General features: G+C 44.1%; 397 protein-coding genes, 2 tRNA genes, 1 other RNA gene, 1 pseudogene and 1 riboswitch (2 of these 402 running past the window's edge). Of the genes and pseudogenes, 229 read left to right on the forward strand and 172 right to left on the reverse strand.

Annotated features, from left to right (window positions below; translation table 11 throughout):
• A protein-coding gene (locus LT679_RS00230; protein ID WP_232174887.1) for a winged helix-turn-helix transcriptional regulator crosses the window boundary here: on the reverse strand, positions 1 to 222 show its 5' portion. The gene continues 126 nt to the left of window position 1, outside the view; the window shows 222 of its 348 coding nt (coding positions 1–222); its start codon is at positions 220 to 222; its stop codon lies off the left edge, out of view.
• A 139-nt stretch (positions 223 to 361) separates the two neighbouring features.
• Here LT679_RS00230 and LT679_RS00235 point away from each other — a divergent pair, with 139 nt between their 5' ends.
• The 3 genes from LT679_RS00235 to LT679_RS00245 all read left to right on the forward strand — a co-directional run bounded on the left by LT679_RS00235 (position 362) and on the right by LT679_RS00245 (position 1,606).
• Positions 362 to 505 (forward strand): hypothetical protein, encoded by a 144-nt coding sequence (locus LT679_RS00235; RefSeq protein WP_232174888.1) that lies wholly within the window; start codon positions 362 to 364, stop codon positions 503 to 505.
• Between the two features lie 66 nt (positions 506 to 571).
• Positions 572 to 781, forward strand: coding sequence for an SRPBCC family protein (locus LT679_RS00240; RefSeq protein ID WP_394800131.1), 210 nt, complete (start codon positions 572 to 574; stop codon positions 779 to 781).
• An 81-nt stretch (positions 782 to 862) separates the two neighbouring features.
• Positions 863 to 1,606 carry an SDR family oxidoreductase gene (locus LT679_RS00245; protein WP_232174890.1) on the forward strand — a complete coding sequence of 248 codons (744 nt, stop codon included), beginning with the start codon at positions 863 to 865 and terminating at the stop codon, positions 1,604 to 1,606.
• 352 nt (positions 1,607 to 1,958) lie between these two features.
• Here LT679_RS00245 and LT679_RS00250 read toward each other — a convergent pair whose 3' ends face one another.
• The gene (locus LT679_RS00250) at positions 1,959 to 2,591 is read right to left on the reverse strand and encodes a Crp/Fnr family transcriptional regulator (RefSeq protein ID WP_232174891.1); all 633 of its coding nucleotides are present in this window, start codon (positions 2,589 to 2,591) and stop codon (positions 1,959 to 1,961) included.
• A gap of 411 nt (positions 2,592 to 3,002) precedes the next feature.
• Between LT679_RS00250 and LT679_RS00255 the strand changes: the two genes are divergently transcribed.
• Together LT679_RS00255 and LT679_RS00260 are read left to right on the forward strand one after the other, a co-directional pair.
• The gene (locus LT679_RS00255) at positions 3,003 to 3,455 is read left to right on the forward strand and encodes a hypothetical protein (protein ID WP_232174892.1); all 453 of its coding nucleotides are present in this window, start codon (positions 3,003 to 3,005) and stop codon (positions 3,453 to 3,455) included.
• Between the two features lie 42 nt (positions 3,456 to 3,497).
• The gene (locus LT679_RS00260; protein WP_232174893.1) at positions 3,498 to 4,448 is read left to right on the forward strand and encodes a protoheme IX farnesyltransferase; all 951 of its coding nucleotides are present in this window, start codon (positions 3,498 to 3,500) and stop codon (positions 4,446 to 4,448) included.
• A gap of 136 nt (positions 4,449 to 4,584) precedes the next feature.
• On the opposite strand, the gene LT679_RS00265 is transcribed toward LT679_RS00260, so the two are convergent.
• Positions 4,585 to 4,962 carry a MerR family transcriptional regulator gene (locus LT679_RS00265; RefSeq protein WP_232174894.1) on the reverse strand — a complete coding sequence of 126 codons (378 nt, stop codon included), beginning with the start codon at positions 4,960 to 4,962 and terminating at the stop codon, positions 4,585 to 4,587.
• A gap of 124 nt (positions 4,963 to 5,086) precedes the next feature.
• Between LT679_RS00265 and LT679_RS00270 the strand changes: the two genes are divergently transcribed.
• The 15 genes from LT679_RS00270 to LT679_RS00340 all read left to right on the forward strand — a co-directional run bounded on the left by LT679_RS00270 (position 5,087) and on the right by LT679_RS00340 (position 22,605).
• Positions 5,087 to 6,094 carry an alpha/beta hydrolase gene (locus LT679_RS00270; RefSeq protein WP_232174895.1) on the forward strand — a complete coding sequence of 336 codons (1,008 nt, stop codon included), beginning with the start codon at positions 5,087 to 5,089 and terminating at the stop codon, positions 6,092 to 6,094.
• Positions 6,095 to 6,138: 44 nt separating this feature from the next.
• Positions 6,139 to 7,128, forward strand: a complete 990-nt coding sequence (locus LT679_RS00275) for an NAD(P)H-dependent flavin oxidoreductase (RefSeq protein WP_317206521.1) — start codon at positions 6,139 to 6,141, stop codon at positions 7,126 to 7,128.
• A 313-nt stretch (positions 7,129 to 7,441) separates the two neighbouring features.
• Positions 7,442 to 8,341 carry a helix-turn-helix domain-containing protein gene (locus tag LT679_RS00280; RefSeq protein WP_232174896.1) on the forward strand — a complete coding sequence of 300 codons (900 nt, stop codon included), beginning with the start codon at positions 7,442 to 7,444 and terminating at the stop codon, positions 8,339 to 8,341.
• A gap of 442 nt (positions 8,342 to 8,783) precedes the next feature.
• Complete coding sequence (locus LT679_RS00285) at positions 8,784 to 9,602, forward strand: SGNH/GDSL hydrolase family protein (RefSeq protein WP_232174897.1); 819 nt, start codon at positions 8,784 to 8,786, stop codon at positions 9,600 to 9,602.
• A 166-nt stretch (positions 9,603 to 9,768) separates the two neighbouring features.
• Complete coding sequence (locus LT679_RS00290) at positions 9,769 to 9,909, forward strand: hypothetical protein (RefSeq protein WP_232174898.1); 141 nt, start codon at positions 9,769 to 9,771, stop codon at positions 9,907 to 9,909.
• Between the two features lie 213 nt (positions 9,910 to 10,122).
• Positions 10,123 to 11,145, forward strand: a complete 1,023-nt coding sequence (locus LT679_RS00295) for a zinc-dependent alcohol dehydrogenase (protein ID WP_232174899.1) — start codon at positions 10,123 to 10,125, stop codon at positions 11,143 to 11,145.
• Positions 11,146 to 11,149: 4 nt separating this feature from the next.
• The gene (locus tag LT679_RS00300) at positions 11,150 to 12,424 is read left to right on the forward strand and encodes an NAD(P)/FAD-dependent oxidoreductase (protein ID WP_232174900.1); all 1,275 of its coding nucleotides are present in this window, start codon (positions 11,150 to 11,152) and stop codon (positions 12,422 to 12,424) included.
• Positions 12,425 to 12,876: 452 nt separating this feature from the next.
• The gene (locus LT679_RS00305; protein ID WP_232174901.1) at positions 12,877 to 13,638 is read left to right on the forward strand and encodes an SDR family NAD(P)-dependent oxidoreductase; all 762 of its coding nucleotides are present in this window, start codon (positions 12,877 to 12,879) and stop codon (positions 13,636 to 13,638) included.
• Between the two features lie 65 nt (positions 13,639 to 13,703).
• Positions 13,704 to 14,315, forward strand: coding sequence for a TetR/AcrR family transcriptional regulator (locus LT679_RS00310; protein ID WP_232174902.1), 612 nt, complete (start codon positions 13,704 to 13,706; stop codon positions 14,313 to 14,315).
• 55 nt (positions 14,316 to 14,370) lie between these two features.
• Complete coding sequence (locus tag LT679_RS00315; RefSeq protein WP_232174903.1) at positions 14,371 to 15,735, forward strand: TolC family protein; 1,365 nt, start codon at positions 14,371 to 14,373, stop codon at positions 15,733 to 15,735.
• Positions 15,736 to 15,788: 53 nt separating this feature from the next.
• On the forward strand, positions 15,789 to 16,796 hold the full coding sequence (locus LT679_RS00320) for an efflux RND transporter periplasmic adaptor subunit (protein ID WP_232174904.1): 1,008 nt from the start codon (positions 15,789 to 15,791) through the stop codon (positions 16,794 to 16,796).
• A gap of 7 nt (positions 16,797 to 16,803) precedes the next feature.
• Positions 16,804 to 19,878: an efflux RND transporter permease subunit gene (locus LT679_RS00325; RefSeq protein ID WP_232174905.1), complete on the forward strand. Its 3,075-nt coding sequence runs from the start codon at positions 16,804 to 16,806 to the stop codon at positions 19,876 to 19,878.
• A gap of 16 nt (positions 19,879 to 19,894) precedes the next feature.
• Positions 19,895 to 20,353 (forward strand): DinB family protein, encoded by a 459-nt coding sequence (locus tag LT679_RS00330; RefSeq protein WP_232174906.1) that lies wholly within the window; start codon positions 19,895 to 19,897, stop codon positions 20,351 to 20,353.
• Positions 20,354 to 20,390: 37 nt separating this feature from the next.
• Positions 20,391 to 21,797, forward strand: a complete 1,407-nt coding sequence (gene lpdA, locus LT679_RS00335; protein WP_232174907.1) for a dihydrolipoyl dehydrogenase — start codon at positions 20,391 to 20,393, stop codon at positions 21,795 to 21,797.
• 190 nt (positions 21,798 to 21,987) lie between these two features.
• The gene (locus LT679_RS00340; protein WP_232174908.1) at positions 21,988 to 22,605 is read left to right on the forward strand and encodes a TetR/AcrR family transcriptional regulator; all 618 of its coding nucleotides are present in this window, start codon (positions 21,988 to 21,990) and stop codon (positions 22,603 to 22,605) included.
• A 268-nt stretch (positions 22,606 to 22,873) separates the two neighbouring features.
• On the opposite strand, the gene LT679_RS00345 is transcribed toward LT679_RS00340, so the two are convergent.
• Positions 22,874 to 24,151 (reverse strand): hypothetical protein, encoded by a 1,278-nt coding sequence (locus tag LT679_RS00345; RefSeq protein ID WP_232174909.1) that lies wholly within the window; start codon positions 24,149 to 24,151, stop codon positions 22,874 to 22,876.
• Between the two features lie 123 nt (positions 24,152 to 24,274).
• On the opposite strand from LT679_RS00345, the gene LT679_RS00350 reads away from it, so the two are divergent.
• Positions 24,275 to 25,564 carry a hypothetical protein gene (locus LT679_RS00350; protein ID WP_232174910.1) on the forward strand — a complete coding sequence of 430 codons (1,290 nt, stop codon included), beginning with the start codon at positions 24,275 to 24,277 and terminating at the stop codon, positions 25,562 to 25,564.
• Between the two features lie 119 nt (positions 25,565 to 25,683).
• On the opposite strand, the gene LT679_RS00355 is transcribed toward LT679_RS00350, so the two are convergent.
• The 10 genes from LT679_RS00355 to LT679_RS00400 form a co-directional block, all read right to left on the reverse strand.
• Positions 25,684 to 26,496 (reverse strand): PRTRC system ThiF family protein, encoded by an 813-nt coding sequence (locus LT679_RS00355; RefSeq protein WP_232174911.1) that lies wholly within the window; start codon positions 26,494 to 26,496, stop codon positions 25,684 to 25,686.
• The gene (locus tag LT679_RS00360) at positions 26,493 to 27,242 is read right to left on the reverse strand and encodes a prokaryotic E2 ligase family D protein (protein ID WP_232174912.1); all 750 of its coding nucleotides are present in this window, start codon (positions 27,240 to 27,242) and stop codon (positions 26,493 to 26,495) included. The genes LT679_RS00355 and LT679_RS00360 overlap by 4 nt, the downstream gene beginning before the upstream one ends.
• Positions 27,217 to 28,056, reverse strand: coding sequence for a hypothetical protein (locus LT679_RS00365; protein WP_232174913.1), 840 nt, complete (start codon positions 28,054 to 28,056; stop codon positions 27,217 to 27,219). Before LT679_RS00365 ends, LT679_RS00360 begins: the two co-directional genes overlap by 26 nt.
• A 158-nt stretch (positions 28,057 to 28,214) precedes the next feature.
• Positions 28,215 to 28,391 carry a hypothetical protein gene (locus LT679_RS00370; RefSeq protein ID WP_232174914.1) on the reverse strand — a complete coding sequence of 59 codons (177 nt, stop codon included), beginning with the start codon at positions 28,389 to 28,391 and terminating at the stop codon, positions 28,215 to 28,217.
• A 1-nt stretch (position 28,392) separates the two neighbouring features.
• Positions 28,393 to 28,608 carry a PRTRC system protein C gene (locus LT679_RS00375; RefSeq protein ID WP_232174915.1) on the reverse strand — a complete coding sequence of 72 codons (216 nt, stop codon included), beginning with the start codon at positions 28,606 to 28,608 and terminating at the stop codon, positions 28,393 to 28,395.
• 10 nt (positions 28,609 to 28,618) lie between these two features.
• A complete protein-coding gene (locus LT679_RS00380) occupies positions 28,619 to 29,209 on the reverse strand; it encodes a PRTRC system protein E (protein ID WP_232174916.1) in 591 nt (196 codons plus the stop codon).
• 4 nt (positions 29,210 to 29,213) lie between these two features.
• Positions 29,214 to 29,465: a hypothetical protein gene (locus LT679_RS00385; RefSeq protein WP_232174917.1), complete on the reverse strand. Its 252-nt coding sequence runs from the start codon at positions 29,463 to 29,465 to the stop codon at positions 29,214 to 29,216.
• Between the two features lie 2 nt (positions 29,466 to 29,467).
• Positions 29,468 to 29,842: a hypothetical protein gene (locus tag LT679_RS00390; protein WP_232174918.1), complete on the reverse strand. Its 375-nt coding sequence runs from the start codon at positions 29,840 to 29,842 to the stop codon at positions 29,468 to 29,470.
• Positions 29,817 to 30,920 carry a DUF932 domain-containing protein gene (locus tag LT679_RS00395; RefSeq protein ID WP_232174919.1) on the reverse strand — a complete coding sequence of 368 codons (1,104 nt, stop codon included), beginning with the start codon at positions 30,918 to 30,920 and terminating at the stop codon, positions 29,817 to 29,819. Before LT679_RS00395 ends, LT679_RS00390 begins: the two co-directional genes overlap by 26 nt.
• 38 nt (positions 30,921 to 30,958) lie before the next feature.
• Entirely contained in the window at positions 30,959 to 31,321 is a 363-nt protein-coding gene (locus LT679_RS00400; RefSeq protein WP_232174920.1) for a single-stranded DNA-binding protein, read from the reverse strand.
• A gap of 354 nt (positions 31,322 to 31,675) precedes the next feature.
• Here LT679_RS00400 and uvrA point away from each other — a divergent pair, with 354 nt between their 5' ends.
• The gene (gene uvrA, locus LT679_RS00405) at positions 31,676 to 34,348 is read left to right on the forward strand and encodes an excinuclease ABC subunit UvrA (protein ID WP_232174921.1); all 2,673 of its coding nucleotides are present in this window, start codon (positions 31,676 to 31,678) and stop codon (positions 34,346 to 34,348) included.
• Positions 34,345 to 34,560 carry a DUF4385 family protein gene (locus LT679_RS00410; RefSeq protein WP_232174922.1) on the forward strand — a complete coding sequence of 72 codons (216 nt, stop codon included), beginning with the start codon at positions 34,345 to 34,347 and terminating at the stop codon, positions 34,558 to 34,560. Before uvrA ends, LT679_RS00410 begins: the two co-directional genes overlap by 4 nt.
• 81 nt (positions 34,561 to 34,641) lie before the next feature.
• On the opposite strand, the gene LT679_RS00415 is transcribed toward LT679_RS00410, so the two are convergent.
• The gene (locus LT679_RS00415) at positions 34,642 to 35,253 is read right to left on the reverse strand and encodes a hypothetical protein (RefSeq protein WP_232174923.1); all 612 of its coding nucleotides are present in this window, start codon (positions 35,251 to 35,253) and stop codon (positions 34,642 to 34,644) included.
• Between the two features lie 322 nt (positions 35,254 to 35,575).
• On the opposite strand from LT679_RS00415, the gene LT679_RS00420 reads away from it, so the two are divergent.
• From LT679_RS00420 to LT679_RS00445, 6 genes are read left to right on the forward strand one after another with little or no spacing between them, the layout of a single operon-like run.
• Complete coding sequence (locus LT679_RS00420; protein ID WP_232174924.1) at positions 35,576 to 36,451, forward strand: DUF4007 family protein; 876 nt, start codon at positions 35,576 to 35,578, stop codon at positions 36,449 to 36,451.
• Positions 36,444 to 39,677 (forward strand): ATP-binding protein, encoded by a 3,234-nt coding sequence (locus tag LT679_RS00425; RefSeq protein WP_232174925.1) that lies wholly within the window; start codon positions 36,444 to 36,446, stop codon positions 39,675 to 39,677. Before LT679_RS00420 ends, LT679_RS00425 begins: the two co-directional genes overlap by 8 nt.
• The gene (locus tag LT679_RS00430) at positions 39,670 to 40,779 is read left to right on the forward strand and encodes a phosphoadenosine phosphosulfate reductase family protein (RefSeq protein WP_262909220.1); all 1,110 of its coding nucleotides are present in this window, start codon (positions 39,670 to 39,672) and stop codon (positions 40,777 to 40,779) included. Before LT679_RS00425 ends, LT679_RS00430 begins: the two co-directional genes overlap by 8 nt.
• Positions 40,742 to 41,929, forward strand: a complete 1,188-nt coding sequence (locus LT679_RS00435; RefSeq protein ID WP_232174927.1) for a DUF262 domain-containing protein — start codon at positions 40,742 to 40,744, stop codon at positions 41,927 to 41,929. Before LT679_RS00430 ends, LT679_RS00435 begins: the two co-directional genes overlap by 38 nt.
• On the forward strand, positions 41,916 to 42,872 hold the full coding sequence (locus LT679_RS00440) for a protein kinase domain-containing protein (RefSeq protein WP_232174928.1): 957 nt from the start codon (positions 41,916 to 41,918) through the stop codon (positions 42,870 to 42,872). Before LT679_RS00435 ends, LT679_RS00440 begins: the two co-directional genes overlap by 14 nt.
• Positions 42,869 to 43,414: an RNA 2'-phosphotransferase gene (locus LT679_RS00445; protein WP_232174929.1), complete on the forward strand. Its 546-nt coding sequence runs from the start codon at positions 42,869 to 42,871 to the stop codon at positions 43,412 to 43,414. The genes LT679_RS00440 and LT679_RS00445 overlap by 4 nt, the downstream gene beginning before the upstream one ends.
• A gap of 5 nt (positions 43,415 to 43,419) precedes the next feature.
• Here LT679_RS00445 and LT679_RS00450 read toward each other — a convergent pair whose 3' ends face one another.
• The 5 genes from LT679_RS00450 to LT679_RS00470 all read right to left on the reverse strand — a co-directional run bounded on the left by LT679_RS00450 (position 43,420) and on the right by LT679_RS00470 (position 54,213).
• Positions 43,420 to 46,053 (reverse strand): tetratricopeptide repeat protein, encoded by a 2,634-nt coding sequence (locus tag LT679_RS00450; protein WP_232174930.1) that lies wholly within the window; start codon positions 46,051 to 46,053, stop codon positions 43,420 to 43,422.
• 1 nt (position 46,054) lies between these two features.
• A complete protein-coding gene (locus tag LT679_RS00455; protein ID WP_232174931.1) occupies positions 46,055 to 48,505 on the reverse strand; it encodes a hypothetical protein in 2,451 nt (816 codons plus the stop codon).
• A gap of 73 nt (positions 48,506 to 48,578) precedes the next feature.
• Complete coding sequence (locus LT679_RS00460; protein WP_232174932.1) at positions 48,579 to 48,866, reverse strand: hypothetical protein; 288 nt, start codon at positions 48,864 to 48,866, stop codon at positions 48,579 to 48,581.
• Positions 48,867 to 49,104: 238 nt separating this feature from the next.
• Positions 49,105 to 53,865 (reverse strand): sacsin N-terminal ATP-binding-like domain-containing protein, encoded by a 4,761-nt coding sequence (locus tag LT679_RS00465; RefSeq protein ID WP_232174933.1) that lies wholly within the window; start codon positions 53,863 to 53,865, stop codon positions 49,105 to 49,107.
• A 33-nt stretch (positions 53,866 to 53,898) separates the two neighbouring features.
• A complete protein-coding gene (locus LT679_RS00470) occupies positions 53,899 to 54,213 on the reverse strand; it encodes a hypothetical protein (protein WP_232174934.1) in 315 nt (104 codons plus the stop codon).
• A gap of 184 nt (positions 54,214 to 54,397) precedes the next feature.
• Here LT679_RS00470 and LT679_RS00475 point away from each other — a divergent pair, with 184 nt between their 5' ends.
• Entirely contained in the window at positions 54,398 to 54,844 is a 447-nt protein-coding gene (locus tag LT679_RS00475) for a hypothetical protein (RefSeq protein ID WP_232174935.1), read from the forward strand.
• 147 nt (positions 54,845 to 54,991) lie between these two features.
• Here LT679_RS00475 and LT679_RS00480 read toward each other — a convergent pair whose 3' ends face one another.
• The gene (locus LT679_RS00480) at positions 54,992 to 55,270 is read right to left on the reverse strand and encodes a helix-turn-helix domain-containing protein (RefSeq protein ID WP_232174936.1); all 279 of its coding nucleotides are present in this window, start codon (positions 55,268 to 55,270) and stop codon (positions 54,992 to 54,994) included.
• A 345-nt stretch (positions 55,271 to 55,615) separates the two neighbouring features.
• On the opposite strand from LT679_RS00480, the gene LT679_RS00485 reads away from it, so the two are divergent.
• The 4 genes from LT679_RS00485 (at position 55,616) to LT679_RS00500 (ending at position 61,783) form a co-directional block, all read left to right on the forward strand.
• Positions 55,616 to 55,894, forward strand: a complete 279-nt coding sequence (locus tag LT679_RS00485) for a hypothetical protein (RefSeq protein ID WP_232174937.1) — start codon at positions 55,616 to 55,618, stop codon at positions 55,892 to 55,894.
• Positions 55,895 to 56,034: 140 nt separating this feature from the next.
• Positions 56,035 to 57,336: a TlpA family protein disulfide reductase gene (locus LT679_RS00490; protein WP_232174938.1), complete on the forward strand. Its 1,302-nt coding sequence runs from the start codon at positions 56,035 to 56,037 to the stop codon at positions 57,334 to 57,336.
• 6 nt (positions 57,337 to 57,342) lie between these two features.
• Entirely contained in the window at positions 57,343 to 60,417 is a 3,075-nt protein-coding gene (locus LT679_RS00495) for a SusC/RagA family TonB-linked outer membrane protein (protein ID WP_232174939.1), read from the forward strand.
• A 13-nt stretch (positions 60,418 to 60,430) separates the two neighbouring features.
• Complete coding sequence (locus LT679_RS00500) at positions 60,431 to 61,783, forward strand: RagB/SusD family nutrient uptake outer membrane protein (RefSeq protein WP_232174940.1); 1,353 nt, start codon at positions 60,431 to 60,433, stop codon at positions 61,781 to 61,783.
• Positions 61,784 to 61,907: 124 nt separating this feature from the next.
• Here the strand turns inward: LT679_RS00500 and LT679_RS00505 are convergent, their stop codons facing one another.
• The 5 genes from LT679_RS00505 to LT679_RS00525 form a co-directional block, all read right to left on the reverse strand.
• Complete coding sequence (locus LT679_RS00505) at positions 61,908 to 62,354, reverse strand: hypothetical protein (protein WP_232174941.1); 447 nt, start codon at positions 62,352 to 62,354, stop codon at positions 61,908 to 61,910.
• A gap of 55 nt (positions 62,355 to 62,409) precedes the next feature.
• Positions 62,410 to 62,547 carry a hypothetical protein gene (locus tag LT679_RS00510; protein WP_232174942.1) on the reverse strand — a complete coding sequence of 46 codons (138 nt, stop codon included), beginning with the start codon at positions 62,545 to 62,547 and terminating at the stop codon, positions 62,410 to 62,412.
• A 443-nt stretch (positions 62,548 to 62,990) separates the two neighbouring features.
• Positions 62,991 to 63,308: a hypothetical protein gene (locus tag LT679_RS00515; protein WP_232174943.1), complete on the reverse strand. Its 318-nt coding sequence runs from the start codon at positions 63,306 to 63,308 to the stop codon at positions 62,991 to 62,993.
• Between the two features lie 130 nt (positions 63,309 to 63,438).
• Positions 63,439 to 63,867 (reverse strand): MauE/DoxX family redox-associated membrane protein, encoded by a 429-nt coding sequence (locus LT679_RS00520; RefSeq protein WP_232174944.1) that lies wholly within the window; start codon positions 63,865 to 63,867, stop codon positions 63,439 to 63,441.
• An 81-nt stretch (positions 63,868 to 63,948) separates the two neighbouring features.
• Positions 63,949 to 64,521 (reverse strand): Crp/Fnr family transcriptional regulator, encoded by a 573-nt coding sequence (locus LT679_RS00525; RefSeq protein WP_232174945.1) that lies wholly within the window; start codon positions 64,519 to 64,521, stop codon positions 63,949 to 63,951.
• 185 nt (positions 64,522 to 64,706) lie between these two features.
• Between LT679_RS00525 and LT679_RS00530 the strand changes: the two genes are divergently transcribed.
• The 18 genes and pseudogenes from LT679_RS00530 (at position 64,707) to LT679_RS00615 (ending at position 78,631) form a co-directional block, all read left to right on the forward strand.
• A complete protein-coding gene (locus LT679_RS00530; protein WP_232174946.1) occupies positions 64,707 to 65,969 on the forward strand; it encodes an aminotransferase class I/II-fold pyridoxal phosphate-dependent enzyme in 1,263 nt (420 codons plus the stop codon).
• Entirely contained in the window at positions 65,966 to 66,811 is an 846-nt protein-coding gene (locus LT679_RS00535; protein WP_232174947.1) for an RteC domain-containing protein, read from the forward strand. The genes LT679_RS00530 and LT679_RS00535 overlap by 4 nt, the downstream gene beginning before the upstream one ends.
• Positions 66,812 to 67,121: 310 nt before the next feature.
• On the forward strand, positions 67,122 to 67,625 hold the full coding sequence (locus tag LT679_RS00540; protein WP_232174948.1) for a hypothetical protein: 504 nt from the start codon (positions 67,122 to 67,124) through the stop codon (positions 67,623 to 67,625).
• An 11-nt stretch (positions 67,626 to 67,636) separates the two neighbouring features.
• On the forward strand, positions 67,637 to 67,942 hold the full coding sequence (locus tag LT679_RS00545) for a DUF4134 domain-containing protein (RefSeq protein ID WP_232174949.1): 306 nt from the start codon (positions 67,637 to 67,639) through the stop codon (positions 67,940 to 67,942).
• On the forward strand, positions 67,939 to 68,427 hold the full coding sequence (locus LT679_RS00550) for a hypothetical protein (protein ID WP_232174950.1): 489 nt from the start codon (positions 67,939 to 67,941) through the stop codon (positions 68,425 to 68,427). Before LT679_RS00545 ends, LT679_RS00550 begins: the two co-directional genes overlap by 4 nt.
• A 10-nt stretch (positions 68,428 to 68,437) precedes the next feature.
• Complete coding sequence (locus tag LT679_RS00555; protein WP_232174951.1) at positions 68,438 to 68,743, forward strand: DUF4133 domain-containing protein; 306 nt, start codon at positions 68,438 to 68,440, stop codon at positions 68,741 to 68,743.
• Positions 68,730 to 71,189, forward strand: coding sequence for a TraG family conjugative transposon ATPase (locus tag LT679_RS00560; protein WP_232174952.1), 2,460 nt, complete (start codon positions 68,730 to 68,732; stop codon positions 71,187 to 71,189). Before LT679_RS00555 ends, LT679_RS00560 begins: the two co-directional genes overlap by 14 nt.
• A complete protein-coding gene (locus tag LT679_RS00565) occupies positions 71,186 to 71,497 on the forward strand; it encodes a hypothetical protein (protein WP_232174953.1) in 312 nt (103 codons plus the stop codon). The genes LT679_RS00560 and LT679_RS00565 overlap by 4 nt, the downstream gene beginning before the upstream one ends.
• Entirely contained in the window at positions 71,497 to 72,165 is a 669-nt protein-coding gene (locus LT679_RS00570; RefSeq protein ID WP_232174954.1) for a conjugal transfer protein TraI, read from the forward strand. Before LT679_RS00565 ends, LT679_RS00570 begins: the two co-directional genes overlap by 1 nt.
• Positions 72,152 to 72,835 carry a hypothetical protein gene (locus tag LT679_RS00575; RefSeq protein WP_232174955.1) on the forward strand — a complete coding sequence of 228 codons (684 nt, stop codon included), beginning with the start codon at positions 72,152 to 72,154 and terminating at the stop codon, positions 72,833 to 72,835. The genes LT679_RS00570 and LT679_RS00575 overlap by 14 nt, the downstream gene beginning before the upstream one ends.
• Complete coding sequence (locus LT679_RS00580; RefSeq protein ID WP_232174956.1) at positions 72,822 to 73,466, forward strand: TerB family tellurite resistance protein; 645 nt, start codon at positions 72,822 to 72,824, stop codon at positions 73,464 to 73,466. Before LT679_RS00575 ends, LT679_RS00580 begins: the two co-directional genes overlap by 14 nt.
• Before the next feature lie 11 nt (positions 73,467 to 73,477).
• Positions 73,478 to 74,683: a conjugative transposon protein TraJ gene (gene traJ, locus LT679_RS00585; RefSeq protein WP_232174957.1), complete on the forward strand. Its 1,206-nt coding sequence runs from the start codon at positions 73,478 to 73,480 to the stop codon at positions 74,681 to 74,683.
• Positions 74,684 to 74,687: 4 nt separating this feature from the next.
• Positions 74,688 to 75,308, forward strand: a complete 621-nt coding sequence (gene traK / locus LT679_RS00590) for a conjugative transposon protein TraK (protein ID WP_232174958.1) — start codon at positions 74,688 to 74,690, stop codon at positions 75,306 to 75,308.
• The gene (locus LT679_RS00595) at positions 75,305 to 75,532 is read left to right on the forward strand and encodes a hypothetical protein (protein ID WP_232174959.1); all 228 of its coding nucleotides are present in this window, start codon (positions 75,305 to 75,307) and stop codon (positions 75,530 to 75,532) included. Before traK (LT679_RS00590) ends, LT679_RS00595 begins: the two co-directional genes overlap by 4 nt.
• A 1-nt stretch (position 75,533) precedes the next feature.
• A complete protein-coding gene (gene traM, locus LT679_RS00600) occupies positions 75,534 to 76,559 on the forward strand; it encodes a conjugative transposon protein TraM (RefSeq protein ID WP_232174960.1) in 1,026 nt (341 codons plus the stop codon).
• 14 nt (positions 76,560 to 76,573) lie between these two features.
• Positions 76,574 to 77,332 carry a hypothetical protein gene (locus LT679_RS00605; RefSeq protein ID WP_232174961.1) on the forward strand — a complete coding sequence of 253 codons (759 nt, stop codon included), beginning with the start codon at positions 76,574 to 76,576 and terminating at the stop codon, positions 77,330 to 77,332.
• A 147-nt stretch (positions 77,333 to 77,479) separates the two neighbouring features.
• Positions 77,480 to 77,802, forward strand: a pseudogene (locus tag LT679_RS00610) (DUF2200 domain-containing protein).
• Positions 77,756 to 78,631, forward strand: a complete 876-nt coding sequence (locus LT679_RS00615) for a hypothetical protein (RefSeq protein WP_232174962.1) — start codon at positions 77,756 to 77,758, stop codon at positions 78,629 to 78,631. Before LT679_RS00610 ends, LT679_RS00615 begins: the two are co-directional and overlap by 47 nt.
• Positions 78,632 to 78,672: 41 nt before the next feature.
• Here LT679_RS00615 and LT679_RS00620 read toward each other — a convergent pair whose 3' ends face one another.
• The 5 genes from LT679_RS00620 to LT679_RS00640 form a co-directional block, all read right to left on the reverse strand.
• Positions 78,673 to 79,071, reverse strand: coding sequence for a DUF5655 domain-containing protein (locus tag LT679_RS00620; RefSeq protein ID WP_232174963.1), 399 nt, complete (start codon positions 79,069 to 79,071; stop codon positions 78,673 to 78,675).
• 79 nt (positions 79,072 to 79,150) lie between these two features.
• Positions 79,151 to 79,753 carry an SOS response-associated peptidase gene (locus LT679_RS00625; protein ID WP_232174964.1) on the reverse strand — a complete coding sequence of 201 codons (603 nt, stop codon included), beginning with the start codon at positions 79,751 to 79,753 and terminating at the stop codon, positions 79,151 to 79,153.
• Between the two features lie 66 nt (positions 79,754 to 79,819).
• Positions 79,820 to 80,254: a hypothetical protein gene (locus LT679_RS00630; RefSeq protein ID WP_232174965.1), complete on the reverse strand. Its 435-nt coding sequence runs from the start codon at positions 80,252 to 80,254 to the stop codon at positions 79,820 to 79,822.
• Positions 80,251 to 81,504, reverse strand: a complete 1,254-nt coding sequence (locus LT679_RS00635) for a Y-family DNA polymerase (protein ID WP_232174966.1) — start codon at positions 81,502 to 81,504, stop codon at positions 80,251 to 80,253. The genes LT679_RS00630 and LT679_RS00635 overlap by 4 nt, the downstream gene beginning before the upstream one ends.
• Positions 81,488 to 82,102: a LexA family protein gene (locus LT679_RS00640; RefSeq protein ID WP_232174967.1), complete on the reverse strand. Its 615-nt coding sequence runs from the start codon at positions 82,100 to 82,102 to the stop codon at positions 81,488 to 81,490. The genes LT679_RS00635 and LT679_RS00640 overlap by 17 nt, the downstream gene beginning before the upstream one ends.
• Before the next feature lie 67 nt (positions 82,103 to 82,169).
• Between LT679_RS00640 and LT679_RS00645 the strand changes: the two genes are divergently transcribed.
• The 7 genes from LT679_RS00645 (at position 82,170) to LT679_RS00675 (ending at position 86,117) form a co-directional block, all read left to right on the forward strand.
• Positions 82,170 to 82,505: a hypothetical protein gene (locus LT679_RS00645; protein ID WP_232174968.1), complete on the forward strand. Its 336-nt coding sequence runs from the start codon at positions 82,170 to 82,172 to the stop codon at positions 82,503 to 82,505.
• The gene (locus tag LT679_RS00650; protein WP_232174969.1) at positions 82,489 to 82,983 is read left to right on the forward strand and encodes a helix-hairpin-helix domain-containing protein; all 495 of its coding nucleotides are present in this window, start codon (positions 82,489 to 82,491) and stop codon (positions 82,981 to 82,983) included. Before LT679_RS00645 ends, LT679_RS00650 begins: the two co-directional genes overlap by 17 nt.
• Before the next feature lie 3 nt (positions 82,984 to 82,986).
• Positions 82,987 to 83,595 (forward strand): alpha-ketoglutarate-dependent dioxygenase AlkB family protein, encoded by a 609-nt coding sequence (locus LT679_RS00655; protein ID WP_232174970.1) that lies wholly within the window; start codon positions 82,987 to 82,989, stop codon positions 83,593 to 83,595.
• Between the two features lie 2 nt (positions 83,596 to 83,597).
• Positions 83,598 to 84,455 carry an HD domain-containing protein gene (locus LT679_RS00660; protein ID WP_232174971.1) on the forward strand — a complete coding sequence of 286 codons (858 nt, stop codon included), beginning with the start codon at positions 83,598 to 83,600 and terminating at the stop codon, positions 84,453 to 84,455.
• A 13-nt stretch (positions 84,456 to 84,468) separates the two neighbouring features.
• Positions 84,469 to 84,690 (forward strand): hypothetical protein, encoded by a 222-nt coding sequence (locus tag LT679_RS00665; protein WP_232174972.1) that lies wholly within the window; start codon positions 84,469 to 84,471, stop codon positions 84,688 to 84,690.
• Positions 84,691 to 84,781: 91 nt separating this feature from the next.
• The gene (locus tag LT679_RS00670) at positions 84,782 to 85,879 is read left to right on the forward strand and encodes a S1/P1 nuclease (protein WP_232174973.1); all 1,098 of its coding nucleotides are present in this window, start codon (positions 84,782 to 84,784) and stop codon (positions 85,877 to 85,879) included.
• 1 nt (position 85,880) lies between these two features.
• Positions 85,881 to 86,117: a hypothetical protein gene (locus tag LT679_RS00675; RefSeq protein WP_232174974.1), complete on the forward strand. Its 237-nt coding sequence runs from the start codon at positions 85,881 to 85,883 to the stop codon at positions 86,115 to 86,117.
• 102 nt (positions 86,118 to 86,219) lie between these two features.
• On the opposite strand, the gene mobC (LT679_RS00680) is transcribed toward LT679_RS00675, so the two are convergent.
• The 13 genes from mobC (LT679_RS00680) to LT679_RS00740 all read right to left on the reverse strand — a co-directional run bounded on the left by mobC (LT679_RS00680) (position 86,220) and on the right by LT679_RS00740 (position 95,015).
• The gene (gene mobC / locus LT679_RS00680; RefSeq protein ID WP_232174975.1) at positions 86,220 to 88,118 is read right to left on the reverse strand and encodes a conjugal transfer protein MobC; all 1,899 of its coding nucleotides are present in this window, start codon (positions 88,116 to 88,118) and stop codon (positions 86,220 to 86,222) included.
• A gap of 4 nt (positions 88,119 to 88,122) precedes the next feature.
• Positions 88,123 to 89,337, reverse strand: a complete 1,215-nt coding sequence (locus LT679_RS00685) for a relaxase/mobilization nuclease domain-containing protein (RefSeq protein WP_232174976.1) — start codon at positions 89,335 to 89,337, stop codon at positions 88,123 to 88,125.
• A complete protein-coding gene (locus tag LT679_RS00690; protein ID WP_232176043.1) occupies positions 89,304 to 89,711 on the reverse strand; it encodes a plasmid mobilization protein in 408 nt (135 codons plus the stop codon). Before LT679_RS00690 ends, LT679_RS00685 begins: the two co-directional genes overlap by 34 nt.
• Positions 89,712 to 89,856: 145 nt before the next feature.
• Entirely contained in the window at positions 89,857 to 90,135 is a 279-nt protein-coding gene (locus tag LT679_RS00695) for a hypothetical protein (RefSeq protein ID WP_232174977.1), read from the reverse strand.
• Positions 90,136 to 90,283: 148 nt separating this feature from the next.
• Positions 90,284 to 90,892 carry a ParA family protein gene (locus LT679_RS00700; RefSeq protein WP_232174978.1) on the reverse strand — a complete coding sequence of 203 codons (609 nt, stop codon included), beginning with the start codon at positions 90,890 to 90,892 and terminating at the stop codon, positions 90,284 to 90,286.
• A gap of 20 nt (positions 90,893 to 90,912) precedes the next feature.
• A complete protein-coding gene (locus LT679_RS00705) occupies positions 90,913 to 91,230 on the reverse strand; it encodes a hypothetical protein (protein WP_232174979.1) in 318 nt (105 codons plus the stop codon).
• 51 nt (positions 91,231 to 91,281) lie between these two features.
• Positions 91,282 to 91,569: a helix-turn-helix domain-containing protein gene (locus LT679_RS00710; RefSeq protein ID WP_232174980.1), complete on the reverse strand. Its 288-nt coding sequence runs from the start codon at positions 91,567 to 91,569 to the stop codon at positions 91,282 to 91,284.
• A gap of 321 nt (positions 91,570 to 91,890) precedes the next feature.
• Positions 91,891 to 92,145, reverse strand: a complete 255-nt coding sequence (locus LT679_RS00715) for a hypothetical protein (protein ID WP_232174981.1) — start codon at positions 92,143 to 92,145, stop codon at positions 91,891 to 91,893.
• A 133-nt stretch (positions 92,146 to 92,278) separates the two neighbouring features.
• Complete coding sequence (locus tag LT679_RS00720) at positions 92,279 to 92,584, reverse strand: helix-turn-helix domain-containing protein (protein WP_232174982.1); 306 nt, start codon at positions 92,582 to 92,584, stop codon at positions 92,279 to 92,281.
• Entirely contained in the window at positions 92,568 to 92,906 is a 339-nt protein-coding gene (locus LT679_RS00725) for a type II toxin-antitoxin system RelE/ParE family toxin (RefSeq protein WP_232174983.1), read from the reverse strand. Before LT679_RS00725 ends, LT679_RS00720 begins: the two co-directional genes overlap by 17 nt.
• A gap of 36 nt (positions 92,907 to 92,942) precedes the next feature.
• Positions 92,943 to 93,308 (reverse strand): ORF6N domain-containing protein, encoded by a 366-nt coding sequence (locus LT679_RS00730; protein WP_232174984.1) that lies wholly within the window; start codon positions 93,306 to 93,308, stop codon positions 92,943 to 92,945.
• Between the two features lie 69 nt (positions 93,309 to 93,377).
• Positions 93,378 to 94,628 (reverse strand): site-specific integrase, encoded by a 1,251-nt coding sequence (locus LT679_RS00735; RefSeq protein ID WP_232174985.1) that lies wholly within the window; start codon positions 94,626 to 94,628, stop codon positions 93,378 to 93,380.
• 313 nt (positions 94,629 to 94,941) lie between these two features.
• Positions 94,942 to 95,015 (reverse strand) — tRNA-Ile (locus LT679_RS00740).
• Positions 95,016 to 95,078: 63 nt separating this feature from the next.
• Between LT679_RS00740 and LT679_RS00745 the strand changes: the two genes are divergently transcribed.
• Complete coding sequence (locus tag LT679_RS00745; RefSeq protein WP_232174986.1) at positions 95,079 to 95,711, forward strand: HAD family hydrolase; 633 nt, start codon at positions 95,079 to 95,081, stop codon at positions 95,709 to 95,711.
• An 18-nt stretch (positions 95,712 to 95,729) separates the two neighbouring features.
• Here the strand turns inward: LT679_RS00745 and LT679_RS00750 are convergent, their stop codons facing one another.
• The 3 genes from LT679_RS00750 to LT679_RS00760 all read right to left on the reverse strand — a co-directional run bounded on the left by LT679_RS00750 (position 95,730) and on the right by LT679_RS00760 (position 98,907).
• Entirely contained in the window at positions 95,730 to 97,019 is a 1,290-nt protein-coding gene (locus LT679_RS00750) for a sensor histidine kinase (RefSeq protein WP_232174987.1), read from the reverse strand.
• Between the two features lies 1 nt (position 97,020).
• A complete protein-coding gene (locus LT679_RS00755) occupies positions 97,021 to 97,584 on the reverse strand; it encodes a carboxymuconolactone decarboxylase family protein (RefSeq protein ID WP_232174988.1) in 564 nt (187 codons plus the stop codon).
• A 117-nt stretch (positions 97,585 to 97,701) separates the two neighbouring features.
• A complete protein-coding gene (locus LT679_RS00760; protein ID WP_232176045.1) occupies positions 97,702 to 98,907 on the reverse strand; it encodes a proline dehydrogenase family protein in 1,206 nt (401 codons plus the stop codon).
• Between the two features lie 71 nt (positions 98,908 to 98,978).
• Between LT679_RS00760 and LT679_RS00765 the strand changes: the two genes are divergently transcribed.
• The 6 genes from LT679_RS00765 to LT679_RS00790 all read left to right on the forward strand — a co-directional run bounded on the left by LT679_RS00765 (position 98,979) and on the right by LT679_RS00790 (position 105,439).
• The gene (locus LT679_RS00765) at positions 98,979 to 99,185 is read left to right on the forward strand and encodes an RNA-binding S4 domain-containing protein (protein ID WP_232174989.1); all 207 of its coding nucleotides are present in this window, start codon (positions 98,979 to 98,981) and stop codon (positions 99,183 to 99,185) included.
• A 3-nt stretch (positions 99,186 to 99,188) separates the two neighbouring features.
• The gene (gene aroB / locus LT679_RS00770; protein ID WP_232174990.1) at positions 99,189 to 100,247 is read left to right on the forward strand and encodes a 3-dehydroquinate synthase; all 1,059 of its coding nucleotides are present in this window, start codon (positions 99,189 to 99,191) and stop codon (positions 100,245 to 100,247) included.
• 590 nt (positions 100,248 to 100,837) lie between these two features.
• Positions 100,838 to 104,080 (forward strand): PAS domain-containing protein, encoded by a 3,243-nt coding sequence (locus LT679_RS00775; RefSeq protein ID WP_232174991.1) that lies wholly within the window; start codon positions 100,838 to 100,840, stop codon positions 104,078 to 104,080.
• A 350-nt stretch (positions 104,081 to 104,430) separates the two neighbouring features.
• The gene (locus LT679_RS00780) at positions 104,431 to 104,760 is read left to right on the forward strand and encodes a hypothetical protein (RefSeq protein WP_232174992.1); all 330 of its coding nucleotides are present in this window, start codon (positions 104,431 to 104,433) and stop codon (positions 104,758 to 104,760) included.
• A complete protein-coding gene (locus LT679_RS00785) occupies positions 104,757 to 105,101 on the forward strand; it encodes a response regulator (RefSeq protein WP_232174993.1) in 345 nt (114 codons plus the stop codon). The genes LT679_RS00780 and LT679_RS00785 overlap by 4 nt, the downstream gene beginning before the upstream one ends.
• 20 nt (positions 105,102 to 105,121) lie before the next feature.
• Positions 105,122 to 105,439: a single-stranded DNA-binding protein gene (locus LT679_RS00790; RefSeq protein ID WP_232174994.1), complete on the forward strand. Its 318-nt coding sequence runs from the start codon at positions 105,122 to 105,124 to the stop codon at positions 105,437 to 105,439.
• On the opposite strand, the gene LT679_RS18670 is transcribed toward LT679_RS00790, so the two are convergent.
• Both LT679_RS18670 and LT679_RS18580 read right to left on the reverse strand, forming a co-directional pair.
• The gene (locus LT679_RS18670; protein WP_317206522.1) at positions 105,436 to 105,942 is read right to left on the reverse strand and encodes a response regulator transcription factor; all 507 of its coding nucleotides are present in this window, start codon (positions 105,940 to 105,942) and stop codon (positions 105,436 to 105,438) included. The genes LT679_RS00790 and LT679_RS18670 overlap by 4 nt on opposite strands.
• Before the next feature lie 3 nt (positions 105,943 to 105,945).
• On the reverse strand, positions 105,946 to 106,080 hold the full coding sequence (locus tag LT679_RS18580) for a response regulator transcription factor (protein WP_262909222.1): 135 nt from the start codon (positions 106,078 to 106,080) through the stop codon (positions 105,946 to 105,948).
• Between the two features lie 235 nt (positions 106,081 to 106,315).
• Here LT679_RS18580 and LT679_RS00800 point away from each other — a divergent pair, with 235 nt between their 5' ends.
• Positions 106,316 to 106,726 (forward strand): nuclear transport factor 2 family protein, encoded by a 411-nt coding sequence (locus LT679_RS00800; protein WP_232174996.1) that lies wholly within the window; start codon positions 106,316 to 106,318, stop codon positions 106,724 to 106,726.
• 266 nt (positions 106,727 to 106,992) lie between these two features.
• Entirely contained in the window at positions 106,993 to 107,889 is an 897-nt protein-coding gene (locus tag LT679_RS00805; RefSeq protein ID WP_232174997.1) for a hypothetical protein, read from the forward strand.
• 6 nt (positions 107,890 to 107,895) lie between these two features.
• Here the strand turns inward: LT679_RS00805 and LT679_RS00810 are convergent, their stop codons facing one another.
• The 3 genes from LT679_RS00810 to LT679_RS00820 all read right to left on the reverse strand — a co-directional run bounded on the left by LT679_RS00810 (position 107,896) and on the right by LT679_RS00820 (position 114,925).
• Positions 107,896 to 108,930, reverse strand: coding sequence for a glycoside hydrolase family 5 protein (locus LT679_RS00810; RefSeq protein ID WP_232174998.1), 1,035 nt, complete (start codon positions 108,928 to 108,930; stop codon positions 107,896 to 107,898).
• Between the two features lie 56 nt (positions 108,931 to 108,986).
• Complete coding sequence (locus LT679_RS00815; RefSeq protein WP_232174999.1) at positions 108,987 to 110,720, reverse strand: alpha-L-arabinofuranosidase; 1,734 nt, start codon at positions 110,718 to 110,720, stop codon at positions 108,987 to 108,989.
• Between the two features lie 134 nt (positions 110,721 to 110,854).
• Positions 110,855 to 114,925: a hybrid sensor histidine kinase/response regulator transcription factor gene (locus LT679_RS00820; RefSeq protein WP_232175000.1), complete on the reverse strand. Its 4,071-nt coding sequence runs from the start codon at positions 114,923 to 114,925 to the stop codon at positions 110,855 to 110,857.
• Positions 114,926 to 115,695: 770 nt separating this feature from the next.
• On the opposite strand from LT679_RS00820, the gene LT679_RS00825 reads away from it, so the two are divergent.
• From LT679_RS00825 to LT679_RS00850, 6 genes are all read left to right on the forward strand, one after another.
• The gene (locus LT679_RS00825; protein ID WP_232175001.1) at positions 115,696 to 118,851 is read left to right on the forward strand and encodes a SusC/RagA family TonB-linked outer membrane protein; all 3,156 of its coding nucleotides are present in this window, start codon (positions 115,696 to 115,698) and stop codon (positions 118,849 to 118,851) included.
• 10 nt (positions 118,852 to 118,861) lie between these two features.
• The gene (locus LT679_RS00830; protein ID WP_232175002.1) at positions 118,862 to 120,547 is read left to right on the forward strand and encodes a RagB/SusD family nutrient uptake outer membrane protein; all 1,686 of its coding nucleotides are present in this window, start codon (positions 118,862 to 118,864) and stop codon (positions 120,545 to 120,547) included.
• A gap of 26 nt (positions 120,548 to 120,573) precedes the next feature.
• Entirely contained in the window at positions 120,574 to 121,722 is a 1,149-nt protein-coding gene (locus LT679_RS00835) for a glycan-binding surface protein (protein ID WP_232175003.1), read from the forward strand.
• A 26-nt stretch (positions 121,723 to 121,748) separates the two neighbouring features.
• Positions 121,749 to 122,360, forward strand: coding sequence for a hypothetical protein (locus tag LT679_RS00840; RefSeq protein WP_232175004.1), 612 nt, complete (start codon positions 121,749 to 121,751; stop codon positions 122,358 to 122,360).
• Positions 122,361 to 122,526: 166 nt separating this feature from the next.
• On the forward strand, positions 122,527 to 126,642 hold the full coding sequence (locus tag LT679_RS00845) for a hybrid sensor histidine kinase/response regulator transcription factor (protein ID WP_232175005.1): 4,116 nt from the start codon (positions 122,527 to 122,529) through the stop codon (positions 126,640 to 126,642).
• A 164-nt stretch (positions 126,643 to 126,806) separates the two neighbouring features.
• The gene (locus tag LT679_RS00850) at positions 126,807 to 128,183 is read left to right on the forward strand and encodes a gluzincin family metallopeptidase (RefSeq protein ID WP_232175006.1); all 1,377 of its coding nucleotides are present in this window, start codon (positions 126,807 to 126,809) and stop codon (positions 128,181 to 128,183) included.
• An 8-nt stretch (positions 128,184 to 128,191) separates the two neighbouring features.
• Here the strand turns inward: LT679_RS00850 and LT679_RS00855 are convergent, their stop codons facing one another.
• A complete protein-coding gene (locus LT679_RS00855) occupies positions 128,192 to 128,824 on the reverse strand; it encodes a TetR/AcrR family transcriptional regulator (RefSeq protein ID WP_232175007.1) in 633 nt (210 codons plus the stop codon).
• Positions 128,825 to 129,190: 366 nt separating this feature from the next.
• Here LT679_RS00855 and LT679_RS00860 point away from each other — a divergent pair, with 366 nt between their 5' ends.
• Complete coding sequence (locus LT679_RS00860; protein ID WP_232175008.1) at positions 129,191 to 129,925, forward strand: DUF3667 domain-containing protein; 735 nt, start codon at positions 129,191 to 129,193, stop codon at positions 129,923 to 129,925.
• Positions 129,926 to 129,950: 25 nt separating this feature from the next.
• Here LT679_RS00860 and LT679_RS00865 read toward each other — a convergent pair whose 3' ends face one another.
• The 8 genes from LT679_RS00865 to LT679_RS00900 form a co-directional block, all read right to left on the reverse strand.
• Positions 129,951 to 130,412, reverse strand: coding sequence for a DUF1772 domain-containing protein (locus LT679_RS00865; protein ID WP_232175009.1), 462 nt, complete (start codon positions 130,410 to 130,412; stop codon positions 129,951 to 129,953).
• Positions 130,406 to 130,834 carry a DUF4267 domain-containing protein gene (locus tag LT679_RS00870; RefSeq protein WP_232175010.1) on the reverse strand — a complete coding sequence of 143 codons (429 nt, stop codon included), beginning with the start codon at positions 130,832 to 130,834 and terminating at the stop codon, positions 130,406 to 130,408. The genes LT679_RS00865 and LT679_RS00870 overlap by 7 nt, the downstream gene beginning before the upstream one ends.
• A gap of 80 nt (positions 130,835 to 130,914) precedes the next feature.
• On the reverse strand, positions 130,915 to 131,493 hold the full coding sequence (locus tag LT679_RS00875; RefSeq protein WP_232175011.1) for a Crp/Fnr family transcriptional regulator: 579 nt from the start codon (positions 131,491 to 131,493) through the stop codon (positions 130,915 to 130,917).
• An 18-nt stretch (positions 131,494 to 131,511) separates the two neighbouring features.
• A complete protein-coding gene (locus LT679_RS00880; protein ID WP_232175012.1) occupies positions 131,512 to 132,414 on the reverse strand; it encodes an EamA family transporter in 903 nt (300 codons plus the stop codon).
• Positions 132,415 to 132,569: 155 nt separating this feature from the next.
• Complete coding sequence (locus tag LT679_RS00885; RefSeq protein ID WP_232175013.1) at positions 132,570 to 133,640, reverse strand: phytase; 1,071 nt, start codon at positions 133,638 to 133,640, stop codon at positions 132,570 to 132,572.
• Complete coding sequence (locus tag LT679_RS00890) at positions 133,640 to 134,674, reverse strand: hypothetical protein (RefSeq protein WP_232175014.1); 1,035 nt, start codon at positions 134,672 to 134,674, stop codon at positions 133,640 to 133,642. Before LT679_RS00890 ends, LT679_RS00885 begins: the two co-directional genes overlap by 1 nt.
• A gap of 24 nt (positions 134,675 to 134,698) precedes the next feature.
• Positions 134,699 to 137,407, reverse strand: a complete 2,709-nt coding sequence (locus LT679_RS00895; protein WP_232175015.1) for a TonB-dependent receptor — start codon at positions 137,405 to 137,407, stop codon at positions 134,699 to 134,701.
• A gap of 218 nt (positions 137,408 to 137,625) precedes the next feature.
• Positions 137,626 to 139,218 (reverse strand): tetratricopeptide repeat protein, encoded by a 1,593-nt coding sequence (locus LT679_RS00900; protein WP_232175016.1) that lies wholly within the window; start codon positions 139,216 to 139,218, stop codon positions 137,626 to 137,628.
• Positions 139,219 to 139,622: 404 nt separating this feature from the next.
• On the opposite strand from LT679_RS00900, the gene LT679_RS00905 reads away from it, so the two are divergent.
• A complete protein-coding gene (locus LT679_RS00905) occupies positions 139,623 to 141,755 on the forward strand; it encodes a DUF7133 domain-containing protein (RefSeq protein ID WP_232175017.1) in 2,133 nt (710 codons plus the stop codon).
• Positions 141,756 to 141,801: 46 nt separating this feature from the next.
• Here the strand turns inward: LT679_RS00905 and LT679_RS00910 are convergent, their stop codons facing one another.
• Positions 141,802 to 142,608, reverse strand: a complete 807-nt coding sequence (locus tag LT679_RS00910; RefSeq protein WP_232175018.1) for a 3-keto-disaccharide hydrolase — start codon at positions 142,606 to 142,608, stop codon at positions 141,802 to 141,804.
• 323 nt (positions 142,609 to 142,931) lie between these two features.
• On the opposite strand from LT679_RS00910, the gene LT679_RS00915 reads away from it, so the two are divergent.
• A complete protein-coding gene (locus LT679_RS00915; RefSeq protein ID WP_232175019.1) occupies positions 142,932 to 146,657 on the forward strand; it encodes an ATP-binding protein in 3,726 nt (1,241 codons plus the stop codon).
• A gap of 1 nt (position 146,658) precedes the next feature.
• Here the strand turns inward: LT679_RS00915 and LT679_RS00920 are convergent, their stop codons facing one another.
• The gene (locus LT679_RS00920) at positions 146,659 to 147,387 is read right to left on the reverse strand and encodes a GntR family transcriptional regulator (protein ID WP_232175020.1); all 729 of its coding nucleotides are present in this window, start codon (positions 147,385 to 147,387) and stop codon (positions 146,659 to 146,661) included.
• A 186-nt stretch (positions 147,388 to 147,573) separates the two neighbouring features.
• On the opposite strand from LT679_RS00920, the gene LT679_RS00925 reads away from it, so the two are divergent.
• Genes LT679_RS00925 through LT679_RS00935 form a run of 3 tightly spaced genes read left to right on the forward strand, consistent with a single transcriptional unit; the run spans position 147,574 to position 153,183 of the window.
• Positions 147,574 to 149,373: a class I mannose-6-phosphate isomerase gene (locus tag LT679_RS00925; protein WP_232175021.1), complete on the forward strand. Its 1,800-nt coding sequence runs from the start codon at positions 147,574 to 147,576 to the stop codon at positions 149,371 to 149,373.
• An 18-nt stretch (positions 149,374 to 149,391) separates the two neighbouring features.
• Positions 149,392 to 150,789, forward strand: coding sequence for a sugar porter family MFS transporter (locus LT679_RS00930; protein ID WP_232175022.1), 1,398 nt, complete (start codon positions 149,392 to 149,394; stop codon positions 150,787 to 150,789).
• Positions 150,790 to 150,816: 27 nt separating this feature from the next.
• Complete coding sequence (locus LT679_RS00935) at positions 150,817 to 153,183, forward strand: GH92 family glycosyl hydrolase (RefSeq protein WP_232175023.1); 2,367 nt, start codon at positions 150,817 to 150,819, stop codon at positions 153,181 to 153,183.
• Positions 153,184 to 153,197: 14 nt separating this feature from the next.
• On the opposite strand, the gene LT679_RS00940 is transcribed toward LT679_RS00935, so the two are convergent.
• Positions 153,198 to 155,183: a LuxR C-terminal-related transcriptional regulator gene (locus LT679_RS00940; protein ID WP_232175024.1), complete on the reverse strand. Its 1,986-nt coding sequence runs from the start codon at positions 155,181 to 155,183 to the stop codon at positions 153,198 to 153,200.
• A 223-nt stretch (positions 155,184 to 155,406) separates the two neighbouring features.
• On the opposite strand from LT679_RS00940, the gene LT679_RS00945 reads away from it, so the two are divergent.
• From LT679_RS00945 to LT679_RS00975, 7 genes are all read left to right on the forward strand, one after another.
• The gene (locus tag LT679_RS00945; protein WP_232175025.1) at positions 155,407 to 155,739 is read left to right on the forward strand and encodes a DUF4870 domain-containing protein; all 333 of its coding nucleotides are present in this window, start codon (positions 155,407 to 155,409) and stop codon (positions 155,737 to 155,739) included.
• A 78-nt stretch (positions 155,740 to 155,817) separates the two neighbouring features.
• The gene (locus tag LT679_RS00950; protein ID WP_232175026.1) at positions 155,818 to 156,525 is read left to right on the forward strand and encodes a hypothetical protein; all 708 of its coding nucleotides are present in this window, start codon (positions 155,818 to 155,820) and stop codon (positions 156,523 to 156,525) included.
• A 12-nt stretch (positions 156,526 to 156,537) separates the two neighbouring features.
• Positions 156,538 to 157,038: a hypothetical protein gene (locus tag LT679_RS00955; RefSeq protein WP_232175027.1), complete on the forward strand. Its 501-nt coding sequence runs from the start codon at positions 156,538 to 156,540 to the stop codon at positions 157,036 to 157,038.
• 3 nt (positions 157,039 to 157,041) lie between these two features.
• Positions 157,042 to 158,478 carry an ankyrin repeat domain-containing protein gene (locus LT679_RS00960; RefSeq protein ID WP_232175028.1) on the forward strand — a complete coding sequence of 479 codons (1,437 nt, stop codon included), beginning with the start codon at positions 157,042 to 157,044 and terminating at the stop codon, positions 158,476 to 158,478.
• Between the two features lie 12 nt (positions 158,479 to 158,490).
• The gene (locus LT679_RS00965; RefSeq protein WP_232175029.1) at positions 158,491 to 159,465 is read left to right on the forward strand and encodes an ankyrin repeat domain-containing protein; all 975 of its coding nucleotides are present in this window, start codon (positions 158,491 to 158,493) and stop codon (positions 159,463 to 159,465) included.
• Positions 159,466 to 159,553: 88 nt separating this feature from the next.
• Positions 159,554 to 160,498, forward strand: a complete 945-nt coding sequence (locus tag LT679_RS00970; protein WP_232175030.1) for a helix-turn-helix domain-containing protein — start codon at positions 159,554 to 159,556, stop codon at positions 160,496 to 160,498.
• Positions 160,499 to 160,584: 86 nt separating this feature from the next.
• Positions 160,585 to 161,430: an SDR family NAD(P)-dependent oxidoreductase gene (locus LT679_RS00975; RefSeq protein WP_232175031.1), complete on the forward strand. Its 846-nt coding sequence runs from the start codon at positions 160,585 to 160,587 to the stop codon at positions 161,428 to 161,430.
• A 60-nt stretch (positions 161,431 to 161,490) separates the two neighbouring features.
• On the opposite strand, the gene LT679_RS00980 is transcribed toward LT679_RS00975, so the two are convergent.
• From LT679_RS00980 to LT679_RS01025, 11 genes are all read right to left on the reverse strand, one after another.
• Positions 161,491 to 163,245 (reverse strand): ATP-binding protein, encoded by a 1,755-nt coding sequence (locus LT679_RS00980; RefSeq protein WP_232175032.1) that lies wholly within the window; start codon positions 163,243 to 163,245, stop codon positions 161,491 to 161,493.
• Positions 163,242 to 164,378 carry a sensor protein KdpD gene (locus tag LT679_RS00985; RefSeq protein ID WP_232175033.1) on the reverse strand — a complete coding sequence of 379 codons (1,137 nt, stop codon included), beginning with the start codon at positions 164,376 to 164,378 and terminating at the stop codon, positions 163,242 to 163,244. The genes LT679_RS00980 and LT679_RS00985 overlap by 4 nt, the downstream gene beginning before the upstream one ends.
• Positions 164,379 to 164,452: 74 nt before the next feature.
• Positions 164,453 to 165,535: a porin gene (locus tag LT679_RS00990; RefSeq protein WP_232175034.1), complete on the reverse strand. Its 1,083-nt coding sequence runs from the start codon at positions 165,533 to 165,535 to the stop codon at positions 164,453 to 164,455.
• Between the two features lie 86 nt (positions 165,536 to 165,621).
• On the reverse strand, positions 165,622 to 166,179 hold the full coding sequence (locus tag LT679_RS00995; RefSeq protein ID WP_232175035.1) for a K(+)-transporting ATPase subunit C: 558 nt from the start codon (positions 166,177 to 166,179) through the stop codon (positions 165,622 to 165,624).
• 82 nt (positions 166,180 to 166,261) lie between these two features.
• On the reverse strand, positions 166,262 to 168,295 hold the full coding sequence (kdpB, locus tag LT679_RS01000) for a potassium-transporting ATPase subunit KdpB (RefSeq protein WP_232175036.1): 2,034 nt from the start codon (positions 168,293 to 168,295) through the stop codon (positions 166,262 to 166,264).
• Positions 168,296 to 168,388: 93 nt separating this feature from the next.
• A complete protein-coding gene (gene kdpA / locus LT679_RS01005) occupies positions 168,389 to 170,107 on the reverse strand; it encodes a potassium-transporting ATPase subunit KdpA (RefSeq protein ID WP_232175037.1) in 1,719 nt (572 codons plus the stop codon).
• A 10-nt stretch (positions 170,108 to 170,117) separates the two neighbouring features.
• Positions 170,118 to 170,195 (reverse strand): K(+)-transporting ATPase subunit F, encoded by a 78-nt coding sequence (gene kdpF / locus LT679_RS18720; protein WP_157540818.1) that lies wholly within the window; start codon positions 170,193 to 170,195, stop codon positions 170,118 to 170,120.
• Positions 170,196 to 170,497: 302 nt separating this feature from the next.
• On the reverse strand, positions 170,498 to 171,115 hold the full coding sequence (gene bioD, locus LT679_RS01010; protein ID WP_232175038.1) for a dethiobiotin synthase: 618 nt from the start codon (positions 171,113 to 171,115) through the stop codon (positions 170,498 to 170,500).
• Positions 171,105 to 172,235 carry an aminotransferase class I/II-fold pyridoxal phosphate-dependent enzyme gene (locus tag LT679_RS01015; protein ID WP_232175039.1) on the reverse strand — a complete coding sequence of 377 codons (1,131 nt, stop codon included), beginning with the start codon at positions 172,233 to 172,235 and terminating at the stop codon, positions 171,105 to 171,107. Before LT679_RS01015 ends, bioD begins: the two co-directional genes overlap by 11 nt.
• Before the next feature lie 76 nt (positions 172,236 to 172,311).
• Complete coding sequence (locus LT679_RS01020) at positions 172,312 to 172,662, reverse strand: Spy/CpxP family protein refolding chaperone (RefSeq protein WP_232175040.1); 351 nt, start codon at positions 172,660 to 172,662, stop codon at positions 172,312 to 172,314.
• 69 nt (positions 172,663 to 172,731) lie between these two features.
• Positions 172,732 to 173,505: an XRE family transcriptional regulator gene (locus LT679_RS01025; RefSeq protein WP_232175041.1), complete on the reverse strand. Its 774-nt coding sequence runs from the start codon at positions 173,503 to 173,505 to the stop codon at positions 172,732 to 172,734.
• Positions 173,506 to 173,587: 82 nt separating this feature from the next.
• Between LT679_RS01025 and LT679_RS01030 the strand changes: the two genes are divergently transcribed.
• The gene (locus LT679_RS01030; RefSeq protein ID WP_232175042.1) at positions 173,588 to 173,947 is read left to right on the forward strand and encodes a GIY-YIG nuclease family protein; all 360 of its coding nucleotides are present in this window, start codon (positions 173,588 to 173,590) and stop codon (positions 173,945 to 173,947) included.
• A gap of 23 nt (positions 173,948 to 173,970) precedes the next feature.
• Here the strand turns inward: LT679_RS01030 and LT679_RS01035 are convergent, their stop codons facing one another.
• From LT679_RS01035 to LT679_RS01060, 6 genes are all read right to left on the reverse strand, one after another.
• Entirely contained in the window at positions 173,971 to 174,558 is a 588-nt protein-coding gene (locus tag LT679_RS01035; protein ID WP_232175043.1) for a fasciclin domain-containing protein, read from the reverse strand.
• Positions 174,559 to 174,587: 29 nt separating this feature from the next.
• Positions 174,588 to 177,809, reverse strand: coding sequence for a DPP IV N-terminal domain-containing protein (locus LT679_RS01040; protein WP_232175044.1), 3,222 nt, complete (start codon positions 177,807 to 177,809; stop codon positions 174,588 to 174,590).
• A 61-nt stretch (positions 177,810 to 177,870) separates the two neighbouring features.
• Positions 177,871 to 180,198, reverse strand: a complete 2,328-nt coding sequence (locus tag LT679_RS01045) for a penicillin-binding protein 1A (RefSeq protein WP_232175045.1) — start codon at positions 180,196 to 180,198, stop codon at positions 177,871 to 177,873.
• Positions 180,199 to 180,290: 92 nt separating this feature from the next.
• Positions 180,291 to 182,534: a GH92 family glycosyl hydrolase gene (locus LT679_RS01050; RefSeq protein WP_232175046.1), complete on the reverse strand. Its 2,244-nt coding sequence runs from the start codon at positions 182,532 to 182,534 to the stop codon at positions 180,291 to 180,293.
• Between the two features lie 119 nt (positions 182,535 to 182,653).
• Entirely contained in the window at positions 182,654 to 183,430 is a 777-nt protein-coding gene (locus LT679_RS01055) for an amidohydrolase (RefSeq protein WP_232175047.1), read from the reverse strand.
• Between the two features lie 56 nt (positions 183,431 to 183,486).
• On the reverse strand, positions 183,487 to 184,632 hold the full coding sequence (locus LT679_RS01060) for a methionine aminotransferase (protein WP_232175048.1): 1,146 nt from the start codon (positions 184,630 to 184,632) through the stop codon (positions 183,487 to 183,489).
• Positions 184,633 to 184,798: 166 nt separating this feature from the next.
• Between LT679_RS01060 and LT679_RS01065 the strand changes: the two genes are divergently transcribed.
• From LT679_RS01065 to LT679_RS01080, 4 genes are read left to right on the forward strand one after another with little or no spacing between them, the layout of a single operon-like run.
• On the forward strand, positions 184,799 to 185,776 hold the full coding sequence (locus LT679_RS01065; protein ID WP_232175049.1) for an ABC transporter substrate-binding protein: 978 nt from the start codon (positions 184,799 to 184,801) through the stop codon (positions 185,774 to 185,776).
• The gene (locus LT679_RS01070) at positions 185,776 to 186,645 is read left to right on the forward strand and encodes an ABC transporter permease (RefSeq protein ID WP_232175050.1); all 870 of its coding nucleotides are present in this window, start codon (positions 185,776 to 185,778) and stop codon (positions 186,643 to 186,645) included. Before LT679_RS01065 ends, LT679_RS01070 begins: the two co-directional genes overlap by 1 nt.
• Entirely contained in the window at positions 186,642 to 187,391 is a 750-nt protein-coding gene (locus LT679_RS01075; protein ID WP_232175051.1) for an ABC transporter ATP-binding protein, read from the forward strand. The genes LT679_RS01070 and LT679_RS01075 overlap by 4 nt, the downstream gene beginning before the upstream one ends.
• Positions 187,392 to 187,434: 43 nt before the next feature.
• Entirely contained in the window at positions 187,435 to 187,734 is a 300-nt protein-coding gene (locus tag LT679_RS01080) for a hypothetical protein (RefSeq protein WP_232175052.1), read from the forward strand.
• Between the two features lie 266 nt (positions 187,735 to 188,000).
• Here the strand turns inward: LT679_RS01080 and LT679_RS01085 are convergent, their stop codons facing one another.
• The 3 genes from LT679_RS01085 to LT679_RS01095 form a co-directional block, all read right to left on the reverse strand.
• On the reverse strand, positions 188,001 to 188,327 hold the full coding sequence (locus LT679_RS01085) for a HesB/IscA family protein (protein ID WP_232175053.1): 327 nt from the start codon (positions 188,325 to 188,327) through the stop codon (positions 188,001 to 188,003).
• Between the two features lie 98 nt (positions 188,328 to 188,425).
• Positions 188,426 to 188,839, reverse strand: coding sequence for a Fe-S cluster assembly scaffold IscU (gene iscU / locus LT679_RS01090; protein ID WP_194102048.1), 414 nt, complete (start codon positions 188,837 to 188,839; stop codon positions 188,426 to 188,428).
• A gap of 86 nt (positions 188,840 to 188,925) precedes the next feature.
• Entirely contained in the window at positions 188,926 to 190,137 is a 1,212-nt protein-coding gene (locus LT679_RS01095) for an IscS subfamily cysteine desulfurase (protein ID WP_232175054.1), read from the reverse strand.
• 230 nt (positions 190,138 to 190,367) lie between these two features.
• Between LT679_RS01095 and LT679_RS01100 the strand changes: the two genes are divergently transcribed.
• The 7 genes from LT679_RS01100 to LT679_RS01130 all read left to right on the forward strand — a co-directional run bounded on the left by LT679_RS01100 (position 190,368) and on the right by LT679_RS01130 (position 195,947).
• Entirely contained in the window at positions 190,368 to 190,751 is a 384-nt protein-coding gene (locus LT679_RS01100) for a hypothetical protein (RefSeq protein WP_232175055.1), read from the forward strand.
• Positions 190,752 to 190,841: 90 nt separating this feature from the next.
• On the forward strand, positions 190,842 to 191,090 hold the full coding sequence (locus LT679_RS01105) for a type B 50S ribosomal protein L31 (protein ID WP_169609947.1): 249 nt from the start codon (positions 190,842 to 190,844) through the stop codon (positions 191,088 to 191,090).
• Between the two features lie 63 nt (positions 191,091 to 191,153).
• Entirely contained in the window at positions 191,154 to 192,344 is a 1,191-nt protein-coding gene (locus tag LT679_RS01110; protein WP_232175056.1) for a putative sugar nucleotidyl transferase, read from the forward strand.
• A gap of 24 nt (positions 192,345 to 192,368) precedes the next feature.
• Positions 192,369 to 193,133, forward strand: coding sequence for a triose-phosphate isomerase (tpiA, locus tag LT679_RS01115; protein ID WP_232175057.1), 765 nt, complete (start codon positions 192,369 to 192,371; stop codon positions 193,131 to 193,133).
• A gap of 108 nt (positions 193,134 to 193,241) precedes the next feature.
• On the forward strand, positions 193,242 to 194,081 hold the full coding sequence (gene prmA / locus LT679_RS01120; RefSeq protein ID WP_232175058.1) for a 50S ribosomal protein L11 methyltransferase: 840 nt from the start codon (positions 193,242 to 193,244) through the stop codon (positions 194,079 to 194,081).
• Positions 194,082 to 194,163: 82 nt separating this feature from the next.
• Complete coding sequence (locus LT679_RS01125; RefSeq protein WP_232175059.1) at positions 194,164 to 195,522, forward strand: UDP-N-acetylmuramate--L-alanine ligase; 1,359 nt, start codon at positions 194,164 to 194,166, stop codon at positions 195,520 to 195,522.
• A gap of 83 nt (positions 195,523 to 195,605) precedes the next feature.
• Positions 195,606 to 195,947, forward strand: a complete 342-nt coding sequence (locus LT679_RS01130) for a helix-turn-helix domain-containing protein (protein ID WP_194102040.1) — start codon at positions 195,606 to 195,608, stop codon at positions 195,945 to 195,947.
• 48 nt (positions 195,948 to 195,995) lie between these two features.
• Here LT679_RS01130 and LT679_RS01135 read toward each other — a convergent pair whose 3' ends face one another.
• Positions 195,996 to 196,871 (reverse strand): AraC family transcriptional regulator, encoded by an 876-nt coding sequence (locus LT679_RS01135; protein ID WP_232175060.1) that lies wholly within the window; start codon positions 196,869 to 196,871, stop codon positions 195,996 to 195,998.
• Between the two features lie 428 nt (positions 196,872 to 197,299).
• Between LT679_RS01135 and LT679_RS01140 the strand changes: the two genes are divergently transcribed.
• Both LT679_RS01140 and LT679_RS01145 read left to right on the forward strand, forming a co-directional pair.
• The gene (locus LT679_RS01140) at positions 197,300 to 199,123 is read left to right on the forward strand and encodes a sodium:solute symporter family protein (RefSeq protein WP_232175061.1); all 1,824 of its coding nucleotides are present in this window, start codon (positions 197,300 to 197,302) and stop codon (positions 199,121 to 199,123) included.
• 19 nt (positions 199,124 to 199,142) lie between these two features.
• A complete protein-coding gene (locus LT679_RS01145; protein ID WP_232175062.1) occupies positions 199,143 to 200,324 on the forward strand; it encodes a glycoside hydrolase family 130 protein in 1,182 nt (393 codons plus the stop codon).
• A 78-nt stretch (positions 200,325 to 200,402) separates the two neighbouring features.
• On the opposite strand, the gene LT679_RS01150 is transcribed toward LT679_RS01145, so the two are convergent.
• Both LT679_RS01150 and LT679_RS01155 read right to left on the reverse strand, forming a co-directional pair.
• Complete coding sequence (locus LT679_RS01150) at positions 200,403 to 200,597, reverse strand: hypothetical protein (RefSeq protein WP_232175063.1); 195 nt, start codon at positions 200,595 to 200,597, stop codon at positions 200,403 to 200,405.
• Between the two features lie 148 nt (positions 200,598 to 200,745).
• Positions 200,746 to 200,943 (reverse strand): hypothetical protein, encoded by a 198-nt coding sequence (locus LT679_RS01155; RefSeq protein WP_232175064.1) that lies wholly within the window; start codon positions 200,941 to 200,943, stop codon positions 200,746 to 200,748.
• A 248-nt stretch (positions 200,944 to 201,191) separates the two neighbouring features.
• Between LT679_RS01155 and LT679_RS01160 the strand changes: the two genes are divergently transcribed.
• The 3 genes from LT679_RS01160 (at position 201,192) to LT679_RS01170 (ending at position 203,652) form a co-directional block, all read left to right on the forward strand.
• Complete coding sequence (locus LT679_RS01160) at positions 201,192 to 201,764, forward strand: RNA polymerase sigma factor (RefSeq protein WP_232175065.1); 573 nt, start codon at positions 201,192 to 201,194, stop codon at positions 201,762 to 201,764.
• Positions 201,765 to 201,775: 11 nt separating this feature from the next.
• Complete coding sequence (locus LT679_RS01165; protein WP_232175066.1) at positions 201,776 to 202,888, forward strand: S1C family serine protease; 1,113 nt, start codon at positions 201,776 to 201,778, stop codon at positions 202,886 to 202,888.
• 101 nt (positions 202,889 to 202,989) lie between these two features.
• Positions 202,990 to 203,652, forward strand: a complete 663-nt coding sequence (locus LT679_RS01170) for a YceH family protein (protein ID WP_232175067.1) — start codon at positions 202,990 to 202,992, stop codon at positions 203,650 to 203,652.
• Between the two features lie 6 nt (positions 203,653 to 203,658).
• On the opposite strand, the gene LT679_RS01175 is transcribed toward LT679_RS01170, so the two are convergent.
• Both LT679_RS01175 and LT679_RS01180 read right to left on the reverse strand, forming a co-directional pair.
• A complete protein-coding gene (locus LT679_RS01175; RefSeq protein WP_232175068.1) occupies positions 203,659 to 203,889 on the reverse strand; it encodes a hypothetical protein in 231 nt (76 codons plus the stop codon).
• A 22-nt stretch (positions 203,890 to 203,911) separates the two neighbouring features.
• A complete protein-coding gene (locus tag LT679_RS01180; RefSeq protein ID WP_232175069.1) occupies positions 203,912 to 205,054 on the reverse strand; it encodes a putative sensor domain DACNV-containing protein in 1,143 nt (380 codons plus the stop codon).
• 190 nt (positions 205,055 to 205,244) lie between these two features.
• Between LT679_RS01180 and LT679_RS01185 the strand changes: the two genes are divergently transcribed.
• The 12 genes from LT679_RS01185 to LT679_RS01240 all read left to right on the forward strand — a co-directional run bounded on the left by LT679_RS01185 (position 205,245) and on the right by LT679_RS01240 (position 222,710).
• Positions 205,245 to 206,090, forward strand: a complete 846-nt coding sequence (locus tag LT679_RS01185; protein WP_232175070.1) for an aldo/keto reductase — start codon at positions 205,245 to 205,247, stop codon at positions 206,088 to 206,090.
• Between the two features lie 93 nt (positions 206,091 to 206,183).
• Positions 206,184 to 206,930 carry a DUF481 domain-containing protein gene (locus LT679_RS01190; protein WP_232175071.1) on the forward strand — a complete coding sequence of 249 codons (747 nt, stop codon included), beginning with the start codon at positions 206,184 to 206,186 and terminating at the stop codon, positions 206,928 to 206,930.
• A 479-nt stretch (positions 206,931 to 207,409) separates the two neighbouring features.
• Positions 207,410 to 210,490 carry a SusC/RagA family TonB-linked outer membrane protein gene (locus tag LT679_RS01195; protein WP_232175072.1) on the forward strand — a complete coding sequence of 1,027 codons (3,081 nt, stop codon included), beginning with the start codon at positions 207,410 to 207,412 and terminating at the stop codon, positions 210,488 to 210,490.
• 21 nt (positions 210,491 to 210,511) lie between these two features.
• Positions 210,512 to 212,026, forward strand: a complete 1,515-nt coding sequence (locus LT679_RS01200) for a RagB/SusD family nutrient uptake outer membrane protein (protein ID WP_232175073.1) — start codon at positions 210,512 to 210,514, stop codon at positions 212,024 to 212,026.
• A gap of 70 nt (positions 212,027 to 212,096) precedes the next feature.
• Positions 212,097 to 212,957: a glycoside hydrolase family 16 protein gene (locus LT679_RS01205; protein WP_232175074.1), complete on the forward strand. Its 861-nt coding sequence runs from the start codon at positions 212,097 to 212,099 to the stop codon at positions 212,955 to 212,957.
• Positions 212,958 to 213,082: 125 nt separating this feature from the next.
• Positions 213,083 to 214,540, forward strand: a complete 1,458-nt coding sequence (locus tag LT679_RS01210) for a glycoside hydrolase family 30 protein (protein ID WP_232175075.1) — start codon at positions 213,083 to 213,085, stop codon at positions 214,538 to 214,540.
• 41 nt (positions 214,541 to 214,581) lie between these two features.
• Positions 214,582 to 216,024, forward strand: coding sequence for a glycoside hydrolase family 30 protein (locus LT679_RS01215; protein WP_232175076.1), 1,443 nt, complete (start codon positions 214,582 to 214,584; stop codon positions 216,022 to 216,024).
• Between the two features lie 54 nt (positions 216,025 to 216,078).
• A complete protein-coding gene (locus LT679_RS01220) occupies positions 216,079 to 217,314 on the forward strand; it encodes a multiheme c-type cytochrome (RefSeq protein ID WP_232175077.1) in 1,236 nt (411 codons plus the stop codon).
• A 50-nt stretch (positions 217,315 to 217,364) separates the two neighbouring features.
• Complete coding sequence (locus LT679_RS01225; protein WP_232175078.1) at positions 217,365 to 218,594, forward strand: glycoside hydrolase family 5 protein; 1,230 nt, start codon at positions 217,365 to 217,367, stop codon at positions 218,592 to 218,594.
• Positions 218,595 to 218,696: 102 nt separating this feature from the next.
• Positions 218,697 to 220,604 (forward strand): 7TMR-DISM family protein, encoded by a 1,908-nt coding sequence (locus LT679_RS01230; RefSeq protein ID WP_232175079.1) that lies wholly within the window; start codon positions 218,697 to 218,699, stop codon positions 220,602 to 220,604.
• Positions 220,605 to 220,647: 43 nt separating this feature from the next.
• Entirely contained in the window at positions 220,648 to 221,967 is a 1,320-nt protein-coding gene (locus LT679_RS01235) for an MFS transporter (protein WP_232175080.1), read from the forward strand.
• A 14-nt stretch (positions 221,968 to 221,981) separates the two neighbouring features.
• Complete coding sequence (locus tag LT679_RS01240; RefSeq protein ID WP_232175081.1) at positions 221,982 to 222,710, forward strand: (Fe-S)-binding protein; 729 nt, start codon at positions 221,982 to 221,984, stop codon at positions 222,708 to 222,710.
• On the opposite strand, the gene LT679_RS01245 is transcribed toward LT679_RS01240, so the two are convergent.
• Positions 222,707 to 223,183 carry an NUDIX domain-containing protein gene (locus LT679_RS01245; protein ID WP_232175082.1) on the reverse strand — a complete coding sequence of 159 codons (477 nt, stop codon included), beginning with the start codon at positions 223,181 to 223,183 and terminating at the stop codon, positions 222,707 to 222,709. The two genes, LT679_RS01240 and LT679_RS01245, sit on opposite strands and share 4 nt — an antisense overlap.
• A gap of 55 nt (positions 223,184 to 223,238) precedes the next feature.
• Here LT679_RS01245 and LT679_RS01250 point away from each other — a divergent pair, with 55 nt between their 5' ends.
• A complete protein-coding gene (locus LT679_RS01250; protein WP_232175083.1) occupies positions 223,239 to 223,823 on the forward strand; it encodes a riboflavin synthase in 585 nt (194 codons plus the stop codon).
• On the opposite strand, the gene LT679_RS01255 is transcribed toward LT679_RS01250, so the two are convergent.
• On the reverse strand, positions 223,820 to 224,965 hold the full coding sequence (locus LT679_RS01255) for a tetratricopeptide repeat protein (protein ID WP_232175084.1): 1,146 nt from the start codon (positions 224,963 to 224,965) through the stop codon (positions 223,820 to 223,822). The two genes, LT679_RS01250 and LT679_RS01255, sit on opposite strands and share 4 nt — an antisense overlap.
• 85 nt (positions 224,966 to 225,050) lie before the next feature.
• Here LT679_RS01255 and LT679_RS01260 point away from each other — a divergent pair, with 85 nt between their 5' ends.
• The 6 genes from LT679_RS01260 (at position 225,051) to LT679_RS01285 (ending at position 230,869) form a co-directional block, all read left to right on the forward strand.
• A complete protein-coding gene (locus LT679_RS01260) occupies positions 225,051 to 225,341 on the forward strand; it encodes a hypothetical protein (RefSeq protein ID WP_232175085.1) in 291 nt (96 codons plus the stop codon).
• Between the two features lie 355 nt (positions 225,342 to 225,696).
• A complete protein-coding gene (locus LT679_RS01265; RefSeq protein WP_232175086.1) occupies positions 225,697 to 227,352 on the forward strand; it encodes a M28 family metallopeptidase in 1,656 nt (551 codons plus the stop codon).
• 9 nt (positions 227,353 to 227,361) lie between these two features.
• Positions 227,362 to 227,916 carry an acyl-CoA thioesterase gene (locus LT679_RS01270; protein ID WP_232175087.1) on the forward strand — a complete coding sequence of 185 codons (555 nt, stop codon included), beginning with the start codon at positions 227,362 to 227,364 and terminating at the stop codon, positions 227,914 to 227,916.
• Positions 227,917 to 227,983: 67 nt separating this feature from the next.
• Positions 227,984 to 228,862 (forward strand): glycoside hydrolase family 25 protein, encoded by an 879-nt coding sequence (locus LT679_RS01275; RefSeq protein WP_232175088.1) that lies wholly within the window; start codon positions 227,984 to 227,986, stop codon positions 228,860 to 228,862.
• A 157-nt stretch (positions 228,863 to 229,019) separates the two neighbouring features.
• Positions 229,020 to 229,409 carry a hypothetical protein gene (locus LT679_RS01280; protein WP_232175089.1) on the forward strand — a complete coding sequence of 130 codons (390 nt, stop codon included), beginning with the start codon at positions 229,020 to 229,022 and terminating at the stop codon, positions 229,407 to 229,409.
• 92 nt (positions 229,410 to 229,501) lie between these two features.
• Positions 229,502 to 230,869, forward strand: a complete 1,368-nt coding sequence (locus tag LT679_RS01285) for a sigma-54-dependent transcriptional regulator (RefSeq protein WP_232175090.1) — start codon at positions 229,502 to 229,504, stop codon at positions 230,867 to 230,869.
• On the opposite strand, the gene LT679_RS01290 is transcribed toward LT679_RS01285, so the two are convergent.
• The gene (locus LT679_RS01290) at positions 230,866 to 233,361 is read right to left on the reverse strand and encodes a hybrid sensor histidine kinase/response regulator (protein WP_232175091.1); all 2,496 of its coding nucleotides are present in this window, start codon (positions 233,359 to 233,361) and stop codon (positions 230,866 to 230,868) included. The two genes, LT679_RS01285 and LT679_RS01290, sit on opposite strands and share 4 nt — an antisense overlap.
• Before the next feature lie 215 nt (positions 233,362 to 233,576).
• On the opposite strand from LT679_RS01290, the gene LT679_RS01295 reads away from it, so the two are divergent.
• Together LT679_RS01295 and LT679_RS01300 are read left to right on the forward strand one after the other, a co-directional pair.
• A complete protein-coding gene (locus LT679_RS01295; RefSeq protein ID WP_232175092.1) occupies positions 233,577 to 234,173 on the forward strand; it encodes a GDSL-type esterase/lipase family protein in 597 nt (198 codons plus the stop codon).
• A 64-nt stretch (positions 234,174 to 234,237) separates the two neighbouring features.
• Positions 234,238 to 234,966 (forward strand): esterase family protein, encoded by a 729-nt coding sequence (locus LT679_RS01300; RefSeq protein WP_232175093.1) that lies wholly within the window; start codon positions 234,238 to 234,240, stop codon positions 234,964 to 234,966.
• Here LT679_RS01300 and LT679_RS01305 read toward each other — a convergent pair.
• Positions 234,963 to 237,800, reverse strand: coding sequence for a TolB family protein (locus LT679_RS01305; protein WP_232175094.1), 2,838 nt, complete (start codon positions 237,798 to 237,800; stop codon positions 234,963 to 234,965). The genes LT679_RS01300 and LT679_RS01305 overlap by 4 nt on opposite strands.
• A gap of 110 nt (positions 237,801 to 237,910) precedes the next feature.
• On the opposite strand from LT679_RS01305, the gene hscA reads away from it, so the two are divergent.
• Positions 237,911 to 239,767, forward strand: a complete 1,857-nt coding sequence (gene hscA, locus LT679_RS01310; protein ID WP_232175095.1) for a Fe-S protein assembly chaperone HscA — start codon at positions 237,911 to 237,913, stop codon at positions 239,765 to 239,767.
• A 227-nt stretch (positions 239,768 to 239,994) separates the two neighbouring features.
• Here the strand turns inward: hscA and LT679_RS01315 are convergent, their stop codons facing one another.
• The 4 genes from LT679_RS01315 to LT679_RS01330 form a co-directional block, all read right to left on the reverse strand.
• Positions 239,995 to 240,384, reverse strand: coding sequence for a hypothetical protein (locus tag LT679_RS01315; protein ID WP_232175096.1), 390 nt, complete (start codon positions 240,382 to 240,384; stop codon positions 239,995 to 239,997).
• Positions 240,385 to 240,527: 143 nt separating this feature from the next.
• Positions 240,528 to 241,160 carry a uridine kinase family protein gene (locus tag LT679_RS01320; protein WP_232175097.1) on the reverse strand — a complete coding sequence of 211 codons (633 nt, stop codon included), beginning with the start codon at positions 241,158 to 241,160 and terminating at the stop codon, positions 240,528 to 240,530.
• Positions 241,153 to 242,139, reverse strand: a complete 987-nt coding sequence (locus LT679_RS01325) for a DPBB and LysM peptidoglycan-binding domain-containing protein (protein WP_232175098.1) — start codon at positions 242,137 to 242,139, stop codon at positions 241,153 to 241,155. The genes LT679_RS01320 and LT679_RS01325 overlap by 8 nt, the downstream gene beginning before the upstream one ends.
• 21 nt (positions 242,140 to 242,160) lie before the next feature.
• Complete coding sequence (locus LT679_RS01330) at positions 242,161 to 242,922, reverse strand: DUF4905 domain-containing protein (protein WP_232175099.1); 762 nt, start codon at positions 242,920 to 242,922, stop codon at positions 242,161 to 242,163.
• A 98-nt stretch (positions 242,923 to 243,020) separates the two neighbouring features.
• Here LT679_RS01330 and LT679_RS01335 point away from each other — a divergent pair, with 98 nt between their 5' ends.
• Complete coding sequence (locus LT679_RS01335; protein WP_232175100.1) at positions 243,021 to 243,500, forward strand: Dps family protein; 480 nt, start codon at positions 243,021 to 243,023, stop codon at positions 243,498 to 243,500.
• 142 nt (positions 243,501 to 243,642) lie between these two features.
• Here LT679_RS01335 and LT679_RS01340 read toward each other — a convergent pair whose 3' ends face one another.
• Positions 243,643 to 245,124, reverse strand: coding sequence for an OmpP1/FadL family transporter (locus LT679_RS01340; RefSeq protein WP_232175101.1), 1,482 nt, complete (start codon positions 245,122 to 245,124; stop codon positions 243,643 to 243,645).
• A gap of 35 nt (positions 245,125 to 245,159) precedes the next feature.
• Positions 245,160 to 246,077: a hypothetical protein gene (locus LT679_RS01345; protein ID WP_232175102.1), complete on the reverse strand. Its 918-nt coding sequence runs from the start codon at positions 246,075 to 246,077 to the stop codon at positions 245,160 to 245,162.
• A gap of 104 nt (positions 246,078 to 246,181) precedes the next feature.
• Here LT679_RS01345 and proS point away from each other — a divergent pair, with 104 nt between their 5' ends.
• Positions 246,182 to 247,654: a proline--tRNA ligase gene (gene proS / locus LT679_RS01350; protein WP_232175103.1), complete on the forward strand. Its 1,473-nt coding sequence runs from the start codon at positions 246,182 to 246,184 to the stop codon at positions 247,652 to 247,654.
• 34 nt (positions 247,655 to 247,688) lie between these two features.
• On the opposite strand, the gene LT679_RS01355 is transcribed toward proS, so the two are convergent.
• Positions 247,689 to 248,633: an endonuclease/exonuclease/phosphatase family protein gene (locus LT679_RS01355; RefSeq protein WP_232175104.1), complete on the reverse strand. Its 945-nt coding sequence runs from the start codon at positions 248,631 to 248,633 to the stop codon at positions 247,689 to 247,691.
• Between the two features lie 236 nt (positions 248,634 to 248,869).
• Between LT679_RS01355 and LT679_RS01360 the strand changes: the two genes are divergently transcribed.
• Positions 248,870 to 249,382, forward strand: a complete 513-nt coding sequence (locus LT679_RS01360) for a hypothetical protein (protein WP_232175105.1) — start codon at positions 248,870 to 248,872, stop codon at positions 249,380 to 249,382.
• On the opposite strand, the gene LT679_RS01365 is transcribed toward LT679_RS01360, so the two are convergent.
• Genes LT679_RS01365 through LT679_RS01375 form a run of 3 tightly spaced genes read right to left on the reverse strand, consistent with a single transcriptional unit; the run spans position 249,383 to position 250,891 of the window.
• Positions 249,383 to 249,802: a DUF3592 domain-containing protein gene (locus LT679_RS01365; RefSeq protein WP_232175106.1), complete on the reverse strand. Its 420-nt coding sequence runs from the start codon at positions 249,800 to 249,802 to the stop codon at positions 249,383 to 249,385.
• A complete protein-coding gene (locus LT679_RS01370; RefSeq protein ID WP_262909225.1) occupies positions 249,799 to 250,281 on the reverse strand; it encodes an NADH-quinone oxidoreductase subunit B in 483 nt (160 codons plus the stop codon). The genes LT679_RS01365 and LT679_RS01370 overlap by 4 nt, the downstream gene beginning before the upstream one ends.
• Positions 250,271 to 250,891, reverse strand: a complete 621-nt coding sequence (locus tag LT679_RS01375; protein ID WP_232175107.1) for an NADH-quinone oxidoreductase subunit A — start codon at positions 250,889 to 250,891, stop codon at positions 250,271 to 250,273. Before LT679_RS01375 ends, LT679_RS01370 begins: the two co-directional genes overlap by 11 nt.
• Here LT679_RS01375 and LT679_RS01380 point away from each other — a divergent pair.
• From LT679_RS01380 to LT679_RS01410, 7 genes are all read left to right on the forward strand, one after another.
• Positions 250,890 to 252,104: a BaiN/RdsA family NAD(P)/FAD-dependent oxidoreductase gene (locus tag LT679_RS01380; RefSeq protein ID WP_232175108.1), complete on the forward strand. Its 1,215-nt coding sequence runs from the start codon at positions 250,890 to 250,892 to the stop codon at positions 252,102 to 252,104. The genes LT679_RS01375 and LT679_RS01380 overlap by 2 nt on opposite strands.
• A 67-nt stretch (positions 252,105 to 252,171) precedes the next feature.
• On the forward strand, positions 252,172 to 252,945 hold the full coding sequence (gene kdsA / locus LT679_RS01385; protein WP_262909226.1) for a 3-deoxy-8-phosphooctulonate synthase: 774 nt from the start codon (positions 252,172 to 252,174) through the stop codon (positions 252,943 to 252,945).
• Positions 252,946 to 253,018: 73 nt separating this feature from the next.
• Positions 253,019 to 253,954: a KpsF/GutQ family sugar-phosphate isomerase gene (locus LT679_RS01390; protein WP_232175110.1), complete on the forward strand. Its 936-nt coding sequence runs from the start codon at positions 253,019 to 253,021 to the stop codon at positions 253,952 to 253,954.
• 84 nt (positions 253,955 to 254,038) lie between these two features.
• Positions 254,039 to 255,364 (forward strand): nucleotide sugar dehydrogenase, encoded by a 1,326-nt coding sequence (locus LT679_RS01395; protein ID WP_232175111.1) that lies wholly within the window; start codon positions 254,039 to 254,041, stop codon positions 255,362 to 255,364.
• 264 nt (positions 255,365 to 255,628) lie between these two features.
• Positions 255,629 to 257,032, forward strand: a complete 1,404-nt coding sequence (locus LT679_RS01400) for an undecaprenyl-phosphate glucose phosphotransferase (protein ID WP_232175112.1) — start codon at positions 255,629 to 255,631, stop codon at positions 257,030 to 257,032.
• Between the two features lie 110 nt (positions 257,033 to 257,142).
• Positions 257,143 to 257,224 (forward strand) — tRNA-Leu (locus tag LT679_RS01405).
• 114 nt (positions 257,225 to 257,338) lie between these two features.
• On the forward strand, positions 257,339 to 257,812 hold the full coding sequence (locus tag LT679_RS01410) for a hypothetical protein (protein WP_232175113.1): 474 nt from the start codon (positions 257,339 to 257,341) through the stop codon (positions 257,810 to 257,812).
• Positions 257,813 to 257,837: 25 nt separating this feature from the next.
• Here the strand turns inward: LT679_RS01410 and LT679_RS01415 are convergent, their stop codons facing one another.
• From LT679_RS01415 to ligD, 3 genes are read right to left on the reverse strand one after another with little or no spacing between them, the layout of a single operon-like run.
• Complete coding sequence (locus tag LT679_RS01415) at positions 257,838 to 258,596, reverse strand: DUF72 domain-containing protein (RefSeq protein WP_232175114.1); 759 nt, start codon at positions 258,594 to 258,596, stop codon at positions 257,838 to 257,840.
• Complete coding sequence (locus LT679_RS01420) at positions 258,596 to 259,033, reverse strand: hypothetical protein (protein ID WP_232175115.1); 438 nt, start codon at positions 259,031 to 259,033, stop codon at positions 258,596 to 258,598. The genes LT679_RS01415 and LT679_RS01420 overlap by 1 nt, the downstream gene beginning before the upstream one ends.
• Before the next feature lie 2 nt (positions 259,034 to 259,035).
• Positions 259,036 to 261,774, reverse strand: a complete 2,739-nt coding sequence (ligD, locus tag LT679_RS01425; protein ID WP_232175116.1) for a DNA ligase D — start codon at positions 261,772 to 261,774, stop codon at positions 259,036 to 259,038.
• 570 nt (positions 261,775 to 262,344) lie between these two features.
• On the opposite strand from ligD, the gene LT679_RS01430 reads away from it, so the two are divergent.
• Positions 262,345 to 264,309 carry a tetratricopeptide repeat protein gene (locus LT679_RS01430; RefSeq protein WP_232175117.1) on the forward strand — a complete coding sequence of 655 codons (1,965 nt, stop codon included), beginning with the start codon at positions 262,345 to 262,347 and terminating at the stop codon, positions 264,307 to 264,309.
• A 10-nt stretch (positions 264,310 to 264,319) separates the two neighbouring features.
• Here the strand turns inward: LT679_RS01430 and LT679_RS01435 are convergent, their stop codons facing one another.
• A complete protein-coding gene (locus LT679_RS01435) occupies positions 264,320 to 265,897 on the reverse strand; it encodes a Na+/H+ antiporter (protein ID WP_232175118.1) in 1,578 nt (525 codons plus the stop codon).
• 163 nt (positions 265,898 to 266,060) lie between these two features.
• Here LT679_RS01435 and LT679_RS01440 point away from each other — a divergent pair, with 163 nt between their 5' ends.
• The 7 genes from LT679_RS01440 to LT679_RS01470 all read left to right on the forward strand — a co-directional run bounded on the left by LT679_RS01440 (position 266,061) and on the right by LT679_RS01470 (position 276,794).
• Positions 266,061 to 267,422, forward strand: a complete 1,362-nt coding sequence (locus LT679_RS01440; RefSeq protein WP_232175119.1) for a M28 family metallopeptidase — start codon at positions 266,061 to 266,063, stop codon at positions 267,420 to 267,422.
• Between the two features lie 110 nt (positions 267,423 to 267,532).
• Complete coding sequence (locus tag LT679_RS01445; RefSeq protein ID WP_232175120.1) at positions 267,533 to 267,874, forward strand: HopJ type III effector protein; 342 nt, start codon at positions 267,533 to 267,535, stop codon at positions 267,872 to 267,874.
• A gap of 36 nt (positions 267,875 to 267,910) precedes the next feature.
• On the forward strand, positions 267,911 to 268,495 hold the full coding sequence (locus tag LT679_RS01450; protein ID WP_232175121.1) for a Crp/Fnr family transcriptional regulator: 585 nt from the start codon (positions 267,911 to 267,913) through the stop codon (positions 268,493 to 268,495).
• Positions 268,496 to 268,599: 104 nt separating this feature from the next.
• On the forward strand, positions 268,600 to 269,496 hold the full coding sequence (locus LT679_RS01455) for an SDR family oxidoreductase (protein ID WP_232175122.1): 897 nt from the start codon (positions 268,600 to 268,602) through the stop codon (positions 269,494 to 269,496).
• A gap of 217 nt (positions 269,497 to 269,713) precedes the next feature.
• A complete protein-coding gene (locus LT679_RS01460) occupies positions 269,714 to 270,124 on the forward strand; it encodes a response regulator (RefSeq protein ID WP_232175123.1) in 411 nt (136 codons plus the stop codon).
• Positions 270,125 to 270,441: 317 nt separating this feature from the next.
• On the forward strand, positions 270,442 to 271,956 hold the full coding sequence (locus LT679_RS01465) for a GAF domain-containing protein (protein ID WP_232175124.1): 1,515 nt from the start codon (positions 270,442 to 270,444) through the stop codon (positions 271,954 to 271,956).
• Positions 271,953 to 276,794: a chemotaxis protein CheB gene (locus LT679_RS01470; RefSeq protein WP_232175125.1), complete on the forward strand. Its 4,842-nt coding sequence runs from the start codon at positions 271,953 to 271,955 to the stop codon at positions 276,792 to 276,794. The genes LT679_RS01465 and LT679_RS01470 overlap by 4 nt, the downstream gene beginning before the upstream one ends.
• Positions 276,795 to 277,068: 274 nt before the next feature.
• On the opposite strand, the gene LT679_RS01475 is transcribed toward LT679_RS01470, so the two are convergent.
• The 6 genes from LT679_RS01475 to LT679_RS01500 form a co-directional block, all read right to left on the reverse strand.
• Positions 277,069 to 277,392, reverse strand: coding sequence for a hypothetical protein (locus LT679_RS01475; protein WP_232175126.1), 324 nt, complete (start codon positions 277,390 to 277,392; stop codon positions 277,069 to 277,071).
• Between the two features lie 135 nt (positions 277,393 to 277,527).
• Positions 277,528 to 278,892 carry an FGGY-family carbohydrate kinase gene (locus tag LT679_RS01480; RefSeq protein WP_232175127.1) on the reverse strand — a complete coding sequence of 455 codons (1,365 nt, stop codon included), beginning with the start codon at positions 278,890 to 278,892 and terminating at the stop codon, positions 277,528 to 277,530.
• Positions 278,893 to 280,167: a TIM barrel protein gene (locus LT679_RS01485; RefSeq protein WP_232175128.1), complete on the reverse strand. Its 1,275-nt coding sequence runs from the start codon at positions 280,165 to 280,167 to the stop codon at positions 278,893 to 278,895.
• Positions 280,168 to 280,227: 60 nt separating this feature from the next.
• A complete protein-coding gene (locus LT679_RS01490) occupies positions 280,228 to 282,342 on the reverse strand; it encodes a bifunctional aldolase/short-chain dehydrogenase (RefSeq protein WP_232175129.1) in 2,115 nt (704 codons plus the stop codon).
• 25 nt (positions 282,343 to 282,367) lie between these two features.
• The gene (gene rhaT / locus LT679_RS01495) at positions 282,368 to 283,441 is read right to left on the reverse strand and encodes an L-rhamnose/proton symporter RhaT (protein WP_232175130.1); all 1,074 of its coding nucleotides are present in this window, start codon (positions 283,439 to 283,441) and stop codon (positions 282,368 to 282,370) included.
• 136 nt (positions 283,442 to 283,577) lie between these two features.
• Positions 283,578 to 284,606: a GntR family transcriptional regulator gene (locus tag LT679_RS01500; protein WP_232175131.1), complete on the reverse strand. Its 1,029-nt coding sequence runs from the start codon at positions 284,604 to 284,606 to the stop codon at positions 283,578 to 283,580.
• Positions 284,607 to 284,849: 243 nt separating this feature from the next.
• Here LT679_RS01500 and LT679_RS01505 point away from each other — a divergent pair, with 243 nt between their 5' ends.
• The 7 genes from LT679_RS01505 (at position 284,850) to uxuA (ending at position 297,438) form a co-directional block, all read left to right on the forward strand.
• Entirely contained in the window at positions 284,850 to 287,495 is a 2,646-nt protein-coding gene (locus LT679_RS01505) for a glycoside hydrolase family 78 protein (RefSeq protein ID WP_232175132.1), read from the forward strand.
• Between the two features lie 225 nt (positions 287,496 to 287,720).
• A complete protein-coding gene (locus LT679_RS18675) occupies positions 287,721 to 288,488 on the forward strand; it encodes an NUDIX hydrolase (protein WP_232175133.1) in 768 nt (255 codons plus the stop codon).
• A 150-nt stretch (positions 288,489 to 288,638) separates the two neighbouring features.
• A complete protein-coding gene (locus tag LT679_RS01515) occupies positions 288,639 to 292,793 on the forward strand; it encodes a hybrid sensor histidine kinase/response regulator transcription factor (RefSeq protein WP_232175134.1) in 4,155 nt (1,384 codons plus the stop codon).
• Positions 292,794 to 292,929: 136 nt separating this feature from the next.
• Positions 292,930 to 294,117: an endo-1,4-beta-xylanase gene (locus LT679_RS01520; protein WP_232175135.1), complete on the forward strand. Its 1,188-nt coding sequence runs from the start codon at positions 292,930 to 292,932 to the stop codon at positions 294,115 to 294,117.
• 107 nt (positions 294,118 to 294,224) lie between these two features.
• The gene (locus tag LT679_RS01525; RefSeq protein WP_232175136.1) at positions 294,225 to 295,340 is read left to right on the forward strand and encodes a glycoside hydrolase family 43 protein; all 1,116 of its coding nucleotides are present in this window, start codon (positions 294,225 to 294,227) and stop codon (positions 295,338 to 295,340) included.
• 48 nt (positions 295,341 to 295,388) lie between these two features.
• Entirely contained in the window at positions 295,389 to 296,201 is an 813-nt protein-coding gene (locus tag LT679_RS01530) for an SDR family oxidoreductase (RefSeq protein WP_232175137.1), read from the forward strand.
• A gap of 43 nt (positions 296,202 to 296,244) precedes the next feature.
• Positions 296,245 to 297,438 carry a mannonate dehydratase gene (uxuA, locus tag LT679_RS01535; protein WP_232175138.1) on the forward strand — a complete coding sequence of 398 codons (1,194 nt, stop codon included), beginning with the start codon at positions 296,245 to 296,247 and terminating at the stop codon, positions 297,436 to 297,438.
• Between the two features lie 24 nt (positions 297,439 to 297,462).
• Here uxuA and LT679_RS01540 read toward each other — a convergent pair whose 3' ends face one another.
• Positions 297,463 to 301,623, reverse strand: coding sequence for a hybrid sensor histidine kinase/response regulator transcription factor (locus LT679_RS01540; RefSeq protein ID WP_232175139.1), 4,161 nt, complete (start codon positions 301,621 to 301,623; stop codon positions 297,463 to 297,465).
• Between the two features lie 287 nt (positions 301,624 to 301,910).
• On the opposite strand from LT679_RS01540, the gene LT679_RS01545 reads away from it, so the two are divergent.
• From LT679_RS01545 to LT679_RS01560, 4 genes are all read left to right on the forward strand, one after another.
• Positions 301,911 to 303,872, forward strand: a complete 1,962-nt coding sequence (locus LT679_RS01545) for a family 43 glycosylhydrolase (RefSeq protein WP_232175140.1) — start codon at positions 301,911 to 301,913, stop codon at positions 303,870 to 303,872.
• Between the two features lie 2 nt (positions 303,873 to 303,874).
• Entirely contained in the window at positions 303,875 to 304,726 is an 852-nt protein-coding gene (locus tag LT679_RS01550; RefSeq protein ID WP_232175141.1) for a sialate O-acetylesterase, read from the forward strand.
• Between the two features lie 377 nt (positions 304,727 to 305,103).
• Complete coding sequence (locus LT679_RS01555; protein ID WP_232175142.1) at positions 305,104 to 308,166, forward strand: SusC/RagA family TonB-linked outer membrane protein; 3,063 nt, start codon at positions 305,104 to 305,106, stop codon at positions 308,164 to 308,166.
• Positions 308,167 to 308,177: 11 nt separating this feature from the next.
• A complete protein-coding gene (locus tag LT679_RS01560; protein ID WP_232175143.1) occupies positions 308,178 to 310,097 on the forward strand; it encodes a RagB/SusD family nutrient uptake outer membrane protein in 1,920 nt (639 codons plus the stop codon).
• A 75-nt stretch (positions 310,098 to 310,172) separates the two neighbouring features.
• Here LT679_RS01560 and LT679_RS01565 read toward each other — a convergent pair whose 3' ends face one another.
• Together LT679_RS01565 and LT679_RS01570 are read right to left on the reverse strand one after the other, a co-directional pair.
• The gene (locus LT679_RS01565; protein ID WP_232175144.1) at positions 310,173 to 311,747 is read right to left on the reverse strand and encodes a glycoside hydrolase family 43 protein; all 1,575 of its coding nucleotides are present in this window, start codon (positions 311,745 to 311,747) and stop codon (positions 310,173 to 310,175) included.
• A 14-nt stretch (positions 311,748 to 311,761) separates the two neighbouring features.
• Entirely contained in the window at positions 311,762 to 313,900 is a 2,139-nt protein-coding gene (locus LT679_RS01570; RefSeq protein WP_232175145.1) for an alpha-glucuronidase family glycosyl hydrolase, read from the reverse strand.
• A 271-nt stretch (positions 313,901 to 314,171) separates the two neighbouring features.
• On the opposite strand from LT679_RS01570, the gene LT679_RS01575 reads away from it, so the two are divergent.
• Entirely contained in the window at positions 314,172 to 316,115 is a 1,944-nt protein-coding gene (locus LT679_RS01575) for a sialate O-acetylesterase (protein WP_232175146.1), read from the forward strand.
• A gap of 82 nt (positions 316,116 to 316,197) precedes the next feature.
• Here LT679_RS01575 and LT679_RS01580 read toward each other — a convergent pair whose 3' ends face one another.
• Positions 316,198 to 317,112: an alpha/beta hydrolase gene (locus LT679_RS01580; RefSeq protein ID WP_232175147.1), complete on the reverse strand. Its 915-nt coding sequence runs from the start codon at positions 317,110 to 317,112 to the stop codon at positions 316,198 to 316,200.
• Positions 317,113 to 317,934: 822 nt separating this feature from the next.
• On the opposite strand from LT679_RS01580, the gene LT679_RS01585 reads away from it, so the two are divergent.
• Genes LT679_RS01585 through LT679_RS01610 form a run of 6 tightly spaced genes read left to right on the forward strand, consistent with a single transcriptional unit; the run spans position 317,935 to position 330,583 of the window.
• Entirely contained in the window at positions 317,935 to 321,114 is a 3,180-nt protein-coding gene (locus LT679_RS01585) for a SusC/RagA family TonB-linked outer membrane protein (RefSeq protein WP_232175148.1), read from the forward strand.
• A gap of 12 nt (positions 321,115 to 321,126) precedes the next feature.
• Entirely contained in the window at positions 321,127 to 323,034 is a 1,908-nt protein-coding gene (locus LT679_RS01590) for a RagB/SusD family nutrient uptake outer membrane protein (protein ID WP_232175149.1), read from the forward strand.
• 34 nt (positions 323,035 to 323,068) lie between these two features.
• Entirely contained in the window at positions 323,069 to 326,095 is a 3,027-nt protein-coding gene (locus LT679_RS01595) for a SusC/RagA family TonB-linked outer membrane protein (protein ID WP_232175150.1), read from the forward strand.
• A gap of 21 nt (positions 326,096 to 326,116) precedes the next feature.
• On the forward strand, positions 326,117 to 327,877 hold the full coding sequence (locus tag LT679_RS01600) for a RagB/SusD family nutrient uptake outer membrane protein (RefSeq protein ID WP_232175151.1): 1,761 nt from the start codon (positions 326,117 to 326,119) through the stop codon (positions 327,875 to 327,877).
• Between the two features lie 27 nt (positions 327,878 to 327,904).
• On the forward strand, positions 327,905 to 328,879 hold the full coding sequence (locus tag LT679_RS01605; RefSeq protein ID WP_232175152.1) for a DUF5627 domain-containing protein: 975 nt from the start codon (positions 327,905 to 327,907) through the stop codon (positions 328,877 to 328,879).
• Between the two features lie 21 nt (positions 328,880 to 328,900).
• Complete coding sequence (locus tag LT679_RS01610) at positions 328,901 to 330,583, forward strand: endo-1,4-beta-xylanase (RefSeq protein WP_232175153.1); 1,683 nt, start codon at positions 328,901 to 328,903, stop codon at positions 330,581 to 330,583.
• A 66-nt stretch (positions 330,584 to 330,649) separates the two neighbouring features.
• On the opposite strand, the gene LT679_RS01615 is transcribed toward LT679_RS01610, so the two are convergent.
• The 11 genes from LT679_RS01615 to LT679_RS01665 form a co-directional block, all read right to left on the reverse strand.
• A complete protein-coding gene (locus LT679_RS01615) occupies positions 330,650 to 330,997 on the reverse strand; it encodes a nuclear transport factor 2 family protein (protein WP_232175154.1) in 348 nt (115 codons plus the stop codon).
• 47 nt (positions 330,998 to 331,044) lie between these two features.
• Positions 331,045 to 331,959 (reverse strand): helix-turn-helix domain-containing protein, encoded by a 915-nt coding sequence (locus LT679_RS01620; protein WP_232175155.1) that lies wholly within the window; start codon positions 331,957 to 331,959, stop codon positions 331,045 to 331,047.
• 77 nt (positions 331,960 to 332,036) lie between these two features.
• Positions 332,037 to 332,807: an SDR family NAD(P)-dependent oxidoreductase gene (locus LT679_RS01625; protein WP_232175156.1), complete on the reverse strand. Its 771-nt coding sequence runs from the start codon at positions 332,805 to 332,807 to the stop codon at positions 332,037 to 332,039.
• Between the two features lie 267 nt (positions 332,808 to 333,074).
• Complete coding sequence (locus LT679_RS01630; RefSeq protein WP_232175157.1) at positions 333,075 to 333,332, reverse strand: Trm112 family protein; 258 nt, start codon at positions 333,330 to 333,332, stop codon at positions 333,075 to 333,077.
• Positions 333,329 to 333,976 carry a thiamine phosphate synthase gene (locus LT679_RS01635; RefSeq protein ID WP_232175158.1) on the reverse strand — a complete coding sequence of 216 codons (648 nt, stop codon included), beginning with the start codon at positions 333,974 to 333,976 and terminating at the stop codon, positions 333,329 to 333,331. The genes LT679_RS01630 and LT679_RS01635 overlap by 4 nt, the downstream gene beginning before the upstream one ends.
• Complete coding sequence (locus LT679_RS01640) at positions 333,976 to 335,019, reverse strand: AIR synthase family protein (RefSeq protein ID WP_232175159.1); 1,044 nt, start codon at positions 335,017 to 335,019, stop codon at positions 333,976 to 333,978. The genes LT679_RS01635 and LT679_RS01640 overlap by 1 nt, the downstream gene beginning before the upstream one ends.
• 12 nt (positions 335,020 to 335,031) lie before the next feature.
• On the reverse strand, positions 335,032 to 335,751 hold the full coding sequence (locus LT679_RS01645; protein WP_232175160.1) for a class I SAM-dependent methyltransferase: 720 nt from the start codon (positions 335,749 to 335,751) through the stop codon (positions 335,032 to 335,034).
• 102 nt (positions 335,752 to 335,853) lie between these two features.
• A riboswitch (TPP riboswitch) is annotated at positions 335,854 to 335,953 on the reverse strand.
• Between the two features lie 122 nt (positions 335,954 to 336,075).
• Positions 336,076 to 337,008, reverse strand: a complete 933-nt coding sequence (locus tag LT679_RS01650; protein WP_232175161.1) for a DUF4625 domain-containing protein — start codon at positions 337,006 to 337,008, stop codon at positions 336,076 to 336,078.
• A 5-nt stretch (positions 337,009 to 337,013) separates the two neighbouring features.
• Complete coding sequence (locus LT679_RS01655; RefSeq protein ID WP_232175162.1) at positions 337,014 to 337,490, reverse strand: DUF4625 domain-containing protein; 477 nt, start codon at positions 337,488 to 337,490, stop codon at positions 337,014 to 337,016.
• A 78-nt stretch (positions 337,491 to 337,568) separates the two neighbouring features.
• Positions 337,569 to 338,282 carry a DUF4625 domain-containing protein gene (locus LT679_RS01660; protein WP_232175163.1) on the reverse strand — a complete coding sequence of 238 codons (714 nt, stop codon included), beginning with the start codon at positions 338,280 to 338,282 and terminating at the stop codon, positions 337,569 to 337,571.
• A 35-nt stretch (positions 338,283 to 338,317) separates the two neighbouring features.
• The gene (locus tag LT679_RS01665) at positions 338,318 to 340,669 is read right to left on the reverse strand and encodes a TonB-dependent receptor (protein ID WP_232175164.1); all 2,352 of its coding nucleotides are present in this window, start codon (positions 340,667 to 340,669) and stop codon (positions 338,318 to 338,320) included.
• Positions 340,670 to 341,677: 1,008 nt separating this feature from the next.
• Between LT679_RS01665 and LT679_RS01670 the strand changes: the two genes are divergently transcribed.
• The 3 genes from LT679_RS01670 to LT679_RS01680 all read left to right on the forward strand — a co-directional run bounded on the left by LT679_RS01670 (position 341,678) and on the right by LT679_RS01680 (position 344,937).
• Positions 341,678 to 342,433 (forward strand): helix-turn-helix domain-containing protein, encoded by a 756-nt coding sequence (locus LT679_RS01670; RefSeq protein ID WP_232175165.1) that lies wholly within the window; start codon positions 341,678 to 341,680, stop codon positions 342,431 to 342,433.
• 27 nt (positions 342,434 to 342,460) lie between these two features.
• Complete coding sequence (locus tag LT679_RS01675; RefSeq protein ID WP_232175166.1) at positions 342,461 to 343,618, forward strand: FAD-dependent oxidoreductase; 1,158 nt, start codon at positions 342,461 to 342,463, stop codon at positions 343,616 to 343,618.
• Positions 343,619 to 343,824: 206 nt separating this feature from the next.
• The gene (locus tag LT679_RS01680; protein ID WP_232175167.1) at positions 343,825 to 344,937 is read left to right on the forward strand and encodes a hypothetical protein; all 1,113 of its coding nucleotides are present in this window, start codon (positions 343,825 to 343,827) and stop codon (positions 344,935 to 344,937) included.
• A 405-nt stretch (positions 344,938 to 345,342) separates the two neighbouring features.
• Here LT679_RS01680 and LT679_RS01685 read toward each other — a convergent pair whose 3' ends face one another.
• Entirely contained in the window at positions 345,343 to 346,584 is a 1,242-nt protein-coding gene (locus LT679_RS01685) for a hypothetical protein (RefSeq protein ID WP_232175169.1), read from the reverse strand.
• A gap of 239 nt (positions 346,585 to 346,823) precedes the next feature.
• Here LT679_RS01685 and LT679_RS01690 point away from each other — a divergent pair, with 239 nt between their 5' ends.
• Positions 346,824 to 347,696, forward strand: coding sequence for a sensor histidine kinase (locus tag LT679_RS01690; protein WP_232175170.1), 873 nt, complete (start codon positions 346,824 to 346,826; stop codon positions 347,694 to 347,696).
• Positions 347,681 to 348,373, forward strand: coding sequence for a LytR/AlgR family response regulator transcription factor (locus LT679_RS01695; RefSeq protein WP_232175171.1), 693 nt, complete (start codon positions 347,681 to 347,683; stop codon positions 348,371 to 348,373). The genes LT679_RS01690 and LT679_RS01695 overlap by 16 nt, the downstream gene beginning before the upstream one ends.
• A gap of 54 nt (positions 348,374 to 348,427) precedes the next feature.
• Here the strand turns inward: LT679_RS01695 and LT679_RS01700 are convergent, their stop codons facing one another.
• Together LT679_RS01700 and LT679_RS18680 are read right to left on the reverse strand one after the other, a co-directional pair.
• Positions 348,428 to 348,883, reverse strand: a complete 456-nt coding sequence (locus LT679_RS01700; protein ID WP_232175172.1) for a DUF6265 family protein — start codon at positions 348,881 to 348,883, stop codon at positions 348,428 to 348,430.
• Between the two features lie 81 nt (positions 348,884 to 348,964).
• Complete coding sequence (locus LT679_RS18680; protein WP_232175173.1) at positions 348,965 to 349,777, reverse strand: DUF6597 domain-containing transcriptional factor; 813 nt, start codon at positions 349,775 to 349,777, stop codon at positions 348,965 to 348,967.
• 357 nt (positions 349,778 to 350,134) lie between these two features.
• Between LT679_RS18680 and LT679_RS01710 the strand changes: the two genes are divergently transcribed.
• From LT679_RS01710 to LT679_RS01745, 8 genes are all read left to right on the forward strand, one after another.
• On the forward strand, positions 350,135 to 350,647 hold the full coding sequence (locus LT679_RS01710) for a DUF2975 domain-containing protein (RefSeq protein WP_232175175.1): 513 nt from the start codon (positions 350,135 to 350,137) through the stop codon (positions 350,645 to 350,647).
• Between the two features lies 1 nt (position 350,648).
• A complete protein-coding gene (locus LT679_RS01715; RefSeq protein WP_232175177.1) occupies positions 350,649 to 350,855 on the forward strand; it encodes a helix-turn-helix domain-containing protein in 207 nt (68 codons plus the stop codon).
• A gap of 81 nt (positions 350,856 to 350,936) precedes the next feature.
• Positions 350,937 to 351,809, forward strand: coding sequence for an ABC transporter ATP-binding protein (locus LT679_RS01720; protein ID WP_232175178.1), 873 nt, complete (start codon positions 350,937 to 350,939; stop codon positions 351,807 to 351,809).
• Between the two features lie 3 nt (positions 351,810 to 351,812).
• Entirely contained in the window at positions 351,813 to 354,980 is a 3,168-nt protein-coding gene (locus LT679_RS01725; protein ID WP_232175179.1) for a M1 family aminopeptidase, read from the forward strand.
• A gap of 133 nt (positions 354,981 to 355,113) precedes the next feature.
• Positions 355,114 to 355,779, forward strand: coding sequence for a hypothetical protein (locus LT679_RS01730; protein WP_232175180.1), 666 nt, complete (start codon positions 355,114 to 355,116; stop codon positions 355,777 to 355,779).
• A gap of 918 nt (positions 355,780 to 356,697) precedes the next feature.
• Complete coding sequence (locus LT679_RS01735) at positions 356,698 to 359,328, forward strand: KAP family P-loop NTPase fold protein (RefSeq protein WP_232175181.1); 2,631 nt, start codon at positions 356,698 to 356,700, stop codon at positions 359,326 to 359,328.
• Positions 359,325 to 360,044, forward strand: a complete 720-nt coding sequence (locus LT679_RS01740) for an AbiV family abortive infection protein (RefSeq protein ID WP_232175182.1) — start codon at positions 359,325 to 359,327, stop codon at positions 360,042 to 360,044. The genes LT679_RS01735 and LT679_RS01740 overlap by 4 nt, the downstream gene beginning before the upstream one ends.
• Before the next feature lie 127 nt (positions 360,045 to 360,171).
• Positions 360,172 to 360,384 carry a hypothetical protein gene (locus LT679_RS01745; RefSeq protein WP_232175183.1) on the forward strand — a complete coding sequence of 71 codons (213 nt, stop codon included), beginning with the start codon at positions 360,172 to 360,174 and terminating at the stop codon, positions 360,382 to 360,384.
• Between the two features lie 551 nt (positions 360,385 to 360,935).
• Here LT679_RS01745 and LT679_RS01750 read toward each other — a convergent pair.
• Entirely contained in the window at positions 360,936 to 361,571 is a 636-nt protein-coding gene (locus tag LT679_RS01750; RefSeq protein ID WP_232175184.1) for a LysE family translocator, read from the reverse strand.
• A gap of 582 nt (positions 361,572 to 362,153) precedes the next feature.
• Here LT679_RS01750 and LT679_RS01755 point away from each other — a divergent pair.
• The 14 genes from LT679_RS01755 (at position 362,154) to LT679_RS01820 (ending at position 376,357) form a co-directional block, all read left to right on the forward strand.
• A complete protein-coding gene (locus LT679_RS01755) occupies positions 362,154 to 362,477 on the forward strand; it encodes a helix-turn-helix domain-containing protein (RefSeq protein ID WP_232175185.1) in 324 nt (107 codons plus the stop codon).
• A 44-nt stretch (positions 362,478 to 362,521) separates the two neighbouring features.
• Positions 362,522 to 362,833, forward strand: coding sequence for a hypothetical protein (locus LT679_RS01760; protein WP_232175186.1), 312 nt, complete (start codon positions 362,522 to 362,524; stop codon positions 362,831 to 362,833).
• 34 nt (positions 362,834 to 362,867) lie between these two features.
• Positions 362,868 to 363,458, forward strand: a complete 591-nt coding sequence (locus tag LT679_RS01765; RefSeq protein ID WP_232175187.1) for a ParA family protein — start codon at positions 362,868 to 362,870, stop codon at positions 363,456 to 363,458.
• A 110-nt stretch (positions 363,459 to 363,568) separates the two neighbouring features.
• Positions 363,569 to 363,823: a hypothetical protein gene (locus tag LT679_RS01770; RefSeq protein WP_232175188.1), complete on the forward strand. Its 255-nt coding sequence runs from the start codon at positions 363,569 to 363,571 to the stop codon at positions 363,821 to 363,823.
• A 144-nt stretch (positions 363,824 to 363,967) separates the two neighbouring features.
• The gene (locus LT679_RS01775) at positions 363,968 to 364,378 is read left to right on the forward strand and encodes a plasmid mobilization protein (protein ID WP_232175189.1); all 411 of its coding nucleotides are present in this window, start codon (positions 363,968 to 363,970) and stop codon (positions 364,376 to 364,378) included.
• Positions 364,345 to 365,556, forward strand: a complete 1,212-nt coding sequence (locus LT679_RS01780; protein ID WP_232175190.1) for a relaxase/mobilization nuclease domain-containing protein — start codon at positions 364,345 to 364,347, stop codon at positions 365,554 to 365,556. The genes LT679_RS01775 and LT679_RS01780 overlap by 34 nt, the downstream gene beginning before the upstream one ends.
• Positions 365,557 to 365,558: 2 nt before the next feature.
• On the forward strand, positions 365,559 to 367,445 hold the full coding sequence (gene mobC, locus LT679_RS01785) for a conjugal transfer protein MobC (protein ID WP_232175191.1): 1,887 nt from the start codon (positions 365,559 to 365,561) through the stop codon (positions 367,443 to 367,445).
• Positions 367,435 to 368,541 (forward strand): site-specific integrase, encoded by a 1,107-nt coding sequence (locus LT679_RS01790; RefSeq protein ID WP_232175192.1) that lies wholly within the window; start codon positions 367,435 to 367,437, stop codon positions 368,539 to 368,541. Before mobC (LT679_RS01785) ends, LT679_RS01790 begins: the two co-directional genes overlap by 11 nt.
• A 177-nt stretch (positions 368,542 to 368,718) precedes the next feature.
• Positions 368,719 to 368,937 carry a helix-turn-helix transcriptional regulator gene (locus tag LT679_RS01795; protein ID WP_232175194.1) on the forward strand — a complete coding sequence of 73 codons (219 nt, stop codon included), beginning with the start codon at positions 368,719 to 368,721 and terminating at the stop codon, positions 368,935 to 368,937.
• Positions 368,937 to 370,424, forward strand: a complete 1,488-nt coding sequence (locus LT679_RS01800; RefSeq protein ID WP_232175195.1) for a type I restriction-modification system subunit M — start codon at positions 368,937 to 368,939, stop codon at positions 370,422 to 370,424. The genes LT679_RS01795 and LT679_RS01800 overlap by 1 nt, the downstream gene beginning before the upstream one ends.
• Positions 370,424 to 371,890: a type I restriction-modification system subunit M gene (locus tag LT679_RS01805; RefSeq protein WP_232175196.1), complete on the forward strand. Its 1,467-nt coding sequence runs from the start codon at positions 370,424 to 370,426 to the stop codon at positions 371,888 to 371,890. Before LT679_RS01800 ends, LT679_RS01805 begins: the two co-directional genes overlap by 1 nt.
• Positions 371,891 to 373,039, forward strand: a complete 1,149-nt coding sequence (locus LT679_RS01810) for a restriction endonuclease subunit S (RefSeq protein ID WP_232175197.1) — start codon at positions 371,891 to 371,893, stop codon at positions 373,037 to 373,039. It begins immediately after the preceding gene.
• 26 nt (positions 373,040 to 373,065) lie between these two features.
• Positions 373,066 to 376,032, forward strand: coding sequence for a type I restriction endonuclease subunit R (locus LT679_RS01815; RefSeq protein WP_232175198.1), 2,967 nt, complete (start codon positions 373,066 to 373,068; stop codon positions 376,030 to 376,032).
• Positions 376,033 to 376,108: 76 nt separating this feature from the next.
• Positions 376,109 to 376,357, forward strand: coding sequence for a hypothetical protein (locus LT679_RS01820; protein WP_232175199.1), 249 nt, complete (start codon positions 376,109 to 376,111; stop codon positions 376,355 to 376,357).
• Here the strand turns inward: LT679_RS01820 and LT679_RS01825 are convergent.
• From LT679_RS01825 to LT679_RS01835, 3 genes are all read right to left on the reverse strand, one after another.
• Positions 376,350 to 377,261 (reverse strand): helix-turn-helix domain-containing protein, encoded by a 912-nt coding sequence (locus tag LT679_RS01825; protein WP_232175200.1) that lies wholly within the window; start codon positions 377,259 to 377,261, stop codon positions 376,350 to 376,352. The two genes, LT679_RS01820 and LT679_RS01825, sit on opposite strands and share 8 nt — an antisense overlap.
• 35 nt (positions 377,262 to 377,296) lie before the next feature.
• Positions 377,297 to 378,037 carry an SDR family oxidoreductase gene (locus tag LT679_RS01830; RefSeq protein WP_232175201.1) on the reverse strand — a complete coding sequence of 247 codons (741 nt, stop codon included), beginning with the start codon at positions 378,035 to 378,037 and terminating at the stop codon, positions 377,297 to 377,299.
• Positions 378,038 to 378,295: 258 nt separating this feature from the next.
• A complete protein-coding gene (locus tag LT679_RS01835) occupies positions 378,296 to 378,637 on the reverse strand; it encodes a hypothetical protein (RefSeq protein ID WP_232175202.1) in 342 nt (113 codons plus the stop codon).
• Between the two features lie 250 nt (positions 378,638 to 378,887).
• Between LT679_RS01835 and LT679_RS01840 the strand changes: the two genes are divergently transcribed.
• Entirely contained in the window at positions 378,888 to 379,340 is a 453-nt protein-coding gene (locus tag LT679_RS01840; protein ID WP_232175203.1) for a hypothetical protein, read from the forward strand.
• A 232-nt stretch (positions 379,341 to 379,572) separates the two neighbouring features.
• Positions 379,573 to 379,860, forward strand: coding sequence for a helix-turn-helix transcriptional regulator (locus LT679_RS01845; RefSeq protein ID WP_232175204.1), 288 nt, complete (start codon positions 379,573 to 379,575; stop codon positions 379,858 to 379,860).
• A 129-nt stretch (positions 379,861 to 379,989) separates the two neighbouring features.
• Here LT679_RS01845 and LT679_RS01850 read toward each other — a convergent pair whose 3' ends face one another.
• The 15 genes from LT679_RS01850 to def form a co-directional block, all read right to left on the reverse strand.
• Positions 379,990 to 380,748, reverse strand: coding sequence for a hypothetical protein (locus LT679_RS01850; RefSeq protein ID WP_232175205.1), 759 nt, complete (start codon positions 380,746 to 380,748; stop codon positions 379,990 to 379,992).
• Positions 380,749 to 380,764: 16 nt separating this feature from the next.
• The gene (gene traM, locus LT679_RS01855) at positions 380,765 to 381,790 is read right to left on the reverse strand and encodes a conjugative transposon protein TraM (RefSeq protein WP_232175207.1); all 1,026 of its coding nucleotides are present in this window, start codon (positions 381,788 to 381,790) and stop codon (positions 380,765 to 380,767) included.
• Between the two features lie 4 nt (positions 381,791 to 381,794).
• Complete coding sequence (locus LT679_RS01860; protein WP_232175208.1) at positions 381,795 to 382,013, reverse strand: hypothetical protein; 219 nt, start codon at positions 382,011 to 382,013, stop codon at positions 381,795 to 381,797.
• The gene (gene traK / locus LT679_RS01865; protein ID WP_232175210.1) at positions 382,010 to 382,627 is read right to left on the reverse strand and encodes a conjugative transposon protein TraK; all 618 of its coding nucleotides are present in this window, start codon (positions 382,625 to 382,627) and stop codon (positions 382,010 to 382,012) included. Before traK (LT679_RS01865) ends, LT679_RS01860 begins: the two co-directional genes overlap by 4 nt.
• A gap of 5 nt (positions 382,628 to 382,632) precedes the next feature.
• On the reverse strand, positions 382,633 to 383,838 hold the full coding sequence (gene traJ, locus LT679_RS01870; RefSeq protein WP_232175211.1) for a conjugative transposon protein TraJ: 1,206 nt from the start codon (positions 383,836 to 383,838) through the stop codon (positions 382,633 to 382,635).
• Between the two features lie 11 nt (positions 383,839 to 383,849).
• The gene (locus LT679_RS01875) at positions 383,850 to 384,473 is read right to left on the reverse strand and encodes a TerB family tellurite resistance protein (protein WP_232175213.1); all 624 of its coding nucleotides are present in this window, start codon (positions 384,471 to 384,473) and stop codon (positions 383,850 to 383,852) included.
• Entirely contained in the window at positions 384,460 to 385,089 is a 630-nt protein-coding gene (locus tag LT679_RS01880; protein WP_232175214.1) for a hypothetical protein, read from the reverse strand. Before LT679_RS01880 ends, LT679_RS01875 begins: the two co-directional genes overlap by 14 nt.
• Complete coding sequence (locus LT679_RS01885; RefSeq protein ID WP_232175215.1) at positions 385,076 to 385,735, reverse strand: conjugal transfer protein TraI; 660 nt, start codon at positions 385,733 to 385,735, stop codon at positions 385,076 to 385,078. The genes LT679_RS01880 and LT679_RS01885 overlap by 14 nt, the downstream gene beginning before the upstream one ends.
• Entirely contained in the window at positions 385,732 to 386,031 is a 300-nt protein-coding gene (locus tag LT679_RS01890; protein WP_232175216.1) for a hypothetical protein, read from the reverse strand. Before LT679_RS01890 ends, LT679_RS01885 begins: the two co-directional genes overlap by 4 nt.
• Positions 386,028 to 388,487 (reverse strand): TraG family conjugative transposon ATPase, encoded by a 2,460-nt coding sequence (locus LT679_RS01895; RefSeq protein ID WP_232175217.1) that lies wholly within the window; start codon positions 388,485 to 388,487, stop codon positions 386,028 to 386,030. The genes LT679_RS01890 and LT679_RS01895 overlap by 4 nt, the downstream gene beginning before the upstream one ends.
• On the reverse strand, positions 388,474 to 388,779 hold the full coding sequence (locus LT679_RS01900) for a DUF4133 domain-containing protein (RefSeq protein ID WP_232175218.1): 306 nt from the start codon (positions 388,777 to 388,779) through the stop codon (positions 388,474 to 388,476). Before LT679_RS01900 ends, LT679_RS01895 begins: the two co-directional genes overlap by 14 nt.
• Positions 388,780 to 388,789: 10 nt before the next feature.
• Positions 388,790 to 389,086: a DUF4134 domain-containing protein gene (locus LT679_RS01905; RefSeq protein ID WP_232175219.1), complete on the reverse strand. Its 297-nt coding sequence runs from the start codon at positions 389,084 to 389,086 to the stop codon at positions 388,790 to 388,792.
• 11 nt (positions 389,087 to 389,097) lie between these two features.
• Entirely contained in the window at positions 389,098 to 389,604 is a 507-nt protein-coding gene (locus LT679_RS01910; RefSeq protein WP_232175220.1) for a hypothetical protein, read from the reverse strand.
• Positions 389,605 to 389,731: 127 nt separating this feature from the next.
• Positions 389,732 to 390,613 (reverse strand): RteC domain-containing protein, encoded by an 882-nt coding sequence (locus LT679_RS01915; protein WP_232175221.1) that lies wholly within the window; start codon positions 390,611 to 390,613, stop codon positions 389,732 to 389,734.
• 484 nt (positions 390,614 to 391,097) lie between these two features.
• Positions 391,098 to 391,676, reverse strand: coding sequence for a peptide deformylase (def, locus tag LT679_RS01920; RefSeq protein WP_232175222.1), 579 nt, complete (start codon positions 391,674 to 391,676; stop codon positions 391,098 to 391,100).
• Between the two features lie 104 nt (positions 391,677 to 391,780).
• On the opposite strand from def, the gene LT679_RS01925 reads away from it, so the two are divergent.
• Positions 391,781 to 392,599: a helix-turn-helix domain-containing protein gene (locus LT679_RS01925; protein ID WP_232175223.1), complete on the forward strand. Its 819-nt coding sequence runs from the start codon at positions 391,781 to 391,783 to the stop codon at positions 392,597 to 392,599.
• 12 nt (positions 392,600 to 392,611) lie between these two features.
• On the opposite strand, the gene LT679_RS01930 is transcribed toward LT679_RS01925, so the two are convergent.
• Positions 392,612 to 394,237 carry a carboxylesterase/lipase family protein gene (locus LT679_RS01930; RefSeq protein WP_232175224.1) on the reverse strand — a complete coding sequence of 542 codons (1,626 nt, stop codon included), beginning with the start codon at positions 394,235 to 394,237 and terminating at the stop codon, positions 392,612 to 392,614.
• 380 nt (positions 394,238 to 394,617) lie between these two features.
• Here LT679_RS01930 and LT679_RS01935 point away from each other — a divergent pair, with 380 nt between their 5' ends.
• From LT679_RS01935 to LT679_RS18685, 5 genes are all read left to right on the forward strand, one after another.
• Entirely contained in the window at positions 394,618 to 395,673 is a 1,056-nt protein-coding gene (locus tag LT679_RS01935; RefSeq protein WP_232175226.1) for a sensor histidine kinase, read from the forward strand.
• Positions 395,633 to 396,379 (forward strand): LytR/AlgR family response regulator transcription factor, encoded by a 747-nt coding sequence (locus LT679_RS01940; protein WP_232175227.1) that lies wholly within the window; start codon positions 395,633 to 395,635, stop codon positions 396,377 to 396,379. Before LT679_RS01935 ends, LT679_RS01940 begins: the two co-directional genes overlap by 41 nt.
• A 103-nt stretch (positions 396,380 to 396,482) precedes the next feature.
• Positions 396,483 to 396,620 carry a hypothetical protein gene (locus LT679_RS01945; protein WP_232175228.1) on the forward strand — a complete coding sequence of 46 codons (138 nt, stop codon included), beginning with the start codon at positions 396,483 to 396,485 and terminating at the stop codon, positions 396,618 to 396,620.
• 111 nt (positions 396,621 to 396,731) lie between these two features.
• The gene (locus LT679_RS01950) at positions 396,732 to 398,795 is read left to right on the forward strand and encodes a BamA/TamA family outer membrane protein (RefSeq protein ID WP_232175229.1); all 2,064 of its coding nucleotides are present in this window, start codon (positions 396,732 to 396,734) and stop codon (positions 398,793 to 398,795) included.
• A complete protein-coding gene (locus LT679_RS18685; RefSeq protein WP_317206525.1) occupies positions 398,722 to 399,936 on the forward strand; it encodes a M23 family metallopeptidase in 1,215 nt (404 codons plus the stop codon). The genes LT679_RS01950 and LT679_RS18685 overlap by 74 nt, the downstream gene beginning before the upstream one ends.
• 124 nt (positions 399,937 to 400,060) lie before the next feature.
• On the opposite strand, the gene LT679_RS01960 is transcribed toward LT679_RS18685, so the two are convergent.
• The 6 genes from LT679_RS01960 to LT679_RS01985 all read right to left on the reverse strand — a co-directional run bounded on the left by LT679_RS01960 (position 400,061) and on the right by LT679_RS01985 (position 405,279).
• The gene (locus LT679_RS01960; protein WP_232175230.1) at positions 400,061 to 400,450 is read right to left on the reverse strand and encodes a VOC family protein; all 390 of its coding nucleotides are present in this window, start codon (positions 400,448 to 400,450) and stop codon (positions 400,061 to 400,063) included.
• A 60-nt stretch (positions 400,451 to 400,510) separates the two neighbouring features.
• Positions 400,511 to 401,320, reverse strand: coding sequence for a helix-turn-helix domain-containing protein (locus LT679_RS01965; RefSeq protein ID WP_232175231.1), 810 nt, complete (start codon positions 401,318 to 401,320; stop codon positions 400,511 to 400,513).
• Positions 401,321 to 401,435: 115 nt separating this feature from the next.
• Positions 401,436 to 403,262: a DUF885 domain-containing protein gene (locus LT679_RS01970; RefSeq protein WP_232175232.1), complete on the reverse strand. Its 1,827-nt coding sequence runs from the start codon at positions 403,260 to 403,262 to the stop codon at positions 401,436 to 401,438.
• A gap of 11 nt (positions 403,263 to 403,273) precedes the next feature.
• On the reverse strand, positions 403,274 to 403,762 hold the full coding sequence (locus LT679_RS01975) for a GNAT family N-acetyltransferase (RefSeq protein ID WP_232175233.1): 489 nt from the start codon (positions 403,760 to 403,762) through the stop codon (positions 403,274 to 403,276).
• Between the two features lie 67 nt (positions 403,763 to 403,829).
• Positions 403,830 to 404,633: a helix-turn-helix transcriptional regulator gene (locus LT679_RS01980; RefSeq protein WP_232175234.1), complete on the reverse strand. Its 804-nt coding sequence runs from the start codon at positions 404,631 to 404,633 to the stop codon at positions 403,830 to 403,832.
• Positions 404,634 to 404,763: 130 nt separating this feature from the next.
• Positions 404,764 to 405,279 (reverse strand): hypothetical protein, encoded by a 516-nt coding sequence (locus tag LT679_RS01985; RefSeq protein WP_232175235.1) that lies wholly within the window; start codon positions 405,277 to 405,279, stop codon positions 404,764 to 404,766.
• Between the two features lie 498 nt (positions 405,280 to 405,777).
• Between LT679_RS01985 and LT679_RS01990 the strand changes: the two genes are divergently transcribed.
• The 11 genes from LT679_RS01990 to LT679_RS02040 all read left to right on the forward strand — a co-directional run bounded on the left by LT679_RS01990 (position 405,778) and on the right by LT679_RS02040 (position 414,583).
• Positions 405,778 to 406,374 carry a hypothetical protein gene (locus LT679_RS01990; RefSeq protein WP_232175237.1) on the forward strand — a complete coding sequence of 199 codons (597 nt, stop codon included), beginning with the start codon at positions 405,778 to 405,780 and terminating at the stop codon, positions 406,372 to 406,374.
• Positions 406,375 to 406,410: 36 nt separating this feature from the next.
• A complete protein-coding gene (locus LT679_RS01995) occupies positions 406,411 to 406,563 on the forward strand; it encodes a hypothetical protein (protein ID WP_232175238.1) in 153 nt (50 codons plus the stop codon).
• 7 nt (positions 406,564 to 406,570) lie between these two features.
• On the forward strand, positions 406,571 to 406,747 hold the full coding sequence (locus LT679_RS02000) for a hypothetical protein (protein ID WP_232175239.1): 177 nt from the start codon (positions 406,571 to 406,573) through the stop codon (positions 406,745 to 406,747).
• Between the two features lie 4 nt (positions 406,748 to 406,751).
• Complete coding sequence (locus LT679_RS02005) at positions 406,752 to 407,822, forward strand: DUF932 domain-containing protein (protein ID WP_232175240.1); 1,071 nt, start codon at positions 406,752 to 406,754, stop codon at positions 407,820 to 407,822.
• 35 nt (positions 407,823 to 407,857) lie between these two features.
• Positions 407,858 to 408,181, forward strand: a complete 324-nt coding sequence (locus LT679_RS02010) for a hypothetical protein (RefSeq protein WP_232175241.1) — start codon at positions 407,858 to 407,860, stop codon at positions 408,179 to 408,181.
• Between the two features lie 4 nt (positions 408,182 to 408,185).
• Complete coding sequence (locus LT679_RS02015; RefSeq protein WP_232175242.1) at positions 408,186 to 408,341, forward strand: hypothetical protein; 156 nt, start codon at positions 408,186 to 408,188, stop codon at positions 408,339 to 408,341.
• A gap of 303 nt (positions 408,342 to 408,644) precedes the next feature.
• Positions 408,645 to 409,121, forward strand: a complete 477-nt coding sequence (locus LT679_RS02020) for a hypothetical protein (protein WP_232175244.1) — start codon at positions 408,645 to 408,647, stop codon at positions 409,119 to 409,121.
• 4 nt (positions 409,122 to 409,125) lie between these two features.
• The gene (locus LT679_RS02025) at positions 409,126 to 410,421 is read left to right on the forward strand and encodes a hypothetical protein (RefSeq protein WP_232175245.1); all 1,296 of its coding nucleotides are present in this window, start codon (positions 409,126 to 409,128) and stop codon (positions 410,419 to 410,421) included.
• Positions 410,418 to 411,704, forward strand: a complete 1,287-nt coding sequence (locus tag LT679_RS02030) for a hypothetical protein (RefSeq protein ID WP_232175246.1) — start codon at positions 410,418 to 410,420, stop codon at positions 411,702 to 411,704. The genes LT679_RS02025 and LT679_RS02030 overlap by 4 nt, the downstream gene beginning before the upstream one ends.
• Positions 411,705 to 413,402 (forward strand): ATP-binding protein, encoded by a 1,698-nt coding sequence (locus LT679_RS02035; RefSeq protein WP_232175247.1) that lies wholly within the window; start codon positions 411,705 to 411,707, stop codon positions 413,400 to 413,402.
• Entirely contained in the window at positions 413,390 to 414,583 is a 1,194-nt protein-coding gene (locus LT679_RS02040; RefSeq protein WP_232175248.1) for a Druantia anti-phage system protein DruA, read from the forward strand. Before LT679_RS02035 ends, LT679_RS02040 begins: the two co-directional genes overlap by 13 nt.
• Positions 414,584 to 414,587: 4 nt before the next feature.
• Here LT679_RS02040 and LT679_RS02045 read toward each other — a convergent pair whose 3' ends face one another.
• The 4 genes from LT679_RS02045 to LT679_RS02060 all read right to left on the reverse strand — a co-directional run bounded on the left by LT679_RS02045 (position 414,588) and on the right by LT679_RS02060 (position 418,896).
• Positions 414,588 to 415,628 (reverse strand): hypothetical protein, encoded by a 1,041-nt coding sequence (locus tag LT679_RS02045; RefSeq protein ID WP_232175249.1) that lies wholly within the window; start codon positions 415,626 to 415,628, stop codon positions 414,588 to 414,590.
• Positions 415,629 to 415,847: 219 nt separating this feature from the next.
• The gene (locus tag LT679_RS02050) at positions 415,848 to 416,708 is read right to left on the reverse strand and encodes a DUF5677 domain-containing protein (protein ID WP_232175251.1); all 861 of its coding nucleotides are present in this window, start codon (positions 416,706 to 416,708) and stop codon (positions 415,848 to 415,850) included.
• A 56-nt stretch (positions 416,709 to 416,764) separates the two neighbouring features.
• Complete coding sequence (locus LT679_RS02055; RefSeq protein ID WP_232175252.1) at positions 416,765 to 418,186, reverse strand: RES domain-containing protein; 1,422 nt, start codon at positions 418,184 to 418,186, stop codon at positions 416,765 to 416,767.
• A gap of 14 nt (positions 418,187 to 418,200) precedes the next feature.
• Positions 418,201 to 418,896, reverse strand: a complete 696-nt coding sequence (locus LT679_RS02060; RefSeq protein ID WP_232175253.1) for a RipA family octameric membrane protein — start codon at positions 418,894 to 418,896, stop codon at positions 418,201 to 418,203.
• Between the two features lie 93 nt (positions 418,897 to 418,989).
• Here LT679_RS02060 and LT679_RS02065 point away from each other — a divergent pair, with 93 nt between their 5' ends.
• Complete coding sequence (locus LT679_RS02065) at positions 418,990 to 419,664, forward strand: hypothetical protein (protein ID WP_232175254.1); 675 nt, start codon at positions 418,990 to 418,992, stop codon at positions 419,662 to 419,664.
• Positions 419,665 to 420,277: 613 nt separating this feature from the next.
• Here LT679_RS02065 and LT679_RS02070 read toward each other — a convergent pair.
• From LT679_RS02070 to LT679_RS02085, 4 genes are all read right to left on the reverse strand, one after another.
• Positions 420,278 to 421,321, reverse strand: a complete 1,044-nt coding sequence (locus LT679_RS02070) for a PDDEXK nuclease domain-containing protein (protein WP_232175255.1) — start codon at positions 421,319 to 421,321, stop codon at positions 420,278 to 420,280.
• A gap of 19 nt (positions 421,322 to 421,340) precedes the next feature.
• Positions 421,341 to 422,576, reverse strand: a complete 1,236-nt coding sequence (locus tag LT679_RS02075; protein ID WP_232175256.1) for a site-specific integrase — start codon at positions 422,574 to 422,576, stop codon at positions 421,341 to 421,343.
• Positions 422,577 to 422,822: 246 nt separating this feature from the next.
• Positions 422,823 to 423,191: a transfer-messenger RNA gene (gene ssrA, locus LT679_RS02080) on the reverse strand.
• Between the two features lie 152 nt (positions 423,192 to 423,343).
• Positions 423,344 to 424,543: a pyridoxal phosphate-dependent aminotransferase gene (locus LT679_RS02085; protein ID WP_232175257.1), complete on the reverse strand. Its 1,200-nt coding sequence runs from the start codon at positions 424,541 to 424,543 to the stop codon at positions 423,344 to 423,346.
• 96 nt (positions 424,544 to 424,639) lie between these two features.
• On the opposite strand from LT679_RS02085, the gene LT679_RS02090 reads away from it, so the two are divergent.
• Both LT679_RS02090 and LT679_RS02095 read left to right on the forward strand, forming a co-directional pair.
• On the forward strand, positions 424,640 to 425,212 hold the full coding sequence (locus LT679_RS02090; RefSeq protein WP_232175258.1) for an LOG family protein: 573 nt from the start codon (positions 424,640 to 424,642) through the stop codon (positions 425,210 to 425,212).
• A gap of 92 nt (positions 425,213 to 425,304) precedes the next feature.
• Entirely contained in the window at positions 425,305 to 425,664 is a 360-nt protein-coding gene (locus tag LT679_RS02095; RefSeq protein ID WP_232175259.1) for a VOC family protein, read from the forward strand.
• Positions 425,665 to 425,683: 19 nt separating this feature from the next.
• On the opposite strand, the gene LT679_RS02100 is transcribed toward LT679_RS02095, so the two are convergent.
• Complete coding sequence (locus LT679_RS02100; protein ID WP_232175260.1) at positions 425,684 to 426,979, reverse strand: Ig-like domain-containing protein; 1,296 nt, start codon at positions 426,977 to 426,979, stop codon at positions 425,684 to 425,686.
• Between the two features lie 241 nt (positions 426,980 to 427,220).
• On the opposite strand from LT679_RS02100, the gene LT679_RS02105 reads away from it, so the two are divergent.
• On the forward strand, positions 427,221 to 429,554 hold the full coding sequence (locus tag LT679_RS02105; RefSeq protein WP_232175261.1) for a TonB-dependent receptor: 2,334 nt from the start codon (positions 427,221 to 427,223) through the stop codon (positions 429,552 to 429,554).
• Between the two features lie 5 nt (positions 429,555 to 429,559).
• Positions 429,560 to 430,372, forward strand: a complete 813-nt coding sequence (locus LT679_RS02110; RefSeq protein ID WP_232175262.1) for a DUF4249 domain-containing protein — start codon at positions 429,560 to 429,562, stop codon at positions 430,370 to 430,372.
• A 4-nt stretch (positions 430,373 to 430,376) separates the two neighbouring features.
• On the opposite strand, the gene LT679_RS02115 is transcribed toward LT679_RS02110, so the two are convergent.
• Positions 430,377 to 431,366 (reverse strand): chitinase, encoded by a 990-nt coding sequence (locus tag LT679_RS02115; protein ID WP_232175263.1) that lies wholly within the window; start codon positions 431,364 to 431,366, stop codon positions 430,377 to 430,379.
• Positions 431,367 to 431,466: 100 nt separating this feature from the next.
• On the opposite strand from LT679_RS02115, the gene LT679_RS02120 reads away from it, so the two are divergent.
• From LT679_RS02120 to LT679_RS02130, 3 genes are all read left to right on the forward strand, one after another.
• Positions 431,467 to 432,024: a cob(I)yrinic acid a,c-diamide adenosyltransferase gene (locus tag LT679_RS02120; protein ID WP_232175264.1), complete on the forward strand. Its 558-nt coding sequence runs from the start codon at positions 431,467 to 431,469 to the stop codon at positions 432,022 to 432,024.
• Positions 432,025 to 432,103: 79 nt separating this feature from the next.
• Complete coding sequence (locus tag LT679_RS02125) at positions 432,104 to 432,325, forward strand: DUF2795 domain-containing protein (protein WP_002996718.1); 222 nt, start codon at positions 432,104 to 432,106, stop codon at positions 432,323 to 432,325.
• A gap of 123 nt (positions 432,326 to 432,448) precedes the next feature.
• Entirely contained in the window at positions 432,449 to 432,595 is a 147-nt protein-coding gene (locus LT679_RS02130) for a lmo0937 family membrane protein (RefSeq protein WP_232175265.1), read from the forward strand.
• A 37-nt stretch (positions 432,596 to 432,632) separates the two neighbouring features.
• Here LT679_RS02130 and LT679_RS02135 read toward each other — a convergent pair whose 3' ends face one another.
• Together LT679_RS02135 and queA are read right to left on the reverse strand one after the other, a co-directional pair.
• Positions 432,633 to 433,322, reverse strand: a complete 690-nt coding sequence (locus LT679_RS02135) for a 2-C-methyl-D-erythritol 4-phosphate cytidylyltransferase (RefSeq protein ID WP_232175266.1) — start codon at positions 433,320 to 433,322, stop codon at positions 432,633 to 432,635.
• Positions 433,323 to 433,409: 87 nt separating this feature from the next.
• Positions 433,410 to 434,459 (reverse strand): tRNA preQ1(34) S-adenosylmethionine ribosyltransferase-isomerase QueA, encoded by a 1,050-nt coding sequence (gene queA / locus LT679_RS02140; protein WP_232175267.1) that lies wholly within the window; start codon positions 434,457 to 434,459, stop codon positions 433,410 to 433,412.
• Positions 434,460 to 434,621: 162 nt separating this feature from the next.
• Between queA and LT679_RS02145 the strand changes: the two genes are divergently transcribed.
• A complete protein-coding gene (locus LT679_RS02145; RefSeq protein ID WP_232175268.1) occupies positions 434,622 to 435,869 on the forward strand; it encodes an ABC transporter permease in 1,248 nt (415 codons plus the stop codon).
• 21 nt (positions 435,870 to 435,890) lie between these two features.
• Positions 435,891 to 436,415 carry a DUF3347 domain-containing protein gene (locus tag LT679_RS02150; protein ID WP_232175269.1) on the forward strand — a complete coding sequence of 175 codons (525 nt, stop codon included), beginning with the start codon at positions 435,891 to 435,893 and terminating at the stop codon, positions 436,413 to 436,415.
• Between the two features lie 5 nt (positions 436,416 to 436,420).
• Here LT679_RS02150 and LT679_RS02155 read toward each other — a convergent pair whose 3' ends face one another.
• The gene (locus LT679_RS02155; protein ID WP_232175270.1) at positions 436,421 to 439,684 is read right to left on the reverse strand and encodes a PAS domain-containing hybrid sensor histidine kinase/response regulator; all 3,264 of its coding nucleotides are present in this window, start codon (positions 439,682 to 439,684) and stop codon (positions 436,421 to 436,423) included.
• Between the two features lie 154 nt (positions 439,685 to 439,838).
• Here LT679_RS02155 and LT679_RS02160 point away from each other — a divergent pair, with 154 nt between their 5' ends.
• A complete protein-coding gene (locus LT679_RS02160) occupies positions 439,839 to 441,125 on the forward strand; it encodes a citrate synthase (RefSeq protein WP_232175271.1) in 1,287 nt (428 codons plus the stop codon).
• Between the two features lie 51 nt (positions 441,126 to 441,176).
• Here LT679_RS02160 and LT679_RS02165 read toward each other — a convergent pair whose 3' ends face one another.
• On the reverse strand, positions 441,177 to 443,072 hold the full coding sequence (locus tag LT679_RS02165; protein ID WP_232175272.1) for a RecQ family ATP-dependent DNA helicase: 1,896 nt from the start codon (positions 443,070 to 443,072) through the stop codon (positions 441,177 to 441,179).
• 72 nt (positions 443,073 to 443,144) lie between these two features.
• Here LT679_RS02165 and LT679_RS02170 point away from each other — a divergent pair, with 72 nt between their 5' ends.
• The 10 genes from LT679_RS02170 (at position 443,145) to LT679_RS02215 (ending at position 456,902) form a co-directional block, all read left to right on the forward strand.
• Entirely contained in the window at positions 443,145 to 446,384 is a 3,240-nt protein-coding gene (locus LT679_RS02170; RefSeq protein WP_232175273.1) for an amidohydrolase family protein, read from the forward strand.
• Positions 446,385 to 446,488: 104 nt separating this feature from the next.
• On the forward strand, positions 446,489 to 447,835 hold the full coding sequence (locus LT679_RS02175; RefSeq protein ID WP_232175274.1) for a carboxypeptidase-like regulatory domain-containing protein: 1,347 nt from the start codon (positions 446,489 to 446,491) through the stop codon (positions 447,833 to 447,835).
• Positions 447,836 to 447,866: 31 nt separating this feature from the next.
• The gene (locus tag LT679_RS02180; protein WP_232175275.1) at positions 447,867 to 449,219 is read left to right on the forward strand and encodes a carboxypeptidase-like regulatory domain-containing protein; all 1,353 of its coding nucleotides are present in this window, start codon (positions 447,867 to 447,869) and stop codon (positions 449,217 to 449,219) included.
• A 294-nt stretch (positions 449,220 to 449,513) separates the two neighbouring features.
• Positions 449,514 to 450,119: a GIN domain-containing protein gene (locus tag LT679_RS02185; protein WP_232175276.1), complete on the forward strand. Its 606-nt coding sequence runs from the start codon at positions 449,514 to 449,516 to the stop codon at positions 450,117 to 450,119.
• A 134-nt stretch (positions 450,120 to 450,253) separates the two neighbouring features.
• On the forward strand, positions 450,254 to 450,970 hold the full coding sequence (locus LT679_RS02190) for a head GIN domain-containing protein (protein ID WP_232175277.1): 717 nt from the start codon (positions 450,254 to 450,256) through the stop codon (positions 450,968 to 450,970).
• Positions 450,971 to 451,120: 150 nt separating this feature from the next.
• Entirely contained in the window at positions 451,121 to 452,110 is a 990-nt protein-coding gene (locus tag LT679_RS02195; protein WP_232175278.1) for a c-type cytochrome, read from the forward strand.
• 83 nt (positions 452,111 to 452,193) lie between these two features.
• Positions 452,194 to 453,543: a trigger factor gene (gene tig / locus LT679_RS02200; RefSeq protein ID WP_232175279.1), complete on the forward strand. Its 1,350-nt coding sequence runs from the start codon at positions 452,194 to 452,196 to the stop codon at positions 453,541 to 453,543.
• A 257-nt stretch (positions 453,544 to 453,800) separates the two neighbouring features.
• Complete coding sequence (clpP, locus tag LT679_RS02205) at positions 453,801 to 454,508, forward strand: ATP-dependent Clp endopeptidase proteolytic subunit ClpP (protein ID WP_232175280.1); 708 nt, start codon at positions 453,801 to 453,803, stop codon at positions 454,506 to 454,508.
• 106 nt (positions 454,509 to 454,614) lie between these two features.
• Positions 454,615 to 455,853 carry an ATP-dependent Clp protease ATP-binding subunit ClpX gene (gene clpX, locus LT679_RS02210; RefSeq protein WP_232175281.1) on the forward strand — a complete coding sequence of 413 codons (1,239 nt, stop codon included), beginning with the start codon at positions 454,615 to 454,617 and terminating at the stop codon, positions 455,851 to 455,853.
• Positions 455,854 to 456,038: 185 nt separating this feature from the next.
• The gene (locus tag LT679_RS02215) at positions 456,039 to 456,902 is read left to right on the forward strand and encodes an AMP nucleosidase (protein WP_232175282.1); all 864 of its coding nucleotides are present in this window, start codon (positions 456,039 to 456,041) and stop codon (positions 456,900 to 456,902) included.
• Here LT679_RS02215 and LT679_RS02220 read toward each other — a convergent pair.
• Positions 456,899 to 461,373: the 3' portion of a carboxypeptidase-like regulatory domain-containing protein gene (locus LT679_RS02220; RefSeq protein WP_232175283.1), read on the reverse strand. The gene runs 1,381 nt beyond the window's last position; only the last 4,475 of its 5,856 coding nucleotides appear in the window; the start codon falls outside the window, past its right edge — the gene reads right to left on this strand; its stop codon occupies positions 456,899 to 456,901. The two genes, LT679_RS02215 and LT679_RS02220, sit on opposite strands and share 4 nt — an antisense overlap.

Here is a 461,373-nt window from a genome sequence, read left to right on the forward strand (position 1 = left end):
TTCGGTGCTGCGCAGTGCGTTAATAAGCTTATTCTGCTCCAAGTAACGTAATTCTTTGATCAGTACTTTTGAGGTCACCGGTGCCAGGTCCTCTTTTAACTGTAGAAAGCGTTTGGGGCTGTTACACAATGAAGCCATTATAGCACCCCGCCAGCGCCCACCTATCAGATCCAGTACATCCTGCACGTCACGATGGAAAATATGTTTTGCTTTGTCTTTCATATTTGGTATCCTAAAAGATACCAAAAACATTAGAACTACTTAAGATTAAGGGCGTTCTTTGCACAGGTCTTTACCTCAGAAACATAACGGACTTTTTGGAGATTGACCACTATTTCGAATAATCTCACAAAGATAAAACATGGATCTTCCCTGTATACTGATGCAAGTTTATAATGCTCACATCGAAAAGGTGTGGCTGGCGCTATCCGATCAGGCTGCCATGAAGAAATGGTATTTTCCTCAGCTAAGGAGGTTTGAGCCTGTAGTAGGATTTGAAATGTAATTCGAGGATGACGGTTCTAGCTTTAAGAAACACTGGCAAGTTACACAGATCGTTCCGAAAAGAAAGCTGGCGCATACCTGGACCTATCAAGGATATCCGGGCAATTCAGAAGTGATCTTCGAACTATTTCCAGAGGGTGAAAAGACACGACTTAGGCTCACGCACAGCGGGCTGGGCAGCTTCCCTGATGATGCTCATTTTGCCCGGCACCGGTTTGAAAAAGGTTGGAAAGCCATCATTGGATACAAACTCAAACATTACCTGGAAAAAAGGTGATTGACCATCTTTTCAATGCTGTTCAAATTATAAAATTCGATTTCATCAACTCATTTCTGCTCAATATTTAATCATTAAAACATGAAAACATCAGAAAACACTATTTTAATTACCGGAGCTGCCAGCGGTATAGGGCTGGAAATCGCCCGTTTGTTCAGCCAATGCAACAACAAAATTATTATGGTAGACAGATCGGCTGTACAACTGGAAAGTGAAGCAGCAAAATTACACAACACCGTAGCTATCCCAGCTGACCTCACCAATGAGGATGAACTCAGTAAGCTGATCCAAAAAGTCAAGCTGAACTATTCTGAAATAAACGTTGCGATACTGAATGCCGCTGCTGCTTATAATCATACCTTGTATACGACGGAATTTGACCAGGCATATGCAAAGTCCGAGATCAATACCAATTATTTGGCTAATGTAAGGCTTAGTCATGCCTTAGAACCTTTGCTAAGCAAAAAGAAGGAGGCAGCTATTGTCATTACCACTTCAGGGTTAGCCTACGTTCCGAACCTGGAATACCCTACCTACAGTGTTACCAAGGCCACTTTACATTCTTTCGTACTGGGTTCAAGACTGCAGTTACAGCGTAACGGTTCCAACGTCAAGATGTTCGAACTCATGCCTCCGCTCGTTGATACACCGCTTGCCGAAGCATTAAACGCGCCTAAGATCACTGCAGCGGAGGTCGCTTCGGCATTTATGACAGGTTTTGCCAAAGATGAACTTGAAATTCGAGTCGGCGATACGGAAAACATATTTCAGTTATTTCTTAGATCGCCACAAGAAGCATTGATGGCGGTAAACGGCGGAAAGTAACTTAAAGAATGTGAGGATGGGAGGTTATTCATTAAAGCCCGCTTACTTTACTTAACAAAAGCAGCATCTTCCATGCGGGCACCCTGAATGTAAATTTATATCGTATCACCGGGTGCCCATATGAAGAGTTGTTTGAAAAAAGCAGGGACTTGATACGGTCCTAAAAATTTTCCTACGCAAGGTGATTATACTTCGCAGCGGCTATACAAACATGCCCCATAGTGAGAAGTGTGGCTTAATGTATTTCAAGCGGCTGAAAGGGATGATACGTTCAAGATCGGCAGCTCGTGACCTCGTTGTCTATCTTTTTTACGCAAACACATATAATGCCTTATTATACGTAATAACAATGCTACCTGTGCGCAAAGTTGCTTCGCACCCGGCTAAGCGTTTCCCTGGTAACGCCCAGGTAAGAGGCAATCATATGCAAGGGAACCCGGCCTTGCAGATCAGGGGAGGTTTTAACGAAGTATTCATACTTTTGCTCACTGGATTGACTGATGTACATATAAATCCTGGCGAGGCTCGCTTTCAGCCGGTCCGAAACGAACTTCTGAAAAAACGCATTCATTGCAGGTATGTCACGCAGCAGCCGGTCGAAATCCTCTTTAGTCCACACAAGCAGTTCGCAATCTTCAAGTGCAACAATATTGGCTCCGGAGGGAACCTGTTCGACATAACTTTCCCAATCGGTTGCCCACCATCGTTCCGGAGAAAAACATAAAGTATGTTCTGAACCATCGTCCGCCACACGGTAGATACGAACAAGTCCCTTGATCACAAACGCTGCCTGACGGCAAGTGTCCCCTTCTTTAATAAAGAATTGTTTCTTCTTCAAACTGCGGGTAAAACCTACTGACTTGAGCAACTCGATCTCGTGTTGGGTCAGTGCTGCTTGCTGCGTTATGTAATCAATGAAAGCTTCGGCCATAAAATTGAGTTCATTCAAATTTATCATTAGACCGGTAGCATTCAAACCTTCCAAGTAATTATGAAGGTCCGGTGACCAAATGCACTGGGTCGCACCTGACACGGCCGCTGAAAATTTCTTCTCATTTAGACCATCTGAAATCAGCCTTTCTGAAGCGTTTATCGAATAGTTCCGTTACGGGGCCGGTGTTTGCGGAGCTGACCTGTAACCGATTCTGCTTATGTGCATTTCCCATGATGGCACGGCATTGTCGGAGGCATGGTATATTGTCAAATCTCCGTAGGCTGCCGCCAATGAATAACGACGAAGGAAAAATTATTGGATCAACGCAACTTCAGGGAATATTGGCCAATGCATGTAGAAGAGCATTTTAATCACCATTCAACTGACATTTAAATTTTGTGACATTTTTCCTCGTCTTGGAACTGTATAGCCTGCTATTTTTGGTCCTTGTTGCACGAAAATATGGGTTGGAAATATCCAAAGATAGAATGCTTAGCGATTGCTGGGAATGAGGAGAATGCCAGATTGATCACTTCCTTGTCAAGAACGGTTCCCGCGATGTCTTTAGTCGCGGTATACACCGGGGAAACTGATTTTTTACCGCATCTGGAGTCCAGTGATATCGACCTGATCTTCTGGTGGAAGACAGATCCAGGTCCGCATACCGTCACGGTGCCGGACTGGCTAAGGACTGGGCAGATGCTTGTCGTTATCGGCGGTCAACCTGCAGGATCTGAACGTGTCAGCGACCCGCGCATCGTTGAATGGAGAATAACATCTGGTTATACTACTTCGTTTTTAAACATCATACGAAGGGTTAAAAATCAACTGAAAAAAAAGTACAGCCTGGTGAAAGAAACACTACCTCATGAGCATAGGCCAAAGAAATGTGCCTTTACAAATAATGCCAAATAAATTCTATCATTCGATGTATCAACCCTGTTTAATAATAACTGAATGACAAACGCAAGAACTATTACTGATCCGGAAGGCGTACAGGTGCGTCGCGCCGGTTCATGGAAATATATTTTAAATGACTTTGCACAACTGATCAAATTCCGGCTTACAATTTCAGTTACTTTCTCTTGTTCGATGACCTATCTGATCGGGTTGAAATACCTAAACTCCGGAGATACCTTAACGGGCTTTGACTGGGGCGCCTGGTTCAATTTGGTTTTTGGAGGATTTTTAGTTACAGCAGCGGCGGGTTGCCTGAATGAGGTTATCGAAGTTAAGACGGATGCACTTATGGATCGCACACGAAACCGACCGCTTCCGGCTGGGCGATTGACAACCGGACAGGGTTTGGTCATCGCCATGATCATGTCGTTAGCCGGCACTAAGATACTCAGCAGTATCAGTTTGGTCATTGGATTACTGTCTTTCGTCAGTATTTTGGTATACGCCTTCATTTATACGCCGCTCAAGTCGCGAACGAGGTTCGCTGTTTTGGTGGGTGCCTTTCCCGGAGCGTTTCCGCCGTTGATAGGTTACCTCGCCGCAGTGCATCAAAACCCGGTCCTCCACAGGGAAAATATACTGCTGGGCGTAATTGTTTTCCTGTTTCAGTTCATATGGCAGTTTCCGCATTTCTGGGCGATCGCCTGGTCAGCTTACAATGATTACAGTAAGGCCGGGATCTATTTGCTACCTGATCGTAAACAGAGCCGTAAGAGTGCGGTCATAATCTTTATATCTGCACTTGCGCTCATACTTGTGGGAATAAGCCCCGGACTTTTTGGCATTTTAAGTGCATGGGCAGTTGGGGTGATCTTCATGCTCGGCCTGGTCTTTCTTTGGTCCGCCGCAAAACTGATTCTGGAACCCTCAAGGAATAATGCCAGACAACTTATGTTTAATTCGTTGTTCTATCTGCCTGCCTTTCATTTGGTTTTGTTATTCTGCTGATCCGGTCGATAACTACTGAATTAAAATTGGAGAAGCAGTACCTCTAAACGATATACAGTTAACAATGGGCATCAATTGAGGCTTGACCACCGAAGCTATCAAGGCGTGTAAAACCAGAGGGGTGGCTATATTGTTGCTAAGCTTCCGGTTTACAGCCGAGCCCGTTTTCAATATTTGTTCTGATAGATACCAGCCGTGACCTCATGTCATGAAAGTGCTTAATTTTATCATCAACCTCTTTAATTTTATCGCTTAAAATATTGACACGCTCTTCGATAGAAACTTCGCGGCTGTAATAATCGTGGAACATTTTTTTTATCTCAGCCAGCGTGAAGCCCAAGCCCTGAACATCTTTGATGATGGTGACTCTTTCCACTACTTCTTCATCATAGTATTTGTAGTTATTACTTTTGAGTTCTGGGTTAACTTTTCCTTGTATAAGCGCCAAATTTTCATAATACCTGAGCGTATGTACCGTTACTCCGGTACGTTTAGCCAATTGGTTGATAAGCATGTTAATTTCAGAAATTTATCTGCAAATATAATTTATTTGTAAAATACTAAAGTATAGAGTATAGTCTATGGTTGCGTGTGTTTTATTCTGTGCTTAACATTGCCGCTTATAAACATAACACACCATGTCAGGATTTAAAACGGCGCATTTGCTGGCCGAAGATTTCAAGCACGTTCCTACGTCGCAACTGTTTATTGATATGACCAACCAGTTTCATCAATTAGATATTAACCGGCCTGAGCATACCAAAGCGTTGCTTGCCCAAATGAATGCCGATCAGCTTAATTACAATATAGCAAATTCACCGTCCCCGACCGGAAAACTCGTTGCTCCGGCAAACGGCCAGCAGCCGGCGGTGGAACTTTACACCTTCCATCCTGAGGCGAAAGAGCAAGGAAAATACCCAGTAATTTATTTTATTCATGCCAGTGGTTACTTACTCGGAAATGCCCGTCAGCAAAATCAGTCATTATTTGAACTTGCCAATGAAACTGGTGCCATCGTTGTAAGCGTGGAATATCGTATGGCAGGCGAAGCCCCGTACCCCGCAGACATTAACGATGCTTACCACGGGTTATCATACCTAATTGATCACGCAGAAAAACTGGGCTTTGACCAAGAAAAGATCATTGTTATGGGTGAAAGCGCAGGTGGTGGATTGGCTGCCCGCCTGGCATTAAAAGTTCGGGACTTAGGTGAGTTTACGCTGAAAGGCCAGGTTTTGGTTTGCCCCATGCTGGATTATAGGACTGGGTCTGACGAATCGTTGTACAATAATCCTTATGCCGGCGAATTCATTTGGCTCCCTAAATTTAATTATACTGCATGGCAGATGTTGAAAGCCGGGCAGAATATTCCTGCAGAAGAAATGCCCTATTATTCGGCAAGTCTGGCCACGGACCTGAGTAAGTTGCCACAGACCTTTATCGCGGTCGGTAGCCTGGACCTTTTTGTTAATGAGAACATCGACTACGCCAACCGCCTGATTGCGTCGGGCGTACAGACAGATCTACTGGTACTAAACGGTGTACCCCACGGTATCGATGTGATTAGCCCAGAGTCACCGCAGGCAAAATTGTACTTAGATGCCCGCTCAAAAATTATGGCATCTATGCTCGGTAGCGAAGCATAGAACTTAACCGGATGTGTGAATAAATATTAAAGAGAGCTTTAAACGTGAGCATAAATAAGAATATTCAGAAGTGGGAACTCCAAAGCAGAGTTCCTGAAATTTTAGGAATAAAATATCCCATCATCCAAGGGGCGATGTCCTGGATGACAGATGCCAGACTGGTAGCTGAAGTGAGTGAAGCCGGAGGTTTAGGAATACTTGGCCCGCACGCAGGACAAACAACTAATCCTAAATCTAATGAGGAAGTGATCGGGCGGATGCGGACAGAAATACGGAAAGTGCAATCTTTGACCGATAAGCCTTTCGGGATACCGGTCATGATCGCAGGAAATCCGGATGTATATCCCCTGATGGTTGACTTGATCCTGGAGGAGAATGTGCCGGTGGTCCTGATCAACGGAATAGATGCCGCATTCTTTAAAATCTTTAAAGAAGCAGGGCGCAAGATATTATGCCGCCCGCTTGATGTCACGCCGGAAAACGCCCGTGAGGCAGAGCGGTTAGGTGCTGATATCATCATAGCAACAGGTTTCGACGAAGGTGGAACGCTGCCGAGCAAAACCATCGGCACATTCTCTGTAACATCGCAGATAGCGCATGCGGTAACGATCCCGGTGATGTCCGCTGGTGGTATAACCGACGTACATGGCGTGCGTTCCGTGTTTGCTTTAGGTGCCGAGGGCGTCTACGCCGGTACTTTATTTTTGGCTACCCTGGAAAGCCGCATGGCAGACAGTGTTAAAAAAATGGTGGTGAATAGCTCAGCGGACGATCTGCTGATGTTCCGCTCTGCACTATCATTCTACCGTTCTCTGCCAACTCCGTTCGCATATAAGCTGGTAGAGATGGATAAAGCAGGGAAAAGTACCGAAGAAATCACCAATGTGCTGGTTTCTAATCAGGGCATGCGTGTGGGCATGGTGGAAGGCAACCTTGAAGAGGGTTACATTTCAGTAGGAAACGGGATCACCTATATCAAGGAAATACGTTCTGTAAAAGCAGTGATCAATGATGTGATGCAGGACTTTATCTGAACTAGCCTTGCCGAAGTCAAAATAGATGGTTCCTGCTTGGAAATTAAAACAGCTTATTTGCGTCTTCCTCCTTGGCGATTCTGCAAATTAGAAACGTTGTCTTGCTAAACAGTAACTAAAAACCGTCATTGATTTTTGAACGTTTTCTATGCTCATAATGCGTATAGTTTGGTCAGCTTAAACGACCTGTCATGTTCAAATTGTATGCGTGTCCAATTATATGACTGCCGACCGGATCCTATTGTAATCACATCAATTTTAGTCCGGCTGAGTCAGGCCTCGCACCATCCTTAAAATTAATCCTGCGAAGAAAATGAAAGGGACAGTTCCTGTTTACGATTTTGCTGATTTTCCGAATGATACAGATGCGCAGATGGAAGGTCATATAGACGGACTGAGTGTTCATATCAATATGTCGAATGTCGAGGAAGAGATGACCAAAAGACAGTTCCGAAGCAATTTTTTCTTGATTAGCTTAGTTGTTCGCGGGGAAATGAATGTCAATATAAATCTCACCGAGTACCAAGTACAGAAATATGGAATGGTTCTAATTGCGCCTAATGATTTAAAACAAGCCGGAAGTTTAAATGCAGAAAACAGCGGAATGATATCAACGCTTGCGTTTTCTGCTGACTTTTTATCAAAAGCCGGACTTTCACTGCATTCTTATTTGCTATTGGCGCCCTTTAGCTCCCAATATTCGCCTTTATGGGAATTAAAACCGACTGATTTCAAGCTAATTTATAACCTTTTCAAGCAGATCGCTAAACGCTGTGATGAGATAGGAGACCATCCTTATGGGATGGAACTTGTCATTACAACTTTCAGTATGTTGTTATACGAGATGGCGGGTTTAAGTAAAAAGTATGCTTTACAAATAAATGTAATCTTTACACGAAAAGAAAACCTCGTCACCAACTTTGCAACACTGGTACAACAACAATTCAGGAATGAGCGAAGCGTCAAATACTATGCTGAACAACTGAATATATCGGCCAAATATCTCACGGAAACGGTAAAGGAAATTTCCGGCAAAACTGCCGGCGAAGTGATTGACAGCTATGTTCTACAGGAAGCCATTGCGTTATTAGATGATCCCGCTTTAAGCATTCTTGAAATATCCGATTATTTGAACTTTTACGATCAGTCCTCGTTTGGTAAGTTTTTTAAGCGTCACAAAGGCCTTTCCCCCAAATCTCACAGGCAGACTTAATAAGTGGTGATTCCCACCGGCCGGACCGGAATGTATCGACCCTTACCGACATTTAAACCAACTTTACCGCAACTCAGACCTTTTTGCCGGACAATGTTATTCTGAACTTTGTAGAGCAGCACTTTCTTGTCACAATTAAACGCGAGATTTTTAAAACAACGAATGAAGAAGCTACATGCAAGGTTCATTTATAAAAAATTAATTCCTGATTAAGGTAGTCCGGGTCAATGACCTCTCAAATCCCTCAGGAAGACTTAGTAAGTCAGAAGAAGTCGCAAATTTCGTTGCCTTTCTTGCAAGCAATGAAGCATCTCACGTGATCGGACAAGTTTAGTTAGTAGATGGCGGACGGTCAGCGGGCTTGAAACCTTGAACTTATTCGAATGAGAAGAAGTGTAACAGAAATTGATGCCAAGGAACGCTCAAATATTTTTTGAGTCATTTGAAAACGATTTTAGGTAAAACGGTGAGACATAAAAGCAAAATATTAGTTAAATGGACAGTTGGGGCAATTATAACTGCCTCCGGAGCATTGGCAATTTGGTATTTTTATATATCTGGTTATTTCGCAGAAGGAAATGATTCGGTATATAGCGTGGAAAATACGCCGGTTCTGAAATCAAGTCCGCTTGAAGGCAAGACCCTATTCTTTTTAGGTTCATCAGTGACCGCGGGTTTTGCAGCTCGTGAAGAATCATTTGCAGATTATATCGCAAAAAGAAATAATTGCATTATCGGAAAGGAGGCGAAAGGTGCAACGGTGATGATGGACAATGGTCAAAATTCTTATGTTGAGCGGATCAAAAAGCTTGACACCAAAGCCAAAGTGGACATTTTCATCTGCCAATTGTCTACCAATGATACCCGATATAATGGACTGAAAAAAATAGGCCGTATAAGTCAGTCGACCAACATCCAGGACCTTGATAGAGAAACTACTGTTGGAGCTATTGAATACATTATTGCTTATGCAAAAAAAACGTGGAACTGCCCAGTGGTCTTTTACACAAACAGCTACTTTGAGGATAAGTATTACAGCACAGTTATCAAAAAGCTGTATGACGTTCAAAAGAAATGGGACATTTCCATTATTGATTTATATAACAACGAAAAATTTAATAATATTTCAGAGGATCAGATGAAACTCTACATGCTGAGTGACCATGTGCATCCGCATCGTTCAGGCTACAAGTTATGGTGGACACCAGAGATTGAAAAACATCTATACAAGATTGTGAACCCGTCAGGCAACTGGCCATAGTCATACCATCCCGGTCATTAAAGAATAGCCCGGATGTTCAACAGGTAGACCAGGGTTAAGCACATTTTTTTAAAAAAGACCGATCTCGTCCAAACCTATTTGTATTTACAGTCGACCACTACCGGCCAAGGTGGAATGGCATCATCAAGGACAAAGAACATTTTGCATGGCGAAAAGAAAATCGGTCGATTTCACCAAGCAGCTATTCCGTCACCATTCAGCTACAAACAACAATAATGTACTGACCCCGGAGCAAAGTTTGCAAAACTCACAATTCAGCGGTGTTGCTGATCACCTGCAGGGATAGGAGGCGATCGTGAACCTTGACCATTCGCTTTGAGCCTGTTCCTTATCACACATCAGGAAGGTCCGAAAGGACTTGTTTTAACCCACGATGACTTTTACCTGCATGCACACGGTAAGTGTCTGATCTGTATAAATAATTAAACTTATCGACACTTTGGTCCACATGACCCGGCAAGCAATCATACTTTTTTAAATAACAATCTATATACATACTATGAAAACAAATAAATTAAATCCTTCAGGCAGCTTTCAGGGAGTACATGATATCCGTGTGCTGGATCTGCCGATACCTGAACTGACCGATGATAGTGTATTGATCAAGATTGCTATGGCCGGAATCTGTGGTTCCGATCTGCATTTTTACCATGAACCGCTGCTGCCGCCCGGAACAGTCCTGGGGCACGAATTCACGGGCACGATACAAGCTGTTGGTAAAAACATAAAAGACCTCGATGTGGGCAGCAGAGTGGTTGTGAATCCGATGATCGCGGGGACAGGTTTGGGTCATGCACCTGGGGGATTCGCCCGCTATATCCTGATCGAAAAAGCTAAAGCCGGGTACAATGTGTTAACTATTCCCAATCAAATCACGGATGACAAGGGTGCGCTCATCGAGCCACTGACCGTTGGCTTGGCAGCAGTTAAGTTATCAGACATCAAGCCTGGGCAGACTGCACTGATCACTGGAGCCGGGCCCATCGGATTAGCTGTTCTGGCCTCGCTGAATGCCTTAGGTATTCACGATGTTGCTGTAAGTGATGTGAGCGAGACCCGGCTGAAGATCGCAGATGATATGGGTGCAAAATTCATATTCAATCCGTCTGAAGATGGTGACATGGCCAAATTCCTTTCGGACAGCTTCGGGAAAAATATCCCCGGCGTGATGGGTACCGAATTGCCTAACTTAAATTTTGCATTTGAATGTTCCGGCGTAACACCTGTTTTCTGGCAATCAGTTGAAGTACTTGGCCAAAATGGTGAGTTGATCGTGGTTGCAGGCTATAGCAAAAAGGTTGAACTTGATCCGAACGTCGTCCTACAGCACGCGTTACGTATCAAAGGATCATTTGCCTATAGTAGTGAAGATATGCAGGATGCCATCGATCTGGTTGCTGAAGGGAAGATCGATCTGACCCCAATCATAACACACCGCTTCCTTCTGAAGGATCTTCCAGAGGCTTTTGCAACGCAGGCTGACGGAAAAATTTCTGTCAAGGTGTTGGTTAAACCGGAATAATATCATGTCGAAAATGAATAATGCTTATAAGGAGGTCGTGATCATTGGCGGTGGGTTTGCCGGCGTGAATTTGGCAAAAAGCCTTGCTGACGAAGACGGGATACATGTGACCCTGGTAGATAAGAACAATTACAATTTTTTTCCACCGCTGCTTTACCAGGTGGCGACGGGATTTCTGGAGGTTTCTAATATTACCTACCCATTCAGAAAAATGTTTGCCCGTAAAAAAAACATACGCTTCCGGATGGCGGAACTTATCGAGATCGATGCGGAGCATAATACGGTGATCTTGAATAACGGGAAACTCATTTACGATTACCTGGTGCTGGCAACCGGGACGGAAAGTAATTATTTTGGCATTGATAACATCAAAAGGTCAGCGCTAACGATGAAAACAATCGACGATGCAGTCAATATTCGAAATTTCTTTCTTCTGCAGGCTGAAAGAGCTACACTGCAATCAGATCCGGTCGAGCGTGCGAAATTGAGCAACATTGTCATAGCAGGAGGCGGACCCACCGGCGTAGAGTTGGCGGGCATGATCGCGCAAACCAGGAAGAAAGTACAGGAAGCGGAATATCCAGAGCTTAAAGGGGAGCATCCTGCAATCTATCTGGTTGATGCGCTTGATGTTGTTTTGGCACCGATGAGCGAGAAATCACAACGCTACACCAAAGATACCCTTATCAATATGGGTGTGAATGTGATGTTAGGAAAACAAGTAAAGGACTATATCCATGATGCCGTGATCTTTTCGGACGGTTCAAGCATACCTACAAAATCTTTGATCTGGACTGCAGGTGTTATGGCCAGGACATTCGCAGGCCTTCCCGAATCTTCCTATGGTCGCGGTAACAGACTACGGGTTGACGCTTATAACGCGGTGATCGGCCTCAGAAACATTTATGCTATCGGCGACACTTGTATTCAGACCACTGATCCGGATTTCGGGAATGGCCATCCGCAGTTGGCACAGGTTGCCATTCAACAGGGTAAAAATTTAGCAGCAAACCTTAAGGCCATGCAATCAGATGCAAAGACAAAACCTTTTTCTTATAATGATAAAGGTTCAATGGCTATCATAGGTCGTTATAAAGCCGTTGCGGAGATACCTAGGCCGAAATTCTTTTTTAGAGGTTTCCTTGCATGGTCGGCATGGCTATTTGTACATCTCTTTTCCCTGGTAAGTTTTCAGAACAAGATCAAGACAATTCATAACTGGTTCATTTCATTTCTGACGAATGATCAGTCAATGCGGATCATTGAGCGTCCGAAATAATAAGTTAACAAGTTCAAAGGCCACCTGTACGGATGACCTTTGAACTTTTCCGCTTTACGATGTAATATGCTTATATAAACCTCTGATTAAAATTCTTTTTATTCATATAAGACCAACTCTTCTTTACGCTGAACTGTTTGTATTGCTCATTGCTTGACCTTTCGTAAAAAATGTCCGGCAGATATACCTGGGCATAAGCTAAAAGTAAACCAGCAATGTACACGGGATCGTTAGAGACATAACGACAATTACCCTTGTTGACAATAGTCCATAAGTATGTTTTCCGGAAATTTCACCGATCAAGAAATAAATTAAAGACATAATGAAACCCGTAGGATCAAAGACATGAGAGTTTTGGTCAAACTAAGGTCAGGTTGTAAAAAAAAAAATCTAAACAGCCTTGTATTTGAACAGCGTTTAATATATTTGTACTGTTCAATAAATATGGTTATATGAGAAAAGTATTGATCACGGGAGCAAGTGGTGGCATCGGGCTGGAAACGGCCAAACAACTGGCCGAATTAGGTGACAAGATCACCCTTGTAGCCCGTAACCAGGGTAAGTTAAAAAAGGCTGCAGAAGCTTTGTCCGGCTCCGGCCATGATATGCTGGTAGCCGACCTGACCAATGATGACGACCTCAAAAAAGTGTTAGGCCATTTAAAAATAGAGAAATACGATATACTGATCAATAATGCGGGTGCAGGCATCTACGGAAGATTTAACGATATCCCTTTAGCATACCAGTTGAACGGCATGCATCTTAATATGGATGCGTTGGTTAACCTCTCTTACGGCTTTTTACAGCACGCCAGACCTGGTGATACCCTGGTGAACGTGGGTTCGCTCCTGGCGCACTCTTCTTTACCTGGCGGCGCTGTGTATGCCGCTACCAAGAGTTTTGTAGCCAATTTTTCAGAATCACTATGGTACGAGTATAAGGACAGGAATATCTTTGTGATGGGTTTTAATCCTGGTGCAGCCAATTCTGACTTTCATACCAACGCCGGCGGGGATACCAGCGATTTTCCTGATTTTGTCATGTCGTCCGTTCAGAACGTTGCCGGAGAACTTATCAAGGCAATTAATAACAGAAGTAAGCCCAGGGTGGTTCAAGGCTGGAAAAACAGGTTCATGCTGTTTGGCTTCAAATTGCTGAGCAGGAAAGCTGCGGTTAACATCATGGGAAGGATCAGCCCCGGGATGCAGCATTGAGCGAATGATGCTGCCCGGGAAAACAATTAGTCAGGACCACCTATATTTGTACTTAAATAATTAAAATGAGCATAGCAGAACGCAAATTAGAAGAGAAGCAGGAAATGCATAAACGCATCTTGAATGGCGCGCGAAGGATATTCCTGGAAAAAGGCTATGAACAAACCAGCATGCGCAGCATCGCCAATGAGATCAACTACAGCCCCGGTTCGCTTTATTTCTATTTCAAAGATAAAAGCGAAATATTTCAGGAACTCCATCAGGAGGGCTTTCGGTTGCTCGTTAACCAGTTCAGGGTATTGGACAAGGTTAGTGATCCTTTTGAGCGTCTAAAGGCTATGGGGCGAATTTTTATACAATTTGCGCAGGAGAACAAGGACTATTATAACCTGATGTTCCTGGTTGACGAACCTACGAAATTGTCAGAGAACCCGGGCGGCTTTCAGATCGCGCAGGAAGCAATAGAACGATTAACCGGTGTCGTCAGGGACTGCCAGCAGGCGGGTAAGTTCAAAGATATGGATACAGATGATCTGACCTTCACGATCCTTTCCACTATGCATGGTATTTGCGCACTGTTCTGTAAAGACCGGACGGCCAGTTTTATGGGCAGGACCAACGAAGAACTGATGCAAAGCGGCTACGAGTGTTTTGTTGCCTTACTTGAAAAAGGGTAAACCCTTTTTTTAATCAATAATTGAACAGTGTTTAAATTTATAACGATGATTAATAATGAAAACTAAAAAGCCAGTAAATTATGGCTTGTTACTTTATGCGGCGGCCCTCTTAGCTGCAATGCCGGCAAAAGCGCAGAGCCAGTTGGATAACTATATCCAGGAAGGGCTCAACTCAAGTCAAAGTATCAAGCAGCAAAACTTCTTACTCCAAAAAAATATGTATGCTTTGAAAGAAGCGAAAAGCATGTTTGGGCCCGACGTGACCTTTTCCACCACCTATACCAAAGCCGACGGCGGTCGTACCATCGACTTCCCGACAGGTGACCTTTTCAACGGGGCTTACGCGACGCTCAATCAATTAACCGGAACCAATACTTTTCCGCAGCTTCAAAATCAGCAGATCCAGCTGAACCCGGATAACTTTTACGATGCCAGGTTCCGCACCACGCTGCCTATTTTGAACGCGGAACTGATCTATAACAAACGGATCAAAACACAGCAGGTCGATCTGCAGCAAACCGAGGTGCTGCTGTATAAGCGTGAGCTTGTTAAGGAGATCAAAACGGCCTATTATAATTATGCAAAAGCCGTAAACGCGACCGGCATCTACGAGTCCTCGCTTCGGGTGGTGGAAGAAGGCCAAAGGATCAATGCCAGGTTGTTCGATAATAGCAAAGTGAACCGGACCGTTGTGCTCAGAAGCCAGAACGAAGTATCAAGGATCACTGCATCACTGACCACGGCAAAGAAGAATGCGGAATCGGCCCGTTACTATTTTAATTTCCTGATCAACCGTCCGCTTACGGACAGCATCCTGTTAGATCAGGTTGCCACGCCACCCACACAGGAGCAGCTATTGGGGAATAACGTAAATGGCAGGGAAGAATTATCCAAGCTCAAGTTAGCTACGGATATTAATAGTAATCTCACAGGTTTGGCCAGATCTTACCTCATTCCTAAGGTTGGTACCTTCATTGACCTGGGCTCACAAGCCTTCGACTGGAAATTTAACAGGCAAAGCCGGTATTATTTGTTAGGCGTTTCATTAGAATGGAACCTGTTCTCTTCCGGCAAAAACAGTAACCGGGTCAAGCAAACCATTGCTGACCGCGAAGCCATAGCTGCCCAGACCGATTATATACAACAGCAACTGCTTACCGAGCTCAAGGTAAAACACGCAGGCATGCAAAGCGCTCTTGCGCAATATAATGCCGCACAATCTCAACTAAAAACCAGCCGGAACTACTACGCTGATGAGCTGAAACTATATAAACAGGGAATGGCCATTTACATAGAGTTGCTGGATGCCCAGAACCAGTGGATAGATGCACAGCTTAACGCCAACATCGCCCTTTACGATACGTGGATAGCCCACGCGGCCATCGAACGTGCTAACGCCAGTTTTAATATTAAACCATAAGAACGACCATGAAAAAAATTCAAATACTCAGCATCGCCGTAGCAGCGATCGCCTTGATAACCGGGTGCAAAGAAAAGCACCAGGAGGCTGACCTGTCGGCTGTTGCGGACATTATTCCGGTTAAAGTCGCAACCATGACCGAACTTGGTGTACCAGACCACATCACTGCCACAGGATTAGTGAGTACAGAGGACGAGGCCAGATATGCTTTCAAAATCGGCGGTGTGATCAACCGTATCCTCGTACAGGAAGGCCAGTTTTTCAAAAAGGGTCAGTTACTGGCCACACTCAACGCCACTGAAATATCAGCCGGCCTTACGCAAAGCAGCCTGGGTGTGGAAAAGGCGCAACGGGATTACAACCGGGCTGTTAGTCTTTATCAGGACAGTGTTTATACATTGGAACAATTACAAAATACCAAAACGGCATTGGATGTCGCCAAAAAAGCAACGGAGGCGGTCGCATTCAATGAGCGCTATTCAAGAATATATGCGGCATCTGATGGCTTTGTAAGCAGTAAGATCGCCAACGAGGGCGAAGTTATCGCGGAGGGGATGCCGGTGCTGCTGGTAAATTCTACCGGGCAACACAACAGTTATTTGCTAAAGGTAGGCGTGACGGACCGGGAATGGGCCACTATCAAGCTGGGACAATTAGCTAAAGTGACGCTGGATGGCTATGCAGGTCAGCAGTTCGATGCCGAAGTGTTCCGTAAATCACAGGCTGCAGACCAGGCACTCGGCTCTTTCCAAATTGAGCTAAAACTAAGACTAAACGGTGTAAAGCCTGCAGTAGGTATGTTTGGCAAGGCAGAAATCGCCACCCGTCATGATGAAAGTGCAACGGTGATCCCGTATTCATCACTGGTGGAAGCGGACGGTAAAAAAGCTTTTGTATTTACCACGATCAGCCCGACCAAAGTCAAAAAGGTACCGGTAACCATTTTAAAGTTTGATACCGACAAGGTATATCTCCAGGCCAAACCGGAAGGGATAAACCAGATCGTGGTATCCAACAGCGCTTATCTCAACGAGCAGTCGACTATAAAGATCATCAAATAAGGCCGTCATGAAAATTACAAACTTCGCCGTTAAGAATTATCAGTTCACGCTGATCATCTTTCTCCTCGTTGCCGTGGTTGGACTGCTGACGCTGTTCACCATGCCCCGTTCGGAAGATCCGACCACCCATCCCCCGCAGTATATCATCACGGTTATCTATCCGGGTACCAGCCCCAAGGATATGGAAGAACAGGTGGTAAAACCCATCGAAAACAAAATATATGGCCTGGAAAATATTGAAAAGATCCTTACTACGGTAGAAGACGGTGTAGCGGTTATCCAGCCGAAGTTTAAATACGGCGTGGATGTAGACAACAAGTACCAGGAAATATCCACGGAGATAAACGCTTTGAAAACCAGCGAGCTGCCGAAGGACATCTACCTCATCAAGACCGAAAAGGTATCCTCTGCCGATGTTAAAGTGCTCCAGGTGGCATTGATATCAGATAACGCATCAGGTAAATTACTGCGTGACCAGGCAGACATTTTGAAAACACGCCTGGAAAAGATCACCAACCTGAAGGAGGTCAAATATTTCGGGATGCCGGAGCAGGAGATCCGTATTGATATGCAACTGGATAAGCTGGCGCAGCTTAAGATACCGCTTAATGTGGTTATGGGTAGTTTGCAAAGCGAGGCTGCTGATATACCGGGAGGAAGCATCAACCTGGACAGCAAAGTATTTAATGTCAAAACCAGCGGAAAATTTAAAAACACCGATGATGTAGCCAATACCGTGATCTATAATGCCAATGGAAAGATCATCTACCTGAAAGATGTAGCCGAGGTTGGTTATAAGGACGCCATCGTTAGCCATATTACCCGGTTGAACGGGCACCGTTGCGTATTGGTCGCGGCAGCCATGAAGGATAATGTAAACATAGCCGAAGTACAGAAGGAGTATCTACAGGTACTGGATGCCTACGAAAAGACACTGCCCGTAAACATCAGCATGGTTAAAAACTTTGACCAGGCCAACATGGTGTCTGAACGGCTGGGGCACTTGGGCTTTGATTTCGGACTGGCCATCGTACTGGTCGTGGTTACCTTACTGCCCTTAGGTTTCAGGGCATCACTGATCGTGATGATCTCCATACCGTTGTCATTGGCCCTGGGCCTGATCGCCATGAACTTGCTGGGTTATTCCCTGAACCAACTGAGTATCGTAGGGCTTGTGGTAGCATTGGGTTTGCTTGTTGATGATAGTATTGTGGTAGTGGAAAATATTGAACGGTGGCTGCGTGAGGGGCATTCACGTAAAGACGCTATCCTGAAAGGCACCAAACAAATCGGGATAGCCGTAGTAGGCTGTACAGCAACCTTAGTGATCGCGTTTTTGCCGCTTGCCTTTTTACCTGACGTAGCAGGCGAATTTATACGCAGCCTGCCCATGGCGGTGATGACCAGCGTGCTGGCCTCCATGATCGTTGCATTAACGCTGGTTCCTTTCCTGGGCAGCCGCATGCTTAAAACACACACTCATGGCGAGGGCAATTTCTTCCTGAAGCACCTGCAACGATTCTTGACCAAATCGTACGCCCGTGTCATGCCGCTTGCGCTGGAATGGCCAAAAGCCACGATCGGTATTTCCCTGGCTTTAAGCGGCCTTGCCTTTTTCTTGTTTACGGTAACGGGGTTCAAGCTTTTTCCTACGTCTGAAAAGCCCATGTTCCTGATCAATATCAAACTGCCTTTGCAAGCGGATATTCCGGAAAGCGACCGCGTAAGCAGGTTGGTGGAAAACGAATTGAGAAAACATAAAGAGGTGGTGTATTATACCTCAAACATTGGCAAGGGCAATCCACAGATCTATTACAACGTGCATCAGCAGGACGTAAAGTCAGATTTTGCGCAAATATTTGTGCAGATGAGCGATGAAGCCAACCCCGGTGAAAAAACAGCGCTCATCAAAAAACTCAGAAAAAAATTCAACAACATGCCTTATGCACGCGTGGAGGTCAAGGATTTCGAGCAAGGAACCCCTATCGAAGCCAATATTGTGGTGCGGGTTTTTGGCGATGACCAAAGTAAACTGCGGGAGCTGTCCTTCAAAGTGGAAGAACTGCTGAAAAAACACCCCGGCACTTTCTTTATCAATAATGAGCTTAACGTCAATAAAACAGATGTGAAGATCAAGATCGACAAGGAAAAAGCACGTACGCTGGGCGTATTGACCAGTGATGTGGATAAGGTCATCCGGATGGCCGTGGCCGGCCTAACCGTTGGCGATTATATCGATGACCGCGGCGATGCCAGGAATGTAACCATTACCCTCCCGCGCGATAAGTTCTCCAATCTTAATGTGTTGAAGAACCTGTACGTCAATAATATCCAGGGGGTCCCGGTTCTGGTTGATCAGATCGCCGTGGTGACTTTTGAAACCTCACCGACTGCCATCAACCATTTTAACAAATCCCGTTTTGCCAAAGTCACTTCACTGACGAAGGAGGGCGTGTTGGCCAACGATGTTCTGAAAGACGTTATACCGCAACTCAATCAATTGAAAATGCCACCGGGATATTATTACAAACTTTCAGGCGAGGCCGAATCTGAGGGCGATGCACTGGGCGGCAACTTCCTGTCGGTGATCATACTGAGTACATTTCTGTTCGTGGCGGTACTGTTGCTGCAGTTCAAAACTTTTAAAGGCATCATTATCGTGCTTTCCATCATACCGTTAGGTGTATTGGGCGGGGTGGTATTGTTACTCATGACGGGCAACCCCATGTCATTGGTATCCATCATTGGTTTTATCGGTTTATCGGGCATCCAGGTTAAAAATTCTCTTTTGCTGGTTGATTTTACAAACCAGTTGCGTGCGGAGGGTTACAGCATTGATGAAGCGATCCATATGGCCGGGGAAACACGCTTTCTGCCGGTGGTACTCACTTCGATCACTGCAATTTGCGGGTTGTTGCCTATAGCGTTGAACCCGAATCCCCTGATCGCGCCACTGGCCATTGTACTGATCGGTGGCTTGATCAGTTCCACCATACTTTCAAGAATTGTTACGCCGGTGATGTATAAACTGATCCCCCCTAGTCTGGAAACGGATGAAGTAAAAGAAAGTGTTCAGTCTTAACAGGAAAGCTATCGTCATGCTACAATACTTCGATAAACTGGAAAATGACCGGGATGTGCTGCTGGAACAGACAAAAGATCTTTCCGCCGATCAATACAATATGATCCCTCCCGGCTCTAACAATAACATTATTTGGAACATGGGCCATATCCTCGTAGTCGGCGAGGATCTGCTCCATCCGGACTCTTCCGATCAGAACGGTGTAACGGAAACTTTTAAAAAGCGCTTCCGCCTGGGTTCGAAGCCGGATGTGTTCATAACGGAAAAAGAAATTCTTTACATCAGGGATGCTTTAAAGGATACCGCTAAACTTTATAAGCTGTCTGCCGGGAATGACCGATCGGCGGGCAATAACAATTTATCAAACGGTGCCGGCCCTCCCGCGAGCGGTGATGACCTTATGCGGTTCATTCTTTTCCACGAACAGATGCATTACCGGAAGATCGCAAAGCTGATGGGACTTATAAAGAAGTAAAAATACCTTACAATAAAATATATAGCAGACAGATACCATGGAAAATCAATATGACATCATCGTTATCGGTTCAGGCCCCGGGGGGTATACTGCGGCCATCCGGGCCGCTCAGCTCGGGTACAAAACAGGGATCATAGAAAAATACGATAGCCTGGGCGGGACGTGTACCAATGTGGGATGTATCCCGGCAAAAGCTTTACTGGACAGTACGGAGCATTATCATCAGGCAAAAGAACAATTTGCGAAACACGGGATCGAACTGAACGGCGAACCGGTCATAAATTTCACGCAGCTCATCCACCGTAAAAATGAGGTCATCGCTTCTAACGTGTCCGGGTTGCGGTTCCTGATGAAGAAAAACAAGATTGACGTGTATACCGGTACAGGAAGTTTTATCGACCATCGATCCATTAAAGTCAGCGGAACAGATACGGAAAAAACCCTTACGGCTAAATATTTTATCATTGCCACGGGCTCCAAACCATCGACCATTCCCGGTGTGGTGATCGACAAGGACAGGATCATTACGTCTACAGAAGCGCTTTCACTTCCTGAAAGACCGGAATCTATGGTGATCATTGGCGGCGGTGTTATCGGTGTGGAACTTGCCTCCGTTTACGCACGTATCGGAACTGCGGTAACCATCATTGAGTATGCCGGTTCGCTGATCCCTGCGATGGACCGGGAACTGGGGAAAGCACTGTTTAAAACGCTGGAAAAGTTAAAGATCAGGACATTGTTAAACAGCAAGGTACAGTCCGCATCTGTCAATGGAAGCCAAGCCACCATAAAACTCCTAAACGGACAGGGCGAAGAGCAGCAACTTACCGCTGACTACTGCCTGGTGGCTGTCGGCAGGAAGGCCTATACGGAGGGCTTAAACCTTGCTGCCGCCGGTGTTGAACTTGAACCTGACGGTAAAATCAGGGTCAACAAGTTGTTGCAGACCAGTTCGCCCAATATCTATGCAATCGGCGATGTAATTGCCGGACAGATGCTCGCCCATAAGGCGGAAGATGAAGGCGTTTTCGTTGCCGAGGTGATCAGCGGACAAAAGCCGCATATCAATTACAACCTGATCCCAGGTGTGGTTTATACATGGCCTGAGTTAGCCTCCGTTGGCGCTACGGAAGAGGAACTCCGTTCAAAAGAAATTGAATTCCGTTCCGGTACATTTCCTTATTCGGCCAGTGGCAGAGCAAGGGCAGCAATGGATACCGACGGTTTCGCCAAAGTGCTGATCTCCCCCCAATATGGTGAAGTACTTGGCGTGCATATCATAGGCCCGAGAGCGGCTGACGTGATAGCACAGTCCGTTGTGGGAATGGAATACGAAGTAACTGCAGAAGACATGTACCGCATCAGTTATGCCCACCCTACCTATTCCGAGGCATTGAAAGATGCTTACCTGATTGCCTCCGGGCAGGGAGCGATCAACCTGTGAAAATGCTGAATCGAAGGGTAACCGGTCATACCGCGATAATGAAAGATGTCAGTTGCGATTTTTGTGTTAAGGCCGGTTGAGTTCGCTGCAGGCCCATAGTTCCGGTTGATCGATCAGGTAACAACTGCCGCTAACCACTTCGAAGCCATAATGTAAACATAATCCATTCATCCCCCTAAACCAATCGATTATGGAAAAAAACATCAAAGATAAGGAGCAAACCAAGCGCAGGCTGATCGCCGCCGTGGCTCATGTTTTTAAAAATGAAGGACATACCGGTTTGGGGGTTAACAAGATCGCCAGGCTGGCGGGTGTTGATAAAAAACTGATCTATCGCTATTTCGGCAGTTTTGATAGACTGGTCGAAGCCTATGTGGTCGAAACCGATTACTGGATGCGATTCGTAGATCAACTGCACGAACTTAAGGTTCCGGAGAATATGCAGGAGATGAAGCGCTTACTGGCATACGTGCTCAAGAATCAGTTTCGTTATTTCTACGAGGATAAGGAAATGCAGCGGCTTATCTTATGGGAACTGGCCGCTAAAAGCGATATCATGCGGAGCATCCATCATACCCGGGAGGTCAAGGGACAGTTGCTGCTGGAAATGACGGATCGTTATCTGCAAAAAAATGATGTTAATTTCCGGGCGATCGCTGCTTTGCTGGTTGGCGGTATCTATTACATGATCCTGCACACCCGGAATAACGGCAGTATGTTCTCCGATATCGACTTATCGAAACAGGAAGGCCGCCAGGCTATTCTGGATGCTATCGATTCAATACTTGAGATGACATTCAAATTGTAAGTGCAGCTTAGCCCGAACTGATGCATCCAGCAAAGTAACAGCCGGTGCCCCGCCGCTTTTCGCTAATTAACAGGGAGACGAAGCCCGTACAAAAGCACATCTTCGGTTAAATTGCTGGTTCTAGCCCAGTGTGGGATTCGAGATCGCGTATGAAGTTGCTTTTGGGTTTCCGAAGCATTTATATTGGCAATTAACTATTATATTGGTTATACCCTGGCAAGAATATACGCACCTTTATTATCAAATGTCCTTAAGCCCAAACTATAAACTAGGCGACCTTTCCCGCAATTCTCCAATAGGACAATCCAACAGTCATTAAGCATGGTAACTCTTTCTTCCATTGCAAATCAGCACAGCAATCATTGATCAAGTTTTTTCCATTTTCTCTTGTTACACGATTACAGATCGGATATCTGATACATACTTTACCATGACGCCCTAAGAATCTCTTTGTAATCAATTCTAGCGATAACAAACTTGCTGTTTCAGTATAACCTTTATTTGTATCGTGATCAAGAGGTATTACAATATCGCTGTTGTTTGAATCAATTGCAGGCAGACCATAAAAATTTAAAATATCGTCTAAAGTTTTAATGCTGCTTAAATCTTCTTTGTAGATAGCGTTCAACAAAAACGAATCACCTTTACAGGATTCATTTTTACAATTTTCGATTACTTTTTTAACATAAACTGATTTATTCCCCAATACTTGCTCTAAATAATTTACAAAATCATCCATCAATGTATGCATCATCCTGTAGTTGGGCATATCCTGACCATTAAAGATCCTTGAATAATCCCTCATGTATCTTTTATATAGATCGATTCCGTTTTCGGATTCGTCCACAGATTTTAATATCATTATGAATGCATGCCCCGGATTGTTAAAATAAAGCGCTGTGTAACATATTGCAATCAGTAATCTGGTATCATCTTTTATGTCGGGACGTAATCTATTACAAATTAACTGAGCCGATTTATAAGGAATGTCACCATGGTGAAGATCCGGATTAATAAGTGATTGTACAAGATGTGCCATGCTTTCGATTACACATGTATATCCGAATTGGAAACCATTTGGAAAAACCCTTTCGTTATCAAAATCGTAAACACCCACATTGACCGCTGTATCACCTGCCTTGGCTAAATCCAAGTCAGTTTGGCTTATTTCGATATCACCGATATTACCTTCCGAAAAATTCCTGCTACCATTTTTCCCACGTAATTCTGATTCAAAAGCCTGCGCCGCGGGAATTATTTCAGAAAGCACCACGGGGACAGATATCATATCTTGTGCATCAATAAATTCTCTGAATAACAATAGATTTTTGAGGAAAAACCTATTGTATTTTATTCCATATGGCGTTGTGATCTGCTGTAAGTAGTGCACATATTCATGTATAAAAGATGCATAATCCCGCACACTGACATCTTTATACCCATTATTCAATACAGGTGACTCACCTTTTAAATACATGTGAAAAAATGTGCTTTCGTATATATTGATCCTTTCATCTGAAGTATAATCGTATTCGGTAGCGCCCATGTGCATCTGCTATAATTAAAAAATCGGGGTCTTAATCAGCTCAAAATTATCAAATCTGTGCTCAAAGAACGAGGAACAGATGCAACTACTATTAGTAATAGTTAAAAACGCTAAATTGTATTTATGAATATACCAGAACAACTTGTTGACGCGATCTTCGCCAGTCAAAGACCAGAACCCACCGAACGTATTTCTTTTCTGCTGGGTTCCGGGTTTTCGAGACCAGATGGTATGCCTTTAGTAAGTGACATCAACCGGCAATTGAGCCAACTCAAAGAGAGCGACTTTTATTTGCGCCAGGAAATGTCCGCCGGCTTTTACACCGGTGATTACCGCGATCCAAACGCTTTCTCTACGCTAAACGATAGGCGCTTCGCATCCGAATTCATCGCGTTTTACGTTGAAACCCAACTTAGGGGAAACCATGAAGCATTCAATTACGAACATTTTTTTGATTTTTTCAGTGAATATCTTCATGAGAGAAAACATGTAGCTGAAGTTGATAAATTCTGTAGTGTCTACAACGAAAAGTATACTTTCAAGGGACAATACGATAACGGACGGAATTACCTCAACAAGTTTTTAAACATCTTTAATCAACTGGTTGCAAGTTTACTGATCAGGGCAAAATATTATCAGGATGTAAGTTACACTGGCGGTTACGCTGGTTATGGCACCTTTTGCCGCTTGGTAACAGAGGTATTAAAAAATTATCGTGTGCATGTTCACAGCTTAAATCACGATATGTTGTTTGATCATATGGGCTCCAAGGTATCCGGCATGTTCGAACATTTCACAGACGGATTCAGCGAAGCAGGTTCAAAGTATTTTGGAGAACTCGATTATCGTCCAAGATATATTCAGGAAGAATTTTACAAGCAATACCGGGTAAGGCTTAAGCATTATGACGGGGATTACCGCAAGCGCCTGTCATTTTTCAAATTACATGGCAGTGTCGATTATTTTCCGACCTATTTGAGGGGGAATGATAAACCCGTTACGATCAAAAGAGATTATGGCGTTGGCGAAGTACTCCTAGAGCGATTTGATGAACCCTCTCAGAAATTCTTTTACGAGGATCCGTTCACTAACAAATACCCCGCTTATCTGACCGGTACAACGCAAAAGATCAAACGCTATCAAGACGAATTCTACTATAATCTGTTTCAGCATTTCCAGGATAATTTAATCCATTCAAAGCAATTGATCGTTATTGGTTATGGTTTTCAGGATGCCGGGATCAACGAATATCTTGAAAAACACTATTTATCTCAGGGCAGGAAAATATTGGTCGTGGATATCAAGATGCCACAAGCGCAACTGATCGAAAAATATAAGCATCATTTCATTTTTTCCGGTGGCGGTGTCAGCGATACACCCTACACCGTATATGAGAATTTTTTAAGAGCATAGAGGCGCCCTGTGTTTTTGCAACTAAATGGAAACAAGAAGCAAAACACAGGGCGTTTTTCGGGGCCGGCTTCGCCGGCCCGCCGGGCAATTTTTCTCACCCGGCAAGCCTGATACAGGGTTTAAGTGATCTTGAGCGGCTGTGTCCTGAACTCCCGCAGGTTCAAAAAGAAGCCCCTGTTAAACAGTAATCCCTCCCTGAATAGTTGCCATAGAAGCGATGCGCCACAATTGGCGAGTGCGGAATTAATAAATAAATCCTGTTTGGTCAGGGCTTCGGCCAGCGAACAGCTTGGCGTATGATCGGCTTGTTCAGATGCGCTTAACAGTTCCTTAAATTCATCGGTCACTAAGGGCAAAGTTTCTACAGGACGGTATAGTTCCGAAGCGGGTTGTTTGATCTTCTCTAAAGTAGAAAGGATAACCTGACCGCTCGAACGGCTGTTCCCAAAATCCATCCAGTACCGCACCCGGTTGCGACCAGCGTATTGCGCGGCTAATTGTTTTAAGATATCCGCGATCTCATAACGGGCAGCTACGGTATCTACGCAGGAAATGGTAATCGTAGCACTGGCCAAATCCCTGTCCTTTACCGATGCCTTATCATAACGGGTCGTTTCCGCTTTCCAGTTCGTACCAAAAAAACGGTTGATGCGGTTGATCAAAGCGACCGATTTGTGCAAGCCTAACTCGGCAGTCGTAAACAACTGTCTCCCGAGATTGGCGGCATCTACCGTATCATGATCAAATACCCGCACGAACAAACCCGCATGGCCTAAAGCGTTCAGGGCATGGTTCATTCTCGCCAGTGCGGTCAGCACCTGACCGCCTGTGCCACCTGCGCCAATAAGGTTTATCGTAACAGGGTTATAGGGCTGTAACAATTCCTTTTGAACAATATGTACAGCAGGTCTGTCTTTTTTCTTCGTTTTCATTGGATGATCTGTTTAAGGGTCAAACTGGTTTTAATCAACTCATGCTGCGGGAATGGTTCACGTTTACCCGCAAGGGAACGCCACAACTCGGTCGTGTTGCTTTTGGTGCTGTTGTTCCCGCTGATGGAGTGGCTGAAATTGCTGTTAAAGAAATACTGCTCCCATGTTTTCATGAACTCCTCCAAACAGGTGCTTTTACCGATATTGATCTGCACCGTTCCCATACAGACCTGACCGCTTGTATAGATATTTAAGTATGGGGCGTGGCAAAGTTTGGTCTTTTCAGTCGGCTTGGCTTTGCCCGTTAGGCCATAGACCGACAAATGATCGGCATTCGCTTTCCAAAGCATGGCGGGAACATGAAATCTGCCTGACGGAATGTTCAAGCCATCCACAAAAAACAAGTTCACTTCCTGCGGTGGCGTGTACCAAACGGCGTAGCCGTTCGCCTTTTGATTGACGTATAAAACATGGGATGGCAGTAATCCTTTACTTTTGAGGTAACTGCTTTTGGTTTCCTGCGTGGTTTGTAATAATTCACTTAGTGCCGACACTTCCTTTTCATTCAGGGGGTGCGCATTGATGGGCTTACCGTTCCTGCCGATGTCATAACTTTCCACGTAAATTTCCGTGGTCTTTTCGTCCCTTTGAAACTGGTTGATCTCTTCAGCTTTATCATAGCGGTAGATCAGCAGGGCTTTGAACGGTTCAAAACCGCTGTTAAACTGTTGGGTGATGTTCTTCATGGTCGTATCTGTTTAGTAAATCACGCAGCCGTTCGATCAGGTCAAACAGCCTTTCCTCAAAATCAAAGTCTTTTCTTTCAGGGTCGGGCATGGTATCGAAATAATGAACGGCGGTCGGTTCATCCATGACCGGCCTTTCCTGAAAGGAGCAATTGATCATTTCCAGTAATTCATGCTGAAAACAATCCTTTTCGCTCCAATAAAAACTGGTGTATTCCCAAACACTGATCCGTTCTTCCTCATCAGGATAGATCAGATCGGGATGAACGCTTTCCGTTAGGGAGCGTTTAGGGTACTGGCGGTACAACTGTAAAAATTCAATGCCTAAAAGTTCCCATTCCATTTCATGTTTGTCCCTGTGATGGAAACCCGTTACCACGCTTTCCATTTTGCCGAGCCAATCGGGATTTTTGATGACGGGCATGATATGTCCGCCCGCCCGTCTTAATTCATACAAGGTATCTTCCTGTTGCTGCCGCCACGCCTGATCTTCCTCGTCGGTGTTGCCCTCGTCTTCGGTTTCGCTTACCCATTGTTCCAAGATATCATACTGGTAATCCATAAAACTCCCGCTTTCGGCATAAAAAGGAATGTCAACCACCTGGTGCAGGTAGGCAAAAATGACCGTGACCAGTTCGGTGATGTCTTGTTTTTCTGCATCCTGTGACCATTGCCAGTAAGCCCTGACAGGAATGTAAAACAGGCAATGGCTCAGATCAAAGGTCTTGACAACGGATAAAACCGCCTGTTTGCCTTTATCCTGCAAGATCAGGCAATGGTTCTCCCGGCTAAGCGCACTTACCTGTTTTTCCACCGTTTGCCATGTCGTGTAGATATTTTGAGGGAAAGGCAGATCAGTTTTGGGTATGTCCCATTGGTAGTGCTTGCAGAGGTTGGCAAGGGAGTTGAAATACTCCCTTGCTATCCTTTCCTTATTACCTGTAAAAGCCCAAAACGGCAGGAAACGGTGGTTCAGAAAACCATTTCCGTCAGCCCTGCGGGTGCGCTCCTTAGCGGATTTCGCCTGACCTCGTCTGCATCGGGCAAGCGGTTTAAGCGCTCTGCCAGTTCGCCGAATAATTGCTGTAGTTTCCATTGCTCACCTTTCCTGTTGATCCTGACAATCCTGTTCACTGTTTTCGCTCTCATATTATCCTTTCGTCCCTATGGTACTCTCGAACCTGTACTGCGCTTCATCGTCCCTGATCTCGGGACCGGTTACTTTGGCATTGGTCAGGACGGGGTACGTCCCGGCGTAGAAGTTCTGTACATCGGCTACTGTAAATCCCTCATTCGGGTCGTTCAGCCTGATCTCCCGACCGTTCTCTTTGTGCAGGAATACCCGCTTTAAAATCATCGCTTTCATCGCCTTATCATTAATCGTTAAAACTTGCGGTTAATTTATCGTAGGCCTCTTTACCCGCTTGCAGGGTTTTGCGCTTGGCTTCGATGGCTTCGGCCTTATCGGGGTGATCAGCAACATCGGGCAGTTGTGCCAATGCTTCCGCATATTTGGTATGCTGCGCCAAAGTTTTAACCCGTTCCATCGCTTCGTCATACAGCCGTTTCTTTTCGGCTTTGGCCTGTTTGTCGTCCTCCGGCGGGGTAAACAGGTCGTTATTTTCGTCATTGTCGTCCTCGTCAGGGTCGGTTTCCGCAGCTTTTCCGGCTTTAGCCTTATCGGGCTTGGCATTCTTTTTGGCTTTATCCAGTTCCTTTTGATAGCTTTCGAGATTACTGATCAGACCTGCGGTCTGCTGAACAGGTCGAGCCAGTTGTTCAAAAAAGCCCTCGTCCAGTTCTCCGGCGGTCGCCTTGAACAGCATGGGCGGTAAACCCTCGACAGCCTTGTCCTTTTTGAGTACCACCGATACAGTTTGTAAACCTGTTTCGTCCTGATGGATATTGAGCAGAAAATTACCCTGAAAGCCTAAACCTGCTATTTGCTGAAAAAAGTTCGTTTTCATGATCTTAAAATTTGAGATGGTTAAATCCTGCGATGGCGAGTAAAAACAGTCCCGCCAGTCCGCAGCTATTTGCTATAATTAACAGCAGCCTTTCCAGCAGCGTGACGATCACCGACCTGTCATAGCCCGAAAAGTGCTGCACACCGCCAATTCCCCTGCGGTTGAACCTGCGTTTGCCGATCTGATAGCGGATGAACAGGCAAACCGCCAGTAACGCTAAACCGCAGGGGATGCTCATATTTGGACGGGTATTCATGGTCAGCCGAATAAAAGTTCAACGGCAGGTTTAAACTTCGGGTCGGCATGCTTACCCTGCGCGGTATATTGCAACAGCGCATGCGCGGCAAACATGGCCATAAAGCCCCCGAACAACTGGTCAGCGAACACAGGCGCACTTTTGGCGAGGTCTTTCGGGTACTTGCCCAGTACCTTTTGCGTTTCTTTCGCCAGTTCAAACCATAGTTCCACGCCGAACAACTGGTCTTTCCATTCGGCGGCGATGCGTTCCCTGTCGTTTAACACCGTTTCGGCCAACTCTCCGAGATACCCCAGGAACGGGGGTATCTCGCTACTCATTAAGCTGTGCAAAAGCCTTGCTTTCTGCACGTTATTCAATATCTTCAATGGCTGCATGATCTTTAGTTTTTAATGAAATTAACGCATCCGCACCCTGACGGGCGAAGTTCCCGCAGAGGTCAAAAGCTACCTGCGACCTTTGTTTGGCTGTTCCGTCCATGATGGATTTGAATTTGGCATCCCCGTCCTTAAAATTGCGGACGTTCTGATAATAGCCGGTAATGGCATTATATGCCCCGAACACCGTCCCTGCGGTGGTTTCCATCTGTTGGGTCGGGTTACCCATCGCATAGGCATAGGCGTTATCCACGATATTGGTGTAGGTGCTCGATAACCGATCAGCCAAACCCAATTCCAGATTTTGAATAACTTCCTTATTAGGCGCCATAGCCACCTGTATCAGTTTCTTCACCTGCGCATCGGTAATACGCACCTTAGCCCAATGATTAAAGAGTTCTTCCAGTTCCCCGGCCATCACATGGGAAATGCCCATCAAGGTATGCGCCTGTTTCAAACGGTCGTTAGCCGAAGCCGTATGCCTGATCTTGATACCGCCGGATTGGTTCTTCATCGCTGCGTTCAGCGTGTTGTTGCAAACCACACGGGTCGGTGTAAAAGCAGCGGTGATACTCCCAAAACCATCGTGCGAAGTGGTCAGGAACAAATATTGTTCGATCAGATCCTGTTTACCCACCTTGATGTATTCAGGTAGTTTGGCCGTGATAAAGATGCGTTCACCCTTACCCAAAGCCCCCGCCGTTTCGTACTTGATGCCGTCAGCACCACCCACAATGGCATCAAAGAACTGGAACGCATCAGCGTTCTGTACCACCGCATAGTCCTTACCCACTACACCCAATACCGCATCGTTATCGGTGCGCACGGTCGCATAAAAACCGGGTACTTCGATGGATGGAAATGCCAAGTCCGTATCGATGTTGTCCAAACCCAGCCCCGCGCCATTGGTAAACAAAGGCCGTTTCTCCACCACATAGTCCAAACCTGCAAATCGGATGGCTTCCGCACTGGTCGGGTAATCCTCGACGATCTGCCCCAAGCCGTGCCATGCTTTTTCCTTAACACTAAAGAAACTGTGCTTTGCGGTCTGTTCGTTATAAAAAAGGTTGTGTGCCATGATCTTAAATTTGAATGTCCTTTAATCTGTGAATTGCCTTAAGCTGCCTGTTTGTTCCCGTTCCTTTTGGCTTTCGGCTTGGCTGCTCCGGCCTTCCGTGATGCCCCCAATAAGGTGATCTCGTTGGTGTGAAAGTTCAGGCTCGCCATCGGCTCCCCGTCACGGCTCACCCACGGCCTTGCGCTGATGTGGCCGAACAACTGCACCAATAAACCTTTGGTTAGATACGGCGCAACGGCATCCGAACGCCAGTAAGCGCAATCAATAAAGGTGGTGTCCTCTCTTTTTTCCCCGCCCGATACATACCTGCGGTTCACCGCAATGGTGAAATTGGTTACTGTCCTGTCTCCCTCAATGTTCCTTACGGCAGCATCTGCTACCAGTCTTCCTGTAATTTCCATGAACTTTAAATTTTAGTCGTTAAAAAAATAAAATGAACTAACTGCTTTCCCTTTACCTGTGCGACCCTCCCGGATAGCTATTTTTCAAAAGAAAAAACGGTAAAAAAGAAAGTCAAAAGAGCGGTCCTAAAGACGGAGCGGGAGAACTATAAGTCCCGGAGGGTGACCGGAACGAAGTGGAGGGCATTATGCGTTCGTACGGTACGGCTGACCGAACTTGACGCCTCTTTTGTCCGTTTTCTTTGGAAAATAGCGTAAGTGGCTACTCACTCCCAGCAGTCCTGTCCGTGTTTTGCAAATCCGGGAAAACCGGTTTTTGCGCCCTTCAGCGGGAAGCTTTTGAGGAACCCGAAAATGCTGAGCGGCATTCTGGAAGTGATCAAAATGAAAAGCATTTCTCCGCAGCAATTCGCTAACGCGCAGTTTACGCTCCTAATCTCAACCGGACAGCAAGCACAAAACGAACGGATCGAAACTTCAACCCCGTTTCCTTGTTCCCTATCCATGGCGAAGAACGATACGGACCTATCCGGCTTTGTGCGGGTACGGGGTGCACGTGAACATAATTTAAAGAATGTAAACCTGGATATTCCCCGCGATGCACTGGTGGTCTTTACGGGGATCTCCGGCTCCGGTAAATCCTCATTAGCGTTCGGTACGCTCTATGCAGAAGCGCAGCGACGATACCTGGAATCGGTATCCCCTTATGCCCGCCGGTTGTTCAACCAAATGGCTATCCCGGAAGTGGATGAGATCGAAGGCCTGCCACCTGCGGTCGCTTTGCAGCAGCAACGCGGCGCGGCCAGCACCCGCTCCTCGGTAGGCAGCGTGACGACCCTGTCTAATTTATTACGCATGCTGTATTCCCGCGCGGGCGACTACCCGGCAGGGCAATCGATTATTTACGCGGAATCTTTTTCGCCCAATACACCCGAAGGTGCCTGTACGGAATGCCATGGCCTCGGCCGGGTTTACGAGATCACCGAAAAAACGATGGTGCCCGACGACACCCTGACCATCCGGGAAAAAGCGATCGCCGCCTGGCCATCGGCCTGGCAGGGACAAAACCAGCGGGATATCCTGACCACCATGGGTTACGATATTGACATCCCCTGGAAAGACCTGCCCAAAAAAGACCGGGACTGGATCCTGTTCACCGAAGAACAGCCTATCGTGCCGGTATATTCCGGTCATACCCACGAAGAAATTCAGCGCTTTATCCAAAACAAGCGCCAGCCGGACTATATGGGCACCTTTACCGGCGCGCGCCGGTATGTCAGGCATACGTTCGCCAATACGCAAAGCGCGCTGATGAAGAAAAGGGTCGCGCAATATATGATCAGCAGCGAATGCCCGCTATGCCATGGCAAGCGCCTGCGGCAGGAATCCTTGGCCGTCAAATTCGCGGGCTATGATATTGCGGAACTGTCCCGGCTGGCCCTCAATAAACTGGCCACCATATTTGCGCCATATGCCAGCGGCGAGGCCAAAGCCCTCAAACAACTGGAAGAAAAACACCCGGAAAAGGTCGTGGTCGCCAAACGAATCGCCGAAGACTTCCTGGCCCGCGTACAGGTCATGCTGGACCTGGGCTTAGGTTATTTGACCATCGAAAGAAGTACCCCAACCTTGTCGCCGGGAGAATTGCAGCGGCTGCGGTTGGCCACCCAGGTTCGCTCGAATCTTTTCGGCGTAGTCTATGTACTGGACGAGCCATCGGCAGGCCTGCACCCGGCTGATACCGAGGCCCTGCTGCGGGCACTGGACAAACTCAAGGCATCCGGTAATTCCTTATTCGTGGTGGAGCATGAGATCGATGTTATCCGGCATGCCGACTGGATCGTGGATGTCGGCCCGGCAGCAGGTGAAAAAGGCGGCCATATTTTATACAGCGGCTTGCCCGAAGGTTTGCGCGACGTAAAGGAATCGCTGACGCGGCACTATATTTATGAAGATACCCGCAAAACGATCAGCGATCCCAGGAAACCTAAAGACCGGTTAACACTGGAGGGCGTCACGAGAAACAATTTACAAAACCTCGATGCCGCTTTTCCTTTAGGCGTGTTAACGAGCGTTACCGGAGTATCAGGCTCCGGCAAAAGCAGCCTGGTCAGCCAGGTCCTGGTGGAACTGGTGGCGGAGCATTTGGGCTTGCAGGTGGATATCACAGCCGATAGTGAAGCAGATCCGCTGGACGAGGCGCCAATACAAACATTGGGCGGCCATATTACCGGTGGTATGCAAAACATCAAAAGACTGGTGGTGGTCGACCAGAAGCCTATCGGGCGTACACCGCGTTCTAACCTGGCCACTTATACCGGCCTTTTCGACCATGTCCGTAAACTCTTTGCGGCTACGCCCATGGCCAAAGCGCGCAAGTTCGATGCCGGCCGCTTTTCATTCAATGTCGTCAAAGGCCGCTGCCCGCATTGCGAGGGTGAAGGCATGGTCATGGTCGAACTGCTGTTCCTGCCAAGTGTCTACACCCCTTGCCCGACCTGCGGCGGTACCCGTTATAACCCTAAAACATTGGAAGTTACCTATAAGGACAAAAATATCGCGGAGGTACTGGCCCTGACCGTAGACGAGGCGGCCATCTTCTTTGATGAAGAACCGGCGATCAGCCGCGCGCTGGAGGTCGTGCGGGAAGTTGGACTGGGCTACCTGCGGCTCGGACAGCCTGCGACCGAACTTTCGGGCGGTGAAGCGCAGCGGATCAAACTGGCGACAGAACTGCAACGTGCCCAGCATGGTCAAACGCTGTATGTGCTGGACGAACCGACCACGGGGCTGCATCCTTCAGACGTGGAGCGTTTATTAACGCAGTTGAACCGCCTGGTCAATACCGGTAATACGGTGATCCTGGTAGAACATGATATGGACGTGATCGCGGCCAGCGACTGGGTGATCGATATCGGGCCGGGCGCAGGTGAATCAGGCGGCCGGATCGTGGCCGAAGGTGAGCCGGCAGCGATCGTCAAAAACAAAGGGAGCCGCACCGCTCCTTACCTGGCCAAACACTTATGAAAGCAGATACCCCATCTTATCTGAATTTTGATACCGGCAAATATGCCTGGAAGCCGGACATCGACTATAAAAAGCATCCCGAACTTTATCGTGTGGGCAAAGGCGAACAAGGCGTACTGATCTGCGAACCGTACAAAAGCGAGATCGGGCCGAACTGGCGCTTCAAGACCGAGGAGCTTGCAGCGACCGATTGCGGAGCACTTTGTCGTTAGAGGCACCGAATTCCCAACGCGCTATCCACCCATCAAAATCTTGAGAGTGATTCAGAACGCCATCTTACTTCATAGATGATGCTATTTTCTATTGGACCGTCGCTTTTTCTTTTGCTGTTTTTGCCAGCCTTCGAAATCGAGCTCGATCTTGGGTTTTAATATGCGTTGCCCAGCCCAAAAGGCATCGGTCGGATTGTCATAAGACTCCGAAATGATCTTGGGATTCAAGCCTTCGCCGAACGGACCATCAATCGCCACATACTCGTATGTCGTAGTCAGGCCCAAGTGTATCTTATATTCTTGAGGTTCTTCGCCAAAGAAAACCCAAAACGTCCGGTGCGGTACCTGTGCCGGCGGTCGCTCCCTTTTTTTGACCAGGTATTTTTCGGAGATCAGTGCATCTTCATTCCAACTGCGGCCCCAATCGTCACTGCTGCAAGGAGATTGTACTCGGGTAATGGATAATAAAATTTCTTCGTTTCCGGTGCTGAGATCATTTGTAAAATCGTATTCAGAAAATTCAGCCGCAATGGTTTCATCAATAAAATAAGTGTCCTCGTTACTGTCGAATTGCATTTGCGCACACGTACCGATCTGAAAGATATACAGCGGGTGGTTGGTTAGATTAGCGGTGATCGCTTCACGTATTTTACGTAAATGTTCGGTATCGTGGACGAAGTAGGTATAATTCAAGTATAACATGATAAGTGTTGAAGGACGTTTTTATTTTCGGCTCTATGGCAATTACTTAGATAGAATTTAAGTGATTAATTTTGGTAAAATCATATATAATGGATATTTTTATAGATTAATTAACCTAAGCCTATTTCGATGAACATAATGCTTTCTATTCCTCAAGTTTAGTCAGTTTTTTTAACACTGAAAAGGTTGACTGTGAGTATATTTTTTCCTTAAAGTACCTTCCATCTTTTTGTTGTTAATAAATGTTGATGTACGCTCTGATAAAGATTGGATAGCTTTGTTTTTGGATAGGCAGTTTTAAGGGGATAGAAGTATGAAAATAGGCTTTTCAGGCCATGAGACATTTGTTTGCCGCACCTTTTGGTTGAAGAAGGGTTACGACTATGTTACGGCTGGTCGTTCCTTCACTCAGGAGGATGCGGTCGTGCGGTTGGGTGTGGGTAAGAACATGGTGACGTCAATCAGTTTCTGGATGCGGGGATTCCATATTTTAGATCGCGAGCAACAGCAGATAACCCAATTAGGTAATTTTCTTTTTGAAGAACGCGATCCTTTTTTAGAGGATATCGGTTCACTTTGGTTGCTGCATTACTCGGCAATCAAAAATGAAAAATTGTTTATTTTCAATAGTTTCTTTAACGAATTTTCTAAAGAACGAAGTGAGTTTACCAAGGAGCATCTGATCAGCTTCATGAAGCGAAAAACAGAAGCAGAGGAGATGCGGCTGTTTAGCGATAAAACTTACGATTCTGACGCGAACGTATTATTACGTACCTATCTGCGTTCGAATGATGGTAAAGTGGACTTGGAAGACGAAACGGCTAACTTATTAGTAGAACTTAATTTGCTTAGCGATTTTTACAAGGAAAATACGGAGGGTAGGCTGGTTCAATGGTATCGCATTGGCCGACAGGCACGCTACAATCTGCCGGGAGCCATATTGTTGTTTTCCATTTTGGATCGTTTTGGCGAGGAAAGTCAAAGTTTGTCTTTCGGCGACCTGCTGGAAGCGCCAAATAGCCCCGGCGTGATCTTCCGCTTGTCCGAAAAAGGTTTGGAAGAGCAAATCAAAGAATTGGTCGATCAGTATGATGGCGAACTTATCTTTAGTGAAACAGCGGGAAACCAAGTCCTGCAAATCAAAAACAGGTTAGACAAGTGGCAAATTTTGGAGGAATATTATGCGTAATCATTTTTCACCTTCAGTCAATATTCTTACCCAGGAACTTGATCTTAGCCAATACTTCCTGACGACCAACGTGCAGGATGTATACGATATGCTGAGGAATAATTACCGTTCCGGTCAACGGGCGATCAACCTGATCGGTGCCTACGGAACCGGCAAATCGTCATTTTTATCGGCGGTGATGCAACATTTATCAGGTGAACGACTTTTTTATGAAGCCAAACCTTGGGTAGATACTAAGTCCTTCCACTTTTTGAAAGCGGTCAGTGAATATGATTCATTTATCGGTCAATTTGCTGGATTGATTGGCTCAACTTCCGATAGACCACAACAGTTGCTTAAGGATTTTATTGCCTTACTGAGGTCAGCTAACAAACAAAACGAAGTTGTTGTACTGATCTTTGATGAATTCGGCAAGATCCTGGAATATGCGGCCAAGCATGAGCCAGAAAAAGAGTTATACTTTATACAACAATTGGCCGAGCTTGTTAATAGTGGCGATGCCGAAGTGTTGTTACTGACCACTTTGCACCAGGACTTTGCGGGTTATGCCCAGCAACTGTCTAAACTGCAACGAAATGAGTGGGTGAAAGTCAAGGGCCGCTTTAAAGAGATCACTTTTAATGAACCGGTCGAACAATTGCTTTATCTGGCCAGCCAGCGACTAAATTCAGCAGTACCGGTAGCAGTTACAACTGCTTTCGAAAAGGTTTTTCAGGCTATCGTAGAGGCAAAAGTTTATCCATTGCGTGACTTTTTTAATGCCGAAGTAGCAGCCAAGCTTTATCCCTTGGATATATTAGCGGCGGCTGTACTTGCGCAGGCGCTACAACGTTATGGTCAGAACGAGCGTTCCTTGTTTAGTTTCCTTAATGGCGATAATTATTTTGATCTGACGGACTTTGAATCTGGCAAGGCCAATTTCTATGGACTAAATGCTGTTTACGATTACCTCAACTATAATCTCAACTCGTTCCTGCAATCCAAAGCAAATCCGGATTATACCTATTGGGCCGAAATTCGCAATGCGCTGGAACGAGTTGACGGCGAGTTTGATTTCACCAGACAGGCCACCTATCAGGCAGCAGTGAAAACCATTGGTATGATGCAGGTATTCCTCCCAGGGAGTGCTCGCATAGATCGGGAATTCCTGGCCACTTACCTGGACGGCATTTTAAATACCAAGGACGGTGATGCAACTATTGGTGATCTTCAACAGCGCTGTATCATCCGTTATTACAAACGTACCGCTCGCTATACTTTGTATGAGGCGAGTGATGTTGATATCGATGTGGCTATTTCCAGCGCCGCAGCCGAGGTAAGTCGGGCCAATGATGTGGTCAAATATTTGAGTACATATTTTAATTTCCCTACCGTTTCGGCTAAACGCGCCTATTTTGAAAGGGGCACGCCACGTGTTTTTGAGTTTAAAATATCGGACAATCCTTATATATCCCAGTTACCTCAAGGTGAAATTGATGGTTTCGTTAATCTGCTCTTCAGCGATCTATTGACCGAAGCAGACATGATACGAATTTCTGGTGAACGCCGCGAGCCGATCCTTTATGGGCATTATCAAAACACAGCCGAGATCAAGGAATTGATCGAAGAGATCGAAAAAGCGGAGATTGCCCGTGAAAAACACAAAAGTGACCGGATCGCTAAAAAGGAACTGGATGCGATTATCGACCGGCAGCGTAATTTGCTTAATCACTATGTGATGAATAGCTTTTATAATCCGGCTATCGTGCGCTGGTTCTACCGCGGGGAGGAAGATCTGACCATCACCAATGGCCGGCGTTTCAATGCGAAGCTTTCCGAAATCTGTGCTGATGTTTATGCCGACACGCCGATCTTCCGTAGTGAGTTGGCTAATAAAACCAAACTTTCACCGTCCATATCCACAGCACGAAGGGAACTATTCCAAGCCCTATTCAACCATGAAGGCGCTGAAGACTTGAATATCAAAGGTTCGCCTCCGCAAAAAAGCATTTACTATTCGTTATTAAGGCAAACGGGTATACACGCACTGACGGATGGCCATTGGTTGCTTCAACAACCCGGACTTCAATTAGACCCCTTCCAATTCGGTCCTTTGTTTGCGTCTTGTGACCAATTCCTGGAAACCTCTCGCGGCATTAAACGCAGTGTAAGCGATCTTTATGGACAATTGAGCAAAGCGCCGTTCAAGTTAAAAAAAGGCTTTCTTGATTTTTGGGTGCCGATCTATCTGATATTAAAAAGATCAGATTATGCGCTTTATGGGGAATTTGGCTACATCACCGATCTAAATGCTGAGATCTTGGAATTATTGGTCAAAAAACCGGGAGATTATGCGGTCAAAGCATTCGATGTAGCGGGTATCCGCATCAATATGTTTAACCGGTACCGGGAAATGCTGCAATTACCTCAAAAGGAACGAACCGATAATGAGGCCTTCGTCCAAACGATCGTACCTTTTATCCGCTTCTATAAGGAATTGAATAGCTATGCGCAACATACCCGCCGCATCAGCACTTCCAGTCAGAAGATCAGAAAGGCGCTAACTAATGCCGAAGATCCGGAGCGATTATTTTTTGAGGATTTTCCGTCGGCGTTGGGCTTTGACCTGGTCCAATTGAATAAAGAGCCAGCCTTGTTAGCCGAATTCACTGAAGCTTTACAGCATGCGATCCGGGAATTGCGGTCCGCCTATGAACAGTTATTAACCCGTTTCGAACTGGCCATTTGCTCGTTATGGGACAGCGAATTGTCATTCGGCGAATACAAAGCGAGGATCAGGGCACGTTACGAAAATGGCCTCAAAGAATATCTGTTGTTGCCCTATCAGCGCACTTTTTATAACCGCTTGTTGTCACCACTCGATGATCGCAAAGCCTGGTTATCCTCTGTGGCACAGTCAATCATTAATAAGCCCCTGGAGCAAAGTAACGATGAGGATGAATTACGCCTATTTAACCGGTTTCCCGAACTGATTCATGAACTGGATAATCTAAATGACATCGGCAAGAAAGAGGGCCAATCCGAATTAGAGGAAACATTCAAGATCGAGATCACTGTACCAGGCACTGCGGTTCGTCAACAAGTTGTGACCATGCCCAAAAAGCAAAGCCGGAAATTCAGCGCCGCGCAGGAAGGCATCGCAACTGTTCTTGAAGGCGAGAACCGCTTTACTAAAATCGCTATATTAGCAGAAATGCTCAAAAAAGAATTGGCAAAAGATGGGTAATAACACGGTCAGACATGTCTTGGGAATATCAGGTGGTAAAGATAGTGCGGCATTAGCGATCTACATGCAAACGCTGTACCCAGCCATGCAAATCGAGTACTATACCTGTGATACCGGAAAAGAGCTGGACGAAACGTACCAACTAATCCGCAACCTGGAATCCAAGTTAGGTGTTAATGTGCATAAACTTTATGCACCGACGGCTGATAAAGAAAATCCATTTGACTATTATCACCATTTATATGGTGGTTTTTTGCCATCTTCCAATACCCGTTGGTGTACCCAGAAATTGAAGATAGAGCCTTTTGAGAACTATATAGGAACAACACCTGTGCTCTCCTATGTGGGTATACGTGGTGATGAAGACCGAGAAGGTTATATTTCGACCAAATCCAATGTACAGTCCATTTTTCCGTTCCGAAAAAATATTTGGAGTGAAGAAGTGGTTCTTAAGGCGATGTCTAACAGCAATATTTCCAAGATGGGAAAATTGTACAAAGAATTTTTGCCGGCTAACCTTTACCAGCGGGCGTTGGATATCGTTAACACGCCATTATCTTTTTCTTACGGGCAAAACCAAAAAGTAAAGAACCTGCTTGATCTGGGTCCTAAGGCATTCAATCACGTCATCTTTGAATTGCTCAGATCAACGAATTTCCCGGTCGCGTCGCTTGATGATTTCCCGTTACTGGATAACGATGAAGTACTTGTCCGGGCTGATATTTTCCGTATACTCGAAGAAAGTGGTGTGGGTATTCCGCAGTATTATAAAGAGATCCCTTACCAGGTCAATGGCAAAACCGGGAATTATAACCGGAGCCGTTCCGGCTGCTTTTTCTGCTTCTTCCAGCAAAAGATCGAATGGGTATGGCTTTATGAGCAAAACCCGGCCAAGTTTTTCCTGGCCATGGAGTACGAAAAAGACGGCTATACCTGGAACCAGAACGAACGCCTCGAAGATCTGATCAACCCCGAGCGTATCCAACAGATTAAAGAAGAATTTTTAACCAAGCAAGTACTTGCTAAAAGCCGTATGCAATCAGGAAGACTTATTGATATTCTTGATGCTGAAGAAGAAGGCTGCGCGAGTTGCTTTATCTAACCTAAATATCATATCATCAATGGTCTACTCAACTACTGAATGGGACTTACAAACGCTTATTGATTATTATAATAATAATCAGATCAACTTGAACCCGCCTTATCAACGCGGCGATATTTGGAGCGCTGCTTCGAAAAAGAGGCTGATCGAATCTATCAAATCAGAATACCCGTTGCCAATTTTCTTTTTATATCGGACCGATACCGGGGTATTTGATATGGTGGACGGTCAGCAAAGAACCAGAACGATATTAGGTTATGCCAAGGGCTTATTTGCTGACACTGAGAAAAAGACAATCAATGAAACAGATCGTAATTTCTTTTTCAAACAATACAAAATTGCGGTATGTGTCATCACTAAGGCACAAGAAGGTGAAGTTGAGGACTTTTATTTTCGAGTAAATAAATTTGGTTCTAAACTAAATCGTCCGGAAATCTTAAAGGCCCAGTTCAGGAATTCCGTATTGCAAAAATTGGTTGAAAGCATTTCTGATAGTCCACAGTTTACTTCGCTGAATATTTTTACAACCGCTACGTTAAACCGGTTAAGCGATCTGGATTTTGTCGGAGAGTTGTTAACGCTGACCAAGGACGGTATAACTGACAAAAAGATAGCGGTTGACCGCTTTTATGAAGATGCAAACTTTACGGAGCATGCCGCCAAGGATTTAGAAGTGAAATTTTATAATGTTTTAGATGACGTTATCCGTTTCAATGAGATTTACGAAATTGAAAAAACAAGGTATAAACAACGAAACGACTTTTATACGCTATTTAATTTTTTGCTCAATAATCGGGAGCTGCATAAAGATACCTTAGATTATTTTTATCAATTGTTAGTGGTTATAGATCCGGACATTTCCCCTTCACAAGAGAACTGTTATGCTTTTCAAGAATATGCGACTAATTGTGTGACCCAATCCAATTCTAAGAAAGCAAGGGAAGAGCGATTAAGATTTTTTAACGAATTCTTACTCAACGAAACAAGTCTGATTGACTTGGATGATGCATCTGAAAGTACGATGAAGGATGTATTATTGTTTTATGGATTTCAGACCGATGTTTTAGTATCGGTGGAAAAATTTCAAGTGGTGAACAGGGATAGGTTGATTGAGAAAACTCAAAGAAACTATTTCGATGAAGTTGTTTAGAAACAATATCAGTCTGTCCGAGAAGGCTGATTATAGCCTGGATGACGATGCCAATATCATTGTAGCCGATGGTAACGAATATATATTGTCTTATTTAACGGAAGATTTCAAGTCTTCCAAAGGTGGTAATAGCAGTGTGTTTTTAGCCACCAACAAAAAAACCAAAGATACTGTCGTTATTAAAATATCTAGTTACGCTAAGCCCGGTCGTAAAACAAAACCAACCATTATTCGTCGTTATGGGCGATTTATTGAAGAAATCAAGGTTTTGTATGAATTGAAAGAAAAAGGGAAAGACAACGTTGTCGAGATTTTGTTCGACGGCGTGATTACGTTAGAAAATAAGGAGTTCCCTTACTACGCGATGGAGAAAGCCGATACGGATTTGAAAGAGTACATTTTCAGCAACAAAGATCTGGATAGCCAGGAAAAGGTAAAATTTTGTATCAACGTATATGATGCGATCAATCAATTACATACTGAAGGATATTACCACAGAGATATCAAACCTGATAACATTTTATTGTTTTTAGAGGATAAAGAAAATCCTAGTGGCAACGCCGTGTGGAAAATCGGTGACCTGGGTTTACTCCAACATCGTGAAAAAGATTATGATGACCTGGGCGAGAAAATTGGACCTTTTGGCTGGCTTTCTCCCGAAGCTGGTAACAAATTTTTGACGGAAGAGGCTCAGCTAGGCTTCGACTGCGCTATCGATGACCGTTCCGATGTATTTCAATTAGGTAAATTATTCTGGTTCATATTCCAGGGGAATATTCCTATTGGTCAATTAAAGGAAGAGGATTTTGTCTGTAAGATCGACCATAGTCAATACATATTTTCTGTAATCGAGTGCATGTTGAGTTATGCTAAGCCTAGACGTATCGATATGTCGGGTTTAGGAGGATTATTACACGATCTGAAATTATCTTTTGCTGTATGAGTAATAACCTGAGCGTTAAGATCAGTCGACTAATGAGTTTAGCCCTACGGCATTCGCCAGAGACGCTTGGTATCACATTAGATGAGAACGGATGGTGTGAAGTACCAAAACTCTTAACTGGTCTCGAAAATAAGGGGCATTCAATTAATATAGATACGTTAACTGCGATCGTCAAGTCAAATGAAAAGCAACGATTCGCTTTTGATGACTCGGGAACGCGTATTCGCGCGAATCAGGGACATTCATTAAATGTTGACCTGGGATTGAGCGAAGCCGTTCCACCGGAATATTTGTTCCATGGCTCTACAGTTTCGAATCTTGCCTCCATTCAAGCTAACGGTTTACTAAAAGGTGGTCGCCAACACGTTCATCTCTCTACGGATTTTGATACCGTCTTAGCGGTGGGTAAAAGACATGGCAAACCCCTGATATTTCAGGTTTCAGCTGGCAAGATGGCTACTGAGGGGTATAAATTTTTCGTTTCCGCTAACGAGGTGTGGTTAACGGATTTTGTGCCACCTGAATTTATTCAAGTGTTGTAGGATAACTAAGCTCTGCCGCAACAATGCTTGTATTTCTTTTGACTTCCGCAGGGACATAGCTGATTTCTTCCAATACTGTTTGTACTGGCAACTGGTATTTTCCGTTGGATCATCCTAATGTATTGCTCATACATTTCAATATTGTTGTGTCCACCCGGAAAGTTATAGCGGTAAATCTCAATCGCTTTCTCCGCGCACTGGATACTTTCGTGATATTGTCTTAAACCATCTTTAATTACTGCCAGCGTGCTGTATGAATTAGCCACTTCATAGTGCATTTCGCCTAAGCCATTGATTTCTAATGCGATGGCCTGAAGCTGATATTCCTCGGCTTTAATGTAATTTCTTCTTTTAATGTATATGGCCGCCAAATTGTTAAAGGTGGTACCCAAGGTAAATGACTCCTCGCCAAAGTATTGTTTCTTAAAGTCCAGTGATTCGTTAAATAATGTTTCTGCTTTGTCAAGTTGGTTCAGCCCTTCATAAACAGCAGCTAAATTGTTCCTGGATTCATCAAGTTGAGGATGTCCGGCTTCGAGTACCCGTTTTCTCATTTCAAAGGCTTTTAATTGGTAGCCCAACGCCTTATTGTCTTCGCCTATGCGACTTAGCAGTGACGCGTAAGTCGAATAAGTAGAGGCTAAATTTGGATGTTCGCCACTGAAAGCGTTTTCCGCAATCGCCAGGGATTTTTCCATTAAGGTGAGGGCCAAATTTAAATTGCCCTTGATGTCATAAAGTAGCGCTAAGTTGTTATATGACGCGCCAATATCAAAATGCGGCGGCTGAGAAATCCGCTCTTGTATTTTTAATGCTTTATATTGATAATCGATGGCGTTGTCTATCGATCCCAGTGTCTTATAAACCGATTGAAGATTATTATATATACCTGCGAGATCATCCTCATACTCTTCCGCACGTGTTTTATAAAAGGCCTCTGCGGCGTGATAGTTATTCACTGCAGGGCCAAACTCATCAAAATCCTCTAGTCTGAGTCCAAGCGCGTTACATAAGGTTGCCATTTCAGATGAATGACATGGTATATAATTAATCATATGCTGCGCATGGGCGATAAAACGTTTGGTTTTAATGGGATTACCGTCCCAATCTATTAGCAAGAGATCCGTAAGAGATATGATCAATGGTTTAACGGTTTCTGGATCAGGTTGCAGTTGTTCACGAATTACCTCCTGGATCACTTGGTGCATAGTGTAACTGTTGTTTTCCTGCAGTAACCAGCCACGCCCAGCTAGCTCGGTAATAAGATCGAAAAAATCGTTGTCATCGTCGAGGACAGCAAACAGCAATTTTAGATCGTCGTAAATGACATAATCGGATCTTAAGACTGAAAAGAAACTTAATGCGTGTTGCTGTTTGGTATCAAGCCCCGCCAAAGAAAATATCTTTTTCAAATAGGCCATTAAATGGGTTGGTAGGCCCGTAGGGTCATGTTCGGTCGTGACTTTTGCAGTTCTGGAAATATTCAGGCCTTCTTCCTTGAGCATCTGAGAAAGTTCTTTCAATTTAAAGGACCTCTTCTGCGCGGTCTTGGCCAATAGTTCAATCGTCAGGGTGTGGTTTCCGATTTGTTCGACGATCCATTTTGTTGTTACTACATCAGATTCCAATAAGTAAAATTTTTGGAATAATAGCACAGAAGCATCCTGGTCAAGCAATGGCAGTTCAATAATCGTTTCAAAGGGAATCTTGATCCTTGATGTTATCAGGGCTTGCCATCTTGGAAAGCCGGGTAGCTGGTTTCTGACCCTCATGATGGACAGCGGTGCATTGTCTACCATCAATAAGTTTTTACCCGGCATATTGGCCAACTTATTTAATAAAATTTGCATGGCATTTTCCAACGCTATCCCCGGTTCAAAATTTAATTTCAGATTTTTGAGCAATACCGGGTTCGCTATGAACGATTTTATCAAGAAATCATTTTCGTAATTACCTTGTTCATCAGCAGCGTAATCTATCCATAAAATATGGTCATAATTCTCGAGCAGTGCATCAGCTGCAAGTTTTAACAATGTCGTTTTCCCGATCCCGCCCATTCCGTGAATTAAGATTGTTGGAGAGCCGGCAGTCACCAACTGTTCCAATCGAGTAAGATCAGCTGCCCTGCCTATTACATCATTAGCGGCGACAGGCGGCATTGTTGTTAGTATTTTCGGAATCTCGTCTGCTTCGTGATCAAATTGCGGATAATATTTTTTTCTGATCGTTAAATACTCTGAAATGTAAACCTCCAACTCTTCCCAGGAAATGAATTTAATTCTGAAGGTCAATAATTGGCTTTGTTGAGCGGCGTAATCTTCAATTACACTATATCTTTTGGTATTGGTAGCAAAAACGAGTTCATCAAATGTAAAAGGTAAGCGTTTTACCAGGTTAAGCGTTTCCTTCAAATCTGCTAAAAGTTCCTTTTCAATTGCTTTATCAGACCTTAGCAGTTTTTTCTTTTTACTTTGAATAACGGTCCGAAACCGGAGCGAATAGGAGTCTATTCCAAACTGTGCTGCGCCTTTTGTTTTATATAACTGGAAGTCTTCGGTTTGATAGAGCGCATTGTAAATATCTTTGCATAACTGCTGAAATAGGTTCTCGTCGCTAATGGCCGGATATTGATAGAACATTTTATTCGCTGATCATTTGTAGTAAATCGTTCGTGCCGAAGTTCAAGATGAATTCGGAGTAAAAGCTGGAAAATAGATCTCGTAAATATACTTCCAGGTCTATTTCCTTGTTATTATCATCTTCTTTAGAGATCGCATATTTACGGTTCTTGGTGATGGTATAGAGAAACAGCGTATGGAAATAAACGGAGGAGATGTATTTTTTATCGGCTATTTCGATGGTCGTGGCATCTTTATGTTTGGATTTGAAGGCTTTCAGGACGTGGCTGTCCATGTTGATGATGATCTTGTCGAGGTTGCCGCCGCTGACCTGCGGGGCCATGACGGTGTTATAGTCGATCTCGGCATCAATGCCTTCTGATACTTTGTCCCAGGTTTGGAAACCTTCGCGGGCTTCTTTATAGACCAAAACAAAAGGCGGTAATCCGATATGTTGGTCGTCTTCTTTTTCGATCTTCTTGGTTTCTTCTTTTTTCTGTTCCGGGTCGCTGATCTTGACCAGGAACAATTCTTCAAAGTCTTCGCCCGGACCGGTCAGGGTCACTTTCATTTCGATTTCGTCACCGACCCGTACCTCGTTTTTAGTGTTCAGATTCAATCGGATAGTGCCTTCGTGCGGACTGGAGGTGGTGACGTTGAAGATCGTTTCGATCACCTCTTCCTTACCGGGTGCCGTGCCGCCATTGGCCTCGTTTTTCCCTTTATAGCTGATGATGCCCACTTTGAACTCGCCGGGTTCTTCGATACGGTCAAAATAATGGTTCTCGACATCGGTTTTAAAGAAAATTGTCTTGTCCTGGCCCCGGGGCAGGTTGATCGCGGCGATGCCTTTATCTGTCGAGGATTTGATCTTTAAAAAAGAGGGAAAGCGTTGTGGCTTGAACGGCTCTTTTTCTTCCCGGTGCTGAACTTCTTTTTTCTGTTCTTTTGGTTTGGGCTTATCGTCCTTTTGTTCCAGTTTGAATGTCTGGTTGAGCAGGCGCATCAGCGCGCTGTCCATCGGTAGGTTCTTGGAAAACGACTTCAGCATCTCCGTCGTGTCTTTGGAGTCCACTGAGATGGAATCCTTGCGGCGCTTTTCGATCTCGGCCAGGCGACCTTTAACGGTACCGAGTTTGGAGGCGAGAAATTTTCGCAGCTGGGTGGTCTCGTCACCTTCTTTCAACCGGTCACGGGAGGCCATAAACAGTTCCTTCCGGAAATTGTAATGCATATGGGTACAGTCCACATGGATAAGCAGGTGGTATTTCAGCAAATTGAATTTGAGCGAGCGGGTAATGAATTCCGAGGTAAAATTGCCATGCACCTGTCCGTTAACCGAGAACATGACCGACATGTTGTTCTTGAAGAACTCCCGCTGGATCGCTTCTTTGGTTTCTTTGATGTTTTTATCCTCGATGCGGGTTTTGAATACATAACACGTTACTTTGAACTTGCCAAAGGGTTCTTCCGCGTAGTTTTCGGAAAAATAGTCTTCGACATAACGGTTATCCTCCAACTCTAAACGGCGTTTTAAGCCGTAAAGGTCACGTTCCAGATTCCGGTCATCGGGATAACGATATTTGCGATCAACCGTCAGGATCGGTAATGCCGGCTCAAATAAATATTCATTAATGCTTTGATTCAGGTCGCGGGAGATCACCGAACGGCTTCCGGCGGGTAAGTCATAAGAGTACAATTTCATGACCGTACCGGTCTCGAACCAGGTCTCGTGCAAACCTAAGTCTAACTTACTGATCTTAAAAGCCGGGATCACCCCGTCGATTTTTAAAAACTCGTACCAGGTATTTTTCTTACGGCCTTCTTCTTCTTTGGTCAAAGGATGTTCCCGAACGAAAGTGAAGCCAAAATCTCCGGTCTTATCAAAACGGCGTGAACCGATCAACTGGTAACCTTTCTTGCCACAAAATATAATCGCACCGCTACCTCCCATATTGTATTTACCCTGTACAAAATGGATCTCGTTCTTATTGCCGCGCAGCAAGGATAAAAAAGTCTGTTCAAAATCATCAGGGTGCTGCCCCTCACCATTGTCATAAATGGTCAAGGACGGCGTCAGCTTCGGCCCGTCAGCCAGGATCTGTAAATTCTTCGCCTGGTTCTTACGCGGATTATTCAAGTCCCAATTCTTGTAATCCGGAAAAAAAAGCTCCCGTGCTTCATCCATCGTTTTCGGCGCCGAAGCGGATTTCGGATCGATATTCGTTTCATAACATTTCTTCATCAACGTGGCATCAATCGAATTCGTGATCTTTTCGATCAAAGCCGCGATCGGCGAAGCCTGCTGGTTCTCAATCACCCCGTAATTATTTTCATTCCCACCTAAGGGGTACCAATTATTACCGTTAAATATATTCGGATTGTCGTTGATCACTTGGTCGACTTGTTCTTCGGTATGAGCGGCGTATAAATTTTCGAATAGCTGTTGTGGTGTAAGTGAAGGTCCGGACATGTGAAAAAGGTTATTGTTGACAAAAAATAAATATAACTATATTTCATATAGTAAGTATAATATTTTCAAATGGTTAACCGCCATAGGTAAAGTTTCCTTTGCAAGTTCGCTTGGCATCTTTTAAGGAAACATATTGCCCGATGTAATCGAAACCATCAGGGTCAAGCAAACGGTAATGACCGCGTTGATAGCGAACAATGTGAAATGGATGATCGGTGGTGAAATTCCGCAAGTGGTCAGTCAGCTTATTAATCGTCAGGTCGTAAAGCCTGGTCGTTCCTATAAATAAGCTACAGCTTCTTTGCTCATCAATAGAAATAACAAAGTCAAAACTGAAATAGTAGCCATTAATTATGGTCATGTGGCCGCAGTTAATGGGTATATCAAAGTGGATTAGCTTGTGCTGTTGTTGGAGTCTGTCGATGATCTTCATGGCTAAATTTTAATTGAAATGCCGCACCAACCGGCCTGCGCTTGCAACCGCAAAAAGGAAACGGAATAAGTCCGGAACGGTCGAACGCCAGGTAGCGTTCGATTATGCCGTAGTCTTTTTTGGTTACCCCAGCGCAGGTTGACCTTTGTGGTATTTTAATTGGCATTTAGCCCGTCGCGGGCTCTGCCCAGCGTAAGCGCACGATGTAGTTGTCATTCGTCACTGTAAATTGCGGATTGTCCAATAACGACTCTTCTTTTTTAAACCGGAAAGGGCTGCGTAGGTAACGAAATGAGGGTTTGCCACTCAAAATATTTTCGATAATCAGCAGGTCATATTTTTCAGGTAGCGCTAATGCCTTAGCCATTTCTGTGTCAGTCATTTTAAAACCACTGGTCACATCCATCACCGCTTTGACCTCTATATAACGTAATCGGTCGTGATCGGTGACTTCAAAATCATAACCCTTTCCGGCTTCTGAAGAAAATTTACCTTCTGCACGATAAGCATTTTCGGAGACCCATTGTACATTATCTCCCCCGAAGCGATTTTGGAGAGCATATTTGGCATAGAGTTCGGCTACAAATCCGATCTGTTCTTCTCCGGCGCTGCCGAATATCACCTTTCGGCTACCGCTTTTGCCACCGCTTTTACCTTTCGGTCCGCCGCCGGTTTCGATGGCTTCCGTCTTGCTGGGTTTTAGTTTGAATTTGGTCAAATCGACCAACTCCAAGGCCTGTTCGGCCAAAGAGACATAATTATCAAAATCAATGATCTTGTCGCCGATCTTGATGCGTTGTCCATTCCCTTGTTCACCTGTGCGGGTTTCCGGTTCTTTCGATTTAAATTCTTCAAAAAGTTGCATGAGCGCCTGGAACTGACGGAAGATCAGCAGGGATTGCACCTCTTTTTTTAACAAGAAAATTTCCGAAAATTGAACACCATTTTGTAGCAGCTCATTGATCGAATCAGCGATCAAGGTATTGGCATTGAAGTCCGAAGGCTTGAGTGAAAGATCGATCTTAAGTTGCCCCGATACGAGTGCTTTAAAATAAATGGCCATATCAGAGACATAGCTATCTGCCGGGTCGTAGCCAAGATGATCATAGCGATCAACGGTCTGAAAATATTTTTTTTGTTCATTGACTGTCGTCGTTCGAAGCTGCTCATATAACGAAGCATTAAATTCTGCCGCAGCGATTCTTTTAAGATCCTCCAACCGGTCTTTAAATAAATGCACAAAATCGATACCCGAGAAATGACGGTTGAAGATCGAAAAGTTGACTCGAAATTGTTGAAACAGCGGGTAAAATAACTCTTCCGTTTCCAGCTCTGTTAGGTTATTATAGTGTTCCGGTTCAGCAAGCTGAACACTTAACGCTGGGTCTAATGCCAGGTTTTTGCTGAAGTAACGTTGAAGCGACTGTTCATCCCGGATATCGGCTTTTGTTGGTTTAGGCAAGGCCAATTGAAAAGCCTGCCAAAAAGACAAGCGCAGGTCATCCACAATATCCAATATCTTCCTTGCACGGACAATCTTGAAATTATTGTTTTCATCCAGCTCTTTAAGCAGTAATTCTTCCCGGCGGCTTCTCCTGACCCGATAGAGCTCTCTAATAAATGAACGATGCTCTTCCACGGGCAAAACAGCGGTAAAGATCTCAGCCAGTGCATCAGCGAACTCAATGCTTTCGCGCAGGTCGTCCAACGAACGGTAGTCTTCGCTGATTTTCAAGTAAAACTCCGTCCGGAGGTTAACGAACTCGTGCGCATCCAGTTCAAAATCTTCCGGTTCGCCATTTTTGAATTGATAAGTTGCCTCGATTGCGGTGACCAACTGTACCCGCATCCGTTTGATCCGGCTATGAGAATCATTCCTCGTGTCCAGATCCATCCGCAAGACATAGACCAAAGCTTTAAAATGATTAAACTCCTCTTGAAACTGGTTATTGAGAAAATGGAGTGTTGGTGCTGATCTGAATTGAAAAGTGATCTTTTCCAGGGGCTGTACGCCAAATAATTTCCGAACCCGTATAGAACCGCTCTTGCGATCAATATTGATCAGCGGGAAACGTTTCAATAAATTATCCCCATAGGATTTCGTATGAATGTAAAAAGCTTCTCCGACAGGCACATACAACCGCTGTTTTCCTAAGTGGCATAATACTTTCCCGTTTTTTAGGAACTGCTGATAAGCTGCGTGTGAAGCATCCAAGCGGTTGACATCATAATTTTTGATGATCTCCCTGTATAATGCGGGAGCAGCTGATCCGGCGGTATCCGATTCCGGTAACGAGGTCAGCATATCATACAAGGTATCCATTCCAAACGTGCTGATCTCCTGATGAACGCCGCAACTCACCAACATGGTTTCTACGACAGTTTCCGCAATGCTAAGCTGCTCAGCTAATTGTGCGGTTTTTAACATAGGCTTTTCTACGTAAGGGCTGTATTGTTTGGTGATGGTTTTCGACAGGCAACATCTGGCCGGCTCAGCTTTCCTACCAGATTCCACAGGCAGCCAGGCCGTATGGGCGATCAGCCATTTGGTATAGTTCCTGATCTGCCGGTGCGGCACAGTACGATCGGATGATTTACCTTTAAGTTCAAAAGTGATGCGGGCGTTGGCGCTGCTCTCAAAAGGATCTTCGAGTACTTTTCGGAGACGGTCATCTTCTTTGAGCCAAAGGAATAGTGTCGCGGGCCTTACCTTGGCTAGAATACGGGGCATATCGTCGAACTGACCAACATTAATATGCTTCAGGTATCGTAATTCCTGCTCAAATTGCGAATAATCTTTAAACTGGGTGCCATAATCTGCAATCTGTTTCTTAAAATCAAAAGCCCGGGTGGCGAAATCGGCATATTGCTCAGTGTTAGGGTCATCCCAATTCAAATTCACAATCCTGTACTTCGGCATTTTCAAGCAACCCAACCATAGTGCATAAGAAATATGTCTTGACAAATTTGCAGCCTGCTGTGACGGAAAAACACCGAGCAGTCTATTTTTATCATGGGCGTACAACTGCTGCGCGAGTGCGTTCCCAAATTCAATACCTAAATAAGTATCGTCGGCCCAAGCGGTGTTGCCTTTGGCCGTGACCACCCGAACCCGGCGAGTCAAAGGTTCCGGTACAAGCTCCTTTTTAAAGATGGGAAATAAATATTGATGCAACTCTTGTACTTGTTTCTTGTCATCCTCATGGTAATGGTCGATCAGCAGCTGGCAGATGTCGGCAAAGGAATATTGATGCAGACCCAATACATTCAATTTTGAGCTGACCGCACTGAGATCATCCACTTCAAAAACCTGCAAAAAGGCGTTGGACACATCATTATTTAAAAAAGCAACTTTTACCTCGTCTGGCAAGGTAAAAGCTTGTTTTTCCCCATTAGGCAAAAATACACGAGACGTCCAAGGGATTGCGCGCATATCCTCCGCAGGCAAAAACGGCGGACAGTCATCCAACTTGAATTTGGGTGAACGAAGATCTTCCTTGTAATTTGGATTCGTTATGACATAATGGATCAACCGAGCGATCTTAGCAACCGAAAGTTGATGTAGCCGATCTGCGATAAAACCGGTGAAAGAAGTGAGTAAATAATAAAAGTCAAAAAAACTTTTGACGAAGCTTGCCAAAGTCGCATCAGTGGTACTCAATAATAACTCATCCAGACCTTCCCCCTGTAATATTTCGGGTATCGGCGATTCACAATAGACTGGCTCATCCGCTACTTTAATATACTTTCCGTTTACCGTTGGGAAGAGGGCATGCTCTTTAATGCGCGAGCGTAGTGCGGATTTCAGACCAAGCGTTTCGAGTTTTTTGTCTACTTTCTCGAAATCAATATTCAACAACTGGAGGGGTTTGTAACTAGGCTTGTCTTCAGCGGCAATCTTTTGAGCACCGACCACTAGTAAGGCAGCTAATTGCTCTATCAGGAATTCATTATGGCCTTCCGTGTCAATGATCAAATTATTCCGGTCATCAGTTAGTTCAAACGTTCCATGCACTAATCCAGGAAAAGGTAATTTCACATCGGTCTTGAAGAAAGAGAACAAGGTACCTATCGTGTCATCCAACCCATCCGTCCAGGCTAATGAAAGCTCATATTGCTTACTTTTGCGTTTACCGCTTTTATACTGGACATTCCAGGTTTTGCTGTCTTGCTTTTTCTCGCGACGATCGTTTGTCGTTACAGTTACTTTGCCGGCTTTTTTGCGACGGCTAAAAATGACAGATCTGCCTGGACTATCAATCTCGATTTCATCCAGATGATTTAGAAAAAGCATGGTCTCCGCGGAAATGATAGTATCTATCTGGTCTTGTACATCTTTTAGCACGTGTGGCTTTAATGTCAGGCGGATCGTCGTTTGATAGACCGGTTCCGTAACCTCAGCTTCGAGCAATTTAGGCACTCTTAATATGGCCATTCCGATATTCGGTGTAGAACTTTTAAGCATCGGCAATAAGCCCGGGTCTTTATTGATGAGCATTTGCAGAAAATCAGTCGCATAACGCTCCGAGAAACCTACACAGCTACCGCCGCTTTCTATCTCCACATGTTCAGCCCAACTCAATACCGAACGAAACCCAAGCCCCTTTTGTCCGATCTTGTTTTTTTGCATCGGCTTATGACTGCGGTGCAGATAAAATAACGAGCGATAGCCTTCTTTAGTGAACGCTTCGCCGTTATTTGAGATTGTTAATACATTATTATCCAAACGGATCAGTGCTTTCTTGTTCTTAGCCGGACCACTGGCGTCATCCGCGTTTTGCAGCATTTCCAAAAGTTGCCGGCCATTATAGGACTCGATATTCCGCTGTTCGGCTTGAAAATGTTCAATGATATAGTCGGGAGAGTTCGTATAATCGATCACCCTTTTTGTTAATTCTGAATGAATAAATGCTGCAAGTCCCTCCATGAAGATAGGTTAAGGTTTTTGGTCAATACAATATTAAGAATTCTTGGAACAAGAATGGAGTAAAGCATCCCGGAAGCGCATAAAATCTGCAGCATGTACGTGCAAGGCGGGGTCTCGTTCCATGAGTTCCTGCGCCTTGTCCAAAGCATCTTTTTCCCTTACCTGCTCAGCATCGCCTTTCCTTAGGATCTCGTCCAAGTTAGGCGTGCCTTGCAAAATATGCCCATACTCATGTAAAATAGACCAAACGACTTCTAAAGGGCTTTTCCGGTCTTTAAGGCCGGTAAATAGTAGAGGACGGTTGTTGACCTTGTTAAACGGTGTCTGCTCTAAACGCGAAAAAGGCATATGCTCATCACAGATGATTCCGCAGTTCGCTTCATATATCGAACGAATAACTGCCCCAATACTTTGCTAAAATGGACCAAGTCCGCTTGCGATCAACTGTCGCATGGTATCGCGGATATCATTTTCAAGTCTTGACATATTGTTTTTGACGAAAAAAATTATTAAATACCCAGATATTTACATAATGATGTTCAGAGATCAGGTTTACAAAACATTTTTAGCCGAAAATCGGCCTTTTTATCACATTACCCCAACAAGCTGCGTAACCGAAATTCTGAGTTTAGGATTGCATAAAAGAAATCTTTTCGGCATTTGTTGTACAATAGTCAATGATGAGATTATTATGCGGCATATTATTGATACCCAACTCCAAACGACTGATGAAATTGATTTTACTATTATTAAAATAGAACCTGAAAAATTTGGACTTGTGTTAGGAGAAATTGCACGTGATAAAACTTTGGAATCGACAAATCTAATGCACTTGAATATCATAAGGGAGTCGTTGCCTGTTACTTCCGATGACATAGTTGGTTCTATTAAAGTTGAGAAAGAGAAAATACCGGATGAGGAGACTGTTATTCAACGAACAAAGAAATTACAGTATGATATTAATGTGTCCGTACTTTAACTCTGCCAATGGTTCGGTAACTGTTGCTTCAATTTTATCTTGAAACAAAGTTAAATATTATGTTCTGCGATAGGGATCGCAGCGGCATCCTGCCCAGCAGATATAGCGAAGAGCCCGGGCCGAAGGCATCGCCAAAATGAAATGATGTTATTTCCCTTTCCTGTCTTTTCGCAAAGGGGGGTATTTGGGTAGCTCGAAATCAAATTCTAACAACTCTTTTGGGTGAACTTCTAATGCTTTCGCTACTGCTTCTAAAGTTGAGATAGTGGGATTTATTTTGGCGTTTAATATTTTCCAAACTTGCTTTTGAGTAAAGCCTGTTCGGTCAACTATGTCTTCTTGAACAATACCTTTCGACCCTCTTATTTCAGAAATTTTATTTGCTATTTGGTCGATAAATTCTTGATTACGGTATTGTTTAGCCACAATCAAAGAGAAGATTATAAAATTTTTTAATTTACGCCTTATAAGACGTATTTGTTATTATATTTGAGTTTATGTAGAATATAAACTGTAAATTTTAAATTTGCGAATCTTCACAAAAAATTGAAGCATTCGCTTTGAGTCTTGCTCTGGAAAATTGACACTTTCAAGTTGAGCACAAGATGAGAAGCCGGAATGCCCATGCTACAGGTATGGGTATCCCTTCTTATTCGTGCTTATAGGGCGTGTCAACCCTTCCAGAGCGATAAGTTGGGACCCATGCCTGTAGTATTTATCACAGACCAATCCCCTTCAGCGGACTCCATACTTGAAAACAAATTCAGTGTCATGGAAAAATTAGAACCACATCAAGACAAACCTGACTTCGGTACTTTAACCGGGATCATGGAACGCTTTGCTCAAATCCCCTATGAGCAGTTCCAGCAGGAATTGAACGACTGGTTCTATACCTCGCTATCGGAAAAAGGGATCGATCTTCAACAATTACAGCAAAATGGGCTTGCCCACTTACCCGAACTGGTCAGCGCCATTTACCATGAAGCCGAGGTCCAGCAATTGTTGAACGATCAATCCCATCCCGATGAACCGCACAACGATCAAGCTTAGGATCTGGTTTCTGATCATCTGCCCGCCCGAATGACCTACCGATAACGGCAGGCCCGCGATCAGTTAATAGTTAAGCTCCTGCGGGCCGCCGTTATCGCGCATCCCATTCCTGAACAGTTCCCTTCATTTAAAATGAACCCATGAAAAAAACGATACTTTACCGTGTCCTGGCCGCGCTTTGCCTTTTTTCCAGCGCCAGCGCACAGGACAACACCACGATACCACCGCTGAAAACAGGCGATACACTGCCCGCGCTGACCTTTACCCGGCTGGTCAACAGCCAAGCCCGGACGATCAGGACAACGGACTACAAAGACCAACTGCTGATCATTGACTTCTGGGCCACCTGGTGCAGTTCCTGCATCAAGATGTTCCCGGCCGTAGAAGAATTGCAGCAGAAATTCCAAGGCAAAGTCAAATTCCTGGCGGTAAACGCCTGGCACGGGGACAGTAAGGAAAAGCTCAGTGCTTTTTTCGTCCGTCACCCCGAGTTCCATTTCCCCAGTGTCTGGGGCGACACGGTGCTCAGCCGCTTACTGCCGCACCAGACCGTGCCCTTCTATGCCTGGATCAGAAACAACCAGTTACTGGCCACAACGGGCACCGAGGCCATCGATGCCGATACGATCGCAGCCGTCCTGGCCGGCACGTTCCGTCCCGGCGACCAGGAGAACCGGCCATTGAACCTGAACCGTCCCCTATACCTGGGCGGTAATGGCGGCGAGCCTGCCCGGTACATCTACCGTTCCCTGCTGACCCCTTATTCACCCGGCTACCGGAACCCGGTCATGCGCAGCACCAATGACCAGGGGCAAACCGACCGCTTACTGTTCGTGAACCATACCGCTTATGCGCTCATCCGGTCCGCCTTCCCGGCCTTAGGGCGGGTCAATGAGAACCGGATCATGACCGCAAAGGATGTCGGGCCCGGCTTCCTCCAGGACAGCAGCTCTTACCAGTGGCGGGCCAGACACCGCTTCACGTATGAGGCGATCTTCCCGCCACGTTCCCGTGCGGAGGCGCTGCGGCTAATGCAGGAAGATATACGCCGCTATTTCGGCCTGACGGTAGACAGTATCGTGACCGAACGGGAATGCCTGGTATTTAAAACTACCCAAGAGACCCCTAGTAACCACACTGACCTTCCAAACAGGAAACCCGAAACCAACTGGTACACGCCTGAAAGCAACATCCCGGTCATCCTGGCTCATTACCCGCTCAGCGAGGCCCTGCAACTGTTTGACGAAGTGTCGGAACTGCCCGTACTGAACGAAACGGGCTTCGACCCGGTGATCGATCTCCGCTTAAAAAAGGCCGCTGTAGAGGAGCCCGAACTCCTCGCGGCGCTGAAAAAGTACGGCGTGACGCTCAGCCACGAAAAAAGAAAGATCCGGATGTATGTCATCCATCAAGTCAATGAATCCATTACTCCAACACCTTAATCCACTATGAAACTATTCTACTATTGCCTCTTGGCCTGCCTGCTGCCCGTTCTTGCCCTAGGCCAGCAGATCAGCGGAACGGTCCTGGACGAGCAGCGGCAGGCGCTGCCCGCGATCACGGTCAGCATCAAAGGCACCGGCATCGTCCGTATCACCGATGAAAAAGGACATTTTACCATTCCGGCACCAGCCGGTCCGGTGACCCTTCGCTTTACCGGCGTTGGTTTTGAAATTAAAGAGCTGCCCTGGACCGGCGAAAAAGAACTGACGGTCAGCCTCCGGCCCAGCCGCAGTTCCCTGGACGAGGTCCAGGTGATCGCCTACGGTACCAACACCCAGCGTTATAACACGGGCTCCGTGACCAGGGTAACTGCGGCCGATATTGCACGCCAGCCGGTAAGCAACCCGCTCAGCGCCCTGCAGGGGCGGGTCCCCGGCCTGGTGGTCACCTCCAGCAGCGGGCTGCCGGGCGCTTCGGTCAACCTGCAGATCAGGGGCCAGAACACCCTGCGTCCCACGATAGCGAACATACAAGCCCCCCGCGATAACCCTTTGTTCATCGTTGACGGCGTTCCGTTCGCCACGGGCAACGGCAACATCAACCAATATGCCTCCGCACAGTCGCCGGGCCAGTCCGCCATGTATAACAACAGCTATGGGGGGATCAGTCCCTTCAGCAGTATCGATCCCCAGGATATCGAAAGCATCGAAGTGCTCCGCGATGCGGATGCCACGGCTATTTACGGCTCACGCGGCGGTAACGGGGTGATCCTGATCACGACCAAAAAAGGCAAGGCCGGGATCACGAAGATCGACCTGAACCTGAACAGCGGCCTGAGCTTCACCGGCAGGACCATGCAAATGATGAACACCACCGAGTACCTGGCCATGCGCCGGGAGGCGATGGCCAATGACGGCGTTGAACCCAACCTGATCCGCAATGACGAGGGTTATGCCCCGGACCTGCTCCTGTTCGACCAGCACAAAAGCACCGACTGGCGGAAATACTTCACGGGAAATCAGGCGGCTATGACCAACGCCAACCTGTCCATTTCCGGGGGCAATGCCCAGACCACTTTCCACCTGAGCGGGGGCTATAACCGGGAAAGTTATATTTTCCCGGGTGACTTCGCCGGAAAGCGCGGTAACATGGCGGTGAACCTGCATCACGGCAGTTCCGGTAACCGGCTGAGCCTGGACTTTTCAGCGGGTTATTCGGCTTACCGGAATAACAGCAGCGGTGCACGCGAATTGCTGGGCACCTTCGGCCTCGATCCCAATTATCCCGACCTGCTGGATGGTAACGGTAACCTGGTCTGGAACTATAAGGGCCAGCAACTGTCCAACTACCCCTCGGGCAACAATGTACTGGCTTACCTCAGACAACCTTACCGCGTATCGAATAACCTGCTGACCAGCAACCTGCTGGCCGCTTACAAGATCGCCAGGGGACTGACTTTCCGGACCAGTTTTGGTTACACCACTTTTAACGGCGGTGAATACCGGGGAACGCCCAAAAGCACGCTGAGCCCGTATAATAATCCACAGGCCACCGCCAGTTTCGGCACCAACAATTACCGCACCTGGATCATAGAACCCCAACTGGAATACCGTGGCTATACCGGTAAGCATACTTACAGCGCACTGATCGGCGGCACTTTCCAGCAGAACAACAATGAGCGGACGGATGCCACGGGCACCGGCTACCTGAGCGATGAACTCATCGGATCCATCGCCGGCGCGCCTAACCGGACCATTACCGATGCCTACAGCGGGTATAAGTACCAGGCCATTTTCGGGCGGCTGACCTACCGCTACGACGAACGGTACCTGCTGAACGTCAGTGTCCGCAGGGACGGTTCCAGCCGGTTCGGGCCAGACCGCAGGTTCGGCAATTTCGGGGCTATCGGCGCAGGCTGGCTGTTTGCCGAAGAAAGCTTTCTGAAAGACCATCTGCCCTGGCTCAGCTATGGCAAACTGCGGGGCAGTTACGGCATCACGGGCAGTGACCAGATCGGCGATTACGGTTACCTGTCGCGCTGGGCGACCGGGAGTTATTTTTATGACGGCGCACTGGGGTATCTGCCACGGAACCTGTTCAACAACCGGTTCGGCTGGGCGACGACCAAAAAACTGGAAGCCGGGCTGGAACTGGGCTTTTTCAAAGACCGCATCCTCACCAATGTGACCTGGTACCGCAACCGTACAGGCAATCAACTGGTCAGCTACCGGCTCCCTTCCCAAAGCGGCTTTACCACGGTGACCGAGAACCTCGATGCGCTGGTCCAGAATTCCGGCTGGGAATTCACCCTGCAGGGTTCCCCGGTCAAGAAGGAAACCTTCACCTGGACGGCCTCGATGAACCTGACCATCCCCCGGAACAAACTGGTCGCCTTTCCGGGACTGGCCGCCTCCAGTTACAACAACCAGTATTTCATCGGGCAGCCGCTTAACGTGGTCAGGGGTTACCGGTATGCCGGTGTGAACCCGGAGACCGGGCTGTTCGAGTTCTTTGGTGCTGACGGTACACGTACGAGTACCCCGGTCTCGCCCTCGGGCGGCAGCCTGAACGACCAGGCCGTCACCGGCCATACCGATCCGAAATGGTACGGCGGCCTGCAGAACAGTTTCCGCTACCGCAGTTTGCAACTGGACGTGTTCGTGGAATTCCGGAAGCAATGGGGAACGAGCTACCTGAAACAGATCTACAGCAACCTGCCGGGCTTTGAGCAGAACCTGCCCGTGGCCTTCAACCAAAGGTGGCAAAAACCGGGCGACCAGGCACCGTTCCAGCGCCTGTCGGTACAATACGGCGAGGCCTATGATGCCGGTTCCGCTTTTTTCGAGTCCAGCGGGGTTTATGGCGATGCCTCGTATGCGCGTCTGAAGAACGTCGCCTTATCCTGGCAACTGCCGGCGAAATTCCTGAACCGTCTTCACCTGCAGCATGTCCGCGTCTACGCCAATGCACAGAACCTGCTGACCATCACCGATTATGCCGGCAATGACCCGGAAACCCAGAATTTTTACGGGGTGCCGCCGCTGAAAACGGTGGTACTCGGCCTGCAACTAACCCTTTAAACCTGCTACCGATATGAAACAACTAATTTTCCGCTATACCATTTTCCTGCTGATCCTGTGCAGCAGCGCGCTGACCTCCTGTAACAAATTTGTGGACGCGGGTTCACCCAAAAATGAACTGACCACGGACAAAGTGTTCGCGGACAGTACCGGTGCGGCAGCGGCGGTAACCGGCATTTACATTTCGCTTCAGGGCAATTCCACGGGGATCACCGTTCCCGGCGGGCTTTCCGCTGACGAGATCTCTACGACAAGGCAGGGAGCCGAAACAGAATTTTTCGCCGGTAATGTCAAACCCGCCAATACCCTTAATGCAGCGTTATGGGCGGTCATCTATCAGCAATTGTACCAGACGAATGCCTGTATCGAGGGCATCATCGCATCACCAGGCCTCAGCGCGGTACAACAAGAACGCTTGTCCGCGGAGGCCCGCTTTGTGCGTGCCTGTTTACTCTTTAACCTGGTCAACTTATACGGTCCGGTACCCCTGGTCACGATGACCGACTACCGCATCAGCCGTTCATTGCCGCGTGCGGCGGTCAGCGAGGTCTATGGCCTGATCCTGGACGACCTGACGTATGCGCAGTCCCGGCTCAGTCCCCACAGCCCGGACACCCGGCGGGCAAATTATTATGCCGCAACGGCGCTACTGGCCAGGGTCTACCTGTACAACAAGCAATATGCAGCAGCCGCCGCCGAAGCCAGCAAGGTCATCGGTTCCGGCTCCTTCAGGCTGATGGATGAACCTGACCAGGTATTCCTGGCTACGAGCAGGGAATCGATCTGGCGCCTGGTGCCGGTCGTTAACGGCCGGGAGACCTGGGAAGCCTCACTGTTCGTCCCGTCCTCATCCGGTGCCGTTCCGCCATTCGTCCTGAGCGACAAACTGCTGGCAGATCTTGCCCCAACTGATAAACGCAGGCTGCAATGGACCGCTACCAATACCGTTAGCGGACGGGCATATCCCTACCCGTATAAGTATAAAAAGGTGTTCAGCAGTGGCGCGCCGTCAGAAAACTATGTGGTATTAAGGCTGGCCGAACAATACCTGATCCGCGCGGAAGCACGGGCCAACACCGGCGATATGGCCGGGGCGGTCAGCGATCTGAACAGCATCCGGAAACGTGCGAACGCGGCGCTGTATAGCGGAACGTCCGCCGGTCTGCCAGAAGCTATTGCGCAGGAAAAACGTAAGGAATTTTTTTGTGAGTCCGCCCACCGGTGGTTCGACCTGAAGAGGACCGGCCGGGCTGATGCGGTGCTTGGCGTGGTCAAAACAGGCTGGAAACCGACCGCCGCTTTGTTTCCCATACCGCAGACTGAACTGGATGTCAATGCGGCCCTGGCGCAGAATCCGGGTTATTGATCCGGGTCAGCCGCAACTGAAAGGCCGTTGACAAGAGAGGCTTCAGGCAGCTACCTGAAGCCTCTTTGATGATCGCAGGACAGCGGACCTGTATTAACTGCTGCCGTTAACGCATCATGCCAGGTCAGTGCATTTCAACGGCCAACTGATCGATCAGTTCCCGGTATACGGATGGCTGATCGATGATGCCTTTATCTTCCAGTGATATTACCTTATTCTGGGTGCTGCCGCCCCAACGCAGTGTTTCCGCATACATGTTCAGGGAGAGCAGCGTTTCGTTACCAGCCTGACGGAATAAAAAACTAATGGTCGTTCGCTCACCCACTTTAGTTGAAAAAACTTTACTGTTTTTCGCATAAGTTTTCGCCTTGATATAACCGCTTGCCTTATCCACCGCTTCAATGAAATAGGCCTGCTTTTCCAGGAAGTTCAATGTTCTCATAAAGCAGGTATCGGCATTCCGGGTGAACTTCGTTTGTTTGTAGGCTTTGGCTTGTGCAGCAGCCGGTGACGATGCGGAGACGCACAAACATGCGCTGATCAGCGTGGCAAGCAGGATCTTGTGGTTCATCAGATAGATTTATGATTGATAACGGGCAATTCCAGCCAAATGGTATCCTATCCGTCTATTTAGTAAGTTGCGAAAACAAATCCGATAGCTGCAGCGCGGTCGCTGTCACCAGGTTACCCATAAAGCGTTCATGTGTAGATACGGGGAGGCCGCCGGTTGCCGGAGGCGGAGATGAACGGGCCGGCCAATCCATTGGCGACCGATACGCCGCTGTGTCGGCCCGCCAGTTGCGCAGACAGATGCGGGAACTGCTCCCTGAGAATAGCTTCGCGATATAAGACGACCACGATCTCGGCCACGTCTTTGGTGCAACGCGTATTTAAACGTTCGGCTAAAAGTAATTGTCCTCCCGTCATCTTCCGGAAGGCTCCGATCACCAGTGTGTCGTCAAAGAATTCCCCGGTCTGGAAATCTACAGTGTCCCCGGTGCTGGGCGCCTGTGAAGGATCTTACAAAATGATGTTCGTTTTACCGTTGTAGGCCGGGTAGAACCATTGCTGGCCGGGTTCGAAGCGAAGGATGGTTTTCATACGCCTTGATCTTCAGAATTTAATACGGTTTATACGAAAAAATAAAGATAACAGCCCGCAAAAAAAGAGAGCTCAGGGAGCTCTCTTTTAGTCATCTGTTCGTTGCTCAGTTACGCGTTGCGGCGATCGCTTCCGGCACCTGTGGGCCATCCAGTTGGTTGGAACCGGTCACCTGAGCGGCGGTAAAGCCGGATACGCATTGCCTGTTGGAAAGGTTGTTACATCCGCTGCCGGTCGGTGGCGTTTCACTTTCCCCAAGATAAGTGGCCCCGGAGGCCGGAACCGATTGATCGGTCGTTCTGTTCGCGGTGATCTGGAACCATTTATAGGTCACCAGCTTAGCATTTGATCTGTTCGGCGCGGTGAAAGCGCTTGCACTTAAAGCCATGACAATGGCAGCGATGCCTAAGAAATTTTTACGCATGATGTTCAAAGCTTTATTAATTCAAAAAGCTCAGGAAAAACTTTGGTTAAAAAATTAATTGTGTTACCCATCTGGCGGCGCATAGCCGCGGCCGGTATCCGCACTTTGCTTTTACCGGTAGACTGAAGATTTATGAAGCGGCGGTCCTCCTTTCCCTGACCGTGCGTACTATGGCGTAGCTATTTGACAGCAAAAAGAAAAGATTGAACCAGAAATGAAGTTTCCAGCCCATCCGGCGAAACACCCCGCCGCAGGAACAGGGCACCCGGTCAAAAACATGAACTAATGCCAGCCCGATATACAGGGTAAATGCCAGCAACAGGACGGCTGATAAGCCAAGGCCTGTCTGCCTGGTGGACGGGATCAGCAGCAACACTGCCACAAATAATTCTGCAAGGGGCAGTATCCAGATCAGTACTTCTTTGAACCAGGCCGGAAATACCTGTTGACGCATCTGCATCTGGAAGTCGTTGAAGGATAATAACTTGCTGGCTGCTGTGTAGACGTACAGCAGGATGAGCAGTGCGGCAATGAGGTCGGAGGCGTTGATTCTTTTCATGGTGACTCCGGTAAAGTTAGCCTGCCGTTTTCCGACCGGCGGTGATCCCGATCACCAGTTCACAGGAACGGCATCACCAGATCAGCCCTCGCGGTCACGCCCGATCAGCCGGCTGAGGTTTTCCCGGGTCATGTGGAGAAAGGATGCGATCAGGCGCAGCGGCACCTCCCGGAATATCCCGGGATAAGCCTTCCGGTACTGCCGGTAACGCTGATCTGCACTTTGCAGCAACAGGCGGTTCCGGAAAAGCTCGGTACGCCGTTGTTGCAGGATAAAATACCGGAACAAGGTTTCCGTTTCCGGAAAATCCCGCAAGGTATCCAGATCGGTATAGCGCAGGGAATACAGGTTTACGTTGTGTAAAGCTTCCAGGTAATGATCGGTGCGCTGCGCCAGGTAGCCCTCCCAAAAGAAGATCAGGTCATTCGCCGTGTAAAACGCCTGGGTGATCTCCCTGCCGCGTTCATCCGGGTAATAGCTCCGGATGATGCCCGATTCCACCAGCCAGAGGCGGTGCTGGTTATGGCCCGGCGAGGCGATCACCTGGCGGGGATGATAGACCTCACTGATCAGTAATGTCCGTAACCTGTCGGTCAGACCCGGCGAGAGCGCCGTTATTTTAGCCAGTTCAGCTATGATGTCTTCTACACTCATCTTTTCCTTTCTATGGCGATCATTCAGGTTAATTCAGAAAAAAACGCAAAGCAACAATTAAAAAACGGCCCGGGTGGTGACATGCGCGAAGTGAAATTAATTTTAAATAAATGTTAGGTAAAAGTTACCATGTCACCACTTCGAACATTTTCGAGGAGTAGGTTTAGGTTTTAAAACCTATTCCCATGACTAAAATCGACTTCCACAAAGCCAGTTTCCGCGACTTTGAGAACATTCCCGGCATGGACGCTTTCGCGACCGCTGCCTATTTCCAGGAATACCTGAATTACCTGCGCGAGAACGGCCACCTGAACTACCGTATCGAATCCCGGAGTCCCGTCGGCCCCGAAATGGATCTGGTGCTGCCCGGCAGCGCACAGGCGACCCGTTGCGTCTGCCTGGTTTCCAATGACTACCTGGGTTTCAGCCAGCACCCGGCGATCAAAGCCGCGGTGATCGCTGCGACGCAGCAGTTCGGCACCGGCTCGGGTGCATCCCCGGCTATCGGCGGCCACTTTTCCTACCATGCGCAACTCGAAAAAAGGATAGCGGCGTTCTACCGCCAGGAAGACGCCATCCTGTATACGACCGGTTATACGGCCAACAGCGCCACCTTACAGTGCCTGCTCCATAAAGAAGACCTGGCCATCCTGGATATGGCCGTACATGCCAGCGTTTACGAGGGCGTGTACAATACCACGGTCAAGACCTTTTTACACAACGATCTGGACATGCTGGAACAGGTACTGCGGCACGCGCAGGATAAGTACCGCAGCAAAATGGTGATCATCGACGGCGTTTACAGCCAGGACGGCGATGTGGCACCCGTCCGCATGATCGCTGAACTGGCGCACCGCTACGGCGCTTACCTGGTCGTCGACGATGCACACGGTGTCGGCGTGGTCGGTGATTCCGGCCGGGGTGTGATCGAATCCGACAACGCCTTCGGCGAGGTGGACCTCATCACCGGCACGTTCAGCAAAGCGCTGGGTAATATCGGCGGCTATGTTACCGGCAAACCGGAGATCATCAATTACCTGAAGTACCAGTCCAAACAGCACCTGTTCTCGACCACGGCCACACCGGCGATCCTGGGTATCATCCGGGCCATTGAACTGGTAGATGAAGAGCCGCAATGGCGGACCAAACTCTGGGAAAATATCACTTACCTTAAAAAAGGCCTGAGCGAACTGGGACTGGACATCGGGACGACCGCCTCGGCCGTCATTCCCGTTAAGATCGGCGACATTCCAAAAACCCTGGAAGCAGGCAGACTGCTCCTCCGGGCGGGGATCTATGCCAACCCGATCATGTACCCGGCGGTCTCTAAAAAGAACGCGCGTATCCGGATGAACGTCATGGCGACCCATACCTTCGCGCACCTGGACCGGGTGCTGAATGCCTTTGATGAGATCAATACCCGGCTTTTGATCAGGAAGAACTTATGAAGCGTACCACAGAACGGTTACTTGCGGCCATGGAGCATCAACTGGCAGCCGTTACCCTGAACGGGCAAACGCCGACAGATCAATACCGCAGTTCGATCCTGATCTGCAAAAAGGCGATGACCAAGCTCAAAAGTTATATTTCCAGTTATTCCTTTGAAAGCCCTGCTGAGGAGATCCATTTCTTCAAGGAGGTCAAACCTTTATTCTACAGCAAATACATCTATTTCATCAACGTTTATAATTTTCTGATGCAGTTACCGCTTGGCGGCGAAGAAAGTCTGCGGAGTTATATCAGCTTCCAGTTGACCGACCTCCAGCGTTTCTTCGACAGCAACAAGGCTTTTTACCAGTATTACCGTTCCGGCAGCACGAAAATGGATGAAGTGTATTTTACCCGGGGCGGTTTCGACGTGCAGATGGAGCTGGAGGATTTCGAGGAAGATGAACAATACAGCACCAGTCATGACTACAAGTTATCCAAGATCATGGCCAATGAAAAGTTCCAGGATTACCTGAAACTCGAATATGCCCGCATCGGCAACGAGGATGCTTACCCGCTCAACGGGCAGGAAATATTCCCGTTCGTTCATCCCAACTGGACGGCCAGCCAGACGGATGCGATCGAACTGATCTATTCGTTGAAATCTTCCGCAGCGGTCAACCACGGCAATATCGACATCAATGAACTGGTGGCCATCTTCGAATTTATCTTCCAGATGGAGATCCATGAGACCTATCACAAACTGCTGGACATTACCCGGCGGAAAAAGGAAATGTTCATCTTTCTGAACCGGCTGCGCAACAGCCTGGAAAACTTTATCAACGATAAACTGAGTTTGTGAATGAGCCGCCAGGGAGCCACTTTTGGGCGCATCAGCACATGATCATAGCCGGGCAGACCGGAAACTTTAGACAGTTGAATAAAATGGCCGCAGCGACCTGACCAATGAAAGCTTGAGGTGCTTTCAAAAGCCGGCATCGTCCGGCTTTTTTGATGCCGTTAATTTTATTTTCAGATCTTCCCCAATCCATTAGGGTCTTTCCTTCAGGCATTTACACACCACCCGTTCCCAGATGGTGAAGTAAAAACCGGAGATCATAACACTTTTGTTCCGCCGGGCGGCATGGAGCCCCCGCTTAAAACGAAAGACTATGTTAAACGCGATCTCCTGGCAGCAATACCTGACTGTCATCCTCTTAAGCACCATCGCCTGGTACACTTATGTCGGTTTGCGGTACTACCGGACTGAACTGGCCGCCCTGTTAAAGATCAAGCCGGGCAGATCAACCGCCACGCCACCGGTTGCCGCCCGGCATCAAAACGTTATGGGCGCGGTCAGGCCCGATGTGGGTACAAGCCTTCATGCTGCGGAAGAACTCGTTTTCTCGGCTGGTCAGCCCGATGAAATCGAGGACCAGACCATTCCCAGGGGGCCTTCAGACGACCTGCTCGACGAAGCGAAAGTCCTGGTCGATGCCTTCAGCGGGAATGATAATAAAACGGAGTTTCTCGGTCTTCTCCAACTTTTACTGGGCAAGTACGAGGTACTCAGTGATGAGATCAGCCTCCCGGCATTGATCCCTGAACTGAGTGATTATGCCAAAGACCGCTTACCCTTTCCTATCAAACAGGGCGAATGGCCCATCACCTTTTAAATCAATTCATCATGAAAAAAACACGCAAAACACTTTACGCCGCATTGGCACTGCTGATCATCAGTATCAGTGCGTCTGCGCAGGATGGCAACGCCGGTATCAATGAAGCCACCAACCAGGTCAAAAGCTATTTTGATACGGGTACGAACCTGATGTATGCCATCGGGGCGATCGTCGGCCTGGTCGGCGCGATCAAGGTCTACAAAAAATGGAACGACGGGGAGCAGGATACTGGCAAGGTCGCTTCGAGTTGGTTTGGCAGTTGCATCTTCCTGGTCGTGGTCGCCACGGTCCTTAAATCATTCTTTGGCGTATGAAAGCAATTATTGATCACATCCGCTGTCCGCTCCACCGGTATACCTTTTCGGTGCGGCCGATACGCCAATGGGTCGAGGACCATTGTGAAGGCAGTGTACTTAATCTGTTTGCCGGTACAACACGACTGAACGTAGACGAGATCAGAAACGATGCAGACCAGGAAGCCGATGCAGACTATCATATGGACGCGCTGGCCTTTTTAGAAAACTGGAAAGGCGGACCATTCGATACCATCCTGCTCGACCCGCCGTATGCCTACCGTAAAAGTATGGAGATGTACAAAGGCATGGTCTGCAGCCCGTTCCGTGCGCTCAAGGATGCCATGATCAGGCACCTCAAACCTGCCGGTAAGGTGATCACGTTCGGCTACCATACCGTGGTCATGGGGCAAAGCCGCGGGTTCGAAGTAGAAAAGATCGGCGTATTCAGCCACGGCGGTGCGATACATGATACGATCGCCAGTGTAGAACGGTATCAATTTTAATTAAGAAACCATGTACCAGATCAATAAAGGCATTAACCGGCCGATTGAGTTCAAGGGGCTTAAGGCGCAATACATCGGTTACCTGGGCGGCGGACTCGTTGCCCTGCTCATCCTGTTCGCAGTGCTTTACCTGTGCGGAGCAGCGGTCTGGCTTTGCACCCTTGTCATCACCGGCCTGGCCGGTGCCTTATTCTACCACGTATTCGGACTGAGTCACCGGTACGGGGAACACGGGCTGATGAAAAGGAACGCCCGGAGATACCTGCCCGCTTATTTAAGATTCAGATCAAGGAGGCTGTTTTATGAAAAATGCTGAGCAAATATTCCCCATCTACAAGGTCGAGCACGATACCCTGCTCTCGATGCAGGGAGAACTGACCGTCGCCTGGGAGATCAGGCTGCCGGAGCTATTCACCTTATCCAATGATGAATACCTCGCTTTTCACCAGACTTGGGTAAAGGCGATCAAACTGCTGCCCAGGAACAGCATCTTCCACAAGCAGGACTGGTTCACGGAAGCCGCTTACCAGGCAGACTTCAGGGACCAGACCTTTTTGAGCCATGCCAGCGAGCGGTTCTTCCATGAGCGGCCGTACCTTGCCCATCATTGTTACCTGATGGTGACCAAGCGGCCTGAACATTACCGTCCGGTGAGCAGTGCCGGCAGTAGCCTGCTGCGCAGACGCCTCACACCGCCGCAAAGCACGGACACGGAAATGTTCCGTGATTTCCAGGACAGCGCCGGTCAGTTCAGGCGGATCATGGAAGACAGCGGCCTGGTTAGCCTGCGCCGTCTGGGCGATGAGGAACTTGCGGGGACATTGCTTACACCCGGCATACTGGAGCAATATTGTTTCCTGCTGGATAAAGCGGATGAACCGCAATTAAAGGACATTCACCTCCGGGACGAACTGCGCATCGGTGATAACCGCTGCCAGTTGTACACGCTGGCGGACCCGGAAAACTTACCTGCGCTATGCGGGCCGAGGATCACCTATGATCCCTACAGTACGGATAAAACCAGGTTCAGTACCGGCTTTGCCAGCCCCGTGGGTGCCTTACTGTCCTGTAATCACATCTATAACCAATATTTATTCATTGAAGACAGTGCCAGGACGCTTAAGAAACTGGAAGCCAAAAAGCTGCGCCTGCAATCCTTGTCGGCATACTCCCGCGAGAACGCGATCGGCCGCGATGCCACCCAGGAGTTCCTGCACGAAGCGATCAGCCAGCAACGGCTTCCGGTTAAGGCACATTTCAACATTTTAGCGTGGACCGATGACCCCGGGCAATTAAAGAATATCAAGAATAAAGTGAGTTCGGCACTGGCCCAACTGGATGCCCAGCCCAAACAGGAAACGGATGGCGCCCCCCAGATCTGGTGGGCCGGCCTGCCCGGCAACAGCGGGAACTTCCCGATGAACGACACCTTTGACACGTTCGTGGAGCAGGCCGCCTGCTTTTTCAACCTCGAAACGAATTACAGGAGCAGTCTTTCGCCCTGCGGCATCCGCCTGGGTGACCGTTTGTCCGGCAAGCCTTTACAGGTTGACCTGAGCGACGAGCCGATGAAGAACGGGATCACGACCAACCGGAACAAGTTCATTTTAGGCCCGTCAGGCAGCGGCAAATCGTTCTTCACGAACCATCTGCTGCGCAGCTATTACGAACAGGGTGCCCATATCGTGCTGGTGGATGTCGGCCACAGCTATGAAGGGCTTTGCGAATTCGTGGACGGCTATTATTTTACTTATTCGGAAGACAGCCCGATCAGTTTCAATCCATTCTACGTGGGTGAAGGTGATACCCTGGACACGGAGAAGCGCGAAAGCATCAAAGCCATGATCCTGGCGCTGTGGAAAAAGGAAGATGAAGGGGTCCAACGCTCCGAATATATCGCGATATCGGATGCGCTGTTTCATTACTATGGGAGTGAACCTGAATTTGCCTGCTTTGATACCTTTTATGAGTTCCTGAAAGGACCATTCTATGAAACGATGAAGCAAAGCAGGGTCAAGGATCAGCACTTCGATATCGACAACCTGCTGTTCGTGTTAAGACCGTATTACAAAGGAGGCGAGTACGACTACCTGCTGAATGCTACCGAGAACCTTGACCTGCTGCAACGCCGCTTCATCGTTTTTGAACTGGATAACATCAAAGACCACCCGATCCTGTTCCCGGTGGTCACGCTGATCATCATGGAAACCTTTGTGTCCAAAATGCGCAAACTCCCTAAGGAAACGCGCAAGATGATCCTGATCGAGGAAGCCTGGAAAGCCATCGCGAGGGAAGGCATGGCAGAATACATCAAGTACCTGTTCAAAACGGTGAGAAAGTATTTTGGCGAAGCACTGGTGGTTACGCAGGACATTGAAGACATTATCAGTTCGCCGGTCATCAAGCAGGCCATTATCAACAACAGTGATTGCAAGATCCTGCTGGACCAGCGCAAATACCAGAACGACTTCCCCAAGATCCAGCAACTCCTGGGGATCACGGATAAAGAGACCGCGCTCATCATGAGTATGAACCGCGCGAATGACGAACGCTACAGGTATAAAGAGGTGTTCATCAGTTTGAACGGCCAGCTATCCCGGGTTTACCGGACCGAGGTCAGCCGGGAAGAATACTGGACCTATACGACCGAATCCGCTGAAAAGGCCAAAGTCAAAGCTTACAAAAAGAAATACGGGGATATCCGCAAGGCCATTGCGGTCATTGTCCGGGAAGAAAAACAAGCTCAAAACCATGTCGTATGAAAAAAATAATGATCAAATGCATTGCATTACTGGCAGCAGCAATACTTGCGGGCTGCAAAGGCGAAAGCCATGAGGGTATTTATGTAGCTACATTAAAAAGTCACTATTCAGTGGCTGAGGATACAATCGAGTTAAAAGGCGACATTATTATCAATCGGGTTGGTTACAAAAGGCTAATAGACGGGCAATTGAAGAACAAAGAATTCAGCGTCAAAAACTGGAGATTAAATTCTCCTGATGCTCCGATTATCGAATTAGGTAAAAATCAAATTACGATTGGCCGTATCCAATATAAAAAGATCAAGTGATGAAAAGGTTAATAGTAGTTATTATTTTGATTGTTAGCGGCTATAGCAGCCGGTTACATGCACAGATACCGGTTGCAGAGGCGCTCAAACTGGTGGTTAAAAGAGTAATCAAGGCCATCGACCTGAAGGTGCAGCGCATGCAGAACCAAACGATCTGGCTGCAGAATGCGCAGAAAACCATAGAAAATGAACTTTCCCGTTTCAGGTTAAACGAGATTACCGGCTGGTCTGAAAAGCAGCGGTCGCTTTATGACCAGTATTACCGGGAATTATGGCGGGTGAAATCGACCATTGCCTATTACCGGCGTATCAAAGACCTGACGATGAAGCAAGTGGCCATGGTCGGTGAATATCAAAGGGCCTGGCGGCTGTTTCAGTCCGATAAACATTTCCACGCTGATGAGCTCGTGGAAATGCAGCGCGTGTATCTCGGCATTCTGGAAGCAAGTGCCAAAAATCTTGAACAGATCATGTTGGTCGTGAATCCCGGCAAAACACAGATGACGGATCAGCAAAGACTGGAAGCCATCAATATGGCCGGTGACCGGCTTGAGGAGACCTTTGCAGACCTGAAACAGTATAATAATCAAAACATGATCCTGAGCCTGCAGCGCGGCAAGGATCTGAAGGAAGTGCAAACAATAAAAAACTATTATGGCATCCGTTGAACAACTATTCAAACAAGCCTCCGTTCTTCGCAGAAGAGCGAAGGCCTTGCTCGCCTTTACACTGGCCACAGTGGCGATGATTCCCTTTGCCCAGGCCCAAACCTTCGCGGAATGGTTCAGCCAGAAGAAAACGCAGAAGAAATACCTGCTCCAACAGATCGCTGCCTTGCAGGTTTACAGCGGTTATCTTCAAAAAGGGTACCGCATTGCCAAAGGCGGCCTGGGATCGATCGGCGGCTATGTCGGTGACGAATTCGGTTTACACAGCGGTTATTACCGCTACCTGAGTTCGGTCAGCATCCCGGTTAAAAATGATCCACAGGTCAATGCGATCCTTAGGTGGCAACAGGATATTCTTAAGCAGGTAAAACAACTGAAAGACCAGGGTGGGCTTACCAACAACGAGATGAAATATGTCAGCAAGGTGAGCAGTGCCCTGCTTAGTGACTGTGATGCGCAACTATATGATCTGCAAATCATCCTCGCTGACGAAAAAACGACCATGAGCGATGAAGAACGCATCCGGCAGATCGCCCGGCTTCACCGGAACATGGAGAACAACTACCGCTTCATTGCAGGCTTCAGATCACAGTTGCAGATCTACGCCCGCAGCAAGCAGCAGGAAATCAGGGAAATAAACACTTTAACCCATTTGTATGCAAGTCATTAAAAAGATACAACGCGGCGGGGTTTTTATGATAGCCTTACTGCTTTCCGTAGCACAAACCCGTGCACAAAGTACAGAACTTCAGCAACTGTTACTGAACATTGAAAAGCTGACGCAATTCAAGGCCATCCTGTCCGATATGAAAAAGGGCTACCAGATCTACCAGCAAGGTTATGGCACCATATCCGGCCTGTCGAAAGGTAACTTCAACCTGCATCATATCTACCTCACCGGCTTGATGGCGGTTAATCCCATCGTCCGGAATAACCCGAGGGTCGGCCAGATCATCAGCCAGCAAAACGACATTCTCCGCGAATACCGGCTTTACACCAGTCTTTTCCGGCAAAGCGGCAGTTTCACACAGGCTGAACTGACCTATATCAGCACGGTGTACAAGCAAGTGGTCAGGCAAAGCAATACGAATATCGATGACCTGGCCAGTGTAACGACCGCGGGAAAGTTACGCATGTCGGATGATGACCGGCTGCGGGCGATAGACCGCATTTATACCGGCAGTAATGACCAGTTACAGTTCCTGCGCTTTTTTAACCGTCAGGCGGTTATGCTGAGTTTGCAGCGAAGCAAGGATCTTCATGATACCCAGGTGTTAAAACGACTTTATCGCATAAACTAAAATCGATTCGTATGAAAAAGAAGTTGTTGTTAAGCGCCCTGCTGGCGCTGACGGGGATCTTATTTCCCTTGTTTTCCAGGGCAGACGGCCTGTCGGAAGATATACATGACCTGCAAGGTGTTCTGGAAAACGTTTATACCGATATGCTGCCCATGTGCAGCCAACTGATCGGTGTGGCCCGAGGTATAGCCGGTTTCGGTGCGCTCTGGTATATCGCCGCCCGGGTTTGGCGCCACCTGGCCAATGCCGAACCGGTCGACTTTTTTCCTTTATTGCGGCCCTTCGCCATCGGCATGGCTGTTCTTTTGTTTCCAACGGTCATCGCGGTAATCAATGGGATCATGAACCCGGTTGTCACGGCCACGGGTAGTATGGTGAGCAACTCAGATGCGGCGATCGTCAAACTGCTTGCCCAAAAAGAGGCGGCCATCAAAAAAACGGATACATGGCAAGCGTATATCGGAGAAAATGGTGAAGGTGACCGGGATAAATGGTATAAGTATACCCATCCTGATGACCCTGAAGCCAGGAACGACAAATACCTTAGTAGCCTTGGCAACGATGTAAAATTCGCGATGGACAAAGCCAGCTACAAATTCCGCAACAGCGTCAAGCAATGGATGTCTGAGATCCTGCAGGTGGTCTATGAAGCTGCAGCCCTTTGTATCAATACGATCCGCACCTTTTATCTCGTGGTGCTGGCGATCCTAGGGCCATTGGTATTCGGCCTTTCCGTCTATGACGGTTTCCAGCATACGCTGACCACCTGGCTGGCCAAATACCTGAATGTATTTTTATGGCTGCCGGTGGCTAATATCTTCGGCAGCATCATCGGTAAGGTACAGGAGAATATGCTGAAACTGGATATTGACCAGGTCAACCAGGCCGGCGACACCTTCTTCAGCGCTACGGATACGGCTTATCTTATTTTCTTACTGATCGGAATCATAGGCTATTTTACTGTGCCGGCAGTTGCGGGGTTCATCATTAACCCCGGCGGCGGTAACGGCCTGCTAAACAAGGTCACGAATCTCACTGCGATGAGCGTGAGTTCGGTTCAATCGGCTGCCTCCCATACAGGTGCAGTGGTGGGCGAGCGAATGGCTGAAGGTGCCAAAAATATCATCCATGCTCCCGGATATATCGCCGAAGGTTACCGCCCGGCGGGGTCGAACGATGTCCAGGCAGAAAAATTAAACGGAAACCCTAAAAAATAAGATCATGTTCACACACCTCAGAAATATTGAAACCGCTTTTCAGCAGAACAAACGGATCGTAGCCCTGGTGATCCTGACCAGTGCGATCATTTCCGTGGCGGCGATCTGGTTTTCGTTCAGCGCTTACCAGAAAGCTTCCGCACAGATCTATGTGCTGGCCAATGGAAAGGTACTGGAGGCTGTAGCCTCGGACCGAAAAGAAAATATACCGGTGGAAGCCCGTGACCACATCAAAATGTTCCATCATTATTTTTTTACGCTTGATCCGGATGAAAAGGTGATCCAGGGGAATATCAGCAAAGCGTTGTACCTCGCAGACGAAAGCGCCCGCAACCAGTATAATGGCCTGAAAGAAAAGAGCTATTATAACAACCTGATCTCCGGTAACATCAGTCAGATCCTGGCCGTCGACAGTATTCAACTCAACATGGACCATTACCCATATTACTTTAAATGTTATGCCACCGAAAAGCTGATCCGGTCAACATCGACCATCAACAAACTGCTGGTTACACAAGGTTACCTCCGGAATGTCGGCCGTTCGGACAACAATCCGCACGGTTTCCTGATCGAGCATTGGGAGACACTGGCTAACCGGGACACCCTTATCAATAATCAACCATGATACAGGAGATGATCAACAGGTTTAGCCGCTGGTATAATGACCTGCATGGTGAAAGGCAGGTCTATTTCTTCCTCGGCTTCTGCATCGTGTTCCTGGGTTTGCTTTGGCTGAGTATCCGGTTGATCCGTTTTGATGCCAAAATTTATACGATCAGCACCCCACAGCATATCGGCAAGCCATCGGGACCTGCATACACAGATTCATTAAACGATAAAACACACTAATATGGAAAAGCAACGAAAATTTTTACTGGTGTTGCCCTTACTGGTACTTCCGTTCTTGACAATGGCCTTTTGGGCGCTGGGTGGCGGCAAAGCCGGTAAGCAGATGATCAGTAATAACAAAGGGTTAGATACGGAACTACCTGAGGCACAATTCAAAGACAAAGCACAAACGGACAAAATGGCCCTGTACCAGGCGGCACAGCATGACTCTACACAGGACGGGGTAAGTCCGGCCTTTTTAAGATCAATGGGACTTGACCAGGCAGGGCGGCAGCGAACTGATTCTACCCTGACATCTGATGACCAGGCTCAAAGAATCCAGTTGAAGCTCGCGCAATTGAATAAACAAATCAGTCAGCCTGAGGAAGCCCGTCAACCGTCAGACAGTTATACCGGTGCTGAACCACAACAGGTGGAGCAACTCAGGAAAATGATGCGCGATGCTGGCAGCAGCCATACTGCGCCTGATCCGGAAATGCAGCAACTGAACAGCATGCTGGATAAGATACAGGCGATCCAGAATCCTTCATCTGTCGAAACCAAAGCACCCGTCGCCGAGCCGGCCAAGCCGTTTCGTGCGGTCCCAGCCTTGATCGATGGCAAACAAAAGGTGGCGGACGGTGCATCTGTCAAACTGAAACTCAGCGATACAGCCACGATCAAAAATCAATTACTGCCAAAGGGCCAGGAACTTTTCGGCTCCTGCCAGATCGTTAACCAGCGGCTGCTGCTGACCATACAGAATATCAGGTTAGATAAACAGATCATACCCGTCAGTCTCGTGGTATTCAGTTTGGATGGCATGCCCGGCATTCCGGCACCTGAGGCGGAATTGTCCGGTGCGGCAAGTAGCGGTGCTGAAGATGCCATTCAAAATATGCAATTCCTTAGCATGGATCAAAGCCTTGGTGCACAGGCGGCGGCCGGTGGCGTCAACGCGGCTAAAGGACTTTTCAGTAAAAAGCTGAAAAAGATAAAAGTTAAATTACAGGATGGATTCCCCGTCCTTTTGAAGATCAATCGTTAATTAAATCAAGTATCATGAACACAGAAAATCTGAATTATCTGCAAAAGCAATTACTGAACCTCGGGTTTGGTGAGAAACTGAACGACGGACTGGAAAAGAACATCAAGGCGGGCAAGAAAGAATTTACACTGGCCGCCGAACAGGAATACAATAAGCAAAGCGTCGATTATGTCCTTCACTATAAAGCGGGTGATAATAACGAGATGTACTTTTTTAATAAGTACGATGCCTCTTTACGTGATAAAGAGATGCAGCAAACCTTCTACATCAACAAAGGCAGCGGTATCACCGCCAAGGAAGCCTATAACCTGATGGAAGGCCGGGCCGTGCACAAACAGTTGGAGAACCTCGAAGGTGAAAAGTACAATGCCTGGGTGATCATCGATAAGGAGAACAAAACAGAAAACGGCAATTACAAATTGCGGCCTTTTACAGAGGGCTGGAATTATAGACCGGAGCGTGCTATCGATAAGATGGATATTGTCGGGATCAATGAAGAGGGAGCCCGTGAGAAACTGCTTAAATCCCTCGAAAAGGGGAACCGTCACCAGGTGACCGCGATCAAAGACGGCAAAGAAGTAAAACTTTACCTGGAAGCCAATCCTGCCGAACACCGGGTTAACCTGACCAACTGGAAAGGTGAAGCGCAGCAACTGGAACAATACAAAAAGGCTGAGTTCAAAAACGACGTAAAAAAGGATCAGAAACATGCGCAGACTGCGGAGGATGCGCCGGAAAAAAAGCAGCGCAAGGGTGCTAAAATGAAAGTATAATTTTATATTGCCAGCATATCGACCGGCAACCCGCCGGTCAATTGTGATAAGGTTTAGGTTGAAAGTCCCCGGCAGCGAGTGTTTGGGGACTTTTATTTTCCTGTTTAAATTAGCTTCATGAAAACACATGATGAGCGTATCGCGGAAATGAACTATGCCTCAGTATATCCTCATTATCTGAATAAAGTGGAGAAAAAAGGACGAACTAAAGCAGAGTTGGATGAGGTCATATCATGGTTAACAGGCTTTGATAACGGGCAACTCCATTCGCTCATCGCGGAAAAAGTGAATTTTAAAATTTTCTTTCACAGGGCTTCACTTCATCCTCATACAAGCCAGATCACCGGCTTGATCTGTGGTACCGTGTGGAAGAGATCACTGATCCATTGACGCAAAAGGTCCGCTATCTCGATAAACTGGTGGATGAATTCGCAAAAGGCAGAAAGATGGAAAAAATACTTCGTCGTTGAAGCTTTTATTATTTTTGCCGTTGCTATGAAGAATGATCTTGATCAAGTTAAGGCAGATGTGAAACGCCTCCATACCCAGGGTGTAAATTTACTCAATGCCATAAGGGACGAACAGTTCCCGGAACAGATGGAGCAACATTTTACGAACGTCCTGAAAAAGGATTATCAGGAATTTAAGAAAGGGCTGCCGGTGTTCAAATCTGCTTATCAACCCTGGTACAGCGAAGCTGTGTCATTGATCAGGATATTATTGCCGCTTCGGCATAACGACTTTGTCCGCCTGTATGAAAAACCAAAAGGCCGACAAGAGATCACCAGAGAAAATTATGTTATCGAAGATTATTTGAGCGACACGGTCGTGACCGCCGGCTTTGATAAAAAAGTGGTTGCCGGACCTGATGCCGCGATCCCTGCGTTTGAACAGCAATATAATATTATCGGGGCGGTCTTGAATACGATAGACAGTTCACTACTTGATATTCGACGGGAAATTCAAGCCGGTTTGCTGGATGCGGAATTGGACAAGGCCACTCTACTGGCTAAAAATAAATTACTTCGTGCAGCTGGTGTGGTCGCGGGAATAGTGCTGGAAAAACACCTGGAACAGATCTGTGAACGTCGCCAGTTGAAGATCACGCGAAAAACCATTACAGACCTTAACGAATTGCTTAAAAAAAATGAAGTGATCGATTTTCCGGGTTACCGTCACATCAGCTTACTTGCTGAGCTCAATCAAATTTGTATTCAAAATAAAAAACGGGAGCCGGAACTGTCAGAAATCGCCGACCTGATCAACGGCACAGACAAAGTGATCAAAACAGTTTTTTGAAATCAGGCAAACAGCAAGTTTGCCTGATCACTTCAACTTTATCATAACTCGTAAGATTCCCGGATATAAACAAACAAACCCGGCCGGATATCATCCAGATGTGAGACCCGGATATGATTTGCAAATTTTTTACCGGCAGCTACGCTTTTTGTGACCGGTTTTTCGGAATGCGGCACCTTTGAATAAAATTTAAGGTCCAGTTCCTTTTTCATGGGTCGGATGATCAGGAACCCCATCCGCCGGGTAAAAACAATGCAATTGGGCGTCACGCCGATCAAAACATTTGGCCAGTCAGCCACCTCAGCCAGTATCTTGTCAAAGACAAGCACCAACTCCGCCGGGCGTCCTTCAAACAAACTATCCAGGCTGACCCGGGCGCAATAATGCCGGTAGTCCGCCCAGGGCAGTTCACGATCGCATTTCGGACAAGTCCAACTCATAATGATGAAACCCTCAGACGGACGACTTGTTTATCAGACAGCATAGTAGATTCCCTATGATCTAAAGACCCTGATGACATCACGATCTCGCCTTTTCGACACTGATCTTCAGTGTTTCCGACAAACAAGGTTTACTTTGCAGCAATGCCAGGCGCTCGGTGCCAGTAAGACCCTGGTTTAGCCAGGTCTTAATGTCTCCGCGTTCCAATATCGCCGGCATCCGGTCATGGACCTCAGCCATAATACGATTTGGCGCCATAGTGATCATGAGAAAGGTTGGCAGTAGGACGTTGGTCTCTACATCCATCCATATATCCCAAAGCCCTGCAATATAGAACGGTTTTCCGTATGCCCGCTCGATCCGGTAAAGTTTTTCCTGCTCTTTATTGTATTCAAAAAATGCCTGAATGCGGATCACGCAATGTTTCCTGCCCAGGTGACGGCGCCAAATGGTTGGTAGGTTTTCGATCCGGGCATGTTTGTGCTTATTATGGATCTTGTCATCCTCCGGGGTTAACAGGCCCCAGCGGAACTGCTGCACCTTATCCGGCATGGCATCCGTCACGACCGGTAACATCGAGCCCGGATTACCTGTACCATTCGGTTTGGGTTTGAACTGTCGGCCGTCCCGGCCGGTGATCAGTATATCTTTTTGTTCACCAACGAATACTCTTCCACACATAGTCAAAAAATAACGAACAAAATTACTAAATATTTTAGTAATTAATAAATTTGCGTTCTAAATAACTCAGACAGACTTTTTATAAACATAATACCAGTCGTTTTCCTTGACGGACAGTGAACGCAGACTCTTTCGATCGAACCGCTCATCAATAAAGAAAGTTTTCCAGTGGCTTACCTCGGAGACCATATGCCGAACGGTGATCGTAACGGTCAGATCGGTTCTGCCGGAACGTTTGAGGCCCGCCGCCAGTACGATACAAACTTTTCTTACAAACTCATGGATATTTACTTTTTTGGCTTCGGGCGGATAGAAAACTTCTTTATAATACTCCGGCTCGAACCGCCTGAGATCAATAGACAAGCCCCTGTTAGGATGGAACTCAAAAAGGTATTGCAGATCATACTGCGTGATCTTATGCAGGAGTTTGCTGTTGTTCCAAACCCAGGCCATCAGTTCTTTTTTCAGTTCCTCATAAAATTGCCCTGCGTAGTAACTCATTTGGCGACGACGATATCCTTCCAGTTCGTGGTATATTGTTTACTCAGAAATTCCTGTTTCATTTTCCAGGTCTTGGTATAACCTTCAGCAGCGACCCGCAGTGCCCCCCGGCCATAACGGGCATTGATATCGTCCATCAGGCCGCTGAGCGCCTGTTGCTTGCTGTTGTCATAATTACTGAACAGGTTATACTGCACTTCACCTGCCGGAATGATACCGGTAGCTCTAACGCCCGTCTTCAGGTAATTGTAGCCCGGCTGATAAATTGCCCGTAAAGCTTGTAGGCAGATCTTGGTCAATCCCTGGGTACTATTGGTAGCGAACGGAACCTTCACGGTGATGCTCGGGTAATGCTGGTCATGGCTGACATTATGTTTATTCGTCCGCAGGTAAACGGTCAGCGTCATGGCCATACTTTTTTGTTGCCGTAACTTCACCGCGACCGTGCCCGCGTGCATCGCTATGGCTTCCTCGATTTGGCTGAGTTCGGTTTGGTAGGTATTGAAACTTTGACTGGATTCGATGCCCTTGGAGCGTTCGGCCACATCTTTGATCACATTGCAGGGAACTCCCCACAATTCCTGGTGCAGCCGCCAGCCCTGCACGGTCATGTGCTGACGCACCAAGTCGGCGTTCAGCTGCCGGAAATCTTCCGCGGTGGTCACACCCAGTTCCGTTAACTTTTCATAATACTGCCTTCCCACGCCCCAGACATCCTCGATTGGGAATGTTCTGACCACCTCATCGATCTTGGTTTCTGTATCCAGTACCAGGAAGTTACGGCCCATTTTCTTGGATGCTTTATTCGCCAGTTTGGCCAGCGCCATGGTAGGGCCGACGCCTACTGTGATCGAGAGGCCGGTGTCTCTCATCACATTCCGGCTGATCGTGGCCACGTGTTGTTCAAGATCGATACGCTGGATATTTCCAAGCGCTAAAAATGCTTCATCGATGCTGTAGACCATCAGCATATAAGTATACCGCGCCAGGTTATTCATCATCCGGGCGCTCATGTCGGCGTACAGTGCATAATTACTGCTGAAGATCACTGCATCATGATCTTTCAGGGTCTTTCGTACCAGGAATTCCGCGTCACCCATTTTAAGCCCGATGGATTTGGCCTCGTTACTCCGGGCAATGACGCAGCCATCATTATTCGAAAGCACAACAACCACTTTACCGCGTAAAGACGGGTTGAACAGTGTCTCGCAGCTGACGTAGCAGTTATTGATATCAACATGCGCAAACACGGCCGTACCTCCCTGTCTTTTGCGCCGGCTGGAGTAAGGGGTTCAAGGTGAGCATAACCACACCCCAGCATTCCCACTTTATACCGTCTTCAATAACGATGCTTTCCGCTTTTGTATTTGCCTTTAAAACCAACATGTTTTTTTCCGGGCAATATTCACGTACGTAAAAATCTCCTTCGTGAAAAAACACGACGATGCAACCGGCAACCGGTGCTAAGGAACGGTCAATGATCAGGATATGGTCTTCCAGGATATGATAAGCAGTCATGGCCTCACTGCCCATCCGCATGTAATAGGTGTTATCCGGATCGATCACAATGATATCCGTTACATCCAGGGTCGGCTCTTCATGCGTCAGCATGGGCAGCCGAAACCCCAGCACATCTCTTTTTGTCGCCTGTCTCTTGATCCTCAGCATTGTTGTTATTTTTTCCTGTTCCGTTTCTATCTTATTTAAGTTTAACCCTGGGCCTTTATTGATGCAACCATCCTGTTCAAACTTCCTCTTTACACCCACCAATACCGCTGCCGGAGCACGCTCATCCTGGTGCGCATAACTCCAAAAATTTATGGCTCCACGCGGTATTTTTCCAGTCAAATAATATCTGCGCGTTGTTTCATCTTATCCAAATGAGAGACGTCAAAATTATTAATTACAATTTACAATGCTAATATTTTTAGTAAATCTTTATGCCATTCGTGATTTTTTACTCACATTTGCTTCAATGAAAAGCAAGTTGTTTGAGGAAAAACCGGAAACGGCCAGGACCAGTATGGAAAGGTGGGTACGCATATTTCCTGACCGGGGTGACGGCTATCATCTTTATGATCCGTTGCAGGAACAGCCTATCGGACGCATCCTGTTTGATAGCGATGGGAACTGGATCTATGACGGAACTGCACTCAATGTGGAGGAGCAGGAAGAGATCGCCGGGGCTATCAGCGGGCACTGCAAGGAAATGGATAACCTGATCAGAAGTCTATATGAAAAAGAGCATTAATTTTGAACTGACCGCTGCTGAGAAACAGCTGTTGAAAGAACGAAAAGTAAGCCTGAAAGCATTACAGGACTATGCACCGGATGAGATCGCGGCGATGGTGAACGCTTCAGCCGGGCGGACCAGGGAGTTGGCTGCACTGGCTGAATTTCAAAGCATCCCCTCACTTGGAGTTGGTTTTGCCAAGGAACTGATCGCCCAGGGATACTACACACTCGATCAATTGAAAGGTCGGAGCGCGGTTGAATTATTTGATGCTTATGAGAAGCACAGCGGTTGCTGGGCGGACCCTTGTGTGGAAGATTCTTACCGCCTGTTGGTTCACTACATTGAACACCGGGATGAAAACAAACGCTGGTGGGATTTCACGAAAGAGCGTAAAGCTTACCGCGCAGAGTTCGGCTTCCCGGCAGATCGCCCGCTAGTAGCCTGGTACGAGACGGATAAATACCCGAAGGCAAGTGCGTTCATGAAAGTCTAAGCAATGGAACAACTGGCATTGTTTGCAGAAGCCGGGCAAAGCAAAGGACTGCCCAGGGAATACCTGGAATATTTCCCCAAGCTGATCGACCCTTCCACCGGGCAGCAGCTTTTGGAGAAGTTCATCGCAGAGACACCCTGGAAACAGCAGGTACGCATGATGTACACCAAAGAAGTGGTCACGCCGCGCCTGACTGCCTGGTACGGAGATCCGCAGGCCTATGACTACCAATCCCTGAGGAAGACGTATCCTTTGACCTGGACACCGGAACTGCTGATGATCAAGCGAATGGTCGAACCGCTTTCGGGGGTGGAGTTCAATAGTGTGTTGTTGAATTATTACCGTGATGGTAATGACTCGGTAGCCTGGCACAGCGATAAAGAAGAGATCCTGGGCCGGAACCCGGTCATCGCTTCTGTTTCCTTCGGCCAGGTGCGCAGCTTTGATATCCGCAATAAAGCAGATCACAAAGAGCATTACTCGGTCAGACTGGAACATGGTTCGTTCCTGTTAATGAAAGCGGGCCTTCAGGAGAACTGGGAGCACCGGATCGCAAAATCCATGAGACCGATGGGGCCAAGAGTTAACCTGACCTTCAGGGTCGTAAAGTAAATATGATGCTGATACTGGAAGATGTGATATATGGAAATTGGGAAGTAAGCGGCGTATTGGAAGAACTGATCCTGTCAGCGCCGATGCAGCGGCTTAAAGCTGTTCACCAGGGCGGGGCGATCTTTTTGGTAGATCCTTCACAGCAACATACCCGCTATGAGCATTCCTTGGGGGTATGCTGGCTGGTCCGGCACTTCGGCGGCAGCATTGGTGAGCAGATCGCTGCTTTATTACACGATGTTTCCCATACCGCTTTTTCTCATGTTGGTGACCAGGTGTTCGGCCACACCGGCGAAGATTACCATGAGCAGATCTTCGAGGAAGTGATCGGCAGGTCCGGGATCCCGCTTATTTTGGCAAAGCATGGTTATGACCAGGCTTTGCAGTATTTCGACCGGTATACTTTACTGGAGCAGCCACTGCCTGATCTATGTGCCGACCGTGTGGATTACACGCTGCGCGACCTGTATCATGCAGGAATGATCAGCTTAGCTGACATCAGCCACTTTGTATCCGAACTTGCCGTCGAAGGCGGCCGTATGGTTTTGACCAGTGAAGCCGCCGCACGCTGGATCAGTATGCAATTTAAAAGGCTGAACGAGGAATATTTTAAAAAGCCGGAATACCTGTTTGCCAACCAGCGCATGGCGGAGATGCTGAAAAGAGCGATCTCTGATGGTTTATTGAAACCTGTGGACCTTCAACTGGATGACCTTGCCGTCATTGCCAAACTTCGCACATTTGGCTTTGGTGAAGAATTGGATGGGATAACTCAACTTCATGGATTTGAACAGTTTGCGGTCAAAGGTGCCGCAGAACGCATCAAGCGCAGGGAATTGCGCCCTGCAGTATGTCCGTAATTGCTATCTTGCCATGGTGATCACGTTATATGATTTCTTGCGCATGAGCGAGGCCGAGCAGTACGAAGCGGTTTGGAAAGGCACCTTTCTGGGTGACCGGCGGGAAGACGAATCCTGGGTGCAGTGTTACAGCCTGGGTGCCTTTTACGTCGAGGTCTATTACGACCAGGGAGCGAACCAGGTAAAACGGCTCCGGTCTTTTTCAAAGGTCGAACAATTGGCGCCTTATTTATAAACAGAATTTATTACCAAGACGCTGCAAGTCCTTCATGCAAACTTTATGATGAATTCATCAGGGTTTGCGATCTTGCGGCCATATTTATTTTATGAAAAAACGAACAATTTTAAGTGCAGGCCTTGCTTTTGCAGCACTGGGCCTGATCTCCTGGGGGTTTAAAGGGCATCGTGCGGTCGCTACGATCGCACAGAATCACCTGAATACCAATGTAGCCTATGTGGCATCTGCTTATCTGAAAGGCGAGCCAATGGAAGCGGTAAGTACCTGGGCAGACGAGAACCGCGACCCGAAAACTGCCTCATGGCATTACATCAACCTGCCATTGGGGCTTTCCCGTGATGCATTTGTTAAAGCCGTGCAGGAAAGCGACAATAATATTTACACGGCCATTCTTAAAACAGAGGCCACTTTAAAAGATGCGAATGCCTCTACTGAGGCGAAGAACGAGGCGATCAAATACCTGATCCATCTGGTCGGTGATGCGCATCAGCCGATGCATGTCAGCCGTAAAGAGGATAAAGGCGGTAATACTATTCAGCTTCGCTTTGACAATAAAGGCACCAACCTCCACAGCCTCTGGGATAGTAAGTTGATCGATAAGGAAGGCCTGAGCCAAGAAGATATCGTGAAGACTTATGATACGGCGACACCTGCCGACATCAAAAAGTGGCAAAGCGATAGCCCGATCGAGTGGCTGTGGGAAAGCTACCAGATCACTACGGAATTATATGCCAGCGCTAAACCGGGACAGGATATCGATGATATTTATTACCAGAAATACATACCTGTAATTCACAAACGCATAGACCAGGCGGGGATTCGCCTCGCCGGAGAACTGAACCGGTTGCTTGCCGGGCAAAAGATCAAAGCGGCCTTACCCGCCGTTGCTCAGCCAACTGTTGCAGCAGCACCTGCTGCCGTTAAACTGGAAGAGGTAAAAAACAGCATTGGTAAAACAGTAACGGTTAGCGGTAAGGTGTTCAGCAGCCGGGATATCGGGAGTATGACATTGGTGAATCTGGGGGCTGCTTACCCCAACCAGTTGCTAACAGTTGCGCTTAAAGGGAAAGCAAAAGAACTTGGAAACCAGTTAGGAAATAAAACCATTACCGTCGAGGGTGAAGTGATCGATTATAAAGGCAAACCGGAGATCATTATTACTGATCCGGCCAAGATCAAATTATGATATGAATGAGCCATTTATTTTAGCAGTAAATTATCAGGGGACTCAACATGAATTTAAATCACGTTTTGAGCGGTGGGGTTATACCCACCGCATTGCCGTTTTAATTGACGAAATGACTTATACTTTTGAACCGGATGAGGAAAGTAACTATCGGGTGCTTAGCCAGGGATCAAGCACTGACGTTGAGATAAGTTTGCTGAAAGCCATAGCTGAAAAACTGAGTCAATTGAGCGTCTGATCAAGGTCTGCCTATTATTGTTAAGAAAGCAGGGCTGCAAATTCTATGACCAGCCCGGCCAGGGTCAGAGGCTGATTTCGCCGCTAACAAACCTTCATATAGTTAAAGGGAATCTACAATATCGTCGACGAGTATCTTAACATCCTCTTTGATCCGCTGATAATTTAGTATAACCTGGGAAGAGGTGACAGCCGAGGGAAAAGGAATCTCACTGTAACCTGCGGTTTCCTGCTGAATGGCATCATGATCATTCTGTATTTCACAATGAAAAGTTTTCAAGCTGATCTTGTTCCCTGGATCATCAGCGACCATGCCCACAAATTCTCCCGACGATAAAGCGGCAATTTTCGATCCCGGTATTGCATAATCCAACTGTGTGGAGCGACTGACCGAAGTATCACTACTGTTGATCGACACGCTTTCCTTTTGCTGGTTAATCTTCCCGAAGCGTTCAGATAGTTGCTTGGCGGTATCACCGGTAACCTGTCCGCAAACTATATTACCGACAATATTCATAATTACTTCGGCCTGTTCACGTCCATAATCCTTTTTTAACTGGCTGTAGTCCTGCACAGCCAGCGTTACTGCAACTTTATTAGAACGGGCAGTTGCAATCAGGTTGTCGATGCCGTTGAAGTATATAGTGGGGAATTCATCAAAGATCAGGCTGCATTTCTGTTGGTTCTTGCGGTTGACCAGTTTATTGATTCGGTTAACATACAGGGATAAAACTGCTCCGTAAACCTGTGATTTTTGCGGATTATTCGCCAGGCAAACAACTTTGGGTTCATCCGGATTATTGATGTCCAATGAAAAATCATTTCCGCTGAGTACATAATATAGTTGGGGTGAAGACAAACGCGCCAGGCTTATTTTGGCACTGGCAATCTGTCCTTCCAGTTGTTCATAAGCCTCGTTTCGCCAGGCGGATATAAATGGATTGATCAAAACTTCTATTTCAGGTTCGCTGCTCAATACGGCAAACAGTTCTTTATAATCTACTAACGATAATTCAATGACGTGCGGCAAAGTACAATATTTTCCTGCCTTGTATTTTTTTAGGAACCAGATCAGCGCGGTAACGAAGTTGATCGGTGATTCGACAAAGAAGTCGCCCTGCTTTTTGATCCATTCGCGGTTTAAACCCAGCATAACAGTTCGTGCTGCCTCCATCGCATCGGTGATATCCAGCATAGTTTCAGGCTCCAGCGGATTACTGCGGTGCATGATCTTTTCAAAATTAATCACGTAAAAAGACCGACCGCCGTATTGCCGGAGGGCGTTGTAGGCGATACGGGAAAGGTCATCGTATTTAAAATCGTAAATAAGCATGGCGAAACCTTTCCGGATATGCTGGGTAATGATGTGTCGTATTATAAAATAAGATTTACCGGCACCTGGACTACCGCCGATCAGGGTGCCTCTGAAAGGGTTGATGATATTGATCCAGCTGTCACGCTCTTTCCCTTTTAACTGATATTTGGCGGGAAGGTTAATCGAATACTCGTTTTCCAATAGCCGCTCTTCCTGCGGAAAAGTCTCGTTTTCCTTATTGAAGATATCGCCACCCAGTCTGAGTTTAAGCATCCGGAACAACAACCCCCCGCCCGTCATAAACAAGAGGTAACCGAATGATGTGGCACCCATATATAGCCAGGGCCAACTGATCAGGTAGCTACTGAAAAAATAGATGAGGAGGCCGGTTACACAGTAAGTGACAATCGTTTTTGCCCTGATCTTCTCATCACGCTTACCCTTACTGCCCATGAGCGATACCACTAATAAAAGCAATGCGCTCAATTTGGCGAAAAGCATCGTGTTAAAAGCCGTTGTTTTGGACAGCGGCAGTAGGATATGATCAACGACTTCATGCGTTAATTTTAATTTGTAAAATGTATGATAACAGCGCAAATAAAAATGAATGATCAATATAGCGATGCTCAGCAGCCTGGTAAAATCAATGATTTTGCGAAGTGCTTGTTCATTTTCTCCGGTTTGCATAACGTTATAGATTAAGTCCTTTACGTTTTTTCTTCTTGAATTTGTTGAGCGCAGCCAGTTCTTCTCGTTCCGGTGCAAATAGAATATCCCTTAAGTCATCACCTGCCGGTGTTTGGCCAAAATTTAGATCTGTGGATATGGTCAGATCCTGTTGGGCCCTAAGCGGTCCGATCGGATCGGGTAACAGCCGGTCATTGATGGCATTGGCACTATAGGCTTTATCCAGGTCACTGCCATTGAACACCACTTTGTTTTTCTGATCGATCAAGGTAAGGCCGTAGATCCGGCCTTCACGGTTTTGGCGAAGTATGCAATGGATATCTTTTTCTCGCAAGGCTTTTTGAAACCCGTACCTAGTCTGTGGTGATCTTAAGACTTCCTGTAATATTTTAATGAGGCCCTCTTTGAATGGCTTACGCAATTGCTCATTCAACTTGAATTTTTCTTCCAATGCTGTGAGCGTGGGTTTACCATAAATCGTGCTGGCTTTGATCGGTACGCCGACCTTATTGCCTCGATTATCCAGTATCCAGTAGACCAATCCTCCATGCGCATACATGCGGGAATCTTGGGGGCCCCGGTCGGCTGCCATGTTAAATATTCCAAGCACGGCATTTAATTCGGGAACGCTGGTAAATTTGTAGGCCCTCAGCACATAGCCGAGAATATTGGTCATGGCCCTTTTACTCTCTGCTTTACCATAGTCGGCAGCGGCTATGTCCGCTTTCAGGTTTGGCTTTTGCTTAGGCTGTTCATCGGCTTTAAGCAACCCGTATTTGACCTCGATGGCTTTGCGTGTTTTCTCCGACTCGTTCTGACCAAGATAATGGAGATTGATGCGTCCGCCATCACGTTTAATGTTAGTGGTTACGATATGGCAATGTGGATGGCCGGCATCTTCGTGCCGGTAGACCAAACAGGGTTGTGTTTCAAACCCGACACCTTGCAAGTAATCCTTTACAATCTCCTCTAATTTTTCATCCGCCAAATTTTCGCCAGTGGGGAAATTCAGGGAGATATGCACCGCATTGGTCTTAGCCCGTTGGTTCATTGCGGCTAGATCGGTTAGCCTAAAGAGCTTGTCATTAAAAGACAGGGCATCTTTGTCCTTCGGGTATTTGACGGCTGCAATTAAGCTGGCTTTTCCTTGTTTCACTTTGTTCTCATTATAATTGAGCGCGCCGATCAGGCTTTTGCCGCTCTTAATTTTTGCGACCATATATCTGCATATTGGTTCATCCGGTCTTTGATCTGGTTGATGGCAGGCTCCAGTTTGCTATTGATCAAGCTCATCAAATTCATCCAAAGCCGTGTTTCAGCATGGCCATGGGCGCTGTTGATGCTGCGCATAGCCTGGTTCAGGTTAGTGCCGATGGCATTGAGTTCCTGCCGGAGCAGGATCATTTCTTCCAGCACATCGTCCATCGCTTTGTCCCGGTAAAAGACGGTTACCGGTTTTTCCAGCAGGACACTGCGCATGTATTCACTTAGTTTGCGAAAGGGAGTCTTCCTAAAGCGGCCTTCCAATAACTGGTACTCCTCCGGTTGAAAGCGGAGGTTTTTCCATCGGGTCCGTTTATCTGTTTTGGTCATGATATTTACCTTTAAAAGTCCGACTTCGGAGGATTTTGTCCTTTTAGCAGTTTCCCCCGGGAGCCGGGGCAAGATTCAATTGTGACACAATTGTACATCTTGCTGACTGCCGCGAAGCGGGCGGTCTGATCCTGCTATCCATGTTTTAACCGGCATTCTTTGTTGTATCAGTCAGCTTTGCCTTATGGCTGAGATAAAGCTCAAGTGCCTGGATATTGATATCCTTAAGGGATTCATCGCACTCCAGTCCATAAGTTTTGAGCCGCTTTAAAAGGCCCTTGGGTATCCTGTTGTTGAACTGAACTTCGGGCTCGCGTGGGGCCGTTTCCGCTTTTACCGGCAGTACTTCCTGGATAGGTGTCTTTGGCTGTTCTTTCTTCAATTTGTCGGCGAGGTTCCCGAGTTTGTTTTTATAATTTTCCATTTTACTATCCGTATAGTTTACGATCAAATTCACAGCATCTGCTATTATGCTACTTAGCTATCAGGTAATGGCTATGATGCTATTTTACTACGTTGCTATGATATCATGCGATCATGCTAGCTAACTATTACAATAAAAAGCTATGATGCTAATCTGAACTGATACGTTCGACGACCTCTTCCGTTAATGCCATGATCTCTTCTTTTGCCCGGCTGTCGGTACTATTAAGGATACCTGCGGTCATCGACGAGCGCGCAATGCTTACCCGGTCATGCACCCTGGTATTCAGCAACGGCATACCCATGCTTTGCAGCAATTCAGCGACTTCGCGGGTAATGCCGGATCGCGGTTTGACCATGTTGAATACGATACCCGCTTTCACGTGGGGCGATAGCTTCTGAGCCTCCCTGATCAATGCCAGGGTCGAGCGAATGGCCATCACATCGAAAAAACCGGCTTTGGTCGGAACCAGGATAAAATCTGAATAGCGGAACAATTCCGGTAAGCGGTTGGAAAGATATGGCGGCGTATCTACGATGATCAGGTCATACGATAGCTTTTGGATATCTTCAAGTTTGTCCGCCCCGATGATTACCATATCCGGAAAATCTTCGCGAATGTGATAAAGGCTGCCCTGTAGGTCAGTATCGACGAGGGCTACTGATAACTGGTCCCGGAAAAATAAAGCCAGGTTGATCGCTAAGGTACTTTTGCCTACGCCACCTTTCTGATGCGCAATGGTGATGATCTTTCCCATGATTTTTACACTTTTATGGTTTACAAGGATGATAGCAGCGCATTTTCCCGCTGCCGTTTTCTGAGTTTTTGTTCCTGCTCATAATTGAAGATCCATTCTCCGGCTAACAACTTCCAGTTACGGTAGGGTGTACCTTTGGAACTACTCCAGTTGGCTTTTTTGTAGAAGCTGTAAAATACACTCGCTTGCGCGGCAAGCCCTTTCTGGTCAAAATAGATTTCTACCAATATCTTTTGAGGCGGCATCTCCGTGCCGAATCCTTTTTGCGAAATCTGGTCGGGTTTCCTGCGCTCAGCACGCACCCGCCTTGCTTTACGTTTGGGTGTTGGGAGTAACATAACAATAAAATAGTGGCCGGACACTGGCAGGAAGGCCCGGCCGGTTAAACATCAGGCGCTTTTGTTGGCGGACATCATAAAAGTGATGTCGTCGTAATCATAGTAGATAGAGCCTCCGATCTTGGTAAAAGGGAGAACCCCGTTATCTCTTAATGATTGCAAAAAGCCGTGAGAGATGCCCAACAACTTTTTAACTTCGGCAGATTTGAGCCACTTTTTACCAGGCGCGCCGTTAACGCATTCTTTCACGATGCGTTTAACTTCCTGAAGTATTTCATTTTTGAAATCCTCCAGGTCACCCAGGGTTAATATCTGGTTCCGCGTCGGAACCATCCCCATTCTTGATCTCTGTTCAGTTGCTTTGTCCATAACTTTGAATTTTAAGGACTTCAAAATTCGGAAGCAGAAAAATCAGAAAATGACAACTTCGGAAAGGGTGGCGTCATTTTTAGGTAGAAAAGGAACGGGATAGACTAAAATGAATCGAAAACAAAAAATCGAATCACCGATTGTGATTTTAAAGCTGTTATGCTATAAAGGTAGTTTGCTATAATATTAGCTTAATGGCACTTAGAGTTCAAAGTGCTCCTGATGTTATTTTTGATTCAATGGATAGGGAACGTTAAATGCCTCCTGCCAGACTTTAAAGTGCTAGGCTAATTACCGGATGACTTCCTTCAACAGTTCTTTTATATATTTTGAAATATCGGAAACATCGCCTTTACTTACACCTAACAGATCGACTAAGTTTTGCGCCTTTAAATGATGTTCAGACGTAAAGGACCCCAACAGAGAGATAGGGCCCAACTCTTCAAATAAATTATGCGCCTCGTCATAAGTTTCGATTAACAAGTTCAGCAGGTGGAACTTATCCTGCAAAGAACCATCGATAGCTGAATCTAAGAGTTCTTCCAACCTTTTACAATAGCGGTCGTATTGTTCTTTCTCCTTGATGACTTTATATTTCAGGCTACTTGCTTTAACGATCGCTCAAAAACACAAAAAGTTCACAATATGTGAACTTTTTGTAAGGCATTGCATAACTGGACTACAATTGGACGGATAATCGTAAGTGACCGTTCAAGCCTTTCTCAATAATGTTTTGAAGCGTAGACAAGCGCACGTCCTTTAAGTTATTCTCGACCTTAGAGATATACGCTTTCGTAGTACCGCATTTTTCTGCAAGTTGTTCCTGAGTCAATCCTCTGGAAAGTCTGGCCTCTTTCAGCATGGCACCGAGTATAAATGCCTCGGCTTCTTTTTCAAATTGCTCGCGTTCGGGTGTTCCACGCACGCCATATTCGCGATCCAAATGTTCGTCAAATGTAGTTACATTCTTATCTTGCGTTTTCATATTGTTTTTTTATTCTTTCAGCTTTTTCAATTTCAGTCACTGGCGTCTTCATTGTCTTCTTTTGAAAACCGTTCATTAACACAATCAGCCTTCCACTGTCGAAAAAGCAAAATATCCGGAATATATCATTTCCTGCTTGAATTCTGATTTCGTACAGGCCATCCGTTCCGCTAAGGTGTTTAAGATATTTTTCCGGTACCCGCAGATGCGTCTGTATTAATAGAAGTATCCAGTCGATCTTTTTCCTCACAGGTTGCCTCAGACCTTTATAAAAATCCAGAAAGTAATGTTCAAAAAAAACTATTTCTCTTACTTTATTCATACAAATTTAATTAAAGTTGCCCAATTGGGCAACTTGTTATATAATATTTTGATAAGAAAAAAGCTGTTCGATGATCAGGACGCTGATCCGGGCCGCACGTGGTCCTTTTAATACACCAGACAGCATGAACAGCCCGCTGTTGGTGAATGCTAAAGGCGGCAGCGGCTTCGTTGAGGACAAGCCAGGCGAAATTTGCTCAGCAATGTCTATCCACTCTTCCGGGGTGAGCCAAAACATAAAATCGGGTGGGAAACGTTTCGAGTGTTTGGTAACCGCTTTGTGCAGAACCGATATGTTTACTTCATATAATGCGGCAGCATCGAAATCAAATACTACCGTTTGGTTACGAACCTTGAATACCTTACCGGTCAATAGTTCTATAAGCTTTGATGGTGTTGACATATTAAGATTTCTTATAATTTGAATAGTCAGGTTTAAGCAACTGTTGCAGAAAATGCAACGGTTGCCTTTTTAGTCTTCTTCATTGCTTGTCTGATTTTTCTCAATGATCTTTTTGAGTTGCCCCATGTCATCGCTGATCTTTTTTAGTAGCACCCTGGCATAGATCTGGGTGGTAGCGATCTTGGTGTGTCCCATCATCTTACTCACCGTTTCAATAGGCACATTGTTAGACAGCGTGACCGTGGTGGCGAATGTGTGACGCGCAACACCAAAGGTGAGAACCTTCTTTATCCCATTCATAAAGCCGATCTCTTTCAGGTAACTATTCACCTTTTGATTAGACAGATTGGGGAAGAGGGTACCTGCGATTTCGGCGCGGTCTGACTTTCGGTAACGTTCCAAAATGCGCTGCGCGACAGGAAGTATGGGAATATTGGTCGGCTCGTTACTTTTCTGGCGAAATAGCTTGATCCACTGCGCGCCATCTTCACCTGCTGTGATATTGCTTTCTTTCAGGTTCATCAGATCCACATAAGAGAGCCCGGTATAACAACTGAAAACGAAGAGGTCACGAACGATATTCAGCCGGTCAATGGCAAAATCCTTCCCTTGAATCGAATCAAGTTCTTTCTGATTAAGAAAGGCGGTTTCCACTTTTTTGTATCTGAACTTATAGTTTTTGAATGGGTCACGGGATATCCAGGTCAATTTCAGCGCGAGGGTGGTCATTTTACGCAGGCGGATCAGGTGTTTCATCACGCCATTGTTATTCATCGGTCTTTGATGGTCTTTGGGCTTATGGTTCCGGAGATAGGTCTCAAAGTCAATGATGAATTTATAGTCGATATCATTGATCCTAATATCGGTTGTATTGCGCTTTTCTTTCAGGAATTTTTCCAGGTAGCGGCGCGTTACCGCATAGTGCTTGAGTGTACTCCAGGTGAGGGCGGCAGAGGCGGTCTCGTAATGGTAGTCCATTAGTTTGCTGAGCGAATAGGTCTGTTCTGTTTCTTCTCCCAAGAACATGGCCTTCAATAATTGCGGGGTTACTTCCTTGCCTGCGATCTGTAGCTGTTGATAATAGGTAGTGATGGTGAATTTGACCTGCTCCAGATAAGCGTTGGTCTCTTTGGCTTCGGGGACTTTAATCCTAAGACCGCCGCGACCAGCATCCCAATGCTCGACCTTTACATAGTGTTTCAAAGCAAAACGAACGCGTTCCTTGTTGACCGTAATGGCTGCGTAAACGTTCGTTACACCATCCTTCGACCTTTCTTTTTTGATGGTGAAATGCACACCAAATGACTGTGATGTTTTCATCTTTTTACAGTTTTTAAATGAATAAATGATTAATTACATCCCGAAATCGTCATTTTCAGGGGCCAGGAATGGCAAAAGTGAAACTATATTTCCAGTCTATCTGGATTCATTACGATCCTTGCTTAAGGCCGTAACTATTTACAATACAATCACTTACATCATTCTTGGCCCCAAAAGTAAAAACTAATTTCTGGGGGCCGGATTGGTGTCCAAAAGTGTGCATTCGTAAGGATTGAAAAGGATTGGAATAAAATAAAAAACCCTCTAAATCAGCGATTTAGAGGGTTTAACGATTGATAAAAATCGTGTTTTGTGCGCCCACCTGGGCTCGAACCAGGGACCAAAAGATTATGAGTCTTCTACTCTAACCGACTGAGCTATAGGCGCAAATTTTCAGTTGTTTTTCGAGGCGCAATATTACATATTTGCTATGAATTAGTAAAGCAAATAATGAAAAATATTAAAAATATCATTTTTGATTACGGCAACGTTATCTTTAATATCAGCTTTGAAAAAGCACAACAAGCTTGGAGTGAGCTCGGTATCAATAATTCGGGCGACTTTTTTGGTCATCTTAAGCAGGATGCCATTTTTGACGCTTTCGACAGGGGAGAAATAACCGAGGCTCAATTTCGTGATCGTATACGTGAAATAACCGGAAATTTAACACTAAGCGACGGACAGATCGATACTGCCTGGAATAGCATGCTAATCGGTGTGGCCGAAGGTACACATGATCTACTGCTAACGCTCAAAAATAAATATCGCACCTTTTTGCTTAGCAATATAAATGCTATCCATTACGAGTTTATCATGAAATACCTGGAAAAGCAATTTGGATTTTTAGGTAACGATCATCTGTTCGAGAAAACTTACTACTCGCACCTTACCGGAAAACGCAAGCCCGAACCAGCTATCTTTGAGCAGGTATTAACCGAAAATAACCTTGAGCCGAAGGAAACACTGTTTATTGATGATAGTCCGCAACACCTGAAAGCGGCCGAGCAATTAGGTATCAATACTTTCCTGATGACGGCGCCCGATACTTTAAAGGATTATTTTAAACGGAACGGCTTGTTATAACCTAATCAATAAAGCAGGTTAAGCCGGTTGCTTTAGCGGCACTTTTATAAAAAAGTAAGTGTATTGCTTTAATTTGCTTTGCACATAAATTTCGCCGCCTAATGATTTTACAAGCCGGCGCACAACATATAAACCAAGTCCGCTGCCGGTTGACTCGGAATGCCCCCGGTAATACATGTCGTATATTTTACCGATAACACGCGGCGGTATACCCTGCCCGTTGTCGCTGAATTTTATAACTAAATTACCTTTAAAGCTGAATAGGTATATCTGAACGAGTAAACCTCCTTTATGAAAGGTAAGGGAATTTTCAATCAGGTTGTCGAATATATTTATATAAGTATGCGTGTTGCAAACGTGCTTTTCTGTTAAATGAACATCGAAAACCAGCCTGCCGCCAACATCATCCAAACGGCTTTGATATTTAGCTTTCAACTCACGCAAGATTTGCTTAAAGTCCACCTCTGCTACCTGCGTTTCATATGAGTAGGTGCTTAACACATTAAGCTTTGAAAGCATACCGTCAAGCTTGTGTACAACTTGCTCACATTTGTCAAACAAATCCAGCGCATTTTCATCATCCGTAACCAGTTTAGCCAAGTTTGCTAAGCCCATTATGTTGGCCAAGGGGGCACGAAAATCATGCGAGGTACGGTAAAATAAGGTAAGCAATTCCTGATTGGCAGCTGTTACCTCTGCAGTACGCGTAACTACCGTTTTTTCCAAATCGCGGTTAAGGCGGGTTATTTGCTGGTTTTTTCTCTTAAGCTCTTTATTGTTTTTCTTAATCTCCTGCACTAATTCAAGCTGAAGCAATTTATTGGCAGCAAGATCAGCAATACTGCGTAAGAACTTAAAATCAAGATCGACGTGCGAAACTGCTTCTTTAGCGGCGGTAGTAATTATGATGCTCTGATCTTCAAAATAACAAACCGGAAGCGCACGTACATAAAGTATTTTAGGGTCGTTAAAAGCTGTACGCTTTAATACATCTATCGGTCCGTCGGCAACGGAATAGCTTACCGGCAAACCATTGGCCAATACGCCAAGCTCAAATTTACGGATGGCATTGTTTCTCGGCCGAAAAATAGAACATACACCCCGGCTAACTTCAAAACACCAGGTTTCGCCTTGATGAGTATGGCATATCCGCAACAGGTAAGTATCGATTATATATTTAGCATGCGCGGTCAGCGCGTCGCCAATATCTTTAAAAGATATGGCCTTATTGAGATCGGTGGCAAAGCTGGATAGCGCCTCGTACCTTAAACGCTGTGAATGCTGTAGTATTCCCGCCGTGGAATCCATTTTATCTTGGCTCCATCAGTTCGTTATCAATCTGTATGCCCGAGATGTCGGCTATCGTATTTACCATATTGGTCAGATCGGCAAGTGCCATCAGCTCCTGCACTTCTTCTAAACTAAAGCCTTCATCACGCAATTCTTCAAAATCGCCATCGGTTGTATTCCGGGGCGCCAGCGCGCAACGCGTTATTACTGCTATTGCTTTGCGATATGACGATGGAATGTAACCGCTATCAAGGTTGTCAGTAAGGCGCAGGTTGTCCTCACCTGTAAGGGTTTTACCCAGGCTATCGGCAATAATGCCATGAGCTTGCGCACAGTAATTACAACCCTTAAGGTTTGATATATTATAAATGATTAACTGCTTTAAAACAAACGGCACCGAACCGCGCAGCATGGTATTGCGCAGTTTCTCCCAATTGCCACGTAAAACGGTGGGGTTATTGCCCTGGCATTTAAACCAGTTTAAAACGAAGGGGATGCCCATCTCCTTCATAGTCTCTTCATATATCAACTTCACTTCAGGGCCGGCATCCTCGTACTCAACCAATTTAAATCGTTGCGACATATACAGTGGGGTTAAATTATAAGTCACCCCTTATCAGTATAATAAAGTTTGTTTTTCTTTTTTTAAGATGATGGTAGATGTGCAGAAAAACGCTGCTTAATTCGCAGCCGGTCTGTCTCAGATACCCCTGCGTTTCTTTTCTTTTACAATGAGACTAAGTTCTCGCCCCATTTGTCCGGCAATGGCAGTGTTCTCCTGTGCACGGCGGAAAAGATATGGCAAAACTGCCTTTATAGGCCCGTAAGGTACATATTTTACTACATTATACCCAGCGTTTGCCAAATTAAAGCTCAGGTTATCGCTCATGCCAAGCAATTGCGAAAAGTAAACATGAGGGTGTTTATGTTCGATGCCTTGCTTGTCCATCAGCTCTGCCAGCAGGCGGCAGCTATTTTCGTTATGGGTACCGGCTACTACAGCCAGGGTGTTGATATTTTCAACAGCATAACGCACAGCCTCATCATAATCTTTGTCGGCCGACTGTTTATCAGGCTGTATGGGCGATTGATACCCCATTTCTGTTGCACGCTTACGCTCTTTTTCCATATAAGCACCACGTACTATTTTGGCGCCTAATATAAAGCCCTCGTTAACCGCAACAGCGTGGTCAGCTTTAATTGATGCCAGCTTATCGTGCCGGTACAACTGGTAAGTATTATAAACAATAATCTTTTCCTTATTAAAGCGTTGCATCATGTCCATCGCGAGCGCATCAATTGTTAACTGTATCCAGCTTTCTTCGGCATCTATCATTACCGGCACCTGCGCGTCATACGCCTTTTGGCAAATATCAAGCACGCGCTGTTGTGCTTTGCTCCACTCGGCTTGTTCAGCAGCGGTAAGTGTAGCGCCGGCATCCAGCTTTTCTAACAATGAAAAACGGCCAACACCGGTAACTTTAAATACGGTAATAGGAATAGCCGGATCACCGGTAGCGCGTTTTATGGTGCGGATGATCTCGTCGCGGGTTTCATCAAATACGGCTTCTTCGTCTTCACCCTCTACTGAATAATCAAGAATGGTACCTACCCCGCCATCGTGCAGGTTTTTGATGGTGGCATCACACTCGGCAATGGTTTCGCCGCCACAAAACTGCTTAAATATGGTGGCTTTGATGATTCCCTTAATAGGTAAACCTATGTTAACTGCAAAATTGGTAATCGGCGGACCAATCTTAACCAAAAAGTTTACATTAATAATGCGGAACAGCCAGTAAGCACGTTTTAGCTCGGCATTGCTTGAATGCCTGAAAGCCACTTCCGTATTATCAAATGATAATACTTCGGCGGGCTTAGCACTGCCGTTTGTAGAGTACGAGGTCATAACTGCAAAAATATAAAATGCGTTAATTAAATCGTTCATTTATGCCGCAATAGTTTAATTTTGCCGCACACATGATCGATTTTGAACTACAGGGCGAATACATTCCACTCATTCAGCTACTTAAAGCCACTAATTTGGTACAAACCGGCGGCGAAGCACAAATTGTTGTTATCGAAGGCGAGGTAAAGTATAACGGGCAGGTTGATTACCGTAAACGCCTGAAAGTTAAGCGTGGCGACGTTGTTGAGTTCAGAAAACAAACCATCAGGATCATTTAAACTATGCAGACCATACAGAGCGATAATTACCCTATTTTTTTTGAGAACAGTATTGATGAACTTGTTAAGTTTATTGAGCGTGGCAAATACAGCAAGTTTTTTGTTTTAACCGACGAACACACCAGTGAGTATTGCCTGCCAAAAATAACCGATCAGCTAAATGAACTGGGTAATTACGATCTGATTGAAATAAACGCCGGCGAAGAAAGCAAGAACATTGACTTTTGCATTGGCGTTTGGAAAACGCTGATTGATTTTGAGGCCGACCGTAAAAGCCTTATGGTTAACCTGGGCGGCGGTGTGATTACCGATATGGGCGGCTTCGCAGCATCAACCTATAAACGGGGGATTGATTTTGTGCACATGCCTACTACCCTGCTGTCGCAGGTTGACGCGTCGGTTGGCGGTAAAACAGGTATTGACGTGGACGGTATAAAAAACATCATCGGCACCTTTACCCAGCCAAAGGCGGTTTTCATAGATACCGATTTTTTGGAAACCTTGCCGCCACGCCAGATACTTTCGGGCCTGGCCGAAATGCTGAAACATGGCCTGATACTGGATGCTGTTTACTGGAACGAACTTAAAAGCAGTGACCTTACCAAACCATCAACCGCGATGGTACACCGCTCAGTAGTGCTGAAGAATGAGGTGGTGATGGAAGACCCTACGGAAAAAAACATCCGTAAGAGCCTGAACTTTGGCCATACCATTGGCCATGCCGTTGAAACCTGGGCGCTGAATGACAAACCCGACTCGCTTACCCATGGAGAAGCCATTGCCATTGGCATGATCTGCGAGAGCTATCTGGCCCATAAAAAAACAGGCCTGAAAGCCGAGGAACTGAACGAAATCACCTCCACATTCAACAAGCTATACCCACGCTTTACCTTTAGCAAAGATATCTACGAAGAACTTTACAGCATTATGCTGAAGGATAAAAAGAACATGGACGGCAAAGTGAACTGCACCCTTTTATCCGCTATCGGCCAATTTAATATTGACAACGTTTGCACTAAAGAGGAACTTTTTGAAGCATTAGACTATTATTTAGCGGGGTAGGCTGTTATGCTGAGCCCGTCGAAGCACTAACGGACTATGCTCACCACACGCCCTTCGTATAACTTATTATATTCACCTGTAAGATGGAGAAACTACCTCAACATATTCTACACAGAAAATCTAAAAATTCCCGATAACATCAATAATTTGTGCTTCACCTCTTTGCCTTTACGCAGCAGGTACTGACGCTTCCTTTCTCTCCGGCAAAAAAAGGATCTGATCTGAGAAAATTCTGCATCGATAGTGCGCAAACAAAAACTGGTGGATGTATGATTATGAGGCAACTTTTACGAAGGTATTGCGAATATGTATATTGTGTGTGTCGTACCGGTTGAAGTTTTATAATCGACCTTAGAGACCTGCGAACGCTTATTAAGATAACTGTACCAAGATGAACTGTTTTTTTCGGGTTAAGCTAATTTGTACTGTAGATCATTTAACACAAATACTTGCAGTCATAAAAAAGAACATTTATTATCGTTTCAAACGCTAACGCCATTGGCCTTAACAACAGAAGCGAAGAGAGAAAATGATCTCAATTTTTCAAACCTTTTGGGAATAAAAAGCTTTTAAAAAAATATAACTTATTTATGGACGGTCTCTCACAGCTTAGCCAGGCCGGTGATTTCTATAAGGCGATCTTTGATCAAATGGATCAAGGCTACATCCTGGTGGAAGTGTTATTTGACGAAAATGACCAGCCTTATGATATCTACTATATTGAATCCAATGCTGCTGCCGACCGCATGACCGGTACTAAACTGGCAGGGAAACATACCAGCGAGCTCGCGCCAAATTATGAACAACACTGGTTCGATATTTTCGGGCGTATTGCTAAAACGGGTGTCGCAGAAAGACACGAGGTTCCCGCCGAACCGCTCGGTGTAATTAATGAGCTCTATGGTTTTAAAGTGGGCGAACCGGAAGAACGCAAACTGGCCGTTATCTATACCGATGTAACTGCACGTAAGCGCCGCACTGCCAACCTGGCCTTTTTGGCCGAGATCGGCAAGGACCTGGTGAAGCTGAACAAACCTTCAGAAACATTGCACGTATTGGGCGCCAAGATCGGCCAGCATTTTAAAGTGCCTCGCGCTATGTTTGTGGAAGCCCGTAAAGATGGTCAAAATGCTTCGGTACAGGACTGGTGCCTTCCCGGGCTGACGAGCATTGCCGGCGACGTAGTATGGGAACAATTTATCACCAAATTATACCTTGAGCAGAGCAATGCAGGTGAAAGTATCGTGGTCGATAATATTTTTGAAAGTTCGCTGATCAACGCTAAGGAGGTCAATGAAACATTCGGAGTCACTTCTTTCATCAACATCCCCATTGTTAGGCATGGTGCATGGTGCTTTACCGTAGGAATATTTGATACTACCGAACGTCAATGGTTGGATGATGAGGTGGAACTATTGCAGGAACTAACTGCGCGCATTTGGGCAGCGGTTGAAAAGGCGAGATCTGACAAAGCATTATTACAGTACGAACAGCGCATGCTATCTATCGCCAACCTCGATCCTGACCTGCTTTGGGACAGTGACCCGGATGGTTCCACCAATTGGTATAACGATCGTTGGCTGGAATATACCGGGCAGCGGTTTGAAGAGGCCATTGGTTGGGGTTGGGTGAACGCAATTCATCCGGACGACCGGGATGGCTCAGCCCAGCGCTACGCACGAGCCGTTGAAGCAGGTCAACCGCTGCAACAGGAGCACCGGATCAAAAGATTTGATGGGGAATACCGCTGGTTCGTTGTCAATGCTTCTCCCATAAAAGATGCGCAGGGACGCGTTGTAAAGATGTATGGCGCAGCTACAGATATTCATGATCGCATACAGGCAGAAAACATCTTGCGCGAAAGCGAAAGAAAATACCGGACGCTCTTTGAAACCATTGATGAAGGGTTTGCCTTGATGGAACTCCATCGAGACGAGGACGGAAGGGTAGTCGATCTTACTTATCGGGAGGTCAACGCAGCCTTCAAACGTTTAACCGGGTGGCAGGGCGCGATAAACAGAAAAGGTAGTGAGCTGATGCCTAACCTGGCGCACCCGCTGCTTGAACAGCTTCAACAGGTAGCTGATACAGGACATTCTTTCCGGAGAGAAGATTTTGTAGCCGACCTGAGCAAGTGGTATGATGTGCATTATTCCAGCATAGGCCATCCGGAAAGCAATTTTATTATCGCTGTTTTCAACGATACCACAGAACGTAAAAGGCAGGAAGAGCATCAGGAGTTCCTGTTGAAATTATCGGATACATTTAGAACCTTGTCTGACTGGAAGAGAATTGAAGAGACCGGTTCGCATATGCTGGCTGAATTTCTGAAGCTGGACCGCGCTTATGTATTTGTTTTATATCCTGCCGATGACCGTGCCATAGTCAGAGCCGAATATCGGAGAGACAGCCTCTTTTCTATCATCGGCGAAGTACGGATGTCGGATTTCCCGGAAACAGTGCGGCAGATTGATGATCAAACCATTGTTTTTAATGACATAGACAGCGACCTCCGACTTTCTGATCTGAATAGGGAATCACTCAGGGCGGTGAATTTGCAGGCTTTTATGTGTGCCAGTGTACGTAAAGATGAAGGAAATGTCCTGTGGTCTTTTGCCGCCGCAACTGCCGTCCCACGGGCATGGACCAATAACGAAATAGCATTGATCGAAACCGTGGCCGAGCGTATCTGGGCAGCGGTGGAAAGAGCTAAAGTAGAAGAGGCATTGCGTGAAAGTGAAGAAAAATACCGTACTGCGTTAGAACAGGAGGTTGCGGATCGTACCAGCGAACTTAGGGAGCAGTATGCTTTGCAGCAGACCATGCTGGACACGACGCTGATCGGTATGTCTGTATTTTCCCCGGTGAGAGATGAGCTGAATGAGATCATTGATTTTCGTATTGTTACTGTTAATAAAAAGGTCGAGCGTTCAACCGGTCGAAAAGATATGGTAGGTAAGTTATATGCTGAACTTTTTCCGGGCATTAAACAAATGGGGCTTTTTGATACAATGGTTAAAACAATGGAAGTCGGCGAGCCACAGCAACTGGAATATCATTACAACTATGATGGTGTTGACCGTTGGTATTCCACTATGTTTGTTAAAGGAGAGGATCTTTTGGTGAGTACCAACTTAGATATTACGGAGCAAGTGCAGAACGAACAAAGAATGCGTGAAATGGAAGACGCCCAGCAACTGGAAATTTTTCGGGTAACGCTGCAAACCCAGGAGGAAGAACGCCGCAGGATATCAGAAAGTTTGCATAACGGGCTGGGGCAAATATTGTATGGCATTAAAATGAGTCTGACTCAGCTCAAAGCAACAAAAGTTTTTAGTAACCCTAAGCAATATGAAGATGATCGCGAATATACCAGCCAGCTCATTTCAGACGCGATTCGTGAAAGCCGGCGCATTTCGCACGAACTTATGCCCCAGGTACTGGACGAATTCGGACTGAAGGCAGCCATCGAGGAGATGTGTAGACAAATGCAGGATGGCGTAAGGTTTGATTGTAAGGTAAAATTGGAAAATGCCCTGTTAGACAAATACATGCAATTGGCCGTTTTCCGTACAGTGCAGGAGTTAATGGTAAATGTCATCAAACATGCGCAGGCAACGCAGTCAGTTGCTGAAGTACGCCTTAAAGACGATGATATCCTGATACGCGTCAGCGATAATGGCCGCGGCATTCCACAGGTGAAAACCGGCAAAGACGGTATCGGTCTTGCGTCCATCCGCAGTAAAGTAGACTTATTGAACGGGAAATTTGAGTTGAATTCCAAACAGGGCGAGGGCACAACAGTAGTAATACATTTACCGTATATCTACTAAAAAACGAAACGCTTTGAACCTGAGCTCAAAGTTAGCGTCGTTACTTAATGATTAGGTTATTGATAGTAGATGGTAGTGAGATCGTTCGAAACGGGCTCCGCCGACTGTACGGGGTGAACCGGACCTAATTGCCATCGCTGTAGCTACCGGCGGCCGGTGCACGAGGCTACCTTCTTAAAGGTAAAAATGATCAGGAACCATTTGACTGTATCCGTGCTGTCAGTGGATTCCTTACCTTTACAAGCTCCTGCCTGTCATCCTGAATTCCCGTATTTCGCCTCAATATTACCGTATTCATCCCTACACGGGATTTTTCTTCTGCTTTATTTTTGCTTACAAAGTATTATCTATTGAAAACAACAAAAAATGTACGACTGCGTTTCCGATTTGCCGGTGAATTATATTCAGTAACCGTTAATAGTATAAATTATACCGGATCACTAATCGTCAGTAAATTGCGTGTCGGGCATACGCAGTTTTGGCTGATATTACAAAACGGAGTTTGGCGCTTTGTAAGTGATATGCCACTTTGCAGGGACTTAAAATCTATCCTGGTAGCCAAGGTCGCCGGTTTACACGGTTTGTCTACACAAACGGCTGACCAGCTTTCGCCGCGCAACGGTGTCCTGTTGAATGCCGTTTTAAGCGTATTGGCAATCAAAAAAGATTCATTTGTATGACTAATGGGCAAATTTTACTGATCGATGATGATCCGGATTTTAGCCTCATCATCCGCGAAGTGGTAAAAATGGAAAGTTATACATTTACCGGTGTTCAGAAAGTTGATTGTTTGACCAGTTTGATGCAAAAGCATAGCCCAGACCTCGTATTGCTGGATTTTTGCCTGAAGGGCCGCAATGGCGGCGAGTTGTGCTGTTTTATCCGTAATGAATTGCGGCTTCAATTGCCAGTAGTACTGCTATCAACTTATCCTGAAGCGCAATTGCCGCTGGCGCAAATTCCATTTCCGTTTTTATTTCTAAATCCTTTGATCTTTGGCGTTCATCGGATGTCGGAATGATCTAATGCATAGTGTCAAACATGAATGATATCAGTACCGTCAATAAAGTATTTTTAGTTGGGCAGATCAGCCGCACGCCGCGCTGGCATAAAAAAGGCGCGGAAGACGCAGCTCTATGTTTTACTGTGACGACCTTGGAAATGCATCGTCAGCAGAACAAGCTGATCGAACATGTGGAGCAACACGCTGTCAAGTTAGAGGAAAAACGTTTTGAAAGAGAGTTGAAATTAGGGCAAACCGTTCATGTGGAAGGAAAACTAAAAACCACGGCGTTTCTGGAAGATGGAATCCGCCGTTACAAGACAGAGGTTGTGGCTATGAGGGTAACCCCTGTTTAAGTAAGGAGGCCATGTCGCATCGCAAAGGCAATTAGGGCCAGTGAATTCTTGCTGCCGGTCTTTTCGATCATAGCTTGGCGGTAACCCTCAACCGTGCGTTTGCTTGTAAACATTTTATCAGCCGTTTCTTCATTGGTAAAACCTGCGGCGATCAGTTGCAAGGCTTCCAGTTCCCGTTCCGAAAACTCTATGCCTTCCGCTTTTGTGTTGGCACCCTGCGGGATTGCTATCTTTTTTATAACGCGGTCAGATAGCCCGGCGCAGAGATAAGGCTGCCCTTCGGCCACTTGTCTAATGGCAAACAATACTTCTTTTTCACCGGCAGTTTTAAATAAATAGCTTTTGATACCATGCTGAAATGCCTGCTGAATGTGCTGGTCGTCTTCCTGTATGGTCAACAGGATAGTTTGTAAATCGGGATATTTTTCATGGATCACTTTAGCCAGTTCCAGACCGTTCATTTCTGGCATATTGAGGTCTGTTAATAGGACGTCAGCCTGCACGCCCTATTCCAACAACGCCAGCACTTCCCAGCCGTTCCTGGCTTCTCCTACCACCTTAATATCACTTTCATCTTCCAGTGTCCGGCTGATCCCCCGGCGCACCATCTGGTGGTCATCCGCGATCAGTACTTTTATCATACAAATTTAAACGCTTTTACTCTTTTTTTGTTTGAAGCTGCCGATATTGATCCAACTATCAGCGCATCCGCTAAAGCCCCAAATTACGTGCGGCCGTTAAGCTGTTTTTAATATTGTCTCTTAATAAATAAATAAATGAATTGTACCGCAGTCACGATAAAAAATGCCATAATCTTGATACGTTCACACTATACCTTTGACTATATTATTAACACGTAAATAGTCAATATTAATTATGGAACAAAAATTTCCCTTGCCACCTTTTAATCGCGAAACGGCTATACAAAAAGTACAATTGGCCGAAGACGCCTGGAATACGCAAGACCCTGAAAAAGTATCGAAAGCCTATACGGTTGACAGTGAATGGCGAAACCGGTCAACCTTTTTGAACGGCAGAGAAGCAATTGTAAAATTTCTGACTACAAAATGGCAGAATGAGCATCAGTACAAACTCAAAAAGGAACTCTGGGCATTTACTGATAACCGGATCGCTGTTCGTTTTGAATATGAATATCACAATAGTGATGGGCAGTGGTTTCGCGCATATGGCAACGAGAATTGGGAATTTGATGAAAACGGTTTGATGCAAAAAAGATATGCCAGTATAAACGATGTTCCTATTCATGAATCCGAGCGCCGTTTATAACCATACTATTTATCAACTGCAATTTTTGGGGCTGTCTTTTTTAGTTACGTTTTTCATGATGATCTTAATCACAGCAATTGCCTAAACAAATAAAGAGTAGCGGCGTTATTTATTTCGATTTAAACAGATGCTCAGACATTATCTGTTAGCTAACATTAATTTGAAATAGTATGTCGCTCAGGTCTTTATCAAAAACCAGGTGGAGAATTGAACCTGACCGGGTTATTATATTTCCCTACCGGTTGTTTTATATCTTCGCTGTTTTTATGGGTGTTTTTTCAGTTGTATTACTGGTTGTATACACACAATATCAAAACACCAGCATCACCACATCTACACCGTTGCTGTTGTTATCAGTATTAATTGTGGCTTTATTTGTTGGATATGGATTAACCTACGTTGAATTTGATAACAGATCAGCCAGGATGCGGAAAATGCTGATGGGATTTTTACCGGTAGCGAGTCTTCCCTTTTCGCAGCTTCAGGGAATTAACCCGGTAAGTAATACAGCAGGCGGCTATAACTATCGCTTATTCCGGAAAAACGCGCGATACGGCAAGGGTATTGTGGTATCATCGGGTTATAGTAAAAGCGATGATCCGAATGCTATCGCCTTTGTTGATGAAGCGGTTACAGTAGTTCATGGTTACCTTGACCTGCATGATTCACCGGCGGACTTTGTAACGCAGCCCATAGCCTCACTTAAGTATTTTGAACAAGATGGCAGTGTGTACGCGATCAAGACTAAAAAAGCAGGTGCGCTGATCTTTGCGCTGTTCTTTTTAGGTTTAGCGGTTTGGATGTTCACTGTGTCTGTTGAAAGCCTATTGGCTACACTGTTAATAATAGCTTTCCTGTTATTAATGGGGCTTGTATTTTTAAACGCGGCGTTTACGAAAATTGTATTTGATCCACACGCCAAAACGGTGCAAAGGACGGGCTTGTTCAACTTTTTCAATAAGCATTACGATTTCAGCAATTTTGTAGGTATTCAAACCATACGCCATTCCATGAATTTTATTTACGTACGCACTTCAATCAATCTGTATTTCGAGGTGCCCGGTAAAAATGGTAAACAGGATATACTTACTATTGGATCGCATTACCGGAGTAAAAGTGTAGAACGCTTTATCCAGGAGTTTTATCAAGTAATGGGTGTTTAGATCATGTCATCTCGTCCTGTAACTTCTTAAACGTGCGCGTACGTAAGCGCCTGTTTCTGTTAGCTGTGAAACAGGCCAGCCACCCTTGGCCGAAGCTCCGGGTTGAACGATAGAGCATAATTCGTTACGCTTGTCGGCAATAGACCAGTTTACCCAACTGATCTGGTTCTTCTCCAAAAAATTAAACCAAGCTTGCCACTCTTTATAGTCGATACGGCCGCTACCTGTAGCTTCGGTACCATTGCATTCTGACACAAATACCGGGATGCCTTTATTTAGAGCGTAAGTACAATCATCACGTAGCCATTTGCCATGTGATGCTGCGTAGAAATGTACAGTGTACATAATGTTATCAAACCCTGTAATAGGTGATTTAGCTACCGCTTTAATGCTCTGATCCCATTTAGGGTTGCCAACCAGTATTATGTTGTGTGCATCGTACTTTCTGATAGTTTTGATGATTTCTATTGAGTAAGCCTTAACATCGTCCCAGGTTTCATGATCAGGCTCGTTATACAATTCATAAATTATATTAGGGTAACCGGCGTATGTTTTTGCCATCTCTGTAAAAAATTCCTTCGCTTCGGCCGTATGTATATCATGCGCATGGAAATCAATAATAATGTAAATGCCGTTTTTTATGGCGGCATTCACAACCGTTTTTACCAATTTGACTTGCGCAGCACGGTTGCCTTTTACATATCCGCCCGAAAACTCAGCGCCCATGGCCGCCCGCAATACGTCTACCTTAAAATCGGTAGCCATCCAGTTAACCACATCTTCATTCCAAAACTGTGGCCAAAAATTACTCCAGCCATAGCTTTGTCCCCTTAGCATAGCATTATCGCCTTGTTCGTTTTTGAGGTATCGGCCACCTACATGCAAGCGGCCGTTAACAGCTACCGGAGTACCCGGCGGTGCCGTGGGAATCGTCACGCCAATCGTATTGAAGGAATTCTTGCCGCGTAAATTCTTAGCGCAAAGCGTATAAACGCAAGCGGATAAAATTAAAGACGAAAGAATGATATAAAATTTTTTCATTAGAAGTAGTAGGGGAGGGCTCGTTCAAAAAAAGGTATGCCCGCATCCTTTAAAGCTTATTTTTTATTAACTACCACAAATACCGCGCCTCGTGCCGGTACAGTTACCCTTATACCGTTTGCAGTTGCGGCTGAGCGGGCCTTTATTGAGCTGTAACCTGCAGGGCCGCCTGCCTCGAGTGCAGTGCCGCTACCGTTTACAGTTACCTTGCGCGAAAATTCGCCATTATCATTACCGCCCTCCAGGCTGTACCAATAAAAACGGCTGCCCGGATTAAAGTTGTTAAATTTTAACAATACATTTTGTGCTGTTGCGGAGGTGTTAACCAAATTTACATTGGTTTCGCCCGATGAGTAGGTTGTAGCGTAGCTTTTAACGGCGGTAGTTCCGGTCACAGATGAGGGTATCATTCTATCGCCCAATAGCTTTTGAAAATAGTACATATAGTAAAATGATGGCCTGAGGTTCCATTTGGGGATGCCAGGCTCGTCGCCTCCGCTAAATAAGCCATGATCGTTGCCATTATCCCAACCGTTTACCAAATCCCAGCGTGCGGCCATGCCATACTGGTTTTTTATAGCCTCTGCCTGTACTATTACAGCAAACAAGCCGCTTACGTTAGATACCTGCTGCTTGGAACCTGATGCAAAAATGTTCCATTCATCAAGCGCGATAGGTTTTGGGGCAGCGCCGTATTTCTGAAATTCCTGCCCCATAAAGTGCGCCATTTCTGTTGTTACGGTAGATGCCGAGTTTAATATAGCCGTAGCGTCTTCGTTCCCGCTGCTGGTGTAATAATTATGGATCACATAAAAATCGGCCTTGTTTTTTGATGCATTCAGCACTCCGGAGTTCCAGGTTTTAGTGGTTTGTGTTTGCCATGATTCAGTAGCCGCTGCCTCGTAAAGCACCACACCAATATGGATGGTTTTATTTATGTCTGCCGCTGCTTTGCGCATCGAATCGATAAACACATTGGCATGATTTCCGTAAAGCTCGCCGGTAATTATCTCAGGCTGGCCGTCTTTATTAGCCGCTTTGTTTATGCGGTAGCCTGCCTGCCAGCTCCCATAATGCTCGTTACCTATTTCCCAATATTTGGTACGGCCATTATCAAAACGTACCCACTGGGCAGCCAGATGAGCCGCGTTAGCTACCGGCGTAGCAGATGTGCTATAGCGTGCATACGAATAGTTTACTGAGATTATACCCTTTGAGTTGGTGCTTTGTAAGAGTTCATAATAATTATTAAGATTGAACTGCCAGTTGAGTTTTGTTTTGCCATATAGATAACTTGCAGGCTGGGTTACGCCGTTTTCGTTTACAGCGGTGTTCGGCACGTCATCCGGGAGGTGGCCTTCTTCTTCGTTCCAAAAATAATTATTGGCCGAATTTCCGCCGGGGAAACGGATCATACCGGCGTTCAGATTTTTTACATCGCTTACAGCCTGTGCCGGTAACGGCCCCATCCACCACACCGCGTTATGCCCGAAAATTGTGCGCGGTATCCTGGTGATCACTGATGAAGCATCAATGGTGACAGTTCCTGCAGCTTGTGCAGGGATGGACGCTTCCGTATAGTCGGGCGCGGTAAATTGCCGTGCAGACCAATCATCAGCAAAAAAACCAATCGTTTTTGCCGTTTCCGGGTCATCAACAGGCACTACCTGCGTAACCGGATCTACCGGCGGGTCAACTTTTTTATCGTCGGCGGGTTTGCTTTCTTTTTTGCATGATACGGCTGCAATAGCCCAAAGGCACATAAGGGTGCGGGTATTCAATAGTCGCATAATATTTACAGGTAATAATCGGCTTAAATTCTGGTGTAGTACGCTGCAATACTATCAAAACAAACAGCCAATCAAATTATCACGCTGTGCAAAAACGTATCATTTAATGCCCTGAAATACGTTATAACCCCAGTTTATAAATTGCTTTTGCCGTTCAAATAAGTTTTAGGGCTCATACCGTACTTTTTTGAAAACGAACGGCTGAAATTAGCAGGTTCAGAAAAGCCCACTTTATAAGCTACTTCAGCTATCGTAAAATCACCGCTCAATAATAGCGCTGCCGCTTTTTCCATCCGGATGTCAGTCACAAAATCATGCACCGTTTTGTTGGTAAGGGCGCTTATTTTTCGATAAAGTTGCCGGCGACTCATTTGCAGGCGTTCGGCAAGGGTGTCAATATCAAAATCAATATCCGCTATATTATCCTCCACAATCTTGATCGCCTTTTTCAGGAATTGCTTATCAATGGGTGATATCTCAACCTGCACATGTTTTTCTTCAACTGTATTGCTATATAATTCCCGTAGCTTTTTGCGCGAATCCAGTATATTCTGTATTCTTACTTTAAGCAAAGCGGAGTTGTAAGGTTTAGCAATATAGGCGTCAGCACCGGTAGTGTAACCCTCAATCCGGTTCTCTTCGGTTTGTCGTGCTGTTAACAGTATAACGGGTATATGGCTGGTTTTTTCGTCAGTTTTAAGCTTATTGCACAGTTCGAGCCCATCGTGCCCGGGCATAAGTATATCGCTTATCACCATGTCAGGCACAATTTTTATGGCCATTTCGTAACCTTCCAAACCGTCGCAGGCCTGGTATACCAGGTAAGTTTCTGATAGTTCCTGTGTAATGTAACGGCGCAGGTTATCATTGTCTTCAACCACTAAAATTACAGGTAAGTTAGTGTCAATATTGTCGGGTATAATTTCTAAAGCGGTTTGCTCTTTATACTCGCCAATTTGTTCTTTTGTGTTGTCAGGAATGTTTTCCGGCCCATCATCCAAGCCCGAGCCAACAGGTATCCGCACAATAAAATCAGTGCCTTTGCCTTCTTCACTTTCAACCACAATGTCGCCGTTATGCATGGTAACCAATTCCTTTGTAAGCGCCAAGCCTATGCCGCTCGATTCTTTGGCGAAGCGTTGGGTGCCTTTTACCTGGTAAAAAATGTCAAATATCTTTTCATGGAACTGTTTTGGTATGCCTATCCCTGTATCTACAACATGTATCTCGATAAATTCCTTATCGTTTATATTTACTTGTTTTACCAACACCGTCACCATTCCGTTGTCGGGTGTGTGTTTAAAGGCGTTGGCGAGCAGGTTAGTTAATATTTTATGCAGCTTATCGCTGTCGAGCCAGGCATGGGTAACGTTATCTTCTATCCGAAGTGAATATTGAATGTTACGCTCGTTAGCTTTCAAATTAAAATTGTCAAATGCATCCGATACCAGTGCCTCTACACGTACTTTTTTTAGATCGGGTTGCATGTTGCCGCTTTCAAGTTTTCTAAAATCGAGCAATTGGTTCACAAGCGCCATCAGCCTTACAGCGTTTTTATAAGCCAAAGCGCTGTATGAATTTACTTTTTCAGCACTGATATCACCTGTGGAAATTTTACGGATAGGGTCAATAATCAGCGATAGGGGTGTGCGTAATTCGTGCGATATGTTGGTGAAAAAGTTAAGCTTTAACTGATTTAATTCCTGTGTTTTACTTGCTGATAATTTTTGAAATTCAATTTCATTTTTCAGCTTTTCCCTCGATACTATTTCCCGGTAGATAACATACAAAATGCCGGCAATAACGGCTATATAAATAAGGTAAGCAATGTTAGTTTTCCAAAACGGGGGCTTAATAATAATTTTAATGAATGCACCCTGCCTGTTCCATACGCCATCATTGTTTGAGGCGATGACCCTAAAGGTATACTCGCCCGGATCAAGGTTGGTATAAGTAACCTTTCTTTCATTTCTTATGTGATTCCATCGCCTGTCAAATCCTTCGAGGCGATAGGCATACCGGTTTTTCTGCGGGATAGTATAATTCAACGCGGCAAATTCTATGGTAAACACCGATTGGTTGTGAGAAAGCGCTATTTCACGCGTTTCATTGATGTTGAGTTGAAGCGGAGAGTTTTTATTAGCTACAGGCACCGATTTGTTAAACAGCAAGAAATCGGTTATTACAACGGGCGGAATATGCCGGTTGATTTTTATATCATCAGGATCAATCAGATTAAAACCGTTAAGCCCTCCAAACAATAAATCGTTGTTGTTTAATGTGATACCAGCCCCTAAAAAAAACTCGTTGCTTTGCAGTCCGTTAAGCACTGTAAACGTTTTAAATTTCTTGGTATGCGGATCATACTGATTAATGCCATTGTCGGTACTGATCCACAGCATGCCGTTTTTATCCTCACTAATCGAATTGATAATATTACCGGCAAGTCCGTTTGATCTGTTGAAGGGCTTAAAGCGGTGGGTAGTATTATCAAATAAATGCAGGCCGCCACCCATGGTGCCAACCCATATGTTTTTTTGTTTATCCTGGTAAATAGCGTAAATAATATCGCTTTGTAAACCGCTGTTAAGTGTGTTATAATAGGTGAATTTCCCGGTTTTAGGGTTAAGCATATTCAGGCCACCGGAGTAGGTGCCTATCCAGATGTTTCCATCAGCGTCCTCACACAAACTCCTGACGAAATTACTGCTGATGCTTTGGCCATATTGGGTATACATGTAATTTTTAAACCGGCCGGTAGCCGGATTAAGCATACTCACGCCGCCGCCGTTGGTGCCGGCCCAGATGTTACCTTGCCGGTCTTCCATCAAGGTATATACAGCATTGTTCTTCAGCCCGGCGTTGTAAAATACGGGTTTCATAGTGCTGAGATCCATTTTTATCAATCCGTTGCCATAAGTACCTGCCCACAAGACCTTTTTATCAGCCGATAGCTTAAGCGCCAAAACAGAAAGCGAGGGAAAATAATGTTGTTTTGATTGCGGGTTAAAAGCTGTGAACCAGTTATTTTTACGTTGCCAGTGATACAAGCCGCCACCATCAGTGCCTACCCAAACATCGCCATCAGCCCCTTCGGCAAAGGAGCTTACGGTATTGGTGTTGAGGTTTTCGTTATTGAAATTACGGTATAGTTTAAAGCTGGTTTCGTTTTTGTCGTACTTATTTATGCCGCCGTTATAAGTACCCACCCATAAAATGCCTACGTTATCAACCAATAGTGAGTATACCGAACTGTGGCTTAGCGACCGTTCGTCAAACGGCAATTCCTGGTAATGCGTGAACGTTTTGGATGATAGCTCAAAGTGATCGAGCGCGCTTTCTGTTGCTACCCACAAATTGTTGGCCCCATCGTTACTTATCGCGTTGACTACATTATTACTCAGGCTATTATTGTTGTTGGATTTGTGTTTATATACCTCGAATTTTCTACTATCGGCGCTTAGCTTATTAAGCCCGTCAGCAGTACCTATCCAAAGGTTTCCTGATGCATCCTGGTTTATGCAATTAACTTTATTGTGGCTAAGGCTTGTTGCATCGCTGTCATTATTCAAAAAAGTTTTACAACTGCCTGTTTTAGGGTTCAATATGTTTAGGCCGCCGGCAGTTCCTATCCACAGCCTGTTTTTGCTATCCTGATAAATGCAGCTAATCGTGTTGTTTGACAGAGTACCTGTACTCGCGGCAAACTGTTTAACCTGCCTGGTTTTGCGGTTTAACAGATTCAGCTTATTAAATGTACCCACCCAAAAATTCTTTTGCCGGTCTTCATAAATAGCGGTAACGGCCAGGTCGCTTATTAAAGTACTGTTTGCTCCCTTTGTACCAATCGAAACAAAGGCATCTTTACCCCGGTCATACAGAACCAACCCGCCATCACTGGTTCCAATCCATAGGTCGCCGTTACTATCCTCAAAAAGGCAGTTAATGTCATTTCCCGGGATGCTTGTGCTGTCTTTTAAGTTGTGCTGATAAATCTTAAAACTGTAGCCATCGTATTTATTGAGTCCGTTTTGGGTACCAAACCACATAAACCCAAGCTTATCTTTTAAAATACAGTTTACCTTGCTTTGCGATAATCCGTTAAGCGTAGTTAGATGCGTAAACTGCACATTGCTCTGCGCATAGCTTTTCCCTAATAAAATAGGTAGGCAAAAAAGTACCAGCCTCGCAACGGGTTTAAACATATTAAACGAGCTATCAGTAATGTTTATTAACGGTTTATAAAGCGCAATTGTAATCGATACCGCGCTTTGGAATTTTACCCAAAGCAATATAATCTAATTGTTAATACCTAATTGTAGGCAGATTTTTTCTTAAAACATTTAATGAGTAGTTATTTGGTTGTGCTGTACGCAATCTGTAGAACTGAATTAACAAGGACGTGATGCGTTGTAGTGCCACATGTCATATTTTGATAAGTAAAGTAGTGCAGGATTATGGTAAATAGAGCTACAAATTTGCCTGCTCAGATATTTGCCCGTTATAAGATTAAAACCTGAAAGGCACTTATTGATAAGTAATTAACGTTACTGCGATTGTGTGCTTTTAAGAATGCTCCTAATGTATTTTACTCATAAGGTATTGTTTGTCAGTGTGTTAAATTGAATTAACATTTGTTTTATCAATATTTACATTACTTGTATATAATATTTAACAGTCATTCTAATTTCATCAACAGCCAATGCGATAAATCCTGTTTAGCATTGCCGACCAATTTTTATAGACCGATTTCTTAACAAACTAAACAACTATGGTAAAAACTATTACTACCAGTTAACTATGCTCAAAATTTGCAATTGATTTTGATAAGCTTGAATTTTTACATCGCCGCTATTTCACTGCGCATTGTGTAATGTGACCTTATTTCATAAATCAATAATGCCGAAACCAATTATGGCATGGTGTAACAACACCATGCTGGTACTATATATCCAATAAACCTAATTAATTAACCATGCTACAAATTTTACGAAGTATTTTTATGCTGTGTTTGCTTGCCTGTGTTTGCATAGGCGCTTACGCGCAGAACCGGGTAATAACCGGTACGGTTACGGATCCGAACGGCGAGGCGCTCCCCGGCGCCACGGTTACGGCTACCGGTACTACGGTATCTGTTGCTACCAACAAAATGGGCGCTTTTTCCATCAATGCACCAGCCGCCAGCAACAGTTTAACCATAACCTTTTTAGGGATGGAAAAGCAACAAATTTCTATTGCCGGAAAAACAAACATTAATGTTTACCTGAAACCATCAGCAACATCGTTAGAAGAGGTTGTGGTAAAGGTTGCCTACGGTAGCGCTAAAAAGGCCAATCTATCAAGCGCGCAAACATCTATCTCAGCTAAAGAGCTTAACCGTACGGTGAATACCACGGTCGAGCAAGCGCTGCAGGGCCGTTCGGCGGGTGTATATGTTACACAAAATTCAGGGCAGCCGGGTGGGGGCATGTCAATCAATATCCGTGGTGTGAGTACCATCAACGGCGCCACCGATCCGCTGTATGTAATTGATGATATACAGATAGCGCCAACACAAATCGGTTTAGGTCTGCAAAGCTCAACCAACCCGTTGGCTGGTATAAACCCGGCTGATATTGAGGATATACAGGTATTGCAGGGCCCCGCAGCCACATCGCTGTACGGTTCACGTGCTACCAACGGTGTTGTGTTGATCACTACTAAAAGAGGTAAAGCAGGCGATGTAAAGCTCACTTACAATTATCAATATGGATTGCAAACAGCGCCAAAGCATCTCGATGTGATGGATTTGAGGCAATATGCGCAAATGGTTAAGGAATACCATGCTATTGCCGGCGGCGAAACACCGCTTGAATTTCTTGATCCGTCATTACTCGGCAAAGGCACTAACTGGCAGGATGAGCTTTTTGGAAACAGCGCGCGCCAAAATCATACGGTGAGCCTGAGTGGCGGTACCGAAAAAACCAAGTACTATTTATCCGGCGATTACCTTGATCAAAAGGGCGTTGCAGCAGGTTCAGGCTTTAAGCGCTACTCTGCACGTTTAAATATGGATAGCAAGGCCAAGGAATGGCTGACTTTTGGAACAGATCTTAACTTTAGCCAAACCAAAGAGAACCTGACTACCAGTCAGGAAAATTTAATATCCAACGGAATTCAGTTAACGCCGCAAATACCTGTTAAAAACATAGATGGTTCATGGGGCGGTGGCGATTTGAACAATGGTGCTAACCAGTTTGCGCCGGTTAACCCGGTTGCTATTGCCAACCTGGTAACCAATAACTTTTTAAGGCGCGAATTTCGCGGTGGTTTACGGGCCGATGTTAAGATTTTGCCTGAACTGCATTTTAAAACGTCATTAACTACAAACGTAGGCTACTCCGAATCACAAAACTATATGCCTACCTATAAAATTGGTTGGGCAGAGAATGTTACCGCTGCTTTTACCAACGGTACCGGTTCGAATACTTACTGGAATTGGAACCAGTTGCTGGAGTACAACAAAAGCTTTGGCAGGCATAACTTTAACCTGATAGCCAGCCACGAGGCGCAAGCCGGTACGTGGAAAAACCTTTCGGCACGCCGAACCGGCTTTTTAACCAATGATATATTTGACATTGAGGCAGGTGATCCAAACACGGCAAGTAACGGCGGCGGATCAGGACATTGGGCTTTAGAGTCTTTCCTGGCGAGGTTAAACTATAACTATGCCGACCGGTATATCGTTTCAGGAGCAATACGTGCCGACGGTTCGTCCAATTTCGGGTCAGAGAATATCTGGGGATACTTCCCGTCAGTGTCAGCAGCCTGGCGTATTACTAATGAGCCGTTCTGGAACTTATCAGCTATCAACGAATTAAAATTGCGTGTTGAAACCGGCTTAACCGGTAACCAGGGCGGCGGTGCGGGCATTTACTCACCTTTGGCGCCTGGTGCAACACCAACAAGTACCGGCTTTTTACCAAGCAAATTCGCTAACCCGAATTTGAAATGGGAAGAAACACGTACTTACAACATTGGCCTGAACGTTGGTTTATTTAAGGATCGTATTACACTTGAAGCCGATTATTACGATAAACAAACCAGCAACCTATTAATGGATTTGTCGCTGCCTTGGTACATGGGTACCAATGGTACAGGCGCTGTTGGCGCTCCGTTGGTAAATATTGGTACATTATCAAATAAAGGCTGGGGTATAACATTAAATACCACTAACATTACCAATAAGGATTTTACCTGGAACACAAACTTTAACATATCACACTTTAAAACCGTTATCAAGCAGCTCAACAGCGAGTCGGCGTTTATTTCACGTACCTCGTGGTGGTTAGATAACTGGACACAAAAATCAGCAATAGGTTCAGCGCCTTGGTTGTTCCAGGGATATATAGAAGAAGGCTTGTTCCAATCACTGGATGAGATTAACAGCAGCGCCGTGCCGGTTGACAATAATGGCAACAGGCTGCCAACTGCAGAGGTGAACGGTGTTTGGGTTGGCGATGTAAAGTACAAGGATATTAACGGTGATGGTAAAATCGATGTGAATGACCTTACTAACATAGGTAATCCATGGCCTAAACTGTATGCCGGTTTTACTAATAACTTCGCGTACAAAAACTTCAACCTTAGCGTGCTGGTAACAGCCGCATATGGTAACGATGTGTATAACTATCTGGCAAGAGCAAATTCAAATCCAAACAATATCAACCTGAGCCGTAACATGCTGCTTAACGCCATGAACTATGCGCGCCCGGTAACCAACGCCGACGGTTCAGCTTCGCTGGCCAATCCTGGAACCAACGTTGCCCGGATATCGTTCGGGCCAAACGGCAACTACGCCCGTATTACAGATAAATGGGTAGAGGATGGTTCATTTATCAGGCTAAAAAATGTAACCCTGTCATACAACGTACCGGCGGCTTTCCTGGCTAAACAAAAGTTTGTCCGTGGTGCACGCCTTGCTTTCGGTGTACAAAATCTGGCTACCATAACCGGTTACAAAGGTCTTGACCCTGAAGTTGGTTCATATGTTGGCAGAGACGCCAACGCCGGCAATCAGGCTATCGGCCTTGATAACGGGCGCTATCCGCTTACGCCGTTCTACACATTCAGTTTCGGGATTGACTTATAATATTTAAGATATGAAGATCATTAAAAATAAGATTTTCTGGGGCGTTTGTTTACTCCCCGTAATTTTGCTGTCGGCATGTAAAAAAACCTTTTTAGAAAAGGTACCTACCGACGCTATTGTAGATGCCAGCTTTTACAAAACAGACGATCAGGTACTTGCCGGTACGGCTTTACTATACAGCAAGGTTTGGTTTGATTATAATGATAAAGCATCATATAACCTTGGCGATTTCAGGGCGGGTACAGCTTTTTCAGCTTATAATGACCGGGGTAACGTATTGTTTAACACCACGGGCGACAACCCCGATAACTCTGCTGCCTGGCGTGCCTTCTTTATCGTGGTAGCGCAATCAAACTTAACCCGTCAAAATATTGAAACCTACGCCGGCAATGGCGTATCGGCTACGGTAAAAAAACAAGCCATTGCCGAAACACGCTTTATGCGGGCCCTGGCTTACCGGTTCTTGGTGATGAACTGGGGTGAGGTACCGGTTATTGAAAATAACACTAAGCTATTGCTGGATACCAGCCTGCGTAAAAACACGGTGCCAAGCGTTTGGAAATTTATTATTAACGATATGCGCGCGGCGGCTAATGATTTAACCGCTACACCTATACGCCCGGGCCGGGTAACTAAATGGGCTGCCGAAGCCATGCTGGCACGTTTTTACCTTAACAGGGCAGGGGTAGGCAGTAATGGAGCAGGGCAACGTAATCAGTCGGATCTGGACAGCGCGAAGTATTTCGCTGACAGGGTTATTAAGCAGGGCGGGTATGCGCTATTACCTAATTACGCTAATCTTTTTTTGTTTCCGTATGATAATAACACCGAATCCATCTTCTCATTGCAATGGGTATTCTCGCCTGGTGCCTGGGGTACGCAAAACTCTACGCCCGCATACCTGGCCTACAGTGGTGATATAGCTAACGGCGATGGCTGGGGCGGCGACAAAAGCGCAACCTGGTGGATGATGAAACAATATGATGGCTTTACTGTAAATGCTGCCGATAACGAACTTAAAGGCCGTACGCTCGATCAACGGCTTAAAGCTACGTTCATGCTTCCGGGAGCATCGTATCCTGAAATTACTCAGTCAATTCCAGGCGGTGAACAAAGGCTTGTTTTTCCATTTACGGGTAGCGACAATAACTTCCTGTCGATCAAAAAATATGTAACCGGTAAAGCTAAGGATAATGCCGGCCTTGCAGCACAGCAATATTACGGGCACGATACTTATATGATGCGCCTTGCCGAAATGTATTTGATTTATGCCGAAGCTCAGTTGGGCAACAGTTCGTCAACTACAGATGCAGTGGCAGTTGATTACTTTAATAAAGTGCACATGCGCTCAGGTTTACCTGCGTTTGAAGATCCGCTAACACTGGATGTAATATTTAAAGAACGTGTATTGGAGTTTGCAATGGAGGGTATGGCCTGGTACGATTTGGTAAGCATGCATTATTACAACGCGCAAAAGGCATACAGCATCCTTAACGCGCAGGACAGGGGCTTGTTTTTCACCAAACCTGATCAGTTTCCGAACCCAACACAGTGGACGCTTACTAAAACGCCATGGGCCACAACCGATAGGGTAATTAACGCTAACAGCGGCAATTTCCTGCTGCCTATACCTACACCCGAGCTTGATCAGGCACCTAACCTGAAGAAACCTGCGGTTGATTATTACGCACAATAATATGGCTTATCAAAAATCAGATAAAGATGAAAAGTATATTTAAGACATTATTAACACTTTTAGCGGTTACGCTTACAGTGTGTATTTATTCGTCATGCTCAAAAAATGATAAGGACGAAACAGGCACCCCAACCATAAGTTACATCAGGATAACTGACCCAAATTCATCCGATTCGTTATTGGTGTCGGCGGGGCAGGGCAATCTTATAGCCATAGTGGGTACCAACCTGCAAAACGCGCGCGAGATTTGGTTTAACGACAGAAAGGCTATAGTAACTACCACTTACGTTACTAATACCTCAATACTGGTGAGCGTACCCAGCGAGATACCGGTAGATATTACCAACAAGATCAGGATCATTTTTGCTGACGGCAAAACGCTGGATCATGATTTTAAGGTGAGCATAGCTGAACCGGTGATTTCTTACATGGATTGTGAGTATGTGCCTACCGGCGAGATTGCCACCATAAACGGAAACTATTTTTATCAGCCACTTACGGTAACCTTTGCAGGAGGTGTTGAAGGTGAGATAGAATCAATTACCGATGCTGTAATCAAGGTACGCGTTCCTGCAGGTGCACAACCAGGCCCGATTACGGTAAAAACCAATTTTGGTGAAACCGAATCAGACTTGTTCTTCAGGGATAACCGTAACATCATCCTAAGCAGCGATCCGTTTACCGGCTGGTGGAACTCGTCATTCGTGGTTAGTTCTCCGGGGGCTGATGATCCGATTGCTATCAACGGCAACTACATTCGTGTAAAACGTGTAATTGGCGCCTGGGGCTGGACAGAAGTTGCAGGCGGTCCGCCTGATGCTATGGGGCCCATCAGTAAGAACATTCCGGATGCTGCCATTCTCAAGCCTGAAGATTATAACCTTAAATTCGAAGTGAATACCGTTAAGCCTTATAACAACAATACTATACGGTTCAATTTCGGCTTGTCTGATTTTAATAACGATGCTTACTTATGGAACCCACCTATTGATACCAAAGGCAAATGGCAAACCATAACCATTCCGTTTGATGAGTATGCCGATGCCTTTAAGTCGCCATTAACGGTGAGGCCTAATGGTTACTACACGCGTGTGCTATTCCTCGGCCCGGGAGAATTGGATGCAGATATATCATTTGATAACTTCCGGGTAGTGCCCAAAGTAAATAAAGATTAACGCTTTTATAACCGACTTAAAAAAAGATGAAATTAACATATCATAAACCTTTACTTACCGTAATTACCGGCTTTATGCTGGTAATTACGATGGCCATGTCGTGCAAAAACACCGATAACGAAGTTAACTCCGGTAGAGTAGAGTTACTGAGTTTTGGACCCGCAGGTGTTAAACATGGCGAGCAGATACGCTTTATTGGCAAAAACCTCAAAAAGGTAACCGAAATAGATTTGCCAGGCGCAACTGTTTCAAGTTCAGCTTTTGTTGAGCAGAAGGATGACCTGATCACCATAACCGTTCCACAGGAAACTGAAAAGGGATTTGTAACCCTTAAGAGCGCTGATGGCGACGTAACCTCAAAAACGGAGATACAGTTTGAAGTACCGGTAACCATAACATCGGTACCGGCCACAGCACGCGTCGGAGATAATATAACCATAACCGGCGATTTTGTAAACTGGGTAACTGGCGTACAATTTGCGCCTGATGTTTTGGTTGAAGATTTTGTGAGCAAATCGTTAACGCAAATAGTGGTTAAGGTACCTGCCGATGCGGCTACCGGTACTGTGGTGTTTTACACGGGAGGTACTAAGCCCTTGGTTATCGAATCAGAGAACGAACTCGTTATTACCCCCTGAGCCTTTTATAATAATTGTATGCGTTAGGTATCAATAAGGCGCCTAACATTCCCAAACTCCTGCAGCGTTATCCTTAACCGCAGGAGTTTTTCTGTTTGTAATTGTAGGAAACCAATCTTTTTAATACGGATTGTGATAGGTATTTGATAGATTTGATAACCTGATTATGACGAAGTTCTTGTTTACACGATACCTGTTTGCGGCATTATTGTTATGGCAAAGCGCGTTTGGCCAAAACAATAATTACGCGTTTTCGCATATCAACGTAAATACAGGCTTATCACACAACAACGTAACTGCTTTCTTAAAAGATAGCCGCGGTTATTTGTGGATTGGCACGCAAAACGGACTCAACCGTTATGATGGAAATACTTTTAAATTGTACCAGCATAATGCAAATGACCCGACATCAATAAGTGATAATTTCATTATCAGCATATTTGAGGGTCCGGGTGATAAGTTCTGGATCAAAACACAATCGGGCTACAGTATATATGACCAGGCCACTGAAAGCTTTAATGATGATGTAGGCAAGTACCTGAAACCGTATGGTGTGCCCGATTATAGGGTAATGAAAATTGTAAAAGGCCGTAACGGTAACTATTACTTTTTACACGCGGTTGAGGGGCTTTTTATTTATAATCCGGCAACGCGCAAAACCCGTAGTTATCCGTCAATTAAAGGTAATTCAGCTTCGCTGTATTCCATAAATGTGGCAGATATATATCCTGATTCGAAAGGCAACATCTGGATAGCATATAAAGATGGCGTTGTAGATAAGTTTGATATTGTTAAAAGTAAAATAACCTATCGCTCAACAGCTATTGCTAACGCGCTGGCAAGCAAAAGCTACCAGATGTACCGGATTTTTGTTGACGCGCAGGACGAGATATGGTTTTATTCGGGGCCGATAGGTACGTATTACTTGAACCCCGCAAGTAATACCATAAAACATTTTTATAAGGATGCGCCCGGCCATAGCCTTAATGCCAACATTGTAAATAGCGTATTACAGGATGATAAGGGCAAGATATGGCTGTCTACCGATCCCGGCGGCGTAAACCTCATTGACAAAAGTAATTTTGCCATCAGCTATCTGCAGAAAAAAGAAAACGATGATAAAAGCCTAAGCCAAAACAGCCTTACAGAATTATATAAGGACGACGCGGGTACAATTTGGGTAGGCACATACAAAAAAGGCGTTAATTATTACCATCAAAATATTGTTAAGTTTCCGTTGTATAAGCATAACCCGCTGCTTGCCAATACAATTGGTTATGATGATGTAAACGCTTTTGCAGAGGACGCCAAAGGCAATTTATGGATCGGCACGAACGGTGGGGGACTGATTTACTACGACCGTAAGGCTGAAAAATTTACCACTTATCGAAACAATAAGAACAACACCAACAGCCTGTCAAACAACGTGGTGGTGAGCCTGGCGATAGACCATGAACAAAAGCTTTGGATAGGCACCTACTTTGGCGGGCTTGATTGCTTTGACGGCAGAACCTTCAGGCATTACCGGCACAGTGATGCCGATCCGTACAGCTTGTCTGACGATAGGGTGTATGAAATAAAGGAAGACCATTTGCACAGGTTATGGATTGGCACCTTATCCGGCGGCTTAAATATGCTTAGCCCTGATCGAGATAAGTTTACGGTATACCGTGCTTTTCGTGAAAATTCCATCCACTCTGATTACGTTTTCAGCATTATTGAGGATAGCAGAAACAATATCTGGGTAGGCACTTCTGATGGTATCGATGTAATTGCGCCCGATAACAAAATAAAACATTACAAACATATAAACGGAGATGTTAACAGCTTAGTTTATAATAATGTATATACTTTGCTTGAAGACAAGTACGGCAATATTTGTATAGGTACCCGCGAAGGCTTGAATATACTCAACCCTAAAACCGGTAAATTTAAACTCTATCGCAAACAGGATGGTTTGCCTGATAACAACATTGTATCATTAGAGCAGGATAGCGAGGGTAATTTGTGGATGGGTACCGCTAATGGTCTTTCAAAAGCCCAGGTGTTAATGGCTGAAGGGCAGATGAAATTACAGTTCATCAATTTTAATGAAAGGGATGGTTTGCAAGGCAGGCAGTTTAATGATGATGCATCATTAATTACCCGCAAGGGCGAGCTGTTATTTGGCGGCGGCAACGGTTTTAACCTTTTCATCCCTCAAAATATCCGGCTTAACAGAACGGCACCCAAGCTTATTTTTACTGATTTTCAATTGTTTAACACCAGCATAAAACCCGGCCGTAAAGTAAACGGCAAGGTAATTTTATCCAGGTTGATTACAGATACAAAGAATATCGACCTGGATTATGATGATAATTTTTTCTCTATAGATTTTGCCGCTCTTAATTTTCTCAACCCGGAAAATGTGAGGTACAGCTATAAACTAAAGGGTTTTGATGAAGACTGGATAACGGCCGACAATAAAGTACGCAAAGCCACCTATACAAACCTTAGCGCGGGCACATATACGTTTATTGCCCGTGCTGCCGCCATTGATAATTCATGGCCTGTGCGAAAAATATCATTGCAGATAAAAGTTTTGCCGCCATTTTGGCAAAGTACCACGGCTTACATATGCTATATACTTATAGCCCTTGCTATGCTGCTTTATATACGTTACCGTGGTATTAAAAAGCTAAAAGCGCGTTTCGCGCTTGAGCAGGAGCGGGAAGATGTAAAGCGGCAACGCGAAATAGACTCCATGAAAATTAAGTTTCTTACAAATATCAGTCATGAATTTAAAACGCCCATATCATTGATAATGGCACCCGCTGATAAATTGTTAAAAGACCCAAAACTCAATGAGCAGGGTAATGATCTGGCTATTATTAAGAAGAATGCTAACCGGTTGCTAAACCTGGTAAACCAGCTTTTGGACTTACGTAAAATGGAAACCCGTGAGTTAAAACTGGATTTGAAAGAAGGCGAGATCATTGCCTTTATAAAAAACATTACGCATTCCTTTAACGATATTGCCGAAAAGGGTAACATTCAACTCACGTTTGATACGGATACATCCCTGCTCAAAACCGTTTTTGATCATGATAAAGTAGAGCGGATTTTATTGAACCTGCTTTCAAATGCATTTAAATTTACCCCAGCCGGTGGCAATATAAGCGTTCTGTTAAGCTGTAAGCAGAATTTACAGGTTAATGAGCACTGTATATTAAAAATAAACGTAATTGATACCGGTATTGGCGTGCCGCCTAACAAGGTTGATAAGATTTTCGAACGTTTTTTTCAACATGATGCGCCGGTCTCCATGATGAACCAGGGGAATGGTATAGGCTTGTCTATCGCTAAAGAGTTTGTTAAAATGCATAATGGCAATATCAATGTAGAGCACGTAGCCAATGGCGGGAGCTGCTTTATTGTTGAATTGCCTTTGCCCGTACTATCAATACAAACTGCCGGAGCAAACGAGGTGGTAGTTGCCAAAACGAAATCTGTTGAGCCTGAGCTTCAAAAAAAGAAGAAGGTACTATTGGTTGAGGACGATGACGATTTCAGGTTTTACCTGAAAGATAACCTTGCGGAGCATTACAGTATTGTTGAGGCGGTAAATGGTAAAGAAGGCTGGCAAAAAGCGTTAGCATTTCATCCGGATTTAATTGTGAGTGATATTAGTATGGCTGAAATGGATGGTTTACAACTTTGCAGTAAAATAAAGATGGATAACCGTACCTCACACATTCCCATAATTTTACTTACCGCCATGCCGAATGAAGAGACACTGCTGGAGGGATTGAATACAGGCGCTAACGATTATCTTATTAAGCCGCTGAATTTTGAGGTGCTGCTATCAAAAATTAAAAACCTGCTTGCACTCCAAACAGTAACAAAGGATAACCAGCGTAAAAAGATAGACGTTCAGCTAAGCGACCGCAACATACCATCTGCCGACGAGAAATTTATGGCTGCGGCCTTGCTGTATATTGAGGCCAATTTACAAAATGCCGATTTTACCGTAGAAGAGCTCAGCAGGCATATGTGCATGAGCCGCGTATCACTTTACAAAAAAGTGCTGTTGCTTACCGGCAAAACCCCGGTTGATTTTATCCGCTCGATAAGGTTGCGCAGGGCGGCCCAGCTTTTAGCCAAGAGTCAGCTATCGGTATCAGAGATATCATATGAGGTGGGTTTTAATACACCCCATTACTTTGCGAAAACCTTTAAGGCAGAGTACGATATGCTACCCTCAGATTATATTAATCATTTCAGAAACGAAAAGGTGATGTAGCATAGAAAGAAAGCTTATTAGTAATTATTTATCACGAGTTAGCGTATACTTTAATTAAGCCCGAATCCGTTATTCATGGCGCTTATTTTTAAGCAGCGCATTTAAATAATCTATTTCTATTAAATATTAAGGTTTTTTGCGTCATTTGAGGCTTTAAGTTTTATATGAAACCTTTTTACACCGCCTTTTTGTTGCTTACCTCGCTATTTCATCAGGTTTTAGCCCAGCAGAAAAGTCCACATGTTTCCGGTGAGGTCGAAATCAATCGCGCGGAAGGGCTGATTAAATGCGACCTTTATCTGAATAATCTGCCGGATCTGGGTAAGCAATATAAGGTTTTACTTAACAGAGGTTTCAATATTGGCCTATGGCGGGATGATAGCGGAAAAGTGCTTAAGTATAGCGGCTTTTACGATAGCAATCTTTTAGGCGAGGCTGTGCCTTACCTGCCTTATTCGGGTAATGATACATTGAAGTTGCCTGCAAAATTGCGGTTAACTTATACCGGTGCTTTTCCTGTTTATATCGATACGCTTAATTCATTTGATTTTAAGGGCTTTATAGCGTTCAATAGCAATACAGTGCGTGCCGCAGATCAATCCAAATGGTACCCGGTTATTTATGATGTTAAAAATGACAGGGAACTGCAGGATGTTACCTACGATATTGACGTAACTTGTAAGGATTGTGAAACCATTTACATCAATGGTTCCGCGGCAAAGGCTGGTCCGCAGGCCAGGCTCCGGTCAAACGTTGCCAGGCCTTTGCTGTTATTTGCAGGTAATTATAAAGTTCAGCCGTTAGAAAACAGCACGTTTTTAAATGCCGAACTTACGCCTGATGAGGCAGCGGTATTCAATGAGAATATAAACACCATAGTTGATTTTTATAAGTCATACCTGAAAGTTCCTTTCGGTGCAAAAATAACCTTTTTACAGCACCAGGCTGTTGAACCGTATGGGCCAAAGCGTAGTTGGGGATTCGTAACTTTTCCGACTATCGCGGTGGCCGGTAAATCATTTAAATCAGAGATCGACACGCAAAAAAGGCTGTTTGTAAACACTTATAGTTACGCTTTTTACGCGCACGAAATGGGGCACTATTATTTCGGAAATGTGTTGAAACCTAACTCCACGTTAAAATGGTTTTTCCTGGAAAGTATGGCTGAGTTTCTTTCCATAAAGGCAACCGAAAACAAATACGGAAAGGATGCCACACGGAAATATATTGATGAAAGACGATCCATGATGAAGGATTGGAAGGTGAAGCCGCTGCCCGAAATTACTAAACCTGACCAGATAGGAGAGGGCTACCGCTATAATTACGCGCCGTTAATGTTGCTGGTTATGGAGAGAAGGTTTGGCACCAAAGCTATGCAGCTGTTTTGCCAAAAGGCTTTGCAAAATGCCGGTAAGGAGACTGATTATAATTTACTGGTAAACACCGTTAAAAGCGCTGGCATCAGTAATGAGCAGTGGCAGTTATTTGAGAAGGAAGTCATCAGCCAGAGTGAATGCAAAAAGGTATTTGATTACCTGTAAATTAAAGTTCAGGAATAGATCATCTCGATCATTCGCTTTAGCGCTTGCTTAATCTGATCCTGACCTTCAGGCTGCTGAACGTCGATACCGCAAAACGTGCTTTCCTGCATCTTGGCGTGCAGCGTTAAATAGTAAATGCCTCCCATGAGCAACGCGTACATTGCTCTGAAGTTTTTGCTTCCGTCCTTAAAATGCGGGTCAAAAACAGATTGCAGTATTTCTTCGCCGGTGTTTTCGCGTTTTTGGTCAACCTCTTTCAGCACAGGTGATTTGTCACTTAATCCCCAGGTAATAATCCGTCGCATTTCCTCGTTGCCAATAAGGCTGTTTAACTGATCTTCCAGTACGCCATAAGCCAGGCCCTTACCGGCGTCTTCTTTAGCCATTTGTATAATTCCGGCTACATGTTCAGGTTGTATTTTCCAGTAATCTTTACTGTTCAGGTACTCCTTAACCAAACCATCCAGATCGCCAAAGTAATCATATATCAGCCTGCGGTCAACCTGCGCCTCGTTAGCAATAGCGCTAACGCTGAGTCCTAAGAAACCGCTTTTTTTAAGCGTATTACCCAACGCCTCAATTAGTTTGGCTTTCGTTCGTTCCTTATTCCTGACGGGGCCATCAGTTATCTTCCTGGTCATTGCTCACTAAGTTTAGCGCAATTTGCGATGTTTTATATTATCTTCAAAGTATTATCCCGTAACATGCCTGACAAGCAATAATTTAGAGTATATTGGCGAAAGATTTCACAATAAGTTAAAAAATAATTTATATCACGATATGGTGATATATTGGTATATTAGCGCAATTTAAACTACAACTGACTGTTAAACTGATTAAATGCAAAAACGGAGAACGCTTTCTGATTTGCTCTTAAATGGCTTGCTAATAACAAGAGATTTTACGCTTTTTATTAGCAACTCGCAGGCGGTTTTGGCTTACAGGCAACCACTAATACATTACTCATCGAGATCAAAGCATACAATACTTTATAACCTTATCACTGTATGACCTCAAAATGCCTCAATTGTGCAGCTGACGTTACGCTGAACTATTGCCCGCAATGCGGACAAAAAGTTTCTACGCACCGTTATTCTATCAAGCACTTTGTGGAGCACGACCTAATACATGGCGTATGGCATGTTGACAAGGGCGTTTTGTTTACCCTCAAGGAACTTTTCACGCGGCCCGGACATGGCGTACGTGAGTTCATTGAGGGTAAAAGGGTCAATTACTTTAGTTTTGTAACGTTGATTCTTCTTATTGTAACCATTTCTACCATGCTTGCGCCATACGTCCACGTAAAAATGGCTGATTTAATGCCGCAGCAAACCCGGGAAATGATGAACTCGGTTGAGAAATTCATGTCGGCCCACCCTAAACTGGTGCTCATTATTTCCATCCCGATATATTCGCTGTTCAGTTTTGCCTGGTTTAATAAGGCTCGGCTAAATTACTCTGAGCATCTTGTGCTTAACTCATACCGGATAATACCCGAAATGATATTCGGCCTGTTGGTGAGCATCGTTACCATTTTTTACACAAACACCGCGGTGATCGCATTCTTGTACCTGGGTTTTATTACACTTTTCTCGTTTTTGTATAGCATCTATTTCTATTTTCAATTTTTCTCCGTTTACGGCTACAGCAAAAGTGGATTGATATTCAGAAGTATAATGATGCCGATTTCATATATATTGTTATCATTTTTATCAGGCATTGCAATAGGCGTGGCCAAATAGTTATTTAAGCTGCATTAAACTGTATTCACATCTCAAATAATCCTAAAATCAGCGCGATCATCGCAATAGTTAAAGCAATCGCCCGGTAGATAATTACACTATCCCAGCGTTGCTGCAGCTGTCTTATGTTGGTTGGCATTTGCTTATTTAAGGCCGCTTTAGACATTGTTTGGTTTATAGGTTTAGCTATGGTGAGATAGATAACCAAATGCAAAATCAAAGAAACTGAGGCCAAGCCAGAATACATGGCGATATGTATATTATAATTTATTGCGGTAAGTATTAAGCAAGACAGAAGGCCGGTTGCGCCTATTATCGGCATTCGTTTGTCTGCAATCAAGTGTGTATGTCCGATAAGGTCGGCAATGGATTTGTCGCTGCTTAAGGTAGCAGCCTTTTTTACTACGATAGCGTGAAAAACGTCGGTTCCGTACACAACGCCTACAGCCAATACGGCCAGCGTTGCCAGTATTTGATTAATTAGCATATGCTTGGTTTTTTATGGTTTTGTTTAAATAGCAGGATGCTGTTAACGATCATTACAAGGGCTGTAATTCCATGGATCAGGAGATGCTCCATATCTCCGGCGCCATTATTGGTTAATACAATAAGAAAATCAGCAACCGGAACTATAACTGCAGCGGAGAACACCCACGCTACAGCCCTCCGCATGCGCATAAATAATAAGGGCAATAATGCAATGCCTGTAAATATGTCGCGGATGCCCTTAATTTGCCCGTAAGCAGTATCTGAAGCGTTTTTAAAATTTATGCCATAGCCAGCCGCGCCAACATGCGGCAGCATAATAAAGCGTAGGCCTATAAATATAATACCTGATGCTAAAATAAACGTGATCCAGAAAGATACCGAGCGGGCACCCCATGCGCTTTGTTTAATTTGTGTTTCCATTTTTCATGATGATTAATGACACAAATTTCCTTAACCGAATGCCAGATTTCGTTCACCTGGGTTAACTAATGCAATGCGGCTTAATCTGCTTTTGATACAAGTCTTTTTCGTATGCGGGATAGAGATTGCGGCTTAATACCTACATACGATGCGATGTAATACTGTGGTATGCGTTGGGCAAGCTCAGCGTACGCATGCAGAAACTGCCGGTAACGCTCGGCAGGCGAATCACGGTAGAAAGACTTTAGCTGTTCCAGGCTGTTTACAAAGACGCTTTCAATGCCCAAGCGGCCCAGCTTTTCGCCTTCACGAACGGTAGCGTACAGGCGTTGCAAATTTTCAAAGCTGATTACCTGAAGGCTGGTGTCCTCTATAGCCTGTATATTGGTGTTTGATGGGTTGCGCGGAAGAAAACTTTGATAATTGCTTACAAACTCGCCTTCCTTATTAAAATATAACGTTTTGTGGTTGCCGTCGTCATTCATGTAATAGCGCACTAAGCCTTTCTCAATGAAGCCCACGTACCGGCAAACCTGTCCTTCCTCTACAAAAAAATCTCCCGCTTTTAATTCAAGCGGCTTAAACAAGCTTTTAATTATAGCTTCTTCTTCCTCATCAATACTGATCAGATGTTTTATCGTAGCGATCAACTGGCTCATAGCGCTTGTTTCAGTTGTTTAAGTGTTCGCTTGTGCAGCCCGGTTACGGTTAAATGCCCCGGCGTTGAAAACGATTACAGCCATGAATATGAGTGCGTAAGCAAATATCTGCAAAGCTCCCAGCGGTTCATGGTAAACCACGCCTGATAGTACAAAAGCGATTATGGGGTTTATATTTAATATCATGCCTACTTTAGATGAGCTGATGCCACTTAACGCGTACAGGTTTAAAAACAGTGGCACTATGGTGTAAAGCACCGCGATTATTTCCACGTAAAAATAAAATTTAAATTCCGTAGGTACAGGGCCTGCAAATGCCGGGAAAAAAGGCAGTAAAATCAGAGCTGATAACAGAATGTGAATGTTAAGTATCAAAAATTTATCAAACCCGCTGTTTTGGTTTTGGCTAATGAGGTAACCGGCATAGGTAAAGCCAACAAACGTGCTAAAAAACATGTTAGTGAGGCTGGTGTAAGAAAGTAGTAAACAGCCGGCGCAACTTAGCGATACCGAAAGCCATTGCAGGCGGGTAAGTTTATCATGCAATATGAAATAGGCGAGCAAGGTAGTCAGGATAGGGCATACCAGGTAAGCTACAGAGGTAGCACGAACGCTAACATGATTCATGACGTAGATGAATGAGAACCAATTAGCGGTTAAAAACAGGCTGCCACCTATGTTGAGCCACAAAACAGATCGGCGTTTTTTAGTGGGTAACGATTTGAACAGATTTAAATTTTGACGGATTTTTTCGCGCTTAAATAGTATCGATATAACCGACATAATGACGGCACAACTGAACACACGGTAAAAAAGTATATCCAACGAGGCATACTCGTGCAGCGGTTTAAGTACCAGGCTAAAAAAGCCCCATATAGCAAAACCAAGCGAGGCGGCTAAATAGTATTTAAGTTGTTTCAAAATGAAAAGGCTGATAGTGCGATAAACGTCGGCCAAAACTATGTTTTTCCCTCGCCATATTTATCATCTGCAAATCAGATGTTGAACATTCACGCTCTTTATTCCGAAAAAAAGCGCCCGTAGCTGAACTTACTACGGACGCTCAAATTAGAAGATTATGGATTTACCTGCAGATCGTTACCTGCCAGATCTTCCCAGCGGTAAAACTGAAAAGTTCTGTCGTCGCTCATGGCAACAAATAATCCGTGTTTAAAATCGTTATTCAACGGTACAGATACCATGTCAGAGCCATCGCTGTTGCTGGTTGACACGCGGATGCTTTTTACAAAAGCGTTATCGCCTTCGCGCTTGTACGCTTTGAACTGGCCAGCCGATTGATCAGACACCAGGATATAACCCGTGCCTTTCCCGGTTTTGTAAATGCTAATTCCCTCGTGGTCTTCCAAAAAACCTTCTTTGGCAAATATGTTAAGCTCCTCGTCGCCTTTAGCTGGGTCGGCATAATATTTACGTACGCCGAACTGTTCGTCGGAGTAATAAATGTAGCCCATTTCGTTATCTACAGCAATGGATTCTATCTCCTTTTTACCGCTGTATTTACCAAACTTTCTCACCAGCGTAGCTTTTACCGTTCCGTTGCCTGCATCCTGCAGCAAATACTGCCATAGGTAATCGCCCTGTGTTGGTCCGGTTTTACGGCCTACTATGGCGTATATTTTTTTATCAGGTGCGGTGTACAGGGCTATTCCCATCAGGTCACGAAAACCGCTGACTTCATTTTCGCCCTCAAAAACCGGTATGCCGCCACCATCAACCGCTTTCATTTCCGGAACGGAAAATATGCGGAGTTTATGGGTAATGCGCTCGGTGGCGACGGCAATATCCGTCGGCTTTCCGTCAAGTATAAGGCCATAGGCTACGTCAACATTATTAGGCCTTTTTAACCCTTTAACTACTTTGTCCTTTATGATTTTACCTTTCAAATCAAAAACGTAAAGTGCGCCGTTGGCATCCTTATCCGTGCCTATAACCAATGATTTTGCCCGGTCTGCCGGGTTAACCCATATCGCCGGATCATCCGAGTCGAACGCCACCGGCTCACTAACATACAAGGGCTTTATTACAGTATCTTGCACACCAGTATTGCCGGTTTTACCATTAGGCTGCTGGCAGGCGCTCGCGACGAAGCATGCCGCTATAATGGATAATTTTAACGCTTTACTCATTACTTGTTCAGGTTTAAAGTGATCTCCTCGGTTTCATTGTCGTTGTACTCTCCCTTAAGCGTAAGTACCAGGTTTTTGCCATTTAAAGTAAATTCGCCTGAATATTTAAACTCAGCCTCCGTGCCGTCTTCCTGCTCAATATCATCCGCAAACTCAACAGCACCGGCAAGCGTTTTGGTGTCGAGTTCTTCAATGCCGCCTTCAATTTCAATCTCTTTGTTTACCTCTTCCATTTCGCCGCATTCTTCTACTTGTTCGGTTTCTTTAAGGGTTATCACAGCCTTGAATTCGTTATAGGCAAATTCAATCTTTATTTCTTCGACGTCTGCGGCCTTCAGGTTTTTTACATCCTCGTTTATCAGGCCAAACAGTTGTACGAAGCTGTTGAATTGAGTGGCATTGTTTACATCAATTTCGTATTCACCAAAAACAGATTCGTCATCAAGTACCTCGTATTCAAATTTATTAGCCGTGTTTAACGTAACATTGGTGCCGGCATTATCTATTCCGGTTAACTGTATTTCAATTTTGCGGTCATCGGTATTCAGTACGTCGTCATCAAAAAGGGCATCGTTGGTTTCAAACTCTATTTCAACCTCTTCAACACCAGCCGGAAACTCAAAACTTCCCTTGCCCGTGTTTACGTCAAAATTCAGCTTCAGGTCAATATCCTTATCTTCTGATGTAGTGCAATCATCTATCTCGTAAAACGCCTTGGCTTCTTTTATATAGTCAGATAGTTTATTGAACCCCTCAAAATGGGTTACCGCAAAATTTACCCTTACCGCTTTTTTTAAAGGTACTATTGCGCCTTCAAGGTTTTCTCCGCTCGGGTCAGCACGGTCAATCAGTCCCACTTTAAAACTAAACTTATCCTCGTCTTCCAGTCCACCATCGCCCTCGTCGGCTAAGTTTATAATCTGCGGAAATTTATCGCCAACGTTAGGTGTAACTACATTGTCGTTACGTTTGCTGCATGCGCTAACTGCTAAAAGCGCCAGCGCAGGCATCATAAAATGTCTTAATCTTTTCATTTCAATACATTGAAAAATGGTCTGTTATAAATTGAACTTTACGCCAAAACGCATCCAGTAAGAGTAAAATTCACGCTGTATATATTGCGTTGAATTTCCCTGGTAAGCCTGCAAGGGTTGGTTGGTTAGGTTTAGCGCCTCTACAAACAGGCGGAACTTGTTGTTGATAGCATACCCTGCGGTAGCATCAAGCTGCATACGGTTCTTTATAAAGATGTCTTCATCCTTAGTGCCGCCAAGTTCAGACAGGTAGCTGCCGTTAAAGTTGAGCGATAAACGGGCCGAAAACTTTTTGCCTTCATACGCTACAGACGCGTTACCCACATGGCTGGCTTGCCCTGGTAACCTGATCTCTTCAGTTGCGTTGGCATTGCCTTCGTTAGCCTGCCTGCTTTGTATACGTGCTTTAGAGTGGGTGTAGGTATAGTTCAGGTAAACGCTGAAATCATCCAGAAACGGTATAAATGATAGGCGGCGCTGCAAAGCGATTTCCGCTCCCAGTACGTCTGCGTCATTACCGTTTTGCGATTGTGTGATATCAATACGCGGAATAATTGGTGTACCGGTAGTAGGGTACGGTGAGTTAAAGATAGTACGGCGATAAATGAAGTTATCGAGCTTTTTATAAAATAAGCCTGCCGATGCTATACCTACTGAGCCGAAGTAATGCTCGGCCATTAAATCATAGTTAAGCGCTTTAACCGGTTTGAGGTTGGCGTTGCCAATAGTGGCAACCCGATCCTCACGGTTGATCTCCTGCGAGGGGATGATCTCTGAAAAGTTAGGGCGGGCATATGAGTAAGTTACTGCCGCACGCAGGTTACTGAATTTATCAAGTTCGTATTTCAAGTGCAGTTGAGGTAACACAAAATCATACACGCTGCTTCCGGTTACAGGGCGTATAGCTTCAAGATCGCCATTGGCGGCTATAATAACGTCTTTTGAGCTGTAGCTAACCTTAGTGCGCTCGTAACGTACACCGCCTAAAATCATCAATTTTTTAATTTGCTGGCGACCCATCAGGTAACCGGCGTAAACATCTTCTGATGCTTCGAATGATTCAAGCGCTTCGTCAGCCGCTTTATCCGCTATCTGGAGCTCAAATTGCGACGGGTTGGCGTTAAAGTAACGTATCAGGCTGCTCAAATCCAGTGGATTGCCTAACTCATAACGGCCACCCATAAATTTATCTTTAACCGGCGAACCTGCAAACTGGTCAAGGTTAGGTACACCGCCCAGGTTTTCAAACGTGTTTTGGGTGATGTTATAGCTTTTGTTTTTTGAGCGAACCTTACCACCAAACTTTATTAAACCATCGCTGCTGTTTATTTTGTAAGGCACGCTAACATTTACCTTTGCTGTAAGGTTTTTATCCTTGGCGATAGTGTTGCCCATACCCAGTTCATTAAAACCGTAAAGCGAGTTGTTTTTATAATCCTCGTCTGTTGATATGGAAGGGTAGCGGGTATCGGCATAGTTTAGTACACTTGGTATACCGGCTACAAAAGCGGCCTCATTGTCGTAAGGGGTGTTTTGCTCGGCATAGCTGTACTGTGCTTCGTAATCAAGCAAAAAGCTTTTGAATGTGTGTTTAGCACCTGCATTCATTGATAGTACAGATTGCGCTTCAAAACGATCCTTAGTTAATTTTTCAATCTCCTCATCAGATGGTTTAAAAACATAACGGCGGCGCCATTCGCGATCCGTAAAGCGTGAATAAAGCGTACGGAAATAAACCTCATGATGATTGTTAAAACGATAATCTAACGCTGAGCTTAAACCAAGGCGTGTGCGGGTAAGTTCGTAATCGCGAGTTTCCAGTTCGTTATCATTAATAGCGCGCTCAATACCGTCTGATCCGAGGTTGTTTTGGTAATAATTGCTGTTAAGTAACAAGCCAAATTGTTCTTTATCACCAAAGCGCTGGCCATATTGTAATTGGCCCTGCACATTACCTTTACGCATCAGGTTATTATAGCCGCCGCCAAGCGTACCGGATATGGTTGGCTTTTTGCTCTGGGCGCTACGGGTAATCAGGTTTATGGAGCCGCCTATAGCGTCGCCATCCATATCGGGTGTTAGCGCTTTGCTTACTTCGATGGACGCCAGCTGATCTGACGGTATCGCATCGAGCGCTACATACCTTACGTCGGCCTCAGGTGAAGGTATTTGCTCGCCGTTAACGCTGGTATTGGTAAACTGGGGAGCCAAGCCTCTTAATGACACATACCGGCCTTCACCCTGGTCACGTTCAATGGTTACGCCGGGCACACGCTGTAAAGCTTCGGCCGCGTTAGGATCCGGAAATTTGCCAATCTGATCTGCCGCGATAATGTTTTTTATGTTATCGGCATTCTTTTGTTGGTTAAGGGCTTTAGCCTGGCCTTCGGTGTAGCCGGTAATCACAACACCTTCTAATGCTGCCTGCCTGCTTTTCAGCGTAATATTGATCACCTTTAACTGCCCTGCGGTTAATGAAACATTTATGGTGGTGTCCCGGTAGCCGAGGTAGCGTACTGTTAAATTCAAATTACCGGGGTTTACGTAAAACTGGTAATCGCCATTCAGGTCAGCAGCCGTGCTTGAGGTAGTGCCGTTTACAAGCAATGTTGCACCTGCAAGCGGTTCATTTTGCTGACCGCTTATTTTACCTTTAATAATGCCGCGCTGGGCCATAGCAATGCCGCTGCCGCACATCAAAATAAAAAAGATAAGTAATTTTTTAAGTTCCATAAAAGTGACTTTGTTCTGTTTTGCACAAAGATTTATGGTAAACCGGCAGGCTGCCGCATAATGGGGTGTTACAAAACGTATACAGGGTTGTTACAGGTGTAAACAAAGCGTTAGCAGGCGTAAACAAAATTATTTAAATAGCTGATTTGTAGTTTTTTGTATGATGGTAATTTAGCCATTAATTTTCTGTTAAGGGCGTGTTACGCTAAGCTTAATTGCTATGCTGTTACGGTTTTAATAAAGGATTGCAGGGTCTCACCTTCATCCAGCCCCAGCTTTTTACGAAGCCGGTAACGTGCGATCCGCAGGCTATCTTGTGATATACCGAGCATAGTTGCCATGTCTGCCGAGCCAAGGTTCATTTTGAGCAGTGCGAGTAATCGCATGTCAGAGGATGTTAATCCTGCAGGGTGTTCTTTCAGCGTATCAAAAAACTTGTCATGCACCTGTTCAAACACAATACGAAAATCCTCCCAGTTCTTATCCTGGTTACTGTTAAGCTGTATCATATTTAAAAGCTTATGCAACTCGCGGCGCTGGTCGCGTTTATCGTCCTTAATCATGTTCTTGAGCTTCTCCTTAAGCTCATCAAGCAACTGGTTTTTGCGGATGATATGCAGCGTGTGGCTGGTAAGTTCCTTGCTTTTTATATCCAGGGCGTTTTTATAACTTAACTGACTTTGCTCATTAAGTTTTTGCTCATTACGCAGTTTAAGGCGTTGCCTGCTTATAAAGGTGGCAGCCAGTAATGCTATAAGGCAGGTAATCACCGTGGCGCCAATAGCAATAATGCGGTTAATTGTTTTTTCGCTTTTAAAGCGGTCAATAGCGCTGTTTTTTTGCTCTATCTCAAAAATGGTTTGTAACAGGGCCAGCTGTTTCTCGTTATCTTCCGTAAATATTTTTAGGAATATATCTCTACTGGCCTCACTATAATAAAATGCGCTGTCGTTACGGTTGAGCAGGTGATAGGCTTTTGACAGATCGCGGTAAGCGCTGCCTAACTGATATTGATCTTTTAATTTGCCGGCCAATGCTACCGCACGGTGTGTGTATACCAGCGATTGTTGGTATTTCCCCGATTTACGCAACACATCGCCCAGGTTATTTATCACCTCTATCTGGTCGGTTTCGTTATTGTTTTTAGCGTTGATCTGCTCGGCCAGCTTAAAATATTTAAGTGCCGAATCAAGTTGCAGCTTATCCTCATGTATACTGCCCAGGTTTTCATATATGTTGGCGATCTCTTTGGTGTTTTGTACCAAGATATACTCTTTCAACGCCAATTTTTGGTAATAGATGGCTTGCGGATAATTCCCTCTTTTTTCGTAGGTATGGCCTATAAAACCATAGTTGCCGGCAATGCCGTTACGGTTGTTATTAGAGCGATATATATTCAATGCTTCACGAAAGGCTTTCTCAGCAGCCGGGTATTGCCTAACCTGCAAATAGGTTTGGCCAATTTTATTAATATTAGCGGCCAGCTTTAGCGGTGTATTAAGATGACGGAGTAATTTATCCGCTTTAAAGAAATTATCAAGCGCTTGCGAGTAAGCGGTTTGCATGTATAACAGATCGCCCAACTCCTGATAGCATTGTGCCGCAATCTCATTATCTCCGCCCGCGATCGCTTTGTTTAAACGGTGCTTGGCGTTTATAAATACTTTTTGCGAATTGTTGGTATCGCCGGAGCTCCGGGCATTGGAGTAAGTTGTTTTTTGAGGATTGGACGGCTGACTGGCCTGAGTCGCTGCTATAAATAACAGCCCGGATAACAACCATATTAAAAAAGTAATTAAACAATAACGCATTCCTTCCGGTATAAAGCGTTAAATATATTGAGCTATTATTAACTCAATGTTAATTGCAGGGTGCCGTTTGTTATCTGAGCGCGCGGTAAATCAATACAATTGAGTGGGTGTTTTTAGTAGGATACTTGTTACAATCTTGATGGCCTTATCCTTAAAAAAATAAACATATTTGCATGATGCAATATGGTGAAGCCGCTATTTAAAAGATGTTTGTAAAGGTAAATAAATTAAAATATTGTCTCCTCTGTGCGCTATTAATAGTGGGCTGCCTTACCATTATTCAATGTGCAAGCCAAAAACCTTTAAATTCTGGTGCAGCGTCTGCCGTTAATCATGACACGGTAAAAGCGGTTGTTAATGCCGTAGACTATAGTAAATCGGACCTGTTAACTCCTCAGCAGTCAATGGCACGTATGCAGTTGGAGCCTGGTTACGAAGTTAATCTGGTCGCGGCTGAGCCTTTGGTTGTTGCGCCTGTAGCCATTAACTTTGATAACGGCGGCAGGCTTTGGGCAGTCGAAATGACCGGCTACATGCCCGATACTGCCGGAAGAGGCGAAGACGCGCCTACAGGTAAAATTGTTATTTTGGATGACGATAATCGCGATGGAGTTTACGATAGGCGTACAGTTTTTATCGATTCGTTGAGGTTGCCGCGCGCACTTTGCTTCATAAACGGCGGCGTATTGGTTGCCGAGCCACCGAGGCTATGGTTTTACCCGATTGAGAATGATAAGCCAGGAAAAAGAACGCTGGTTGACCCTAAATATACCGAGGATGGAAACGTAGAGCATCAGCCTAACGGTTTGCTGCGGGCGATAGACAATTGGATTTATAATGCCAAGTCATCAAAGCGCTACAGGTTTAAGGATGGCAAATGGTTGATTGAACGCACGCATTTTCGCGGACAATGGGGCATAAGCCAGGATAATTATGGTCGTCTGTACTATAACGATAATTCCTCAAATGTAATAGGCGACTTTTTTTTGCCGGGCTTTGGTTATGGCAACTTAGATCAGCAAAATGTGGCTGGTTACTCCGAACGGATGGTAGCTGATAATCGCGTTTACCCGGCAAGGCCAACGCCAGGTGTTAACCGGGGATATACTAAAGGTACGCTGGACGAGAAATTGCGTTTGCGCAACTTTACGGCTGCCTGTGCACCATTGGTTTACAGGGGGGGCTTGTTGAAAGATAGCTTGCAAAGTGTTTTTGTAGCCGAGCCTTCGGCCAACTTGATAAAACGGAACCAGATCCAACCATCAGGTAACGTTACCAGGGGCAGGCAAGCTTATACCGGGCATGAGTTTTTGGCCAGCACCGACGAGCGCTTTCGCCCCGTAAACCTGAACGACGGGCCGGACGGTGCGCTTTACGTAACCGACATGTATCGCGGTATCATTCAGCATAAAACCTATCTGACCGAGTACTTGAAAAATGAAATAGTAAAACGCCAACTTTCGCAACCATTAAACTGTGGCCGTATTTATAAAGTAATACCTAAGAATTTTAACACCAAGGTTATATCTATACCTACCGAGCCGGATAAATTGGTTGAATTGTTGGGCAATGCCAATGGTTGGGTGCGAGACCGTGCGCAGCAAACCATAGTAGATCAAAAAATGCTCGCAGCCGTTCCCTACCTGCAACAGGCTTTGGCAGGGAGCGATCACTTGAAAACTATCCATGCGTTATGGACGCTTGAAGGACTTAACGCGCTAAATTCAGAACAGCTTATTCCTTTTTTAAGCAGTACCAACGCGTGGCTGCGTGTTGAAGCACTTGGCATTGTGCCTTCGGTTGTCAATAAAGCATCTTATAAAACTTATTCCAGCGTGTTGCAACGCATTGTGCAAAACCCAGATGAGGTAACCGCACCTTACATCGCTTACCTATATCCGGTATTATCCCGGTACGATAAGCCGGGAGCTAATAAATTATTGAAACAACTGGCAACTTTGTATCCTCAAAATAAATACGTAGCCGACGCTGTAATCAGTAACCTTTCTGGTCGCGAAGCGCAGTTTACTTCAGTACTAAACGATACTGCTGCGGTATTTGTAAAACGCTTAAACAAGGTAATAAATAACCGTAAGAGCCGCTTGCTTAACAACGATCCGGTGAAGCTAAAAAAGGAGTTTCCGCGCGGCGCTGCCATATTCAGTACTACCTGCCAAACCTGCCACGGTGGCGATGGTAATGGTATTAAAGGACTCGCCCCGCCATTTAATAAATCGCAGTGGGTAACAGGCGATAAACGCAAACTGATCGGCATTGTGCTGAACGGGCTTACAGGGCCGGTTGAGGTGAACGATCATCTGTACAAGGCGCCCGAAATAAACGGCGATATGCCAGGTATCGGTGGCTCTAAAGAAATAAGCGACGAAGATATCGCGCAACTGCTCAGCTTCCTGCGCCGGTCATGGCAAAATAAAGCCTCTGCTGTAACCGTAAAAGAAGTTAGCACTGTGCGCAGCCAGTTAAAGGAGCGCAGTTCAGCGTTTACAATTGAAGAACTTGAGAAGGTTTTTCCTTAATCAACGCTGGTCAATCGTTGGAATATATCTGGCATGGAATACCCGATTACCTATTGCCCGGCAGCTCTTTAATTTCAATATTCCTGAAATCAACCGGCTGGCCTTCACTTTGCAAGGCGATAAAGCCGCTGCTTAATGGTGTGCCATCCTTTTTGTATTTTGGGTCGTAGCCATTGGCAACGCCGCCACCAACTGTTGGTTTTGAGTATTGTAATACCGTATCACCGTTGATAACATGCTTTATAAGGTCGTTCCCCATCACAATAAGTTCTCCCTTAACCCATTGGTCGCCATCATAGGTTTTTGATGACGAACTAATGCAATGATCGCGTGATACTTCGCCCTTGTAAACCACATCGGTGCCGGGTGAGCACATGTTGCCAGTCGGCCGCGCTTTGCCGTCGCCCAGCCCGCCTAACAATTGCATTTCTACGGATATCGGCCAATCCTGGTCTTTAAGCATAGTGCGCGGATCCTGCGAGTGAAACATTACACCGCTGTTTAGCAATGTATAATCAGGTGCGCCCTTTTGTAATTTACCTACAAAACGGTATTCAAATTTTAAATGATAGTGCGAGTAAGGCGTTTTGTAGTACAGGTGGCCAAACTGATCATTAAAGTCACCATATTGGTCGTATCTGATCTGGATAACGCCATCCTGCACACGAAAGGTATTACCAAAATTTACCCCTGTTTCATGGTGATTTATCTTTACAAACCAGTCGTTAATATCCTTACCGTTAAAAAGTTTTTTCCAGCCTTTAGTAGTGCCGTTCAGTTTACTGCCGCCAGAGCAGCCCATTATACATATACAGAAAATACTTAAAGCGTAGGACAATTTTTTAACGGTCATAATCGGTTTGTTTTGATGGACTGGTAAATATAAGTGTTTAAAATACATTAAAGCATTTTGATTAATTTACTAAACGAGTTTTTGTTTAATTATTGATAGTGAATGTGTTGTTGTACGATAAAAAACCTTGCGAATTTTATATTCTTATTAGGAGTACTAAATGAGCTTGTTTTAACACTGTAGTTAAAACTTTCATTAGGATGAAACATTAATGTGTGTATATTCGGTCGGGCTTATTGATCTTTCCTATTATTTCAGATCATTCGCTATTTATTATACATCGCAACAAATCTTTTTTTATAGCACTTCCCTCTCTAATTAACATGCAGGAAACATTGATTGAAAGCACCGAGCAGTTCCTCTCGGGCGGCGGCGAAATGGGTAAGCTTATCCGTACTATGGACTGGTCAAAAACAGCCTTGGGACCGGTTGAAAGCTGGCCGCAAAGTTTAAGAACGTCTGTCAGTTTATGCCTGTCATCAACATTTCCGATACTGATTGCCTGGGGGCCTGAAACCATCCAGATTTATAATGACAGTTATCGCCCGATATGTGGTGCCAAGCATCCTGAATCAATGGGCCAGAATTTCCGTATCTGTTGGGAAACCGCCCTGCCCGTAGTTGGCGATGCGTTTAGTAGGGGAGAACAGGGTGAAGGTACCTATATTAACGATCAGCGGATGTTCCTGGATCGCTACGGTTACCTGGAAGAGTCATTCATGACCTTTTCATTCGCACCTATTCGCGATGAGTCCGGCGGTGTAGGTGGCATATTTCACCCGATTACCGAAACTACCGTTAAAATGCTCAGCGGCCGCAGAACACAGGTACTTCGTGACTTGGGTGCGGCATTGGGTAACGCAAAAAGCATTGATAATATTGGCGAAATAGCCACAGAGAAATACGCTGAATATGTGCTGGATATTCCGTTCAAAATGATCTATCGTTTAAACCAGCAGAACAATACCGCAGAACTTATCAGCTGTGCAGGCCTTACTGCGGGAAGCAACCTGGCGCCGCTGACGATTAATCTGCTAAACAAACAACCTGATAACTGGAATTTAGAGGTGGTACGTACATCAGGCAAAATGCAGGAGGAAACCAACCTCATACAGCGTTTTGGTGAGTACTCCTGCGAACCATACCCTGAAGCGCCTCATACAGCCATGATACTTCCGCTCAAAATATCAGGCCAGGATGACGTGTTCGGATTTATCATTGCCGGCGTGAGCGTTTGCAGGGCGTTAGATAATGATTATTATAACTTTTACGATCAGTTATTAAACACCTACAATACGGCAGTATCAAACGTTTACGCTTACGAGCAGGAGCAAAAGCGTGCCGAGGCTTTGGCAGAAATTGACCGTTCAAAAACAGCTTTTTTTAGCAATGTAAGCCATGAGTTTCGTACGCCGCTTACGCTGATGCTTGGGCCGCTTGAGGATTTATTGGGCACATCAACATTACCGCCAGATGTCAAAGAGCATATCGAATCAACACATCGTAACGCCCTGAGATTGTTGAAACTGGTAAACAACCTATTGGATTACAGTAGGGTAGAAGCAGGCCGGACGCAGGCAGCCTACCAGCAGATTGACCTGGCGGAGCTTACCGCCGACTTGGCCAGCAGCTTCAGGTCGATTATTGAAAAGGCAGGCATGCAACTGCTTGTAAACACACCAGAATTGCAAGGTACTATCTATGTAGACCGGCAGATGTGGGAAAAAATTGTTCTCAACCTGCTCTCAAACGCCTTTAAATATACACTTGAAGGTACCATCAGTGTAAACCTTGAAAAGGATGGCAATGTTGCTGTTTTAAAAGTGGCCGATACGGGTGTGGGCATCCCTGAAAAGGAACTGCCCCACATGTTTGAGCGTTTTCACCGGGTTGAAAATTCATCGGGCCGTACCCACGAGGGCAGCGGCATAGGCTTATCATTAGTGAACGAGCTGGTGCATTTGCACGGCGGCGAAATAAGTGTATCAAGTGTTGAAGGTAAGGGTAGTACGTTTACGGTAGAAATACCTTTTGGTAAGGCGCACCTGCCTGCCGAGCATGTGTTAGAAACCGCTAAAGAAACTGATTCAACCGCCTTGAAAGGGGCATTTATACAGGAAGCTATCAGCCTGTTACAGGAAGACGCGCAATTGCAGTACGAAGGAGCTGAAGTAAAAATGACGGGAGATGTTACCGTTCACCAGGATATCTCGGTAGATAAAGAAACCCGGATATTGATTGTGGATGATAACGCCGATATGCGCGCTTATTTAAAGCGTTTGCTCGATCCGTATTTTACCGCGTACGTAGCTAATAACGGTGCCGATGGTTTACAAAAGATACATGAATATCAGCCCGATTTGGTACTAAGCGATATTATGATGCCGGTTATGGATGGTAAAGCTATGCTGGAGTATTTGCGCCGTGCGCCGGAGACAGCTCGCTTGCCGGTAATATTCCTTTCGGCACGCGCGGGTGAAGAAGCCCGCATTGATGGCCTGGAAGCCGGGGCTGACGATTACCTGGTTAAGCCCTTTTCGGCTGCCGAGTTGCTTACCAAGATCAGGGCGCAAATTAAGATTTCCAAAACGCGTACCCATGCAGAGCAGCAACTGCGCGAGCTGCTTACCGAAGCACCTGTGGCCATGGCCATATACCGTACCAAATGGCATGTAATTGAGTTTGCAAATAATCGTATGCTGCAATATTGGGGCCTGAATGCCAAGCAAGCATTCGGCAAACCAATGATTGAAGTGCTGCCCGATTTAAAGGGACAGGGCTTTGGCGAAATAATGGACCAGGTATTTAATACCGGAGAGCGTTTCGTATCAGGCGAGATACCGGTTGAGCTTACCAAGAATGGCGTAAAGGAGAAAAGCTATATCAACCTTACTATAGAGGCCCTGCGAAACGAGGATCAACACGTAACCGGCATGATAGCCGTTGCCGCCGATGTTACCGAACAGGTAACAGCAAGGGAGGAACTTGAAAAAGTTACGGACACTTTGAAAATGGCGCTTGATGCCGCTAACCTGGGTACCTGGCGCACGGATTGGGGCAGCGATAAACTATTTGTCTCCGATATTGCACGTCGAATACATGGGATACCTTTAGGAACCGACCTATCATTCAATGAAACCTTGCAGATAATTGTTGATGAACATCGCGAACGTGTGTTACAGGCTATTGTTGCGGCGGTTGAAAGTAAAGGGCGTTTTAGCGAAGACTACCAGGTGCAGCCCGTTAATGGCAGCCCTAAAAAGTGGTTAAATACTACCGGCAAGGTTGAGCTTGACGAAAATGGAGAGGTAATTGGTGTTATCGGTACTATATTAGACATTACTGAAAGCAAAGAAGACAGCCAGCGAAAGGACGATTTTATCGGCATGGTGAGCCATGAATTAAAAACACCGCTTACCAGTTTAAATGGTTACTCGCAATTGTTACAGATTCATGCCCGTAAAAACCAGGATGGCTTTGCGAAAGATAAGCTGGATAAGGTGACCGCACAGATCAGGAAAATGACAACGCTGATAAACGGTTTCCTGAACGTTTCGCGTTTAGAGGCCGGTAAAATACAATTGAACAAAGAACCATTCGAGCTTAATAAGCTGATAGCCGAGACAATTGAAGATGCAAGCGCAGGTACGCTTACGCATAGCTTAATATTTGAACCAACGCAGGATATAACCGTTGCGGCGGATAGGGATAAGATCAACTCAGTTGTTTATAACCTGATAAGCAATGCTGTCAAGTATTCGCCCAACGCCAACGAGGTGAAAGTTAAGAGCTATGTAAACAATGATTCGGCAGTAGTGAGTATAACGGACAAAGGTATGGGAGTTAAGCACGAAGACCAGGAAAAGCTCTTCGATCGCTACTACCGTGTAGAAGGTAATCACATGAAAAACATAGCAGGTTTTGGCATCGGCCTTTACTTAAGTGCCGAAATAGTTAAAAGGCACTGCGGAGAAATTTGGGTGCAAAGCGAGCCGGACATGGGGTCTACTTTTAGCTTTAGTTTGCCTTTGGCCGGCAACCAGCTTTAATTTAGCGGCGGCTTTCAACTGTGTAAACAAAACTTTCGGCTTTGTAATAACCAAGGTTGTATTCGATAGGGCGTTCGCCCTGGTCAAACACAAACCGCTTGCGAAATAGTACCGGGGCAGCTACATCTATATTCAATTTTTCTGCTATAAGTTTATCTGCTGTCATGGCGCTGATCTCTTCTTTTGATAATGATGCAATGGTGAAGTAATCCTGCTCTAATAGTTCGTATAACGGGCGTTTAAAATCTTCGTCGCCGGTTAAGCCTATGCGCGGGTGAAAGTAGGATATAAAGTAAACAAAAGGCCCGTCGGCCTGACCACGTACTCTTTCCATCTTCAAAATTTTTCTGTCGGGCTTTATCTCAAAAAAATTGGCGAGCTGTTCGTCCGGGTAAACCCAGGTAACGTGCAACTCGAAATTCTTTATGGCAATACCTCGCAATTGCATCTCCTGAGAAAAGCTTAACCAGTTATTTGATTTGGAGCTGATGGTTGAGTTGTTAACCTTGGTGCCTGAGCGTTTTTTACGGATCAATAAACCTTCAAATACAAGCTTGTTAATGGCTTGCCTGAGTGTACTGCGTGAAATAGCCAGCATTTTAGCGAGCTCAACTTCATTAGGCAATACCTTGCCGTTTTGGTATTCTTCTTCCGATATAAGTTTTCTGAGCAGCTCTTCGGCTTGCACATGCAACGGTATTGGGCTTTTATGATTGATGCTATACTTCATGCGTTACTGGTGGCAAGTATACCAAAAATGCTTATTTGTCCATACATAATAAATTACATCATGATTCTCAAAACTATTTGTATTTGTAAATTATGTTTATATGTTTGTACATAATAAACAAACCAATTAAATTAATTATCCTGTTTAAAAATCGCACTGCGAATTTGAAATAGGAATCTATATGCAATGCAAAATATATCCAACAAATTAAACGTACTTCCTGATTGCCAACTTCGCAAAACGCAACAATATTTAATGCCGCCACAATTGGATGCTGATGCTATAGCGCAAGGAGTTTACAATATTTACCCATCAGCACATTTGGGCAGTGGTAAAATATTTAATGGTTTTGAATCTTTAGCGACTTATATAGTTGACAATAAAACGGTTTTAATTGACGGGTACGGCGGTGTGTTCTGGGCGCAGATCAAGGAGGGCTTACAACAACATTTTGATAGATTAAATATTTCAGTGAACTGGATTGAAATGGCCGGTTACCTGAAAAATGAAGCAGAGATAGAGGAGATGGTAAGTCCGTTTCTTGGTGAAGCTTCATCGGTTTGGGGTACTAAAACCAAGTTGGTTTTGAGCGATCTGTTTAACGATTTATCTGCCATCCGTAAGGATAATACTTGCAGTCTTAACGTTGTAATAGGCACAGGGGCAGCTTTATGCGATTGGGATGAACCTGTTATATACTTTGATATCCCCAAGAACGAGATCCAGTTCCGCATGCGGGCCGGAAGTGTTACCAATCTTGGCAGCTCAAAAACTGCTGAGCCTGCTCAAATGTACAAGCGCTTTTATTTTGTTGACTGGGTAATGCTTAATCAGCATAAAAAACAAATACTTAACCGTATTGCTGTTATAGCCGATGCGCAATGGCCCGATACTATTAACTGGATGTATCAGACAGACCTGTCGGAAGTTCTACAAAAATTAAGTCAATCGGTATTCAGGGTACGCCCGTGGTTTGAGCCTGGTGCTTGGGGCGGGCAATGGATGAAGCAGCACATTCCAAACCTTAATACGGATGTAGTTAATTTGGCTTGGTCGTTTGAGCTTATTGTGCCGGAGAACGGGCTGGTTTTTGAAAGCGACGGCAATTTGCTTGAAGTATCTTTTGATACATTGATGTTCAGTAATAACCAGAATGTTTTAGGTAAACACGCCGATAAGTTTGGTGATGAGTTTCCTATTCGTTTCGATTTTCTGGACACTTACCAGGGCGGCAATTTATCTATACAATGCCACCCGCGGTTGAAATATATACGGGAGAATTTTGGCGAAACTATAACGCAGGATGAAACTTATTACATTTTAGATTGCGACGATAAGGCGAGCGTATATCTTGGTTTTCAAGATGATATTGATCCTGATAAGTTCAAAACTACATTATACGATAGCCAAGCTACCGGTAAAGCCATTGATATTGAAAAATATGTTCAGGTTCATCACGCCCAAAAGCACGATCTGTATTTAATACCCAACGGCACCGTACATAGTGCAGGCGCGGGTAACCTGGTGCTGGAGATAAGCGCCACCCCATATATTTTTACGTTCAAGATGTATGATTGGGTGCGCCTTGACTTAGACGGCAAACCCCGTCCTATAAACATCGATCATGCCTTTAACAACCTCGACTTCGATCGCAAAGGTGAGCGCGTTCAGCAAGAATTGATATCCAAACCTAAAATTATTGGAGGAGATCAGCATTATCAATTAATCCATTTACCCACCCATACCGACCATTTTTATGATGTGCACCGGATAGAGTTTGATGATACTATAAAAGTAGAAACTGATGAAAGCTGCCATGTGCTCATGTTGGTTGAAGGACAATCTGTAAGTATAGAAACTGCCGATGGCTCAACACAAACGTTCGCTTATGCGGAGACTTTTGTTGTGCCCGCGGCGGCTAAATCATACCGGTTGAAAAATAGGGGTAACGGCCGCGCAAAAGTGATCAAAGCATTTTTAAAATAAACTTGAGCCTTAATAATAATGCAAACAGCAATTAAAAAAAATAGTACCTACCTATACCTGGTTTGCTTGGTAGCGGCGCTTGGCGGCTTTCTATTCGGATTTGATACTGCCGTAATATCAGGCACAGTTGGTTTTGTAAAAAATGATTACGGTTTGGATGCTGCCGGCGAAGGCTGGTTTGTGAGCTGCGCTTTGCTGGGTTGTATTGCGGGGGTAGTATTTTCGGGTAAGCTGAGTGACAAGTACGGCCGCAAAATAGTAATGATCATCTCGGCTGTTTTATTCCTGGCTTCGGCCTTGGGTTGTATGTTCGCCGGATCATTCACGGCACTCATTATATTCAGGCTGATAGGCGGTTTGGGTATAGGCGTTGCGTCTATGGTATCGCCGCTTTACATCTCCGAGTTTTCGCCATCGCGCTACCGGGGTACAATGGTATCGTTATATCAACTGGCTTTAACCATAGGTATTGTTGTGGCATATTTTTCAAACGCTTACCTGGTAAGCCACGCTAATGATGTTTACAATGATAGTGCTTTAAATAATATATTTTTCGCACAAGTTTGGCGAGCAATGTTGGGGTTGGGCGCGCTACCGGCAGCCATATTTCTGTTTTCACTGTTCGTAGTGCCGGAGTCGCCGCGTTGGTTATTGTTGAAAGGCAATCAGGCAAGGGCAAGCGAAATCCTCATAAAAATTGATGGTTCAGAAGCGGCGGAGCGAGAGATAAAGGCAATTAAAGAACAAGGCACCGAAGATCAAACATCCTTACGCGAGTTATTTAAACCGGTTTATCGTAAAGCGTTGCTTATTGGCTTGTTGCTGCCATTTCTATCGCAGGTGTGCGGAATAAACGCGGTTATTTATTATGGGCCCCGCATACTGGAACAGGCAGGTTTTACCTTAAACAACGCACTTGGCGGGCAGGTTACCATCGGCCTGGTAAATGTGGTATTCACTTTTGTAGCTATTTTCACTATTGATAAATGGGGCCGCAAGCCGCTGTTATTTGCCGGGATAGGCGGAGCGGTTGCTGCCTTATTAGTAATAGGTGTATTGTTCTTCCTCAATATTACATCCGGCCCGTGGATATTGATTTTTATACTGGTGTTTATAGCCTGTTTTGCTTTTTCATTCGGGCCGGTATGCTGGGTCATCGTAGGTGAAATATTCCCGAACGGGGTACGCGGTGTCGCCATGTCATTAGCCACCTTATCACTATGGATAGGTAATTTCCTGGTGGGGCAATTAACGCCCGCTATGCTCGAACACTTAGGCTCGTCATGGACCTTTTGGTTATTCGCAATTTGCTGTTCGCCGGCACTTTGGCTAACCTGGAAACTCATTCCCGAAACAAAAGGCCGTTCGCTTGAAGATATTGAGCAACATTGGAAGTTAACTCAATCTCAAAATTAAAATTATCATTACATCAACCCACAACTAATGAAAACCAAAATACGTGCAAGTGTAATTGTTTGTTTGTTAGCGCTGATGAGCTGCAGTACCCGCCGCGAAAGCGTTTTAAAATATGTAGATCCAAATATAGGTACCGCGCATAGCCGCTGGTTTTTTTATACGCCTGCTGCGGTTCCTTATGGTATGGCCAAACTGGCGCCATCAACAAACGGGCATTATGGCAATCCATCGGGATGGGAAGCCGTGGGTTACGACACCCGGCAAAATTCCATTGAAGGTTTTGTGCATTTTCACGAGTGGCAGGTAGGGGGTATCAGCTACATGCCCACTACAGGCAAGTTAATCACCGTGCCCGGAGGCCTTGAACGCGAACAACCCGGCTATCGTTCAGCCTTTAATCGCAAAAACCAGATTGCCCAGCCGGGATACTACAAGGTGCTATTGGATGATTATCAGGTTACGGCAGAGCTGACTGCTACAAAAAGGGTGGGCTTTCAACGTTATACCTTCCCGCAGAATAATCAGTCGCACATTATACTTGATATTGGTAATAGGCAGGGAGAGAGCGATATAGTGACCAAGGCCTCTATCAAAATGACGGATGAAACCCATTTTGAAGGATTTGTTTACACCTATCCCAAGTATGTAAAAATATACGACCCGGAAGGCACGGTGAATATGTATATATATGGAGAACTGAGCAAAAAGCCACAAAGTACAACCGCCTTTAACAGCGAAAAAGTACATGATAACAAGCGCGAAGCAACCGGCGCAGGCGCAGGTTTGGTACTTAACTACAGTACCACGAAAGGCGAAACCATTGAAGTAAAAACAGGCTTATCGTACACTTCAATTGCCAACGCTAAACAAAATTTTACGGCCGAAGCTAAAAATCTATCATTTGATGAGGCCAGGAAAACAGCCCAGCAAATATGGGAGCAGGAGTTGGAGAAAATTTATGTTGAGGATGCCGATACCATCAATAAAAAGAAGTTTTACACCGGGCTCTTTCATGCGCTGCTGGGCAGGGGTATAGCCAGTGATGTTAATGGCGATTACCCCAAACACGGTGGCAAAACAGGCAGCTTACCGGCACAAAATAATAAAGACCTAAAAGCTGAATTTATAAATACTGATGCCATTTGGGGCGGGTTTTGGAATATAACTCAACTATGGTCACTCTCATACCCAGAATGGTACGGCAGCTTTGTGAATACTCAACTACAGCTTTATAAAGACCGGGGCTGGTTTGGAGATGGTATTGCCAATAGTGAGTTTGTATCGGGCGTGGGTACCAATTATGTCGGGTTAGCTGTGGTTGGCGCTTACAATACGGGCATCCGTAATTATGATGTAAAGCTCGCGTACGAGGCTGTGCGTGCTAACGAGTTGGCATATAAAGGCCGTCCGCTTGGAGCAGGAAAACTGGACACCAAAGCATTTGTAGACTATGGCTATGTGCCATTTTTTGACCAAACCGGGCGCGATTTTGTGACAGACTCAACCGGATCAAACTTTGCCGGATCGCACACGCTTGAGTATAGTTACAGCGCCTTTGCTGCCGCGCAAATGGCCAAGGCGATGGGTAAACAGGCTGATTACCAGCAGTTCATCAAGTTGTCCAACGGATGGAAACAAATTTTCAATCCAACCAGTAAACTTATGCAGCCTAAACGTGCTAACGGCAAGTTTATCGACAAGTTTGATCCCTACCAACCGTGGCGCGGTTTTCAGGAAGGAAATGCGGTGCAGTATACCTTTTATGTTCCGCATAACCCGGCAGGTTTGATAGCGGCAATCGGTAAAGACAATTTTAATAATCGGCTGGACAGTATTTTCACGGTATCAGAAAAGCAAGGCTTTGGCGGTGGTAAAACCATCGATGCCTTTGCTGGTATAAATTCAATTTACAATCATGGCAATCAGCCCAACCTGCATATCAGCTGGCTGTTCAATTTCTCGGGCAAGCCATGGTTAACACAAAAATGGACGCGGCTTATTGGTAATGATTTTTATGGCCATGAGGAAATACATGGCTATGGTTACGGGCAGGATGAAGATCAGGGTCAGCTTGGCTCGTGGTATGTGCTTAACAGCCTGGGCTTGTTTGATGTTAAGGGCTTTACAGATTCAAAACCCATCATACAATTCGGTAGTCCTTTATTTGCTTTAGCTGATGTTAAGTTAGGCAATGGTAAAATGTTAACTATAAAAACGATCAATAACTCCGCCGCGAACATGTACATCCAGTCAGCCGAGTTTAACGGTAAGCCGCTTGATAATTGCTGGAAATATTTTGATGAACTGATAAAAGGCGGCGAGCTGAAGTTTGTAATGGGGCCGGAGCCTAACACAACCTGGGGCGTAAAAACGCCTCCGCCATCAGATCAATGATCCTTTTGCGAAGATTACTGATCGGGTGTGTCTTTATTAGGTTCGTTGTCGATGCCGGTTTGTTCGGCCATCATTCCTTTTTCAAGGGAGTGAATAAACTGGTCAAGGTTATCATCCTTTTCCAGCTTAAGCTTTTGTTTAAGCCGGTAACGCGCCATTCGGATGCTCTTGGGTTCAACTCCGAGTCGGCCGGCAATCTCTTTTGTATCGAGCCCCATTAAGATATAGGCGCAATATTTCAGGTCGAGCCGTGTAAGTGAATTAGCCGCGCGCTCCTGTAAAGTGCTAAAAAAACCGGGGTGAATGAGGTTAAGCGCCTGTTGTTCGCTCATGTTTTTGTCCATGCGCAAATTTTGATCAATCATACGGCTGATCTGACGGGTGACTTTCGGGTCAGCATCGCGCGATTTCTCTTTTAGCGAACTAAGTATAGCGTTCTTTTCCTCCAGTTTAAGCGTCCCGGCCAGCAGCTCTTTTTCCAGCCAATCGGTGCGGTCTTGCAACAATTCCTGCTGTGCCTGTAGTTTGGCGCCTTCTTCTTCCTTCAATGATATTTGTAGCTCTGCTTCCTGCTTTTCCAATTCAAGCCGGTCAGCCTCGGCTTTTTGCAGGCGTATCAATAATTCAGCTTCCTGTGTTTTTTGTTCGGACAGTTGCTTTTGTTTTTGCGCGGCTTTTAGCTTATAGTGATAGGAGCTGAGCAACAAACCCAGCAATACAACACTTACCGTACCTATTGCTATGTAAAGCCAGTTTAAGCGGGAGTTATAATCAGCCCGTTCCCGCAGTCTCAGTATTTCCGTGGCCTGCTGCTGGGCATGGTATTGTTCTTCCAGCCGTTGCACTATGGCGAGTTTTTGGCCATCAAATACCTTTTTATAGTAGTCGAGATATTGCTTGTAATAAGCCAGCGCTTTTTTACTGTCCCCGCTTTTTTCGGCTAAGGTAGCCAGGCCAAGCACCATTCTTGAGCGTGTGATATCCGCAGCAGACGATGCGGTTGACAGTTCGGTCAATCCGGTCAACAAATACTGCTCCGCCTTTTTAAAATCTTTCGCTCTCAATGCATATTCACTCAGCATACCATAGCAATTAGCAATTACCTCGTGCCCGTTGGTGCGGCGCGCTATATCCAATGCAATGTTTATAAAGTGCTGGGCACTGTCTCTGTAGGTAACCGGGTAATATTTAAAATAACTGTTGGCAATGTTCAATGCTGTGGCCGAGGCGTTGCTTTGGATAAATATCCGATCGCGGCTGTGCAGGTAATAATCCATCGACCGGTGATAGTAGGCCATTGACGAATCAAGCAAGCTGTGCTTTGTAGTATCCCGCTCAAAAGCAGAGAAAAAACTATGCCCAACCGTCATATAACCGATCTGCATGTCGTCGCCCAGGGTACTTTTACGGGCGTTTTGCAAGCTTAGTATAGCGTATTTATGTTGTTTAAGGGTGTCGCTGCCATAAGCATAAATGCTGGCTATGTAATGATTGATTAATGAACGATAGCTGTAAGCCCGCTTTTCCGGCACACTTTGAATAAATAGATCTGCTTTAAGCAATTCAGCTATCGCCTTTTGATTATCGCCTTTCACCAATTCAAGCCAGCCTTTGCGTAGCCATGCGTAAGCCTTGAAGGTTTTGTCGTTACTGTTTTGTGCACATTTCAGGGCGCTATCAATGTAGGCAGTAGCTTTTGTCTCCTGTTCCTTACGCATTAGTATGTGCCCGGCAGTGGCGTAACAAAAGCTTTTATGTCCCGCATCATCATATTTTTTCGCTTCTGATAAAGCTTTTAACGCAGTAGCAAGTGCTTTATCCGGATCACTCTCATTCATCGCGCGGGCCAACTCAGCCATGATAACTGGCTTATCCTCGCCCTTTGCTTTATTAATCGCATTCTCTAACGAATCAATAATCAGTTTTTGCGCATCGGCTTCATTGCTTAGAAAGGAAGTAAACAGGCAGGTTATAATAATTAGTATCTTCTTTAACTGCATCGGCTTAAGGTAATTAAGCTATTAAATGCAATTGATAATAAGCGCAATTGCACAATAGCAATATTGTAACATAGCAAGTTATGAAATTGTTGTAGACGATTTGTAGACATCGTAGACGCGGCTTGTAGACGACTTGTAGCCGCCCATTATTTGGATGCCGCTTTTACAAGCTCATACCTTTGTGTCAACATCATTCATTAATAACCTTTAAAAACAAAAAGCTATGTCAAACAAAACAAAAGCCATTGTGGCCTACATCACCATCATCGGATGGATCATCGCTTACTTAGATTACAAAAAAAGCACAGACAAAAGTCCATTGGTTAATTACCACTTGGGGCAATCACTTGGTCTGATCATTCTTTCATTTGTGCTTGGTATCGTTGTTACCATATTGGTATCCATCGTGCCGTCACTTTATTTTCTGTCGATGATCGTTAGTCTGGTATCACTCGTGTTGTTGCTATTAGGCATCATAACCGCTAATAACGAAACCATTAAACCATTACCGATAGTAGGTAAGCTGTTTGAAGGTAAATTCAACTTTGCCTCCTAAACCCGTCATGCGGAAAGGCGGGGAGCGTGTAGCTTCCCGCTTTCTGTTTAACCCGATTGTTCACCTAATAAGCAGGCCATGAACATCCGTAAAATAATAGCACATGTTGGCATTTACTTAATGGTGCAAATATCACTATTGAGTTGCGTGCAGCGGAACGATCCTGATGAAGATACATTCAAATTGCCTGACGTGCCTCTGATTTTCGCGCTTGACAGTAATTACTTAAATCCAGATTCGACCGACGTGGTAACCAGGCTTGATAGCGCTGGCCCGCGGCTAAGTATAAAAATACATACGCTTACAAAAGCCGATTATGATTCGCTGCATGTAGATACCATGCGCTTTAAGCACAAAAACTACTACAGCGATTGGGACGGACAAAAACGTGGATATTACTGGCTCATACAAGGGCTCACTTTTTCGCCGGCTACAAACCGCGACAAGGACGGCAGGGAAACAGAAGTGTATGATCGCATCGATGAGAATTTTATGCTTCAACCTGTAAAGCAGCCCGCAAAGGGAGAGCAGTATCCTACTGTTAATTACGATGTAATGGACGAGTATTGGTCATCATTAAGAGCCGATGCCGTAGGCGTTACCAGTGTAAAAGAGAACGAATTAATTGTGATGGCTCATCCTATACGAAAAAAGCTTCGCGGGCCCGACTATCATTATAAACTCCTGTCATCAAAAGATAGTGTAGCGGTACCTGCCTATTACGATAAGGTTGACTCGGGTAAACTCATCTGCCTGCAGGTACAAATCAAGGAATTGAAAAAATAATCTTAAGAGACTATGCTATTGGGCGCAGATAATAGTTCCAACAAAATACGCCAAAACAGCGAGGGTGAGCTTATTTGCCAATTAATAAACGCGGCATGTTTTGCTGACGCTTATTTGCTGTTGCAAGCAGAACCACCTGATTGGCCGGCAACCCAATATAACCTGGCACTGTGCTACTACTCGGCCGCACATTACCATGAGGCGTTAGCATGTGTTGAAAAAGCAAGGATGCTGTTGCCGGTGTTTCAATCCAAACTAAACCGGGATAATGATAGTTTTTATAAAACCATGCGCGGTAAGCAAAATCAACTTGACGATTATAAGCAAGCGCTCAACGCAAAGCGTATAGAGTTGTTGCCCGTTCAGGTTGCTGACGCCATTGTGCGGCTAAAAACTGATTGCTGGCTGCAACTGAAGGATTATGCGCGGGTAATTGAAGCAGCAACCCCCATGGCATACAAAAACTACCTTAATATAACCGAGGCTTTAAATGTAGCCCGAAATAATAGCTAACCTATGAACAACGAATTTAATAAAATAAGAGACACATACCACCGCAATATGTTCGCACAGCCTGCAGAACGTACGGATGTTACGGCCTTATACCGCGAGCTTGCCGACCTAAATATTACCGGCGATGGCGAAGAAGGCCTTTACCATTTGGCGGCACGTTTTACTGATACCGATGCTATACGATTGTTAAATGATGCCGGTATTAAACCTCGTCCGGCTAAGTATGGTGATACGCCTTTACATGCATTAGCCACAACAAAGTTTGATTTAAGCAGCGCGGACTTAGCGGAAAAAGCCACACGTGTATACAATACTACTGCCCTGCTGCTCGAAATAGGTGTTAACGCCAAGAAAAAGAATGACTCGGGCAAGCTTGGTTATTTTGATGCCGGCCTGGTTTACCTGTACCCAATGCTTGACGCATTGGGAGATGCCGGAATTAAGATGGACGTTACAGATAGCGAGGGTAAAAACCTGCTGCATTTAATATGCGAAAAATTGGTTCACCGAAAAACTATACCCGGTGCCATTAAAGCGGCGGCTAAAACAGTACAGGTATTGGTTGAAAAAGGCGGCATTGATTTAGAAGATAAGGATGTTTACGGCACAACGCCTTTAACTTATGCACAACGGAGTGGTGTAAAAGAGGTAGCGGCAATAATATCTGGCGATGAAGAAGCCAATACTACCGGCGGAATGACGCTGCATGAGGCTGTATTGAACCGCGATGTTGAAGCTGTTGATGCTCTGATCAAAAACGGCGCGGATTTGAATGAACTGTCTGACCAATATCGCAGTACCCCATTAATGCTGGCTTGTGAGTATCCATCTTTGCCGATGGTGCAATTATTGGTAAAAGCCGGTGCCGATGTAAATTACAGTACAGGCAACGGGCAGACCGCCGTGATGCAACTGATTACCAAATCGGTAAGTAACATGGGTAGGGGCATGAGTCAGGATACAAGGGATATTGTGAAGATGCTGCGTGTGTTGATAGATGGTGGCCTTGATTTGGATGCAGCGGTGAACAATGAGGGCGACACCGCGTTAAACATGGTATGCCAGGCCGGTTATATGGCCGATTTAAATACCGCTTTAGCCGAAGAATTGATTGACGCTGGTTGCGATATTAATAAACCTAACACCTATGGCAAAACGCCGCTAATGAGCTTTGCGCAACGTGGCAACGAAATTAAATACGGCATAGCCGAACTTTTGCTGGATAATAATGCGGATACAGGTTATACTGATAAAACGGGTAACACGGCACTTACGTACGCTGCATCTAACAGCGACCATATGTCGGCAAAAAAGATCGTGTCGTTATTGCTTGATGCGGGAGTTGATAATATAGAAAAGGTTAACAATGCCGGCCAAACCGCTATGGATATTGCCGTGCAAAATAATAACGAAGCGGTAGTGAAATTACTGCTGGTTTAAGCATACAGAACTATGGATAACATGTTTTTGAACGCATGTAAAAATGCGCAGAAAGGAATAGTACAGGCCTTTTTAAAAAAGGGCGGAATAAATATAGATAAGCGCGATGCTACAGGCAACACGCCGCTTTATTACGTGGCCGCGAAAGGCGCCAAGGATATTGTTAAAATGCTGATTGATGCGGGCGCTGATGTAAACCTTGCCAACAACACCAGCGAAACACCCTTGCATTGTGCCGCACGTATTGGCAGCAAGGATATCATTAAGCAATTAACTGATGCCGGTGCCGACGTAAACGCGGCTAACAATTACGGGCAAACGCCGGTGTTTTATGCGGTACTGGCCAACAAAACAGAAACCGCGCTCTACCTGATTTCTTTAGGCGCCGATACTGAGGTTAAAGACAATGGCGGGTATAACATCTACGATCATGCAACGGCAAACGGTATGCGCGATCTTGTGACTGCATTATCAACCTCTAATGCCACCCAAAAGGATGATCATGGTAACACGCCACTGCATCAGGCTGTTTATAACAATCAAAGCGAAACAGTCCATGCGCTGTTGCGCACCGGTACCTTAAACCTGAACGAGCTAAACAACAACGGTGTAAGCGCGCTTATACTGGCGGTAGATAACTCCAATATCCATTTAACCGAACTGCTTATAAAAAGTGGTGCTGATGTAAACCTCCACGTGCTCAATGGTAACTCGGCGTTGCATTACGCGGCGGGAATGGGTAATCATCATATAGGCAAGGTATTGCTAAATGCTGGTGCCGATGTTAACTCACGTAACAGCTTTAGCGAAACCCCGCTTATTGTAGCCGCGCAGTGCGGGTTTAATGATTTTACAGCGCTGTTAATTGAGCAAGGCGCCGATGTTAACGCGGTTGACAATAACAGCCGAGGTGCGATGGACTTTGCCAGCGAACGCGGGTATACCGAAATTGTGGAGCAATTGCTTATGGCCGGTGCCGGTAGTTAACAACATCCATTATAATTTACCATAAACAAGAGTGCATATCTAAGGGTATGCGCTTTTTTGCTTATAATCAAAATAAGTAAATTTGTTTATGGATGGATCTATGATACCACGCATGGAGCTGGAAAAGTTTGCGCAGGATGAATACAAGGTGCCGCTGCTTAACCTGGAGCATTATCCGCTTGACTCGAAATACTTCGTTATACAAAACCGGGATAATTACCCGGTTAAGGATTACATATCGCCGCATCGGCGTAAGTTTTACAAGATATTCCACATGACGGCCGGAACGGGTATCCTTACCATCGGCTTGCACCGCTATGAGATGGGCCGGAATGAAATCGCCTTCCTTCATCCCGATGAGATCATGTCGTGGCAAACCACCTCGGCAGAAACAGGCGGGCATTTTTGCCTGATACACCCTGCATACTTTGAACGCGATGCTGACCACGTGCTGCACCTGCTGCGCCAGTACCCGTATTTTAAACCGACGAATTGTGTTATTCAGTTAACCGAAGCGCAATCGGCCAACATTAACAATTATTTTGAGTTGATGCTGAACGAGGATCGGGGCAGCAATGAGGATAAAAAGCAGGCCATTTTGTTGCAGTTACAAATGCTGCTGCTGGAAAGTCAGCGTGCCGGGCGTACACGACCGGAAACTCCGGTAACCGAAGGGTATGGTTATATCTATCGCTTTCTTTCGTTACTGGAATCGGCCTTTATGGTACAGCAGCGTGACAGTATGGTAAAGCTGAAAACCGCCGCCGAATTTGCTGATGAATTGCATGTGCATCCCAACTACCTTAACTCACTTGTAAAAAATCACACGGGCAAAACCCTGCGCGAACATATACAGGACAGGCTGCTATACGAAGCAAAATCGCTACTGTTACAAACCGACTGGGACATCAGCGAGATAAGCGACGGCCTCGGCTTTTCCGGACAGGCGGCATTTACCTCATTTTTCAGGAAGAAGGCTAATTTATCGCCATCAGTGTTTAGGAAAAGTACGCTTTCTCCCGCCAATATTTGAAACTCACAAATATCCCTATGATCTGAATAAGTGCTTGCCGGGCCTTTGTAGCCACCTTTGTATCATACAATTAAATAATCATTGTCATGAAAACACAAAAAGTATGGTTCGTTACAGGAGCTTCAAAAGGTTTAGGTTTAACACTTGTAAAACGTTTGCTAAATGAGGGCTATAAGGTAGCCGCCACATCACGCGATGCTAAGGCGCTAAGCGAAGAAGTAAGCTACGCCGGCCCCGATTTTTTACCCCTGCAAATGGATATTGCCAATAACGATAGCATGGCCAAAGCCATTGCGCAAATTATAGCCACCCTTGGCGGTATTGATGTTGTGGTTAATAACGCGGGCTATGGTCAGTTGGGTACATTGGAAGAACTGACCGATGCCGAGGCTCGTCAGAATTTTGATGTTAACGTGTTCGGCTCGCTGAATGTCGTCCGCAATGTAATGCCTCATTTCCGTGCAAAAAAATCAGGCGCGTTCTTCAACATTTCATCTATCGCGGGCTTTTTGGGCACATTCCCGGGTTGGGGCGTTTACAACGCTACTAAATTTGCTGTAGCTGGTTTTACCGAGGCATTATCGGCAGAGGTAAAATCAATGGGCATTAGTGCTACCATTGTTTATCCGGGATATTTCAAAACCAATTTCCTGCTGCAAGGTTCATTACGCACCGCTGCCAGCCCTATAGCTGATTACAAAGAAGCCCGCGATTTGGAAGTGATACATAACGAGCAGATCATCGGTAACCAGCCCGGAGATCCTGAGAATGCCGCCGCGGCGTTCATCAAAGTAGCCGAGATGAAAGACCGCCCGCTGCATTTGTTTCTTGGTTCTGACTCATTCGGTATGGCGAATTCAAAAATCGAAGCTGTTCAACATGATCTGGCCGCTTTTGAAAGCATCAGCAAATCAACTGATTTTCAAAAGTAATAACAGCCCTGTAAGCAGCGAATAAAATGAGGCGGCGGATTGTTATTCTGTCGCCTCATTTTATGAAATGGCAGGTAACAAAAAGTAAAACCGGCTGCCCTCACCCAAAGCGCTTTCCAAACCGATTCGGCCTTGCTGCACCTCAATAAAATCCTTAGAGATAGCCAGTCCTAAGCCGGAGCCTGACTTGTTTTGCCCATCGGTAGGTACCTGAAAATAACGGTCGAACAGGCGTTTTTGAAATTGCTCGTCAATACCTTTGCCCATATCCTTTACCGAAAATTCAACCCATTGCCCGTGTTTAGTTACCCTGATAATGACCTTTGATTTCTCCGGACTATACCGCAGCGCGTTCGATAAAAAGTTGACCAACACCCAGGCGGTCTTTTCCATATCCACACGTACCTTGGGCAGGTTAGCATCGGTCAGCACTTCAAGAGCTACACCCTTTTGCTCAGCCTGGAATTTTACTGAGTCTATCGCGTAATCTACTATCTGCGCCGGTTCGGCCGGTACAAAGTTGAGTTGAATGTTACCCGTTTCAACCTGCGACAGTTCAAGCAGTTCGCTGGTTATTTTAAGCAGGCGGTTGGTGTCTTCCTCAATATGATGTACCAGTTGGCGCTGCTCCTCATTCACAGGGCCAATGCGCTGATCGTTTAATAATTTAAGGCTTAGCCTGATAGATGATATAGGCGTTTTCAACTCGTGCGATATGGTGGCGATAAAGTTAGTTTTAGCCTCGTCGCGCTCCTTAAACTCGGTGATGTTTTCGAGGATGTATACTTTACCTGCCGGGGTGTTAGCCAGGTTAATGCCGTCGGTTACCGCGGGCTTCATATTCGGTACGCTTATTTTACGGGTTTGCAACTGGAAGTGTGACTCCTTGCCATCCACCACAATTTTAAAAGGTTTGGCTTTTACCTGCTCATTAATGATAGATCGCAGCAGGTCATTTTGCCGGGTAAGTTCGCTGATGAGTTTTCCCTCGGGGCGATCATCCTGTAAACTCAGTATTTTTTTAGCCGCGGTGTTAATGAATAGTATCTCCTGCTTTTCATTCACCCCGATAATGGCATTCTGCATCTGCTCAATAATAGCCTCAATGCGTCGCTTTTCAGAGAGTACTGTGGCCAGGTTACTGTTCTCCCACTCGCGAAGGCGGGTGGCCATATTGTTAAAAGCTTGAGCAACATCAGCAAATTCATCATCCTGCCTAAAATCCAGTCGGGTAGCGTAATTTTTTTTGCTGATCTCGGATATACCTTCCTGTAACTTACGCAGCGGACCCGAAATAAAGCTCGGAAAATTTACGCTGAAACTGAACAGTATCAGAAAGGTAATGGTACCCGCGAAGCCCAGCAAAACGGTTGTTTTTTGTACCGATGCCTGGGCGGCGGCGTGTTTGCGCACAATAGCACGCATGTTTACATCCTCAATATCCATCAGGGTAGCACGGATCTGCCTTTCCGTTGCCTCCAATTGGGTGGCTGTTGTACCGGGAATTGTGATTTTACTAAACGCGGCGGTTAAACGCTCCACCGCTTCCCGTTCGCCGGTTTCAGTAATGTTATTTCGTTCCTTTAATAAGGATTGGCCGAATTTATCTGCCGATGCCTTATTCAGAGGAAGGGATTGCTCATCCAACACACGCCGCATCTCGCGGATGTAGCGCAGGGTTTCATAATTATCTTTTAATATTACCTGCGAGCTTTTTGCTATCTCGTTGATGTAAAATAACGAAAGCGCTCCAAAAAATATCACTACGGCAAATAAAAAGCCGAAGCCCAGCCGCAATTTGGTCTTTATCTTCATGACAGTATAACTAAGTCGGTTTCAGTAGTGGCTATCTTGTTCAACAACTGGTTAAATACGGTGGTACGCCATATCACCTGGAAAAGGCTGAGGTGGGGTTTGCCAATGCAAATGGTGGTAATCTCACGATCCTCGGCTACCTGCATAATGGTTTGGGTGATCTGGTCGCTTTTTATTTTCATCAATTCGGCACCCAGTTGGGTAGCCAGGTTAAAGTTATTGATCAGGTGGCGTTGTTTATCCAGTTTAATACGCTCCATGCTTTCGCCGCTGCTTTGCACATATAAAACTATCCACGGCGAACGGTAGTAGGATGCCAGCCTTGCCGTTTTACGTATCACCACCTTAGCGGTTTCGTGGTTTGATGATATGCAGGCCAAAAAGCGCTCGGGCCGCAGCTTGATCTGCTTGGGTACCTCAATATCAATCTTCCGCTCCAGGTGATGGGCAACCTCCTTCAGCGCCAGCTCCCGCAACTGCAATATCTTATCACTCCTGAAAAAGTTTTGCAGCGCCCGTTCTATCTTGCTTTTATCGTATATTTTACCGGCACGCAGGCGTTCAATCAACTCGTTGGCGGTAAGGTCAATATTTACTATTTCATCAGCCAGTTCCAAAACTTTGTCGGGTATGCGCTCGGTTATGGCAATGCCGGTAATGTCCTCGGCTTCCTCATTCAAACTCTCCAAGTGCTGAATATTTACTGCCGTTATCACGCTGATGCCGGCTTCTAAAATATCCATTACATCCTGCCAGCGCTTGCTGTTTTTGCTGCCCTCAATGTTGCTATGTGCCAGTTCATCTACAATAACCACCTCCGGGTGGCGGTTCAGTATGGCCTGCACGTCCATCTCGTCCAGCTCTTTACCCTTGTAAAAGGTATTACGGCGGGCAATCATCGGCAAGCCATCCAGCAGGGCATGGGTTTCGGCGCGGTTATGCGTTTCAATGTAACCAATTTGTATATCGATGCCGTTTTTTAGCAGCGCATGGGCTTCCTGAAGCATCCGGTAGGTTTTGCCCACACCGGCGCTCATGCCAATGTACACCTTTAGCTTGCCCCGCCTCGAGCGTTTTACCAGCTCGATGAATTCTTTTACCGAATTGTCGCTGTTTTGGTTATTACCGGCCATTACTATAGTTAACTGTTGTAAAAGTAAGCACCGGCAAGCCATTTTTAGCTTACCGGAGCATAAGTATTATGGTATTAAAATGATACCGCGAAGCTGGCCGTTACCAGTGAATTGTAGTTCACCAGTGCATCCTGCCGCGCAAAAATTTTGTCCTGGCTGCTATATACCTTTCCTTCAAGCCTGATAAGCGCGTTGGCTACCGGTGCATAATCAAAGTTCAGCGAGTAGCCGGTGGTTTTAAAGCCGTTTGGTGTGCCGGTGCTTATCAGCATTCCGTTTTTATCCTGGTAATATTCTACCCGCCCCGCAACGGCATATTTACCTGCAAACTGGTAACGTGCTATAGCTACCGGCGATATTACATGATTATAATCGTTACTTCCCTTTGCGGCTTGCTGTGTGCCATAATCAAACCCGGCGGTTATGCCGAATGCATTAGTAAGCTGGAATATGCCATAAAAATTATGGTAAAAGCGGCGTACCCTTACCGAGTCGGCACCTTCGGTACCCAGGTAGTTACTGTAATTCAGCGTGATTTTGTCGGTTGGTTTGTAATAAACCTGCACACCGCCGGCGGGTTTGCCATTGCCGTTTTGCCTGTTTATGCGTTGCCAGCCATTGAGGTATAAACCGGTAAGGGTAAGCTTACCACCGTTGGTGGTGTAGGTGAGTTTAGCGCCCGATTCATAATAAGGTGTATTTTCTGATGATATATTTCGGGTAAGCACCCAGCAATCTTTTGATATGGCACTTTCAAAACCGATGTGCGATAAAAAGATACCGCCATCAATCCACAGGTTAGCCGTTTTTGATAGTTTGATACCGGCATTCGCTTCAAATACATTCTTCAAAACGCCTTGCTCGGCGGCAAGATTGGCATTAGCATAAGTGCCCGCCATCAGGGCTATGTTGGCGCGCATGCTGCCATTATCATAATTCGCCTTAATAAAACCAAGGTTCAGGTTGGCCTCGTTATGGCGATTGTGCGAGTACACAAAACCCGGACGGTTATTATCGGCAGGTTTGTTAAAATCAAACCCGTAGTAAAGTTCTGCATAGCCGCTGATCGTAAGGTTGCTCGACTTTTTAACCGTGTCCTGAGCTTGTGCGGTTGCAACGCTGCCCAATAGACCGGCAGCAATCAATAAATTTTTCATGTACATAAAAAAAAATGGGTGTAAAAAGCCGCAGGGCAGGCAGGCACCTGCCTTGCAGCCGGATTATGTTTGGAGATGTAAGGCCCTTATTTTTTAAGTTGATCTAACGCTACGTTAAGTTTAAGCACATTTACAGTAGCCGGGCCGAATATGTGCTTTTCAGTATGCTGGTTAACCAACCGGGTTACTTGCTCTGCATTTAAACCACGGTTTTGAGCCACACGTTTTATTTGGATAGCGGCACCTTCAGGAGAGATGTCCGGGTCCAGGCCACTGCCTGAAGCGGTTACCATATCAGCAGGAATATCACCTTTTTTAAGGTAAGAGTGATATTTCAGTAGGGTATCCACACGGTCGCTTACCTGTTTCAGGTAGTCGGGGTTGGTTGGGCCTTTGTTTGAGCCTGCCGAACCGGCAGCATTGTAATCAACCGCCGACGGGCGGCCCCAAAAGTATTGAGGCTGATCGAATTTTTGACCTACGTTGGCATAGCCAACCACTTTTCCATTCACGGTAATGGTTTCGCCATTGCCCTTGCCTGCCGAAAATTTACTGACAAAGGCCACCAGCAACGGATATATTACGCAAAGCAATACAGTTAGCACAACGGTTAAGCGTATTGACTGTATGATGTATTTTTTCATCTTGAATGAGATTTGAACTTTTTAGTTTTTTTTAGCTTGATATTAAAAGCCTCCCCCTCGGGGAGGTTTGGAGGGGTGGGGTTTAGATAAACAGCCCGATCACCAGGTCAATCAGTTTAATCCCGATGAACGGTGCAACCACACCACCAAGTCCATAGATGAGCAGGTTGCGGCGCAGCAACGCGCTGGCACCAATCGGCTTATATTCCACACCCTTTAAAGCCAGTGGAATAAGCAGCGGGATAATGATCGCGTTAAAAATTACTGCCGATAGTATCGCGCTCTCCGGGCTGTGCAATTGCATAATATTAATGCTTTGCAATGCAGGTATCGAGGCGATGAATAAGGCCGGAACTATGGCGAAATACTTAGCTACGTCATTAGCTATGGAGAAGGTAGTAAGCGTACCGCGGGTGATCAGCAATTGCTTGCCTATCTCCACAATCTCGATCAGCTTGGTTGGGTCATTATCCAGGTCGACCATGTTACCGGCTTCTTTGGCGGCCTGGGTGCCGCTGTTCATGGCTACGCCAACATCAGCCTGGGCAAGGGCAGGGGCATCGTTTGTACCGTCGCCCATCATGGCTACAAGGCGGCCCTCCTGTTGCTCATGTTTAATGTAGTTCATTTTATCCTCTGGCTTGGCCTCGGCAATAAAATCATCCACACCGGCTTTCTCGGCAATAAATTTTGCCGTAAGCGGATTATCACCGGTTACCATTACCGTTTTAATACCCATTTTACGCAGGCGCTCAAACCGCTCGGCAATGCCGGTTTTAATAATATCCTGCAATTCAATAGTGCCCAGTATGCGGCCGTTTTGAGCGACTACAAGCGGCGTACCACCATTTGATGATACGGTTTTCACTCTTTCTTCAACATCCGCAGGTACCTTGTTGCCTGTGCGCTGTGCCATGTTACGCATGGAGTCAAACGCGCCTTTGCGTATCTCTAAACCATCAGGTGTGTTGATGCCGCTTGAGCGGGTTTCGGCTGTAAACTTGATGAACTCAGAATGCTCCGGCGCTTTAAGCGATATGCTCACTTTGCTTTGCGCCGCCAGTTCGACGATTGATTTACCCTCGGGCGTTTCATCAGCTAATGATGATAGTACAGCCGCTTTAATCAGGTCATCAGGCAATACATCAATGGCCGGCCAAAAGTGTGTAGCCTTACGGTTACCGATGGTGATGGTGCCTGTTTTATCCAGCAGTAATACGTCAATATCACCGGCTGTTTCAACCGCACGGCCCGATTTGGTGATCACGTTAGCACGCAACGCCCTGTCCATACCGGCAATGCCGATAGCTGATAGCAAACCACCAATGGTAGTCGGTATCAAACACACGAACAGCGATATCAGCGCGGCGATGGTGATAGGCGTGTTGGCATAGTTGGCAAAGGGTTTCAGCGTAACGCAAACGATGATAAATATCAGCGTAAAGCTGGCCAGCAAAATAGTAAGCGCTATTTCGTTAGGTGTTTTTTGGCGTGATGCGCCTTCAACCAGCGCGATCATCTTATCCAGAAAACTCTCACCCGGCTCGGTGGTTACGATCGCCTTTATCTTGTCAGACAGTACCTTAGTACCACCGGTAACAGATGATTTATCACCGCCAGCCTCACGGATAACCGGAGCAGACTCACCTGTGATGGCCGATTCGTCAATAGTCGCTAAGCCTTCAACTATCTCACCATCAGTCGGGATGGTGTCGCCCGGTTCGCAAACAAACAGGTCGCCTTTGCGCAGTTCGTTTGATGATTTGGTTGTTATCGAGCCATCTTTAGCTAAAACTTTAGCCGGAGTTTCCTCGCGGGTTTTACGCAGGCTGTCAGCCTGTGCCTTGCCGCGTGCTTCGGCAATGGCCTCGGCAAAGTTGGCAAACAGCAGGGTAAGCAGTAATATAATAAAGATGATAAAGTTGTAGGTGAACGAGCCCTGGTCGGTATGCGTAAAGCTGTAAAAGCTCATGTATGCCATAATCAAAGTGCCCACTTCAACAGTAAACATAACCGGATTGCGCAGCATGGCCTTCGGGTTAAGTTTTATAAAGGATTGTTTGAGGGCGGTTTGCACCAGCGCCGGCTCAAATAATTTATTGGATTGTGATTTCATTTTATCTCCTTTAAATCTCCTCCTAAAGACGAGACTTTAAATATGAATTGAGTTTTGTTTTTAAAAGCTTCCCCATTGGGAGGTTGGTGGGGTTTATTTGATCATCGAAAAGTATTCGGCAATTGGGCCAAGAGCCAGCGCCGGGAAGTACGACAGGGCATTAAGTACCAGTATAACAGCCAAGGTCATCAGGCCAAAGGTTACGGTATCTATTTTAAGTGTGCCGGCCGACTCAGGGATATATTTCTTTTTACCCAGTAAGCCTGCAATAGCCAGCGGGCCAATAATCGGCAAAAACCTGCCCAGGATCAGCACAAAGCCTGTCGCCACGTTCCAGAATATGTTGTTATCGCCCAAGCCCTCAAAGCCTGAACCATTGTTGGCATTGGCTGAGGTAAACTCGTACAGCATTTCTGAAAAGCCGTGGTAGCCGGGGTTGTTCAGCCAGTTGGCCGGTTTAACCGCCCAGTCGGCATCGCCATGATTATTAAATACGTAGGCTGCAATAGCTGTACCCGCCATTATCAGGAAAGGACTTAGCAAGGTAATCAGCGCGGCTATTTTTACTTCGCGTGCTTCAACCTTATGGCCCAAAAACTCAGGCGTACGTCCAACCATCAACCCGGAGATAAATACGGCTATTATCAGGTAGATAAAGTAGTTGAGTATGCCCACACCGCAACCTCCGAAGAAACCGTTGATCATCATGCCCAGCAACTGCCATGCGCCGGTAAGCGGCATGGTACTATCGTGCATACCATTTACTGATCCGGTTGATACGATGGTGGTCAGCGTGCTCCAGTAACCGGTAGCTAAGGGGCCAATGCGCACCTCCTTGCCTTCCATAGCGCCGGTGGCTTGTGTTATACCCATTTTGGTTAAGTTGGGATTGCCACCAAGTTCGCTGCTGATGGTCGGTATCATCAGCATAAACATGCCTGCCGTCATCACACCAAATATTATCCAACCCAATTTTTTACGGCGGATAAAGTAACCGAATGCCAGTATCATCGCCATCGGGATGATCATTTGCGATATGATCTCCGTCATGTTGGTGATGTAACTCGGGTTTTCCAGCGGGTGTGCCGAGTTGGCGCCATACCAGCCGCCACCGTTAGTACCCAGGTGTTTTATGGCGATCATTTGCGCTGCCGGGCCACGTGATACATTTAGAGTATCGCCCTGTAGGGATATAAACTGATCCTTACCCTCATAACTGGCGGTTGTGCCGTTAAAGGCTAAAACAATAGCCACTATAAAGGAAAGGGGTAATAATAAACGGGTGATGGATTTTATAAAAAACTCCCAAAAATTACCCAGGTTGGTAGTGGTTTTATCGCGAAACGCTTTAAATAGGCCAACTGCTGCCGCAATGCCTGTAGCAGCGCTGGTAAACATCAAAAACATTATGATGATCTGTTGGGTAAGGTAAGTTACACCGCTCTCGCCCGAGTAGTGCTGCAAATCGCAGTTTACCACAAAGCTAATGATAGTGTTAAAGGCGAGGTCAGGTGTCATGCCGGGGTTACCGTCGGGGTTAAAGGGGAGCTTGTCCTGAAACATCAGCACAAAAAAGCCATACACCAGCCATAGCAGGTTAATGGTAAGCATGGCCTTTAAAAACTGTTTCCAGTCCATTGGCTCACCGGGCCTGATGCCTGCTAACTTGAATAATCCGTTTTCGAGTGGTTTTAAAAAGTCAGTCCACACACGCTCGCCCGCGAACATTTTAGCCAGGTATTTACCCAGCGGTATCGCTATCAGCAGGGTGATCAAAAAGGAGGCGACAACGCCTAAAATTTCAGAGTTCATTTTTTGTCAGTTAAAATTTTTCGGGTTTCAGCAGCACGTATATCATGTAAATGAATACGGCAATGGAAATGATGAATAATGCGATCATAGTTTTCAGATTTTTTCGAACCAGTCAATTGATTTGTAGAATAGCCACATGCAAACAATCAGGGCTAACACGAGTAAAATGGGCATCATAGCTTTTTATGTTATTTGAAAGGCTATAGCCAAAGCGGATGCCATCGGAGAAGAATTTATATTAATATATTGATTTTCAACATTTTGATTAATTATCGAAAAATTGCCCACAAAAAAACCCTTCCAAAATGGAAGGGTCATTTTCAAAATGAAAGAGTAATAAAGCGTTAATTGAGCTGATAATTCCGCCGGATGATGCCTTTATGCGGGTAATTAAAAGCTTAGATAGGCTCCAGCCTTTGCTATCCCATCTGGGTCAAACGCTGTTAACTGCGGTATGCGCCCAAGTAGTTTTGCACCGGTATAATTGAGTATATAATCTTCGGACGAACTATCACTATCGCCATTAAATATAATACCCTCTATGGCGATATCATATTGCTTTAGTAAGGATATGGATAGCAGTGTATGGTTTATACTTCCCAGGTAATTTTGTGATACCAGTATAACCTTTGCATCAAGATGCTTAATCAGGTCGACAATTAAGTGATCTGCATTCAGCGGAACCATTAACCCGCCTGCACCTTCAATAACCAACTGATTGGTAGTTTGCGGTAGGAAAAATTTTTCTATGTCGATGGTTACATTATCCAGCGCGGCAGATTTATGCGGTGAATAGGGCTGTGTCAATCTATAAACTTCCGGGTGAAAAACGGTTATAGGGTTGCTAACCATTGCCTGCACTTTTAGGGTATCGCCGTCATCCAGGTCGCCGGATTGTATGGGTTTCCAGTAATCGGCTTTAAGCTTTTCAACCACAACGGCCGATGTGATGGTTTTGCCGATGCCGGTACCAATGCCGGTAATAAATAGGGGTTGCTTATCGCTCATGCAGAAATTTATTTATGGTGTCGGTAAGTAATAATATCTCATCCGGCGTATTGTAACTATGCAGACATATCCTGATACGTTCGCTGCCTTGTGGAACGGTGGGGCTCAAAATCGGGCGTACATCAATACCTTTTTGCTGCAGGACAGAGGCTATCTGCTTCGCCTTTTCGTTGCTTTTTAAGATGATGCACTGTATGGCGCTTTCACTCTCTATTAGTGGGAAAGCTTCATGCTTACTAATATTGTTTTTAAAGAGGGCTATATTATTCTGTAATGCAGATATAGCCACATCTGCATCGCCCAAAAACACATAAGCCATTTTTGTAGATGCCACCTGGTGGAAGGATGCCGCCGTTGTATAAATAAATGATCGCGCGAAGTTAATGAGATATCTACGCAGATCATCGCTCCCTAAAACTATGGCACCGTGGCAGCCCATGGCCTTACCAAAGGTGATCACCCTTGCAAACACCCGTTGATGTAAGCCAAGCTGCTGCACCAAACCTGTTTTATATAAGCCGATGGCATGAGCCTCGTCAACAATCACAGCAGCGTTATAAACATCTGCCAAATCAAGTATTTCAGTAATTGGCGCGGCATCGCCATCCATCGAGTAAATACTTTCGATACCGATAAATATAGTGCCTTTTGCTGCCTTGAGTTTGTTTTCTAAACTTTTTAGGTCGTTATGCTTAAAGGTATAACGGTTGGCGTTGCTTAGTCGTGCGCCGTCGATGATGGAGGCGTGCGCCAGTTCATCTAAAATAATGGTATCACCGCGTTGTGGGAGGGAAGAGAACAGCCCGATATTGGCATCATACCCCGAATTGAATAGCAACCCGGCCTCAGCTTCATGATACCCGGCTATGCTTGCCTCCAGTTGCTCCGTATATTCCAGGTTACCGGCTAACAAACGTGAGCCTGCGGAGCCGTTGTGGCTTTCGGGGTACGCTGCAATTTCTTCGGCTATTTTCTGTTTCAGTTTTGGCGACCGGGCAAAACCCAGGTAATCGTTCGAGCAAAAGTCGATCAGGTCATTTTCGGGTTTCAGGGTACGGTAGTTACCGGCCTGTTGCCTGTCCGCCAATCGTTGTTGTATAAAATCTGCCGCCGGTTTCAAAATACAATGATGTTTGGGCAAAAATAAAAAAAGCGGCCGATAGCCGCTTTCGTATTTCTGTAATAAAATGGCAAGCTTACTTGCCGCCGCCATTTTGGCGCATACGGTTCATGCGTTCCTGCTGCATTTTGTCAAACTCGGCAGCTTGCTCGGTAGTTAACACCGCTTTAACCTGCTTGTTGGTTGAGTCCATTAACGGGCGCATTGAGCTGCGGAAATCGCCACCGGCTTTGCGGATGCTATCCATTTTGGTAAACTGTGTTTTATAGATGGCCGTTACCTTGGCAGTTTGGTCATCGTTCAGTTTTAGCTGGGTTTGCAATTGCTTCGCCCTGTCTTCCGGATTAAACCTTCTGCCGCCGCCCTGGGCGTGGCTCACTGCTGCTATTCCTAAGAACAGGCAGCACATTAACAAAAATTTTTTCATCGTTTTTAAGTTGTGTTACAGATGCTTGGATAAATGTAGCTCCAAATAGTTTAGTTGCATCCGTGTAACTTAATTGTTGCCTTGCAGCTTTGAAATGGAGCGCTGCATCTGCGCCATCATGCTGGTCAGGCTCTCCATAGTAGGCTCGGGTGTTGGCTGCGGCAGTTGGGTTGATATGTAACCTTTGGCCATCCAAATTTCCAGCACATCCTCACCGCTTATTTCGTACGGCTCATAAACGGGGTTGTCTGATATCAATTTCAGCTTTTTGTTATCCCTAAATTTATTGCCGATTCGTTTATAAACCACGCCATCGTTTTTAGAGATCACTACGTAAGTTTCGCCAGGTTTAACCTCAGCCCAGTTATCAACATACTGACCTATAATAATAGCGCCTGATGGCAAAGGCAGCATGGAATCGCCTTTGATCTCAAACGCACGGTAAGTGCCCTGGTTAAACATCGGCAGGTAGAACTTGGGTAATTGTGCGACATATTCCGGATCGGCATAACCATTTAAATAACCCGCGCTGGCTTTCATCGGTACCAGTTCGATGTTCTCGTTGTCATCCTTATCAACCGATATGCTAAGCACCCTCAAATTGGCCGGGTTGCCCTTTGGTTTTGGCGCCCATTTGTCATCAATTGTTTCATTTATAAAATCATCAATACTAATCTCAAAAAATGATGCTATAGTTTTTAGCAAATCGTATTTTGGTTCGGCACGCTGCTCCTCATACGCGCCGACCAGCGAGCGTTTTATACCTATTTGATCTGCAAACTGTTGCTGTGTAAGACCTTTCTTTTTTCGGAGGTATTTAATATTTGATGAAATAATTGACATAAAATTTGGATTTACTAAAATTGTTAGTATTTTTATGCTCATAAAATTAGTAATTATTTTTTAAACAGCAAATTTTATTCTCATGAAACGCTATATTTATATAATAACCGACCGTAACCGCAACAATCTACACGTAGGCCTTTGTGCTGATTTGCTAAAAACACTGGATTTTTACAAACAGATGCCAACCCTGTTTTTTGACAGCGCACAGCAGTTAAGCCGCCTGGTTTATTTTGAGGAGATCAATTCAGAGGAACAGGCTATGGAACGGTTTAAATATGTAAGCACTTTTACCCGCCCGCAAAAAGAGAAGATGATAAGAGCGGTAAATAAGGAGTGGATTGACTTGACAATCGGCCTGAACCTGGAGCATAATATGCGCCAAAGGCCGCAAATGCGTCCATCGTTAGGTAGCTCACGCCGTTCGGCCGTTACCTTTTAATATATACCAAACCGCTCAGCTTGCTATTTAATAGCATTTAGCGAAATAGGTAAGCTTACAGATAAAGCAGCTGTAAGCGTATGAAGCACCCCGTTGCTGGTTAAAATATCATATCTGCTGATAATGGTTTGCAAACCGTAAGTGTCAGTAAGTACAACGTTACGGTTGGTGTTTACCTTCGCATATAGTGTGATTGGCGCTATGGTAGTTAATTTAGCCTGCCCATTACCCGCATTTATCAACCTTGAAATATTTGCTGAGGTAAGTTTTCCTTGCATTATATAACCTTTGACGTAATTAACAAGCGCAGCCTTGTTTTCGGGCTTGCGCAATGTATCCAATATCCCGGCAGCTAAACCATCAAAAGCCTTATTAGTAGGCGCCAAAACTGTTAACGGGTTAGTAGCGGAAAAACTGTTTTTCAACCCCGCGGCATCTATCAAACTAACAAATACCGAAAAATTGGCCGCGCCTTTTAAATTATCGTAAGCGTTTTTGTTGGATGCCATCACGCTACCTTCAACGCTTTTTGACGTAATTGCAGGTGTTTGCGCCCGGGTAGCTTGTAACGAAACAAATACTAATAAAAAAGAGAGCAGTTTAAACCGCATAAATAATAAGCTATACATACACTTAATAACTACCAGCCCGGTGTAAAGTTGAAACCAAACACGGGTTTTTTAACATCGGTACGGTTAAACGGTATTGCAAAATAAGGCTCCAGTATCAGCGCGCCAAAAAGGTTTACACGTAGCGATATCCCCGCACTTAATGCCGGCACGCGCTGGTTGTTATTATACAAAGGCGCGTTTAGGTCCTGATAGGTGTTTCCGTTAGGATCAAGCACCGGTTGGCCTGCTTCATCCCTTAAAACATCGTATCCTAAAAAGTCAGGGCCCTTTTGAAACTTGATCTGGTTCCCCGCGTTCCAGGCCAAACCGGCATCAAAAAACAGGTTGAGATCAGTAAATAGGAAGTTGGATTTAATCTGTGCCAATTTTTCCGGACCGGTAAATGGCAGTCTTATCTCAAAATTAGCCACCGCTATACGGCTACCCGAAAGCTGATTAAACCCGAAACCGTTGCTCGGCAGCCTGTCGGCATTGTAAAAGCTCTGCGATTCGTAACCACGTATCAGGAATGGATAACCTACATACAACGGATATAAATTATTTTCACCAAAGCGGCCTGTGCCGTATAAACGACCGGCGAAGGTAACCGGTGCTATCCGGATGTATTTACGTAGATCAATAGTAGGAGCGAAGAACTTGTAGGTACCAAACACATATTGCGCCTCGATGTGGTATCTAAATCCGTTTAACGGAGCGGTTACACCAAAAAATGAATTGTCGCCAATCAGCGCCACGCTTGAGTTTACAAGTGCAAAAGAGTTAAGGTTAAATCCAAAATTTAAGTTATCAACCTCAGAATTTGGGACTTTTTTACGGTTAAAATCGTAATAATATAGTTGAGACGTAGCAGTATCAATTACATAAGTATTGCGGTAGCGGTCAGTACGATAGGTATTGTACGAGGCACCTAAACCAAACTGAACACGGTTTATACGTGAAATAGGGTATGAGGTGAAAAGGTTAACCGCATCCTCAAAGTTGCGGATGATATAACTGTCCTCGTTATAAACTCTTTCTTGCCTGCCATTTATTTCCTGTGTGCCTACTGATGTATTGTAGAAACCAAACTGGTAAGGTATATGCGATACGCTGATGCCTTTATCCCAACGCCCTTTTTGGTTAATGTAAGCTACCTGCGCACCAAAATCGTAAATCTGGCCATTTACCGAGGCCGCCGCGTATAACTGGTTTTGCCCCAGTATATCACTAAATACACCCTGTATGCCGCTTGAAAGGCCGGTGCCATAAAAACTGTTTACACCTATGCCTACGCCGCTGCTGGCTAACGCATCCAGTTTGAACATTGGTTTGTAAGGCGCACTCTTAATAGAATCAGTACGCAGACGCGGATAGGCCAAAAAGTTATTAAGATTTGAGTTAATCAGGTCAACACCTACTGAGCGTGGCGGTGGTAACATACCTGCCGTAAAGTCTACTGTACCGCTTTGTACCGTTTCGGGCTTAAAGTCGGTAGCCTTGGCGTTATATAAGGTATACTTTTGCGCGCGATAGTACGAGTAAACAATATCGTCATCATTAGACACACTCAGCGCAGGCGAAAATTCGGTAATGCCGCTGATTCCGGTAAAATAATTGGTAAGTCGCTCGGTTTTGCCGGTAGCCAACTCATAGCTGTACAGGTTGCGAAAACCATCCTGATTTGACAGGAAGTAGATTTTGCTGCCATCAGCCGAGTATTGCGGATTCAGATTGTTAGCCCCATCAAATACTTTAATATCTGTTACCTTACCGGTGGCCAGGTCAAGTTCAGCCAGGTTGAAAGGAATATCCTGCGCGGTACGTTTGTCGTAAGTGGTACGGTCGCTACTAAAGATGATCTTCTTGCCGTCCTTAGAGTAGCTTGGCTGATAGTCGGAATATTTATCGTTTGTGAGCTGCGTTACTTTTTTAGTATCAAAATTATAAGAATACAAGTCGCCCTGGCCCTCATACAATCCCTGAAAAACTACGTTTTTGCCATCCGGTGACCATGACAGGTTACTGAATTGCTCCGCTTTGCCCATCGGGATGTTATGCCGCATGCGTCCGCTTGGCACATCTATTACCACCATTTGGTTATGGCCTTTATTAAATACGCTGAACGCGAACTGCTTGCCATCCGGCGACCATGCGCCTGCCGACTCTATAAAGTTAAATTCATCAATGTGTGTGTTCGATATTTTGCTCGTTAGCTTCTTGATGATCTTACCCGTCTTGGCATCAGCTAAAAAGAGGTCGATACTGAACAGATCCTTTGATGAAAGGAAGGTGATATATTTGCCATCCGGACTAACACTTGGCGCAACATTCATTTCGCTGCCATTCTTATTGTCAATCACCTTAAAACCAATAGTCTTTTGAGCGGTGTCTTTCAACATTGGTTTATAGGTCGACTCAATAGAATTTTTCCACAAGGTGGAAAGCGTTTTGTCATCATACCCAAATGTTCGCCTGATGCCATACTGCAAGCCAAAACGTGCCGTGTTTTTAAAGAAAGGCACGATCACCGTATCGCCATAAGTAGAGCCAATGAACGACCAGAATGCCTCGCCATACCGGTAAGGGAAGTATTTGTTGCTCTCGGTCAGATCTTTTACCGTCGGGATGTCTTTATTCAGGTAAGCATCGCGCATCCACATAGCAGTGTAAGCGTCTTTTTTACCAATTGAAAGATATTCTGCCATACCCTCGATCATCCACAGCGGTATATTGTTCAGGTTTTCATAGCTGGTTGAATCCTTGCCTAACAAAATATGGTATTGAAACGCGTGCACCAGCTCATGGCCTAAAACGTGGCGCGTGGTGTGGTTGGTTTCCATGATAGGCATTACCACGCGGTTTTTTAAACCTTCGGTGACACCGCCGGTACCCACACTTATTTCGCCATCAATAGCAGTAGTTTGTTGAAAATCAGGGTGATTATTATAAATGATTATCGGGTTAGGGCGGTTGAACGTATCTCTGAAAACCTGCTGGTGAAGCGTATACCAAAGCTCATTCTCCTGCGCAAAACGGCGTATCAGGCTATCATTCTTCATGTAATAGTAGATATCAAAGTGCGGCGTTTTGTACACCTTGAAATCGAGCTTTTTGTAACGCACTTTATTTTGACCGAAGTACTGCGCCTTGCTTTGCTGCGGGTTTAATAGTGCTATAGTTAACACACCTAAAAGCGCGAATATATATCTGGCTGATTTGCCGGTGAAAATGCAAGTGTAAAGTTTGTTCATAAATGCTGTGATAGAATGAAGCTAATTTACTCAAATTAAGGTTTAAGCGTATGCAATAATATTATTGGCCCGGAGGCGGCGTTTCACCACCTTCAGGGTTATCAGGCAGGGTAAGTGTTGGCTCTGTGGCTGTGCTATCAGTGCTTACTTCTGTACTGTCGGTAGCCGCGGTATCAACCCTTATCCGTGGCGACGGGCACATGTATTGCTTGGTGATTTTAACCCATGGTTTTGGGAACGGACCTTCGGTATAACCTGATTTCGGATCGGCGTAAACCATCTCCATAAACTTGCCGAAAATTGGCAGCGCCGTGCGCGAGCCTTCGCCGGTTTCTGATGTTTTAAAGTGTACGCTACGGTCATCAGCGCCTACCCAAACACCGGTAACCAGGTCTTTGGTGATGCCCATATACCAGCCGTCCACATAGTCTGACGAGGTGCCGGTTTTGCCGCCAATCTGGTTGTTCTTTTTCCATAGATCGTACTCCCAAAGCGCCTGTGATGTACCGCCCGGTTCTTCCATACCACCCCTGAACATATAGAGCATCAGCCAAGCGGTTTCTTCGCTTATAACGCGTTCTTTTTTCAGTTCAAATTCTTCAATAACATTCCCTTGGTGATCGGTAATGCGGGTTACCAGCAGCGGATCAAGTTTTTCGCCTTTGTTTAAAAACGTACTGTAGGCACGTACCATTTCATATACTGATACATCGTTTGATCCTAATGACACCGACGGTACTGATTTCAGATAGCTTTCAATACCGCATTTGTGCGCGTACTCAACTACCTTGTCCCAACCAACTTCCTCGGTTAACTGCGCGGTGATAGAGTTTACAGATTTACCCATAGCCCAGCGTAACGACATTTCGCGATACGAGAAATTAAAGTCGGCGTTGTTAGGCGACCATTCTTCGTCTTTGCCCTCATCCTTATAACGAATGGTAACCGGTTTATCGGTAAACTTATCGCAAGGCGTAAAGCCATTATCCAAAGCGGTTAGGTAAGCGAAAGGCTTAAAGGTTGAGCCGGCCTGGCGTTTAGCCTGTTTTACGTGATCGTAATTAAAGTATTTATAATCTATACCGCCCACCCAAACTTTTATTTTGCCGGTTGCCGGTTCAAGCGACATCATGCCGGTATTCAATATCCGGGCATAATATTTTATGGAGTCGATGCTTGAAAAGGTGGTATCCTGATCGCCTTTCCAAGTAAAAACACGCATCCTTTTCTTCGTGTTAAAGTATTCCTGAATTTTGGTGGTATCACCATTATATTTCTTTTTCAGGATGCTGTAAATAGGGAGGCGTTGTTCAGATTTCAGTATAAAATCCTTGATCTCGTTGCCTTTCGAATCGCGCCAGGGGTTTTGTTTACCCCACACGTTATTAAAGCGGCGCTGTAACGATTTCATTTTATCAGCCACCGCTTCTTCGGCATATTTTTGCAGGCGCGAGTCGATGGTAGTGTATATTTTCAAGCCATCCTCGTACAGATTGTAGTCGTTATCCTTACACCATTTATCCAGCCATTTTTCAACCGCGCGTCGCAGGTAAGAGTCGCCATGCGAATCCTGATCAACATAACTCAAATCAAGTTTCATCGGCTCTTTGCTGTAACGCTGCTGCTCGGCCTCGCTGATGAAATTATTTTTGCGCATCTGGCTCAATACCACGTTACGGCGCTCGGTTGATTTCTCAGGGTTACGTATCGGGTTGTAGGTTGATGTTGCCTTAAGCATACCGATCAAGGTAGCTGCCTGAGCAGGGTTAACATCATCCGGCTGCTCATTAAAATATTTCAAGGTAGCCGTTTTTATACCGAAGGAATTGTTACCGAAGGGTACGGTATTAAAATACATGGTAAGTATTTGCTGCTTGGTATACAGGTGCTCTATCTTGTAAGCGGTAAGCCACTCCTTAAATTTATAAATAACGGTACCCAGGCCCGGAACGCGGCTCAATACGCCCCGCGCTTTCTTTTTACGGGTGCTGAACAGGTTTTTTGCCAACTGCTGCGTAATGGTACTGCCGCCGCGACGATCACCTTGAGCTGTTGATACCATACTGCTGAAAAATGACAGAAAATCGACACCGCCATGGCTGTAAAAACGTGAATCCTCGGTAGCTACAAGTGCATTGATCAGGTTAGGGGAGATGTTCTTATAGTCGACAGGCGAGCGGTTCTCTTTGTAAAACTGACCGATGAGTTTACCATCAGCCGTATAAACTTCTGATCCTACCGAAAGCACAGGGGTTTTTATGTCCTCCATGTCAGGCGAATAGCCAAACAGCCACAAAAAGTTAAGTTCGATGGCGCAGAAAAAGATAATTACAAAATATATAAATATAACAAGATAGCGCAGGACGCGGTACTTAATGCGTTTGAACATTTGGTAAAGATGTAAAATTATGAAGCTAAATCATAACGGGATAACAAAATTTAACAACGTAAACCCAGGCGGTAAATTTTATAAAATGCAATTTATTTTTGTGGCGAAACGCTTGTTTGCAGTTGTTTTGATGTAGGTTTTTCCAGATCCTGCATAAAAAGTTTATTGGCCATTACGCCCGTAAACACTTCAAAATCGTCGCCTTTAGCTATATCGCTATAGGTAAGATATAACTTGTTGTAGCCGCTCTTGTCGAGGTTCATGCCTTGTAGGTAAAAGTTCTTACGGGTAATAGCCGTACCGCCGTTTACAACGCTGAATTGTTTGCCGTTAGGCAGGCTGATGGTTGCTTTATCAAATTGAGGCAAACCAATAAAATATTGTCCGCCAGGCACCACGCTGTAAAAACCGAGGCTATTGGTAATATACCAAGCCGATATCTGGCCATTATAATCGTTACCGCTCAGGCCCGATGCTTCAGGTGCATAAAGCTGATTAATGATACGATTGATGTAGCTCTGCGTTTTTTGAGAGTTATCAGTAAAAGCGTACAGGTAGGGGATAAAATTATTGTACAGGTAAGCCACGCTGTACTGCCCTGTAAAACCTTCAATATACACAGGGTGCTCCGTCAATGTGCCAAAAAAACCGTCAAGCTTTTCCTCAAAAGCATCTTTGCCCCCCATCATTTCTAAAAGCGCTTCCTCATCATGAGGTGCCATAAAAAGGTATTGCCAGGCATTGCCGCGCTCATAGGCAACGGTGTCAACCGGCTTAAAGGGTTCCTGAAATTTATTGCCCGTTTTAGCCTGAAAGAAACCCGTTTTAGAATTGAACAGATTTTTCCATGATGAAGCCAATTTATAGTGCTCATCAGTTTCTAGGCTTTTATTCAAAGCTTTAGCCATTTGCGCTGCAAGCCAGTTATAATAACTGTAAAATAATGTTTTACTTACCGATAAAGGCTTGTCGCCCTGTATAAATCCCTGTTGCTTTAGGCCCTCATTATTTAACGCGTTGAGCGATGAACGAAGCTTTTGGTATGCACGATCTGCATCGAAACCTTTAATGCCTTTTGCAGTAGCATCTACAATAAGCTCGTTAAAAGCGAGGTTGGTGTTGTTGCCGCTCCCGTCAAGATAACTCTTGATAAAATCAACGGTGCGCTTCGGGTCTGTAAGCGTTATTAACTGGTAGCGCGAACCAAAGGTGTTTATAGGAGTAACATCATAATAGGTATAGCCCTCGCTTTTAGCGGTTTTATTATCAGTAGTAATGTAGGTACCATCAGCATCACCTGCTACATTTGGCGTAAGCATGGTGTGATACATAGCCGTGTAAAATACATTTTGCTTTAAAGCCGCAAAATCGGGGAGCTTTACCACCTTAGGCGATGGCCTGCCATATGGATTGTACGTTGCGGGCGCTGCGTCTTCCACGCGTGGTACTGGTGGAGCGCCGCCCGTTACTTCCATTTTACTGAGTTCTTCTGTCCATGTGGATTTGGCCGCTTTTTGTATCTTACGATAATCAAAATCAGGTATTTCTGCATCCAGATTTTTTAAAGCACCGGCCGTGCTAACATGCGATAGTCCCGTGCGGATAGCTACTTCTCCCGGATCGTCAAATTGCACATAGAGTTTCACATCAGTACCTGATGCTTTTTTCTGCCCGGCCTGTAATGCGCCGTTTAGGGCGATACCATAAGTTTTAAAGGGCTTTGAAAATTTGGCGTAGAAATATGTGTTTCTTTTATTACCATCCGTGCCTGATGTGCGTAACCCACGCAGTTCATGGTCGTTTATAATTTCAACTTCACTGTTGATTATGTTACCACCATACTGTAGGTCAATAATCACGTTGGCCTTCGGCGCAGCAGGGAAATCATACACCTGTAAGCCGGCTCGGGTAGTAGCGGTGAGTTCAACCTCTGTTTTATTATTAAAAGTAACGTTGTAATAACCTACAGAAGCCTTTTCATATTTTTTTTTGAAAGACGCTCCTCGCTTGACCTGACTCAGTTCGGGGGCGCCAATTGTAGGCATAAATAATATCTCGCTATGAGGAATTCCTGATGCATCCGCGTAAACGGCATGAGTAAAGCCGTGTATGGTACTGTCGGTATAAAGGTAGCCATCCGGCGCCGTACCGGTTACCGGGGTGAGTAGCACCATACCATAAGGTGTTGCCGCGCCAGGATAGGAGTGACCGCTGCCGGCCGTCCCGATAAATGTATTTACTAAAGGTGCATGATCCTTCTTTTTTTGTGCCGATGCATTTACGGTTATAAAATATAACATCGCCATCAGGCATGCACTGCTGTATATAAACTTCATGAAGATTGTTGTAGAATTTACCGTTCTAATCAACGCAAAATAAAGCGTTTATTTTGTTGATACGTAAATAAAAACAGTTTACGCTACACTATTGACGAAAGTTTTATTAGTGCTGCTATTTAGTTAATAGTAAAACTATCCGCATCCTTTAAAAATGGTAAAGCACGGCGAGTTTTCTCCAGTTCAATAGCGGCAATGGTGAAGGTATAAAGATCTTCTTCGTCGCGTTTGTAATAAATAACCTTTCCGTTCGGGTCAATACAGGTTGAATCGCCTGAATGGTACACTTCATTACCATCATGTCCAACACGGTTAACGGCCACTACATAGCTTTGGTTCTCCACCGCGCGGGCCGGTATAAGCGTGCGCCAATGTAAAGCGCGGCGTTCGGGCCAGTTGGCTACAATCAACAGCAAATCATACTCGCCGTTAACATTACGCTGCCATACCGGGAAACGCAGGTCGTAGCAAATCATCGGGCAAACGTTCCAGCCCTTAAGTTCAACTATCAGGCGTTTATTGCCGGCGGTAAATTTTTCGTGTTCTTTGCCAAGTGCAAACAAGTGGCGCTTATCATAATGCTCATGGCTGCCGTCCGGGCGCATCCATATCAGGCGGTTGTAGTACTTGCCGTCTTCCTTAATAATCAGGCTGCCGGTTATCACACAATCAAACTTTTTGGCTGTTGCCGCCATCCACTGCATGGTTTTACCTTCCATTTCTTCTGCCAGCGGCTCAACGTTCATGGTAAACCCGGTGTTGAACATCTCGGGCAGCACAATCAGGTCCGTTTTTTCACGTATGTTTGATAATCGCAAACTGATGTTCTGCAAATTTTTATCGGCGTTTTCCCAAAAAAGGTATCCTTGGAATACAGTGATCTTCAGATTATCCATAGGCAAGTATAGCTTAGCTCAAAGGCTAAATATTATTGCAATGTGTTAAAATTTATTTAAACTTTAATTAACCTATCAACGGCTTTATCTAAAGTTTCTTGTGTTTTGGCGAAACAAAAGCGAATCACCTTAAAGTCGGTGCCTTTGCTGTAAAAGGCAGAAGTAGGTATGGCCGCTACCCCGAATTCACGGGTTAAACGGATCACGAAATCCGTATCTTTTTCGTCGCTTATCGCATCATAAAATGCTGACTGAAAGTACGATCCCTCGCAAGGCAATAGCTTAAACCTACTTTGCTCCAGCCCGGCGCGGAAATGATCGCGCTTTTGCTGAAAAAACCCCGGCAAATAATTGTAATGCTCTTCGTTTTTCAAATACTCGGCCGCTGCAAATTGCATTGGCGTATTTACGCTGAATACCAAAAACTGGTGTATCTTCCTGAATTCACGCATCAAATAGGCCGGGGCAATACAATAACCCAGCTTCCAACCGGTAACATGAAATGTTTTGCCCAGCGATGCCACGATAAAGCTACGATCGCGCAATTCGGCATAGCGTGCCATGCTTTCATGGGTGCGTCCGTCAAATATTAAATGCTCATAAACTTCATCACTTAAAATAAAAATATCCCGGCTGTTAATGATACTGATGAGTTGATCAATATCTTCCTTACGCAGCATGGTAGCGGTAGGATTATGCGGCGAGTTGAGGATGATCATCCTTGTGCGGTTGGTGATCAGTCTTTTTACCATTTCCCAGTTTATGCGGTAATCAGGTGGTTCAAGTTGTAATGATTTCACCAATCCGCCCATCATGCGTACTGCCGGGGCGTAAGCATCATAAGCCGGTTCGAAAATAATTACCTCATCATTGGGGTTTACCACGGTACTTATAGCGGTGTAAATGGCTTGTGTGCCGCCCGCGGTTACGGTGATTTCGGTTTCAGGGTCGTAAACAGCACCGTAAAGTTTTTCAGTCTTGTCGGCAATTACCTCACGCAAGCTCATTAAACCAGCCATCGGGGCGTACTGGTTGTGGCCATGCTGCATAGCCTGGCTAACCAACTCTTTCAATTCGGCAGGGCAATCATAGTCCGGAAAGCCTTGCGACAAATTAATAGCGCCCAACTCGGCAGCCAATGCCGACATGGTAGTAAATATAGTAGTGCCCGTTTGCGGTAGTTTTGATATTATAGGTATCATCAAGGGCTAAAATACCGCAATAAGTAATTTGTTTACTATTTGTTGAAAAATAGGGTGTTTATTTTACACACACCCGCTGGTCAATTTAAGCCGTAATAAGCAAATTGCCGCTGCAACATACCCGGGGAATATTTCAGCTTTAATGTTTAATAACTACTTTAGTGGTATGAAGTATGTTAAACTTTTAGCAGCCGTTGCCATGGCTGCAATCATTATATCATGCCAGCAAAAGGGCAAAAAAAACGATGTGCCCGTTGTTGGTTTTGTTGATGCTTTTGAGGATGCTACTATAGCGCAGGCGCGTACCGGTTTTACCGATGCACTTAAAAAGGGTGGCTTTAGTGAAGATGCCCATACCCTGAAAATAGAATATCGGAATGCACAGAATGATATACCACAGTTAACGCAAATTGTAAATTATTTTGTTAGCGAACCTGTGGATGTGCTGGCGACCTCAACCACGCTGTCAACCGTAACAGCTTTGCAAAAAAGCAAAACCATCCCGGTATTTGCCATGGTTTCACCTGTGCCTGAGCGCATGAAGGTGCTTGATGCGAGTGGAAAAGCGCCGGCAAACCTGTTCGGCGCGTTGGAAGATCTGAATTATATCGACACTTCATTTTCCATCATCCCGCACATACTAAAACCTAAAACAGGAGCGAAGCTGGTTGTCGGCATGATCTATAACCAATCCGAACCGCAATCGGCAGATGCAATGGAGCGCATAAAAGGGCTGGCTACTAAACTAAATGTTAATTTAGTGGCGTTGCCGCTCAATAATTCGTCGGAAGCATCGCTGGTAACACAATCATTGCTGGCTAAAAATATCGACGCTTTCTTTGCAAACCCGGATAATACAGTATTTGCTGCATTCGAGACTATAAAAAAGAATTGCGATGCCAAAAATGTACCGATATTTACCAGCGAGGCTGGTTTAGTACAACGCGGCGCGGTAGCAGCTTTCGGGGCCGATATTTACCAATGGGGATACCAGGCAGGTGAGCAGGCCGTACAATACCTTAAAACACATAAAACCGATGGTCTGAAACCAGAATTGGTGAAAGTCAGGAAACGGGTGTATAATGCCGAAGTAACCGCAAAGTATAAACTAACGCTACCATCAAATTTCGAAGCAATAAAATAATGGACTTTTACCTTACCGCTTTATTACAGGGTTTGTGTTTTGCGGGTATTGCGCTGGGTATCTACATCTCCATGAAGATATTTAACATACCGGATATCACTACAGACGGTAGTTATACCCTCGGCGGTGTGGTTACGGCGTTGCTATTAACCCATCAGCAACCGGTGTATATTGTTTTACCTGCGGTGATATTGGCCGGAGCTTTAGCCGGTGCCATAACTGGATTGATACATACACGTTTGAAGGTGCATCCACTGTTATCTGGTATATTGGTAACCTATTCACTTTATTCAATAAATCTAACCTTAATGGGGCGATCAAACATTCCATTAATAGGCGTTAAAAGCTTATTTGATAAGTTGCATTTGATGGTCGATCCTAATCAAAACACAGGCGTTATATTGTTGCTGATTGTGTTGTTGATCACCTTACTGATCGGTTATTTGCTAAAAACAGATTTTGGTTTAGCTATGCGCGCCACAGGTAATAGCGAAACCATGATACGCGCACTTGGCGTAAATACTAATAATATGAAGATTGCCGGGCTTGCGCTGGCTAACGGACTGATTGCTCTCAGCGGCTACCTCATGACCCAGTTTCAGGGTTTTGCAGATATTAATATGGGTATAGGCATTGTAATAACAGGGCTTGGTTCTGTCATCATAGCCGAAACAATTATCAATTGGCTGCGCATTACTTCGGCATGGTTGAGTCTGGTGTTGGTAATAGCCGGTGCAATCGCTTTCCAAATGGTGTTGGCCATTACGCTTAGTATTGGCGTTGACGCCAATCTGCTCAAATTAGTTACCGCTGTATTCGTATTATTAATAGTAAGCCTGCCCCGTTTATCTTTTAGCAGAAATTCATGATAGCGCTTAATTCAGTACATAAAATTTTTAACAAGGGTAAGGCGAGTGCGGTAACTGCTATTAACAATTTGTCGCTTAACATAAACTCGGGCGAGTTTGTAATTATTATTGGGGCTAACGGTTCAGGCAAAACTACCTTGCTCAACCTGGTGGCCGGCAGTATTTATGCCGATGAGGGTACTATACAAATTGGCGGCAATGATGTTACCCGCATGGCAGACCATCAGCGCAGTAAGTGGGTAGCACGCGTTTTCCAAAACCCGCTGAGTGGTACTGCACCCGATCTAAGTATAATAGATAATTTCCGACTGGCTGCCATTCGTACCAAGCATAAGAGATTTTCAGTCGGCGTAAATGCGGATTTCAGGGAAAAAGTAAAAGAACACATCACTACTTTAGGCATGGGGCTTGAAAATAAATTAGAGCAACCTATGGGCACACTCTCCGGGGGCCAGCGCCAGGCGCTTACTTTGTTGATGAGCGTTATGGACAGCTGCAAGGTATTATTGCTGGATGAACCCACGGCGGCGCTTGACCCACGATCAGCAGAGGTGGTTATGCGCACGGCTGATAAGCTTATCCATGATTTCAATCTCACTGCAATACTGATCACGCATAATTTAAAGGACGCTTTCCAGTACGGTACCAGGCTTATTCAGATGAATGAGGGCAATACTTTACGTGATATTTCAGCAGAGGATAAGAAGGCGCTAACTCAAAACGACATATTTAACTGGTTTTCGTAAGCGTTAAAAAATTTGGCAAAGTTATTGTATCTGTCTGATTGCTATGAAGAACAATGATTTTGTAACGATAAACGACGCTTACCAGCTGGTAAAAGGCGCAAAGATAAAAGGCAAAAAACAGGATGAGGTTTTTGAGCTAGGCCATTACGATCCGAACAAACGTAGCTACACCGTTTACCCTTTTGAAGAAGGGGTTATGTATAAGGATTTTAGCGTGATGGTATCTGAAAATGAGCTTAAAAATAATTACCTGATAGAAGCGGTTAAAAGTAAAGCGATTGATGCAGGTATAGTAAATACTGCTGAATTGTTTGCGGATATAAATAATCTTAAGAGTGCCTGATTTTTCAGCACTTTAAAAGTTTGTCACCCGGTGCTGTTGCCGGACGGTGTTTGTTGAGAGCGTGTTGTGATTGAGGGATGATCCGGCAAGCGCTGGTGACATTGTAACTGTTTGCGATTGTTGAATGCGATAACGAGGGGAGAGAGCAGGTGAGGTTGATAAATGTAGATGATTATGAGGATATGCTGATAAGTAAATCGCAAACCATAAGAAAAGGCGCCCAATGGAGCGCCTTTTCAATATCATATAATGTCGAATAAACTACCTTAAACCGAAAAGCTTTCGCCACAACCGCAGGTGCGGGTAGCATTAGGATTATGGAAGTTGAAACCTTTTCCGTTCAAGCCGTCCGAAAAATCAAGTTCAGTACCGGCCAGGTATAAAAACGATTTCATATCCAGGGCCATGCGTACTCCCTTATCTTCAAAAAACTGATCGCCCTTTTTCTCTTCGTTATCAAAATCAAGGTTATATGACAGGCCTGAGCAGCCGCCACCCTGAACCGATACACGCAGGAAATACGAAGCATCAAGCCCGGCATCCTGCATCAGGTTATCAATTTTGCTTTTAGCTTTATCTGTTACGGTTACCATAGTCAGTTGTTAGTAGTCAACAGTGAGTTTGTCACATAATTCGAATAGCGAAAGGTTTAGTATTGCTACTCACCATTCACTATCCACCACTCACTCAATTAGTGGTGTGATTTTTCTAATTCAATTGGCTCTAAGCCGTTTTTAACGCGGTAATCATTAATAGCGGCTTTAATAGCGTCCTCAGCCAAAACTGAGCAGTGAATTTTTACCGGTGGCAGGGCGAGTTCTTCAACAATATCCATATTGTCAATAGCCATAGCATCATCAATGCTTTTGCCTTTTAGCCATTCAGTAGCTAATGATGATGAAGCGATAGCCGAACCGCAACCAAAGGTTTTAAATTTAGCGTCGGTAATAACGTTGTTATCGTCGACTTCAATCTGCAGGCGCATAACGTCACCGCACTCAGGGGCACCTACAAGGCCGGTACCTACTTTATGGCTGCTTTTATCTAATGTACCCACGTTGCGCGGGTTGGTGTAATGATCAATTACTTTATCTGAATATGCCATTGTCTTATAGCTTTTAAATTCTAAATTCTAATATCTAAATCCTAACAGTAAAAACCGAAATCCAAAATTCGAATTCCGAAATTTTCTTAGTGTTCTGCCCACTCAATTGAGTTAAGGTCGATGCCTTCTTTAAACATTTCCCATAGTGGAGAAAGTTCGCGAAGGTGCGTTACCGCTTTTTTAGTTACCTCGATTGCGTAATCTACTTCCTCGTCGGTTGTAAAGCGGCCTAAACCAAAACGTATCGAAGAGTGTGCCAAATCGTCAGACAAACCTAAGCTTTTCAACACGTATGATGGCTCAAGTGATGCCGAAGTACAGGCCGAACCTGATGATACAGCCAAATCTTTCATGGCCATCATCAAACCCTCGCCCTCAACATATTTAAAGGAGATGTTAGCTACGTGCGGTAAACGGTGTTGTACGTTACCATTTACATAGCTTTCTTCCAATTCACTCAATGATGCCTCTAACCTGTCGCGCATAGCTGAAAGGCGTTGCGCTTCAGAATCCATTTCCAAACGGGCAATTTCGCAGGCTTTACCCAAACCAACGATACCCGGTACGTTCAAAGTACCTGAACGCATACCGCGCTCGTGGCCGCCGCCGTCCATTTGTGCAGTTACTTTAACACGCGGACCTTTACGGCGTACATACAAAGCGCCTACACCCTTAGGGCCATACATTTTATGGGCCGAAAGAGCCAGCAGGTCAATACCATCAGCGTTTACGTCAACCGGTATTTTACCTACGGCTTGTGTAGCGTCTGTCATGAACAGGGCGCCATGTTTGTGGGCAATAGCTGCAATTTCTTTTATTGGTTGTATAACACCGATTTCGTTGTTACCGTACATAATTGATACCAGGATGGTTTCTGGCGTAATGCTTTGCTCAAGCAATTCCAGATCAACCAGGCCGTCCTCTTTAACGGGTAGATAAGTAACCTTGCCGCCCAGTTTCTCAACGTGTTTACAAGCGTCAAGCACGGCTTTATGTTCAGTAACCGCGGTAATAATGTGGTTACCTTTATCTTTATACATTTCAAAAACACCCTTAATAGCCAGATTGTCTGACTCTGTAGCGCCTGAAGTAAAGATAATCTCTTTCTCGGTAGCGCCAATTAATTTGGCAACCTGCTCACGTGCGTAATCAACAGCCTCTTCGGCTACCCAGCCAAAGTGGTGGTTACGGCTTGCGGCATTACCAAATTTTTGGGTAAAATATGGTATCATAGCTTCAAGCACCCGTGGATCCATGGGCGTTGTAGCATTGTTATCTAAATAAATTGGTAAGTTCATTGTATCAGTTTAACAATACAAAGATATACAAATAATTTATTTAAAATTGTTCGCCCACTGTCATAAACGAGTGGTTAGGTAGACGATTTTTGAACTTAATAAGGTTCTCTGCCGAATTATTATTTTGATTGAACGACATATTAAAAATGAAACCAAACCTTATCCTGCTGTATCTTACTCTCATAGCTTTGTTTATTGCAGGCTGTCGCCCGGTTTTTTGTGTATGGGACATGGGTTTTCAAGCTGCCGATATAAAAGATAAAGTTGAGGTTGTAGGCACTTATAGGCTAACAGATCACTCTAAAAAGATAATGCAGTATGAAGGTGATTATGTCGATATTCCCGAAAGCTATTTGATAATTTATCGTAACGGAACTTATAAATTAAATAATGCACCCGATTGGATCATGGATGATTGGGGTAAATCAAACAAAAGTTATATTGATCATACAGAGAAATGGAGTATATCTTTCGATGATAACGGACATTGTATATTTGAACTTAACGATATTAGCGCCGGGGATATTTTGCAAAAAAAGGATGGCAAATTAAATGTTTTATTAACAGTAGGCGTTCCCGATAATTGCCAGGGTATGGTGTATGAGGAGCAATGAGAACTAAAACGTGGAAAACTTTTTCCCCTAATGTTTTATAATAAAAATAAGTTAACTATATTTGCGCCTCTTTTAGAAAGTATATTAGTAATGAAAAAAGATCTGCATCCTTCAAATTATAGATTAGTGGTTTTTAAAGATATGTCTAACGACTACTCTTTCATCACTAAATCATGCATCGATACCCGTGAAACAGTTCAGTGGGAAGATGGTAACGAGTATCCATTGGTTAAATTAGAGATCTCACACACTTCACACCCTTTTTATACCGGTAAAATGAAGTTGGTGGATACCGCTGGTCGTATCGATAAATTTCGTAGCCGTTACAACAAAAAGTAATCGCTTACTTAAAATATTTATAAGTCCCGGCTTAGCAGTCGGGACTTTTTTTATTTTTGCGCCATGGCAATTATCCTGTTTGACGATAACGCACAAAGTACCTTATTACCATTAACCTTTACACGCCCTGTAGCCAACTTGCGCACGGGTATACTCACTATCGACGAAAAGTGGGGTAAATATCTTAATAGTACTTTTTCATACCTTACGCGCGATTACCTGCAGGCTAAGTTTCCGCTTGAAATTCAAAGCGATAATACATTTATAAATGGCTCCATTTGCCCGGATGAAAACCTGGCTGAATCTATTGATAAACTGACCGAAGGCGAAGCCTTAAAGGCAGGACACTTGCTAATTGCAGTAAAGCTGAAAGAAGCCGACGCGAAAAACTTTGCGCTAAACGGTACATTTGATAAGATTACAGAATACACCGAGCGATTCAATTTCATCAAACACCCCGAAGATATTTTCAGGAACAATGCTTCAGAACTAAAAAAGGATTTCGCATTGTTAACCAAGGGCCGTACCTCGGCCGCTATCAGTGCCACCAATACCATTATCGGCAATAGCGATCAGTTTTTTGCCGAAGAAGGAGCCGTTGCCGAATGCGCTACCTTTAATACGAATAACGGGCCCATTTACCTGGCGGCCGATACCGAGGTTTGGGAAGGCACTAATATACGCGGCGGCTTTGCATTATGCAGCCACTCGCAGGTTAAAATGGGTACCAAAGTGTACGGTGCAACTACTATCGGGCCGCACTCGCGTGTGGGTGGCGAGATCAATAATTCTGTAGTTTGGGGATATACCTCAAAAGGACACGAGGGCTATTTAGGTAACTCGGTACTTGGTGAGTGGTGCAACATCGGTGCTGACTCCAATAACTCTAACCTCAAAAATAACTATGCCGAGGTAAAGTTATGGGATTATAACAGCCAGCGTTTCCGTAAAACCGGATTGCAGTTTTGTGGCTTGATGATGGGCGATCATTCTAAATGCGGCATCAACACCATGTTTAATACCGGTACAGTAGTAGGCGTTAGCGCCAACGTGTTCGGTGCCGGTTATCCGCGTAACTTTGTAGCTGATTTTTCGTGGGGCGGGGCACAGGGCTTTGAAACCTATGGGTTGAAGAAAGTTTTTGAAACCGCCGAAAAGGTGTTTGAACGTAAAGAAGGACGAGACTTTAATCAGATTGAAAAGGATATACTAACAAACGTTTTTGAACTAACCGAACAGTTCAGGCGTTTTTAATTGTAATACATAACATAAAATATCATGAGAAAAAAAATTGTTGCCGGTAACTGGAAAATGAACCTGGATTACAACGAAGGTTTAAGCTTATTTTCAGAGGTTATCAACATTATAAAAGATGAAATAACCGGCACTCAGGAAGCCGTGGTTTGCAGCCCGTTTATTCACCTGCACAGCCTGGTACAACTGGCTAAAGGTTATGATAAGGTATCGGTAGGCGCGCAAAATGCCCATCAGGCCGAAAGCGGTGCTTATACCGGCGAAATCTCTGCGAAACAAATAAAATCAGTAGGTGCCGAGTATGTAATCCTGGGCCACTCAGAGCGTCGCCAGTATTTTGGCGAAACGAACGAGTTGCTTGCTAAAAAAACTGATACGGCTTTAGCTAATGGTTTAAAACCTATCTTTTGTATTGGCGAAACGTTGCAGGAGCGTGAGGCCGAAACACATTTCGACATCATCAAATCGCAACTGGTTGAAGGTATTTTTCATTTAGATGAAGCATCATTTGGCAAACTGGTTATCGCTTATGAGCCGGTTTGGGCTATTGGTACGGGTGTAACCGCTACTTCAGATCAGGCGCAGGAGATACATGCCTTTATCCGCCAGGAGATTGCGGCTAAATACAGCCCGGCTGTTGCTGATGCTACTACCATACTTTACGGCGGTAGCTGTAACCCTAAAAACGCTGCCGAACTATTTGCCCAGGCAGATATTGATGGTGGTTTGATCGGTGGCGCGTCCCTAAAATCGCGCGACTTTGCTGATATTGTTAAGGTGTTTAATTAATAGTGATTGGAGGTTGGTGGTTAGAGATCAGTAATAAAAGGATAAATATAATCTTAACTGATCTCCAACCACTAATCACTAACCTCTGACTACTAACCACTATCCCCAATGGATTATTATGAGATAGATTTTACCCTTGCCGGTGCCGAGGATTATCAGCGCGATTTGCTGATTGATGCTATGGCCGGTTTGGGTAGCGATACTTTTGAGGAAACGGAAGCGGGCTTTAAAGCTTACATTCCATCTGCCGACTTTGATGAGGAAGCTCTTAAAGAGCAGCTTGCGGCTTATGAAGGCATGCTTGATTATACTTACCAGGTAAACCTTATACCGCAAAAAAACTGGAACGAAGCCTGGGAAAGTAATTTTGAGCCCATTGAAATACAGGAAAAGATATTTGTACGAGCCACATTCCATACGCCGCGCGAAGGTTTTCCTTATGAGATAGTGATTGACCCCAAAATGGCATTTGGTACCGGGCATCATCAAACCACATCCATGATGCTGGAGCTGATGCTTGATGAGGATTTTGCAGGCAAACAAGTGCTTGATATGGGTTGCGGCACAGGTATACTGGCTATAATGGCTTCAAAGCTCGGTGCCGGTAATGTAACTGCTATCGACTATGATCCGGTTTGCTATGATAGCACATTAGAAAACGCTACGCTTAACAAAGCGAATAACATAACGGCGCTTTGTGGCTCTAAAGAAGCAATACCTGACGCGTTGTATGATGTAATACTGGCCAACATAAATCGTAACATCCTGCTCGATCAAATGGCGCGTTATGCCGAGATTTTAATGCCAAATGGCGTCATATTTTTCAGCGGGTTTTATGAAACTCCCGACCTGGATATCATAAAAGAGGCTGCGGCGACATATAATCTGGTATATGACCGTCACCTCGAACGGAAAGATTGGGTGGCCGCACGTTTCGTAAAGCGTTAATTTTCGTTAAAATTTAAATATTGTAAGTTTAAACAAATATTTTTTTGTTTATTTGCTCACCGTCTTCAAATTATAATTATAAATGAGGGTTCATTTTATTGCGATAGGAGGGAGCGCCATGCATAACCTCGCCATCGCCCTACATAAAAAAGGATTTACGGTCAGCGGGTCTGACGATCACATATTTGAACCCTCAGCCTCACGTTTGGCAAAATACGGCTTACTGCCTGAGCAGGAAGGATGGTATCCCGAAAAAATTACAAATGAGCTTGATGCCGTAATTTTAGGTATGCACGCGCGTGTAGATAATCCTGAATTGTTAAAGGCGCAAGAGTTAGGCGTAACCATCTATTCATACCCTGATTATATATATGAGCAGTCAAAAAATAAGCTGAGGGTTGTAATTGGCGGCAGCCACGGCAAAACATCCATTACTTCCATGATATTGCATGTGCTGCAACACCAGGATATGCAATTTGATTACCTGGTAGGCGCGCAGTTGGAAGGTTTTGAAACCATGGTTGGCTTAAGTGATGCTCCGGTTATAGTAATTGAGGGCGATGAATACCTCGCTTCGCCGATTGACAGGCGTCCTAAATTCCATATCTACAAAGCCAACATTGGCGTTATCAGCGGTATAGCCTGGGATCATATCAATGTATTCCCAACCTTTGAAAGTTATACCGACCAGTTTAAGATTTTCATTGAAACCATACAGCCCGGCGGGGCGCTGATTTATTGCGAGGCCGACCCGGTATTACAGCAAACAGTTGCCGATACCGAAACGGATGTTGCAAAGTATGCCTACAACCTGCCTCAATTCAGCATTGAAAATGGTGTTACAAATATTATTTATGATGGTAATATTTATCCGCTGCAGGTTTTTGGCGAGCATAATTTATTAAACATACAGGCGGCGCAACAGGTGTGTGCGCAGTTAGGTATAGCACCACATAGTTTTTATCAGGCTATAACATCTTTTAAGGGTGCGGCACGCAGGCTTGAGCTTTTAGGTAAAACGGATACGTCAAATATTTATAAAGATTTTGCGCATTCTCCGTCAAAATTAAAGGCTACCATACAAGCTGTTAAGGCGCAGTTTACCAGCCGTAAGTTAATTGCGGTTATTGAGCTGCATACTTTTAGTAGTTTGAATAAAGATTTTTTGAATGAATACGCAGGTACAATGAATGAGGCTGATGAAGCTATTGTATTCATTGATAAGCGCACTTTTGCGCAAAAAAATATGGAGCCATATAGCGAAGCTATAGTAAAAAGTGCCTTTTCAAGGCCTGATCTCATATTTTTTGATGAACCTGCGCTGTTATTAAAATACTTGGAAGATATTAATTTAACCGAAGCTAACCTGTTGCTAATGAGTTCAGGTAACTTTGGCGGTTTGGATTTAGTGCTGTTGAAAAATAATTTATTAAAATTATAATATTGTATTAGTATTTAATAAAAAATTATTATAACTTTATTAACTATTGAGAAAAACCCTCATCCTTAATTGAACAATAAAAAATGAAAACACTGGGAAAAAAAATCAGGCTGCTACGTCATCAAAAAGGATGGAGCCAGGAAGATGTTGCAAAAAAATTAGACATATCAATTCCCGCATTTTCAAAGATTGAAACCGGTATTACTGATATCAACCTTTCAAGGCTTGAGCAGATCGCTACCTTGTTTGAAATGTCGGTAGTACAATTGCTTACGTTTAACGATACTCAGGAAGAGCAAAAATTTGCGAGTGAACTTGAGAACATTCACAAAAAACTAACCGAGCGCGAAACTGAAGTTATTGATCTGCAGAAAAAAGTGATTGAGCTTTTTGAAGAGCTTCGCCTCAAAAAGGTAACAGCATAAATAAAAACCCGGCACTGCCGGGTTTTTATTTATTATTCATATCACGCCTCACACAAAAACGCGGTTGTCAGAGTAATTATCTCTGAACTCATTTGGCGTGCAGCCTTTTTTGTTTTTAAAGGTGCGGTTAAAGTTGGCCATATTATTAAAGCCGCACTTGTACGCAATTTCTGATACGGAATGCGTAGTATCTATTAACATGCGCGATACGTGGCCCAGCCTGATCTCGTTAAGGCTGCTTATAAAGGTTGACCCCGTACGCTTACGTATAAACCTACTGAATGACGCACTTGGCATATTCGCTATTTTTGATACATCATCAAGCGTGATCTGCTTATGAAAATTAGCGTTCATGTATTCAAACACGCGCTCAATTCGCCGGCTGTTGTAATTGTCCTGTTTGTGCAGAAAGGTGGCATCGGACAGGGTGCGGTAATCGCGCGCTAATGAGAGCTCGTTAAAAATAGCGAACAATTCTAATATCGAATCGAACCCGGCCTGTTTGTTCAAAGCCAGTATGCGTGGCGCAATATGCTCAATAGTTTTTCGCGAAAACATAATCCCCTTTTTCGAGGCGTCTATCATGTTGCGGATAAAGTTTAACTGGTTCCGTTTCAAAAAGCGGTCATCCATCAAGTCTTTATGAAACTGTATGGTTACTTCTGTAATCAGCTCGCTTTTACAATTATGAGTAAACCAGCCATGGGGGAGGTTAGGACCTACCAGTACCAATTCGGCATCTGTTATTTCATCAATATGATCTCCAACTATGCGTTTGGCGCCGGAGGCGTTCAAAATCATATTCAGCTCCATTTCTTCGTGGTTATGAAGCGGGAAGTTGAACTCCTGTTTTTCTCTGGTAAATATGGTAAAACAGTCGTTCTGCGTCAGGGGAGTAATCTCCCGCGAAACATTCTTGAACATAGTTAAGGGTTATAATTGTAATGCAATATAGTTAAAAAACTATTAATTAAAATATTACATTAATGGCTTAACTGTTTATTCGCAAAAAAGCTGATGATTTAGCCGCATGTAGTAGTAAAATCTCTCAAGTGATCTTTCAGATTAATAAACATCGTTTTTGCCGATCAATTTTATCCCGCATTTCGCTAATATATAATCGCTTCTTTCTTATCTAATGAATATTAACGCGGCAACTGATGCCGTTTTGAATGCTTAATATCATGTTTGGTTAAAATAATATTAAATGACTCGTGCAGCTCCCGCTACCTTTGATAAAGGTTTACGATCAAGTAAAAAGGTTTTTTTATACGGCGTTAAAGCGATAAATTACCGCTACTTATGCCTGCACGAGCGAGGCAGCCAATTTATAACCGCTTATTGCAATTTTAATGAAGTTACAATTACTTGATGTATTAATACTACTGAGTTACCTGGTAATGATGGTGCTTATCGGCTGGTATTATCGTAAAAAGGCACGCCTGAATAAGGACAGCTATTTAATGGGCGGCAAAAAACTGCCCTGGTATATGCTGGGTTTGAGTGATGCTTCGGACATGTTTGATATCAGTGGTACCATGTGGATGGTATCGCTATGCTTTGTATACGGCTTTAAAAGCATCTGGATACCCTGGCTCTGGCCGGTTTTTAACCAGGTGTTTAATATGATGTTTATGGCCAAATGGCTGCGCCGCTCAAACGCCGATACCGGTGCCAGCTGGATGGCTACCCGGTTTGGGGTAAGTGGGGTAGGGGTAAAATCGTCGCACGGTATTATGGTTGCTTTTGCGCTCATAGGCTGCCTCGGCTATTTGGCATATGGCTTTGTGGGGCTGGGTAAGTTTGTGGAGATATTTATTCCCTGGAATGTGGTAGAGCCATATGTCCCTTTTACCGTTGCGCCTGAATATGTGGCCCACTTTTATGGCATTGTGTTTACCCTCTTCGCCATGTTTTATTCCATTTTAGGCGGAATGCACAGTATAGTGCTGGGTGACGTGATCAAATATGCTATCATGACGGTAGGTTGTGTGGCAATCGGTGTAATAGCTATGCAGCATCTGCAAGGCCAACAGGTTAATGTACCAAAGGGTTGGAGCGATCCGTTTTTTGGTTGGAAACTCAACTTAGACTGGAGCCATATAGTGCCGGATGCGAACAAAAAAATAGCCGAAGACGGCTTTGGCCTGTTCACCATCTTTTTTATGATGATGATATTTAAAGGTGTATTTGCCAGTATGGCCGGCCCGGCGCCTACATATGATATGCAAAAGGTGCTCTCCTCACGCTCACCTAAAGAAGCTTCGAAAATGACGGGATTTGTCAGCATCATTCTGTTGCCCATACGTTATACCATGATTATCGGCCTTACGGTTTTGGCGCTACTCTATTATAATCAGTTAGATGTACAAACAAGCAGCGGCACCGACTTTGAACGCATATTGCCTGCTGCTATAAATAATTTTTTACCGGTTGGTATACTCGGCCTGGTGGTAACAGGTTTGTTGGGCGCGTTTATGGGTACATTTTCGGGTACGCTAAATGCGGCTCAGGCATATGTGGTAAATGATATCTATCTGAAATACATAAATCCGGATGCATCCACAAAAAAAATTATCACCACCAATTATATAACCGGTGTAGTAGTAGTGTTTATCGGTGTTGTGCTGGGCTTTTTCGCTAAGGACGTAAACTCGATTCTGCAATGGATAGTGGGTGCCCTTTACGGTGGATACATTGCTGCCAATGTGCTTAAGTGGTATTGGTGGCGCTTTAATGCCAGTGGCTTTTTCTGGGGTATGGTATCAGGCATAGCTGCCGCATTGATATTCCCGTTCATTTTTACGGGCTTACCATTATATAACTGGCCGCTGTTATTTCTTATCTCGATCATTGGGTCAATAGCTGGAACTTACGCAGCGCCACCTACCGATGAAAGGGTACTGACAACATTTTACAGCACCGTAAAACCTTGGGGTTTTTGGAAACCTGTTCACGATAAGGTGCTGCAGCTGGATCCATCCTTCATACCTAATAAACGCTTTAAGCTCGACATGTTTAACGTGGTGCTGGGCATAATAGCGCAACTGTTGCTAACCCTGTTACCCATGTATGTGGTAATGTGGATGCAGTTGCCTTTGTTGGTGACCGTTGCTTTGCTTGCTGTTATAATAATGGTGCTTAAAAGAACATGGTGGGATAAACTGGAAGATTAATACTGAAACTCGCAATACAATGAATATAACTTTTAACGAGCGTTTGCAATACATCCGTCAGGAATATGAGGCGTTAATAATGCGCACCAATTATCCAACAGCGGAAACTAATGGCGTGTACCAGCGCTATGTATACCCTATACTTACTGGCAAGCACGCCCCATATTTCTGGAAATATGACCTGAACCCGGCTACCAATCCTTTGTTGTTGGAACGTATAGGGGTAAACGCCGCTTTTAACGCAGGCGCTATTAAATGGAATAATAAGTATTTATTGGCCGTACGGGTGGAAGGTAATGATCGAAAATCATTTTTTGCGGTGGCAGAAAGTCCTAATGGCATAGATAATTTCAGGTTTTGGGATAAACCGATGCATATAATGCCCTACCCGGGGCAGGAACCGGATACCAATATCTATGATATGCGGCTTACCCGGCATGAGGATGGATGGGTATACGGCTTATTTTGTACAGAGCGACGCGATCCGGATGCTGACGAGGGAAACCAATCAGCAGCGGTTGCGCAGTGCGGTATTGTACGTACTAAGGATATGCTAACCTGGGAACGGCTTCCTGATTTGAAAACGCCATCGCCGCAGCAGCGTAACGTAGTGTTGCACCCGGAGTTTGTAAATGGTAAGTATGGTTTTTATACACGCCCACAGGATGGATTTATCGAAGCTGGAAACGGCGGGGGTATAGGTTTTGGAGTAGCCGCTGATATTACAAAAGCTGTTATTGAAAAGGAATATGTTATTGATCGTAAAGTGTATCATACCATCAACGAGGCAAAGTTGGGTCTGGGGCCGCATCCTATAAAAACTGAAAAAGGCTGGCTGCATCTTGCACATGGCGTGCGCAACACGGCTGCCGGGCTGCGCTATGTGTTGTATGTTTTTATGACAGCGCTTGATGATCTTACCCGCATCATTCACAAACCAGCCGGCTACTTTCTGGCTCCCGAAGGCGACGAACGGGTTGGGGATGTATCAAACGTGGTTTTTTCAAACGGCTGGATAGCTGATGATGATGGTAGGGTGTTTATATACTATGCATCTTCAGATACGCGAATGCATGTTGCTGTTTCCAGCATTGAACAATTGCTTGATTATGCTATCAACACGCCAGAAGATGGTTTAACGTCTGCGGCATCAGTTGAGGTTATTACCAAATTGGTTAATGGTAACGAAGCTTATTTATAGCGATTAGCAAAGTTTTTAAAATAATAAAGGCTGTACCGGTAAGGTGCAGCCTTTATTATTTTCTCTGAAAATGTAAAATTACATTTTAGCAGTGTCAGCTTTAACTGTATCAGTTTTGCCAGTATCAACAACTGTAGTATCAGTACCAGTAGTATCAACAACTGTAGTATCAGCAGCAGTTGAATCACCTTCTGATGAACCAGAACCTTTACAAGCAGCAACTGAGATAGAGATAGCAAGGGCTAAAAAGCCGAATTTGAATGCATTTTTCATTTTTAAAATCTTTTAATAGTGATTAATAGTTTTACTTTAATACGCCAATGTTTAAAAGGTAACCCGCTTTTTTTAAAAAAAATTAAAAATATATTTTAAAGATTTGGGGCGGCCTCATTTTCAGTGGCTTTTATTGCTGTTTACGCAATTACATTTTAGCTGTATCAGCCTTTGTAGTATCGGTAGTAGCGGCTGTATCAGTAGTAGCAGCAGCTGAATCGGTAGTTACGGCAGCAGAATCTGTAGCTGCGGTATCAGAACCTACAGTGCTTGATGAGCTGCTGCAAGCTGAAACTGCGATTGAGATAGCTAAGGCTAAAAAGCCGAATTTGAATGCGTTTTTCATGATTGTGTTTCTGTTTGTTTAATGGTTAATACTTAAAAATTAAAAAGGTAACCCTTAAATAGGTAATTTGTTCAAAATATTTTTTGTAAAGTATTGTATTATAATTGATTGTAAAGATGGTGTGCTACTAAGCAAGGTAAATGGGTTACATTTAAAGTAAATCCGTATTAAAACTTCGGGTAACATTTATCACAATAATTTTTTTTTGTGAATTATGGGTTACATTTTCGCATAAACCGTATTAAATAGTGAGTAACAGATCAAACAGTTCAATACCAACGGATAACGAAGTTATATTAGGCATCCTTAATAACTCAGACGTAGTTTTAAAGCGGTTATACCTGGCTTACTTCCCGATGGTGCTGCAACTTATCATTAATAATAATGGTAGCGCTGATGATGCGAAAGACATTTATCAGGAAGCTATAATCGTTCTTTACAATAAAGTAAAGTCAGGCAATTTTGAGTTAAGCAGCAAGCTGAAAACCTATATATATTCAGTTAGCCGCAGGCTTTGGCTTAAAAGATTAACGCAGATGAACCGCTATGGCGGCGATTTGAAAGACTTTGAAGAACATTTGCCTGTAGAGGAAGCCGACCACGAACAACACGCCGACCGCGACCTGCAATTTGGTAAAATGCAGGCAGCATTAAGCCAGTTGGGCGAGCCCTGCAAAACTATTATGGAAGATTTTTATATCCATAACCGGTCTATGCAGGAGATATGTGAGCGTTTTGGGTATACCAATGCCGATAACGCTAAAACGCAGAAATATAAATGCCTGCAAAGGCTAAAAAAGCTGTTTTTTCAGCAAAATTAAATTTGAGTGAGATGAGTGATAACCGATTACTGGAACAAATTGACCGTTATGTGAACGGCCAGATGAGCGGCGAAGAGCTGGCAAATTTTGAGCAGTTGCGTAAGGATAATCCGGCTATTGATAGTCAGGTATCTGAGCACCGTAACTTTTTAGGCGCCCTTAAGCATTACAGCGAGCGCCTCGACCTGGAGTCGCGCCTGAACGCCATACATGAAGAAATAGATGTGCACACCCTGCAGGATGAACTGATGGAAAAACCATCATGGATTGTTAGCTTATGGCGCCATCATCATTCTAAAATATCGGTGGCTGCCTCAATTGCTATTTTCGCGGTATTGATAACCCTGATGTTCACCGGCGGCTTTAAAAAGCACGATACTGCTTATGTGGAACTGAAAAAGGAAATTGCAAGTGTGCGTGTTTCAACGTTATTGCTTAACGAGCAAAGCCATAAAATTAAAAAGCAGATATCGTCATCATCTAATGGTAACAAAATTGTAAACCCCGGCAAATTTAGTGGTACAGGTTTCGCACTTACCGCTAATGGTTACCTGGTTACTAATTATCATGTGGTTAAGGATGCAGACTCTGTTTATGTACAAAATGTAAACGGCGATGCTTATCATGCTAAAGTAATTTATACCGAGCCTGCACAAGATATTGCCTTTTTGCAGATCAATGATGCATCATTCAAGTCATTAGGCTCTGTACCATACAACTTTAAACGTGCTAAGAGTGATTTGGGCGAAGAAGTTTTTACTGTAGGCTATCCGGCTGACGTAATTGCCTTTAGCGAGGGCGCTTTAACTTCACCGGCCGGTTTTAATGGTGATAGTTCGGCTTATGAGTTATCTATACTGGCTCGTCCGGGTAACAGCGGTGGCCCTTTGCTGGATAATAAAGGCAACCTTATCGGTATTATCAGCGGTAAACAAACATCATACGAAGGTATTTCATTTGCTAAAAAATCAAGCTATTTATTAAAAGCCATTCAAAACATACCGTCGGATTCACTGGCGAAACCGCTTAACCTGAATACACGCAATACACTGGCCGGTTTAAGCCGTCCGCAGCAAATAAAAAAGCTGCGCAATTACGTGTTCATGGTTAAGGTTTATAATTAAGGAAACCATCACCCAAACCATATTACGTTAAACCCGGAGCATTGCACTTGCTACCGGGTTTTTTATTCATACACTTTGTACGGCTTTATTATATTTGAACCATGGAGCAACCGCAAACTTTACCTGTTTTGTCTGATACCGAACTGCGGGTATTAGGCGCTTTAATTGAAAAATCGCGCACTACACCGGAGTATTATCCGTTAACGCTTAACAGCCTTACAACTGCCTGCAACCAAAAAACCGCCCGTAAACCGGTTGTCGAGTATGACGAGCAAACGGTAATAACAGCGCTTGATACTTTAAAAAAGCGTGGACTTATGGCAACCGTAGTTGGTGGATCAAGCCGGGCCACAAAATACAAGCATAATTTCGCGGTTATGTATCCCTTAGTGCCCGCCGAGATAGTTGTTATAGGCTTGCTGATTTTACGTGGCCCGCAAACGCCGGGCGAGATCAACACCAATGCAGGCCGTATGTACGAGTTCGAATCGTTGGAAGAAGTGCAGGAAATCCTGGATAAACTTTCATCAGGCGATATTATTTACATACAGCAATTACCTAAACGCCCCGGCCAAAAAGAAGTGCGTTATGCTCATTTATTAGGAGGCGAAATCGACGTTAACGCTTATGATGAAGCAGATGCCTCGGCTTCGGTACGTTCATCATCATCCGGAGTATTAGAAGCCCGGGTTACCGCCCTTGAACAGGAACTTGCCGAGCTAAAGGAAAACTTTAATAAGTTAATGAAAGAACTGATGGGCTAACAACCATCAGGTGAATGATTGTTTGAAGGCCACTAAAACAGATAAATAAATGCTTCTCTCCAGAGGAAACTCTGGTGGTTGATCAGGCCTGATGGGTATGCTGTTCTTGTATTTCAAAGGAAAGAAGAGCGCTACAAAATCTGCCTCGGTAATGTCATATTTTAGCCAGGGGTGCTTGCGGTGTATCTCTACCAGTCGCATCTCAAACAGCGAAGCACTTAACGGATCTTTACTCATTGGCCAAATATAGCAACAGTAATTATAATAGGAGGATATCTATGCGATGGGCGTGCACCAGGTTCAGATCTTCAGACCACGAGAATATCGTAAAATGCCCATCCTGCGACGCAACCAAGGCTATCGCATCGTGCTGATCGTACACAAACTGGGCCGCGGAAAGGTGCCTTGTACCTCCTGTTTGTGTAGGATGCCTGCGTTCGGCCTTGCCATCAACCACTGGTTCGCTTAAAATGATCTGCTCAATAGGTATGCTGTTTTCTGAACGCGATATTTTAGCGCCAAATGCCAGCAGTTCATGGTTTTGTGTAATAACGGTAGCGCCATCAACAGAAGTAAAGCCGCCAATTAGCTGCACGGCCTGTAATACGGCTTCCTGCCACTCCAGTGTATCACCGTCTTCCTCCTCGCGCAGCATCAACTCGTTGATAACAGCGTAAGCAGGCTCAACCGGATAGGTTACCGGCTGCACGATGGATTCTCGCCATTTATCAGTTCCCGGCGGAACAACAAGCACAATACCACCCCTACCGTGCAGGCGCATAACAGCGGCCAATTGCACCAAAATATTTACACTTTTGCCGGTGCGGTAGGGTAGCGGTAATCCTAATAACGATTTTAGTAATTGCGGGCAGCCATTTAAACCCGAACTCTCCTCATCAATCATTTTAATGTCGTCGCCTTTTAATACGGCAACGTTAACAAACTTACCGAAGCCATCTACACGCTTGTGTTTAATAACCAGCAGGCCGGGTTCAGCCACTTCAAGCACAAAGCAAATACCTGGTATTACATGTGTTGTACCCCATATGTAAATATCGTCGTCATCAAACCAAACACCCAGATGTATGCCGGGTTGCTCAACAGCCGGGGCAAGTTTTATTAATGTTTGCGGGGTAAGGCGTAGCGGTTTACCAAACATTAAGGGCTGATCGCACTGCTTTGGGTGTAGCAGGGCTAACGATATTTTAGGCGGACGGCCTTCCTCACGGCGTAGGCTCGACCAGAAAGCTACATCGATAACTGCCTCAATTATCCTGCTGCCGGGATTGATAGCTACGTTCGGTTCGCCTGATATTTTGGCGGCGTGTATATGTTTATCAAAATGCGCTTCAATGGTTGCAGCAACCATGCGCGCAGCAAGATATGTAGGTTCTGAAAGCATAGCCTAAAGGTGATCGGTGTATCTGCAAAACTAACATAAATGCATGGCAATGCGGTTTGTATAATGTATAAAAAAAGTAAACACAAGTCCGGTTCCGTCATGGCAATATCAAATGCACTAAGCCGCCGGATAAGGTTAACACATGGTACGATAAATGTTGTTACCAGTACAAAAATAAATACAACTAAACATGACAAACGAAACAACAAGCCTGACCTATAACTTGGGCGGCGATCTGCAAATTAACCGTTTAGGTTATGGCGCAATGCAATTAACCGGTAACGGTGTATTTGGCGAGGTAGCTGATAGGGATAATGCTATTAAAGTACTACAATCAGCAGTTGAGCAAGGCGTTAATTTTATTGATACAGCAGATGCTTACGGTCCGCACTATAACGAAAGCCTCATAGCTGATGCCCTGCATCCGTACAAGCAAGGTTTGGTGATTGCTACAAAAGGTGGCTTTAACCGCCCGGGGCCTAACAATTGGGTGCCAAACGGTAAGCCGGAATTTATTGCTGAAAATATCGAGGGCAGTTTAAAACGCTTGAAAGTTGACACGATAGACCTTTGGCAGTTACACCGGATTGACCCAAAAGTGCCGGTTGAAGAAACGCTTGCACCTGTGGTTGATGCCGTAAAGGCAGGCAAAATTAAGCATGTAGGCTTATCTGAGGTGGGCATAGCTGATATTGAGCGTGTGCAAAAGGTATTGCCAATAGTATCTGTACAAAACCTGTATAACCTCGGCGAACGTAAGTGGGAAGATGTGTTGGATTACACCACGCAGAACAACCTTGCCTTTATCCCGTGGTATCCGCTGGCTTCTGGTCCGCACACATTGGCCGAAAAGATTGAAAAGATAGCCGCAAAATACGAAGCAACAACTGCACAGGTTGCGCTGGCATGGCTGCTTAAACGTGCCGATAATATTTTGCTTATACCCGGCACTAAATCAGTAAGCCATCTTACTGAAAATTTAAAAGCTGCACACATTGAGCTAACCGAAGAAGAGTTTGAGCAATTGTCGGCATAAGCTGTTTAGCGATATACTATAACGAGGCGCACTCAACCGGTGCGCCTTTGTTGTTACAAACTTTTTTTGGGTGCTAATTGTGTTTTATAACTTATGCGAATAAATACAATAGCACTTTGCCTGGCGCTGATGCCGCTATTATACACGGGTAAAGCCCTGGCCCAGTTTACCGACAGTACGCACTACCGTGTTAATTATACTTCCTCAGGCTCCATCAATAAAACGGGCGATGGCACCGCGTACCTGCTTAACAATAGTGCCGGCATAGGTATAAAAAAGAAAGCTATATCGCTAAATTTTAGTAACGCATGGATATACGGCCGACAGCGGGACGCGCTGACTAATAATGATTTTTCAACCGCTTTAGATTTTAATTTGTATAAAACCTTTCCGCACTTTTTTTATTGGGGATTGGCTAATTATAATACCAGTTATTCCCTGAAGATAAATAATCAATTACTTGCAGGCGTAGGTATTGCGTATAACATTGTTGACAAGCCGAACGCCTGGCTTAACTTAAGCAATGGTATTTTATATGATAAAAGTGACCTGATGCTAAATGATACTACGCGGGAGGATTATCATACCTACCGAAACTCGCTCAGGCTTGCATTTAAGTTTACAATCAATAAGTTAATTGTGCTGGAGAGTAGCAGCTTTTTGCAGAATTCATTCAATAATGGCGACGACTATATCATCCGATCTAACAGCTCGTTATCGTTCAAAGTGAACAAATGGCTGGCATTAACAACAGCGCTCAGCTATAACCGCCAAAACCGTACAAAGAGTGAAAATTTGCTGTTTACTTATGGGTTGACACTTGAAAGGTACTTTAAATAATTTAACACAAAAAGTCCATTTCTGCGCAGAAAACGCATTAAATGTCAAAAAAACATTACATCAAAAATTGCTCAAAACAGTGTTTTTTATGCCTCAATAATGGCTGCAATCTGTACTGGAATAAAGCGTATCAAAATTTAAAATTTAAAGCGTCTTATTTTACGTTTTACACTGATAATAAGCATACATAGCTAATGCTTTACTTGTTATTGAAGCGTTTCAAAATCATCATAAACAACTAAAAATCAGTTATTTATGAAAAAATTATTTGTTTTTTTATTCAACTCTTCGATAAATTTGAACCGTTAAGCGTTGCGAAAAACCAATTATACAACGCCTGCCATTTAACTTTTATAAACCAATTATGATGTGCACTCAATTGTACCTGCGGCTTGCCTATGGCTAATGCGCCAAACTTTTAAATGCATCAGTTTTGATGCCAGCTTATTCCAAATCCAACAATTATTAACTAATCATCCATGAGAAAAAAACTTACTTTTTTATTATTCCTGCTTATTGCCGGAGTTACAGCAGCCATGGCCCAAAACGCTACCGTTAGGGGTAAGGTGGTTGATCAGAATTCGCAGCCGTTGCCCGGCGTATCGGTAACCGTTAAAGGTACACAAACAGGCACGCTTACTGATGTGGGCGGTAATTACACCTTAAGCGCTGCGCCCAACGCAACACTTATATTTTCATACATAGGTTATGACACACAGGAGATCAGCGTATCATCTCGCTCTGAACTAAATGTTACCTTAACCGAAGGCGTTAGAAGCCTGAACGAAGTAGTAGTGGTAGGTTACGGTACGCAAAAGAAAAGCGTAGTAACCGGCGCAATTGCCCATGTAAGCGGCCGCGACCTTGAAAACCAGCAGGTAACCCGTTTTGACCAGGCTTTACAAGGCCGTACTTCCGGCGTTGTAGTAGTAGCCGGCTCGGGTGCACCAAACGCAGCGCCTATTATTCGTGTACGCGGTATTACTTCAATCAATAATTCAAACCCGCTTTACGTTATTGATGGTATTATAAGCCAGAACGGTGGTCTTGAGAACTTAAATCCAAATGATATAGAGTCAATAGAGGTGCTGAAGGATGCATCTGCTGCTATTTACGGTTCGCGTTCATCAAACGGTGTAGTATTAGTAACCACAAAAAAGGGTAAAAGTGGTGCACCGCAATTGTCATACAATGGCTATTTCGGTACACAAAAAGCTACCAAACAATTTGATGTGGTAAACGCTACGCAATACGCTACCTTGCGTAACCAGGCTGTTACCAATGATGGCGGTACTGCGCCATTTGCCAACCCGGCACAATTTGGCGAGGGAACTAACTGGCAGGACATTGTGTTAGGTGAAAGTGCTGCAATACAAAACCATAACCTCTCAATTCAGGGCGGTACAGAGTTAAACAAATACTATTTGTCCTTCGGATATTTAAATCAGCAGGGTATTGTTTTCTCTGATATATCAAACTTTAAAAAGTATAACTTTACCGCTAACACGAGCTTTCAGCCAAAAAAATGGTTAAATATTGGTCAAACCTTCGGTTATACTTATACTCGTAATCAGAGTAACTTCAGCACTAATAATGAATTTGGTGGCCCGTTAAGTTCATCGCTTAACCTGGATCCAATCACGCCGATACTTGCGGCTCAGGAAGACCTGAACAGTTCACCATACACAGACAAACCGGTTGTGCGTGATGCCCAAGGCAGGCCTTATGCAATATCAAAATATGTAGGGCAGGAGATGAGCAACCCATTGGCTTACCTGGAAACTCAACGTGGAAACTACGGATGGTCTCACAACTTATTGGGTAACGTGTTTGTTGAAATTCAACCAATCAGAGGGTTGAAAATTAAATCGCAGATTAACGGTAAGCAAGCGTTTTGGGGCAGCCAATCATACACGCCGCTTTATTACTTAACTACCCAAAACAACAATACTACTAACCGCAGTGCTTTCAGAGGCAGTAACCGCAACTTGACCTGGAACTGGGAGAATACCATTTCATACAATCGCCAGGTAGGTTTACATGATTTTACCGGCCTTATTGGTACCAGCGCGCAAGGACAAAATGAGGTGGGTTTAAATGCTACTTTCAATAACATCCCGGTTGACGATTACCGCAAACTATCTTTCAATTACGCATTGCCTAACGAAAATCGTATCGGTGGTGCCTATGATAATCAGCCTTATCATTTAACCTCACTATTTGGCCGTTTAAATTATAGTTACGATGAAAAATACTTGTTTACAGGTATTATTCGTCGCGATGGTTCATCAAAATTTGGCTCAAACTACGTTTATGGTACTTTCCCTTCCGCACAGGTTGGTTGGGTTGCCTCGCGTGAAAATTTCTTTCCAAAAAATTCTTTTGTTGACTTCCTGAAACTACGCGCTTCATATGGCGAGGTCGGTAATGAACTTTCGCTCGACTTCTTCCAATACACATCAGTGGTTGGCGGTGGCCGTAACGCGGTATTTGGGCCAGGTGGTCTGGTAATTGGTAACGCACCATTGGGTCCGGAGAATCGGAATTTACGTTGGGAAGCAACAAAGACTGCAGATATCGGTATTGACGCGGTTTTATTTAAAAACGTAAACTTGACTATTGATGTATACCGTAAACTTACCTCAGGTATGCTTCAAAGCTTCCGCTTACCAGGTTATGCAGGGTTCGACGGTGACTTTTTTGACAACATCGGCGATCTGGAAAACAAGGGTGTTGAGGTAGAACTGGGTTATAATGGTAATTCAGGCGATTTTAAATATAACTTAAGCGGTAACATCGCTTATAACAAAAACGAAGTTACCTTCCTGGGTTCAAGGCCGTTTATTGATGGTGGATCGTTCCAGGCTTCAAGTTATCCATTGTTCCGTACGCAAACCGGCCAACCGGTTGCATCTTTCTATGGTTTCCAGGAGTTAGGGACATTCAAATCTCAGGCCGAGATTGACGCTTATACCCGCAACGGTACCAAAATTCAACCAAACGCAAAACCCGGCGATTTTAAATGGGCTGATAACAATGGCAACGGTGTTATTGACGAAGGCGACCGTACATTCTTAGGTAACCAATTGCCAAAATGGACTTATGGTGTAAATCTGCGTGCCAATTACAAAGACTTTGACTTCTTGTTATTTGGTCAGGGCGCATGGGGCAACAAATTGTTCCAGGGCTATCGCAGGTTAGATATAGCCACAGCCAATTACTCAAGTGCTGCACTTGACGCGTGGACGCCTCAAAACTCAGATAGCAACTATCCGCGTTTAAGCGATCTCGACCCGAATAACAACTTCAAAAACCCATCTAACTTCTATCTGCAAAGCGGCGCTTACTTCCGTATTAAAACGTTGCAGTTTGGCTACACTTTACCGGCATCAATACTGAATAAGATTGATGTTAAAAGGGCAAGGATATTTGTTAGCAGCAACAACCTGGTTACCATTACCAAGTATGATGGTTTTGACCCGGAAATTGCAGGCAGTGTTGACCGCGGTATCTATCCTCAGGCGCGCACCTTTATGGTTGGTTTAGATTTTACACTATAAATTGAATTCAAATTAATTGTCATGAAAAGAAAATATATCATATACGGCTCGGTAGTAATGTTGGGAATAGCCGGATTTGCATCATGTAAAAAATCATATTTAGAAACTACACCATCCGGGCAAACGCTCGAGGCAAATTATTACAGCACGCCCGACGAAATATTTACCGGTGTAGTTGCGGCTTATGACCCATTAGTAACCGAAACAGGTGGTTTAAATAACACTTACTCGGGTCCGCTTGGCCCGCTGAATGCCGCATCAGACGATTGTGTTGCCGGTGGTGGAGGCCCAACGGATATGAACACCTGGCAAGCCTGGAATAATTACTCTTTAACTCCGGCAGTTGGTCCGCAAGGCGAATATTGGGGGCGCAACTACAGGGGTGTGAGCCGTTGCAATACTATCCTGTCAAAAATGGCACCGGCTACTTTTTTAAATGAGAACGATAAGAAGCGTTACACAGCTGAAGTGAAATTTTTGCGCGCATATTATTATTTCTGGCTTGTGCGTTTGTTTAAAAATATTCCGATGATATTGCAGCCACTTCCGCCGCAGGATGTTTATAATCAGCCACAGGCAGCACCCGAAGCAGTATACAAACAGATAGAGGATGACCTGAATGCTGCGATCCCTGATTTGCCGGTTACCGTAGCCGCGTCAGAAAATGGCCGTGTTACTAAAGGCGCGGGTATTGCGCTACTGGGCAAGGTTTATTTGTACGAGAAGAAGTGGACTGAAGCCGCCGCGCAACTTGCGCAGGTTAACGGTAGCACACCTGGCGGTACAACCGGTACTTATGGCTACAAATTGCAGAGTAACTTTGGCCAGATATTCAGCCCGGATAATAAATTCAACAGCGAATCTATATTCGAGTTGAACTTTACCGGCTCTCAAAGTTACAGCTGGAACAACTGGAACCAGTTTAAATCAAACGTTTACGTGCAAATGGTTGGTCCGCGTGGTTATAACGGCCCTATTTATTGGGGTGGTTGGGGCTTTAGCCCGGTAACAACCGGTTTGGCTACCGCCATGAAACCCGATCCGCGTTATGGTTATACCGTGGCTAACATTGATAGTTTGACCAAGGCAACCGGTACCCGTTATGAGCCGAGCTACCAAAACACCGGCTACTTTATACAAAAGTATGCACCGTTGCAAAAGTATAAAGCGCCAACAGGTACTGCCGAGCTTAACTTCCCGAACAATTATATCGAGATCAGGCTGGCTGATACCTACTTGATGGAAGCTGAAGCTTTGTTACAAGGTGGTGGTAGTTCTGCACGTGCATTAGCGCTGTTAAGTGCGGTGCGCGAGCGTGTAGGCCTGGCTCCGGTAGCGGCAACCTTGCAAAATGTTTATAATGAGCGCCGTTTAGAACTGGCTACCGAAGGTCACCGCTGGTTTGACCTGGTGCGTACCGGGCAGGCGCCAACTGTACTGGCAAGCAAAGGCTTTAAAGCAGGTACCCACGAAATTTTGCCAATTCCGTTACAGGATATGCAGAATACCCAACTTAAGCAAAATCCAGGTTATTAATTAATAAACACACATGTTGTTGTATGAACCGCCCGCGAGGGGCGGTTCATAATTTAATTGAATTACAAGTATGATAAAAATTAATACTACCATATTACTTTGTGCAGTTACGGGTTTGGTGCTGATTGCCTGCGGTAGCAAAAAAAGCGATCCGGCACCTAATATTGGGCCGGTTAAAACAGAGCCACCTACCGATAAGGGTTGGGCATTTGAAACCACCCCATCCTTTGCAGATGAGTTTGACACCGACGGAAAGCCAAGCGATGCCAAATGGATGTATGATACCGGCGGCAGCGGTTGGGGTAACAACGAGCTGCAATATTATACCGATACGGAAAATAACGCGTCAATAAAAAACGGCATACTTACCATAACGGCAAAGAAAGAAGCTATGCAGGGCATGAATTACACTTCATCGCGTATGGTATCAAAGTTTGAGCACAGCATTACCTATGGTAGGGTTGAGGTTCGTGCCAAGTTACCTGCCGGCCGTGGTACCTGGCCAGCCATATGGATGCTGCCCGATGATTATAAATATGGCAGCTGGCCAAAATCAGGCGAGATTGATATAATGGAACATGTAGGTTACGATCCGAATAATGTGCACTTCAGTGTCCATAATTCGGTTAATAATGCCGGTAATTCAAAAACATCGGGCCGGATGATTGAAACGGCGCTAACAGATTATCATAAATACCGGGTAGACTGGACTCCTTATGCTATACGTGGTTATTATGATGATGTGTTGGTATTCACTTTTGTAAATGAGGGCAAAGGCTCATCAACCTGGCCGTTCGATCAAAAGTTTCACCTGTTGCTTAACGTAGCCGTTGGCGGTAACTGGGGCGGCGTACAGGGAGTTGACGATACTGTTTTCCCGGCAAGTATGCAGGTTGATTATGTAAGATTCTACAAAATGATAGATAAATAGACGGCCGCACCACCGCATAATATTTCAATATAAGTATCATCAAAAGTCATCTTGTTAAAGCCCTTAAGCTGTAACAATGGCCACCATTATGCCCTTAAAATCCATTTGCCTGATAAATAACCCCTATGAAAAAAAAAATTACACGCTCAATTTATGCTACACTGTTTCTGGCTGGTTTAGCCGGAAGTTGCAGCAAATCGGGTACGTCAAAGCCTGATCCGGTTGATCCGGTTGTTCCTCCACCAATTACACCCGTAAAAACTGATGTGGAACTTTGGCTCACCAAGGGCGACAAAACATCGCTCTTTGCCAAACAAAATGTAGCCATTGCATTTAAGCAGGAAACTAACAATAATGCCACTATCGAAGTAGACAGCACCCAAACCTATCAAAGTGTGGATGGCTTTGGCTTCGCGCTTACGGGCGGCAGTGCTATGCTGATTAATCAACTTAACGCTACGGACAAAACAGCCCTCATTCAGGAACTTTTTGGCACTGACGGCGGTGGCATTGGCATCAGTTACCTGCGGGTAACGTTGGGCGCGTCTGACCTAAGCGCGGTACCTTTTACTTACGATGAAATTACCACGGGTATAAGCGATACTGAACTAAAGCAGTTCAGCATCGATATGGAAAAAAAGGACTTGATACCGGTATTGAAAATGATACTGGCGGTTAATCCGAATATAAAGATATTGGCCAGCCCATGGACAGCCCCAACCTGGATGAAAGATAACCAGGGTTACTATGGTGGCAGTCTCAAAAAGGAATATTACGGCGTTTACGCGCAATACTTTGTAAAATACATTAACGCCATGAAGGCTGAGGGTATTACCATTGATGCCATTACCCCGCAAAACGAGCCGTTGAATGCTTACAATAACCCGAGCATGTTCATGTCATCGGCCGACCAAAAAATATTTGTGCGCGATAACCTGGGCCCTGCTTTTGAGTCGGCAGGCCTAAATACTAAAATACTGATCTATGATCATAATCTCGATCATCCGGAATATGCTACCGATATTTTAAGAGATGCCGCCGCGGCTAAGTATATTGATGGTTCGGCATTTCATCTGTATGGCGGTAACATCAGTGCCATGAGTGCGGTGCATGATGCTGCACCAAACAAGAATGTTTACTTTACTGAGCAGGCCACCTTTGGTAACGGTAGTTTTGATGGCGACCTGAAATGGCACACCAGCAATCTCATCATTGGTGCTATGCGCAACTGGAGCCGCAATGTAATAGAATGGAACCTGGCGTCTGACCCTAAGTTCGATCCGCATACCGTTGGCGGCTGCGATGCCTGCCAGGGAGCTATTACGGTGGGTACATCGGTGTCGCGCAACGTATCATACTACATCGTGGCGCATGCATCAAAATTCGTCAGACCAGGCTCGGTGCGTATTGGCTCAACCTCTGTTAATGATCTGCAAAGCGTTGCCTACAAAACGCCTTCAGGTAAAAAGGTACTTATTGTGCTTAATAATACCGGCAGCACGCTCACATTTAACATTAGGTATAACAATAAGCTGGCTGCCAGTACGCTTGCAGGTGGCGCGGTAGGCACTTATCTCTGGTAAATAAATAAAAAAGCTATTCAGGTTTACAAAACATATACTACATGCATAAGATACACAAATTAGCCGCCGTATTGCTGATATCGCAGCAGTTATGGCAGCAGGCTTTGGCGCAAACGGCGGCATCCCCGGTCGCAGGTAAAACAGTAAAAGTTTATACTACAGCCAAGGACACCAAACTTCGCCTTTCTGAAACAGAAACGCTGAATTTTACCCCAAACGCTCAGCCATTTGAAACGGAGGCCTGCATATTCGTCGATCCGGGTAAAACGTTCCAGTCTGTACTGGGTATAGGGGCAGCCCTCACCGATGCCTCCGCTGAAACTTTTTACAAGTTGCCCAAAGACAAGCAGCAGCAATTGTTAACCGATTTTTACGACACTGAAAAAGGCATTGGCTATACCATCGGCAGAACGCATATTCAAAGCTGTGACTTTTCGAGCGGTAGCTATACTTATGTTAAGGAAGGTGATGCCGAGCTTAAAACCTTTAGCATCCAACACGATAAAAAATACCGTATTCCTTTCATTAAGCAGGCTATCGCGGCAGCAGGCGGTAAATTAACCATGTATGTAAGTCCGTGGAGCCCGCCCGCTTTTATGAAGGATAACAACAGCATGCTGCAAGGCGGTAAGCTCAAAGCGGAATTTTATCAGCCCTGGGCAAATATGTATGTAAAATTCATTAACGCTTACGAGAAAGAAGGCATCCCGGTGTGGGGCTTATCGGTACAAAACGAGCCTATGGCCAAGCAAACCTGGGAGTCTTGCATATACACGGCCGAAGAGGAACGCGACTTTGTAAAGAATTTTTTAGGGCCAACACTGCATAAAAACGGCATGGCCAATAAAAACCTGATCGTTTGGGACCATAACCGCGATTTGTTGTACCAGCGTGCCAGTACCATCCTGTCTGACCCGCAAGCGGCAAAATACATTTGGGGTACCGGTTTCCATTGGTATGTGCACGATGTTTTTGAGAACGTAAAACGTGTAAAAGAAGCCTTTCCTGATAAAAACCTGATATTTACCGAGGGTTGCAGTGAACGCTACAGTAATGAGCGCATTAACGAGTGGCAATGGGGCGAAATGTACGGCAAATCAATGGTGAACGATTTTAATAATGGTGTAGTAGGATGGACGGACTGGAATATATTTCTCGATCAAACCGGCGGCCCTAACCACGTAGGTAACTTTTGTTACGCGCCGGTACACGCCAATACCAAAACTGCCGAGATTACGTACATGAATTCATACTATTACATTGGTCATTTCTCCAAATTTGTTAAGCCGGGCGCTAAGCGCATCATCAGTTCATCAAACAGGGATAAATTGCAGACTACGGCCTTTGTTAGTCCGGAAGGTAAGTTGGTGGTTGTAGTACTTAATTTGAGCGATGAGGAGTTGCCATACCAATTATGGATTGCAGGCAATGCCGCGAAAACCAAAAGTTTGCCGCATTCCATCACAACCCTGGTGGTGCAATAACCGTTAAACCCATAATCATATCAACCGGTAATAAACAGTCTGTCGCAATTAACTATGAGGGGTAAAAGGATCATTCTTTTTTCAGGTATATTTCTGTTGCCCCTCATCCTGATTTTTTCGCAATGCAGCAATTTGTTTGATAAGGAAGATACTGATCCGCGTGGAAGTTTGTACGCGGGTGATAAGGCTTGCATAAAATGCCATAGCGATGTTTATAAAAGCTATTTGCATACGGCGCATTTTCAAAGTACGCGCGATGCGGCAGACAGCACCGTTCAGGGCGATTTTAGTGCGGGCCATAACAGCTTTACTTTTAACGATAACCTGAAGGTAGTGATGGAGAAGCGCAGCGGCGGCTTATATCAGGCGGGTTATGTTAATGGCAAAAAACAACAGGAGCAACGTATGGATATTGTTTTTGGCGGTGTAAAGGCCGAAACTTATTTGTACTGGAAGGATAGCACCACTTATCAGCTACCCATATCGTATTTTAAACGCCTGCACAACTGGACAAATAGTCCGGGTTATGATACCACCCGTATTGATTTTGGGCGAATGATTGGCAAGCGTTGCTTTGAGTGCCATAGCTCATACATCAAACAACTGCCCTCGCCTCAGCAAAGCCTGGCGTCGGTAGTGAAGTTTGATCAGGCCACGCTGATTAATGGTATTGATTGCGAACGCTGCCACGGTCCGGCGGCTAACCACGTTAATTTTCATACCGATTATCCGGAAAAGAAAAAAGCGCGGTACATAGCCAAATATGCTTCATTGTCGAGGCAGCAAAAAATAGATATGTGCGCATCATGCCACTCCGGCAACGGTAGTATGCCGGTGAGACCGATGTTTGCCTTTAAACCCGGCGACACGCTGGCTAATTTTTTAGAAACAGAATATTATCCAACTGTCCGTGCCGATGCTACCCAGTTGGATGTGCATGGTAATCAAAGCCAGATGCTGGGTGCCAGCAAATGCTATGTTCAAAGTAAAATGGATTGCGGTACCTGCCACAACACCCACGTAAAAGATAGGGGCAACGTGGCCCTGTACTCGCAGCGCTGCATGAACTGCCATAAAGCCGATGGACACAATTTTTGCAAAATGGCGTCGAAAATAGGTGTTTCAATAAAAAATAATTGTGTGGACTGCCATATGCCCCAACGTCCGTCGACTATTATAGCGGTGCAATCAGCGCAGGGCAGGGCTGCCCCTTATTTTGTGCGTACGCACCGCATAGCGGTATATCCGCAGGAAGTAGAGAAAGTGTTGTCGTATTTAAATAAAAATTAAAATCCGGATAAAAATTTTACATATTTAAGCACCAATTAGCTACCTTATTTATGAAGAAACTATTACCAATTTTGGCCATTGTAATGGCGTCATTTTCTGTAAGCTCATATGCACAGGGTAAATTTATTTCTGTTAAAGGCAAAGAGATCATAGGTGCCGATGGCAAGCCATTTTTGATACGAGGTACTAACCTGGGTAACTGGCTGGTGCCCGAGGGGTACATGTTCAAGCTCAAGGGCATCAACTCACCTAAACTGATTAACCAGGCTTTTGCAGAGATCATCGGTCCGGATGATATGCGTGTTTTCTGGAAACAGTTTTTAGATACCTACATTACCGCCGAGGATATTCATTACCTGAAATCCACGGGGATGAACTCCATCCGCATACCGTTTAACTATAAGCTGTTTACCAATGAGGATTACATGGGCGATAACGACGCTACCCGTGGCTTCAAGTACCTGGATAAAGTAATTGCCTGGTGCAAAAAGGAAAACTTATACGTAATACTTGATATGCACTGTGCCCCCGGCGGCCAAACCGGCGATAATATTGACGATGGCTATGGTTACCCCTTCCTGTTTGAAAGCAGGCCGAGCCAACTGCTAACAATCAAAATTTGGAAACAGATAGCAGATCATTATAAAAATGAAAGCATTATTTTGGGGTATGATTTGCTGAACGAGCCTATCGCCCATTATTTTAAGGTTGACAGCCTGAACCCTTACCTGGAACCCCTGTATAAAGAAATTACCCAGGCAGTACGCACGGTTGACAAGAACCATCTGATATTTTTAGGCGGTGCGCAGTGGGACAGCAACTTTAAACCATTCGGGCAGCCGTTTGATAGTAAACTGGTATACACTTTTCATAAATACTGGACGCCGGCTACTATCGACGTTATTAAAGATTACATTGATTTCAGGGATAAATACAATGTGCCTATCTACGTTGGCGAAACCGGCGAGAATACTGATGAGTGGGTGCGCGACTTCCGCATTCTGCTGGAGAAAAATAACATTGGCTGGCATTACTGGCCTTACAAAAAAATGGATAATGAGCGCGGTTTCCGCACGTTCGCGCAGCCTGAAGGTTATGATAAGGTGTTTGATTATACCGAGAAGAACCGCCAGACCTTTGAAGATATCCGTAAAGCCACACCCGAAGATCGCAAGAAATTAAAGGAAGTGCTTTTTAAGGTATTGGAGAATAGCAAGTTTGTGAACACTAAGCCCAACAAAGGTTACATTGAGGCTTTAGGACTTACCGCAGGCCAATAGTTTTATTTTGTGGCGATAAAAAAGCTATGTTTGCATTGTAAACCATTATAAACAAGGCTTCGCTTTTAAGCGAAGCCCAATTAAGCTTTTTAACTGACCTTTATGCCGAAAACTTTGATAAAGAGTTTATTCTTTATTGCGTTTTTAATGCCGTTTTGCCTGCGCGTTTCGGCCCAGGTGCCGCTGCTGTTAAATGACGAGGAAAACCAAAGGTTTTTTACTTTTAATGAGATACAAGCACTGCCCGACTCAACCGCTTTGCTCACGTTTGGGCAGGTGCTGAGCAAACAATACACACAAAAATTCAGGCCGAGCGAATTATCCTCCCCCAAAACGGGTGAATCGGGCTGGGCTTACTGGTACCGCATTCGCATCAGTAATACAAACAACACCCGCAAAAACTGGCTGCTGGAATTTATGGATCAAACCATTGACAGCATCACGGTATACTCACCGCGCAAGGAGGGTGGCTATACAAAAACCTCGTTTGGCGCGGCCTACCATTTTGACGAGCGGCTGTATCACCATAAAAACTTTACGCACAACATTAGCAGCGACCTGCATGGTACACAAACCTATTACATTCGTATTGTATCGCACCAGCCGGTAAACGTTATTGTGGTGCTGCGTTCGGTAAGCTGGTTTATTCATTACGCGCTGGATGAGTACCTGTTTTTCGGCGCGTTTTACGGTATGCTTACTGTATTCGGGTTATATAACCTGATGATGTTTTTCGCCATCAGGCAAAAACAGTACCTGTATTATGTAATGTATAATGTGAGCATCGGCTTTTACGAAATGTGTACCGATGGTATTGCCTACCAGTACGTATGGCCTAATTCCCCGCACTGGAACCAATATGCTTACGGCATTGCCCTATACTTCGCCAGCGTGTCAGGTATGTTATTCACCCTGAGCCTGCTGCATGTAAAGGCCCGCGCACCGCAGATGTACAAAATATTTGTTTGGGCGATAGCGCTGCGCTCGGTTTTCTTTTTGTGTTGTTTGCTGATCGATAAAAGCTGGTTCAACTATAAGATCATCGAGATCGTTCCGCTGCTGCTGGCTTGCTATACCGGCTTTTATGTAATGCGTAAGGGTTACTGGCCTGCGCGCTTTTTTGTAGTGGGCTACAGCTTCCTGTTCGTTGGTTTCATCATCAAAATACTTATTGCACTTGATGTTCCATGGCTTCCATTTGGGCCGGTTACACATTACAGTTTAAGCTTTTGCTTTATTATGGAGATGCTGTTCATCTCTTTCGCTATCGCGGAAAAGGTTCGCGCCTTGAAAAAGAAGAAAGATTACGTGCAGCGCCGCATTATCAGGCAGATGAAGCAGAATGAGGAACTGAAGGACAATATCAACCGCCAGTTAGAGCACCAGGTACAGGAACGCACGCGCGAACTATCTGTAAAATCAGAAGTGATAGAGCAGCAGAACGATGAACTAAAGGCCATGAACCTGCTGCTGAAAGAGCAATCCGAAGAAATATCGCGCATAAACGTGCTGCTCGAAAAGGATAACATCACCCTGCATAATGATATTGAAAAGGTAACGCATGACAGGGTAATGTCTGCCGAGGTGGATTTTGAAGAGTTCAGCCGCATTTACCCCGACCGCGAAACCTGCTTCGGTTTTTTAGCCAAGCTGAAGTGGGAGAGAGGATACGCTTGTCGCCGCTGCGAACATACCCATTACAGCGGCGGGCACTTGCCGTACAGCAGGCGTTGCTCGAAATGTGGTTATGAGGAATCTGTTATCGCATACACCATTCTGCAAAACACCCGCATACCTATCAACAAGGCTTTTTACATGATATTTTTGATGTACTCTACCAAAGGCAAAATATCATCGCACAAACTATCTGAAGTGCTGGACATAAGGCAGAGCACCTGCTGGGCCTATAGTTCGCGCATAAAAAAGGTGATGGAAACAAAAAAGAAGGAACTGCGTAACGCCGGCCACAAAGGCTGGAGCAAGTTGGTAATTGATGTGGATGATGATTAAGCGGGTTTTGTAAGTATCAAATTTTACATACTTTAGTTCATCAATGCAACTGAAAGACAATAAACGCACCATTTGGTCGTGGGCTATGTTTGATTGGGCCAACTCGGCTTACAACCTGGTGATCACTACTACGATATTCCCGGCCTACTACACCGCTATCACCGCCAACAACGGTACCCACAAGGTTAACTTTTTTGGCTATACCTTTATCAATACCGCCCTTGCTGATTATGCATTGGCTGCTGCTTACCTGGTTATTGCCCTCATGCTGCCGGTACTAACCGCCATTGCCGACTTTCGCGGCAACAAAAAGGTGTTCATGCAGTTCTTCACCATGATAGGCGCTATAAGCTGCGGGCTGCTGTTCTTTTTTAACAAAAGCAATATTGAGCTGGGCATTATCTGCTTCGCCATGGCGGCCATTGGTTATTGTGGGGGATTTGTATTTTACAACTCATATCTACCCCAAATTGCCAGTATCGAAATGCAGGATAAGGTGAGCGCGAAGGGCTTTACTTACGGCTATATCGGCAGTGTATTGCTGCAATTGATCTGCTTTGCATTCGTATTAAAACCTGAGTGGTTTGGTATAACCGATGCTTCATTACCGCCGCGCCTGTCGTTTTTGCTGGTAGGTGTGTGGTGGATAGCCTTCGCGCAGATCCCGTTTACCATATTGCCAAAAGGGGAGCCAAATACCACCACGCAACATAAAAACATCATAAAAGGTGGCTTTGCCGAGTTAGGAAAAGTTTGGAACAAAATCGGTCGGATGCCTTTGCTCAAAAAGTTTTTACCGGCGTTCTTCTTTTACTCCATGGGTGTACAAACCGTAATGCTGGTGGCCACCAGTTTCGGCGCCAAGGAGTTAGGTTTACAGCAGGAGGCGTTAATCGCTATTATACTCATTATTCAACTGGTTGCCATTGGCGGTGCTATTTTAATGTCGCGCCTGGCGGTTAAGTTTGGTAATGTGCGCATCCTGCTTATCGTGGTTATGCTATGGATAGTGGTTTGTGTATCAGCATACTTTATAACCACGGCAACACAGTTTTATATACTCGCTGTGCTGGTAGGTTTGGTAATGGGCGGCATACAGTCGCTTTCGCGATCCACTTATTCAAAGTATCTCCCGCAAAATATTCCGGACACTGCGTCTTTCTTTAGCTTTTTTGACGTTACCGAAAAGCTGGCCATTGTAGGTGGTTTGTTCAGCTTTGGTTTCATCGAGGAGCTGAGCGGCAGCATGCGTAATTCAACACTCGCGCTATGCGTTTACTTCGCCATCGGATTAATACTTTTATTTGTTTTGCTGGCGGCAGAGAAAAAACACAGTAAAAATGCTGATTTTAGTGCCGTTTAATTTTATTTGTGCCGATGAAGGTTGAGTTATTTGTACCCTGTTTTGTTGATCAGTTATACCCTGAAACGGCTTTTAACACCGTAAAACTGCTTGAAAAGGCGGGTTGCAATGTGTCGTTCAACCCTAACCAAACCTGCTGCGGGCAACCTGCTTTTAACGCCGGTTTTTGGGATGAGGCCAAAGAAGTAGGCACTAAGTTTTTGAACGACTTTGAGCAGGACAGCATTATTGTAACCCCATCAGCATCATGCACTGGCATGGTGAAAAATTACTACAACGATCTGTTCACCAATACTATCGAGCATAACAAATGCCGTAACATTCAAAGCAATATTTACGAGCTGTCGGATTTTTTAGTAAATATTTTGCAGTTTGATTACTTCGGTGCCGAACTTGATGGCCGTGCCGTTTATCATGATAGTTGCAGCGGCTTACGCGAATGCCATATCAAGGATGAGCCTCGTCAACTATTATCGAAAGTTTTCGGTTTAGAGCTGGTTGAAATGAAGGATAATGAAACCTGCTGCGGTTTTGGCGGTACATTCTCTGTTAAGTTCGAGGCTATTGCCAGCGCTATGGCGCAGCAAAAGGTAGATAATGCCCTCGCTGCCGGTGCCGATTACATCATCTCTACTGATGCCTCATGTTTGCTACATCTGCAGGCTTATATCGATAAAAATAACTTGCCCATAAAAACTTACCACCTGGCCGATGTACTGGCCAACGGCTGGGGGAATGTTTAATCAGGTTGATTGTTCCCGGCTAAAATCTCCAGTAATGCATCTATCAGAGGAATCTGACCAGGGTTGATATAAACACGCGCATCATCCACAGTAAAAAAGTCGCCTTTATCAACCTCGGGTATTATTATGGTTTTGCTTGATTTGGGCGGCCAGGGTAATGCAAAGGTGTTGCTTACAATGTTGTTTACATCTACATCGCCCTCAACCGCCCAGGCGTTTACTATTTTACCGCTGCGCTGTTTCACCGGCGGCAGGGGGGTAAACTCTCCATGAATCTTTTGCCCGGTCTCTTCTTCAAACTCGCGCTGAGCGGCCATCAGTGTATCTTCATCCGGATCAAGTTCTCCTTTCGGGATTGACCATGCACCTTTGTCCTTGTTTTTCCAGAACGGGCCGCCGGGGTGTACCAGGAATATCATCGGCTCATTATTCAGCATCTTATACAGTAAAATACCGGCGCTTTGTTGTGGCATGGTCAATATTTTGATTTGCTATTAAAACCACTGCATTTATAATTAGTTTTGCCCCATGTTTACAGGTATTATTGAAACGCTTGGCCGGATAGTAACGCTCGAAAAGGAGCAAAGCAACCTGCACATCACGGTTGAATCAGCCATCGCGCATGAGTTAAAGATAGATCAGTCAGTTGCGCATAACGGCGTTTGCCTTACGGTTGTTGCCGTTGCCGATGGTTTGCATACGGTAACCGCTATTGACGAAACGCTGAGCAAAACCAGCCTCGGCCACCTGCAAACCGGTGATCTGGTAAACCTGGAACGCTGTATGCAAATGAATGCCCGTTTGGATGGCCACATCGTTCAAGGCCATGTTGACCAAACCGCTATCTGTACAGCTTTTATTGAGCATGATGGTAGCTGGGAATACACCTTTGAATATGACAGTTCAAAAGGTAACGTAACCGTTGAAAAAGGGTCAATCTGTGTAAATGGGATAAGCCTTACCGTGGTTAATTCAAAAGCCAACAGTTTTTCGGTGGCTATTATACCTTATACTTATGAGCATACCAATTTGCAGCACGTGCGTGTTGGCTCTGTAGTAAACCTTGAATTCGACATCATTGGCAAATATGTAGCCCGCCTCATGCAGCGCTAACGGCTCAATGCTTCAATGCGTGAGCTGCTGTAGGCCATATATTGCCCATGGCTTTTAGGTGGTTTTGATGCCAGGTATTTTTTATAGTATCTGATGGCTTGTTTCTTATTCTTTAGCTTGTCATCATATATAACAGCCAGCGCATACAACGTAACTGGTCGCTCATTGTATTGTAATGCTTTTTGGTATGCAGCTAACGATAATTTGGTTTTATTAAGCCGGTCGTAACTTTCGCCTATCTCGCCATAGTAAGAATCGACGGACGGTGAAATGGCCTTCTCAATAGCCTTTTCAAAATAACCGATTGCCTTAGGTTGATCTTTTAAACCCTTGTAAGCCATTCCGGTATAATAAAGTGACGCTTCAGTCTGCGTGTCATCGGTCAACTTGCTGTACGTCTCAATACATTGCCGGTATTTTTTCTCGATATAATAAGAGGTACCTAACATGCTGATCACCGCGCCAGACATATCACCTTCCTGCATCAGCTTATTACATAGGCTAATAGTTTCTGCAGTTTTACCCTGCTGAAAAGTTATTTTGGCCTTACCTAAAATAAGCGTAAGGTTAGTACTGTCTGCCGCTAAAGCAGGCGACAATATCTTGTCGGCCTGATCGAGTTGTTTAACAGTCACGTAAAAGCTGCTCAAATCAAAAGCTACATCGCCATCCAACGGATTTATTTTATTAGCTTTTTGTAAGTAATAAACATAACTCCCTATATCAGCCAGGCTTTTTGAAAGTGAGCTTAGTTGCCTGTAAACGTTAAAGTTGGTGCTATCCTTTTTAAGTATTTGTTTGTAATAAGTAATGGCTTTAGCGCTATTCCCCCGGCGGTTGTTGATATTGCCCAGGTTGAACAGTACTGGTATGTTAAGCGAGTCGGTTTGAAGGATACGCAGGTAATAACCTTCAGCCTGGGGGAGCTTGCCGCTCATTTGAGCGGTGTATGCCAACGCAGACAGTATTTTCGGCTCTGCTACATCATCACCATATATGCCTTGCAGGTAGGAGTAGGCATCAGCATAGCGTTGGTTTTGGTAATAGTCAAGTAAAACCACGGCATCGTGTTTATGCGAATTTTGTGCGTTTACAGTAACGAATAAGCAAATTGCGACAAGGAAGGTTAACATATTTTTCATTCAACTAATTTATTAGTTGATTTTGACATATCCAAACTTTGGCAGAGTTATTGTTTTATTGACAACATATCATAAATTAAAAACTATGGATAAGTTAAAGAAGTTCGCGCTGATGGAAAAAATTGTCCATGAGCTTGAGGATTTAAAAAACAGCCAGACGGCTTTAATACAGAAGATCGCTAAAATAGAAGTGGACAACATTGAGCTTGGCGATAAAAGGTTAGAAAAGGATCTGCCGGATATGCACCAACGTGTAGCAGATAACCTGGACACCATTGCCGCAATACTGGATGATTTTGCTCAACAAACCGATGAGTTTAGCGATAAGAATAATATAACTGCCCTGAAAGAGCAGGAAGCTATCAATAACGTATAACTCTGCAATTCAGTGATAAAGAAGGCCGTATCAATTTGATACGGCCTTCTATTTTGATAGGGGGTGCTTCACTATAAACTGACGAATTACATTTAAAAGCTAAAAGAATGTGTTGAAATTACTGAATGACTTGAAATAAAAAAACCGCCCCATAAAATGCTTATGAGACGGGCCTATTAATATTTAAACACACTGATCGATAATTCGCTCGCTTACATATCGACTCATTAAATCTAACAGCTTAATTTGTTTAACACAATTGTTATCGACGAAACGCAGCATTGAGTAGACGATAGGGTATATACTGCGGAATTGCGTTTTTAAAATGCGCTTACTACATTTGAGTATGAACTCCATGAAACGCAACACCCTAACCTTTGGCCTATTGCTAACAACTGCCGTTTGGTACGGCTGCGGCAATAACAAAAAGGCCGATACACAAACGGCTACCGGCGCAATTACGGATAACGACATTCGCGGATATCTTTCCGTATTAGCAGATGATTCGCTTACCGGCCGTAAGCCGTTTACCGAAGGTGAAACCAAAACTATTAATTACCTGGCTGCCCAGTTTAAGCAAATAGGTTTGGAACCGGCTAACAAGGGCAGCTACTTTCAGGATGTACCTTTGGTTGAAATTACCGGCACGCCTACTGCCATGCAGTTAAATGGCAAAGCTTCGGCAACGCTGAAACCGGGTACCGATTTTGTGGCATCAACCCGGCAGGAATTACCATCAATAGAAATAAAAAACTCTCCCCTGGTGTTTGCCGGTTACGGTGTTGTAGCGCCCGAGTATGGGTGGAACGACTACAAAGATATGGATGTTAAGGGCAAAACAGTAGTGGTGCTGGTGAACGATCCTGGTTTTAAGTCGGGAAACCGCACCCTGTTTCATGGAGATACCATGACGTATTACGGCCGCTGGACGTACAAATATGAGGAAGCTGCCCGCCAGGGTGCTGCGGGTGTGCTCATCGTTCATCAATCAGAACCGGCAAGTTACCCATGGAGCGTAGTAAATACCAGCTTTTCGGGATCAAAACTCTATTTACAGCAGTCGGACAAGCATCTTTCGCGCTGCAAAATGGAGGGTTGGCTAAGTGAGGAGACAGCCAAAAAACTGTTAGCCAATGCAGGAATAACGGAAGATATGCGCGCTTATGCACGAAAGAAAGATTTTAAGGCTGTGCCGCTTAATACCATGGCGACCATCAGTATCAGCAATAAATTAAAGTACTCAACATCGCACAACGTAGCAGCAGTTTTAAAGGGAAGCACAAGGCCTGATGAATACATTGTTTACACGGCCCACTGGGATCACCTGGGTATTGGCCAGCCTGATACAAAAGGTGACAGCATTTACAATGGCGCGGTTGATAATGCCAGCGGAACGGCGGCACTGCTCGCTATGGCGAAGGCTTTTAAAAACGCTAAGGAGCAGCCACAGCGCTCCATCTTGTTCTTATCAGTAACAGCCGAAGAACAGGGCTTATTAGGCTCGGAATATTATGCCACGCATCCGCTATTCCCATTAAATAAAACCGTGGGAAACCTGAACATGGATGCCCTATCGCCAAATGGTGAAAGCAAAGACATACCAATAACCGGCAAAGGGCAAAACGACCTGGAAGACTATGTAGAAGCCATAGCCAAAAAACAAGGCCTGACTGTTGAAGCCGACCCTACACCCGGCGCTGGTGGCTATTACCGGTCGGATCATTTTAACTTCGCTAAAGTTGGCGTGCCTGCGTTAGATATGCACACCGGGCCTGACAGCAAAACTCATGGCCGCAAGTGGGGTGAAGAACAGGATAAGATTTACACAGATGAACACTATCACCAGGCTTCAGATAACTACACGCCCGATATGGACCTGAGCGGCATGACGCAAACAGCAAATATTTTGTACCAGATCGGCACTCAACTGGCCGGCGAAACCACCTTTCCGCAATGGAAAAAGAATTCAGAGTTCAGGGCGATCCGCGAAAAATCAATGGCAGGCAAATAGTATCAATTCATGGAAGATTATAAAACCGTTGCCGCATCGCAAACTACCTTGACCGAACTGATGATACCTGCATATTCCAACTTTGGCGGCAAGATACATGGCGGTATCATTATGGGTTTAATGGATAAAGTGGCCTATGCATGCGCCGCCAAACACGCCAGGGCCTACTGCGTTACCGCCTCGGTTGATACGATTGACTTCTTGGCTCCTGTTGAAGTGGGCGAACTGGTTTCGCTATTGGCATCCGTGAACTATGTGGGCAAAACCTCGCTGGTTATCGGCATCAAAGTAATATCAGAAAACGTGACCACCCAGCAAGTTAAACACACCAATACCAGCTACCTCACCATGGTGGCTATGGATGAGCACCGCAACACGCTGCCCGTGCCCGGCCTAATCCTGCAAACCGACGAAGAAGTGCGCCGCTTTTACCAGGCCTTTCACCGTAAGGAATTAAAGAAATATTATAAGACGGAGGAAAAGCGCATGAAGTCGGTTTACGAGATAGCAGAATCAGAAGAATTGCTCAAGAATGAACGATGCATCATTCAGCGGAAGAGTTAGTGTTGCATATCCTCACAAAATAAAGCAGGCTTCAAAACAGCCTGCTTTATTTTTATAATTTTGCGCCGTGCCACCCCGTAAACAATCAGTTACCGCAAAACCCAAAACAACGGTAAAACGTAAGCCGTCGGCAGTAACTAAAAAGAAGAAGCCGGGCAATAAGTTCAACTGGTATCCTTACGCTATTGGTTTAGCATTGATATTACTATCACCTTTTTACTACGGGTATGTGGTTAAATTTTTCTCCTCAACCTGGCGTTGGCTATGGGATAATGGCAAACCTGCCACTTATCGCACCTACAAAAGTTTTAATATAGATATACCGGTTGCTTATAAAATTCACGGCATCGATGTATCGTATGCCCAGGGGCAGATAAATTGGCAACAGGTTAGCAAAATGGAAGAGGACAGCGTGCGCATCCGCTTTGCCTTTATAAAAGCAACCGAAGGTTTACTTACTGCCGATCCATATTTTAAACGCAACTGGCGCGAGGCACCTAAGTTTGGCATTGTATGCGGCGCGTATCATTACTTCCACCCCAAAAAAGATGGATTATGGCAGGCGCGTTTCTTTTTGCAGAACGTTAAACCTGAAAGCGGTGACCTACCACCGGTTGTTGATATTGAAGTGACAGATGGTGTAAGTCCCGAAAAATTGCGACAGGAGCTTACAGACTTCATTAATCACGTTGAAAAGAAAATTCATGTGAAGCCGGTTATTTATACCAACATCAGTTTTTACAAGCAATACCTTGATGGACACTTTGATGAATACCCTTTATGGATCGCGCATTATTACAAGCATGAACTGAATTTACCTGAGGGAACCAACTGGTGGTTCTGGCAACATTCGGACAGGGCTTTTGTAAATGGAATAGCCCATGAAGTAGATTTTAACGCCTTTAAAGGTGATAGCGCTCAATTTAAACAGTTACTAATCCCCTGATTTTTGCCGCTTAACAGGGCACATTGTGGAGATGCTCCCCACACTTTAATCAGCTGAATTTTGCTAACTAACTGAATTATAGACTAATTAAAATCATCTAACCAACTGGCACAATTGTGTAGTATATGTTATCGTACTTAAACAAAATATATATACTATGAAAAAGATCATTTTGTCAGTAGCCTTTTTAGGCCTAATAGGAGTAGTAAACGCAAACGCACAAAATACATCAACCACTCAGCCTGCAGCATCACAGCAACAACCGGCACAACAAACCCAACAGGATTCAACTGCCGCCGGTGCTAACGGAGCAGCCACAGCTACAGCAGGCGCAACAGCACAGGAAGTAAAAACCCCGGTAAAAGTTGAAGAGTTGCCGGAAGCAATTAAAACCACGCTGAAAAGCGATGCGGTAAAAGAATATACTGCGGTTGATGCATCATTAGTAAAAGCAGGTACTTCAGAGTACTACATCATTAACCTTAAAAAAGGTGATGACCTGCGATTTGTGAAGCTTGACAAGGACGGACGCCCGGTTAAGCAATAATAAGCACTCATAATCACAATATACCTCAACATCAAAGGCCGGAATTTATTCCGGCTTTTGTATTTTTACGCCTTATTTGCAACAAACTACCGATGGCAAAAATATTACTGGTTGAGGACGATACTACATTTTCACAAATACTACAAGGCTTTTTACCCAGAAACGGTCATGAGGTTGTTGCTGTTAATAATATCAGGAACGCTTTAGCGCAACTGGATGACCAAGCGTTTGATCTGCTACTGCTTGATTACCGTTTACCTGACGGTACCGGTCTCGAAGTTATGGCCCATGCGCATAACAAGGGTTTAAAAACTCCGGCGGTGATGATGACCAGCTTTAATGATGTACGTACCGCGGTAAAAGCTATCCAGGCCGGCGCAGCCGACTATATTACCAAGCCCGTGAATCCTGATGAATTACTGATGATCTTGAAATCAGCGCTTTCGGAAAAAAGCGATCAAAAGGAAGAAACAGTTAAAACTACTAAATCGGCGCAGGCTGGTACTACCAGCTATCCCGGGTTTATAAAGGGTACAAGTGCCGAATCAGATAAACTTTACGAATACATTGACCTGGTTGCACCTACTGACATGTCGGTGGTTATACAGGGCGAAAGCGGTACAGGTAAGGAACATGCCGCGCGATTTATTCACGAGCGCAGCAAACGTGCCGATAAACCATTTATAGCTATTGACTGCGGCGCCTTGTCAAAAGATCTGGCAGCAAGCGAACTGTTCGGGCATATAAAAGGCGCTTTTACAGGTGCACTTACCGACAAAAAAGGCTTGTTTGAAGTAGCTGATGGCGGCACCCTGTTTATGGATGAAATTGGCAATCTGAGTTATGATGTGCAGGTAAAACTGTTGCGCGCCTTGCAGGAGAACACTATACAACCATTGGGCAGCACCAAACAGATCAAAGTTGATGTACGTATTATAGCCGCTACTAATGATGACCTGCTGAGCAGTGTAAGCAATGGTGATTTTCGCCAGGATTTGTATCACCGTATAAATGAATTTAAGATACAGATACCCGCCCTGCGTGAGCGTGGCCGGGACGTGCAATTGTTCATCAACCATTTTATTACCATCGCTAACCAGGAGCTTGAACGTAACGTTAAAAGCATATCGCCCGAGGCAATGGAGTTGCTTAACCGTTATGACTGGCCGGGTAACCTGCGCGAGCTAAAAAACGTGATCAAACGTATGGTGCTGTTAACCCGCGGAGAAGAAGCCGGTGCTGAATCGCTACCTGACGAGATGAGCAATTACATTACCCACCTGCCGGTAACACCACCCGCTGATGCTGACCTGAAAGCCCTGAACGAGGCTAATGAAAAAGCGGTTATTCAGCAAACACTGCAAAAGGTAAAATACAATAAATCAAAAGCGGCCAAGTTGTTAAATATTGACCGGAAAACCCTGTACGCTAAAATTGAGCGCTACGGGCTCGACTCTTAAACCTCGGCGTTATGCAGGTAATCGCGGCGTATCTGCTCGCGTACCTGCTGCAAGCGGATGATCAATGCCAGCAACTTATTAGTGTGCAGATTAGTAAGCGTTTCCGCCTTATTTAATTCAAGCTCTGCCGAGCGCAAATCGGCAGCCAGGTTTTTTACGCCAATTTGCGCCGTACGTCCGGCCATGCGGTGTACGGTTATCGCTATCTCTTCAAGCACATCGTCGGTATAGTTTTCAAGCAAACGCTTTAAGCTGTTGATGTCATTCAGCGTATCTTCCGTAAACAATTCGAGTATCCGCGCCAATTGCTCCTTGTCGCCAAAGGTCATTTTTTCAAGATTACTAATATCAATGGTTTCAGCCGGCGCGACCGTTTCCTCATCCAGGTCAAGTATCTCAATTAGTTCCTGCTCCTTAAATGGCTTTTTAAGTATTCCGTTAAAGCCGGCCGCTAATATACTTTCGCGCTCCTGTGGTATAACCTGTGCGGTAAGCGCGTAAAGGTGTACATCCTGAGGTAGCTTTTCGCGGAGTATTTTACAAAGTTCAATACCGCTCATGCCGGGCATGCGTATATCCATCAGGATATATTTTACATCACTTGTCCATTCAGCATCAAGCACCTGCTGAGCCGAGTTAAAGCTGCGATGACTGACGTTATGTTTGGTTAGCATTAATGAACACATCTCCAAAATGAAATTATCATCATCAACTATCCAAACCATATCTGTCCCTGCGCTAAGCAGAGTCGGTGTGTGATGCTGATGAAGTTTCTCTGGCGCGGCAACTACCGAAAAACTCAAATGGAATATAAAGTTTGAACCTTTGCCTAACTGGCTGTTTACGTGTATACTTCCGCCCTGTGCTTCAACCAATTGTTTACTGATAGTTAAGCCCAGCCCGGTGCCAATTTGCGTCCGGTTGTTATCGGCCTGTTCAAATTCATTAAATATTTTAAGCAGATCGGCCGGGGCCATACCCATACCTGTATCAGCTACCCTGAAAGTAAAATTAGCACGGCCATCCGCTTTGGCGCAACTTACCAACAACCGCACTGATCCTTGCTCGGTAAACTTGATAGCGTTACCCAGCAAATTATACAACACTTGCTTAAGCCTGAAGGAGTCGCCGTTAACATAAAGATCAGGTGCAAAGCCCGCTTTAAGCTCAAGCTCAAGCTGCTTTTTTTCGGCCTGAAAACGCACCACCGAGGCTACCTCATTTAGTACATCCAGCATGTTAAAGGCTGCGTTGGTAAACGTGAATTTACCGGATATGATGCGGTTATAATCCAGCACCTCATCAACAATTTGCATCAGGTGGCCCGATGACTGATATATCGCCTCGATATGGTTGCGGCGTGGATGTTCCTGCTGCCTGATCAATTCGGCATAGCCAATGATAGATTGCAGCGGCGTCCGTATCTCATGGCTCATGTTGGATAAAAAGCGTTGCTTAGCCATACCGTGGTATTCAGCTATCTCCTTGGCCTCCTCCAATTCTTTACGGTAACGGTTGCTTCGCGATATGTCAATCAGGATCAGCGATACCAGGATCAGGGTAATCAGGAAAAAGCCGAGCATGATCAGGCTGATTTTTTTGACGCTGGTATTTACAACCGTTTTAGCATGGCCGTTATTATATTCAATTTGCGATACCACTTCATTTTCAACCTGTTTAAGTATCGACAAAATTTGGGTGATAATCTTGGTATTGGCTTTGGCCAGCACCACTTCCTGGTTGATGAATTGAGCGCTTTTACGCAGCTGGTTTTTCTCGATACGGGCGACAGCCTGCGTCATGCTTTCCATAATGCTGTCTTTTATGGCTTGAGCTACGGTATCTTTTTCGATGTTAAGCTGTTCGCTCACTACTTTATAGGCGGTATCGGCAGGCTGTTTCTTTTTGCCGAAAAGCTTGCCAAAAAAACCGCGTCTGTCCTCGTTGTTTTGCGGATAAACAATGGTGGTAGACACCTTTTTCTCAGTGGTAACGGCCGCGCTATCCGCCCGGGCATTTTTATCAACCAAATCGTTCAGCACTTCAACCTGTGCAGAGAATAATTTGTTGTTTACCAGCTTTTCCCGAACCTTTAAATAGTTCATAAAAAGCTTATCGCGTTCGCGCAACAACTTACGTAATGACTTAAGGCGCCAAAGCTGCACCCTGTCGTTCTGGTAATAACCCTGCAAAGTATCAATTGACCGGTTGATGCGGCGGGTCTCCTTAAAAAAGCTATCATGCTCACCGCCGTTACGCAGTACCTGCATACGTTGCATCTGATCGAGTTGTGCCACACGGCGCGAGAGATCATTTACAATACGTAGCTTGTTGTTAGGCGCAGATATATTTTCAACCGCTGAAAGCATTTCACTAAATGCGCCACGGCTAACATTCCATGCTAAAAAAAGGGCAACGCAAGCCAACATAAAGGCAAACACTACCTTTCCCTTTATCGAGCGCATAAAACGTTTCCACTGGTTGTCAGCCATTCAGTTATCGAGGAAATTAAAAAACTATTATAACGTAATACACAGCCATTTTCGTTTATCACCTGATATAACGCGGCATGTGCAGATAGCTAAAAAACTATCAACCGCCGCAAATGTTTGCTTTGATGTAGCTGTATACCGGACGGCAAAAAGTAAATGTTAATATTGCGCTGGAATATTATTTGCTTACTTTGAAACCGCAAAAGCAATTGTGAATGTATTGGTACGAAGAAGACGTTAAGCAGTTAGAGAAAAGGAGCCAGCAACTTACCTATGAGCCCGAAACATTATTTTACGGCAGCTCATCCATAAGGTTATGGGAGAACCTGTATAATGATTTTGCCGACCTTAAACCCATCAACCTGGGCTTTGGCGGATCCACATTAGCTGCCTGCGTATGGTTTTTTGAGCGGATAATGCTTACCTATAAACCTAAGAGGCTGGTGGTTTACGCCGGTGATAACGACCTTGGCGACGGACGTACGCCAGAAGAAGTCTATATTTTTTTTAAGCAGCTTATGGTTGAGGTTAGCCGGCGTTTTGGTAACATACCATGCTATTACATATCGCTTAAGCCAAGCATCAGCAGGCGCAATATCATCGACAGGTTTAAGTACACCAACAATTTAATTGAGACAGAAATAGTTAAAAGCAGCAACAACTGGCATTTTATCAATATATTTAGCCATATGGTTGATGCAGGCGACTATCCGAAAGGTAAATACTTTGTTAATGACGGTTTGCATTTGAGCAAGGAGGGCTACGAGTTATGGAAGCAAGTGGTTGCCGAACAGTTGTATCGCCATCATTAACTATTTGTTCATAATTAAGTAACATGCGCTACTGATATTCACTACCAAAAGCTATGCCTCCTCAATGAATCGCGAATATCATAAATGGTATAGTACCCATTTGCAATGCAACATGGAGCTTTTGGTGTTCGGGCACAGCGGTCGGGCCGTACTTTTCTTTCCTACGCGGATGGCCCGGTTTTACGATTACGAAAATTGGGGTATAATTGAAGTATTGCGTGATCAGCTTGATAACGGGCAATTACAGGTATATTGCGTAGATAGCATAGATGCCGAAAGCTTTTATAATCAAGCCATTCACCCATCAGAAAGAATAGCCCGGCATCTTCAATATGAAGATTACATATTGCAGGAAGTACTACCTTTTATCCGATCAAAAAATAATACCGGGGTATTGGAAGTGGCCGGGTGCAGCATGGGGGCATTTCATGCCGCAAACATTGCGCTTAAGCATCCGGCACTATTTAACAAAGTGATATGCATGAGCGGCCGGTACGATCTTACACGTTACATTAATGATTTTAAGGATCTGTTTGATGGCTACCGCAATGATAACATCTACTACAACTCACCCATACAATTCATGGGTAATATGCAACAGAGCGACTTGCTCGATAGCATCCGTAGGTCGGAATACATATTTGCTATAGGCGAAACCGACCCTTTCCTGGCAAATAATTACGAGTTTAGTCAGCTATTGTGGGATAAAGGCATTCCAAATAACTTGTATATATGGGATAATTATGCGCATCGCCCTCGTTACTGGCGACAAATGGTGAGGTTATATCTTTAAAATATACTTACAGGCAGCACAATTTCAAACCTATCACGCCCTGTACCGCCAAACAGATCAGGATCAAGCAGCCGGCTGTATCTTAAGCCGAATGAGATAGATGTTTCATTAAAGACCTTCGTATCAAAAAACACCGCTCCGCCCACACTGCGGAAGTTCGCTTTAAACTTATTGCCCGTGTTGTAAAAATCCGACGCGCGGGTGTATTCATAAAATGCGTTACCCCTGATACGCAACAGGTAGATGGTATTGGCTACGCCGGCATCTGGATAAGCAATTGGGAAATGATAATTTGCGCCAAGTTTATCCATCCGGTACAGGTTTTCAACAGAATATCCTTTTGAAAATGGAAAGTTGTTTGAAAAGCTTACCTCGTTATTCAGGCCATGTTCCTGGTGAGCGGCGTTAATAACCAAACTGTGGTTAGGCCATAAACCGGGTAAGTAAAAGGTACCGGATGCCAAATACTGATGCGCCGGCAAACTTAAACCGTTTTTATAGATAAACAAAAACGATTGCCCCCAGCGCGGGTTGATATGCTGCCTTGCCTGCTGAATACGGGTTGAAAATGAGAGGTAACTGTTAAGATATGTAAAGTGCCTGTTAAACGCTTCAAAACCGTCCTGGTAATTGGTTTGCGCGTAGTATATATCAGTACCTACATTAAGGCCGGTAATTTTTTTGCCTCGTGTAAAGTTAAAAGGCAATTGGATGCCGCCATGTATGTTAAACTCGTTCCAGTAAATATCGCTGCCCCGGTATATGCGCCTGCGTTCATAAATGTAGTCGGCACCCGATGAAAGATAAGGAAAAAGCGCGCCATAAATGAAATCAAAACCCGCTTGTTTATAGCCCTCATTACGGTTGTAATTAAAGTAAATATTCGACTCAAATGTGTTCAGTATATTTTGTCCGGCTATTGATATGCGGTAATCCGGGTCACTGATCTCCGGTATCAGGCTATGAAAATTGAAAAGGTTATAACCTTTCTTGTATTTGGTAACCGGGTAGTTATATACCGTATCTTCAACCCGCTCAATTAAGCCCGATGCTACGTTTTTGTTAAGCGACGAAACGCGGTAACCGGGCAAACCACCCGGCAGCTCATTAGCACTTACGGCGTCCCATTGCATATCGCGCTTATCGGCTTGCGTAATTTGATAGCCGCTTGCAGTGAAACCCACCCAAGCTACTTTATTGGCTGATGTTGTTGGTTGATAGCTCCCGATTGTTTTAACGTTACTACGTAGCTTAAATAGCTTTTTATAGGTAATTGAAAAGGCAAACAACTCGTCATTATTTCCGGATGTACCGGTAAAGTAAATAGTATCCTGCTTAACACTGGTATAGCCTATTGGCTGATAACCGAATGACAGTAATGTTTCCTGGCTGCCGGTAATTGCGTTTACCTTAATTATACCCATCTCGCCCTTGGCGTTGCGGGCAGCGGAGATGATATTATTGCCATTAAACTTTGGATATGTATAGAATAAGTGGCTTATATTAGGCAAAACCGATATAAGCTTACCCGATTGTGCATCAAGTATATGTAATGCTGATTTACCATCTGGATTTACCTGAACAGCTACAATCCTACTGCCATTAGTGCTGAACGATGGAGAAAAATATTTGGTTTTGTTGGTGATAGTGCGTTCACGCCCGTTGTTAACGTCGACCACCCTTAACTCATGGTAATTGCGATAACCCCACCGCAGATCGCGCCGATAGGCGGCGTACACTATTTTGCCATTGCTATAATCAAAATACCTGTCCTGCGATATAGCGCGAGTGGTGATCTTCCGCTCGTTGCTTCCTGTACGAATAACGAAAGACGCTATATTATCGTAAGGGCTTTTCAGATAAATTATCGTGCTGTCATTTACAAAAACCGGAAACTCTTCATCGGCAACAAAGTGCTTTGCCGATTTTTGCGGCGGTGCATCGTTAAACTGCTGCCTGAAATAATTTAACGCGTCAGTACGAAAAGCTGGGAAGTTTACGCCTGTATGCTTTTTAACACTGTTTTGAAACGGATAGAATAAGCTTTTATAAGCCGCGGCATCATGGGTAACATCGCGCCAAAAAGCATCGCCATATTGTTCACGTCCGTAAGCTACCATCATATAACCCAGGGGGTAATGGTTGGGCACGTAATCAATGTACGATCCGTTACGCAACTTCATCCAGCTATAGTTTTTGCCGGCAGCCCATAACCCGCGAAAGCCGTTGTAAAAATATGGTAAGCGCCCACGGCCTTGTGCGCTAACCAGCGTTTCGTTATAAACAGCATCTCCCTCAAAAAACCAGTTAGGAACGCTCAGCGCATTGCCGAACGCTTGCCCGCCTTCGCCAAACAAAACCTTTAAAATGTGAGATAAGCCTACGTTAAAGTTATTGTACTGCTGAACATGCCTAAACTCATGAACAGCAAGCATTTCTGGCCATTGTATACTACCCAGTTCGAAACTATTTTGCTGTGGCGTTAGGTAAAACTCGCTGCGAAAAGGCGCCAGGCCTACATAGCCATTACTCTCCGTAGTTTGGTTCTGTAATACGATGTTTACCTGCTTTTGCTTGGAGCCGATGGTAGGCTTTACAACGTTATTTATACGGTTGATCAGCACAGTTACCCTTAATCCGGTGCTATCCATCCCGGCTGGAAATATTACCCGCGCGGCTGGCGTGTTAAACTGTTTCCATTGTAATGATGGTGGGTTACCGCCAAAGGTTTGTGCTTTACCATCTGTAAAAAACACCAACAAAAAAAAGCTTAAAAATATAGCGGGCAGATTTTTGGTAAAATAGCCTGTGTAACTCGTTAAATGCCTGCCCATTCGAAGTAAATAATCGGGGCGACAAAAATATAAATAATTATGCTATCAGCATCGTAATTAGAGATTAAAAAGACATTCGGCCTGTTAAATCTTATTACATTTGCCGTGTTATGGCTAAAGTTTCTATAAACCTGGCAACAGGCTCATTGCAGAAGGAAGAAATTATTGTAGGTATTGACCTGGGCACAACCAACTCTTTGGTTGCGTTCATTAATCCTGATAAAAATGCGCAGGTAATTAACGATGCCGGCAAGGGGGTGTTAGTGCCGTCGGTTGTTCACTTTGGGCAAACCGGCGAAGTAACGGTTGGTAACGATGCTAAAAACTACCTGGTTACCGATCCGCAGAATACCATATTTTCCGTAAAGCGTTTGCTGGGCCGCTCATACCGTGACATTGAAAATTACAAAGACTTTTTCTCGTACAAAGTTATTGATGATAACAGCGAAAGCCTGGTAAAAATAAAGGTTGGCGACAAGTTTTACACACCTATCGAGTTATCCGGACTTATACTTAAAGAGTTAAAAGAGCGTGCCGAGCATGCCCTAAAAACACCTGTTAACCGCGCTGTAATAACCGTACCTGCCTACTTTAATGATTCGCAGCGCCAGGCCACGCGCGATGCGGGTAAACTTGCCGGGTTAGACGTATTACGTATTGTGAACGAGCCTACCGCCGCAAGTTTGGCCTATGGCATAGGTCTAAATCCCGACGAAACCAAAACCATAGCCGTGTACGATCTGGGCGGCGGCACGTTTGATGTATCCATACTGCAAATACAAAACGGCATTTTTGAAGTGCTGGCCACCAATGGCGATACCTTTTTGGGCGGCGATGATTTTGACCGCGCCATTATAGATTACTGGATTGAGAAAAACAATTTAGATAAAGCGCAGCTTGCGGAAAACCGAGAACTATCGCAGCAATTACGTTTAAAGGCCGAGGAAGCTAAAAAATCTTTCGCCCACCAAAGCCTTTTTAATGAACAACTGGGCGATATATGGTGTACGCTGGATAAACAGACCTTTGAGCAGCTAATATTGCCTAAAGTGCAGCAAACCATCACCTGCTGCCAAAACGCGCTTAAAGACGCGAAACTAAGCGTTAAGCAGATTGATGAAGTAGTGATGGTAGGTGGATCAACCCGCACGGCGCTGGTTAAGCAAATGGTAGCTGAGTTCTTCGGTCGCCCGGTGCATGATGAGGTAAACCCTGATGAGGTGGTTGCCTTAGGGGCCGCAATACAGGCTGATATTATGGCCGGTAACCGTAAGGATATTTTATTACTGGATGTCACCCCGCTTTCGCTGGGTATTGAAACTATGGGTGGCCTGATGGATGTGATCATCCCCCGTAATGCTAAGGTGCCTACCAAGGCAGGCAGGCAGTACACCACCTCAGTTGACGGACAGGTTAACATGAAAGTTGCGGTATACCAAGGCGAACGCGACCTGGTGAAAGAGAACCGCAAACTGGCCGAGTTTAACCTGAAAGGAATACCGGCAATGCCGGCAGGTTTCCCAAAGATCGACATAAATTTTTTATTGAATGCCGACGGTATTTTAAAGGTGCAGGCCATTGAGTTACGGTCGGGAGTTAAACAAGAAGTTGAGGTAAAACCGACCTATGGAATTACTGATGATCAGGTAGAGCAAATGCTTATGGATAGCATTACCCACGCCAAGGACGACGTAAGTCAGCGCATGATTATTGAGGCGCGTACCGAAGGTGAACAAATGATATATACTGTAGAGCGCTTTTTGCAGAAGCACGGCACCTCAGTATCTGCTGAAGAAACAGCTCAAACTAACGAGCATGTAGCGGCACTTAAGCAAGCATTAAATAGCGGCGATAAGGATTTGATACATAAACGCATTGATGAGCTAAACGAATTTACACGCCCCTTTGCCGAGCGATTGATGGATCAGGCTATAAGCCATGCCATGAAGGGTAAGAGTATTGACTAATAGGTTTAAAATACTTGCTGAGCTACAACTATTTGCTACGGTCGAAAAAATATGTCTGACTGATGTCTCGGGAAAAAAGTATAATCAAAACAAACTAAAAAAATCATCAACATAGTAATGATAAAAAACAACCCCGGTAGCGGAACATACCGGGGCTGCTTACCTGATCGTATCAGTCGGTTCTACTGTTAGATGTAGCGTCGCTCATGCCTGTATAGTACATTGTTTTAATCTGCGTCTTCGTCAGGCGTAAAGTCCTTGTCTGAGCGTGACGCCTCGTAATTAGGTTCTCCGTCCTGTTCCTCGTTTTTGAAATTCACCTTGTCGTTTTTCTCGTCAGACGGTTCTGTACGAGCAAAGTACGCATTAGTATAACCCGCGTTTTGTGAGGGGTTATTAGGCGCATCGCCGGACGGTGTATTGTTCTCCTCGCCAAAAGCATGGCCACCATATCCGTGGCTTTCCATACCCGGAGCATCGGCCTTTTTTACCTCGCCACCCAATATGGATTTTTTTAGGTTTTCCTCTTTCAGATTGCTATCATCATCAACCGGATAAGCATTGGCTTCGCTTTTCGGGTTGTTGTTCTTTAATTCATCATCGCTATAAGCATTCATAACATTAGTTATTGGTACTTATAAATAAGCCTTGGCGTGATGAAATTGTTTTTATTAGTTAATAGATTGTAGTTATAGATCATGATTCATTGTAAAGATGCTGTTTTGCATATTCCGACGATGAACCATTAACCATGAACTGCTCAAAACACCTTAGCGCGTATTTCCTTTGCTATCTCTTCCGTTATGCTGATGATATCTTCAGCTACATGGCCGTTGTTAAGTACTACCTTATGGCATTCATCTTTATAAGGCAGCAAATACTCTCTATATGCAGGCACCACATGGTTAACCCATTTGTATTGCACGTCATCGTTTGAGTAGCCCCGCTCAATTAAATCGCGTTTCAGGCGGCGTTGCAGCGCAACATCTTCGTCAGCATCAATAAATACCTTTAAATCCAGCATGTCGGCAATTTTGCGGAAATGCAGAATAAACAAACCCTCAACAATCAATATCGGAGCCGATTTTATCTCGAGCGTTTTTGGCTTGGCGTTCGGGTTATTAAATGTGTATTCGAGTTTGGTAATGCTTTGGTTGTTCAGCAGCGCCTCAATATCATTTTCAAAATGAGTATGGTCAATGGTGGCGGGGAGGTCAAAGTTATATAGCTTATTTTCTTCGGCCGTCATGTTCTGCGCAACCGGGAAGTAATAATCGTCCTGCGATACAAGGGCAACCTCGCTGTTGCTGAAATGCTTTAAAAAACACTTTAAAAAAAAAGTTTTGCCAGAGCCGCTGCCACCGGCTATGCCAACTATATAGGGTTTATTCATTCGTAGTACCGTAGCTTAAATTTACGTGAAAACGTTTATCAAGCGCGCCTAATGATTCGGCTACATTCTTAGTCATAACAATGATAACGTCTTTGGTTGATTCGTTATCAGTAAAGCGGCCAACAACTTTCGCAAAGGTAGTACGGTTGGTCATCGGGTTAATGATTTTGATCACGGTGCCTATCGGGGCAGTACGGTGCAGGACCAGTTTCTTGTTCGGGTCAAGACCGGCCTCTTCCATCCAGGTAGCTACGCCTTTTTCATTTTTTTCGTACAAGCCGTAACGGTTTGGCCTTACGCCACCACCTACAGAGTCGGTTGTTGACACCGGCATCGGTTCAGTAGAGTCGCGTACTGCGGCAACCTTATTAGTATCCGGCACTGTAACTACCGGCGGCGGCGTAGTGGTGGTTTTGTTGGCACGCACTTTAATAATTTGCCCGGCGGTAAGCGATTTTTTTGTGAGGTTGTTGATTTTTACGATGTCATCAACAGTAGTGTTAAAGCGGCGCGCAATGGCGAATAAGGTTTCACCTGCCGATACTTTGTAATCCTGATATTCGGGGATGTTGCCTGCGTCCGCAGTTGGTTGTGTTTGTTGCTGCGCTGCGGGCATGTTGTTAGCTGGTGTTTGTACTGGCTGTTGCGTAACCGGCCTGATTTGCGCTTGTTGCTGTTGGGCAGGAGGGGTAGTAGTAGCTACCTGTTGCTGGCCATCTTCATAAGGTAACTCAGTAGGTACTTTTATGACATTGCCAATGCGCATAGGCGCGTTATTATTGAATTTTATAATGGCGTTCGGCTTTACGTTGTAGCGGCGGCCTATAGCGTAATAATTATCTTTCGGATCTATTTTATGTAGGATGATCTTTTTTCCGTTTTGGTTTTCAACGCCTATTGAGTCAATCACATTACCAGCAAATACGGGAACTGAAAAGGTAAGGGTTGATATCAATAGCAAAGGGAGCTTAAATTTCATAATGTTTTATAATACAATAAATTATAATTCCAAAACCAACAATTCGGTTCTGTTTTTGAGGCAGATAAGCCAATTTTTATGTAATACAAACGCCTCGGGCTGTAATTTTTGTATACCGGTCATTAATAATTCTTCGTAACAAATGCGGTCGTTGTTAAGCACAAACAACCATTGTTGCAATACCCCGTCGTTTCGGGTGTGCAAAGATACAATTCTGTAACCATTGTGCTCTATATAATGTATTAAACCACCTGCGGGCTCTAAATGCTGCAATGGAAAGGGCAGTTGTAGCGGCGGCAGGTACTGCGGAACCTCAATTTGTTTAATTAACTCACTATCAGTAATTTGATTGTATGGTTTGATTGATTTGCCGGTTGTGATATCGTGTACATAAAGCTTTTTGGGCAGCAATTGCGTGTTAAACAATACCGGCCCTGAATTACTTAAATGGTCATATGCGAGCGAAAAGTTGCTCCATAATTCTGTCCCTTTTTCAACATCAATAGCGGTAATGCCCTTATGTACAGGCGTGCTTTCACTTTGAAAATAGTGCAGCAATAACACACCGTTGTGCGCGGTTTCCATGCCGGTAAGCCAACGCTCATGCATGGTATAGTTTTCAAAGTTTGTTTTTGCGTGTGGCAGGTTTATAGCGGCAAAGCTTGTCGTTCTGTCAGCCTCATTCCTGATTTCGAGTGCCAGCGTTGCGGTTACCTCATCAATATCCATGCGCCAGACAGCGCCGTTAAAGCTTTTTTGTATGATGGGTTGTAACGCTGTCATAAGTTTGCAAATATCCCTATAATTATTAAAATCTGCTTAGATTTGGTACAAACATTGATTTCATAAACCTGTTAACAACAAAACAACATTTAAATCTTATGGACGCTAAAGAAATAAGCCTCGAAGAACGTAAAGTAAAACCGGTGGTAGATTTGTTAAACGATCTGCTGGCCAATTACCATATTCACTACCAAAAATTAAGAGGCTGTCATTGGAATATAAAAGGACAAAACTTTTTTACCCTGCACCTTAAATTTGAAGAGTTATATACCGAAGCATTAACCACTATTGATGAACTTGCTGAACGGATTTTAACGTTAGGCAAACCGCCGCATAGCACCTTTGCCGATTATATTAAAGAGTCAACCATCAAAGAGATAAACACCATCGGTATGAAAGATACCGATATGGTGCGTGCGATTATTCAGGATATGGCTTTATTAATTGGCATGGAACGCGAAATTTTGGATGTAACTGCCGATGCTGGCGACGATGGCACTAACGATATGGTTAACCGCTTTATGCAATTTAAAGAGAAAACCACCTGGATGCTACGTTCATTTGTTAACGAAGATTAATTTGGTAGAAGTGAGATAATAGATTACGCTCATAACTAAATTAAAAAGAGAAGCCCCGCTGAATCAGCGGGGCTTCTCTTTTTATAAATATAAGCAATTCAAAATTCTGATAATTCCCAAATTCCAAAAATTCAGGTCTGGATTAGAATCTGTAGCTCACTGTCAAATATAAATTATCATTAGTACCGTTGATCAGGGCTGACGGACTTGCGTCGCCAACCTCATACGGGAAAACCGTGTTTGAACCGGTACTGTGGAGGTAAGTGGCATCAACAGAGTAATGGCCTGAGCGGAAGCCTAAACCACCTGAGGCGGTTTTGATGTTGCTGCCATTATCTTTCATCGGGTTGCCGAAAACGTTGTAACCACCACGAAGGTAAGCAAACTTACCTAAACGGGCCTCGGCACCAACACGGGTATTAATAGCTCCTTTATAAAATGTACGGATGTTCGGGTTATCTTCATACTCGGCATCATAGCTGTCATTACTCATCAGCCTCGCGGAGCTGTAATCAACGTACTCCACGTCACCGGTAATAAAACCATAATTTTTAAAGAAGTAAGCTATACCGCCTGCCACCTTTAAAGGTGTGCGCAGGTCATAGTTTAAGGTATAAACCTCTGAGTTGCGATAGCTATTGTCGCCGCTTACATCAGTTGCCAATGTTTCGCGGTAGGTATCTTCCATATTATACCAGGTAGGCGAGGTAAAGTTGAGGCCTAAACGTAGCGCTTCAACAGGTTTGTAGATCATACCTAACTTGATATTAGCTCCGGTACCACGGGTTGCCTGGTCCTGCATAAATGCGGATTGAAAGCCACGCGTAACATTGGTGTTATTTTGCAGGTAAGATAAATCGCCACTTTCTGAAAATACCTGTGTTGAATTATAATTAATGGTAGCTATACCTAAACTAGCACCTACATAAAATTTATTACTATTGTTTGCGCCTAACGAGAGGTTAAATTCAGATTGTCCACCACTGCGGGTAATAACATTACGTTGAACCGCAGGTGTATTATTATCTATAATTACCGCGCTACCATAGTATTGGTTATTATTTTGATCTCTATAATCTCTTACCAACTTATGTGCGTATGCCCAATCAGCTAATAGGTCAGTACCACTGGCATTAGCTCTGTCAGTGTAATAATCACTTATTGAGCTCGCCCTGTTATTACCACCATAAGTGGTATTATCATAAAAATTATTGGTGCGGCTGTATCCCAAACCAAAGTTAAGGCTTAGCCAGCCTTCGGTTTTTTTGGCGCCACGCGCGGTACTCAACTGAGAATAAAATACGGCCGCCGCGTTATTCAGGTTGCCATTGTTCTTGCTATCATTGGTTGTATTGCCAAGGTAGTCGCTTTTTGATTTGAATATGTTTAACTCCGGCGTAACGCTAATCTCCGAACGGGTGAAAAAACCTAAGCCGGCCGGGTTGCCACTAACCGAAGTAAGATCGCCACCCACGGCAACATTGGCATTACCGATGGCTTTTATACGGGCGGTTGATCCGGGTTGTGTGGTTGAAAATCTAATTGCGTCCTGTGAATATTGGGCAAAGCTACTTTTGGCGATGGCTACCATAGCCATCGCACTTAGTATATGTTTGAATTTCATTGTTAAAATAGGTTAACGTGATAATTGGATGAATGTTAGTTGCGTGAAGGACGACCACCGCCGCCGCCGCCACGAGAACCACCGCCTGACGAACCGCCACCAAAACTTGATGGAGAAGACGACGGACGTGAAGTTGCTGGCGGTTGATATGTTGGCCTGTTTTCGCCCGAAGATGGTCTTGAAACTCTCGCGTCGCCACTAATATCACGGCCAGCACCATTGTTACCTCTGCCGGTATATGATCCGTTTGATCCGCCGGTGCCGCTAAGCCTGTTAGGACGGTTTGGATAATACGATGCGCCATTGTTGGTGCCCATACTGTTACGCCCCGCTGTTAAACCGCTGCGTGGGTTGCCTGAACCCCTGATAGGGCGGGCATTGCCAGATGAACGGTACGCAGAGTATACGCCCCAGTAAGGTGAGCCACCCCAGCCAGTACCCCAGTAAGAATAGCCTAAGCCACCATAACCAAGGCCGTAGCCATAGCCGCCATAACCCCATGGTGAGTAACCCCATGGAGAATAGCCATATCCACCCCAGCCATAACCTAAGCCTACACCCCAGCCGCCATAGCCGTAACCTAAACCAAGGCCCCAGCCGCTGCCGTAACCATAGCCCGGTCCGTATGGGCCATAGCCGTAGTACATATTATCATAATAACCAAACGGTGAAAAATAACCGAAACGGTTTATGCGCGATGAATAATCGTCATAGTAATAATATTCGTCATCAGTAGTGTAGTAATCATCCTCGTACCCGTCGCTGCCCACACCCGGATCTTCGTTGCGGTAAACAGGGCGTGCCGCATAAACCGGCGCATCACCGGCTTTAGCCTGGGTATGATACACATCGTCATCGCCAAAACTCTGGTTGGAAGCCAGTTTGGTGGTTGAGCATGAACTCAGTGCTGCAGCGCTGAGTAATGCAATTCCTATGGTAATATGAAGTTTCATATATATGTTTAGTAAAAAGTTCGAACCCGGATAAGTTTTAAATTTATAAATTTGGCAGCACTATATATTAATCTAAAGGTCAAAATCCATTCCACAAATATAAAATGAGCAAAGGTATTATTAGTAAAGACGAAGATTACTCGCAATGGTTTAATGAATTAGTAATAAAAGCTGACATGGCCGAATATTCGCCCGTGCGGGGTTGCATGATCATCAAGCCGTATGGCTACTCGATCTGGGAAAAAATGCAATCGGTGCTGGATAAGATGTTCAAAGACACCGGCCACAGCAATGCTTATTTTCCGCTTTTAATACCTAAATCATTTTTCTCAAAAGAGGCAAGCCACGTTGAAGGCTTTGCCAAAGAATGTGCCGTAGTAACTCATTATCGCCTGAAAAACGATGAAGATGGCCAGATTGTTGTAGACAGCGAAGCAAAATTAGAGGAAGAGCTGATCATTCGCCCTACATCAGAAACCATTATCTGGAATACTTATAAAGGCTGGATACAATCTTACCGTGACTTGCCTATTTTGGTTAACCAATGGGCTAATGTAATGCGTTGGGAAATGCGTACCCGTATGTTTTTACGCACCAGCGAGTTTTTATGGCAGGAGGGCCATACCGCCCACGCTACTGCTGAAGAAGCTGTTGCCGAAACAGAACAAATGCTGGATGTATATGCCGACTTTGCCGAAAACTGGCTGGCACTACCGGTAGTACGTGGCCGCAAAACTGCAAATGAGCGTTTTGCCGGTGCATTAGATACTTATTGTATTGAGGCGCTGATGCAGGATGGTAAAGCTTTGCAAGCAGGTACCTCGCACTTTTTAGGACAAAATTTTGCCAAGGCCTTTGATGTAAAGTTTGCCAATAAAGAGGGTAAGCTTGATTACGTTTGGGCTACCTCATGGGGTGTATCAACCCGTTTAATTGGTGCTTTAATAATGGCCCACTCTGACGATGCCGGTTTGGTATTGCCGCCGAAACTGGCGCCTATACAGGTAGTAATTGTGCCGATTTACAAGCATGATGAAGAACTGGAAAACATCAGCTCGTATGTTAAAACGTTAACTAATGATTTAAAAGCAAAAGACATATCTGTTAAGTTTGATAACCGGGACACCCAACGCCCGGGCTTTAAATTTGCCGAATATGAGCTTAAAGGTGTACCGGTACGTGTAGCTATCGGCAGCCGAGATATGCAAAACGGTACCGTTGAACTTGCACGCCGCGATACCAAAACCAAGGAAACGGTTCAGCAAGAAGGTTTGGCCAATACCATCGAGGCGTTGCTTGAAGAAATACAAAGCAATATTTACAGCAAGGCCTATAACTTCCGTGAGGAAAATACAACCGAAGTAGATACTTACGAGGAATTCAAGCGTTTGCTTGATGAAAAACCGGGTTTCCTGTCAGCCCATTGGGATGGTACGCCTGAAACAGAACAACGCATTAAGGAAGAGACCAAGGCTACCATCCGTTGCATACCATTGAATAATGCGCAGGAGGAAGGTAAGTGTATATTAACGGGCAAACCATCAACCCAAAGGGTATTGTTTGCAAGGGCTTATTAATTAAGTACTATTTAAATATAAATGGGCTAAGTGTTTACTTAGTCCATTTATTATTCCTCTGTTTTTTATTCATAATATCTTCCGCCTCTTCAATATCATCTTCGTCGGCCTCAGGGCCATCCTGCACACGCTCGAGGCGTTTGTTGAATATCAGGTGGGTAAATATTGGATAATGGTCTGATCCATTGAAGGGCAGGCGGCGCATCTGCACCAGTCCAAATTCGGCGGAACAAAAAATATAATCAAGCGGAAAGCGTAAAAACCAATGATTGGCAGAAAAGGTGCTGTAAAAACCACGGCCTTTACGTACATCAAGCAAGTCACTTACCTTGCTGAATAGTGTAGTGGTATAGCTCCAGGCCACGTCGTTCAGGTCGCCGAAAACCAGAATGGGCAACTCGCAATCACGGGCTTTTAAAGCTATCTTCATCAACTCTTTATCCTTGGCGGTAGAGTATAGGCTTTCGCCTGGCACCGGTGGCTCAGGATGCAAGCCCCACAGTTGTACCTTTACGCCGGATGGTAAATGGATTATGGCTTCTATAGACGGAATGTCGTTTTTGATGAGGTAGTTTACCCTGGCGTCGCTCAGCGGAAAGCGGCTATAAAACAATAAACCATAAGTGTTATCCAGCGGCGCTTTAAGCATGTGCGGGTAATCAGCCTCAAGTTGTTTTACCCCGGCTTCCCATTTTGTATCGGTTTCCAGCAGGAAGATTACGTCCGGATCTACAGTTTTTATCTGGTCAAGCAAACGTTGATATTGGGTATTGTCCTGGAATACATTGGCCGATAACACCTTGATCTCGTTTTTTGCATCGCGGCTTTTAATACTGCGTACCTCTTTAGGGGCAAAAACTGTATAGTTATATATTTTAAAAATGAGGTAAAGTATGGCAATGCAAAGCGCTGCAATGGCGTAAATGTTTATTTGTTGGGTGATAGAATAAAATATTCCCCAGCCAATAAATATTCCCACGCATATTAAAAATTTTTGAAAGCGGGGGTATTCCAGCGAGCGGAATATCCAATAGCTGTGTTTAATGAGCGGCAAAAATACAAGCAATACAAGCAGAAAACTTGTGACGGTTAAAGCTAAATACATAGTTTGGGTTCAAGGTACTTTACCTATGCCGGTTTTGCACCATTAAATTACTGCTATTAAATGTTATAACGGTAAAGTTGTTTTAATTATTTATGTTTGATAACCTTATTATGAAAAAATACAACCTTATCCTCAAAATTATCTCGTCGTTGCAAATAGCAGGCGGGGTGCTTGGCCTATTGTTGATTGCCGAAATGCTTATTAACACCGGAAGTATAAATGGTGCCTTACTTCTCATATTTATGTTCGGATTGTCGCTTTTTATATTCTCTATACGTGCTGGAGTGGGGCTATTGCGCAATGAGAAATATGGAGCCTTGCTAACCATTATTAATCAATGTCTGCAAATAGTGCATTGGCGCATGCTTGGTTACGGTTTAAGCTATAGTTCAGCCTTTGAGTTTGTAGTGGGTATAAAGGATGGCGGACCTAACTTCAATATTGGTTTAATGAAATCAAACTTCGCCATGTTCATCCGGTCAGATGGTGCTTTTACAATGCAGTTAAACATGGTAGCCATAGCTATGCTGGCTATCGTAATAATATCTATTTATAACAATAAGGTGCAGAAAAAGGTAGATATGATAGTGGCTGAAAAACCGGTATTGGAAGACATCGCCTAATTATATAATAATACTATATATCCCCGCTAAGAAAAACAGAACGCCGGCAATAAAAGGGAAATAATCGAATAGCTTAGTATTATTATGATTGATTATGAACTTACGGAAATCAATAGTGTCATAATATATTTCAACTTGTTCATTTTGCTCGAATACTTTAAAGTTGTAGCCAAAGTCAGATTTCAATCTACGTAATTTACCCTCATTGTCTTCAAATTCGATTATTGGATAATAAATAGTCTTACTAATTGAGCCGTACATACGACCGAGCTCGTGGTCAGCGACAATACCAATAGTTTTTATTCCGTTCTTTAAAAGATATTCTTTTTGCCGTTTCTTTAACAAACCGTACGCGAGGCCAACAATACCAATCAAAATAAAAAGCAAAGCCTGGTAGTTAGCGTCTAAGAATTCCATCATAGCTTAACCAATTGCTCGGTTTCAATCTTCTTCTGTAGTTCGAGGATAGCACCTATCAGTGCTTCAGGGCGTGGCGGACAGCCTTGTACGTAAACATCAACGGGTATCACACGGTCAACCCCTTTTACTACATGGTAACCATGTTGCCAGTAAGGGCCGCCGCAGTTGGAGCATGAGCCCATAGAGATCACATATTTTGGGTCGGGCATTTGCTCGTACAGGCGTTTAATGCGCTCGGCCATTTTAAAGGTAACGGTGCCCGCAATAATAATTACATCTGCCTGGCGTGCCGATGGACGAGGAAATACACCAAACCTGTCCAGATCATAAGTTGAAGCCATAGAACCCATCATCTCGATAGCGCAGCACGCAATACCAAAACTTAATGGCCACAGGGATGACATACGTGCCCAGTTGAGCAGATCGTTCATTTTGGTTACTACTACACCACCGCTTTCATTTGTTATATCAGGCGTCATTTCCGGGCTTTTTAAAAGTTGGTTTAAACATAGGTTTTCGCACAGGGGCTTCGGCAGTTGTAGCGGGTGCTGCTGCAACTGTTTGTGCCATAGGTTCAACTAACTGTTCGGTACTAAAAGGCCTAACGGTGTAAACGCTTTGCTGCAAGTTTAGTTGCTCATATAATGCTGCGGGAATGCGGGTATCAGTAGTTGGTATGGCTTGTTTAGGCTTAATATATTCCAGATCACCTTTGCGCCATACGTAAACTAAACCTAATATCAGGATGCCTAAAAAGATGAACATTTCAGCCAGCGCGAACCATCCCCAGCGGTTATCGGCGGCTATCAGTTCGTGATTGCCAAACACTGTAGCCCAAGGGAAAACGAACACCATTTCCACATCAAACAGCAAAAATATGAGGGCTATAACATAAAAGCGGGAGTTGAATGGTAACCATGCGCTGCCGGTTGGTTCTTCTCCGCACTCGTAAGATGACAGCTTAAGATCGTTAGGGTTTTGCCTTGATAACAGCTTATTTAAAAAAAAGGTTAAGCCCACGGCTAAAAAACCGACAATTAAAAATATCAGTATCTTGCCAAATTCGGATATTTGCGAAACCTCGTGCATGACAGCAAATTTAAAAAAACAAACAGACTTTGACGCTATAATAATTGGAGCGGGCGCCTGCGGACTCATGTGTGCCGTGCAGGCCGGCTTTTTAGGCAAGCGTGTATTGATATTGGAAAAGAACGACCGCCCCGGTGCCAAAATACTCATCAGTGGTGGCGGCAGGTGTAATTATACCAACCTGTACGCCTCGGCGCAGCAATTTATCTCACAAAACCCACACTTCTGTAAGTCGGCCTTCGCGCAGTGGACGGTAGATGATACCATCGGTTTTTTTGAAGCCTATGGCATCAGCGGAAAAGAAAAAACACTTGGCCAATTATTTCCTGTTACTGATAAAGCCCGCGATATTGTAAATGTTTTTGCCAACCTATGTGCCGATCTGGAGCAGCAAATTTGGTATAATACTACCGTGAAAGCAGTTGAACAGGCTAACGATGCTTTTGAAATAACCTATGAGCGGCATGATCGCGAACAAAAAATATTGGCGCCAAAAGTAGTTATGGCTTCAGGTGGGTTGCCGGTTGTTAAGCTGGGCGCTACGGATATCGGGATGCGCATAGCACGCAAATTCGGAATGGCGGTTGTTGATACGGCTCCTGCACTGGTACCGTTAACTATTACCGGTAAGGATCAGCCCTGGTATGAGAAACTTTCCGGCAACAGTATTTTTTGCCGGGTGTGGAATGAAAGGATCAGCTTTGAGGAGAATATTTTATTTACGCATTGGGGATTAAGCGGCCCGGCCATATTGCAAATATCATCATACTGGAAACCGGGTGAGTTTATTTACATCGACTTGTTACCACAGCAAAACATAACAGAGCTGATTCAGCAGGAACGTGTAGTAAACGGTAAAAAAACGTTGCTTGCTTTATTGTCGGGCCTTTATACCCGCAAGTTTGCCGATGCGCTGGCAGACAGGCTGCCGGTGCAAAAAAATCTGGCATCGTTAAGTAAGGCAGATATTGATCTGATTGAAAACCTAATACATCAATTTAAGGTAAAACCTGCCGGCGATAAGGGTTACGATAAGGCCGAGGTGATGCGCGGCGGGGTATCTACCGATGAACTGTCTTCCAAAACGCTGGAAGCTCAAAAAGTACCCGGCCTGTATTTTGGCGGCGAATGTGTTGATGTAACCGGCTGGCTGGGCGGTTATAATTTTCAATGGGCATGGGCAAGCGGTTTTGTTATAGCGCAGGCGCTATAAGCCAAATTGGCAAAAGTTTATAATTGGCCCGAATTTTATCATCTTTGCTAATATTAATATAACATCTATGTTGTTTGAGCAAATACGGCAAAAGCCGTTCTTCATATTGGGTCCCTGTGTTATGGAAAACCAGGAACTGCTGTATACCGTTGCCGAAAAGGTTGCCGAGGTAGGGCAAAAATTCAATGTGCCGGTAATATTCAAATCATCGTTTGATAAGGCTAACCGTACATCCATTCACTCATACCGTGGTCCGGGTTTAGAGAAAGGTTTAGAGATGCTGAACAATGTAAAGGAGCGCTTTGGTTTACCTATATTGACTGATATTCATGAGAGTCACCAGGCATCAGTGGTGGGCGAGGTGGTTGATGTTTTGCAGATCCCGGCTTTTTTGTGCCGCCAAACCGATCTGCTGGTGGCTGCCGCGCAAACCGGTAAAATTGTGAACGTTAAAAAAGCGCAGTTTCTTTCAGGGGCTGATATGTTTTATCCTGCTCAAAAAGTTATCGAAGCCGGTAATAACCAGGTGATATTGACCGAGCGTGGCAACATGTACGGCTACAATAACCTGGCGGTTGATTTCAGGAATATATATGACATGAAGGCCTTTGGCCACCCGGTATGTATGGATTGTACCCACTCGGTACAGCGCCCGGGCGGTGCAGGCGGCAAAACCGGTGGCGACCGTACCTTTGTACCTATGATGGCCCTTGCCTCAAAAGCATTTGGAGCCGACGGTTATTTTATGGAAGTACACCCTGACCCTGACAACGCCCTGAGCGACGGACCCAATATGCTCAAACTCCACGATCTGGAAAAAGTAATAGCAACATTGGTTTAAATAGTAAAGGGCAAGTAATTAATTACAAAATTTCTGCCCATCCCATAATTCTGTAAATTCCGGTTCAAGACGAATGAAAACCATAGCCAAAAGAGTATTTGATATCGAGATAGAATCGCTAACGCATGTAGCCGGTTTGCTTGATGATGCTTTTGATGCCGCTATAACCACCATACTTGGCAGCAGTGGCAAAACCATTGTTACCGGCATAGGTAAATCCGGCCTTATCGGAAAAAAAATAGCGGCTACACTGGCCAGCACCGGCACACCCAGTTTTTACATGCATCCGGCTGAGGCATTTCATGGCGATCTGGGGATGATCAGTGAGCATGATGTGGTGATCCTGATCTCGTACTCCGGCGAGTCTGACGAGGTATTGAAACTCATACCTTTTCTTAAATGGCATAATAATATTATTGTGGGCATTACCGGCAACCCTGCGTCAACCGTCGCTAAAAACAGCCATCACCACCTTAACGTTAAAATAACCCGGGAGGCTTGTCCGCTTGAATTGGCGCCAACCTCATCAACCACAGCCATGCTGGTTATGGGCGATGCCCTGGCCATAGCGCTGATGGAAGCCCGTAATTTTAAACATGAGGACTTTGCACGTTTTCATCCGGGGGGTAGCCTGGGACGTAAACTACTGACAAAGGTAAGAGATATCATGCGGACGGATAACCTGCCTTATATTGATAAGGATGCGTCCTTTACGGATCTGCTGATGCGCATGTCGGCAGGGCGTTTGGGTATGGTAATGGTGGGCAGCAGCGCGGCCATTGAGGGCATTGTTACCGATGGCGATCTGCGTCGCGCATTGATCAGGAACAGTGATACTACAACCTTAAAAATAGCGGATATCATGACCACATCGCCCATCATCATCGGTAGTGACGAACTGATGAGCAATGCCGAGCAGTTGATGATCGATAAAAAAATCACCACGGTTTTGGTAGGCGATGCCGAAAGCCGCGCTATTGAAGGCGTTTACCAAATCTACAACCAGTAAAAACAAAATACAGGTTGCCTGTATTTATGCATAATTGAACTTATTCAACCTGAATGCTGTTATCGCAGTGTGCTTATTTATACAATGACAGATACCCTTAGTCCTTCATCCGTTTTTACTACACCTCAAAAGGTTCAGATAGCTATTATTGGGCTTGGTTATGTAGGCTTGCCATTAGCGGTAGAGTTTGCAAAAATATACCAGGTTTGGGGTTTTGATATCAGCAACGCGCGCGTCAGCGAATTGCTTGAGGGGCATGATCGTACGTTGGAAATTGAAGAGAGCGACTTAAAATCTGTACTGAACAAAGGCAATGAATATGGATTGCAGCTTACTTCTGACCCGAATGCTATCCGCGATTGCAACGTGTATATCATATCAGTACCCACTCCTACCGACAGGCATAACCGCCCGGACTTGAGCCTTATAGAAAAGGCCAGTGAAACTGTTGCCGGTGTGCTGAATGAGGGTGATGTTGTAATTTATGAGTCGACGGTTTACCCAGGAGTAACTGAAGAGGTATGCGTGCCGATACTGGAGCGAGTTTCGGGATTAAAATTTAATCAAGGCTTTTTTGCCGGTTATTCGCCGGAGCGTATTAATCCGGGAGATAAGGTACATACGCTGACAAACATCCTCAAAATTACATCCGGTTCAACACACGAAGTGGCTGATTTTATTGATGGTTTGTACCGTAGCATTATAACCGCAGGTACGCACAAGGCACCGAGCATCAAAGTGGCCGAGGCCAGTAAGGTTATTGAAAATGCCCAGCGCGATATAAACATTGCTTTTGTTAATGAGCTATCTAAGATATTTAACCTTTTAGGTATTGATAGCAATGATGTGCTCGAAGCTGCCGGTACTAAATGGAACTTCTTAAAATTTAAACCGGGCCTGGTAGGTGGGCATTGTACCGGTGTCGATCCTTATTACTTAGCTCAAAAGGCCCAGGAAGTGGGTTATCATCCGGAAATAATATTGGCCGGCCGCAGGCTCAACGACGGCATGGGCACTTACGTGGCGCTTGAGGTAATCAAGCTGATGGTAAAAAACAGCATCCCCGTAAAGAATGCAGACGTGCTGGTTCTGGGTTTCACCTTTAAGGAGAATTGCCCCGATGTTCGCAACACCCGCGTTATTGACATTGTAAAAGTGCTCGACGAGTTTGAGACTAATTATATAGTGTATGATCCCTGGGCTAACCCGGCCGAGGTAGCAGCGGAGTATGCTATCACTACGGTTGCCGATGAGCAGCCATTAACTAAACAGTATGATGCTATTATTGTTGCTGTAGCCCACGGTCAATTCCTCTCGCTCGATTACACTACGTTAAAAAAAGATCATAATTCTGTGATTTATGATTTAAAGGGTTTGCTTGATAGAAACATTATCAACGGCCGGTTGTAATGGTAAAAGGCTAACAAATTAAATATTTAAAAAATATTTATATTTAATATTAAATTAATTTCAGATGATGCTTTGCGGGTAGATATTTGAATATTAATTAATCTGTATTCCTTAAGTGAAAAGGTTAATTTATGCGATTTTATTAGCGGGGGAATTTAATTTTCTTAATTTTGTTATTGTCAGGGCTGAAAATTCATAATATTAAGGTTTAAATTTTAAAAACTTGATAATTTTTAGCTGTCTAATTTACAGTTATTCGCTTCTATGATTCATAGGTATACTACTTTTATTAAAGCTATCAACCTAACTATCGATTACATCATATTGAATTTAAGTATGGTGATCGCTTATTTGATAGAAGATAAATCATACATCTCTTGGATCAGCAACAAAAACTACCTGCCCATCGTACTGGTATTTAATCTGATATGGCTGCTTTCGGCAAATATTACCGGCCTTTATGAGCATGTGTTGAATAAGGATTCCATCCGTACCTACCGGGGATTAATAAAAACTTATTTTTTATTTGTAAGCTTTATTTGTTTTACCATAATCATACTTATAGGTACCAAGGCTTATTTTATCACCCGCGAATATTTATTCTACTCGCTGGCCTTATTCGGATTTTTGTTAGGTTTCTGGAAATTGATCTTCCTTAGCATCCGCCGTAGCGACCGGGCTTTGTTGCTTGATTCGCGCAGTGCCATTATAATAGGAGCCGGGCGTATAGGTAATGATCTGGCTAACTTTTTTAATACCAACCCCAGCCGGGGCTATCGTGTGGTAGGCTTTTTTGATGATAATCCTGCCAAGTTACGTAACGAGGAGCTCTATCTGGGTAATACGAATGATAGCATCAGCTACGCGATAAGTAACCGTGTAGATGAGATATTTTGTACGCTGCCAAGTACCGAAGCGCAGAAAATAGAACGTTTAATGCTTGAGGCTGATAAAAACCTGATCCGTTTTAAGTTTATACCCGATTATTACGATTACGGTATAAAGCCAACGCTGATACAAAGTTTTGGGCATATCCCGGTTATATCCATCAGGCCCGAGCCTTTAGAGAATATTTTGAACCGTGCCATAAAACGTTTTTTTGATATCGGTTTTTCACTGTTCATTATTTTGTTTGTATTCAGTTGGTTATTTCCGATACTGGCTATCATCATTAAAATGCAATCAAAGGGGCCTGTATTTTTTGTGCAGGCACGTTCGGGCCGTGATAATAAGTCATTCAACTGCTACAAGTTTCGCAGTATGAAGGTTAACAACGATTCGGATAAAAAGCAGGCCACCAAGGATGATGACCGTGTAACCAAGATTGGTAAGTTTATGCGCAAAACCAGTTTAGACGAGTTGCCGCAATTTTTTAACGTATTGATAGGCAACATGTCCGTAGTAGGGCCGCGCCCGCACATGCTTAAGCACACCGAGGAATACTCGGCACTTATAGACCGCTTTATGGTACGCCACTTTTTAAAGCCTGGTATTACCGGTTGGGCACAGGTACGCGGCCTTCGCGGCGAAACCAAAACCACCGAGGATATGATGGCCCGTGTAGAAGCGGACGTATGGTACCTGGAGAACTGGTCATTCCTCCTGGATATGAAGATCATCTTCCTGACATTCTGGAACGCGGTACGCGGCGAAGAGAATGCATACTAATATTAAGTAAAAAATAATTGCAAGAGGATTAGCTACTTACCTTAAAAGTTTAAAATCTATTTTAATAATAAGTAAATAAAGCTATCTTTGCAGCCTGTAAAAATCCTAATGCGGAAGTGGCGTAATTGGTAGCCGCACCAGACTTAGGATCTGGCGCCGCGAGGCGTGGGGGTTCGAGTCCCTTCTTCCGCACAACAGACATAAAAGCAGCCTTATCGGGCTGCTTTTGTTGTTTTAAGGTTATTTTATGCCTTCCCGGTGAAAAATATCAATACTTTAAAGCATCTTATTTATTATTTTTGAAGAATGACCGATCTGAACGAATATGAATGTGAGATGCTGGATGTTATGCTGGAGTCGTTCGGCGTACCGGATAGCCTTACACGTCGGCAAATATTAAGTTTATTTGATCAGGACGAGGCCGCTGCCTTTGCCATGGTACAGGCACTTATACGTGAAGATCTGGTGGTAGTATCGGGCAGCCACGGTGAGTTTGAGTTGCCCGAGAAGCTTATACTTAAACCCAAAGGCGAAAAGTTTTTAAAAGAGGGCGGCTTTACCCGCCGTTACCATTTAGAGCAGCAAAGGCCAAATGAGGTTGGTGGTACGCTTGCCAAGTTGCAGCAGCAAAACATGCGCCTGCAAAACGAGAAACTGGCCAATCAATCGCAGGTAATAGATCTGACAAAAAAATTGCAGTCGCTTAAAATTGGCTTATACATTTGCCTGGCCTTAATTATTATTGCCTTTTTAATAGGCTACGTAGTGGGTAGTAAGTAATATGTAAACAGGCTCTTTATGTTTATTACCTGTCAGCCATCACCATATCCCGTAATGTAATTAAATTATTTACAGCGCCGCCAACGGTGTTGTTAAAGTATGTGTATACCGTTTTTCCGTCATCAAGCCATTCGTTAATATACGAGGCATATTCCGCTAAATAATCATCCGAATAACTGCCGCGGTAGCCGCCTTCCGGCCCGTGAAAGCGCAGGTAAACAAAGTCAGCCGCAGGTTCCAGCAACGGAGAGGCAGAAGCCGGAAGGTCATGTAATACTAAAGTTGCGTTGAAATTTTCCAGCAGTTGATATACCCGGTCAGTATACCACGATTTATGCCTGAATTCGACGGCGGTGTTCCAGTCATTACCGCTATCTTTTGAAATACTCAACAGATATTGCAGCCGATGAACGTGGTTTACCTGTAATGACGGCGGAAACTGTATCAGCAGGCACCCCTTTTTATCGCCAGCCTGCTTAATCACCTCAAAATACCGCGCTACATCAGCCGGATCAAACTCCAAGCCTTTATTGTGTGTTACCTGCCTCCATAGCTTATATGTAAAGCGAAAATTATCCGGTACATCGTCAGCCCATTTTTTGACGGTTGAAGGCATTGGCAGCTTATAAAATGTGCTGTTTACCTCAACTGTATTAAATAAACTGGCATAATAGCACAAACGGCTTCTCTGCTTAAATTCATCCGGAAATTGCAGTTTATTCTTTACTGGCAATTCTACATTGCTCGTACCTGCATAAAACCGGCTAAGTTTTTCAGAATGCATTACTTGCGCAGCGCCTTTATAGTAAGTGCGGTTACAAGGCCGCCAAACAGGTAATAGGCAACCGTCATGCCTGTTGTTCTCGGCGTTTTAGTTACCGGCGCATCACTTAAGCCTATTTTTTCTGGTAGTGTCACCGCTCCTAAACCAGCAGCAAGCCCTAATGCTGCGCCGCGTGCTAATAAATGTTTCTTTTTACCTAAGCCGATGGTGCTGTAGTAGAGCGCATTGCTTATTAAATCGCCACTCAAAGCAGCGGCATAAAGCTTATCGCCGCTAAGTGGTTGCCCGCCTGCTGCTTTAATGGTTTTGTTTACGCCCTCTTCGCCAACCAGGTCAACGCGCGGTGCATCGTGGTCAAATCTTTTAAGGGTTTCGTGTAATATGTTTAAGGCAACTGCACCGGCAACGCCGCCTATCAGGTTTTTAATAATGCTCATAGTTATTTGAATATGCTTTGCGCTTTTTTTAATGTTTTTTCCAGATCGATGCCCTTTCCTAAGGCGCCTTTAAACAGATCGCCGGTTTCCTTAAGCCGGTCTGTAGTATTGTTAATATGAAAATCGCGCATAGTTAATCCCGGCTTAACTTCATCCCAGGTAAGCGGCATTGACACGGTTGCGCCAGGTTTGGGCCGAAGCGAGTAGGGGCAGGCGATGGTTGCGCCCGGCCTGTTCTGTAAAAAATCAAGATACATTTTACCTTTTCGCTTACTTATTATGCGCTCCAAACTGGTATATTCCGGTATCTGCTCATGCACCAGTTGAACTATTAGCTTGGCAAACATTTGGGTTTGGTCGTAATCATATTTAGCGCCCATGGGTATGTAGATATGGATACCCGTAGAGCCTGAGGTCTTAGGAAAAGATGGCACGCCGATCGCGTCCAATACTTTGCGTACTTCCTGCGAGGCTTCTATCACCTGGTCAAACGTGTTCTTATCCGGGTCAAGGTCTATCACGCAATAGTCCGGGTTGTCGGGCGATTGCGCGCGACTAAACCACGGGTTCATTTCTATACACCCAAGCGAGGCCATCCATAGCAGGTACGATTCATCAGAGCCAACCAAATACTCCTTATGCTCGCCATCGCTTGTAGTGTAAGGGAAGGTTTTGGTTATCCAATCAGGTGCTTTGCCCTTCACGTCCTTTTGATAAAAACTTTTGCCATGTATACCATTCGGAAAACGGTTGAGCGACATTGGCCTGTCTATCAAATAGGGTAATATATATTCTGCTACGCGATAATAATAGTTAAACATATCGCGCTTGGTGATGCCGTCCTCGGGCCAGTATACTTTGCTCAGGTGAGTAAATTTAATATCGTGCCCGCAAATTTTGCGCACCTGTGTTTCGTCTTTCGGGTTGAGCAGCGTTTTGCGTTCTTTATCCTTTGGCGGTTTTATGGCCTTATGCGATGAGGCTTTAGGTTCGTTCTCCGCTTCATCAACGGTGTCTTTAGTATCCTGCGGAGTTTCAAGCACTACATCCTTAGCTTTTTTATCAACCCGCATGCCTTTAAAGGATGCCTGCCTGAAAACACCATCGCTGGTAACTTCAGCAAAGTTTATTTCGCAAACCAGTTCGGGCTTTAACCAGGTTGGCTTGGCACCCATACGCTGGGGCCTGAAGCGTGACGGTTTATCTACATCCGGCTCTACATCAAACGGAACTTTGTCTGTAATCAGCGGTTTAAACTGTTCCATCATTTCTTTTTGCAGCTTGTCCGAAAAACCGGTGCCTACCTTGCCCGCGTAACGCAGTGTTTTGCCATCATAAACCCCTAATATTAGCGCGCTGAATGCTTTGGATGTACCTGCGTTTTTGGTGAAGCCGGCTATAACCACTTCCTGGCGGCGTTGTACTTTTATTTTAAGCCATTCTTTTGAGCGAAGATCGGATGTGTAAACGCTGCTTGCTTTTTTTGCTATGATGCCTTCCAGACCAATTTTTTCGGCCGCCTCAAAAAATTCGACACCGTTGGCTGCGAACGATTTGCTTTGGCGGATGCGGTCATCATCCGCCGGAATAACGGATTGCAGGATAGCCAATCGCTGTTCCAACGGTAATTGAGTTAAATCTTTACCCTCATACCACAGTATATCAAACACATAATATACCAGGTTGCCATCCGCCTCGCTGCGCCAGTTTTGCAGCGCGCCAAAGTCCGAAGTACCCTTATCGTTCAACACCACAATCTCCCCGTCAATCACCGCGTTAATCTTCCAATCCTTTAAAAGGGTATTTATAGGGTAATACTTATCAAACGGAATATTATTGCGCGAAATCAGCTCGGCGCTGTTCTTGTCAATTACCGCTATAGCCCGGTAACCATCCCATTTTACTTCATAAAGCCAATCCGGGTCGTCAAAAGGTTCGTCAACCAAAGTAGCTTTCATGGGTTTTATTTTGGTGGGAGCCTTTGCTTTGGGTGCCGATTTTAACAGGTCGTCAACATTCAGGTCAGGCTTTTCGCTTTCATGAGTTTCTTTCTCCAACTTGTCATCAGCCATGGCAGGTTGTTGTTTTTTTGCTGCCGATTTTTTCGATGCTTTTTTGGGCTTTTCTAAATCTTCTTCATGACCGTTCTGCCAAACCTTTTCGCTGGTTTTCTCCATGGCCGCAATGGTTTTGCCGGACAATACTGATTTATCGAGCTTGGTAATGTCCTTTTTTGAAGCGAATTCATCTTTGTGTTTGATAAGCAGCCACCCGTTTTCGCCCATACCATGTGTTTTTACCAGCGCAAATTCTCCTTGTAATTTTTCACCATGCAGGCGTATTTTTAATGAGCCTTCTTTTAGTTGCTTGAGTAAATGTTTTTCTTGCGCTTTCTTTCCTTTAATTTCTTCTATAGGCTCATAGGTGCCCTCATCCCAAACTATAACAGTGCCACCACCGTATTCGCCCTTTGGGATAATGCCTTCAAAATTGCGGTAATCAAAGGGGTGGTCCTCAACCATCATGGCCAGCCGTTTGTTTTGCGGGTCGGTTGACGGGCCTTTCGGTACCGCCCAGCTTTTGAGCACGCCATCCATCTCCAACCTGAAATCGTAATGCAAGCGACTGGCGTCGTGCTTTTGTATCACAAACATCAGGTGGTTCTTGTCCTTACTGCGGCCGGCTTTCGGCTCGGAGGTTTTATTAAAGTCGCGTTTCTTTTCGTACTCTTTAAGGCTCATGTTTTTTACCTTTAATTGAATGTTTTTATTAACAATTAAAAGAGCAGCAGGTTTTAAAGCTGATGTATAAACACGTATAAGCCTTAGCAAATTTTTGTAAAACAAAAAAGCCATGGCTTAACCATGGCTTTTGCTTAATGTCGATAATTATCAGGGAGCCTGAAACACCGACGGCAGCTGTGAAAGTTTGAACAGTATTAAAGCAAGAGCACAGAAGCAACCCAAGCCAAGATAAAGCTGATAGTTTTTTCGGGCGCTGATTATTTCTGCTACTTTTCCTGAACCAACTCTGGCATTAAACCTTTGATAATGCCTGAACGCAAGTACCAGTAACGTTACCGGTATTAAAAAGGATAAATAAAACATCGCACTGTTCTTTAGGGTAATCAATTATGAACAGAAAATGCAACTTGTATGCCAGTGCTTTATTTGATTACGCTATTGTATGTTTATACAAGCCCACCAATCCGCTTTGTAACTGGCGCCTGCAGTGCTTGTACTATGTAACGATGTAATAGCTTTAGTTTTAAATAGGCTTAAATGCTTATTTTTGACCACTTTTTCCTATTAATGCAAGCAATTGGTGCTATACGGTATTTGTTGACCCGGTGTATTGGCCTGGCCGTGCTGGTTATTTCTTCACTTGAAGTTTTTGCCAATAGTACCCCCAAAACCGTAGACGATTACGAAAAGCTTGTAATTCAGTATAGGTTTTCTGTTCCTGATTCGGGGATTTTTTACGCCAAAAAGGGGCTTGAGCTTAGCAAACAATTAAACAATAAAAAGGGCGAGGCCGTAATGCTCACGCACTGGGGCATTATTGATGAAAACCAAGGGCGCTTTTCTGCCGCGCGGCAAAAATATCTGAAAGCCATTGAGCTTTATAAGCAGATTAACAGTGATGAAGGCATTGCCGGCGAAATAATCAGGCTGGGCGTGGTAGAGATGCGCCAGGGAAACTTTGATAAGGCTACCGGCTATTTTTTCAGGGCCTTGCGTATGCACGAAAGGAACGATAGCCAACCCGGTATTATGGAGGCTAACGTTACGCTTGCTGAAGCTTACATGGGCCAGTCTGAGTACGATATCGCGCTTAGCTATTTAAAAACTGCCGAAACCATTTCCAAGACCCTTCCGCTAAGTGGCGTTACGCTCTACATTTATAATAATTACGGTGTGGTTTACACGCAAATAGGCGAAATAAAAAAGGCAATCAGTTATTACGAAAAAGGCATAGCGCTCAGTAACGTACCGCAATACGCGGGGCTGAACGTAACCTTGCTCAACGGCCTTGGTATGGCCTATGCCAAGGCGGGTAATACGGCTAAGGCAGCACAAATACAGCTAACATCCTTAGCGCGTGCGCGGCGGATAAAAAACTACCTGCGGGAATTGCAAACGCTAAACGGGCTTGCCGATACTTATAAGCAAAAAGATGCCAATAAAGCGTTGTTATATCTACAGCAAGCCGTAACCCTGGCCTACCAAAAAAAAGCAAGTAAGGTAGCTATTGAAACCTTGCAGCGTATGGCCGCCATCTATCAGCAACAGGGCAACTACAAGGCCGCCTTTGATGTAAGCAGGCGCGAGCGCGCTTTAAGCGACAGCCTTTTCAGTTTAGCCCGTGCCACAGAGGTAGCTAATCTTCAAGCCAGTTATGACCTGCAACGAAGCCGCGCCAGTGTCGAAAAATTGAAATACGTAAATACAGAGCAACGCTTTGAGCAGAAAGTAGTTGTTTTTATTGCGATTGCAGTGATTACTATATTAATTATTGTAGTGGTTTTTTATGCCCGGATACGCGCCTACAACAAGCAATTGCAGCAACTGAATGCAGACCTGACTGCAAGTAACCAAAGTAAAGATAAACTGTTCTCCGTTTTAGGGCATGATCTGCGTGCACCGCTGGCCACATTAAAAAACTTTTTATCGTTACTTGAGGATGACGACCTTACCGCGTCTGAGCGTAAGCAGGTAGTTACGGAATTGCAGCACAATTGCGATTCATCATTAGATGTGCTGAACAAATTATTGCGCTGGGGGCAATTGCAGCTAAAAGGAAAACAAGTAAACCCGGTAAGTTTTGATCCCGCTGAGATTGTTGGACAGAACATACGCTTGTTTAAAAATGCCGCTGCGGAAAAGCAGATCATCATTAACACTAAAATTGCGCTTGGCATAACTTTGTATGGCGATGCCGATCAGTTTGATTTTATTATCCGCAACCTGCTCTCAAACGCTATAAAGTTTACCGGCACCGGGGGGTATATTATGGTGGGATGCATAGCAGGTGCGGCAGAGGGCGAACTGGAGTTTTATGTAAAGGATAATGGCGTTGGTATGCCTGCCGAGCAGGCCGCGCAGGTTTTTAAACGCATAAATACCAGCCAGCGCGGCACACATGGTGAAAAAGGGACCGGCCTGGGTTTAATGCTTTCGCATGAGTTTGTGCTGGCAAACAATGGTACTATCAGTGTAAGCAGCGAGCTCGGCAAAGGCACCAGCTTTACTTTTACATTCGGTTATGCGCTTTAAATAACCGTTATCACAAGTACTTCAGCTTTTCCTCTTCCAGGTCCAGAAATAACAAATGCTTGCGTATCACTTCCTCAGTTATGGCAAAAGTTTCGAGGTTGCGTTTTATGAGCCAGTTGCGTTGCTGCTCCAGTATTTCGCTGTACACATCTTTAGTTTCATCGGGCATGTCAGCGGTGGCTGGTTCCTCACTGTTAAGCCGCCATTTTTGCGCCATTTGCTGCAGCGCCGGATTGTCTTTTAATCCGCCAGGATATTTTTCTTCAAGATGTTTTAACGCAAGTTTATTTAACTGCTTGCGTAGCTTGGCATACATTTTCTCTTCGGGTAGCTTTTCGTCCGGGTCTGTTGGTAGTCCTATTTTACGTATAAGCAAAGGCAGTGTGAGGCCCTGCAAAAGCAGCGTAGTAAGTATTACGATGAAGGTGATAAATAGAATTAGATTTCGTTGCGGAAAAGGTACGCCTTCCTGTAAATGTGTTGGAATAGACAAAGCCGCTGCCAATGAAACCACGCCACGCATACCCGCCCAGCCCAATATCAACGGTGTGCGGAACCCGGGATGCCGGTCGTCTGCCACAGTGATGAAGTTACGGGCGATAAGCGTTACTACTACCGCCCCATAAGCGGCAATTATTCGGGTGATCACCAGTACACCGGTTATAAGCAGGCCGTAGCCAATAGCCGCTTTCATGCTCACGTTCCCCAACTCAGCGGTGATCTGCGGCAGGTCGAGCCCGATAAGTAAAAATACCAGTCCGTTGAGTATAAAGCTCAGGCTTTCCCACACGTTACTACTTCGCAACCGGGCCGTGCTGCTTAAAAAACTATGCCTTCGGTAAGAGAGGAAAAGGCTGCCAGCCACTACGGCAAGCACACCGGAGCTATGGACTTCTTCCGCGCAGATGTAAATGCCATAAGGCGTTACCAGCGTAAGTATAATGTCCATATTGGCATCGGTAGGCAGAATTTTATGCACTTGCATTACGGCGTAGGCTATCAATATGCCGGTTACAATTCCGCCGATAACCATCCATACAAAAGATACTGCGGCTTCATGCCATACAAACTGCCCGGTGCCTACAGCTATAAACGCGAACCTGAATATAATGAGCGATGAAGCATCGTTGAGCAAGCTTTCGCCTTCTAATATCGAGGTCATCCGTTTAGGTACTTTTATAAATTTCAGGATAGCGGCGGTGCTCACGGCATCAGGCGGAGAAACAATGCCGCCTAACAAAAAGCCGAGGGCCAGCGTAAAGCCGGGTATCCAATAGTTGGCAACCCATGCTACCGAAAACGCGGTAAAGAAAACCACTACAAAAGCAAAGCTGCTTATAATGCGCCGCCAGCGCCATAACTCCTTCCATGAGGTTTGCCACCCGGCTTCGTAAAGCAGCGGCGGCAGAAAGATGACGAATATCAGTTCCGAATTAATATGTATTTGGGGGATGCCAGGTATGATGCTAAGGGCAAGTCCGGCCAACACTAACAGAACCGGGTAAGCCACCTTGATACGGTTAGCCAGCATAACAATTAAAACGATGGCAACGGCAAGCGATAGATAGAACGGAAAACTGTCTAACATAAAAATGAAAAAGCAGGTTAGTGAGTAAAGTTAAATTACTTTTTCAAATTCATATGCATAGTTGTACATAAACACTAAACGGTTACTGCAACCAAAAAGATACACGGCGATGTATCGTTATTATTGAACCGGCGTGCTTATTTTTAGCCTTATCACTTACGTTATGAAAAAATATTTACTCATCATATTTGCCGCCTGTGCCGTTAATCAATTGCATGGGCAGTCTCCGGTTATCATTCAAAAGGATGCCGAAATAGCGTCAATGGTAGCTGAGGTATCGGCAGACTCTATGAAAACTAATATAGCCAGGCTGGTAAGCTTTGGTACGCGCAATACCCTTAGCAGCACCACCAACCCGCAAAGGGGGATAGGTGCCGCCCGAAACTGGATATTGAATAGGTTTAAAAGTTTTGCCACCGCTTCGGGCGGTAGGTTTACCGCCAGGTTTGATACCAGCACTTATAAACCCGATGGCAAACGTATTGACAGTACTGTTGTACTAACCAATGTGGTTGGCACCTTAAAGGGGACTGACCCGAATGACCGCCGTGTATTCGTGATCAGTGGGCACATGGATAATATGCGCAGTAATGTGATGGATCGCACCGGCATTGCACCCGGGGCAAATGATGATGGCAGCGGTACCGCCGCGGTTATGGAGTGTGCCCGAATTATGAGCCGACACAAATTTCCCGCTACCATAATTTTTGTGGCCGTGTGCGGAGAGGAGCAAGGGCTGTTGGGTGCCGGGTTTATGGCAGCAAATGCCAAACGCGACAAATGGCAGATAGAAGCAGTGCTGAATAATGACATCATGGGTAGCAATAACAGTAACGAAACCAATATTATCAATAATACGCGTGTTCGTGTTTTTAGTGAGGGGTTATCTGCCTTTGAACTTACCGAGCAAAAGGCCGCAGCCATAAGAGCTATGGGATTAGAGAATGATGGACCTTCGCGGCAATTGGCGCGTTATGTAAAGGAAGTAGGAGAGCGCTATGTAGATAACCTGGAAGTAGTTATGATATACCGCCCTGACCGTTTTTTACGTGGTGGTGATCACCTGCCTTACCAGCAACAAGGATATGCCGCCGTACGCATAACCGAGATGAACGAGAATTTTAATCATCAGCATCAGGACGTAAGGATGGAGAATGGCGTACAGTACGGGGATTTGCCTGAGTTTATGGATTATGAGTATCTGCGTAAGAATACGGCGATGAATTTGAGTAATCTGGCCAATCTCGCCAAATCGCCGCTGGCACCGCAGGATGTTAGCATAGCAGTGGTAGCACTAAGCAATTCTACGGAGCTTAGCTGGAAAGCACCAGGAGGCAAGGTAGCCGGCTATTATGTTTTAATGCGCGAAACAACGAGCTCCGTATGGCAGAAAAAGATATTCACTGCTGATACCAGCATAAAGCTGCCATATTCAAAGGATAATTATTTCTTCGCCGTTCAATCAGTAAGTGCTGCCGGTAACGAGGGCTTGCCGGTTGTGCCAACAGTAAGCCGAAAACGCTAACCCAATTAAAACGATTGTAATTTTCAAGGTACGATTAAGGTGTCGATATCGTAGTTTTGTAACACGAGTTGGGCGATTAGGGGATAACTCACCGAAGGTTTAAACAAATAATGAAAGATCAAATAGATACACTTTTGCTTAAAGCAAAACAAGATACCCTTGCATTTAGCGAGGTGCTTGAATTTATAGAAAAACACTATCAACATACGCCAACCGCATTTAAAAATGGCGATGTTTATAACGAAGCTACACAGAACCAGGGTAGTGCCAAGGTGTTAGGTTTTGCGCAGCTCAATGAGCTAAATGCCGAGAATACTTTGCTTTTATTTGCAGAGCATTATCGTGCTGTATTGGCTGATCCCGAAGGTGAGGCGCATCAAAACATCAGGCAGTTTATGGCTCATGGCTGGGATGGTATCGCTTTTGAAGGCGAGCCGCTTGCCCAAAAGTAACTCATTGCCATTTTAATTTTATAACGATCAATCGTCATGTCATCCGGATTTAAAGAGTATATGAATACGCGTTCCATCAACTTTACCGACGAGGAGTTGAGTATGATAGTTGATGCGGCTACCGTGACTGTAGTTAAGAAGCGGCAGTTATTGCTTAGAGCAGGAGAGATATGTCGTTATAAAATTTTTGTGTTGACGGGTTTACTGAGGATGTATGGCATCGGTGCGGATGGCGAGGAACACATTATGCAATTTACACCGGCCATGGCCTGGATAACGGATGGCGAAAGTTATAACAACCGTATACCATCCAACTACAACATCGAGGCGCTCGAGGATAGCCACGTGATGCTATGGACCAAGGAAAGCTTTGAGGAATTAGTGAAGGCTATACCTTCGCTTAAACGCTTTTCTGATAATTTGATAACGCAATACCTAAATGTTAGCCGCAACCGGCTCTATAAAACCATCAGCGCCACGCCTGAAGAAAAGTATAACTACTTTTTAGAGAATTATCCCGGCATCCTCAACAAAGTACCCTTGCGTATGGTGGCATCATACATCGGTGTTTCACTTAAAACACTGAGCCGCATAAGGCAAGCGCAACTACAGCGTGTTTAAAACAGCGTCAAATGTCCTTTTTAAGGGCGTGGGCGTTATGCAGTTTTGTGTTGAATAAAGGAGGCTTGCATAAAGCCTTAATCATTAAACATAAAATTAAAACTATGCGTGTATTTGTAACCGGGGCTACAGGTTTTGTAGGCTCAACTGTAGTAAATCAGCTTTTAAGCGCAGGGCATAAAGTATTAGGGCTTGCCCGCTCAGAGGCTTCAGCACAAAAACTTATTGAAGCAGGTGCCGAAGTGCACTTAGGTTCGCTTACTGATATTGAAAGTTTGAAAAGTGGCGCTTTGCAAACGGACGGTATCATCCACACGGGCTTTATCCATGATTTTAGTCGTTTTGCGGAAAGTTGCGAGATTGACCGAAATGCAATTTTGACTATGGGCGAAGCCATTGCAGGTACCGGTAAACCATTTATTATTACCTCGGGCCTGGCACTGTTATCTACAGGCCGGCTGCTAACTGAGCAGGATGAAGTTACGCCCGAAAACAGTAAAAGTCCGCGCAAAGCATCAGAGGAAGCTGCAAAGTCCGTGGCTCAAATGGGTGTAAACGTTTCTGTTATGCGTTTGCCGCCCTCGGTGCATGATGCCGGCGATCATGGGTTTGTACCAATACTGATTAATCTGGCGCGTGAAAAAGGTGAGGCGGCTTACCTGGGCGATGGTCAAAACAAATGGCCAGCCGTTCACAGGCTTGATGCAGCGGTGCTGTATCAACTGGCTTTAGAGAAAAATGCGCCGTGGGCTGTGTACCATGCGGTAGGAGAACAGGGTATTCCGTTTGCTGATATAGCATCAACCATAGGTGAAAACTTAAACCTGCCAATAGTAAGTAAAACCACCGAAGAGGCGGCGGAATACTTTGGCTGGTTCAATTATTTTGGTACAATCAACACTCCGGCATCAGGCGAGCAAACAAAGCAAATTCTTGGCTGGCAGCCAACGCATATCGGCCTTATTGAAGATATGAACTCAGGTGCATACTTTGCTCAATAATTAATTACCGAGGTATCTGGTGTGCCGTATTTCCGATTGATGGAGATACGGTACATTAAATAACAAACTAAATGGCTACGGTAATAATTCCCCGATTTTCTACAATTTTATACACAAAGTGTAAATCGTACACATAGTATTGGCTTAAATTGTATTTAACTAAAGGTGAATTTAGTTGGCACGTCAATTGCAAATGTTTATACAAATGAAACTAACCATGTGTAAAACACTAATGATTGATGATAATCCAATGGAGCATTTAATTATGCAGAAAATGTTCGACCGGTATGAAATTTTTGAAGATTCGGTACATACGTTGGATGCAGCCCAGATAATTAACTTCTTTGAGGAAAATTATGAAGACATTTCTGTTTTGCCCGATTTGATATTTTTGGATTTAAATATGCCCTACAGCGGCTGGCAGTTTTTAACAGACCTGGAAAGCCTGATGCCGGCATTACAAAAACAACCGCACGTTTTTATAGTAAGCTCATCAATTGATGGTGCCGATAAGCAACGCGCAACCGAGTTTGCGTCCGTAAAAGGCTTTATTAGCAAACCACTTGTAAAGCAGAAGCTGGAAGAAATTGCCGGTCAGTATCTTCCAGGTAAAACCTTGGTTAATTAAGGCTGGAGCTGTATTATTTAAAATAGTTAGCTAACCAGCTCGTTCTTTTTGCACATAAACCTAAACACTAATTTTGTTTCTATCTCGTTTTCTTTTAGCTGTTATTAAATAGTATTATTATTTTACGTACGGCAATAATACTGCATTACCATGCTTTTGGAGCCTATAACCAAAGGTTGTAAGTATTATGCAGGCAATTGCTTATAGTGAAGTATTTATATTATTTTAGCCGTTACATCTGCTGTTGATCTTTATTAGCCGAAACTCCGTTCTGACATTGATCTGATCATCAGTAATTTTTATTGTTTAAAAGCTATATGGCTGAAAAGAAAAACTATGATTCTGATTTTTGCGGCAACCTACCCTTAAATCATATAAATGTTATACAGGATTACGGCTTCTTACTTGCGTTGGATGCCACAACGTTAAACGTTATTCAATGCAGTGATAACTTAGCAGAACTACTTGGTTACCCGACTAAGGAATTGATTGCTAAAAATATAAGCGACTTAACTCAGCCCGATCAGCTTGATAAACTTAAGCAGCGTTTAAATGATGCTGTACATGCCAAAGCGCCACTTACTTTTAACCTTCATGGCCACAGTATGGAAATACTGATACACGTTAAGGATGGTTACGTGATATTGGAGATGGAAAAAAAGGTAAGCACCGACCGTGTTTTTACTGAAGCTTTTGAAGAAGTTAAACTTGCCATTGCCCGCCTTGAAGCTTGCCGCACTGTTGAAGAAATATGCAAAGTAGGCATAGCCGAAATAAAAAAAATAACCGGGTTTGACGGAGTGATGATGTACCGGTTTGACGAGGATTGGAACGGTACCGTAATTGCCGAGGAAAAAACCGGTGATTTAGAGCATTACCTGGGGCTTACCTTTCCGGCGTCAGACGTGCCGCGACAGGCCAGGCAGTTGTACCTCAAAAATCCATACCGCTTAATACCGGATCGTACTTATAAACCCATTAGTCTTTACCCGATTGTTAACCCGGTAACCAAAACCTTTACAGATCTTTCTGACTGTAATGTTCGTGGTGTTGCCGCAGTGCATTTGGAGTACCTTAAAAATATGGGCGTTACCGCATCCATGTCTATCCGGGTAATTTACCACGGGCAGTTATGGGGTTTGATAGCTTGTCATCATATTACGGAGAAATACCTGAGCCTCGAAGTATGTTCGATCTGCGAATTGTTATCGTCTGTTATATCCGCCCGAATAGAGTCTTTACTCCATAAATATGAGGCGGACGTAGAAACAGAATTACAAAAAGAACAAACCTTGCTGATGGCCCGCGTTTATGCCGAGGACGACCTGATTAAGGGATTACTTACCGAAGAGCAGCCCAACATAACCGAACTTTTTGATGCCAGTGGCGCTGTAGCTGTTATCAATGGAGTTATTTCGGGCATTAAAAACATTCCGGATCAGGAGTTTGTTGAAAACCTGATTTTATGGTTACAAACCAAAAGGGTTGAGCGCGTGTTTGCTACAGACCAGCTGCCTGAGCTGTATGAAGATGCTTTGCCTATCGCCGAAACCGCGAGCGGAATATTAGCCATACCGGTTAACATGGATCGCGGTGATTTTGTGATATGTTTCAGGGGCGAAGTAAAACGCGAGATCAATTGGGGCGGCAATCCGGATCAGGCTATAAATTTTGAGCTCGACAGGAAGAATTATCATCCCAGAAACTCGTTTAACATGTGGCAGCAAACGGTGCACCAAACATCGCCGCCGTGGACCGAGCAGGAACTGGCAGTGGCAGAAACGATGCGCAGCTTTATTTATGAATTTCAGACAAAAAATAACAGGTTTTGAGAGCTAAAGGCGTTAAGGATACCGAAAAAAATGATGTAAGCGATCGTTATATCATTACTATTGGTGCTTCTGCCGGCGGACTGGAAGCCATACACGAGTTTTTTGACCACATGCCGCCCAACTCGGGCTTTACATTTGTGGTCATTCAGCACCTATCGCCTGATTACAAGAGCCTTTTAGTGGAACTGGTTGCGAAGCATACCCACATGAAAGTGATGGAAGCCGGCAACGATATGCTGCTTGAAAAAAACTGCGTATACATTATCCCAACCAAAAAAATAATGACCATCCGTCATCGCAAGCTGCGTTTGGCAGATAAGGTTAAGGACAAGTCTCCAAACACGGCTATTGATACCTTTTTGCTTACCCTTGCTAATGATGTAAAGGAAAAGGCGATAGCCATTATACTATCAGGTACCGGGTCTGACGGGAGCAGGGGTATTGAAGCCATTAAGGAATGCGGCGGCATGGTAATAGCCCAGGATCCGGCTACAGCCAAGTTTGACGGTATGCCTAACAGTGCAATCGCAACAGGCAACACCGATTTTATACTTGCGCCGGCAAACATGCATACCGAAATTTACAATTACGTAAATCACGTGTATGCGCCTCAGCTCGAAAAGGAGCTGTATGAGGATGAACACCTGAATGAGATATTCGATATCGTTTCCACACAAACCGGGCAGGATTTCAATCTATATAAAACACCAACTATCCTGAGGCGTATAGCCCGCAGACTGGCGGCCGCCGATTTAAACAATTTGCAGGATTACATTACATATATCAACAAAAAACCCGCTGAGGCTAAAGTATTGGCTAAGGAGTTTTTGATTGGCGTAACTAAATTTTTTAGAGACAAGCCGGCATTTGAAAAACTTCGCGAAGAGGTGATACCCGATATTATCACATCAAAGGATGAAGGTAGTGTAATTAAAATTTGGGTTTGTGCCTGCAGTACCGGGGAAGAAGCTTATTCAATAGCCATCGCCTTTCAACAAAAACTGGCGGCATCAGGGCGTCAGGTCGATTTTAAGATATTCGCAACTGATTTGGATGAAGAGAGCATACGCATCGCGTCAAAAAATTGCTATCCACCATCAAGCGTTAAGGAGATAGAAGCTGAAACGCTGAAACGCTACTTTGTTAAAAATTCAGATAACACCTATTCGGTGGTACCTGAAATACGTAAGAAGATAGTTTTCGCGGCGCATAACGTGATCAAATCGCCGCCATTTATAAAAAATGACCTGATATCATGCCGTAATATGCTCATCTACATGAACAGTGTATTGCAGCAAAAAATTCTCACCACGTTTCATTACGCGCTTAAATCCGCCGGTTACCTCTTTTTAGGGTCAAGTGAGAACGCCGGTAGCATAATGGATGGTTTGGTTGAAGTAAGTTCTAAACTAAAGCTTTATAAAAAATCAGGTAACATAAAATACACCCTGCACCATAGTTATTCTACAACTACGCCTTCACAATTGCCGGTGCAACCACCTGCAAAAAAAATGCAGAATAAGCAAGCTGAAACCAGCCGTACTACGGCTGACGAATTTCAGGGCCTGATTATTGACCAATTGGGTTATGTAGGCGTTTTTATAGACAAAGCCTTCCTGATCAAAGAAACCATTGGTGATTTTACCCGGTTTTTAACCTTGCCTAAAAAGAAGCTTGAGCTTAACCTGCTCAATATGGTCAATCGAGAAATATCCATATTGTTAAGTACCAGCATCCGCAAGGCATGGAAGGATAATGAAACCAAAATGATTACCGGGCAGTTGGAAGGCCACCGCGTTTTACAAATGACCATTAAACCGCCCGATGAGCAATCGCCTAATGGTTATACGTTGATATTACTCAATGATGCGCAAATTGATACGCCGCTTAAAAATGTTCAGCCGGCAGATATAGATCATCTTACCTCGCAGGAAGAATACCTGATGGAGATGGAAACCGCGCTTACCGAAACGCGCTCCAACCTGCAATTGGCTATGGAGGAGATGGAGACGACCAACGAGGAGTTGCAGTCTTCAAACGAGGAGCTAATGTCTGCTAACGAGGAGTTGCAGTCAGGTAACGAGGAACTGCAATCGCTGAATGAGGAGTTACATACCTTAAATACCGAACATCAGCAAAAAATACGTGAGTTGCTGGAGCTGAATGAGGACTTGGATAATTACTTCCGGAGTACTACCATCGGGCAGATATTTATTGATTCGAACCTGCTGATTCGTAAGTTTAACCCGGCAGCGGTAAATATGATCAATGTGATTGAGTCTGACATTGGCAGGCCTATCAACCACTTATCAAATAACATACAGTACGATAGCCTGAATAAGGACATACACACCGTACTGGCCAATAATACGGTTATCGAGAAGGAGGTTACCCTTCATAACGGCACTAATAACCTCATGCGTATTATGCCTTACCTTAAAAAGGGCGGCAAGGTTGATGGTGTAGTAATCACTTTTATTGATATAACGGCCATAACCAAGCTTAATAATATGATAGCCGGCGTATATAACGCCAGCTCGGCTGCTATATTGGCGTTCAATGCAGAAAGAGGTAAGAATAACGAAGTAACCGATTACAGGTGCATATCCTTCAATAATGCTGCTAAAGATCTGTTCCAAAAAACGGCAGAAGAGCTTATGGCACACCCGGCGCTTAGCGATTTTCCGCAACTGAACAGGATATTCCCGGCGGGCAGCCTTGAGCGTATATCAGTAAATTCTCCGCTGCAAACCGAGTTGCAGATAACCGGCAACTTATGGCACCAGCTTATGGTTGCAAAAATGGCCGATGGTGTGGTTATGAGTTTTACCGACATTACCAAGCGTAAGCTTGCGGAGCAAAAACTCAAAAATAATTATGCCGAATTGGTAAAGGCCCGCGAAAGCCTACGATTGCTAAATGTAAGTCTTGAAGAAAAAGTACAGGAACGTACCCGCGAATTAAGTGAAAGCGAGGAGCGGTTCAAGTTTGTATCAAAGGCTACTAATGATACTATTTGGGATTGGGATTTGGTGACCAACACCATGTGGCGAAGCGATAACTTTACCAGTATGTTCGGATACGAATTATCCGAAGAGACTAAGAAAATTGATTTTTGGTTTGATAAGGTACATCCCGACGATCGTAAGCGTGTAGAGGCAAGCGTATACGACGCTATTAACAATCACGAAAGTAACTGGTCGGCAGAATACCGCTTCCTTAAAGCCGATGGACAATACGCTATAATACTCGATCGCGGTAGTATATTAGAAGACGAACTCCGTACACCATACAGGCTGGTAGGTTCTATAATAGATATCAGCAAGTTGGTTGAAACCGAAAAGCGCCTTAACAGCAGCGAAAAGAAATTTGGAAAGGTATTCGAGTCGAACATGATCGGCATGCTGTTCTCTAACTTGGATGGCGCGATACTCGAAGCAAACGATGCCTTTTTAACCATGCTGGGTTATGACAGGCAGAGCCTTGAGAGCGGGGAGCTTGACTGGAAGAAAATTACACCCGAAGAGTACCTAGAGGTTAGTAATGACGCGGTTAAGCAATTGCGCGAAAACAAGATATGCCCACCGTTTGAGAAGCAGTACATCAAAAAGGATGGCTCAAGATTATCGGTATTGATGGGTTCAGCACTGCTTGAGCAGGATAACGAAACTACAGCCGTAAGCTATATTATTGACATAACCCGCCAAAAAGAGGCCGAGCAAAAACGCCTGGAACTACAAACAAGGCTTAACCAGCAGCAGCAGGAATTCTCTAACATATTTAGCCATGCGCCCGCGTTAATAGCTATTAAACGCGGCAAGCAGTTGGTATACGATTTCGTGAATGAAGCTTACGTTTCATTTTTTGGCTCAAAGCATACAAAGGGAAGATCAACCAAGTTAAAGTTTAGTGCCGACGACCTGAATTTTGAAGAGATTGAAAAAGAAGTTTTTGCCAGCGGTAAAACCTTTGAAGGCAAGCAAATTAAAATCGATCGTGACAAAATATCAGATAATCAAACAGGACAGTGTTGGATGGATATCACGCTGACGCCTGTTTATAACTACGACGGCAGCCATATTGATGGTATCGCATTTTTTGGTTTTGAAGTGACTGATATTGTGCTTGGCCGTATTGCTACCGAGGAGTTGATGCGCCGTAAGGATGAATTTATGAGCATTGCCAGCCATGAGCTAAAAACGCCAATTACGAGTATGAAAGGCTCGTTACAGATTGTGCAACGCATGATCGATAAGATGGATGTGAGCGAAAACCTGGTTCATTTTATCGACAAGGCCTCCCATCAAACGCAAAAACTGACTAACCTGGTTGATGACCTGCTGGATGTAACCAAAATTCAGGAAGGTAAAATGGTATTAAACTACAAAGAGTTTAACGCTATTGACATGATTAGGGAATGTATTGAAGACGTAAAGGCGCCGGGTATTAAGCATAAACTGATCTTTAATCCGAAGGACGATATCATCATAAACGCCGACAGGCCGCGAATTGAACAGGTGGTACACAATTTCTTAACCAATGCCATCAAGTATTCGCCAGTGGCAGATAATGTTGTGATTAATTGTTCAGTAGAGAAAAAGATGTTTAAGGTTGAGGTAACTGACTTCGGTATCGGTATTCCGCCTGAAAAGCAGCCTTATCTGTTTGATCGTTTTTATCGTGTGCAGGAGTCATCGCAACAATTCTCAGGTTTGGGCCTTGGGTTATATATTTCTGCAGAGATTGTAAGGCGTCATCGCGGTAAAGTAGGCATTAAGAGTACCACAGGCGAGGGGAGCACCTTTTGGTTTAACATTCCAATATCTGCTACGAAGTAACTTGTTTAGAGGGGATTTTAAAAAGCAATAAAATCAAAAAACCGATCACAACGACTTGCGTCAGTGGATCGGTTTTATTATTTCAAGGTAGATGTAAGACTTATTGAGCTTTTAAAGGTTAAAACCAATTAGCATAGCACCAAGCCGGTTTATGATTCAGCATACAGTTTAGTGTAATGTATGGTCTTTAAATCAGGCCAACCGGTACTAAAAAATAGTGATACTATTTTGCAGCCTTTTTGCTTTAACGGTTTTTTCCAGGTAAGTTTCATAATTATGATGCTTTAGCAAGTACGGATAACGTAACTTTTTCTTGTTTTCTGCTAAGTTTTACGGTTTTAGACTGCGTATCCATATCGGCATATTTAGCCTTTAGTTTATTCAGCAGTTCAAAGCTAAATGCATCGTTCAAAGGCATATGATACTCGCCAACAGTTTTAGGGTGTAACGTTAAGCTATCGGCAGTAACCAATAAACTTTCGTGGTTAATAAGCGTTAAACCTGTTTTCTCGTTAGTGGCGTAAACAACAAAGGTATCGATCTTTCTTCCATCGGGAGTGGTATATACCACTGTTGCATTTTCTTGAAACTTAATCATGCTTAGTAATACACCAAATTTATGCCAGTTTACGAGCCCGCTTCAAATGTAAAATTTGCCAGTAAAAGTTCGTAGTTTATAACATACACAGTGCCGGTTTTGTCGGTTAATTCAAACAGCTACACTGTATGCAAATCAGGAATAAGGTTCCAGGTTAATCAAGTCAGCAGGGTATGGATTATTATTCCAGGCATGATGAATAGCCAATCCCGCGCCAATAGCGGTTGCCTGTGGCATAGTGGCCGCGCATACTTGTAAATGTGGAAATGCTGCTGCCAGCAGATGCATGAAAATTTTGTTTTTACTAAATCCACCATCAACAAATAAACACTTTACCGGCGTACCGTTCAATACCAACTCGGTTGATGATTTTTGTTTGGCAACGATATCCATAATGAGCCAGTAGTAAGCCTCCACATCATTAGTAAACTGATCAAGGTTTGCAATTTCCTTCGTTTTTGATGACCATTTAAATGATCCTTGTAACGGCGGGTGCTCCTTTTGAACTTTAGCGGCGATGGCATGATCAAAATCAAGCCTTTCGTACTTTTTTACCGATTGATTGAAATGGGCGGCAATTTGCGCTAAGCGTTGTTCATATTCTGGCCCGGCAAAATAGCGTGAGGCCTTTACCGGTGTGCCCTTGTACTGTATATAATTAAGACAATCGTTTTCAAGCTGCTCAACGGTAAGCGGCGTTTGGTCAAAAGGGTTTAGTGTAATACTCCAGGTACCTGTTGAGAGCAGGATAAAAGGTTCAGCAAAGCTAACTAAGTAGGGGATTAGCGCCGACGAACTATCATGTAGCCCGTTGCCTACCATGATGTTATGCTGCCCATTAAACTTAACAACGGTTACATCATCACCGGGCTTTAAGGGCGGAAGCAGGTTGTTTAGTTCTTCTTCATAAACCCATCGGTGATAATCATTAGCGGTAAAATCCCATAACGTGGTATGGCAACCAACGCTGGTGAGTTCAGAAATGGCCTCGCCGCTCAACAAAAAGCTTAGATATTGAGGCAGATGCAGTGCTGCCTTTACCTTGTTAAACACTTGCGGCTGCTGGTATTTTAAACTATATAACTGCATGCCCGAATTAAGATTGCCCAAAGCCGGAGATGCAGTTTCAATTGCTATGGTTTCAGGTGTGCCATGACTTTCATAGAACCTGTCGCGCAATTTGTACGGATACGGTTTGAGGTAATTATAGAGTGGCGTTAAGGTATTGCCATTTTGATCGATATACACAAAGCTGGCTCCGTAAGCTGTAAAGTTTATAGCCTTTACATTATATGCATCTGCATTAAGAACTTTGGTTAAGTTATCGCTAATAAAATGGCGTAGTTTCTTGAGGTCTTCACACGGGTAGCCGTCTTCATCAGTAATCTCTTCAAGTCTTTCAGCGTGCTCAAATACAACTTCGTATCGCTCGTTAAAAAGCAATAGCTTCTTGTTAGTTTTACCGATATCAAAAATAGCAATAACAGGTTGGGCGCTCATTTATAAACCGGTCGTTACAGTTTTTAGCCCTCGTTCCTGTATCAGGTTTTCTCTTACCTTAAGCGCGCGGAATGAGCCCACCGGATCTAAAGCGCCGCCTGCCTGCAACCTCGCTTCGGCAAGCAACGGCCTTACGTCAGTACGGTAGGCTTGCTGCAAAATATTTTGCGCGTGGGCAACATCATTGTTTTGCTGGGCCTGTTTAAGTTTCTCCTGATCAATTAAAAGAGCCTGCGCATAAGCGATCTTAATAGCCTCTACCGACTGCAGCAGGTCTTCAACCGGGTCTTTAATATTATGTGATGCATCTATCATCCATCCAATACCGGTGGCATGGTTTAAACCGCGGGCATCCAGGCCTTCAACCAGCTCATTAAATATCAGGAACAGCTGGTAGGGGTTGATACTGCCCACCGTTAGGTCATCATCTCCATACTTTGAGTCGTTAAAGTGAAATCCTGCAAGCTTGCCCTCCATCAGCAACAGCGACACTATTTGCTCGATGTTGGTGTTAGGCAGATGGTGACCAAGATCAACCAATGTGCTTGCCCTTTGCCCAAGTTTATTGGCCAATAAATAAGATTGACCCCAATCGCCGATGGTAGTAGAATAAAAGTTAGGCTCGTAAGGTTTGTACTCTATCCAGATTTTCCAGTCATCGGGCAGTGCCGCGTAAACCTGTTGTAAACTTTCAAACGTGTTTTGAAATGCGTTACGAAAGTTAAGCTGCCCCGGGAAGTTTGATCCGTCAGCCAGCCAAACTGATAGCGCTTTCGAACCAAGTTCAACGCCATATTTTATTACTTCAATATTATGTTCAACAGCTTGCTGGCGCACGGCTTTGTCTACATGATGCAGTGAACCGTACTTATAACTCAGCGCTTGATGAGGTTGATCCTGAAAAGTATTGGAGTTTACAGCATCAAAGTGTAAGCCTAATTGTGAGGCAAATGCTTTTATGGATGGCGCGTTATCCGGAATATCCCAGGGTATATGCAATGAAATGGAGTTACTTGAGCGGTTAAGCGCGTGTATTAGTCCTACGTCCTCAATCTTTTCTTCCAGACTGCGCGGCTCGCCACCGCCGGAGAAACGCCCAAAGCGGGTTCCGCCGGTACCAAGTGCCCAACTCGGTATAGCAATGTTGAAGGCTATAAGCTTCAGTATGATAGCTTCAGCGTTATCAATTTCGCCCGCCAGGTAATTAAACCGGCGCTCGTGCGCTGGCAAAAGGTCATTATTGAGGTCTTGAAGAATCTCCTTATTTATTTGCATGGTATAATTCAGGTTATCAACCGGGTCGCGATTGGTGCACGACCCGGTGTAATTTACAATTTAACGCACAAAACCAGCGGCAACCCCGCCGTCAACATTTATAACATTGCCTGTCGATTTATTGAGCAAGCCGCCCGTAATGGCTATGCAGGCGTTGGCAATATCCTCTGGCAAAATAATCTCATTAAGTAAAGTGCGTTTGGCGTAATACGCAGGTAACTCATCAACAGTAACACCGTAGGCTTTAGCACGACCTTCGGCCCAGCCGCCTGCCCAAATATTGCTGTCACTTATAACGGCATCCGGATTAATTACGTTTACACGTATCTTATCTGAACCGAGTTCGGCGGCGTTTAGCCTGCTTAAGTGCAGTTGAGCAGCTTTGGCGCTACCATAGCCTGCGTTATTTGGTCCGCTTACCAAGGCGTTTTTGCTTACTATATTGATAATGTCACCGCCAATGGCTTGCTTTTTTAGGATGTCAACGGCTGCCTGTGTAACCAGGAATTGCCCTTTTACTAAAACATCATACAACAGGTCCCAATCTTTTTCGGTATGGTCGGCAATAGTTTTAGATATGGAAAGGCCGGCATTATTAACTACGATGTCCACGCCGCCAAAAGCCAGTGCCGCGGCATCAAATGCTTCCTGTATTTGGTTTTTGTCCGTAACGTCTAACACGGCGGTTGCATAGGCGTCTTTTCCGAACTCCGTGTTAAATTCGTCGGCGGCGCCATTCAGGCGTTCGGTGTTCATGTCATTCAAGATTACTACCGCACCTTCCTGAACAAACCTTTTTGCTATTGCCTTACCGATGCCACCTGCGCTGCCGGTAACAAGCGCCACCCTGCCCGACAGTATCTTTGGTTTAGGCATACGCTGCAGTTTAGCTTCTTCCAACAGCCAGTATTCAATATCAAATGCTTCCTGGCGTGGGAGCGAGGTGTACTCGGAGATAGCTTCCGCGCCTTTCATTACATTGATGGCGTTTATATAAAATTCAGCGGCTACGCGTGCGGTTTGCTTATCCTTGGCAAAAGTGAACATGCCCACACCCGGATACAAAATCACCACGGGGTTAGCATCCCTTATTGCTGGGCTATTTGGGTGTTTGCAGGTGTTGTAATAGTCGGTATACATTTGGCGATAGGCCTCAAACGCAGGTGACAACTGGTTTTTTAACGATTCCACATCACTCAGGTCGGCATCTTTTTCTAATTCCAAAACCAGCGGACTAATCTTGGTGCGCAAAAAGTGATCGGGACAACTGGTACCGAGTGGCGCGAGACGCTCGAGGTCGTTTGAATTAATGAATTCAAGCACACGGCTATCATCCGTAAAATGGCCTACCATGCGCGTTTTTGAGGAGCAGAAGCCGCGTAATATAGGCGCTAATGCCGCGGCTTGCTGCTTCCTGGCTGTTTCATTAAGGCTTTCTATGCGTTGGCCACTAAACGTCGGGCTTTTTTTGCCATAGTTATCTTCTAAATAAGCTGCGCATTTTTCAATTACTTCGAGGGTGTTGATATAGCTCTCGTATGCCGTATTGCCCCAGGTGAACAAACCGTGCGAACCCAGCATAATACCCCGGATGCCCGGATTAGCATCAAGGCAGGCCTTAAGTTGCAGGCCAAGCTCAAACCCGGGTTTTTTCCATTCTACCCAGCCAATACTACCGCCGAATAATTCTTCTGTTATACGCTTGCCGTCCTTTGCTGCCGCTATGGCGATTGCCGCGTCTGGGTGCAGGTGATCAATATGCGCGAAGGGCAAAAAGCCATGCAGCGGTGTATCAATTGATGGCGCTTTTGACGACAGATCAAATATGCAATGGTTAAACAATTCCACCATTTCATCCTCATATTCAACGCCACGGTAAATATTTTTAAGGCTACGCAACCTATCTACATAAAGAGCTGCAAGTCCGTTCTTTTTCAGTGTACCCAAATCGCCGCCTGATCCTTTTACCCACATCACCTCAACCGGAGCGCCGGTAAGCGGATCATTTGCGGTTACTTTGCAAGAGGTGTTTCCGCCGCCGTAATTGGTGAGGCGCAGGTCGGCGCCCAATAAATTTGAGCGGTATATCAATAAAGCTACTTCGTCGCCGGCGAGTTTAGCAGCCTCGGCTTCGTCCCATAAGTAACTTACATGTTTAAATTGCGTAGCAGACATATTGTGTTTTTATAATTATCAGATTTTATTTTAAAGAGTTACCATATCCAACCAATAGCACCGATATGATGATGGTAACAATGCCGGCTATCAGTGTTTTTTTAGCTTTGCCGCTTACCCCTTTCCATTCTTTCAGCGCCAAGCCCCACAGGTTGGCAATTAAAATGATAGATGCCATGTGCAGTATCCACGAGCTGGCGCCATTGCCCAGTTTGCTTTCGCCCATGCCGTAAAAAAAGAACTGCATAAACCAGGTAGTACCTGCCAACGCCGAAAAGATGTAATTTTTAAGCAGGGGAGTGCTGCTATCAGTATAGTTAGCAAATGTTTTGTTACGAGCATTAAGTGTCATACACCAAATGAAATTGGTAGTAAAACCACCCCAAAGTATAACCACATAAGTGACGTTGTTTGAGAAAAGGAAGTTCCCTCGCTGCGGGTGTTGAACCTGCCACGCGGCATTAGCTACCGTCGCCATGGCTTTACCGGCTTCGATACCGAAATTAAAACAAGCGCTCAATACGCCTGATACAATCGCTACAAGAATGCCGAGTCCGAAACGGTAATCCTTATTCTTAGCTTGCGGGTTTACCGCCATATCACGTTCTTTGAGCATACCCGCCCGGCCGCATATAATAATGCCAATTACACATACCAGGATACCAAGGAGCACTACTTGTCCCCATGGATTCTGTACCATATCGGTAATAGTGTCCTTACCTGGTTGCGGATTAAAATTATAGTAAACTGACGGGATGATGGAGCCGAACACGGCGCACAAACCTAAAATAATAGTGCTACCTAATGATACGCCAAGATACCGAACGCCCAGCCCATAAGTTAAACCACCAATGCCCCATAACAAGCCAAAAGAGTAGGTAAGTAATAATATATCGCCATTGGTTTGGGCTGTAATTTGGGTGAAGTTGGGTATGGTAAGCCAGGCGGCCACAGGCGGAATAATAATCCACGAAAACAATCCGCCCGCTATCCAAAAGCTTTCCCAGGCCCAGCCTTTTACTTTTTTGTAAGGGATATAAAAGCTACCCGAGGCAAAGCCGCCAATAAAGTGGTAAATAATACCGAAGATAACCTGCATCGCTAAAATTTAAGTTTAAGTAACCGGCTGGTCGCATATCGTAATATATGCGGGGTTTCAGGCTAAGGTATAGCTAAGGTATCAGCAAACTATCCTTTACCGTCTTATTAGGTAAGGCGCGAAACTATTTAACTACTCACAGCGAGTTTCGTACCACCACGTTAAAAGGCACGGCGTAATGGCCTTTTTCATCATTCATTACTAATTCGGCGGTGCGCATTCCTAAAGCAACAAAGTCGGTTGAAATGGTTGTTATTCCGTCCAGTATAACTTCTTTAATATCTGTTTCATTGTATGATATCAGGCCCACGTCCTTACCTATTACATAAGGCGTATGCTTTATTTTCCTGATTAGTTTTATCAGGTCATCTTCAGCTACGTTGATATATACCGTTTCAGGGCTTATCTCGTGATGCTCGAGCGTACTTAATACTTCAAAGTCAAAGGCGAGGTCCAGGCAAAAATTCTCAAAGCCGCGAATAATGCCCTGTGAGTAATACGCCCCATCCGGAAAGATGAGTTTTAGCTGCCTGTATTTTTTAAGATGATCGTTCAGTCGTAAAAGCGCGCTGTAAATGTCATTGGCGAAGTCCTCATAAACCGCCGCGAATTCGCCATTGATGCTCGTCGGCAGCTTATCCATAATAATGAGCTTATTTTTCGGCAGGGAATTGATAAGGCGATAGCTTTCTTCATAATCGTCAATAAAATAAGGTAGAATTACCAGCTTATGATAGGTTTCCAGAGCGCGCTCGTTTAATATTTTTTTAAACAGATAGGCATCGTTATTATACACATAAAAATCAACCGAGGCATTGCTGCCCAGCGTTTCCACAAAAGCATCATAAATGATTTTTTTATGGGTACTTAGCTTGTTAAACAACAGCAATACACGGGTGGGGTCATTAAATTCGGTATGGTTCACAAAGCAACCCTTGCCCGGTATGGTGGCAACTATCCCGGCCTTCTTCATATCGTTATACGCCCGTTCAATTGATCCTCTTGACAGATCAAGCGCGATGCTCAGGTCGTTTATCGAGGGTAACATATCACCCTTTACTACATCACCGGCTTTTATACCTGCAATAATACAATTAGCCAGCTGCCTGTATTTGGGCGTAACACTGTATTCATCAATCGTTATAATCTTCAGATAATTCTTCATTGGTTGTTGATCATATTCGGGTTAGCATAATTGGTGCGTTAAAGCTAACGTAGCGAGATTAAATAACTATCCCAAACTGTTCGCGGCATAAAAAGAGAGTAGGGGATAGTTCTCAATTATCAAATCAATACGTTTGCCATACCAGTAAAGTAAACCTGCTGTAGTTACAGGCAATATCATTATTTTGCCTTTAAATTAAAGCATCCGGTTATTCCTGGTCAGTTCTATTTATTATAAACCCGCATGAAACCTAAAATTATACAAACTATTGTTTTTTTACTGGCTGTCGTTAATCTACAGGCAGTAGCGCAAAAGCTCAGCGTAACGGCGTTACAGGTAGAGCATCAGGTAAACCCGCTATCGGTAGTGCCGGATGTTCCGCGTATGAGCTGGAAATTAGTTTCAAAAACGAAAGATACCCGGCAAAAGCGTTACGAGATCAGAATTAGCACGACAGACAAAGTTACCAGCGGTAAAAACTTACTTTGGAAACAAAATAAGGATACTGAACAATCAGTGCTGGTTAATTACGAAGGCCCTGCGCTTAAGCCCGGCCAGCGCTATTACTGGCAGGTGCGCGTAAAAGATAATCATGGCAATCAATCTAACTGGAGCGAGGTGCAATACTGGCAAACAGGCTTAAAGGCTGCCAACTGGAAGGCCAAGTGGATTGCGGTGCGAGGTGCTGATACGGCGCAGGCCAGTCCATTGTTCCGTAAACAGGTTGATCTCGGCAAAACGGTTAAAGCCGCCACCGCCTACATCACGGCTAAAGGCTTATATGAGGCTTACATCAACGGAAAAAAAATTGGCGATGCTTATTTTACACCGGGTTGGACGAGCTACAAAGATCACCTGCAATACCAGGCTTATGATGTTACTTCTTTACTTAAAAAGGGTGATAATGCACTATCAGCAATGCTTGCCGATGGTTGGTACAGGGGCGGGCTAACCTGGGACCAGAAAAAGAACTACTACGGTGATACGCGCGCTTTATTGATGCAGATCAACGTGCAATACACCGACGGCAGCAGTGAAACCATTGTAACCGATGAAAGCTGGAAAACATCCTACGGCGCGTTACTCAAATCGAGCCACTACAATGGCGAAGTTTATGACGCACGCAAGGAAAAGGCCGGTTGGATGACTCCAGGTTACAATGAAGACAATAGCTGGGCTTCAGTCGCTATAAAGGATTACGGCTATGCTGATCTGACTGGTATGAGCGGTCCCGTTGTTAAGGAGCACGAGCGAATACCGGCCGTTAAAATAATCAAGACCCCGCAAGGCGATCTGGTGGCTGATTTTGGCCAGAACCTTGTTGGCTGGGTTGAAGTAAAAACCCATGGACCGGCAGGCAAGCAGATAAAACTCACCCACGCTGAGGTGTTGGATAAAGCCGGTAACTTTTACACAGATAACCTGCGCTCAGCAAAGCAGCAAACAGTTTATGTACTTAAGGGAAGTACTGAAAACGTTTACTCGCCGCACTTTAGCTTTCAGGGCTTTCGTTATGTGAAGATAGAAGGTTATCCGCAGGAATTGAAACCAGCTGACTTGACCGCCGTGGCCTTATACTCTGCCATGCCGGTTACGGGTACATTCAAAACATCAAACCCGCTTTTAAATCAACTGCAGCATAATATTGTGTGGGGACAGAAAGGGAACTTTGTTGATGTCCCTACGGATTGCCCGCAGCGGGATGAGCGCCTTGGATGGACGGGAGATGCCCAGGCATTTTACAATACATCAGCTTATAACATGGATGTAAGCGGGTTTTTTACCAAGTGGTTAAAAGACGTTAAAGCCGATCAGCATAAGGATGGCAGCGTGCCGTTTGTGGTGCCTGACGTGCTGAACCAGTCGGATGCCGGATCGGCAGGTTGGGCTGACGTAGCTACTATTATTCCGTGGGGCATGTATATGAGCTATGGCGATAAGCGCATACTCGAAGACCAGTACGCCAGCATGAAAGGTTGGGTAGATTACATGACGTCCCGCTCGAGAAACAATTTATGGAATACCGGTTTCCATTTTGGCGACTGGCTGTTTTACCGCCCCGACGACGATAACGACGGCCGCGCGGCAGTAACTGATAAATACATGATTGCGCAATGTTTTTATGCTAATTCTACGCAGTTATTGGCAAACGCTGCCCAGGTGCTTGGCAAAACAGCTGATTTTAATAAGTATAACGCGCTGCTCAACGATATTAAAAAAGCTTATGTAAATGAGTATGTAACCGCAGGCGGCAGGCTTATATCATCAACACAAACGGCTTATGTACTGGCTCTGCAATTTGATATGCTGCCCGAAAGCCAACGTGCGCAGGCGGCAGACCGTTTGGTGGCCAATGTAAGAGATTACGGCAACCACCTGACGACCGGTTTTTTAGGAACGCCATATTTATGCCATGTGCTTAGCCGTTTTGGCCATGCCGATGTGGCTTACGATCTGTTGATGCAGGAAAGCTACCCTTCATGGCTGTATCCGGTTAAAATGGGCGCTACCACCATTTGGGAACGTTGGGACGGTATAAAACCCGACGGTAGCTTTCAAACCCCGAACATGAATTCGTATAACCATTACGCTTATGGTGCCATTGGCGATTGGATGTATAAAAACATAGCAGGCATCCAGCCGGCCGCGCCTGGTTATAAAAAAATTACGATTAAACCGATTATTGGCGGCAAGCTTACCTCGGCAGAAGGAACATTAGATAGCGACTACGGGCTGATCAGCAGCAGATGGAAAATTGAAAATGGTAAATTTAATATAACCGTGGTTATTCCGCCAAATACTACCGCGGATGTTTACGTGCCGGATGCCTCGGGCAAATCGTACAAGCAACATACGGTTGCCAGCGGCGAATATTCGTTTCAGAATTGATTTTAATCCCATAGTTATATAATGAGCCCGCGTTATTGCGGGCTTTTTTGTTTTGCATTAGTAAGTTACATGATAGCCTATAAATATACCGGTGATAAACATTCGTGCTAACAATTTTATGATTTGTAATATGCGGTAGTAGTGCTGCAAATTAGTTTTGTATGAGTAAAATATTTAATTGGTACTAAAATCTTTAATACAAGCTATCTAAGTGAAAATAAACAAGTGGAATTAATAGGTCACAGCGTTACGGGTTCAACAAATATTCATGCGGATGCGGAGTACCCCGTAAGGGCGCATGTGCGTAAAGCCCGTGTGCTGTTAACTGTAGAGTGTTTGGCCTTTTCTTTTCAGTATGATGCCTTGAAAATATTGCTGTTTAAAGGCGGAAGTAATGGATTGAACAAATGGAGCTTTGCGCAGGCAGTTGTTGGCGAAAACGAAAGTCCGGATGATACCGCCCGGTGCCTGATGCGTGGCTCGACAGGTATATCAACCGCTTTTTTAGAGCAATTGCATACCAGCGATGGCATAATCAAATTGCCGGGTGAGCGGGTGGTTTCTGTAACTTATATTTCGTTAATGAATGGCTTTAAGTTAGATGAAAATGCTGGTAACAACCTCGGCAACAAGTGGTTTCATTTGGATAAGTTGCCTAAGCTAAGAAACGATCAGCGCGAAATGATAAATTGTGCTATCAATCACTTGCGGTATAAGGCGGCGTTGCATCCTTTATTGTTTGAATTACTGCCCGACAGGTTTACCATCCCCCAGGTACAAAATCTGTATGACAGCGTTTATAACGCACAGATTGATAAACGCAATTTTAGCAAGCGCCTGCTTTCAACGGGGTTGTTAATAAAAACGGCAGATAAAGACAGATCATCAAAGAAAGGTGCCAGCTATTATCAATTAAATAAAGACCTGTATAATCCACGATCGCTGTCTTTGATTAAGCTTCTGCCTAATCTTCACACCTTTACAGGCAGGTAGTCTTACGGTTAATAATTATTAAAATTTTATAAGTATAGCAGAAGTCGGTAAAGCCGTATATATTTGTTATTAACCAATAATTAACGCTGGACGAGCTAAAGTATGCCGTTAGTTTTTTCACGGTAAAGGCGTTAATACCAATTATAATTTATGGCTTTAAAATATTGCTGTTTATATATTGTTGCCTTCTTTTGTTCTATTGTGTCGGCAATGGGGCAGGGAGAGCCATCGTTTGTAGCGCTTACAACGAGGGACGGGTTATCGTCAAACACCATAAGTGCTATAACACAGGATCAATCCGGCTTAATGTGGTTTGGCACGGTTGACGGGCTTAATAAATTCGACGGAACCAACTTTACCGTTTATACGCATAATGATAAGGACAGCTCAACCATACCGACTAATGAAATAACCTCATTACTCGAGGATCGGTCTGGCATCCTATGGGTAGGCACCGATAATAGTGGTGTTGCCTGGTACAATGAGCAAAGTAACTCATTTGTAACTATAAAATTGGATACTGCACTCTCCCGCACTACGCAACCAACAGCCAAAGCTTTGCATCTTGATCATGAGGGTAATGTATGGGTGGGTAGTTTCAACTCCTGCTATATCATTAATCCAAAAACAAAAAAACTCACCACTTTCAAAATTGCAAAGTACCTGCCTAAGCCGGTAAATACCCTGATGGTATTGTCGTTTTTTGAAGATCGCCATCATCGTATGTGGATTGGTACCAATGGCGGTTTGCTGTGTTATGATGCAAAAAATAAAATCATGCAGCGTTTCTTGCATGATCCGAAAACAGCGGGCAGCATCAGCGATAACAATGTGAAAACCATCGTAGAAGATAGAACCGGCGCGCTCTTTTTCGGAACAAACAGAGGTTTAAATAAGCTGATGCCTGACGGTAAAACTTTTAAAACCTACCGGCATGACGATAATAATTTAAATTCCGTTAGCAGTGATATCATTTATTCGGCTATAGTTGCTCCGGATGGCAAGTTATGGCTGGGTACCGAAAATGGACTGAGTATTTTTGATAGCAAAGCATCTGTATTTCATAACATCCGTCCGGACAGGCGCGCCTCTTTCAGCCTTTCACATAAATCTGTTAAAAACCTGTTTTTGGCGCAGCGCAATATTATTTGGCTGGGTACACATCAGGGCGGCATAAATAAGTACGACCCCAACCTGGCTTTGTTCAGCCTCAAACGCAGTTTTCCATTTGATCCTAACGGCCTGTCATCACCCTATGTAACTGCCTTTGCTGAATATCAAAACAATCGCTTTTTTGTGGGTACCGATGGCGGCGGCTTAAACCTTTTCAATCGTAAAACCGGACTTTTTGATCATATAGCTATTAAAAGTAAGGTGGATCGTTCCGGAAGCCCGCTCTCTATACTCGCTCTTGAACTTGATCGTAATAAAAAACTATGGATCGGAACTTATCAAAACGGCATTTTTAATTATGATCCGGTTACGGGTAAGTACCGCCAATACCTGGTGGGTGACGGGTCGGGCTTAAGCCAGAATGATATCTTCGTTATCCGCCAGGACTCCAGGGGGCTGATATGGATAGGCACTAATGGCCGTGGCGTTGATGTTTTTAACCCGGCGACTAATAAAATGTTTAATTACGGTACCCAATCCCAAGCAGGTACCGCTAATATGCCGCTAAACGGCTTTATGCGTGCTATTGAAGAGGATAAGGCAGGTAATATCTGGCTGGGTTCAAACGGAACGGGCATCGCCGTTTTCAACCCGAACTCCAAAAAATTTACGCTCTATAACAAAACCAACAGCGGTTTATCAAACAATGTGGTGTTGAGCATTCTGCATGATCGTTCGGGCAATACCTGGGTTGGTACCAATGGGGGCGGGCTTAACCGCTTTAACAGCATGAAAAAAAAATTTAGCCACCTGTGCGAAAACGAAGGGCTTGCTAATGGCATTATACATAAAATACTGCAGGATGAAGCGGGGTTGATATGGGTGAGTACAGACAAGGGCATCAGCAGCATTGACCCGGCAACCAATAAGGTGAAAAATTACAGCAAGCCAAACGGTGTGCAGGATAGTCCATTTATGTTCAGCGCCGGTATAGTAGCTACAGACGGTGAGCTCTTTTTTGGCGGACAAGATGGCTTTAACTATTTTAAACCGGCTGAATTGCCTGTGAACAATTACATGCCCAAGCTGCTGCTTACCGATTTAAAGGTGGGTAATAAATCAGTCGTAGCAGGTAAGGATGCGCCTGTAACCGAACAGGTTGGTGTAGCAAAGGAGATCAATTTAGATTACGGACAAAATTTTTCGATTAGCTACGTTGCGCTCAATTATACCGCGCCTCAGCAAAATAATTACGCCTACCGGTTATCAGGGCTCGACAAGGAATGGAATTATGTAGGCAAAGAAAAGACTGCTTACTATACCAACCTTGATCCCGGCGATTATGTATTTCAGGTGCGGGCAAGCAACAATGAGGGTGTATGGAGCAAGCGTATAAGTTCGATTGCGGTGCACATTCATCCGCCATGGTGGCGCACGCCTTACGCATATACTGCTTGTGGTGCCTTTATTTTATCTTTCCTTTTTTATACCAGGCACCGTGGAATACAAAAGATAAAGAACCGTTTAGCCATTGAACAGGAAAAGCTTAACGCAAAGCGGCTCATTGAACAGCAACGCGTTGAGGCTGAGCGTGTACATGAGCTCGATGAACAGAAAATAAAGTTTTTAACCAATTTAAGCCATGAGTTCAGAACACCGATATCCCTGATAATGGCACCCGCAGATAAGTTGCTCACCTTACCACATCAGGCTGTAGCCACTGCACAAATTAAAATGATACGCCGAAACGCGCGGCGGTTGTTGAACCTGGTAAACCAGCTGCTTGATTTCAGGAAGATGGAAGAGCAGGAGCTAAAGCTCAACAAACAAACCGGCGATCTCGTAGCGTTTATCAAAGACGCTGCCGAAGCATTTCAAGACCTGTCGGACAAACGGAGAATTTCACTTACCATCTCAAGTGAGATTGACGCCCTAATGACGGAGTTTGATCATGATAAGATAGAACGTATCATTTTTAATATTCTCTCAAACGCGTTCAAATTCACGGCTGAGGGTGGGGCAGTGTCGGTAAGTATTTCGTTAGTTACCGGTGATGATAATTTACCGGCAGGTTGTCGCATTGTTATAACCGATACAGGCATAGGCATTAATAGAGCGCATCAAGCCCGGATTTTCGACCGCTTTTTCATGGAGAATAAACCAACGCAGGTTTTAAACCAGGGAAGCGGGATTGGCCTTTCAATAGCCCGGGAGTTTGTACAATTGCACGGCGGCGAAATAAGCGTAAACAGCGAGCTTAATGTGGGAACATCATTTTTAATCACTCTTCCGTTGGCCGAAATACAGCCACAACGGCCTGAGCAGGCACCGATTACTGAAAATACTTTCGCTGCTCATAATGATAGTTTTAATCCGGTTAGCGATACAAGTATAAACCTGGCTACTGTGCTGTTAGTAGAAGATAACACGGAGTTTCGTTATTATTTAAAGGACAGCCTGCAAAAGTATTACAATATAGTAGAGGCTGCAAACGGGCGCGAAGGCTGGCAAAAGGCCCTTTCGACACACCCCAATTTGATAGTGAGCGATATAAGCATGCCCTATATGGACGGTATCCAGCTTAGCCAAAAGCTTAAGGCTGATAAACGTACCAGCCATATACCGGTGATATTACTGACAGCTATAAGCGGCGAGGAAGACCAGATAAAGGGGTTGGAATCAGGCGCTAACGATTATCTGACCAAACCATTCAATTTCGGTATATTAAATACCAAAATCAAAAACCTGCTTAAGTATAATCGCTCGCTTAAGGATACTTACTCTAAACATATACAGGTTAAAGGCGAAGAAATTGCAATTGAATCGACTGACGCGAAGTTGCTTAACAACATCGTTAAATATATTGATGATAAGCTGAACGATCCCGATCTTTCGGTAGAGGAGCTGAGCAGGCACGTGGGCATGAGCCGTGGATCATTATACCACAAGTTATTGGAGATGACTGGACTAAGTCCGGTTGAATATATACGGTCAGTAAAGCTTGAAAGGGCGGCGCTGTTACTGGAAAAAAGCGATTACAACGTAGCCCAAATTGCCTATATGACGGGTTTCGGGACACCAAGCTACTTCTCGCGGCTGTTTAAAGCCCGGTACAAGGTTTTGCCTTCAGAATATATTAACGCAAAACGAAAAGAAAACAAATTGCACACAGAAAATAACAACATGCTGTAAGATGTAGCTGAACTTAATGCCACTTGAAAGGTTATAATTGATATGGTTTAACATTCGAGCTATTAAAATCACTAATATTGGCAGCATCGGGCTTGGGTTTTAATCAAATTTACCGCTCATATCAACCAGTTACAGTATGATTAAATCTTATAAAAAAACGCTCGTTAACAAATCTGTAAAAATTATAACCATTGCGCTTGCACTCGGCGGTGCGCTTGCTTCAATGCAATACGTATTGCCGGAGAAAGATACGCTAAAGCCGGCTATAAAGGCATCAGCAGCCGAAAAGGGTTTGAAGGATTATTACCGCAATTATTTTACGGTAGGCGTAGCCGTTAATATGATGGCCATACAAGGTGCCGAGGCCGACTTGATTGTAAAGGAATTCAATAGTATTACCGCTGAAAATGATATGAAGATGGGCCCGCTTCACCCGCAAGAGAATGTTTACGATTGGAGCCGTGCCGACGCTATAGTTGATTTTGCGGTAAAAAATAAAATACGTATACGTGGGCACAATCTTTTATGGCATAACCAGGCGCCCGCCTGGATGTTTAAGGATAGCGAAGGTAATCAGGTTAGTAAGGCTGTATTATTGGCTCGTCTTAAAGATCATATCACCACGGTGGTTAATCGGTATAAAGGCAAAATATACGCCTGGGACGTAGTTAACGAGGCTATTGACGATAATAAGGATACCTATTTGCGCAATACCTTATGGTACAAAATATGTGGCGAAGATTTTATTGCCAAGGCGTTTGAATATGCACACGCGGCAGACCCATCAGCGGCCTTATATTATAACGATTACAATAGTGAGGATGAAGTGAAGCGCGAGAAAATATACAAGCTTTGCAAATCCCTTAAGGATGCAGGCGTACCCATACATGGCATAGGTTTGCAAGGGCATTGGAAACTTGATGATCCTTCACCCGAAATGCTGCGCAAGGCGCTTGATAGGTATGCGTCGCTGGGATTGAAACTCCAGGTTACTGAGCTCGATATTACGGTAAGAAAAAGATTTAAACCGGGTGCATCACAAATGCCGGCAGACTCAGGGCTGACACCCGCGCTTGCTCAACAGCAGGCCGACAGGTATGCCGAGGTATTTAAAATTCTCAGGGAATACAAGGGCATTATTACTAATGTCACCTTCTGGAACGTATCTGACAAGCATAGTTGGCTGGATTTACGCAGAGGTGGCCTTGCCGGTGGTGCCGCGGCAGGCGAAGCAACCAGCAGAAAAGTTGTTAAAGCCTACCCGCTGTTGTTTGATGAGCAACTGGGCCGAAAAAAAGCTTACTGGTCTGTAGTTAATTTTTAATGGCTGAACATCTGTTGGCTCATTATAAACATTTGTTTTACCGGTGTTAACCAAGCCCGGCTAATTTTGAACCAAATTATCTCCGCATAACCTTCTATAACCTATTTATGTCAACACTAAACAAAATGCGTTTTGGCACGCCGTTTTACATAGCGGCCCTTGGGGTATTGTTATCCTGTAACTCGTCTAATTCGTCAGCTAACAAAAACGACACCGCAACCGCTGCAACCGATACAACTGCGAAAGTTAAGTTTTTGTCCCCTCCGCTTGTTAAGGATATTTACACCGCCGACCCGTCGGCACACGTATTTAACGGCAAAATATATATTTATCCATCGCACGATTACGATGCCGGCATCAAGGAGAATGATAACGGCGATCATTTCGCGATGAAGGATTATCATATTTTTTCGATGGATAGCATTGGCGGGCCGGTAACCGATCATGGTGTAGCGCTTGATGTAAAGGATATTCCATGGGCAGGCAGGCAACTATGGGCGCCTGATGTTGCTTATAAGTCAGGCACCTATTACCTGTACTTCCCACTGAAAAACAAGCAGGATGTTTTTCAGATAGGTGTGGCCACTTCTAAAAATCCGGCAGGACCGTTTAAAGCCGAGCATGAACCAATAGCCGGTAGCTATAGTATTGACCCGGCTGTGTTTACCGATACCGACGGCAAAACGTACATGTACTTTGGCGGCATATGGGGCGGGCAGTTACAGCAATGGGCTAACGGCAAGCGGGTTAACGATTCAAAAACAGATCTTAAAAATGATGATGCGCCGGCATTATCCTGCAAAGTAGTTCGTCTTAAGGATAATATGAAGGAGTTCGACGGCGCGCCACAGGATGCCGTGATACTGGATAGCCTGGGTAAACCTTTGCTGGGCAAAGATCATGACAGAAGATTCTTTGAAGGATCGTGGATGCATAAGTATGATAACAAATACTACTTTACATACTCTACCGGTGATACACACTTGTTATGCTATGCCGTTGGCGACTCACCTATGGGGCCGTTTACATACAAAGGCGTTTTGATGAAACCGGTTCAGGGATGGACCACGCATCATTCCATCATAGAGTTTAAAGGCAAATGGTATATTTTTTACCACGATACCGAGCTATCCGGCAAAACGCATCTGCGTAATATAAAGGTAACTGAATTAACCCATAATGCCGACGGTACTATTGCTGTGATAGACCCTTTTATTAAATAAACCTACGCGTATGGGCGTTGATGCACAGACATTAATTACTTTTGACAGATGGAGATATTTTCGTTAAAAAACAAGGTTGTCATTGTAACCGGCGGTACCGGTGTTTTAGGCGAAGCCTTTATAAACGGGATAGTTGATGCCGGGGGCGCTGTGGCTATTCTTGGCCGGAACCAGGCAGTTGCAGAACAACGGGCTGCAGACGTGAACAACCGCGGCGGAAGGGCGATAGCCCTTGTAGCTGATGTACTTAATGAGGAAAGCCTCATAGCTGCCCGCGGGAAAGTGCTGAAAGCGTTTGGCCGAATTGATGGTTTGGTAAACGGCGCGGGTGGCAACAAGCCTGCAGGTGTTATTGACCCGGCGGCCGATATATTCAAACTGGATATGAACGGCTTGCGCGATGTGATGGATTTGAACCTATGGGGATCCATGCTGCCAACACAGGTTTTTGGCGAAGCTATGGCAACAGGAGGGCAGGGTAGTATTGTAAACATATCCAGCATGGCATCGCAAACGGTTATCAGCAAGGTTTTAGGCTATACTTTAGCAAAAACGGCGATTGATGCTTACACCCGTTGGTTTGCCGTTGAAATGGCTGCCCGTTATGGCGATAAGCTGCGGATGAACGCGCTTGCTCCCGGCTTTTTCATTACCGAACAAAACCGTAACCTGCTTACACAACCCGATGGAAGTTTCACCCAACGCGGGCTGTCCGTTATAAGGCAAACACCTTTTAAACGCTTTGGCGATCCCGACGAATTGGTCGGTGCTTTAATCTGGCTATTGAGCGATGCCTCAAAGTTTGTTACCGGCACCGTGGTGAATGTGGATGGTGGTTTTGCCGTAAATAGTGGGGTGTAAATAACTGTCTTAAAAAGTCCCGGGGTTAATAATCAATCATTATATGAATGTACAAGATCTGGAACAGACCTTCAGGTGGTTTGGCCCTAATGACCCGGTTACGCTTGCTGCTATAAGTCAAACCGGCGCTACCGGAATAGTAACCGCTCTGCATGATGTAGAGGCCGGGGAAGTATGGCAGCCACAAGCCATTGCGCAACGCAAGGCATTGATTAAAAACGCTGGTTTGCGATGGTCTGTTGTGGAGAGTGTTAATGTTCATGAAAGCATCAAAATAGCCTCTCCATTGCGCGATGGCTACATAGATAAATATATCAAAACGCTGCAAAACCTGGGCAAAGCGGGCATCAAAACGGTTTGCTACAACTTTATGCCGGTGTTGGATTGGACGCGCACCCATCTTGACTATCGATTGCCTAATAACGCATCCGCTTTGCGATACCATGCCCCCGCAGTAGCGGCTTTTGATTTGTATATTCTGGAGCGTGAAGCAGCTTTTACAGAGTTTACGCATGAGCAGCAACAGGCAGCCAAAGCTTACCTCGACGGCCTTACGGCAGATGATCGGGAGGTAATTGTGCGCACTATTTTGGCTGGTTTGCCGGGTACTGATAAAGTTTATACGATACCTGAATTCAAGGAGTACCTTAAAAAATACGCCTTGACAGATACCGCCACCCTTAAAGCTAACCTTTCTTATTTTTTACAAGCTGTAATGCCACATGCCGAACAAGCAGGTATTAAATTATGTATCCATCCGGATGACCCACCTTTCCCGATACTGGGTTTACCCAGGGTAGTATCTACAGAAGATGACTTGCGTGATGTGGTTAATGCATATCCATCGCCAAATAACGGTATCACGTTCTGTACAGGCTCCCTTGGTGCACGAGCCGGTAATGATCTGCCCGGAATGATTGAGCGTTTGGGTACGCATATCCACTTTCTACATTTGCGCAATGTGCGCCGCGAGGCGGATGGCAGCTTTTATGAGGACGATCATTTATCCGGTAATACAGATATGTTCAAAGTAATGCAAGCTGTTATTAGAGAGCAGTTTGTTCGTGCAAATGATGGACGTGAGGATGTAGCCATACCCATGCGTCCGGATCATGGGCATAAAATACTGGACGATTTTAGGTACGATACTTACCCGGGCTACTCCATTATAGGCAGGCTTAAAGGCCTCGCCGAATTGCGCGGACTTGAAATGGGGATAAAACGCAGTATATTATAAATCGTTTATTTGGGGTCAAGGTTCTTATGCATCCTGCAATTTGCGTTTAACCTCAATGTATTCTGACGGTACCATGTTGTACTTCTCTTTAAAAGCTTTGGTAAAGTAGTTCGGGGTAGAAAAGCCTGCCTGGTAGGCAATTTGTGCGATGTTCATATCGCTTTTCTCGAGCAATACGGCAGCCTTTTCCAGCTTAACAGAGCGGATAAATTCAACTGGCGACATGCCCGTAATATCCAGCAGTTTTTTGTAAAGCGATACGCGGCTAATAACCAGTTCGCGGCTTAAACCCTCAACAGATAGCTGCGGATCAGTTAAGTTATGCTCAATGTATTGCATCACTTTGTTTAAAAACTTTTCGTTTTCTGATTCGATCACCACGTTACCGGCTGTAACCTGCAACTGGCGCGAGTAAGTTTCGCGTGCGCTGCGGCTTTGGGTTAACAGGTTCCTGATCTTTACCTCCAATACCGCGAAGTTGAAAGGTTTGGTAATGAAATCGTTAACGCCCGATTCAAGTCCTTTGATCTGGTCGTTCTCCGCGTTTGAGGCGGTGAGCAATATCACAGGTATATGTAAGGTGCGCTTGTCTGATTTGAGTTTTTTGCCCAGGTCAATGCCATTCATTAACGGCATATTGATGTCTGACACGATTACATCCGGATGGCGCGACAAAGCCATCTGCCAGCCTTCTTTCCCATTTGCCGCCTCATAAATACGGTAATGTGCTTTGAGATTATCTTTTAAGTAGAACCTGAAGTCCTCGTCATCGTCTATAATCAAAACCGATGGCATGTTTACCAAATCATCAGTGGGTGTTTCTGTAGGTTCTTCCTCTATAATAGCTACAGGTTCGGGCGTAACAATTTCCGGCTCCGGCGTTGTAGAGACTTCATTATCCGATTCAGCAACCTGCAACGCAATCTCAAAAACAAAACGGCTGCCTTTTCCCGGTTCGCTTTCCGCATAAATTTGTCCGCCGTGCATCTTCACAAATTCACGGGTTATTGACAAGCCGATGCCCGAGCCCTGGTTCAGAATAGCTGGCCCTGTTTCCGTTTGATAGAAACGGTCAAATATCTTTGATAACACGTTGGCAGGAATGCCTATACCTGTATCAGTAACTGAGCAGGTTATATTCGCTTTATCTGTACCATCAATGTCATTAACAGCAAGCTCAACCGTTATATGGCCACCTTCCTGGGTAAATTTAAAGGCGTTTGATAGCAGGTTGAACAGAATACGCTCCACCTTGTTGGGATCAAAATACACAAAGGCCCTGTGGTTATCTGTAGTAAATTTCAGGTTGATCTGTTTACGCTCTGCAAGGTCTGTAAACGAGTCGGTCACCTCGCGTATGTATTGCACAATTTCACCCCGGCCAAGCTTAAGTTTCAGCTCCGCTTCTTCCATTTTCCTGAAATCAAGCAATTGGTTCACCAGGTTAAGCAAACGGCGCCCATTGCGCTTTATAAGCCCCAGCTGACCCGTCAGTTCAGGCTCTTTTATTCTCTCGATCAAATTATCTACCGGCCCCACAATAAGCGATATCGGCGTGCGGAACTCATGGCTCAGGTTAGTGAGAAATTTAATTTTAAGCTGATCCAGTTCGCGCATATGTTCAGCTTCCCGGCGCTGGCTTTCAATGGCCTGTTTAGCCTGCTGCCGTTCCTGTTGCAGGGCAAACTGTGTTTTTAGCTTGCGTATGCCCCTATGCCTGATGTAAAACAGAAGTGCAAGGCCAGCTGCCAGGTAAGTAATAAATGCATAAACTGATAACCAAAACGGTGGGGCTACAATTATTTTTATTGTTCTGCCCTTGTCGTTCCAAAGCCCGTCGTTATTACTTGCCCTAACCTGAAACTCATAAGTTCCGGGGTTGAGGTTGGTGTACGATGCGGTATGCTCTTTACCAGCGGTTACCCAGTCGCGGTTGAAGCCGATCAGGCGATATTTGTACCTGTTTTGCTGCGAGTTTGTATAATTAAGCGCTACAAAGCTGATCGAAAAACTTTGCCTGTAATCCAAATGAATTTCCTTTGCCAGCAAGATAGGTTGGAGTATAGGGCCTTCATCCGCAGGCATTACGCGTTTATTATCCACTTTGAGGTCGGTAAGCACCACCGGCGGAACGTTTTTGTTCCGGTTCATGCCCAGCGGGTTAAAATGGTTGAAGCCTTCCTGGCCGCCAAAGTATAGTTCGCCGTTTACGGCACGCAAACCGGCACCGCGTACAAACGGGTTATTTTGTAAGCCGTTATGATGCGTATAATTGATAAAGCTCTTGTTATTAGCATCGAATGAACTGATGCCCTGGTTGGTACTCAGCCATAACCGCCCGCTGCTATCTTCCAGGAGCTTTTGAACTACATCATTCGCCAGCCCGTCATTTTCCGAAAAGGTTATAAATTTATCTGTTGCACCATCAAGCAGGCTTAAGCCGCCGCCGCTCGTACCCGCCCATATCCGCCCGCGGCTGTCCTCAAGCAGGGATAGCACATAATCATTAGGGAGGTTATTATTTGTTTTGTTATAAAATTTAAACCTGCGGGTGGCCGGGTTCCAAACCGAAATACCGCCACCAAACGTGCCAACCCACATTTTACCCTGACGATCTTCAGCGAAAGATCTGATAATATTATTCGCGGGGTATCGCGCGTCGTTAACGCTGCCTAAATCGTTGGTTATCTTTTCTATTACCTGTCTCTTCGGGTTGTAAATATTAATACCACCGCCATTGGTGCCTATCCATAAATTGCCTTTGCTATCCTCTTTTAAACAAAATATGTCGTTAAAATTTAAGTCGATGCTACTTGCACCTTTTGTGAATTGGCGGTACGTCCCGGTGGCGGGGTTATAAGCAAAAAGTCCGTCGAGGTAAGTGCCTATCCACAGTTGGCCATCCTTAGCCATTTCAAGCGCAAGCACGGCCATTCCATGCGGGGTTCCCTCGCGCTTAGGTTTAATGTTAATATGGTCAAAAAGTCCGGTTTCCGGGTGATACAAGTTTAAGCCGCCTCCATCAGTGCCTATAAATATTCCTTTACGTTTCCACTCGGCAAATGAGGTAACTACCGAGGCGCTTAAGCCTTTACTATCAAAAGGATTACTTTCCTTGCGGCTAAAGTGACTGAAGTTTTTGTCGTACTTGTTTATACCACCCTGAAAAGTGCCTAGCCAGTAAATACCCAGCTTATCAATATAAATGGATCTGACCGACCTGCTTGAAAGGCTGCTTTTGTCGCGTTTATCAGGTTTGTAAGTTGTTACGGCGCCGGTTTTGGTATTTAATATATCAAGGCCTTCCTCTGTTCCAAGCCACAGGTCGTTATTACGGTCAGGTGCTATTGCGTATACAATATCGCTGCTTATGCCGCCCTTAGCATTAGGGTTGTGTTTAAAGTTGGTGAAAGTTTTGCCGTCATTATTCAACTTGCTTAAGCCACCAACGGTACCTACCCACAAATTATGTGCATTATCCTCGTTTATTGATAATACCAGGTTAGCCGCCAGGCTGGTATTGTCATCACTATTATGCGCGTAAAGCGTGAAAGTTCCGTTTCTGGCGTTGTAAAGGTATAGTCCCCGGTCACTGCCAAACCACATTCGTTGCCTGCTATCTTTGTATGCAGAGAGGAATACCTTTGTTGTGGGCTTCCCCGCCGCGTTAGTGCCGGTTGGTATGCGCGTCACTTTACGTGTGTTAATGTCAATGCTAAACAAGCCATCGTAGCATCCCACCCAAACATTATTGTTACTATCGCCGCAAATTGATGTTACCGCGCCACCGATAACGTTACCCGGCACCGAATTGAAATTGAAGAAAGAATTGGTGTTTCGATTATACACACTCAACGATCCGCCGTTGGTACCAACCCACAAGGTACCGCGCTTGTCCTCGTAAAGCGCAGTTATATGATTTGCGCCGATACTCGATGTATCCCCGGCTACGTAACGATAGATGCGGAAGTTAGTGCCATCATACCTGTTCAATCCATCCTCGGTAGCAAACCATAAAAAGCCATAACGGTCTTTAAGTATAGCGTACACGGTGTTTGATGATACCCCATCTTTTGCAGTAAGCGTACTGAAATTTATTGATGCGTTTTGAGCAATTGAATAAAACGGTACAAAAAATAAAACTACAAGCAACAGTATGGTTCGTTGCACGGCTATCTTCATCATATTAGGGCGGCAAGGGTGCCGTATTGGTTTTATTGCAACTAAAATTAGCTATAAATGCCGAATGCCGAAAGTATCAAACGCGATACCATTACAATCAATTAAGGCGTAGTTATGATTTAAATGTCTTATATTGAGTATTTTATGTAGAATTAGTTAAAAGCTAACACTTTTATTACTTAACATTTGTGCTATAAAAAAAGACAATTGCAGTATTGCCGGTATATGGTTTATTCCATTTTTGTTCATCAGTGAAACCTGTTGCACAATTACCAAATCCCTGATATTTTATGAGTAATATTTGCCGGCTTGCAGCCGCTCTATGTTTATTTACGCTGAACTCAGCTGAATCATCGGCGCAGCGATCCCAAAAAACAGATTCATCGGCCTTTTATCAAACGGTTAAAACTTATGTAAACCCGGTTTTGCCTGGCGATCATCCTGACCCAACGCTGTTAAAGGTTGGCGACGATTTTTATCACTGTGGCTCAACCTTTCACTTTAATCCGTACCTGCCTATATATCATTCAAAGGATCTGGTACATTGGGAGATCATCAGCAGGGTGCTGCCTGCATCAAAAGCAGGCTGGGTTGGCGATAAGCCCTCGGGCGGGATATGGCAGGGCGCTATAACTTATTTTTATGGCAGCTACTGGATATATTTCTCAGCTGGGGGGCAATGGTTTTGCAAAGCGCCATCTCCCAAGGGCCCATGGTCGGCACCGGTTGAAGTGAAAACAAACGCTGTAACGGGTAACCTGGGTTATGATAATTCTATTTTTGTTGATGACGATGGCAAGCCGTACATGGTAATTAAAAACGGACAAAAAGTAAACCGGCTACAAGCGCTGGGACGCGATGGCCAGCTTACCGATACCGTGATCAACCTTGACTGGATAAATGCCAAACTGCAATACAGCTGGGCCGAGGGGCCCGTTATGAGCAAGCGTAACGGTTATTACTACTATTTTCCGGCGGGTGATGTATCGGGCGGGCAATATGTGATGCGGACTACGGCTTTGACCAGTGATTCCACGAAATGGGAGCGTTTGGGCGATTTCTTTAAACCAATAACAGATGCAGCCGTGGGCTTCCGAAGGCCTAACCATATTTCAGCTCCTTTTAAGTTGAGCGATGGCACCTGGTGGACGATAGGGCAGAGTTACGAAAAATATGACAATGACGATTGGTCGGGCACGGGTAGGCAAACGGGTTTATACCAGGTGATTTGGGAAGGCGACAGGCCTTGGGGCGTTGCTCCGACTACGCAGCCTCTGTTAATGCCAAACTTGCCCTATTCGCCTATACCGTGGCGAAGTGTAAAAACAGATTATTTTGATGATAGTGGCGAGCTTGGCCTGTGGTGGCATTTCCTGACCAAAAAAGCATCGGCAAGTTATTCGTTGACCGATAGAAAGGGTTGGGTACGGCTAAAGCCGGATACAGGCCGCACGCACCTTATGCAAAAGGAAACCGATCATTTTTACAGTGCCATCACCAAAGTGGAGCTTAATGCTGCCGACACAACTGCCAAGGCGGGTTTGTACCTAACTAACGGCAATCAGCATGTAACTATACGCCTTTATACCGGTTATGATAACGGTAAAAAAATAATCTTCAGGACGGATTCCGTTACACAATCTGTAGCAAATACGTTTGGCGATGTAGTTTGGCTGAAAATTGAACGTTATGGCCATATGCTACAGGCCTATTGCAGCGGCAATGGCGATGACTGGACCGCCATAGGCCAGCCTATAAGCGCTGTTAGCCTGGATAAGGCGCAGCCTAACTTTAACTCGTGGGTGGGTACCAGCCTGGGGTTATTTGCTGAAGGAAAGCCGGCTGACTTTGATCTGTTCATATGCAAGGATGGCCGTTCGGCGATGCCGTTGGTGGGTTACAGCAATTATTTCGGTGTAAGAAAAAATAAGGCTCAGCATGCAGATGGTGTTACCAATACATCAGCCTATGGTGGTTGGTTGATGCTTTCAGGAGTTGAATTTGGTAAAAATTCCCCTGCCTTAGCAGAACTTACCGCGACAGCTACCGGCAGCGGAACTATCGAGGTTTGGATTGATGACCTGAAGCATGGAAAGCTTATAGCCAAAGTGCCGGTTAACCCAACGTCAGCCGCGAAAGCTTTTAACGCTGCGATAAAGAATGTTACCGGTCAGCATGATGTTTTCCTTAAATTCCCGACTGGTAAACCCGGGCAGATTGCTGTGAAAACCATCAAATTTAAATCAAAGTAGAAATGCTTAAAATACTTAAGCTTGCAGGTTTATTTACCTTTATAGTGTTTTCACAGCAAGCTATGGCGCAGGATCCGAAGATGTATATTTTCCTGTGTTTCGGTCAATCGAACATGGAGGGCAACGCGCGTTATGAGGCGCAGGATACCACCGTGGATAGCCGTTTCCAGGTACTGCAGGCAGTTGATTGTCCTGACAGAGGACGCAAAAAGGATACCTGGTACACCGCGGTACCGCCGCTTTGCCGCTGTAACACCGGCATCACACCGGCAGATTACTTTGGCCGTACGCTAATTGCCAATTTGCCCAAGGATGTGCGCGTCGGGGTAATCAACGTATCGGTAGGTGGGGCGAGGGTCGAGCTTTTTAACCAGCAAACAAGTGCGGCTTACATAAGCACCGCACCCGGATGGATGAAAGCAATGACCGCGGAGTACAACGATGACCCTTATGGCCGTTTGGTTGAGCTGGCGCGGATTGCGCAGCGCTCAGGGGTAATAAAAGGTATATTGTTGCACCAGGGCGAATCAAACACAGGAGATACATTATGGACAGCCAAAATCAAGGTTATTTATGATAGGCTGATGGCTGACCTTAATCTTAAACCTCAGCAGGTGCCCTTATTAGCAGGTGAGGTACTTGGCGCTGATCAGGGTGGCATCTGCGCAGGTATGAATAAAATTATAAACACACTGCCCCTGGTTATACCAAACACTTACGTCATCCCATCTGCCGGCTGCAGCGCCGCTGCCGATAAGCTGCATTTTGACGCCGCTGGTTATAGAATGCTCGGCAGGCGTTACGGCGATAAAATGCTTTCGTTATTAGGTTACAAAATCCCAGCTCATAAATAAAAGAATAGTTTTAGTTTAAATAGTTTAACCGGTCAGGTAGTGAAGGAGTTCCTTTACCTCCGCGACCGGTTTTTTATTTTATTCTTGGAGGTAAACACTCATAAGTCCTTTTTGAACATTAGTTATATAACATTTGTCAATTTGTTATACCGCTCAATGCCCTTAAAATTGACCTTTGATATGTTCAAACGCAGATCGCCGTTGTTTGATCACCAGTTATAAACCAATTATTTTTTTAAAGCAGATTTCTTTTTAGTCAGATAAACAAGTTCGCTTGTTTATTGCAATCGATTGCAAATGAGCAAAGGTTTAATGATTAAGATGAATTAATGAGCCAATTTTTACAACCTCATAGATGAACACATCAATAAACAATTATGAAAGAAAAACTACAAACATTTAAAAGGCCATCGCTGCTTTTGTTGCTATTGCTGCTCATGGGAGTGAGCGCATTTGCACAAACAAAAAAAGTAACCGGCAAGGTGGTTGATGAAAAGAACCAACCATTGCCGGGTGCAACGGTTAAAGCGCAATCCAGCAATGTATCAGCCGCTACGGATGCAAACGGAGATTTTACTATCAATTTGCCGGCGGGTGAACAGTCGGTAGTTGTTTCGTTCGTGGGTTATGCCAATATGGTGCAGGCTTTAAACGGGCAGGATCAATTAACTATTAAACTAAATCCGAACAGTAAAAACCTGGAGGATGTGGTAGTTATAGGTTACGGTACGCAACGCCGCGAAGCGGTTACCGGTTCCGTCGCGTCAATCGGTGGCGATAAAATGCGCGAGGTACCGGCCCCAAACATCAGCCAGGCCATACAAGGGCGTTTACCGGGTGTTGATATATCGCAAACCTCAACACGCCCCGGTGCCACCACGCAGATATTGATACGTGGGCAGCGCTCATTAACGGCAAGTAATGACCCATTGATCGTATTGGATGGTATCCCCTTTGTTGGGTCACTGGCTGATATCAACCCCAATGATGTTAAGAGCATCGATATATTAAAAGATGCATCAGCCACAGCTATCTATGGTTCACGCGGTGCCAACGGTGTTATATTGATCACCACCAATCGCGGCCAGATGGGGGGCAATGCAAAAATTACCTATAACGCCTACTATGGTACGCAAGAGGTGTTTGCCCCGTACCCAATGATGAACGGTCCGGAATTTGTAGCGCTGCGTAAGGCAGCCGGAAAATTTACTAACGGAGCAGACGAAGCTGACGATGTAAATATTGACTGGCAAAATCTTTTATACAGAACCGGTACCGTAAACAGCCACGATTTCGGCGTATCAGGCGGGAGCCAGACCGGCAGTTATAATTTTGGCGGCGGTTATTATAAAAACCAGGCGGTAATTCCAACCCAACAGTACACCCGTTACTCGCTGCGGGGTTCTGTGGATCAACAGGTTGCCAAAATTTTTAAAGTAGGCTTTACTACCAACAACAACTATAACCTTACGGAAGGCAGCCAGGTAGGTATTTATGGTGCGCTAAGCAGCTCGCCTATAGCTAACCCGTATAATGCCGATGGTTCCCTAAAAAGAACCATAAAAATGCCGCAGGATGAAACATACATCCTAACCAAGGACATTGTAAATAATTTACAGGACGAATGGTTGAATGAAACGCGCGGATTTGCCACATATAATTCAATTTATGGCGAAGCCCAGATACCTTGGGTAAAAGGATTGAAGTATCGTGTTAACCTGGGTTTGGATTTTATCCAGAATAACAACGGCTATTACACCGGGCAGGGCATAAACAGCTCGGTGCCTACATCGCTTTCGGTAGCAGGCGTAACCAATTCCCAAAATTACCACTGGGTAGTTGAAAACCTGTTAACCTACGACCGCACGTTTGCCGAAAAGCATAATTTTAATGTAACCGCCCTGTACTCTGAAGAACAAACTAAGTACAACAGTTCTTCCATGTCGGCCAAGAATATCCCTTCAGATGCCTTTCAGTTTTATAATCTTGGTCAGGCAACCGGTGAGATAACTATTGGTAATGGCAACTATAGCCTGAGCGGATTACGCTCATACATGGGTCGTGTGATGTATTCTTATGATGATAAGTATCTTATATCGGCTACTTTACGTTCTGATGCTTCATCACGCTTGGCCCCGGGTTACAAGTGGCATACCTATCCGGCCGTATCATTGGGTTGGAATGTGAATAACGAATCCTTTATGAAGGATGTTAGCTGGGTTAACCGCGCTAAGGTGCGCCTGGGTTACGGCCAAACCTCTAACCAGGCGGTAAATGCGTATCAAACGCTTGGCGCGCTTAACACCCGCCAGTACAACTTTGGCGAAACTAATTATGCTACAGGGTATTATGTAACCCAATTGCCTAATGCAGCTTTAGGGTGGGAGTACTCTGAAAACTGGAACTACGGTTTAGATTTTACCTTGTTTAACAACCGCTTATCAGGTACGGTTGAATACTATGTTAACAATACTAAGGATCTGTTATTGAGTGTAGGCTTGCCGCCAACATCGGGCGTTAACAGCTACACCGCTAACGTAGGCCGGACGCAAAACAAGGGTTTGGAGCTAAGCTTGAACGGTACCATCATCAACAACAAGAATGGCTGGACCTGGGATTTAGGTTTCAACATTTATGCAAACCGCAATAAGTTAGTCGCACTGGCATCAGGCCAAACCCGCGACGAAGGTAACGGCTGGTTTGTGGGCCATAACATCAACTCTATATTTGATTACGAGTACCAGGGCTTGTGGCAAGAGGGAGACCCTTATCTTAATATACTGGAGCCGGGCGGTAACGTTGGTATGATCAAAGTAAAATATACCGGGCCGGTTGATGCTAATGGCCAGCCAACACGCGCCATTGGCGCTGCCGACAGGCAGATCATTGACGTTGATCCTGATTTTCAGGGTGGTTTCAATACCCGTGTAGCTTATAAGGGTTTTGATTTTACCATGGTTGGTGCATTTAAAAGCGGTGGCGTATTAATCAGCACACTTTACGGATCAGGCGGTTACCTGAATATGCTTACCGGCCGCCGTAATAACGTTAAGGTTGACTACTGGACGCCTGAAAATACAGATGCCCGTTATCCTAAACCGGGCGGTATTCAAAGCGGTGATAACCCTAAATATGGCAGCACCCTCGGTTATTTTGACGCATCTTATTTAAAAATACGTACTATGTCATTAGGATACAACTTAGGTCAATTGCTGCCGAAGAGTTCTAAGATAAATATCCGTACCTATTTTACCGTGCAAAATGCCTTTGTGTTGTTCTCTCCGTACCACAAAGAGTCGGGCATGGATCCGGAAACAAACTCCTTTGGTAACGAAAATGCTGCTGTTCCGCTGCCGGAGTCGCAAAGAAGGTTCCTGACCATCGGTACCAACACCCCTTCAACCCGCAATTTTATTCTTGGTCTTAACGTAACATTTTAAAACCTACTGAGATGAAAAGTTTATTAATCAAAAATATATTTAAATGTGCTTTGGCTACTTCGGTATTGTTAGCCGGTTGCTCCAAAGTACTTGATGAGCAGCCTCGAAGTGTGTTTACGCCCGAATATTTTAAAACTGAGCAAGGCGTTATTGGCGGACTTACCGCTATGTACAGCCATTTGCGCAATATTTACGGGCAAGCCTATTATTATAACTCGGGCGTTACCGGTACCGACGAAGCCACCTGGGGACAAAGTGCCGACGGTAACTTCAAAGATATGGATAACTCAGGCGTAGGTTCGCTTTTATCAACCAGTTTTCCGTCGAGTATATTGTGGGGAGAGGCGTTCCCCAATATCAATACGGCGAGTGGGGTTATTGAAAACGCGAGTGCCGTAGGTTTGTCGACGGCGTTGATTGCCGAAGCCCGGTTTTTCAGGGCGTTTGATTACTTTTTGCTTGTGCAAACTTTTGGCGGCGTGCCACTGGATCTGGGTTCGGGCGAACTTAAGTTCAACACCATCCCATCACGCAAATCGGTACGCAACACGGTTCCGCAGGTTTACACTAAAGCCATCTTTCCTGATCTGTTGCAGGCTATTACTGACTTGCCGCAAACCGGGCGTGTAACCGGTGGCTTGACTAAAACCGCAGCAAGGCTGATATTGTCAAAGGCTTACCTCACTTATGGTTGGTGGTTGCAAAACCCTAATGGCATACCTACTTACCCGGCGGCCGACCGTACCGACCCGGATGGGCATAATGCACAGTGGTATTTTCAGCAGGCGTATGATATTGCCATAACAGCCATTGACGATCCGGGCTCATTTGGCCTGCAGCCAACTTTTTATGATGTTAATCTGGCGCAAAATGACCGTAATAAAGAAATGGTGCTATATGCAGATCATACCCAAACCAGCGAGAAATACAACGGCGGCAGCCTTACCTTTGGTAGTGGTGGCGCGCCTGATAATTTTGCCGGTTGGATGATGACCTGGAACTATCCGAATATTAAAAGTTCGGGTGTAAATTCGGTTCTGCGCGAGGCCGATCAGCATCTTGGCCGCCCTTGGGTGCGTATGGCGCCGACTATCGAGGTGCTTAAAAACACGTTTGCTGACAAGGTGAATGATTCGAGGTATGACGGTACCTTTACCACAGTTTACCGTGGCAACTGGAACAAGGGGGGAAATACTACGCCGACACTAATCAACGCTAACGGCCTGCCCATTGCCCCCGGCGATGCAGTGCTTACATTTTTAAATGAAGATAACCCCAACGTAACATACGCTACCGAAAACGCTAACGTAGGGGCAGGGGTGTTACCCGGCCGGGCTGACTTTGTGATCTCTCCGGGCGCTATAAGCCGTATCATCTATCCGGGCTTATGGAAGCTTGGCCCTTACCGCACTGATAAAGGCAATGGATTAGGTGAGGCCAACGCCGGAAGCACCCGCCCATACCCCATACTCAAATTCTCGGAGTTATACTTTATAGCTGCTGAAGCCGCCATTAAAGGCGCTACGGCACAAGCCAATAAATCAGCGCGTGACTTGATAAACGTAATACGAGCACGTGCCGGTAAATGGCGCTTTGATAATAATGGCAATAAAGCCAAGGTTGAAGATAACAGCGCTGCTATGGTAGCCGCTACCCCTGCGAATGTCGATTTAAACTACCTGCTGGCGGAGCGCTCTCGTGAATTTTACGCCGAGGGTGGCCGTTGGTTAGATTTGATACGTACTCAAAAATGGACCGAACTTGCCGCAACCTACACCATAGGCGGTACCAGTTTTGGTGATCATACTCCGGTTAAAGTAACCCGTACAATTGATAACCACCTGTACCTGCGGCCTATCCCGCAAGGGCAGATTGACGGTTTGGAAATGAGCGCTGCCGAAAAAGCTGCATACCAAAACCCGGGATATTAATCGGGTATGGGTAAAATTAAAGCGGCTGGCCATAACGGTCAGCCGCTTTTTTTTGTATTTGATTGTAAGATATGGTTATTGCTTTAGAATCGATGTGTTGATGCGAAAGAAATCAAAATCGGCATAACCACCGGGTTTAGTTGTCGAAAAATTAAACAGCCCGAATCGGTAACCCATAAAGTGAGGCAGGCTGTAAACCATTTTTAATGGTTCGCCTATTGATGTCCATTCCTTCCCGTCAAGGCTGTAATAAAAGTAGCCCTTATCCGTACGGTTGCGGAAGTCGCAATCAGCTCTAAAGTATATCTTGCTTTGCTTGGTTTCAACACGAGCTTTTTCAACAGGTGCACCGCTTTCGCCGTTTACCATTACAATAGCATAGCCGCCGTTTAGCGCTTTAACGCCCACCCAGCCGTAGTTTTTTTGCAATAGTAATAGTCCGGCACAATCACCTTCATTCAAATGTGAAAGATCAATAGCCGTTTCAGCCGATGATGTAGGGCCGATGGTGCGCTGCGTTAAGGTATTACGGGCAGAGAGTACATTACTGTCAATACGCCCAGTCTTTAGGCGTAGATAGCCTTTTCGCTCCGTTAACGACCATAATTTATTATCCGGGTTATGGTTCCATTGCCATACAAGCGGCAGGGTAGTAGTGGGTTTGTTAAACTCATCGCTATTTACAATGCCGGGTATAAGTCCGTGGCTTGCAGGCAAATCAAGCAGTTCAGGCACTTTGCCATCGGTGCCTAAAACCGGCCATCCATCCTTCCAGGTTACGGGTACCAGGTAGGGGATGCGGCCAACAGCGCCCGCGTCCTGAAAAAGATAGGCATACCATTTGCCCGCCGGAGTACTGATAAGCCCACCTTGCGCCACACCCTTGTCCTGCAAAGCCACGCGCCCTTCATAAGGACCGTCAATTTTATCTGCACGATGTACTATAACCGTGCGCATACCACCGCGTGGCCAGTTAATGTTGAACAGATAATACTTGCCATTCATCTTAAAAAGCTGCGAACCTTCGGCCGGTAAGCCACGGTTCGGCCCTGTGGGCAAGTCGGCATTTTCAATAATAACGCGCGGTTGGGTTCCTGGTTTAATGCCCGAGAGGTCATTGGCCAATTCGGCTAACATGATCTTGCCGCTGCCGTAAACCATATATATTTTACCATCGTCATCGAAAAACAGAGAATGGTCATGCAGTGATGGTGTGAAGGATGTTTTTTTCCAGGGCCCTCGTTCAATATTCTTTGTTGAGTAGATATAAGTTTTGCCCGTAGTGCCCGAAAAAGTGGTAACATAATAGGTATTGTCATGATAACGGATGCTACTGGCCCATGAGCCTTTGCCATAAGTGCTTTTACCATTGGCTAAACTAAGTTCATCCGTATTGTCAAGCATGTCATACGCGTAATTTACAAGTTTCCAGTTTACCAGGTCGGTTGATTTCATGATGGGTACGCCGGGGTTCATGTGCATGGTGGTGCTGCTCATGTAGTAGGTGTTCCCAACACGGATCATAGACATGTCCGGCACGTCGGCATAAATAACAGGGTTAACGGCCTGCTGCCCAAAGGTGTTTGATATGGTGATTACCGACAGCGATACAACGGCAATGGAGTTTTTAATTAACTTTGATAAAATCATCGGGATATAATTGGTTAAGGCAAATAATGAAATTTTAGGTCTTTATAATATTGCAGGTCATGGTCGGGTTTTGTATACCCGGCAGGCAGGGGCAATTTAGAGAAAGTTTGGAAATAAAGCACGCAGGCATTTCTCCACCATGCCGCTTCTCCGGCCTGGATAGCAAGTAATTGCTCAACTTCATGATACCTCGTGCTATCAACTTTCCCTTTAACTGAAGCCCATGTTTTTTGCATACCGGCAACGTCTGCCGCGCCTTTATAGTAATGCTTCACCAACTCATTCCACAAAGTTTCGCCATTTTTTAAACGGCTGTTCCAGCCAACGTGATGAAACCAGAGCAAGTATTTCTCAGGCGTGGTTTCAACTTTGTTAAGGCTATCCCGCAAAGGCGGATAATATTGCGCGACGGCGTTGCTGCCGGTCGCAGTACGGTCAAAACCTATTCCCGCGGAATCGGCTTTATGGTAATAAACCGGGTTCCAATCCGCGCGCGAAAGGTTATTTACCCAAGGCGCAGGCCCGTAATGCGCGTGCGTGCCCATTATGTGGTGCAGGCCAAGCGGCGTCATATAATTTACCGTGGTTTCGCGCGATGAAAGCATCATGCTGGTGATGGGTTTAACAAAGTCGGCTTGGTTAGAAAAGGTCATTTTCAGCCAATCCTGAGCGATAGCTGCCGCACTTTGGTCTGGGTTCCATGCCAGCCGGCCAAAAGCATACCAGTTAGCTTGCGCGAAGGGATGCCCGCACCAATTTATATCTGTACCGATGTTGGCCACGCCGGCAATTCCGGTTAAGGAGTTGTTGACAGGCGAGCTGATGATCTTCGCGACTGTTGACCCACGTCCTTCGCTATAAGTATTGGCATCGAAGCATTCCTTAAACAGGGTAGCCAGATAAACGAGGTGTGTGGAAAAGCCCAGATATTCCTGCGTGATTTGAAACTCCGGCATTATCTGCGTTTTTTTCATGGCGCCAAAAAGCGGGTGGAAGGGCTCGCGCGGCTGAAAATCAATGGCGCCGTTTTTAACCTGGATGATCACATTCGAGCGGAACTTTCCATCCAGCGGCTTAAACTCATTATAAGCTTGTTTGGCGCGATCGTCAGGTGTCTTATCATCATAAACAAACGCGCGCCACATTACAATACCGCCGTGCGGTTTTAAAACATCGGCGAGCATATTGGCACCATCGGCATGTGTGCGGCCATAATTTTGAGGGCCTGGCTGCCCTTCGGAATTAGCTTTTACTAAAAAGCCTCCAAAATCCGGAATGTAGCGATATATCTCATCTGCTTTTTGCTGCCACCATTGTTTAACTGCGGGATCAAGCGGATCGGCGGTTTTCAATCCGCCGATTTCAATAGGCGCGCTGAATTTGGCCGACAGATACAGTTTAATGCCATACCGCCTGAACACACCTGCCAGTGCCGCGGTTTTTCGGAGATAATCTGCTGTGAGTATAAGCGAGTTTGCATTCACGTTATTAATAACTGCCCCATTAACGCCAATCGAAGCATTCGCCCGTGCGTAATCGATATAACGAGGATCGATGTAACCCGGCAGCTTGTGCCAGTTCCAGATGGAAAATCCGGCATAGCCGCGTTCAACCGTTCTGTCCAGATTATCCCAATGGTTTAATATTCGTACCTGCGTTTTGGGGCTTTCAACTATATTAATATTGGTAAGCGATTGATGTGTTTGCAGCAGTCGCAATAAATGAAAGGTGCCGTATAAAATGCCCTTATCATTTGCCGCACCAACAACCAGGCAAGGTGCATTATTAAGGCTTATGGTTTTGATAACGTAACCTTCGTTGCCGGTGTTGTTTATGAGTTTGTTAAGCGCTGGTGAAAGCTGTTTGCTGCCATTTTTCACAAAAATCAACGTAGAACCCTTGCCGGGTGCATTAACAAATGCCGGATTATAATTAAGTAGTCCTTGCAACGCGTTTCTAAGTTCTTTTTGCGCTGCTTGTATAATGGGCGAGTTCCCGGTTTCATAAGTAACCGAGGCTAACTGTTGCCGGTATTGCCGGGCGAGTGTTGCATTGTCTATATGGTCATATCGTAGCCAAAGGCGATAGCCGTTATCAGCTTTAGCGGTGCTCACTAAAAGGCTACATAACAAAAATGTGTAGATAAATTTCATAGGCTTAACGTGCGCCGGCGCGTAACCGGATGGGGTTTATAATTAAAGGTAATAATACTAAACCATGCTGTAGCCGCAGTGGGATGAATGTTTAAAATACTGGTGCGAATGTTTAATAAAACGTAGCTATATAGTGCTAAGCGGCATATTTAAGGGTGAAAAATTGAAAATGATTAACATCTGTGGCCTGAAATTAAACAAACATGGTATTTGTAGTACAGGCAGATGGATAGTTTTACATACCAACTATAACCCGATAATATTTAAACTGATGATATATTTTAAGCGCTTGTTACCGGTGCTGTTTTTTTGCTTCGCCTGTAATGAACTCAACGCGCAAATCAGGTTGCCGCATTTAATTGGCAACAGTATGGTATTACAGCGCGATAAAAAAATAAACATATGGGGCTGGGCATCTCCAACGGAAAAAGTTAAAGTAACGTTTGCGAAAAAGAAATATCACGCTATAGCCGATGCTTACGGCAAATGGCAGGTGCAATTGAAGGCCATGAAAGCCGGCGGGCCTTACAAAATGCAGCTTGATGCGAGCAACCACATCACCTTGGATGATATTTTAATCGGAGATGTTTGGTTTTGCGCGGGGCAATCAAACATGGTAAACCCGATGGAGCGTGTTAAAGAAAAGTATCCCGACGAGATAGCCTCCGCTAACTACCCGCAAATACGCAACTTCTTTGTGCCAACCGCGGCTGACATCAATGCAGAACATGACGACCTGCCGCCGGGGCAATGGCAGCGGGCCACGCCGCAAAATGTGCTGAATTTTGGCGCGGTTAGTTATTTTATGGCAAAAAAGCTTCACCTCAAATACAAGGTGCCCATCGGTATTATTAATTCAAGCGTGGGCGGAACTCCGATAGAGGCTTGGTTGAGCGCCGATGCAATCAGAACATTTCCAATGCTGAATAAGCGGCTTAGCCTGTCGCGTGAGAAGCTGAAAAACAACAGCGTTACAGCTCAGGTGAATACAAAACCCAAAGTTAAAAGACTGGATACAGACGAGGGGTTAAATGCTAATCCCAAATGGTACGATGCCGCCTTTGTGCCTACCGGATGGAAACCTTTTTGGCTACCTGGTTATTGGGCCGATCAGGGTGTGCGTAACCTTAATGGTGTGGTTTGGTTTCGTAAGGAGATAGAAGTACCAGCCGCTATGGCGGGTAAGCCGGCAAAACTGTTTGTAGGCCGCATAATTGATGCGGATGAAACATATTTAAACGGCGAAAAGGTGGGCGCCATAACCTATCAATATCCGCCGCGGCGCTATGAAGTGAGGGCCGGCTTGCTTAAAGCAGGTAAAAATATACTGGTGGTGCGTTTAAGTAACTTTACCGGCAAAGGTGGTTTTGTGCCTGATAAACGGTATGAGTTAACCGACGGAATAAATCATGTTGATATACGTGGAGATTGGCTATACAAAGTAGGGCAGGTATTTAATAAGCCTGTTGCTGAAAGGCAGGTAGCCGCTAATAGTTTTTCAGCCCAAAATGAGCCGACGGGTTTGTATAACACCTTGGTCAATCCGGCCACGCATTATCAAATAAAAGGCATAGCCTGGTACCAGGGTGAAAGCAATATTGGTACGGCTGATTACGGAGCATTGTTAAAAGCTTTGATTGCCGATTGGCGGCGGGCCTGGAATGATACCGGCCTGCCTTTCCTGTTGGCGCAACTGCCAGGTTTTGGTGATGTGGAATATTCTCCTGCGGAGAGTGCCTGGGCGCTGATACGCGAGGCGCAATTGGATGCGCTTACTGTAAAGAATACCGGATTGTCGGTAGCAATTGATGCAGGCGAGTGGAACGATATTCACCCTTTAAACAAAAAGGATATCGGCGAGCGGTTGGCACTGGCCGCCCAAAAGGTAGCTTATCATGATGAGCATACCACAGGCCCGGGGCCATTATGCAGCGGTGCTACCGTTGATGGCGATCACATCACACTGACATTTACAAATGCCGGTAGCGGATTAACGGTTAAGGGGGGCGGCAAACTACAACAGTTCGCGATAGCCGGTGCTGATAAAAAATTTGTATGGGCTGATGCCAACATAATTGGCGAAAAGGTCATCGTGTCAAACCCCGAAGTTCCTAATCCTAAATACGTGCGCTACGCGTGGGCAGATAACCCGGATGGAGCTAACCTTTATAACCGGGAGGGATTACCGGCTTCACCATTCCGCACCGATAAATAGCAATACCACCAAACCTTAAATATCATCCAAATAAAAAACGCCTGTGTTGAGCAGGCGTTTTTTATTTGGATGATATTTAAGGTTAGTTTTCGGCCGGAGCGGCGTTCATACCCATTCCAGTATATTTTGCAAAGGTTGATGTATCAACAGGTTTAAATATAAGCTGCGAGAACATGTATAAGCCGTTTTTCCATATTTTAAAATCATGTCCGCCGGGTTCAATAAAATAAATGTGCGGCACTTTCTTTTCTTCCAGGTAATTGTGTGTGCGCTGGCTGAACGATAACAGGCCGTCGCTTGCCCCGCATGAAATAAACAGTAATTTAAGCTGCTTTTTTGTTTTCTCAGCATCAGGTACAAGTTCTTCAGGTTTACGTGTGTTAGGTGCCGGCGAAAAGCTGCCAACCCAGGCAAACTTATCCAGATTTCCTAAACCGAAATTAAGCGCCTGCCCGCCACCCATAGATAGTCCGGCTACGGCACGGCTTTCGCGTTTGGTTATTGCCGGGTAATTTTTCTCGATAAAAGGAATAAGATCGTTCAACAGATCCTGCTCAAATGTGGCGAAGGCGGCTACTTTATCAGGCGCCATAACATTGCCTGTAGCGCGATCGTCCTTCATTGCCCTACCATTGGGCATTACAACAATCATCGGTACAAGTTTACCCTGAGCGTATAGGTTATCTAAAATTACCTGCGGTTTGCCGCCGTTAAGCCATTCCTTTTCATCGCCACCTATACCGTGCAACAAGTATAGCACCGGGTATTTTTTCGACTTACTGTATCCCGGCGGTGTATAAACTAAAGCTTTACGGTTAGTGCCCACGGTTGCGGACGCATAAGTGATGGTGTCAATGCTACCGTGCTTAATGTTTTGCTGAGCAACATCAAAACCTGCTGTTGCAGGCTTTACAATGCCCTGCGCGTTTGTTTCAAAATTGCCGGTCATTAACAATGCGAAGAATAGCGGAAAAACGAGCTTGATTTTATTTTTCATGATTCAGTATTTGGTTTGATTAGTATAGCAAACTTATTATAAAATAAAATGGCCCTATCATACAATTGTGGTGAATTGGTAGTACAAATGTTAAGGGGCGACAAGTCGCTCCGGTTGTTAACGGGCAGATATCATCCATGGTGATCCTATCAGCCAAATAACTTAAAATCATTTTTTATTGCGATAATATTTGTTTTATGATATGTTAAGGCTGTTTTGCTTTACAATTAACATAAGTGCTATCTTTCTAAACATTTCAGCACGGCAAAAACGCGCTTCGCCGATAGTTTCGCTTCCATAAACTTTCCAACGGGAAACCTGAATTATTCTTTTTTGCGATGATGACCTATCCGCTTTCAATTTAAGGCGGCGTGCCGTAGTATTTAGTAGTACTAATTATACCATTTCATACGCGCTCGTTATTCAGTGCGTGGATCATTCGGATAAGATTATCGGATTTCGTTAGCGGAAAATTTAAGCTGCATAAACCCTAAGCCTTGGCCCCGAGTACATGTAGTTAGTTTGCGCGCCAACGTGCGCTATTTACGCCACCAATTATTACCATTTATAAAATTGATTCACATGATTAAAGTGCTGATTACCCCCTGGGCTTCGCCGTAGGCGATAATGTTATCCGTCGTCCAATCTGGCGAAGATCTGAACGGACCTAAATAACCTGTTGATTATTAATTAAACCCGAATTATGAAAAGAGTTTTACTGCCTGCCTATATGGCAACCTATGCTTCAATGTATCCAACCAATCTCGTTTCACACCTCAAATAGGTATTGTTCGGCATACTGCCAAAACAACAAAAAACTTCATGATGAAAACCAATACCAAAGTGCAAAGCGACAATGGCATAATACATTGGCATTGCCGCTCAATTAAAATATTTTATGTACTGCTGGCACTTACTTTACTTGTCCAGTCGGCTGGTGCGCAAGGGCTGCGCACGGTTAGGGGGCAGGTGTTCGATCAGCAAAAAAACACCGTGATAGGGGCAAGCGTAACCATAAAGGGTACGCAAACCGGTACCCAAACCAACGCCAAAGGCGAGTTTGCTATAAAAGTGGCAGACAACCAGCCAATTTTAGTTATTAATGTAGTGGGCATGATATCCCAGGAGGTAAATGTTGCCGGTAAGGATTATGTAACCGTTAGCCTGAAAGATAATGTATCGCAGCTAAGCGAAGTTATTGTAAACGTAGCTTATGGCCAGCAACGTAAGCAGAGCGTTGTAGGCGCTATTGTACAAACCGATAGCAAAACGCTCGAGCGTACGGGCGGTGTATCCAGCCTTGCGGCAGCGCTTACCGGTAACCTGCCGGGTGTGGTAACCACAGCGAGCACCGGCTTGCCCGGCGAAGAGGACCCGCAGATATTAATACGTGCGCGCAGCACCTGGAACAATGCCAGTCCGCTGATATTAGTGGATGGTGTTGAGCGCTCAATCAATAACATCGATATCGGTTCGGTGGCATCTGTATCTGTACTTAAGGATGCTTCGGCTACCGCGGTTTTCGGTGTACGCGGCGCTAACGGTGTAATACTCGTTACCACAAAACGCGGCAGAGAGGGTAAGGCGGAGATCAGAGCGTCAGCCAACACCGTAATGAAATCGGTATCAAAACTGCCCGGCAAGTACGACTCGTATGACATGTTCAAAATACGCAACCTCGCCATTGAGAACGAGCTCGCGTTAAGGCCAAATGCCTGGAATGACTACATGCCGCAGGATATCATCTCTAAGTACCGTTCGCCCGCAAATGAAATGGAACGTGAGCGTTATCCTAATGTTGATTGGGTGAACACGTTGTTTCGTGATGAGGCGATGTCATACAACGCCAACCTGAATATAAGCGGCGGTACCAAGTTTGTAAAATATTTTACAAGTGCCGATTATCAAACTGAGGGTGACCTTTTCAGAACGTTTAACAACAACCGTGGTTATAATGCCGGTTACGGCTTTAACCGTTTAAACGTTCGCAGTAACCTCGACTTTAGTATTACGCCAACTACTACTTTCCGTACCAACCTGGCAGGTTCAAGAGCAGTACGTAAACGCCCCTGGATCAATATTAACGAGTATAATACATGGGGAGCCGCTTATTATACCGCGCCGAACCTGTTTTTACCACAGTATGCCGACGGCACTTGGGGCTATTACGCGCCCAACACCGGCCAGGGCACCAACTCCGCACAAATTTTAGCTACGAGCGGTGCCGAAATGCTGACAACCTCACGCATTACTACGGATTTTATTTTGGAGCAGGACTTAAGCGTAATTACTAAGGGCCTGAGCGTAAAAGGCACCCTGTCAATTGATAACACGTTTATTGAAAATAACCGGGGTATTAATGATGCCAACAACAATACGCAGCGTAAATATATTGACCCGCTTACGGGCGCCGTAAGTTACGCGGTTGACAAAGATGCCAGTACGCAGTTTGCGTTTGAGGAAAGCATCCGCTGGCTGGCCAGCGGTGGCGCGGTTGACGATGGCGCTACGCAGCGACGTATGTTTTCGCAGGTGCAACTAAACTATGCCACCAAAATAGGTACCCAGCACGATATTACCGCAATGGGCCTCTGGAACCGCGATCAAACGGCACGTGGCAGCGTTATACCATCTTACCGTGAGGAGTGGGTTTTCAGAACCACCTACAGTTACAAAGGAAAATATAACCTGGATTACAACGGCGCTTACAATGGTTCCGAAAAATTCGCGCCCGATTACCGTTTCGCTTTCTTCTCATCACTCGGTGCAGGCTGGATGATCTCGGAGGAGAAGTTCATGAAACCGCTCAGCTTTATCAGTATGCTAAAGCTTCGCGCCTCGTACGGTACCATAGGTGATGACAGCGGTTCGCCGCGCTTCGCTTACCTGTCTGAATGGGCATTCGGCGGCCGTACCCGCCTGGGTACCTCGGGCATACCGGCAGAGCAAAGTATTTATAACTGGTATCGCCAAACAACAGTGGGTAACCCTAACGTGCGCTGGGAGAAGGTGGCAAAGTCGAACATAGCGGTTGATTTCAGCTTTTTCAACGACATGCTGACCGGTAGTGTCGACTTCTTTAGGGACAAACGGACTGACATTTTGAGCTCTGGAGCTGCCCGTGCTATACCATCATACTACGGTGCAACAGCGCCTACAGCCAACAAGGGAAAAGTAAATGCCGAAGGTTATGAGGTTGACCTGCGTTTTAATAAACGTATCAACCCTGACCTGCGGTTGTGGACAAACGTAAACTTCACCCATGCTCAAAATAAAGTAATAGAGGCCGATATTCCGGAGTTACTGCCTGATTATCAAAAAAGTACCGGTAAGCAAATATTCCAAACCAACTCATATGTAAGTGCAGGTTACTATAACACCTGGGATGAATTGTATGCCAGTACCGCGCATGCCGACAACGACAACCAGAAGATACCGGGCAACTATTATATTATTGATTATAATGCCGATGGTATTATTGACGCAAGCGACAATATCCCGTACGGACACACTGGCAATCCGCAAAACACCTACAACGCTACTATCGGTTTCGACTGGAAGAACTTCAGCGTTTTTGCGCAGTTCTATGGTGTAAATAATGTTACCCGTCAGGTAGTGCTTACTACGTTCGGCTCGCAAAACACCATCGCCTTTGATGAAGGTACTTATTGGTCAAAAAGCAATCCGGGAGCGGATGTGCCTATCCCGCGCTGGGCATCAACACCGAGCGGCTACCAGGCGGCGGACAGGTATATGTTTGATGCATCGTACATCAGGCTAAAAAATGCCGAGATAGCTTACACCTTTAACCAGAAATGGGTTAAGCGTGCCGGCATGTCAAGCCTGCGCATATTTATAAACGGTAATAACCTGCACGTATGGACGAAGATGCCTGATGACCGCGAATCAAATTTCCAAAGCGCGGGCGGGCAGGCCTGGGCATCGCAGGGCGCATATCCAACAATCAAACGCTTCAACCTTGGAGCTAACATCACTTTCTAACTGCTGACCGTTATGAACAGAAATATTAAAATAATCGTTTTGTCGGGCATGATTTCGCTTGTTAGCGGAACATTCTCCTGCAAAAAATATTTAGATAAAAGTCCGGAGTCTATCGTATCAGAAAAGACCGCCTTTAAGGACTTCACCAATTTTCAGGGGTATACCGAAGAGTTATACAACTGCATCCCTGATTTTACCAACCGTTACTGGACAAACAGCTGGAACTGGGGCGATGATGAGATTCAATCATCCGCACTGAACTTTCACTTTGTAAACAAGATTGATAACGGCGATTTCTGGGGCTGGCAGCGTGAGTTTGACGGCTGGGGAGCCGGCTGGATGGACGTGAACAATGCCAATACCAATGATGACCGATTTAGTAAAGGCTTATGGCCGCTGGCCTGGTATGGCATCCGTAAAGCCAACCTGGGTTTAGAGAACATGAACCTGCTTACCAACGCTACTGATGAAGAACGCAACCTGATAAAAGGACAGTTGCTTTTCTTTAGGGGATGGTTTCACTTTCAGCTGATGCAATACTTTGGTGGCTTACCTTATATTGATAAGGTATTGCCTGCCGATCAGGATCTGCGCTCGCCACGCCTGAAATACCAGGAGTGCGCCGAAAAAGCCGCCGCCGATTTCAGGGAAGCTGCCGATTTACTGCCGCTTAACTGGGATAATACCGGTCCTGGTGGCCGTACGCCGGGTAAAAATCAGCTGCGTATTGATAAAACCATGGCGCTTGGTTACCTCGGTAAAAATTATTTATGGGCAGGTAGTCCGCTCATGAACTATGAGTCGACAGGCAGCCGCACCTATAACGTGGAGCTTTGTAAAAAAGCGGCTGCTGCTTTCGCTGAACTGCTTAAGCTTAGCGAGAGCGGGCAGACCCCTTACAAGCTGTTGCCTTTCAACCGTTATTATACTAACTTCTATACCTTCGGCCAAAACTGGCAGATGCCCGGTGGCAGTGGCTCTGATGGTTTAGAAGCTATTTTCAGGGGGCCTTACTGGGACGCGCACGGCTCAACCTACGGCACCGCTAAGCAATATACACCGGGACCAACTATTGAAGAAGGCAACGTGGTATTCGCGCCAACGGCCAACTATATCAATAATTACGGTATGAAAAACGGGCTGCCAATCACTAATTCGGCCCAGGCCGATGCGGAGTCGGGGTACGATCCGCAATACCCTTGGCGCAACCGCGATCCTCGTTTTTATAATGACATTGTGTTTGACGGTATTAAGCTGGTAAAAGGTTCGCTGCCGTCAACCGTACCGGATTTTAACCGCTACGCCAACCTGTTTACCGGTGGCAGCAGCCGCGACGAACGTGTAGGCAGCCGTACCGGGTATTTGTTGTACAAGTTTACTCCGATTACTTCAAACAAGTTTGATCAGGGTTACGCTTACGGGCAAAACCTCAACATCAAGGTTCCGTATATGCGCCTGGCCGATATTTACCTGATGTATGCGGAAGCGGTTACAGCGGGTTACAGTTCGCCTTCGGCTAAGGATCCATCATATGCCAAATCAGCCGTTGACGCCATCAACGTAATTCGCGACAGGGCAGGTGTAGGCCATGTTGCCGCTAAGTTCTTGGGCTCGCCAGATGAGTTTATGAAAGAGGTAAGGCGTGAGCGTGCCGTTGAGCTATCGTTTGAAGGGCACCGCTTTAACGATTTGCGCCGCTGGCTGCAGCTTATTGAGCTGCCATATACGCTTAAAACATCCATTGAGTTTGACCGCGCATCGCCGCTCGACCCATCTAAAGATCCGAAGGATAATCGCGTAGTGAATTTTAGGGAGCGTACCATATTACAACGCCCTTTCAGCGAGAAACATTACTGGCTCCCGCTTAAGCGTGCGGATGTAAGCTTATACGCAGAGTTTAAACAAAATCCGGGCTGGTAGCGCATTGATCTACACATTATTAAACACATTAACAATGAAGTATTCAAAAATAGGAATGGTATTGTGTGTTCTGTTAGCGCTGATAGCCAGCGTAGTGCAGGCGCAGGATGCTCCCAACATAAAAATAAATGTCGTTGTACGCGGGCAGCGCAACGAGCCTGTTAAAGGCGCGAGGGTAAGCAGCCAGAACAACGTCATCGACGTGACCACTAACGATGCGGGTGAGTTTTCGGTGGATATACCGCCGCTAACCTTGCTTAACATCACGGCGCAGGGCTTTAGGCCTTTATCGGTTATAGCTACTGACACCCTCAAAACCATTATGTTATCAGAAGATGAGCAGTTGGTGCAGGTAGCGTTTCGCAAGGTATCAAATCGGGATTTGCTGGGCGGTGTGGCCAATGTTGACTACAAATCAGTTTTCGATAAAAACTTTTCGATATACGGACTGGAAGGCATGGAAGCCCTGGCTGCCGGTTTTAACGGCAACATATGGGGCATGAACAGCTACCTTGTATTAGTTGACGGTGTTCCGCGCGAAGTGGATAATGTAATGCCGTCGGAAATAGAGGAAGTAACTTTTTTAAAGAGTGCCTCGGCCGTAGCTTTATATGGTAGCAGGGGAGCCAAAGGTGTTTTGTTGATAACCACCAAACGCGGCGGCATCAGCGATCAAAAAATAAACGTTCGCGCGAATGCAGGTATAAACATACCCAAGAGCTATCCTAAATATTTAGGCTCGGCAGAGTATATGACATTGTATAACGAAGCCAGAGTGAATGATGGGCTGGGTATATTATACACTGATGAAACCATTTACAACCATGCATCCGGCATGAATCCTTACCGTTATCCTAACATCGATTTTTATTCGTCGGAGTATTTAAAAAGCAGCTTTGCACGGTACGATCTGACGACTGAGATTTCAGGCGGTAATGAGCGTGCGAGGTATTACACTAACGTGGGCTTTTGGTCAACCGGCTCATTGCTTGATTTTGGAATGGCCAAAAACAACACCAACGACCGTTTCAACGTGCGGGGTAATGTTGATGTTAAGCTAAACAGTATATTAAAAGCCAGTGTTGATGCCAGCGCCGTATTTTACAGCGGTCAGGGTGTTACTACCGATTATTGGGCCAGCGCGGCCACTATACGCCCTTACCGGTTTACGCCACTTATTCCGCTGAGTTTTATTGAGCCGGGTGATCAGGCAACACAAATTATTGCCGATGGCAGTGCAAACATCATCGACGGTAAGTACTTGCTGGGTGGTACGCAATTAGATCAAACCAACCCGTTCGCGGCCATTTACGCAGGTGGCAAAACCAAATTTGTAAGCCGCCAGTTTCAGTTCACTACCGGTATTGAAGCCGACCTGAAGGGTATTGTGAAAGGGCTGACCTTTAACGCCAATATGGGGGTTGATTACCTTAATCGGTACAACCAGGGCTATAATAATGGTTACGCCATTTATCAGCCTAACTGGACATCGTACAACGGTAAGGATGTTATCGGCTCGTTAACCATGTTCGGTACCGATACCAAATCGGGCATCGAAAACATATCCGACAGTTGGTTCCGCCAAACGCTTTCCTTATCTGCCCAGTTAAACTACCGCACTTCTATTAAGGAGAAGCATAATATCTCGGCTGTGTTGTTAGCCGCGGCTTACCGCCAGTCGCAATCGGAAGTTTATCAAAATACCACCAACTCCAATACCGGCTTGCAGCTTAGCTACAACTTCAGGCAAAAGTATTATGCTGATTTTACCGGGGCAATGGTTTACTCGCCGAAGTTTTTGGGCGATAAAGCTTATGGGTTTTCGCCTACCGTATCGTTGGGCTGGCGTTTAAGCGAGGAAGACTTTTTGAAAAATTCGACCTTTGTTAATAACCTGAAGCTAACTGCTTCAGCAGGTATACTGGTAACTGATCTTGACGTTGCCGATTACTACCTGTACGAAAGTATTTACACTCAGCGCGAAGGATCGTACTACAGCTGGAATGACGGTACACTTGCGCAAACAACCGATTCGCGCAGGGGTAGTAACCCTAACCTGACTTTCGCTAAGCGTAAAGAAATTTCCGTTGGTTTGGAGGGCGCGTTTTTTGGTAATAAGTTGATGCTGGCTACCAACTTCTTCCGTAACGAGCTGGTGGATTTGGCTATCCAAAGTACTACGTTGTTCCCGAGCTATTTTTCGGTATTCAACTCATCATTTATACCATATGTTAATTTCAACGGCGATCAGCGTACCGGCTTTGATATTGATCTGCGCCTGAACCAGCGTACCGGAGATGTAAATTGGACCATAGGTACCATAGCTACATATTACAAAACCAAGGCTACCAAACGTGCAGAGTTCTACACCGATGCCTATCAGAATCGTCAGGGCAGGCCGCTGGATGCCATATGGGGCCTGCAAAGTGATGGCTTTTATAATGACGCCGCCGAGGCTACCGCCGCAAACACCGGTAACGGCTTACCACAACCGGCTTTCGGCCAGGTTAAGGCAGGCGATTTCAAATACAAGGATATCAATGGCGATGGTATTGTAAACCTGCAGGACGAAGTATACCTGGGCAAAGGTGGTTGGTTTGGTTCGCCTTTAACGCTGGGGCTTAACCTTACCGCCCGCTATAAAGGGTTCACCTTATTTGCTTTAGCTACCGGCCGTTTTGGTGCCAAGGCAATAAAAAACAGCTCATACTTTTGGGTTGACGGGCAGGACAAGTACTCAGAGGTAGTACGCGGCCGCTGGACCGAAGAAACCAAAAATACCGCTACTTACCCGCGCCTTACCACGCTTACAAGTGATAACAACTTCCGCAACTCTGATTTTTGGCTGTACAGTACCGACCGTTTGGATTTAACCAAAGTACAGCTATCGTATGATTTGCCTGAGGCCTTGCTAAAAGGTAAGCTTTTAAAAAGCATAGGCATGTATGTTACCGGCTTTAACTTGCTCACCGTGGCAAAAGAGCGTAAACTGCTGGAAATGAACTTTGGCACCGCGCCGCAGGTGAGGTTGTATAATTTGGGTATAAAGGCGGGCTTTTAAGGCCATATAATGAAAATTGATATGAAAAGAATTTCAATACTATTAATAACTGTTTTTGCCTTGTGCGGTTGCAAAAAATTTGTGGAGCCGGCACTGCAAAACAACGGCAAGTTTGAAAACATATACGATGAACCCTTACTTGCGCATGGTTTGCTGCTTAATGGGTACACCCGTATACCAACAAACGGATGGACATTTAGCGATGTTGCTACTGATAACGCGGTGAGTAATGACCTCAACAGCGGCTTATCTAAAATAGCGACCGGGCAATGGACGGCCAGTTTTAATCCGCTCGATCAGTGGACTAACTCCAAGGCTGCCATACAGTACCTTAATATGTTTTTAACCGAAGCCGACAAGGTGACCTTTGACGCGCTTGACCCAAAGCTTAACCAAATGTTTAAGGATAGGCTGAAAGGCGAGGGTTATGGTTTACGCGCGATGTTTATGTATTACATGCTGCAGGCGCATGGGGGCAAAGCAGGCGGAGAGCTTTTGGGTTTCCCGCTGCTTTTACAGCCCGAAAATCCGTCATCAGACTTTAATCAGCCAAGGGCTAAGTTTGACGACTGCATGAAGCAGATTTACGCCGACCTTGACCAGGCAGAAGAACTGTTGCCGCTTGATTACCGGGATATATCATCACCTTCAGACATTCCGGTCAAATACAATGGTGTAGCTACCGAAACCTACAACCGCGTATTTGGCAGGTTGTTTAGCCAACGGTTTACAGCGCGCATTGCAAAGGCTATCCGAGCTAAAGCAGCCTTGATGGCGGCAAGCCCGGCTTTTGCCGAAGGCTCAAGCACCACCTGGGAAAATGCCGCGAATTTTGCCGCGGCAGTTATCGACCTAAATGGCGGCGTAAACGGCCTGGCAGCTAATGGCCTTACCTGGTACGCAGGTGGCAGCGGTAATCAGATCGACGGGCTTGGCTCAGGCGCTAATCCGGCTGAGGTAATGTGGCGTACATCCATTGGGCAGAATAGTGATCTGGAGGCCAGTCATTTCCCGCCGACTTTATCGGGCAGCGGGCGCTTAAATCCAACGCAAAACCTTGTTAACGCATTTCCGGCGGTTAACGGTTATCCTATTGATAATACAGCCAGCGGTTACAATGAAGCTACGCCGTATGCAAATCGCGACCCAAGGCTTGCTTTATACATTGTGTTAAACGGTAGCACCGCAGGTCCCGGGTCAACGGTTATTTATACGGCTACCGACAGGAATACCAATGACGGACTTAACAAGGTAGAAACATCAACCCGCACTGGTTACTATATGCGTAAATTATTGCGGCAGGATGTTAACCGTAACTCAAGTTCCATCAGTAATCAAAAGCATTACAACCCGCACATTCGCTACACAGAAATATATCTCAGCTACGCCGAAGCGGCTAACGAAGCCTGGGGGCCATTAGCCACCGGCGGCCACAGCTATTCGGCTTATGATGTGATTAAAAAGATCCGCCAGCGGGCAGGTATCGGCCTGAATAATGGCGACGCTTACCTCGAATCTATCAAGGGTGATAAGAACGCTATGCGTACCCTGATCAGGAACGAAAGAAGACTGGAACTATGCTTTGAAGGTTTCAGGTTTTGGGATTTACGCCGCTGGAACGCCAACCTGAACGAACCGGCCCTGGGTGTAAACATAACGCAAAGTACTTACACGCAAATAAATGTGGAGAACCGCGCCTATGCAAGCTTTATGAACTACGGTCCGGTGCCATACAGCGAAATATTAAAGTTTAAAGCGCTTCAGCAAAATAACGGCTGGTAATTAAGTGTAACGATTAAAAAGATAAAAATGAGAAGATTAATTAATATAAGCCTATTAGCACTGTTCGCGTTCTCATCGTGCAAAAACGAAAAATGGGATTTTCCGGATTACGGCGTGCAATCTGTGTACTTTGCCTACCAATACCCCGTACGCACGCTTACCATGGGCGAGGATTTGTTTGACACGTCGCTTGATAACGCACACAAATGCCAGATAATGGCTACTACAGGCGGTGTGTATTCAAACGAGAAAGATATCACGATCAACATCGCGGTGAATAACGATTTGACGCAAGGGTTAAAGTTCAATCCGCCTGATTATAGCGGAGATGTGCAGCCGATGCCTGCGTCTTACTACCGCCTCGCTTCTGACAGGATCATCATTCCCAAAGGTAAGATAGCCGGCGGGGTAGAGGTACAATTGACCGATGCCTATTTTAATGATCCGCAATCAACTAAGGTTACTTACGTGATACCGGTAACCATGACAGGCGTAAATAATGCCGACTCGATACTGCAGGCCAGAAAGTTTACGCTGTACGCCATCAAATACATCAACACCTGGACGGGTAATTACCTGCGCAGGGGCCGGGATGTGGCTGAAGGAAAAAACGGAAATACCGATTTAACCAAAACTATTGTTAGGCACAACCAGTATGTAGAGCGCGACGAAGTTAAATCTTTAACTACCCGTACACTCACTCAAGCCGTATTTCCGCTGGTGTACAAAGGCGCCGGCAATGTGGATGTAAACTGCCCGCTGCTGCTCACTTTTGATAACGAAGGTAACTGCACTATAGCTGCCGCTGGCAGCGGCTATACTGCAACAGGTAACGGCAAATTTGTAAAACGCGGCGAAAAGAACAGCTGGGGCGCACAGGATCGTGATGCTTTATACCTGAATTATCGCGTAGAGTTAACTGACATGCGTGTGGCCACTACCGATACATTGGTAATGCGGGACAGAGGGGTTAAAATGGAGACGTTTAACCCGATCAAATAACAATCTTAGATCAGAAGTAAAATGAAACAATTGTATAAAGCAACGCTGATACTGGCAGGGTCGGTAGTTTTAGCATCATGTTCTAAATACGAAGCGCTTGAATATGAAGTGGCAAAGCCGGCAACAATCGCCGATCAGGAGCAGATCAATGCTTACGAACCTTTAAAAAGCTATTTGGACCGCCAGGGTAATCCCGGTTTTAAATTAGGTGCCGCCGTATCATTAAATGATTATGTAAGCAAAGGCTTAATGTATCGCCTGGTTAATTCCAATTTTGATGAGATAACGCTGGGTTATGAAATGAAGCATGGCGCCGTAGTACAGGCAAACGGAGAATTGTCGTTAACACCGGTAACCAACCTGGTAAACTTAGCTAAAAGTGCAGGTATATCTGTGTACGGGCATACGCTGGCGTGGCATGCCAACCAAAATGCCACCTACTTAAAAGGTTTAATTGCCCCTACCATAACATCATCAACAGGGCCAACCTGGGATTTGGTAACCGGGGCGGATTTTGAAACAGATGCCGCTGCAAACTACCAGGTAAACGCAAATCTTACTACAAGCTTTACTGCAGCAGGTGAGGGCGCCGGAGGAAATGGCCGCGCCTTTAAAATGACCAACGCAAGTGTACGCGCTAACGACTGGGAGGCACAGTTCTTTCTAAAATTCTCTCCAGCGGTGGTTGCGGGTGAGCAATACGAATTGAGTATGAAAATACGTTCAGATGCTCCTGCCTCATTCAGCACACAAGCACATGTTACGGCCGGTGCCTACAAGCACTGGGACTTTTTCGGTACCATTTCATCTACCACGCAATGGACGACCTATACCAAGCAAATCACCGTAACGGCGGATATGGCTACCAGTGGGGCGATTGCCTTTAACCTGGGTAAAACTGCGACCAACTATTACTTTGACGATATCACCCTGAAAAAATACAACGCTACAGGCGGGCAGGTTAAAGTTGAAAAAACAGCTGAAGAAAAACGTATGCTGATTACCCAGGCTATGGAAACCTGGATCAAAGGTATTGTTACCGCCACTAAGGATAATGTAAAAGTATGGGATGTTGTGAATGAGCCGATGGACGACGGCAAACCGGATGAGCTTAAAACCGGCGTAGGCCGTACCACCGCTGCTGACGAGTTTTACTGGCAGGATTATATGGGTAAAGATTACGCCGTAAAGGCCTTCCAGCTTGCCAGGCAGTATGGCAACGCCACCGATATACATTTTATTAATGATTATAATCTGGAATACAGCATTGCCAAATGCCGCGGTTTAATAAAGTATGTAGAATACATTGAAAGCAAAGGCGCCAAGGTTGACGGCATCGGCACGCAAATGCACATTAATGCTAATGGCGATCGGGAGAAGATTATAGAAATGTTCACCTTGCTGGCAGCAACCGGTAAACTGATCAAGGTATCTGAATTGGATATGGGCATTGCATCAGGCGTAAAAACGCCGCAGGCTACTGCTGCTGATTACGCTGCGCAAAAGGAGATGTACACATTTGTTATACAGAAGTATTTTGAGATAATACCCAAGGCACAGCAGTATGGTATTACCATATGGAGCCCGCTTGATAGCCCGGCAAGTTCATCATGGAGGGCCGGTGAACCGGTAGGTTTATGGACTGAAGGCTATGTACGTAAGCCTGCTTACGTTGGCGTAGTTGAGGGTTTGAAAAAGAAATAGCTTCAACCAATTCAAAACAAACACGCCCGTTAAACTTTAATGGGCGTGTCTGTTTTGTTAAGGCACTTATACTGCAATTACAAATGCCTTTAAGGCGGCCATTTTACCATCGCGGAATTCCCATACATCGCAATATGAGTAGTTAACTATTTCGCCCTGCTCATTCTTCATGCTAATAAAGCCGATGGCCGTTACAAAATTATCCCCGGCAATCAAATTCTGCACGTCAAACTTAGGCGGCTCAACATACGCTTCTTTCATATACGCCCGCACAGCTTCTTTGCCTTTAAGCACCTGGTCACCTACAAACTCCCAAACTACATCATCGGTACAATAAGCCAGGAAACCTTCATTATCACCGGTAGTTACATGATTGTTGGCTTGTATTAGTGTGGCTTTATTATCTGAATTCATACCGTGTAAATAATTAACGATGTTGAATTGTTTTAAGCCCGTTTAGGTTAATTAAACGTTGACCTGAATTCCACCGGCGAAAGCTTCGTTTTCAATTTAAATAGCCTGCTGAAGGATTGCGAATGCTCAAAGCCCAACTGGTAAGCCACCTCACTAACGGTTAAAGTGGTGGTAGTTAGTAATTCTTTCGCTTTTTCTATCAGCTTTTCGTGTATGTGCTGCTGCGCGTTAAGGCCGGTTAACGAGCGTAGCATGTCGCTTAAATAGTTTGGGGTGTAATTCAACTTTTCGGCAAGATACTGTACCGTTGGCACGCCTTGGTTTACCGCATTGTCGGTGAAAAACGTGTTCAGTAACTCTTCAAATTGTTGCAACAGGTTGTTAGTGGCTGCTTGCCTGGTTAAAAACTGCCGTTTGTAAAATCGCCTGGCATAACTTAGCAGTAATTCAATTTGAGCTATAACCACTTCCTGGCTAAAGTCGTCTATACGGCTATCAAGTTCTTCGCGTATAATGTTGAAGATTGCCGATACGGTTTCTCTTTCCTTTTCAGACAGGTGCAACGCCTCGTTAGATGCGTAAGTAAAAAAACCATACTGTTTTATTTTAGCCGCAAGCGGATAACCCTGAAGAAAATCGCGGTGGAAAATAAGCGAATACCCTTCATTGCCCTTGTAAACGGCGGTGCTGCCCACTACCTGGTTAGGCGCCGTAAAAATCATGCTCCCTTCATCAAAATCATAATACCCTTGGCCATACCTGAATTTGCCGCCAAGTTTTTCTACAAATGATATTTTGTAAAGCGTAGTAACGTAGCTAACTGGTAACTTGCTCAGGTTTATCCGTTCGTCACGCGTATCCAGCAATGAAATCAGCGGGTGAGCAGGCCCCGGAATGTCGAGCATCCGGTGTATCTCCTTAATAGATTCCAGCTTAAGTATTTTGGGCGACTCAGGTTTCATGATGTAATTATAATAAAAATATGACCGCTAACTTTTCAGCCGGCAGTCATATTTAAAGTGGATTAAAGTGTTATTAGTTACCAGGGCAGCTGGCCTTCCGGACCAGTAAAGGTGCCGGTTGGTCCGTCTGTTTCCAAAGCAACACGTACAGGTTCGCGCGAGCCTACTTCCAGGCTATCTGTCCCTTGAAAGTTGTTCAGTGCTGTAGCAGTGTAGCCGGGGCTGGTGGCATTTACTTTAATGTTCTCTTTTTCCAGTTCTAAGGCGAATGCAACAGTCACGGCGTTAAGCGCGGTTTTTGAGGCGGCATAAACAATGCCGAAATGTTCGCGCGCCCAGCAGGTCGGATCGGTTATCCAGGTAAGAGAGCCTAACCCGCTGGAAACGTTTACAATTCGCGCGGCTTCTGATTTACGCAACAGGGGCAAAGCAGCCTGTGTTACAGCTATTACGCCAAATACATTGGTTTCCCAAACCGTACGTACTTCATCGAGCGATACGTTAACTGCCCTGCCGGTACTCATTAATTCTTCGGGGCTTTTAGGAGATGTTCCGGCGTGAGATATACCTGCGTTGTTAACCAATAAGTCCAATTTGCCGTATTCTGCCTCGATCTGCTTTACCGCCGCGTCAATAGTGTGTTGCTGCGTAACATCGAGTTGGATGGCTTTTGCATTTTCACCTATTTCGGCGGCCGCTTTTTCGCCATTTTCCAGCTTACGTGAGCCTACGTAAACAATGTAATTGTTAGCTGCCAGAGCCTTGGCTATTTCGTTGCCTACACCCTGGTTGGCTCCGGTTACCAGTGCTATAAGTTGCTTGTTTGATGATGCTGTTTGATTTTCCATGAGATTTTAATTTTTACAGACCCAAAAATCGGCATAAGGCTAAGGGTGCCTGTAACCAAAACAAGGAGAGTTGTAACTAAATCAAAAATTATGATAAAGCGCCACTTACTAAATAACAAAACATAGGCATGCAGTTAATATCCATAAGATAATTGCGGCAAGCAGAAGATCGAAATAAAAAATTGCCGGCGCCAGTCCGGCATTACTGTAACTTATCGGATATTCCTTTGGATAACCACAAGTAAAGGAACGTAAACATTTTGGGATCTATCCTAACAGTTTAGCCGGATCCACCTGATAATCTTTAACCCAACGGTCTAAAATTGGTTGTTCTAAGGCCGATTGCCGGTATTCATCCGGTGCCATAATAGGTACGCCATAAACGATCGGGTAATTGCGTTTGCAGGTTTTACAACTTAATATTCCTTCTATTATATTTTGCTCCACATCTTGAGCAACAACTTTCAATTGAAGGTCGTGTTTGTCAAAAGGGCAGCATAGTTTTGCTATAGTGTTCAGTTTCATGGTTTATTTCTGCTGTTTAATGCTTTATGATAAAGTTTTACTTTTTGTGCGGGATCGTCAGCACTCATGATACCCGATATTACGGCGACTCCGTTAAAAGGTGTGCGTTGCTGTAGTTGCGGGATGTTATCGGGCGTTATGCCGCCTGAAACAAATAATGGAAGATTGGTTAATGTATGTGCCAGCCTAACCGTTTGAGGCATCACAATATCGCAAGAGCCAGCCGATGAAGACGGAAACATGGCGCAAAAAGATACATAATCCAGCTTATTTGCGTGTGCCCATCTCACAGCATTTAAATCGCCCGAACAGGTGATACCAGCCAGGAATCGCCGCTTTACTGTGTTTTGTATTTCAACATAGTTTTCAGGTATTTGATCAAAATGCACACCATCCAGTTCAGGATGGCTCAACAATAGACCCCAATCCCCGTTAACAAGTAAAGGCACATTGTAACTGTTGCAAAGCTCAGCAACTTTGTTGATATAATCTCCTTTGTTCGCATCCGGCAACCAGTTGTTCCAAATCTGCACTGCCGTTAGTCCGCCTCTCAATGCTGCGTTTAGTTGGTGCAGCAGTGCCGGGCGCTCCATGGCCGGATTAATGACCAGATAAACACCGCCTTTTATTTTTCTATCGTTCATTATTTCCAGCCCTTTTTCAACGCGTCAAAAAATGCTACCCAATAAGGATCTTTTTCAAAATAGGGTAGCGGTTCATCTTTTGTATCTGATATTAACCGGCAGCCTTTTTCCTGATCGGTGAACTTGCCAATAACCGTTGCTCTGATATGCTTTTCTGCTAATGTTTCAATTAAATAGTTTTCAAAGCCAGGCTTTGCGGCCAGTATCATGGCACCAGCGCCAACACAATAACGAGCATCTATTTTAAACAGACTGGTTACCTGTTGCTGAGCTTCTCCTAAGGGCAGCAAATCATTCTGTACCTGAACGCCCAGGCCCGATGCCCTTGCCATTTCATAAACTGCACCCAATACACCTCCCTCTGTAACATCATGCATGGCATTGATCATTCCGGTATATGCCGCGGTTAGTCCGTCTAAAAGTGAAGAGGTTTTATAAAAAAGGTCGCAGCAGGTTAAATAGGTCTCGTTACCCAATTTTTGCTTTGCTGTTTCCGGAAAACTCATTGCAAGGATGGCTGCAGACGATATAGCACATTCTTTGGTTACGATAATAACATCGCCCGGTTGCGCCTTGCAACTAAGTAATAGCTTATTTATAGGCGCAGTCAATAACATAGTTCCCCCGCCGGCAATGGTTGAGTGCTGACCCTCAATGGTGCCGGTGTGTCCGCCGGTTATAGCAACACCAATATCCCGGCAATATTTCGAAATATATTGCCAATACAAATTAATGTCACTTTGTGTAAGATTTGGCGGTAGGTTAAGCACCATTTGTGCATACTGCGGTGCAAAGCCCGTTGTTGCCATATCATTCGCCATTAAGTGAACAGATAGCCATGCCGATTCGGCTAACCCAAGCGAAGGAATGAGCGAAAGCGGATCGCTGGTCATCGCCAGTGCTTGCCCTCCTCCCAAATCGACCACCGATACATCTACGCCGAAAGCGGGGCCATGAACAACATCAGCACGTAAAGCGCCTAAGTTGGGTAATATCAATTCGTTAAAACCACTACCCGATATTTTACCTGAAAATTGCGACATAAGTAACGGGTATTAATCTGAGAACCTCACATACAAACCGAAAAAATCTCCCACAGGTACGCTCCATTGTTGAACCGGAAACCATTCAGGTAAACCTGTGCAGGTCCATTCGAGGCTGTAATTACGGCCTTGTAAGGCTTCGTTAATTTTTTGAATGAGTAACGCCGGCGTGTAAAATGTTGCCGTAACGTAAAAGGGATTCTTACCAAAAAGTTGTTGCACCCTGCGCCTTAAAACCTTAGGTGAATTTCTGTTCATCATACCAAAGGCAATGCCATGTTTGCCCACCCGCGCGGCCTCCCGGATTACTTGTACCGGATCACGGTAATATTCAAAAGTGGTTATAAAAGCCACTGCATCAAAAGTGTTATCTTTAAAAGGCATGTAATGTGAGTCAGCGTTTACCAGGTCTCCTTTAAAAAGGTGCACGGCCTGGCCCAACATAAAAGGGGAGATGTCGCCCCCGGTAGCTTCAATACCGATCTCTCGCCACCACCTGGTAAAACGTGTTGTACCGCAACCAAACTCAAGTAATTCTTTTACGCGGGGATCTTTTTGCAGCAGTTGGGCCATCACTTTTTTTTGCCACACTTCTGCACGTTTATAGCGCCCTTCGTACCATTGCTCATACGTGTCGGTGTGTTCGCGGTTAAAAAACCACTCTTTGCGCCCTTGCCAGTTAGTAAGGCTTTTTGTGATCAGCCCAAAATCAGTTTTCTGTTTTAATTCCATTTTCAACAGGTATTAATGTAAAAAGCCTTGCTTCTGCGGCCTGTAAAACGGCGATAGAAACAAGGCTTTACCTATTGAAAGCAGCTACAGCTGCCAAAAATCAATTGTTGGCCAGTGCATCCCTACGCCGGTATTATCCGTATCAGGTTTTCGGGTATTATCTCAGCCTTTGCGTTTAGCGAAAGCACCCCGTGCAAGTATGGTTGCAATATATAACTTATTATTAAACTTTGAATAAAATTGATCTGCAATTTTTGATGCCACTCATATGTGTTAAAGGGGGTACACAAAAGCCAAGACAACTGCTTATTACCGTTGTGAATTCTAATTCACCTCGATGGAAACTTCTATATAATGATAAAATCCAATGTTATGGGTAGTGTTTTTATAAACTACGCCGAAGTAATACGTTCCGGATTCCCAAGCCTTGACTCCATTGATAGCATTGCCAATCGGCGTATTATTGTCTGTGGTTCCGCCAATAGTAAATGAAGGGAAAACGCGTATAGGCTGGAAGGTTACCGGATCCACAGTGGAGTTACTGAAGTACTCTGATTTGACCCAACCTTTATGCTCAAGTACATCGTAAACAATCACTTTGCTGAAGTCGATCTTTTCAATCGACTCCGGGCGGTGGTTCAATTTTTTATTAATGAGCAAAACGTACATCTTGCCATCGTCCTTAACATCTGTTATGGTAACCTGAGATTTAATAACATCGCCTGTTTTAAGCTTCGAACCTTCTACTGTGAATTTTCCATTGCGATAAAAACGGGCGTCGTTAGCAAAAATATTGAAGATACTGGCGGCCGGATTTACCGGTACGTTAGCCGCCATATAAATAGTAATGCTTTTTTTTATTTCAAGTTTACTACCGCTTTGGTCATTTATAACGATTAAAAAGTCATACTTCCCTTCCGGTGCGTTGTCTGGAATATTAAAGTGCTTGTGTACCGTGGCGTTTTTGGCATCCTTATACTCCCAGGTAATTTCATGTTGCCAGGTTTTTGTGTAGTTTTCACCTTGCCTTTGCAGAATTTTGATCTGAATATTCTCTAACTTCGTTGCAGCCAAAACCTCAGCGTTGAAGTGAAAGTCTTTACCTATTACACCAATTTCGTTGTTATTTAGTCCAACCTCAATATTGGTAATGTCGGGAACTGGCTTGTCTGGCTCGGATTGTTTTTCCTTTTTGCAAGCAGAAAATAAGGCTATGGTAAGGCTTATGATCACCAGGTTTCTGAATGGTCCTCTCATGTTTCTTATTGTATTTTTATGCTGATGCCTTTAATAGTTTGCCAACCCTCCTTGTCCACCAGCCTTATCAGAAAGTGATAATCACCCGGGTCAATGTCGGCGGGTACGTTAATAGTTTGGTTAACCTTGTATGTTCTCAAACCAGAAGGTATCGTGTAGCTTTGTACTAACAGAAAGGGTTTAACAGGTGTCTTTTTTGGAGATAATACACACTCTGTTACCTCAGTGCTATGACTGTGGTGATCAAAATTGTGATGTACATCTACACCTAACGTACCCAGTTCGGCATTGTCGGTAACATTGGCTATAAATGTAAAGCTCTCACCCCTTTTTATAACACTGCACTGTTTAGGGAATGCATTTGCCGCAGAAATATCTATCACCGGATATTCCTTATCAATTTGCACATCATTTTTTTTACTACATCCGCTTGCAACTGCTAAGGCAAGCGCGGCCGCGAATATTTTTACTGTTAATTTCATATCAAATTTTTTAAATAAAGGGGCAGCCTTGCGCTGCCCCCGCCTATATTAACTATAAACTGATCCTATGCAGGGATGTTAAGGCTTATCAAAATGTTCTTCAAACTCATTTTCTTTACCTGCCTGGTCAACTACTTTAAGGTGCACATGATAATGGCCTTTGGGCGCTGCAGTAACATCAATGTGTTTATGCAGGTTGTAGGTGGTTTGGCCAATCATCGTGGCATCGGTGTAAGTCACCTCTTTTTCCCAGCCATTGCCGTGTACTTCAACTATTGCTTTAGCAATTTTATTTGTCGCGGTTATATCGGCTTCCAGGTGCAGGTCATTACCGGCTGTGTTAAGGCCAACTTCGAAACCGGTTACAGAAGGTAGGGTAGGGTCTGATGAAATTTTTAGTTCGAATTCAGTTTCAGTAACCTGGCCTGCCTGGTCAACCACTTTAATATGGCCATGATAGTCTCCTAAAACGGCATCCGCAGGTACATCAACATGTTTGTGGAACTCCGCATTCTTTTGTCCGGCAAAGCCTTCGGTATAAGTTTGAGTAAGTTTCCAACCTGCACCTGTTTCCGGGTGAATTTCTAACACTACTTCACTGATGTTAGCCTCGGCAGTGATTTGTGCCTCTACGTGCAGGTCATTACCAGGGTGGGCGATCTTGCTGTTGTTAGTGCCTACTTCTAAACCCGTAATAGTAGGTTTAGGGGCCAATTGCTTGTCTTTTTTACAGGCGGCCAAAAGGCTAAGGCCTATCAAAAGAATGCCTGCAAATTGTTTTGTTGTTTTCATACGCTTTAATTTTTAATTATTATTGATTTGTTGTTTTATTGGCTATTGCTGCGCCCAAACGGAACCTTTACAGAAAGTATGATGTTGCGCCCAGCTTCGGGTAATGATATGAGCCTGTAAAAGCTGGTGTGATTGAGATACCTTGTGTTTAATACATTTTGTACCTGCAGGCTAAAATTGAGCAACCTGCTGCCCGCCCGTAGTTTTGCGCCGGCCTGTATATTCCATACGTGATAGCCGGGCGTTTCCCGCTCGGGCGGAACGATGTTGTTTTGCTTCGCGGTTATGCGGTAGTCAACAGATAGGTAAGGCGATATTAATATACCTGCTTTTGCCGGCTGATAGGTTAAATTAAATAATGCCGAAGGCGGTGGCGAAAAAGGTAAGGTATAGCCAGCTTTGTCTCCGGATAGTTGTTCGGCGTACAGGTACTCGCCCAGTACCTCGACACTTAGTGCCGAAGCGATATTGTACCGTACCTGCAACTCGCCGCCATAGCGCGATACACGACTTTCCTGATAGTTGAAAACCTGGTTACCGGCACCGTATAAATAATCTAAATCAGCAGTGGGGTTGAGGTAGATATAGTTAGGAAAGTAGTTATAGAACGGACTTAACTGAACATTCCATCGCGCTGTGCTCCAAGCCAGCGTGAGGTCAGCCTGATAGCTTTGTTCGGGGTTAAGGTTGGGGTTACCTCGTTCGTAGCTGAAGTAGTGATAATTTACACCGTTAGCTGACAACTCTTTGGCAATAGGCATTCTGAAGCTTTTACCTACGTTAGCCTTTAAACTGAATGGATTATTGGGCGTATAATTTACTCCAAGTGACCATACCAGGCTGTTGAAGTTGCGTTTTAGATTATCAGCGCGTACCAGGTTTTCGCCTTCAGTAGGGAACCAATCGGTATACCTGAAAGTGTTTAGTTTCCCGTGGTCATAACGTAATGCCGCGTGCAGCAAAACTTTATCGCTTAATTTAAATTTATCATAAGCAAAGATACCCGCAGTAGTTTGGTTAAATGCGGGCACCAGAAAGCCCCATCCGCTTATTCCATTATCCTGATGTTCGCCGTTAAAGCCAATCGTAACCTCATGATTATTTAATGTCAGCTTATCTCGTAAGTTCAACGAGTAAACCTTTTTGTTGAATTCGCGCTCCAGATCAACCGGAATGGTCATACTTGCCGGGTAATCCGGCGGCATGTAACCGTGATTAACATACTGGCTAAACTCCTGCCTGAAGTTGTGCTGATAGCCAAGATCGGCCTGCAGCAAATGTTTACCTATTGCCAGTTGACTGCGGTTGATCACCTTAAAGTGATTAACCTGCTGACTGGGTAGCATGATGTCCCGATTGGATTGATCGTATTGTTCAGTATTTACGCGACGCGGTTCCAACCCATGTGCATTAGCAAAAAAGCCGCTGTTAGCGTAAACGTTAGAGATGTAAAACACCGACCTGCTATTTTTGCTGATGTAGCCGGTATTGAGATGCAGGCCTGTTTCACGCCCCGCGGTGTTACGTAAAAAGTTATTGTTCAGCGTTACCGGGTAGTTGTAAACTTGCACTGTATCGGTAGGTACACGGTAATCTCCGTAGTTTTGATAAGTGAACCTCGAATCAAAGAACCAGTTGCTTTTACGTGAAAATACGTTTACCGATGTACCCAGCAGGTTGTTATTGCTTTTCCCGATCAGGTCAACAAAGCCGCCAGTGGCGTTGGCTGCCGGCGGCAGTGCCGGTTTTACATCAATAACACCGCCTATAGCGTCTGACCCGTAAACAAATGATGCAGCTCCCTTTATCAGCTCAACTTCGCCCGCGGCAAACTGGTCTAACTCCAACCCATGGTCCGCTCCCCACTGCTGGCCCTCGTGTTTAATTCCTTTATCGGTCACTACAACCCGGTTAAAGCCCAGCCCGCGTATCAATGGTTTTGATTGCCCCGAGCCAATACCTATGGTTTTGATACCAGGCAAACGTGAAAGTGTACCCATTAAACTACCACCCAGGTTGCGCTGTATAAAGTCGGCACTAACCACCTCAACGTTCATGGATTCAGTTTGCTTTCGTTCATCGGCGAAACGATCTTTAACCTGTACCTCGCTTAGTTGGTTATTGGCAATTTTCATTTGCACATGCACATGCTCCTCGGCACTCTTTACGGTCAAAACCCTTTCAAGTGGCTTAAAGCCCAGCCTCGAGAAGCTCATTTTATAGGTGGCACCGCCAGCTACGTTGAAATGGAAATGGCCCAACGAGTCAGAATACAGATGCAGGTTGTTGTCGGCAACCATTACAAGCACGTGGGTTAAAGGCTTTTCGTTAGCATCAACCACAGTACCGTGTATAGTTGATTGTTGAGCTAAAGCAGTAATGCTCAAAAAGCAAAAGAGAAACGAGACAACAGCAGCTCTTAAAAGCTGTGCAGGCAAATTTGTAGTATGCACAAAGAGTAAGTTTAAGCCGTTTTAGGGCAGATTAACATAATGATGGGAGGATGCTACTGAATTTGGGCTTAGTACACAAATTGTAGCAGGCTAAGCAGAGGAATACGAAATCAATACAAATTCTTCAGCCGGTTGTCAGGTTATACAGACCGCACCAGGCAGGAGAAAAATATTGAATACTTACTTAGCAGGAAAGAGTAGGAGGGCCTTTATTGGTAAAGCCCTGCAATGTGAATTTATAAACACCAGCATAGCACCTGGTAAGCAGTGTAACCGCTTTTGTTACCGGAACTGTAATTATCGAAGGGCAACTCCAATGAGCATGATGAGACTGTTTTTGAACAATATAATCGCAAACAGAGCATTTTTCAGGCGAATACGCGTATTCCGTGTCGGCATCGTCTTGATCAATGCGTGCGTTTTGATGTTTATGTAGCACCTGAACAGCTGTGATGGCTATAAAAACAAATACCAGCATCATCGATATGATTTTACTGAATAGTTTGGGCCTGCACGATGTTCCTAAATGCAACATGGGTGCAAATTTGAAATTTTATTATGACAATGTCAATTAAAATATTCAATTTGATCACCATGGATTTATAATTATACCATGTTTACGATGGGTATGACGTTGACAACGACTGCTATAGCATGTCGGTTTGAAGGTTAAATAGTTGTAGTTAATTTAATTAAGAGATTGCCAACTTGCGTTGGCTCCGCTTGCAGATAATTATTTGCTGATCTACCTTACGGATATTGGTCATGATATGTCGAGGAGAATCCGGCCGCTGCTATAGAACATTTTGAGAGCAAATCGTCTCTTGAATTTAACAGATCCACCCTGACACAAGATGAGGCTTTTTCGTTTTTAATACATTTCCGCTATTTTAGCATAACCGGGCACCACCTGTAAACATGCGTAGCTCATGGATAATTAGAATGGACGAAGCCTTCTCGCTCAAATTTCTTCTGCCGCCTCCATCTGTAGCGGCCTATGTAGAAAACATTGGTATGTTCCAAAATGAGTCAACCGAAACCAAAGAAGTAGTTGTACTGCCTGATGGTCGTGTTGACCTGTTTTTTTGGCGAAATGGCACCGACCCTTTCCAGGTTTTGTTAATGGGTTTAGAAACAATGCCAGAGCAACGCTACGTGCTACCCCAAACCAAAGCTTTTGTGATCAGCTTTAAGCCACTTGCAGTAGATTATATCCTAAGAGATTCAATAGCCGGAATATTAAACACTGCGAAAATACTGACCCATGATTTTTGGGATTTCAACGAAGATATTTTGAAAGATTTTGAGGCTTTTTATGAAAAAGCTGTAGCCAAGATCAACTCACTCATCCCAGATGAAATAGATAATCGGAAACTCAAACTCTTTAACCTGATCTACACCTCAAACGGCGAATTAACGGTTGCCCAGCTTTCTGACCAGGTGGGTTGGAGCAGCCGACAAATCAACCGTTATTTTAATCAGCAATTCGGCTTATCTTTAAAAGCTTACTGCAATATCCTGCGTTTCAGAGCCTCACTACAACACATTGCCTATGGCAAATTATTTCCTGAGTTTAATTTTACCGATCAGGCCTATTTTATAAAGGCCATAAAAAGGTTTGCCGGAGTAGTACCCGGGGAGCTGTCGCGCAATCAAAACGACCGATTTCTACTATTATCCCTCCTGAAGCAGAAATAATTTTGTGCCGTACTTAATTGACAAGGCATGTTATTACACAACAAACAAGTAGCCGTTGTGGGCGGTGGCCCCGGCGGCTTAATATTAGCAAAACTATTACAGCTAAGAGGCATCAAGGTTAAGGTTTACGAACGTGATGCTGATAAAAACGCCCGCGTGCAGGGTTCACCTTTAGATATGCACAAAAACTCCGGAATGGCGGCTCTTCGCGCGGCGGGTTTGGATGAAGTGTTCAGGCATAACTTTATGCCTGGTGCCGATAGAAAGCTGATAGTAAACGAACGGGCCGAGGTATTTTTGAGTGATCATGATAAGCCCGAAGAAAATTTTGGTCATGATCACTTTCGCCCGGAGATTGACCGTGGTATGTTGAGAAAAATCCTGCTGAACTCCCTGCATCCCGAAACGGTTGTTTGGGACAGTCATTTCATTTTAATGGAAAAGGAAAGCGAAGGCTGGCAGTTGCATTTTAGAAATGGCAATACAGTTTATGCCGATATAGTTGTTGCAGCAGATGGTGCCAACTCTAAAATAAGGCCTTACCTCACCGATGTTAAACCATTTTATTCCGGCATTACTATGCTTGAAGGTAACGTGCCTAACGCCGCAAGCCGTGCCCCGCAGGTTAACGAATTGATAAGAGGCGGTAAGATAATGGCTTTCGGTAAAAGCAAAAACTTACTGCTCGGCCAGAAAGGCAATGGAGATATTGGTTTTTACGCGAGCCTTAAAGTACCGGAAAACTGGGCAGCAAACAACGGTTTAAATTACAGCGACAACGCCCGGGTGTTAAATTGGTTTAAACAGGAGTATGCCGGTTGGAGCAGTATTTGGTACGAATTATTTGCCAATGCGGAAACGCCGTTCATTCCGCGGCGAATTTATTGTATGCCATTGAATCAAACGTGGAGAACTCAGCCCAACTTAACCATCTTAGGCGATGCTGCGCATGTAATGCCACCCTTTGCCGGCGAGGGGGCTAACATGGCTATGCTTGATGCCCTTGAGTTATGTAATTGTTTAACACGCGATAAATACCCAACGCTACATGAAGCTATTGCTACCTACGAAACTCAGATGCGTCATCGTGCCGCAGAAGCCGCCCGAGAATCGTTACTAAACGGTGAACGCATGCATTCTGAAACTGCTTTGGATGAAATGCTAAGTATGTTTAAAAGCCATTGAATTTAAACTTGAAGGTACTTAACATTAACCAGAAATTGCTTTTGTATCTCACATGATACAGGCAATTTAATCAGCTCGTTAGCATGATATATATATATCACTACCTTGAGATATATTGTAAACATAACGCGTGTTTAAAAGTTAATATGATGGATTAGGGGAGGGTAAAACAAATTTTATTATCGCTAAGAGACGACAAAAGAATTATGAAGATGTTATATTGGTTTTCTACAGTTACCATTATTGGTCTTTTAATATTCCTCGTTTTTCAGTTTTTAAAAAATCGGCAAACTGTAGCAGAAGGTCTTCCTAAACAGTTTTCACATTACACTTCAATTGACAAATCAAGTATTATCCGGGTCGGCAAAGTGTCGATGATGCTTTTGCTTGAAAGCACGGAAGATATTCAGTACTTTTTAACACCCGAAAATGAGGTCATCGCTTATACGGTTCCTGAAAAAATGACAAATTATTTTTATAAAATAAACAGGAGCGGTGTTATCATTGACACGTTGATAATCAAGTGCAGGCCTACGGATATTGCCTTTGTCAAAGGTTATATCATTGATAAAAACCAACACCAGTATTATACATGGAGTTTTAACGGAAATAAAGGAGCAATCAGCATCATGCTGTTGAATGAAATACCTGATTGGGATTTAAAAAAGCAACAGCAGCAACTTGCGGCTATTATTAAAAAATCTGCGGCTGTATATGTGGAGTATCAATCTATTAGCCCTGAGCCTCAAAAACCAGCAGCTGATGACGAAATTCAGGCTGTACCATCTATGCAAACTTACACTATCTTGACTTATCTGGAAAATGATAGTTGTTTCCGGTTTGCCACAACATTAGATATTGGTAAGGTTTATCCCTACTCTTACACGGAAGAATTACTTTTAAACAACCTTTTTAAACGCATCAATACCAAAGTAAGCGGCAATAAAGAGATTATTAAATCACCTTATATCCGTTATCGCTACTTTCAAAAGCTTAAGCTGGAGAAAGTCCGCTTTTCAGGAGGTGGAGGCAATGCAGCGCCGTTTACCGTAACGCTTTTCCATGGAAACCTTTTCACAGATGTTGTATATAGGGCTGATACTTTGAGAATAAAAGAATTTATGTATCTGGAACAAGAATGGCAACATAGTAGCATTGAAATAGATGGGAAAAATATAGGTACGCTTACTAAAAACAAAGCACAACCTCCTGTTAATATTGACGCTTATATGTATTATACCAACCCACAGCTGGAATACGCTTTGTTTACCAATAGTGATAAAGAGCTTTATGTTATAAAACAAACGGGTAACGAGTAATAGCTATTCTCATTTTATTACACATTGGAAAGTATCAACTTCAGAACGATTCCATTCAGATGCTACTTCCGGAATACCTGCCGGCGGAGTTTGGAGTAGCGGATGATCCATTGCAATATCAGACAGCCTTGTTGTCTTCTGATCTTTTATATAAGTTGATACGGTAATATATAGTGTGCTTGCTGAATAACCACTTGTTCAAATACCTGCTCTTTGCCATGTTCATAATTAGCTGGAAGTTTTATTTCCTTAAATCAGTCTTCCATTTTTAATACATGCAATTGGAGTGGGGTGTTTTGAATAATTTCCGGAAGTAATGCTGTTTTTATACGCTCTTTTGGGCGAAAAATCAATCTAATTGCAGGCCGCCTGAAGATTAAGTCAGTTTACTGCCCGCGGCTGACATTAGTTTGAACTGAGTGTATAGTGCAAGTTGTCAATTTTAATGAGATGCCAGCCCTCTGCCAGATCCAGGGTCCAGCCTTCGCCTTCCAAATGCCTGGCAGCTACATCCATTCGGCCATTTACCGGCACACTCACGATGCGCCAGTCTTTGAGCAACATTCCGCCTTTGTTTACCTGAAGATGCCCCCAATTGTCTTTAATCTCACCTGTAGGGTATATCGTGCCAAAATTACCCAGGTCGAAAAGTGTATTGGGGTTGAAGATGATGTTCATCTTGACAAGCTTGATGCGCAGCACTGGCTTTTGCGTAAAAATTTCTGTATACGCTTTCGCAGCTTGTAAATGAATACTTTCTTTTTGCTGTTCAGATGACCTGATGGCAGCTCCATTGTAAGTTAATTCGTTTGGCGCATTGCTGGCTTTGACCCGGTAATAGCGTTTGATCAGTGCTGAAAAATCAGCGTTGGAGTCGATCTGCTGTGTCCAGTGTCTGCTCTTTTCCTGTAAAAGCAGCCCATAGACCGGCCCGGTTAGGTAGGCGAAGGAACGGATCAGAGATTTTCGGTTACCTGCGGTATCGATCTGGGCATAAAGGTGCGGGCGCAGATCGCTGCGGCCAAGCGAAGCACCGGTATATTCGGCCAGCCCTTCATTCATTTCCAATATACGTTCATTGGCAAAAGTTTTTGGAAATAATTGTTCCCGTTTTTGACGGAAAGCTAAAGCGTTAGCCAAGTCTGTCTGCCTGCGATTGACCGGTTTCTGTAACGCCGCTTTAAGTGCCTGCAGCTCTAAAAATAAATATAGGCGGCCCTCCATCGTACTTAAATGATCGGCGGTCGGGCTTTTAGCTGGGAAGCCGATCTGTTGCTGGATGCAGTGGAAAGATTCATGTAGTAGCAAGCCTACCCGTTCATTGCGATCCTCAGGCAAAGGCCATAATAACACCGACCACGTGCGGCCACCCCATTTAATTGCTGTATTGGCCACCATCACATCTGTTGGCAGCAAGCCTGTATATATGCCACCTTCATGTTTTAATATTCCCGCGCTGTCGGGCATGTTGGCATAGGTTAATCGGCTTTCCTGATCGACAAATAGTGTAGGGCCATAAAGCGGTATTTTCCATAATTTTTGTTTTTGCGCGGCAGCCTCGGCTTCTTTGAAATAAGATGCAGCCAAAGGCACCTGTGCATGGGTAGTACTGGCGATTGTAAATAAGCAGATTAATAGCTTTTTCATTGCACCAAAATAATGGCTGGTCACGAACGGGCGCCTGGCTATTATACCAATGGTGATGAATTTTATACGAGCTGTAAGATGGCTTTGGCCAATGATGCTTACTTTAGATGATGCGTAAATTCGGGGTGCATACGGGCTTTTGGTTAGTGTTCTTTTTTATGTGGGACCGGCTGTTGTATTTTTACGTGAATAACGAGTGGAACCGGTTGTATTTTTCGGCCTTAGATACCGGACTTATCATGCTCGCATTTTATGCGCTATACGGTTATTTGATGCCCGATTATTTTCGGCGGAGGAACCTGAGCAGGCTTATCTTACTATCGCTATTACTCATATTGGTATTGGCTGGCCTGGCAGCCTGGATCATGGGAATACTGTTGCAAAACATGATCGTGCCTATCCATTTTGAATTTAGCTGGACATATAGGGATATGCAGTATAACCGGCTGTTCATGGCGCTGTTAGGTATTATGGCCGGCATTTTTGTTAAGCTGGCGCTGGATCGTTTTGAATTACGGCGCAATTTGGCGGCGCTGGAAAAAGAACGCAGCGCGGCAGAACTGATCTATTTAAAAGCACAGTTAAATCCGCATTTCCTGTTCAATTCTCTTAACAGTCTGTACAGCCAATTAGAATTAGGAACAGGCGATCCCAAGCAGACATTATCTGCACTGTCGGATATGTTGCGGTACCAGTTGTATGATTCGGAACAGGAACTCGCTGCTTTAGATAAGGAACTGGATTATTTAGCTGATTACATTGCGTTGCAGAAGCTGCGCCTGGATAATTGTACGGTTAACTATGTTGTAGATGGAGATAGTAAAAGCCAGAAAATCGCGCCATTGCTGCTGATCGCCTTTGTAGAAAATACATTCAAGCATGTTTCTGATAATTTGACTGAAAACTTCATTGATATCAATATTCAGATCCATGAAGGTCAGCTCCGTTTTTATTGCAGCAATAGCTATGAAGTTGCGGCCACAGGCAAAGGGATCGGACTGGACAATGTACGTAAGCGCCTGTCGCTCATTTATGGTAAGCGGCATCAATTAGAAATCAAGCAAGAGAATAATATTTACGAAGTAGAATTAACACTATGCTTAAAGTCCTGATTGTTGATGATGAACCGCTGGCCCGGCAGCAACTTGAAGCCTATGCCAGCCGCCTAACCTATCTGCAATTAGCGGGGGTAGCACGCAACGTGGATGCTGCCAACGATATTTTAAGTAGCACAGCTGTCGACTTGATTCTTTTAGATATCCAGATGCCGAAAACGACGGGTATTGAGTTTTTGAAAAGCCAGGATATTGCACAGCAAGTTATTCTGGTCACAGCTTTTCCGGAATATGCAATTGAAGGTTTTGAGTTGGCCGTTACCGATTACTTATTGAAACCGGTGACATTTGAACGTTTCACTAAGGCCTGCGAAAGAGCTTTGGCCAATGTCAGCGGCCATGCGGCAGTAAGCCTGATAAAACAACAGCCCGGCTATTTATATGTCAGATGTGATCAGCGTCTGCAAAAGATCCGCATTGCGGATGTCCTGTTTATTGAAGCGATGGCCAACTATGTACATATTATCTTAGCGAATAAAAAATATACAGTCTATTCCAGTTTAAAAGGTTTGGAAGCTCAATTGCCTGCAGACGCTTTTGTGCTGACCCACCGGTCTTATTTGGTAGCGGTGAGACATATTGACAGCATCGGGAAAGCGGAAGTTCTAATAGGTGAAAATAGAGTGCCGCTCAGCCGTTCACAGCGAAAACTTGTCCAGTCGCTTATTATTTAACGTATTTATCGGGTCAAAGAGAGAGAAATTGGAAATTTTATTGGTTTCCGGTAATTACTTATACTGAAGGGTCATTTTATAGAAAAAGCCCTTATCGCCTTCGCCAAGCACTTCTACAAATATTTCATTTTTGCTTAACGGCGTATAACGAATTTTCTTTGGGAAATCATGGCTTAAGTTTTCAAAGGATACTTTACCTTTAATAGCCTTATTCAATACAAAGTCAATAGGTTTGCCTTCATTTTGGTCCAACACGGTAGCGGTATAGGTTATTTGATCCGCCTTCTTTCTAATCATCAGGTATTCACTTACCACTTTGTTCTGATCCTTCATTTTATAGGATTGGCCTTTGAATGATCCGTCTGCCTCTCTTCGCCATGTCTCATAGTTTTCCTTATTCTCCCTTTTCCAGGTGCCTTCCAAAAACTGAAGGTCCGAAAGCCCGTCTATTGTTGTGAATGCACAAAGTAATAGTAACATCAATATGCCGCCAATTAGCTTCTTTCTCATGTTGGTAAATTTTGGTTGCTTCATTATTAGGCAAATATCCGACAATCCCTAAAGGGAAAATTGGAAAAATGCGACATGTTACTAAGAACTTGAGAATAGCATAGCCATCCTAAGGTTACCGGCATAATATTCCTTAGGGCTTAGTCCGGTAAATTCTTTAAAATCATTGATAAAATGTGACTGGTCATAAAAATCGTTATCATAAGCTACATCGCCCAAGCAGGAAAATTGCCCTTCGGAAAGCATTTTTAAACTGGTCTGCAACCGAACCATTTTGGATAGCTGTTTAGGGCTTAGCCCAACTGCAGTAGAAAACCTGCGTTCAAGCTGCCTTCGGCTGACCGGTAACTTCCCGGTTAGTTCGCCTATAGGCTGCCGGCCCTTCAGTTCAATTATCAGTGCCACACTTGATCTTACCATACGGTCAACAAACAATCCGCGGCGCAGCGTGTTAAGCAAAAAATCCTCAACCCGCTTTATTCTCTGCATGGTTGTCCCTGCACACAATACTTCATTTTCAAGATTGATCCCTTCATTGCCGAACAATTCTTTCAGAGGGACAGCCCTGTCATTCATGGAACGGGGGGATATTTTAGTAAAGGGTGTAAACGCTTCGGGGTAAAAACGCACGGCGAATATACCGGTACTACCTGTGGGCTGTATTTCGAGTGGAGAAACAACCTGTCCGAAAACGAAGCATCTGGGTTGGATGACAAAATCACCGCTTGAGTTATATTGCCTGTACAGGTCTCCATAATGGAATATCATTTCCATACATCCGTCAGGCAGAATGCGCTCTTTAACCGGCTCCGTGGCTTCAGGCGCTTCCAAAGTCCAATAGCACTTCACAAATACGCTTAAAGCTTGTGATGGATCAAATGTTTGGTAATTCACAGCGTATTGGTTTTCACGTTGGTTAATATTAAGGTTTTTGCCTTTCTCGACGGTCAGTATATCATAGCGAAAGATAGTATACTTAATTATTTTTTTTTCAATTACTGGAGCATTGTTTTGCCAGGATCATTCGGAAATCAAATTATATTGACACCCGGTCGCTTTTATGGCTTCTAAGCTCTGAACATCGGCTAAAATTAAAACATTATCTTACTCAAATAGCTTTTATACTTGCCCAAATTTTTTGATCCGTCTATTCTATTACTGTAACACACACTCAAGAACAAAGTAACTTTTTTTGAATTAATTATTGTAAAACAATAATTAATTGTATTATTGCGGTAATAAATTAAATGTATGAAGACTGTTCGCTTAATCGCTAAGGTGCTATCTGCTATTAGTAAAATACTTGCAACAGGATATTTTCTATCCTTTCTGCTTTCTATTATCGCATTCACTACAGGCTGGAATTTGAATGTGATCGAGCATAATACCCGTTTCGAGATCTGTTATCCGTTTACCCAAACACCCTTCCTTTTGGGCGAATACAGTGCAGGATACATGTTAATGTTCCTGTTATTGCTTGGGCTTTATTCACTTTTCTTTTTGCTGGTTGGGAGAGTATTTGGTGTGTTTACCCAAGCCAGGTTGTTTACAGCGCATGGTATTCGTCAGCTAAAAATGTTTTACCTGGGCAACCTGGTATTGCCTGTAGTGGCTATAGTGGTAGTCTCCTTGTTTTATAACGTTGATTCACCGGCCGAAATATTGGTTGTACTACATATGTTGCTGGGCGTATTTACCTACTTCATGGCAGCCATTTTTAGAGAAGGGTACAATTTACAGTGCGAAAACGATTTGATTCTTTGATATGGCCATTATTATAAATGTAGATGTAATGTTGGCCAGGCGAAAAATGCAAAGTAAAGAGCTGGCAGAAATCCTGGATATGACTCCGGCTAACTTTTCCATCTTAAAAACCGGGAAGGCAAAAGGTATACGATTCGATACGCTCGAAGCGATATGTAAAGCCCTTGATTGCCAGCCTGGTGATATACTCGAATATGTAACCGACTAACAAGACGTAATTAAATTATATTACTATTTAACCCTTGGCAACGAAAGGGGAGGCCACCCTTTTGCCTGAAAAGTTCAGTCAATGAATACACTTACCATTAACAACTTAAGTAAAGTTTATAAAAACGGCGTCAAGGCTTTAGATGAATTGTCGCTGGAGATCAGTAACGGAATGTTCGGTCTACTTGGGCCTAACGGCGCCGGAAAATCATCCCTTATGAAAATGCTTGCCGGTTTGCAGCATCCCGATGCCGGTGAAATATATTTCAACAATTGTAATGTAATCCGTAACCCCTTATCGTTAAAAAGGCAACTTGGCTTCTTGCCGCAGGATTTTGGGGTATATCCTAAAGTATCGGCCTATGACTTGCTTAACCACATTGCTGTTTTAAAAGGTCTCACACACGCTGCTTCAAGAAAAGAACAGGTTTTGGCGTTGCTCGCTCAAACTAACCTTTACCAGCAGCGCGATAAAGAGGTGCATACGTTTTCAGGTGGCATGCGGCAGCGCTTCGGCGTAGCGCAGGCATTACTGGGTAACCCGCAACTAATTATAGTTGATGAACCAACAGCGGGCCTCGATCCCGAAGAACGCAACCGTTTTAATAACCTGCTTAGTGAAATAGGGGAAGAAAAGATCATCATATTGTCTACCCACCTGGTTGAAGATGTAAAAAACCTCTGTACCCACATGGCCGTCATGAACAAGGGTCGCATTATTGCCAAAGGCAAGCCTGCTGATTTTATAGCTTCCATGAACGGTAAACTATGGCAAAAAATGATTGATAAGACCGATAAGCCAGTTTATGAGCAACGGTTTCGCCTCCTTTCTGCTCAACTTAGTCTGGGTAAGCTTCAGGTCCATATTTACAGCGAGAGTGATCCTGGTTATGGCTTTGCCCCTGCGAGCCCAGCCTTAGAGGACGTTTATTTTTATCTACTAAACGCCAACTAACTCATGACCGCCTTACTGAAGTTCGAACTGGGCACTTACCTTAAGAAGCCCGGCATTTATATTGCCTTGTTGTTACTTTTTGCAGCTGGCTTTTTCATCGGCCTCAAAATGTCATTTAGTCCCGGTAACGAAATATATCGCAATGCACCATACAGTATTGCCAATATGGTCGGTTTGCTCAGCCTTAGCACTATTTTCATGACGACCGTATTTGCCGCTCAAATACTTTTAAAGGAACATGATGCCAAGTTCGATATCATACTGTACACGACACCCGTTAAAAAGGCGCACTATCTTTTTAGTCGCTTTGGGGCGTTATTTATGCTGACAACGATATGTTTTATAGTACTTGTAACTGGTTATTTAGCGGGCCATATCGCTGATAGCAACCCGGTGATCTACCGTGGGTTCAATCTATGGTTCTATATACAGCCGGTATTGTTCTTGGCACTGCCAAATCTAATAATGTGCGCTGCACTGGTAAGCACCATTACCTGGCTGTTTCCCAATAAACTTATGGTGTATGTCACCGGTTTGTTTATTTATATCTGTTACCTTATCATGCTCACCTATTCCGGATCGCCCATGATGGCCGGAAGTCTGCCCCAATCACCCGAAATGCTGGAGCTTTCCGCGAAAACGGATCCCTTAGGTCTTTCCGCGTTTTATCAGCAGACCAATCTGTGGACAGTAGCACAGAAAAACACCTGCCTGATACAGTTGACGGGAAATCTCTTACTGAACCGGGTTGTCAGCATTGCAGTATCCTTCTTGCTGCTATCGGCCGCGTACTTTAAGTTCAGATTCCGTATATGGGAAAATACTTCCGTCAAAAGCAAAGCTATTCAACTGTATGAACATAGCCCGGTATTAAAATACGGGCTTATACAGCCTTCGCCTCATGGGCTAATGTATAATTTATCGGCAATTAAAAGCCTGGTAAAGCAAAACCTCAAAATCCTGATCAAAAGCATCCCATTCGTCCTCATCGGCTTTGGATTGATTTTTTATTTGGGTATGGAATTTTATGGGAGCATTGACCAGGGTGTACGGTTGCCGGAACAATATGCCAGTACCGCGCTGATGGTTAACCGGATAATCTATAACCTTCCTGGATTGTTGCTGTTGGTCGTTTTGTTTTATGCTCATGAACTTTACTGGCAAAGCTATAGTCATCGTTTTAACCTGATGGAGAATAGTACTCCGGTTAATAACAGCGTTCTTTTATTAGCAAAATGGATTTCGCTTACAGTGATGATCATTTTGTTGACCGGCATGATCATTACAACCGGCATTGTTTTTCAATTCATGTATCATTACCCCGCCATCAATTGGCAGGCTTATGCGGTGGCTTATCTGTTTGTCGATCTTCCCTTAATGATCAGCGCTGCACTGATCTTACTACTCCAGCACATAATTAACCATAAATGGCTGGGCTTAACCGGTACCTGTATAATTATGGGACTACTGGTAACCGCAATCGGTAAATCATTAGGAATAACGCAGCCCGTATTGCGCTTCGCCGGGGCCTACACAGCCCAATTTAGTGAAATGAATGGCTGGGATGACTATTCCAGAAGCTTTATATGGAGGATGGTCTATGGAGCCAGCTTTACCATTACTGCATGGTTGATAGTTAATAATTATTTTAAAATGGCTACTAAAAGGCAGTTACTTTTTTTAAGTATTCCTTTTAGCATATGCCTCATTACGGGCATATATATATACGAACAAACACCTGCCGTCAGCACTATAAAGCAATTTGATAAGCGCCAAAGCTACGAGCAATTATATCGTAAGTATAAAGATGCCAACCAGCCTGTAATTACTAATGTTAAAACCAAGATTGATCTGTATCCGGGGCGTAACGCTTATCAGGTATGGGGTAGCTATTCCCTCGTCAACAAGGGCGCCAGGCCTATTCATAAACTCCTCATCAATTTTGAGGAGGATATAAAAGTTAAGATGGCAACTTACCAGGCCGAAGGAAAAGAACAATCTTTGGATACGAAAACCGGCCTAATTGATATAAAGTATCCCTTGATGCCAGGAGACAGCGCCACGCTCACATTTTCCTTTGCTTATGAATGGAATGGATTCACGGGACACCAGCCTTTCAACGCCATTGTACATAACGGCACATTTATCCGTATCAGCAACTACTTCCCTCGCTTCGGATATCAAACGGATAAAGAAATATCCTTACCGGGCGAAAGACAAAAAAGGCACCTGGGGGAATTATCAGTATTAAAAAGGCTTGAAGCACCGCGCGGCGTAAACCAGTTTATCAATCTGGATATGACCGTTTCGGTACCTTCTGAACAAACTGTAATCGGCGTAGGTGATCTTGCTCAACAATGGCGGTTAAACGATCGGAGTTACTTCAGGTATCTTTCCGGCATGCCGATACCTTTCAGGTTCGGGATTTCTGCGGCAAAGTATCAGGTCAAAAAGTTGAATTACAAAGGTGTTCAATTTGAAGTGTTTTATGATCGCAAGCACTTTGAAAATGTAACACACCTGATCAGGAATGCTACCCGGACTATGGATTATTGCCAGGATAATTTTGGCCCATATCCCTATAAAACGATCCGGTTTGCAGAGGTATCTTCTTTTACAGACGGATTTGCCGGCACCGCTTACCCGGCAACCATCTTCGTGACCGAGCAATTGCTTTTTCATAACAACCTTAAAGCAGACCGCGGTCAGGACGTAATCAATGAACTTGCCGCCCATGAGCTATCTCATCAGTGGTGGGGTAACGGCCGATTGGCACCGGATGAACGTGAAGGATCGAAGGTATTAACCGAAACCCTGGCGATGTATACCGAGTTGATGCTGGCAAAACGATACCTGGGCACGCAAGCGTTAAAGAAAAAATTAGCCATACATGAACATATATATCTGAATGAACGCGGATTTTCCAAAGAATCTCCGCTGTACAAAGCAAGGCCGGAAGACACCTATCTTTATTATGATAAGGGATTGATCGTGATGTACCAGTTAAGTGAATTGATTGGTGAGGAGAAAACCAATAGGGCATTAAGGAACTTACTGGAAAAATATTCTTATCCAGCCCCGCCGCCTGTAACTACTGATCTGCTTAGGGAGTTGTATCAAGTCAGCGATGAAGCGCAGCATGTCAGGATCCGAAAACTGTTTACGCGTTAATACAAGAATTAATATTTATTATGGATTATTGGGAAGATTTTCATAAACTTTAGATCTGATTACCTGAAATTGATGGCGTCTTTAAAGTTAATTAGTAAGATAAATAAGTTAACAAAACATCTGACACTTTTACATGAGAATAGTTCTTAAATCCATATACATCTTTAGTCTGATGTTGTTACCCTGTTCATTACTTGGGCAAAATGGACAAACCATCAAAATTGCCGATCTGTACAAGAAAGCAAGGCTTAGGGCCGTGAACAGAGACATTGCAAACGTTCAAAGCAACGATGGAACTTACCTGAATGTTTCGGAAAGTAAAAAAGAAGGTATTGTATGGCTTCCGTTCAAGGACTTTCAAAATGGCACAATTGAGGTTGAAATGCGGGGAAAGGATGTTTTTCAAAGGAGTTTTATTGGTATTGCGTTCCACGGCCAGGATGACATTACGTACGATGCGGTATATTGTCGTCCCTTTAATTTTTTTTCGGCCGATTCTGTTAGGAGGATACACGCAGTGCAATATATCTCGCAACCCGATTTTACCTGGGAAAGATTGAGAAAGGAAAAAAACGCGATGTTTGAAAAAGAGATCGTCGATCCACCAGATCCCAATGGCTGGTTTACCTTGAAACTCGTGGTTGACAACGGTACTGTTAAAGCGTATATCAACAACGCAGCTGAAGCTTCGCTGGTTGTTCAAAAACTCAATGATCGAACTTGGGGTAAAATAGGAGTCTTTACAGCAGATAGTAGTGGCGGCGACTTTAAAACAATCAAAGTAAACTATAGTAATTAAAGAAAACTATAATAATAATAAAGTTTCGACTCTCATCTAAATCTATTACAGTTCATCCATTGAATTTTACCGCTATTATACACAATAAAGTGACCCGCAAGCTCTGTTGAAAGAAACCATCCGTGGGAGGGCTTCCATCAGCATGCCGGGTATCCGCTACGTGCAGAACTCTTTAACATTGTAAAAAGCATTAGGATATAATATGAATAGTGGCAGTTTTTAAACTACAAAAAACTGCCACTATTCTGCCATAAAAAATTTGAGCGCTTTTGAAAGATTTGTGAATTTATATAACCCAAAACTTATTAAAAATCGCCAATTATCAAAGATTTATCCTTCTATAGATAAATATAAGTGCAATTTTTGGAAAAGACGGATGCGAACCCTCGAGCCCCGTACTGTAATTTTAAGGCCTTAATTATCAGTGTGTTACAAGATTTATAATTGCATAAAAAAACCGAACTTTAGGTTCGGTTTTTTTTAGTGGAGCCGGAGGGAGTTTTTTTAAACACTCTATTGGCTGTATATCAACTACTTATATTTGTGTAGTCTTTATGGGTCTCGAATAGGTCTCTCAGTTTGAAAGGGTTTAAAAACGCTATGTAGTTCGTTTAAAGGTAACTAATTGCTCATTAAAATCAAAGCAATATTAGTTAACTATATGAATGTAGTGAATGAATATAGGTGTACCTGTGGGAAAATAGATAGAAAGAGCCATATCCTGATCTCAAATACAGTTATTACCGGACGCATGAACTAAGTTATGATTTTAAATAAATCGCCGCTACGCAAATACGCTGCGCATTATGTGTTTTATTCTATTTAGTAATGGCACGTTATTTTAAATAAGGCCAAAAAGCTAAATTAGTAGAATATATTCAGGAGTGCCTGATTTATTCGGTATTTACCAATAGACAGTTGAGCACTGAAGAAAAAAAAACCTTGATCACAATGGCAAATCAATCCACCCCACCAGTAAAACGCAAAAAGAAGTTCAGTTGGGCAGCATTTACCGAAGACTTTAGCATTTCAAGTGGCATTTGGTTGCTTGGACTTTTAATTGTTTTTGTGCTATTCTCAAGGGCATTCATACAGTTATGGGACTTGGTCATTACCAATCCATTTTTAAAGTATTGTACAACTGACAACCTGCTAACTGACTGGATCTTTTTATTTTATCTGCTTTTCTGCATTGGCTACTTTGTCTGGCATATTTGGCGGGGTTTGTACATTTCCTTAAACTCACTCGCATTTACACTGGTCTTTATCTTTCTATATTTCTTCTTGATACGCAATGCCGATATTAACAATTTCTATTTTTTCAAACTTGGCTTCCTGACAGGCATTCCCTACGCCAATTTTTTTATCATCGGAACGCCTTTGTTGATCAGTACTTACAAATCTTACTTTGAGGGTTTGGTGATCCAGCCAACCCAAATGTCCCTGATCGACGACAATTCATCGCTGTCGAGTTATACTGATGCCTATTCAAGAGCAGGTTATGCAACATCTGTCGCTAAACATATCATGGAGACCTCAACAACAAATTCGTTTGCGATCGCAGTTGTAGGTGAATGGGGTTCGGGCAAAACAGATTTCCTGATGCGATTAAAAAGCGAGTTAGAAAAAGACACCGCCAATAATTTGGTCTTTGACTTCAATCCCTGGCGAGCAAGTAAACCTGATGGCATAATCGACGAATTCTTCAAAACATTGTCCAACGAGCTGAAACCTTATAACCGATCGATTCATGCTAAGCTTAAAGATTATTCCAAACGGATCTTGCAAACCGGTAAAGAGATTTATTTCCGGTTCTTCGACACATTGATCAACGATTTTGGTGGGGATGACAGTATTCAAACGCAATATAAAGAAATCAATAAAGCGATCAGCGGATTGTCCCGGCGCGTGGTGATCTTTATAGATGATATGGACCGCCTGACAGGCAAGGAGGTTATGGAAGTGTTAAGGATCATCCGCAATACTGCAAATTTTTCCAACACATTCTTTGTGGCGAGCATCGACCAGAACTATGTGATCAATGTACTAAAAGGCACAAAAGACTTCGCAAATGAAGAAGAATACTTAAAGAAGGTGTTTCAGTTGGTCATTACATTACCTGCTTTCAAAAAGAACATATTTATTCAGCTGCTTAAAGACCAGCTTTTGACAGATGATGTCGAGCATACACATAAAAAATTAATCACTGATGCCGTTTCTAAGATCACAACTGACTTCGGCGACTTGAGTGTCCCTTTCTACCCAGCGGCAGATCATGATAATATCCTCGAAAAACTCGTAGAAAATACAAGGGACCTGAAACGCTTTAGCAACTCGTTCAAACTTGCTTTCAATGCTTTAAAAGATGAAATTGATGTGCACGACCTGATGGTGCTCGAACTGATCAGAAACCGAAATATTGAAGTCTATAACAGGATTAGAAACCGGTATTTTTTGGATTTTGACGTGGATAGCAGTGACGAATTTTTGCTAAATGAGAAAAACTGGGAGCAATTCGAGAAAGATAACAAAGAGGCGCTCGGCCAAGATGAGCTTAAAAAGCTTAAATCAGCAATCAACTATTTGGTCACTGACATGGGCTATAAGAACCGACGGAAATTTAAGGAGGTGCATAATTTTTATCTATATTTTTCCTATCAACTCTTCAACCTCGTATCTCTCAAAGCATTCAATGAAATTTTGGAAAAACATCACCCGGATATTACAAAGCAATTTGATGAATGGGGCAAGGAAGGTAAAGGCCAGGAACTGATACATATCGCTTCACGTGCGGTCGACTTTAAAGACAGTGATACCCTGTTAAAGATGATCACTGCTTATTTGAATATCAAGGCTGATCACGATGTCTGGCTTGAATTGGCGATGAAGCTATTGGTTAATTTTAGCAACTACAATCTCAATAAATATTTCGGCGATGACGAATCCAAATACAAGCAGTTTTTAAATGAACTAATGGACAATAAGGCAATTGCGCTTGTTGACCGCTCTGCGATAGGTAGTCGTTTTCTGGATTCACATTTCAATGACACTGGTGAAAACCGGGTGTTAAATAAGGAATTTTGGCAGGGCAAAATATATGCCCTACTAAAAGAATTCTTAACTATTACTAATAGGCCCACATCCTATAGGCAAATGATGAACTTGTATTATTGGAATAAATTTGAGCTTGATCAGGAACGTCACATCACTATTAAAAAAGAAGCATCATCAGATTTCAAAGAATACCTATTAAATAATGCCGAAGCATTTGAATTGTATGTGCGGCACATGTTAAGGCCGTATTATTCCCCTTATAGTAAAGGTGGTCTGATCGTATTTGAACCATTCCTGGAACAGATATTCGGAAGCTGGCACGATTTCAAAGCTCATTTAGAAAAACAAAATTTTAATGATCCGGATACCCAGAAGATCCAGCGCATCATATTGTCGCGCATTGACAAATATTTCAATGAGCAAAAAAGTTTTAAAATAACAGATAAAGCGGATGAGCAATTGATGCTCGATATGCTTGCAAAATTAAGCGCATGAACCTGACGAAAACCGAGATATTAAGCCTTTATAATGCTACGATTGATAATGCTCACGAATTGCTTAAGGCTGCGCATCATAATGTTTTCAACTATGATGGCAAAAAATTCATTGGATTGGGTATCTCAGAACTTGCCTTGGAGGAGTTGGGTAAATCTTTCACTTTATTAGCGTACTACTCCAAAGCCCAGACGATCAACGATTGGAAACAGTTTTGGAAAGACTGGCGAAATCATGACGTCAAAGCGGCACGCGGTTTTTTTTACGAATTCTTCTGCACCATCAGGATGGAGATTGAAAACCCAAATGAACCTATCTTAAACGAGCCGATCCCGCGTGGCAGATTCTCTACAGAAAAAGAATTGGCGTTTTACGTGGATATTGATAAAAGTTCGAGAAAGATACATCTGCCGGAACAGCATGTTAGTGATGAAGAGGCGATCAACCGTGTCGTTTCTTTGTATGGATTGTTGAATCCGGCTTTATTTATTAAAGACTGGTTAAACTCGCTAGAGCCGGACGGGTATAAAGACGCGATGTCGGATTATGCCTATGTTGCATTGACCGAAGATGTTTATCAACAGGATGTCCCGTCAATTTTAAGTGCTTTACGGAATGGCAATCCTGACCGTGATCGTGCGTTGGACGAAATATGGAAGATGTGTGATCGAAAATTTAATGACGAAGACACTACCGAAGAACAATTAACCAGTTAGTTTAATATATCAGCGCTTAGTCAAGGGATTAATGCTTAAGGCTCCCCAAGTTTTTTTGCTGCGCCTGCGGTCTGACCGCATGGCACAATTTCGTACATTTATAAGTCGGCATTGCCGACACTTTAGCATGAGCAAGATATCGCAGATCAAACAAGAAATCTATGGCATTGAGGGTGGGGCATTCCAAGAAGTTTGCAACCGTTATTTCGTCAGGACCTATGGTAGTGAATTGCATAGTACTGGTTCCGTCGGTGATAAAACGAAAACCAAGCCTGGAAGGCCGGATAGTTATTTAGTGCAGGAAGACGGGACTTATGTGCTGGCTGAGCACGACCCATGATAATTTGAGTAATCCAAATTTTCGAGAGATGCTGATCAGTGATCTACAAGGGTGTTTGAAATTTGAGAAATTGGGTATTACTGCTAACCAGGTACGTTGTATTGTTTTGTGTTGTGATAGTTCGATAGATATAGATGTGCGGCAGGAGTTTTCTAAATTCTTTATTTATTTTATAATCAATTAGTTAAATATAGTATGTCATTTAAGGTCTCTGATCAGATTCAATTCTAACGAGGAAGCAATGGCATACTATGAAGAAGAATGGATTGTGATTACTGAACTACTCGAAATCTTCGAGTAGTTGAACTTTATAATGAATTTGGGTTTGAGTCACCCGTTTTATCGAAAGCATTATTAGACCAAACTGTTCCATTCTCCTAAAAGTAATAATTGGAACATCCTGACAATGTTAAAATAACAATTACCTGTAAATATTTAGAAAAATTGCATCCAATTATAGCGTTAGTACTTTGCATGTCAACTCAAGGATGGGTGAATTTGCATCAATTCATTACGACCGATTCATGTCTCACTGCTTTCTGGGCATTCATTTATTTAGCCTTAGTAAAAGCCATCTTAAACGCCAAAGCAGCTAGCACACTCGCCATAAACCATTTTTGGATCTTGACCCATGCCGGTTGTTGATTAAAAAACGACGCGGCTCGGGCAGCAGTTAATACAATTATAAAATTTATGCTTAAGCTGACGATCACCTGGGTTATGCCCAACTGAATACTCTGCATCATTATGGAGCCGGACGCAGTTTTGATGAACTGTGGAAATAAGGATAAATAGAACATCGCCACTTTCGGATTAAGCACGTTCGTTAAAAAACCAATGGCGAATAGCTTTCGCGGATTGTCGGAATTTAGATTGCGGTCAGTCTCAAAAATGTTTTTGCTATTGGGTTTGATAGCTTGGTAAGCAAGGTACAACAGGTAGATAACACCGGCAGTTTTTAGGGTTAAGTAAGCAAAAGGTACTGCAAACAGGACCGCCGTCAAACCAAATGAAACTAAAATAATATGGACTAGAAATCCGCAAATCACACCCAATAGCGAGGTGAGCCCGGCTTTTCGTCCCTGTGAAAGCGTTCGAGAGATCAAATAGATCATATTCGGCCCCGGAGTGATCACAAGGACAAGGGCGGCTAAAGCAAATATTGTAAGATCGTAAAATTGTATCATGTTCTTTTTCTGGAAAGTTTTGAAAGGCCCTGTTAAACTAAAATATATTCCGGAGCAATATCCCACGCACTGCGTAGGATATTTTATTTCTAATATACAAGATTTATTATTGGCGCTCTTTACAGAATTGATAAAGTGCTGTGACCTTCTTAACGCACATGATTGGCATGGCGTCAGATAATGTAGTTTCTTCCCTGTTCCACCATTGCATTTCCAGAACATCCTACCACAGGCATCATAATTTGTAAGGAAGTTAATAACCCGTCGTGGAATTTACTTTACCGCTTAACAATGAACAAATATTCGCTAAAGAATATAAGCTTTACCTGCCAAGTAAAGAAGATTTAAAGAAACAACTTGAATATCATGAAGGTCATACTTTGAGGTTCCAATTCGAAACCTCAAAGTATAACACATTTTTTAAATACTAAAAAGGGTCAGCTTTGACCCTTTTGTTTTTTATAGCTCATTTTGATTTAATCCGATCTATAAAACGGTAAAAAGCACCCCTCCAATTGCCAACCTTGTGTTTTTATGATCTTTTGCTTAACTAATTTTGAAGTCCATTTAAAATAAAAGGTTATGGATAAAGCATTTGAACAACGAACTAAAGCTCCCGGATCGGTGCCTACACGGAACCAGATACTCACTATCGGCGACATGGAAGACTTCAAAAACGACGTACTTCAGGAACTCAAACAGATTATCAAGGATTACATAAGCGGTGCGCCTGGCAAGAAATGGCTGAAGTCAGCCGAAGTTAAAAAGCTGCTGGGGATATCTCATGGTTTCCTACAATCATTGCGTGATAGCGGTGTGCTTCCGTTCACCAAAATTGGTGGCTCGATTTATTATGATTATGAGGACATCACCTTCATGATGACAACCAATAAAAGTGTTTCCTAATCGCTTACCGCCGTGCCAAGACGGCACGGCATATCCCTAAATGTATGATAACCAAACGAAAGGTAAAACGTATCGCTGTAGAACGCAAATCTATATCCATGCCGGAGGCGATAACGCAAAAAGGTTTCGGCAATGAGCTGCCGCCTCGTGAATCTCTGGTCGAAATATATTTTGATCAGAAAGGTCTGACTGCACAAGCTAAAGCTTTTTATGAATTTTACAGCAAGGCTAACTGGTGCAGTCCCAAAGGCACACCTTATCGAAACTGGAAATTGCTGGCCAGCGATTGGATATTCAATTATGTGCAGGAATTGAAGCTCAGAAAGCGCCAGCGCGAAAATATGCTAGCTAACTAGCAACCTATCATTCTATCAAACTAACAATTTTATTATGGCAAAGATCATCACTCTGGCCCACCAAAAAGGTGGTGTCGGAAAAAGCACATTGGCTATAAACCTGGCACTGACGTTTCAGGATCAATTATCTGTCGCGCTTGTAGATACAGATTTGCAGGGCAGTTTATACCATCTCAGGGAAGACTTTCCTAATTTAACCATCATTGGTTCAGATCAATTAAAAGACACTCAGCGATTAGACTATGACTTGATTATCGTTGATACGCCGCCTTATCTGTCCAATCGTTTACCGGAGTTGTTTCGGCGTTCCGATTTTATACTTGTGCCGACAAAGGCAGGCTTTTTTGACGTCATGGCAATTCGGTCTACGCTGGCACTGATCGAGGAAGCGAAAGGTAAAGCCGGAATCGTGCTAAATATGGTCAAGCCAAGATCAGGGCTAACCAATGACGTGAGCAACCTTCTTCAAAATATGGGTACCCCACTATTAAAAAGTCGTGTGCATGACCGGGTGAGTATCGCACGGTCATCTATAACCGGTGGCATCCTCAACAGCGGCGACTCCAAGGCCAAAGCCGAGTTGATGGCGCTTGCGGAAGAAATCGTTGAACGGCTAGCAAACTAGCTTTTTATTTACCTAACAAGATAGCAAAATCGCATGCTATCAAGCTATCAAACGATGATAGCATACTAGCATGATAGTCGACATTGCTAACAAACTAGCATGATAGCAAAATGGAAGATTATAAAAAGAGGCTAGGCGGCCTGGCGGATAAACTCAAAAAGGAGCCGCCTAAAACGCCGGTGCAGGAAGTTCAATCGGTAAAGCAGGCTACTCCGAAAGAGCCCGAGGTGCAGTTCAATAACCGCATCCCAAAGGCACTTTTGAAACTGGTAAAAGCGTACGGCCTGGAACACGAAGTGTCGCTACAGGACATTAACATCCAAGCACTGGAGTTCTATCTAAAGAATTATAATAAGGACAAGTAAACTGATAGCAGCAGGCTTAGACTGCCCGCTTCGCCGCAGTCAGCAAGATGTACGTTTGTAATACAAACGGATCTTGCCCCTGCCTCCGAAGTCGGCCGCGGTTCGGGCAAAAGCCTCCGAAGTCGGCTTTTTAAAGACAGGAAAATGGGAACAGCAGAAGATAAATTAACACGGGTTTTGCTGACAAGATTCAAGCAGGCGGAATACGACCTGATCAACAACAGGTTTAAGAAAACGCGCTTCCGCAAGTTGAGCGAGTACGTTCGCAGTGTCATGCTCGGAAAACCTGTCACTGTATTGTACAGGGATAAATCTATGGATGATCTTCTGGAAGAAATGGTCAACCTGCGCCAAGAATTAAGTGCTATCGGGAACAACCTTAACCAGGCCATGCGCAGCATAAACAGTACGCATGGTCATGCCGATGCCAAGCTTTGGATGAATTTATTAAGTGTAGTCAACGGTAAACTGGAACCTGCTATCATACAGATCAGGGACCGGATGAATAATTATGCAGAGGTATGGTCGCAAAAATTAAAAGCGGTAAAAGCTTGATCGGCGCGCTCAATTATAATGAGCGGAAGGTAAGCCACGGTAAGGCAAAACTAATTGCGGCTGTTCGTTACTCAAAGGATATGGATAAGCTGTACTTTCATGACAAGCTATTAAGACTGACCGACCTGGCAGCAAGGAACGAGCGAACGAAGACGAACACCGTACATATCTCTTTAAATTTTCCGAACGGTGAGCGATTGCCTGACGACAGGCTGCAACATATCACGCAGGACTATATGAACGGTATCGGCTTTGATGGACAACCGTACCTCGTCTATCGCCACGAGGATGCCGGACATCCGCATATTCATATTGTAACTACTAACATCAAACCCGATGGTGAGCGGATCAGCTTGCATTACCTGGGACAAAACCAATCGGAGAAAGTACGTAAGGAAATCGAGATCAGATACCAACTCATCAAGGCCGAGGGTCAACAGCGCCAAAAGCCTGATCTGAAAGCCGAGATCATGGCAGCAGATTACGGTCAGGCAGAAACCAAACGCAGCATCACCAACATTTTGAGTTATGTTGTCCGTACTTATAAGTTTACCAGTGTCCCCGAATTGAATGCCGTGTTGCAACAATACAGGATCGCCGCTGATCAAGGCAGCAAAGATAGCCGCATGTATGCCCAGGCTGGCCTGATCTATTGGATGCTGGATGATAAAGGTGATAAGATCGGTGTACCAATCAAAGCAAGCAGCATTTACGGCAAACCGACACTTAAGGCACTGGAGGAACGCTTTAAGTTGAACGCCACACTGAGGAAGCCATTTAAAGAGAATCTAATCAAAGTACTTGATGAGGCACTGAAGCAACCGCTGACTGCACCGCAACTTCAACAATTATTATCAGAAAAGGGTATCCATATCATCCTGCGCCGAAATGACGAGGGTCGGCTTTATGGGGTCACCTTCATTGATAGAAATAACAAGGCCGTATTCAATGGCAGCGATCTTGGCAAAGCATATAGTGCCAATCAATTGGCCACTATCCTCTTACCGGAACCGAAACAACACAAGCAAACACAGATTGATGACTGGTCACCAACGGCAACCGATTACAACAAAAACACCGGAAATGATGTGTTGGATGCGCTACTTGAAGTCGAGCAACAAGACCTCGCCGCGCTCAACAAATTCAAGAAAAAGAAACGTAAAGGACTAAATCTATAAGTATGCAAACCGGAGAAAACGAACAGGCCTTGCGTAAGATCATTGATTTTACCAGGCTGCTAAGCATCACCATATTGGTCATTCACTTTTATTTGGCCTGTTATAGCGCCTTCAGAGATTTAAAATTGACTCACCGGATCACTGATCAGGTTTTATTGCCCCTGACCCGGATGCCCATATTTACGACGATGCTAGTCGCTAAGATTAGTTCGATGTTGCTATTAATCGTATCATTAATTGGAAGCAAGGGTAAACGGGACGAGAAGATCAGGCCCAAAACAATTGCAACTTACTGCGTCACCGGTCTGCTCATTTACTTTTTGAGTAGCTATCTAATCACTTGGCCATGGCTTTATATTGGCGCTACCGCGTTTGGCTATTTATTATTTATGACGGGTGGCAGTTTACTTTTCCGCATGCTCAAACTCAATTTAGGCGCAGACATTTTCAATAAAGACAACGAAACGTTCCCGCAGGAAGAACGGCTATTGCAGAATGAATATTCGATCAACCTACCAGCGAAGTATCAATTAAAGGGTAAAGAACGCAACAGTTGGATCAATATCATCAACCCATTCCGCGGAACGCTTGTCGGTGGTAGCCCCGGCGCTGGTAAGTCGTACTTTGTAATTCGACACATTATTACCCAGCACATTGAAAAGGGTTTTGCAATGCTGATCTATGATTTTAAATATGATGATCTTTCAAAAATAGCTTACAACGCACTGAGAAAACATGGTGGCCGCTCGTTTTTTGTCATCAATTTCGAAAAAATCATGCACCGCAGTAACCCGCTCGAACCGGAAACTATGCTGGATATTACCGATGCTATGGAAGCTGCTCGTACCATTATGTTAAGTTTAAATCGCGAGTGGATCAAAAAGCAAGGTGACTTTTTTGTGGAATCGCCCATCAACTTCGTGACGGCATTGATTTGGTTTCTTAGAAAATATGAAAATGGTCGGTATTGTACTTTGCCGCATGTAATTGAATTATCCTTAGTCGATTACAATGAACTATTTACACTGCTAAGCAGTGAACCTGAAATAGAGGTGCTTATTAATCCTTTCATTTCGGCTTGGCGAAATGAAGCGTATGAGCAGTTAGAGGGACAAATTGCTAGTGCCAAAATTAGCCTGGCCAGGCTGTCCTCACCGCAGTTATACTATGTTTTAAACGGAAACGATTTTTCGTTGGACATCAATAATCCAGACGATCCTAAAATCGTATGCCTGGCCAATAATCCGCAGAAGTCACAAACTTACGGTGCCGTATTGTCTTTGTATGTAAACCGGATTAACAAGTTGGTCAACCGTAAACATCAGCAAAAGTGCAGCCTGATCTTTGATGAGTTTCCAACTATCTACTTCAATGGGATAGACAATCTTATCGCTACCGCGCGTTCTAACAAGGTTGCAGTCACCTTGGCAGTGCAGGATCATAGCCAGCTTAAAAAGGATTATGGCCGGGAACAGGCGGAAGTGATTATGAACATCGTGGGTAATATCATATGCGGACAGGTCACGGGCGATACGGCTAAACAACTGTCAGAACGTTTTGGCAAAATCAACCAGCAAAAGGAAAGTGTTTCCATTAACAACACAGACACATCGGTCAGCCGTTCGACTCAATTAGATTACGCCATTCCGGCGTCAAAGATCGCTGGCCTATCATCAGGTGAGTTTGTAGGCATGATAGCGGATGACCCGACCTGTAAGATCGGGCTGAAAACTTTTCATTGCGAGATCCAAAATGATCACGACGCTATCGGGCGCGAAGAGTCTGCTTATTCTCCTATTCCCCCGGTGCGTACAATTTCACAATCAGAAATACTAAACAATTATCATAGAATCAAAGCAGACATTAAGATCATTACAGATGAAAGTTAGTCTTAGACAACAGAAACTCGTGCGCAACCGCGTACGACTTTACCTCGACATTTACCCACCTGTCAAACAGCCAAACGGGAAACTATGGGCTTATGAAAACCTGCGACTGTACCTGCATAATGAACCTAAGACGGATCTGGAGCGGGTACACAACAAGGAAACAAAGCAATTAGCGGAAACGATTCGTGCACAACGGCAACTGGAAATTCAAAGTCAAGTACATGGCATAACCCCACACCAACTACGCCAGCAAAGTTTCAAGGTCTACTTTCGTAAGATAGCCAGGCGCGTTAAGGGTATGAGTCGCCACAATTGGGAAAGCAGCGTGCGTTACTTAGATCTTTTCCATGCCGATGATATCCGCTTTGTAGATATCGACCTTTCATTTTGTGAGGATTTCAAAGCCTTCTTATTGGACGAACCTCAATTGCGGGAAAGCCGGCGCGGCATCGGGCATAACAGTGCGCTGAGCTACTACAATAAATTCCGTAATGCGCTGAAAATGGCCTGGCGTGAAAAACTGATACCGGATGATTTTCATGACCTGAGTCCCGGACTGCGGGAAAAAGAAGCACCGGTCGAGTTCCTGACCATGGCGGACATTCGCCAATTATTACAAACGCCAACAGAGGATGAGTTGTCTAAACGAATGGTACTATTTGGCATTTTGACAGGTATGCGTTTCTGTGATATTCAATTATTGAACTGGGGAGAGGTGCGCGGCGAACCGGGACAATACTACCTGCAATTTATGCAACGCAAAACGACCAAACATCAGCATATGCCGATCAGTGACCAGTCGTTCGAACTACTAGGTGCACGGGAGAGTACTGAAGAACGTCCATTTAAAGGTATCTACTATTGCCGCGTCCGTACCTTTTTAAAGGAATGGCCGTTAGCGGCCGGTATTCATAAACACATTACCTTTTGTTGTTTGCGGCATACTTATGCCACCTTACAATTGAACAGCGGTACGGACATCTATACGGTTTCCAAAATGTTAGGTCATCGACATGTGAAAACGACGCAACGTTACACCCGCTTGTTGGATGACAAAAAAAGAGAAACAACAAAACGCATAGTTATCGATCTCTAGCTACGTGTAATACTTCAACGGGATAAATTGCTTAACGAGAATAACCATGTAGAGTTACAGTTGAAAACTATTCCAATTTTAATTATTTGCCAATCAAATAACTATCCTAACGATGAATCAATTAAAACTGACAACCTTGTTGGCCTTATTAAAATCACGTAGCTTTATCCACATTTCATGCAAATAAATATGAGTGTCAAAGCAATTAATAGATTGAAGGCCGTATTAGCAGAGCAAGGCAAAACAAATAAATGGCTTGCCGGAAAACTCGAAAAAAATGAGACAACAGTATCTCGTTGGTGTACGAATGAGGTTCAACCGAGTTTGGAAACGCTTTTACAAATCTCTGAGCTATTTAATATAGATATAAAACAACTGTTGGTGTCCAATAAATAATGAGTACTAAAAATAAAATTACACAATCCCAGCTCGAACAATACTTATCAAAAGCTGCTTGGATCTTAAAAGGTCCGGTAGACGCTTCTGATTTTAAGGTTTATATATTCCCGTTATTGTTTTTTAAGCGAATTTCTGACGTTTACGATGAAGAGTACAACAACGCGTTGGACGAATCTGATGGCGATGCAGAATATGCTACCCTTTCAGAGTTTCATCGATTTATTATACCTGAAGGTTGCCATTGGAATGATGTTAGGGAAACTACTTCCAGTGTGGGTTTAGCTATTGAGCAAGCTTTGCGAGGTATAGAAACGGCTAATCAGGAATATTTATATGGTATCTTCGGCGATGCCCAATGGAGTAATAAAAATAAGCTGAGCGATCGTTTATTAATTGACCTTATTGAACATTTTTCACAATATATTTTATCTAATTCCAATGTCGATCCGGACATATTGGGCAATGCTTACGAATACCTCATCAAGCACTTTGCAGATTTGACGAATAAAAAAGCCGGTGAATTTTATACCCCTCGCTCAGTAGTTCATCTATTGGGTTTAATTCTCGACCCAAAAGAAGGAGAATCAGTTTACGATCCGGCTTGCGGCACAGGAGGTATGCTTTTAGAATGTGTAGACCATCTGAAAGAAGTGAACAAAGATTATCGAACGCTTAAATTATTCGGACAGGAAAAAAACTTGACATCCAGCGCCATTGCCAGGATGAATATGTTTTTGCATGGCATTGAAGATTTTAAAATTGTAAGAGAAGATACATTAAAAAACCCTGTCTTTTTTGATTCGGATGGATTAAAGAAATTTGATTGTGTAATAGCTAATCCTCCTTTTTCATTAAAAGATTGGGGCGCTGAAAACTGGGCAGCTGATCCTTATGGAAGAAATATTGCTGGCGTTCCTCCTGCCGGAAATGGCGATATGGCTTGGGTGCAGCACATGATTTCCTCATTGAACGACCACGGCAGAATGACGGTTATTTTACCACATGGCGTATTGTTCCGTAAAGCGTCTGAACAAAAGATAAGGAAAGCCTTATTAGAAATGGATTTGCTGGAAGCGGTGATAGGCCTTGGTCCCAATATTTTTTATGGAACACAGTTAGCGGCTTGTGTCTTAGTATTTACAAGGCAAAAGTCGGCTAACAAAAAAAACAAGGTGCTATTTATTGACGGATCTAACCAGATTCGGGTGGGACGTGCCCAAAATTTTTTGGAGAGAGAACACGTAAACAAGCTTTATCAATGGTACGGTGATTTCAAAGACTTTGAAAATTACACAAAGGTTGTTGGAATAGAGCAAATTATAGAAAACGACTACAACCTTAATATTCCGCTTTATATTGAGAAAACTATCGAAGACAATTTACCATCGGTGGAAGAAGCAACGGCACAATTAAAGCTTGCTTGGGATGAAAGCCAGGAAGCTGAGCGTAAATTTAAAATGATATTAGCGAATTATCTGGATTAATGACACAACAACAATTAGAAAAATATCTCTGGGGTGCTGCCACCGCTTTGCGAGGAACTATTGATGCCGGAGATTATAAACAATACATATTTCCGCTGTTATTCTTCAAGCGCATATGCGATGTATACGATGAGGAGTTTCAAAAAGCATTGCAGGAGAGTGATGGTGATTTGGAGTATGCTGCTTTTGCTGAAAATCATCATTTTATAGTGCCTGAAAAAGCGAACTGGAATACCGTACGCGAAATCACCAATAACGTAGGTTTGGCGTTGCAAAATGCGATGCGGGAAATAGAAAAGGCTAATCCTGAAACATTGGATGGCATTTTTGGTGATGCAAGTTGGACCAATAAAAACCGTTTGTCCGACGCAACGTTGATCAATTTGATCGAGCATTTTTCTCAGCACAAACTCAATTTGGCAAATGTGCCCGATGATAAACTAGGTAACGCCTATGAATATCTGATCAAAGAATTTGCCGACGACAGTGGCCATACCGCAGCGGAATTTTACACCAATAGAACAGTAGTAAAGCTGATGACCAAAATAATGGACCCACAGCCCGGAGAATCAGTGTACGACCCTACTTGTGGTTCTGGCGGTTTACTCCTCAATTGTGCGTTACATCTTAAAGAAGAAGGCAAAGAGTATCGTAACCTTAAGTTGTTTGGGCAAGAAATAAATCTCATAACCTCGGCCATTGCACGGATGAATATGTTTATGCACGGCATTGAAGAATTCAAAATTGTACGAGGTGATACCTTGGCCGAGCCGGGATTGTTACAAAATGACCAATTAAAATCCTTTAACGTCATACTAGCCAATCCACCGTATTCTATTAAAAGCTGGGATAGAAAAGGTTTTGTAAATGATCCCTGGGGACGTAATTTGTGGGGAACACCGCCACAAGGTTGTGCCGATTATGCCTTTCAACAACACATTCAAAAGTCATTGGATAAAAATAATGGACGGTCTATCTCATTATGGCCGCACGGTATCTTGTTTAGAGACAGCGAGGCGGAGATGCGCCGGAAAATGATAGAAAGTGATGTGGTCGAAGCTGTGATCGGACTTGGCCCTAACTTGTTTTATAACTCACCAATGGAAGCCTGTTTGCTGATTACTAATAACAATAAGCCCAAAGAAAAAAAAGGGAAAATTTTGATAGTGAACGCAGTGAAAGAAGTAATAAATGAAAAAACAATGAGTTTTTTAACGGAAGATCATATCAATAAAATATTTAGTACTTATAAAGAATTTACAAGTGTAAGTAACTTTGCTAGTTTAGTAGATAAGGATTATGTTCTAAATACTAACCAGGGCAATCTTTCCATAAGTCTGTATGTGCGTCCGGATAATCTAGGAAACAAAGAAGCAGATATAAGTTTTCAAGACACATACCTGCAATGGCAGGAAATAAGCGCAACATTACAACAATCTATGAAAACATTATTTCAGCCTAATTAAATGCAAGATCTAAAAATTGATAAATCTAACTGGGAAAAGGTAACGTTAGCAGATATTGTGTTTGAACCTAAAGAAGTAGTTAAGGATATTGCTGCAAAAGGCTTTAAACACATTGTGGGTTTAGAACATATGGATTCTGATGACATTCATTTAAGGAGGTCATTTTCAGGTGAGGCAGATACTACATTTACAAAGGTATTTAGAAAAGGTGACGTGTTATTCGGAAGAAGACGGGCGTATTTAAAAAAAGCAGTCCAAGCTAATTTTGATGGCGTTTGTTCTGGTGATATCACAGTACTGAGAGCTAACAAAAACATAAAAGAAAGCTTGCTGCCTTTTATAATACATAACAAATTTTTCTTTGATTACGCGATTAAACACTCTGCGGGTGGATTATCTCCTCGAGTTAAATTTAAAGACCTAGCTAAATACGAATTTCTGTTACCTCCAAGAGCACAACAAGAGGAATTAGCTGAATTACTTTGGGCAATGGATGAACTAATTGAAAAGGATTTGGAAGTGTTGAAAAAGCTAGAGAATTATAGCTCAGAGTATATTGAGAATTTTTTTACAGATAGAAATCAAGAGTTAACGAAAGTTAAATTGAAAGATATTGCAGATATAAATAAATATTCGTTAACAAATAAAACCAATGATAATTATGAATTTTCATACATAGATTTATCCTCAATTCAACCTAGAAAACTTCTAAAGACCGAAAAGATTACTTATAAAAATAGTCCCTCAAGAGCAAGGAGAGTTGTCAAGGATGGCTCAATTCTCATTTCAACTGTTAGACCTTATCAGTTATGTAACGTGTACATCGAAACCAATGATTGTAATTACGTGGCATCCACTGGTACGGCTGTAATCAATTTAAATAACGATATAGATGCTAAACTTGTTTTTGAACAATTTTTTAAGAAAAGGTATGTTAAATTTATCGAGGATAGAATGACCGGAACTAATTATCCGGCCATCACTGGAAAAGATTTAGAAGATTTTGAAGTATTCATACCTAAAGATAAGAACAGCTCAACTAATTTTTCAATATTTTCAAATAACATCAATCGCTCTAAATCATTGATCCGATCTAAGCTAGAATCATCCAAAGTCTTACAAGAAACACTAATTAACCAGTTGTTTTGATGATTTCATAAATTCTAAACCTAAACATGAAATTTAACGAAAGCAATACCGTAGAAGCTTATGTAGTAGAACAACTCTCTGGTGTTCAACTGCAAACACAGCCTGTACTTCAAGAGCCACAAGTGCCATACGCCAAACCTTGGGTATATGTGGCTCCGCAAGATTTGAAACGCAGTATTAGCGAGATATTATTGGAGGACAAACTCAGCGGGGCTTTGCAGCGGTTAAATCCGGCGATAGCTGCCAATCCGGCCCTGGTCGATGAGGTAATTTATAAATTACGGGCCATCTTGCTTTCGGTAAATCAAATTGGGATGGTTCGAGCCAACCAGAGTTTTCAGAAATGGATGTGTGGCGATGAGTCGATGCCTTTTGGCGAAAACAATCAGCATATTCCAGTTCAATTAATTGATTTTGACAATCCCGCCAATAACGAATATATCATTACCAACCAGTTGAGGGTACATGCGCGGGAAACAAAGATCCCTGATATTGTATTATTTATCAATGGCATTCCCGTGGTTGTCGGAGAACTCAAGACCCCAATTCGTCCATCCGTTACTTGGTTAGATGGTGCTAACGAAATTGTGGAAGTGTATGAGAATGCCGTCCCGGGTTTGTTCGTTCCCAATATTTTAAGCTTTGCGACCGAGGGGAAAACTTTTGGATATGGCGGTATTCGTACACCGCTGCAATTTTGGGGGCCATGGCGAATGGATTTGGATGAAAGCGTGATCAAGTATCTCGGGCTGAATGACGTTGGTACAGAGATGAATGATTTGCTGAAACCTGAACGCTTGCTGGACATTCTCAAAAATTTCAGCCTTTTCAGTACCAATAAAAAGAAACAGCTTGTTAAAATATTACCTCGTTTTCAGCAGTATGAAGGAGCCAACAAGATTGTAGAAAGAGTGCTGCAAGGCGAAGTTAAAAAAGGATTGATCTGGCATTTTCAAGGTTCAGGAAAATCATTTTTGATGGTGTATGCAGCCCAGAAACTACGGAATACATCCGCGCTAAAAAGCCCAACGGTAATTATTTTAGTGGACCGTACTGATCTGGATACTCAAATTTCGGGGACGTTCAATGCCGCGGATATCGCCAATGTGGTAACTACGGACAGTATTGGGGAATTGCAAACCTTATTGGAGAGAGATACAAGGAAAATTATTGTATCGATGATTCATAAATTCAGGGATGCCAAACCGAATATGAACAGCCGTGACAATATCATTGTACTGGTAGATGAGGCTCACCGTACGCAGGAAGGCGATTTGGGCCGGCAAATGCGTGCAGCCTTACCCAATTCATTTTTATTCGGCTTGACCGGCACACCTGTAAATCGTGCTGACAAAAATACCTTTTGGGCTTTTGGCTCCGAAACTGACTCTGGCGGTTATTTATCACGTTATACCTTTCAGGATTCTATCAGAGACGGAGCAACACTGCCCTTGCATTTTGAGCCAAGGTTAATAGATGTGCATCTGAACAAGGAACTGATGGATGAGGCTTTTGAAACGCTGAAATCGGATGCTGAACTAACCGATGAAGACGCTGATTTACTCAACAAAAAATCGGCAAGAATGGCTGCGTTCCTTAAAGCCCCGGAAAGAGTTGCTAAAATAGTGGCCGATATTGCCAGACATTTCACTGAAAAAGTAGAACCACATGGTTTTAAAGCCATGATCGTCACGCCCGATCGCTACGCCTGTGTGCAATATAAACAAGAGCTGGATAAATATTTTTCAGAGGATGCCAGCAAAGTAGTGATATCCACCACTGCTAATGATCCCAAAGATTTTAAAGACAAGTGGGCAGTAGATAAATCGCAGCAGGAAAAAATTGTAGATATTTTTAATGATGCCAGCTCGCCATTAAAGTTCATCATCGTTACGGCAAAACTATTAACTGGATTTGATGCGCCTATTTTGCAGACCTTATATCTGGATAAGTCGATAAAAGACGTAACCTTGCTGCAGGCCATTTGCCGGACCAACAGGTTGTATCCCAATAAAAACTTTGGCCGTATTGTAGATTACTTCGGTATTTTCGACGATGCTGCTAAAGCTTTGCAGTTTGATGATAAAACTATGCAATCCATAGTAACTAATCTGAATGAGCTAAAAGATAAGCTACCCGGATTGATGCAAAATGCATTGGCGCATTTTGAAGGCATAGATAAAACAGTGGAAGGCTTTGAAGGATTGGAACTGGCGCAAAACGCCATCAAAACCGATGAACTAAAAGACGCATTTGCCAAAGACTTTAAGTTGTTGATGAAAGTGTGGGAGTCACTTTCGCCGGATAGAATTTTAGATCCCTATCAATTGGACTATCGTTGGCTTTCTCAAATATATGCCTCTGTAAAACCATCCTCAGATCATACCGGGAAATTGTTGTGGCTTACACTGGGTGCCGAAACCACGCGGTTGATGCACGCGCACATTACGGTAGGCGAAGTGCACGATCTGGAAGAATTTGTATTAGATGCAGATGCGATAGAGAGCATTTTCAAGAATCCAGACCCCAAAGAAGCCCGTAAAATCGAAGATATCCTTACTAAAAGATTTAAAAAGCATAGTGGCGATCCTGTGTTTAGAAAGTTGAGTGAACGCCTGGAAGACCTGCGAACTAAAGCCGAGCAGGGCTTAATAACGTCAATTGAGTTTGTAAAAGAACTTTGTAAACTGGCTAAAGATACTTTGCAAGCGGAAAAAGAATTAGAAGAAGAGATCATTTCTAAATCACCACAAGCTGCACTGACAGAACTTTTCACGGAATTGAAAACTGATGAAACGCCAGCTGTTGTAGAGCGTATTGTAAAAGATATTGATGATATTGTACGTTTAGTGCGTTTCCCCGGTTGGCAAACTACAGCGGCAGGTGAAAGAGAAGTACAAAAATCTTTACGAAAAGCTTTACTTAAATACCAGTTGCATAAAAACGAAATGTTATTTCAAAGGGCGTATGAGTATATAAAGGAATATTATTGATAATCATATGATCAAAATTGTTTATACACTTTTGAGATCCGATAATTGATATAGGATCAACTCATAGTGACAAATCTTGAGTAAATCAAAAGTAATCGAACAAGCCTTTTTTCTTAGAGTAAAATACACCAGTAAAGTGCTTGAACTGCCCGCGTCTTTCCAACGTTATGGGTACACTTACCGAATCTCTGTCTTTATCAATGACCAACCCTATGTTTTCGAACCTGATAAGGAAGGAAATTATCCCGTGTTAGGTAAAGGCGATGCAGCGACAAGTTTACTAAAGGCGATTGCTGACCGACTTAAACAACTTTCCATTAATTGACGGGCTGCCGATCGCGCCGAAACTGATTGGGTGTAACATTTGTCCGTTGCTTGAATAGCTTATTAAAAGATTGCGGATGTTCAAAACCTAATTGGTAAGCAATCTCTGCTACATTGAGGTCAGTTTGATTCAGCAATAATTTTGCTTTTTCGATCAGGGCCAGATGGATGTGTTGTTGCGTTGTCAGTCCGCTCATAGAGCGCAACATATCCGAAAGATAACGCTGCGAGACGTTTAAATACGCAGCGATATCCTGCGGAGACGGCAAACCATTCACCAATGTTTCGCCGTTATCCAGTTGATTATTTATCCATGCGTTCATTTTCGCGATGAGTTCGTGATGGGTCGGTGTTCTGGTTTGAAATTGTCGGTTGTAAAACCGGTTGCTATGATTAAACAGCAGTTCCAACTGGGCTACAAGCACATCATTGCTGAACTGATCTATCAAATTCTCTAACTCAAGAGCAATGGCCTCAAAGACAGTCTCTATTACTTGTTTTTCTTTCGCCGACAGAAACAAAGCCTCTGCAACAGTATAATCAAAGAATCCGTATCTTTTAATGCCTTGTGCTAAAGGATGATGTGCTAAAAGGTCCGGATGAAAATAGAGTGCATACCCTTCATAGTCGTTCGGGTCGCCACTCATTTGTACAAGTTGTCCCGGCCCCAGGAATGCCATGCCACCTTCTTTAAAATCATAACTTCCCGGGCCATATTTAACACTCCCCTGAAAAGTTCTTTTAAAGGTGATCTTGTAAAGATCCACCATGAACCATTTCCCGGCGTCAGACAAACTGACCCGTTGCCGGTCATAATTAACTAAGGCGATCAATGGATGCATTGGTGGCGCTAGTGCCAACCGGTGCATAAGATCACTTACCGTACTAAACTTCAGAACATCCATCTTCTTACGTACTGCTTTTACTGTTTAATAGTCAACTAGCCTTGAACAGTTGGCCGGATAACGATATCGCCGACATCAACATTGTCTGGCTGTTCAATGGCATACGCAATGGCATTGGCGACAGCCTCTGCCGGTAAGGCAATATCATCAGCCGTTTTTTGAAGTTGATCTCTGATCGCATCGTTCTTAATGTTACTTACAAACTCGGTAGCCACAAACCCAGGTGAAATACCGGTTACCCGCCAGCGGCCCTGCGACTCCTGCCTCAGCGCTTCGCTGATGGTACGCACCGCATTTTTCGTACCAGCGTAAACGCCCATCGTAGGAACGATAGCTATGCCCGCGGTAGATATAACATTAATAATATGGCCGGAGCCCTGGTTTTTAAAAATGGGTAAAGCTGCCGCGATTCCATATAATGTGCCTTTTACATTAACATCGATCATTTGTTCCCACCCGGCTACATCCAATTCTTCCATTTTTTGCAGTTGACTGATGCCAGCATTATTGATCATCACGTCAAGCCGGCCAAATCGTTCTAACGCAAGACCTGCTAAGTTAGCGAGATCGCTTTGCCTGGTCACATCGATTTCGGCATATACGGACTCTCCGCCATTTCCGTTGATCTGATCTACGATTTCTTTTAATTTTTCAGCCCTACGGGCACCAAGTATCACTTTAACGCCTTGCGCAGCAAGCAACTCAGCGGTAACTCTACCAATGCCACTGCTTGCCCCTGTGATGGCAACTACTTTGTTTGCTATTCCGTTTTTCATGCATCAAAGTTCGGCAGAGATCGGTTTTCGCCTGTAGCCGATTTGGTTAAAGATGTAGTCGTTTTAGCCCATTAATATTGAAATTGGTCAGTTTATAGGAGAAGATGGACTTCGAATGGGCAGCTTTCCAGTGATTAAAAACCACATAGATATAGTCGGTTCATTGTTAAGATAGCCGTTAAAGGTAAACTTGTAACGTCAATTGGCCAACCCCTAACGACCTCTTTATCAACAGACTTGAAATGATGGCTTTTGTTACTATAAAATGACCCATTGTCTACCAAGATGATAAAATGGCCACGGAACGGTTAACAATACTATCGCAAAAGAGATACTTATATAAACCAACCAGCATTTATATTTTTCCTTATCTGTAGCTTTTTCTGTAGCTTTCTTTTCACCTGACTTGCAACAAATAAAAGCTATCAGCATCCCGATCGGATGTATAAGCGTAAAAAATGCTTGCGGACGCCCGGCAACTTGATCAAGGTTCTTGTATAGATAATACGTAGTGATCGGGCTTAGCAAGAAATATAACACAAGGCCGATAAGCACTTGTATTCCAAAAATCACACGAAAACTAACAAATAGTCTTTCCATTTTTCGGCTAAACAAGAAATTCGTTATAAAGCCCCCGAAACTTAATACCCACGTCAGTGACATCAATATAATTGTTACCCATCGTAGCCAAGAATGCACAAATAAAACGAGTTGATAGATCATATAATTAAGTTTAAGTTAAACCAGTTACCGTCTCAATACTAGTCCGATTGGTTAACTTTGGCAAAAGTATTTCGTTAACGCTGTAACAATTTATATATCTGGTATAAACATTTATAAAGCACGGATTATGTTGGAAAGTACAAGCGACTGCTATATTGATAATGCCGGCCGGATTACCAGTAACGCTCCAAAGATTTACGGTCAGGATCGTTTTGCTGAAAATAAAATGCTCGGGCGGTTTGATATGGGCGATCTGTCTTATCAAGAGCTTTATGTCCCTGGTATACAAATTATATATGGCGACTGGCGGTTTAGAAATCTTGCAGCTACTGATGTCCAAAAGGAAGGTGAATTCGTAGAAATGCACTTTACACTTTCGGGAACCGGCGAGGTTTGTGATTCATTAAGCGGAAATGTCTACCATTTTCAAGAAAACAAACAAAGCCTTTTTTTTATTTCGTCTTTGTCCGGGCGGTCCCAGTTTCAAACGCCAGAATTTCGGTTTTTTGAGCTTAGATTATCACCTGAATACTTTCTCGAAATTTGTAAAAGGCAACTCTGCACATATAGCTTTATCTAAGCAAGTGATTCTTGGAAACTCCGCTGAACCGGTGTCTGAAGGGCGACCAATTAGCCCGTCAATGCACCAGTGTATCAATAATATCATCAATTGCCCTGTAGGCGAAAGTGTTAAACCGATTTATCTGAAAGCAAAATGCATGGAGTTAATTGCCTTACAATTGCACTCACTACAGGAAGCTCCTGCTAGCAGGTTAGTCTGCAAATCAACATTTGATCAGAGCCGGATAAACATGGCCCGCCTATATATGATCGAACACGTAGCAGAACCACCATCACTTAAAGAGCTTTCGAGAATTTGCGGCATAAATGAATTCAAACTCAAAAAAGGTTTTCAGGAAGTCTATCAAAACACAGTATTTGGCTATCTGTCAGAATATCGTTTATCAGAGGCTAAACGTCTTTTGGAAAGCAGAACTCATACTATAAAAGAAGTTTCTTTCCAGTTGGGCTATTCGTCTGTACAGCACTTTACTAAGGCCTTTAAATTAAAATATATGGTATCGCCGGGTAAATTATGATTGCCTGGAATGTTGTCATCGATCCTTTAAAATAAAAGTCCCCAAACACTCGCTGCCGGGGACTTTCAACCTAAACCTTATCACAATTAAACTGGCAAGTTGACCAGTTCAAGCTGGCAAGATAGCAAATCAGACTTTCATCTTAACGCCCTTGCGCGGCTTTTTTACAGGCACAGCCTCCTGTGTCTGCGCCTGCTTTTGATTAGTTTTAACTTCTGTTTTTAACTCCGGTTTCTTGTAGTCATCAAGTTTTTGTGGCTGTCCTTTGTAGTCAGTTAAATTGACTCTGTGATCAGCGGGGTTAGCCTCAAGAAATAATTTGACTTCTTTCCCATTTTTAATCGCAGTTACCTGGTGCCGATTACCTTTTTCTAATGACTTCATAAGTTTTTCCTTTGCGCCGGTATCGTTAATGCCAACAATGTTTAGCTTGTCAATCGCGCGTTGCGGCTTATAATTCCAGTTATCTGTGAATGGTCGAAGTTTGTAGTTACCACTATCGTTTTTTTGTTCTCTATCGAGGATGAGCCAAGCGTTATATTTCTCACCCTCCAGGTTTTCCAGTTGTTTATGTACCGCACGACCATCCATTAAATTATAGGCTTCCTTTGCGGTGATGCCGCTTCCCTTATTAATGTAAAATGTTTGCTGCATGTCCTTGTCTTGCAAGGCCGCCTCATACTTGTTAAAAAAGTACATATCACCTTTATCGCCCGCCTTGTAATGAAGCGTGAAGTCTACGGGTTGTTTATTGTATTCCAGCGTAGTGTTTAAGGTGAAGTTATCAGCCTTAGTTTTGATCTGTTTTTCAAGTTCAGCGTTTATGCCTTCGCCAAACCCAAGGTTTAACAATTGCTTTTGTAAGTAACCTAAATTCTGTGTGTTCATGATTTCCTTTGTTTAATTAACGATTGATTTTTAGCAGAACCGGGTATTCGTTCTGCAATTTGACTTTGATTTTTTTGACTTTTTTACTAAATAATTCTTTAGCCGCATTTATACCACCTGCCGCAGCTTGCGCGCCAATAGATTGGTCCATGCTCAGGATTTGCATGCTTTGCAAAGCTTGGTCGGCATTGGTTCCGGCTACACCGCTTAGTTCCGCCTCGGGGGCAGGTATACCGGGCATCCCGTCAAGACTGAATACGGTAAGGTCAACCGGTATGATTTGCTTTTCCAGACGGATATTATGGATAGTTAATAGCAATCGTTGGTTTGTGATCTGACAAGAGCCGTAAATTTCCTGGCCTTTAGCCAAGAACTGTTTTTTGATGGTAGCCGTGTCGGTTAATCTCAATTTGACGGTTGCCCCATCGGCAACCTTTTGCTTGCCGTCTATGATCGCTGAAATGGCACGAAATGGCTTGGCCGATTCTTTAGCCACACGTTTACTGACGATGGCTGATGTTGGATTTTGTATAGCTTGGATCTTATCAAGCATTTGATTGAGCTGCGCCATTTCGGGATCAGCCGCACTGCTACTATTGACGTTACGCATCATCTTTTTAAGCTGTTTAAGCTGATGCGGTTCCGGTCCATCATAGCCAATGGCTTGCTGCTGAATTTGCTGCGGTTGGTTAAGCTGTTGATTGAGTTGCGCCAGCTTTGCGTGTATTTTTTGCGCCTGGTCATCAGCGGTTGGGGCTGTTTCAATTGTACTATCGCCTTTACTCATACCAATGGACTGCAGAAAGGCCGGACTGATAGGGTCCTGGCTGGAATCCCGCTTGGCAGCCTCATAAACGGCCAGCTTGGTTTTCGCTTGATCCTGTTCTTTGAATTGCGCCTCGGGCAAGTCGATATCCAGCCCTTTAGTTTGCGTAATCGTTGTTTGTCCGGCTTTACCGCCGCCCAAAGCCCAAAAGGCCATGGTCAAGAATGGTAATACTAAGAGCGGTAGTACCAATAGAAACTTACGTTGCTTTTCCATATGATTATTTATTTGATGTAATTGAATCGGGTAATTCTCCTGATGATTTACCTATGTTTGTTGGCACATTTGTTTGGTAAACCTGCGCATCAAATTTGATGTAGCTAATGCTTAGCCATATAGCCAGGATAAACAGCAAGCAAAAGCTAACGTACCAGGTGGCTTGTGTTGTGTTGCTGCGGCTATTGAACCAGTCGCTGAAACGGTTGATTAATGCTTTCATGGCCTGTTGATGCTGGTGTCACGGTTAGTAATTGTTTCCCAACGCTCGATCAAAAAGCCGTGCGCGTTGTTATCTGATCGGGTTACGTTTCTTAAATATCCTTGGGTGACCAAAATTTTGTGTATGGTGGATGTGGAGCGGATCAGTTTTTCGGTGGCGAAGCACTTGAAATAATAGGGGTAACTGTCCATGTTCAGCCTGATGCTGTCCACCGTGATCTGCTGGCTGATATTGCCCGAGATCAGGTTGTTGTAATAGCTTTTCTCCCTTAGGTCATTGTATTGATTTCTTGCGCTTTCATCTGCCAGGTATAATGCTTTATTGATATTACCGTCAATCACCTTTTCGTCTGGATCAAGCGTAAAAAAATAATGATGGAACATTTTGATGTGATCACGGGCCTCAACAGGGATGTTATCCTTGCGATCAGCAGCGATGGCTTCCAACGCCTTACCGTTAGCCAGCACATAGATATGCGCAGATGCTTTTTGATAAGCGGCGAACGCGAAGTAAATAGCAGCGATGGAGATAATTGCGCTTGTCAGGATGACCAGGGCTACGATCCGTTTGTTTTGCTGAAAGGCGGTTTCGATATTTCTGAGATGTGTAAACATGAGCTTTATTTTTTAGAGTTTCCGTTTAGTTTTTCTGCCTGGACATCATTATTGCCTGCTGATCGGTAACCGTCGGTAATTAGTCCAGGGGCGTTTATTATATTTTGGGCGCCTTGCGATATTCGTTCACCGGCTGCGATTCCGGCAGCGTACGATGACAACTTTACCGAGCTAAGACTGATTGACGTAAGGTTAGTAACTTTGTTTAGCAAGCCGTTGCCTCCCCCAGGGTTGATGATATACCCCGCAACAGCAGGAACTGTGAAGTAACCGACAATGCCGATGAGTAGGAAGATCAGGTAAGCCGTATCTGTGCCGGAAAAAAAAGTGTCACCGGCATTCTGGACTTGCTGAATATCCATTTTAAGCATATTTTCTTGCACTTTGCCGATAATAGAGCCGAAGATGTTCGCAACTGGTAACCATAGAAATACATTAAGGTATTTTGCCAGCCAAGTAGTTAGTGTATGCTGAAAGCCATCATAGACAGACAGGCCAAAGACCAGCGGCCCGAGTATTGCCAGTACTACCAGGTAAAAGGTGCGGATGGTGTTGATACACAATGCAGCGGCAGCATAAACCACTTGCAATATTTCAGACATCCATTGTTTGACACTGTTGCGAAATTTATAACTGGCCTTGTCCATGGCGAATTTAACGTCATTGCCTAATCCGGAAAGCATACCTTCCTTATCACCGCTCGGGTCGTCAGGGTGAGTATATTTATACCATTTATCACGGTCGCCTTCGCCGTCATCACCAACATACATTTGCCAGGTGTCCGTTTTCTCAATTGCCGCTTTCTTTTGCGCTAAAAGCTTGGCGATCGCCGCATCAGAGTTCTTGACCATGCCACTTGTGGCAGCAACGGTTGGGTTCATAATGCCGTTAATCACGCCGATGACGGTCGGAAATAATAAAATCGCCATTCCAAGCGCAAATGGTCGCAGCAGTGGGTAAAAGTCAATTGCTTCAGCGCTGGCCAAATGGCGGTATATACGTGCAGCTATATACCAAAGGGCGCCGAAACCTGCGATGCCTCGTGCAACCCCGATCAATTGGCTGCACATTGGCAGCATTTCGGCGTATACGTTATTAAGTACGCCTTGCAGGCCGTTAATGTCGTTGGCCATTCCGTCTGCCAGCACAAATTGTGGCAAAGCTGTCCCTGTGATCGCCAATACGGCGATCATGATTATTTTCTTTTTCATGATGTTTGGGATTATTTTAGTCCGTAAAGCCGCTTCAGGGTTTCTGTCTCGTTGAGCGCCTTACTCCGTTGTAAACTGAGAATAACAGCTTTGCGGTTGAAGTAGCGCAGGAATTGCAGTTGGTCGGTGCTGCTGGTGAAGATGCGGTCGATAGCCCGCAGCCGGTCATCATCCGACATCCGTAACTTTCCGGCCGTTGTCACGTTAGCCAGGTCATCGATCTGGTCATTGCTTTGCTTCACCAGCTTGTCATACACATTGGAAATGTAGTTTAATTCCTGAATATTGAAAGTGCCGCTTTGGAGGAACAGCGATTTAAAACGTTTGTATTCACTTAGCAAGTCGCTTTGCTGCCCGATGATCTGGCCAACACGCGGATTGTTACGTACGGCAGGATTGACAGCCATCAGGCCGGTCAGGTAAACATTATGCAAATTGAAATTACCCTTGGAGAGATTTGAAATGGTACCATATCCTTGCTGATAGATTTGGTAGCCCTTTTTCATATCTGATAGTATCGCTTTAAACTGCGTCAATTTTTCCAGGTTGAGCAGCAATTGTTGCAGCTCATCGCTTTGCGCTTGTGCTTTGATCGTTATCACGAACAAAGCCATAATCAGGCTAATGATTTTCATACAATTGAGTTAAAAGGTTAGCATCTTTTTTTTCCAATGCCTTGTTACGGACATATAGTTTCACCTGAATGTTAAAGCTTGTTACAAACTTGTAATTATCTTCCATTGCCTTACATATAAGGGCGATTTGGCGTATTCGCTCTTCGTCGCTCATTTCGGCTTTGTTGTTAGTGATCACCGTTTCCAGATCATTCAAACGTGCGTCGCAATCGGTCAGCAGACTTTTAGTGACCTTGCCCAAATAGACTTGCTCTTTGGCAGTCAGGCCGTCTTGCCTTTTAATGGCTGTTGCCTGATGGATTATGTCTTGTTGCCAGCGCAGGATCTGTTTGACCTGCGGGTTGCTCTTGACCAGGGCGTTAACTGTTTTTAAATGCGTATAGTAGTTGCCGTGATACATGAATTCATCACCGATGTAACCACCAATATTGCCTAAACCGCCTTTTGCTATCTTGTAGCCTTTTGAAAGGTAGCCGCTGTACATTTGCAAGGCAGCAATTTGTTGCATAAGGTATTTCTTTTGCGTTTTCTTTTGGCTGAACCATTCTGCGAAGGTTTGCGCGCTTGCGCTGCCGCCTAATAGCAAAGCAAGTATTGTCAATTTAATGCAGGCCATAATAGTTTTTAATAGTTTGCATCTCATTCAAGTCCTTGCTGCGGTGCAGACTTAGGATCATGTTTTGATGATTATATTGTTTCAGATCACTATAGTTCTCATCCAGCCGGTCACCAGCCAGATTGATTGCTTCCAATCTTTGCTGATCGCTCATCTGCGTTTTGCCTGGGTTAATAACTAGCATGATCTGGTCAAGATTTTTGACGGCGGCATCAAGAATGCCCAGGTAAACTCGCTGCATTTGTATGATCTCATCAGGTTTAAAATGCCTATCCGATTGAAACAGCCTCCAGGCCCTTTGGTATTCGCCCACTAACGACACCTGCTTCATGGTGAGGTTTTTAATCCGTTGGTAATAAGCGATGGTGGATTTTACCTTCCAAAGTTCCTGGTAATAGTCATCATATAGCTTTTTTTGCTTTTCCGTCCAATTGGTGATCTCATCCAGCCTGAACTTTGATAGTTCATTCTCTATGGTTTTTTGCGCGTTTTGCAGCCAAAGAGTTTTGTTCTGCATACGCTGAACCTTCAGGTCGATTGCCTTGATGACCTTTTTGACTACAGTGGTAACCACCTGGTATTGCGCATTACTATAAGTGCTCACCAGGAGCAGTGCCGCGACGATCAGTAGTTTGATAGTTTTCATGGCAATTTGGTATAAGTGCTTTGACCTAAAATGATTTGAGCTCCGCTGAAATGCATTGCTGGCGCGTCCGCACTCTTTAGTAACCAGCTGTTGGCTTTGAATTGCTTTTCCTGCAATACACCATTCCTGATCTTTTGGTAACCGGAGTGATTAATGACCACGGAATCTTTGATGATCAACGTATCATCGACAATAGAATATTCGCCTTCAATGTGGCTGACATAGATTCCATCATGGGAAATTTTACCGCAGCCAGCTATCAGCAAGGCGGCGACGAGGAGGTGTTTGTTTTTCATGCGGCATTATTTTTTGATTGTTGTTCTTCCTGGACGATCACGGCGATGGCTTTGCGAATGTCGCCATACTTCTTCTTGTACGATTTTACTTTGGCCTTCTCAGCAGACTCAGTAGTGTAAGTCCAATATTCTTCACGGCTCACTTCCGTCCGGTAGACACGCGATAGCTGACCGTTGAGTGATATGAATACTTCTTTATACCTGAAGCGCTCATCATTTGCCCTGTTCATGCTCATGATCAGCGCTGTTTCCTTATCGGTGATGCCGAGCAGTTGCTGGATCTTCGGAAAATCGTTTTGGTACTTGCGCTGGTCAAGCAGTATTTTGCAATCGCTGTTGTTGATAATCGCTTGCTTAACCACTGGCGAGCTGATAATATCTTCAATATCCTGGGTGACCACTAGGGCTTCGCCGAAATACTTACGCACAGTTTTAAATAGATACTTGATGTATTCTGCCATGCCCTCACTGGCGATGGCTTTCCAGGCTTCCTCGATCAGGATCATTTTGCGCGTTTCCTTCGGCAATTTTCGCATTTTGGACACAAAGGTTTCCATGATAATGAGCGTAACCACTGGAAAGAGGATCGGATGGTCTTTAATGTTATCCAGCTCAAACACAATAAAACGACGGTGCAAAAGATCAAGGTTTTCCGTGGCGTTTAACAGGTAATCATATTCACCACCTTTGTAGTAAGGACGCAAAACGAACAGCAGGTTATCAATATCAAAGTGTTGGTCTTTGACCTTGCTTTGCTTCATCGTTTCATAGAAAGGGCCTTTCAGGAACTCGTAAAAGCTATCAAAGCAGGCAAAGCCGGTTAATTGCTCATAATAGTGAAACAAGGCATCCGATATGGCTATGTATTCGGAACGTTGCACGCCCTCGTCTTCCTTCTTCCAGAGTGCCAGGATCATGGCTTTGATACTTTGCCGCTTTTCAGTGTCCAGCGTGTCGCCTGCGCCAACATAGAACGGATTGAAACTGATGGGTTTTTCTTCCGAGTAAGTGAAGTAGTAGCCATCCACAAATTCGCAAAGTCCTTCATAACTATGGCCCACATCTACCAACACAATGTGCGCATCCTGTTCGTAATAACTACGCAGCAGGTGATTGGTGAAGAATGATTTACCGCTGCCTGATGGGCCTAAAATGAACTTATTTCGATTAGTGGTGATCCCGTTTTTCATCGGTTCGTCGGAAACGTCTACATGCAATGGCTTGCCGCTTAAGCGGTCGCCTAACCGAATGCCGCAAGGCGATATGGAACTGCGGTAGTTCGTTTCCAGGTTAAAAAAGCAGCAGGCCTGTTCGGCGAACGTATCAAATGTATCATTCATTGGAAAGGCACCGCTATTGCCCGGCAAACCGGCCCACCAGATCTGCGGCGCACCGTCTGTTTCCTGTTTAGGCTGGGCATCCAGCTGCGCCAAAGCGGAGCTGACCTTGTTTTTGACATTTTTGAGTTCGTCCTTATCATCTGTCCAGGCAAAGACGTTAAAATGTGCCTTAACGGGAAGCCGTTGCTGGCTGATCGCTTCATGCAGGAACTCCTGTGTGGCATCACGGCCAATTGCATTTTCGCGGGAGTATGCCGAGAGCGATTGCAAGCGCAGCTTTTTGGCTTCCAGTTTTTTCAGGGTTTTGGCACTGTCTTCAATAAATAGATACTGATTGTAAATGTGGTTACAGTTCAGTAGCGCACCAATCGGGCTGGCAAAGCCGGTGCTGAATTTCGTTTTGTCTGTGCTGTATTGGTCATAGGTAATGCGCGGCCCACAAAGCGCTGGTAAATTTGCAGCATCAGCCAGCGTATATAACTGGCAATGGTTGTCACCGATGCGGAGTTCGTCTTTTAGGTGGATGTCCTTCAAAGCAGGTTCATCGGCTGCGTTCAATAGGAAACAATACTGCTCTAAAATACCGGGAGCAACAAGTGTACCGGAGAGCTCATCATTATTTAAACGACGAAGCTTAACCAAGCCGCTGTCATCCAGAATCCGCTTAAACTGTCCAGCGCTGTCTAAAAAATCCCGAAACAGTTCGGTTGATGTACTTTCCTTTGGGGTGATGTGTTTGCGCAGCAAACTGCTTGTTGCGCTGGTCATAACTTTGAAGTCCTCAGGCCTTTTGGTCAACATGATAATACATCGATGTGCTAAATAAGGCCGCTCATTGAAAAAGCGCTCACTGGCGTGACTTAAAAAAGTTTTGTCCCCAAATACCGCTGAATATTTATCTTCAATAAACCAATCTTGTTTATGAAAAATGCTGTTACGGGGTAGTAACTTAATAGCCTTAACCCAGGTTTGGTGAAAGGCAAGGTATTCGTCGTTTGAAAGCGTGAAGAGTTCCGGAAGCATGATTTCAAATGCTACCGTCAGATCGCCTTGCGCTGAAAGCAGCGTATCATGTTCAACTTTATATATCGGAAAAATTTGTTCAGGCCTTTTCATAAAATAATCTCCTCGTAATAAATTTCAGATATGTGGGTAAATACTTTTTAGCGTTGCGCTTCATCAGGCCGTATTCGCCGAATTTATGGCTGAGCTCGAATACTTTATAAAAGAGTGCACTGCCCAGACCGCCTATGATCAGAATACATAAGTAAATCGCTAATCCGATTAGATATAGAATGGCGAACAGTACCAGCAGTGTTACAAGGCCACCGCCTAAGTAGCCGATGTACTGTGCTTTTAAACCCTTAAACTCTATTGGCTTATTAATGCCTTTATTGATCGTAAACATATTGACTGCTTTAAACGCCAAAAAATGATTTTAGAACAGTGGCCACAACGACCAGGAAAATACAGCTGCCAAACCAGCTCGAGGCAACTTTACCGGTGTCGTGCTCACCGTCGTTCCATTTCTTGTACACTTTGATGGCACCTACAAGGCCTATAATAGCGCCTATCGCATACATCAGGTTCGTGCCTGTGTCAAAATAACTCTTCACCTGATTTGTGGCTTCGTTAATACCGGCGTTGCCGTCTTGCGCACTTGCTGTGATACTGATCAGTAGCAATGCAGCTATCAATTTTATTTGCTTTTTCATGATTTTGGGAATTAATGAATTGATGGCCACTCTGTCTCTGTTACTGTAAAAGGTAAGCGACTTTGAGCGAACGATTTGATTTGCTTGGCAACAGATGGTAAGTCCATTTCATCGAAACAGGCCTCGTATTTGTCGATCAGTAATTTGAGCATAGACAGAAATTCTATTTTGTCCGGCACGTCTTCGTATGCTGTAATTAGTGTTTCTGCCTCTGCTATTAGATCATCACCAGGCCCTTTAGGAACCGTCTGATCGCTAACTTCATCAGGTATTTCAGATTCGCTAAATAGCAGCGTTTGAGCATCGACGGTACTGGTAGCATCGTCGTGTTTAACCTGACCCATTACAGATGGCGTTACACTGGCCACTGGGGGTGTTGTTGCGTTGGTCTGCGGTTTTATCTTGAGCAGGGTCAATAGTTCCGCACGGTAATAAGTTATGCTTATATAGGCATACCAGGCGAAGCTGAGGAGGATAACGGCAGTCAGATATTGCTGCCAGGAGATTGTGTCCAACATAGTGTTTCAATTAATCCCGTGACACCATGTCGACGGGCAAAACAAAAGTCAGGACACATTTAAGTATTATATGCCAAGGTATTACACATGTGGTGTGTTATTCCCTAATTGAAAGACCGGTAAATACTTAATTGGATTGGAAAAAAAAGATCAAGAATAGCACAAGAAGATTCAATTTATCATTTATTAGCCTTATAAGTCCATCTTTCAACTTATTGAGAAAAACGGGAATATCTTTTTTTCTTTGGCTGATATCTATAAATTTTCGATAGTACTCTTTCAATTCTAGTTGGAAAATAAATTCAAATATCCCCACCAACTCGCTGATATCAATGTTGCCATTATTGATAGCTCCTGAAGATTTCAGTGAATAGATAAGTTCAACTGCATCATTGAGGCCAGCAGTCCAAACCGGATGATTAAATGGAAAATACTTTTGCTCATCAGTTATGAGCGCAACTTCTCCATTAGCCTTGGCAAGTTCCAAAGTATAATATTCAAGTAACCGTTCGTTTGCTATGATCTTCGATAATTTATAATCATGGCTGGTTGAATACTGCTCATCCTCTTCAAAATCTTCTAATTCCAGATGCACATCAAATCCACCGCGGGTAAAGTATTCAATATCCTGATGCGTCGAACCTGATCGGTAGTATTGATAGAAAGATAGGTTATGATCGAAAAAGCTTTTTATTTCAGTCAGGTGAATATTAATGTAGAGTTTTAGTGCCTCACCTCCGCCCGGTGGCAACTTCATGTGATAATTATAGATATTAATATAGTAGATATATTTACTGTAAAACTTAGGCTTGACTTGCTTAAAAAAATGAATTTCTTCTTCGGGATCTTTAAAGTCATAACTGCTTATATAATTTTTGAGCTTTGACATCGCCTTTTTGCATATCCGAATAGACTGCCTGTACTGATCAATGATCGTTTCGTTATTAATTTTTGCTTCAGATAACTGATTTTCAAGCGCATCAAAAAAGCGTTCACTAAAAGACTTCATGAGTAAGGTATAGGAATAGGTGCAACAACTTACCTCAATGGTAAATCAGTGCAATTGTGTTATTGAATCTTGTTTAATTCTTTGCCGGAGTGGCGGGATGATTGCCGGCCTGCAGCCGTGCGGACAAGACATTGAACTGAGACCAAAGGTACTGGTATACCCATAAGACAGAACAAGCAAGCCCGCACAGCGGCAGGCATTGCACTTGTTCCCGTCTTTTAAAATTACCAGTTTTATGATCTCGGGAAGCGTAGTGACGCAATCAAAATATCTATATATAACTACAGTTTTCCTGTTTCGTTTGTATATCTAAATAGCAAATATAGATAAAAGGTATTGACTAAGCTCTTAGCTTAATGCTATAATATTATCGAAAGAGTCGATCTGCTTAAATAGGTTCGATGCTTCATTGATTATGATTTTTTAATTAACAAGTGATTTAAGGGGTATCAAACAGCTGTAATTATTTTATAACTCATTTAGCTTAAACATGCTTTAATGGATATTTACAAGCATATTTTCCATTTAAGATTTTGCTTAATTTTCTGTTCATCAGCTGCTTGCTTAGCGGGCTCAAATGGTCTAAATAAAGCTTGCCTCCTAAATGATCATATTCGTGTTGTATCATCCTGGCTGTCATTCCGTTGAATATTGCATTTTTTGATACGAAATTTTCGTCTTGATATTCTATGGCAATTTGCCACGGCCTTTTAACCGAGCCAACCAAACCGGGAATGCTTAAACATCCTTCATCATCTGACCAGTACCGGTCCGGAAAATAGGTTATATGTGGATTGATGAACAGTTCTTTTACGCCTTGGTCACCATCAAAATATGTGGCTTTATCTTCAGCAGTCATTCCATCATAAGTAGGCTTGCTATCAATGACAAAAAGGTTGATAGGATTATTCACTTGAGGTGCAGCAAGTCCACAACCTGTTGCATTATACATGGTGTCCCACATATTAGCTATCAGTTCAGTGAGTCCTGGATAATCAGGATGAACGTCCACACTTTCTTGACGCAGAACAGGGGAACCATAAGCCATAATAGGTAGTATCATAAGTATTATTTTATACAAATTTCTATGTCTCTATAATGGTGTTATGGTAAAAATTAGACATAAATTATCCATATAAGACATATTATTTCCAGTAACTTTGTGTTATGCCAATAGAATTATTTCGTCATATCTTAAAACAGTCACATTTAGGTGGGGTGACTAATAGTCTTGGCAAGGCTTACAAGTCGCTATTTATCGAGAATTTTTACAGGATAACTGGTAAGGATTTTAACAAAAACAGATTGGCTTTTAATGATGGTACGCCAACAATTGCATTCTTTTATAATTCAGATAGTTATATTCAAGTTTCACAAAAGAATCGTTCTTATAAGATCTATTCAGCCTGGCTTACTAGTCAATATCTGGAGGAAGTGTATTTTGATAAATTAGATGAGACAGACAGTTTGCTGATCGTAAGATTTAATCCAGTTTTATTTTACCAGGCTTTTGGAATATCTCCAGGCTCTTTAAGGAAGCAACCGGTTTGGAGCCTCTCAGCATCCTTGGGCCTTCGAGGAGAACAACTATTGACACTCTTGGAAGGGAAATCTTCAATCAACCAAAAGTTGCAAGCTATTGAGGATTATATGCAGAGACTTAACACTATCAAGATACCGAATAAGATTTTAGAGGAAGTGCTGGATGCAGTAATTTTATGCAAAGGACAAGTAAGCGTCAATAACCTATCTAAAAAGATAAAGGTTAATTATAAGTGGTTAGAAAGAAATTTTAACAACTACATAGGGTTAACACCTAAAGAATATATCAGGCTGCAAAGATTCATGCACGCTTATCTCGATTTAAATAATTCTCATGATGGCAATAGCTTATTCGCAACAGCCATTCAACATGGATATTATGATACGAGCCACCTGCAAAAAGAATTAAAGCTTTTTACAGGTAAGCAGCAAATTGATTTGTAGTTGAATGATATGTTACTTTTTTGTTCGCTTCGATTCAATAGCATCCCATAGGTCTAAGTTATGTTCTTTGACGTAATCAACTGATTTAATACCGTTCTTTCCAGGGCTTAGTAAGAGCGTGTGATGTTCTCCTTTTACGCTTGATTTCCACTCTGGCAGACCACTTACATTAGGATTTGCATTACGTGCGAAAGCTGAAAAGTATCTGATTATATTATCCGATAAGTTGGTCTGTTCTTTATTTAATAATTCATCAGAAGGGAAAGCATAAACAACGTCCGCACCGTGGAATGCTCCTTTTTTACCTGCTTCAATTCCAAAAGCTTTAGCAAGTATCTGCGGTGGGGCGGGATCGTTAAACTCATACTGATACACACGGGCTAACGGTGCTATTTTAGCAACAGCAACATGTGATGGCCATACCCAAACACGGTCGGTCACTATTGCGCTCCAGGCCATTCCAAAGCTTTGATAACGTTTCGAGGAATAACGTTCTTTAACTTTAGTTGCATCATCATCAAAAGCCATTTTAAGTCGCTTGTCAAATTCTTTTTCGTCTAAAGGCTCACTTGCTTTTCCGAGTTCCTCATCGTGCGTGTTACCAATGATAATCGGTATCCTATTAAATTTACCCTTCATAATAGCTTTTACAGGACTTTGTGGCAGCAGAGCACCACCGTAGGCTGGTACGATCATGGCTTGGTGAATGGGCATAAGCTTTTTAGCAGGCAAATTCCTCAGGCAGGCTAATGGATCAGCTGCCTTTTCGCAGCCTAACTTAGTCGTCGAAACCATAAAACTCCCATACTGCTCGTTCTCTTGTTGAGATATATAAACAGAAGGCACCGCCAGGCCATCTACCATTGTTCCGAACGGCGCGCTCATCATGGGTGAACCGCTTTGTATAATTGCTTTATGTATGAGCCCTTTGACCAGCGGAGAGGTAAGTAATGCACCTGTGCTGTACGCACCGGACGACTGCCCCATTAGTGTAACATTACGGGGGTTGCCACCGAAGGCACTAATATTGTCGTGAACCCATTTCAAAGCTGCCAACTGGTCTTGAAGCGCAAAGCTCCCTGAGCCATCTAGTCCGGGATAGCCGAAATAACCGAACACGCCTAACCGGTAGTTGATCGTAACGACCACCACATCTCCCAGCACCGCCAGGCGTCTTCCATCCATTTCCGCGCCGGCCCCACTGTGGAAGCCGCCACCATGTAACTCGACAATAACCGGCCTTAAAGACATACGGTTTGCGCTGGCAGGTTTGGTAATGTTTAAGTATAAACAATCCTCGCTACCAACGATTTTGGAACCAGGTCCGGCCGCCAGTTGCATGCACTTAGGTGCAGGCTTAACAGTTTCCTTGATGCCTGACCAATTATCAATGGGTTGCGGACTCTTCCATCTAAGTTCACCTACGGGTGGTTTGGCGTATGGGATTCCTTGAAAGATCGTATAATTATTAGTAGAGACGCCTCGTACCATGCCGTTTATTGTCTCGACCTCAGGATTGTTATCATTCATCGTATTGGAAGTACAGCTTATTGAAAAAAGGATCAACATACACAGTCCGAAAATCTGTCTTGTGCTTTTATCACAACTTGGTGTTTGAACTTTCGAAATAATTTTCATTTGATAATTGGTTTAAATCAGTTGATATCCTAGGACTAACATTGCCCGGCTTGATACAAAAGTATTCGCAGCGAATATGCTGCTAGAATCTGTTGAACCAACGTAGCGATTGCTGGTACCAACGGTTTGTTAACACTGATTTCACATTACATGTGGCGAAATGAGTGATGCTATATTAATCCGTTGTTGTTTTTAGCAGTTATCATTTTAGAACTGCTTTTCGTTCAGGTAATATGCCTTTTGGTTCAAAATCATAAACCTAGAGTAAGGTTGATAATATCTTTGAGGTTATTGCTCAGCCAATACTTCAGTTTATAACTATTTGAAATTGAATATTTTATAAACCTGTTATACTATTACCAATAAAAAAGGTACCCACAATGGATGGTTATTTTCGATTAATGATGTTTTGGCGCCGGTACAGGATAATCCTGATCACCTATAGTGTATTTGCATTATTGATCTTTTACGCTGCATGGCTTGAAGGCCCCAAAACGGTTTATCAGCGATATGGTAACAAAAGTGAATGGATACCAGGTATCGTTTTCGGAATTTTTAAAGTAAGCGTCATATATTATATTCTGATCTATCAGATCGCATTGCCTTTCGTCCGATTAAATAATTGGAAGACATTACTTTTTAAGTTGGTGTGTTTTTTTACTGCGCTGACCTTACTGGAATATATAATGGAATTTCGCATGGGTGATCCAACGATCGCCCGAAGAATGAATACCTCTCTACAGGAATTTATCATATGGGAGATAGCCATTGCCTGCTTTATGATTCTTTTTACTATAGCCATTGCAGTATATATAGAGCTAACACAGAAAAAAGCAAGGGAGTCTGAATTAGAAAAACAAAAACTCAGTGCAGAACTTGCCGCAATAAGATATCAAATAAACCCGCACTTTTTGTTTAATTCCTTGAGTTTGATCTTTACTAAATCTGTAAAAGAAAACATGGAGGTGGCTAATGCGGTAGCCCTACTTTCAGAGGTAATGCGATATGCCCTGGAACCCGAAGAGGATGGGCAAGGGAAAGCGACCTTATCGAAAGAAATTGAACATATGAACAATGTCATCGCCATGAACCAAATGCGCTACAATAACGCATTAAGGATTGAAAGCTTGATAGATGTTGACAATTACTTGGCCCGAATACCACGTTTAATGCTGATCACGTTAGTTGAAAATGCCTTTAAGCACGGTGATCTTAATGACTCTGATAACCCATTGGATATTAAGTTATCGCTGAAGCAAGGGGGATTTAAATTCTACATTGGCAACCGCATTAAACCAGGCTTTAAGGAACTTTCCAGCGGTATTGGCTTGGATAATATCAGACATAGGCTGGCGCTGCTTTATGGGAGCAATCAGTCATTTGATATCAGGCAGGATGACCGTTTTTTTATTGCCGAAATTAAAATTGATCTCTAATATGTTGACCTGTATTATAATAGACGACGAAGAGCACGCAATAGAACTGTTGCGTCTACACATCGAACAAACACCATTTTTAGAGTTGTTGTATACAACAACCTCCCCGGTTAAAGGGCTAGAATTTGCTTTGCGGGAAAAGGTAGACCTTGTCTTATTGGATGTGCAAATGCCTGGTATAACAGGAATTGAATTCATTAAGTTGCTCAAAGGCAAGTGTAAAGTGATCCTGACAACCGCCTATAAGGAATATGCCTTGGACGGTTTTGATAATGAGGTAGTCGATTATTTATTGAAGCCGATACTTTATCCACGCTTTTTACAGGCAGCCAATCGCGCATTAGCGGTATGCGGTCGCAACGTAAACCCGATAAACGATTATCTATTGGTAAAGACCGAATTGAAAGGAAAAATGATCAAGATCGATATAGATGATATAATTTATATCGAAGGCCTGAAACAGTATGTAAGTATTTATACTCAACAGGAACAACGCAAGATCGCGTTGTTGAACATTAAAGATCTTGACCAGCGCTTACCTAAAAATCAATTTTTGCGTGTACACAAATCGTTCATTGTGTCAGTTCGCCATATAGCGATGATTCAAGGTAATATGGTCTATCTGACAACTAAAGAATCGATCCCTATTGGTCACACCTATAAAGAAGCTTTTACAGCTTTTATGAAAGATAAGATCATGTCTTAAATAATATTTTTTAAACACAACAAGTAGTCATATGAAATATATTACATTGCAAGTAATAGGGATGATAATGATGGCTGTCGGCGCAGCAATATTCATTAAAAGTATGTTCAATCCCACAGACCATAACTTCCTGGTTTATGTAACTGATAACTTTTGGACAAGACAGGTGATCTGTGCAAGTCTGGCCATTATTGGTGTATTGGTGACAAAATGGGCATCTAAAAAACGAGAAGAAAAGTAATCACTAAGAGAGATTGCTTGAAAAATCTAGGTTTTATTCAATTGGTTCATTAATTCCGACAGTTCGTTCAAAGTTTTCATTCATCAACAAGGCGGAATGCAGTTTTGTAGAATGAAAAAGATTAGAAATCAGTGCTTTAATAGGTCAATTGACTTATTAAAGTTAATGCCTGGAAAATGCCTGAATAGGCAATGGCTAAACTTGAACACAGTTGTATTATTTATCAGTTTGATATTGCCAACCTTGCCGGCGATGTCTCAGCAAAAGCAATATTTCCCAAACGCAGTAAACGTACCAACGGGACTAATGGCTATTACAAAGCCTGATTCTATCGTCATCATCGATGTAACGACCAATCGTAAATTTTACAGTTTGGAATCACCCGGACAAAGTGCAAAATATATTGCATTCAATAGCTCCGGGACTTCTTTGATATGTGGCGATGAAAATGGAAGAACGATCCTTTATACGATCAGCAGAGAAAAAAGCGCTAAAGCATTCGAATTGCCGGTAAAAACCGTTGCTGCTGTGTTCGACAGAACTGGTAATAGGTTATACGTTGTGCACTCAAAGACTTGGGTCAGCGCTAAACTTAGCTTGGTGGAGTTACCACGTTGGAAGATATTGAAGACAATTAGTGTTCCTTCAAATTTAAACGCAATTGACTTAAACGCAGACGGATCAACACTGGCTTATACCATCGGGCAAAATATCGTTGAAATTGACCCCGGAAATTTAAAAACCATACGATCACATTGGGAACGATCAACTCAGCAACTGCTGGTTTACCATCCATTTGATGTCAAGCAAAGCGCTACCACAACAGGTCAAAACGTAATTCAGATCCGGGACCTGACCGGCGACTCCGTAATTGTCGAGATTTACGGTCATCAAAAAAAGATCAAGGCGCTTTCATATAATAGTGACGGCAGTTCAATTTATAGTTTAGATGAATCCGGCGAACTGAACGGCTGGTCATTGGCAGATCGACAAAGGGTTGTTAAGCAATCCGACGTGCGTGACGCACCCTATTGGGACAAAAGCGGAACCTTAAAGATCTGGCAGAATGATAGATCAGATAACCAACAGTCCCAGACAGCTAAAGCGGTTGATTCAGTTGAGCACTGTTGCTTTGTCCCGGCGTTTACGCTGCCGTTCGAATTGATTCCGCAACCTGTTTTGACCTATACCCCTGAAACTGGTTTTATGATCGGTCTGAACGTCACTTTGCTTAAGAATGACCTGGCTGCACCCGCGGGAGCGCCATATCGCCCATCCATGTATAGTTTATCAACCGCCTATGGTTTTGGTGGCAAACAATGGCGCAATAGCTTCTCCATCAACAACTATTCGCCTAAAGGCTGGCATGTCGTTGCGCAGATCCAATATAATCGCCATGACAAAAATTATTATTTTGGTATAGGTCCGAATGTCAGCCGTAAAAACAGGGAATCCTATGTAAACAACAACCTGACGTTCAGCGGTAGCGTAGCTCATTTTTTATCCAAAAGTTGGAGCTTTGGCCTCAAGTATGAACTTAGCAACTACACGGCTGCAAAATTCGATAACAGTGAGGTGGTGTTACCATTTGGCACGGCGGGAGGTTTCCTGACCGGTTTGGGCCCAACTATACAATATGATAACAGGAACGATATCTTATTTCCAACGAAAGGAAGTTTCATGGAACTGAACTTTCTAAAATATGGCTTATTAAAGACGGGTAGATATGCCTATAATGAAGTCCAATTCGATTACAGAAAGTATTTCAGTATTGGTGGCAGTAATGGCACCACTGGTTTTGCACTGCAAGCTTATGCTGATGCAGTATGGGGTGGCAATGTACCATTTTACAAATTGCCATATTTTACCTTTGATAGAAGCTTTAGAGGCATGTGGCGAAACCTGTACATTAATCAGCAGGTAGCGACAGTTCAGGCGGAATTCCGCTCGCTATTTGACAAGGCCAACCCGCGTTTAGGCTATGTATTATTTGCAAGTGCCGCAGACGGTACCGCTAATTTTTTCAAAGGTTACAAAGCAGATATCAAATTTGCCTTTGGCGGTGGACTGCGTTCACAACTGTTACCAAAAAAACGCATCTATGCCCGTATTGATTACAGTTTTTCCAACAAAGGAGATTACGGTATCTTCGGGGGTATCGGCACAGCATTTTGAAGATAATATGGATACCCAGGTAGATCAACTATACAAACCTAAAATGAAAGCGACCGCACACTTCATTTACTCATTTCTTTGTCTCATGATTCACTTGACCACGTCGGTATGTGGTCAGGTGAAACTGACTGTTAATGCCCAATATGATCCGGTCAGCATTAATGGCACACGGTGGCTTTATTATGAACTGTTGATCAGTAACCGGGGAACAGCACCAGTTAATATATTAAACTTCAAAGTCAAAGGCAAAAACGGGCAAACTATTGTCGATCTTTCCGGTGGTGATCTTCAAGCAAGACTTAAAACAAAGTTGTTAAACAATAAGTTAGCGCCAGGAACAGGTACCTTTGTGTATATGGAAGTTCCTGAAATGGGACGAGATCTTAACCCGCTAAACAATATCCTGACCTATATACCGGATGGCGATCATACTGTTCAAACAGTGTCCGTTTCAACCCAACTTATCAATAAACAACCGCTTTTAATTGGTAGCCCTCTATCGGGTGACAACTGGGCTGCTATTTACGATCCGGCTTGGGAAAGAGGGCATCGCCGGGTGTTTTTTACAGTCGATGGAACGTATAGAATACCCGGACGCTTTGCAATAGACTTTATTAAGCTGGATTCTTCGGGTCGTTTCGCAAAAGGCAGTCAGGATTCGATCAAAAACTGGTATGGCTATGGGGCTGATGTGCTGGCAGTAGAAAATGGGATAATAGCCGCAACTGTAGATACTTTTAAAGAAAGTCAAACACTTTCTGCTCATCCCGCATATGATAGCAGCCGCGCGACAGGCAATTATATTGCTATAAAAATAGCGCCCAATATATTTGCATTTTATGAGCACTTAAAGCCAGGCAGTATCAGCGTAAAGGTTGGTAATCGGGTTAAGGCAGGTCAGGTGATTGCCTCAATTGGCTTCACGGGGCAGTCTACCGGCCCTCATTTACATTTCCATTTGGCAGATCGTAACTCGCCGTTAGGCGCAGAAGGTATACCATATGGATTTAAAAAATTTGTTAAGATAGGCACCTATCAAAACTTTGAAGACTTTGGAAAAAAACGCTGGAGCCCGTTACCCCATACATCTAATAATGTCGGCATCGGGCTTCCAGCATCAAATTCAATCCTTAGCTTTTGAGGCATTAGCAGTTAACCTTCATCATAACAGTTAAATTTAACTATCGCATTATAAAGGAATACGAAAGTTTGCCTCTATGATTGATGCAAACTTTCATGCCTATATAATGATAAGATACGCTAGCTTATTGATTTTCCGATGTGGGAGATGTGATCCACCAGGTATTGCCGAATGGGTCCACAACACCTGATGAACGACCGAATGGTTGCGTTTCAGGTTCTAAAATGGATCGGCTACCATTCGCTATTGCCAGTTGATGAAGCTCATCACAACTGGATACGTTTATAAACATACCTGCATTTTGTACCGGGTACTCATTAGTGCTTTCCGCAAACATGAGTTTGCTGTTTCCTATCAATACCTCGCAATGCATGATCGTCTGGTCGTCCCTTAACGTTCTGATATTTTCCGTCGCACTAAATACCGCAGAGACAAAAGAGGCAAATGCCGCTGCATCTTTTAAAATTAAGTAGGGCACAATGGTTTGATCGGCCGAAGAATGTGTGTTTTCCATGTTTTTTTTTCTTCAAAATTATCACCCATCTTCTTTACTAAATTGTAAAAACAAGACATATTACCACTCACGGAATTGTGTACCTTCTGCTTTTCCTGAAAAATAAGCTTTTGGGTGGTAGCCGGTAAAGGCTTTCACATCATGTATAAAATGCGATTGATCGTAATACCCGCAATCCAGGGCGATTTGAGTAAGCGTTTGATGGCTGCTATAGCGCTCTAATGCATCGTGTAATCGAGCGATCTTAGAATAGAATTTAGGACTGAATCCGGCATAGTGTTTAAACTTTCTGTCGAACTGACGCATAGACAAGTTAGCTTGATTCGCCAGGCTGCTCACGGTGTGAAGTTGATTGGAGTGAATGACCTGCTGAATCGAAGCGAGGATATTTTCATCTTTTCGCTGTACAGTGTTTAGTCGCGCACTAAGATAATGACTCAGTATCTCGGCTCGCTTAGCGTGATTGTCTGCCAGCACGATCTGTTCCTCCAGGCGCTTGGCATCGGAAGCGGAAAGAAAGCCGTCTAATTCAACAGAAAGGTTACTGCCTTCTTGGGCCGAAAAATTAAATAACATGGGTACTGCATAAGGGTACAGGTAAGCGCCGAATACGACAAAGTCTTCTGATGTAATGAACCTGGTGTACCGGAAACTTTGAAAATGCATACCCGAACGCCAGCCTTTTTGGACACTTGTATCCAGTAAGTCATCGAAAAGGCCTTTCACGTGAAAAACGATTTCAGAGCAGCCATCCGCTATTGAGCGGTAAACGTAATTTTGTTCACCTGGCGCCAGGGTATACTCCAGCGCCCAAAAATAGCGAACAAAGGATCTTAAGTGTGCCGGTGGCGCGATCGTAACATAATTCATGGGCGCTTAACTAATGAGTTCGCTTCGTTTTTCGTCATATACAGTAACGTCTAGTTGTGTGATGCAGGATAGTTTTACTAGATGAATAAATTTAAGCTTTTATTGGCATAAAGCATTATTTATGCTTAGGCGCAGTCCTGGCTTTTTCATTTTTGATCCAGGTATCCATGTATCGTTCAAGTACAGTTAAAGGCATGTCCCCTTGGCTCAATAAGGCGTCATGAAATCTAATAAGTTTGAATTGTTTGCCAAGCCGGGCTTTGCATTTCTCTCGGATACGGATCATTTCCAACTCACCGACCTTGTAAGATAAGGCCTGACCGGGCATCGCCATGTATCTTTCCGTTGCACTGGTCGCATCAGCTAAACTGATAGATTGATTGGCAAGCATGTAATCGATCACCTGTTCCTTGCTCATTTTGCCTGCATGTAGGCCAACGTCTGCTACAAGTCTGATTGCTCTCAACAATTCATTATTCAACGCACCCATTTCCTGATAAGGATCGGTGTAACACCCTAACTGCTTCCCGAGTGATTCGGTATAAAGTCCCCAGCCTTCGGTAAATGCACTGAACGATATTTGACGTCTGAAAGCCGGAAGTGAAATGTTTTCTTGCTGAAGCGAAATCTGATAATGGTGTCCTGGGATAGCTTCATGTATGAATGTCGCCTCCAGTCCCAGTGTTACAATATTGATCTTGGTAGCGTCAGGAACTGGTACGTAAAAGATTCCCGGACGTGAGCCATCAAGTGAACCGATAGCGTATGATGGCCCGTTTTGCGAAGCTTCACGAAAGGCTTCAACCCGCCGGATCTCAAATTTACTTTTGGGAAATAAGCTAAAAAGCTCGGAAAGATGCGGCTTAACAGTTTGGTAAACATTACGGTAAGCTTGCAGCACTTCTTCAGCATTCTTAAAAGGCATGAAGCGTGGGTCCGTTTTCAGGAATTGGTTGAAATCTTGCATAGAACCTTTAAAGCCGGTCTTGCTTTTGATCGCCTCCATTTGCAATTTGATTCGTGTGACTTCTTTTAGACCCAGATCATATATCTCATCAGGTGTCTTGTTCGTGGTGGTGAACAGTTGGATATAGTAGCGATACATTGCTGATCCACCTGGAATGCCCGACAGACCTGCAGAATCAGTAGCCGCGGGCAGGTATTCATTCTTTAGGAATAGCGCCATGCGGTGATAGGCAGGCAACAAAACCATAGTGAGCGCTTTGCTTAGCTTACGCTGAACCTGTTTACGCGTTTCCCCACTAATAGCTGAGGGTATGCGGTTTAACGGGCCGAAAAATACGTTTGCAGAAGTATCATTCTTTCCAAGATCTTCCATTTGTGGGATCATTCGGTTTACGAGGATCTTGGGCAATACAACACCCGAGGCCATACCTTTTCTCATGTTGGCTATCGCCGTATCTGCCCATAATTGAAACGCATTTATCCGTTTGATCCAATTTTCATAATCTTTCAGATTGCGAAACGGTTGCGCCGATTGTCCTGAACCTAATTGTCCGATCAAAAGTGGTATTGACGAGAACTGGTTTACGGGCAGATATTCCAGGTGATGATTGGCGGCATCCATATCGGTTTGCAATATCTGTTTGAGCACATCGTAAGAGATCTGATCAGCAATACTCAGGCGATCTCTTTTTATGCTTTGTAGCCGGCGTAGATATTTCTTGTCAACATTGACTGATGTTTTAATGAACGCTTGTGAGATGTCATTGGCTAATTCGCCATCATATCGATGGTCACCCGAAAAAGTTGCGTTGATCGGATGTAATTTGAGATTGTCCTCCTGGTATTCTTTGAAAATACCCTTTAGTTTTATTGGATCTGACTGAGCGAAGGCCGCCATTGCCGACCCCCAATAAGTTAGTACGAGGCTAAAAATAAGCTGCGCTACTTTGATGCTTATAGTTGATTGATTTCGCATATGTGTTAATTCTAAAGTGTTATTTCCATCCAAATCGAACAGCCAAAGTGGCCGGAATTACCTAACGGTGAAGCCAGATAATTAAATCCCTTCTTTTCGTAAAATGCCAAGCCCGTAAGAAGCTCTGGAAGCGTTTCCAGATAGATATGGGTATAACCTGCAGATCGCGCGAAGTCACATGCTTTATCAAATAGTGCGGCTCCGATACCACTGCCCCGAACGTTAGGTGCAACATAAAACTTCACGAGTTCACAGTATCCGGCAGGCAAACCATCCGTTGGATAAATACCGCAACCACCAATGATCACCTTGTTTCGTTCAGCCACCCGATAGCCTGAACCGGGTTCTGTAAATGTTTGACTTAGGTTTTTTAGGCTATCATCGTAAAATGCCGTACCTGGTTTGTTGGCTTGATAAGAGGCTAAAACGTCTTTGATCAAGCTACAAATTGCAGCATTATCGGAATGCAGTATTGGCCGGATCACATAGTCGACTTCCATTCGCTGTTGATTTTAAGCAAATGTAAAATGTCGTAATTTTTAAAAATTGTATGGATTTAACAGTCGGTTAAAAACCTCGGTAGGTTTTCGGAAGCGTACCGGTGGTATTCAGAAAAGTGCGGGTAAAATGTGCCTGGTCATAAAAACCACACATATAAGCGACCTCTGTCAAAGAATATTTCTTATTTCTGATCAGGGTAAATGAACGTTCAATTTTAAGCTTGCGCAAATATTCCCCGAACGTACAGTGAAATGCAACGGTAAACAGCCGCGATAAAGTTACCGGATGAATACCCATTTGTGCGGCGAGATCAACAAGGGTGATGGGATCGTTCCATTGGTCGTTTAAAATACTATTGATCCTATTCATCCAATCTTTTCCGGGATGACGCGTTTCTTGCTTATGGCTTATCAATTCTACACAGGCTTGCTCAATTGCTAGAGGTGTACTGGCATCGTCTAGTTTAAACTCATTAAGAATTTTGATAAGGCCGCCTGTATTCAGCATCTCGTATGGATCGAACATCAGCCTTTCCTTAGGACTTTCCAATTGGTGGTGCTCAAAAAATGATTGCTCAAGTTCAATATTGATGATCCTTGTTCCCGGCTTGTAGGCTACATTTCGATGCGGTATACCCGGATAATAATATAACCCTTTCCCTGGCAATTGATGATCAGCAGAGCGTGGTCGCTCTTCAATACTTCCACCACTTAGTATATGAGAGAAATGAGGATTCTGATGAAAGTGCCATTCTGAGCACATCCCTGCCTCAAAAACAGTCTCGCTGACGATGATGCCACCGGATACAAGTTCTTTTGTCTTGTTTCCAACATACTGCCCTTTGGCTAATGATTTAGGCGACTTTTCCATCACTTAATATATGTAAATATAGCCAGAATCATGTTCATATCAGAGTCTTCAATGATTTTTGAGTACTGAGTTACACCATTCATCATAGAGCTTAAGCTTACCTGGATGGTTATCTTAGTGGGTTAAACTCTTAAACTAGCGTGTACGGCTTGCAGCTATTTAATAGTTCATCTAATGCTGTCAGAATTTCGGTTAAGTCTAGTATCTCATCACGGAAAACCAGTGTGTTGTTAAAAGAGTTATAACCTCTGTGCGTATGGGTAGGGATGTGACCAAAGAGGCCGCTGTTCAAGTAGGGGTTCATAGCCTGGTCAGTATATACACCTTGAGAATTGACCTGAAAGTATTCTTCGACACGTTCATCATAGTGCTCGAAATGGTTACGGAATGTTCGGTTGGAAAGTGGGTTATCCGGCTTGACCTGGAGCAGTTTTCTTAATTCTTCGCCACGGGTTTTATATCTCTGATTAGGCCAGAGGATCTTTGACACATTTCCGGCTGCAACAAGAATTGACTGGATGGAGCACCAGGTTTCAATATTGTCAAATACGTCGTGTGTTGCGTGTAACCGTTCAGCGGCCCGTTTGGCGATTTTTGTTTGTAGAACGATCTCTCCGATTGGGACCATTTGCTGAAGGCCATTCATATAATTTGATTTTATGGTTATAAGACCTAATATAACCATTTTTCATGGCGTTGCCTGCGGCCGGGCACTTTGCTATTTCTGCTGCGCAGAATGCCGCGCCGATCCCTAACGCGCGCGCTTAATTTTCATTAGAATTCAAAATAAGCGCTCAATTGGCGCGAGAGCATCGTTATTCAGGCAATAGCCCTGAATTATGCTGCACTCGCGAAACTGCTGCTAACGGCTTTTTAAGCTACCGCTATTCCCAAAAGAAGGAGAAAAAGGAAAACAAGTTGGGCACTGTTGCTGGTGACCGCTGATAGTTTACAAAAGACTACGGCATAAACGGCTGCCTCCCCAAAGGGGCCCCTCCAATTATTCCGTTTCCTTTTGTCCCGGTGTCGTGCCCGCTGCTTTGCTTTCTTTTTCTCCTTTTTCTTTTGGAAAAAGCTTTTACGGGAAAGGGGCGAAAGGGAAAGGCAAGTAACAAAATTTATTAACGCTTTAATTTTTAGCAACATGAAAACCGCAGAAAAAAATGCAAAACCAGTGCAAACCGCAAACGCAGCAGCAAACAACAATGCACCACGTACCGAGAACCGCCCGAACATCCCCGGCAAAAACAAAGACGATGAAAAGCCCAATGATCAAAAACCTGCCGAGGCTGCGAAAGCCGAAGCTGCACCCGCTGCCGAAGCTAAGGCCGGTGGTACCCCTGCAATGGATAACCAACCCGCAAACGCTGCACCCGAACACAAAGAGCAGCAGGTAATGCAGGGAGAACCCAAAGGGCAGGTAAAATATTTCCTGCCTGCACAGAATTTGGAGCAGACCCTAAAAACTGTGGGTAACCTGCACCGTTTGACCATTCAGCGTTTGGCGCTTATTAGCCGTATCAAAACGCTGGAAGATTTTGAAATTAAACTGGAAGAGGAAAACGACCAGTTAGAAAATAATCCTTATCAGGGCTGCAAACTGACTATTAAGGATGATAAAGGCCGTGAGTTTACCACCAATACGCCAAATCTTATCCGTATGGTTGCGCAATACATCTTTGATGCCTGCCACGAGAAACTGGCCGATATTGAGGCAAATATAGTGTTTCCAAAGGCTTAACGAATTAATGCCCCTGCTTGTGTGGGGGCATTTTTAATGGTTTCACCAAAAACAGGAATTAAGATCTACGAGCAATTTATAGAACTGACCAACCAAATATTTTGGGATGGTTACGCCGAGCAAATGGCAAGCGAAAACCCCGCAAGGTTTCAGCAGGAATTGAACGAGTTTTTTAATACTTATCAATAGCAAAGGGATGGAAGACAGGATTTATTTACTGATTAAATGTACCGTCAAAACCAATTGCAAAAACATTCACGATGCGATTGCCGAGTTTCAAAATGGTACGACCATCCAGTTAAGCAGCACCAAAAATGTACAGGTGCTGAAATCAGAGATTGTAAAAATGAATACGAGAACCAAAAAGAATTAACATCATGGCACATCAAATAAATTTCAACGGAAAAACAGGCAAGCACAGCTTTATGAGCGTTAAGGAAAAAGCCTGGCACAACCTCGGGCAGGTCATTGACCATTACCCAACGAGCGCCGAGGCTATAGAATGTGCAGGGCTGGACTACATTGTAGAAAAGCGCCCTTTGTTTACCTATGATACCGAAAACTATTTAAAGGATAGTGATGCCGATATTATCGTTCCTGAAATTGAAGTTCCGAATTATTTCGCAACTGTTCGCGCTGACAAAGAACAGGTTTTGGGAGTGGTTGGCAATGACTACGAAGTCATACAAAACCGTGATGCGTTCAGTTTTTTTGACGCTATCGTCGGCGGTGGCGATGGTATTCTGTACGAAACTTGCGGGGCATTGGGAAACGGTGAGCGCATATTTATTACGGCAAAGTTGCCGGGTTATATCCGTGTGGGTAATGACGACCTGATAGAAAAATACTTGTTCTTAACCACCTCGCATGATGGTTACGGCAGTATTACCGCAGCATTTACGCCGACCCGCATCGTTTGCAATAATACATTGCATGCAGCTTTAGGTAATATGACCAACAGCGTTAAGATACGCCATACCCAAAGCGCACAGGAGCGTTTAAAACAGGCACATCAAGTAATGGGCATATCCAACATCATGAGCAACCAGTTAGACGATATTTTCAACCGTTGGGCGCATGTACGCATTAGCGATGAACAAATATTGAAGTTGGTGCAACAGGCCATGGCACCGAGCAAAGAAGTGTTGCAAAAGGTGTTGGATGGTGAGAACATGGACGAGTTTTCTAGCCAGTTCCTAAACACGGTGGAGAAAGTTTGCGAATACGCGTTCAGCCATCATTCGCAGCAGACCGACACCACACGGGGAACGCTGTTTGGTGCTTACAACGCTATCAGTGGCTATATGCAAAATGTTAAATCCTACAAAAGTGAAGAGGCCAAACTAAAATCCATTCTGTTTGGCAATGGCTTTAACAAAACGCAAACCGCATTTCAGCTTTGCAAAGAGTTTGACCGAACAGGCGAAACACTCATGCAACTCAATTAATCAAAGGGGCGCAAGCCCCTTTAAATTTCTACACGATGGAAACGGAAACCACCACCGCAAAATTAACCATCGGCTACGAGTTTGATTTTTGGCTAACCATACGAAAGCGGAACGGTAAGCTTTTTAACAATCACCACATTATCGGTTTAGGCTTAGATTTTAACCTGGCTTTGTGGGATGTTTACCACACACTTAAAAAACGCAAATCGCGGATTGAAGCCATCAATAAAGCAAGGCCTTTACGCATTGCTTTTGCTTTTGGCGCAGACCACCAGCCAGTAAAAACCAGCCTTGCCGAACATCCGCCTTTGATGCCGGAGAACCTAGAAACTGAATTATTAAAACTACCAAAGCTTTAAGATCATGCCCGCGTTAATTGCATATACCACCCGAATGAACATTTACGCCGTGCTGCTTTTACTGGCAGGCTTGATTATTCTTTACCTCATAGGCAGGCGCAGGTTTTACCGCCGTAATGTTGCAGGTTTGCAGCACTTAAACATTATCATTCTGCCATAGGCACCACCATTATAGAAAGGCTTGGCCAATGGTTGGGCAGAGTATTAGTGGTAGCTGCCATTTTATTATACCTGCTAAAGTGATTGATTGAAATTGGCCGGCGGCTTCGCATACGCGAAGCCCTTACGCCCCCTGTTTACATGCTGATTATTTTAGCGGTGTAAACAGGGGGCGCTATTTTTAATCCGAATCTAAACTCGTATGTTAAAAAGACCTATACAAGTACAAGTTCATGATAACCTTTTAGAAGTATATGTTCTTCTGTAATCCTGAGGTGAAAACTTATTTAATTATTTTTTAACTTTGAAAGATAACCTTTTACTTATAATGCCTACTATCACAAATAATTACATATTTAAATATAAAGAGCAACTAAATAAACTTTCTTGCAACTGCCCTGATTTAAAATTATTCAAACCGGTTAATCGTATTTCTTATAGATTCTCAAAAGCTGATTTAGCTCATCAGAATAATCACGTTCCCCCTATTTTGATACGTAATGCTCCGAATAATGCTTCTTGTCAGATTATTTGCAGCAACTATGCTCTATCTTTCTTTTCGACCGTTGAACAAGCCGAACAACGATTTCTATCTATTTTAGCTAAAGTTCCAATGTTTAAAAACTCGGTTGGCGAGTTTATAACGGAATGCAGAATCGTAGAATCAGATGGTGTAGCATGTCAGCCGGGAAGAGACGGTCATTTTGAATTGCACGAATTTGAAAACACGAGTTTCGCAAACAGATATACAATCGTAAAACAAATACCTATTAATATTTAAGGCTATGATCAATATAGAAGGTATAGAAATAGATAAACCGCCATTCCAGTTAGAATGGATAGGCGACTTATTGTTTTTTGATTGGTCATTGATAGGTGTTTATAAGAATTCAGATGGCAGTCCATTTATCAAAGCCTGGTTAGACAATGATGAGATTTTAAATCGCTATGTGATCTTTGAAGTAAAGTTAGATTTACTAGAAAAATACATTTTTGGCAAATTACCTTATAGTGTTTTGATCTCTAATCCAGTTAAGGATCTGATGTTCTGCGTCGAGTTTGACAGCATTGACAATATCCATTCTTGCAAAATCATTGCGGTTAATAACTTTCCAAAGTCTTATTTACCTGAAAATGATGTTTGCTTTGACGAACATGAAGCCTCTGAGTTAAATCGTATTATTGACTCGTTCAAACTAAAGAACATCGTGTTATTTAATAAAGATTACGCATTCGACATTCTTCAGGAATCCAAGAACACAGGCACAGAATTAATAAATTTACATCTAGCGTCCAAGAACAACAAAGTTGGTTATGGCAAAATCCAAAGCCAGGTATTGGGCCAAGCACTTGTAAACTATCATAAGATTGCAGAAGCTACTGTAGTTAATTTATTTGACCGCAGTAATAAAACGGTGGCACCGACTACTGCGAAATCTCGTTGGCAAAAAGGGGAACTTGAAAAAGTAAAGCAGTTAGCTGTAACCGAATACTTGTATGACAAAGCAGCATCATTTAGTGTTTTCTTAAAACCTTTGAAACCAGTTATTTACGACAACACTGGCAAAACCACTTCTGAAACTATTACAGAGACTATTTTTAATTTATTTGAAGCAGGTACTGATTTATCTAAATTAAATGACTCCATGTACTCTCAGTCAATGTTAACTGCATTTTCTGGTTTCTTGAAGTCAATAAAAGAAAACGATGTAAGTATCACTGTTCAGTATGCAAACCCTTTTAAAGGTAATGCGCGTAAGAAGCGTTTTGACTCATATCATGCGGAGATAATAATGAAAAACTTATCTGCGTTGGATATTTCTGCACCTATTAAAAGTCGTTATAAAGGTACATTTACCGCGTTAGATAGGATACGTTACACGTTTGATTTCTTGACGGAAGACAATAAAAAAATTCAAGGAAAATTTGACAAACAAATCATTGAATCAGTACCACGACTCAATCTGCAAAAAGATTATCTCGTCACAATAGAGACTGTCCTTGAAATGAAATCTGGTAGAAAAGATCCTATTGAAAGACATACAATAATTTCCTGCGTTCAAATCAAAGAAGATCGATGAGTCAAACTGAAATCACAGATCAAGTTATTAAAGTAATTGCTCAGGAAATTGATAGCAGAAATAATCGACCTGCTAAGCTTTCAATTGTTTCTGTTGATGATGCCTCGGAAAGTCCTCATTATTTCGAAATTGTAGCTTTTGACCAAATAGACAAAGGCAAAAACATCTTTTTCGCTATTGATGGAAGCCACAGCAGTCAGGAGTTTTATAATGGGCTATCCATAGGGGTATACGCGGCTGGATATATTGGTTATTATGGAGGTAAACAACTGCAGCTCAACCCAGAAAATGATTCTATTTCGTTAGGGAAAAGTTATTATCCAAAAAATATTTTAATCACGAACGAACAGCATGCTCATGCTGTTTACGATGAGATGCTGGCGCTTTCACCAGTTAAAAGCTTTATGGATTTCCTCGGGGTATCTCCAGATGAAATATTCAGTTTTGACAGGGAAATAATAGTCTCATCGCTTTCCAAATTACTCAGTTTTTGTCAGGAGGTACTCGAGTGGTCATTAGTATACGAAATCGCCAATCTAAGCATCGTCACGCCCGGCGATATTATTTTGAGGGATAGTCCGTTGAGATCCAATAATCTTAAACAAACTTACTTGGTCAAACTTGCGGCGTTCCTTACAGCAAAAGGAATTCATTTAGTTGCTGTAACCAAAAACTCCCCTGTTAAATTGGAACTAGCTTCCACTTTCAAAAAGATAGACAATTATCTTCAAGACGTATATAAACATACTTATCCTTTTAGCAATGCTGAACCTCAATGGCAAAAATTGTGCTGCTGGTTTGAAATTGGCGATGATATTTTGTTATCTGCCTATCCTGAAGCCAAACAAAAAAAAGCTATCAAAGCCGGGGAAATCCCGACAGTGAATTTGACGAGCATGTATGCAAGGAAGACTTTAACAGGGGGCCGTGGAATGGGAATCTTCTTTGCTGCCAGACTTGATTACGTTGAAAAACTTCAAAATTACGATTGGGTTGTAGTAGACCTAAATATTTTCGATGTTATCCCAGAGATAGAAAACGGAAAATCAGAACGAAATATCGGTTTAATAAATAAGATTTTTTATGAGCTAACGCGTTTAACCCAAGAACATTACATTTTGGGTTATCCTTACCCGTTAGTAGAAGTTCATAGCTTTGTTACAATTAAAGATCAATTTAAAGGCGAATTGATGAACCGTGTTAAATATGCATTATATCACGATCAAAGAATGGATCACGTAGATATAGAAAATTTATTTTTAGACCTAAACGACAGATTTTAAATGGGAGATAAAAGACAAGACTTCGGTGTATTATATGGTCAACGTACAACAGATGATGCGTTGTTGATTTATTCGTCCTACGAAGATAGCAAAGCAAGTCCGCAGACGGGTGATTTTATTGTGCTTACACCGAGAACTGAAGATGGACGGAAATTTTTAGCCAGAGTAGAAGCTGAAGTCTATGACGAAGACCCGATTTTCAGATCACAAGATAAAACGCTTGTAGCCGTTCATTATGCACGTATAGCTGAACGTGAATTGTCTGAGCGCGATAAACAGAAAATGTTCAGTTATACGTACAAGGTGAAAATCCTAGGTACTTATACGGAAAATGGAGAGGATTTTACCACTGCTGTACGAAAACTTCCTACCGTTTCTTACCATGCCCGCCATTTAACGCCAAAGGAGTTTGAGGATATTCTTAATAGAGCAAATAAAGACGGGATAGAGATTGGCAAATTGTGTATTGGCATGGACATTATGTTTAAAGAGGATAAAAAGCGGTGGATTCTATTTGATATTAATAAGTTAAAAGAAAAACGAACCATGATATTTGCCCAATCAGGATTTGGAAAGACCAACTTGATGAAAGCAATGCTCTATTACATGATAGCCGATAATACTTATGGGAAATTGATTTTCGACTTAAACGGTGAATACTGCTTTAAAGGAACCAGAAATTATGGTCTAGCCGATATAGATGAAAAATTTATCAAAGAAAATTTAGTGTTGTATTCGGACAAGAAACTTTCTGCTAACTACAATCAGAAATGTGTAATTGGTGGTAAAGTAAGAATAAATATGCCAACTCACTTAACAATAGGTGACATACTGAATTTTGGAACTGGGTTCTCTGAAGTGATGAAATCCTTTTTGTTATATCTTGACGCTTCAGCCACGCAGAATTTTATAAAGAACATCGACGACTATGTCAAGAATCCGCAAAAGTTACATAAAGATTTTTCTGACTTCTTTGGAGACATGAAAAAAGACAAAAATGGTAATGAAGTAGAAGATGTTAGCGCAAAAAAAACCGTGTTGGCGATTCGGAAACGGATTAGTAGGCTTATCGATGAAGGCGCAGGGTTACATGATGCTAATTCTAAGCTTGTGGAAGATGTGTTTGAAGCGTTAAAAAAAGGCAAAACCGTAGTAATTGATCTGTCTTTGAAAGACAATATGGATTCGAGTATTATCTCTACTATTTTAGTTAGAAAACTCTTTGAAAACAATAAAGAGCATTTAACTTCACAGGATGATGATAAGATTATTAATACCGTCATTTGTGTCGAAGAAGCCCAAAACGTACTTTCAGAGGAGTTTGTAAGATCAAACGCTAATCCATTTGTTAGAGTAGCCAAAGAGGGCAGAAAGTTCAGTTTGGGTTTAATCGGAATTACACAGCGCCCCTCGGCGATATCTGATGAAATCAGAACTCAAGCTGAAAACTTTTTCACTTTTCATCTAGGTAATACGGACGATATACGAGCACTAGTTAGATCCAATATTAATTTTGATGGTGTAATTTCGAAATTCATCCAAACAGAGACAATTAGAGGTAATGCATATATGGTGTCGGCTGATCAGTCTTTCGCGCTACCGCTTAAGGTTGTGAATTTTGATAAATTAGTTCATAAAAAGGTATACAAAGCACACCAATTCCCTAAAGAATTGACAGATATAATATGGAAATCTTGAAACTACCCGTTGAAACATCTGACCCTATAAATGATGTGACATTGGAGGATCAGGTAATTAAAAGTATTTGTCGAGATCTGGAACGTCTTAACTGGAAAATAAAGTTACCTAAAAAAAAAGATGAATATCCTACCCTTGTGCCACCAGAGGTTTACACAAAGGAGGTGATTCAAAAAGCTATGTCTTACAAAAGACTGGAAATAATCGAAAAAAATAAAACTTGGATAGACAAACATCTTGCCCTGGCCCGTAAAAATCTCGCCGACGGGACTGATGTGTTAAATTCAAGCGTCGAGCCAGTTATCGAAATTTGCACAACCGAAAAGCAGCATGATCTTTTTCGCATTTTCCGATATTTTTGGTCGTCACCGTATAGTGAGTATGTAGGCCGTCGGATCAAATTAATCATAAGAGACAACGGGCTTCCGTCGCGACCGGTCATTGGTATTGCTGCACTGGGTAGTCCAATTATTCACATTCCAGAACGAGATGAGTGGATAGGTTGGGATATAAAGACACGGACTAAAAATCTAATTTATACAATGGACGCCTATGTGATAGGCGCGTTGCCGCCATATAATTATCTGCTTGGCGGAAAACTAATGTCTTTACTACTGGCGTCTAAAGAGGTGCGAGAGATTTACGAAGCGAAATATAAAAATCAAATAACCTTTAAGGAGAAAAGAGTCGCTAATAATCTTGCAGGTTTATTTACCACAAGTTTGTATGGTAGAAGTTCTCAATATAACCGTTTGAAATTTGATAACGATTTAATTTATAAAGTTATCGGTCAGACTAAAGGTTATGGAACACTGCATTTGAGTGAACAAACTATTCAGTTGATGATTGAGATGTTGCGCTCTAAAGGGATTATCATAAGTCATAAATTCGGTGACGGCCCCAGTTGGGTAATGCGTGTGATACGTGCTGCGGGAGAGTTTCTAAACTTTGATGGTGATTTTCTTTTGAAACATAGTTTTAAAAGAAACATCTACTTTGTTCCACATGCGAAGAATTACAAGGAATTTTTAACGGGCCAAACAGACGAAATACAGTATTTTAATCGAAGCCTAGTTGAGATTACTTGCTTTTGGCAAGACCGTTGGTTAAATAATCGCCGAAACAACACTGATGTTATTTCTGACGTGTTGTCATTCAAAGCCAAAGATTTCTCGATTTAACAACTTACTTCTTATTAAACAGCCGATACAGATTATAAAAGGCGAATAAACCGATTGCCAAAGCAAAGAGTGTGTGACATAGCAATTCTAAATCAAAAGTCCCCTTTATGTCTGACTTGTCGGTAACAAGTTTTGAATACCCGACACTGATCGCTGCTAAAACTGTGTACAACGCAAAATAGAAAGAACGACGTTTGTTTTTACTGATCTCAAAAGGAAGTTGAATATCATTTGGTAATGGTCCACTGGTAGCGGCACTAGGATCAGTGTTCAGCGATTCGAAATTCAAGTAACTATAACCTTCTTTAGAAGCAATTGCTTGAGTGAACAGGCTGTATGTGCGATTATCGCGTCGAGCACCAACATCAAATAAGCGTGGTGCATTTATTTTTAAAGCATCTTTATCTTCTGTTGAGATACTCAATTTCTGCGAATTTTCAGATGCAGTTGGCGAGGTGTCGAAAAAAGCAATATCCAATAAATATTGACTTTCATCCTCAAGTTGGTAATAAGAACTGAACTGTTTAGCCGAATACACCGGCTCCTCCTTCTTTTTATGTTGGTCGTCAAATAGTTCAAGTTTATAAAAAAGCTGATTAACAAATTCACTCTTTATCGCAGTCAGTCGATCATGCCAAGAGGTTGATGGCGTATTAGTGACATCAATTTCCAACACCCATTTTTGTGGGGGCTGGTCATTCGTATTGACAAAAGTGAAATTACAGTTTACAAACCCTTTAAGTTTTAGATAAACATGAATTAGACCAGTGTCTGTCTTTTCATCGATAGCAATTATTTGTGCTTCACGCAGAGGTACGTTCGTTATAGTGCGTTGTGCTATTGGAGTGTTTAATTTATTGCCATGAGCAAAAAAAATGGTAACATCCGTCCCTATCTTTTTTTTGAAATCAGCAAGCGGCACACTAAAATGCTCTACACCATATCGAAAGTGGATGACAAAGCCCTCTTGAAGACCCATAATCCTAAAAATGTCCTTTTTATAAAGGGCAGCGGCATCGGAGCTAAAGAGAGCGATTCTTTTCATTTCAATTACATACTAAGGTAAGGATTTTGTTTAATTATCGTCTGATTAAGTTGGTTTAATTATCGAATGCGTCTAATAGTTCTTGTTGAAAAAAGGTTAACAATTCAGATAATATTGAATTTATGATTGAATCTTCCATATCTAATAAAGCATGACTCATTTCAGCTAAAGAAGCAGCAGTATATTTTACAGGGTCTAAAAATCCATGATCACTTGGGCCTAAAAAAAAAAATGTTGCTCTTGCTCCCGTAGACCTAAACGGTCCCTAATACCGGAAACGCCCGCATGTACATTTTCATTGGCCCAACCGTAGACCGCTCTGAAGTGATCCTGACCGGCAATCTTTTCCAACTCCTTAAAATTCCTCCGGCCTTTAGGCATATGATTGATAAACCAGCCGTAGCTATCACCAAAATCTTTCCCATACTTGGCCAATAATCTCGCTCGTTCCTCGTCCAAAGCCAGCCAATCAGTTTCCTCTATCGGTTCTGCATTTAATTTTTCATAAGTAGCTCGGTATTCTTTGGCTTTTTTCCATTTCTCAATGATTTCATAATCACAATACATTTGAACGGTTTCATAATCATGATCATACAAGAAGAGAAAAGTTACACAGATTTCGTGCAAGGTCCTCCACCTTGAGTGTGCACCGTCGGCAAAACCATTAGCAATCAGGACGCGCACTTCGCTGGCGATTTGACAAGCGCGGGCATGGTTTGCGATTAAAGTATCTAGCTTTAACTGATCATTATAATCTTCAAATTGCTGATAAAACTTATTGTACGTTGAAGATGAGATTTGATTATTCAATTCGATAAAGGCCGTGAACAATTTCAGGCCAAATTTGTACTGCTTTTTAATTTTCCGATGAATTTTTCTTTCCCAGTTTTTTAGATCACTTTTGTTACCTATGCAATATTTAAAAACTTCGTCAAGTACCACAGTTGCAGCGCTTTTTACCATTTCCGGTATCTTGCTTTCATAATGAGCTTTAAATTCTTCAGGTGTTCCTTTAAACTCTGCTTTGGCTTCTTCAATCGCTTTGGCAATGAGTTTTTCGATCATAAAAGGCTGATCCATAGAATGTGGTTAATCATGTATAAATTGATAAATCGCAATAATCCTTTAACATTAAATCAAAAATCCTCAATTTTTCCAATCGGAGTTTCTTTGTAACGTGAGCGTGTTACGCTATGTACAGTGGCCTCGTATTGTACTGATCGAATTTCGTGTACTGATATGTCGTTCAAATCTACGGCAAGGGATAGCAATCGTTTGTCCTCCAACATCGAGTCCGTCGATTCTGCCAACTTCTTTTTCCTCTTAGGTATGCGTTCGACTACTTGATAAGAAGTATAAACGCCATCCTCGTCATAATCGGTATCGTCAATTTGTAACCGAACTCCGTCCGGAATATGAATGGGTGTTACACGCGCTGCTTTATGAAAAAGAACGACATTAATTTTATCACCGGAAACTTGTACTGATGGATAAATGATACCATCATAATTCACATCAGTTCGCGACGCCAAATAATCGGCAATAACTTGGGTGTTTAGATATTCAAAATCCTCATCGTCAGGCATAACTGGTGTGGTCAATCGTTCGGCCAGATGGCGCAAAAAAACGGCCTTCTCCATTTTTTCTAAATACTGGGGATCGAAAACGCTAACCCACTCTCTGATGTTATTAAGTTTACGCAGATCAAGTAGTTTCAATGTACGTAATATTTGAAAGCGTCCTACGGCCACTTTACTTCCTACCGGTGGACGTACTTCTGACAACGCGACAGAAGTTTCTGTTGCCCCGTAAAAAACTGCAATCCCTCGCGCATTCATACGACCACTCATCGCAAAAACAGGAAGCGGGGGCCCTAACAAAATGTCAGGCTTACTAATGGCATCCAGCAATTTTTCGCGGCTTTGAAAAACTCTCGCCCGGTATAAACTATTGATTTCCGAAGTAGGGCCGATATTGGTTAATACATGTTGACCATCCCAGGTCTTCAAATTTTCAAGTCCGTCGAATATAGTGGCCAGTAGGTTAGCTACTTGTTCGCTAAAAAATCGTGATTCAGTTTTTAAAATATTTCCAAAACGCTCCCATTCCGAAACCCACCGCTCATCACTGATCCCCTTTAATTCGTAATGTGTTCCCGAATCAAATTCTGTTTCTTCACCGATTGCCCATGTATCCATGTCGCTGTGACGAGCCTCCAACATTGAAGCTATCTCAACACTAGCTTCCTCCCGGATGTCAAATTCGTTTAAAAGAATTTCCTCAACTGTTTGCCCCTCTCTATACCATACATAATCCGACTCCTTGTCTGCATGCTGTTTATAATATTCCCAGTCGCTAGGTTCAATAGGCGTTAATTGATAATGATCCAGCAACACCTGCTCGACACGATCAACTATCAGAATTAGCGTGTAAGTACGGGTCACTCGACCACAAAACACGCACTTTCCACGTCTGCCTTTCTTTTCGATTTCCTTACTTAGATATTCTTCTCCGATACAATCGTGGCAAATCTTATCTTCTTCCGAGTAATGCGTCATTATATTATTTAGGATTATTGCTGATCTTGTTCAGGACCATCAAAATGTATGGCGCGTCGTTCGAAACTGAATTGATCTTTAGCAGTGTTGGTTACTTGAGGAGGGCGATTGCTTGCGTCATATAAAAAATAGATGAATATTATGGTGCCAGCACCCGATATCACCATAACAAAATCTAATTCAAGTTTAACACCGTTTGGATAAGTATATGGCAATCCTAATCCTTGAACTATAGACAATAAAAGCCATATGCCTATTACAAAGCCGCTAACATAAATATTGATTTTGGAGACGGAGAACGCTCGCTTATTCCATACCGTTTTGTAGATTGGTCCGGTTACCGCATCTTCCAGCATGTCGATGTGTTTCTCCCAATTCTCTTGCCATTTTTTACTTCCAATGTTTACCATTAGCCAGGATACGGAGAAAACGATACCCATACAAATAATTATAAAAGCGAGCTCTGTTTGAAACTGTTGTTCAATTTTATCTGATGCCATTACGGCAATATAACCAGCAAATGTGGCTGCTATGAAGGCCCAAAAATAAGTAGCTCGGCTCCAATATTTTTCGATTTCAAAATCACGGTTATGCCATGCTCTCTCTAAAGCTAGTTCTAGTTTCTTTCTGTTTGCTTCTTGAGGCGCATCATCAAAAAATGGCTGATAATAGGTACTGCGAGAAATTTTCTTTATATTAATATTATTCATCTTGGATAAGGTTATTAGACAAATTTATCATTTTATGGATTTGCATCAACTTCAATAGTTGGCTTAATTCAACAGAGAAAAGAACAGGTACAAATGTATAGGCAATCACTTGATAATTTATTAAAGGCACTAAGGCGAATTGAAGAACCGTATTATCACACCCCGGAAGTTAGGATGATTGATAATCAATTGGATATTAATGTCGAAAACTTCATTACTTATGAAAATAACTTTACGAGTCAACTACTAGCTGAATATAAAGTGTTGGCGCATTTAGGTGAGCTTAAAGAGTCGCGACCATTTTTACGTGAGCTTCAAATACTTAAACGCTTCGCTTGGTCGGAAGATCCTGATTTGGGGATAAGGGCAGCCATTGAACGGTTAAGAGCAATCCCTGAAGGTAAGGAAGATGTTGTTGATGAATTGAAAACAATACCCGATTTTATCATTCATAAGTCGCAAGGTAACCGTGAGCGAATTAACCAACAATTAATTGCCGAAATAAAAACTGAAGCAGTACTGTCTTATAGTAGGTTTGCTTGGGATTTCTTTAAATTGAATGTTTATTTAAACAAGTTTAATTTTCAAACAGCCTGTTTCATAGCAATAAATACAGATTTGAAAACCGTTGAATCTTACATTGGGCGTTATCTGGACGAAAATCATTATTACACTACACGCACCAGAGACCTGTTTGTTGTTGTGAAAGAAAATTTTCAAAGTGAAATTATTACAAAGTCACTTCACAAAATCAAATTCTTAATGTAATCTTATCTAAGGCATTATTTCAAAGGGACATTTAATTGGACTACTTTTGACTAGCAACCGTCCATCTTATTATATATAACTTCAAATGTCATTAATATTTTAATCACCGATCGATATATTGTATAGGACATGCGCTTAGTCGGGCTCGAAACAGGTACCCACCTATTTTTTGCCCCGATTTGTAGTATATTAGGGTACATTTTAGTACTTTTACAATGCTGGAGCGGTCAACGACCAAAACGGCGCCTAGTGTAGCCATTGCCTCTTGCAAGTGATTAATGATCAAAGGTATTTACGCAAAGTCATAGTAGCCCAGGTGGGCATCGCGTTGTCCTCAAACTTGCCATCGTAAAATATTAATATTGTCATTTAAGTCAAAAACGCTATTTTTACTAAACCAAAGCATTCCCGCGGACAAAGAGGTGAACGGCTTGGAATAGTTACTATAAAGTACTGAAATTAAGATATATACAGCGTTGGGTGTGCGTCCTGCCATCCCTAAACGTTTTTGAGATACCATGCCGTGTTTACTCTCGGAAAAACAACTAACAGTTTAATTACTATTTTACGAAATTCCGAGACATTGTCTCGGAATTCAATAGCTGCATATAGATTACTCTGAATTTAAGTTTTCTAGTATATCGTCGATGGCTGGCAGGCTGCCCTGCAATTCGCTTGGTATCGCCTTCGTTAGATTGTATTGAGAAACTCCAATTGGTTTAGCAATTCCCTTTAGCGCATATTCAGCAACTATCTTATTTTTTTCCTTACAAATCAATATGCCGATCGATGGTTGGTCAGATTCATGCTTCAATTCACTATCAACTACGTTTAAATAAAAATTGAGCTTACCAGCGAACTCTGGAACGAATTTACCGGTTTTCAATTCAACCACGACAAAACAACGGAGCTTAAGATGGTAAAAGAGGAGGTCAATAAAAAAATCTTCCCCACCGATAGACAACAAAAATTGCCTACCGACAAAGCTAAACCCATTACCTAATTCTAATAAAAATTTGGTCATATTGTCAACCAAGCCATTTTCAAGATCTTTTTCAAAATGGACATCTGCCATACCTATAAAATCGAATTTGTAAGGATCTTTAAATATTTCCTGAGCCAGTTCACTTTGAGATGCCGCCAAAGTTTCATCAAAATTAGTTGTTGCTAAACCCTGACGGGTGTAAAGGGCACTTTCTATCTGGTGGACCATCATATTTCTGCTCCAACCATTCTTGATAGCTTCATGTATATAAAAAAGTCGCTCACCAGCGTTCTTGACCTTATCCAGTAAGGTAATGTGATGGTACCAGGGCAATTTTGCAAGTGGCACTTGCAAAATTGCTGAACTACCTGGTTGTGCAAGTGTATTTTGTGAAAACATGGGATATGCTTCTGCAAAAGATTGCATGTACTTTAGATTACGTGTCGATATTCCTTTCATGTCAGGAAATGTCTTTTTAAGATCAGAAGATAATCTCTCAATTATTTTGGTACCCCAACCTTCTTTGTTGCGTTGATAATTTATATTATCGCCGATCTGCCAATAGAGTTGAAGAAGCTGTTCATTAACCGTCAGGGATGCTTTTAATCTGGCATTAACAATATCTGTTTTGAGCCTGTTTAGAAAGGTGATATATCTATCTTGATTCTCCATATATGTGATTGCGTTTATTTTAAATTACCTTATTCGCTGAATTAAACTTGTGTCGAAGCAAGTCCATGTCCCGACTAACCTGACTATCCAAGATCTTAGCATAGTGCTGAGTCGTCCGGATATTTTTATGACCAAGCATTTTTGAAACACTTTCTATTGATACACCATTTGCCAAAGTAACAGTAGTTGCAAACGTGTGACGTGCGATGTGAAAGGTCAATTCTTTTTGGATGCCACAGACATCGGCAATTTCTTTTAGATAGGCATTCATCTTTTGATTAGATGGCACTGGCAACATTTTGCCACCGTTGATACATTCCGGGTGATTTTCATATTTGGCCAGAATGTCGAGTGCTACGGGTAAGAGAGGTATACGAGAGGCGGTATCAGTTTTTTGGCGGGTAGTAAATATCCACTTGTTATTATCTATTCCTGTGTTGATCTCGACCCGTCTGAGTTTATTAACGTCCGCATAAGCCAATCCGGTAAAACAACTGAAAAGAAATATGTCCCTGACCTGTGAGAGACGCTCGCTTACAAATCGTTTGTTTTGTATCGTCGTTAATTCCTCTATCGATAAAAAATCTCTAATGACCTCTTTAATTTTCGTTTTATATTTCCCAAATGGATTTTTATCAAGCCAGTTATTAGCCATGCAGATGTGTACGATCTTCTTTAGGTTCTTTATGTATTTGACGGCGGAATTGTTGTTGCAATTCCTTACTGTCCTAAAATAAAACTCTAGTGAGGTTACGAATTCATGATCGAGATCCAGAATATTTATGTCTTCAGTTTTATACTTCCACTTCAAAAAGCTGACCACATGTTTTAATGTTGTTTGATACCGTAATGCAGTGGCGGGAGCGTACTCTTTCCCGATCAGCGCTTCCATTTTTTCGTTATGCTCCTTAAATATGGATACCAACGTTCGAGTGGGTTCTGTATCATCAACTCCATTTAAACGGTCTTTAAATGATTGTGCCGTTATTGGAATCTTCCTTTCCATCATTTCCCTGTATATCTCAAAAGCATTTTGTTCCAGCGTTTTCAAATGCTTGTTCACGGAGCGTGCCTCGTCAGAATTACCTATCGCTTTTTGTGCATCGACGTTCCAGATTGCAGGGTTGACATTGCGCTTGGTCGCAACTTCTACGCGGCTGCTTTCAACAGTAATTCTAAGGTAAATTGGCGCATTCCCACCGGATTGCAGCTTGGTTCGTTTCAGTTGAAACGAGAGGGCAAAAGTTTTAGTCATAATAGGTCTCTCAACTAGTTAAAAATCATATATAAAAATCACGTTAAAACCATAGCACCGATTTTTGCAAATCGCTGATTGTTAATTCGTTGTGGAGTTTTGCGAGACCTAAGTTACAAAAGTGCTAACAGGTCTCGAATAGGTCTCCGGAAACATGCATTTATATGGACTCTTTTAGACTGAAAAACAAAAAAAAACGCTATAGATCATCGATCTATAGCGTTTTGTACTCATTCTGACCTGTTTTCGTGGAGCCGGAGGGATTCGAACCCTCGTCCAAACATGGTATAAGGTAAGCTTTCTACATGCTTAGCTTCTGTTAAATTGTCGGGAAGGGGAAGGTCAGTTGCTTACCTGTACCGTCTTCCGTAGATGCTTTATCTCGCCTGCTTATCGCACCCTAAGCTGGCCAGTTCCGTTTTTCGATGCCCCTATTGCCGGTTCAACAGAACAGAAAACCGACGGGACAAAAGCTATGCTAATTCTAAATTAGGCAGCTAAGGCGTAGTTATTTTCGCCATTTGTAAGTTTGAGCGTTCAGATTAAAGCGCTAATTCACCCAACGCGCTGCATGCTTACCTACTTATCTCCATCCTGTCAATTCCGGTCGACCCCATTTTTATTGAAGTTACCTTTGCAAAATGCAGCAATATCCTGCAAATATACACAATTTATGTGCCGCTGTTTATTAAAGTTTGCAGTTGGCAGTACCCAGTTTGCAGATATTGTTTCGGTGCTTAGCTGCAAACTGCCAACTGCCAACCGTCTTAATTCGTCCTGCCCGGATAAACCTTCAATGCTTCCTCTAAACAAACCATTGCTGTCTTTAGGTCGTCGTTGTTTAGTACGTAAGCCAGGCGAACTTCGTTTAAGCCGCTGCCGGGGGTGCTGTAAAAGCCGGTAGCCGGGGCCAGCATCACGGTTTGGTTGTTGTATTCAAAGCTCTCCAGCAGCCATTGACAAAACTTGTCGGCATTATCTATCGGCAGGCGCGCAACAATGTAAAATGCGCCGCCAGGGGTAGGGCAAAATACACCTTCCATATTATTCAGGGCATTTACCAATGTGTCGCGGCGCGATTTGTATTCCGCGTTTACCATCTCGAAATAGCTTTCCGGTGTATCAACCGCGGCTTCGCCGGCAATTTGTTCCACCATTCCTGGGCTTAAACGAGCCTGGGCAAACTTTAAGGCGGTTGTCCAAACTTCTTTGTTTTTGGTGATGATGCAGCCTAAGCGCGCGCCGCAGGCGCTGTAACGCTTACTCACGGTATCCAGCACGATCACATTGTTCTCTAACCCTTCCAAGTGCATCGGCGAAATAAATTCACGTCCGTCATAGCAAAACTCACGGTAAGCCTCATCGCACAGCAAGTACAGGTCATACTTTAAGCAAAGCGTTTTTAACGCTTCCAACTCTTCGCGGGTGTATAGGTAACCGGTAGGATTATTAGGATTGCAGATAATAATAGCTTTGGTCTTGTCGGTTATCAGTTTCTCAAATTCGCTGATCGGCGGCAGGGCAAAGTCATTTTCAATGTACGATAGGATGGGTTTCACCACCACATCGCCCTGGCTGGCGAAGCCATTATAGTTGGCGTAAAAAGGTTCCGGGATGATTACTTCATCACCAGCGTCCAAGCAGGTCATCATGGCAATGGTAATAGCTTCAGATCCGCCGGTGGTTATAATAATATCTTGTGTATCGATACCGTAACCCAGTTTATTGTAGTATTCGGCCAGCTTTTTCCGGTAGCTTAATGTACCTTCTGACGCTGTGTAAGCCCAAATGTTAAAATCGATATTTTTAACGGCATCAAGCATACCGGCAGGAGTTTCAATATCGGGCTGACCGATGTTGAGGTGATATACTTTCTTACCATCCTGCTTTGCCTTATCGGCAAAGGGGGTTAATTTACGAATAGGCGAGGCGGGCATACGCAGCCCTTTTTGCGAAATTTTTGGCATCCGCAAAAGTACAAAAAACTGTAACGCCGTAAAGCAACAATGTATTTAATCGGGTAAGGTTGTTAATTATTTATCTTCGCGACAAAATTTGATACAATGAAAGCTGTTTGTGTGTATTGCGGAGCCAACTGTAATGGTGATACCGACCTGTTAAATAGTATTGAAGCGCTTGCCCAATATTTTGCAGATAATAATATAACGCTGGTTTTTGGTGGTGGCCGGGTAGGGGTGATGGGTTTGATTGCCGATGCCGTGCTTGCAAAAGGCGGTAAAGCCATAGGTGTTATACCCCAGTTTTTAGCAGACAAAGAGGTAGCGCATAGCGGCCTTACCGAGCTGCACGTAGTACAAACCATGCACGAGCGTAAACAATTAATGGTTAAACTGAGCGACGGTATTATAGCCTTACCGGGCGGACTCGGTACCCTTGATGAATTGTTTGAAGCGTTAACCTGGTTACAGCTTGGTTTACATAAAAGCCCGGTAGGAGTATTGAATTTGAATGGTTTTTATGATTTGCTTTTAAAACAGCTCGACCTGATGGTAGAACAAAAGTTTTTAAAGCCGGCTAACCGTACCATGATACTTTCATCAGATAATATAAGTGGGCTGATGCAGGCAATGAATAGTTTTGTTGCCGCACCTGAAGAAGTTTGGTTTAAAAAGTAAATTGGTAATGTCCGGTTTAGCTACTGAATTTGTGCATTTTACCCCTTGTTTACCATGGGATAAACCGATAGCTTTATCGAAATAAATTTATCATGGAAAAATTAGTTACCGGCTTTGGCGGTTTTTTCTTCAGGGCGAAGGATGCAAATGCATTAAGTAAATGGTACGATGAAAATCTGGGAATCAACTCGCTGCAAAGTGGCGAAGTATGGCAGCAGCAAGCAGGCCAAACCGTATTTATGCCCTTTAAGCAGGATACCACCTATTTCGGCAGCCCGGCACAGCAATTCATGATCAACTTCAGGGTTACTGATCTGGATGCTTTGCTGGCGCAGCTTGCAGAAAAAGGCGTACGTATTGACGAAAAGAAGCAGGACGATGAATACGGTAAATTCGCCTGGATATATGATCCGGAAGGAAACAAGATTGAACTTTGGCAGCCTGTCGAATAGAATCAGTAATTGACTTACCTTACTTAACTGCAAAACTTACAGTGTAGTTTTTAAGCGGATAACCGGTCTGCGACTTGAATGATCTGTCGGTAACGATAAACTCATAAGTTTTTCCAGGTTGCAGCGCCATTTTAAGTTTGAATGATTTACGGTCCGCCGAAAAACCGGTGACGTCGGAAAGTGGAAAATGTTCTTTGCCGCCCTCGCCAAAGCTAATAGAATAACCTTCAGCCATCGGTTCTGAAAAATTTATGGTTAATTCGCTGAGGGAAGATGAAACATCATTAACGCCATTAATAGCGGGAGACAGGCCGGTAACAAAAGGTCGCATCTTTTCAAAAGTGTCAATCAACGCTTGTTTGTTAACGGGGCTTGGATAGTATTTTGATTGATCCAGAAAGCTGGTGATCTGCTTTTCGTCTGCCCAATTCAGTTCAATCATGGTTTTAATTGCCTGCCGTTTATTTACCTGGTGTTGATAGTAAGACCGGCAAATTCGGTAACCCATAAAATATCCTAGATCAGGATGAGCACTGCCGGAGCCATTGTATAACCAGTTGCTCATGGAGTTGGTAAACATCTCAATTTTAAACTTGCTTTTTAGCTCTAGCTCATGTGTACGGCCATAAAGCATGTAGGCATTGTTGTTTTTCTGGTTGGTAACCAACTCCGCGATAAAATCTGCCGACCCTTCTTTTATACTTTGAGCAAGCAACAGCAATCCCCCTTCGGGATTTTGCTGCGTATGCACATACTCGTGTATATTGAGGGCAACGAGGTTATTGCTTTTTTGATTGGCAAATACGTTTTTTAGCCAATCGCTTAGTTCCGAAGCATCAGTATATTGATCTGCTGAAGCAATTTCAGATCCTACAAGTACCATATCACCTGTAGTGGTACCGCCCGATCGTAAACCTCCTATTGTGAAGTACATTTTGGCTGTACGCATATCGGGATAAAGCTGTTTAAAGTCGGTTATACTTTTATTTATAACCGCAACCTCCTTTTTAACCCGTAACGTGTTAGGCCTGATGCTTTGCCAAAATTTCGGATATTTCCTGATGAGTTGCGCCCACAAATCCGCATCATAATTACGTGCCCTCATAAATGCATGCAGCCCTGGAGTGCCTTTATTTACATACAGTTTTTGTATAATCTCGCGGTGCTTTGAGGTATCTATTGTTTTGGCTACGCTATCGTAGGCTTGCCAAAAATGATCAATGTCGGCAGTATATACCAGCGTGTTACTGAACTGTTGCGCATTTATTATTAAAGGCAAAAATACCGTTAAGGCTAAAAGGTATGTTTTTTTCATTATGCAATTTGACCACATGTTTTTAAAGCTGGTTACAGAGAAAAGTATATTTCTATCCGTGTTAAAGGCACGCCGCTTCACCAGGTGCTTCCGTTGCTGTATGGTGTAGTTCAGGTTAATTTGATGCTACAATATGTTAATTAGTAAAGTTTTTGTAACAAAAAGTTGACTTCTTTATCAAAAAGTGCGCATTCTTGCGTTTATAACGACAACAAACATCAACTTTACCTTACTGCCGTTCATGCAAAAACGACACATTTACTACCTCACAATTTTAATTTGCCTGCTGTACTCGTTGCCCGTATCGGCGCAAAAGCGCTTTACTGTTAGCGGCACCGTACGCGATTCTCGTACCGGCGAAACACTGATCGGGGCTACAGTTCGTATTCAAAACGCTTCCGCACAATCTGCCGCGGCAACCAATGCATACGGCTTTTACTCGCTAACCAATACTGCCGGCGAGTATACCTTTACTATCACCTATACCGGTTATCAGCAGGTAACCAAAACCATTAATCTTACTGCCGATACAAAACTTAACGTTGATCTGCAAAGCGGCTCCGAGCTTGCGGAGGTTGTAATCAGCGCTACGGATCGTAAGAACGAGAACGTGCGCAGCCCGCAAATGGGCTTGGATAAGCTGAACATGAAAGACCTTGACAATATCCCGGTGATATTTGGCGAGAAGGACGTGCTGAAAACTATTCAACTGCTACCCGGCGTAAAATCAGGCGGGGAGGGAACTACAGGTTTCTTTGTTCGTGGTGGCGCTGCAGATCAAAATTTGATCTTGCTCGATGAAGCTACGGTGTACAACTCATCACACTTACTGGGCTTTTTCAGCACCTTTAATGCTGATGCCATTAAGGACGTAAGTTTATACAAAGGCGGTATGCCCTCGCAATATGGCGGGCGTTTATCATCTGTTTTAGACGTGGTAATGCAGGATGGTAATAATAAAGAGTTTGGTATTCAGGGCGGCATAGGCCTTATCGCTTCCCGCATAAAAGCCGAGGGGCCTATAGTAAAAGATCGTGGATCATTCATGATCAGCGCGAGGCGTACTTATATCGATCTGTTGCTGCAGGCTTCGCCCGATTCATCAGTTAAAGGCAATACGCTAAATTTTTACGACATCAATGCCAAAGCAAATTATAAATTTGATGATAAGAATACGCTCTACGTTTCGGGCTATTTCGGGCGTGATAACATCGGTATAAAGGATCTGTTTGCCAATCAATGGGGTAATACAACGGCAACTATACGCTTAAACCATGTGTTTAACAGCCGTTTATTCTCCAATACCAGCTTCATCTTCAATAAATATAATTACAGCATCAGCCTGCTGGATGATGATAACAATGCCAACGTTACCTCGCTGATACGCGATTTTAACCTGAAAGAAGACCTGCAATATTTTAGCGATAAGCATACCATACGTTTTGGTTTTCAGGGTACGCATCACCGCATAGCGCCGTCGGAAATCACAACTAACGGCAACTCCAGCTTTAATCCGCTCTCTATCGAGAACCGCTACGGTTTGGAAATGGCCGCCTATGTATCTGACGATTGGAAGCTGACCGATAAATTCAACTTATTATATGGTGTAAGGCTTAGCAGCTTTTCGCTATTGGGCCCGGGTACATTCAATACCTATAATGCCGATGGCGATGTATCATCAGCCTATAAATATGGTAGCGGCGAATTTGTGAAAACTTACTTTAACCTGGAGCCGCGCATGTCATTAAGTTATAGCCTGAACGAGGAAAACTCGGTAAAGGCCGCATATAACCGCAATACGCAGAACATTCACATTTTGACGAACGCCAGCACCAGTTCGCCAACCGATCAGTATGTGATGAGCAGCAATAATATTAAACCCGAAATTGCCGACCAGGTAGCTGTCGGCTATTTTAAAAACGCGAAGGATAACACTTTTGAGTTTTCGGTAGAAACGTATTACAAGTGGCTGCAAAACCAGATCGAGTATAAAAACGGCGCGCAGTTAATTGCCAATGCTAATGTAGAGTCAGAGTTGTTATACGGCAGTGGTCGCGCCTATGGCTTAGAATTATATACCAAGAAAACAAAGGGGCGCTTAACCGGTTGGATCAGCTATACCCTATCAAAAACCGAACGTAAGTTTGATGCATTGAACAGCGGCAACTACTTCCCGGCAAGACAGGATCGCACGCATGATCTGGCACTGGTAGGTATCTACAACCTGAGCAAACGCTGGTCGGTATCGGCAAATTATATTTACAGTACGGGTAACGCGGTAACTTATCCGGCAGGAAAATATAATGTAGGTGGATTAACAACCTATTACTATACCCAGCGCAATGCCAACCGTATGCCGCATACCGAGCGTTTGGATTTAAGCGCAACTTTAAAGGCAAAAGATAATAAGCGTTTCCGCTCGAGCTGGTCTTTCAGTTTGTATAACGCGCTTAACCGCAAAAACCCTTATGCCATCCAGTTCCGCGATAAAAAGGACGACCCTAACCGTACCGAAGCCGTGCAGATAGCGCTTTTCGGTATCATCCCATCGGTAACCTGGAACTTTAGCTTTTAGTACTTATGAAAACGAGAAATATATATCTATTAGTAACAATACTGTTAGCGACCATCGGCCTAACCTCGTGCGAGAAGGTGATCGATGTTGATATAAAAGAATCAGCCAGTCAGCTGGTTATTGAAGGTACGGTGGTTGATGACGCCGATATGCAAACCATCAAATTATCGCGCTCGGTATCATATACAGAAGATAATACCTACCCACCGGTAACCGGCGCCCAGGTGGTAGTTACGGATAGCCGCGGAGTTGAGCATAATTATGTTGAACGTATACCCGGTGTTTATATTAGCTCATTTAAAGGGCAGCCTAATGTAACCTACAATATGTTGGTAAAGGTTGACGGTAAGGAGTATACGGCGCAATCAACTATGCCGCGTCCGGTTGAGCTGGATTCGCTGAGCGTATCCGAAATAACCTTTGGTGGTGAAGACCGTAAGGTTGTTGCCGTGCATTATAAGGATCCGGTTGAATATGCCAATCAATACCGCTTTATTATGTGGGTAAATGGTACACAAACCCGCCGCGTTTACGCTAATGATGACAGGCTCACCAATGGTAACGACGTTAAAGATCAGCTTTTTTACAGCAGCGATGATGATAACGAGGAAATAAACGATGGCGACGTGGTTGAAGTAGAAATGCAAAGTATTGACAGGCCGTTATACAAATACTGGGTAACCCTTGCCGACCAAAGCCAGAACGGGCCGGGTGGGGGTGTAACTCCCGGCAACCCGCCAACCAATATTAATAACGATGCTTTAGGCTATTTCAGTGCGCATGTGTCCCGCCGAAAAACAATTACCATACGGGAGTAAAGGCTTAGTAGGCATACGCCTGCATTTTACCGCATGAGCAAGCGCAGTTATCATCCGCTGCGCCTAATAAAGTCAAAAAGTGGCGGTAAAAGCCGATGCGGTCTTGCATGTTATACATATCGTCGCCTTTACCGCATTCAACAGCACCGTTAACAATATTGATGGTGCTGCCAAAGCCAGGCACGCGCCCTTTGGCTTTTTCGGTAGCGTTTGGCTGCCATTTGCCGGTTATAGCGTCATGTGCTGATGGTTTGGGCGATTGCGGCGTCATCCAGAAATAAATGGCCGTTTTAAAAGCTACAACCGCGTCTTGTTCAATAAGTTCAGGTTTGTTGAGCAAAGTCTCCTTATTGCCGAATATGCAATGCGAGGCATAGCCGTAATTGCCGTTATAACTTAACTGAAGCGGCCCTCGGCCATAATATTTTTTACCTTTTACGGGTGGGTATTCATCATTAGCTACCACATACGGGTTAGTAGTGTCGGCTTCTGTTTTCAGCATCAGGCCGTCGTTATATTTGCCGTTCATGCCATGCCGGGTTTCATGGGCTATGTGCGCAAAAAATGCAGCGAGTTCACGTTTGTTCAACGCGGCATCCTTCTCATTACAGAACAAGCCATAATCTATATAATAAACACTATCCGGCTTTGATTTTGCCCAGTCCTCATTAAAACCTTCATCCTGCCGTACTACACTGCTTTTGCCGGTGCGTTTATCAGTACGTACCATTTGCAGTGCCTGGTAAGCGCGTTTGGTGATCTTGATTTTGATAGACGCCATATCATTAACCGCTTGTACAAAGGCCTGGTAAGTATAAAATCTATCGCGGTTAGGAAACAGCACGTTAAATTGCTGCTCAGATATTATAGCGGCGGGTGCCGCTTTTTTTTCGGCATTGCCGGGTTTAGCCGGACTATTACCGCAGCTAAAACTAAGCGCGATAAACAATAGCGGAAGCATTACGATCAGGCTGAATGGCTTATTGTATTTCATGATGTTTTGGGTGCATCTGCAAAACCAAATGTAAATATTTGCCAAATTATTCACATTCATAATAATAACAGCAAGCAAATTGTTTAATTGCGCTACTGATATGAAAATTTATACAAAAACCGGCGATAAAGGCTACACCTCATTAATAGGGGGTACCCGTGTGCCTAAACACCACCTCCGCATTGAGAGCTACGGCACTGTTGATGAGCTTAATTCCTACATTGGCCTTATTCGCGATCAGCCGATTGATTTGCATTACAGCGACGTGCTGAAACACGTGCAGGACAGGTTGTTTACGGTTGGAGCGGCGCTGGCGGCTGATCCTGAAAAGTCAAAAATGGTATTGCCCGATATTTACGAAACAGACATAGAGCTGCTTGAATCGGAGATTGACGTGATGAACGAAAAATTGCCGCCGTTAAAACATTTCATATTGCCCGGTGGTAGTAATGCCATATCGTACTGCCATGTGGCGCGCTGTGTTTGCCGCCGTGCCGAAAGGGTGGTGGTGCATTTAGCTGACGAAAGTACGGTGGATGAGAAGGTAGTGATGTACCTTAACCGTTTAAGCGACTACCTTTTCACGCTGGCGCGGGCTATTGGTTTTGATGCCGGAGTGCCTGAAAATCAGTGGTTACCCAGACGGGAGAAATTGTGAAAAAAAAATATTTGATTTTCACTTTTAAAATACTATACTTTTGCAAAATTGTTAACAAACATTAAAAACCTATATAGATATGTATTGGACACTTGAACTTGCTTCGCATCTGGAAGATGCACCATGGCCGGCAACCAAGGATGAATTAATTGATTACGCTATACGCTCGGGTGCTCCGGTTGAAGTTATAGAGAACTTGCAGGCTCTGGAAGACGATGGCGAACCGTATGAAAATATAGAAGAAATATGGCCTGATTACCCTACAAAGGACGATTTCTTTTTCAACGAGGACGAATACTAAGCAGCGCTAAGCTACAGTCAATCTCCGGCTTAAAGTTATTTTGAAAAAAATAACACTTTTTGGAATGATTTTAGTTTGATAGAATATAACATAATAAACATTTATCAACTAAAACTTACTAACATGAGAGGTTTATTGTACATTATCGCAGTCATACTGGTTATCGGCTGGATATTCGGATTCTTTTTCAACCACGCTGGCAGCCTGATCCACGTACTTTTAGTTATAGCCGTTATCGCGCTATTACTGGGCATTATCAGACGAGCGTAAACGCTGAAGAATTAAGACACATAAAAAAAAGCCATCCTTATAACGGGGATGGCTTTTTGCTTAAAAGCAATTCTGCTATCGCGATATCGTCAGGAAAAGTGATCTTGATGTTGGTATCGTTGCCCTCTATTAGGTTGATAGGGTAACCCGCCGCTTCTACTACGCTGGCATCGTCTGTGAAGCTTTCATTGTAAGGTTGCATGTAAGCGGCTTCCAGCTGGCTGTAAATAAAAGTTTGCGGTGTTTGCACCAGGTATATCTCTTCGCGCCTTAATGCTGATGATATACCCTCAATAACCCTTCGCACCGAATCCCGGCTTTTTACAGCCACTACAGCGTTGCCGTGCAAATTTGCATGTTGATAGGCCCGGTCAATCACTTCGGTTGCTGTGAGCGGTCGTACCGCGTCATGAACCGCAATTACGGCATCCTTATCAATTATGGTTTCAAAGCCGTTTTTTACAGAGTGGAAGCGTGTGCTGCCGCCTGCTACTAAAGTATGTGGCGTAGTAAATCCATAATCGCTGCACGTTTGCTGCCAGTATTCATGATAGTCCGGGTGCATAACCACTATAATGTTTGGTTTGGAGTTACAACCGGCAAATGCTTCGAGCGTGTAAAAAATGAGCGGCCTGCCATTAAGTGGTAAAAATTGTTTGGGCAGCGCGGAGCGCATACGCGTGCCCGATCCGCCGGCAACTATAATTACGTAGTTTTTTGATGACATGCTGATAATTAGCTAAGCTGTACAAATATGTGTAAACAAAAAAAGAGAGATGCATAGCGTCTCTCTTTTTTATGATATCAAAGGATGTTAGATAATTAGCATCGCATCGCCGTAGCTGTAAAAACGGTATTTCTCTTTAACCGCTATTTCATAAGCATTCATCACGTGCTCGTAACCGCCAAACGCACATATCATCATCAACAGTGTTGATTCCGGGGTATGGAAATTGGTGATCATAGAATTAGCTATACTGAAATCGTACGGTGGGAAAATGAACTTGCTTGTCCAGTCGTTAGCGGCTTTTAAAGTTTTATTTGCCGAAACTGATGATTCAATAGTACGCATACTGGTTGTACCTACAGCACAAACACGTTTTTTGCGCTCAATAGCCCTGTTTACAATATCAGCTTGTTTTTGCTCGATTATAAACTGCTCTGAATCCATCTTGTGTTTGGTTAAATCCTCAACCTCAACAGTACGGAATGTGCCTAAGCCTACGTGCAGGGTAACCTCAGCAAATTCAACGCCTTTAAGTTCCAGGCGTTTCATCAGCTCACGGCTAAAGTGTAAACCCGCGGTAGGGGCGGCAACCGCACCTTCGTGCTTGGCGAAAATAGTTTGGTAACGCTCTTTATCTTCGGCAGTAGCTTTACGTTTAATGTATTTTGGCAGCGGGGTTTCGCCCAAAATCTCAACGTTACGGCGAAACTCTTCGTCAGTACCGTCAAACAAAAAGCGGATGGTACGGCCGCGTGAGGTAGTGTTATCCACAACCTCGGCTATCAGCAGGTCATCATCACCAAAATAAAGTTTGTTACCAACACGAATCTTACGAGCCGGATCAACCAGCACGTCCCACAAACGAAGCTCTTTATTCAGTTCGCGCAGCAGGAAAACCTCGATGGTTGCACCGGTTTTTTCCTTGTTGCCATATAAACGGGCAGGGAACACCTTGGTATTGTTCAGGATCATTACATCCTGATCATCAAAATAATCCAATACATCCTTGAATATCTTGTGTTCAATTTTACCGGTTTCACGATGCAGTACCATCAAACGCGATTCGTCGCGCTTATCCGACGGCGTGTGGGCAACTAATGATTCAGGTAAATCGAATTTAAACTGAGATAATTTCATATAATATTTTTATTGGATTTTCAGGGCGCAAATGTACGAAAAATTTTATTAGTTATATTTAACAGATATTTAGCTGCTTTTGTGTGCATAATGTTCACAATTAAATTAAATTTATTGTAACCAAACGCGCATGTTCATGTCTAAAAAGCAATTGAAGCCACTATGCTGTTTTTAAAACTTTTTCGCGAAAGCTTTTTGTTTGCTTATGATGCCCTGAGGCAGAACAAGCTGCGCACCCTGTTATCATTACTGGGTGTAACCATCGGTATTTTTACTATCATTGCTGTATTCTCAGCGGTAGATACTTTGCGCAATAATTTACAAAGTAGCGTGAATAAGCTGGGCAACAATAGTATATACATCCAAAAGTGGCCCTGGATGTTCGGCGGCGACTACCCCTGGTGGAAATTTATACAGCGCCCCGTACCTAACATGCACGACTATGAAGAGCTAAAAAAGCGCAGTCAAACCGCGGCCGCCGTATCATTCGAGATATATATTGACAGCCGTAAGGTTAAATATAAGAGCAATACCATTGATGGAGCGGTACTTTATGCGGTATCGCACGAGCATGCCGAGGTGTACAATTACGAGTATCAGAATGGCCGCTATTTTACCGATATGGAGTCGCGCTCCGGCGCGCCGGTTACGGTTATTGGTTATGAAATAGCTAGTCACCTTTTCCCGGCAGGAGATGCCATGAGCAAAAAGATCAAGATTATGGGCCGTTATGTTACCGTTATCGGTGTTTTCAAAAAAGAGGGTGATGACATGCTGGGTATATCAGCAGATAAGGAAGTGCTGCTGCCGCTTAACTTTGCCCGTAACCTGATTGATATTAAATCGGAAAAATATCAGCCACAGATTGTTGTTAAAGGTAGAGAGGGCATAGCTGAAGGCGAGGTGGAAAGCGAATTAAGAGGCGTAATGCGCTCAATCCGCAGGATAGGGCCGGGTAAAGACGATAACTTCGCCCTTAATAAAACTACGTTATTATCTAACCAGCTCGATTCGCTATTCGGCGTGATCAATTTGGCAGGTTTATTTATAGGCGGTTTTTCTATACTGGTAGGTGGCTTTGGTATTGCCAACATTATGTTCGTGTCGGTTAAGGAGCGTACCAATATCATCGGCATACAGAAATCATTGGGGGCAAAAAACTATTTCATATTATTGCAGTTTTTAATTGAAGCCATGGCCCTTTGCCTGATAGGCGGGGTAATAGGTTTGTTCCTGGTTTACCTGGTATCGCTTGCTGTAAAGGGTATAGGAGATATTGAAATTGTTATCGGTACTAAAAACATACTGATTGGTGTTTTGGGCTCGTTGGCAATCGGCGTTATCTCCGGAATAATTCCGGCGCTTAGTGCAGCACGGCTCAATCCGGTGGATGCCATACGATCAAACTAAAGGCTTGTAAACGCTAATCAAATGAAAAAACTTTTTTTAAATGCCGCTGTAGCCGCTATGTTTTTTGCCGCTGCCTGTAATCAACCTGCCAAAAAAAATACCGAACAAGCTGAAAAAGATACCGCAGCTGTTGCAGCTAATGCCACCTTACCCGATAAGGCCAATGTAACGGAAGTAGTTAACTCATACATCGCGTTAAAGAACGACCTTGTAAAATCAGACGGTGCAGCCAGCAAAAAGAGCGCTCAAAAATTACAGCAGGAGCTTATTGAGGTTAAGGGCTGTGATGAAGCCGCTACCTTAGCCGGCGCCATTGCCGCAACAGATAAGGTGGACGAGCAGCGTAAGGCGTTCTTAACTTTAAGCAAAGATGTAATTACGCTGGCTAAAGGTATAAAAACCGGTAAGCCTGCGTTTGTAGCTTATTGCCCTATGGCTAACGATGGTAAAGGCGGCTACTGGCTTTCAGAAGCTAAGGAGATAAAAAATCCTTATTACGGCGACGCCATGCTGGAGTGTGGCGAAGTTAAGGAAGAACTTAATTAAGTATTTTATAAAATGGTACCGTGTACATTACGGTGCTTTGATACTTTTTCAAAAAGCGTTTCAGGCAGGAATGGTTTGGTCAGATAATCATCCATTCCGGCCTCAAACGCTTTTGTGTATGTATCAGGCATAGCATCAGCCGTAAGCGCTATAATAGGCACACGCGGGTGTGTTTGTTTAATGATACGTGTAGCTTCGAAACCATCCATTACCGGCATCTGTAAATCCATGATAATCATGTTGTAAGCGGTGTTGGCGCTCTTTTCAACAGCTGTTTGGCCGTTATCTGCCTCGTCAACCTGGGCACCCCATTTCCTGAGAAATTTTGACGCTATCAGCAGGTTCATTTTATTATCGTCAACAACCAGTATGCGTACATCACTCAGGTTGTGCGATAGGTTTTCATGTTTTTTCTCTGGCCTGTTATCATTGTTTTTAACAGCGATCACCTCAAAAGGTATTTTTATAATAAACCTGGTGCCTTTATTTAGTGTGCTGGTTACATCAATGGTGCCGTTATGCAAGTTAACCAGGCGCTTGGTTATCGCCAGTCCAAGCCCGGTGCCGCCCATGGTGTTTTGGTGGTGCATATCCTGTATAAACGGATCAAAAATATCCGGTAGACTCTCGGGGGCTATGCCAATGCCTGTATCCGTTATGGTAAAAATGATGTCAGTAATGTTGGAATTTTCATGCGGAACGTTATCAATTTGTACGGTAACACCGCCCTGATAAGTAAACTTAATACTGTTACCGATCAGGTTGTTTAATATCTGGCTCAACCGTACCGGATCAGCCTGGATAAGTTCAGGTAACAAACTGTCGGTGATTAACTTAAGCTCTATCTGTTGCTGGTCTGCACGTGGCAAAAACGACTGCCATATATTTTGCGCAAGTTTGGCGAGATTTACCGGCTGCTTTATCAGGTTAAATTTACCGGCCTCTATCTTGTTATAATCCAGTATATCATTAATAATTGCCAGCAGGTTGTCGCCCGAGAATTTCAAGGTGTTCAGGTATTCCATTTGTTCGGGCTTAGGGCTTTCGGCCAAAAGCAGGTTGGTAATACCAATCACCGCATTCATCGGAGTGCGAATCTCGTGGCTCATGGTAGAAAGGAAATCCGACTGGAATTTAGATGAACGTTCGGCATCCTCTTTAGCGGAGATCAATTCCTGTGTGGCCTTTTGGCGATCCGTAATATCTTCACCAATGGAGGTGATCTCAATCAGGTTGCCATGCTCATCAAAGCTCATGGTATTTTGCCAGCTCATAATTACCTCGCTGCCATCCTTACAAATTACCGGGTTTATGTAGTGCGTTTCGTAGCTGTTGTTTTGCAGCCAACCGTTAAGTGTTTGCCTGAACTGCTCCGGTACAAAACGGTTTGTCCAATCATGACCGATAACCTCATTGGGCGACATCCCCAATATGCCGGCCAGGTGGCCGTTGCAAAAAGTAACTTTGCCGGTATTATCCACCGTAAGTGCGGCAAGCTTAACGCTCTCCAACACCAGGCGATACTTATTACGCGTGCGCTCCGATTCGAGCTCGGCCTTTTTGCGCTCTGTTATGTCCTGCAAGGTGCCGATTATTTTGCGCAGTATGCCATCGCGGCGCATTACTTTGCCAATAATCAGGCTCATGTGCTTGATTGCACCGTCAGGTAAAATTATGCGGTATTCAAATGAACGGCCTATGGCGCTTAGCGGTTTCTTTAAAAGGTTATGTAGCAGTTGCCGGTCATCAATATGCACATGCTTAAAAAACTCCCTTACAAAGCTCTTCAGTTGAATTTCCTTTTCCGGTATATCATAAATGTTGCAAATCTCGTCAGACCATGAAAAGCTTTTGCTTGCGAACTCATATTTCCAGTTGCCGATTTTAGCAATGGTTTGCGCCTCAATTAATTCTGCACGGCTTATCTTGGCCGATTTTTCAGACAGGCGCACTTCGGTAATATCCTGCGTAACGCCTGATATGCGTTTAACCAGGCCATCATCAGTATAGCTAACCTCACCACGAATGATTTTGATATACTTAAGCGTACCTTTTTCGGTGACGATTTTGTGCTCAAACGTATGTATATCGCTTAAGCCAAGGTTTTGAATAAAATGTTGTGTTGCCGCATAATCGTCCGGATGAACGCGTGACAAGTAATATTGCTCGTGAGAAAGATCGGCCGGTAAGCCGTCAATCTCAAAAATAGTAAACATGTACGGCGACCAGTGGCTTTCGCCTGTGATATCATCATGCCACCAGTTAGCTAATTTGGCAATGGTTTGCGCCTCAAGCAACAACTCTTGGTTTGTTTGCAGTGCTGTTTCGTAATCTTTTTGATTGGTTATGTCCGTTATAGCGATGGATATACGGCCGGTATAATTGGCCTGCCTGTCATACACCGGGCTGATCTTTGCGGAGAACCATTTATTGGCGCCAAAAATCGACCGGAATTCGATAGAGGTAGCTGCACGATTTTTTATGACAAAATCAATGGCATTGGATAGTGGCTGGCTTTTTTCCCTATCCACAACATCCGCCATGCGATTATCAAAAAATACTTTAGGGTCAAAGTGCAGCGGCTTTTTTTCGTCGTACCAAATATTTAAAGCCTGGCGGTTTTCGTCAATTTCAAAAACAATGTCGTTTATAGAGTTGATAAGAGAATGTAGCTGGTTGCGACTGTCGCGCAGCTTTTGTTCGCTTAGCTTTAACGAAACGTTGGTTTTAGTAAGTGAGTCAACAGCTTTTTTAAGCTTAAGCCGGTAAACCATGCGTACAATAAAAACTATGTAGCCCGTTATAGTAAAAGTTGCAAGCAGGCCTATAAGCGACGGTATGCTAATCTCTGGTGTTACCGACATTATATAGGCACTCAAAACAAGCGCGAGGTTAAGTGCGGTAACGGCTATAAACTCATATTGCTTTATACAAAAAATAGCCAGCCCCATAAATATTACCAGGGAGCCAAATATATAAATGGGGCTGAACTGCGAATGCGATAGTAACCAGTAATTGTTTAACGCCAGGTGGCTGATTATGGTAACGTATAAACCAGTTTTGAAATAGTATTTATTTTTGATGAACGACAGGCCGATGGTGCCAATGCATATTGCGCTGTTAAGTAACCGAAGGTCAAGCGGGTCGGCAAAATCCTGCCGGCATAAAAAGTGGAATGCGGGGCTCGCTATACACAAGGCAATCAGCAGGAGACGGTATATACTCCTGTCATTATGTATCAATAATACAAGCCTGTTATTTAGAGACATCTGCCAGTTAATATTTCGAAAATATTTAAACTAAAAACATAAAATAAAGGTTTGTAAGGTATGTTAAAAAAACATAAAAATTACATTACAAAACCCTTGTAGCCGATAATAATACACAGATTTATTTACATTTGCTCCACTTACATTTTTTTCTATGGCAGAAATAGCACAACTAATTATAAGCGAAAATACCCACGAGTTACCGGTTATTACGGGCTCTGAAGGAGAGAAGGCAATCGATATTTCTAAGCTTCGCGATCAAAGCGGATATGTAACACTTGATATAGGCTATAAAAACACTGGCGCCACCAAAAGCGCCATTACTTTTTTAGATGGGGAAAAAGGTATACTTAAATATCGCGGTTATTCAATTGAAGAACTTGCCGAAAAATCAACCTTTATTGAAGTTGCTTATTTACTGATATACGGCTCACTGCCAACTGCCGATCAGTTAAATGATTTTCAATATCAGCTTAGCCGCCACACACTGGTGCATGAGGATATGAAGAAATTTTTCGATGGCTTTCCGCAGCGTTCGCATCCGATGGGGCAGCTGTCATCGCTGGTATGTGCCATGTCGGCCTTTTACCCGGAGTCGTTAAAGTCAAACCAAACTACTGAGGAAGTTAACCTGAGCATTGTTAAAATGCTGGCCAAAATGTCAACCCTGGTATCATGGATCTATAAAAAATCACTGGGCCATCCGTACATCTATCCTCAAAATAAATTTGATTACGTTACCAATTACCTGCACATGACTTTCGGGCAGCGTACCGAGCAGGTAGAGATTGACCCGGTAATTGTAAGCGCCATGAACAAGCTGCTTATTCTGCATGCCGATCATGAGCAAAACTGTTCAACATCAACCGTACGTATTGTAGGCTCATCTGATTCAAATATCTACGCGTCAATTTCTGCAGGTATATCAGCGCTTTGGGGCCCGCTGCATGGTGGCGCCAATCAGGCTGTTATCGAGATGCTCGAAAAAATTCAGGAAGATGGCGGCGATACCGATAAATGGATTGCCAAGGCTAAGGACAAAAATGACCCTTTCCGTTTAATGGGCTTTGGCCACCGCGTTTACAAAAACTTTGACCCACGCGCCAAGATCATCAAAAAAGCCTGCGACGAAATACTGGAGAAATTAGGTGTGAATGATGAAGTGCTGGAGATTGCCAAGAAATTGGAAGAAGTAGCACTTAAAGACCCATATTTTGTTGAGCGTAAGCTTTACCCGAATGTGGATTTTTACTCAGGCATCATCTACCGCGCATTAGGTTTCCCTACAGACATGTTTACTGTATTATTCGCACTTGGCCGCTTGCCGGGTTGGATAGCGCAGTGGAAAGAAATGAAAGAGAACAAAGAGCCTATTGGCCGCCCACGCCAAATTTATGTTGGCGAAACCGACAGAAGCTATGTTGAGCTTAACCAACGTTAATATCAACTATAATTACAACAAGAAAGCCTGCACACATGCAGGCTTTCTTGTTTATACATAATACCGTTCTCCGTCGGCCTTTATACGGCCCGAGTCTAACAGTTCTCGTAGGGCGCCTATCTTTTGGTTGTCATTCCCTTTTTTTAGGGATGATATCAGGGTGTTGAGGGTTAAGGGTTCGATGCTTACCAACTGCAAAATTTCATCGGCAAGTACCTCACCGATGTTTTCGTTATCGCGCTTGCGTTTTTCATCGAGGCATACGTCGCAAACACCACATTTGCGGGCATCATCTTCATCAAAATAGCCTAAAAGCATCTGGCTGCGGCATTTTTGGTGGGTGGCATAAGCCATTACCGCCTCAACTTTATTGCGGTATATTTCTTTACGCTTCTCAATGTAAGCACGGTTGATGTATAGCTCGCTGGCTTGCAAACGTGGTTTCAGGTAAGTGATCTGCGGTTGGTCGGTTTGCTGCAGGTAGTTTATCAGCTTATAATCCTGTAATTGTTTTAGCCCTTCAATTACTTGTTGAACGCTCATGCCGGTACGGCGCGCAAGGTCAAACTCCTTGATGCGTACATAACTATCAAACGAGCCACCGTACGAGCGCAGCAGTGTTTTAATAAATGCATCCCAGCCCTGGTTGGCCACCTGGAAACCATAAAGCGTAGCGTTATCTACAATAAAACGATAGCGGGATGGCAGGTAAACACTCTCGTTAAAGGAAATATATTCATCCTGCTCCAAAAATTTGAGGGCGTTCAGGGTTTTAAAAATATCGAGGTTAAAGCGCTTGCAAAAATCGGTTATATCAAAATCAAAGCTAAGGCCGGCACCGGCGCCATAGGCGATCTGGTATTGGTTAGCCAATTGATGGTATACCAACTTGATCTCATCAACCGACGGAAAGCTGGTTTCGAACTTTCGTTCCTGCTTGTAACGGTCGTTATTGTTGTATAGCAATACACCGTACGCCTTTTGCCCATCGCGACCGGCACGTCCAGCTTCCTGGTAATAAGCCTCGAGGCTTTCTGGTGCGTCCTTGTGTATCACGAACCTTACGTCGGGTTTATCAATACCCATCCCGAATGCGCTGGTGGCTACAATAATGCGTATACGATTGTCCTTCCATTCCTGCTGGTGCAAAGCCCGCTGATCCATAGGCATGCCGGCATGGTAGTTAGCTGCGGAAATGCCATTTTCAATAAAAAAACGGGTAAGCTCAACGGTTTCCTTCCGGCTGCGAACATAAACAATGCCACTGCCGTTAACGCCGTTGGCAACGTTAAGCATTTTGCGCAGCTTATCCTCGGTATGTTGTACCACATAGCTCAGGTTTGCCCGCTCAAAACTTTGCTGGAATACCTTGCAACCGGGCTTAAACAGCAGCTTTTGCTTAATGTCTTCCTTTACATCAGTAGTAGCAGTGGCTGTGAGGGCGAGCACCGGTACATCAGGTTTTATATCTCGCAGATCGGCAATGTGCAGGTAGGGCGGGCGGAAGTCATATCCCCATTGCGATATACAGTGCGCCTCGTCGATAGCGATCAGGTTCACCTTCATGTACGATACCCGCTCGCGCACCAGTTCAGACAGCAACCGCTCGGGCGAGAGGTACAGGAACTTTACCCGGCCATAAATACAGTTATCCAACGCGATATCGATTTCCCGTTTACCCATACCGGATACAATGGCCACCGCCTCAATGCCCTTGGCTTTCAGGTTCTCTACCTGGTCCTTCATCAGCGCTATAAGCGGCGATACCACAATGCAGATGCCCTCCATAGCCATGGCAGGTACCTGGAAGCACACCGATTTGCCACCACCCGTGGGCAGCAAAGCCAGCGTATCATTTCCGGCCAATACCGAGTTGATGATATCCTCTTGCAGCGGCCGAAATGTATCGTGTTTCCAGTATTGTTGTAATATGCTATGGATTGTCATGCAAAAGTGGCAAAGCTAAAACTGTAAAGTGTTTCAATATAATTAAATTCGTCGCTGTAATAATTTGAGTTCATGAAAAAAGTTTACCCCATCCTTTTATTTGCCGTTTTTTCGCTGTCGGCCAGTGCGCAAAAATGGAACGTTGAAAACACCTCGGGCCAATCAAAAAAAGTAACTATTACAACCGACGAAGGTACCTGGATGAACCTCGATGTTAGTCCGGATGGCAAAACTATTGTTTTTGATTTGCTGGGCGACATTTATAGCATGCCCATAACCGGTGGCAGGGCGACTATACTGGCAGGCGGCCGGGCCTGGGAAGTGCAGCCGCGCTATAGCCCGGACGGTAAATTTATATCATTCACCAGCGATAAGGAAGGGGGCGACAATATATGGATAATGAACAGTGACGGCAGCAATAAACACTCCATTACTAAGGAGAACTTCAGGCTGCTCAACAACGCGTCATGGTCACCGGATGGTAATTACCTTGTTGCCCGCAAGCATTTTACCGGAAGCCGCTCGTTAGGCGCCGGGGAGATGTGGTTATATTACCGCACAGGTGGGGATGGCGTGCAGCTTACCAGCCGAAAAAATGATCAGCAGGACGCAGGTGAACCTGTAATATCGCCCGATGGTAAATATGTTTACTGGAGTGAAGATGTTACGCCGGGTCCGTTTTTTCAGTATAATAAAGACCCATACCCGGGCATTTATGCCATTAAACGCCTTAACCGACAAACCGGCGAAATTGAAACCGTTACCGGTGATGCCGGTGGCGCTTGCCGCCCGGAGCTATCGCCGGATGGTAAGTTGCTTGCCTTTGTTAAGCGCATCCGGTTAAAATCAGTACTATACCTGCGCAACCTGGAAACAGGCGAGGAGTGGCCGGTGTACGACAGCCTCTCACACGATCAGCAGGAAACATGGGCCATTTTTGGCGTTTACCCAAGCTTTAGCTTTACGCCCGATAGCAAGAATATTGTACTTTACGCCAAAGGCAAGATATGGAACCTGGATATTACCTCGCTAAATGCCGTGCAGATACCGTTTGAAGTAACCACGCAGCAAATCGTGTCTGAATCATTACACTTTCAGCAAAAGGTTTTTCAGGATGAATTTACGGTAAAAATGATACGTCAGCTTACAACTTCGCCTGATGGTAAACTGGTCGCGTTCAATGCTGCCGGGCATATTTACATAAAGGAGTTGCCTAACGGCAAACCACAGCGCATAACCAACACTGCCGATCTGGAGTATGAGCCAAGCTTTAGCCCCGATGGAAAAACTTTGGTTTATGTAAGCTGGACGGACGAACTGAAAGGCGGCATCAACAAAATTGATTTGGTTACCAAAACGGTAACGCGCCTAACCATAGATAAAGGCTTTTATTATTCGCCAAAATTTAACAACAAGGGCGATGTAATTGTGTACCGTAAAGGCGAAGGTAACCAGGATTTGGGGTATGCCTTTGGTACCAATCCGGGTATATATGTATTGGCAGTAGCGGGTGGCACACCACGATTGGTGCTGGATAACGGTATCCGCCCGCAGTTCTCGGCTGACGATTCCAGAATTTATTATCAAAGCAGTGAGGACGGTAAAAAAGCTTTCAAGGTGATGGACTTGTTTGGCGGTAACAGGCATACCTTATATACATCGACCTATGCAACACAGTTTTGCCCCAGCCCTGATGGCAAGTGGATGGCCTTTACCGAACTATATAACTGCTACATTACGCCGATGACGCAGGCGGGTAACCCGCAGGATCTATCGGCGGGTAGCCGGGCTTTGCCTTTAAACAAATTAACCCGTGATGCCGGCACTTACCTGCATTGGAGTAAGGACAGCCAGAAACTGATGTGGACGCTTGGCCCTAAATATTACGCACGAGACATTAAAACAGCGTTCCCGTTCACTGATGCTAATCCTGATAAGGCACCTGCTATTGACACCAATGCCACTGCCGATATCGGCCTTAAACTAAAAGGTGATGCCCCAACCGGAAAGATCGCATTTACAAATGCGCGCATCATCACCATGAAGGGCGAGGAAGTAATTACAAAAGGCAACATAGTGGTGGTGAATAACAAGATAGCCGCCATTGGTAAAACTGCAGACGTTGAAGTGCCTGCTGATGCCAAGGTGTACGATATGGATGGCAAAACTATAATTCCGGGTTTAGTTGACGTGCACGCGCATTTACATACCAGCCCTGACGGGGTAACACCACAGCAGGATTGGAGCTATTACGCCAACCTGGCCTTCGGCGTAACTACCTCGCATGATCCATCGAGCAATACGGAGATGGTATTTAGCCAGAACGAGATGCTACGGGCAGGATTGATGGTGGGGCCAAGGGTGTACTCAACCGGAACCATCTTATATGGTGCCGATGGCGATTTTAAAGCCGTAATTAACAGTTTGGACGATGCCCGCTCAACCCTCCGCAGGCTAAAGGCAGTGGGTGCATTCTCTGTAAAAAGCTATAACCAGCCACGCCGCGAGCAGCGGCAGCAGATAATTGAGGCTGCCCGCGAGCTGCAAATGGAAGTGGTGCCGGAAGGCGGCTCAACATTTTTTACCAATATGACGCAGGTAATTGATGGCCACACCGGCATTGAGCATAACATACCTGTTTACCCGGTTTACAAAGACGTGCGCAGCTTATGGAACGCCACCAAAGTAGGTTACACACCAACGCTGATAGTAAGCTACGGTACCCAGTTTGGTGAGAATTTTTGGTATGACCGTACGGAGGTGTGGAAGAATGACCGACTGATATCATTTACGCCGCCATCAATGGTTGATGCGCGCTCGCGCAGGCGCACCACATCAGAGTATGGCGATTATGGGCATATTGACGTAGCAAAGGCAACCAAGTACTTAGCCGATGGCGGCACGAAGGTAAACTTGGGTGCGCACGGCCAAATGCAGGGCATAGGCGCGCACTGGGAACTGTGGATGTTGGCACAGGGGGGCATGTCGCCGTTGCAGGCTTTGCGTTGCGCAACTATAAACGGAGCATCATATTTAGGCATGGATAAAGAGATAGGATCATTGGAGCCTGGTAAACTGGCTGACCTGGTGGTGCTTAATGAAAATCCGCTTGAGGATATCCGTAACAGCGAGAACATAAAGTATGTAATGTTGAACGGCAGATTATACGACTCCGACTCGATGAACGAAATTGGTAACCGCGATAAGCCACGTCTGCGTTTCTGGTGGCAAATGGGCCGCGGCGGCGATATGCTTAACCTGCCCGTAAACAATACCGAAACTTATTTATTTGGTACGCAAGATTGCGATTAACCAAGAAAAAGCCACCAAACAGTGGCTTTTTCTATTGTTGCTTAATAGCTATTTTCCCGGCAATGTTTATATTTACTCTTGCCCAATTCAGATAAGCCTTACTTATGAAAACAACCTGCCTAACCTTGCTATTGCTGTTTGCATCAATTATAGCTTTCGCCCAGTTTACAATAACCGGCAAGGTTATAAGCACAGAGGATAATACACCCGTAGAAAGTGCCACGGTATTTATTAATAATACCGTCCACGCCGGTAAAACCAACAAGAAAGGGGAGTTTAGTATACGTAATGTGCAAGCCGGCCAGTATGAACTAATTGTATCAATGGTTGGTTTCAAAGCGGTTAAAACACCAATTACGCTGCATGCCGATTTAAAACTATCGACAATATATATTAAACCAAGAGTTCAAAACCTGGAAGAAGTAGTTGTAAGCAGGCCGAAAAAGCTTCCCAACAAATATCTGGAAATGTTCAAGCGTGAAATACTTGGTACGTCAAAATTTGCAAAGGATTGTCACATCGATAATCCGAAAGTTATTCAGCTTGATTTTGACAGTAAAGAGAAACGGTTAAGCGCTTACACATCAGATTTTATGGTGGTGCAAAACAACGCGCTGGGGTATCGCCTGAAATATTTAGTTGAGGATTTTGAGCGGAATGAGCATACCGAGCTGTTATCATACATCGGCTATGTGTTGTTTGAGGAAATGGATGGCTCTGAAAAGCAAAAAGCCGAATGGTATGCTAACCGTATTGAAGCTTACACCGGTTCGATGCAGCACTTTTTCAGATCAGTTGCAGGTAACAATATCAATTTATTACGAGAGCCTGGCTTTTTAGTACGTACACTAACGCGAACTTTAAACCCTTATCATTTACCCGATAGCGTGGTTAACGCTCATGTGCGGTACTATGCTAACAAAAGTGGAATAAGTAACCGCGATTCATTATACTACTGGCAAAATCAGGCGAAAATACCGCGCTTTGTAGAAGTAATTGATACAGCGAGATTACAAGCCGAACAAGTATTGCGATTTACCGATCAGCCGGGTGTTTACGCTTTACGCATCAGCGATACTAACTATCTAAAAAAATGGGAGCATATAAATGTTCCGGGCGTAAAAGTAACGCAACGGTTTAATTTTGATACGTGCAAGTATCAAAATATGCTATATATAACTTACATTAAAAAACCATTTTTTAGCCCGCCACGCGCTCAGGGTAGTACCGGGCGAAGCTTTATAATCAAGCCGGAAATGGAAGAAAAAGCAAGCCTGATAGTACCGGTGGATGGTAACATGTTATTTAATAGTAATGGAGTGTTGTTAGATCCTATGAATTTAAAGATGGAAAAATATTGGGCACGGCTGCGGTTAGGCGATTTGTTGCCCATTGATTATTTACCTAACACCGGCAATGGTGGTATACACACGGTAGCCAGCACCAATTAATGCAAAAGAATTTACGTCTGCACATTTTGATATGAAGAGATACCTGCTCAGTTTATGTTTGTTGCTTTCGTCAATTGTTGCCTCAGCACAGTTTACCATAACCGGCAAAGTGATAAATATGGCCGATAAAAAGCCGGTGGAAAGCGCCACCGTCTTTATTAATAATACCAGTTATGGTACCAAAACCGATGCGCAAGGCAATTTTGTTGTTTACAACGTGCAGGCCGGGCAGTATGATCTCATAATTTCAGTAGTAGGTTTCAAAACTCAAAAAACTTCTGTTTCTGTAACCTCGAACATAACCCTGACGCCAATAGCCATCAGTGAGCGTAAATTTGAATTGAATGAGGTAAGGATAACTAAATTGCGACGTGTTGATAACAGATACCTTGAGATGTTTAAGCGAGAAATACTGGGTTCATCGAAATTCGGATTGAACTGCCGGATAACCAATCCAAAGGTGATCGAGTTAAGTTATGAAAAAGCTACAGCTAAGCTAACAGGCTATACCTCGGATTTTATGCAGATTGAAAACAGATTGCTCGGTTATAACGTAAAATACCTGGTTGAGGATTTTGAACGTGACGAGAACGGGGGTACTATTAACTACGTTGGCTATGTGCTGTTTGAAGAAATGAAAGGCACCGAGGAACAGCAGCGCCAATGGTATGCCAACCGGCTCGAAGCCTATAACGGCTCCTCTCAGCACTTCTTTAGATCTTTGTTAGGTAACTCCATCAACATGGCCGGCGACCCCGGCTTTTTTGTGATGACTATGACCCGTACACTAAACCCTCGCAGGCCGCCCGATAGTTTGATCAGGGCGGGCATTCGTTACTATAACGATAAACGAAGCGGCAGCGCAAGGGATTCTATCAATTACTGGATCAGAATGTTAAAAATACCCCGGTATATTCAGGTGATGGATACCACGCGATTAACCGCCGCTGACATTGTTCAGCTAACTGATCAACGTGGGCTATATGCGCTAAAAATTAGCGATAAAAACTACCTTAAAAACTGGAAGTATATTAAAATACCAGGTATGAGTGAAAAATATGAATATAGCTGCGATACTTGCGCGTATACCAACTCCTTATATGTTACTTATATAAAAAGGGTTCCTGCTCAAATTGTATTTAAAAATGAAATTGGCGTGTTCTCGTCAGAAAGTAATTTTACCCCAACTGCCGAAATGCAAAAAATGGCAACCACACTCACCATGAACGAGAAAACTTTTTTTGACAGAAACGGTATGATAGCCAATCCGTTTAGCTTACGAGTTGAAGGTTTCTGGGCACGCCAACGCATTGGCGATTTGCTGCCGGTTGATTATCTGCCCAACACTGGCTTTGGCGGAAGCCAGGCTAACTCCGGGAAATAGTTTCGCGCCGTTTCCATATAGCATAATCTCATTGTTGATCTTGTCAACTTTAATTATGAGGTTTACTTCATAAACAGGTTCCATAGATCAAATAAGACCTCTATTGCGTTAATTTTGGTAAGTGTATTGTCTACACTTTCTTGTTTTCACCGACACATTTTGACCGTTCACCGAGGTTTACCCCGGTTACGCCTATTTGAGGCTATTCTGCTGTAACGTTGGGGTGGGTGCGGGTGTCTTATAGATGTATTTAAAAAGATAACATAAATAATTCACAATCAAAATCATAAAGTCATGAAAACTACTATAATCACCATCGCCACTATCTGTTCATTAGCTTTCGGTTCAGTAAACGCTGCCACTGCTGATAAATTTAACGACAACGCCGCCACCGTATTAAGCGACGTAAAGAATATTAACAAAATTGAGGTTCGCGGTAACGTTGAACTGTATGTATCAAACAGCGTTAACGACAGGGTAAAGGTTTACAACCGCTACTATACTGAAAGCGCTCTTGTGCAAAATAATAACGGTGTATTACGCATCTCATCATACTCAGCCAAAAAACTGGTTGTTTGGGTATCAGCAAATGATCTTCGCTCAATTACCGCTTATGATAATGCTACCGTAAAATCATTCGGTACCTTATCAGCCATCAACCTTAACGTTACCTTAAACAATAAAGCGACCGCACAATTGGACATCGACTCATACAGCGCTGATGTAAAAGTGAACGATAACGCCAAAGCCGACTTAACCGGTAGCGTTACTGATTACGCTATCAACTACGGTGGCTCAACAAGTGTAAACTACGGTAAGCTGGTTGCCATGGGTAAAGGCCAGGTTGTAAAAAACGCTGAAAAATACACTATAGCCAAGAACGAGCTTGCCGCTCTTTAACCCGCACTTTTGCAAAAGTTCAACATATATTAAAGGAAAGGCCATCATTACAATTGATGGCTTTTCTGATTTTTAAAGTGTAACTTCACGCTAATAATAAACGTCCCAAATCAATAAACAACTCAAAGCCGATCATGAAAAAAATAATCTATACTATCGCAATCGCCGCTGCGGCAACGCTTTCGTTTTCATCATGTAAAATGAAGTGTAAAAAAGGATCGGGAACAATTGTTACCGATAACCGTAAAGTAGCTGATTTTACCAAGCTTGAAGTAAACGGCGGCTTTAAAGTAATCTTAAAGCAGGATAGCTCGCTTAATGTAGGACTGAGCATTGATGATAACTTGCTTGAATATGTAAAAACTGACGTTAGCGGCGGTAAACTGGTAATATCAACTAAAAAGAATATCTGTGCAAGCAATGATGCCGTGGTAACCATCGGCGTTAAAAATCTCGAAGAAATTAAAGGGTCAGGTGCTATAACTTTCAACAGTGAGGGCAAGCTGAATGTAAAGGATTTTTACATTGACCTTTCGGGTGCCGGCCGCACCGACCTTGACCTGAGCGCCGCCAATGTACGTACCGAGGGCAGCGGCGCTACTGAGATCAAGCTTAAAGGACAAGCGGCATCAAACACCGTTGACCTGAAAGGTAGCAGCAAAGTTAGCGCGCTCGATTTTGTGGTAGGCAGTTATAATATTGAAACTACCGGAGCCGGCGATTATAAAATTAATGTACTTAAATCGCTTATCGTGAAAACCACCGGCGCTTCATCAATTGAATACCGCGGCAATCCGACCACAGTAGAGAAAAAAGAAACCGGATCATCATCCATTAAAAAAATAGATTAAGCAGCCTTTTTATTAGTAAAACCCGCCCGCCCGGCGGGTTTTGTTGTTTATGGCTATGTTGTTGGTTAATAAAATTTTACGTAGCTTGTAGCATTTGAGTGCCTGACTGCGTCTAAGTAAAAAACTCAAAATAATCAACCAAACCACACAATGAAAAAGTTAACCAAATGGATAGCTATTATCCTGATTTTAGTTGTAATGATAGCTATAGCAGGGCTATCTTACGTTAATTATGCACTGCCAGACGTAGGCAAACCCGAAAACATAACCGTAGAACTTACCCCGCAACGTATTGAGCGCGGCAAATACTTGGCTAATCATGTAGCCGTATGCGTTGATTGCCATTCAACACGAGATTTCAGCAAGTTTGCCGGGCCAATTGACACTGCGCACATCGGCGTAGGCGGAGATAAATTTGATAAAAGCATCGGTTTTCCCGGATTGGTATATGTGCCTAATATCACACCGCTCAATTTAAAAAGCTGGACGGACGGCGAAATATTCAGAGCCATTACCACCGGGGTAAAAAAGGATGGTTCGGCCATATTCCCGATTATGCCATGGCAATACTATTCAAAAATGGATAGGGAAGATGTTTACGCCATCATAGCGTATATGCGCACGCTGAAGGCTGACGGCAAAAATTATCCGGCTCATCAGCTCGATTTCCCCTTAAACTTTATTGTAAACACTATGCCACAACCGGCAACCCTTAATAAACGCCCGCCGGAGAGCGACACACTTAAATACGGCGAGTACTTGGTGCAGATAGCTGCCTGCCGCGATTGCCATAGTCAGGATGATAAGGGTGAGCTGATAGCCGGGCTTGAGTTTGCAGGGGGCAAAACATTTAACCTGCCCGGGGCAACGCTTAAATCATCAAACATAACGCCCGATAAAGAAAGCGGTATTGGCCGGTGGACAAAACAGGACTTTGTAAACCGTTTCAGTATGTATGCAGATAGTACTATGCGCGCTACAGCCGTAAAGCCAGGCGAATTTCAAACCATAATGCCCTGGTGGAAGTATGGCAGCATGAAAGTAACCGACCTTGAAGCCATGTATGCTTACCTGCAAACCATTAAGCCTGTGCAAAACCCGGTAGTAAAATTTCAGGCCAACTCAATTGAAGCTAAATAAATTAAAATAAAATTTATACTTTTGCGCCTCAAAATACGGTACGGCAATGCTGTGCCCTGTTTAAATTTAAATATCCGCAGAAGATGAATATTACACAGGAAAAAGTTGATAACCTGAACTCAGTTCTTAAAATTAACCTTGCACCGGAAGATTATGCTCCGCGTGTTGACAAAGCCATTAAAGACCACGCTAAAAAAGCCAAACTTCCGGGTTTCCGTCCGGGTATGGTGCCTGCCGGTCATATCAAAAAGATGTATGGCAAAAGCATTTTGGTTGATGAGATCAACAACCTGTTATCAGATACACTGAACAATTACATTGACGAGCAAAAGCTGAACATATTAGGCCAGCCACTGCCAAAGCCTGATGATAACAAAGAGTACAACTGGGATTTTGCCGACACCTTTGAGTTTAACTACGAGATTGGTTTAGCACCGGAGTTTGACCTGGAGTTCACATCAAAAGATAAAGTTACCCAGTATGTAATCAAAGTAGATGACGAAACATTAGCGTCGCGTACTAAAAACATCCGTCGTAGCTATGGCAAAATGACAAATCCTGACGTATCGGCAGATGATGATGTGCTTTACTCGCAATTAGAGCAGCTTTCTCCGGATGGCTCTGTTTTTGAAGATGGCATCAACGAAACTGTATCGGTTCGTTTAGATCAGGTTAAAGATGATGCTATTAAAGCATCATTAATAGGTTTGAAAAAAGACGATACCGTTGAGTTTGATATTCAGAAAGCTTATGATGGCGACGCGGCTAAAATTGCCGGTCTGTTAAAAATAGACGAGGAAACTGCTGCCGACCTTAAATCAAACTTCCGTTTAACTGTTAAAAATGTTAACCGTTTAGAGGAAAGCGATCTGAACCAGGAGTTCTTTGATAAATTATTTGGTGAAGGTACTGTAACTACCGAAGAGGAGTTTAAAGCTAAGATAACTGAAGAGCTTGAGGCTATGATGCAGCAAGACAGCGAGCGTAAACTGCAGGACGAGATTTACAACTATGCTACCGGTAAAGTTGATTTCCCGCTGCCTGACGAGTTTTTAAAACGCTGGTTAAAAGTTACCAACGAAAAACTGAGCGACCAAGAGCTTGAAGAAGGTTATGCCGAGTTCTCTAAAAACCTGAAATGGACGCTGATCGCTAACAAGATCATCGTTGAGAACAACATCGAGATTAAGTACGAGGAAGTTTTTGAAGCCGCTAAACAACGTTTGGATGCACAGTTCAGAATGTACAGCCCTCAGCCTTTAACGGATGAGCAATTAGGCCAGTACACTGTACAGTACCTGCAAAACAAAGAGAATGCTAACCGCACTTTTGAAGAGGTTAAAGCGCTTAAAGTATTTGAGTACATTAAGAGCATTATCACCCTCGATCAAAAAGAGATTGCTTACAACGAGTTTACCAAGCTGGCAAACTAATCGATAGCTTCTATATAATATTCACCAAAAGCAACTTGAATAAAGTTGCTTTTGTGTTTTACAAGGTAGCGGTTGGAGGTTAGCGATCAGACATTGGTAGTTTATGTAAACTATCTCCCACTCTTCTCGTAGCAGGGGAAGGTTAATCACACCAAATATTTTTACTTTTTGAAAACCTTAGACCCAAAATAGTATTCAAGTAAAAAGTATATATTTAACACGGGCAACAACGCCCAACCTAAAAAACAATTAATACAATGAGCAGTAATATCGACAGAGACGAATTCAGAAAATATGCTGTTAAGCACCACCGCATTAACAGCCTGCACGTAGATAAATTTATGGCAAATGTTGACAGGGCTCACCTGCCAACCGGCATGACACCATATATTATTGAAGAGCGCCAGCTTAACGTAGCGCAAATGGACGTTTTCTCGCGTTTGATGATGGACCGTATCATCTTTTTAGGTGATGCTATATATGACAGCATTGCCAATATTATACAAGCACAGTTGCTATTCCTGCAATCAGCAGATAGCAAGCGTGATATTCAGATCTATATCAACTCACCAGGTGGTTCGGTTTATGCCGGTTTGGGTATTTATGATACTATGCAGTTTATCTCAAACGATGTAGCAACCATTTGTACCGGTATGGCCGCTTCAATGGGGGCTGTATTATTGTGCGCAGGTACTAAAGGCAAGCGCGCGGCGTTACCACATTCAAGGGTGATGATCCACCAGCCATCAGGCGGTGCACAAGGTCAGCAATCTGACATTGAGATCACTTACCACGAGATCACTAAGCTGAAAAAAGAACTATACCAGATCATTGCCGATCACAGCGGTTCATCTTTCGAGAAAGTTTGGGACGCATCTGACCGTGACCACTGGATGATTGCTGAAGAAGCGAAAGAATTTGGTATGGTTGATGAGGTATTGCGTGGCAATAATCCTAAAAAATAAGCAGTTAGCGGCGTGTTGCTAAAACTAAAAAGGCAACGCGCCGTTAATGTTGTACAAACTGGATTATTTTTAGTAAATTTGTCCAATTTAATCAAAGCAAAAAGCAATGACTAAAAACAGCAAGGAGATCAGGTGTTCGTTTTGTGGTGCAGGTAAGCAGGATAGCCTGATGCTCATAGCCGGTTTAGACGCGCATATTTGCGATAAGTGCGTAAACCAGGCTAACGAGATTTTAGCTGAAGAACTTAAAGTTCGTAAAGTTAAAAGCTCACCTTCAACTCCCTCGGTACTAAAGCCGGGCGAGATCAAAACCCATCTTGATCAGTATATCATCGGTCAGGATGATGCCAAAAAAATACTTTCGGTGGCGGTATATAATCACTACAAACGCCTTAACCAACGTGTTGATAAGGACGAGGTGGAGATTGAAAAATCAAACATCATTATGGTGGGCGAAACCGGTACCGGCAAAACCTTATTAGCAAAAACCCTTGCGAAGGTGTTAAATGTGCCTTTTTGCATATGCGATGCTACCGTATTAACCGAAGCCGGTTATGTAGGCGAAGACGTTGAGAGTATACTTACCCGATTATTGCAAGCCGCTGATTATGATGTAGCTGCCGCGGAACGTGGAATAGTTTACATTGACGAGGTTGACAAGATTGCACGCAAGAGCGATAATGCATCCATCACCCGCGACGTTTCCGGTGAGGGTGTACAGCAAGCGCTTTTAAAAATATTAGAAGGTACGATGGTTAACGTACCACCTCAAGGTGGCCGTAAACACCCCGATCAGAAAATGATCACGGTTAACACCAGCAACATCTTGTTTATTTGCGGTGGTGCTTTTGATGGCATTGAGCGCAAAATAGCAGGCCGTTTACGTACCCAAACTGTTGGTTACAAGTTTAACCATGATGACGCTGAGGTTGATCTTAAAAACCTTTATAAATACATCACCCCGCAGGATTTAAAATCATTCGGGCTGATACCTGAGTTGATCGGCCGTTTGCCGGTATTAACATACCTAAACCCGCTTGATCGTGATGCCCTGCACAACATACTTACCGAGCCTAAGAACTCGCTGCTTAAACAGTACAAAAAGTTGTTTGAGTACGAAGGAGTGAAGCTTGAAGTTGAGGATGAGGTGCTTGATTTTATAGTAGATAAAGCAATGGAATTTAAGTTAGGAGCCAGGGGGCTTCGTTCCATCTGCGAAGCAATAATGATAGACGCGATGTTCGAATTCCCATCACAAAAGGATGTGAAAGAACTTACCGTTAATTTGGATTATGCACGCGAAAAGTTTGAGAAATCAGATCTTAAAAAGTTAAAAGTAGCTTAACAATAACCCAATAGCGCGAGCGCTATCTTTATTGAAAATAAATACGAACCCTGGTGAAACGCCGGGGTTTGTTGTATCCGGTAGTTCAGTAAACCGGTTTTCTCAATAAAAGCATCAGCGTAATCAACAACTAAAATCGGTGTAATCCAAAAACAACATCAGTGTAATCACAAAAATCAATATATATGAATGAAGAAACCGTAGTAAAGAAAGACGAAGACATTGTTGAGAATGCAAAGAAGGTAAAAGAGGTAGAGAGCCCGATACGCCGCGGTTTAAAAACTAAAGACGCTATTGTGGCCAACTGGTTGCCGCGTTATACCGGCCGCCCGCTTGACCAGTTCGGGCAGTACATCATCCTCACCAATTTTTCAAAATATATCCAATTGTTTTCGCAGTGGAATGATGATGCACCGGTAATGGGTTTAGATAAACCAATGCAAAGTGTTACCGCCGGCAACATCACCATCATCAATTTTGGTATGGGCAGCCCGGTTGCTGCAACTGTGATGGATTTGCTCACGGCCATCAAACCTAAAGCCGTAATATTTTTAGGTAAATGCGGCGGCCTTAAAAAGAAGAATAACGTGGGCGACCTGATATTACCTATAGCCGCCATAAGGGGCGAAGGAACGTCAAATGATTATATGCCTGCCGAGGTGCCTGCGCTACCGTCGTTTTCGTTGCAAAAAGCAATATCTACCACCATCCGTGATATGTCGCTCGATTATTGGACCGGCACCTGCTACACCACCAACCGCCGCGTTTGGGAGCACGATAAAGAGTTTAAGGCTTACCTTAAAAAGCTACGCGCCATGGCTGTTGACATGGAAACCGCAACCGTGTTTGTAACCGGCTTTGCTAATAAGATACCTACCGGCGCGCTGCTCCTGGTGTCTGATCAGCCAATGATACCCGAGGGTGTAAAAACCAGCGAAAGCGACTCGAAAGTTACTGAAGGCTATGTGGAAACACACCTTAAAATTGGTATCGAATCGTTAAAGCAACTTATTAACAACGGTCTTACAGTTAAGCACCTGCGGTTTTAATTACCGCCGATGCTCACTTTTTTCAGGCTCTCGCGCCCATAAAACACAGGGAAATACATCAGCTCGGCCTTTGCCGGGTTAAGGGTGTATTCCCCATCATAGCGGGGCATAAGTTCAACCTCGAATTTGTACTGCCCTTGTTTAAGCTTGCGGCAAAATATGCTCACCTTTTCTTTAAAGTATTCGCGGTGTATTTCGTTGTTACGCCACGATTGCGTTTTGCTCTCGTACGAGCATCCGGCGGGGATTGGTATCTCAATCATTACAAACTCGCCATCGGCACGTCCGGTAACATCAGCTACCAGTGTAACTTTTTTGCCGCCTTTTAAGTTAACAGTTTTATCGCCGTTGTTTTCAAACCAGGTATTCACGGTAAAATCTTTACTTACCTTTTCAGGCTTGCTGTTCCAAAATTGTTGGTAACCGGTAATGTACACCGGTAAGGTGCCGGTTTTGTTGATACTTAGTGCCTGGCTGTCAAACGTCGCAGAATAAGGGAAAGTGGTAACGGTTTCATTTTTACCGCCGGCTAACACCAATTTAGATTGTTTAAGGCCCTTCTGCTCTTTCATTAAATCAGGCAAAATAGTTTCCAATATTAATGACGATTCATACGTGTTACGCCATCCGCCATCACGACGTTGTTCGAGCAGGTAACCGGTTATCCTGTCAAGCAAAGCCTGATTGTTGCCCGAGTTTTTAATAAGTTGGTAAGCAAGTATGCTTAACTGTACAGAATTATCAAAGAACGCATAACTGCTGTTTTCGCCCCAGTAGACATTGCCAAACATGGTGGTTTTCTTGCCGCTCAACAATTCATCCACGTTAACAGGCAGCCCGGCTTTTTGCTTAATTAGCATTAGCCGGTATCTATTATATACTGAAACATATTTTAATGCCGATTGCTCTTTTTGAATAGTAGCTATGTACTTTTTATAATCAGCCTTTGCCCCGAGTTTGAGCAGCAATTCAACTACATTAAGTCTGTCATAGGTGTTATACCTATCAGCCTGGAGTAACAAGTATTGGGTGATTTTCTGCTTGTCAAAATGGGTGCCGTAACCGGCTTTTTCGGCATCCAGCAAGGCCTCAAAAACATGCCGGCTGATCCACATCTCCTCGTCGCTTTCTTTCCACCATCCCCAAAGGCCGCTGCCTTTTTTGTTTTCGTTTAGTTTTTTTATGATCTCGAGGATATTTTTTTCACGTGTAAAAGGCTGTTTAAGATATTTCCTGATCCGTTCTTCACTAAGCAATCCCTTCAGTTTCGAGGCCAGTTGCTCGTTGCACAGGTAGCGGTATTCGCGCAGCTTATCGGTCTCCTCAATCAGTGCGGGCAAGGCTGATGCCTCAGCCCGGAACGTTACCTTACCAAGGGTGGCATCAAACTTCAGGTTCACGCTGGTATCGCCACGCAATACTTCAAAAATACCTTTGGTCTCCTGTACGCCGGGCTTAACAACCGGTATTTTACGTTGCTCGCCATCGCTGTAACCATTTGCACGTTTTAGGGCGTACTCAAAAGTTAAGCTATCATTAGCTGAAGCGGTTATAGCCAATGTATCAATTTTTGAGTTGACTACCGATAACGAATCCTGCTTTAAAGGTTTACCGTTATAACTAAACGTGCGTTGCATTGTGGCAGGGGTGGGGTTATAATTCATCACCTTGCCAATGATGTTCATTTTATCGCCCTCAACAGCGAACTGCGGCGTAATTAAGGAAGCGCTTACAGGTTTGAACGATTTTATGCTGCCCTCTACAAGCGCGGTTTCCATGTTGTTACTTATGCCGATAAAATATGTACGCCAGTTGGTGATATCATCCGGAAACACGGTAGTGAAGCTGACTTTGCCGTTGGCATCTGTAGTTAACCTTGGCTGCCAGTAGCTATAATCCTTAAAGTTTTTACGCAGCGTATTGCCACCGTTTTGCGCGGCCAGATGGGCTTCGGCTTCATCAGCTGCCTGTTTCTTTTTGGTGGTTATAATTATAACACCATTGGCGGCACGGGCACCGTAAATAGCCATGGCCGCTGCATCTTTCAAAACAGAAATATCCCCGATTTCGGTTTTGTCTATGCCGTTGAATTCAGCCTCCGTTATTACTTTACCGTCAACTACCACAAGCGGATTGGCACCCGTAGTAACCGTATTTGCGCCTCTTACTTGTATAGTATATCCGCTTCCAGGTGAAACATTTGTTATGGATAAGCCGGCCACTTTTCCTTGTAACGCACCATAAAACCCGGTGGTGCGCACAGATGTACTTGCCGTTAAGCTTTGTTTTTTTTGCGCACCATAGCCCAATACAACTACCTCGTTAAGTTGATTCGAACTTTCGTTTAGCGTTAAAACATAATTATCCCCGGGCCTAATCGTGAACTCTTCTGTAATGTAACCGATAAATGCTACCGTTATCTTGCCGGTTTTGGGTACCGTAAGACTGAAATTACCTTTGGAATCGGTGACCATCCCGTGTCTAGTGCCTTTTACCAATATACTAACGCCGGGTAAAGGAGCTTTATCCTTTGCATCGATGACTGTTCCGGTAATGACGTTAGTGAAGTTTTTGATCTCGGTGTACTTTTCGTTGAATGTTTCTTTAATCAGTAAGGCGTCATTCCTGATTTCTTTATCGGTGTTATTATACATGCCTGTACGCTGCTGTATCACTTGGTTAATTTTTATACTTACCGAGTCGCGCGGGTGAGCTTTAATCGCTATGGTATATAAATTTGCGCCGTGGGGTTTTACAATAATGTTTTCCTGTACAAAATATTCGTCCCCTTTCAACAAGAACATCAACCGGTATTTACCCGGTTCCAGGTTGCCGAAGTCTCGCTCTATACCCCGGTATATCTTTAAAAATTCAATATCATTATTCTTATAAATCAATATGTTTTTTACAAAGAGTTTTTCTTCGGCAGCGAATTTAATTTTCAATCTCCCGTTTTTTTCTATGGGAACATAAGGGTTTTCAAAGAGATTAGTCGTTTGGCTGCGCCTGTCCAAATAGTTTTGCCAAAGCGTGTCAATCGCGGTAGGCGTAAGCGCCAGTTGTGTGTAGTCAACCGCAGCATCTCCGTAATTTAGCTTTTTATTGTAAGGGTTACCATCAAAACTTTTTTGCTTTAATAAACCCGGTAAAAAGGTATAGTTATAACCTGTTTCGGCAATAAAGTTTTGATCCTTTTCGGCGCCGAGTTTGTAGGTAGCCAGATTTGGCGCAATTGGACCGGTTAAAACCCGCTGCCGGCTGCGTCCGTTAGCTTCCGGATTAAGTAAGTACACCCTTTCGCCTTGTTGCAGCGTTGCCAGCTGCATTTTAAAAGTATTCTCTACGCTGATCAGGTAATTGTTCAGCATCCGCTTTTCGTCGTTCATCAATGTGTCCGGTGCTTTATTTATAAAAATGTCAAAGCGCTTTAGCGTCGAATCGGCATTGATGCTGAAAATGGTTTTCTTTCCATGCGCTATCACCACATCTTTAACCTCTATATCCATCTTATCCGTGCGTAGGCGTATATCATGCATCCCGGAGTCAACCCTGAAACTATAGCGTTTCAGGTCCTCCGTTTGTGAAAAATACACCGGAGTATTATCAATGTAAACAATATGCACAGGTAGTATGTCGCCATTTTTTACAACAAAGGGCGCTATTTGCGTTATGTTGTCTACGGTTTTCTCTGTTGTTGTATAAATGGTATCAGGATGGGTGAATTTATAGTATTCTATGGTGTCCAGTCCCATTTCACTGCCCCATCTTTTCCAATTAAGCACGAGCGACTGCGTATTGTCAAGTCGCAGGCTTTGGTATCGCATATTAAAGTAAGGTGCTTTGCCAAACTTGCCGAAGTAAGGCACTGATGGAGCGCTGTATTCCTCAAATTTTGATGTAAGCGACCAGGCAGTAATATCAGCATCGGCAACAGGCTTACCTTTGTTATTTGTTACGGTAAGCTCAGTGGTAACTTTCTGGCCGGGATAAATGGTCATGGGTTGCTGTACATCAATCTTGAGTGATTTATCGTAATTAATGAAAGACTGCCTGCTGGTTTGTAAACGGCCACCCCACAAATAGTAGGCAAAAACCGTAATGCTACCCTTTGAACTGATACGCTTTTTATACTGAAGTGAGTCTGCTTCGCCACGTTCAAGCAGTTTATCATCAAGGTAAATGCTATACCAAAAATGTAATTTACGCTTACTTTTAACCGCAACTTTTGCTGAGTCGGCCGTACGTTCACCGGTTATAGTTATTCCACTTTCCTCACTTGTTAAAATGAAATTGGTTTGGGTACTATCAGCTATAATAAGGTAATCGCTTACGTATGGATCAATGGTTATGCGTGCCGGTAATACAAGGCTTTGCTTTTTAAGGGTATCGTTATTGCTGATAGCAAAAAGCGTCGCTTTTAATGGTGATTCCTTGCCGTGCATATAGCCGTCTATTTTCAGCGTATCACCGT

The sequence above is a fragment of the Mucilaginibacter roseus genome (assembly GCF_021215455.1).
Classification (GTDB): Bacteria; Bacteroidota; Bacteroidia; order Sphingobacteriales; family Sphingobacteriaceae; genus Mucilaginibacter; species Mucilaginibacter roseus.

Excerpts from the sequence above, each read along its gene's own strand:
- LT679_RS01730 (WP_232175180.1), top strand. The coding sequence starts at position 355,114 with ATGAGAATAGTTCTTAAATCCATATACATCTTTAGTCTGATGTTGTTA.
- LT679_RS01150 (WP_232175063.1), bottom strand. The coding sequence starts at position 200,597 with ATGAAAAATGCATTCAAATTCGGCTTTTTAGCCCTTGCTATCTCTATC.
- LT679_RS00345 (WP_232174909.1), bottom strand. The coding sequence starts at position 24,151 with ATGGGCGCTACCGAATACGATTATACTTCAGATGAAAGGATCAATATA.
- LT679_RS02055 (WP_232175252.1), bottom strand. The coding sequence starts at position 418,186 with ATGACGCATTACTCGGAAGAAGATAAGATTTGCCACGATTGTATCGGA.
- LT679_RS00505 (WP_232174941.1), bottom strand. The coding sequence starts at position 62,354 with ATGAACCACAAGATCCTGCTTGCCACGCTGATCAGCGCATGTTTGTGC.
- LT679_RS01330 (WP_232175099.1), bottom strand. The coding sequence starts at position 242,922 with ATGACAGCGTTACAACCCATCATACAAAAAAGCTTTAACGGCGCTGTC.
- LT679_RS01305 (WP_232175094.1), bottom strand. The coding sequence starts at position 237,800 with ATGGGCAGGCATTTAACGAGTTACACAGGCTATTTTACCAAAAATCTG.
- mobC (WP_232174975.1), bottom strand. The coding sequence starts at position 88,118 with ATGCAAACCGGAGAAAATGAACAAGCACTTCGCAAAATCATTGATTTT.
- LT679_RS01660 (WP_232175163.1), bottom strand. The coding sequence starts at position 338,282 with ATGAAAACAACAAAACAATTTGCAGGCATTCTTTTGATAGGCCTTAGC.
- clpP (WP_232175280.1), top strand. The coding sequence starts at position 453,801 with ATGAGCAGTAATATCGACAGAGACGAATTCAGAAAATATGCTGTTAAG.
- LT679_RS00875 (WP_232175011.1), bottom strand. The coding sequence starts at position 131,493 with ATGAGCCAGTTGATCGCTACGATAAAACATCTGATCAGTATTGATGAG.
- LT679_RS01950 (WP_232175229.1), top strand. The coding sequence starts at position 396,732 with ATGAAAAAGATTAGAAATCAGTGCTTTAATAGGTCAATTGACTTATTA.
- LT679_RS01915 (WP_232175221.1), bottom strand. The coding sequence starts at position 390,613 with ATGAAGTCTTTTAGTGAACGCTTTTTTGATGCGCTTGAAAATCAGTTA.
- kdpB (WP_232175036.1), bottom strand. The coding sequence starts at position 168,295 with ATGAAATCACAATCCAATAAATTATTTGAGCCGGCGCTGGTGCAAACC.
- LT679_RS01620 (WP_232175155.1), bottom strand. The coding sequence starts at position 331,959 with ATGAAACCTGAGTCGCCCAAAATACTTAAGCTGGAATCTATTAAGGAG.
- LT679_RS00470 (WP_232174934.1), bottom strand. The coding sequence starts at position 54,213 with ATGCCTTTTTCGCGTTTAGAGCAGACACCGTTTAACAAGGTCAACAAC.
- LT679_RS00995 (WP_232175035.1), bottom strand. The coding sequence starts at position 166,179 with ATGAAAAAATACATCATACAGTCAATACGCTTAACCGTTGTGCTAACT.
- LT679_RS00280 (WP_232174896.1), top strand. The coding sequence starts at position 7,442 with ATGAAAGGGACAGTTCCTGTTTACGATTTTGCTGATTTTCCGAATGAT.
- LT679_RS00930 (WP_232175022.1), top strand. The coding sequence starts at position 149,392 with ATGCAAACAGCAATTAAAAAAAATAGTACCTACCTATACCTGGTTTGC.
- LT679_RS00425 (WP_232174925.1), top strand. The coding sequence starts at position 36,444 with ATGCGTAATCATTTTTCACCTTCAGTCAATATTCTTACCCAGGAACTT.
- LT679_RS00820 (WP_232175000.1), bottom strand. The coding sequence starts at position 114,925 with ATGTTTAAACCCGTTGCGAGGCTGGTACTTTTTTGCCTACCTATTTTA.
- uxuA (WP_232175138.1), top strand. The coding sequence starts at position 296,245 with ATGAATGTACAAGATCTGGAACAGACCTTCAGGTGGTTTGGCCCTAAT.
- queA (WP_232175267.1), bottom strand. The coding sequence starts at position 434,459 with ATGAAATTATCTCAGTTTAAATTCGATTTACCTGAATCATTAGTTGCC.
- LT679_RS01625 (WP_232175156.1), bottom strand. The coding sequence starts at position 332,807 with ATGGAAAATCAAACAGCATCATCAAACAAGCAACTTATAGCACTGGTA.
- LT679_RS01375 (WP_232175107.1), bottom strand. The coding sequence starts at position 250,891 with ATGCACGAGGTTTCGCAAATATCCGAATTTGGCAAGATACTGATATTT.
- LT679_RS02120 (WP_232175264.1), top strand. The coding sequence starts at position 431,467 with ATGAAAATTTATACAAAAACCGGCGATAAAGGCTACACCTCATTAATA.
- LT679_RS01485 (WP_232175128.1), bottom strand. The coding sequence starts at position 280,167 with ATGCAAATAAATAAGGAGATTCTTCAAGACCTCAATAATGACCTTTTG.
- LT679_RS01745 (WP_232175183.1), top strand. The coding sequence starts at position 360,172 with ATGAGCAAGATATCGCAGATCAAACAAGAAATCTATGGCATTGAGGGT.
- LT679_RS00570 (WP_232174954.1), top strand. The coding sequence starts at position 71,497 with ATGAAAAGGTTAATAGTAGTTATTATTTTGATTGTTAGCGGCTATAGC.
- LT679_RS01935 (WP_232175226.1), top strand. The coding sequence starts at position 394,618 with ATGGATGGTTATTTTCGATTAATGATGTTTTGGCGCCGGTACAGGATA.
- LT679_RS02180 (WP_232175275.1), top strand. The coding sequence starts at position 447,867 with ATGAAGAGATACCTGCTCAGTTTATGTTTGTTGCTTTCGTCAATTGTT.
- LT679_RS00325 (WP_232174905.1), top strand. The coding sequence starts at position 16,804 with ATGAAAATTACAAACTTCGCCGTTAAGAATTATCAGTTCACGCTGATC.
- def (WP_232175222.1), bottom strand. The coding sequence starts at position 391,676 with ATGATACTACCTATTATGGCTTATGGTTCCCCTGTTCTGCGTCAAGAA.
- LT679_RS01845 (WP_232175204.1), top strand. The coding sequence starts at position 379,573 with ATGGCCCGCCTATATATGATCGAACACGTAGCAGAACCACCATCACTT.
- LT679_RS01655 (WP_232175162.1), bottom strand. The coding sequence starts at position 337,490 with ATGAAATTAACAGTAAAAATATTCGCGGCCGCGCTTGCCTTAGCAGTT.
- LT679_RS01085 (WP_232175053.1), bottom strand. The coding sequence starts at position 188,327 with ATGGTAACCGTAACAGATAAAGCTAAAAGCAAAATTGATAACCTGATG.
- LT679_RS01760 (WP_232175186.1), top strand. The coding sequence starts at position 362,522 with ATGATAACCAAACGAAAGGTAAAACGTATCGCTGTAGAACGCAAATCT.
- LT679_RS00565 (WP_232174953.1), top strand. The coding sequence starts at position 71,186 with ATGAAAAAAATAATGATCAAATGCATTGCATTACTGGCAGCAGCAATA.
- LT679_RS00650 (WP_232174969.1), top strand. The coding sequence starts at position 82,489 with ATGAAAAAGAGCATTAATTTTGAACTGACCGCTGCTGAGAAACAGCTG.
- LT679_RS01320 (WP_232175097.1), bottom strand. The coding sequence starts at position 241,160 with ATGAATAAACCCTATATAGTTGGCATAGCCGGTGGCAGCGGCTCTGGC.
- LT679_RS00255 (WP_232174892.1), top strand. The coding sequence starts at position 3,003 with ATGGGTTGGAAATATCCAAAGATAGAATGCTTAGCGATTGCTGGGAAT.
- LT679_RS01135 (WP_232175060.1), bottom strand. The coding sequence starts at position 196,871 with ATGTTCAAGAATGTTTCGCGGGAGATTACTCCCCTGACGCAGAACGAC.
- LT679_RS00695 (WP_232174977.1), bottom strand. The coding sequence starts at position 90,135 with ATGGAAAATTATAAAAACAAACTCGGGAACCTCGCCGACAAATTGAAG.
- LT679_RS00260 (WP_232174893.1), top strand. The coding sequence starts at position 3,498 with ATGACAAACGCAAGAACTATTACTGATCCGGAAGGCGTACAGGTGCGT.
- LT679_RS01715 (WP_232175177.1), top strand. The coding sequence starts at position 350,649 with ATGGCCATTATTATAAATGTAGATGTAATGTTGGCCAGGCGAAAAATG.
- LT679_RS01380 (WP_232175108.1), top strand. The coding sequence starts at position 250,890 with ATGACAGCAAATTTAAAAAAACAAACAGACTTTGACGCTATAATAATT.
- LT679_RS01245 (WP_232175082.1), bottom strand. The coding sequence starts at position 223,183 with ATGCCACAACAAAGCGCCGGTATTTTACTGTATAAGATGCTGAATAAT.
- LT679_RS00355 (WP_232174911.1), bottom strand. The coding sequence starts at position 26,496 with ATGAAAACGAAGAAAAAAGACAGACCTGCTGTACATATTGTTCAAAAG.
- tpiA (WP_232175057.1), top strand. The coding sequence starts at position 192,369 with ATGAGAAAAAAAATTGTTGCCGGTAACTGGAAAATGAACCTGGATTAC.
- LT679_RS00965 (WP_232175029.1), top strand. The coding sequence starts at position 158,491 with ATGGATAACATGTTTTTGAACGCATGTAAAAATGCGCAGAAAGGAATA.
- aroB (WP_232174990.1), top strand. The coding sequence starts at position 99,189 with ATGCAGACCATACAGAGCGATAATTACCCTATTTTTTTTGAGAACAGT.
- LT679_RS00520 (WP_232174944.1), bottom strand. The coding sequence starts at position 63,867 with ATGAAAAGAATCAACGCCTCCGACCTCATTGCCGCACTGCTCATCCTG.
- LT679_RS01290 (WP_232175091.1), bottom strand. The coding sequence starts at position 233,361 with ATGGCTGACAACCAGTGGAAACGTTTTATGCGCTCGATAAAGGGAAAG.
- traM (WP_232175207.1), bottom strand. The coding sequence starts at position 381,790 with ATGGAAAAGCAACGTAAGTTTCTATTGGTACTACCGCTCTTAGTATTA.
- LT679_RS00245 (WP_232174890.1), top strand. The coding sequence starts at position 863 with ATGAAAACATCAGAAAACACTATTTTAATTACCGGAGCTGCCAGCGGT.
- LT679_RS01975 (WP_232175233.1), bottom strand. The coding sequence starts at position 403,762 with ATGGAAGTCGACTATGTGATCCGGCCAATACTGCATTCCGATAATGCT.
- LT679_RS00500 (WP_232174940.1), top strand. The coding sequence starts at position 60,431 with ATGAAACAACTAATTTTCCGCTATACCATTTTCCTGCTGATCCTGTGC.
- LT679_RS00905 (WP_232175017.1), top strand. The coding sequence starts at position 139,623 with ATGGCACGTATGCAGTTGGAGCCTGGTTACGAAGTTAATCTGGTCGCG.
- LT679_RS01505 (WP_232175132.1), top strand. The coding sequence starts at position 284,850 with ATGAAACCTAAAATTATACAAACTATTGTTTTTTTACTGGCTGTCGTT.
- LT679_RS02005 (WP_232175240.1), top strand. The coding sequence starts at position 406,752 with ATGGCACATCAAATAAATTTCAACGGAAAAACAGGCAAGCACAGCTTT.
- LT679_RS00950 (WP_232175026.1), top strand. The coding sequence starts at position 155,818 with ATGAACATCCGTAAAATAATAGCACATGTTGGCATTTACTTAATGGTG.
- LT679_RS01030 (WP_232175042.1), top strand. The coding sequence starts at position 173,588 with ATGAAACGCTATATTTATATAATAACCGACCGTAACCGCAACAATCTA.
- LT679_RS01750 (WP_232175184.1), bottom strand. The coding sequence starts at position 361,571 with ATGATACAATTTTACGATCTTACAATATTTGCTTTAGCCGCCCTTGTC.
- LT679_RS00490 (WP_232174938.1), top strand. The coding sequence starts at position 56,035 with ATGAAAAAAACGATACTTTACCGTGTCCTGGCCGCGCTTTGCCTTTTT.
- LT679_RS01155 (WP_232175064.1), bottom strand. The coding sequence starts at position 200,943 with ATGAAAAACGCATTCAAATTCGGCTTTTTAGCCTTAGCTATCTCAATC.
- LT679_RS01390 (WP_232175110.1), top strand. The coding sequence starts at position 253,019 with ATGAAAACCATAGCCAAAAGAGTATTTGATATCGAGATAGAATCGCTA.
- LT679_RS01780 (WP_232175190.1), top strand. The coding sequence starts at position 364,345 with ATGGTCGCAAAAATTAAAAGCGGTAAAAGCTTGATCGGCGCGCTCAAT.
- LT679_RS00665 (WP_232174972.1), top strand. The coding sequence starts at position 84,469 with ATGGTGATCACGTTATATGATTTCTTGCGCATGAGCGAGGCCGAGCAG.
- LT679_RS01315 (WP_232175096.1), bottom strand. The coding sequence starts at position 240,384 with ATGAATGCTTATAGCGATGATGAATTAAAGAACAACAACCCGAAAAGC.
- LT679_RS00775 (WP_232174991.1), top strand. The coding sequence starts at position 100,838 with ATGGACGGTCTCTCACAGCTTAGCCAGGCCGGTGATTTCTATAAGGCG.
- clpX (WP_232175281.1), top strand. The coding sequence starts at position 454,615 with ATGACTAAAAACAGCAAGGAGATCAGGTGTTCGTTTTGTGGTGCAGGT.
- LT679_RS02025 (WP_232175245.1), top strand. The coding sequence starts at position 409,126 with ATGATCAATATAGAAGGTATAGAAATAGATAAACCGCCATTCCAGTTA.
- LT679_RS01590 (WP_232175149.1), top strand. The coding sequence starts at position 321,127 with ATGAACAGAAATATTAAAATAATCGTTTTGTCGGGCATGATTTCGCTT.
- LT679_RS02010 (WP_232175241.1), top strand. The coding sequence starts at position 407,858 with ATGGAAACGGAAACCACCACCGCAAAATTAACCATCGGCTACGAGTTT.
- LT679_RS01365 (WP_232175106.1), bottom strand. The coding sequence starts at position 249,802 with ATGATGGAATTCTTAGACGCTAACTACCAGGCTTTGCTTTTTATTTTG.
- LT679_RS00690 (WP_232176043.1), bottom strand. The coding sequence starts at position 89,711 with ATGACCAAAACAGATAAACGGACCCGATGGAAAAACCTCCGCTTTCAA.
- LT679_RS01185 (WP_232175070.1), top strand. The coding sequence starts at position 205,245 with ATGACAAACGAAACAACAAGCCTGACCTATAACTTGGGCGGCGATCTG.
- LT679_RS01610 (WP_232175153.1), top strand. The coding sequence starts at position 328,901 with ATGAAACAATTGTATAAAGCAACGCTGATACTGGCAGGGTCGGTAGTT.
- LT679_RS00760 (WP_232176045.1), bottom strand. The coding sequence starts at position 98,907 with ATGACCTCGTACTCTACAAACGGCAGTGCTAAGCCCGCCGAAGTATTA.
- LT679_RS01525 (WP_232175136.1), top strand. The coding sequence starts at position 294,225 with ATGTCAACACTAAACAAAATGCGTTTTGGCACGCCGTTTTACATAGCG.
- LT679_RS00620 (WP_232174963.1), bottom strand. The coding sequence starts at position 79,071 with ATGAGTTGGACTTGTCCGAAATGCGATCGTGAACTGCCCTGGGCGGAC.
- LT679_RS02000 (WP_232175239.1), top strand. The coding sequence starts at position 406,571 with ATGGAAGACAGGATTTATTTACTGATTAAATGTACCGTCAAAACCAAT.
- kdsA (WP_262909226.1), top strand. The coding sequence starts at position 252,172 with ATGTTGTTTGAGCAAATACGGCAAAAGCCGTTCTTCATATTGGGTCCC.
- LT679_RS01520 (WP_232175135.1), top strand. The coding sequence starts at position 292,930 with ATGATTAAATCTTATAAAAAAACGCTCGTTAACAAATCTGTAAAAATT.
- LT679_RS00535 (WP_232174947.1), top strand. The coding sequence starts at position 65,966 with ATGAAGCGTACCACAGAACGGTTACTTGCGGCCATGGAGCATCAACTG.
- LT679_RS02195 (WP_232175278.1), top strand. The coding sequence starts at position 451,121 with ATGAAAAAGTTAACCAAATGGATAGCTATTATCCTGATTTTAGTTGTA.
- LT679_RS00330 (WP_232174906.1), top strand. The coding sequence starts at position 19,895 with ATGCTACAATACTTCGATAAACTGGAAAATGACCGGGATGTGCTGCTG.
- LT679_RS01545 (WP_232175140.1), top strand. The coding sequence starts at position 301,911 with ATGAGTAATATTTGCCGGCTTGCAGCCGCTCTATGTTTATTTACGCTG.
- LT679_RS01765 (WP_232175187.1), top strand. The coding sequence starts at position 362,868 with ATGGCAAAGATCATCACTCTGGCCCACCAAAAAGGTGGTGTCGGAAAA.
- LT679_RS00900 (WP_232175016.1), bottom strand. The coding sequence starts at position 139,218 with ATGCGTTATTGTTTAATTACTTTTTTAATATGGTTGTTATCCGGGCTG.
- LT679_RS01080 (WP_232175052.1), top strand. The coding sequence starts at position 187,435 with ATGAAGAACAATGATTTTGTAACGATAAACGACGCTTACCAGCTGGTA.
- LT679_RS01110 (WP_232175056.1), top strand. The coding sequence starts at position 191,154 with ATGGCAATTATCCTGTTTGACGATAACGCACAAAGTACCTTATTACCA.
- LT679_RS01240 (WP_232175081.1), top strand. The coding sequence starts at position 221,982 with ATGAAGGTTGAGTTATTTGTACCCTGTTTTGTTGATCAGTTATACCCT.
- LT679_RS02100 (WP_232175260.1), bottom strand. The coding sequence starts at position 426,979 with ATGAAAAAAACATACCTTTTAGCCTTAACGGTATTTTTGCCTTTAATA.
- LT679_RS01830 (WP_232175201.1), bottom strand. The coding sequence starts at position 378,037 with ATGAAAAACGGAATAGCAAACAAAGTAGTTGCCATCACAGGGGCAAGC.
- LT679_RS00560 (WP_232174952.1), top strand. The coding sequence starts at position 68,730 with ATGAAAAATGCTGAGCAAATATTCCCCATCTACAAGGTCGAGCACGAT.
- traJ (WP_232174957.1), top strand. The coding sequence starts at position 73,478 with ATGAAAAAGAAGTTGTTGTTAAGCGCCCTGCTGGCGCTGACGGGGATC.
- LT679_RS00805 (WP_232174997.1), top strand. The coding sequence starts at position 106,993 with ATGGGTGTTTTTTCAGTTGTATTACTGGTTGTATACACACAATATCAA.
- LT679_RS01810 (WP_232175197.1), top strand. The coding sequence starts at position 371,891 with ATGCAAGATCTAAAAATTGATAAATCTAACTGGGAAAAGGTAACGTTA.
- LT679_RS01795 (WP_232175194.1), top strand. The coding sequence starts at position 368,719 with ATGCAAATAAATATGAGTGTCAAAGCAATTAATAGATTGAAGGCCGTA.
- LT679_RS01450 (WP_232175121.1), top strand. The coding sequence starts at position 267,911 with ATGTCATCCGGATTTAAAGAGTATATGAATACGCGTTCCATCAACTTT.
- LT679_RS00915 (WP_232175019.1), top strand. The coding sequence starts at position 142,932 with ATGCAGGAAACATTGATTGAAAGCACCGAGCAGTTCCTCTCGGGCGGC.
- LT679_RS01180 (WP_232175069.1), bottom strand. The coding sequence starts at position 205,054 with ATGCTTTCAGAACCTACATATCTTGCTGCGCGCATGGTTGCTGCAACC.
- LT679_RS01395 (WP_232175111.1), top strand. The coding sequence starts at position 254,039 with ATGACAGATACCCTTAGTCCTTCATCCGTTTTTACTACACCTCAAAAG.
- prmA (WP_232175058.1), top strand. The coding sequence starts at position 193,242 with ATGGATTATTATGAGATAGATTTTACCCTTGCCGGTGCCGAGGATTAT.
- LT679_RS01695 (WP_232175171.1), top strand. The coding sequence starts at position 347,681 with ATGCTTAAAGTCCTGATTGTTGATGATGAACCGCTGGCCCGGCAGCAA.
- LT679_RS02060 (WP_232175253.1), bottom strand. The coding sequence starts at position 418,896 with ATGAATAATATTAATATAAAGAAAATTTCTCGCAGTACCTATTATCAG.
- LT679_RS00400 (WP_232174920.1), bottom strand. The coding sequence starts at position 31,321 with ATGGAAATTACAGGAAGACTGGTAGCAGATGCTGCCGTAAGGAACATT.
- LT679_RS00270 (WP_232174895.1), top strand. The coding sequence starts at position 5,087 with ATGTCAGGATTTAAAACGGCGCATTTGCTGGCCGAAGATTTCAAGCAC.
- LT679_RS01880 (WP_232175214.1), bottom strand. The coding sequence starts at position 385,089 with ATGGCCTGCATTAAATTGACAATACTTGCTTTGCTATTAGGCGGCAGC.
- LT679_RS00440 (WP_232174928.1), top strand. The coding sequence starts at position 41,916 with ATGAAGTTGTTTAGAAACAATATCAGTCTGTCCGAGAAGGCTGATTAT.
- LT679_RS01940 (WP_232175227.1), top strand. The coding sequence starts at position 395,633 with ATGACCGTTTTTTTATTGCCGAAATTAAAATTGATCTCTAATATGTTG.
- LT679_RS00625 (WP_232174964.1), bottom strand. The coding sequence starts at position 79,753 with ATGTGTGGAAGAGTATTCGTTGGTGAACAAAAAGATATACTGATCACC.
- LT679_RS01295 (WP_232175092.1), top strand. The coding sequence starts at position 233,577 with ATGTATTGGTACGAAGAAGACGTTAAGCAGTTAGAGAAAAGGAGCCAG.
- ligD (WP_232175116.1), bottom strand. The coding sequence starts at position 261,774 with ATGAGCCTTAAAGAGTACGAAAAGAAACGCGACTTTAATAAAACCTCC.
- LT679_RS01755 (WP_232175185.1), top strand. The coding sequence starts at position 362,154 with ATGGATAAAGCATTTGAACAACGAACTAAAGCTCCCGGATCGGTGCCT.
- LT679_RS01835 (WP_232175202.1), bottom strand. The coding sequence starts at position 378,637 with ATGGAAAGACTATTTGTTAGTTTTCGTGTGATTTTTGGAATACAAGTG.
- LT679_RS00810 (WP_232174998.1), bottom strand. The coding sequence starts at position 108,930 with ATGAAAAAATTTTATATCATTCTTTCGTCTTTAATTTTATCCGCTTGC.
- LT679_RS00765 (WP_232174989.1), top strand. The coding sequence starts at position 98,979 with ATGATCGATTTTGAACTACAGGGCGAATACATTCCACTCATTCAGCTA.
- LT679_RS01270 (WP_232175087.1), top strand. The coding sequence starts at position 227,362 with ATGGAAGATTATAAAACCGTTGCCGCATCGCAAACTACCTTGACCGAA.
- LT679_RS00855 (WP_232175007.1), bottom strand. The coding sequence starts at position 128,824 with ATGACCAGGAAGATAACTGATGGCCCCGTCAGGAATAAGGAACGAACG.
- LT679_RS01640 (WP_232175159.1), bottom strand. The coding sequence starts at position 335,019 with ATGTCGCAATTTTCAGGTAAAATATCGGGTAGTGGTTTTAACGAATTG.
- LT679_RS00295 (WP_232174899.1), top strand. The coding sequence starts at position 10,123 with ATGAAAACAAATAAATTAAATCCTTCAGGCAGCTTTCAGGGAGTACAT.
- LT679_RS02160 (WP_232175271.1), top strand. The coding sequence starts at position 439,839 with ATGGCAGAAATAGCACAACTAATTATAAGCGAAAATACCCACGAGTTA.
- LT679_RS00300 (WP_232174900.1), top strand. The coding sequence starts at position 11,150 with ATGTCGAAAATGAATAATGCTTATAAGGAGGTCGTGATCATTGGCGGT.
- LT679_RS00885 (WP_232175013.1), bottom strand. The coding sequence starts at position 133,640 with ATGAGTAAAGCGTTAAAATTATCCATTATAGCGGCATGCTTCGTCGCG.
- LT679_RS00530 (WP_232174946.1), top strand. The coding sequence starts at position 64,707 with ATGACTAAAATCGACTTCCACAAAGCCAGTTTCCGCGACTTTGAGAAC.
- LT679_RS01965 (WP_232175231.1), bottom strand. The coding sequence starts at position 401,320 with ATGAATTATGTTACGATCGCGCCACCGGCACACTTAAGATCCTTTGTT.
- traK (WP_232175210.1), bottom strand. The coding sequence starts at position 382,627 with ATGTTTACACATCTCAGAAATATCGAAACCGCCTTTCAGCAAAACAAA.
- LT679_RS00315 (WP_232174903.1), top strand. The coding sequence starts at position 14,371 with ATGAAAACTAAAAAGCCAGTAAATTATGGCTTGTTACTTTATGCGGCG.
- LT679_RS00450 (WP_232174930.1), bottom strand. The coding sequence starts at position 46,053 with ATGTTCTATCAATATCCGGCCATTAGCGACGAGAACCTATTTCAGCAG.
- LT679_RS02215 (WP_232175282.1), top strand. The coding sequence starts at position 456,039 with ATGAATGAAGAAACCGTAGTAAAGAAAGACGAAGACATTGTTGAGAAT.
- LT679_RS02095 (WP_232175259.1), top strand. The coding sequence starts at position 425,305 with ATGGAAAAATTAGTTACCGGCTTTGGCGGTTTTTTCTTCAGGGCGAAG.
- LT679_RS01445 (WP_232175120.1), top strand. The coding sequence starts at position 267,533 with ATGAAAGATCAAATAGATACACTTTTGCTTAAAGCAAAACAAGATACC.
- LT679_RS00515 (WP_232174943.1), bottom strand. The coding sequence starts at position 63,308 with ATGCGTAAAAATTTCTTAGGCATCGCTGCCATTGTCATGGCTTTAAGT.
- LT679_RS00310 (WP_232174902.1), top strand. The coding sequence starts at position 13,704 with ATGAGCATAGCAGAACGCAAATTAGAAGAGAAGCAGGAAATGCATAAA.
- LT679_RS01860 (WP_232175208.1), bottom strand. The coding sequence starts at position 382,013 with ATGAAAGCATTAATCAACCGTTTCAGCGACTGGTTCAATAGCCGCAGC.
- LT679_RS00940 (WP_232175024.1), bottom strand. The coding sequence starts at position 155,183 with ATGCAGTTAAAGAAGATACTAATTATTATAACCTGCCTGTTTACTTCC.
- LT679_RS00865 (WP_232175009.1), bottom strand. The coding sequence starts at position 130,412 with ATGCTAATTAATCAAATACTGGCAACGCTGGCCGTATTGGCTGTAGGC.
- LT679_RS01945 (WP_232175228.1), top strand. The coding sequence starts at position 396,483 with ATGTTCAATCCCACAGACCATAACTTCCTGGTTTATGTAACTGATAAC.
- LT679_RS01215 (WP_232175076.1), top strand. The coding sequence starts at position 214,582 with ATGCATAAGATACACAAATTAGCCGCCGTATTGCTGATATCGCAGCAG.
- LT679_RS01075 (WP_232175051.1), top strand. The coding sequence starts at position 186,642 with ATGATAGCGCTTAATTCAGTACATAAAATTTTTAACAAGGGTAAGGCG.
- LT679_RS01265 (WP_232175086.1), top strand. The coding sequence starts at position 225,697 with ATGAAACGCAACACCCTAACCTTTGGCCTATTGCTAACAACTGCCGTT.
- LT679_RS00455 (WP_232174931.1), bottom strand. The coding sequence starts at position 48,505 with ATGTCCGGACCTTCACTTACACCACAACAGCTATTCGAAAATTTATAC.
- LT679_RS01100 (WP_232175055.1), top strand. The coding sequence starts at position 190,368 with ATGGGTTTTCAAGCTGCCGATATAAAAGATAAAGTTGAGGTTGTAGGC.
- LT679_RS00815 (WP_232174999.1), bottom strand. The coding sequence starts at position 110,720 with ATGCGACTATTGAATACCCGCACCCTTATGTGCCTTTGGGCTATTGCA.
- LT679_RS02110 (WP_232175262.1), top strand. The coding sequence starts at position 429,560 with ATGAAAACGAGAAATATATATCTATTAGTAACAATACTGTTAGCGACC.
- LT679_RS01815 (WP_232175198.1), top strand. The coding sequence starts at position 373,066 with ATGAAATTTAACGAAAGCAATACCGTAGAAGCTTATGTAGTAGAACAA.
- LT679_RS00925 (WP_232175021.1), top strand. The coding sequence starts at position 147,574 with ATGCAAAATATATCCAACAAATTAAACGTACTTCCTGATTGCCAACTT.
- LT679_RS01900 (WP_232175218.1), bottom strand. The coding sequence starts at position 388,779 with ATGTTTACGATCAATAAAGGCATTAATAAGCCAATAGAGTTTAAGGGT.
- LT679_RS00955 (WP_232175027.1), top strand. The coding sequence starts at position 156,538 with ATGCTATTGGGCGCAGATAATAGTTCCAACAAAATACGCCAAAACAGC.
- LT679_RS02085 (WP_232175257.1), bottom strand. The coding sequence starts at position 424,543 with ATGCCAAAAATTTCGCAAAAAGGGCTGCGTATGCCCGCCTCGCCTATT.
- LT679_RS02050 (WP_232175251.1), bottom strand. The coding sequence starts at position 416,708 with ATGGATCAGCCTTTTATGATCGAAAAACTCATTGCCAAAGCGATTGAA.
- LT679_RS01595 (WP_232175150.1), top strand. The coding sequence starts at position 323,069 with ATGAAGTATTCAAAAATAGGAATGGTATTGTGTGTTCTGTTAGCGCTG.
- LT679_RS00655 (WP_232174970.1), top strand. The coding sequence starts at position 82,987 with ATGGAACAACTGGCATTGTTTGCAGAAGCCGGGCAAAGCAAAGGACTG.
- LT679_RS00975 (WP_232175031.1), top strand. The coding sequence starts at position 160,585 with ATGAAAACACAAAAAGTATGGTTCGTTACAGGAGCTTCAAAAGGTTTA.
- LT679_RS01670 (WP_232175165.1), top strand. The coding sequence starts at position 341,678 with ATGGACGAAGCCTTCTCGCTCAAATTTCTTCTGCCGCCTCCATCTGTA.
- LT679_RS00840 (WP_232175004.1), top strand. The coding sequence starts at position 121,749 with ATGAAATTAACATATCATAAACCTTTACTTACCGTAATTACCGGCTTT.
- LT679_RS01430 (WP_232175117.1), top strand. The coding sequence starts at position 262,345 with ATGCAAGCAATTGGTGCTATACGGTATTTGTTGACCCGGTGTATTGGC.
- LT679_RS00920 (WP_232175020.1), bottom strand. The coding sequence starts at position 147,387 with ATGAAGTATAGCATCAATCATAAAAGCCCAATACCGTTGCATGTGCAA.
- LT679_RS01600 (WP_232175151.1), top strand. The coding sequence starts at position 326,117 with ATGAAAAGAATTTCAATACTATTAATAACTGTTTTTGCCTTGTGCGGT.
- LT679_RS00460 (WP_232174932.1), bottom strand. The coding sequence starts at position 48,866 with ATGACCATAATTAATGGCTACTATTTCAGTTTTGACTTTGTTATTTCT.
- LT679_RS00540 (WP_232174948.1), top strand. The coding sequence starts at position 67,122 with ATGTTAAACGCGATCTCCTGGCAGCAATACCTGACTGTCATCCTCTTA.
- LT679_RS02170 (WP_232175273.1), top strand. The coding sequence starts at position 443,145 with ATGAAAAAAGTTTACCCCATCCTTTTATTTGCCGTTTTTTCGCTGTCG.
- LT679_RS00630 (WP_232174965.1), bottom strand. The coding sequence starts at position 80,254 with ATGAGTTACTACGCAGGGCAATTTTATGAGGAACTGAAAAAAGAACTG.
- LT679_RS02190 (WP_232175277.1), top strand. The coding sequence starts at position 450,254 with ATGAAAAAAATAATCTATACTATCGCAATCGCCGCTGCGGCAACGCTT.
- LT679_RS01905 (WP_232175219.1), bottom strand. The coding sequence starts at position 389,086 with ATGAAAAAGCAAATAAAATTGATAGCTGCATTGCTACTGATCAGTATC.
- LT679_RS01930 (WP_232175224.1), bottom strand. The coding sequence starts at position 394,237 with ATGAAAATTATTTCGAAAGTTCAAACACCAAGTTGTGATAAAAGCACA.
- LT679_RS01345 (WP_232175102.1), bottom strand. The coding sequence starts at position 246,077 with ATGAAACTTCATATTACCATAGGAATTGCATTACTCAGCGCTGCAGCA.
- LT679_RS00730 (WP_232174984.1), bottom strand. The coding sequence starts at position 93,308 with ATGTCAACACCATCAAAGCTTATAGAACTATTGACCGGTAAGGTATTC.
- LT679_RS00725 (WP_232174983.1), bottom strand. The coding sequence starts at position 92,906 with ATGAATAAAGTAAGAGAAATAGTTTTTTTTGAACATTACTTTCTGGAT.
- LT679_RS02130 (WP_232175265.1), top strand. The coding sequence starts at position 432,449 with ATGAGAGGTTTATTGTACATTATCGCAGTCATACTGGTTATCGGCTGG.
- LT679_RS01210 (WP_232175075.1), top strand. The coding sequence starts at position 213,083 with ATGAAAAAAAAAATTACACGCTCAATTTATGCTACACTGTTTCTGGCT.
- LT679_RS00980 (WP_232175032.1), bottom strand. The coding sequence starts at position 163,245 with ATGAAGATAAAGACCAAATTGCGGCTGGGCTTCGGCTTTTTATTTGCC.
- LT679_RS01645 (WP_232175160.1), bottom strand. The coding sequence starts at position 335,751 with ATGGAATTAAAACAGAAAACTGATTTTGGGCTGATCACAAAAAGCCTT.
- LT679_RS01300 (WP_232175093.1), top strand. The coding sequence starts at position 234,238 with ATGAATCGCGAATATCATAAATGGTATAGTACCCATTTGCAATGCAAC.
- LT679_RS00670 (WP_232174973.1), top strand. The coding sequence starts at position 84,782 with ATGAAAAAACGAACAATTTTAAGTGCAGGCCTTGCTTTTGCAGCACTG.
- LT679_RS01220 (WP_232175077.1), top strand. The coding sequence starts at position 216,079 with ATGAGGGGTAAAAGGATCATTCTTTTTTCAGGTATATTTCTGTTGCCC.
- LT679_RS00895 (WP_232175015.1), bottom strand. The coding sequence starts at position 137,407 with ATGGAACTTAAAAAATTACTTATCTTTTTTATTTTGATGTGCGGCAGC.
- LT679_RS00380 (WP_232174916.1), bottom strand. The coding sequence starts at position 29,209 with ATGAAAACGAACTTTTTTCAGCAAATAGCAGGTTTAGGCTTTCAGGGT.
- LT679_RS01575 (WP_232175146.1), top strand. The coding sequence starts at position 314,172 with ATGATATATTTTAAGCGCTTGTTACCGGTGCTGTTTTTTTGCTTCGCC.
- rhaT (WP_232175130.1), bottom strand. The coding sequence starts at position 283,441 with ATGCAGGTTATCTTCGGTATTATTTACCACTTTATTGGCGGCTTTGCC.
- LT679_RS01455 (WP_232175122.1), top strand. The coding sequence starts at position 268,600 with ATGCGTGTATTTGTAACCGGGGCTACAGGTTTTGTAGGCTCAACTGTA.
- LT679_RS01515 (WP_232175134.1), top strand. The coding sequence starts at position 288,639 with ATGGCTTTAAAATATTGCTGTTTATATATTGTTGCCTTCTTTTGTTCT.
- LT679_RS02185 (WP_232175276.1), top strand. The coding sequence starts at position 449,514 with ATGAAAACTACTATAATCACCATCGCCACTATCTGTTCATTAGCTTTC.
- LT679_RS00375 (WP_232174915.1), bottom strand. The coding sequence starts at position 28,608 with ATGAAAGCGATGATTTTAAAGCGGGTATTCCTGCACAAAGAGAACGGT.
- LT679_RS01055 (WP_232175047.1), bottom strand. The coding sequence starts at position 183,430 with ATGGATAATCTGAAGATCACTGTATTCCAAGGATACCTTTTTTGGGAA.
- LT679_RS01025 (WP_232175041.1), bottom strand. The coding sequence starts at position 173,505 with ATGTCAATTATTTCATCAAATATTAAATACCTCCGAAAAAAGAAAGGT.
- LT679_RS01370 (WP_262909225.1), bottom strand. The coding sequence starts at position 250,281 with ATGACGCCTGATATAACAAATGAAAGCGGTGGTGTAGTAGTAACCAAA.
- LT679_RS00745 (WP_232174986.1), top strand. The coding sequence starts at position 95,079 with ATGAAAAATATTAAAAATATCATTTTTGATTACGGCAACGTTATCTTT.
- LT679_RS01230 (WP_232175079.1), top strand. The coding sequence starts at position 218,697 with ATGCCGAAAACTTTGATAAAGAGTTTATTCTTTATTGCGTTTTTAATG.
- LT679_RS01020 (WP_232175040.1), bottom strand. The coding sequence starts at position 172,662 with ATGAAAAAATTTTTGTTAATGTGCTGCCTGTTCTTAGGAATAGCAGCA.
- LT679_RS01700 (WP_232175172.1), bottom strand. The coding sequence starts at position 348,883 with ATGAGAAAGAAGCTAATTGGCGGCATATTGATGTTACTATTACTTTGT.
- LT679_RS00235 (WP_232174888.1), top strand. The coding sequence starts at position 362 with ATGGATCTTCCCTGTATACTGATGCAAGTTTATAATGCTCACATCGAA.
- LT679_RS00970 (WP_232175030.1), top strand. The coding sequence starts at position 159,554 with ATGGATGGATCTATGATACCACGCATGGAGCTGGAAAAGTTTGCGCAG.
- LT679_RS02030 (WP_232175246.1), top strand. The coding sequence starts at position 410,418 with ATGAGTCAAACTGAAATCACAGATCAAGTTATTAAAGTAATTGCTCAG.
- LT679_RS01060 (WP_232175048.1), bottom strand. The coding sequence starts at position 184,632 with ATGATACCTATAATATCAAAACTACCGCAAACGGGCACTACTATATTT.
- LT679_RS00485 (WP_232174937.1), top strand. The coding sequence starts at position 55,616 with ATGGAAAAATTAGAACCACATCAAGACAAACCTGACTTCGGTACTTTA.
- LT679_RS01775 (WP_232175189.1), top strand. The coding sequence starts at position 363,968 with ATGGGAACAGCAGAAGATAAATTAACACGGGTTTTGCTGACAAGATTC.
- LT679_RS00835 (WP_232175003.1), top strand. The coding sequence starts at position 120,574 with ATGAAAAGTATATTTAAGACATTATTAACACTTTTAGCGGTTACGCTT.
- LT679_RS01250 (WP_232175083.1), top strand. The coding sequence starts at position 223,239 with ATGTTTACAGGTATTATTGAAACGCTTGGCCGGATAGTAACGCTCGAA.
- LT679_RS02075 (WP_232175256.1), bottom strand. The coding sequence starts at position 422,576 with ATGACTAAAACTTTTGCCCTCTCGTTTCAACTGAAACGAACCAAGCTG.
- LT679_RS00580 (WP_232174956.1), top strand. The coding sequence starts at position 72,822 with ATGCAAGTCATTAAAAAGATACAACGCGGCGGGGTTTTTATGATAGCC.
- LT679_RS00435 (WP_232174927.1), top strand. The coding sequence starts at position 40,742 with ATGCTGAAGAAGAAGGCTGCGCGAGTTGCTTTATCTAACCTAAATATC.
- LT679_RS01480 (WP_232175127.1), bottom strand. The coding sequence starts at position 278,892 with ATGAGCGCCCAACCTGTTATTGCTATTTTTGATATCGGTAAAACTAAC.
- LT679_RS00860 (WP_232175008.1), top strand. The coding sequence starts at position 129,191 with ATGACCTCAAAATGCCTCAATTGTGCAGCTGACGTTACGCTGAACTAT.
- LT679_RS01255 (WP_232175084.1), bottom strand. The coding sequence starts at position 224,965 with ATGAAAAATATGTTAACCTTCCTTGTCGCAATTTGCTTATTCGTTACT.
- LT679_RS00495 (WP_232174939.1), top strand. The coding sequence starts at position 57,343 with ATGAAACTATTCTACTATTGCCTCTTGGCCTGCCTGCTGCCCGTTCTT.
- mobC (WP_232175191.1), top strand. The coding sequence starts at position 365,559 with ATGCAAACCGGAGAAAACGAACAGGCCTTGCGTAAGATCATTGATTTT.
- LT679_RS01555 (WP_232175142.1), top strand. The coding sequence starts at position 305,104 with ATGAAAGAAAAACTACAAACATTTAAAAGGCCATCGCTGCTTTTGTTG.
- LT679_RS00660 (WP_232174971.1), top strand. The coding sequence starts at position 83,598 with ATGATGCTGATACTGGAAGATGTGATATATGGAAATTGGGAAGTAAGC.
- LT679_RS00960 (WP_232175028.1), top strand. The coding sequence starts at position 157,042 with ATGAACAACGAATTTAATAAAATAAGAGACACATACCACCGCAATATG.
- LT679_RS01790 (WP_232175192.1), top strand. The coding sequence starts at position 367,435 with ATGAAAGTTAGTCTTAGACAACAGAAACTCGTGCGCAACCGCGTACGA.
- bioD (WP_232175038.1), bottom strand. The coding sequence starts at position 171,115 with ATGAGCGATAAGCAACCCCTATTTATTACCGGCATTGGTACCGGCATC.
- LT679_RS01335 (WP_232175100.1), top strand. The coding sequence starts at position 243,021 with ATGGACGCTAAAGAAATAAGCCTCGAAGAACGTAAAGTAAAACCGGTG.
- LT679_RS01605 (WP_232175152.1), top strand. The coding sequence starts at position 327,905 with ATGAGAAGATTAATTAATATAAGCCTATTAGCACTGTTCGCGTTCTCA.
- LT679_RS02070 (WP_232175255.1), bottom strand. The coding sequence starts at position 421,321 with ATGGAGAATCAAGATAGATATATCACCTTTCTAAACAGGCTCAAAACA.
- LT679_RS01285 (WP_232175090.1), top strand. The coding sequence starts at position 229,502 with ATGGCAAAAATATTACTGGTTGAGGACGATACTACATTTTCACAAATA.
- LT679_RS01570 (WP_232175145.1), bottom strand. The coding sequence starts at position 313,900 with ATGAAATTTATCTACACATTTTTGTTATGTAGCCTTTTAGTGAGCACC.
- LT679_RS00265 (WP_232174894.1), bottom strand. The coding sequence starts at position 4,962 with ATGCTTATCAACCAATTGGCTAAACGTACCGGAGTAACGGTACATACG.
- LT679_RS00985 (WP_232175033.1), bottom strand. The coding sequence starts at position 164,378 with ATGGCCGGTAATAACCAAAACAGCGACAATTCGGTAAAAGAATTCATC.
- LT679_RS00410 (WP_232174922.1), top strand. The coding sequence starts at position 34,345 with ATGAAAGCAGATACCCCATCTTATCTGAATTTTGATACCGGCAAATAT.
- LT679_RS01690 (WP_232175170.1), top strand. The coding sequence starts at position 346,824 with ATGCTCGCATTTTATGCGCTATACGGTTATTTGATGCCCGATTATTTT.
- LT679_RS01040 (WP_232175044.1), bottom strand. The coding sequence starts at position 177,809 with ATGAACAAACTTTACACTTGCATTTTCACCGGCAAATCAGCCAGATAT.
- LT679_RS01035 (WP_232175043.1), bottom strand. The coding sequence starts at position 174,558 with ATGCGGTTTAAACTGCTCTCTTTTTTATTAGTATTTGTTTCGTTACAA.
- LT679_RS00935 (WP_232175023.1), top strand. The coding sequence starts at position 150,817 with ATGAAAACCAAAATACGTGCAAGTGTAATTGTTTGTTTGTTAGCGCTG.
- LT679_RS01740 (WP_232175182.1), top strand. The coding sequence starts at position 359,325 with ATGAACCTGACGAAAACCGAGATATTAAGCCTTTATAATGCTACGATT.
- LT679_RS00800 (WP_232174996.1), top strand. The coding sequence starts at position 106,316 with ATGGAACAAAAATTTCCCTTGCCACCTTTTAATCGCGAAACGGCTATA.
- LT679_RS00750 (WP_232174987.1), bottom strand. The coding sequence starts at position 97,019 with ATGGATTCCACGGCGGGAATACTACAGCATTCACAGCGTTTAAGGTAC.
- LT679_RS00735 (WP_232174985.1), bottom strand. The coding sequence starts at position 94,628 with ATGAAAACATCACAGTCATTTGGTGTGCATTTCACCATCAAAAAAGAA.
- LT679_RS02035 (WP_232175247.1), top strand. The coding sequence starts at position 411,705 with ATGGGAGATAAAAGACAAGACTTCGGTGTATTATATGGTCAACGTACA.
- LT679_RS01560 (WP_232175143.1), top strand. The coding sequence starts at position 308,178 with ATGAAAAGTTTATTAATCAAAAATATATTTAAATGTGCTTTGGCTACT.
- kdpF (WP_157540818.1), bottom strand. The coding sequence starts at position 170,195 with ATGATCGCATTATTCATCATTTCCATTGCCGTATTCATTTACATGATA.
- LT679_RS01675 (WP_232175166.1), top strand. The coding sequence starts at position 342,461 with ATGTTATTACACAACAAACAAGTAGCCGTTGTGGGCGGTGGCCCCGGC.
- LT679_RS00755 (WP_232174988.1), bottom strand. The coding sequence starts at position 97,584 with ATGTCGCAACGATTTAAATTGGTTGAGTACGAGGATGCCGGCCCTGAA.
- LT679_RS01325 (WP_232175098.1), bottom strand. The coding sequence starts at position 242,139 with ATGAAATTTAAGCTCCCTTTGCTATTGATATCAACCCTTACCTTTTCA.
- LT679_RS01400 (WP_232175112.1), top strand. The coding sequence starts at position 255,629 with ATGATTCATAGGTATACTACTTTTATTAAAGCTATCAACCTAACTATC.
- LT679_RS02015 (WP_232175242.1), top strand. The coding sequence starts at position 408,186 with ATGCCCGCGTTAATTGCATATACCACCCGAATGAACATTTACGCCGTG.
- LT679_RS00615 (WP_232174962.1), top strand. The coding sequence starts at position 77,756 with ATGAATTCGCAAAAGGCAGAAAGATGGAAAAAATACTTCGTCGTTGAA.
- LT679_RS01725 (WP_232175179.1), top strand. The coding sequence starts at position 351,813 with ATGACCGCCTTACTGAAGTTCGAACTGGGCACTTACCTTAAGAAGCCC.
- LT679_RS01435 (WP_232175118.1), bottom strand. The coding sequence starts at position 265,897 with ATGTTAGACAGTTTTCCGTTCTATCTATCGCTTGCCGTTGCCATCGTT.
- LT679_RS01410 (WP_232175113.1), top strand. The coding sequence starts at position 257,339 with ATGACCGATCTGAACGAATATGAATGTGAGATGCTGGATGTTATGCTG.
- LT679_RS01140 (WP_232175061.1), top strand. The coding sequence starts at position 197,300 with ATGAAGTTACAATTACTTGATGTATTAATACTACTGAGTTACCTGGTA.
- LT679_RS00710 (WP_232174980.1), bottom strand. The coding sequence starts at position 91,569 with ATGGGGATGGTTCCGACGCGGAACCAGATATTAACCCTGGGTGACCTG.
- LT679_RS00605 (WP_232174961.1), top strand. The coding sequence starts at position 76,574 with ATGAACACAGAAAATCTGAATTATCTGCAAAAGCAATTACTGAACCTC.
- LT679_RS01440 (WP_232175119.1), top strand. The coding sequence starts at position 266,061 with ATGAAAAAATATTTACTCATCATATTTGCCGCCTGTGCCGTTAATCAA.
- LT679_RS01850 (WP_232175205.1), bottom strand. The coding sequence starts at position 380,748 with ATGAACACACAGAATTTAGGTTACTTACAAAAGCAATTGTTAAACCTT.
- LT679_RS00390 (WP_232174918.1), bottom strand. The coding sequence starts at position 29,842 with ATGCAGCCATTGAAGATATTGAATAACGTGCAGAAAGCAAGGCTTTTG.
- LT679_RS00445 (WP_232174929.1), top strand. The coding sequence starts at position 42,869 with ATGAGTAATAACCTGAGCGTTAAGATCAGTCGACTAATGAGTTTAGCC.
- LT679_RS00790 (WP_232174994.1), top strand. The coding sequence starts at position 105,122 with ATGAATGATATCAGTACCGTCAATAAAGTATTTTTAGTTGGGCAGATC.
- LT679_RS01280 (WP_232175089.1), top strand. The coding sequence starts at position 229,020 with ATGAAAAAGATCATTTTGTCAGTAGCCTTTTTAGGCCTAATAGGAGTA.
- LT679_RS00830 (WP_232175002.1), top strand. The coding sequence starts at position 118,862 with ATGAAGATCATTAAAAATAAGATTTTCTGGGGCGTTTGTTTACTCCCC.
- LT679_RS01990 (WP_232175237.1), top strand. The coding sequence starts at position 405,778 with ATGAAAACCGCAGAAAAAAATGCAAAACCAGTGCAAACCGCAAACGCA.
- LT679_RS01175 (WP_232175068.1), bottom strand. The coding sequence starts at position 203,889 with ATGAGTAAAGATCCGTTAAGTGCTTCGCTGTTTGAGATGCGACTGGTA.
- LT679_RS00545 (WP_232174949.1), top strand. The coding sequence starts at position 67,637 with ATGAAAAAAACACGCAAAACACTTTACGCCGCATTGGCACTGCTGATC.
- LT679_RS01800 (WP_232175195.1), top strand. The coding sequence starts at position 368,937 with ATGAGTACTAAAAATAAAATTACACAATCCCAGCTCGAACAATACTTA.
- LT679_RS00370 (WP_232174914.1), bottom strand. The coding sequence starts at position 28,391 with ATGAGAGCGAAAACAGTGAACAGGATTGTCAGGATCAACAGGAAAGGT.
- LT679_RS00595 (WP_232174959.1), top strand. The coding sequence starts at position 75,305 with ATGATACAGGAGATGATCAACAGGTTTAGCCGCTGGTATAATGACCTG.
- LT679_RS01460 (WP_232175123.1), top strand. The coding sequence starts at position 269,714 with ATGTGTAAAACACTAATGATTGATGATAATCCAATGGAGCATTTAATT.
- lpdA (WP_232174907.1), top strand. The coding sequence starts at position 20,391 with ATGGAAAATCAATATGACATCATCGTTATCGGTTCAGGCCCCGGGGGG.
- LT679_RS01680 (WP_232175167.1), top strand. The coding sequence starts at position 343,825 with ATGAAGATGTTATATTGGTTTTCTACAGTTACCATTATTGGTCTTTTA.
- iscU (WP_194102048.1), bottom strand. The coding sequence starts at position 188,839 with ATGGCATATTCAGATAAAGTAATTGATCATTACACCAACCCGCGCAAC.
- LT679_RS01490 (WP_232175129.1), bottom strand. The coding sequence starts at position 282,342 with ATGTCTGCTACGCAATTTAAACATGTAAGTTACTTATGGGACGAAGCC.
- LT679_RS01360 (WP_232175105.1), top strand. The coding sequence starts at position 248,870 with ATGAAAAAATACAACCTTATCCTCAAAATTATCTCGTCGTTGCAAATA.
- LT679_RS01720 (WP_232175178.1), top strand. The coding sequence starts at position 350,937 with ATGAATACACTTACCATTAACAACTTAAGTAAAGTTTATAAAAACGGC.
- LT679_RS00350 (WP_232174910.1), top strand. The coding sequence starts at position 24,275 with ATGAATATACCAGAACAACTTGTTGACGCGATCTTCGCCAGTCAAAGA.
- LT679_RS01875 (WP_232175213.1), bottom strand. The coding sequence starts at position 384,473 with ATGAAAATCATTAGCCTGATTATGGCTTTGTTCGTGATAACGATCAAA.
- LT679_RS01825 (WP_232175200.1), bottom strand. The coding sequence starts at position 377,261 with ATGGATGTTCTGAAGTTTAGTACGGTAAGTGATCTTATGCACCGGTTG.
- LT679_RS18580 (WP_262909222.1), bottom strand. The coding sequence starts at position 106,080 with ATGATAAAAGTACTGATCGCGGATGACCACCAGATGGTGCGCCGGGGG.
- LT679_RS00720 (WP_232174982.1), bottom strand. The coding sequence starts at position 92,584 with ATGAAAACGCAAGATAAGAATGTAACTACATTTGACGAACATTTGGAT.
- LT679_RS00990 (WP_232175034.1), bottom strand. The coding sequence starts at position 165,535 with ATGAAAAATTTATTGATTGCTGCCGGTCTATTGGGCAGCGTTGCAACC.
- LT679_RS02150 (WP_232175269.1), top strand. The coding sequence starts at position 435,891 with ATGAAAAAACTTTTTTTAAATGCCGCTGTAGCCGCTATGTTTTTTGCC.
- traM (WP_232174960.1), top strand. The coding sequence starts at position 75,534 with ATGGAAAAGCAACGAAAATTTTTACTGGTGTTGCCCTTACTGGTACTT.
- LT679_RS00555 (WP_232174951.1), top strand. The coding sequence starts at position 68,438 with ATGTACCAGATCAATAAAGGCATTAACCGGCCGATTGAGTTCAAGGGG.
- LT679_RS01340 (WP_232175101.1), bottom strand. The coding sequence starts at position 245,124 with ATGAAATTCAAACATATACTAAGTGCGATGGCTATGGTAGCCATCGCC.
- LT679_RS02135 (WP_232175266.1), bottom strand. The coding sequence starts at position 433,322 with ATGTCATCAAAAAACTACGTAATTATAGTTGCCGGCGGATCGGGCACG.
- LT679_RS01970 (WP_232175232.1), bottom strand. The coding sequence starts at position 403,262 with ATGCGAAATCAATCAACTATAAGCATCAAAGTAGCGCAGCTTATTTTT.
- LT679_RS01465 (WP_232175124.1), top strand. The coding sequence starts at position 270,442 with ATGGCTGAAAAGAAAAACTATGATTCTGATTTTTGCGGCAACCTACCC.
- LT679_RS01095 (WP_232175054.1), bottom strand. The coding sequence starts at position 190,137 with ATGAACTTACCAATTTATTTAGATAACAATGCTACAACGCCCATGGAT.
- LT679_RS00420 (WP_232174924.1), top strand. The coding sequence starts at position 35,576 with ATGAAAATAGGCTTTTCAGGCCATGAGACATTTGTTTGCCGCACCTTT.
- LT679_RS00550 (WP_232174950.1), top strand. The coding sequence starts at position 67,939 with ATGAAAGCAATTATTGATCACATCCGCTGTCCGCTCCACCGGTATACC.
- LT679_RS00575 (WP_232174955.1), top strand. The coding sequence starts at position 72,152 with ATGGCATCCGTTGAACAACTATTCAAACAAGCCTCCGTTCTTCGCAGA.
- LT679_RS01130 (WP_194102040.1), top strand. The coding sequence starts at position 195,606 with ATGAAAACACTGGGAAAAAAAATCAGGCTGCTACGTCATCAAAAAGGA.
- LT679_RS01200 (WP_232175073.1), top strand. The coding sequence starts at position 210,512 with ATGAAAAGAAAATATATCATATACGGCTCGGTAGTAATGTTGGGAATA.
- LT679_RS00945 (WP_232175025.1), top strand. The coding sequence starts at position 155,407 with ATGTCAAACAAAACAAAAGCCATTGTGGCCTACATCACCATCATCGGA.
- LT679_RS01770 (WP_232175188.1), top strand. The coding sequence starts at position 363,569 with ATGGAAGATTATAAAAAGAGGCTAGGCGGCCTGGCGGATAAACTCAAA.
- LT679_RS01995 (WP_232175238.1), top strand. The coding sequence starts at position 406,411 with ATGGTTTCACCAAAAACAGGAATTAAGATCTACGAGCAATTTATAGAA.
- LT679_RS00700 (WP_232174978.1), bottom strand. The coding sequence starts at position 90,892 with ATGGGAAAGATCATCACCATTGCGCATCAGAAAGGTGGCGTAGGCAAA.
- LT679_RS01630 (WP_232175157.1), bottom strand. The coding sequence starts at position 333,332 with ATGAAACTGAACACTATAGCAAAACTATGCTGCCCTTTTGACAAACAC.
- LT679_RS02155 (WP_232175270.1), bottom strand. The coding sequence starts at position 439,684 with ATGTCTCTAAATAACAGGCTTGTATTATTGATACATAATGACAGGAGT.
- LT679_RS02115 (WP_232175263.1), bottom strand. The coding sequence starts at position 431,366 with ATGAAATACAATAAGCCATTCAGCCTGATCGTAATGCTTCCGCTATTG.
- LT679_RS01890 (WP_232175216.1), bottom strand. The coding sequence starts at position 386,031 with ATGAAAAACAAACACCTCCTCGTCGCCGCCTTGCTGATAGCTGGCTGC.
- LT679_RS00685 (WP_232174976.1), bottom strand. The coding sequence starts at position 89,337 with ATGGTCGCAAAAATTAAGAGCGGCAAAAGCCTGATCGGCGCGCTCAAT.
- LT679_RS01840 (WP_232175203.1), top strand. The coding sequence starts at position 378,888 with ATGTTGGAAAGTACAAGCGACTGCTATATTGATAATGCCGGCCGGATT.
- LT679_RS00705 (WP_232174979.1), bottom strand. The coding sequence starts at position 91,230 with ATGTTACTCCCAACACCCAAACGTAAAGCAAGGCGGGTGCGTGCTGAG.
- LT679_RS00305 (WP_232174901.1), top strand. The coding sequence starts at position 12,877 with ATGAGAAAAGTATTGATCACGGGAGCAAGTGGTGGCATCGGGCTGGAA.
- LT679_RS01190 (WP_232175071.1), top strand. The coding sequence starts at position 206,184 with ATGCGAATAAATACAATAGCACTTTGCCTGGCGCTGATGCCGCTATTA.
- LT679_RS01710 (WP_232175175.1), top strand. The coding sequence starts at position 350,135 with ATGAAGACTGTTCGCTTAATCGCTAAGGTGCTATCTGCTATTAGTAAA.
- LT679_RS00870 (WP_232175010.1), bottom strand. The coding sequence starts at position 130,834 with ATGGAAACACAAATTAAACAAAGCGCATGGGGTGCCCGCTCGGTATCT.
- LT679_RS01685 (WP_232175169.1), bottom strand. The coding sequence starts at position 346,584 with ATGAAAAAGCTATTAATCTGCTTATTTACAATCGCCAGTACTACCCAT.
- uvrA (WP_232174921.1), top strand. The coding sequence starts at position 31,676 with ATGCTGAGCGGCATTCTGGAAGTGATCAAAATGAAAAGCATTTCTCCG.
- LT679_RS01165 (WP_232175066.1), top strand. The coding sequence starts at position 201,776 with ATGAGTGATAACCGATTACTGGAACAAATTGACCGTTATGTGAACGGC.
- LT679_RS01225 (WP_232175078.1), top strand. The coding sequence starts at position 217,365 with ATGAAGAAACTATTACCAATTTTGGCCATTGTAATGGCGTCATTTTCT.
- LT679_RS02065 (WP_232175254.1), top strand. The coding sequence starts at position 418,990 with ATGTATAGGCAATCACTTGATAATTTATTAAAGGCACTAAGGCGAATT.
- LT679_RS01475 (WP_232175126.1), bottom strand. The coding sequence starts at position 277,392 with ATGATTAAGTTTCAAGAAAATGCAACAGTGGTATATACCACTCCCGAT.
- LT679_RS18685 (WP_317206525.1), top strand. The coding sequence starts at position 398,722 with ATGCCCGTATTGATTACAGTTTTTCCAACAAAGGAGATTACGGTATCT.
- LT679_RS02045 (WP_232175249.1), bottom strand. The coding sequence starts at position 415,628 with ATGAAAAGAATCGCTCTCTTTAGCTCCGATGCCGCTGCCCTTTATAAA.
- LT679_RS01635 (WP_232175158.1), bottom strand. The coding sequence starts at position 333,976 with ATGAACGATAGAAAAATAAAAGGCGGTGTTTATCTGGTCATTAATCCG.
- LT679_RS00430 (WP_262909220.1), top strand. The coding sequence starts at position 39,670 with ATGGGTAATAACACGGTCAGACATGTCTTGGGAATATCAGGTGGTAAA.
- LT679_RS01105 (WP_169609947.1), top strand. The coding sequence starts at position 190,842 with ATGAAAAAAGATCTGCATCCTTCAAATTATAGATTAGTGGTTTTTAAA.
- LT679_RS01065 (WP_232175049.1), top strand. The coding sequence starts at position 184,799 with ATGAAGTATGTTAAACTTTTAGCAGCCGTTGCCATGGCTGCAATCATT.
- LT679_RS00395 (WP_232174919.1), bottom strand. The coding sequence starts at position 30,920 with ATGGCACACAACCTTTTTTATAACGAACAGACCGCAAAGCACAGTTTC.
- LT679_RS01415 (WP_232175114.1), bottom strand. The coding sequence starts at position 258,596 with ATGCATTCTGAAAAACTTAGCCGGTTTTATGCAGGTACGAGCAATGTA.
- LT679_RS00340 (WP_232174908.1), top strand. The coding sequence starts at position 21,988 with ATGGAAAAAAACATCAAAGATAAGGAGCAAACCAAGCGCAGGCTGATC.
- proS (WP_232175103.1), top strand. The coding sequence starts at position 246,182 with ATGAGCAAAGGTATTATTAGTAAAGACGAAGATTACTCGCAATGGTTT.
- LT679_RS01235 (WP_232175080.1), top strand. The coding sequence starts at position 220,648 with ATGCAACTGAAAGACAATAAACGCACCATTTGGTCGTGGGCTATGTTT.
- LT679_RS01420 (WP_232175115.1), bottom strand. The coding sequence starts at position 259,033 with ATGAGCATTATTAAAAACCTGATAGGCGGCGTTGCCGGTGCAGTTGCC.
- LT679_RS02105 (WP_232175261.1), top strand. The coding sequence starts at position 427,221 with ATGCAAAAACGACACATTTACTACCTCACAATTTTAATTTGCCTGCTG.
- LT679_RS00785 (WP_232174993.1), top strand. The coding sequence starts at position 104,757 with ATGACTAATGGGCAAATTTTACTGATCGATGATGATCCGGATTTTAGC.
- LT679_RS02175 (WP_232175274.1), top strand. The coding sequence starts at position 446,489 with ATGAAAACAACCTGCCTAACCTTGCTATTGCTGTTTGCATCAATTATA.
- LT679_RS01580 (WP_232175147.1), bottom strand. The coding sequence starts at position 317,112 with ATGAAAAATAAAATCAAGCTCGTTTTTCCGCTATTCTTCGCATTGTTA.
- LT679_RS01805 (WP_232175196.1), top strand. The coding sequence starts at position 370,424 with ATGACACAACAACAATTAGAAAAATATCTCTGGGGTGCTGCCACCGCT.
- LT679_RS01885 (WP_232175215.1), bottom strand. The coding sequence starts at position 385,735 with ATGAAAACTATCAAACTACTGATCGTCGCGGCACTGCTCCTGGTGAGC.
- LT679_RS01960 (WP_232175230.1), bottom strand. The coding sequence starts at position 400,450 with ATGGAAAACACACATTCTTCGGCCGATCAAACCATTGTGCCCTACTTA.
- LT679_RS01125 (WP_232175059.1), top strand. The coding sequence starts at position 194,164 with ATGAGGGTTCATTTTATTGCGATAGGAGGGAGCGCCATGCATAACCTC.
- LT679_RS01195 (WP_232175072.1), top strand. The coding sequence starts at position 207,410 with ATGAGAAAAAAACTTACTTTTTTATTATTCCTGCTTATTGCCGGAGTT.
- LT679_RS02040 (WP_232175248.1), top strand. The coding sequence starts at position 413,390 with ATGGAAATCTTGAAACTACCCGTTGAAACATCTGACCCTATAAATGAT.
- LT679_RS01530 (WP_232175137.1), top strand. The coding sequence starts at position 295,389 with ATGGAGATATTTTCGTTAAAAAACAAGGTTGTCATTGTAACCGGCGGT.
- LT679_RS00845 (WP_232175005.1), top strand. The coding sequence starts at position 122,527 with ATGACGAAGTTCTTGTTTACACGATACCTGTTTGCGGCATTATTGTTA.
- LT679_RS02090 (WP_232175258.1), top strand. The coding sequence starts at position 424,640 with ATGAAAGCTGTTTGTGTGTATTGCGGAGCCAACTGTAATGGTGATACC.
- LT679_RS02165 (WP_232175272.1), bottom strand. The coding sequence starts at position 443,072 with ATGACAATCCATAGCATATTACAACAATACTGGAAACACGATACATTT.
- LT679_RS01585 (WP_232175148.1), top strand. The coding sequence starts at position 317,935 with ATGATGAAAACCAATACCAAAGTGCAAAGCGACAATGGCATAATACAT.
- LT679_RS00825 (WP_232175001.1), top strand. The coding sequence starts at position 115,696 with ATGCTACAAATTTTACGAAGTATTTTTATGCTGTGTTTGCTTGCCTGT.
- LT679_RS01985 (WP_232175235.1), bottom strand. The coding sequence starts at position 405,279 with ATGAATGGCCTTCAGCAAATGGTCCCAATCGGAGAGATCGTTCTACAA.
- LT679_RS01910 (WP_232175220.1), bottom strand. The coding sequence starts at position 389,604 with ATGTTGGACACAATCTCCTGGCAGCAATATCTGACTGCCGTTATCCTC.
- LT679_RS01565 (WP_232175144.1), bottom strand. The coding sequence starts at position 311,747 with ATGATTTTATCAAAGTTAATTAAAAACTCCATTGCCGTTGTATCGCTG.
- LT679_RS02125 (WP_002996718.1), top strand. The coding sequence starts at position 432,104 with ATGTATTGGACACTTGAACTTGCTTCGCATCTGGAAGATGCACCATGG.
- LT679_RS01170 (WP_232175067.1), top strand. The coding sequence starts at position 202,990 with ATGGAGCAACCGCAAACTTTACCTGTTTTGTCTGATACCGAACTGCGG.
- LT679_RS01070 (WP_232175050.1), top strand. The coding sequence starts at position 185,776 with ATGGACTTTTACCTTACCGCTTTATTACAGGGTTTGTGTTTTGCGGGT.
- LT679_RS00465 (WP_232174933.1), bottom strand. The coding sequence starts at position 53,865 with ATGGAGGGACTTGCAGCATTTATTCATTCAGAATTAACAAAAAGGGTG.
- LT679_RS01205 (WP_232175074.1), top strand. The coding sequence starts at position 212,097 with ATGATAAAAATTAATACTACCATATTACTTTGTGCAGTTACGGGTTTG.
- LT679_RS01260 (WP_232175085.1), top strand. The coding sequence starts at position 225,051 with ATGGATAAGTTAAAGAAGTTCGCGCTGATGGAAAAAATTGTCCATGAG.
- LT679_RS01500 (WP_232175131.1), bottom strand. The coding sequence starts at position 284,606 with ATGAAGAATTATCTGAAGATTATAACGATTGATGAATACAGTGTTACG.
- LT679_RS00675 (WP_232174974.1), top strand. The coding sequence starts at position 85,881 with ATGAATGAGCCATTTATTTTAGCAGTAAATTATCAGGGGACTCAACAT.
- LT679_RS00290 (WP_232174898.1), top strand. The coding sequence starts at position 9,769 with ATGGCGAAAAGAAAATCGGTCGATTTCACCAAGCAGCTATTCCGTCAC.
- LT679_RS01540 (WP_232175139.1), bottom strand. The coding sequence starts at position 301,623 with ATGATGAAGATAGCCGTGCAACGAACCATACTGTTGCTTGTAGTTTTA.
- LT679_RS00385 (WP_232174917.1), bottom strand. The coding sequence starts at position 29,465 with ATGAATACCCGTCCAAATATGAGCATCCCCTGCGGTTTAGCGTTACTG.
- traK (WP_232174958.1), top strand. The coding sequence starts at position 74,688 with ATGTTCACACACCTCAGAAATATTGAAACCGCTTTTCAGCAGAACAAA.
- hscA (WP_232175095.1), top strand. The coding sequence starts at position 237,911 with ATGGCTAAAGTTTCTATAAACCTGGCAACAGGCTCATTGCAGAAGGAA.
- LT679_RS01650 (WP_232175161.1), bottom strand. The coding sequence starts at position 337,008 with ATGAGAGGACCATTCAGAAACCTGGTGATCATAAGCCTTACCATAGCC.
- LT679_RS00910 (WP_232175018.1), bottom strand. The coding sequence starts at position 142,608 with ATGACCGTTAAAAAATTGTCCTACGCTTTAAGTATTTTCTGTATATGT.
- LT679_RS00850 (WP_232175006.1), top strand. The coding sequence starts at position 126,807 with ATGAAACCTTTTTACACCGCCTTTTTGTTGCTTACCTCGCTATTTCAT.
- LT679_RS01550 (WP_232175141.1), top strand. The coding sequence starts at position 303,875 with ATGCTTAAAATACTTAAGCTTGCAGGTTTATTTACCTTTATAGTGTTT.
- kdpA (WP_232175037.1), bottom strand. The coding sequence starts at position 170,107 with ATGAACTCTGAAATTTTAGGCGTTGTCGCCTCCTTTTTGATCACCCTG.
- LT679_RS01045 (WP_232175045.1), bottom strand. The coding sequence starts at position 180,198 with ATGTTCAAACGCATTAAGTACCGCGTCCTGCGCTATCTTGTTATATTT.
- LT679_RS01615 (WP_232175154.1), bottom strand. The coding sequence starts at position 330,997 with ATGAATTCAGATAATAAAGCCACACTAATACAAGCCAACAATCATGTA.
- LT679_RS00525 (WP_232174945.1), bottom strand. The coding sequence starts at position 64,521 with ATGAGTGTAGAAGACATCATAGCTGAACTGGCTAAAATAACGGCGCTC.
- LT679_RS00890 (WP_232175014.1), bottom strand. The coding sequence starts at position 134,674 with ATGAAAAGATTAAGACATTTTATGATGCCTGCGCTGGCGCTTTTAGCA.
- LT679_RS01980 (WP_232175234.1), bottom strand. The coding sequence starts at position 404,633 with ATGGAAAAGTCGCCTAAATCATTAGCCAAAGGGCAGTATGTTGGAAAC.
- LT679_RS01145 (WP_232175062.1), top strand. The coding sequence starts at position 199,143 with ATGAATATAACTTTTAACGAGCGTTTGCAATACATCCGTCAGGAATAT.
- LT679_RS00645 (WP_232174968.1), top strand. The coding sequence starts at position 82,170 with ATGCTAATATTTTTAGTAAATCTTTATGCCATTCGTGATTTTTTACTC.
- LT679_RS00510 (WP_232174942.1), bottom strand. The coding sequence starts at position 62,547 with ATGGATTGGCCGGCCCGTTCATCTCCGCCTCCGGCAACCGGCGGCCTC.
- LT679_RS00475 (WP_232174935.1), top strand. The coding sequence starts at position 54,398 with ATGATGTTCAGAGATCAGGTTTACAAAACATTTTTAGCCGAAAATCGG.
- traJ (WP_232175211.1), bottom strand. The coding sequence starts at position 383,838 with ATGAAAAAGAAAATAATCATGATCGCCGTATTGGCGATCACAGGGACA.
- LT679_RS01895 (WP_232175217.1), bottom strand. The coding sequence starts at position 388,487 with ATGAAAAGGCCTGAACAAATTTTTCCGATATATAAAGTTGAACATGAT.
- LT679_RS01925 (WP_232175223.1), top strand. The coding sequence starts at position 391,781 with ATGCCAATAGAATTATTTCGTCATATCTTAAAACAGTCACATTTAGGT.
- LT679_RS00360 (WP_232174912.1), bottom strand. The coding sequence starts at position 27,242 with ATGAAGAACATCACCCAACAGTTTAACAGCGGTTTTGAACCGTTCAAA.
- tig (WP_232175279.1), top strand. The coding sequence starts at position 452,194 with ATGAATATTACACAGGAAAAAGTTGATAACCTGAACTCAGTTCTTAAA.
- LT679_RS01050 (WP_232175046.1), bottom strand. The coding sequence starts at position 182,534 with ATGAAGTTTATATACAGCAGTGCATGCCTGATGGCGATGTTATATTTT.
- LT679_RS02145 (WP_232175268.1), top strand. The coding sequence starts at position 434,622 with ATGCTGTTTTTAAAACTTTTTCGCGAAAGCTTTTTGTTTGCTTATGAT.